Origin of the sequence: Maribacter aquivivus (genome assembly GCF_900142175.1) — a bacterium.
Lineage (GTDB): Bacteria > Bacteroidota > Bacteroidia > Flavobacteriales > Flavobacteriaceae > Maribacter > Maribacter aquivivus.
The window spans coordinates 748359-1173062 of the sequence record NZ_FQZX01000002.1 but is presented as its reverse complement, the minus strand read 5'-3'; the positions used below and the strand labels follow the sequence as shown (position 1 = coordinate 1173062).

General features: G+C 34.6%; 388 protein-coding genes, 3 tRNA genes and 1 other RNA gene (1 of these 392 cut by a window edge). 212 read left to right on the top strand and 180 right to left on the bottom strand.

Going from position 1 to position 424704, the window contains the following annotated elements; translation table 11 throughout:
- The 7 genes from BUC31_RS20350 to BUC31_RS15715 form a co-directional block, all read left to right on the top strand.
- Positions 1-1092, top strand: a 1092-nt coding sequence (locus BUC31_RS20350; RefSeq protein ID WP_073245881.1) for a hypothetical protein, incomplete at its 5' end; no start/stop codon positions are given.
- 32 nt (positions 1093-1124) lie between these two features.
- Positions 1125-3146 (top strand): T9SS type B sorting domain-containing protein, encoded by a 2022-nt coding sequence (locus BUC31_RS15740; RefSeq protein WP_244534060.1) that lies wholly within the window; start codon positions 1125-1127, stop codon positions 3144-3146.
- A gap of 5 nt (positions 3147-3151) precedes the next feature.
- Positions 3152-4105: a PorP/SprF family type IX secretion system membrane protein gene (locus BUC31_RS15735; protein WP_073245876.1), complete on the top strand. Its 954-nt coding sequence runs from the start codon at positions 3152-3154 to the stop codon at positions 4103-4105.
- Between the two features lie 60 nt (positions 4106-4165).
- Entirely contained in the window at positions 4166-4696 is a 531-nt protein-coding gene (gene idi, locus BUC31_RS15730; protein WP_073245874.1) for an isopentenyl-diphosphate Delta-isomerase, read from the top strand.
- Positions 4696-5103 (top strand): 6-pyruvoyl trahydropterin synthase family protein, encoded by a 408-nt coding sequence (locus BUC31_RS15725; protein WP_073245872.1) that lies wholly within the window; start codon positions 4696-4698, stop codon positions 5101-5103. Before idi ends, BUC31_RS15725 begins: the two co-directional genes overlap by 1 nt.
- Before the next feature lie 81 nt (positions 5104-5184).
- Entirely contained in the window at positions 5185-6147 is a 963-nt protein-coding gene (locus BUC31_RS15720; RefSeq protein ID WP_073246019.1) for a type I phosphomannose isomerase catalytic subunit, read from the top strand.
- A gap of 59 nt (positions 6148-6206) precedes the next feature.
- A complete protein-coding gene (locus tag BUC31_RS15715; RefSeq protein ID WP_073245870.1) occupies positions 6207-6476 on the top strand; it encodes a hypothetical protein in 270 nt (89 codons plus the stop codon).
- Positions 6477-6560: 84 nt separating this feature from the next.
- On the opposite strand, the gene BUC31_RS15710 is transcribed toward BUC31_RS15715, so the two are convergent.
- The 7 genes from BUC31_RS15710 to BUC31_RS15680 form a co-directional block, all read right to left on the bottom strand.
- Positions 6561-7256: a DUF4369 domain-containing protein gene (locus tag BUC31_RS15710; RefSeq protein WP_073245867.1), complete on the bottom strand. Its 696-nt coding sequence runs from the start codon at positions 7254-7256 to the stop codon at positions 6561-6563.
- Between the two features lie 82 nt (positions 7257-7338).
- The gene (locus BUC31_RS15705; protein WP_073245865.1) at positions 7339-8613 is read right to left on the bottom strand and encodes a DUF819 family protein; all 1275 of its coding nucleotides are present in this window, start codon (positions 8611-8613) and stop codon (positions 7339-7341) included.
- 34 nt (positions 8614-8647) lie between these two features.
- Positions 8648-9451 carry a Cof-type HAD-IIB family hydrolase gene (locus tag BUC31_RS15700; RefSeq protein ID WP_073245863.1) on the bottom strand — a complete coding sequence of 268 codons (804 nt, stop codon included), beginning with the start codon at positions 9449-9451 and terminating at the stop codon, positions 8648-8650.
- A gap of 1 nt (position 9452) precedes the next feature.
- Positions 9453-11651 carry a DUF5916 domain-containing protein gene (locus BUC31_RS15695; protein ID WP_073246017.1) on the bottom strand — a complete coding sequence of 733 codons (2199 nt, stop codon included), beginning with the start codon at positions 11649-11651 and terminating at the stop codon, positions 9453-9455.
- A 62-nt stretch (positions 11652-11713) separates the two neighbouring features.
- Complete coding sequence (locus BUC31_RS15690; RefSeq protein WP_073245861.1) at positions 11714-11881, bottom strand: type II toxin-antitoxin system antitoxin; 168 nt, start codon at positions 11879-11881, stop codon at positions 11714-11716.
- Positions 11882-11913: 32 nt separating this feature from the next.
- Complete coding sequence (locus BUC31_RS15685; RefSeq protein ID WP_073245859.1) at positions 11914-12765, bottom strand: SPFH domain-containing protein; 852 nt, start codon at positions 12763-12765, stop codon at positions 11914-11916.
- Between the two features lie 86 nt (positions 12766-12851).
- Positions 12852-15113: a transglycosylase domain-containing protein gene (locus BUC31_RS15680; RefSeq protein ID WP_073246015.1), complete on the bottom strand. Its 2262-nt coding sequence runs from the start codon at positions 15111-15113 to the stop codon at positions 12852-12854.
- Between the two features lie 88 nt (positions 15114-15201).
- Here BUC31_RS15680 and BUC31_RS15675 point away from each other — a divergent pair, with 88 nt between their 5' ends.
- Positions 15202-15975, top strand: coding sequence for a S1/P1 nuclease (locus tag BUC31_RS15675; RefSeq protein WP_073245857.1), 774 nt, complete (start codon positions 15202-15204; stop codon positions 15973-15975).
- On the opposite strand, the gene BUC31_RS15670 is transcribed toward BUC31_RS15675, so the two are convergent.
- Together BUC31_RS15670 and BUC31_RS15665 are read right to left on the bottom strand one after the other, a co-directional pair.
- Positions 15976-16254 carry a TIGR03643 family protein gene (locus tag BUC31_RS15670; protein ID WP_027067827.1) on the bottom strand — a complete coding sequence of 93 codons (279 nt, stop codon included), beginning with the start codon at positions 16252-16254 and terminating at the stop codon, positions 15976-15978.
- A 159-nt stretch (positions 16255-16413) separates the two neighbouring features.
- Complete coding sequence (locus tag BUC31_RS15665) at positions 16414-17286, bottom strand: AraC family transcriptional regulator (RefSeq protein ID WP_073245854.1); 873 nt, start codon at positions 17284-17286, stop codon at positions 16414-16416.
- A gap of 215 nt (positions 17287-17501) precedes the next feature.
- Between BUC31_RS15665 and BUC31_RS15660 the strand changes: the two genes are divergently transcribed.
- Positions 17502-18086 carry a hypothetical protein gene (locus BUC31_RS15660; RefSeq protein WP_073245852.1) on the top strand — a complete coding sequence of 195 codons (585 nt, stop codon included), beginning with the start codon at positions 17502-17504 and terminating at the stop codon, positions 18084-18086.
- Between the two features lie 53 nt (positions 18087-18139).
- On the opposite strand, the gene BUC31_RS15655 is transcribed toward BUC31_RS15660, so the two are convergent.
- From BUC31_RS15655 to htpG, 5 genes are all read right to left on the bottom strand, one after another.
- Positions 18140-18499, bottom strand: coding sequence for a DoxX family protein (locus BUC31_RS15655; RefSeq protein ID WP_073245850.1), 360 nt, complete (start codon positions 18497-18499; stop codon positions 18140-18142).
- A 22-nt stretch (positions 18500-18521) separates the two neighbouring features.
- Positions 18522-20315: a DUF885 domain-containing protein gene (locus BUC31_RS15650; protein ID WP_073245848.1), complete on the bottom strand. Its 1794-nt coding sequence runs from the start codon at positions 20313-20315 to the stop codon at positions 18522-18524.
- A 17-nt stretch (positions 20316-20332) separates the two neighbouring features.
- The gene (locus BUC31_RS15645) at positions 20333-20968 is read right to left on the bottom strand and encodes an MOSC domain-containing protein (protein WP_073245846.1); all 636 of its coding nucleotides are present in this window, start codon (positions 20966-20968) and stop codon (positions 20333-20335) included.
- 162 nt (positions 20969-21130) lie between these two features.
- The gene (locus tag BUC31_RS15640; protein WP_073245844.1) at positions 21131-22540 is read right to left on the bottom strand and encodes a hypothetical protein; all 1410 of its coding nucleotides are present in this window, start codon (positions 22538-22540) and stop codon (positions 21131-21133) included.
- Positions 22541-22635: 95 nt separating this feature from the next.
- A complete protein-coding gene (htpG, locus tag BUC31_RS15635; protein WP_073245841.1) occupies positions 22636-24525 on the bottom strand; it encodes a molecular chaperone HtpG in 1890 nt (629 codons plus the stop codon).
- A 370-nt stretch (positions 24526-24895) separates the two neighbouring features.
- On the opposite strand from htpG, the gene BUC31_RS15630 reads away from it, so the two are divergent.
- The 4 genes from BUC31_RS15630 (at position 24896) to BUC31_RS15615 (ending at position 28758) form a co-directional block, all read left to right on the top strand.
- Entirely contained in the window at positions 24896-25549 is a 654-nt protein-coding gene (locus tag BUC31_RS15630) for a TetR family transcriptional regulator C-terminal domain-containing protein (RefSeq protein WP_073245839.1), read from the top strand.
- Between the two features lie 15 nt (positions 25550-25564).
- Positions 25565-26878 carry an ABC1 kinase family protein gene (locus BUC31_RS15625; RefSeq protein ID WP_073245837.1) on the top strand — a complete coding sequence of 438 codons (1314 nt, stop codon included), beginning with the start codon at positions 25565-25567 and terminating at the stop codon, positions 26876-26878.
- Positions 26879-26993: 115 nt separating this feature from the next.
- Positions 26994-28004, top strand: a complete 1011-nt coding sequence (locus BUC31_RS15620) for a 3-oxoacyl-ACP synthase III family protein (protein ID WP_073245835.1) — start codon at positions 26994-26996, stop codon at positions 28002-28004.
- A 394-nt stretch (positions 28005-28398) separates the two neighbouring features.
- Positions 28399-28758 (top strand): CoA-binding protein, encoded by a 360-nt coding sequence (locus BUC31_RS15615; protein ID WP_073245833.1) that lies wholly within the window; start codon positions 28399-28401, stop codon positions 28756-28758.
- On the opposite strand, the gene BUC31_RS15610 is transcribed toward BUC31_RS15615, so the two are convergent.
- Entirely contained in the window at positions 28755-30242 is a 1488-nt protein-coding gene (locus BUC31_RS15610; protein ID WP_073245831.1) for a sodium:solute symporter, read from the bottom strand. The genes BUC31_RS15615 and BUC31_RS15610 overlap by 4 nt on opposite strands.
- A gap of 209 nt (positions 30243-30451) precedes the next feature.
- Here BUC31_RS15610 and recR point away from each other — a divergent pair, with 209 nt between their 5' ends.
- The 14 genes from recR to BUC31_RS15540 all read left to right on the top strand — a co-directional run bounded on the left by recR (position 30452) and on the right by BUC31_RS15540 (position 41903).
- Positions 30452-31072 (top strand): recombination mediator RecR, encoded by a 621-nt coding sequence (gene recR, locus BUC31_RS15605; protein WP_073245829.1) that lies wholly within the window; start codon positions 30452-30454, stop codon positions 31070-31072.
- Positions 31073-31162: 90 nt separating this feature from the next.
- The gene (locus BUC31_RS15600) at positions 31163-32587 is read left to right on the top strand and encodes a dihydrolipoamide acetyltransferase family protein (protein WP_073245827.1); all 1425 of its coding nucleotides are present in this window, start codon (positions 31163-31165) and stop codon (positions 32585-32587) included.
- 239 nt (positions 32588-32826) lie between these two features.
- Positions 32827-33603 carry a 3'-5' exonuclease gene (locus BUC31_RS15595; protein ID WP_073245825.1) on the top strand — a complete coding sequence of 259 codons (777 nt, stop codon included), beginning with the start codon at positions 32827-32829 and terminating at the stop codon, positions 33601-33603.
- Between the two features lies 1 nt (position 33604).
- Positions 33605-34519 (top strand): carboxypeptidase-like regulatory domain-containing protein, encoded by a 915-nt coding sequence (locus tag BUC31_RS15590; protein WP_073245822.1) that lies wholly within the window; start codon positions 33605-33607, stop codon positions 34517-34519.
- A 6-nt stretch (positions 34520-34525) separates the two neighbouring features.
- A complete protein-coding gene (locus BUC31_RS15585; protein WP_073245820.1) occupies positions 34526-35137 on the top strand; it encodes a fumarylacetoacetate hydrolase family protein in 612 nt (203 codons plus the stop codon).
- Entirely contained in the window at positions 35137-35475 is a 339-nt protein-coding gene (locus BUC31_RS15580; RefSeq protein ID WP_073245816.1) for an Hpt domain-containing protein, read from the top strand. Before BUC31_RS15585 ends, BUC31_RS15580 begins: the two co-directional genes overlap by 1 nt.
- The gene (locus tag BUC31_RS15575; RefSeq protein ID WP_073245813.1) at positions 35475-36725 is read left to right on the top strand and encodes a competence/damage-inducible protein A; all 1251 of its coding nucleotides are present in this window, start codon (positions 35475-35477) and stop codon (positions 36723-36725) included. Before BUC31_RS15580 ends, BUC31_RS15575 begins: the two co-directional genes overlap by 1 nt.
- A gap of 69 nt (positions 36726-36794) precedes the next feature.
- A complete protein-coding gene (gene rpmB, locus BUC31_RS15570; RefSeq protein ID WP_027067806.1) occupies positions 36795-37034 on the top strand; it encodes a 50S ribosomal protein L28 in 240 nt (79 codons plus the stop codon).
- A gap of 21 nt (positions 37035-37055) precedes the next feature.
- Positions 37056-37238: a 50S ribosomal protein L33 gene (rpmG, locus tag BUC31_RS15565; RefSeq protein ID WP_027067805.1), complete on the top strand. Its 183-nt coding sequence runs from the start codon at positions 37056-37058 to the stop codon at positions 37236-37238.
- Positions 37239-37277: 39 nt separating this feature from the next.
- On the top strand, positions 37278-37430 hold the full coding sequence (locus BUC31_RS15560; RefSeq protein ID WP_073245811.1) for a DUF4295 domain-containing protein: 153 nt from the start codon (positions 37278-37280) through the stop codon (positions 37428-37430).
- Positions 37431-37517: 87 nt separating this feature from the next.
- Entirely contained in the window at positions 37518-38474 is a 957-nt protein-coding gene (ftsY, locus tag BUC31_RS15555) for a signal recognition particle-docking protein FtsY (RefSeq protein WP_073245808.1), read from the top strand.
- 59 nt (positions 38475-38533) lie between these two features.
- Positions 38534-39358, top strand: a complete 825-nt coding sequence (locus BUC31_RS15550; protein ID WP_084135056.1) for a DUF2911 domain-containing protein — start codon at positions 38534-38536, stop codon at positions 39356-39358.
- Between the two features lie 4 nt (positions 39359-39362).
- Positions 39363-41042 (top strand): amidase family protein, encoded by a 1680-nt coding sequence (locus BUC31_RS15545; RefSeq protein ID WP_073246013.1) that lies wholly within the window; start codon positions 39363-39365, stop codon positions 41040-41042.
- A gap of 15 nt (positions 41043-41057) precedes the next feature.
- A complete protein-coding gene (locus tag BUC31_RS15540) occupies positions 41058-41903 on the top strand; it encodes a metallophosphoesterase (protein WP_073245805.1) in 846 nt (281 codons plus the stop codon).
- A gap of 12 nt (positions 41904-41915) precedes the next feature.
- Here the strand turns inward: BUC31_RS15540 and BUC31_RS15535 are convergent, their stop codons facing one another.
- The gene (locus BUC31_RS15535) at positions 41916-42518 is read right to left on the bottom strand and encodes an NAD(P)H-dependent oxidoreductase (RefSeq protein ID WP_073245803.1); all 603 of its coding nucleotides are present in this window, start codon (positions 42516-42518) and stop codon (positions 41916-41918) included.
- Between the two features lie 82 nt (positions 42519-42600).
- The gene (locus BUC31_RS15530) at positions 42601-43788 is read right to left on the bottom strand and encodes a serine hydrolase domain-containing protein (protein ID WP_244534059.1); all 1188 of its coding nucleotides are present in this window, start codon (positions 43786-43788) and stop codon (positions 42601-42603) included.
- 51 nt (positions 43789-43839) lie between these two features.
- Between BUC31_RS15530 and rimO the strand changes: the two genes are divergently transcribed.
- On the top strand, positions 43840-45147 hold the full coding sequence (gene rimO / locus BUC31_RS15525; protein WP_073245788.1) for a 30S ribosomal protein S12 methylthiotransferase RimO: 1308 nt from the start codon (positions 43840-43842) through the stop codon (positions 45145-45147).
- Here the strand turns inward: rimO and BUC31_RS15520 are convergent.
- From BUC31_RS15520 to BUC31_RS15500, 5 genes are all read right to left on the bottom strand, one after another.
- A complete protein-coding gene (locus tag BUC31_RS15520; RefSeq protein WP_073245786.1) occupies positions 45144-46100 on the bottom strand; it encodes a lipid A deacylase LpxR family protein in 957 nt (318 codons plus the stop codon). The genes rimO and BUC31_RS15520 overlap by 4 nt on opposite strands.
- Positions 46101-46215: 115 nt before the next feature.
- The gene (locus BUC31_RS15515) at positions 46216-47442 is read right to left on the bottom strand and encodes a DUF3999 family protein (protein ID WP_073245784.1); all 1227 of its coding nucleotides are present in this window, start codon (positions 47440-47442) and stop codon (positions 46216-46218) included.
- A complete protein-coding gene (locus tag BUC31_RS15510) occupies positions 47426-49789 on the bottom strand; it encodes a DUF2339 domain-containing protein (protein WP_073245782.1) in 2364 nt (787 codons plus the stop codon). Before BUC31_RS15510 ends, BUC31_RS15515 begins: the two co-directional genes overlap by 17 nt.
- 242 nt (positions 49790-50031) lie before the next feature.
- Positions 50032-50226 carry a DUF4177 domain-containing protein gene (locus BUC31_RS15505; protein WP_073245780.1) on the bottom strand — a complete coding sequence of 65 codons (195 nt, stop codon included), beginning with the start codon at positions 50224-50226 and terminating at the stop codon, positions 50032-50034.
- A gap of 8 nt (positions 50227-50234) precedes the next feature.
- Positions 50235-52688, bottom strand: a complete 2454-nt coding sequence (locus tag BUC31_RS15500) for a M14 metallopeptidase family protein (RefSeq protein ID WP_073245776.1) — start codon at positions 52686-52688, stop codon at positions 50235-50237.
- 171 nt (positions 52689-52859) lie between these two features.
- Between BUC31_RS15500 and bshC the strand changes: the two genes are divergently transcribed.
- On the top strand, positions 52860-54464 hold the full coding sequence (gene bshC / locus BUC31_RS15495; protein WP_073245774.1) for a bacillithiol biosynthesis cysteine-adding enzyme BshC: 1605 nt from the start codon (positions 52860-52862) through the stop codon (positions 54462-54464).
- 3 nt (positions 54465-54467) lie between these two features.
- Positions 54468-55841, top strand: a complete 1374-nt coding sequence (locus BUC31_RS15490; RefSeq protein WP_073245772.1) for an ArnT family glycosyltransferase — start codon at positions 54468-54470, stop codon at positions 55839-55841.
- On the opposite strand, the gene BUC31_RS15485 is transcribed toward BUC31_RS15490, so the two are convergent.
- A complete protein-coding gene (locus BUC31_RS15485) occupies positions 55838-56383 on the bottom strand; it encodes a pyridoxamine 5'-phosphate oxidase family protein (protein ID WP_073245770.1) in 546 nt (181 codons plus the stop codon). The genes BUC31_RS15490 and BUC31_RS15485 overlap by 4 nt on opposite strands.
- Before the next feature lie 369 nt (positions 56384-56752).
- Positions 56753-57478, bottom strand: coding sequence for an SIMPL domain-containing protein (locus BUC31_RS15480; protein WP_073245768.1), 726 nt, complete (start codon positions 57476-57478; stop codon positions 56753-56755).
- A 74-nt stretch (positions 57479-57552) separates the two neighbouring features.
- Here BUC31_RS15480 and guaA point away from each other — a divergent pair, with 74 nt between their 5' ends.
- Genes guaA through BUC31_RS15460 form a run of 4 tightly spaced genes read left to right on the top strand, consistent with a single transcriptional unit; the run spans position 57553 to position 62229 of the window.
- On the top strand, positions 57553-59085 hold the full coding sequence (guaA, locus tag BUC31_RS15475; RefSeq protein ID WP_073245767.1) for a glutamine-hydrolyzing GMP synthase: 1533 nt from the start codon (positions 57553-57555) through the stop codon (positions 59083-59085).
- Between the two features lies 1 nt (position 59086).
- On the top strand, positions 59087-61303 hold the full coding sequence (locus BUC31_RS15470; RefSeq protein WP_073245765.1) for a LysM peptidoglycan-binding domain-containing protein: 2217 nt from the start codon (positions 59087-59089) through the stop codon (positions 61301-61303).
- Complete coding sequence (locus BUC31_RS15465; protein ID WP_073245763.1) at positions 61304-61708, top strand: OsmC family protein; 405 nt, start codon at positions 61304-61306, stop codon at positions 61706-61708.
- Complete coding sequence (locus BUC31_RS15460; RefSeq protein ID WP_073245761.1) at positions 61696-62229, top strand: DUF922 domain-containing protein; 534 nt, start codon at positions 61696-61698, stop codon at positions 62227-62229. Before BUC31_RS15465 ends, BUC31_RS15460 begins: the two co-directional genes overlap by 13 nt.
- Positions 62230-62301: 72 nt before the next feature.
- On the opposite strand, the gene BUC31_RS15455 is transcribed toward BUC31_RS15460, so the two are convergent.
- Positions 62302-63171: a hydroxypyruvate isomerase family protein gene (locus BUC31_RS15455; RefSeq protein WP_073245759.1), complete on the bottom strand. Its 870-nt coding sequence runs from the start codon at positions 63169-63171 to the stop codon at positions 62302-62304.
- 60 nt (positions 63172-63231) lie between these two features.
- Here BUC31_RS15455 and BUC31_RS15450 point away from each other — a divergent pair, with 60 nt between their 5' ends.
- From BUC31_RS15450 to yidC, 3 genes are all read left to right on the top strand, one after another.
- Positions 63232-63474, top strand: coding sequence for a DUF3820 family protein (locus BUC31_RS15450; RefSeq protein ID WP_073245757.1), 243 nt, complete (start codon positions 63232-63234; stop codon positions 63472-63474).
- A 50-nt stretch (positions 63475-63524) separates the two neighbouring features.
- A complete protein-coding gene (locus tag BUC31_RS15445; protein ID WP_073245755.1) occupies positions 63525-65162 on the top strand; it encodes a CTP synthase in 1638 nt (545 codons plus the stop codon).
- A 69-nt stretch (positions 65163-65231) separates the two neighbouring features.
- On the top strand, positions 65232-67085 hold the full coding sequence (gene yidC, locus BUC31_RS15440) for a membrane protein insertase YidC (RefSeq protein WP_073245753.1): 1854 nt from the start codon (positions 65232-65234) through the stop codon (positions 67083-67085).
- 485 nt (positions 67086-67570) lie between these two features.
- Here yidC and BUC31_RS15435 read toward each other — a convergent pair whose 3' ends face one another.
- A complete protein-coding gene (locus BUC31_RS15435; protein ID WP_073245751.1) occupies positions 67571-69442 on the bottom strand; it encodes a fasciclin domain-containing protein in 1872 nt (623 codons plus the stop codon).
- Between the two features lie 330 nt (positions 69443-69772).
- Here BUC31_RS15435 and mnmA point away from each other — a divergent pair, with 330 nt between their 5' ends.
- Both mnmA and BUC31_RS15425 read left to right on the top strand, forming a co-directional pair.
- The gene (gene mnmA / locus BUC31_RS15430; RefSeq protein WP_073245749.1) at positions 69773-70963 is read left to right on the top strand and encodes a tRNA 2-thiouridine(34) synthase MnmA; all 1191 of its coding nucleotides are present in this window, start codon (positions 69773-69775) and stop codon (positions 70961-70963) included.
- 157 nt (positions 70964-71120) lie between these two features.
- A complete protein-coding gene (locus tag BUC31_RS15425; protein WP_073245747.1) occupies positions 71121-72062 on the top strand; it encodes an NAD(P)H-dependent flavin oxidoreductase in 942 nt (313 codons plus the stop codon).
- On the opposite strand, the gene BUC31_RS15420 is transcribed toward BUC31_RS15425, so the two are convergent.
- Positions 72052-73878 carry a hypothetical protein gene (locus BUC31_RS15420; RefSeq protein WP_073245745.1) on the bottom strand — a complete coding sequence of 609 codons (1827 nt, stop codon included), beginning with the start codon at positions 73876-73878 and terminating at the stop codon, positions 72052-72054. The two genes, BUC31_RS15425 and BUC31_RS15420, sit on opposite strands and share 11 nt — an antisense overlap.
- Before the next feature lie 80 nt (positions 73879-73958).
- Here BUC31_RS15420 and BUC31_RS20145 point away from each other — a divergent pair, with 80 nt between their 5' ends.
- Complete coding sequence (locus tag BUC31_RS20145; RefSeq protein ID WP_396627752.1) at positions 73959-74102, top strand: hypothetical protein; 144 nt, start codon at positions 73959-73961, stop codon at positions 74100-74102.
- A 31-nt stretch (positions 74103-74133) separates the two neighbouring features.
- On the opposite strand, the gene BUC31_RS15415 is transcribed toward BUC31_RS20145, so the two are convergent.
- Positions 74134-77529, bottom strand: coding sequence for a HEAT repeat domain-containing protein (locus tag BUC31_RS15415; protein ID WP_073245743.1), 3396 nt, complete (start codon positions 77527-77529; stop codon positions 74134-74136).
- A 194-nt stretch (positions 77530-77723) separates the two neighbouring features.
- Between BUC31_RS15415 and BUC31_RS15410 the strand changes: the two genes are divergently transcribed.
- On the top strand, positions 77724-78662 hold the full coding sequence (locus BUC31_RS15410) for a 3-keto-disaccharide hydrolase (RefSeq protein ID WP_073245742.1): 939 nt from the start codon (positions 77724-77726) through the stop codon (positions 78660-78662).
- A 58-nt stretch (positions 78663-78720) separates the two neighbouring features.
- On the opposite strand, the gene BUC31_RS15405 is transcribed toward BUC31_RS15410, so the two are convergent.
- The 4 genes from BUC31_RS15405 to BUC31_RS15390 form a co-directional block, all read right to left on the bottom strand.
- Positions 78721-78939 (bottom strand): putative signal transducing protein, encoded by a 219-nt coding sequence (locus tag BUC31_RS15405; RefSeq protein ID WP_073245740.1) that lies wholly within the window; start codon positions 78937-78939, stop codon positions 78721-78723.
- Positions 78940-78944: 5 nt separating this feature from the next.
- The gene (locus BUC31_RS15400) at positions 78945-81137 is read right to left on the bottom strand and encodes a transferrin receptor-like dimerization domain-containing protein (protein ID WP_073245738.1); all 2193 of its coding nucleotides are present in this window, start codon (positions 81135-81137) and stop codon (positions 78945-78947) included.
- A gap of 140 nt (positions 81138-81277) precedes the next feature.
- On the bottom strand, positions 81278-82660 hold the full coding sequence (locus BUC31_RS15395) for a sensor histidine kinase (RefSeq protein WP_073245736.1): 1383 nt from the start codon (positions 82658-82660) through the stop codon (positions 81278-81280).
- 210 nt (positions 82661-82870) lie between these two features.
- Positions 82871-83584 carry a pirin family protein gene (locus BUC31_RS15390; RefSeq protein ID WP_073245734.1) on the bottom strand — a complete coding sequence of 238 codons (714 nt, stop codon included), beginning with the start codon at positions 83582-83584 and terminating at the stop codon, positions 82871-82873.
- Positions 83585-83779: 195 nt separating this feature from the next.
- Between BUC31_RS15390 and BUC31_RS15385 the strand changes: the two genes are divergently transcribed.
- The gene (locus BUC31_RS15385) at positions 83780-84241 is read left to right on the top strand and encodes a hypothetical protein (RefSeq protein WP_073245732.1); all 462 of its coding nucleotides are present in this window, start codon (positions 83780-83782) and stop codon (positions 84239-84241) included.
- A gap of 1 nt (position 84242) precedes the next feature.
- Here BUC31_RS15385 and BUC31_RS15380 read toward each other — a convergent pair whose 3' ends face one another.
- Genes BUC31_RS15380 through BUC31_RS15355 form a run of 6 tightly spaced genes read right to left on the bottom strand, consistent with a single transcriptional unit; the run spans position 84243 to position 90405 of the window.
- The gene (locus tag BUC31_RS15380; RefSeq protein WP_073245728.1) at positions 84243-85577 is read right to left on the bottom strand and encodes a DUF58 domain-containing protein; all 1335 of its coding nucleotides are present in this window, start codon (positions 85575-85577) and stop codon (positions 84243-84245) included.
- A 6-nt stretch (positions 85578-85583) separates the two neighbouring features.
- Positions 85584-86582 (bottom strand): AAA family ATPase, encoded by a 999-nt coding sequence (locus BUC31_RS15375; RefSeq protein WP_073245726.1) that lies wholly within the window; start codon positions 86580-86582, stop codon positions 85584-85586.
- Positions 86572-87825 (bottom strand): DUF4350 domain-containing protein, encoded by a 1254-nt coding sequence (locus BUC31_RS15370; protein WP_139251980.1) that lies wholly within the window; start codon positions 87823-87825, stop codon positions 86572-86574. Before BUC31_RS15370 ends, BUC31_RS15375 begins: the two co-directional genes overlap by 11 nt.
- The gene (locus BUC31_RS15365; protein WP_073245721.1) at positions 87794-88516 is read right to left on the bottom strand and encodes a hypothetical protein; all 723 of its coding nucleotides are present in this window, start codon (positions 88514-88516) and stop codon (positions 87794-87796) included. The genes BUC31_RS15370 and BUC31_RS15365 overlap by 32 nt, the downstream gene beginning before the upstream one ends.
- Before the next feature lies 1 nt (position 88517).
- Positions 88518-89456: a hypothetical protein gene (locus BUC31_RS15360; protein ID WP_073245719.1), complete on the bottom strand. Its 939-nt coding sequence runs from the start codon at positions 89454-89456 to the stop codon at positions 88518-88520.
- Positions 89419-90405 (bottom strand): stage II sporulation protein M, encoded by a 987-nt coding sequence (locus tag BUC31_RS15355; protein ID WP_073245716.1) that lies wholly within the window; start codon positions 90403-90405, stop codon positions 89419-89421. The genes BUC31_RS15360 and BUC31_RS15355 overlap by 38 nt, the downstream gene beginning before the upstream one ends.
- A gap of 33 nt (positions 90406-90438) precedes the next feature.
- On the opposite strand from BUC31_RS15355, the gene BUC31_RS15350 reads away from it, so the two are divergent.
- Complete coding sequence (locus BUC31_RS15350) at positions 90439-91164, top strand: RDD family protein (protein WP_073245714.1); 726 nt, start codon at positions 90439-90441, stop codon at positions 91162-91164.
- A gap of 3 nt (positions 91165-91167) precedes the next feature.
- A complete protein-coding gene (locus BUC31_RS15345) occupies positions 91168-91779 on the top strand; it encodes a trimeric intracellular cation channel family protein (protein ID WP_073245711.1) in 612 nt (203 codons plus the stop codon).
- Between the two features lie 13 nt (positions 91780-91792).
- Here BUC31_RS15345 and BUC31_RS20345 read toward each other — a convergent pair whose 3' ends face one another.
- A complete protein-coding gene (locus BUC31_RS20345) occupies positions 91793-91954 on the bottom strand; it encodes a hypothetical protein (protein ID WP_170861968.1) in 162 nt (53 codons plus the stop codon).
- Positions 91955-91957: 3 nt separating this feature from the next.
- Entirely contained in the window at positions 91958-92677 is a 720-nt protein-coding gene (locus BUC31_RS15340) for a peptidylprolyl isomerase (RefSeq protein WP_073245707.1), read from the bottom strand.
- Between BUC31_RS15340 and BUC31_RS15335 the strand changes: the two genes are divergently transcribed.
- Together BUC31_RS15335 and BUC31_RS15330 are read left to right on the top strand one after the other, a co-directional pair.
- Entirely contained in the window at positions 92676-93317 is a 642-nt protein-coding gene (locus BUC31_RS15335; RefSeq protein ID WP_073245705.1) for an NUDIX hydrolase, read from the top strand. The two genes, BUC31_RS15340 and BUC31_RS15335, sit on opposite strands and share 2 nt — an antisense overlap.
- Positions 93318-93343: 26 nt before the next feature.
- Entirely contained in the window at positions 93344-94150 is an 807-nt protein-coding gene (locus BUC31_RS15330) for a lysophospholipid acyltransferase family protein (RefSeq protein ID WP_073245703.1), read from the top strand.
- Here the strand turns inward: BUC31_RS15330 and BUC31_RS15325 are convergent.
- From BUC31_RS15325 to BUC31_RS15315, 3 genes are all read right to left on the bottom strand, one after another.
- On the bottom strand, positions 94147-94797 hold the full coding sequence (locus BUC31_RS15325) for a hypothetical protein (RefSeq protein WP_073245701.1): 651 nt from the start codon (positions 94795-94797) through the stop codon (positions 94147-94149). The two genes, BUC31_RS15330 and BUC31_RS15325, sit on opposite strands and share 4 nt — an antisense overlap.
- Positions 94798-94801: 4 nt before the next feature.
- Positions 94802-95296, bottom strand: coding sequence for an RNA polymerase sigma factor (locus tag BUC31_RS15320; protein WP_073245699.1), 495 nt, complete (start codon positions 95294-95296; stop codon positions 94802-94804).
- Between the two features lie 125 nt (positions 95297-95421).
- Positions 95422-96849, bottom strand: a complete 1428-nt coding sequence (locus tag BUC31_RS15315; RefSeq protein WP_073245697.1) for an amidohydrolase — start codon at positions 96847-96849, stop codon at positions 95422-95424.
- A 100-nt stretch (positions 96850-96949) separates the two neighbouring features.
- Here BUC31_RS15315 and BUC31_RS15310 point away from each other — a divergent pair, with 100 nt between their 5' ends.
- Both BUC31_RS15310 and BUC31_RS15305 read left to right on the top strand, forming a co-directional pair.
- Entirely contained in the window at positions 96950-98242 is a 1293-nt protein-coding gene (locus BUC31_RS15310) for an NAD(P)/FAD-dependent oxidoreductase (RefSeq protein ID WP_073245695.1), read from the top strand.
- A 135-nt stretch (positions 98243-98377) separates the two neighbouring features.
- The gene (locus BUC31_RS15305; protein WP_073245693.1) at positions 98378-98893 is read left to right on the top strand and encodes a hypothetical protein; all 516 of its coding nucleotides are present in this window, start codon (positions 98378-98380) and stop codon (positions 98891-98893) included.
- On the opposite strand, the gene xerD is transcribed toward BUC31_RS15305, so the two are convergent.
- The gene (gene xerD / locus BUC31_RS15300) at positions 98890-99792 is read right to left on the bottom strand and encodes a site-specific tyrosine recombinase XerD (RefSeq protein WP_073245691.1); all 903 of its coding nucleotides are present in this window, start codon (positions 99790-99792) and stop codon (positions 98890-98892) included. The genes BUC31_RS15305 and xerD overlap by 4 nt on opposite strands.
- Positions 99793-99980: 188 nt before the next feature.
- Between xerD and BUC31_RS15295 the strand changes: the two genes are divergently transcribed.
- Both BUC31_RS15295 and aroQ read left to right on the top strand, forming a co-directional pair.
- Positions 99981-100499 (top strand): outer membrane beta-barrel protein, encoded by a 519-nt coding sequence (locus BUC31_RS15295; RefSeq protein WP_073245689.1) that lies wholly within the window; start codon positions 99981-99983, stop codon positions 100497-100499.
- 79 nt (positions 100500-100578) lie between these two features.
- Complete coding sequence (gene aroQ / locus BUC31_RS15290) at positions 100579-100995, top strand: type II 3-dehydroquinate dehydratase (protein WP_073245687.1); 417 nt, start codon at positions 100579-100581, stop codon at positions 100993-100995.
- A gap of 120 nt (positions 100996-101115) precedes the next feature.
- Here the strand turns inward: aroQ and BUC31_RS15285 are convergent, their stop codons facing one another.
- The 4 genes from BUC31_RS15285 to BUC31_RS15270 form a co-directional block, all read right to left on the bottom strand.
- On the bottom strand, positions 101116-101403 hold the full coding sequence (locus BUC31_RS15285) for a DUF3817 domain-containing protein (RefSeq protein ID WP_073245685.1): 288 nt from the start codon (positions 101401-101403) through the stop codon (positions 101116-101118).
- Positions 101404-101424: 21 nt separating this feature from the next.
- Complete coding sequence (gene lpdA / locus BUC31_RS15280) at positions 101425-102816, bottom strand: dihydrolipoyl dehydrogenase (protein ID WP_073245683.1); 1392 nt, start codon at positions 102814-102816, stop codon at positions 101425-101427.
- A 196-nt stretch (positions 102817-103012) separates the two neighbouring features.
- Positions 103013-103510, bottom strand: a complete 498-nt coding sequence (msrB, locus tag BUC31_RS15275; protein WP_073245681.1) for a peptide-methionine (R)-S-oxide reductase MsrB — start codon at positions 103508-103510, stop codon at positions 103013-103015.
- Between the two features lie 158 nt (positions 103511-103668).
- Positions 103669-104232 (bottom strand): collagen-like triple helix repeat-containing protein, encoded by a 564-nt coding sequence (locus BUC31_RS15270; protein WP_073245679.1) that lies wholly within the window; start codon positions 104230-104232, stop codon positions 103669-103671.
- 173 nt (positions 104233-104405) lie between these two features.
- Between BUC31_RS15270 and glgB the strand changes: the two genes are divergently transcribed.
- The 4 genes from glgB to BUC31_RS15250 all read left to right on the top strand — a co-directional run bounded on the left by glgB (position 104406) and on the right by BUC31_RS15250 (position 111030).
- Positions 104406-106301: a 1,4-alpha-glucan branching protein GlgB gene (gene glgB, locus BUC31_RS15265; protein WP_073245677.1), complete on the top strand. Its 1896-nt coding sequence runs from the start codon at positions 104406-104408 to the stop codon at positions 106299-106301.
- 79 nt (positions 106302-106380) lie between these two features.
- Positions 106381-108783 (top strand): glycoside hydrolase family 31 protein, encoded by a 2403-nt coding sequence (locus BUC31_RS15260; RefSeq protein ID WP_073245671.1) that lies wholly within the window; start codon positions 106381-106383, stop codon positions 108781-108783.
- A gap of 36 nt (positions 108784-108819) precedes the next feature.
- On the top strand, positions 108820-109629 hold the full coding sequence (locus BUC31_RS15255; RefSeq protein WP_073245669.1) for a M48 family metallopeptidase: 810 nt from the start codon (positions 108820-108822) through the stop codon (positions 109627-109629).
- Positions 109630-109689: 60 nt separating this feature from the next.
- Positions 109690-111030, top strand: a complete 1341-nt coding sequence (locus BUC31_RS15250; RefSeq protein WP_073245667.1) for an MFS transporter — start codon at positions 109690-109692, stop codon at positions 111028-111030.
- A 44-nt stretch (positions 111031-111074) separates the two neighbouring features.
- On the opposite strand, the gene BUC31_RS15245 is transcribed toward BUC31_RS15250, so the two are convergent.
- Genes BUC31_RS15245 through BUC31_RS15230 form a run of 4 tightly spaced genes read right to left on the bottom strand, consistent with a single transcriptional unit; the run spans position 111075 to position 114017 of the window.
- On the bottom strand, positions 111075-111800 hold the full coding sequence (locus BUC31_RS15245) for a head GIN domain-containing protein (RefSeq protein ID WP_073246011.1): 726 nt from the start codon (positions 111798-111800) through the stop codon (positions 111075-111077).
- A gap of 27 nt (positions 111801-111827) precedes the next feature.
- Positions 111828-112919, bottom strand: coding sequence for a DUF4097 family beta strand repeat-containing protein (locus BUC31_RS15240; RefSeq protein WP_073245665.1), 1092 nt, complete (start codon positions 112917-112919; stop codon positions 111828-111830).
- Entirely contained in the window at positions 112900-113463 is a 564-nt protein-coding gene (locus BUC31_RS15235) for a hypothetical protein (protein WP_073245662.1), read from the bottom strand. The genes BUC31_RS15240 and BUC31_RS15235 overlap by 20 nt, the downstream gene beginning before the upstream one ends.
- Positions 113463-114017, bottom strand: coding sequence for an RNA polymerase sigma factor (locus BUC31_RS15230; RefSeq protein WP_073245660.1), 555 nt, complete (start codon positions 114015-114017; stop codon positions 113463-113465). The genes BUC31_RS15235 and BUC31_RS15230 overlap by 1 nt, the downstream gene beginning before the upstream one ends.
- Before the next feature lie 332 nt (positions 114018-114349).
- On the opposite strand from BUC31_RS15230, the gene lon reads away from it, so the two are divergent.
- Together lon and cmk are read left to right on the top strand one after the other, a co-directional pair.
- Positions 114350-116800 (top strand): endopeptidase La, encoded by a 2451-nt coding sequence (gene lon, locus BUC31_RS15225; protein ID WP_073245658.1) that lies wholly within the window; start codon positions 114350-114352, stop codon positions 116798-116800.
- A 28-nt stretch (positions 116801-116828) separates the two neighbouring features.
- A complete protein-coding gene (gene cmk / locus BUC31_RS15220; protein WP_073245656.1) occupies positions 116829-117527 on the top strand; it encodes a (d)CMP kinase in 699 nt (232 codons plus the stop codon).
- Positions 117528-117576: 49 nt separating this feature from the next.
- Here cmk and BUC31_RS15215 read toward each other — a convergent pair whose 3' ends face one another.
- Positions 117577-117957, bottom strand: a complete 381-nt coding sequence (locus tag BUC31_RS15215) for a LysM peptidoglycan-binding domain-containing protein (RefSeq protein ID WP_073245653.1) — start codon at positions 117955-117957, stop codon at positions 117577-117579.
- 266 nt (positions 117958-118223) lie between these two features.
- Here BUC31_RS15215 and rpsA point away from each other — a divergent pair, with 266 nt between their 5' ends.
- Entirely contained in the window at positions 118224-120059 is a 1836-nt protein-coding gene (rpsA, locus tag BUC31_RS15210; RefSeq protein WP_073245651.1) for a 30S ribosomal protein S1, read from the top strand.
- A 377-nt stretch (positions 120060-120436) separates the two neighbouring features.
- On the opposite strand, the gene BUC31_RS15205 is transcribed toward rpsA, so the two are convergent.
- Entirely contained in the window at positions 120437-121687 is a 1251-nt protein-coding gene (locus BUC31_RS15205; protein WP_073245649.1) for a BamG family beta-barrel-assembly machinery protein, read from the bottom strand.
- A complete protein-coding gene (locus tag BUC31_RS15200) occupies positions 121677-123017 on the bottom strand; it encodes a DUF4270 family protein (RefSeq protein WP_073245647.1) in 1341 nt (446 codons plus the stop codon). The genes BUC31_RS15205 and BUC31_RS15200 overlap by 11 nt, the downstream gene beginning before the upstream one ends.
- 240 nt (positions 123018-123257) lie before the next feature.
- Between BUC31_RS15200 and BUC31_RS15195 the strand changes: the two genes are divergently transcribed.
- From BUC31_RS15195 to BUC31_RS15140, 12 genes are all read left to right on the top strand, one after another.
- Positions 123258-124250, top strand: a complete 993-nt coding sequence (locus tag BUC31_RS15195; protein ID WP_084135054.1) for a Kelch repeat-containing protein — start codon at positions 123258-123260, stop codon at positions 124248-124250.
- 74 nt (positions 124251-124324) lie between these two features.
- A complete protein-coding gene (locus tag BUC31_RS15190; protein WP_073245645.1) occupies positions 124325-124666 on the top strand; it encodes a DUF4907 domain-containing protein in 342 nt (113 codons plus the stop codon).
- Positions 124667-124673: 7 nt separating this feature from the next.
- A complete protein-coding gene (locus BUC31_RS15185) occupies positions 124674-125708 on the top strand; it encodes a sensor histidine kinase (protein ID WP_073245643.1) in 1035 nt (344 codons plus the stop codon).
- The gene (locus tag BUC31_RS15180) at positions 125705-126433 is read left to right on the top strand and encodes a LytR/AlgR family response regulator transcription factor (RefSeq protein WP_073245641.1); all 729 of its coding nucleotides are present in this window, start codon (positions 125705-125707) and stop codon (positions 126431-126433) included. The genes BUC31_RS15185 and BUC31_RS15180 overlap by 4 nt, the downstream gene beginning before the upstream one ends.
- 113 nt (positions 126434-126546) lie before the next feature.
- Positions 126547-127086, top strand: coding sequence for a bifunctional pyr operon transcriptional regulator/uracil phosphoribosyltransferase PyrR (gene pyrR / locus BUC31_RS15175; RefSeq protein WP_073245639.1), 540 nt, complete (start codon positions 126547-126549; stop codon positions 127084-127086).
- Positions 127087-127090: 4 nt separating this feature from the next.
- Positions 127091-128017: an aspartate carbamoyltransferase catalytic subunit gene (locus tag BUC31_RS15170; protein ID WP_058105770.1), complete on the top strand. Its 927-nt coding sequence runs from the start codon at positions 127091-127093 to the stop codon at positions 128015-128017.
- A gap of 1 nt (position 128018) precedes the next feature.
- Positions 128019-128351 (top strand): ribonuclease Z, encoded by a 333-nt coding sequence (locus tag BUC31_RS15165; protein WP_073245635.1) that lies wholly within the window; start codon positions 128019-128021, stop codon positions 128349-128351.
- A 35-nt stretch (positions 128352-128386) separates the two neighbouring features.
- On the top strand, positions 128387-129292 hold the full coding sequence (locus tag BUC31_RS15160; protein WP_073245632.1) for a ribonuclease Z: 906 nt from the start codon (positions 128387-128389) through the stop codon (positions 129290-129292).
- A 78-nt stretch (positions 129293-129370) separates the two neighbouring features.
- Positions 129371-130018, top strand: coding sequence for a pyridoxamine 5'-phosphate oxidase (gene pdxH / locus BUC31_RS15155; protein ID WP_073246006.1), 648 nt, complete (start codon positions 129371-129373; stop codon positions 130016-130018).
- A 15-nt stretch (positions 130019-130033) separates the two neighbouring features.
- Positions 130034-130522 carry a SixA phosphatase family protein gene (locus BUC31_RS15150; protein WP_073245630.1) on the top strand — a complete coding sequence of 163 codons (489 nt, stop codon included), beginning with the start codon at positions 130034-130036 and terminating at the stop codon, positions 130520-130522.
- Positions 130519-132585 carry a polyphosphate kinase 1 gene (gene ppk1 / locus BUC31_RS15145; protein WP_073245628.1) on the top strand — a complete coding sequence of 689 codons (2067 nt, stop codon included), beginning with the start codon at positions 130519-130521 and terminating at the stop codon, positions 132583-132585. The genes BUC31_RS15150 and ppk1 overlap by 4 nt, the downstream gene beginning before the upstream one ends.
- Positions 132586-132597: 12 nt before the next feature.
- Positions 132598-133488: a Ppx/GppA phosphatase family protein gene (locus BUC31_RS15140; RefSeq protein ID WP_073245626.1), complete on the top strand. Its 891-nt coding sequence runs from the start codon at positions 132598-132600 to the stop codon at positions 133486-133488.
- An 8-nt stretch (positions 133489-133496) separates the two neighbouring features.
- On the opposite strand, the gene miaE is transcribed toward BUC31_RS15140, so the two are convergent.
- Positions 133497-134078 (bottom strand): MiaE family protein, encoded by a 582-nt coding sequence (miaE, locus tag BUC31_RS15135; RefSeq protein WP_073245624.1) that lies wholly within the window; start codon positions 134076-134078, stop codon positions 133497-133499.
- A 119-nt stretch (positions 134079-134197) separates the two neighbouring features.
- On the opposite strand from miaE, the gene BUC31_RS15130 reads away from it, so the two are divergent.
- The 7 genes from BUC31_RS15130 to BUC31_RS15100 are packed head-to-tail and all read left to right on the top strand — an operon-like array spanning position 134198 to position 140956.
- Entirely contained in the window at positions 134198-135049 is an 852-nt protein-coding gene (locus BUC31_RS15130) for an EboA domain-containing protein (protein ID WP_073245622.1), read from the top strand.
- Position 135050: 1 nt separating this feature from the next.
- A complete protein-coding gene (locus BUC31_RS15125; protein WP_084135053.1) occupies positions 135051-135959 on the top strand; it encodes a TatD family hydrolase in 909 nt (302 codons plus the stop codon).
- A 1-nt stretch (position 135960) separates the two neighbouring features.
- A complete protein-coding gene (eboC, locus tag BUC31_RS15120; protein WP_084135052.1) occupies positions 135961-136860 on the top strand; it encodes a UbiA-like protein EboC in 900 nt (299 codons plus the stop codon).
- Between the two features lie 7 nt (positions 136861-136867).
- The gene (locus tag BUC31_RS15115) at positions 136868-138028 is read left to right on the top strand and encodes a 3-dehydroquinate synthase (RefSeq protein ID WP_073245619.1); all 1161 of its coding nucleotides are present in this window, start codon (positions 136868-136870) and stop codon (positions 138026-138028) included.
- 5 nt (positions 138029-138033) lie between these two features.
- Entirely contained in the window at positions 138034-139227 is a 1194-nt protein-coding gene (gene eboE, locus BUC31_RS15110; protein WP_073245617.1) for a metabolite traffic protein EboE, read from the top strand.
- A gap of 1 nt (position 139228) precedes the next feature.
- On the top strand, positions 139229-140602 hold the full coding sequence (locus BUC31_RS15105) for an alkaline phosphatase family protein (protein WP_073245616.1): 1374 nt from the start codon (positions 139229-139231) through the stop codon (positions 140600-140602).
- A 6-nt stretch (positions 140603-140608) separates the two neighbouring features.
- On the top strand, positions 140609-140956 hold the full coding sequence (locus BUC31_RS15100; protein WP_073245615.1) for a transmembrane 220 family protein: 348 nt from the start codon (positions 140609-140611) through the stop codon (positions 140954-140956).
- Here BUC31_RS15100 and BUC31_RS15095 read toward each other — a convergent pair.
- Positions 140951-142816, bottom strand: coding sequence for a DNA polymerase III subunit gamma/tau (locus BUC31_RS15095; protein ID WP_073245614.1), 1866 nt, complete (start codon positions 142814-142816; stop codon positions 140951-140953). The genes BUC31_RS15100 and BUC31_RS15095 overlap by 6 nt on opposite strands.
- 109 nt (positions 142817-142925) lie before the next feature.
- Between BUC31_RS15095 and rnpB the strand changes: the two genes are divergently transcribed.
- Positions 142926-143233: RNase P RNA component class A (gene rnpB / locus BUC31_RS15090), an RNA gene on the top strand.
- 85 nt (positions 143234-143318) lie between these two features.
- Here rnpB and BUC31_RS15085 read toward each other — a convergent pair.
- From BUC31_RS15085 to BUC31_RS15075, 3 genes are read right to left on the bottom strand one after another with little or no spacing between them, the layout of a single operon-like run.
- On the bottom strand, positions 143319-143855 hold the full coding sequence (locus BUC31_RS15085; RefSeq protein WP_073245613.1) for an RsmD family RNA methyltransferase: 537 nt from the start codon (positions 143853-143855) through the stop codon (positions 143319-143321).
- Positions 143855-144691 (bottom strand): DUF3822 family protein, encoded by an 837-nt coding sequence (locus BUC31_RS15080; RefSeq protein WP_073245612.1) that lies wholly within the window; start codon positions 144689-144691, stop codon positions 143855-143857. The genes BUC31_RS15085 and BUC31_RS15080 overlap by 1 nt, the downstream gene beginning before the upstream one ends.
- On the bottom strand, positions 144669-145319 hold the full coding sequence (locus BUC31_RS15075) for a hypothetical protein (protein WP_073245610.1): 651 nt from the start codon (positions 145317-145319) through the stop codon (positions 144669-144671). The genes BUC31_RS15080 and BUC31_RS15075 overlap by 23 nt, the downstream gene beginning before the upstream one ends.
- 101 nt (positions 145320-145420) lie before the next feature.
- Between BUC31_RS15075 and BUC31_RS15070 the strand changes: the two genes are divergently transcribed.
- The 6 genes from BUC31_RS15070 to BUC31_RS15045 all read left to right on the top strand — a co-directional run bounded on the left by BUC31_RS15070 (position 145421) and on the right by BUC31_RS15045 (position 150633).
- Positions 145421-146854 (top strand): ATP-dependent DNA helicase, encoded by a 1434-nt coding sequence (locus tag BUC31_RS15070; protein ID WP_073245608.1) that lies wholly within the window; start codon positions 145421-145423, stop codon positions 146852-146854.
- A gap of 61 nt (positions 146855-146915) precedes the next feature.
- On the top strand, positions 146916-147485 hold the full coding sequence (locus tag BUC31_RS15065) for a DUF4126 domain-containing protein (RefSeq protein WP_073245606.1): 570 nt from the start codon (positions 146916-146918) through the stop codon (positions 147483-147485).
- 26 nt (positions 147486-147511) lie between these two features.
- Entirely contained in the window at positions 147512-148225 is a 714-nt protein-coding gene (kdsB, locus tag BUC31_RS15060) for a 3-deoxy-manno-octulosonate cytidylyltransferase (RefSeq protein WP_170861970.1), read from the top strand.
- A complete protein-coding gene (locus BUC31_RS15055; protein WP_073245602.1) occupies positions 148216-148914 on the top strand; it encodes an HAD family hydrolase in 699 nt (232 codons plus the stop codon). The genes kdsB and BUC31_RS15055 overlap by 10 nt, the downstream gene beginning before the upstream one ends.
- A gap of 23 nt (positions 148915-148937) precedes the next feature.
- Entirely contained in the window at positions 148938-150047 is a 1110-nt protein-coding gene (locus BUC31_RS15050; protein ID WP_244534058.1) for an iron-containing alcohol dehydrogenase family protein, read from the top strand.
- A 58-nt stretch (positions 150048-150105) separates the two neighbouring features.
- The gene (locus BUC31_RS15045) at positions 150106-150633 is read left to right on the top strand and encodes a 1-acyl-sn-glycerol-3-phosphate acyltransferase (protein WP_073245600.1); all 528 of its coding nucleotides are present in this window, start codon (positions 150106-150108) and stop codon (positions 150631-150633) included.
- A 147-nt stretch (positions 150634-150780) separates the two neighbouring features.
- On the opposite strand, the gene BUC31_RS15040 is transcribed toward BUC31_RS15045, so the two are convergent.
- The 8 genes from BUC31_RS15040 to thrA all read right to left on the bottom strand — a co-directional run bounded on the left by BUC31_RS15040 (position 150781) and on the right by thrA (position 159548).
- A complete protein-coding gene (locus BUC31_RS15040; RefSeq protein ID WP_073245598.1) occupies positions 150781-151491 on the bottom strand; it encodes a YebC/PmpR family DNA-binding transcriptional regulator in 711 nt (236 codons plus the stop codon).
- 96 nt (positions 151492-151587) lie between these two features.
- Positions 151588-151887, bottom strand: coding sequence for a 4a-hydroxytetrahydrobiopterin dehydratase (locus tag BUC31_RS15035; RefSeq protein WP_133689089.1), 300 nt, complete (start codon positions 151885-151887; stop codon positions 151588-151590).
- Positions 151888-151895: 8 nt separating this feature from the next.
- A complete protein-coding gene (locus tag BUC31_RS15030) occupies positions 151896-152723 on the bottom strand; it encodes a sugar nucleotide-binding protein (protein ID WP_073245596.1) in 828 nt (275 codons plus the stop codon).
- Positions 152720-153634: a glutaminase gene (locus BUC31_RS15025; protein WP_073245594.1), complete on the bottom strand. Its 915-nt coding sequence runs from the start codon at positions 153632-153634 to the stop codon at positions 152720-152722. The genes BUC31_RS15030 and BUC31_RS15025 overlap by 4 nt, the downstream gene beginning before the upstream one ends.
- Complete coding sequence (gene gcvT, locus BUC31_RS15020) at positions 153635-154720, bottom strand: glycine cleavage system aminomethyltransferase GcvT (RefSeq protein ID WP_073245592.1); 1086 nt, start codon at positions 154718-154720, stop codon at positions 153635-153637.
- Between the two features lie 99 nt (positions 154721-154819).
- The gene (gene thrC, locus BUC31_RS15015; RefSeq protein ID WP_073245590.1) at positions 154820-156115 is read right to left on the bottom strand and encodes a threonine synthase; all 1296 of its coding nucleotides are present in this window, start codon (positions 156113-156115) and stop codon (positions 154820-154822) included.
- A gap of 41 nt (positions 156116-156156) precedes the next feature.
- A complete protein-coding gene (locus BUC31_RS15010) occupies positions 156157-157083 on the bottom strand; it encodes a homoserine kinase (RefSeq protein ID WP_073245588.1) in 927 nt (308 codons plus the stop codon).
- Positions 157084-157106: 23 nt separating this feature from the next.
- Positions 157107-159548, bottom strand: coding sequence for a bifunctional aspartate kinase/homoserine dehydrogenase I (thrA, locus tag BUC31_RS15005; RefSeq protein ID WP_073245586.1), 2442 nt, complete (start codon positions 159546-159548; stop codon positions 157107-157109).
- Positions 159549-159816: 268 nt separating this feature from the next.
- On the opposite strand from thrA, the gene BUC31_RS15000 reads away from it, so the two are divergent.
- Positions 159817-161364 carry a bifunctional ADP-dependent NAD(P)H-hydrate dehydratase/NAD(P)H-hydrate epimerase gene (locus BUC31_RS15000; RefSeq protein ID WP_073245584.1) on the top strand — a complete coding sequence of 516 codons (1548 nt, stop codon included), beginning with the start codon at positions 159817-159819 and terminating at the stop codon, positions 161362-161364.
- A 7-nt stretch (positions 161365-161371) separates the two neighbouring features.
- On the opposite strand, the gene BUC31_RS14995 is transcribed toward BUC31_RS15000, so the two are convergent.
- Positions 161372-161770 carry an STAS/SEC14 domain-containing protein gene (locus BUC31_RS14995; protein WP_073245582.1) on the bottom strand — a complete coding sequence of 133 codons (399 nt, stop codon included), beginning with the start codon at positions 161768-161770 and terminating at the stop codon, positions 161372-161374.
- 207 nt (positions 161771-161977) lie between these two features.
- Positions 161978-164530, bottom strand: coding sequence for an ATP-dependent Clp protease ATP-binding subunit (locus tag BUC31_RS14990; RefSeq protein ID WP_073245580.1), 2553 nt, complete (start codon positions 164528-164530; stop codon positions 161978-161980).
- 259 nt (positions 164531-164789) lie between these two features.
- Here BUC31_RS14990 and gyrA point away from each other — a divergent pair, with 259 nt between their 5' ends.
- Both gyrA and BUC31_RS14980 read left to right on the top strand, forming a co-directional pair.
- The gene (gene gyrA / locus BUC31_RS14985; protein WP_073245578.1) at positions 164790-167348 is read left to right on the top strand and encodes a DNA gyrase subunit A; all 2559 of its coding nucleotides are present in this window, start codon (positions 164790-164792) and stop codon (positions 167346-167348) included.
- Positions 167349-167388: 40 nt separating this feature from the next.
- The gene (locus BUC31_RS14980) at positions 167389-168651 is read left to right on the top strand and encodes a tetratricopeptide repeat protein (protein WP_073245576.1); all 1263 of its coding nucleotides are present in this window, start codon (positions 167389-167391) and stop codon (positions 168649-168651) included.
- A 47-nt stretch (positions 168652-168698) separates the two neighbouring features.
- On the opposite strand, the gene BUC31_RS14975 is transcribed toward BUC31_RS14980, so the two are convergent.
- Positions 168699-169451 (bottom strand): C40 family peptidase, encoded by a 753-nt coding sequence (locus BUC31_RS14975; RefSeq protein ID WP_073245574.1) that lies wholly within the window; start codon positions 169449-169451, stop codon positions 168699-168701.
- 17 nt (positions 169452-169468) lie between these two features.
- Positions 169469-170644 (bottom strand): acetyl-CoA C-acyltransferase, encoded by a 1176-nt coding sequence (locus BUC31_RS14970; protein WP_073245572.1) that lies wholly within the window; start codon positions 170642-170644, stop codon positions 169469-169471.
- A 121-nt stretch (positions 170645-170765) separates the two neighbouring features.
- Here BUC31_RS14970 and BUC31_RS14965 point away from each other — a divergent pair, with 121 nt between their 5' ends.
- From BUC31_RS14965 to BUC31_RS14955, 3 genes are all read left to right on the top strand, one after another.
- On the top strand, positions 170766-172802 hold the full coding sequence (locus BUC31_RS14965) for an HD family phosphohydrolase (protein ID WP_073245570.1): 2037 nt from the start codon (positions 170766-170768) through the stop codon (positions 172800-172802).
- 111 nt (positions 172803-172913) lie between these two features.
- Positions 172914-173002: transfer RNA gene (locus BUC31_RS14960), tRNA-Ser, on the top strand.
- A gap of 39 nt (positions 173003-173041) precedes the next feature.
- Positions 173042-173116: transfer RNA gene (locus BUC31_RS14955), tRNA-Pro, on the top strand.
- Positions 173117-173539: 423 nt separating this feature from the next.
- Here BUC31_RS14955 and BUC31_RS14950 read toward each other — a convergent pair.
- The 15 genes from BUC31_RS14950 to BUC31_RS14880 all read right to left on the bottom strand — a co-directional run bounded on the left by BUC31_RS14950 (position 173540) and on the right by BUC31_RS14880 (position 191414).
- Positions 173540-175360: an AMP-dependent synthetase/ligase gene (locus BUC31_RS14950; protein WP_073245568.1), complete on the bottom strand. Its 1821-nt coding sequence runs from the start codon at positions 175358-175360 to the stop codon at positions 173540-173542.
- A gap of 76 nt (positions 175361-175436) precedes the next feature.
- Complete coding sequence (locus BUC31_RS14945) at positions 175437-175925, bottom strand: MaoC family dehydratase (protein WP_244534057.1); 489 nt, start codon at positions 175923-175925, stop codon at positions 175437-175439.
- Positions 175906-176643: an SDR family NAD(P)-dependent oxidoreductase gene (locus tag BUC31_RS14940; RefSeq protein ID WP_073245994.1), complete on the bottom strand. Its 738-nt coding sequence runs from the start codon at positions 176641-176643 to the stop codon at positions 175906-175908. Before BUC31_RS14940 ends, BUC31_RS14945 begins: the two co-directional genes overlap by 20 nt.
- Positions 176644-176708: 65 nt before the next feature.
- On the bottom strand, positions 176709-177683 hold the full coding sequence (locus BUC31_RS14935) for an NADPH:quinone oxidoreductase family protein (RefSeq protein WP_073245566.1): 975 nt from the start codon (positions 177681-177683) through the stop codon (positions 176709-176711).
- A 95-nt stretch (positions 177684-177778) separates the two neighbouring features.
- Complete coding sequence (locus BUC31_RS14930; RefSeq protein ID WP_073245564.1) at positions 177779-178783, bottom strand: NADP-dependent oxidoreductase; 1005 nt, start codon at positions 178781-178783, stop codon at positions 177779-177781.
- A 72-nt stretch (positions 178784-178855) separates the two neighbouring features.
- Positions 178856-179626 carry an enoyl-CoA hydratase/isomerase family protein gene (locus BUC31_RS14925; protein WP_073245562.1) on the bottom strand — a complete coding sequence of 257 codons (771 nt, stop codon included), beginning with the start codon at positions 179624-179626 and terminating at the stop codon, positions 178856-178858.
- 5 nt (positions 179627-179631) lie between these two features.
- Positions 179632-180387 carry an SDR family NAD(P)-dependent oxidoreductase gene (locus tag BUC31_RS14920; protein WP_073245557.1) on the bottom strand — a complete coding sequence of 252 codons (756 nt, stop codon included), beginning with the start codon at positions 180385-180387 and terminating at the stop codon, positions 179632-179634.
- A gap of 56 nt (positions 180388-180443) precedes the next feature.
- A complete protein-coding gene (locus tag BUC31_RS14915) occupies positions 180444-180875 on the bottom strand; it encodes a hypothetical protein (protein ID WP_084135051.1) in 432 nt (143 codons plus the stop codon).
- The gene (locus BUC31_RS14910; RefSeq protein ID WP_073245555.1) at positions 180833-181900 is read right to left on the bottom strand and encodes a phosphotransferase family protein; all 1068 of its coding nucleotides are present in this window, start codon (positions 181898-181900) and stop codon (positions 180833-180835) included. The genes BUC31_RS14915 and BUC31_RS14910 overlap by 43 nt, the downstream gene beginning before the upstream one ends.
- A gap of 123 nt (positions 181901-182023) precedes the next feature.
- Positions 182024-183238, bottom strand: coding sequence for an acyl-CoA dehydrogenase family protein (locus tag BUC31_RS14905; protein WP_073245553.1), 1215 nt, complete (start codon positions 183236-183238; stop codon positions 182024-182026).
- Positions 183239-183284: 46 nt separating this feature from the next.
- Positions 183285-184058 carry a glucose 1-dehydrogenase gene (locus BUC31_RS14900; RefSeq protein WP_073245551.1) on the bottom strand — a complete coding sequence of 258 codons (774 nt, stop codon included), beginning with the start codon at positions 184056-184058 and terminating at the stop codon, positions 183285-183287.
- A 102-nt stretch (positions 184059-184160) separates the two neighbouring features.
- A complete protein-coding gene (locus tag BUC31_RS14895) occupies positions 184161-185975 on the bottom strand; it encodes an acyl-CoA dehydrogenase family protein (protein ID WP_073245549.1) in 1815 nt (604 codons plus the stop codon).
- Positions 185976-186135: 160 nt separating this feature from the next.
- On the bottom strand, positions 186136-186744 hold the full coding sequence (locus BUC31_RS14890; RefSeq protein ID WP_073245547.1) for a Crp/Fnr family transcriptional regulator: 609 nt from the start codon (positions 186742-186744) through the stop codon (positions 186136-186138).
- A 174-nt stretch (positions 186745-186918) separates the two neighbouring features.
- The gene (locus BUC31_RS14885) at positions 186919-189798 is read right to left on the bottom strand and encodes a TonB-dependent receptor domain-containing protein (protein ID WP_073245545.1); all 2880 of its coding nucleotides are present in this window, start codon (positions 189796-189798) and stop codon (positions 186919-186921) included.
- A 434-nt stretch (positions 189799-190232) separates the two neighbouring features.
- Complete coding sequence (locus tag BUC31_RS14880) at positions 190233-191414, bottom strand: acetyl-CoA C-acyltransferase (RefSeq protein WP_073245544.1); 1182 nt, start codon at positions 191412-191414, stop codon at positions 190233-190235.
- Positions 191415-191897: 483 nt separating this feature from the next.
- On the opposite strand from BUC31_RS14880, the gene BUC31_RS14875 reads away from it, so the two are divergent.
- Positions 191898-192758, top strand: a complete 861-nt coding sequence (locus BUC31_RS14875) for an acyl-CoA thioesterase (protein WP_073245542.1) — start codon at positions 191898-191900, stop codon at positions 192756-192758.
- A gap of 72 nt (positions 192759-192830) precedes the next feature.
- Positions 192831-193106, top strand: a complete 276-nt coding sequence (locus tag BUC31_RS14870; RefSeq protein ID WP_073245540.1) for a DUF4861 family protein — start codon at positions 192831-192833, stop codon at positions 193104-193106.
- A 204-nt stretch (positions 193107-193310) separates the two neighbouring features.
- Here the strand turns inward: BUC31_RS14870 and BUC31_RS14865 are convergent, their stop codons facing one another.
- On the bottom strand, positions 193311-193787 hold the full coding sequence (locus tag BUC31_RS14865) for a nucleoside deaminase (protein WP_073245538.1): 477 nt from the start codon (positions 193785-193787) through the stop codon (positions 193311-193313).
- Between the two features lie 329 nt (positions 193788-194116).
- On the opposite strand from BUC31_RS14865, the gene BUC31_RS14860 reads away from it, so the two are divergent.
- The 6 genes from BUC31_RS14860 to BUC31_RS14835 are packed head-to-tail and all read left to right on the top strand — an operon-like array spanning position 194117 to position 201980.
- Positions 194117-194797: a Crp/Fnr family transcriptional regulator gene (locus tag BUC31_RS14860; protein ID WP_139251979.1), complete on the top strand. Its 681-nt coding sequence runs from the start codon at positions 194117-194119 to the stop codon at positions 194795-194797.
- A 10-nt stretch (positions 194798-194807) separates the two neighbouring features.
- Positions 194808-198314, top strand: coding sequence for a hypothetical protein (locus BUC31_RS14855; RefSeq protein WP_073245534.1), 3507 nt, complete (start codon positions 194808-194810; stop codon positions 198312-198314).
- Between the two features lie 17 nt (positions 198315-198331).
- Entirely contained in the window at positions 198332-199945 is a 1614-nt protein-coding gene (locus tag BUC31_RS14850; protein WP_073245532.1) for a glutamate synthase-related protein, read from the top strand.
- 13 nt (positions 199946-199958) lie between these two features.
- The gene (locus BUC31_RS14845) at positions 199959-200693 is read left to right on the top strand and encodes a hypothetical protein (RefSeq protein ID WP_073245530.1); all 735 of its coding nucleotides are present in this window, start codon (positions 199959-199961) and stop codon (positions 200691-200693) included.
- A gap of 2 nt (positions 200694-200695) precedes the next feature.
- Positions 200696-201349 (top strand): NAD(P)H-hydrate epimerase, encoded by a 654-nt coding sequence (locus tag BUC31_RS14840; RefSeq protein ID WP_073245528.1) that lies wholly within the window; start codon positions 200696-200698, stop codon positions 201347-201349.
- A 7-nt stretch (positions 201350-201356) separates the two neighbouring features.
- Positions 201357-201980 carry a Pycsar system effector family protein gene (locus tag BUC31_RS14835; protein ID WP_073245526.1) on the top strand — a complete coding sequence of 208 codons (624 nt, stop codon included), beginning with the start codon at positions 201357-201359 and terminating at the stop codon, positions 201978-201980.
- Between the two features lie 2 nt (positions 201981-201982).
- Here the strand turns inward: BUC31_RS14835 and BUC31_RS14830 are convergent, their stop codons facing one another.
- The gene (locus BUC31_RS14830) at positions 201983-202342 is read right to left on the bottom strand and encodes a hypothetical protein (RefSeq protein WP_073245524.1); all 360 of its coding nucleotides are present in this window, start codon (positions 202340-202342) and stop codon (positions 201983-201985) included.
- Between the two features lie 159 nt (positions 202343-202501).
- On the opposite strand from BUC31_RS14830, the gene BUC31_RS14825 reads away from it, so the two are divergent.
- The 5 genes from BUC31_RS14825 (at position 202502) to BUC31_RS14805 (ending at position 209433) form a co-directional block, all read left to right on the top strand.
- Complete coding sequence (locus BUC31_RS14825) at positions 202502-202894, top strand: hypothetical protein (RefSeq protein ID WP_073245522.1); 393 nt, start codon at positions 202502-202504, stop codon at positions 202892-202894.
- Between the two features lie 3 nt (positions 202895-202897).
- The gene (locus BUC31_RS14820) at positions 202898-205390 is read left to right on the top strand and encodes a DUF4132 domain-containing protein (RefSeq protein ID WP_073245520.1); all 2493 of its coding nucleotides are present in this window, start codon (positions 202898-202900) and stop codon (positions 205388-205390) included.
- Between the two features lie 296 nt (positions 205391-205686).
- Positions 205687-205935: a hypothetical protein gene (locus BUC31_RS14815; RefSeq protein ID WP_073245518.1), complete on the top strand. Its 249-nt coding sequence runs from the start codon at positions 205687-205689 to the stop codon at positions 205933-205935.
- A gap of 426 nt (positions 205936-206361) precedes the next feature.
- A complete protein-coding gene (locus BUC31_RS14810; protein WP_073245516.1) occupies positions 206362-207636 on the top strand; it encodes a ribonucleotide-diphosphate reductase subunit beta in 1275 nt (424 codons plus the stop codon).
- Positions 207637-209433 carry a ribonucleoside-diphosphate reductase subunit alpha gene (locus tag BUC31_RS14805; protein ID WP_073245514.1) on the top strand — a complete coding sequence of 599 codons (1797 nt, stop codon included), beginning with the start codon at positions 207637-207639 and terminating at the stop codon, positions 209431-209433.
- Positions 209434-209654: 221 nt separating this feature from the next.
- Here BUC31_RS14805 and BUC31_RS14800 read toward each other — a convergent pair whose 3' ends face one another.
- The 5 genes from BUC31_RS14800 to pta all read right to left on the bottom strand — a co-directional run bounded on the left by BUC31_RS14800 (position 209655) and on the right by pta (position 214035).
- Positions 209655-209918 carry a DUF6327 family protein gene (locus BUC31_RS14800; RefSeq protein WP_073245512.1) on the bottom strand — a complete coding sequence of 88 codons (264 nt, stop codon included), beginning with the start codon at positions 209916-209918 and terminating at the stop codon, positions 209655-209657.
- Positions 209919-209920: 2 nt separating this feature from the next.
- On the bottom strand, positions 209921-210265 hold the full coding sequence (locus BUC31_RS14795; RefSeq protein WP_073245510.1) for a phage holin family protein: 345 nt from the start codon (positions 210263-210265) through the stop codon (positions 209921-209923).
- A 5-nt stretch (positions 210266-210270) separates the two neighbouring features.
- Positions 210271-210600, bottom strand: coding sequence for a YtxH domain-containing protein (locus tag BUC31_RS14790; protein ID WP_073245508.1), 330 nt, complete (start codon positions 210598-210600; stop codon positions 210271-210273).
- Between the two features lie 146 nt (positions 210601-210746).
- Entirely contained in the window at positions 210747-211931 is a 1185-nt protein-coding gene (locus tag BUC31_RS14785; protein WP_073245506.1) for an acetate/propionate family kinase, read from the bottom strand.
- Positions 211932-211941: 10 nt separating this feature from the next.
- Positions 211942-214035, bottom strand: a complete 2094-nt coding sequence (gene pta / locus BUC31_RS14780) for a phosphate acetyltransferase (protein WP_073245503.1) — start codon at positions 214033-214035, stop codon at positions 211942-211944.
- Between the two features lie 294 nt (positions 214036-214329).
- Here pta and BUC31_RS14775 point away from each other — a divergent pair, with 294 nt between their 5' ends.
- The 11 genes from BUC31_RS14775 to BUC31_RS14725 all read left to right on the top strand — a co-directional run bounded on the left by BUC31_RS14775 (position 214330) and on the right by BUC31_RS14725 (position 227828).
- Entirely contained in the window at positions 214330-215097 is a 768-nt protein-coding gene (locus BUC31_RS14775; protein ID WP_073245990.1) for an LOG family protein, read from the top strand.
- A gap of 57 nt (positions 215098-215154) precedes the next feature.
- On the top strand, positions 215155-216108 hold the full coding sequence (locus tag BUC31_RS14770; RefSeq protein WP_073245501.1) for a L,D-transpeptidase: 954 nt from the start codon (positions 215155-215157) through the stop codon (positions 216106-216108).
- 120 nt (positions 216109-216228) lie between these two features.
- Entirely contained in the window at positions 216229-216591 is a 363-nt protein-coding gene (locus BUC31_RS14765; protein ID WP_244534056.1) for a hypothetical protein, read from the top strand.
- Positions 216592-216669: 78 nt separating this feature from the next.
- The gene (locus BUC31_RS14760) at positions 216670-221007 is read left to right on the top strand and encodes a CusA/CzcA family heavy metal efflux RND transporter (RefSeq protein ID WP_073245497.1); all 4338 of its coding nucleotides are present in this window, start codon (positions 216670-216672) and stop codon (positions 221005-221007) included.
- Positions 221008-221017: 10 nt separating this feature from the next.
- The gene (locus BUC31_RS14755; RefSeq protein ID WP_073245495.1) at positions 221018-222160 is read left to right on the top strand and encodes an efflux RND transporter periplasmic adaptor subunit; all 1143 of its coding nucleotides are present in this window, start codon (positions 221018-221020) and stop codon (positions 222158-222160) included.
- A 77-nt stretch (positions 222161-222237) separates the two neighbouring features.
- On the top strand, positions 222238-222678 hold the full coding sequence (locus BUC31_RS14750; protein ID WP_073245988.1) for a thioredoxin family protein: 441 nt from the start codon (positions 222238-222240) through the stop codon (positions 222676-222678).
- 1 nt (position 222679) lies between these two features.
- The gene (locus BUC31_RS14745) at positions 222680-223660 is read left to right on the top strand and encodes an FAD:protein FMN transferase (protein ID WP_073245493.1); all 981 of its coding nucleotides are present in this window, start codon (positions 222680-222682) and stop codon (positions 223658-223660) included.
- Positions 223657-223869: a DUF4266 domain-containing protein gene (locus BUC31_RS14740; protein WP_073245492.1), complete on the top strand. Its 213-nt coding sequence runs from the start codon at positions 223657-223659 to the stop codon at positions 223867-223869. Before BUC31_RS14745 ends, BUC31_RS14740 begins: the two co-directional genes overlap by 4 nt.
- Positions 223870-223891: 22 nt before the next feature.
- Positions 223892-225217, top strand: coding sequence for a DUF3570 domain-containing protein (locus BUC31_RS14735; protein WP_073245491.1), 1326 nt, complete (start codon positions 223892-223894; stop codon positions 225215-225217).
- Between the two features lie 148 nt (positions 225218-225365).
- Complete coding sequence (gene mqo, locus BUC31_RS14730; RefSeq protein WP_073245489.1) at positions 225366-226841, top strand: malate dehydrogenase (quinone); 1476 nt, start codon at positions 225366-225368, stop codon at positions 226839-226841.
- Between the two features lie 108 nt (positions 226842-226949).
- Positions 226950-227828, top strand: coding sequence for a DUF6268 family outer membrane beta-barrel protein (locus BUC31_RS14725; RefSeq protein ID WP_073245488.1), 879 nt, complete (start codon positions 226950-226952; stop codon positions 227826-227828).
- 71 nt (positions 227829-227899) lie between these two features.
- Here the strand turns inward: BUC31_RS14725 and BUC31_RS14720 are convergent, their stop codons facing one another.
- Positions 227900-230104, bottom strand: coding sequence for a xanthine dehydrogenase family protein molybdopterin-binding subunit (locus tag BUC31_RS14720; protein WP_073245484.1), 2205 nt, complete (start codon positions 230102-230104; stop codon positions 227900-227902).
- Between the two features lie 51 nt (positions 230105-230155).
- Complete coding sequence (locus BUC31_RS14715; RefSeq protein ID WP_073245482.1) at positions 230156-230620, bottom strand: (2Fe-2S)-binding protein; 465 nt, start codon at positions 230618-230620, stop codon at positions 230156-230158.
- Between the two features lie 333 nt (positions 230621-230953).
- Here BUC31_RS14715 and sbnA point away from each other — a divergent pair, with 333 nt between their 5' ends.
- The 5 genes from sbnA to hpf all read left to right on the top strand — a co-directional run bounded on the left by sbnA (position 230954) and on the right by hpf (position 236122).
- Positions 230954-231967 carry a 2,3-diaminopropionate biosynthesis protein SbnA gene (gene sbnA / locus BUC31_RS14710; RefSeq protein ID WP_073245481.1) on the top strand — a complete coding sequence of 338 codons (1014 nt, stop codon included), beginning with the start codon at positions 230954-230956 and terminating at the stop codon, positions 231965-231967.
- Between the two features lie 3 nt (positions 231968-231970).
- Positions 231971-233779: an FAD/NAD(P)-binding protein gene (locus BUC31_RS14705; RefSeq protein ID WP_073245479.1), complete on the top strand. Its 1809-nt coding sequence runs from the start codon at positions 231971-231973 to the stop codon at positions 233777-233779.
- The gene (locus BUC31_RS14700) at positions 233754-235223 is read left to right on the top strand and encodes a type III PLP-dependent enzyme domain-containing protein (protein WP_244534055.1); all 1470 of its coding nucleotides are present in this window, start codon (positions 233754-233756) and stop codon (positions 235221-235223) included. The genes BUC31_RS14705 and BUC31_RS14700 overlap by 26 nt, the downstream gene beginning before the upstream one ends.
- Positions 235224-235316: 93 nt before the next feature.
- Positions 235317-235715: a VOC family protein gene (locus BUC31_RS14695; RefSeq protein WP_073245477.1), complete on the top strand. Its 399-nt coding sequence runs from the start codon at positions 235317-235319 to the stop codon at positions 235713-235715.
- 104 nt (positions 235716-235819) lie between these two features.
- A complete protein-coding gene (hpf, locus tag BUC31_RS14690) occupies positions 235820-236122 on the top strand; it encodes a ribosome hibernation-promoting factor, HPF/YfiA family (protein WP_073245475.1) in 303 nt (100 codons plus the stop codon).
- A 57-nt stretch (positions 236123-236179) separates the two neighbouring features.
- Here the strand turns inward: hpf and BUC31_RS14685 are convergent, their stop codons facing one another.
- The gene (locus tag BUC31_RS14685; RefSeq protein ID WP_073245473.1) at positions 236180-236632 is read right to left on the bottom strand and encodes a ferritin-like domain-containing protein; all 453 of its coding nucleotides are present in this window, start codon (positions 236630-236632) and stop codon (positions 236180-236182) included.
- A gap of 238 nt (positions 236633-236870) precedes the next feature.
- On the opposite strand from BUC31_RS14685, the gene BUC31_RS20340 reads away from it, so the two are divergent.
- The 7 genes from BUC31_RS20340 to BUC31_RS14655 all read left to right on the top strand — a co-directional run bounded on the left by BUC31_RS20340 (position 236871) and on the right by BUC31_RS14655 (position 245788).
- Positions 236871-237014, top strand: a complete 144-nt coding sequence (locus BUC31_RS20340) for a hypothetical protein (RefSeq protein WP_170861967.1) — start codon at positions 236871-236873, stop codon at positions 237012-237014.
- Between the two features lie 155 nt (positions 237015-237169).
- Complete coding sequence (locus tag BUC31_RS14680) at positions 237170-238396, top strand: TolB family protein (protein WP_073245471.1); 1227 nt, start codon at positions 237170-237172, stop codon at positions 238394-238396.
- A 66-nt stretch (positions 238397-238462) separates the two neighbouring features.
- The gene (locus BUC31_RS14675) at positions 238463-240238 is read left to right on the top strand and encodes a PorP/SprF family type IX secretion system membrane protein (protein WP_073245469.1); all 1776 of its coding nucleotides are present in this window, start codon (positions 238463-238465) and stop codon (positions 240236-240238) included.
- Positions 240239-240921: 683 nt separating this feature from the next.
- Positions 240922-241563 (top strand): response regulator transcription factor, encoded by a 642-nt coding sequence (locus tag BUC31_RS14670; RefSeq protein ID WP_073245983.1) that lies wholly within the window; start codon positions 240922-240924, stop codon positions 241561-241563.
- Positions 241564-241797: 234 nt separating this feature from the next.
- The gene (locus BUC31_RS14665; protein ID WP_073245467.1) at positions 241798-243285 is read left to right on the top strand and encodes a xylulokinase; all 1488 of its coding nucleotides are present in this window, start codon (positions 241798-241800) and stop codon (positions 243283-243285) included.
- A gap of 10 nt (positions 243286-243295) precedes the next feature.
- Positions 243296-244612 carry a xylose isomerase gene (gene xylA, locus BUC31_RS14660; RefSeq protein ID WP_396627751.1) on the top strand — a complete coding sequence of 439 codons (1317 nt, stop codon included), beginning with the start codon at positions 243296-243298 and terminating at the stop codon, positions 244610-244612.
- Between the two features lie 159 nt (positions 244613-244771).
- Complete coding sequence (locus BUC31_RS14655; RefSeq protein ID WP_073245462.1) at positions 244772-245788, top strand: LacI family DNA-binding transcriptional regulator; 1017 nt, start codon at positions 244772-244774, stop codon at positions 245786-245788.
- Between the two features lies 1 nt (position 245789).
- Here BUC31_RS14655 and BUC31_RS14650 read toward each other — a convergent pair whose 3' ends face one another.
- Positions 245790-247163 carry a Gfo/Idh/MocA family protein gene (locus BUC31_RS14650; RefSeq protein ID WP_073245460.1) on the bottom strand — a complete coding sequence of 458 codons (1374 nt, stop codon included), beginning with the start codon at positions 247161-247163 and terminating at the stop codon, positions 245790-245792.
- 144 nt (positions 247164-247307) lie between these two features.
- Here BUC31_RS14650 and BUC31_RS14645 point away from each other — a divergent pair, with 144 nt between their 5' ends.
- From BUC31_RS14645 to BUC31_RS14630, 4 genes are all read left to right on the top strand, one after another.
- Positions 247308-248687, top strand: a complete 1380-nt coding sequence (locus tag BUC31_RS14645; RefSeq protein ID WP_073245458.1) for a sialate O-acetylesterase — start codon at positions 247308-247310, stop codon at positions 248685-248687.
- Positions 248688-248817: 130 nt separating this feature from the next.
- Positions 248818-250539, top strand: coding sequence for a GMC family oxidoreductase (locus BUC31_RS14640; protein ID WP_073245456.1), 1722 nt, complete (start codon positions 248818-248820; stop codon positions 250537-250539).
- A gap of 3 nt (positions 250540-250542) precedes the next feature.
- Complete coding sequence (locus BUC31_RS14635) at positions 250543-251265, top strand: gluconate 2-dehydrogenase subunit 3 family protein (RefSeq protein ID WP_073245981.1); 723 nt, start codon at positions 250543-250545, stop codon at positions 251263-251265.
- An 11-nt stretch (positions 251266-251276) separates the two neighbouring features.
- Positions 251277-252098, top strand: a complete 822-nt coding sequence (locus BUC31_RS14630) for a sugar phosphate isomerase/epimerase family protein (protein WP_073245454.1) — start codon at positions 251277-251279, stop codon at positions 252096-252098.
- Between the two features lie 184 nt (positions 252099-252282).
- On the opposite strand, the gene BUC31_RS14625 is transcribed toward BUC31_RS14630, so the two are convergent.
- Positions 252283-253407 (bottom strand): glycoside hydrolase family 130 protein, encoded by a 1125-nt coding sequence (locus BUC31_RS14625; RefSeq protein ID WP_073245452.1) that lies wholly within the window; start codon positions 253405-253407, stop codon positions 252283-252285.
- 103 nt (positions 253408-253510) lie between these two features.
- Between BUC31_RS14625 and BUC31_RS14620 the strand changes: the two genes are divergently transcribed.
- From BUC31_RS14620 to BUC31_RS14605, 4 genes are all read left to right on the top strand, one after another.
- Positions 253511-254242: a M15 family metallopeptidase gene (locus tag BUC31_RS14620; protein ID WP_073245450.1), complete on the top strand. Its 732-nt coding sequence runs from the start codon at positions 253511-253513 to the stop codon at positions 254240-254242.
- A gap of 14 nt (positions 254243-254256) precedes the next feature.
- Positions 254257-255168 carry an alpha/beta hydrolase gene (locus BUC31_RS14615; RefSeq protein WP_073245448.1) on the top strand — a complete coding sequence of 304 codons (912 nt, stop codon included), beginning with the start codon at positions 254257-254259 and terminating at the stop codon, positions 255166-255168.
- Between the two features lie 173 nt (positions 255169-255341).
- Positions 255342-255415, top strand: a tRNA-Pro gene (locus BUC31_RS14610).
- A gap of 300 nt (positions 255416-255715) precedes the next feature.
- Positions 255716-256870, top strand: a complete 1155-nt coding sequence (locus tag BUC31_RS14605) for a glycoside hydrolase family 5 protein (RefSeq protein ID WP_073245446.1) — start codon at positions 255716-255718, stop codon at positions 256868-256870.
- Between the two features lie 91 nt (positions 256871-256961).
- Here the strand turns inward: BUC31_RS14605 and BUC31_RS14600 are convergent, their stop codons facing one another.
- The 14 genes from BUC31_RS14600 to BUC31_RS14535 form a co-directional block, all read right to left on the bottom strand.
- Positions 256962-258302, bottom strand: coding sequence for a hypothetical protein (locus tag BUC31_RS14600; protein WP_073245443.1), 1341 nt, complete (start codon positions 258300-258302; stop codon positions 256962-256964).
- Complete coding sequence (locus BUC31_RS14595; RefSeq protein ID WP_073245441.1) at positions 258302-264493, bottom strand: protein kinase domain-containing protein; 6192 nt, start codon at positions 264491-264493, stop codon at positions 258302-258304. Before BUC31_RS14595 ends, BUC31_RS14600 begins: the two co-directional genes overlap by 1 nt.
- Positions 264494-264496: 3 nt before the next feature.
- The gene (locus BUC31_RS14590; RefSeq protein WP_073245439.1) at positions 264497-265126 is read right to left on the bottom strand and encodes a 4Fe-4S single cluster domain-containing protein; all 630 of its coding nucleotides are present in this window, start codon (positions 265124-265126) and stop codon (positions 264497-264499) included.
- 5 nt (positions 265127-265131) lie between these two features.
- A complete protein-coding gene (locus BUC31_RS14585) occupies positions 265132-266952 on the bottom strand; it encodes an AAA family ATPase (RefSeq protein WP_073245437.1) in 1821 nt (606 codons plus the stop codon).
- A gap of 363 nt (positions 266953-267315) precedes the next feature.
- Positions 267316-267699: a hypothetical protein gene (locus tag BUC31_RS14580; RefSeq protein ID WP_073245435.1), complete on the bottom strand. Its 384-nt coding sequence runs from the start codon at positions 267697-267699 to the stop codon at positions 267316-267318.
- A complete protein-coding gene (locus BUC31_RS14575) occupies positions 267689-267964 on the bottom strand; it encodes a hypothetical protein (RefSeq protein ID WP_073245433.1) in 276 nt (91 codons plus the stop codon). Before BUC31_RS14575 ends, BUC31_RS14580 begins: the two co-directional genes overlap by 11 nt.
- Positions 267961-269622 carry a CRTAC1 family protein gene (locus BUC31_RS14570; protein WP_073245431.1) on the bottom strand — a complete coding sequence of 554 codons (1662 nt, stop codon included), beginning with the start codon at positions 269620-269622 and terminating at the stop codon, positions 267961-267963. Before BUC31_RS14570 ends, BUC31_RS14575 begins: the two co-directional genes overlap by 4 nt.
- The gene (locus BUC31_RS14565; protein WP_073245429.1) at positions 269615-270289 is read right to left on the bottom strand and encodes a DUF6796 family protein; all 675 of its coding nucleotides are present in this window, start codon (positions 270287-270289) and stop codon (positions 269615-269617) included. Before BUC31_RS14565 ends, BUC31_RS14570 begins: the two co-directional genes overlap by 8 nt.
- Positions 270286-270753 (bottom strand): DUF2062 domain-containing protein, encoded by a 468-nt coding sequence (locus tag BUC31_RS14560; protein ID WP_073245427.1) that lies wholly within the window; start codon positions 270751-270753, stop codon positions 270286-270288. Before BUC31_RS14560 ends, BUC31_RS14565 begins: the two co-directional genes overlap by 4 nt.
- Before the next feature lie 150 nt (positions 270754-270903).
- Positions 270904-272175: an MgtC/SapB family protein gene (locus tag BUC31_RS14555; protein WP_073245425.1), complete on the bottom strand. Its 1272-nt coding sequence runs from the start codon at positions 272173-272175 to the stop codon at positions 270904-270906.
- 11 nt (positions 272176-272186) lie between these two features.
- Entirely contained in the window at positions 272187-273869 is a 1683-nt protein-coding gene (locus BUC31_RS14550; RefSeq protein WP_073245423.1) for an ABC1 kinase family protein, read from the bottom strand.
- Between the two features lie 96 nt (positions 273870-273965).
- Positions 273966-274181 (bottom strand): hypothetical protein, encoded by a 216-nt coding sequence (locus BUC31_RS14545; RefSeq protein ID WP_073245420.1) that lies wholly within the window; start codon positions 274179-274181, stop codon positions 273966-273968.
- A gap of 14 nt (positions 274182-274195) precedes the next feature.
- Entirely contained in the window at positions 274196-275005 is an 810-nt protein-coding gene (locus tag BUC31_RS14540) for a universal stress protein (RefSeq protein ID WP_073245418.1), read from the bottom strand.
- Positions 275006-275046: 41 nt separating this feature from the next.
- The gene (locus tag BUC31_RS14535) at positions 275047-275505 is read right to left on the bottom strand and encodes a hypothetical protein (protein ID WP_073245416.1); all 459 of its coding nucleotides are present in this window, start codon (positions 275503-275505) and stop codon (positions 275047-275049) included.
- Between the two features lie 264 nt (positions 275506-275769).
- Here BUC31_RS14535 and BUC31_RS14530 point away from each other — a divergent pair, with 264 nt between their 5' ends.
- From BUC31_RS14530 to cls, 5 genes are all read left to right on the top strand, one after another.
- A complete protein-coding gene (locus tag BUC31_RS14530) occupies positions 275770-276198 on the top strand; it encodes a hypothetical protein (RefSeq protein WP_073245414.1) in 429 nt (142 codons plus the stop codon).
- Between the two features lie 209 nt (positions 276199-276407).
- Complete coding sequence (locus tag BUC31_RS14525) at positions 276408-277490, top strand: efflux RND transporter periplasmic adaptor subunit (protein WP_073245412.1); 1083 nt, start codon at positions 276408-276410, stop codon at positions 277488-277490.
- Positions 277487-278749, top strand: coding sequence for an ABC transporter permease (locus BUC31_RS14520; RefSeq protein ID WP_073245410.1), 1263 nt, complete (start codon positions 277487-277489; stop codon positions 278747-278749). The genes BUC31_RS14525 and BUC31_RS14520 overlap by 4 nt, the downstream gene beginning before the upstream one ends.
- 10 nt (positions 278750-278759) lie before the next feature.
- Positions 278760-279449, top strand: coding sequence for an ABC transporter ATP-binding protein (locus BUC31_RS14515; protein WP_073245408.1), 690 nt, complete (start codon positions 278760-278762; stop codon positions 279447-279449).
- A 69-nt stretch (positions 279450-279518) separates the two neighbouring features.
- Positions 279519-280928 (top strand): cardiolipin synthase, encoded by a 1410-nt coding sequence (cls, locus tag BUC31_RS14510; RefSeq protein ID WP_073245406.1) that lies wholly within the window; start codon positions 279519-279521, stop codon positions 280926-280928.
- A gap of 10 nt (positions 280929-280938) precedes the next feature.
- Here cls and BUC31_RS14505 read toward each other — a convergent pair whose 3' ends face one another.
- The 7 genes from BUC31_RS14505 to BUC31_RS14475 form a co-directional block, all read right to left on the bottom strand.
- Positions 280939-281577, bottom strand: coding sequence for a hypothetical protein (locus tag BUC31_RS14505; RefSeq protein ID WP_073245405.1), 639 nt, complete (start codon positions 281575-281577; stop codon positions 280939-280941).
- A gap of 110 nt (positions 281578-281687) precedes the next feature.
- Complete coding sequence (locus BUC31_RS14500) at positions 281688-283058, bottom strand: MBL fold metallo-hydrolase RNA specificity domain-containing protein (protein ID WP_073245403.1); 1371 nt, start codon at positions 283056-283058, stop codon at positions 281688-281690.
- A gap of 1 nt (position 283059) precedes the next feature.
- On the bottom strand, positions 283060-283905 hold the full coding sequence (locus tag BUC31_RS14495) for an ATP cone domain-containing protein (RefSeq protein ID WP_073245401.1): 846 nt from the start codon (positions 283903-283905) through the stop codon (positions 283060-283062).
- Position 283906: 1 nt separating this feature from the next.
- A complete protein-coding gene (locus BUC31_RS14490) occupies positions 283907-284806 on the bottom strand; it encodes a mechanosensitive ion channel family protein (protein ID WP_073245400.1) in 900 nt (299 codons plus the stop codon).
- Positions 284807-284918: 112 nt separating this feature from the next.
- A complete protein-coding gene (locus BUC31_RS14485; protein WP_073245395.1) occupies positions 284919-285758 on the bottom strand; it encodes a universal stress protein in 840 nt (279 codons plus the stop codon).
- Positions 285759-285822: 64 nt separating this feature from the next.
- Complete coding sequence (locus BUC31_RS14480; protein WP_073245393.1) at positions 285823-286671, bottom strand: universal stress protein; 849 nt, start codon at positions 286669-286671, stop codon at positions 285823-285825.
- 5 nt (positions 286672-286676) lie between these two features.
- Positions 286677-287510, bottom strand: a complete 834-nt coding sequence (locus tag BUC31_RS14475; protein WP_073245391.1) for a universal stress protein — start codon at positions 287508-287510, stop codon at positions 286677-286679.
- 112 nt (positions 287511-287622) lie between these two features.
- On the opposite strand from BUC31_RS14475, the gene BUC31_RS14470 reads away from it, so the two are divergent.
- The gene (locus BUC31_RS14470; RefSeq protein ID WP_073245389.1) at positions 287623-287940 is read left to right on the top strand and encodes a thioredoxin family protein; all 318 of its coding nucleotides are present in this window, start codon (positions 287623-287625) and stop codon (positions 287938-287940) included.
- 14 nt (positions 287941-287954) lie between these two features.
- On the opposite strand, the gene BUC31_RS14465 is transcribed toward BUC31_RS14470, so the two are convergent.
- From BUC31_RS14465 to BUC31_RS14455, 3 genes are read right to left on the bottom strand one after another with little or no spacing between them, the layout of a single operon-like run.
- Positions 287955-288794, bottom strand: coding sequence for a universal stress protein (locus tag BUC31_RS14465; protein ID WP_073245387.1), 840 nt, complete (start codon positions 288792-288794; stop codon positions 287955-287957).
- A gap of 33 nt (positions 288795-288827) precedes the next feature.
- Positions 288828-289670: a universal stress protein gene (locus BUC31_RS14460; protein ID WP_073245385.1), complete on the bottom strand. Its 843-nt coding sequence runs from the start codon at positions 289668-289670 to the stop codon at positions 288828-288830.
- Between the two features lie 16 nt (positions 289671-289686).
- Positions 289687-290532: a universal stress protein gene (locus BUC31_RS14455; RefSeq protein ID WP_073245383.1), complete on the bottom strand. Its 846-nt coding sequence runs from the start codon at positions 290530-290532 to the stop codon at positions 289687-289689.
- A 316-nt stretch (positions 290533-290848) separates the two neighbouring features.
- On the opposite strand from BUC31_RS14455, the gene BUC31_RS14450 reads away from it, so the two are divergent.
- Positions 290849-291610 (top strand): SDR family NAD(P)-dependent oxidoreductase, encoded by a 762-nt coding sequence (locus BUC31_RS14450; RefSeq protein ID WP_073245381.1) that lies wholly within the window; start codon positions 290849-290851, stop codon positions 291608-291610.
- A 110-nt stretch (positions 291611-291720) separates the two neighbouring features.
- On the top strand, positions 291721-292374 hold the full coding sequence (gene upp, locus BUC31_RS14445; protein WP_073245379.1) for a uracil phosphoribosyltransferase: 654 nt from the start codon (positions 291721-291723) through the stop codon (positions 292372-292374).
- On the opposite strand, the gene BUC31_RS14440 is transcribed toward upp, so the two are convergent.
- Positions 292369-294882, bottom strand: coding sequence for a cation-translocating P-type ATPase (locus tag BUC31_RS14440; RefSeq protein WP_073245377.1), 2514 nt, complete (start codon positions 294880-294882; stop codon positions 292369-292371). The two genes, upp and BUC31_RS14440, sit on opposite strands and share 6 nt — an antisense overlap.
- A gap of 170 nt (positions 294883-295052) precedes the next feature.
- Here BUC31_RS14440 and BUC31_RS14435 point away from each other — a divergent pair, with 170 nt between their 5' ends.
- Positions 295053-295778 (top strand): RNA polymerase sigma factor, encoded by a 726-nt coding sequence (locus BUC31_RS14435; protein WP_139251977.1) that lies wholly within the window; start codon positions 295053-295055, stop codon positions 295776-295778.
- A gap of 65 nt (positions 295779-295843) precedes the next feature.
- On the opposite strand, the gene BUC31_RS14430 is transcribed toward BUC31_RS14435, so the two are convergent.
- Entirely contained in the window at positions 295844-296305 is a 462-nt protein-coding gene (locus tag BUC31_RS14430; RefSeq protein ID WP_073245373.1) for a pyridoxamine 5'-phosphate oxidase family protein, read from the bottom strand.
- A gap of 195 nt (positions 296306-296500) precedes the next feature.
- Between BUC31_RS14430 and BUC31_RS14425 the strand changes: the two genes are divergently transcribed.
- The 20 genes from BUC31_RS14425 to BUC31_RS14330 all read left to right on the top strand — a co-directional run bounded on the left by BUC31_RS14425 (position 296501) and on the right by BUC31_RS14330 (position 320089).
- Positions 296501-298648: a VIT and vWA domain-containing protein gene (locus tag BUC31_RS14425; protein ID WP_073245371.1), complete on the top strand. Its 2148-nt coding sequence runs from the start codon at positions 296501-296503 to the stop codon at positions 298646-298648.
- Positions 298649-298941: 293 nt separating this feature from the next.
- Complete coding sequence (locus BUC31_RS14420) at positions 298942-299505, top strand: hypothetical protein (protein WP_073245369.1); 564 nt, start codon at positions 298942-298944, stop codon at positions 299503-299505.
- A gap of 21 nt (positions 299506-299526) precedes the next feature.
- Positions 299527-300420 carry an SH3 domain-containing protein gene (locus tag BUC31_RS14415; protein WP_139251976.1) on the top strand — a complete coding sequence of 298 codons (894 nt, stop codon included), beginning with the start codon at positions 299527-299529 and terminating at the stop codon, positions 300418-300420.
- Between the two features lie 9 nt (positions 300421-300429).
- Positions 300430-301461, top strand: a complete 1032-nt coding sequence (locus BUC31_RS14410) for a hypothetical protein (protein WP_139251975.1) — start codon at positions 300430-300432, stop codon at positions 301459-301461.
- A gap of 92 nt (positions 301462-301553) precedes the next feature.
- The gene (locus BUC31_RS14405) at positions 301554-304535 is read left to right on the top strand and encodes a sensor histidine kinase (protein ID WP_073245364.1); all 2982 of its coding nucleotides are present in this window, start codon (positions 301554-301556) and stop codon (positions 304533-304535) included.
- 6 nt (positions 304536-304541) lie between these two features.
- Entirely contained in the window at positions 304542-305291 is a 750-nt protein-coding gene (locus tag BUC31_RS14400; protein ID WP_073245361.1) for a LytR/AlgR family response regulator transcription factor, read from the top strand.
- A 40-nt stretch (positions 305292-305331) separates the two neighbouring features.
- Positions 305332-305850 carry a hypothetical protein gene (locus tag BUC31_RS14395; protein ID WP_073245359.1) on the top strand — a complete coding sequence of 173 codons (519 nt, stop codon included), beginning with the start codon at positions 305332-305334 and terminating at the stop codon, positions 305848-305850.
- A 98-nt stretch (positions 305851-305948) separates the two neighbouring features.
- On the top strand, positions 305949-306338 hold the full coding sequence (locus BUC31_RS14390) for a hypothetical protein (RefSeq protein WP_073245357.1): 390 nt from the start codon (positions 305949-305951) through the stop codon (positions 306336-306338).
- A gap of 88 nt (positions 306339-306426) precedes the next feature.
- Positions 306427-306999 carry a hypothetical protein gene (locus tag BUC31_RS14385; RefSeq protein ID WP_073245355.1) on the top strand — a complete coding sequence of 191 codons (573 nt, stop codon included), beginning with the start codon at positions 306427-306429 and terminating at the stop codon, positions 306997-306999.
- Positions 306996-307577 carry a nucleoside monophosphate kinase gene (locus BUC31_RS14380; RefSeq protein WP_073245352.1) on the top strand — a complete coding sequence of 194 codons (582 nt, stop codon included), beginning with the start codon at positions 306996-306998 and terminating at the stop codon, positions 307575-307577. Before BUC31_RS14385 ends, BUC31_RS14380 begins: the two co-directional genes overlap by 4 nt.
- A 31-nt stretch (positions 307578-307608) precedes the next feature.
- Entirely contained in the window at positions 307609-308265 is a 657-nt protein-coding gene (locus BUC31_RS14375) for a hypothetical protein (RefSeq protein WP_139251974.1), read from the top strand.
- 95 nt (positions 308266-308360) lie between these two features.
- Positions 308361-308780, top strand: coding sequence for a hypothetical protein (locus BUC31_RS14370; protein WP_073245347.1), 420 nt, complete (start codon positions 308361-308363; stop codon positions 308778-308780).
- A 336-nt stretch (positions 308781-309116) separates the two neighbouring features.
- A complete protein-coding gene (locus tag BUC31_RS14365) occupies positions 309117-310757 on the top strand; it encodes a TldD/PmbA family protein (RefSeq protein ID WP_073245344.1) in 1641 nt (546 codons plus the stop codon).
- A gap of 28 nt (positions 310758-310785) precedes the next feature.
- Positions 310786-312102 (top strand): TldD/PmbA family protein, encoded by a 1317-nt coding sequence (locus tag BUC31_RS14360; RefSeq protein WP_027067577.1) that lies wholly within the window; start codon positions 310786-310788, stop codon positions 312100-312102.
- A 93-nt stretch (positions 312103-312195) separates the two neighbouring features.
- Positions 312196-312816, top strand: coding sequence for a DUF4159 domain-containing protein (locus BUC31_RS14355; RefSeq protein WP_073245342.1), 621 nt, complete (start codon positions 312196-312198; stop codon positions 312814-312816).
- Between the two features lie 10 nt (positions 312817-312826).
- The gene (locus BUC31_RS14350) at positions 312827-313831 is read left to right on the top strand and encodes an AAA family ATPase (RefSeq protein ID WP_073245979.1); all 1005 of its coding nucleotides are present in this window, start codon (positions 312827-312829) and stop codon (positions 313829-313831) included.
- A gap of 95 nt (positions 313832-313926) precedes the next feature.
- The gene (locus tag BUC31_RS14345) at positions 313927-314826 is read left to right on the top strand and encodes a DUF58 domain-containing protein (RefSeq protein ID WP_073245340.1); all 900 of its coding nucleotides are present in this window, start codon (positions 313927-313929) and stop codon (positions 314824-314826) included.
- A 1-nt stretch (position 314827) separates the two neighbouring features.
- Positions 314828-316126, top strand: a complete 1299-nt coding sequence (locus BUC31_RS14340; RefSeq protein ID WP_073245338.1) for a BatA domain-containing protein — start codon at positions 314828-314830, stop codon at positions 316124-316126.
- Positions 316127-316149: 23 nt separating this feature from the next.
- The gene (locus BUC31_RS14335) at positions 316150-318345 is read left to right on the top strand and encodes a tryptophan-rich sensory protein (protein ID WP_244534054.1); all 2196 of its coding nucleotides are present in this window, start codon (positions 316150-316152) and stop codon (positions 318343-318345) included.
- Positions 318338-320089, top strand: coding sequence for a hypothetical protein (locus BUC31_RS14330; RefSeq protein ID WP_073245336.1), 1752 nt, complete (start codon positions 318338-318340; stop codon positions 320087-320089). Before BUC31_RS14335 ends, BUC31_RS14330 begins: the two co-directional genes overlap by 8 nt.
- A gap of 14 nt (positions 320090-320103) precedes the next feature.
- Here BUC31_RS14330 and BUC31_RS14325 read toward each other — a convergent pair whose 3' ends face one another.
- The 13 genes from BUC31_RS14325 to BUC31_RS14270 all read right to left on the bottom strand — a co-directional run bounded on the left by BUC31_RS14325 (position 320104) and on the right by BUC31_RS14270 (position 333359).
- A complete protein-coding gene (locus BUC31_RS14325) occupies positions 320104-320517 on the bottom strand; it encodes a DUF6691 family protein (RefSeq protein ID WP_027067570.1) in 414 nt (137 codons plus the stop codon).
- Position 320518: 1 nt separating this feature from the next.
- Positions 320519-321079: a YeeE/YedE family protein gene (locus tag BUC31_RS14320; protein ID WP_027067569.1), complete on the bottom strand. Its 561-nt coding sequence runs from the start codon at positions 321077-321079 to the stop codon at positions 320519-320521.
- Positions 321080-321358: 279 nt separating this feature from the next.
- A complete protein-coding gene (locus tag BUC31_RS14315; RefSeq protein ID WP_027067568.1) occupies positions 321359-321544 on the bottom strand; it encodes a YgaP family membrane protein in 186 nt (61 codons plus the stop codon).
- A gap of 60 nt (positions 321545-321604) precedes the next feature.
- Positions 321605-324826: an efflux RND transporter permease subunit gene (locus tag BUC31_RS14310; RefSeq protein ID WP_073245334.1), complete on the bottom strand. Its 3222-nt coding sequence runs from the start codon at positions 324824-324826 to the stop codon at positions 321605-321607.
- 124 nt (positions 324827-324950) lie between these two features.
- A complete protein-coding gene (locus tag BUC31_RS14305) occupies positions 324951-326033 on the bottom strand; it encodes an efflux RND transporter periplasmic adaptor subunit (protein WP_073245332.1) in 1083 nt (360 codons plus the stop codon).
- Positions 326034-326065: 32 nt separating this feature from the next.
- Positions 326066-327370, bottom strand: coding sequence for a TolC family protein (locus tag BUC31_RS14300; protein WP_073245328.1), 1305 nt, complete (start codon positions 327368-327370; stop codon positions 326066-326068).
- 359 nt (positions 327371-327729) lie between these two features.
- A complete protein-coding gene (locus BUC31_RS14295; protein ID WP_073245326.1) occupies positions 327730-327924 on the bottom strand; it encodes a DUF6132 family protein in 195 nt (64 codons plus the stop codon).
- Positions 327924-328064, bottom strand: a complete 141-nt coding sequence (locus tag BUC31_RS20335) for a hypothetical protein (protein WP_170861966.1) — start codon at positions 328062-328064, stop codon at positions 327924-327926. The genes BUC31_RS14295 and BUC31_RS20335 overlap by 1 nt, the downstream gene beginning before the upstream one ends.
- A 52-nt stretch (positions 328065-328116) precedes the next feature.
- On the bottom strand, positions 328117-329571 hold the full coding sequence (locus tag BUC31_RS14290) for an NAD(P)/FAD-dependent oxidoreductase (protein WP_073245324.1): 1455 nt from the start codon (positions 329569-329571) through the stop codon (positions 328117-328119).
- Between the two features lie 341 nt (positions 329572-329912).
- Positions 329913-330212 carry a hypothetical protein gene (locus tag BUC31_RS14285; protein ID WP_073245322.1) on the bottom strand — a complete coding sequence of 100 codons (300 nt, stop codon included), beginning with the start codon at positions 330210-330212 and terminating at the stop codon, positions 329913-329915.
- Between the two features lie 15 nt (positions 330213-330227).
- Positions 330228-331301 (bottom strand): cytochrome d ubiquinol oxidase subunit II, encoded by a 1074-nt coding sequence (cydB, locus tag BUC31_RS14280; protein ID WP_073245320.1) that lies wholly within the window; start codon positions 331299-331301, stop codon positions 330228-330230.
- A gap of 3 nt (positions 331302-331304) precedes the next feature.
- Positions 331305-332636, bottom strand: a complete 1332-nt coding sequence (locus BUC31_RS14275) for a cytochrome ubiquinol oxidase subunit I (protein WP_073245319.1) — start codon at positions 332634-332636, stop codon at positions 331305-331307.
- 243 nt (positions 332637-332879) lie between these two features.
- Positions 332880-333359: a Dps family protein gene (locus BUC31_RS14270; protein ID WP_027067560.1), complete on the bottom strand. Its 480-nt coding sequence runs from the start codon at positions 333357-333359 to the stop codon at positions 332880-332882.
- Positions 333360-333596: 237 nt separating this feature from the next.
- On the opposite strand from BUC31_RS14270, the gene BUC31_RS14265 reads away from it, so the two are divergent.
- Both BUC31_RS14265 and BUC31_RS14260 read left to right on the top strand, forming a co-directional pair.
- On the top strand, positions 333597-333974 hold the full coding sequence (locus BUC31_RS14265; RefSeq protein WP_073245317.1) for a hypothetical protein: 378 nt from the start codon (positions 333597-333599) through the stop codon (positions 333972-333974).
- A gap of 81 nt (positions 333975-334055) precedes the next feature.
- Positions 334056-336353 (top strand): TonB-dependent receptor, encoded by a 2298-nt coding sequence (locus BUC31_RS14260; protein WP_073245316.1) that lies wholly within the window; start codon positions 334056-334058, stop codon positions 336351-336353.
- A 37-nt stretch (positions 336354-336390) separates the two neighbouring features.
- Here BUC31_RS14260 and BUC31_RS14255 read toward each other — a convergent pair whose 3' ends face one another.
- Together BUC31_RS14255 and BUC31_RS14250 are read right to left on the bottom strand one after the other, a co-directional pair.
- Positions 336391-336984, bottom strand: a complete 594-nt coding sequence (locus BUC31_RS14255; protein ID WP_073245313.1) for a class I SAM-dependent methyltransferase — start codon at positions 336982-336984, stop codon at positions 336391-336393.
- Positions 336985-336995: 11 nt separating this feature from the next.
- Positions 336996-337523: a DsrE family protein gene (locus BUC31_RS14250; protein ID WP_073245310.1), complete on the bottom strand. Its 528-nt coding sequence runs from the start codon at positions 337521-337523 to the stop codon at positions 336996-336998.
- Positions 337524-337712: 189 nt separating this feature from the next.
- Here BUC31_RS14250 and BUC31_RS14245 point away from each other — a divergent pair, with 189 nt between their 5' ends.
- On the top strand, positions 337713-338750 hold the full coding sequence (locus BUC31_RS14245; protein ID WP_073245308.1) for a c-type cytochrome: 1038 nt from the start codon (positions 337713-337715) through the stop codon (positions 338748-338750).
- A gap of 5 nt (positions 338751-338755) precedes the next feature.
- Positions 338756-340090 (top strand): OprD family outer membrane porin, encoded by a 1335-nt coding sequence (locus BUC31_RS14240; protein ID WP_073245306.1) that lies wholly within the window; start codon positions 338756-338758, stop codon positions 340088-340090.
- A 46-nt stretch (positions 340091-340136) separates the two neighbouring features.
- Here the strand turns inward: BUC31_RS14240 and BUC31_RS14235 are convergent, their stop codons facing one another.
- Positions 340137-340340 (bottom strand): YgaP family membrane protein, encoded by a 204-nt coding sequence (locus BUC31_RS14235; protein WP_073245301.1) that lies wholly within the window; start codon positions 340338-340340, stop codon positions 340137-340139.
- Between the two features lie 238 nt (positions 340341-340578).
- On the opposite strand from BUC31_RS14235, the gene BUC31_RS14230 reads away from it, so the two are divergent.
- Positions 340579-341454 carry a sterol desaturase family protein gene (locus BUC31_RS14230; RefSeq protein ID WP_073245299.1) on the top strand — a complete coding sequence of 292 codons (876 nt, stop codon included), beginning with the start codon at positions 340579-340581 and terminating at the stop codon, positions 341452-341454.
- Between the two features lie 34 nt (positions 341455-341488).
- Here BUC31_RS14230 and BUC31_RS14225 read toward each other — a convergent pair whose 3' ends face one another.
- The 9 genes from BUC31_RS14225 to BUC31_RS14185 all read right to left on the bottom strand — a co-directional run bounded on the left by BUC31_RS14225 (position 341489) and on the right by BUC31_RS14185 (position 348733).
- On the bottom strand, positions 341489-341758 hold the full coding sequence (locus tag BUC31_RS14225; protein ID WP_073245298.1) for a cation transporter: 270 nt from the start codon (positions 341756-341758) through the stop codon (positions 341489-341491).
- A gap of 3 nt (positions 341759-341761) precedes the next feature.
- Complete coding sequence (locus BUC31_RS14220; protein WP_170861965.1) at positions 341762-342403, bottom strand: Tll0287-like domain-containing protein; 642 nt, start codon at positions 342401-342403, stop codon at positions 341762-341764.
- 102 nt (positions 342404-342505) lie between these two features.
- Complete coding sequence (locus BUC31_RS14215) at positions 342506-342850, bottom strand: rhodanese-like domain-containing protein (RefSeq protein ID WP_073245294.1); 345 nt, start codon at positions 342848-342850, stop codon at positions 342506-342508.
- Positions 342851-342937: 87 nt separating this feature from the next.
- Positions 342938-343600, bottom strand: a complete 663-nt coding sequence (locus BUC31_RS14210) for a peroxiredoxin (protein ID WP_073245292.1) — start codon at positions 343598-343600, stop codon at positions 342938-342940.
- A gap of 206 nt (positions 343601-343806) precedes the next feature.
- Positions 343807-345216, bottom strand: a complete 1410-nt coding sequence (locus tag BUC31_RS14205; RefSeq protein ID WP_073245289.1) for an MBL fold metallo-hydrolase — start codon at positions 345214-345216, stop codon at positions 343807-343809.
- 122 nt (positions 345217-345338) lie between these two features.
- Positions 345339-346754: an MBL fold metallo-hydrolase gene (locus tag BUC31_RS14200; RefSeq protein WP_073245287.1), complete on the bottom strand. Its 1416-nt coding sequence runs from the start codon at positions 346752-346754 to the stop codon at positions 345339-345341.
- Between the two features lie 83 nt (positions 346755-346837).
- Positions 346838-347635, bottom strand: a complete 798-nt coding sequence (locus BUC31_RS14195; protein ID WP_073245285.1) for a sulfite exporter TauE/SafE family protein — start codon at positions 347633-347635, stop codon at positions 346838-346840.
- Between the two features lie 69 nt (positions 347636-347704).
- Complete coding sequence (locus BUC31_RS14190; protein ID WP_073245282.1) at positions 347705-348337, bottom strand: Crp/Fnr family transcriptional regulator; 633 nt, start codon at positions 348335-348337, stop codon at positions 347705-347707.
- Positions 348338-348343: 6 nt separating this feature from the next.
- Positions 348344-348733: a DUF983 domain-containing protein gene (locus BUC31_RS14185; RefSeq protein WP_073245279.1), complete on the bottom strand. Its 390-nt coding sequence runs from the start codon at positions 348731-348733 to the stop codon at positions 348344-348346.
- 183 nt (positions 348734-348916) lie between these two features.
- Between BUC31_RS14185 and hemN the strand changes: the two genes are divergently transcribed.
- From hemN to BUC31_RS14135, 10 genes are all read left to right on the top strand, one after another.
- Positions 348917-350278, top strand: a complete 1362-nt coding sequence (hemN, locus tag BUC31_RS14180; RefSeq protein ID WP_073245277.1) for an oxygen-independent coproporphyrinogen III oxidase — start codon at positions 348917-348919, stop codon at positions 350276-350278.
- A 49-nt stretch (positions 350279-350327) separates the two neighbouring features.
- Positions 350328-351149: a universal stress protein gene (locus tag BUC31_RS14175; RefSeq protein WP_073245275.1), complete on the top strand. Its 822-nt coding sequence runs from the start codon at positions 350328-350330 to the stop codon at positions 351147-351149.
- 288 nt (positions 351150-351437) lie between these two features.
- Complete coding sequence (locus tag BUC31_RS14170; protein WP_073245272.1) at positions 351438-351947, top strand: c-type cytochrome; 510 nt, start codon at positions 351438-351440, stop codon at positions 351945-351947.
- Between the two features lie 33 nt (positions 351948-351980).
- A complete protein-coding gene (gene nosZ / locus BUC31_RS14165; RefSeq protein ID WP_073245270.1) occupies positions 351981-353942 on the top strand; it encodes a Sec-dependent nitrous-oxide reductase in 1962 nt (653 codons plus the stop codon).
- Positions 353943-354059: 117 nt separating this feature from the next.
- Positions 354060-354668, top strand: a complete 609-nt coding sequence (locus BUC31_RS14160; RefSeq protein WP_073245267.1) for a hypothetical protein — start codon at positions 354060-354062, stop codon at positions 354666-354668.
- A 30-nt stretch (positions 354669-354698) separates the two neighbouring features.
- A complete protein-coding gene (locus BUC31_RS14155) occupies positions 354699-355145 on the top strand; it encodes a nitrous oxide reductase accessory protein NosL (protein ID WP_073245265.1) in 447 nt (148 codons plus the stop codon).
- Positions 355146-355275: 130 nt separating this feature from the next.
- Positions 355276-356517, top strand: a complete 1242-nt coding sequence (locus BUC31_RS14150) for a nitrous oxide reductase family maturation protein NosD (RefSeq protein WP_073245263.1) — start codon at positions 355276-355278, stop codon at positions 356515-356517.
- The gene (locus tag BUC31_RS14145) at positions 356514-357224 is read left to right on the top strand and encodes an ABC transporter ATP-binding protein (protein ID WP_073245261.1); all 711 of its coding nucleotides are present in this window, start codon (positions 356514-356516) and stop codon (positions 357222-357224) included. The genes BUC31_RS14150 and BUC31_RS14145 overlap by 4 nt, the downstream gene beginning before the upstream one ends.
- Positions 357217-357999, top strand: a complete 783-nt coding sequence (locus BUC31_RS14140; protein WP_073245259.1) for an ABC transporter permease — start codon at positions 357217-357219, stop codon at positions 357997-357999. Before BUC31_RS14145 ends, BUC31_RS14140 begins: the two co-directional genes overlap by 8 nt.
- Before the next feature lie 15 nt (positions 358000-358014).
- Positions 358015-359235: a hypothetical protein gene (locus BUC31_RS14135; RefSeq protein ID WP_073245257.1), complete on the top strand. Its 1221-nt coding sequence runs from the start codon at positions 358015-358017 to the stop codon at positions 359233-359235.
- Between the two features lie 90 nt (positions 359236-359325).
- Here the strand turns inward: BUC31_RS14135 and BUC31_RS14130 are convergent, their stop codons facing one another.
- From BUC31_RS14130 to BUC31_RS14080, 11 genes are all read right to left on the bottom strand, one after another.
- Positions 359326-359760 (bottom strand): RrF2 family transcriptional regulator, encoded by a 435-nt coding sequence (locus BUC31_RS14130; RefSeq protein WP_073245255.1) that lies wholly within the window; start codon positions 359758-359760, stop codon positions 359326-359328.
- A 228-nt stretch (positions 359761-359988) separates the two neighbouring features.
- Positions 359989-361443, bottom strand: coding sequence for a vanadium-dependent haloperoxidase (locus tag BUC31_RS14125; RefSeq protein ID WP_073245253.1), 1455 nt, complete (start codon positions 361441-361443; stop codon positions 359989-359991).
- 63 nt (positions 361444-361506) lie between these two features.
- Positions 361507-361998: a GTP-binding protein gene (locus tag BUC31_RS14120; protein ID WP_073245251.1), complete on the bottom strand. Its 492-nt coding sequence runs from the start codon at positions 361996-361998 to the stop codon at positions 361507-361509.
- Positions 361999-362025: 27 nt separating this feature from the next.
- Entirely contained in the window at positions 362026-362730 is a 705-nt protein-coding gene (locus BUC31_RS14115; RefSeq protein WP_073245249.1) for a sulfite exporter TauE/SafE family protein, read from the bottom strand.
- A 2-nt stretch (positions 362731-362732) separates the two neighbouring features.
- Positions 362733-363179, bottom strand: coding sequence for a FixH family protein (locus BUC31_RS14110; RefSeq protein WP_073245247.1), 447 nt, complete (start codon positions 363177-363179; stop codon positions 362733-362735).
- 18 nt (positions 363180-363197) lie between these two features.
- The gene (ccoG, locus tag BUC31_RS14105) at positions 363198-364616 is read right to left on the bottom strand and encodes a cytochrome c oxidase accessory protein CcoG (protein WP_073245245.1); all 1419 of its coding nucleotides are present in this window, start codon (positions 364614-364616) and stop codon (positions 363198-363200) included.
- 47 nt (positions 364617-364663) lie between these two features.
- Entirely contained in the window at positions 364664-365620 is a 957-nt protein-coding gene (locus tag BUC31_RS14100; protein WP_073245243.1) for a cbb3-type cytochrome c oxidase N-terminal domain-containing protein, read from the bottom strand.
- Complete coding sequence (locus BUC31_RS14095; protein WP_073245241.1) at positions 365617-365808, bottom strand: cytochrome C oxidase subunit IV; 192 nt, start codon at positions 365806-365808, stop codon at positions 365617-365619. The genes BUC31_RS14100 and BUC31_RS14095 overlap by 4 nt, the downstream gene beginning before the upstream one ends.
- A gap of 11 nt (positions 365809-365819) precedes the next feature.
- Positions 365820-368018 (bottom strand): cytochrome-c oxidase, cbb3-type subunit I, encoded by a 2199-nt coding sequence (gene ccoN / locus BUC31_RS14090; protein ID WP_073245239.1) that lies wholly within the window; start codon positions 368016-368018, stop codon positions 365820-365822.
- 2 nt (positions 368019-368020) lie between these two features.
- Complete coding sequence (gene ccoS, locus BUC31_RS14085) at positions 368021-368230, bottom strand: cbb3-type cytochrome oxidase assembly protein CcoS (protein ID WP_073245237.1); 210 nt, start codon at positions 368228-368230, stop codon at positions 368021-368023.
- 295 nt (positions 368231-368525) lie between these two features.
- Positions 368526-370922: a heavy metal translocating P-type ATPase gene (locus tag BUC31_RS14080; protein ID WP_073245235.1), complete on the bottom strand. Its 2397-nt coding sequence runs from the start codon at positions 370920-370922 to the stop codon at positions 368526-368528.
- Positions 370923-371040: 118 nt separating this feature from the next.
- Between BUC31_RS14080 and BUC31_RS14075 the strand changes: the two genes are divergently transcribed.
- The 4 genes from BUC31_RS14075 (at position 371041) to BUC31_RS14060 (ending at position 374409) form a co-directional block, all read left to right on the top strand.
- The gene (locus BUC31_RS14075) at positions 371041-371730 is read left to right on the top strand and encodes a Crp/Fnr family transcriptional regulator (RefSeq protein WP_073245233.1); all 690 of its coding nucleotides are present in this window, start codon (positions 371041-371043) and stop codon (positions 371728-371730) included.
- An 80-nt stretch (positions 371731-371810) separates the two neighbouring features.
- Positions 371811-372683: a universal stress protein gene (locus tag BUC31_RS14070; protein ID WP_073245226.1), complete on the top strand. Its 873-nt coding sequence runs from the start codon at positions 371811-371813 to the stop codon at positions 372681-372683.
- 129 nt (positions 372684-372812) lie between these two features.
- Positions 372813-373490, top strand: coding sequence for a ribose-5-phosphate isomerase RpiA (rpiA, locus tag BUC31_RS14065; RefSeq protein ID WP_073245224.1), 678 nt, complete (start codon positions 372813-372815; stop codon positions 373488-373490).
- 229 nt (positions 373491-373719) lie between these two features.
- On the top strand, positions 373720-374409 hold the full coding sequence (locus tag BUC31_RS14060; RefSeq protein ID WP_073245221.1) for a VIT1/CCC1 transporter family protein: 690 nt from the start codon (positions 373720-373722) through the stop codon (positions 374407-374409).
- Positions 374410-374411: 2 nt separating this feature from the next.
- Here BUC31_RS14060 and BUC31_RS14055 read toward each other — a convergent pair whose 3' ends face one another.
- Entirely contained in the window at positions 374412-375347 is a 936-nt protein-coding gene (locus BUC31_RS14055; protein WP_073245219.1) for an alpha/beta hydrolase, read from the bottom strand.
- A gap of 395 nt (positions 375348-375742) precedes the next feature.
- Between BUC31_RS14055 and BUC31_RS14050 the strand changes: the two genes are divergently transcribed.
- The 3 genes from BUC31_RS14050 (at position 375743) to BUC31_RS14040 (ending at position 378977) form a co-directional block, all read left to right on the top strand.
- On the top strand, positions 375743-377773 hold the full coding sequence (locus BUC31_RS14050; protein ID WP_073245217.1) for a transketolase family protein: 2031 nt from the start codon (positions 375743-375745) through the stop codon (positions 377771-377773).
- Between the two features lie 56 nt (positions 377774-377829).
- A complete protein-coding gene (gene fsa / locus BUC31_RS14045; protein ID WP_073245215.1) occupies positions 377830-378483 on the top strand; it encodes a fructose-6-phosphate aldolase in 654 nt (217 codons plus the stop codon).
- Between the two features lie 140 nt (positions 378484-378623).
- Positions 378624-378977, top strand: coding sequence for a DUF7668 domain-containing protein (locus tag BUC31_RS14040; RefSeq protein WP_073245214.1), 354 nt, complete (start codon positions 378624-378626; stop codon positions 378975-378977).
- Between the two features lie 223 nt (positions 378978-379200).
- Here the strand turns inward: BUC31_RS14040 and BUC31_RS14035 are convergent, their stop codons facing one another.
- Both BUC31_RS14035 and BUC31_RS14030 read right to left on the bottom strand, forming a co-directional pair.
- Positions 379201-379782: a TetR/AcrR family transcriptional regulator gene (locus BUC31_RS14035; RefSeq protein WP_073245212.1), complete on the bottom strand. Its 582-nt coding sequence runs from the start codon at positions 379780-379782 to the stop codon at positions 379201-379203.
- Between the two features lie 80 nt (positions 379783-379862).
- Positions 379863-380618: an SDR family oxidoreductase gene (locus BUC31_RS14030; protein WP_073245210.1), complete on the bottom strand. Its 756-nt coding sequence runs from the start codon at positions 380616-380618 to the stop codon at positions 379863-379865.
- 337 nt (positions 380619-380955) lie between these two features.
- On the opposite strand from BUC31_RS14030, the gene BUC31_RS14025 reads away from it, so the two are divergent.
- From BUC31_RS14025 to BUC31_RS13970, 13 genes are all read left to right on the top strand, one after another.
- The gene (locus BUC31_RS14025) at positions 380956-381642 is read left to right on the top strand and encodes a tetratricopeptide repeat protein (RefSeq protein ID WP_170861964.1); all 687 of its coding nucleotides are present in this window, start codon (positions 380956-380958) and stop codon (positions 381640-381642) included.
- Positions 381643-381858: 216 nt separating this feature from the next.
- Positions 381859-382113, top strand: a complete 255-nt coding sequence (locus BUC31_RS14020) for a hypothetical protein (RefSeq protein WP_073245206.1) — start codon at positions 381859-381861, stop codon at positions 382111-382113.
- Entirely contained in the window at positions 382106-382648 is a 543-nt protein-coding gene (locus BUC31_RS14015) for a hypothetical protein (protein ID WP_139251973.1), read from the top strand. The genes BUC31_RS14020 and BUC31_RS14015 overlap by 8 nt, the downstream gene beginning before the upstream one ends.
- Positions 382649-382818: 170 nt before the next feature.
- Complete coding sequence (locus BUC31_RS14010; protein ID WP_073245201.1) at positions 382819-383310, top strand: GNAT family N-acetyltransferase; 492 nt, start codon at positions 382819-382821, stop codon at positions 383308-383310.
- Positions 383311-383520: 210 nt separating this feature from the next.
- Positions 383521-384180 carry a hypothetical protein gene (locus BUC31_RS14005; protein ID WP_073245199.1) on the top strand — a complete coding sequence of 220 codons (660 nt, stop codon included), beginning with the start codon at positions 383521-383523 and terminating at the stop codon, positions 384178-384180.
- Positions 384181-384183: 3 nt separating this feature from the next.
- Positions 384184-384753 carry a hypothetical protein gene (locus BUC31_RS14000; protein WP_073245198.1) on the top strand — a complete coding sequence of 190 codons (570 nt, stop codon included), beginning with the start codon at positions 384184-384186 and terminating at the stop codon, positions 384751-384753.
- A 114-nt stretch (positions 384754-384867) separates the two neighbouring features.
- On the top strand, positions 384868-385065 hold the full coding sequence (locus tag BUC31_RS13995; RefSeq protein WP_073245196.1) for a hypothetical protein: 198 nt from the start codon (positions 384868-384870) through the stop codon (positions 385063-385065).
- 197 nt (positions 385066-385262) lie between these two features.
- On the top strand, positions 385263-386303 hold the full coding sequence (locus BUC31_RS13990) for an alkane 1-monooxygenase (protein ID WP_073245194.1): 1041 nt from the start codon (positions 385263-385265) through the stop codon (positions 386301-386303).
- A gap of 100 nt (positions 386304-386403) precedes the next feature.
- On the top strand, positions 386404-386592 hold the full coding sequence (locus tag BUC31_RS20140; RefSeq protein WP_139251972.1) for a hypothetical protein: 189 nt from the start codon (positions 386404-386406) through the stop codon (positions 386590-386592).
- A 56-nt stretch (positions 386593-386648) separates the two neighbouring features.
- Entirely contained in the window at positions 386649-387782 is a 1134-nt protein-coding gene (locus BUC31_RS13985; protein WP_073245192.1) for an amidohydrolase, read from the top strand.
- Positions 387783-387815: 33 nt separating this feature from the next.
- Complete coding sequence (locus tag BUC31_RS13980; protein ID WP_073245190.1) at positions 387816-389378, top strand: arylsulfatase; 1563 nt, start codon at positions 387816-387818, stop codon at positions 389376-389378.
- 226 nt (positions 389379-389604) lie between these two features.
- Positions 389605-392796 carry a beta-galactosidase, LacZ type gene (locus BUC31_RS13975; protein ID WP_073245188.1) on the top strand — a complete coding sequence of 1064 codons (3192 nt, stop codon included), beginning with the start codon at positions 389605-389607 and terminating at the stop codon, positions 392794-392796.
- A gap of 49 nt (positions 392797-392845) precedes the next feature.
- Positions 392846-393982: a formylglycine-generating enzyme family protein gene (locus BUC31_RS13970; RefSeq protein ID WP_084135048.1), complete on the top strand. Its 1137-nt coding sequence runs from the start codon at positions 392846-392848 to the stop codon at positions 393980-393982.
- 7 nt (positions 393983-393989) lie between these two features.
- Here the strand turns inward: BUC31_RS13970 and BUC31_RS13965 are convergent, their stop codons facing one another.
- Positions 393990-394685: a LytR/AlgR family response regulator transcription factor gene (locus BUC31_RS13965; RefSeq protein WP_073245187.1), complete on the bottom strand. Its 696-nt coding sequence runs from the start codon at positions 394683-394685 to the stop codon at positions 393990-393992.
- 221 nt (positions 394686-394906) lie between these two features.
- Here BUC31_RS13965 and trxB point away from each other — a divergent pair, with 221 nt between their 5' ends.
- Positions 394907-395884, top strand: a complete 978-nt coding sequence (gene trxB, locus BUC31_RS13960) for a thioredoxin-disulfide reductase (protein ID WP_073245185.1) — start codon at positions 394907-394909, stop codon at positions 395882-395884.
- Positions 395885-395956: 72 nt separating this feature from the next.
- Here the strand turns inward: trxB and BUC31_RS13955 are convergent, their stop codons facing one another.
- The 7 genes from BUC31_RS13955 to BUC31_RS13925 all read right to left on the bottom strand — a co-directional run bounded on the left by BUC31_RS13955 (position 395957) and on the right by BUC31_RS13925 (position 402318).
- Entirely contained in the window at positions 395957-396403 is a 447-nt protein-coding gene (locus BUC31_RS13955; RefSeq protein WP_073245184.1) for a hypothetical protein, read from the bottom strand.
- Positions 396404-396523: 120 nt separating this feature from the next.
- The gene (locus BUC31_RS13950; protein ID WP_073245182.1) at positions 396524-397576 is read right to left on the bottom strand and encodes an aminotransferase class I/II-fold pyridoxal phosphate-dependent enzyme; all 1053 of its coding nucleotides are present in this window, start codon (positions 397574-397576) and stop codon (positions 396524-396526) included.
- The gene (locus tag BUC31_RS13945) at positions 397576-398589 is read right to left on the bottom strand and encodes a dipeptide epimerase (RefSeq protein WP_073245180.1); all 1014 of its coding nucleotides are present in this window, start codon (positions 398587-398589) and stop codon (positions 397576-397578) included. Before BUC31_RS13945 ends, BUC31_RS13950 begins: the two co-directional genes overlap by 1 nt.
- 90 nt (positions 398590-398679) lie before the next feature.
- Positions 398680-399411, bottom strand: a complete 732-nt coding sequence (locus tag BUC31_RS13940) for a head GIN domain-containing protein (RefSeq protein ID WP_073245178.1) — start codon at positions 399409-399411, stop codon at positions 398680-398682.
- A gap of 113 nt (positions 399412-399524) precedes the next feature.
- Positions 399525-401315 (bottom strand): PspC domain-containing protein, encoded by a 1791-nt coding sequence (locus BUC31_RS13935; RefSeq protein ID WP_073245176.1) that lies wholly within the window; start codon positions 401313-401315, stop codon positions 399525-399527.
- A 2-nt stretch (positions 401316-401317) separates the two neighbouring features.
- Positions 401318-401653, bottom strand: coding sequence for a PadR family transcriptional regulator (locus BUC31_RS13930; protein WP_073245975.1), 336 nt, complete (start codon positions 401651-401653; stop codon positions 401318-401320).
- Between the two features lie 182 nt (positions 401654-401835).
- The gene (locus BUC31_RS13925) at positions 401836-402318 is read right to left on the bottom strand and encodes a DUF4870 domain-containing protein (RefSeq protein ID WP_073245173.1); all 483 of its coding nucleotides are present in this window, start codon (positions 402316-402318) and stop codon (positions 401836-401838) included.
- A 194-nt stretch (positions 402319-402512) separates the two neighbouring features.
- On the opposite strand from BUC31_RS13925, the gene BUC31_RS13920 reads away from it, so the two are divergent.
- The 9 genes from BUC31_RS13920 (at position 402513) to BUC31_RS13880 (ending at position 414535) form a co-directional block, all read left to right on the top strand.
- Positions 402513-402971, top strand: a complete 459-nt coding sequence (locus BUC31_RS13920) for a DUF4442 domain-containing protein (RefSeq protein ID WP_073245170.1) — start codon at positions 402513-402515, stop codon at positions 402969-402971.
- Positions 402944-403495, top strand: coding sequence for a hypothetical protein (locus BUC31_RS13915; protein WP_073245166.1), 552 nt, complete (start codon positions 402944-402946; stop codon positions 403493-403495). Before BUC31_RS13920 ends, BUC31_RS13915 begins: the two co-directional genes overlap by 28 nt.
- A 62-nt stretch (positions 403496-403557) precedes the next feature.
- The gene (locus BUC31_RS13910) at positions 403558-404355 is read left to right on the top strand and encodes a TIGR00266 family protein (protein WP_073245163.1); all 798 of its coding nucleotides are present in this window, start codon (positions 403558-403560) and stop codon (positions 404353-404355) included.
- Positions 404356-404764: 409 nt separating this feature from the next.
- Positions 404765-408796, top strand: coding sequence for a hybrid sensor histidine kinase/response regulator (locus BUC31_RS13905; protein ID WP_084135046.1), 4032 nt, complete (start codon positions 404765-404767; stop codon positions 408794-408796).
- Positions 408797-408957: 161 nt separating this feature from the next.
- Entirely contained in the window at positions 408958-409641 is a 684-nt protein-coding gene (locus BUC31_RS20330) for a collagen-like protein (protein ID WP_073245158.1), read from the top strand.
- 130 nt (positions 409642-409771) lie between these two features.
- Complete coding sequence (locus tag BUC31_RS13895; RefSeq protein WP_170861963.1) at positions 409772-411091, top strand: Kelch repeat-containing protein; 1320 nt, start codon at positions 409772-409774, stop codon at positions 411089-411091.
- Between the two features lie 23 nt (positions 411092-411114).
- Positions 411115-412278: an acetyltransferase domain-containing protein gene (locus BUC31_RS13890; protein ID WP_073245152.1), complete on the top strand. Its 1164-nt coding sequence runs from the start codon at positions 411115-411117 to the stop codon at positions 412276-412278.
- Positions 412279-412554: 276 nt separating this feature from the next.
- Positions 412555-413610, top strand: coding sequence for a class I SAM-dependent methyltransferase (locus BUC31_RS13885; protein WP_073245150.1), 1056 nt, complete (start codon positions 412555-412557; stop codon positions 413608-413610).
- A 271-nt stretch (positions 413611-413881) separates the two neighbouring features.
- Positions 413882-414535: a DUF2461 domain-containing protein gene (locus BUC31_RS13880; RefSeq protein WP_073245147.1), complete on the top strand. Its 654-nt coding sequence runs from the start codon at positions 413882-413884 to the stop codon at positions 414533-414535.
- Here the strand turns inward: BUC31_RS13880 and BUC31_RS13875 are convergent, their stop codons facing one another.
- A complete protein-coding gene (locus BUC31_RS13875) occupies positions 414536-416104 on the bottom strand; it encodes a M81 family metallopeptidase (RefSeq protein WP_073245144.1) in 1569 nt (522 codons plus the stop codon).
- Between the two features lie 182 nt (positions 416105-416286).
- Here BUC31_RS13875 and nudK point away from each other — a divergent pair, with 182 nt between their 5' ends.
- Positions 416287-416868, top strand: coding sequence for a GDP-mannose pyrophosphatase NudK (nudK, locus tag BUC31_RS13870; protein WP_073245143.1), 582 nt, complete (start codon positions 416287-416289; stop codon positions 416866-416868).
- Between the two features lie 24 nt (positions 416869-416892).
- Complete coding sequence (locus BUC31_RS13865; protein ID WP_073245140.1) at positions 416893-417393, top strand: peptide-methionine (S)-S-oxide reductase; 501 nt, start codon at positions 416893-416895, stop codon at positions 417391-417393.
- Here the strand turns inward: BUC31_RS13865 and BUC31_RS13860 are convergent, their stop codons facing one another.
- On the bottom strand, positions 417394-418662 hold the full coding sequence (locus BUC31_RS13860; protein WP_073245137.1) for a D-alanyl-D-alanine carboxypeptidase/D-alanyl-D-alanine-endopeptidase: 1269 nt from the start codon (positions 418660-418662) through the stop codon (positions 417394-417396).
- Between the two features lie 143 nt (positions 418663-418805).
- Between BUC31_RS13860 and BUC31_RS13855 the strand changes: the two genes are divergently transcribed.
- Both BUC31_RS13855 and BUC31_RS13850 read left to right on the top strand, forming a co-directional pair.
- Complete coding sequence (locus tag BUC31_RS13855; RefSeq protein ID WP_073245134.1) at positions 418806-419003, top strand: hypothetical protein; 198 nt, start codon at positions 418806-418808, stop codon at positions 419001-419003.
- Positions 419004-419078: 75 nt separating this feature from the next.
- Positions 419079-419498, top strand: coding sequence for a hypothetical protein (locus BUC31_RS13850; protein WP_073245132.1), 420 nt, complete (start codon positions 419079-419081; stop codon positions 419496-419498).
- A 3-nt stretch (positions 419499-419501) separates the two neighbouring features.
- Here BUC31_RS13850 and BUC31_RS13845 read toward each other — a convergent pair whose 3' ends face one another.
- The 5 genes from BUC31_RS13845 to BUC31_RS13825 all read right to left on the bottom strand — a co-directional run bounded on the left by BUC31_RS13845 (position 419502) and on the right by BUC31_RS13825 (position 422897).
- Positions 419502-420437 carry a LysR substrate-binding domain-containing protein gene (locus BUC31_RS13845; RefSeq protein ID WP_073245128.1) on the bottom strand — a complete coding sequence of 312 codons (936 nt, stop codon included), beginning with the start codon at positions 420435-420437 and terminating at the stop codon, positions 419502-419504.
- Between the two features lie 81 nt (positions 420438-420518).
- Positions 420519-420938 (bottom strand): DUF2141 domain-containing protein, encoded by a 420-nt coding sequence (locus BUC31_RS13840; protein ID WP_073245125.1) that lies wholly within the window; start codon positions 420936-420938, stop codon positions 420519-420521.
- Between the two features lie 156 nt (positions 420939-421094).
- Positions 421095-421583 (bottom strand): DoxX family protein, encoded by a 489-nt coding sequence (locus tag BUC31_RS13835; protein ID WP_073245122.1) that lies wholly within the window; start codon positions 421581-421583, stop codon positions 421095-421097.
- A gap of 107 nt (positions 421584-421690) precedes the next feature.
- Positions 421691-422185 carry a CIA30 family protein gene (locus BUC31_RS13830; RefSeq protein WP_073245120.1) on the bottom strand — a complete coding sequence of 165 codons (495 nt, stop codon included), beginning with the start codon at positions 422183-422185 and terminating at the stop codon, positions 421691-421693.
- 103 nt (positions 422186-422288) lie between these two features.
- Positions 422289-422897, bottom strand: coding sequence for an FMN-binding negative transcriptional regulator (locus BUC31_RS13825; RefSeq protein WP_073245117.1), 609 nt, complete (start codon positions 422895-422897; stop codon positions 422289-422291).
- A 127-nt stretch (positions 422898-423024) separates the two neighbouring features.
- Between BUC31_RS13825 and BUC31_RS13820 the strand changes: the two genes are divergently transcribed.
- Positions 423025-423858: an alpha/beta fold hydrolase gene (locus BUC31_RS13820; protein WP_073245114.1), complete on the top strand. Its 834-nt coding sequence runs from the start codon at positions 423025-423027 to the stop codon at positions 423856-423858.
- A 90-nt stretch (positions 423859-423948) separates the two neighbouring features.
- Here the strand turns inward: BUC31_RS13820 and BUC31_RS13815 are convergent, their stop codons facing one another.
- Positions 423949-424704, bottom strand: partial view of a S9 family peptidase gene (locus BUC31_RS13815; RefSeq protein WP_073245112.1) — the end only. It continues 1272 nt past the right edge of the window; the window shows 756 of its 2028 coding nt (coding positions 1273-2028); its start codon lies off the right edge, out of view — the gene reads right to left on this strand; its stop codon occupies positions 423949-423951.

Sequence of the window (424704 nt, the reverse complement as noted above, 5' to 3'; positions counted from 1 at the left end):
AGCGGAATTGATACTGATGATCAGACATTGAGTCTTACAGGAAATACGTTGGCAATCGCCGATGGTAATTCGGTTGATTTGAGTGCATATGTTGATACGGATACCGATGACCAGACTTTAAGTTTAACCGGGAATACATTAGGAATTGCCGATGGAAACTCAGTTGATTTAAGTGGAATTGATACGGATACTGATGACCAGACACTAAGTTTAACAGGAAGTGAATTGGCAATATCAGGTGGTAATAGTGTTAATCTATCAAGCTTATCAGACCATGATTGGTATGAAGTAGGTGGAACATCTGCACCAGATGCTATAACAGATAATATTTTTACAGAAGGAAATGTTGCAATTGGTAAAACAACTATAACCAATTCTAGAGCCTTAGATGTTGAAGGTAATGTTGAGATTAATGATTACCTATATATGAACGGTAAGAATACATTGAGGGCAACTGACGACAACTGGTTACGAATTAACTGGAGTAATGATTATGCATTAGGAACATTTATAAATGGAAATGTTAGAATGTATGATGGACTGGTTGTAAATGAAAGAGGAGATAACAGTGATATGAGAGTAGAAGGCGATACTGATACGTATTTACTATTTACCGACGCTTCTGCCGATGAAGTAGGTATTGGTACCAATACGCCAGATGCTAAATTAGATGTTGAAGGTGGTACGGTAAGATTCTCAGATTATGGATCTGATGCAGTATCAGGTACACCAACAACGTTATTAGGTGTTGAGGCAGATGGAGATGTAGTTGAAGTAAATTCGTTGAAATCTTCAAAAATTTTCTACCCACCTTCAATTGAAGTTGATGTAGCGACAACAGGTACTGGTAGAACAATAGATTTATATGCAGAGTATATTGATCAGTATGGTACACCAGATGTAGTTAGTGCAGGAGCTCCAGCAGCAATACCAACGTATGCTAATACAGAACTATACTATTACGTAACGCATTATGATGATACAGTATTTGACAATGTAAATGTAAGTGCGACAGGTGTTATGACCTATGATGTAATTGCAGCACCAACAGATTATAATACATTGATTAATGTAGTTTTTGTTGTTAAATAATTAGCGAATTAAAGCTTAGATCCCAAATCGATTTGAAAAAAACGCATATATATAAAACCATATTCCTCAGTATCGTTACTACGATATTGGGGGTATTGGTATCTAATGCCCAGTTCTTACTTCAGGCACCTACGGATAGTGATCAAAATAACTTTCGTTGGTATGAAGCTTCAGACACGGCAACGGTACTCGGTACAGATTCTTTTTACGAAGTAACCCAACCAGGTATTTACTTTGCAACATATGATGGTACCTTGTGTGGATCTAATGCTACAGGTTATTTCATTGTAACAGACTGTAATAATCCGGATAATGAAGTAACGATGGACATTACGTCTAATGTTCCCAGCACAGCTTCGGTAAGTTGGAGTCCGCCATTAACAGGGGATCAATTAAGTCCCATGGTAATTGCTACCGATGCTGTCGTAAGATATACTGCACTGGTAACAAAAGCAGGTAATACGTTTAGTCTACCGAATTTTACAGTGGTGTGTTTGCCTGAAGCTGCAGATTTAGAGGATGATTTTGTAACTACAGACGAAGAAGTACCAGTAATTATAGATATTTATGGTAATGATGCCGATTTACCGGATGTAGGTGCTTTGACAACCACAGATCCAGCAAATGGTTCAGTAACTATTGATGATGGTGGTACACCAAACAATCCTATGGATGATATAGTAACCTATACTCCAGATGTAGATTTCAATGGTACAGATACTTTTGACTATACAATTTGTAATGCTTATGGAGATTGTAGTACGGCAACCGTAACCATAGAAGTATTACCAATATTAGATACTAACGATGATTCTATTGCTATAGATATCAATGCAATTACAGCTATTGATACATGGCAAGTAAATGATAATGATTTACCTACAGATGGTACGTTTAGCGTAACGCAACCAACCAATGGCTCGGTAACTGTTGATGATAATGGTACACCAAATGATCCATCCGATGATATTCCAACATACTTCCCTAACAATAATTACTTAGGCACAGATGCTTTTGATTATACAGTTTGTGATGCAGTTGGTAATTGTAGCACATCTACCATAACAATTCTTATTAATCCTTTAGGTGTTGATATGGATAGTGATGATGATGGTATCGTTGATAGTTTTGAAGACTTAAATTTAGATGGCGATAATGACCCATCTACTGACCCAACAGATTCTGATGGTGACGGCTTCCCAGATTATTTAGATATCGATGCAGATGGCGATGGTATACCAGATAATGTTGAAGCTCAGGCAACGGCAGATTACATTCTGCCTTCTGGGATCGACTTGAATACCAACGGGTTAGATGATGCGTATGAAGCTAATGGTTTAACTGGATTGTTCCCTGTGGATACAGACGGAGATAACCTACCTGATTATTTAGATGAGGATAGTGATAATGATAATGTGCTAGATGCTATTGAAGCTCATGACCACAATCACGATGGTATTGCAGATGTAGTAAGAATAGGGTCTGATAAAGATGATGATGGACTTGATGATGGTTATGAAGGTGCAATTGCTGTTGATACAGATGTAAATGATGAAATTGATGATCCTTACGCTCAACTTCCAAACACTGATAGTGACGAAGAATCTGATTATAGAGATACAGATGATGACGATGATGGTATAGAAACTCGTGATGAAGATATCAACCTTAACGGAGATTACGTTGATGATGATTCTGATGATGATGGTATACCAAATTACTTAGATTCAGATTTAGGTCAGCTAGAAGAAGAAATTGAAGTTTTCAACGTTATTACACCTAACGGTGATGGCATTCATGATGTTCTTAGAATAGACGGTTTACAGAATTACCCGAATAATACATTGAAAATCTATAACAGATGGGGTGTAGCGGTATATATGACTAAAGCGTACGATACCGAAGGTAACGTCTTTGATGGAACATCTGAAGGTAGGGTAACCGTTGACATGGACAGTAAATTACCAGTAGGTACATATTTCTATATTCTAGATTATGAATTACCGAACGGAGAAACAAAAACCCTGTCTGGTTACATATATATAAATAGATAATAAGAATGTTGAAAACATATATAACCATACTTAAAAAGGATTTTCTAAAACGAGCTGTCGCAGTAGTGGCAGTTTGTTTTGGAGTATTTTCTTATGGGCAGCAAGATGCCCAGTATACGCAGTACATGTATAACACCATAAGTGTAAACCCTGCATACGCTGGTTCTAGAGGGCATATTAGTATGGGTGCTTTGCATCGTTCTCAATGGGTAGGCTTAGATGGTGCGCCAACTACGCAAACTATTAATGTACATTCACCTATTGGGTATAGAGGTGTAGGTTTAGGCTTGTCGATAGTAAATGACGAAATAGGTCCTACTTCAGAAACTAATTTTGATATTGATTTTTCTTATACTGTTTATACTTCAACTGAAGGTAGATTAAGTTTTGGACTAAAAGCTAGTGCTAACTTGATAGATGTTAGGTTTTCAGAATTAAACCAGTACACAACAGATCCTACTTTACAACAAGATATTGACAATAGACTTTCACCTAACATTGGGGCTGGAGTATATTATCATACCGAAAGATTCTATGCAGGTTTATCTGTACCTCGATTTTTAGAAACATCGCATTTTCAAGAAACCAACCTTTCTACGGCTAAAGAACAAATGAACCTTTATTTAATAACTGGTTATGTTTGGGATTTGAATGAGTCTTTAAAGTTTAAACCGGCATTGCTAACCAAGGTAGTGCAGGGAGCACCCTTACAAGTAGATTTATCCGCAAACTTTATGTTTAACGAAAAGTTTATTTTAGGAGCAGCCTACAGATGGGATGCTGCATTTAGTGGTATGGCAGGTTTCAATGTATCAAATAAATTCTTAATCGGTTTAGCGTATGATAAGGAAACTACAGACCTTGGTAATACTGCTTTTAATGATGGATCGTTCGAAATAATTTTTAGATACGATTTCATTATGACCAAGAACAACTTAAAATCTCCACGTTTCTTTTAGATTTTTCTTTTTATATATTCATCATTACGTATAATACGTAAAACGCCTTATTTTTACGTAATGAAGGAAGAACAGGTAATTCTCGTAAACGAAAATAACGAGCAAATAGGCACTATGGCTAAAATGGAAGCCCATGAAAAGGCAATTTTGCATAGAGCATTTTCAGTATTTATTACAAATGACAAGGGTGAAATTATGCTGCAACAACGAGCGGCATCTAAATATCATTCTCCGTTATTATGGACAAATACATGTTGTAGTCATCAACGTGTAGGTGAAACTAATATTGAAGCAGGTAAACGTAGACTTCAAGAAGAAATGGGGTTTGTGGCAGAGTTAAAAGAATTATTTTCCTTCATATATAAAGCTCCTTTTGATAATGGTTTAACCGAGCATGAACTAGATCATGTAATGATCGGTAGTTTTAGTGCAGAACCAAACATTAATCCTGATGAAGTAGAGGCATGGAAATGGATGTCGCCTGAAGCTATAAAAGAAGACATCTCTAGTAATCCTCAGGAATACACGGCATGGTTTAAAATTATCTTTGATAAATTTTACGAACACTTATTTAAAATGCCAGCGAAATAATGAAAGTAAAAGTAAGTAGAAAGGCACATTTTAACGCAGCCCATCGTTTATATAGAAAAGATTGGGATGACAGCAAAAACACTGAAATTTTCGGAAAATGTAACAACCCAAATTTCCATGGACACAACTATGAATTGGTAGTAAGTGTTACCGGAGAAATTGATTCTGAAACTGGTTTTGTTATGGATATGAAGGTGTTAAAAAATCTGATCAAAGTAGAGATTGAAGACTATTTAGATCACAAAAATTTAAATATTGAAGTACCCGAGTTTAAAACTTTAAACCCGACAGCAGAAAATATTTCAGTAATTATTTGGCAGAAGTTAAGACCTCATATTCAAAAATCTCACGATTTAGAAGTGGTGCTTTATGAAACGCCTAGAAATTTTGTAACCTTCTCTGGATAATTCAAACATTAAAAGATAAGAAAAATCCCTATTTAGCGTTATTAAACTGATTTAATTGACCAATAAATAAGATATACAATGATACATCCTTTAAAATTTAGACCAATTTTAAAAGAAAGACTATGGGGCGGTACCAAGCTTAAAGAAGTTTTTGGTAAACCTATAGAAAGCGATATTACTGGCGAAAGTTGGGAATTGTCTACGGTTAAAGGTGATATCTCTGTTGTTGCCAATGGCAGCTTAGAAGGTAAGTCACTTCAAGATCTTATAGACTCGAATGCAGAAGAGCTTTTGGGTAAAAGTGTTGTCGATCGCTTTGGAAAAGAATTTCCTATTCTTATAAAGTTTATTGACGCCAAACAAGATTTGTCTATTCAACTGCACCCAAATGATGCCTTGGCAAAAGAACGTCATGATTCTTTTGGTAAGACCGAGATGTGGTATATTATGGATGCTGATCCAAAAGCAGAACTAATTGTTGGTTTTAACAAAGATGTTACTAAAGATGAATACGCTGAAAGTATTGATAATGATACCTTGCTTGATCTTCTTAATTATGAGGAAGTTAAAGAAGGAGATACTTTCTTCATTAATACAGGTAAAATTCATGCAATTGGGGCAGGGGTGATGTTGGCAGAAATTCAACAAACATCTGATGTTACGTATCGCGTTTTCGATTTTAATAGAAAAGATAAAGATGGTAACCTTCGTGAATTACATACAGAATTAGCACTAGATGCTGTTGATTATGAAAAGAAAGACGATTTTAAAGTCTCTTACGGTCAAGAAAAGAATGAGGTGAATACCATGGTAGATTGTCCTTATTTTAAAACAAACTTCATAGAGCTTACAGAGAATTTAGATTTAGATACTGCACAAAGAGATTCATTTACCATATTTATGTGTGTTGGTGGAGAAGTTAAGATTAGTACTGCTGAAGGCGATGTCTCCATTAAAAGTGGAGAAACAGCATTATTACCAGCTTCAACACAGAAGATTTCTTTACAGTCTACTGGTGCTAAACTATTAGAAGTTACTATTTAAGGTCTAATTAACTGTACGGCAGTTCAAATATTGTATTTTTGCAAAAAAAATAATTACAGATGGCAAGTATTAAAAATTTAAAGAAAGATATTAATAATGTTCTTGGTGACATTATAGAAGGTGTTTATATAGTTGAAGCTACTAATGGTACTACGCATTCAAAAGAAGGTTCTGCAATTATAGATGATGCAATTTCATCTTTTGATGAATTAGTTGCTAAAGTCAACCAAAATGATGTTGAGAACAAAAAAGCACATTTCAAAGAAGTAAGAAAAGATTTGGAAACAAAAGCAACTAAATTGGTCGATGACCTTAACAAGTTGGTATAGTTTATCTCTATCTTCCAAATAACTAAAAAAGCATCCTAATAATTTAGGATGCTTTTTTATTTGTAATAAGTTGGTTTGTTCTATTTAATTCTTTTTCAATAGTTCAGCTAACTCTTTACCATATTTAGATTCAACCACCTCAGGTGAAAGCACGCTGTAGATTGAATCTAAGTATTTGACATTGGCATCGGGTATTTCTTTTAGCGCAATATAAGGCGCTATGAAAGACGATTTGTTGTTTAAGGCAAAGTTAATAGCAAACGCATAACCTCTTTGCGTATTTCTATTGCTGATATTCTCCAAAGAATCAATACTTAATTGGCTAGTTTGATTTTCTGGTTGGGCAGCCTTCATCATTATTTCAACATTCCTTTTATTGATACCTGTCATGGTCTGTTTGTATTCTTCAAATTTTTCTTGAGATTCAGAACCTATTATTTTTGCAGTTGTATCAAAGGTATTCCAATCTGTATTGATAGTAGTTGTACCTGGTTCAGCAAAGAAAGTAATACGATCGTTAATATCGTTATTGTCTTTTTTATCTAAGTACAGGTAAAAAATCTCTGGACTCATTAATTTTGTGGTAAAAGAGAAATTTCCATCTCCGTTTATAGCAACAGAATCAACAGTAACAAGAACCGAGTCAGGTACATGTTGTAAATAAAGAGTACCTTTTTTAAGTCCTTTTATTTTACCGTTCACAATCATAGTTTCCTCTGGGTTGTCCCCACATGAACTTAAAGCTAGTACCGCTGCAACAACAAATAATATTTTCTTCATTCTATTTATTTAGGGCGCAAATATCTATAAAATTTGAGAATAAAGAACGCCAACCCTTTATTTTGTTATTAATTATGAATACCTATAAGCTAGATGCAACTTCCATTAGATAGGCGCAAAGTAAAGCGCCACCAGTACCTACAACATATCCTAAAACAGCCAATAGTACGCCAACAGAAGTTAATGACGGGTGAAATTCAGCAGCAACTACAGGTGCAGATGCGGCACCACCAACATTCGCTTGACTACCTACCGCTAAAAAGAAATAGGGAGCTCTTATGAGTTTTGCAACTAATATCATTAATCCGGCATGAATGGCAATCCAAATAAAACCTACAGCAATCAATCCTGGGTTTTCAAGTACTTTGTTTAAATCCATTTTCATACCAATAGTTGCTACTAGAATATAAATGAACATTCCCCCAATTTTACTGGCACCTGCACCTTCGTAATTTTTTGCTTTGGTAAATGAAAGTGCTATACCTAACCCAGTAGCGATAACCACCATCCAAAAGAAAGCAGAGCCTAAGAACGAAAGAAAACTTTTTTGGTCACTTACAGATTCAAAAGTATTGGTAAGAAACGAACTGATATTGTCTCCGAAAAAATGAGCTAAACCAACCGCGGTAAAGGCTAGCGATAGCATGATTATATAATCGTTTAAGGTAGGTACACGAGTAATTTTCTCTGTAAACTCCGTGACTTTTATTTTTAAAGTTTCAATAGCAGAAGTATCTGCTTTTAGCCATTTATCAATCTGTTTTGTTTTGCCAACACCTAAAAGAACAATAGCCATCCATACATTGGCAACTACGATATCAATTAATACCATTCCGCCATATTTTTCTGGATTGTATTGAAAGATTTCTAACATGGCAGCTTGGTTGGCACCACCACCGATCCAACTACCTGCGATAGTAGATAATCCCCTCCAGATAGCATCAAAATCATTACCGCCAACAGTATCGGGAGAAAATATAGAAACGATAAGAATAGCAATTGGTCCGCCGATAATGATACCTGCGCTACCGGTCAAAAACATAATAATGGCTTTAGATCCTAAATTGGAAATTGCTTTTATATCTATACTTAGCGTCATAAGAACAAGGGCAGCAGGCAGTAAATACCTACTTGCCATAAAGTATAAATTTGAAATTTCATCAGACACAATACCAGTACTTGTCAATATTGCTGGTAACAGATAACACATAAGTACTGCTGGTACAATAGCGTAGAATTTGCTCCAGAATCCGGTTTTTAAGCTTGAGGTGTAAAAGATGAAGCCTAGGCAAAGTGCCAATAGCCCGAATACTACGGTATCGTTAGTAATTAAAGGTTGTGCAAAAAGATATGGCATAAATAGTATGGTAAGTTGCTAGTTTCAAATATAGTTAATATACCAAGTTATTGGCTATGTAATGTGCTACTCCGTCTGCTGTATTTTCTAATGTAATATAATTTGAAATCGCTTTAACCTCATCTCGTGCATTAGCAACTGCAACACCGCAACCTACATTTTCAAGCATTTCAATATCGTTGTAATTATCACCAAAGGCAATGATGTCTGTTAGCAATTCATGCTCTTCCATGAGCAGTTTAATTGCAGAAAGCTTCGATACCGATTTTGGTGCAATTTCAATAAGCGTATCATTAGATCGGTATAGGTTAAGAGAATCACTTAGTTTTTCTTGAAGAATTGGCATCAATATATCTGCACTTGTTTTAGTGCACATCAACATAATTTTGTGAGCACCTATTTTACGCTCTTGCCAATTTTGTAATGTTTGTTCAGTATCTTGAAAAACAGGAGTAGATTTGGTGTATTTAATTTCTTTTTCTACGCGTAGAGAAGTTTTTGGTACAAACCACTCATTACTATAGTACAATCCTAAATCGGCTTCTAGTTCTGCGCATAAATCATGAATAGTCTTTAAAATAGCAATAGGGATGAACACGGAATTAAGTTCTTTATTACCTGATAAAACCAACGCGCCATTATAGCAAATGATAGGTTGGTCAGTAATACCTAAGTCTTCTTGTATATACCACATTGCACTAGGCATTCTAGCGGAAACAAGTATGATTTTGGTTTCATTTTTTATTTTACCTATTTGCTCTATAGCATTTAGTGAAACATCACTTTTAGAAGAAAGCAATGTACCATCTAAATCTGAACATAAAATTTTATACTTCATATTAGATATTTAACCAGTAGGTAAGTTTAAGGTTGATAGATCTATATTTTGGCTCAAAGGAGTTGACAAAGTAATTATCGTTATAAACGATAAACAGGTCAGACAAAGGAGCAAAACGCCATTGTAGTCTAGAATTGAAACCTAAATTATCTCTTTGATTACTATACTGTACTAGTGTTGACCAAAAAATAGATTTACTAAAGGTAACGTCTATTTTAGGACTAATAAGCCAAATATCGGTGCTGGAATATGGTTCGGGTAGCGATATTTTATCATAGTTCATTGCTAACGATAAAAACACCTTTGGTTGAAACCTCAAGTACATTTCTGCTCCTACAGAGAATCTATCCCCATTAAAAAAGCTCCCCATGGTAGGTGATATAGAATAGGCAAATCTTTTTCTACTATCAGATTGATATTCTAATGAAACATAATTATAATGATAACCTACCTCATTAGGCAAGGGTATGGCGTCGTCTATATCGGTTGGGTCAAATTCATCAAAAAGATAGGTGTAAGAATGTGTATAGGATACATTGATTTCTGACTGGTCATTAAATTTCGACTCCCAAGCGCCCATTAAATCATAATCTGTATGAAGAAAATCATTTTCGGGGCTCCAAGTCATAACGGGGAAGAACTGAAAACTATGGCTTTGCAAGGCGCTATCTTCTGGCCAGAAAACACGTTCGATCATCGTTGCTGATTTAAAAATATCTGTTCTACGAATAAAGCCAAGGTCAGACCTAAAATCTTCACCAATGTAAACCGCATCTTCAAAAAAGTTCCAGTTTCTTGAGTTATACTGCATAAATGCACCCGACGAAAGATTTGCTTTTCCTGCATTGTGGGCAAAAGATTTGTGTAAATAGAATTTACCGTTCCATACATTGTTGTCAGAAATAAGGTTGTAATCTATACCTGCAACTCTATTATAGCGGTCATCTGGATCTTGAAATTCGTAATCTTCAAAAGTTTGTCTATTAATAAAGAACATGCCAATATTAGATCGCCCAAAAACATTTTGTTGTAGCGCTAACATGGTATTATTATTAGATGCAATTTGTTCGTCTAAATCTTCAGCGGTCTGTAAATTTAGAAACCCTAATCTTAGCCCTTTGTTTAACTTGCCGCTTAAACGAACACCACCAATAATTTTATTTTCGATGGAATTGTCGGCTGTGTCTTTTGCAATACCTATTCGTCTAGAGAAAAACGGATTTGCATCTCTACCACCACCAAAACTGCCGAATAAATCGCTGTTATCAATAAAGAATTGTCTCTTTTCTGGTAATGAAACTTCAAAACGTGTTAAGTTGGTTACCTGATTGTCAACTTCAACTTGAGAGAAATCTGGGTTTACCGTAACATCTAAATTCATACTATTGCCAATAGCGATTTTGGCATCGCCGCCTACGTTAACTTTGGTATTTGATTCATTCAGCTCAAAGTCTTTTTGAGAACCCATATTTACATAAGGAATAATAGTTAGGGGAGTACTGTATTGACCTAAGGGTTTTTCAAAAATCATATCACCCATAAAGGTGAGTCCGTATATATTCTGATTTTGCGGAATATTTGTCCACGTACTATTCTCGTTAGATTGGGTATCAAATCTATAGCTATTGAAACGCCATTTGGTTACGCCTTCTTTAAACTTAAATGCGGTTAAGGGAATAACCATTTCTGCAGTGTAATAACCATCATAAATTTTAGAATCTCCGCGCCACTTTACATCCCATGAAATGGTAAAACCGTTTAAATTTAGTCCGCCACCAGAAACTAAGCCTTCACGACGAACTCCATACGGATTGATGCCAAAAAGAAAGGCATTGTTACCGTCATTGAAAGTATCGAAAAGTAGCGTGATATTATCGCTGTTACCAGCTCTAAAATCTCTTTTTAAAGATTGGATAGAATAGTCGTTACCAGCAGTATATACAGTAATACCAACATAAAGATTGTTATTGTCATACATTATCTTTATATCGGTCTGTTTTTTAGATTGAACCGTGTCTAGGGGGAAATATTGCCAAAACTCGTTTGCTTGGTCAGCAGTTTCCCAACTTGGTTCATCTAGAATTCCGTCTGGGGTAATTTTAGCATTTGTTTCTTTTACTACAAATGATTTATCTGAAATTTGCGCATGTAAAGAATAGCAAAAAAGTATAAGTACTAGGGTACCTAAGTGTTTGGTCATTTTGGTCATAGTTTGGCAGTTGACCAAATTTAAGATTTTGTTTTGTTAAATAAATGCCAAACTCATTTTGGTTTATTTGATTTGGGTTCTCTTTTAGCTTCTTTTAAAGCCTTCATTAAGATCCACTCAATTTGCCCATTGGTACTACGAAACTCATCTGCAGCCCATTTTTCAATAGCCTGCAGCATTTCTTCGTTGACACGTAGTGCAAAAGGTTTTTTCTTACTCATCTAATAACAAAAATATGAATTGTAGCCCTTGTTTAATGGTTTAAGGTACCAGTATTAACTATAGGTGAAACATCTTTATCTGAACATAGAACAACCATTAGATTACTTACCATTGCAGATTTTCTTTCATCATCTAAATCTACCAAATTCTTTTTACTCAACTCTTCTAAAGCCATCTCTACCATACTTACGGCACCTTCTACAATTTTATGTCTTGCAGCAACAATGGCTGTAGCCTGTTGTCTTCGTAGCATTGCATTTGCTATTTCTTGTGCATATGCTAAATACCCAATTCGTGCTTCCAATACCTCTATGCCTGCCATAGAAAGGCGTTCTTGCAGTTCTTTCTCTAGCGCTTCACTTACCTCGTTAACGCTGGATCTTAGTGTAATATCTTCGTCAAGTCCTTCATCTGCAAAATTATCGTATGGGTACATACTCGCTAGTTTTCTAACTGCGGCGTCAGTCTGTACTCGTACAAAATTTTGATAATCATCAACATCGAAAGCAGCTTTGTAGGTGTTGGTTACGCGCCAAACAAGAATGGTGCTGATCATAACCGGGTTACCTAGCTTGTCATTAACTTTTAATCGTTCACTATCAAAGTTACTAGCTCTTAGTGAAATTCTTTTTTTCGTGTATAAGGGGTTCGCCCAAAACAGGCCATTCTCTTTAATTGTACCTATATACTTACCAAATAGAAGTAAAACTCTTGAACTATTCGGATTCACCAGTACAAAACCTGCACACATGAATAATGCTGCAAAAATCATAAATGCACCAACATAGATTCTAAGAAGTGCAATACCCCCAACTAATAGCGCTAATGCGACAAAAAGCATTACGTAGCCATTTTGCGCTTTGTGAATTTTCTCTACTTTCATAATTTGTGATATTAAAATGATATCATAAATATATCAAATTAAATGATGCAAATCACGATTGAGATGAAAATTGACTAAAAATTCAATTATCCGTTAAACTTTTTGTTCTTCTTTTTATTCGGATTTTTAAAAAGACGTTTGAAAAATCCGTCACGTTTAATTGGATCGCAATTCAATGCTTCTAATACAGAATTAGAAGGTTTTGGAAAATTAGATTTGGTGTACCTATTAAAATCTTTGTCTTTGTTCAATTCTTGCATCCATAGTGCAAATAGGGGTAGAGCGGCATTTGCACCTTGCCCAATACTAGTATTACTGAATCCGATTTCATGTTGATCAAGACCTACCCAGGTAATATGAACCAGTTTCGGAGTCAGGGCAACGAACCAGGCATCTTTATTATTTTGAGTAGTACCAGTTTTACCGGCAATATCATTTTTGAGTCCGTATGTATTTCTAAGTCTAGCAGCTGTTCCAGAATTGATTGTTGATTTCATCATTTCAATCATTATTTGGCTAGTTTCTTTCGAAAAAGCGGATTTTTGGTTCAATTTGGACTTAAATTCAACTAAAACGGAGTCTTTATGGTTAGATATGCTTTTGATTAAATTCGGTTGAATATGCTTTCCATTATTCGCATAACTGGTGTAAGCTTGTGCCAAATCGATGATTTTGATTTCACCTGTACCTAGAGCTATTGAAGCTTCATTGGGTAATTTATCTTCAATACCCATGCTTTTTGCCATGTCTAAAACATTACCAATACCGGCTTGCTCCAATACTTTTACAGCAATGGTATTGATTGAATTGCTTAAACCTTCTTCCATTGAGTAGTTGAGGTATGCTTCATCTTTATTGCCAGAATTAGAAGGTGACCATCCTTTTAGATTATCATATTCAATTTCTTCGGCGGAGAAATAAGTACATGGAGAAATACCTTGTTCTACAGCAGTGGTATATACAATGGGTTTGAATGTAGAACCAACTTGGCGTTTACTTTGCGAGATATGATCATACTTATATTGTTCAAAATTGATGCCGCCGATCCATACCAAAATATCGCCATTAGTAGGGTCTACGGCTAAAGAACCGGTATTTAAGAACTTGGTGTAATGCTGAATACTATCCATAGTACTGGCGGTAGTTTCTTCATCTTTTTGCCATGATTTGAAAGTCATATTTTGTTTGTCTTTAGATAGGCTATCTATAATTTGCGCATGGGACAAGCCTATTTTCTGTAGTCTTTTATATGTAGGTGTTCGCTTGGCTATTTTTTCCATCAACTTTTTGTCTTTTAACCAAGGTGCATTAGACCCATAACTTTTTTCAAAACTATGCTGCAATTTGGTCATGTGTGCTGCCATGACATCTTCAGCCAATTTTTGCATTTTATAGTTTAGGGTAGTGTAAATTTTTAATCCTGATGTATAGATATTGTAATCGGTATCGGCTTCGTTTTGCTCGGCAATCCAACGCAGCATTTCTTTACGAACCTCTTCTCTGAAGTAAGGCGCAATTCCGGCATTATAATCGAACTCTCTATAGTCTAAATTAAGACCTTCTTGAGAGTATTGTGCTACCTGTTCTTCTGAGATAAAATCATTGTTATACATAGCACGTAATACCAAATTACGTCTGCCTAGACTTTTCTCAGGAAATATTCTTGGGTTATAACCATAAGTAGCTTTTAGCATACCTACTAAAGTAGCGGCTTGGGTAGCGGTTATATCTTTAGTGCTAGAGTTGAAAAACTTAAGAGCGGCGCTTTCAATACCAAAGGTGTTATCACCAAAAGAAACGGTATTTAGGTAATTGGTAAGAATCTCATCTTTCGTAAAAATCTTCTCCAACCTTTTAGCGATAATCATTTCTTTCACCTTGTCAACCACAATATTGGTTTTATTTCGCTCTCTTCTAGGATATAGATTTTTAGCCAACTGTTGCGTAAGTGTACTGCCACCGCCAGAAGAGTTGTCACCTAAAAGAACTGTTTTAAAACCGACCCTAATTAAACTTCTAATATCAACACCAGAGTGTTCGTAAAAACGCTCATCTTCGATCGCGATTAATGCATGTAATAAATCTTCTGGAAAATCGGTAAAAGCAACTGGTTGCCTGTCGTACAAATAATATTTACCGATCAATATACTATCTGCCGAATAAACTTCAGAAGCCATTTGGTATTGAAAATTAGAGAGTTCTTTTTTAGAGGGAATTTTACCCCATAAGCCTATGTTGACACTACCTATAAATATGATAAATAATGCAAAAAGACTTACTATGCCCAAGCCTATTATTTTACGAATGCTTAGTTTTCGTTTAGATGATTTTCTCGTCTTCTTCTTCATATACGCAAGTTCAGATATAAATTTAATCTTACCAAGTTTTAACAATACCTTAAAGTATGTTGTACTATTTTTGGATAAAATTATAGTGATGAAAAATTGTATTATTTTATTGTTTTTGGTAACGAATTTCACCTTTGCAAATGATATGTATTGGTCAAAAACTGGGCATAGAGTTGTTGGTGAAGTAGCTGAGCAACATTTGAGTAAAAAAGCAAAACGTGCCATTGAAAGTTTGTTAGATGGAGAAAGTTTAGCTGCCGTAGCCAATTTTGGCGATGAAATAAAATCTGATCGTGCATATCGCAAATTTAGTGCGTGGCATTACGTGAATATTCCTTTTGGTAAGACATATGCACAAATTGAGAAGAATGAATATGGCGATTTGGTACAAGGGGTAAATACTTGTTTAGAAATTATAAAAAACGAAAAAAGTAGTAAAGAGGATAAAGCCTTCTATTTAAAATTTCTAGTTCATTTAATTGGAGATTTGCACCAACCTATGCATGTGGGCAGAGGAGAGGATAAAGGAGGTAATGATATACAGCTACAATGGTTTGGTAGTGGTACCAACTTACATAGAGTTTGGGATTCTAATATGATTAACGAAAACGGAATGAGTTTTACAGAACTCGCTACTGAATACCCTGAGATGTCTAAAGAGCAAATTAAATTTTTACAAAGCGGTAGTTTGCTTGACTGGGTAGAAGAATCTCATTTATTGGCAGAGAAAGTTTATGCATCGGTAGAACCCGGCGAAAAACTTAGCTACCGATACAGTTATGACTGGTGGGATACTGCTGCCGATCAGTTACAAAAAGGAGGAGTTCGCCTTGCTGCAGTATTGAACGAGGCTTTTAAATAATTATCTTTTTGATATTTTATTACCGCTAATGTTGCGCTGTCTAGAACATCTAAATCTGTCCATTTCATCGGATCTTAATTTAGCATGTTTTGTTGCGCGACCTTGAACACGTTTGCGCCACATTCTAAAACTACTTGGTTTCATTTCGCGACGCATGACTTCGATAGTCTCTTGTTCGCTAATACCAAATTGAAAAGTAATGGCTTCAAATGGCGTACGGTCTTCCCATGCCATTTCTATAATACGGTCTAGTTCTCTTTCTGTAAATTCTTTAATCATAGCAATATAAAGGTACTGCATCATAATATAATGTAAAGAACACGTATCCATTTTTTCTAACTCTATAAGAATGGATTACAAAAAAAGCAATCTGGATGATGAGTTAATTCACCATCCAGATTGCTTTAAACTATTAGTACTATATATAAGGTATACTACTTACACCAAAACATTCTTTAGTTCATTACGGTACTCCGACGGATTTTGACCTGTAAATGCTTTGAAAGATTTATTGAAATGAGAGAAGTTATTGAATCCGCATTCAAAACAAACCTCTGTAATACTCATTGGTTTTTCTGCCAAAAGTTTAGAAGCATGTACCAAACGATATTCATTAACGAATTGTATGTATGTTTTATTCGTAATTTTTTTAAAGTATCTACAGAAAGATGGTATGGTCATACTCACCATAGTAGATATCTCTTCGAGTGTCAGTTCTTCTTTAAAATTATTTTTTACGTGATTGAATACGATATTAATACGATCATTATCTTTCACATCGGTAGTAAATGAAAATCCCTCTGCATTCAACAATCGCATATCTTCTGAATTTCCTAGTTCATTCAATATGTTGAGGATAGAAAGTAGCCTTTGAAAATCTGTCTGATATTCTAAAACCTCCATTTTGTCGCCTATTTTTCGTTTTGTCTTACCAGAAAAGGCAATTCCGCCACTAGCGCTATTAAACAAGCTCGCTATTTTCTTCATTTCAGGAAGGTCAAAGAAATCTGGTCCTAAGAAATCTAACTTCATCTGAACAACTGTTTCGCTAGTATTGCCGGTAAGGGCATCTGTAAAGCCGCAATGAGGTAGATTACTACCTATTAATATAAGGTCACCGTTTGTATAGTACGATACATGACTACCAATTTGTCTTTTTCCAGACCCACCGTTTACATATACTAACTCAAGCTCTGGGTGGTAGTGCCAAAGATTATTTTTGTTCAGTTTATGTTCATCAAACTTCTGATATGTAAAAGAATGACCGAAATCTGGCTTTATAGCTTCAAATGTAGGTTTTTGCTTTACCATTTTATTTTGGGTTTATACTATAAAATTAAACATCCTATTTTGTATGTTATTTGCAAAATTAACCAAAATATATGGAATCTTATCCAAGAGGTAAGAATGGCTATGTAAGGTGGTTAAAATAGCACATAAATTGGGAAAATATGATGTAGTGAGAGCTTTATAACGGCTGTATGTTTGCAGTGTAAATTATCATTAACCCTTAAATAATTTATATTATGAAAAACCTAGTAAAATTCACAACAGTTGTTGCCTTTATGTTAGCTACAGTAGCAGGCATGGCAAGAGAGCCAAAATTAAACCTATTATCTACAGGTAAAGCCAAGAGTGTGGTTTTGACAATGGATGCATCTATTAATGGTGTACAGGTTAAGTTAATGGATTCTGATTTAAATGTTATTTATTCAGAAAAAATGACCGAAGGTCAGTTTAGCAAGAAATTAAATCTTAAAGATTTGGTAGATGGAGTATACTTCTTATCTGCTGATGATTATATGACAGCATATTCATATACAATCGTTTTAGAAAACGATAATTTGAAAATCGTAGAATCTGATGAAGAGATCAAGCCTTTCTTTAGAAAGACTGATAACATGATCTTCATGAACTATTTAAATTTAGATAGAGCAGACATGTCTATCAAGATTTACGATACAGAAAGTAGAACAGTATTTACACAAGAAGTAGCAGATGAGTTGATTGTTGAGAAAGCATTCAATTTCACAGATGCTTTTCCAGGTACTTACACTGTAACAGTGAAGTCAGCTGGTAAAACATATACTGAAGAGTTTGTTGTTAATTAAGTTGATTTAAGTTGATTTAAGAAGGGGACGGGAGCGTCCCCTTTTTTTTTTTGCTATACTTTTAAGTAGATAAAAGCCCAATACATTAATGCAAACTGTATTGGCAATCTTAATAAAAGTAGCCATTTAGGAAAACCGGTACTTGCTTTGTTACTTGACAACATATAAAAGTGAACTAATAAGAATACAGCAAGCATTGCTATAATACCATAAATGGAAAGGTTTTTTGTTTCTTTAAAAAACAGACCAATACCTAATAAAATCTCAGCCACACCACTTAGTAAAACCAAAGGTTTGTGAAAAGGAAGGTAGCGAGGCATAATTCTAAGATATACCTTAGGTTTTATAAAATGCATAATACCCGCAATAATGTAGATTGCGCCCATTAAAAATAAGTGCCACGGATAAGTCATACAAAATTTTAAGGTTTTAGGTTTAAGCTTTTGTGTTCGCTGAAATCCAATTCATTATTTTTTCTTCAAGTAGCGCTAACGGTACACAACCTACTTCCAGTACTTTTTCGTGAAACACCTTAATATCAAAATCTTTACCAAGGTTAGCTTCGGCTTTAGCACGAAGTTCCATAATTTTAAGCTGACCTATCTTATAGGATAAAGCCTGCCCAGGGTTTGCCATATATCTTTCAATTTCTGCAGTAATGCTAGCTTCAGATTCTGCTTCATTATCTAAAGAATACTGTATTGCTTTCTCTCTAGACCAGCCTTTAGAATGTAAACCGGTATCAACAACCAAACGAACGGCACGGTGCATTTCTGCTCCAAGCATTCCAAAATACTGATATGGATTGGTATAAAGACCTAATTCTTTACCTAAAGATTCTGTGTACAATGCCCAACCTTCACCATAAGCACTATACCAAAGAGTTTTTCTAAATTGTGGTAGGTTTTCATTTTCTTGTGTAAGTGAAATTTGAAAGTGATGACCAGGAATTGCTTCATGCAAGAATAAATCTTCATCAGAATAGGTGTTGTATGATAATACATCTGGTATAGGAACATAAAAAATACCAGGTCTGGTACCATCTAAAGAACCGGGGTTATATTCTGCACTAGCAGAAGCTTCTCTGAAAACCTCTGTACGTCTTACCTCAAAAGGAGTTTTAGGCTGTTTGCTAAATAAGGCATTTACCTTAGGCATCATTCTTTTATGGATAGCATTAAAATTATCTATAACCTCTTGCGGGTCTTTAAAAGGCATTAATTCTTTTTTGTTACGTACTTCTGTGAAGAATGCTTTTAAGTCACCTTTAAACCCAACCTGTTTTTTAACAGCTTCCATTTCAGCACTAATTCTAGCCACTTCTTTTAATCCTATTTCGTGAATCTCTGCAGCCGTCATATTAGTTGTAGTATACAACTTAATTTGGTGAGCATAGTAAGCATCACCATCTGGTATATCTTGTGTTCCGCTAGATGCTCTACCCGCATTTAAATATTCGGTAGCCATAAAGTCATGTAGTTCTTTATAAGCCGGAATTATTTTATTGGTAATGACTTCAGTGTACACTTTGGTCAACCTTAATTTATCAGAATCAGAAAAATCGGCAGGGAAGTTTTTAATCGGACTGTAGAATAAGTTGTCTTCAAGTTCCGTGTTAGCTACACTTGCCAGTTGAGGTAATACTTTTTTTATAAGAGATTTTGGAAGTACATTTTTGACTTTTATACCTTCTTGCATTTTAGATTTGGCGGAGTGTAACCAAATTTCATAATCTTCTAAACGCTTGCTCCAGTTTACATAATCTTCGGGAGTCTTAAAGGGTTGTGCGCTTGTTCCACCAGCTAATTGCCCCATCATTAAATTCATAGACCACATTTGATCTATAGGAGTATACTGCTCAAAAGCAAGACCTTCTAAATTAACCTCACATTCCCATTTTAAAATAGCTTTAGACATGAGTTCACTTTCTGAAAGTTGCACATTGTCAAATTTTTCTACTTTTTCTAAATACTTGGTGTAGTAATTTATTAGTTCTTTCTTGTAACTATCAGAAAGAAAATTTGGCAAGGTGTCGTTGTATTTATTGTTACCTTGAAAAGTTGCTGCTAACGGATTCAATTTTAATCCGTCATCATAATAATGTGCCAATAGCGTGATGAAGCCAATATTGTGTATGGTGGGGTTGGTAATGACCTCTGCATTCGTCGTTAGTTGAGCTTGAGTATGTAGCCCAGTAGTAAGGGCAAGTAGTATAATTAGCTTTTTCATTAAATTGAGTATTATAATTATGATAGGTATTTCTTGAACCTGTCCTTTTTATATTGCGGTACAGCTTCGTTGGTCATGAACAGTTCAAGCAAATCTTTAGATTTTTCTTTTGCGAACATCAATTCATAAAATTGTTGAGAGGTAAATGGATTTTTAGATTGTTCTATTAATGTAAATTCATCACCAGCGGATACAAGACCTTCTTCAAGAACTTTCACGTAGGTACCTGGGTGATTATGGGTAATAAATTCTTTAAGTATTTTTTGTGTACCAAAACGGATGCCTAGTTTATAGCAAGGCTCACGTGGCTGAGAAACTTGCACAAGAGCATTACCGATTTTATAAATATCGCCAACACGTATTTTAGATTCATCAAGCCCTTCAACAGTTAGGTTTTCACCGAACATGCCCCAATCCCATTCTAAATCTGGGTAAAGGTTTTTCCAATAATTATAGTAGTCGGCAGAGAAAAGATAACACGCTTTGTTGGTTCCACCATGGTGTACACGGTCTATTACAGTGTCATCTTTGACATCATTTTTGGTAAGAAATAAGCCTTTAGAAGTAGGGTATTTGAAGATACCGGTTTGCTCTGTAGCGCCATTCCATTCAAAAGTAACTGCGCCTCCTATGTTTGTTGAAATCACCTTCATATGGTGAAGATAAAAAAAGCACTAGTAATTATAGTAATGGGTCTTACTAAAGTTGACCAAACTATTGTTAAATCGGTTGAAAACGTAGTGTATTTATTAGTAAACTATGATTTATTCGTCTGTTTTTGCTTATTTCTAAATTCAGTAGTTTGCGTATTTGTCTTAGTTGGTTGTCACGGTGTCTTGTAATTCACCGTTATGTTGGTTAATTGATGGGATTCTGTTTTCTGGGAAGTACCAAAAAGGGATGGTTGCTAAAATTTTCTCAACGGTCTTAGATTTTGGGATCATTGGATTCTCTTTAATAGGACCTGTTATGGTTAAAATGTGTTTTCCCTCATCTAACTTTTTAATATTTAAATAGGTTTCAAAGCCTAATCTTTTTTTAGTATTTGAGCTTATTATAAAATCACTTTGGTATTGGTTTGAATCTATTTTAATAGTGTAAATTTCATTTACTGTTTTAAGATATTCTTTTAAATTTAATGAATCTTTTATTCCAGCAGCATCATTCAATCCTCTTTTAAATTCTATAGTTAATGAAGATTGAAAACCTCTTTTGTCTTCTTCAGGTTTTAGGATGTTGTTTTTATCAAATATAAAATCTTCTATTTCTTCATTATATATTAAGAAAACAGGTAGGTATTTAGTTTCAATAATTTTTGAAGGTATTGAGGCTGTGTTAATAAATTTCCCTTCTTCGATTGATAAATTATCATAGTGCTCACTTAATATCTGAAATTCAGAAGAATCATTTGTAGAATTCACATAATTCGAATTTCGATATTGTAACGAAGAAACAGTAACAATTATAAGATATACAGGTAGTATTATAATACTTAAGCGTTTTCCTAATTTGTTATCTAAAAAATTATATGCTAAAGGCCGATATAGAAAGGATAGCGTTAGTTTGCTGAATACCCAATATATTGGAAAATATATTGTTGATGTCCATTTTTTCTTTTTCAAAAATCCTTGACCTAAAAAGTCAATAAAAACTACTATCGATGAAAGGACAAAAGGTATTACTACTGCTATAATTATGGTTCGTATCGCCCATTTTGGAAGAAAAGTAAGAAGTTCGAAACTTTGAGTAATTAAAACGAAACTAAATGTTACGGTAAAGAATCCGATAACATAGAAAATCATTAAAAATGAAGCTGCGAAAATGATACTACAATAGGTTTCGAGGTTGGCAATATATTGATCAAAAGACCCAACCTTTCTTTTTAAATAGGATGTAAATTTTTCTGAATAATTAAGAGTTTTATAATTAATATCACCAGATACATATCTTAAGCCTATGGCACCTATCCATAGTCCTCTTAATAGGACATGTACGACCAAGTTAAAAGTAAATATTTGACAGCATATAAGAATAACAGCCCATAGTATTCCAAATTGATCCGATTCTGTAACAGAACTTGCTGCAGCTTTTAATTCTAAAGGTTCATTTGCAGCAAATAAACCATAAATAGCAAAACCAGAGATAATTAATTCTAATTGCCAACTTTCTTGTTGTAACTTATCAAGTAGCTTTTTGAAATTGACGCTGCGGTAGTTAGTGCTCATTTAATCTAAGTTTCTTTGCTGAAAGATAACAACATTTAACAAAAAAGCCACTACATTTTTTGTAGTGGCTTTTTCAAAATTATAAGAAATGGAATTTACTTCACCATCTCATAACTACGTTTAATAAACTCAGTTAAAGCTTTACCTTTAAGTAAGCCTTTAGATAACTTTGCCAAGTCTAATGATTGATTGATCAATCGCTCTTTTTTCTTCGCTGTCTTTGTATTTAAAAACTCGCTAACCAATGGGTGATTTGTGTTTACTATCAGGTTATACATGTCTGGCATAGAACCCATACCGAACATACCACCGCCACCGCCGGTTTGCTGCATTTCTTTCATACGACGCATAAACTCAGGCTCTGTAATAGTGAACGGAGAAGAATCACTATCCATAGCTTCTAATTGAACGGTAAAGCTCTTATCTGTAATTGCTTCTTCCAATTCTTTCTTCAAAGTCTCTTTTTCTTCATCAGATAATTTAGAGATTTGAGTTTCTTCTTTCTGAATTAATTTGTCAATATGATCAGCATCTACACGAGCAAAAGAAATATTCTCTTTAGAACTTTCTAGCTTTTGCATTAAGTGACCAATAATAGGAGAATCTAATAACAGTACTTCATAACCTTTAGCCTTGGCAGTTTCAATGTAACTGTGTTGCGCTTCTTTATCAGATGCGTAAAGAATAACTGTTTTTCCGTCTTTATCTGTTTGTGTATCTTTTATTTTCTCTTGTAACTCTTCAAATGTAAAGTAAGAACCATCTACTGTTGGGTAAAGGGCAAACTTATCTGCTTTGTCAAAGAATTTATCTTCAGAAAGCATTCCGTATTCAATAACGATTTTAATATCGTTCCACTTCGCTTCAAACTCTGCACGATCATTTTTGAACAACGAGTTCATTTTATCGGCAACCTTTCTAGTGATATAAGAAGATATTTTTTTCACAGCACCATCAGCCTGTAGATATGAACGAGATACATTCAAAGGAATATCTGGAGAATCAATAACACCACGTAACATGGTTAAAAATTCTGGTACAATACCTTCAACATTGTCAGTTACGAATACCTGATTTTGGTATAATTGAATTTTATCTTTCTGCTGATTTAAATCGTTAGAAAGTTTTGGAAAATATAGAATACCTGTAAGGTTAAAAGGATAATCCACATTTAAATGAATATGGAATAAAGGCTCTTCAAACTGCATTGGGTAAAGCTCTCTGTAAAAACTCTTATAGTCTTCTGGCTTTAAATCCGTTGGTTGTTTTGTCCACGCAGGGTTTGGGTTATTAATGATATTATCAACCTCTTTCGTAGGTGTAGGATCTTCTTCTTTTGCCCCTTCAGGTTTTGGTAAGGTTTCAGTCTTCATTCCAAACTTAATTGGAATAGGCATGAACTTGTTATACTTGCTTAAAAGCTCGTTTATTTTACCATCTTCTAAGAACTCTGTAGAATCATCTGCAATATGAAGTATGATTTCTGTACCACGAGTTTCTTTTTCAGCTGGTTCCATAATAAACTCAGGTGAACCGTCACAAGACCATTGTACAGCAGGCTCGTCTTTATAGCTCTTAGTGATAATCTCTACTTTATGGGCAACCATAAACGCAGAATAAAATCCAAGTCCGAAATGCCCAATGATTCCAGAATCTTTAGCAGAGTCTTCATATTTATTCAAAAACTCTTCAGCGCCAGAAAATGCCACTTCGTTAATATACTTCTTAACTTCTTCTTCTGTCATACCAAGACCTTGGTCAATGATATGCAGTTTCTTTCCTTCTTTATCAACTTTAACCTCTATAATAGGGTTGCCATATTCAACCTTAGCCTCGCCAATAGTGGTCAAGTGCTTCATTTTTAAGGTTGCATCGGTTGCATTTGAAATTAACTCTCTTAGAAAAATTTCATGATCACTGTACAAGAACTTCTTGATCAGTGGAAAAATGTTGTCTACGGACACATTAATTTTACCTGTTGCCATTTTTATATTTTTTATGCCACAGTTAGTGCGGCCATTATTAATAATGATTGTTCGTTGCTATTGGTCAAAAAAAATACCACAATAGCTTATTGTGACAAACTGACAGTTTACTGCCTTTAAAAGTTTAACAAATATTTTTGTTTATGAAATATTGAAAAAAGTTAAACATAATGTATATTTGTAGTGTGATTATGAAAAAGTGCTATGAGAAAGAATTTTAAGCATAATCACATGTTGATTATTTATTGGTTAGGTTGTTTTGAAAACGTGCTATTTTTAAATAGCACGTTTTTGCTAAATAAAAGCTAATGTTCTATGAAAACGGCTAACTATGAAATCTGCATCGTACCTTATATAAAAATAATTCGATATGGCCACAAAAGCTAAAAAAGTAACGAAAGAGACGATTATTACAATGTTTATGGACTACGTTTTAGAAAACGAACAAGTACCTAAAACGGTTTATAAGTTTTGTAAAGTAAATGCTATTGAAGAATCAGATTTTTATCTCCATTTTGGATCTATAGATGCTATCAAGAAAGGCATTTGGGATACTTTTTATACAAATACAGTTAGTGTAATAGAGAAAAATAAGGAGTATCAAGAGTTTACGAATAGAGATAAGATGCTTACGTTTTTCTATACTTTCTTTGAAGTATTGACATTGAATAGAAGCTATGTTTTATTTATAATGGATAGCTCTTCTGGTCCGTTTAAAAATTTGGAACAATTAAAAGGACTTAGAAAAAATATAAAAGAGTTTTCTAAAGGCTTGATTGCAGATGGTAATGCGAATAAGAGTTCAAAAATTACGAAACACAATCCGCAATTGTTTTCAGAAGGAGCATGGTTACAGACTATGTTTTTAATGAATTTTTGGAAATCTGATGATTCTGCGGCATTTGAAAAAACAGATGTTGCAATTGAAAAATCTGTTAATACCATTTTCGATGTATTTGATAACACTCCTCTAGAGAATATTCTAGACTTTGGGAAATTTCTGTACAAAGAAACCTTTGCTTAATCTAACCCCTACGATTTGAAAACACTTGATAAGATACCTACCGGAAAAATAGAGCGTGCAAGCAAGCTTGTGAAAACCGGAGCTAAAATTGGTGGTAATTATGCCAAGTATTTGGGTAAAAAAATTATCAATCCAGACACTACAAAAGATGAGTTGAACGAAGATAATGCTGCAGATATATATGACGGATTAAAATCTTTGAAGGGTAGTGCTCTTAAAGTTGCCCAGATGTTAAGTATGGAAAAGAATCTACTGCCTAATGCCTATGTAGAGAAGTTTTCATTATCTCAATTTTCGGTTCCCCCATTATCTGCGCCGCTGGTTAGAAAAACATTTAAAAAATATTTAGATAAGTATCCAGAAGAGGTTTTTGACACTTTTGATAAAGATTCTATAAACGCAGCTAGTATTGGGCAAGTGCATAAAGCTACTAAAGATGGTAAAAACTTAGCGGTAAAAATTCAGTACCCAGGTGTAGCGCAAAGTATAAGTAGCGATTTGGCAATTGTGAAGCCTATTGCAATTCGTATGTTCAATCTTAAAGGAAAAGATTCAGATAAATATTTCAAGGAAGTTGAAAATAAATTAATTGAAGAGACAGATTATATATTAGAAGTAGCGCAAAGTAAAGAGATTACAGAAGCATGTGCGGTAATACCGAATATCAATTTTCCAACGTATTACACAGAGCTATCAAGTGCGCGTATTATTACGATGGACTGGATGACGGGTAAGCATTTAAGCGAATTTACAAAAACTGGTTTTTCTCAAGCTACCGGAGATAAATTGGGTCAAGCATTATGGGATTTCTATATGTTTCAAATTCATGGGTTGAGAAAAGTTCATGCCGATCCACACCCTGGTAATTTCTTGGTGAATGGTAATGAAGAGCTTATTGCTATTGACTTTGGATGTATTAAAGAGGTGCCAGATTCCTTTTATGTCCCGTATTTTGAATTGGCAAGACCAGAGGTGATTTCAGATGATGAGAAGTTTACAGAAAAGCTATATGAGCTTGAAATACTGATGACTACAGATACACCAGAAGAAATATTATTTTTCAAATCGATATTTCATCAATTGTTAAGTTTATTTACATCACCATTTCACAATGAAGATTTTGATTTTGGCGATGAGGTGTTTTGGAGTAAAATTGCGGCGTTAGGAGAACAATTTTCTTCAGATAAGCAAATAAGAAAAATGAACGGTAATAGAGGTTCAAAGCACTTTTTGTATATGAACCGTACCTTTTTTGGTCTTTACAATCTTCTTCATGATTTAAAGGCAAATATTAAAGTAAACGATTACAAGAAATATTTGAAAAACTAATTATACACTCATTCTTAAAAAAAGATGATTGTTATATTTTCAAATAGAATTCTTAATAGTTGTTTATATTGCAACACTAATTCTACCTGAGCTTTATCAGGATTAAAATATTACTATGTATAATTCAAAAATAATTGGCTTAGGTCATTATGTACCTGATAACGTAGTGACAAATGATGATTTGTCTAAGGTGATGGAAACAAATGATGCTTGGATCCAAGAACGTACCGGCATAAAAGAAAGAAGACATGTAGTTAACGGTGATGGAGACACCACCACAACTATGGGTGTAAAAGCTGCAAAAATTGCAATTGAAAGAGCGGGTATTGATAAAGACGATATCGATTTTATCGTTTTTGCTACTTTGAGTCCTGATTATTATTTCCCTGGTCCTGGTGTATTGGTTCAGAGAGATTTAGGTATTAAAACTGTTGGTGCGTTAGATGTACGTAATCAATGTTCTGGTTTTGTATATGCCATTTCTATTGCAGATCAGTATATAAAAACGGGTATGTATAAAAATGTACTTGTTATAGGATCAGAGCTTCATTCTCATGGGTTAGATATGACCACAAGGGGAAGGGGAGTTTCTGTAATATTTGGTGATGGTGCCGGTGCGGCAGTATTAACTAGAGAAGAAGATACTACAATAGGAATCTTATCTACACATTTACATTCAGAAGGTCAGCATGCAGAAGAACTTTCTTTGATTGCACCTGGTATGGGTAATAGATGGGTTACAGATATCATTGAAGATAACGATCCTAATGACGAATCTTACTATCCGCACATGAATGGTCAATTTGTATTTAAAAATGCAGTTGTTCGTTTCAGTGAGGTTATTGTAGAAGGTTTGGAGAAAAATAAATTGAATGCCACTGATATTGATTTATTGGTTCCGCATCAAGCGAACTTGAGAATATCTCAATTTATTCAAAAGAAATTTCAACTTAGTGATGACCAGGTTTTCAATAATATTATGAAATATGGTAACACTACAGCCGCATCTATTCCAATAGCACTTACAGAGGCATGGGAAGAAGGTAAGGTGAAAAGTGGAGACTTAGTAGTTTTAGCTGCATTTGGTAGTGGTTTTACCTGGGGCAGTGTCATCATTAGATGGTAATAAAAAAGCACCCATAGTTTTAGCTATGGGTGCTATATAGTTTTACTCAATAAGAAAAAACCAACCAATCTTCTTTATTAAATATCCCTATATAAAGTAATAGACGCAATTAAGGTTCTATTGTTACTAGAAATAGGTAATAATCTCTTATTCAATATTTTTTAGAGTATATAGTATGTTTAGGATAGTTTTAAAAAGAAGAAACCCGAACATTCCAAAATGAATTGGAAGTCGGGTTTCAAATGCTGATAGGCTATACTAAACACTAACCATTAACTATAAACATATAGCGTTACCAACAATATTTTTAACTCGTAAGAGTATCTAACTTTACTAATAGACGAAATATTGTCCGATTAGTTACATATTAGTGCTCTTTTAACATTTTTTTATCATGAAAAAGACCCTAGTGTTCGGAGCCTCGTTAAAACCAAATCGATATAGCAATTTAGTGATACATAGACTGGTTGATTCGGGGGTTGAAACCTTAGCTTATGGATTAAGAGAAGGTGAGGTTTCAGGAGTCAATATCAGCAATAATTTAGACAAAATTAGTGATATTCATACAATTACGCTATATATAAATCCAAAAAGACAAGAAGAATATTATAACAGTATAATTTCTTTAGCTCCAAAAAGAGTAATTTTTAATCCTGGAACAGAAAACCCTGAATTATATAAACTACTGGAAAATAATGGTATAGAGGTTGATGTTGCATGTACTTTAGTACTTTTAAGTACGGGTCAATATTAAGTGATATCGGTAATTTTGGCGGTTGTCTTTTTTTTACGAATGAGCCATAATCCTACAAAGGTTAGCAGACCATTCAACGGTAAAAGCTCATATCCGAAGATGTAACCACCAAAATAATCACTTGGTAACTTCGCTAAAATGAGAATTATTGACACACAAACTAGCGCAACCATCCATACATATTTGTCTTTTATTTGATGTGTTGTAAAAATTCCGAAAGAGAATAATCCTAGCAACGGTCCGTAGGTATATGAGGCTACCGTTAATAATCCATCAATTACATTTTTATCCAATATATATTTAAAAGAGATGACCACTAGAATTAACAGGATGCTCATACCAATGTGTGTAATTCTACGGGTCTTTTTTGCTACATGTTCTGATTTCTTCTCGGTATTAAGAAAATCTATACAAAATGATGTGGTTAATGATGTAAGGGCGCTGTCTGCGCTGCTGTATGCAGCTGCAATTAAACCTAGCATAAAGGTAACGGCAACTGTTATGCCTAAGCCACTGTTTAATGCTATCTCTGGAAATAGTAAATCAGATTTCGGCGATCCGTCCATAAGTGGCAGAGGTATATTGTGTGCGTCTGCATAAATAAACAACAATGCACCAAGAAGCATAAAAACGAAAGTAACAACAACTAATACAATACTGAAGCTGACCATATTTTTTTGAGCTTCACCTAGATTTCTGCACGTCAGGTTTTTTTGCATCATATCTTGATCAAGTCCCGTCATGCAAATAGTAATGAACATTCCACCTAAAAACGATTTTACCAAATGGTTTTTAGAAGAAAGATCGTCAGTGAAAAAGGTCTTGCTGTACTCACCTAATTCCGGAGAGTTTAGAAACTCCATGAAAGTCCAGTCCATTTTATCCAATATAAAATAAATGGATAGCCCCACAGAAACTAACATAAATAGGGTTTGCAAGGTGTCGGTCCAAACAATTGTTTTAATTCCACCTTTAAAAGTATAAATCCAAATTAGTAAGATGGATAGAATAACTGTAATTTCAAAAGGAACGTTCCAGGCATCGAACACAAATTGTTGAAGAACAATAGCTACCAGAAATAAACGAAAAGCAGCGCCAAGAACTCTTGAGATGAAAAATGAAATGGCGCCCACTTTATAACTTACAAAACCAAATCTATCATCTAAGTACTGATAAATAGAGGTGACATTTTGTTTATAATAAATAGGGAGTAATACAAATGCGGTAACCATATACCCTAGAAAGTACCCAAAAACAACCTGCATGTAACTGAATTCAGAAGCCTTTACCCAACCCGGTACAGAAATGAAGGTTACTCCAGATAAAGAGGCACCCACCATACCAAATGCTACTAAATACCATGGCGACTGTTTACCTGCCTTAAAAAAATCTTCGTTAGAATCATTTTTGCCGGTGAAATATGAAATAATCAACAGCAAAACAAAGTAGCCAGAGATTAAAAGTAAAATATGAGAGGCGTTCATGGTTTAAAATTTTGCGGCAAAGTACAAAAAGTTAAATGACGTTTGGCAAAGAGATGAGATAGGTAGGTTTAAAAAAATGGGTACAAAGGTATTATTCACTGAAATAAAATTTAATTCAATTCGTCAGTATATAATGTTTAGTTAAATTTTATGAAAACTATACGATTAGCATTTCAAGTTTAATCGTAAATTTATACCCATAATAGCCTATGGATTTTTCATCAAAATTATTAGAAAACGCAGTGTATGAAGTTTCGCAATTACCAGGTATTGGTAAGCGTACCGCATTACGTTTGGTATTACATTTATTAAAGCAGCCAGAACAACGTACAGAAAATCTTTCTACGTCTTTGGTAGATTTAAGAGGTAAAATACAGTTTTGTGAAAATTGCCATAATATTTCAGATACTACAATGTGTGAAATATGTGCCAATCCTAAAAGAGATAGTGCATTGGTATGTGTTGTTGAAGATATTAGAGATGTTATGGCAATTGAGAATACAGGTCAATTTAGAGGAAAGTACCATGTTCTTGGTGGTAAAATATCTCCTATGGAAGGCATTGGTCCGCAGAATTTGAAAATAGGAACCTTGGTAGATAAAGTGAGAAAAGGCGTAATAAAGGAGCTTATTTTTGCGTTGAGTTCTACCATGGAAGGTGATACTACCAATTTTTATATCTTCAGGCAGATAGAAGGTTTGGAGGTAAAAACCTCTACAATAGCAAGAGGTATTGCCGTTGGTGATGAATTGGAATATGCAGATGAGGTTACTTTAGGGAGAAGTATTTTGAATAGAGTACCGTTTGAAGGCTCTTTGAGGCAAGATTAGTTCTTGAATTTCATGTAAATGTCAATAAAAAGGTATTTATTTTATTATTTTTGCAAAAAATATAAACAAAACAAGCTTTAAATTATCGATATGTCAAAATTTGAATTGAAACTACCACGTATGGGAGAGAGTGTTGCAGAAGCAACATTAACGTCATGGTTAAAAGAGGTAGGTGATACGATTGAAATGGACGAAGCCATTTTTGAAATTGCTACAGATAAGGTTGATAGTGAAGTGCCTAGTGAGGTAGATGGCGTTTTAATTGAAAAATGCTTTTATGTAGATGATATTGTCAAAGTTGGGCAAACAGTAGCGATTATTCAGATTGATGGTAATGTAGATGTAGCTGATGTTTCGAATACATCTAATGTAGTTGAAGAACCAGAACCGGTACTTGAAGAAATGGTAGCTGCAGCAGAATCAGCTGTGGTACATGCTAGAGCAGAAACTTCAACCGTTCAGTTAAATGGAAGCTCTGATCGTTTCTATTCTCCGTTAGTTAAAAACATAGCAAAAGAAGAAGGTATTTCTTTTGATGTGCTTGAAACGATATCGGGTACAGGAAAAGATGGTAGAGTTACTAAAGATGATATTTTAAGCTACGTTAAAACCGGGGCTAGTAAGCCTGCTCAGCAAGTTGCCGCTCCAGAAAAAGTAGTAGTTCAAGATAGGGTAGAAGCGCCACAACCAGTTGCAGCTCCTGTAAAAGTGGCTGAACCAGAACCTACAGTAGCTGTAAATTCAGCGCCGCCAGTTTCTAAAGCAAATACGCCGGCACCTGAAAAACCTAAAATGCAGGTTTCTCGTGGCGATGAGGTGATACCCATGACTAGAATGGGCAAGTTGATTGCCAAGCATATGAACGATAGTATTTCGACATCTGCACACGTTCAAAGTTTTATAGAAGTGGATGTAACCAATATTGTTACGTGGCGTAATAAGATAAAAGATGCATTCTTCAAAAGTGAAGGGGAGAAATTTACGTTCACACCAATATTTATGGAAGCTGTTGCCAAGGCGCTAAAGAAATATCCGATGATGAATATTTCTGTAGATGGCGATACAGTTATTAAAAAGAAAAATATTAATATAGGTATGGCTGCTGCATTACCAGATGGTAACCTAATAGTTCCTGTTATAAAAAATGCCGACCAGTTGAATCTTACCGGTATCGCTAAGGTAGTAAACGACTTGGCAAATCGTTCTAGGAACAATGCCTTAAAACCAGATGAGGTACAAGGCGGTACGTATACGGTTACCAATGTTGGTACTTTTGGTAGTGTATTTGGAACCCCAATAATTAATCAGCCACAAGTAGGTATTTTAGCACTTGGTGCAATTAGAAAGATTCCTTCGGTAATTGAAACATCAGAAGGTGATGTGATTGCTATTCGTAGTAAAATGTACTTATCTCACAGTTATGACCATAGGGTTGTTAATGGTGCTTTAGGCAGTATGTTTGCGAAAGCTGTTGCAGACTATCTAGAAGGATGGGACGTTAACAGAGAAGTTTAGATTTATAAAATTCAAATATTAAAAAGTCCAATAATACATTTTGTGTTATTGGACTTTTTTTTTGTGTATTATATTGTTTTATAGAAGTTTAGAAGATGTGTTAATGATGAATTGGTAAGCTAGTTGCGTTAAGGTTTTTAAAGTTATTTAAGTTTTTATATTTCACAGTGAAAAATTATCAAGGGTAATTTTATGTGTCTAAAAAACGAAAGGGTATCTTTGTTAAAAGTTGAACACTTATGGAATTAAAGCTTACCAGACCTATTTGCTTCTTTGATTTAGAGACAACTGGGATCAATGTGGCAAAAGATCGTATTGTAGAAATCGCGATATTAAAAGTTTACCCTAACGGTAATAAAGAGAGTAAAACATGGTTGGTTAATCCTGAAATGGAAATACCAGAAGAGGTAATTGCCGTTCATGGTATTACTAATGAAAAGGTTGCTAACGAACCAACTTTCAAAGAACTCTCAAAAGAAATTTATAAGATTATAAAGGATAGCGATTTAGGCGGATTCAATTCTGACCGATTTGATATTCCTTTATTAGCAGAAGAATTATTGCGCGCAGATATAGATTTTGATATGAAAAATACGGTGTCTGTAGATGTGCAGACTATTTTTCATAAGATGGAAAAACGTACGTTAGATGCAGCTTATAAATTCTATTGCGATAAAGACCTTTTAGATGCCCATAGTGCTGCGGCAGATACCAATGCTACGTATGAGGTGCTGCTTTCTCAATTAGATAGGTATCCTGATCTTGAAAATAATATCAAAAAACTATCTGAATTCTCAAGAAGAAAGCAATCTGTAGATTTCGCTGGCTTTATAGCTATGGATGAAGAAGGAGAAGAAGTTTTTTCTTTTGGTAAGCATAAAGGCAAAAAAGTACATGCCGTTTTAGAAAAAGAACCGGGGTATTTTGGTTGGATGTTAAATGCTGATTTTCCATTGTACACAAAAAAGATTCTTACTCAAATTAAACTGAGCAAACTCAATAATAAATTAGGTTAAAATGAGAATTTGTTTAGTACTATTTCTATTGATAATGGGTGTTGGTCATGCTCAAGAAGTTTTGGTTGAAGGTCATGTATATGATGACAAAACAAAAACTGCTGTGCCATATGCCAATATTAGTTTTCTAAAAACTCTTAAAGGAACCTCTAGTGACGAAGAAGGATATTTTTATATAGATGTACCTGAGTCGTATTTGGAACGAGAAGTACATATTTCAGCCTTAGGTTTCAAAGACACCATAATGTCTGCAAGGGTAATTTCAGAAAAGAAGAAAATTTACATGAAAGAAGAAACCTTTGAGCTTGAAGAGGTTGTGGTTTCTCAAAGCTTGGGAGATTCACAGGTATTAAATCCTGTGAGTTCATATAGTATTAAAAGCGGATTTTCTTCTGCGGAGACCCCTTGGGTATTGGCATTATATTTTCCAAATATAGGCGCTGCTAAAAAGTATTTACAGAAAATTACTATTCATGTTCAGCAGAATAGCAAGTTCAAAAGAGCTTCGTCAAAATTTAGACTTCGAATATATGATGTTGATAAGAAAACCAAAAAACCTAATCATGATTTAATGCGTAAGAGTATCGTTTTAGAGAGTTCTAAAAACGAAGATTACGTATCTATAGATCTTTCAAGTATGGGTATAAGAATGCCAGATGAAGGTGTGTATATTGGATTAGAATGGATTTTTCTTCCTTATAACTGGTATACGAATACGTATAAGCATCCTATTACAAATAAGAAAGTAGTAGAAGATCGTTTTGCGCCTACATTTGCTGCTGTTTATCAAAAGAATCAAAATTTTAAGACTATGGTTTATGGTATGGGCGAATGGACAGATTTTGCAATAAAAGCGCCAGGTAATAATGAAAATCTGATACCAGCGATCAGTCTTAAATTGTCTAAGAAAAAATAAGGTAATATGAAGATTATATGTATCGGCAGAAATTATACTGCACATATTGATGAGCTTAAGAACGAAAGACCAGAAGAGCCGGTAGTTTTTATAAAACCAGATTCATCAGTATTACCAAAACAACAAGATTTTTATATTCCAGAATTTTCAAATGACGTGCATTATGAAGTGGAGGTTTTGGTGAAAATCAAGAAAGTAGGTAAACATATTAGTGAAGAATTCGCGCCTACTTATTATGATGAGATAGGATTGGGTATAGATTTTACAGCAAGAGATTTGCAATCTAAATTAAAAGAAAAGGGGCTTCCGTGGGAAAAGGCCAAAGGATTTGATGGTGCTGCCGTGATAGGAGAGTGGCTTCCAAAAACTGATTTTAAAGACATTAATGATCTTAATTTTAGGTTGTTAAAGAATGACAAGATTGTGCAAGAAGGCAATACCGGTTTTATGCTTTGGAAGATAGATGAAATAATTGCTTATGTTTCAACGTTCTTTATGTTGAAAAAAGGAGACATTATTTTTACTGGAACACCTGCCGGTGTTGGGAAAATAAGTCCAAATGACTATCTTACGGGTAGTTTGGAAGACAAAGAGCTTTTTACCTTAAAAATTAAGTGATGATTTATAACCTGGATAAGATTAACGAGATGGCAGAGGGGGATCAGGATTTTATAAATTCTGTTATTGCTGTTTTTTTGGAAGAAGTACCTGAAGATTTAGAAGCTTTAGAAATAGCGCTTCAAGAGAAAAACCATGATCAAGTGTACAAACTTGCGCATAAAATAAAGCCAAACGTAGATTTGCTTGGAATGGAGCAAACACGTGCTATAGCTTTAGAGTTAGAAACCTTAGGTAAGCAAGAAGCTAATATGGCAGAGATAGAGAAGAGATTTCCAATGCTGAAGACCGATATTAATCAGGTTGTGGCAGAATTAAAAAATGATTTCCAGTTATAATGCTTGCTGAAATTATTACAATTGGCGATGAAATTCTCATCGGTCAAATCATTGATACGAATTCCGCATTTATTGGTAAAGAACTGAACAAAATAGGTATTTCAGTTTATCAGATTACCTCTATACAAGATGAACGTACACATTTACTGAAGGCTTTTAAAGATGCTTCAGAACGAGTAGATGTGGTTATTATTACAGGCGGTCTAGGTCCTACAAAAGATGATATTACCAAACATACCCTATGTGAGTTCTTTAATGATGAGCTTGTTGAGAATGCCGAAGTATTGGCGCATGTAGAAGAGTTATTTGCAAAATATATTAGCAATACTCCAATATCAGATATTAATAGAATGCAAGCTTTGGTACCGAGTAGGGCAGAAGTTTTGCATAATGCCAATGGTACTGCCCCTGGTATGTTAATCAGGGAGAATGAAGTAACATTCATCTCAATGCCTGGTGTACCTTTTGAAATGAAGCATCTAATGACAGAATCTGTGATTCCTGCATTGGCAGCTTATTATAAAAGACCTCATATAATCCATAGAACAATAGTTACCTACGGTGTAGGAGAAAGTGCACTTGCCAAGCGTATTGAAGCGTGGGAAGATAATCTGCCTTCTAACATTAAATTGGCCTATTTACCTAATTTGGGTAAGGTGAGGTTGCGATTGTCTGGTAAAGCGGCTGATTATGATGAATTGGCAGCTGCAATGGATGCGGAATGCGATAAATTATATCCGTTAATCAACGATGTTGTATTTGGGCTCGAAGATGATGAAAGCTTAGAAGAGACTGTAGCTAAATTGTTGACAGGTAAAAAATTAACTTTGTCTACGGCAGAAAGTTTTACGGGAGGTAAAATTGCAGAGAAAATTACTTCAATCCCAGGAGCGTCTAATTATTTTAAAGGTGCTGTGGTCAGTTATGCTACAGAGGCTAAAATAAATGTACTAAAGGTGCCTAAAGAATTAGTAGATAAACATTCTGTGGTTAGCGCAGAAGTTGCAACTTCAATGGCAAAAGGAGCAAAAGAATTGATGAAAACCGATTTTGCAATAGCCACTACAGGTAATGCAGGACCAACAAAAGGAGATTCAAATGCGGAGGTTGGAACGGTGTTTATAGCGATCGATGGACCGAAGTCGAAATTTGTACAAGAATTTAAAATGGGAAGCACTCGCGAGAGGGTTGTGGAAAAGTCTGTAAATAAGGCTTTTGAGCTTCTTCAAAAAGAAATTTTAAAAATGTGATCTTTATTGTTGTTGGAACGATAAAAAAGATATAAATTTGCACCCTGTTTAAAAGAAAAAGTCAGCACGATGTCAAAAGTATGTGAAATTACGGGGAAGAAGGCGATGTTTGGAAACAATGTTTCGTTTTCAATTAATAAAACGAGAAGAAGATTTGATGTAAATCTATCTAAAAAGCGTTTCTACATTCCTGAAGAAGACCGTTGGATTACTATTAAAGTTTCTACAAGAGCTTTAAAGAGTATCAATAAAAAAGGAATATCTGCTGTTTTGAAAGAAGCAAAAGCAAAAGGATTCGTTATTAAGTAATCTGGAAAATAGAGCATTAAGATGGCAAAGAAAGGTAATAGAATACAAGTTATATTAGAATGCACAGAGCATAAAGAATCTGGTCAACCAGGTACTTCAAGATATATCACAACAAAAAATAAGAAGAACACTCCTGAGAGATTGGAAATTAAAAAATTCAATCCTATTCTTAAGAGAATGACCCTTCATAAAGAAATTAAATAGATTCTTTTTTTTAAAAGAGAATCACTAAAAACATAAGACATGGCTAAGAAGACCGTAGCAAGTTTACAGACAAGTTCTAAAAGATTGACAAAAGCTATAAAAATGGTTAAGTCACCAAAATCAGGTGCTTACGTTTTTGTAGAGCAAGTAATGGCACCAGAAATGGTTGATGCTTGGATTGCCAAGAAATAAGAAATATAACTTTTAGTAGTTATTGAGCCCCTTTCATACGAAAGGGGCTTTTTAATTTTTTATATTTGACTAACCATAGGATAAACAATGAGCTTATTTAAAAAAATATTTTCTTCTCAGAAAAAAGAAACCTTAGATAAAGGTTTGGAAAAAACTAAAACCAGCTTCTTTTCGAAGTTAGCTAAAGCGGTTGCTGGTAAGTCTAAAGTAGATGATGACGTTTTAGATAATCTTGAAGAAGTATTGGTTTCTTCAGATGTTGGTGTAGATACTACCTTAAAGATTATACAAAGAATAGAAGCAAGAGTTGCTCGCGATAAGTATGTAGGTACAGATGAGCTTAATTCTATTTTAAGAGCTGAAATTGCTGGTCTACTTTCAGAGACCAACGATAGCGACACTGGCGATATTCAAATACCAAAAGATAAAAAGCCATATGTAATTATGGTTGTTGGCGTAAATGGTGTTGGTAAGACTACAACTATTGGTAAGTTGGCTTATCGTTTTAAAAATCAAGGTTTAAAAGTAGTTCTTGGTGCAGCCGATACTTTTAGGGCTGCGGCGATAGATCAATTACAGGTATGGGCTGATCGTGTAGATGTACCTATAGTAAAGCAGCAAATGGGTAGTGATCCTGCTTCTGTTGCCTTTGATACTTTGAGTTCTGCCGTTACCCAAGATGCCGATGTGGTAATTATTGACACAGCTGGTAGATTACATAACAAGGTGAACTTAATGAATGAGCTGACCAAGGTAAAACGCGTAATGCAAAAAGTGGTTGCCGATACTCCGCATGAAGTATTGTTGGTGTTAGATGGTTCTACTGGGCAAAATGCATTTGAGCAAGCAAAACAATTTACGAAAGCTACAGAAGTTACAGCTTTGGCAATCACCAAATTAGATGGTACTGCAAAAGGTGGCGTAGTTATAGGTATATCTGATCAATTTAAAATACCGGTAAAGTATATTGGTATAGGTGAAGGTATTGAAGATTTACAAGCATTTAATAAGCATGAGTTCGTAGATTCATTCTTTAAAATTTAAAATTGAGATACACCTGGTTCATACTTCCTCTTTTATTATGTAATCTGAGTTGGGGGCAAATGAATCACCCAAAAGCTAGTCCGTTTTCTAAGATTGAGCAAGAAGTCGGATTCTCAAAAATTACCATAGCATACTCAAGACCATCTGCTAAGGGTCGAGTTTTGTTTGGTAATAAATCAAATGGGGAATCTAGTTTGGTACCTTTTGGTCGTATTTGGCGTGTAGGTGCTAATGAATCTACCAAAATCACTTTCAGCACAGATGTTTTTATTGAAGGTCAAAAGCTTGTTAAAGGTACTTATGCCTTGTACGCTTTTCCTGAAGAAAACGAGTGGCAAATAGTTTTTCATAAGAATATTTCGCATTGGGGTGATGGTCGACTTAAGTATAATGCAGAAGAAGATGCATTACGTATTCCTGTTATACCGATTCAAAAACAAGATTTTCAAGAGACTTTTCTGATTTCATTTGATGATATTAATCACAACGGAGCTTTGATGAAGTGGAATTGGGGAAGTACAGAAGTTTCAATCCCCATTCAATTTGATACAAAATCTATTTTTCAAGAGCAGATTTATGCTGAATTATTAAATACCCCCACGGCACAAACCTATTATGAAATTGCAAGGTATTATCAAGAACAGGGATTAGAAACTATAAAATCCCTCGGTTATGTCGATAAGGCTATTAGTATGGGCGGAGATACCTATTACTTTCATAGAGTACGTTCTTTGATTTTGGCAGATTTAAAAAAATATGAAGCAGCAATAAAAGCATCTAGCATTTCTATTGTTCTAGCTGAAAAGGAAGGTAAAGATGAATTTGTTCGTTTAAACCAAAATGATATCCGCAGATGGAAAACTCTTCAATCAACAAATAAATAAAAGTATGAAAAAGCATTTTTTATTATTAGTCATAATTTTGTTGAGTGCCTGTAAAAACGAACAAGAGGCTAAGAAAGAGGAAGTAATTCTTTGGAAGCCCTATAATGATTCTATAGAAGTAGCTGGGAATGTAGATCACGAAAATGGTCGCATGCAGTACAAGCTAATTCAATCTAAGGTGCTAGATAAAAATGATGTATTTACCCCTTTGTATGAAGAAGTTTCTAAGCTAACAGAGGCAGCATATAAAGAGATGCTTCCTATGATTTTGGAGCAAGATATTTTTGTTATTCGAAATCATATCAAAGAAGGTAGGCTAGCGTATGAAAATTTGGTATTGTTTTATTTATATCGCATTTATAAGTATGAGTTGAATAATGAGACAACTTTAAATACCATAATAGCTCTAAATAAAGACGTGGTTGAGCAAGCTCGAGAATTAGATAGGCAAAATGAAAAGGGAATAGCAGCTCAAATGCAACATCCAATTTATGGTATGCCTATTTTGTTAAAAGACAACATTAATACCTTGGGCATGAAAACTACTGCAGGTTCAATTGCGCTTATGGATAATGAAGTTGAGGATTCGTTTATAGTTCAGCAATTGAAAAAGAATGGAGCTTTAATTTTAGGTAAGGTCAACTTAAGTGAATGGGCATATTTTTTATGTTCAGGTTGCCCGGTAGGGTATAGTGCTTATGGTGGTCAAACTCTTAACCCGTATGGGAGAAGAGTCTTTGAAACAGGCGGTTCAAGTTCTGGTAGTGGTACGGCAGTTGCTGCGAATTATGCTGTTGCTGCGGTAGGTACAGAAACTTCTGGTTCTATTTTATCACCTAGTAGTCAGAACTCTGTGGTAGGTTTAAAACCGACGATAGGTTTATTAAGTAGGTCTGGCATTGTACCTATTTCAAGTACCTTGGATACCCCAGGACCCATGACTAAAAATGTAAAGGACAATGCTATTTTGCTATCTGCAATGTTTGGTTATGATGAGTCAGATCCTGCATCTGTAGAAGATAATTTTCTGGGAGTTTTATCTGCAGGCTTACATCCAATACCTTTTTCAGAAATGAGATTGGGTGCTATTAAAGAGCTGATGGAGACCGATAGTATTTACCAACAGACCATTGAAGATTTAAAAGAAGCTGGCGCAACAATAATTGAGTTTACACCACCAGAGTTTGCTATGAATGGTTTTTTGAGTATCCTCAATATTGATATGCGGAATGATTTAAAGGCGTATATAAAAGAAAAAACCAATCCTGAATTAGTTAAAATTACTTCGATTGCTGATGCGGTGATATTTAATAATGCGGATTCGTTGGTTAGAATTCCTTACGGGCAAGCATTGTTTGAAGGCATATTATCAGATACTACCACAACTACTGAGTTAGAAGAAATAAAAGCTAATCTTGAAAAAAATGGACGCATTTTCTTCGATACAGCGATGGATAAGTACAAACTAGATGCTGTTTTATCTATTAATAATTACCACGCTGGTTATGCTGCAGTAGCTAAATATCCTGCTTTGACAATACCTATGGGGTATAAAGCATCTGGTGAGCCTATAAGTTTAACCTTTATAGGGAAACAGTTTTCAGAGGCATATTTATTGAGAATAGGGAAATCATATGAAGATAATTTTCATAGACGAGTGATGCCTAAAGACTACCAAAACTAAATTTGATTACTTAAGATGAAAAGACGAAGCTTTGTCAAAAAGACTTTTAAGTGGGTAGCTGGGTTAGGTTTGGTGACAGGATTGTACAGTTGGCAAATAGAACCTTTTTGGATGCAGTTTGTATATGTGAAAATGCCTTTGAAGAACTTACCAAATTCACTTGTTGGTAAAACGGTAATGCAAATAAGTGATGTACATATTGGCAATTCTTTTGATTATCAATACATCATAGATTCATTTAAAGAAGCTCAAGAATTGAATCCTGATTTTGTGGTGTATACCGGCGACTATGTTACCTATGAAAACAATGAGCAAATAAGCCAATTACAAGAGGTGTTAAAATTTGTGGTTAAAGGCGCTTTGGGTACCATTGGTATATTGGGTAATCATGACTATGGAATTGATTTTGTGGAAGATGATGTCGCACAAAAAATCACGAAGAGTTTAGAAGATGTAGGGGTGACCATGTTACGAAATGATGCCGTGGAAATTAACGGACTCAATTTTTTGGGGATGGATGATTTTTGGGGTAGTAATTTTTATCCTGAAAAAGCTACGGCAAAATATAATCCTGATAAAGCAAATATTACCCTATGTCACAATCCGGATGTATGCGATCTGCCTGTCTGGAATAATTTTAAAGGTTGGATACTCTCTGGTCATACCCATGGCGGACAAGTAAAACCACCTTTTCTGCCTGCATTAATATTACCAGTAAAAAATAAAAATTACGATGCCGGTATAAAAGATTTAAAAGATGGTAGAACGCTCTATATCAATAGTGCCTTAGGTTGTTTGCGTCAAGTGCGTTTTAACGTAAGACCAGAAATTACAATATTTGAATTGGCTAAAGAAGTTTAATAAATTACTTAGTTAATCAATAGATTGAATTACTTCATCGGTAGACAGTCTAGATTTGCCTATTATTTCTGGCTGATTACCATCCTCTGCGTCACGATACCCAATTGCTACGGAAAATAGGACTTTGTGATCTTTGATTTTTAGAATATCCTTATACTTATCAGGTTCTATACCTTCCATAGGTGTAGAATCTATTTTCATAGTTGCACAAGCTGCTAAAAAGAATCCTAGGGTAATATATACTTGTTGAGAAAGCCAGTTAATTGTCTTTTCTTTAGGTTGCTCCTTTACAAATTGCTTATAAAAATTAACGGAACCTTCGGCTAAATTATTCTCAACATGACGTTCAAATTCTTCAAGATTATTTTGAACACTAAAAACTATAAGGTGACTTGCATCTTTAATTTTTGGAGCATTGAAGAATGAGGCATCTGCCAAGGCGTCTTTTGTTTCTTTATTAGAAACAAACGAGAATAACCATGGCTGACTATTAATAGAAGACGGACTTAGTTTTAAAATTTGCTTTAGATCTTCGATTTGCGATTCAGAAATTTTCTTAGACGCATCAAACTTTTTGGTCGTATATCTTTTTTCGGCAATGCTTTTAAAATCCATCTTGCAATTTTATGCAAAAGTAAGGATACTTATTTGCTAAGTGTAGGCTATGGTTATAAGATATGTTTAAATAGATAGAAAACTACTCGATGATGGCATTGATCAGCTCCCATAATTCATTATCAAAATTAGAAGGACCTAAAAGTTCTTCGTTACTAGCACCACCTAATCGTACAACTACCAAATCTAAGCTTGGTACCATATATAGTTTCTGGTCATTTAAACCTAAGCCTGCATACATATCTGCAGGTGCATTGGGTATTAAGCTGCCCGTAAACTCTTCTACAGTGCTTGGTAGTCTAAAACTACTTTTACCATTTAACCAATATAGATATCCGTATGAAAGGTTTAAATCTTGAGAACTATTTGTCATCGCATTAAAATAACTCTGATCAGAAAGAATAGAGGTCCCGTCCCAATTACCTTGGTTCAAGTTTAAAATTCCAAAACGTGCCATACTTCTCGCAGAACTAAAGAATATATTATTGTAACCTACTTTAATAAATAAGCCTTGCATGCCAATAGGCTCTTTAATTTTTTCAGAAAAATAAGAGTTAAAATCAGTGTCGGTAGCGTTAGCAATGACATCATCTAATAACGTGTAAGGTGCATTATGATAATACCAAAAAGTACTAGGGTCATTTAAATATGAAAGGCATTCTAAATCGGTGCAAAAAATATCATCAACTGTGTAATCTAGACCAGTAGTCATGGTCAATTGATTTTTTATGGTAATATTCAATTCTTGTTCTAAAGGCATGTTTGACCAGCCTTCACCTAAATAAGTAGATGTAGAATCTGTAATTTTGAGAAATTCTTCTTCTTGCGCAATACCAGTAAGCATTGCAGTTAAATTTTTTCCAGCAGAATTCCAGGCATGATTATCATCAGATTTAAAATCGCCAAAATATTTTTCGATTACTATTCTACCATCCTTCAGGATGATGAAAGCATCGGTATTATTATTTTCTAAAAAGAAATATAAGTTGCTTACTTGGTCTTCGTTCCAACCTAATGTTTCCATAGATATGGTTTCCCACTCATTGGCTCTAGAAATTGGAGGAAAATAAGTTTCGGTCGGTATTGGTGTTACCTCTGGTGGTATGCCACTTTTGCCAGTTTCTGAAGTAGGTTCAGAATCACTTGAGCACGAAGCCAAAATAATTGATAGGGCAAGTAGCCTGAAATATTGGGAGAATTTCATGGTTAATTTAAGATTTGGGTATTGACAAACTGTAATCAAATAAAGATTACAAGTAAATTTGTCCATATCTAACGTTTTTAAATACCCAAATCGTATTTTTGCACCCCAATTTAAATTATGAGGACAAAAACCCTTAAGAAGAACAAAATCAACGTAGTAACACTAGGTTGTTCAAAGAATGTTTATGATTCTGAAGTACTCATGGGCCAGTTAAAGGCTAACAACAAAGAAGTTGTGCATGAAGAAGAAGGAAACATAGTAGTAATTAACACTTGTGGCTTTATTGCTAATGCAAAAGAAGAAAGTGTTAATACCATTTTAGAATATGTTCAAAAGAAAGAAGCTGGTGCTGTAGATAAAGTTTTTGTTACTGGTTGCTTAAGTGAGCGATACAAGCCAGATTTGCAGAAAGAGATTCCGAATGTGGACGAATACTTTGGTACCAGTGAGTTGCCAGGTTTATTGAAAGCACTAGGAGCAGATTATAAACACGAGTTAATAGGTGAGCGTTTAACGACTACACCTAAAAACTATGCGTATTTAAAAATTGCTGAAGGTTGTGATAGACCTTGTTCATTTTGCGCAATTCCTTTAATGCGAGGTAAGCATAAAAGTACACCGATTGAAGATTTGGTGACCGAAGCTGAAAAATTAGCTGCAAAAGGAGTTAAAGAATTAATATTGATTGCTCAAGATTTAACGTATTACGGATTAGATCTTTATAAGAAAAGAAATCTTGCCGAACTTTTAGAAGCTTTGGTAAAGGTTGAAGGAATAGAGTGGATACGTTTACATTATGCATTTCCGGCTGGTTTTCCGATGGATGTGCTAGATGTAATGAATAGAGAACCAAAGGTTTGTAACTATTTAGATATTCCGTTACAGCATATATCTGACCGTATTCTTAAAAGTATGCGTCGTGGTACTACAGAAGCTAAAACCACGAAACTACTTAAGGAGTTTAGAGCTGCAGTACCAGAAATGACGATTAGAACCACTTTGATTGTTGGTTACCCTGGTGAAACTGAAGAAGATTTCGAGATTCTTAAAAACTGGGTAGTTGCTATGCGTTTTGAGCGCTTAGGTTGCTTTACATACAGTCATGAAGAAAATACACATGCGTTTTCATTAGAAGACGATGTGCCAGAAGAGGTGAAACAAGAGCGTGCTAACATCATCATGGAAATTCAATCTCAAATTTCTTGGGAATTGAACCAGAAGAAAGTAGGGGAGACTTTTCGTTGTATTATAGATCGTAAGGAAGGTAACTACTTTATTGGAAGAACAGAATTTGATTCTCCAGATGTTGATAACGAGGTTTTAATAGATGCAGCTAAGCATTATGTGAAGCAAGGTGAGTTTGTGAATATTAAGATCACTGAAGCGGCTGACTTTGACCTTTATGGTGAACCTGTTGTATCCTAATTAAATAGAAAGCCTGCTTTAAAACCGCCCCAATTGGCTGTATTACCAGAGGTGAATTCTTTGGTTATTGTTGTTCTGGCATATTCTAAATACAGTTTCCTGTATTTGAGTATGAGTCCGTAGTCGATTTGTGCGGTTAACCTTTCTATATTTTTCGAAGAAATGATATAAGGATTGTCATTGGTGAAAATGCCGCCTTGCAAGGTGGCATCAAAACCAACTACATTAACTGTGGGCTGTGCAAAAGCATAAAATTTAAACTTCGAATGTGTACCATTTCTAGAAAACGGATGATCTATTAGTCCGACAGTAGCATTAAATCCGACAGATGCATTTGTAAAGAGTGTTCCCAGTTGCAATGACGCTATGATCTGTAAATTAGCTATGTCTTTAAAATTGAAGACTTGCTTCTCGTAGCCCATTTTATAGTTCAGTACAAGATCGTTCTGAATTTGATTGTCCCAGCCACCGGGAGTTTTGTTTTCGATAAGTTTATGAATAGCTGTTTGCATTTCTTTGCCAAATGCACCGGGACCAATAATCCCCAGACTTAATGATTGAGATAATCTTGATTTAGAAATGGTATCTATTGCAATTACAAAACTCTTAATATATATAGCAGCAGCAAAGGGTCTATCATCAATTTGAATATCGGGACTAACAAAATCGCTAGGCGTATATCCTATATGCTCTAATGCCAATCCGTAAGTGAAGTAACTGGTCTTTGGTTTAATGAATAGAGAGTGTGCCGGATTCTTGGCTAAGCTCTGATTCGCATATTCAAAACTATAGCCTTGCGTGTAATTTTTATCTGATGCAGCGAAGAAATCATTGTCATAATTAAATCGGAAATAGCTTTCACTGCGCATATCTCTGAAGGATGCAAGATTGTCTATTTTTTGACTTAAAAGAACCGTTGGTAATAGGAAAAGAATTAGAATATAATTTTTCATCAGACTACTTACGATGAAATTTCATGAAGGTTTTATTTCTTTGGGTGTAATGTTTTTTGAAAAAAAGGGCTTCATTTCCTAAAATGAAGCCTTTTAGTTAGGAAGTATTTTTGAACTAAAGTTCCTTCTTCATCATCCCAATAGTGAAATACCCTAATAATAAGATTACCACACCAATAATTACCCACAACCACCATTTGTTTTCGAAAATAGGATTGATTGTCTCAATTTCTGGTTTAGGTATTTCTACTACGCTACCAAAATCTAGTTTTGTAATATTCTTTGGTAAAGAAACCGTAGTTTTTGATATGTCGTAATTGGGGAAATTGTCATACGGCTTGCCGTAAACTAGAAAATAGGTAGCCGGTTCTGTAAAACGTGTGGTCAATGTATGCAGATATCCTTTAAGTTTTACATTAGATACTTTTAAAGGCTGATTGTCATTATTTAAAATAATAACGCGGAGTTTTTGTGCTAACGTACTAGGTAATTGAAAACTATTATCTTCCATTGAAGAAAGAGTTTTTGTAGCTAAAGGACTGTAATTGTGATAATAACCTTTTTCAGTTTTTACACTATCAACTAAATATTGAATAGAAATTGACCTATAGTAATCTATTTTATCATCAACGGTCAGCTCTAGTAAATTTAGAGGTACACGGTTTTTTAAATCGATATCTATAATTGTCTTTTTATCCTCTTGAGAAACGTTAAAAGATTGCACATCGTAATCGCGATATTCGGCAGGTTTTTTTGCTTTTTTTGAAATATTTACAGATGTTAAGCTTGGTTTTTCTTTACTCTTTATTAATACTCTGTAATATCTAAAGCTAGCATCTGAAAACTTTAATGTGGTAAACGAATAATTGGTCTGGTCATTATTAATAGATAAAATACGATAGTCTTCTAGAATAGTAAACCATTGTTTCTGATGTTGACTACCCTCAAGTGTAATTTCCCAATTAAAATTAGGATCTTCTATGTTTAGTAGAATCTCGTTAATAGTTTCTTTCTGGGGTAGCTCATAGGTGTAGAAATAACCTTTAGAATTATTGACGCTATTTATAAGGTTGAAAGATATCTCTGAATTCGAATTTTCAGCTTTAGAAACTTTATGAAGGTATGGCGCTTCAATAGTATCGGTAGCGGTAACCCCATATACACGAATATCGCTTATGTTGGTATTAATATCTTCAAAAACTATATTTGGTAATTCAATAGTGTGCCAAAGACTATCAATTCCTTTTAACTCAATTTTTTTAGAGTAGGAATCCATTTGTCCGAAACAAAATGAAATGCTCAGAAAGGCAATTATGGTTAGAAAACTATGGTTTAGTTTCATCTGTAATAATGTGTTTGTATTTGTTGTAAAGAAATGAAATAATCAATAATAAGACTCCCAATGATACAAAAACGATTGTCTTAGAAATGGTATTCAACGATGAAATGTCATAGAAGAATAACTTAATTAACGTGATGGAGAATAGTATAATAGCACCGATACGCAGGTATTTTTTCTTTTTCCAAATACCCAAAGCGATAAGTAGTAAAGCATAGAATCCCCAAAGAATACTAAGTCCTAATTTATAAGATTGTTCAGACCCAGACATATCCATCCAATTTAGCAATTCACTACTTGTTACCCATATAATTGCGGTATGCATTAGAATTTCAAACGGAATTTTGTAATTGAACTTTAGATATTTTTGCTGTGCTAATTTGTAAATGGAGAATAGTAGAAATGCAAGAAATGCAAATGAAATATAGCGTATGTAAATATTATATGCTCCTATATTATAAAATTCAGTAAGCTCTTGGGTAATGTAATTTTCACGTAACTCACTTAAGGTGTAAAGTCCGTTTGTAAGGAACAATAAAGTTATTAAAAGGGCAGAGCCTAGGGCTACAATTCCTAATATCTTGTTTTTAATTTTGATGATATTTATGAAACTTAGAACGCTTATAAAAAACATGGTGTATAGAATTAACCAAATAGCTTCAAAATCTTTAAGGTTATAATTATATTCTGGGTAATCACTAGAAGTACTTGATATCTCTATTTTAGATAACTGAAAGGCATTGTTCCAATACTGTTCAATTTCAAGATAGAAGGCAAAGTAGAGTGTACCCACAAGTAAAGCAGGAATACCAAATGTCATTATCTGTTGAACTATTGACGGTTTGTCAGTGTTGAATTTTGTTTGAATCCAAGTCATGAATCCGAAGACAGCAACACAAAGAATCGAAGTCAAAAATGTGGTGTTTAATAATAAGCTCCATTCATCTGCGGTATTCATATAAGAGTACCTTGCTGCCCAATCCATTGTTAAACTTAAGAACGCTAGCGCAACCAATATATAAGAAAGGTATTCATAGAATTTAACTTTTTTAGTACGACCGATCCAAAATAGTAGAGCGGCTTCGAAAGCCCAAAATAGCGTTACCCAATTACCGTCTAATTGAACAGGTACAGCTATGGTAATAAATGTAAGTACAAACCCAGAGGTTAAGAAGAATAACTTACGATCAGCTAGTTTTCTTTTGAATATAATTACCGTTATCACAAAGTGTATAAGTGCATTCAATAAGGTGAATAAACCTAAATAAAACTGTCCTCCTTCATAATCATAGAGCCAGGCAATACCAAAGCCGTAAAATATGAACGAATTCAGCATGATCAAAATAATATCTGCAACTTGAAATTTTTCAGATTTTATTAATTTAAACGCTAAAAACGTAGAATAAAACAATGTGAAGAATAGCGCTAAAAAGCCAAAACCTATAGAGAAATCTTCATCGTAGCTAGAGAATGCATACCAAGATCCATAAATAAGCCAGGTGAATGCAAAGGCTACGTAGTAGAGGGCCTTCCAATATTTTTTAAATGAAATAACTAAGAGGCCAATATTAATTAAGGCGATATAACTAAATAGTGCAGTAACATTACCAGAATCATTACTTAAAAGAAAAGGTACGGCGTAAGCCCCTACTAGACCAATATGAGCAATAATCTGCTTGTTGTAGCTGAGTGCGGCTACCACCCCAAAAACGGTAAATAAAAGCATAATACCAAATGCTACCATCTGCGGAAATAACCCGTAAAGGTCATAAGCGATGTAGGTTAAGAAATAAAGAATAGCTAAAGCACCACTTACTAGAACAGCGCTATAACTTACGTATTTTGCTTTTAGCTTAAATCCGAATCCTAATAGGCCAATACCTACCAAATACCCAAGTATAATTCTGGTTAACGGACTAATTAAATTATTTTCGATAGAGTATTTTGCGCCAATTCCAACCCCGATTACGGTAATAAGTATCCCTATTTTATTGATAAGATTCTCACCAATAAATTTCTCAAGATTAGATTTGCCTTTTGGTAATTTTATTTTCTTTTCAGAAATCGTTTTAGGTTCTTCTTGAATAGCAGTAAATTCTATAGGAGTAGGAGCAGGAGTTTCAATTTCTACGGCTCTATCTATTACTATAGCCTCTTTTTCAATACTTACTTCTTGAGGTTTAGTTGTTTGATTGGCAGTCTCTTCGTTGAATTTTATCGCCTGAGTATTTCTGAGAATTTGAATATCTCTGCGAATTTCATTTACCTCAATATTAAAGTCTTGCTGCTTTTTTAAAAGCAGTTCTAACTTATGCATAAGGTTATTTATTTGATCTTGATTGTTTGGCATTGGTGGTGGTTTTTAACCAAAAAGGTTAGGGTCTTCTAATTTAAACGCAAAAGATGCAAATATGTTGGGGAAAGGTTGGTGTAGCTATGAAATAAAATATCCCTGAAACGAATTTAACTGTTTCAGGGATATCTAAATAATATGATTTTACTAGATAAACGAGATTTAAATGCTCTGAAGCTTGCGTCTAAATCTCAATTAAATTTATAATTCAATGCCTAACGGTCTTGTCCCGAGGATATTTATTTTTCAAAATACAGATAAATATACATAGCCATGCCGAATTCGGTAGTATCTGTAGATACCAAACGCCAGCCATTTTTAGCATATTCGTTTAATTTATCTTGAATTGCTTTATTTGATGACTTCGCTAAATGGTTTCTGTCAAAAGTTAGTTTTGAATAGAAAATCAGGGTTTCAACTTTATATTCTTTCATACTGTTTTCTAGTTAACCATGAATAAAGCGTTAGCGAAAAATAGTTTTCCATTTTCCCAAAAACCTCTAAATAGCGGATTGTCTACCATGTATATTACTTGTCCTCGCCCCATTTCTTCGGTACCGAAAATTAAGGTTTCGGCAATTTTTTTCTTTGCCTCGCTACCTGCGAATCCAGATACGGGTACATTGTTGCCTTTGCTTAAATACACTGCACTACCATTTTCTAAATACTTGTAAGAACTTGAGCCAAGTTTAAGGGTGAAATAAGTATCGCTGTAGCCATATGCCAAAGGATTTGTGTTATCAACCGTTGCTTTAAAAATAGCTCCTGTAATGGCAGATTTTATTTGTTCTCTTTCTGAAATTTCAAAAGATTCAATGGTATTTGAAGAGTCTTTTTTGATTTCTTTTTCTTTGAGGGCAAAGTCTTTGTCAGAAGCTGTAATACCATCAATAGCGCCACCCATGGCAATTAATTTTCCACCACGTTTTACCCAGTCTTTAATTTTCTCTTTGTTGTAGGTGGTTAAAAAGCTATTGTAACCTCTACCATCAGGTAAAATTAAAATATCGTATTTGGCAAGATCTACGCGTGCAAAATAATCCTCATCCAATACAGAAATAGGGTAGTCTAATTGTTGTTCAAAAAAGTTCCATATTTCTCCAAAGCGAAGGGTAGAAGTAGGCTCTCCAGAAAGTACGGCAATATTCAAATTCTGAATAACGTCAACATAACCCGAGCCAAAATCTTTACCGCTTTCTACAAAGCCAGTATTGGTAGATATTAATTCTTTAGAATGGTTAACAGAAGCCGTATTTAAAATATCATTAAAATTCTTCAACTGCTTATTATCACTTTTCGTAATAATCAATGTACCGCGCTCATGAGAAATACCATCTAATGTAAAAGGCTTGTGCGCATAACGCACACGTACTTTATTGCGTAATAATTCAGCCAAAAATTGAGCGTCTTTCATACTATTCCAGTCCGCCAAATAAGCATACTTGTTTGCATCTATATTTTTAAGCTCAGGCTTTTTAGGTGCAGCAGAAGAACCGTTAAAATTACTTTCACTGGCAATAGCATCTAATCCGTAGGCATAAGGTAAAGACCATGCAGTAATGTCATAAGTAACAGAATCGCTTAGTTTTGCCATAGGTTCGAACAATACCTTTACCAAAGTGCTTTTCGGTTGATTTGATGAAATTACTAAACTTTGGTTGGTGCTTTTTAACGATCCTGTTTTGCCAGTTGTATAGCTGTACCCTTTAACCGTACTATTGGTGCCAGCTTGGTATTTTATTTCATGTTTGTCTAATAAACTTGCTAAAACCTCTAATTTATCTGGGTTACCATTCAATACATAACTTTTGTATTTGAAATTTTTATTCAGGTAAAACTTTTTAAACTCGTCATTTAATTTCGATACATTTTTTGATGCTACTTCTACGGTAGACAAACCAGTAGTTAGATGATGAGAAATTCTATCCTTTAACGTTAGCGTATCACCAATACTGGTAGTAATACCAAGACCGGCACGACCGCCACCTCCTTGTTCATAAGTCATACCAATACCGCCATTATAGGTAGGGTAGGTATCGCCATAACTTGGGTAAAGTAAGTCGAATACTTCTTTTGTAAAGTAAAACCATCCGTTTTCATCGAAATATTTAGCATGGTTTTTACCAATGGTTTCTTGAAATTCTCTTTGAAAATCCGTAATTACTTCATGAAAAGGTTCAGCAGCTGGTGCAAAATAATAAGGGTTGTCAACACCTTGCTCGTGAAAATCTACATGTACGTGAGGCAGCCATTTATTAAACTGCTTTAAACGTTGCTGACTTTCTACTTGTGTAAGCCACGCCCAATCTCTATTTAAATCGAACATATAGTGATTGCTACGACCGCTCCACCAATTTTCATGGTGCTCCTTGCTATTTGGGTCAACTTGATTTGGTGAGTTTTTAAATTGGTTGTACCAGTTTACATAACGATCTCTACCATCTGGGTTAATACAAGGGTCCATTAATACGACTGTGTTTTCTAGATAACTGCTTTTGCTAGTAAATAGATCATAAATGGTTTGCATTGAAGCTTCAGTACTAACACTTTCATTACCATGCACATTGTAGCTAAGCCATACTATAGCTTTATCTGGTGAGCCTTCACCGTTTAAGGCTTTCATATGCTCTTCTCTAATATTGTCGAGGTTTTGCATATTTTCTTTTGTAGAAATGGTAGCCAATAACAGCGGTCTGCGTTCATTGGTTTTACCATATTCAATAAGCGTCATGCGTTGCGGTTCAGCCTCTGCCAAATATTGATAGTAATCAACAACCTCATGGTGTCTTGTAAATTGTGTGCCTAATTCATAACCTAAAAATTCTGAAGGAGATTTTAGTTGAGCTAAACTCAAAAGTGGGATAAAAAATAATGCGTAGCGTAAAATTAGTTTCATATAGTTATTTGTGTTGAGAGTCAGTCAAATCTATTAAAATAAATGCAAAATGTACTTGATTTGGCTTGTATTTTGACGAGTAATCGGGTATTTAATACTAGTGGTAATTAACTTATATTTAGGAAATGTAAAACGAAAGGGTTTTATATTTACCAAGTATTTACTTTTTATATGGATATTGATTGTTTACCCTTAGAAAAAACGGGCTATTTTTCGAAATTAATTTGCGATTACGTCGCTAAAAATACCAAGTTAAAACCATTGTACAATCGGTTTCCCGATGTTAACGGATTTAAAGGACAAATTGAAGAGAAAGGGAAGCATTTTACCCAAGCTCAACGAGATGTGCTGCATTCTTCAATGCAAAATCAATATAAAAACACCGATACTTCTAAAGGTACAGCGGCTAATATTGATCTCTTAAAAGAAAAAAACACGTTCACTATAGTTACGGGACATCAGTTAAATCTTTTTACGGGTCCGTTGTATTTTTTATACAAGATTATTTCTACAATCAATTTAACGAAGCAGTTAAAAAAGGAATATCCTGATAGTAATTTTGTACCTATTTACTGGATGGCTACAGAAGATCACGATTTTGACGAAATCAATTATTTTAATTTCAAGGGATTAAAATTTCAATGGAATAAGGAAGCATCTGGTGCTGTTGGGCATTTGCCTACCAAAGGGTTAGAAGAGGTTTTTACATTATACTCAAAAACTATTGGCGACAGTAACAATGCTAAAAGGCTAAAAAATCTGTTTGAAAACGCATATCTGAAACATGATAACCTAACGAATGCAACTAGGTTTTTAACAAACGAAATTTTTAAGGACTACGGATTAGTAATTGTTGATGGTGATGATGTAGACTTAAAAAAGACGCTTATACCGTACATGAAGAAAGATATTTTTGAGCAAACTGCGTTCAAAAAAGTATCAGAAACCATTAAAGATATAGAGGAAATTTCATCTGATTATCCGGTACAGGTAAATCCGCGTGAAATCAACTATTTCTATTTAAAAGATGGTATTCGCGAAAGAATTATTGAAAGTAAAGAGAAGTATTTAGTAAATGAAACAACTATTTCTTTCACTAAAGAAGGGTTGGTAGAAGAGATGAATGCTCACCCAGAGCGTTTTTCACCCAATGTAATCGCAAGACCATTATACCAAGAAGTGATTTTACCTAATCTGTGTTATATAGGCGGAGGCGGAGAGATTGCCTATTGGTTAGAATTGAAAGCAGCTTTTGAGGCGATGAATGTTCCTTTTCCAATTTTATTGGTTAGAAATTCAGCTTTGATCATTACCGAGAAACAAGCCGAAAAGCTAGAGCGAATGAATATTTCTAAGTCAGATATATTCTTAAAGCAGAACAGCCTTATCAATAAAAAAATTCGAGAAATTTCTAATATCGACATTGATTTTTCTCCACAAAAGAAATTGCTTGAAGAGCAGTTTAAAGATTTATACGTACTAACAGAAAAGACCGATAAGTCATTTTTAGGAGCTGTAAAAGCACAAGAAGTAAAGCAGAAAAAAGGCTTAGATGCTTTAGAAAAAAGATTGTTGCAAGCGCAGAAAAGAAAATTGAAAGATCACGTAGTTCGAATGACAGAACTACAGAATGAAATTTTTCCGAACCAGTCGCTTCAAGAACGTCAGTTGAATTTTTCTGAGTTTTATTTGGCTTATGGCGAAGACTTAGTGCCTATGTTATTTGAAGCCTTAAATCCGTTAGATTTAAGCTTTACCGTTATTACCCAAAAATAAAAGATGGGCAAGAACGTATCTCTAAATAAGATAGCCGTACTTGCTTTATTATCGTTTTTAGCCATAACCTTAATTACATTTTTTAAAAGTGCCTTGGAGTTAGAAGACGCTGAACAGGCATATTATTCGCAATGGCTTCGTTGGGGTTATGACGATCAGCCACCATTTTATACATGGTTGCAATATGGTTTCAATACTATATTTGGTGTAGGTAAAATATCATTTTCCATTCTTAGAGGAATTTTGTTTGCCGGCACATTACTTATGTTGTATCGATATTCTAAGCTAAGAATTAAAGATGCTGATACATCTAAATTGGCTGTTTTGGCATTGGCTTTAATACCGGTGTATATAGATTTTACGTTCAGAAGGCTTTCACATACCAGTCTATTGTGTTTAAGTGTAGTAGCGTCATACTATTGTATACAGTTATTGATGCAACGAAAATCGATTTCAAATTATCTATTACTCGGTTTTGTCGTGGGTGTAGGTTTATTATCTAAATACAATTATGCATTTTTTCTTGTAACCTTCGCCTTAGGTTTTTTATGGGATAAAGATTTGAGAGCTATAGTATTTAACCCGAAAATGTTGTTCACTATTTTGCTTTCTTGTTTGTTAGTTGCGCCACATGTCTATTGGTTATTGGGGCCTGACGGATTTCAATCTTTTTTAGCATCTAGTATTGAAGAGAAAATAGGAATCGAAGAAGTTGAATCGGAATTTTCATTTATGCCGATTTTAATTTATTGGAAGGCGTTGTTTGCTTTGTTGTTTCCTATTCTTCTAGTTGTTGGTATTGGCTACTTCTCAAAATTCATAGGTTTCAATAAGCAAAAATTACACTGGTTTTCTAAAATGTTCTTGGTACAATTTATAGTGTTGGGCTTGTTCTTTCTTGTTTTTCAAAGTCAGAAAGTAGAGACGAGGTGGTTACTGCCACTTTTTATTCCTTTTGTAGTACTACTGATAGAGACTCTTAGTTTTAAAAATAAAGCGACATTGTTATCTGTTGGGTACTGGGTTTTTATTGCCGTAATTGGTGTTCAAACTATAAGAACACCAATAGAAAAAATATTGAATATTCCATCATCTGTTCATTTTGGTTTTGAGCCTATTGCCAATAAGTTGAACAAGAATTATGATGAATATCAATGGGTGCTTCCTAATGTAACCTATGCAGGTAATGTGCGATTGTTACATCCTGAGCGAACAATAATTTCTGCAGATGATTATTCCTTGAGAACCTTAGAATTCAAACATAAAAAGGAAGTTAAAATAACGATTAATCTATCCGAAGTAAAACAAACCACACCTGTAGATAGTTTGATTGGTTTTGGAAAAGAAAAAGAAAATCTATATTTCTGCACAGATTAAGGAACTAAAAATTCCCCATTCCATTTATCATCGATCTTTGTAAATAGTGCTCTAATATGATTAGGGCGCTGAAGTTTTAAATATTCAATTTTTGACGGAATAATATCAATTATCGTAAAGTAGTTTTCGTTTTCAATATATTCTACATGATCAGGGTTTTTAATAGAACTACCTGGGCTAATTTGAGTAATGTAATCTTTTCTGCTGTTGGGTTGAATGTTTTGCCAAGTGGTATTCAATCTATCTTTATTCGTAATTACTTGGGCAGTACCTTCAACCTTTAATTGTAACATTTTTTCAGGATGATATAGTAGAAAACTAACTTGATTATTATCCGCAATATGTTTCATCTTTTCAGTGCGACCATCTGTATAAATAGTTAAACGTAAATCATCGCTAACCTCTCTAAGTACTACAGTACGCAAACGAGCTACTGTTTCATTGCCTACCGTTGCCATGGTAATGAACCTGAACGGGTGTCCTCTTTCAGTTACTCCGTTGTGTATTTCAGTATTTAGTTCTTCAAAAAATGAATTTATCATGCAGGTGATTTATCTAAAGGTAAAAATAATACGATTTAAAGGTAGGGTAAAAGAGAGGTTGGTTGTTATATAAGTAATAGCTGTGAAAAGGAAATTGATTAGGTTCAATTTTTAAGCTTTGGTTTGAATTTGGTTTTTGATTATGTGAAAGCTCGGGGTGGTTCCTGAGCTTTCTTTTTTTTTGAAATAAGATTGTAAGTTGAAAAGATAAGTAACGACTTAGTATTTGAATACAGATTGTTATGAAAAAGATTTATTAAGTATTCGGTTTGATAATTGGTTGATTGAAAAGCCCGGGTGATTACCGGGCTTTTATATTTAATATATTCTTTACCAGATCAATAAATGACATTAATCAAAGTAACACTATTACTTTACCTTGTATTCTAGGCGCATGGTAATAGATGCTGTTTTATTTTTAGATGAGGTGTTGTATGCACCGCCCCAACTATAATCTTCACCAGAGTTTTGACCCGTAATTTGAAATACGCCCATATTGGCAGAAACCAAATCACCTAAATTACTACCTGCATTTTCAGCTATTTTTTCAGCACGTATTCTAGCATCTTCGGTAGCTTTCGAAATCATTTCAATTTTAAGGTCCGCTAATTTGGTATAGTAATATCTTGGCGGTGAAGAGTTGAATTGCACCCCTTTATTCAATAATTCGGTTATTTCTCTAGAAACACCTTCAATTAACGCAACATCTTCAGATTCTATTTTTAGAGTCTGAATTAATTGATAACCTCTAAAAATACTACCCACGTAATTTCCATTTTCATATTGGTTATCTCGCATTTCTGTAGTTTGTACACTATTGAAAATTATGCTGCTCACATCAATACCTTTAGATGTCAAATATTGGCGAACAATCTCTTTATCTCTATTTAATTGATCAAAAGCTGTCTTTAATACGGTGCTATTTGTAGAAAATTGACCTTCCCAAACAATAAGATCAGAAGTAAAATTTTCATTACCCAAACCAGTAACAGATATCATTTGTGGGGGATTCGCCCTTTGTATATATGCGTTACCCAAAAAATAGGCAGCAATAACAATTGCTACTCCAAAAATTAATGCACTAACGTGTTTCATGAAAAATATTTAAAATAGAGTTTAAATATAACAAAAGATCCTTTTCAAGAACTGTCAATTTGCTATTTTTGCCCATGCAAAATAAAGTCCTGATACTAGATTTTGGTTCACAATACACCCAATTGATTGGAAGACGTGTACGTGAGCTGAATATTTTCTCCGAAATTAAACCTTATAATAAACTACCAAAAGACCTTTCTGAGTATAAAGCGGTGATTCTTTCTGGATCTCCTTTATCGGTTAGGGGCGAAGATGCCGTTCATCCGGATCTGTCTGAAATACGCGGTAAAAAACCATTATTGGGCGTTTGTTATGGCGCACAGTATTTGGCGCATTTTCATGGTGGTAGTGTAGAAAAATCTAATACAAGAGAATATGGTCGTGCCAACCTTAGCTTTATTAAGGAAAACGAACCATTTTTTGATAAAGTTGATACAGGCAGCCAAGTATGGATGAGCCATGCAGATACGATTAAGCACCTACCAGAGAATACAACCTTATTGGCAAGTACCCACGATGTGGAAAATGCAGCATTTAAGTTTGAAGGCGAAGAGACATATGCAATTCAGTTTCACCCAGAAGTATATCACTCAAAGGACGGAAAACAAGTTTTGGAGAACTTTTTGGTGAATATTGCCGGCATGGAACAAACTTGGACTCCCGATGCTTTTGTTGATAAAACAGTAGCAGAGTTAAAAGAAAAAATTGGAGATGAAAAGGTGATTTTAGGATTATCTGGTGGAGTAGATTCTACCGTAGCAGCAGTTTTGTTGCATAAAGCAATAGGCAAAAACCTTCATTGTATATTCGTGAACAACGGTCTTTTAAGAAAGAACGAGTTTAGTGATGTATTGAAGCAATACGAAGGTATGGGCTTAAATGTAAAAGGTGTAGATGCTTCGGCACGTTTTTTGGATGATTTAGCTGGTGAGAGTGATCCAGAAACTAAAAGAAAAACAATTGGTCGTGTATTTATAGAAGTTTTTGACGATGAATCACATTTGGTTGAAAATGCAAAATGGTTGGCACAGGGTACAATTTATCCTGATGTTATCGAATCTGTATCAGCAACCGGTGGTCCGTCACAAACTATAAAGAGTCACCATAATGTAGGTGGTTTGCCAGATTATATGAAATTGAAAGTGGTAGAACCATTGAAGATGTTATTTAAAGATGAAGTAAGAAGAGTAGGAGCTAGCTTGGGTATCGACAAGGCATTGTTGGGTAGACATCCTTTTCCTGGTCCTGGTTTGGCAATTCGTATTCTTGGGGATATCACTCCAGAGAAAGTGGCTATTCTACAAGAAGTAGATGCTATTTTTATAGACGGATTAAAAAAATGGGATCTGTATGATAAAGTATGGCAAGCAGGTGCTATGTTACTGCCAGTAAATAGTGTTGGTGTAATGGGAGATGAGCGTACGTATGAAAAATGTGTAGCGCTTAGAGCTGTAGAAAGTACAGATGGTATGACAGCCGATTGGGTGAATTTGCCATATGAGTTTCTACAAAAAACATCAAATGATATAATTAATAAAGTCCCTGGGGTCAATCGTGTCGTATATGATATAAGTTCAAAGCCACCAGCAACAATAGAATGGGAATAGTATGAAATACATGTTTAATCAAATTTACTTAATAGGGTCATTTTGTTTATTAGTGTCTTGCACAGCAATGGCGCAAAAATTCAATACCCATCAAGTAAAATCAGGAGAAACTTTAGAAAGCATTTCTAAAATGTACGGAGTTTCACCTGCAAGTATATTACAGTATAATAAGGAAATTAGTGAAGGTCAGAAACTGAGGTCGAATACGATATTGGTAGTGCCGGGTAAAAAGATAGTTGAGCAAACAAGTGCGCCTGTTTCTAATACACCCACTTCTAGTACGGTAACATCAACAGTAAACACTAGAGTAGTTCAAGATTCGGTAAAGGCAAGAGAGCCTATTGGTTATACAGAGCACCGTGTCAAGAAAAAGGAAACAATTTTTGGCATTACTCAGATGTATAATATTACTGAAGATGAGCTAAAAAAATACAATCCGAAGTTGTATGCTTCTCCACTTCAAAAGAAGATGGATTTGCGTATTCCCAAATACCGTGCTCCTAAAGTTGAAGAAGTAGTTGGTAATCAAGATGATTTAGAAAAGTACATTGTTGCAGCAAAAGAAACAAGGTGGAGTATAGCTCATAAATATGGTATTACCATAGAAAGAATGCTAGAACTAAACCCAGGGTTGTCTACAGCTAATAATTATTTATCTGAAGGATATGAATTGTTAATGCCTAAAATTGCAGGTAGCACAGTTAAAAATCAGGTAACACAATTATATACTTCATATACTGTACCCGCCAAAATGAATTTTTATCGTTTGGAAAAAGAATTTGGTGTTAAGTCAGACGAGATAGTTCGCTTAAATCCTGAAATTACAGAACGTGGCGGATTAAAAGAAGGTATGATTATTCGTATTCCTGAGCAGAAAGTAGAAACAGGGGAAATAAATACTGATAACTACATTTTTTATGAAGTTAAGCCAAAACAAAATGAGTTTCGGTTAACTAGAAAATTCGGAATGACTTGGGCAGAATTGGTTGCTTTGAATCCTGATTTAAAAGATGGTCTAAAAGCTGGTATGGTTTTAAAATTACCAAAAGATAATGTTGGGGATTTTGAGGTTAGAAATGCTTTGGTATTAGATAAGGTAAACTTATTAGACAGTATAAATGTATCTGTAAGACCTAAAGTATTGTTTTTGTTGCCTTTTAGATTAGACAAGCTTGATTTAAGTAATAAAGAAGAGACTGAAAAGATTATAGATAATCGAAATAGTTTAAAATATAGTCTAGGTCTGTATTCTGGTGCTTTGGTAGCTATTGACTCAATGAAATCATTGGGAGTATCAATTGATGTAAAAACGTTTGATAACCAATTAGATTTAGCGAAAACAAAGGAGATTCTGCAAGGAGAACAATTGGGTAGTTATAGTGCGGTTTTTGGACCTTTAGATATACCATCGCTTAAAGAAACTGCAGTACAGGCATCTAAATTTAATGTTCCTGTGGTAGCACCGGTACCAGCAAAAAGCGATTTAAGTTTAGATAATGTATTCTTTTCATATACTGATGAAGAAGTGCTTTGGAAACATATGTTAGATTATGTAGAAGCTAACCATAAAGATGAAACTCTTTTGATTATCGCAGACGAGGATAATAAAAAGGAGAAAGAGGCTATTATAAAACGATTTCCAACGGCGAAAGTAGTTGTAGTAAAGGAAGAAGAGAAGAATATAGGTATTAATAGAGATAAATTACAAACCCTACTTTCAGATGATGTTTCTAACTGGGTGTTTGTAGAATCTGATAATTATAAGTTGATTGCCAGTGTAGTATCTATTTTAAATTCATTCAATAATACAGCTTTTGATCCTGTGTTAGGTAAAGACAAAGTTAATGTTCGCATGTTTACAACAGATATGAATTCTGCTTTTGAAAATGACGTTATTTCAAATACGCATTTATCTAATTTGAAGTTTACGTATCCTTCGGTAAATCGTCAGGTGAAAAACAATTCATTTGTTGAACGTTACAGAAAACGTTTTGGTGATGATCCAGATAAATATGCTGTTAGAGGTTTCGATCTTACTTATGACCTCTTGTTGAAATTAGCTTACAATAACAGTTTAATTGATGTGTCTAGATTTATTGGTGAAACTCAATACAACGGTAATAAATTCAATTACCAGAGAAAAGGTGTTGCAGGGTATTATAATCAATCTTCATACATTATGATGATGGATGATTTAAGAATTAAAACAATAGAGTAGATGACATCAAAAGTAACCTACAACGGAGATTTAAGAACTGAATGTGTTCATTTAAAATCGAATGATTCTTTCGTGACAGATGCACCAGTAGATAATAATGGTTTAGGTCAGGCATTTTCACCTACAGATACCGTTGCTACAGGTTTGGCTAGTTGTATGTTAACAATGATGGGTATTAAGGCAAACGGGTTAGAAGTAGACTTAAAAGGTACTACGGCATCTGTTACCAAGCACATGGCTGCTTCACCTAGAAGAATATCTAAAATAGAAGTAGAAGTTCATTTGCCAAAAGATATTTCAGATAAGAATAGAAAGATTTTAGTGCACACGGCAAATACTTGCCCTGTGCACTATAGTTTACATCCAGATATTGAGAAAGTAATCACTTATAATTGGGACTTATAAAAAAGGCACATTTTGTTTTATTTCTATTAGCGCTACTGACCATTTATAATGTTCGGAGTCAAGAAGTAGTGTCTTGGGAGCCAGATTTTAGATTTACTTGGAATGACTTTAAAGGTAGTGTGCCCGTAACTTCCGGCGCTGCGGCAACAACAGCCAGCGGTATTACCTATCGCTTTTCCACTTTTTACGAGAATGACGAATTACAGGTAGACTATAAGGTATTCGCCTATTTCTATCCAACAAAGTCATGGTATAAGCCTAAGTTGTGTAATGATGTTACCTTGTTGCATGAGCAATTACATTTTGATATTACCGAGCTCTATGCGCGTAAATTGCGAAAGCAATTGGCAGAGACAAAATTTACTAAGAATGTAAAAGAAGAGATTCGTAGTATCTATAAAGCTACCATTAGACAATTGAATGATTTTCAAAATAAATACGATTCAGAAACCAACTACTCAAGAAATTTACCTGTTCAGGAATGGTGGGTGAAAGAGATTGAGAGTGCTTTGAAATTATAAGCCATAAAATTTTTCGGTAACAAAAAAGCACTTCTGTAAGAAGTGCTTTTTAATTTTTAGAATTTACATCAATTACACATCACAAATAGTAACGCCTTGTTTTAGTGCTGCAATTTTATCATCCCAGCTAGGTACGAATTCTTGCGCTACATGTCCCGTATATCCTGTTTTTAGAATAGCCTTCATAACTGCAGGGTAGAAAATTTCTTGGGTTTCATCTATTTCATGTCTACCTGGGTTTCCGCCAGTATGGTAGTGTCCGTAGTACTGGTGGTAATCTTCAATATTTCTAATGATATCACCTTCCATAATTTGCATGTGGTAAATATCATAAAGCAATTTAAAATGTTCAGAACCTATTGCTTGGCAAAGAGATACGCCCCATTCAGAGGTGTCACACATATAATCTTTATGATTAACCTTACTGTTTAGAAGTTCCATCTGTAAAACTACGCCGTGCTTTTCAGCCAAAGGCATTAGTTTTTTTAAACCTAAGGCGCAATTTCGTAATCCAACTAAATCGTTCATTCCGTTTCTATTTCCGCTAAAACATATTAAGTTGGTATAACCTGCTTCTGCCACTAATGGTATTACACGCTCATAATCTGCAATTAACTCTTCGTGTAAAGAAAGATCGTTAAAACCTTTCTCTATCCCCATACCTGCACCCCAGCACATAGAAGCGTGAATGTTATATTTCTTAAGAAGTGGAAATTCATCTGGTCCAACTAAATCAATCGATCTAATATCTAATTCCACTAAATTTTTAAGAAAATCTTCAAAAGGGATACTTCCATAGCACCAATAACAAACACTATGGTTAATATTGTACTTTAATTTAGCATCAGTTTTAGGGTTTTTATCGCATGCCGTTGCTGCTGAAGTAGTTAAGAATCCGACAGAGGCAGCCGCTGAGGTTCCAATAAAATTTCTTCTTTTCATGTTAATTGAATTGTAGTTTGAGTAGTTGATTGTTTAAAGATAATTTTTTTAGATTTAAAAATGGAAATTAATCCTGATAAGCAGAAGTTAATAGAATTGGCACACTACCGAATGCCATTTGGTAAGTATAAGGGTAAGTATTTAATTGATTTACCAGAGCCATATTTGGTATGGTTTAATCAAAAAGGATTTCCTGATGGTAAATTGGGAGATTTATTGCGTTCTATGTTAGAAATCAAAACAAACGGCTTAGAATCGATAATTCGTAAAATACAAAAACATTTTCCTAAAGAAATCCGTTAAGTTCTAACCTCAATTTGTAACTTTGTGTCCCGTAACATAGAATTCGATACATGGCACAAACCAAATACATCTTCGTTACGGGAGGCGTTACTTCATCACTAGGAAAAGGCATCATTGCTGCATCTTTGGCGAAATTACTGCAATCTCGCGGCTACAAAACTACTATTCAAAAGCTAGATCCTTACATTAATGTAGATCCAGGAACCTTAAACCCTTATGAACATGGCGAATGTTATGTAACTGATGACGGTGCAGAAACAGATTTAGATTTAGGTCATTACGAGCGTTTTCTAAATGTTCGTACTTCTCAAGCCAACAATGTTACTACCGGTAGAATTTACCAAAGCGTAATTGAAAAAGAACGTAGAGGAGAATTTTTAGGTAAAACGGTACAAGTAGTTCCTCATATTACAAACGAAATAAAAGAACGTGTACAGCTACTAGGCAATAGTGGTGAGTATGATATTATTATCACTGAAATAGGCGGTACGGTAGGGGATATAGAATCGTTACCTTATATAGAAGCGGTTCGTCAACTACTTTGGGAGTTAGGTGATAACAATGCTATTGTTATTCATTTGACCCTGGTACCTTACTTATCTGCTGCAGGTGAGTTGAAAACCAAACCTACACAACACTCTGTAAAAACATTGATGGAAAGCGGTATAAAAGCCGATATTCTTGTGTGTAGAACAGAACATGAAATTTCTAACGAGATAAAGGATAAACTGGCGCTTTTCTGTAATGTAAAGCGTGAAGCGGTTATACAAAGTATTGATGCATCGACTATTTACGATGTGCCATTATTAATGCAAGAAGAAGGTTTAGACACCGTAACCTTGGAGAAATTGGCATTGCCAAATAATGTAGCTCCAGACTTAGGTCGTTGGAACGAGTTTTTGGCTAGACATAAGAACCCAAAAGATGAGGTTACTATAGGTTTAGTAGGTAAATATGTAGAATTACAAGATTCTTATAAATCTATTTTGGAGTCCTTTATACATGCCGGAGCTGCAAACGAGGTTAAAGTAAATGTAAAATCTGTTCATTCAGAATACATTACAGCTGCCAACTGTGAAAGTAAATTAAAAGGATTGGATGCTATTTTGGTAGCACCAGGTTTTGGTGAGCGTGGTATTGAAGGTAAAGTGAAAGCTGTTGAATATGCCCGTGTTAATAAAATTCCGTTTTTGGGTATCTGTCTAGGTATGCAAATGGCGGTTATTGAATTTGCGCGTGATGTATTAGGACTTAAAAATGCAAATTCTACGGAGATGGATGAAAATACGCCTGATCCTGTAATTAGCATTATGGAAGAACAAAAGACCATAACCGATAAAGGTGGTACTATGCGTTTAGGTGCGTGGGACTGTGATTTAAAAGATGGTAGTTTAGTAAAAGAAATGTACAACGGTGCTTCTCAAATATCTGAGCGTCATCGTCATAGATATGAATTTAATAATGCTTATTTAGAGCAATTAGAGAATGCGGGTCTTATGGCAACAGGTTTCAATAAAGAGACTAATTTGGTTGAAATTGTAGAGGCAAAAGACCATCCATGGTTTATTGGCGTGCAGTATCACCCAGAGTATAAGAGTACTGTAGCTAATCCGCATCCATTATTTGTGGGCTTCGTTAAGGCTGCTTTAGGGCACAAAAAGGCACAAACTAATGCCACATTGGCATAAACACCATATTTGGACATATATTTGCTTTCTTAAAAATTCAAAATATTCCCAATTAATTAGAAATACCACATGGAAGAAAAGAAATTTGATGTACAATCCATAATTGGCTTCGTGCTTATTTTTGGAATACTCATCTTCATGTTTTACCAAAACCAACCAACTCCAGAAGAGTTAGAGGCAGAAAAGGCAAAGCAAGAACAAGTAGAGGCTGTAAAAGCATCAGAAAATTCAGAAACAGAAACTGTTATTAATGATGTACCACAGTTAGATTTACAAGATTCAACTGCAGTTGCCAATTACCAAGGTAAACTTGGTGCTTTTGGTTTTACAAAACCTTCTAATGACATAACTACCTTAGAGAATGATGTTCTTTTATTAAAGATCAGTAATAAAGGTGGGCAGATTGTAGAAGCGAAAATGAAACAATTTGTTACTTATGATTCTGTACCAGTTTATTTGGTGAAAGATGGTAATGCCTCTTTCGGGTTAGATTTCGCCACTTCTGATAATAGAACATTGAATACTCAAGATTTATATTTTGAGCCTACAATGACAGATGACAATGGTAATAAGGTATTATCATTGAAAGCAAAGACATCTAGCAATCAATATCTGGAATATAGATATGTTATTAAGCCGAACGATTATTTGGTAGATTTTACTATTAAATCTAAAGGTTTGGATAATGTAATAAGCTCTAGCAAGCCAGTTAAATTAGATTGGAAATTAAAGGGTATACGTCATTCTAAAAGTATTGAGTACGAAAATCGTTATACACGTTTAACTTATAATCATGAAGATGGTAAAATAAGTAAGCTTTCTGAGGGTAGCGATGATGAAGAGACTGAAGAGGATGTAAAGTGGATTTCTTACAGACAGCATTTCTTTAGTAGTATTCTAGCAGCAGATCAGCCTTTTAAAAGCGGAGATTTAACTTCTGTTAATTTAGTAGAAGAAGAAAGTAGAACTTTTGGCTTTACAAAAGAATATGCATCTGCACTACCGGTAGAATTGGAAGGCGGAGAAATCTCCAAAGATTTACATTGGTATTTTGGTCCTACAGATGTAGATACATTATCTCAGTATGAAGATTTAGGTCTGGTTGATTCCATTCCTTTTGGATGGGGTATTTTCGGTTGGATCAACCGTTATGTATTTACACCTTTCTACTCTTTAATTAGTACATATTTTCCTTATGGTATTGCTATAATTATAATGACGATTTTAGTTCGTTTGGCAATGTCACCTGTAACCTATAAGTCGTATTTATCTCAAGCGAAGATGAAGGTATTAAAACCTGAAATCACAGAGTTGGGGGAGAAGTATAAAGACAATGCTATGAAGAAGCAGCAAGAAACCATGAAGCTATATGGTAAGGCTGGTGTGAGTCCCATGAGTGGTTGTATACCTGCGGTAATACAAATGCCTATTTTTTATGCACTTTTCATGTTTTTCCCAACATCATTTGCATTACGTCAGAAATCATTCTTATGGGCAGATGACCTTTCTTCTTTTGATACGGTTTATCAGTTCCCAGAAGGATTCTCTATTCCTTTCTATGGTGATCACGTTAGTTTGTTTCCAATATTAGCATCTATCGCTATATTCTTTTATATGATGATGACAACAGGTCAGAACATGCCAACACAACCAGGTATGCCTAACATGAAGTTCATCATGTACCTAATGCCTTTCATGATGTTGATTTTCTTCAATAATTATGCGAGTGGATTGAGTTTGTACTACTTTGTTTCTAATACCATTACTATCGGTATCATGCTGGTTATTAAGAATGTTATTCTCGATAATGATAAAATTCATGCCCAGATACAGGAGAACAAGAAGAAACCTAAGAAGGAAAACAAGTTCCAAAAGAAAATGCGTGAAATGATGGAACAAGCAGAAGCTCAGAAGAAAAATTAAAAAACTTTATTGTTATTAAAATAAAAAGCCCTTTCAATTTTGAAAGGGCTTTTGCCATTGGTTAAGGCTTGGTTTGGTAAGATTTGGGATGTCAAAGATGTAATTAATTTAAGGTTATATAAAAAGTTAGTTGTAAAGGGTGGCATATTGTATGTTAAAAGAGTGTATGATGTTGTTTAAGTTTTTTTTATATAGAATACTCTCTTGGAATTATATCTTTTGTAAAAATATTAGGTTAGAATGTATAGATGCATCACATCATAAAATCAAATAGTGTCCAATATGGTTTACAGCTTTATTAACTTGATAAAAGATTATATACCTATCTACTTTTAATATGAATAATACTGAATAGTATGGGCTTATCGTATACTAAAGGTTATAATTGAACGGGTGGCTCTGAAAATTAACTAAGTATTCTTAAAACTTTATATAAAAAAAGAGCCACATATTGTGGCTCTTTAAATTTTGAAAAAAGGTATAAATTAGTTTGTTGTGTCTGGTATCATAACGGTGTCTATAGCATGTATAACACCATTGTTAGCTTGAACATCAACCGCAATAATGCCGATTTCTGCATTACCAGAACCATCAGTAATTGTAACATTACCGTCACCATCGATAGTGAAAGTTAAGGTGTCACCTTCTAAAGTCGCAGGAGAAACCAATCCGCTACTTAAATCACCAGAAACAATATTTGCGCCGGCAATAACATGATGATTTAATACAGCAGTTAGTACGTCTCCGCTTGGTACTGCTGCTAAGTTTGCAAAAGCTCCGTTAGTAGGTGCGAATACTGTAAAAGGTGCAGGATCTGTACCAGTAGCGGTACTTAAAATACTAACATAATCTGGTTGGCCTTCAGCAGTTAATGCGCCTACAAGTGAACTAAAGTTAGGGTCAGCTGTTGCGAATGTTACTACACTTGGTAAATCAATTACCATATCTACCGCATGTATAATTCCGTTGGTGGCAACGATATCAGCTGCAGCAACTGAGCTTGTTCCGTTTAATTTTACACCATCATCAACATTCACATAAATACTTAAATTATCACCATCTACATTAGTGGCGGCAGTGTTAAAATATGTATTAGAAAGACTTGCTGCATTTGCTGCTGCGCCTGAAATTACGTGGTTTGCTAAAATAGTATTGATATCATTATCTGAAGGATTTGTAAAATCGTCAAAAGCAGAATTTAAAGGAGCAAATACTGTAAAGTCAGTTTCTGAATTAGAAAGTAACGTTGTAAAAGTTGTATTGCCATCTGCCGTAAGTGCACCTACCAAAGATGTTAAATTAGGATTTGCTACTGCATGGTCAACAATGTTAGGTAAGCCTATAACTGCGTCAACTATATGAACCACACCATTAATTGCTTTGTTGTCAGCAGCGGTAACCGTAGAAACACCATTAATAACAACACCATCTTCTATATTTATAAACATACTAAGATTTGCATCGTTAGGACCTGCTGTTGAAAGAGAGGAAACATAACCGGTAGCCAAATCAGATGATAAATTGGTACCTGCTACAACGTGGTTTAATAAAACCTGAGTAAGTACCTCTGTTGGAATATCACTAAGAGCAGCAAAATCGTTTGCTTCTAAAAAAGCTGCAAACGCATCGTTTGTAGGAGCAAATACGGTGAAAGGACCATCACTTGCCAAAACAGTTGGCAAATCACCATCCGCAGCAATTAATGCATCAACTAATATACTTAGACTTGGTACAGAAATAGCCAAATCGGTAATAGAAGTCAATAAGACACCACTTAATGCATCTAAAGCTTCTTGGGGAATCAATACTTTATCAATTAAATGTACTATACCGTTTTCTGTTTCTACATCGGCTGTGGTAACCGTAGCCATTTCGCCTGCGGCATCTGTAAACGTAACCCCGCTAGCTTTATTAACTACAAGTGTTTCTCCTTGTAATGTAGTTATAATTTGACCTTCTGTTAAATCTCCAGAACCTACTGCTGCTCCAGATACTACATGATATTTTAAAATGGTTGCCAATAAGTCTTGTAATTGCTCATTGTTAAAATCATCTAATGTGTCAAATCCATCCAATCGAGCTAATAGGCTTGAAAAAGCATCATTAGTAGGTGCTAGAACCGTAAATGGACCTTCGCTGCTTAAGGCTGTAATTAAATCATTATTTGCACTTTCATCGGCTTTTGCTAATGCTGATACTAGAGAGCTTAAAGAACTGGTTTTTTGTGTAGCCTCTACTATATTATCTTCTTCAACGATAATTACTGGATCATCATTGTCATCATCGCTGCAAGAAGCAGCAAAAACTAACAGCATAACCATTGCTGTCGATTTTAAAATTTTACTTAGATTTTTCATTTGCTAATTTTTATTGTTGAACTATTTTAAAGTAAAGCTAAACAAAATATTAGATGAAAAAATTATCAATATGTTAAAAAATTGATAGGTTAATTGTTTTATGTTCTAAAAAATAGCTTATAAATACATATATCATGGTAGTTTCACTTCAAATTCTAGAAAAAAATGTTTAATGAATATTTAGAAAAGTTTAACATATGGTTTGTTAATGTTACATTGAGAAATACCTAAAATCTTATAAATTTCTAGTTATACGAGTTTTCAAGCTTGTTCAAAAAAATGTATTCCTGAATTGAAATTTTGTAATTTTGTTGCGACCAAGAAGATGATATGGAAAAAGTAGTAATAGGACTTTCTGGAGGAGTAGATTCAAGCGTAGCAGCATACTTGCTAAAAGAGCAAGGGTATGATGTAATTGGCTTGTTCATGAAAAATTGGCATGATGATTCTGTAACGATCTCAGAAGAATGTCCGTGGTTAGAGGATAGTAATGATGCACTTATTGTCGCTGAGAAATTGGGTATTCCATTTCAAACAGTAGATTTAAGTACTGAATATAAAGAGCGTATAGTAGATTATATGTTCAAGGAATATGAAATGGGGCGTACCCCAAACCCAGATGTGCTTTGTAATAGAGAGATAAAGTTTGATGTCTTCATGAAAATTGCAATGCAGTTAGGTGCAGATTATGTTGCCACGGGGCATTATTGTAGAAAAGGAACAATTCATAATTCTGATGGTTCTGAGACGTACCAATTATTGGCAGGAAAAGATGGTAATAAAGACCAATCTTATTTCTTATGTCAATTATCGCAAGAGCAATTATCAAAGACATTATTTCCGATAGGGGAGTTGACCAAGCCTGAAGTGAGGGAAATTGCAAAAAAAATGGATTTGATTACGGCAGATAAAAAAGACTCACAAGGTCTTTGTTTTATAGGTAAGGTTAGATTGCCAGAGTTTTTACAACAACAGCTTAAACCTAAAACGGGAAAAATTGTTGAGGTTCCAGCAGCATTTGATAGTTATGAAAGAGCCATACCGTCTTTTGCGGATAAGAACGCTGAGTTAGAATTTTATGCAGAGAAACCGGTATATCATTTAACTGATGGTAAAATTGTTGGTGAGCACCAAGGTGCGCATTACTTTACAAAAGGTCAACGTAAAGGATTGCATGTAGGTGGTACAAAAGAGCCTTTATTTGTCATAGATACAGATGTTAACGAAAATGTTATTTACACCGGTCAAGGTAAGGCACACCCTGGTTTGTATAGGAGAACGTTGTTTGTAAAAGATGAAGAAATACATTGGGTGCGTACAGATTTAGCTTTGCAAATTGATGAAAAATTAGAAGTAAAAGCACGTATTAGGTACCGTCAAGAACTACAAGAGGCTACTATATATAGAGTAGAAGGTGGTATGTATGTTGATTTTAAAGAAATGCAATCTGCAATTACCGAAGGTCAATTTGTAGCATGGTATATTGAAGATGATCTTATAGGGTCGGGTGTAATTTCTTAACTGGAGTGTTACATTTTAAAGCGCATAATGGTATCTTTAAAATGTAATTTTTTACTCAATCATCGAGATATAGGTGTTTCCATGCTTACGTCGAATTCTAAATAAAATTTATAACACAAAGCCTTGGGTAATTACTTGGAGGTAAATTACTTCGTTCATGCAAAATAGAATTACCGAACTTTTTAAGATAGAATTCCCTATTATTCAAGGAGGAATGATTTGGACTAGCGGATGGCGATTAGCAAGTGCTGTTTCTAACAGTGGAGGTTTGGGTGTTATTGGTTCCGGAAGTATGTATCCTGATGTTTTAAGAGAGCATATTCAGAAATGTAAGAAGGCGACTTCGAAACCTTTTGCAGTTAATGTGCCTATGTTGTATCCTGATATTGATAAGTTGATGGATATTATAATTGAGGAGGATGTAAAAATTGTATTTACATCTGCAGGAAATCCAAAAACATGGACATCCTTCCTTAAAGAAAAAGGAATTACTGTTGTACATGTAGTAAGTAGCTTGAAGTTTGCATTGAAAGCTCAGGATGCCGGAGTAGATGCTATTGTAGCAGAAGGTTTTGAAGCAGGCGGACATAACGGTCGTGATGAAACAACAACTTTGGTGTTGATCCCTGCAGTAAAAGAAAAAATAACTATTCCCTTAATTGCGGCTGGTGGAATAGCAACTGGCAAAGCAATGTTGGCTGCCATGGTTTTAGGTGCTGACGGAGTGCAAGTTGGTAGCCGATTTGTAGCCAGTGAAGAAGCATCAAATCACATTAAATTTAAAGAAGTTGTCGTTAATGCCAATGAAGGAGATACACATTTGACATTAAAAGAATTGGCACCCGTTCGTTTAGTAAAAAACAAGTTTTATAACGAGGTAAAAAAAGCATACGCTGAAGGAGCAACTACTGAAGAATTGAAAACACTTTTAGGCAGAGGTCGTGCCAAAAAAGGCATGTTTTTAGGCGATTTAGAAGATGGCGAGCTAGAAATAGGTCAGGTATCTGCTTTAATACACGACATAAAACCGGCTGGTGATATTATTAAGGAGATGATGAGTGAGTTTGATAAGGCTAAAAATCAAGTTTCTAATTTTTGACATTATTTAAGCACCTTTCAATCAACATATCAATTCCATATTTTTGATCAAATTCCATGTATGATGTATCAATTGCACTTGAAACTGACCGTAATTGACCCATTACATAATTTTCACGTAATAATTTATCTTGTCTTATTTCTTCAAGATAAATCTCATCTAAATATTTTAAGTCTTCTAGTATAGAGTTTTCTTGTTTTGAAGTTTCAAAATGAGCTAATGTCTTTTTAATTTCTCTTTCAGGATATTCTTGAAGATCAAATTTTAATAGACTGTCAGTATTTGTTTGAAAATTAATTACATCTAAAAAGGTTTGATTATTTTTATATGCGAGAAGTATACCAATTGCTTTCTCATCTTTAGGCATTATCATTTCTCTATGTGTTTCATTACCAACATAAAACGTTTTGGAGTCATTTGTTTTTAAACGATAAAGACTTTTTATTGAGGTATACAAAACATAACCATATGCCCTGTCAAAGGTATTTTCATTTGTAACTAAAAAATCTAAAGGCGAATATTCCCAATTTTTGAGTATTGTACCTTTGTCAATATTAATCCAGCCAGTATCAGTCAGTTCAAAACCATAACCAGTCATTCGATAGGCTTCTCTTTTATTCAATAATTTTTTATAATTATTAACCAGTTCTTTAGCCTTTTTCGTTTGCTCATTATTAGCTTTAACGGCTTTGTTACGTTGCTTTGTCAATTCATTTTTAACTAATTGCAATCTATTTTCATAATAACTTTTTAAGAGTAGTAAGTTTTTATTAGGAACTTTTATTTTAGTCCATTTTTGAGATGCAAATTTTTCAAAATCTTCTTGATAAACATTATCGTCTAATAAACTAGCTGCAATACTGTCTATTTCCCATAAATTCTTGTCAAGATTTTGTGCATAAATATCGATGATATCACTTCGGCAAATTTTAAACATGACTTTAAGCCTTTCTTCAAATTGTTTTGTGGCAATTAATGTATTTTGAAACTGATTATTTTTTATTGCTTTAATTGCAGCTGGATCAACTCCATAGTTAACTGAATTGTCAAATTCTGAGTAGTGTGTTGAATCTAATTCTGTTTCATTTACTTTATCATAATAGGATTCGCTAACATTTGTATCTGGTACAGTTTCTTCTATAATTTCATTTCCAGTTTTAAAGTATAGGCTATAATATAAACTATCAACGAATTTTTCATTTACTTTCTCATGATTGTGAAAAGGCATTTCTTTTTCTAACGTTTCAACAAATCCATCAGGTAAAAAGTCTAACGTAAATAAATCTAAGGCGATAAGATAATTCTCTATCGGAATCGGATTTACCCAATTCATATTTCCATTTTTATCTCGCAAACCTTTGTAAACAGACATTCCTGATTTTCGATTGGTAGTAGGGATTTCTAAATATACAGGCTTTTCAGGATTCACAAATAGTTGTCTGCCTTTAGCGGTTGCATTAAAGTAAATCATTCCGTCGGTCTCTAAAAGCTTTCCATCTGATATAGTAGTGAGGTTGCTTAAAATCATCTCATCTATGGTAAGCGCTTCGGTTAATTCTATTTCAATATCATCAGTGACTATATTATTATCTGAATCTAAAAAACTACCTTTTTGAAATACGATTGTGGTTCCATTCTCGCCTGAAATTATAGTATCGTTTTTAGCATCAATCTTAAAATATTGACTTGAAGTCATGGTATCTTTAAATGGATCTTCTTGATGGGTTTTTACTATTAAATCTGGTTTGGGCTTACATTGAAGAAAAGAGAATAATAAAACCGAAAAGCCTAAAACTAATAAAATACCTTTTTTCATAAGAGTGGTTTTAAAGCAGGTAAAAAATACATTTGGAGTAATGTAGTATTCTCAACTAACATGCCATAAATAAAAAAGGCATGTTCTTTGGTGACTTAGAAAATGGTGAGCTAGAAATAGGTCAGGTATCTGCTTTAATACATGAAATAAAACCCGCTGGTGAAATTGTTAAGGAGATGATGCGAGAGTTTCAAAAGAGGAAAGCAGAACTCTCCTCTTTATGATATAAACCCTTATAGTTCATTTACTACTTTATTAAACTTTTAAAGTTGAAAGGTATTCCACAAGATCTCGAAGTTCTCTTCTTGAAATCATACGACCCATTGCTGGCATAGCAGACATTGAATTTTCTCTTCTCTCAATTCTTTTTAATGGAATTTCTAAGGGCTCGGCTTCAGAGGTTCTTAATAATAAGTGGTCATTGTTTTCTTCAATTAAAACACCTTGAACTTTTTGTCCGTCTTTTAATGTAATAGTTACAGAACCATAACCAGGTGCCAGTCTTAAACTAGGTTCTATCAGTGCCTCTAGCAATTGTTCTCTGCTTAGTATGTTACCGATGTTGTCTAAAGCAGGTCCTACTTCACCACCTGAGCCATTTACTGCATGGCAACGAACGCACTGTGCTGTTGGGTTGTTGTTGAAAACAGATCTGCCAGTCCACCATTTACCACCATAAAGGGTTTCTTGAAAAGAATCAGCGGAGTAGCCAGATTTTTTAAGTTTATCTAGTTTAGCAATTAGTGCGGTATTTTCAGTTGCTTTTACTGACTCTATTAAATCTAAAAAGATACCTTGTTTTAATTGGTCTTTACTAGCTTTATCAATTAAGCTAGCTAAAATAGCATTACTTTTTTCATCAGGTAAATCACCTAAAACACTAAGCACTCTTTGTTGCTCAGAAACAGAACCTTTCTTAAAAATTGGATCAATAATGACTGGTAATTTCTCTTTTGGTAAATTCAATTGACCTAGTAGACCTACAGCAGCGGTACGCACTTCTTCATTTTTATCTTGCATACCAATAGACATGGCAGCTTCCATTTCATCAAAGTTCAATTGACCTAAGGCATTAAGTACAGCTGATCTCACTTCGGGAGATTTATTAGATTTAAATATATAATACAGTTCATTATTGTAAGAGTGCATACCAATAGCGCTCAAAGTTTTTGAAATACCGATTAAGATTTCTGGCTGACGTTCTTTAAGAAAAGACGGTATGTCTTTTTTGATTTTTTCTTCTAGCTGACTGTTTTCTCTAATGATTTCACCTCTATATCTACCATCTACACGGTCTAAAAGAGAAGGATTGTTCCAAGTACCTAAAGCAGCAAGCGCTTCGCCACGTAAATCGCTAGATACATTTCTACGTTTAGCAAAATTAATAAGCATATCTAATTGTTCATCGCCACCAACGCGTAATGCGGCGTTAATTGCTCTACGCAACAAAGGTTCAGATGTAAATTTTTCATTAGTAAGAGTTGATGCTAAAGCGGGTAAAGCCACTTCGATAGAAAGGTCATCGTTTATAGCACGTGCAGTTTCTGTTACAATATATTCGTCTTTATCAGAAAGAAAAATAGAGATTTTAGGTTCTTGTAATTTTCTTAGTACCATGACGGCGGCAATTCGTAAACTTTTATTTTCACTATTTGCAAGTGCTAACAAAGGTTCAGCATTACCGATTCTTGATAGTGCTAATACCGCAGCATGTCTCAAGTAGATGTCTTGATCGTTGTTCGCTTCAATCATTGCTAAAAGGGGAGCTATGGCATCTTCGTATTTTAATCTGCCCAATGCTTGAGCGGCAAAGAATTTAACTCGGTCATTTTCATGGGTAGTTAATGATACAAGACTGTCCGCAGCTTTTTCATATCTTAAATCGCCTAATACTTTTACACTTTGCGCTATAATTTCTGGATCACTATCACTTAATAAATTAAGTAGTGGCTTAGCTTCATCTTTATCATTTGCAGCTATTTGACCAATACCCCAAATGGCGTGTATTCGCGCAAATTGGTTTTCTTCTTCTGTTAAGGCTTTTTCTAAAGCCCTGTAGCCCCAAAATGTTCTTTTGGCAAGTTCAAACTGTGCTTTTTGGCGAATTCTCATATCGCCGTATGATAATAAACTTACTAAACTATCAGTTTTTTCATCCTTATAATTATGGGTCATTAGTTGTTGCGTCTGTAAGCGCTCTTGCTCTAGATCATTGGTTTCTTCGCTAACATCTAATTTCCATACTCTTCCATAATTTTTAGTTCCCCAACCATTTACCCAATCGGCGAGATAGAGGGCACCATCAGGTCCAAAATCTATTCCTGTAGGTAATATACCCGATAATATAGATTCATCTGAGTTCAGTTCAAAAGAAGCACCTTTTGGTTTTAAATCGAACGACCAAATGTGTGATCTACTAGGGTCGCCTACGAATTCTACCAAAAAGAATTTATCCATCCATTTTTTACCAAGGGCGGTACCGGGGTTATATTGCATTCCGGTTGGTCCGTTATGAAAATTTTGAATTGGAGGCATAATGTATGCAGCCTGACCTTCCCAACGGGGAGTGAATAGTTTTTCATCCATCCATACATTATAACCATTGTTCTTAGGGTCGGTATATTTTCCATATTGCCAATTAGCTCTCCACCCGGCATCAGATCCTTCTACAATATGCACCAAACGTTCACTTTCACCTTTATGGTCACCGTCATTATCTGAAGAAATAATATTTCCGTAGGCATCAAAAACAAATTCGTGGGTATTACGGAGTCCGTGTGCAAAAACTTCAAAATCAGAACCATCAGGATTACTTCTAACAATAATACCTTCATTTGGGTATTTATGATTTTCACCATCTATAGTGGTAATATTGGCACCTATATCACCAATTCCCCAATAGATTTTACCATCAGGACCTTCGATTGCGCCAGACATACCATGACCGCTAAAACCAATATGTACAGCAAAACCATTGGCGATACTCGTTTTTTCATCTAAAATTTTGTCACCGTTTGTATCTGTTAGTCGATACATACCCGGACCAATACCAACAAAAACATCCTCATCTCTAACTAAAAGTGCACCCGCTACATCATTTATTTCATCACTAAAGTCGTTCATGATTTGAGTAGAAACATCGGCTATGCCATCTTTATCGGTATCTTCTAACATCCAAATTTCATCTTGTTCAACCGCAAGGTCATGCCAGTCGTGAATGCTATCGTTATTTAAATCTGGAAACCATTCATTTTCTTTACTAAGCTCAGGTGCAAAGGTTTTGTGTAGAAAAGCCCTTCTATCTTCAACAGATTCTAAAGCAATAGATTCGGTCATCCAATCTCTATGACCACGAATATCAAATTCAGAGTTTTTGTTTCTGTTAGATCGGGTAATGTATACATTGCCATCATCATCAATATCCATAGCAATAGGATCGGGCGCCAAAGAATCTGATGCCCATAAACTTAATACAAGTCCGTCAGCAACTTTTGCAGTTACCGTCTCTCTGGCGATTTTTGCCATTTCAATTAAGTCTGTACTGTCTTGTTGAATAGTTAAAGGAATTTCAACAGGTTTTTTATTTATGCATGAGACAGATAGAAATAGTAGCGATACTATTCCTAAAAGGAATTTTTTGAAGAATGTCATTGTTGTTAGGTTGAATTGAAACTTAAATGTAGCGAATAATGTAGATAATCAATTAAGAAATTGAAGTATGGTTAAATTATTAACCATATATGGTATAGTTTTATCAATTTGGAATTGAACAGTATTTAATTCAATGTTAAGAAAGTGTATTTAAAAGTTCCGTTATATTTGATTACTTATTAAACTTAAATTATATGAATACTATTAAAACAACATTAGTTTTCCTTTTACTTGCAGTTTTTAGCTTAAATGTTACTCAAGCGCAGGAAGGACATCCTTTAGAAGGAAAATGGAATTTAACGATTGATCAAGAAGGAGAAAAATTACCATCTTGGTTAGAAATTAGGCATTCAGGTACCAATACATTGATTGGTAGATTTACCTATGCTTTTGGTAGCGCAAGACCAGTAGCGGAAATTGAAAAGCACGGTGAATTATTTTCTTTTGAAATTCCGCCACAATGGGAGCCAGGAGCTTCTAGTATGGAATTTGAAGGAAAAATTGTAGGTGATGGGTTGGCAGGAACCATGATTTATGTAGATGGAAAAACTTATAATTGGACAGCGACGAAATCGCCTAAACTACAGTATTATGAAAATGCGAAAGAAGGAAAGACGGTTAAACTATTTAATGGCAAGAATTTAAACGGATGGGTGATGAAACCTGGTAATCAATGGGCAGTTTTAGATGGTATACTTACAAGTGCTAAACCTGGAGTAAATTTAATATCTGAAGAAAAATTCAATGATTTTAAATTACATGCAGAATTTAGATACCCAGAAGGTAGTAATAGTGGTATGTATTTAAGAGGACGTTACGAAGTTCAGATTGCTGATAATATTGGCTTAGAACCTTCTTCTATTTATTTTGGAGGAATCTATGGTTTACTTACTCCCAATGAAAACGTGGCAATGAAAGCAGGGGAGTGGCAGACGTACGATATTACCTTAATTGGTAGAAGGGTTACTATTGTAGCTAATGGAAAAACTGTAATTTCAAATCAGAATATTGAGGCGATGACAGGTGGTGCTTTAGACAATAATGAAGCAGAAGCGGGACCAATAATGATACAAGGTGACCATGGACCGGTAGAATTTAGAAAATTAGAAATTACACCTTTAAGCAAAGGATAGTATAAGAAAGTATGATAGTAAAAAAAGCCTCCAGAGATGGAGGCTTTTTTTATTCATTTTAGTTTACTTCTGTAATTATAGCCAAGGCTCTTACTTCTTCATCTTTATTAACGAAAATTTCGACCAATTCTGGTAAAGGAGTACCAAAACCTGCTAGGCGAGCAGATTCGGTTTCGTCTTTAAGAATAGGTTCAATGTTATTTTCTTTTAAAGCAAGCTCTACGCGTTTCGCTGCGATGCTATTACCACCGAATACTTTTATATAATTTGAATCCATAATAATTAATTTAAATTTTTAGTTGCGTCTTTAATATAAGTATTAAAGTTTTTAAAAGTGTTTGTTAAAATTTCAATTTGTTCTTGTGCTTCTACCCAATTTTTTTGTTCGATAGCTTCTCTTACTCCTGGTAACGTTTTTACACCGTAACCCGTGTAAAAACCTGGTGCGTAAATTTGATGTTTGAACCATGGTCTGCGAGGTAAGCCTTTCTCTGATGTAAGCATCTGTTCCGCTTTCATTAAACGCTTATTGAGCTCTTCTAACGATTTTTTAGATAGGCTAGTAGTGTTAATTTTTTCAAACTCAGTAATAGTTTCATTCAGTATCACCATTTCATTTTGCAAAGGTGAAAAATCTATATAAGGTATAAGTTCTTTTTTGGTAGGCGTTTTAACTTTTTTGGTTGGGTCTGCCGCTAATGCATATGAGTTTAGAGAAACCATCTTATTATGTTTCAAAACCTCTTTTCTCATACTTTCTGTTTCATCAATAATTTCAGTCAAGTAATTTGAAACAGTCGAATGCCATTGCGAGAAGTTTAACGGAATAACATCTGCATTTGCTAAACGTAAGGTAATTAGACCTGCAGTATTCGCCAAAGCAACGCCATAGGCAAATTCTGGATCTTTAAATCTTTTATAATGTGGGTATGTATCGTAAATGGTATGATATTCTCCGCCACCATTCTCACCTCCAAAACCTAGGTTCAGCGCAGCAATACCGGCATGTTGAATAAACGGAGTATAATCAGAACCAGAGCCTAATGCATAAAGATTAAAAGAGTCATCACCACCGTTAACTATATTTGCGGCAATTCTGCGATCTTTAACAGATACGTTTGTTTGTGGATCAACAATGGTACCTGCCACTTCGCTTACCATCGCCTGCAGTGAATGTGATCCACCGGCACCTAAGAATCCGCGACCGTTACCATCAGTATTAATATAGGCAACTACCTTTTCTTGTAGTTCTTTTTTATGATCTTCAACCCATTCTGTAGAACCTATTAATCCTGGTTCTTCAGCATCCCATGCGCAGAATACTAAGGTACGTTTTGGTTTTTGTCCTTTTTTTGCAAGTTCACCAATGGCACGAGCTTCTTCCATAAGGGCAACTAAACCACTAATTGGATCATTGGCACCATGTACCCATGCATCATGGTGATTACCACGCATAACCCACTGATCAGGAAATTCAGTTCCTTTTAAAGTTGCAATAACATTATGGGCGGGTACCAGTTTCCAATCGAATGTAAGTTTTAAATGAACGGTAGCTGGTCCTGGTCCTATATGGTAAGTTATTGGTAATCCGCCTCGCCAAGATTCTGGAGCAACGGTACCATCTAAGGCAGATAATAGCGGAAGTGCATCTTCGTATGAAATTGGCAAAACAGGAATTTTTGTAATAGTCGGCGCATCTTTTCTATCAAGTCTTTTAGCATCTTTTGTAGCTGCATAACCGGGAGTCAATACATCGCCTGGGTATGTAGGCATATCCATCACCGAACCACGTTGTACTCCGGTTTTATTCTTGTAGGCACCTTTTGGGTAGACATCTCCTTGTCCGTAACCATCATCTTCTGGGTCAGAATAAATAATGCAACCAATAGCTCCTTTTTCGGCAGCTAATTTTGGTTTAATACCACGCCATGAGCCTTGGTATTTTGCAATCACAATTTTGCCTTTTACACTGATACCAAGTTTTTCCAATTCTTCGTAATCTTTAGGAATTCCGTAATTAACGAAAACTAATTCTGCTTCAACATCACCATCGGTAGAGAAAGCATTGTAGCTTGGTAATAAGGCATCGCCTTGTGCGGTAAAAGGGTCACCTTCTACTGGTACAGCGGTTAGTTTTGCTTTGTATTGAGTAGGACCGGTTAATTCTAAAACTCTTTCTGTAGGATAAGGAAATAGAATTTGATAGGTCTCTATTTTAGTATCATAACCCCAAGATTCGAATTGACTTTTAATCCATTTCGCATTTTCTTCTCCGAATTTTGTACCTACCCAATGAGGTTCGGCAGCCATTTTCTGCATCCATTCGTCAAGATTTGCTGCATTTAATTTTTCTTCAAAACTTTTTTCGAGTTGCAGTTGTTTGTTTGTGTTCTCAGAAGAGAATCCGATAATTGAATTTTGTGAATATCCGTTGAGGACCAATAAAAGTAGGAGGGTGGTGAATAATTGTTTCATATTAAAATATAGTTGTTGAGGTTTAATTAGTTTAAATTTTAGTGATAGTAAACACCAATTAATAGATTGTTATAAACTCTAAAAATGTTCTCAATTAAAAATAATATGGCAACATAAATTTATTTTTTACAGTGTTATATTTAATTGAGACTTATGCTATGTTCTTCGGTTTTATGATGTTCTAATGAATTTGTGTTGATGGTAAAATAAAAAGTGCTACCTATATTTTCTTCAGACTCAACCCATATTTTACCTAAGTGGTGATCTACTATTTTTTTGCTTCCGTAGAGTCCGATACCAGATCCTTCGAATTTAGATTGATTATGAAGTTTGTGAAAAGCATTGAAAACATTCTCTAGTTGCTCTTTGGGTATTCCAATACCATTATCAGCCACACTAAACAGGTATTCATTATCTTTCTTTTCAGAGGAGATATTTATGATTGGTAATCCCTTATTTGTTTTAAATTTTAACGCATTGTGAATTAAATTTTGAAAAAGCATTCTAATATCACTAGGTCTAGCAATTAATGTAGGCATCTCGTCAATGTTCAATGTTGCCTTAGAATCTTTAATGCTTTCTGATAAATCATCAATAACCAACTGTATAACTTCTGCAATATTTACAGATTCCATTCCGCTAGAATTTCCTATTTCTGCATATTTTAAAAGACCTTCTACCAAATTTGTTAGTCTAGTAGAGCTACCTTGTAAATGCTTTAGATAATTGCTGAAATTCGCATAGTTTGCAACTAAGTGTTGTTTTTCTAATTCTGTAGCAATAACCTTTATATTGTTTAGGGGACCTCTTAAATCATGCGTAACTATAAAGGTAAATTCTTCAATATGCGTATTTTTTAATTTCAGTTCGTTGTTTAAAACAGCTAATTTATTATTCTGGCTTCTTAAATCGTTTTGGGCAATTTTAAGATTCAACTCACTTTCTTTTAAGGCGGTAATATGATTTTCTAAATCGTTGGTATATGTTCTGGTCTTATTTTGATCATACATTCGAAATGTAAGGGAAAGCCAACCTAAACAGGCTAAGAATGCAAAAACTTCATCAAAGGGTACATCAATTGTACCTAAAATAGGTCCGTATATAGAGATGTAAATTGTGGGTACTATAAAAGCTAAAATATCAAAAGTTATAATTAGATTTCTTGTACGTGGACTTCTTCTATAACCTATAAACGCCAAGAATCCCATAGTGGCAAATGCTACTGCCTGACCAAAAAAGCCACCGATTAAAAATATAAGGCTCATAAACATGACCGGGGGAAATAAGGTCATGTAGATTCTGGTAGCCTTATAAAATTTTAAACGATTTAAAATAAAACCTATTCCAAAGCCTAGGGCAACTACAAAGGCAAGTACCTGTTCAATATAAGATTGAAAAATGAGCGTGTAAATGAATACGGCAAATGTGAAAATTGAAGATATGATGGTAATTAAACCAAATTCATCTAAGAACCTGCTATTCTTCAAAGGCTTTTTAAGTGATGTCGAATTTTGTTTAGGCAAACTGTGATAGTTTAAAATGCTTTAATTTTTTGAAGGTCAAATAGGCGAGTCTAATTAAATTAAACCTCGTCTTAAAAAATATGAAGATTTTGGGGGAGTTGTTAATATCCATATTTTACCTAAATATAAGAAAGAGAAGCTTATAAAATTAGAAAAGACACCTTTTATTGGTGCCTTTTTCTACTAAAATTTATTAATGGATATTGTTAATTATATACTCATAGGAACTTCCATAACGAGAATTTTCGAATCTTCATTAATTTTGAAATCGAAGGTTTCGGTTTCCCAAATTCCGAATCCGTCACGTTTGTTTAATCTCTGATTAGCAATTTCAATTTCTCCTTCAAGAACAAAAATGTAGACTCCGTTTCCTTTTTGTTTTAAAGTATATGAATCTGTTATTTCAGAATCATATTCTCCAAGATGAAACCATGCGTTTTGGTGAATCCATACTCCGGCATCATCGGCGTTTGGAGAAAGAATTTGATACAAACTGTTTTTCGTCGCAATATCTTTTATGGAGATTTGATCGTAACGAGGAGAAACACTTTGTTCGTTCGGAATAATCCAAATTTGTAAAAACTTAACCTCTGCATCTTTGTTTTTGTTGTACTCGCTATGTGAAACACCAGTGCCAGCACTCATAACTTGAACATCGCCAGCTTTAATTATTGTAGAGTTCCCCATATCATCCATATGTTGAAGATCACCTTCTAACGGAATAGATATGATTTCCATATTTCTATGAGGATGAGTTCCAAAACCGCGACCCGCAGCAACGGTATCGTCATTTAATACTCTTAATACTCCAAAATTCATTCGTTCCGCATTATGATAACCCCCAAAACTAAAGCTATGGTAAGAATTTAACCAACCATGATCAGCATGACCTCTGGTGTTAGATGTATGTAAAATAGTTTTCATTTTATTGTTTTTTTTGATGTCTTATTGGTCGGAATTTTAGGAGAAATATTACAGTTATATACTTTGTAAACAACAGTGATAGTAGCATCAATATAAGATAGAATTTATTAGGGTAGTTCTTAATAAATAAAATTAAACTTATAATTTTATTTATTAAAGTGCGTTATAAAAAAGAAAATTCCCTATTCCCCATAGATGAAATTTATTATTCTTTTTTTTACATTTATTATAGGTATTAATTTAAGTGCTCAAGATCCGGGTAATGCAGCTAAACATATTGGTGCCGGAGTTGTCATTGGTGTAGCGGGTGGTTATGCCGCTGATAAAATATCTAATGGTCAAAAAGGCTGGAAATGGGCTGGTGCTGTTGGCAGTAGTTTGGTAGTAGGTCTTGCAAAAGAAGGTGTATATGATAAATCTAAAGGATATGAATGGGAAACAAGAGATGTTCTTTATACAACTTTAGGTGGTGTTTTAGCTGGTATGGCATTAGATGTATTGACAAGTAATACAAGAAGAAGAAATGGCGGTGGCAAAAGCTGTGGTTGTTTAGTTGCTCAATTAGATAATCAATATGAAATTCAATTGCCTTTATTTGTTGAAAATGGAACTGGCGATATTACATCAGAATTGCAGGCAGCATATTTTCTCCGATAAATTACAGAAGTCCTTTCGCTTTAATTTCTAAATACTTATTAATTGTATTAATAGTCAAATCTTCTGGTTTTGTTAAAATAGTCTGTATACCATACTTTCTAAGTTCATTAACTACCAATTGTTTCTCATAGATAAATTTCTCTGCAATTGCCTGCTCATAAATCTCAAGAGTATTGTTAGGTTTTTCTTTAGCGTATGCAACAAGTTCTGTATTTTCAAAGAAAATGACAACCAATAAATGTTGTTTTGCAATGGCTTGTAAATAGGGTAATTGGCGGTGTAGTGCGTCTAATGTTTCAAAATTTGTATACAATAATAAAAGACTTCGTTGTGGAATATTTCTTTTTACATCAATGTATAATCTACTAAAATCACTCTCAACAAAATTAGTGTTCAGGTTATAAAGAGTTTCAAGAATAAGATTCATTTGAGAACTTCTACGTTCTGCAACCACCCTGTTTTCTATCTTATTACTAAACGCAAACATACCCGCTTTATCATTTTTTTTAAGGGCGATACTGCTAATGACCAAAGTTGCATTAATGGCGTAATCGAGCAAGCTAAGCGAGTTAAATGGCATTTTCATTACCCTGCCTTTGTCAATAATAGAATATATAGGCTGTGATTTTTCATCTTGAAATTGGTTAACCATCAACTGACCTCTTTTGGCAGTTGCTTTCCAATTTATATTACGAATATCGTCGCCCTGTATGTAATCTTTAATTTGCTCGAACTCCATCGTATGACCTATGCGACGAATCTTTTTAATACCAAATTCCATTAAGCGATTACTAAATGCTAAAAGCTCATATTTACGAAGTTGCAAAAATGAAGGATACACAGGTACTTCTTTATCTTGGTTAAATGTGTACTTTTTAGCAAGAAATCCGATTGGGGAAGTTGCGAATACATTTAAATTTCCGAAACTATAGACTCCGCGTTCAACAGGTCTAACATTATACATGTAAAATTTTTGCTCCCCAGAGTTTAATTCATTTCTGAAATTGAAATCACGTTTCTGAAATTGAAACGGAAGCTCGTCAATAATGTTAACCTTGCTAGTAAATAAGTATTGATTGGTAACTTGTATTTTGATATTATTTTCATCGCCATTAGAAAGTTTATCAGGTACAATTCTGTCTGCAATTATGTTTCCTTTTGATAAAAAAAGCAGAATGATATCTACAATTAGTAGCGCTAAAAACAGATAGAACAGAAGTTTGGCAATAAATGAGATAATCTCAAAAATATAGGATACTAAAAAGCACAAGATGATGCCTGTTAAAACCAGGAAGAATCTTTTTTGAAGAAATATATTTTTGAATACCTTTTTCACAATTATTTATCTTGGAATTTCGATAGTTTGAATAAGGTCGCTGATCATTTTTTCTGAGGTGTAGCCTTCCATTTCTCGTTCTGGTGTTAATATAATTCTATGGCCTAAAATAGGACCCACTACCTTCTTAATATCATCAGGAGTTATAAAATCTCTACCATTTATCGCTGCAACTGCTTTAGAGGCGTCTAGTATGGCTATAGAAGCTCTTGGAGAAGCTCCTAAATATAAATTAGCATTACTTCTTGTATTGTTGACAATGGCAGCTATGTACTTCAGTAAATTATCTTCAACGATAATATCTTTTATTATTAATTGATAAGCTGCAATTTGTTCTGCAGATAGAACAGAGTCAATCAAGGCTTCTACATTAGTATTTTTCTGTTGATGCTTGTTTTCTAAAATTTGTATTTCCTCTTCTAGAGTAGGGTAGTGTACATTTATTTTAAAAAGAAAACGGTCTAATTGAGCTTCGGGCAATCTGTAGGTGCCTTCTTGTTCAATTGGGTTTTGAGTGGCAAACACTAAAAATGGGGGCTGCATTTGAAATTCATTTCCATCAATAGTTATTTGACGTTCTGCCATAGCTTCAAAAAGAGCAGCTTGGGTTTTTGCAGGCGCACGGTTTATCTCATCAATCAAAATAATATTTGAAAATATAGGTCCTTTTTTAAATTCAAATTCAGAGGTCTTTACATTAAATATAGACGTACCCAAAATATCGCTAGGCATTAAATCTGGCGTAAATTGAATTCTGCTGAAATCTACATTCATTGTTTTTGCTAAGAGTTTTGCTGTAACTGTTTTGGCTACACCTGGTACACCTTCAATAAGGGAATGACCGTTCGCTAAAATAGAAACGATCAATAATTCGATCATTTCTTGCTGACCAATAATTACTTTTCCCAATTCAGATTTCACCTTAGCAACAGACTCTTGTAGTTTGGTTAGATCTATGCGCGAATTAAATTCTACGTTGTTTTCATCTTGTGTATTATCTTCCATAAGATTGTTTAAATGTATTTATTTTCTGAACCAAGGTTAATGAGTCTTGTTCACTATGTATAGGTTTATTTTTTAGACTAAGTATGAGGTCTATTAGAGTTTTTGTTTCTTCTCTAGATTTTCCGGCTTTAGCACTTAATTGAGTAATGAAGTTTTCATCTAACACTGTGGTGTTTACATAGTACCTATTTCTAATGTAGGTTAAAAAATAGGTAATTTTTTTATCGTTCAAATTAGCATAATCTCTATGTTGATAATATAGAGAACCAACAGTTTTTGCAAAGGCTACAGAAGAGTTTTCTAAAGGTTTTATGATAGGGATAATACGCTGCTCTCTTTTGGCTTTAAATATTACAAAGAGTATTAAGCCTATCACAAGTAAATAATAGCTCCATTTTAATGCGGGTTGATTTAAAATGAATCGCATAGGTGAGGTTATAACTTTTCTGCCAGATTTTTTATAGTCATCCCAATATAAAAGATGATCATTTAAATACGAAAAACTTTGTGTGCTGTAGTTTCTATTATCACCCAATACGTAATAGTTAGTATATGCGACGGGCAAAGTATTAATGATGAAACTTCCCTCTCCAAAAGATGTCTTTATAAAATTTGGTCTCACTTTAATTTCATCTTTATTATCATCTAAAAACGAAGAAGTTTTGAATTGTATGTGTCCAAGTATTTCTGTGTTTACAGTATCAATACTAACAAAATATGAAGGATCTACTCCTCTTTCAAAATAGAAATGTTCTTGTTTAAAATTTTGATTGGAGAAAGAAGCTCTGACCGAGTCTTCTTGTATATCATATTGTTGTGTAATTTCAACATTTAAAGTATCGGCTAATTGCCCAGTAAAATTGCTGCTGGCTATAAAAACTTGATTACCATTGGCTACATATTTTAAAACTTGATTTGTTTCTTGTTCATCTAAATAGATAAAATCATTGATCATTAAATAGTTCGAAGCTATTGATGAATCTCGCTTTATAAGCAAATCATAAATACTCTTTTCAACAGATTCAATTTCGCTGTTCGGAAATATTGAAGGCAGTTCATTATAAAGAACAAAACAACCAAAAGGAATTTTAGATACAGACGTGTATGAAAATCTCCAATTTATAGGTCTTGGGCGTACTATTTCGGTTACGATGATACCAATTAGCACCGCAATCAAAAGCCCAAGTATTATTTTAGAACGCTTACCCAAATTATGATTGAATTTGTTTGTTGATAGATTCAAAATCTAAAACCGATTTTGTGTATTTCATGTCATCTATAGTCTGTTCTCCATACCAGATATAATCGTACAGGTAGGCTACTTTCTTAAATCCTTTTTTTATTTCTAGTTGCTGAATTTCATTGAAATAGTCTGAATTTGTTTTATCAAAATGCCATTCTATAATATCGCTTTTAGATAACTTTTGTAGCGTAAGTAGAAACTGATAACGTATGGCAAGTCTGTAATTTTTTTGTTCTAAAGCAATACTGAGAAGATTGTTGATGTCAATACCTTCTATATGCTCTTCTGTTAAGTTAATATCGTTAATTGTTTTCGCCTTTTTCTGAAAAAGGGAATTGAAATTTTCATTAATCAGAACTTTTACGATGAGGTATATTGCTAAAATTACCAGCAAAAAGTAAATAAAATATTCAATGATTTCTAAAAGCTGTGGCGATATGTTAATGCCAAAAATGTTGCCTAGTCCTCGACCAACCCAATTGATAAATCTAGCCAGTAGGTTTTGAGATTCACCTGTTTTAAAGGTGTAGTTAAACTCGTCGCCTGTATACTTTTTAGTAAGATTATCGTCAATAGTTCTTAAAGTAAGAACAGATGAAGAATCAATTTTTATGATACTATCGTTAGTGCCCTGTGCAAATGAGCATAGCGCTAATAATTGAAGGAATATGAGGAGAAAGGTATGCTTCAACTTAATCGTTTTGACCTATTTGTTCGATAGTAGCTCTAGTGTTTTCATTATATGTTTTTTCGTGTAGCGCATAATATAATAACCCATTTACAAATTGAGAAAGACATTGACCGTACACTGCAATAATTAATACAATACAAGTACCTAAAGTATAAACTATTGTAGAAACGATAGAGTGGGAGTAATCTACATTGTTTTCAACTACATGAAAGGTGTAAATGCCTACAATAATGCCAGGTACAATTAATGCAATCATTAGTAAGATACCTAGTAAGATACCTAAGATAAAGTTGACACCAATAGATTTCCAGAAATTTGTAGTCACTAATTTCCAACCTTCGCCTAATGCTTCTGTAACACCTTTTTTCTTTTGAAGCATATCAAAAAATGAAACACCTATCCATGCGGTTAAACCAAATTGTACAATGTACTGTGCTATAAAACCTAATAATGGTATGATATTTAAAATAATGGCTGCAATAAAATAAACGAAGTAAATCGGTATCAATAATAATACAAATACAAAGATATTTCCGAATTGGCTTTTGGCTAGTTCCCAAACTTCTTTTTTATCTACATTTTCATCTCTAGTCTCTACATATTTTATCATATAGCTCGTAGAAAGCGAGTAGTTTAAGAAGGCAACACCTAAGAAAATAATAACGAATAAAAATCCGCCGACACCTAAATAAATATAATAGTCCTGTTCAAATTCATTACCATTACCAAAAGAATTATTGCTAGATTCTTGCGCAATCATTCCTAAAAAACCAGATACTAATAAATAGCTGGTTATTAAAAGACCTATTAAAAAAACACCATTATAACTGATAAAAACATTGGTAAAGTTTTTAATATTCTGTTTAAAAAAGTCGAAATAAACGGATACTATTCCGCCAAAATCACGGTTTACCCGTAACGGTATGTAATTGTCTTTCATATTGGTTATTAAGTATGATCGGGTAAGCGATGTAATAAAATATAATTAGAAATAAAGAAGCACCAATTATTAAAAAAGCCAGCCAATTGGGCATACCGGTATAACGTGTAATAAAACCTTCAATAAAACCGGCAATAATGAAAAACGGAATAGTACTGACCACAACTTTTAATCCGTCTTTAGCGCCTTTCATAAAAGATACCCGCCTAGAGTACGTTTTTGGAAATAGAATGCTATTGCCCATAATTAAACCAGCACAGCCGGCAATTATGATTACTGAAATTTCTATGGTACCATGTAGCCATATTTGCTTATTTGCTTCAAAGAAAACCCCTTTAGTATAAAAGAAAGTAATGAATGCGCCCAGCATAACGCCATTACTAAAAAGAATATAACCAGTGCCAATACTAGTAATTACACCAAATGCAAAGGCAAGAAATGCAACTCGAATATTATTGATTGTTATACCTAAAAATGAGCCAATTTCACTACCACCTTTGTAAATAGCGGCAGGGTCACCGTTAGCAATATTATTAAGGGTTTCATTTACATATGCATCGCCTAAAATTAAACGAACAAAGGTAGCATCGTTCAAGGCAGATAATGAGCCAATGGCAGATGCTATAATAAATATTAAAAAAGCAATACCAAGTGTGGTGTGATATTGTTTGAAAAAAAGAGGGAATTCGGTAACCCAAAAACTAAGAATTCGGTTTTTACTTTCTTTTTTATTCTTATAAATTTTTTGGTGTGCTTGTGAAGCTAATCCGTTTAAATACAATAAAGTCTTACTTTCTGCGTAATACGTTTGTGCGTAGGCTAAATCATTAGTAAGTTGAATGTAACCATTGGCAAGTTCATCTGGGTTTGAGGTAGCATCAAGGTGTATGGCATTTTCAAATGCTATCCATTTTTCCTTATTTTGCTTCACAAAAGCAGCTTCGCGCATAAACTATTATTACCTCGTTAAATTTAAGACTAAATGAATAACCTCCAAATCAATACAACGCAAAATGTGAACCTTAATTATACTATTGTAAGTATTGGTGAACGAATTGTGGCATTTTTTATAGATGCATTTATATTGTATCTCTATTATATTCTAGTTGATTTAATTGGTGACGCCATTGGTTATATTTATGATGATGGATGGACGCAGAGAGGTATTGTTGGTTTAATCACCTTACCCGCAATGTTTTATAGTTTATTAATGCATATAATTTTCAATGGTAGAACTGTTGGTAAAATGATTATGAAAATGAGAGTGGTATCGGTTGATGGTTCCCCGGTAAATTGGAGTAATTATTTAATTCGTTGGATGCTTCGTTTGGTTGATATCTGGATCTTTGTTGGGTCTATTGGTATACTAACCATTCTATTCTCTGAAAAAAGACAGCGTTTAGGTGATGCAGCTGCAGGTACAGTGGTAATTAGTACCAAAAACAAGACTAAAGTTTCTCATACAATTTTAGAAGAAGTGGAGGATACATATGTGCCTAAATTTGTGAATGTTACCATACTGACCGATAAAGATGTAAGACTGATCAAAGAAACCTTTAGTATAGCTAAAAAAAGCAATGATTTTAAAACGATGAAGGCGCTTAGAGATAAAGTAGATAGTATATTGCAAACCAATTCAGATTTGTATGATAAGCAGTATTTAGATACGGTCTTAAAAGATTATAATTATTTTACTCAAAAGCTATAACCAATGTTTTATTTCATCATTGATATTTTAGGAACTATTGCATTTGCCATTTCAGGTGTTTTAGTTGCGATGGATAAAAGACTAGATGCTTTTGGTGTGTTTATAATAGCCTTTGTAACAGCGGTAGGTGGCGGAACTTTACGTGATTTATTAATTGGTATTAAACCCGTAGGGTGGTTGAATGCACCCATGCATTTACTTATTATTGTAATTACAGTGTTGTTGGCAATCATCTTCGTAAAGCAGTTGAAATACGTTAGAAAATCACTCTTTCTATTTGATACTATTGGTATTGGTTTGTATACCATGGTTGGAATTGAAAAAGGGCTAGCTGCAGAGTTGCCGCCTGTTATGTGCATAGCCTTAGGTACAATAACAGCTTGCTTTGGCGGAGTGATTCGAGATATTTTATGTAATGAAATTCCTGTAATATTCAGAAAAGAGATTTACGCAACAGTATGCATTTTAGGTGGCTTAGTTTATTTTCTTTTAATACAATTTCCAATACAAAATACAATAGCCTATTCTATGGCAATTGTGACCATTATAATCATGAGAGTTCTAGCAGTGCGTTTTAAAATATCATTACCAAATATTTATCGTGCAGGAGTGTAAATATTTTTTTGGATTATTTGGCGAAGCTAAATATTTGTAATTCAGCCAAAAGCCAAAAGCCAAAAGCCAAAAGCCAAAAGCCAAAAGCCAAAAGCCAAAAGCCAAAAGCCAAAAGCCAAAAGCCAAAATCCAAAATCCAAAAGCCAAAATCCAAAAGCCAAAAGCCAAAAGCCAAAAGCTACTCTAGTACTTCAGCCTTTTCGATGTAGATATTCTGCAAAGGCCAATCTCCTTTTTCAACGGGTACATTATTAATTTTGTCAACGACATCCATCCCTTCTATAACCCTGCCGAAAGGGGTGTATTCATCATCTAAATGATACGACCCAGGGTTGGTAACGACAATGAAAAATTCAAAAGGTGATGCTAGCATATGAGGGTTATCCATTTCGCTACTAGGCATAGAAACGGTACCTCTGTGGTGCTTATGTCCTTTTCGAGTATCTGGAGGTAATAAATACCTGCCAATTTCATTTCTCTTCTTTCCTGTTTTCTCGTCATCAGAATTGCCACCTTGGATAATGAAATTTTTCACCACTCTATGAAATTGTGTATAATCAAAATAACCCTTTTCAGTAAGGTAAATGAAATTGGCTCGGTGATAAGGTACATTATCAAATAGCTCTATAGTAAAACTGCCAAGATTGGTAGTAATTTTTACTTTATTCGATTTTAAAGTTTTTTCATAATTAAAAAAGAAATCAATGGCATTGTCTTCAGTAAGTTCAAAAGCTTTTTCTTGCTCGTCATTTATAATTTCTTTTTCTTTAATTTTAGTAGAGTCTATGGTGGTCTTTGCTGTAGAAATTGTAGTATCAACTTTCTTAGAAGTATCTTTACAGCCAGTTAAAGCTGCAATAGCAATAAAAAGAAATATATAGAATTTAAGTGAACGCATGGATTTTAATTTTTTTGAACAACAAATATCAAAAATAAAGGATCTACCGCTACCGGGAGAAGCTTCACAGCATAAAATGGCTCCAGAAATTCGTATAGAAGAATTGCAGCGAATTAATCAGGCGAAGAAGAATCCGAGAAAAGCGGCAGTTATGGCTTTGTTTTATCCAACGGTAAATCAAAATACCAATCTATTGTTGATTCTTAGAAAAACATATAAAGGTGTGCACTCTAACCAAGTAGGTTTTCCGGGCGGTAAAGTAGAAAAATCTGATGGCGGATTGCTTACTACTGCATTACGCGAAACCTATGAAGAAGTAGGGGTGGAGCCCAAAGATGTTACCTTGGTGAAAGAAATCTCAGAAATTTTTATTCCTCCAAGTAATTTTATTGTTCAGCCATTTATTGGGCTGTATAAAGAACCAAAACCTTTTGTAAAGCAAGAATCAGAAGTAGAATTGATTCTAGAAGTTCCAATTGTAGATTTTTTAGACGAATCAAAAATTGTTTCCAAAAAAATAACAACCTCTTATGCTGTAGATATTGAAGTACCTGCCTTTAAATTAAACGGTTATATTGTTTGGGGTGCTACGGCAATGATGTTGAATGAGATTAAAGAGTTATTAAAGCAGGTGTTGTAAGGCATATTTATTTATTTTAGCATTCTATGGGATTATTCGATAAAAACCCTTTCGGGCATAATTTATATATTAAAAAATGGCTAATTCGTATTTTGGCCTTGCTTTCGCATCAGCGATATAAAGGATTTAATACGTTAGAAATTGAAGGCTCTGATATTATTAGAAGCTTGCCAGATAGAAATGTACTATTTGTAAGTAACCATCAAACTTACTTTGCTGATGTAGTGGCTATGTTTCATGTATTCAATGCTAGCTTAAGTGGCCGAGAAGATTCTATAAAAAATTTAGGTTATATATGGCAGCCAAAATTGAATATGTACTATGTTGCGGCTGCAGAAACCATGAGAAAAAGTCTATTGACCAAAATTATGGCCTATGCAGGTTCTGTAAGTGTAGAAAGAACATGGCGTTCTGAAGGTAAAGATGTAAAGCGTCAAGTAAAAATGAGCGATATCTCTAGTATTGGTTTAGCTTTAAATGATGGTTGGGTTATCACTTTTCCTCAAGGGACTACAACACCGTGGAAACCTTTAAGAAAGGGGACTGCACATATAATTAAAAAATATAAACCAGTAGTTGTACCGGTAGTAATTGATGGATTTAGACGTTCTTTTGATAAAAAAGGACTTCGTGTCAAGAAAAAAGGAATTCTTCAATCTATGGTTATTAAAGAGCCGTTACAAATAGATTATGAGAATGAATCTTCTGAATCAATAATTGAAAAGTTAGAGTACGCCATAGAGCAACATCCTTCATTTTTAAAGGTGATTTCTAAAAAAGATTTAATGGCTGTAGAAGAGGAAAACAAGCAGCGTAAGTGGAGAAATTCTTAAACTGCTAAGTGCCTTAATTCACTATAATTTTTCTTTAATTTTCTTAGTAGAAGACCGTAAAGTAAAAAGTAAATTACTCCCATTAACAAAGTTAAGATTACGCCAAAGATTCCTATAGAAAGCATAACGGTTATCTTTAGTTTTTCTGCAGATATGTTTTCTAGACTTTCTTTAAGTTCTGGGAACGCTGAAACTATATTGTCGTTTAAATAAACCCCTATAATCATAATTATAATGGTAACCATTATCATTGATAATGAAAAAATGACGTAGTGCTTTACTGTTTTTCTTGTCTTTATAATTTTCTTCATCAAGTTTTTAGAATTATCTAAAACAGATATTTCTTTAAATCGCTTATAGAATTGAAATATGAAGTAAAATGCAACTGCATAAGTAAATACAGAAATAATCAGTAGATATTTAGATACGCCAATTTTATCATAGATTTCCATTCCTTCACGCATAGAAGGTAATAGGTATAAAAGATGGGGTAAGGTAAATTCTAAAATACTAATAATCAATATCCATTTAACAATAGAGGAAGATTTCTTCCATATCATTTTGTGAATATCTTCATAGCTCAGTTTAGGAACGTTAAATTCCTTTTTCTGCCAGTCTTTCTTTAATAATTCCAGTTCGTCCGTCATATGCTTATGGATTCAAAATGGTTCTTAATTTTGTTTTGATACGGTTCATCTTCACTCGTGCATTTACTTCGGTAATACCCAAAGTTTCTGAGATTTCAGTATAATTTTTATCCTCCAGATATAAAAAAACCAATGCTTTGTCAACGTCATTCAATTGCTTTACAGCTTTGTACATTAATTTTAATTGCAATTCTTCGGTTTCATCATACTCATCTGCCTTAATTTTGAAAATTATAGACTCATAATCAGCAGTATCAATTCTTCTTTTATTTTTTCTATATAAGGTTATGGCAGTGTTCAATGCCACACGATACATCCACGTGCTAAACTTTGCTTCGCCCCTAAATTTGGGATAAGCTTTCCATAATTGAATAGTTATTTCTTGAAACAAATCATTGTGAGAGTCGCGGTCATTTGTATACAGGGTACACACTTTATGGACAATATTTTGATTGTCCTGCAGCTCGGTCACAAATTTGTGTTCAAGTTCTTTATTCACTATTGGTTGGTTGTTCTTATCACGTTAGTCTATCAATAGTTTCTTTTGTTACAATAAATCTACAAATACATAAAAAAAGTGCCAAAGTATTCTTTGGCACTTTTTAATCTAATAGTAATCTATGACTATTTTCTATAATCTAAAGCAGGTGCTCTATCCCCTAAAAGAGGAATGTATTTAAAATCAGCACCTCGTTTCTCCAAGAATTCAGCTTTGGCAGATGCTACTAATTTTTTATCCTTGAATAAATCAATTGCTGTCATCGTCAATGTTTTTGCAGCGATCATCATACCTTTATTACCAATAGAAGTACCGCCCGCAGCAACTGCTTGCCAGCTATGCGCCGGTGTACCTGGCACCCAAGTAGCCGTGCTAAAACCAACTGTTGGTACGGTAAAACTAACATCGCCAACATCTGTGGATCCAAATGCTTTAGCTTCGGTCTTATATGGTTGTATATTTTTTGCAGTTGCAAGATCTGCTTTATCTTGACCTAATGTTTTTGCAATTTTATCGGCAAAAGCCTTTTCTTCGGCTGTATATTCCATTCCACCAACTTCAGATAGGTTTTCATGCATCACTTTTTGTAAAGTAAGATTTGGTAGTAACTCATGCGTACCACCTATCATTTCATAATCCATCGTTGTACCGGTACCTAAAGCAGCACCTTCAGCAGCTTTCACCATACGATCAAAAATTTCTATAACAACGTCGCGTCTATTATGGCGAGCATAGTAATACACTTCTGCAAAATCAGGAATAACGTTTGGTGCTTTACCGCCATCTGTAATTACGTAATGAATTCTAGCTTCTTGCGGTATGTGCTCACGCATCATATTGATCATCATATCCATAGCTTCAACGCCATCTAATGCAGAGCGCCCTTTATCTGGTGATGCCGCGGCATGTGCAGAAATACCATGAAATCTAAATTTAGCCGATTTATTTGCTAAGGCTGCGCCAGCACTCGCGGCATTCTGAGCTCCTGGATGCCAGTGTAATGCAATATCTACATCGTTAAAAAGTCCTTCACGAACCATATACACTTTACCAGAACCACCTTCTTCTGCAGGTGTACCGTAAAAACGAATAGTTCCTTTAGATTTGTTGGCTTCTAACCATTCTTTTGTTGAAATGGCAGCAGCTGTGGAAGCCGTACCGAATAAATGGTGTCCGCATGCATGACCTGCAACTGCACCTGCTGATGTCTTCTCACCTACCGCTTTTTGAGAAAGACCGGGTAGGGCATCAAATTCACCCATAATAGCAATTACAGGACTACCACTACCATATTCCGCTATAAATGCTGTAGGTATACCTGCAACGCCTTTTTTAATAGTAAACCCGGCATCTTGCAGTGTTTGTTGTAGAAGACTAGAGCTTTTTTCTTCTTGGTATCCCATTTCTGCAAATTCCCAAATATTTTGAGCTATAATTCCGTAATCAGTACTTTTCTGCTCTAAATTTTTAATAATATCTTTTTCGCTCTTTTGAGCATTCATTGAATAGTAGGAAGCACTTAGTGCCGCCAATAAAATAAGGGTTTTACGCATTGTGGTGTTTGTTTGAGTTAGACCTTAAAGATACTAAAAACACATTATTATTTTAAAGTAGAAATCCATTTGTTTAATTTCGCATTTAAGTACTTATACTATGAACATACCACTTTCGAGCTATCCTAGAATTGTAATAATAGGTGGTGGTTTTGGCGGAGTCTCTCTAGCTAAAAAATTAAGTAAGCAAGAAGTTCAGGTTGTTCTTATTGATAAGAACAATTACCATACTTTTCAGCCCTTATTATATCAAGTATCTACCGGTGGTCTTGAACCAGATTCTATAGCATACCCGCTTCGTAAAGTTTTAATAGGGTATGATAATTTTTATTTCCGTTTAGCAGAAGTAGAGCGTATAGATATTGCTGGCAAAAAGTTGAACACAAATATTGGTGATTTAAGTTATGACTATTTAGTAGTCGCAACAGGTTCTGAAACTAATTTCTTTGGAAATGAGGAGATAGAAAAGAACGCGATGTCTATGAAGTCGATTCCGCAATCATTAAATCTTCGTAGTTTAATTTTAGAGAATTTTGAACAAGCACTTCTCACAGATGATTACCATGAAAGAGATGCTTTGATGAATTTTGTGATTGTAGGTGGCGGACCAACAGGGGTTGAGCTGTCTGGTGCTTTAGCAGAAATAAAGAAAGGTATTTTACCAAAAGATTACCCAGATTTAGATACAAGAAGAGCACAGATAAATATTGTACAAGGTGGCGATTGTTTACTACCAGGTTTTAGTGCGCAAGCATCAAAAAAGGCTGAAGATTTCTTAGAAAAGTTAGGGGTTCAGGTTTGGAAGGGAGTTCGGGTAACCGGGTATAATGGTAAGACAGTTACAACAAAAACAGATTTAAAATTCGATGCAGCTACTGTAGTTTGGGCAGCAGGGGTAAAAGGTGCTGGTATTAAAGGTTTAGATGCTGAAGGCGTAATTGCTGGCGGCAATAGAATAAATGTTAATGAATTCAATCAGGTAATAGGTCATCCTGATATATTTGCTATTGGTGATATCGCTTGTATGGCGACCGAAGATAACCCTCGTGGGCACCCAATGGTAGCACAACCTGCAATACAGCAAGGTAAACTATTAGGTAAAAACTTGGTGAATTTATTGGAGAACAAACCTATGAAACCATTTGTCTACTTTGATAAAGGTAGCATGGCGACTATTGGTAGAAACAAAGCAGTTTGCGATATTAAGAAATTCAGATTTCAGGGAATTTTTGCTTGGTTTGTTTGGATGTTTGTACACTTATTTTTCTTAATCGGATTTAGAAATAGAATGGTGGTGTTTATCAACTGGGTATATAACTATATTCGATTTGATCGTGAAGCACGATTGATCATCCGTCCATTTAAAAGAGATTACAGCCAATTTAAAGATTAAGACTTTTTCAATTTTCATATTTATAATGGAAGTTTTCTAAATGCTTGGCAGTTAAATTTTTGCCAAGTATTTCGTTGATTCTTATTTTTAAAATATCTTTTGTAGGAATTTATTTCAATAACCGATATTCAACCTATGAAAGTACTGGTAAGTGGTTTTCTATTATTTTTCGTAATTGCTTCTAGGGGGCAGACAATAGAGGAGCCTCCGGTATCGGGGTTGCAGTCGTCTCAGAAAGGATTTTTAATTACAGATCATGCCTACCCAACTGGTGCTACAGGCGATATTCATAAATCTTTTATGATGCAGTACGGTATTACAAAATCGTTAAAACTAGAATTACAGGGTTTTTATGATACATATATATTAAGTGAAAGGTTTAGGTCCAGTGTATTGGCTAAAGTGTACTTAAATGAAAAATTATATCTGCTTAGTGGTTTAGAAGCAGAGGTTGCTACAGAAAAGGCAGGAGTTGGACAAACACCATATCGTCTTGGTTTTGTGGCTGGTGCTGGTTATGATATAAGTGACAATTTCATGATAGAGTTGAAGAGTAATGTTCTACTAAATAAGTCAAATATTGGCGCTTTTGGTGAAACTCAGGTAACAATGCCTTCGGTATATGCTATTGGTAGTAAATGGAAATTTTAATAACCTTTTCTAGGGTGATATGTATTCATGACTTCAGCTAAGTGTGACCTATCTACATGCATGTATATCTCTGTTGTGGTGATACTCTCGTGCCCAAGCATCTGTTGTATAGATCGTAAATCGGCACCATTTTCAAGTAAATGAGTAGCAAAAGAATGTCTAAAGGTGTGCGGACTAATACTTTTATTCAAATTTATAGTTACAGCTAAGTTTTTTACAATAGTAAATATCATGGCTCGTGTTAGTTGCTTACCACGTCTGTTAAGAAATAGAATGTCTTGAAAACCTTCTTGAATATTTAGGTGAACTCTAATTTCATTTCTGTAAATATCAATGTATTTTTTGTTTACAGAGCTTATGGGTACAAATCGTTGTTTGTCACCTTTACCCGTAACTTTAATAAAGTCTTCCTCAAAAAATAGATCAGATATTTTTAAACCGATTAGTTCAGAAACTCTTAGTCCGCAACCATATAGAGTTTCTAGCATAGCTCGGTTGCGCTCGCCTTGGGCAGAGCTTAAATCAATAGCGCCGATTAATTTGTCTATTTCATTTTCAGAAAGTGTGTCAGGTAGTTTTCGTCCGATCTTCGGAGATTCTATTAAATCTAAGGGATTATCTTTTCGGTAATCTTCAAAAATTAAATAGTTAAAAAAACTTTTGAGTCCCGATATAATTCGTGCTTGTGATCTAGGGTTGACCACTTTGGCAATTTCATATATGAACTGCTGAACAGTGTTTTTGTCAATAAGAATTGGGGTGGTAGTAATGGCATGTGCATCAAGAAAAGACATCAATTTCTCGATATCCATAGTATAACTCTGTATAGAGTTTTTTGATAACCCTCGTTCAAGCTTAAGATATACTGTGTAATCTTTTAATGCATGTTTCCAATTCATGGTTTAAAGATAAAGAATACATTAATTGTGAATATGATAATGTAGTAATATGGGTTGTATTTAGATGCGGTAAATTAACATGACCTATCTAAAAGTTAGTTGTACCACTACTTTTATGGTATTCACAACAAAGATGCTTGTAAGCTTAGTCTTACCTCTATTTTTGTAAGAAATAAACCGACCAAACCATGAATAAGTATTTCATTTTATTATTTGCATTATGTCTTTCAACCGGAATTTTCGCTCAAGAAGGGTTCAAGTTCGGTATACAAGGAGGTATTCCACTAGATGATTATAATGAAGCAGTAAGTGTTGTGCTTGGAGCAGATTTCTCATACATGTATCCGTTAGGTGAAGTAGTAGATGTAGGACCCGCAGTAGGTTTTATACATGGTTTTGCAGAAACCTTTCAAACAACGATTATTAGAGAAGAACAAGAAGCTGTTCAGTTTTTGCCATTGTCTGCCGGCGTTCGTTTTTGGACATCAAATTATTTCTCATTTGGTGGTAATGTAGGTTATGCCATGGGTATTAACGAAGGTAATGAAGGTGGTCTTTATTATAGACCTACAATTGCTTATCTAATGAGTTCAAGCGTTGAGGTTAATTTTTCTTACACAGGTATAGATACCGAAGAAACTACATGGTCTACAGTTACCTTGGGTATCGTTTATAATTTCGAACCTAAATATAGAACCCGTCGCTAGTTGAAGACTTCATTTAAGTATTATTTTTACAACCAATATTTCTAATTCATTGTAAGGTAACATTCATTATTTTTGATGTATGAAGATTATCATTATAAATGGTCCCAACCTAAATCTATTAGGAAAAAGGGAGCCAGACGTTTACGGTTCTGAAACTTTTGAAGATTACTTTTCAAAATTACAGTTCAAGTTTAAAGATATAGAGTTAGAATATTTTCAATCTAATATTGAGGGTGAACTAATTTCTAAAATTCAAGAAACCGGTTTTTCTTATGATGGTATAGTTTTGAATGCAGCTGCATACACACATACTTCTGTGGGTATTGGAGATGCTGTGAAAGCAGTAGAAACTCCTGTAATTGAAGTTCATATATCAAATACACATCAGCGCGAAGAATTTAGGCATGTATCTTACATATCGCCTGCTGCAACTGGTGTCATACTTGGTTTTGGTTTAAAAAGCTATGATCTTGCTATCGAGAGCTTTTTGTTTTAAAAAGTAAAACTTTTTTGATTTACTCAAAACACTTTTTTACGTATGAATACCGCTATTTAATAATAGAGTAAGTTCTTAGGTATAAATTTATGAACTAGAGGCGGTTAAAATAAATTTGCCTTAAGCATTATCTTCAGGTCTTAAATATTTCTCTTCGACGTAGAATGTAGCAAAGGGTAGAAGTGATGCTATACCAAAAATAAATACCTTTTTAAAGCTCCATTTGTGTGTAAACCCTACTATTAATGTTAGCGCTATAAAGGCAATGAACAAGAAACCGTGAGCGTAGCCTACCAATTTATTTGGTTCTGGTATTTCTGCCCAATATTTTAATGGCATGGTTACCCCGAACAACGCCAAATAGGAGATTCCTTCTAAAATTGCCGTTGCTCGAAATAACTTTAACATGCTATACTATTTTGTATTTAATTATAAGTGTATTACCTCGTCATAAGCTGCTGCAGTAGCTTCCATAACAGCTTCGCTCATGGTTGGGTGTGGGTGAATAGCTTTTAATACTTCATGACCGGTAGTTTCTAGTTTACGACCAAGAACTGCTTCAGCAATCATATCTGTTACACCTGCACCAATCATATGGCAACCTAACCATTCGCCGTACTTGGCATCGTATATAACTTTAACGAATCCTTCAGATGCACCAGAAGCTTGTGCTTTACCACTTGCAGAGAAAGGAAATTTACCAACTTTAATATCAATACCTTTTTCTCTAGCTTGTTTTTCGGTTAAACCAACAGAAGCAATTTCAGGAGAACAGTATGTACAACCTGGTATATTACCATAATCTAAAGGCTCAACATGCATTTCTGCTAATTTCTCTACACATAAAATACCTTCAGCAGATGCAACGTGGGCAAGTGCTGGACCCGGTGTAACATCACCAATTGCGAAATATCCTGGTATGTTAGTTTGGTAATAATCATTTACCAAAATCTTATCTCTGTCAGTAGCGATACCAACATCTTCTAATCCTATGTTTTCAATATTGGTTTTAATACCAACCGCAGATAATACGATGTCAGCTTCAAGAACTTTTTCTCCTTTTGCTGTTTTAACAGTAGCCTTTACACCATCGCCAGAAGTGTCAACAGAAGTAACTTCTGCAGAGGTCATAATTTTAACCCCCGCTTTTTTGAAACTTCTTTCTAATTGCTTAGAAATATCTTCGTCTTCAACAGGTACAATGTTCGGTAAATATTCAACTACGGTAACCTCGGTGCCCATAGAGTTGTAGAAGTAAGCGAATTCTATACCAATTGCACCACTACCAACGACAATCATTTTCTTAGGTTGTTTTTTTAAAGTCATCGCTTGTCTGTACCCAATAATTTTTTTACCATCTTGTGGTAAGCTAGGTAGTTCGCGACTTCTTGCACCTGTTGCAATGATAATGTTGTTTGCGCTGTATTCAGTAATAGAACCATCTTCAGCCTTAACTGAAACTTTCTTTCCTGCTTTTAAGGTTCCGTAACCTTTAATAACCTCAATTTTATTCTTCTTCATTAAGAATTGAACACCTTTGCTCATTCCTTCCGCAACGCCACGGCTTCTTTTTACAACCGCATCAAAATCTTTATCGGCACCTTTAATTTTTAAACCGTAGTCTTCTGCATGTTTCAAGTATTCAAATACTTGTGCAGATTTCAACAAAGCTTTGGTAGGTATACAGCCCCAATTTAAGCAAACGCCTCCTAAACTTTCTTTTTCAATAACGGCGGTCTTAAAGCCTAATTGTGCAGCCCTAATAGCAGTTACATATCCGCCAGGACCACTACCTAAAACAATAATATCGAAAGTGCTCATATTCTGATTTTTTGTAGTTTTAATTGAAGATCAAAAATACAAAACCTAATTGAGATTGCTCATAGGTTTTTAAAATATGACCTTTAATATGAAATTGTGATATTTAGAAAAGAATCTAGTTTGTTTACTATGAATGTTATAGAAACAAACTAGAGGTCTAAATAGACCTCTTTTTTATATCATTTTTAAACCAAAATTATTCCGCAGGTACAAAATTTAAAGCTACACCATTAACACAATGACGCAAACCTGTTGGATCTGGTCCGTCCTCAAAAACGTGACCTAAATGTCCGCCACACGTAGCACAATGCTCTTCGGTTCTTTTGTAACCAATTTTATAATCTACATCATAAGCAACGTTGCCTTCAATTTCTTCATAGAAACTTGGCCAGCCGGTACCAGAATCAAATTTTGTATAACTTTTAAATAGGGGAGTGGCACATGCAGCACATACGTAAGTACCTTTTTCTTTATTCTTTAAAAGCTCACTAGTAAAAGGATTTTCAGTAGCGGCTTCACGAAGTACGTAATATTGAGAATCGGTCAACTCTTTTTTCCATTCGCTATTCGATTTCTGAACGGCAAATTCTTTCTTAACACTCGTTTTTGTTGTGGTAGCCATCTCTTTTTCTTGAGAAGTACCTTTACAGCTTACAAAAAGTACGAGTAGTGCAATTACAATATTTATTTTCATCTTTTTAATTTTTTTTAGCTCTGTCGAATAAAATATGTATTCCTTTCAATGTATTGTATTTACGGAACTTTTAGTGTTAAGGTTTTGAAAATAATATAAAAAAAAAGCCCCTGATTAATCAAGGGCTCTCACTTAAATAGGTTAACTATATATGGGTATTATTCTATTGTTATTTTCTGTATACTATCTTCTGTTATGCCTAAATGTACCATTACAGAATTAATGTTAGAGGTGTCTAATTTACCTGTAGAAGATTCTGCTGGTAAAACTGCAATTCTAAAAACCTGGTTGTCAGTATCACCTGCCGGTAGGGTTGATAGGTCAAAATCTGACTCTAAGAATATATTAACATCTAAAAAGGTATAGTCAAAGTTGTATTGTAGCAACCCTTGATCTAAAATTCTTGTTTGTGGCATCAACCTCCAAATATCAACAGATTCACCGTTACTATCTTCAGTTACATCCCAAAGCATGTAAACTAAAACTACATCAGTTTCAAAAACTTCTATAGTTTGTGGAAACTCGTAAAATATGGAATAGTCATTATCTAAAGTAAACGTACCCTCAATATCCATCACCTGACCTAAGATGTTTACTCCGTCCGCACCATCTAATCCATCCACACCATCAAATCCATCAAATCCAGCAGGTCCTTGTGGTCCTTCACATGAAATAAAAAATAGTGTTGCAAGTGCTCCAATAAATAAATTCAGTTTTCTCATAATGTTATATTTTTTCGGTTTGAGTTTTTATTTTGAATAGTTGTTTCAAAAAGCGTTCCATTTTTGGTTTTTAGATATTTAAATCGGATATTAACTGCTATATTTTCAACAAAAATGAATTGAAGTCGACCGTCTTTAAAAGATGATTAGCTTTACAAAAATAAACACTCTATATGCCTAACGTACAAGTTCACTCACTTTTTACTGATTTTGACATAGACCTTTTTAAAGGAGGTAAGCATTATCGACTATATGAAAAGTTGGGTTCTCATTTGGTAGAAGTAGATGGTGTAGCCGGAACTTACTTTGCTGTATGGGCTCCGTCTGCAAAATCTGTATCTGTAGTTGGTAATTTTAATTCTTGGGATTCAGATGACCATAAGTTGAATGTTCGTTGGGATTCTAGCGGAATTTGGGAAGGCTTTATACCTAATATAGGTAAAGGCGAAGTTTATAAATATAAGATACAGTCCAATAATAATGACATCTGGACAGAAAAAGCGGATCCTTTTGCAAGGTACTGTGAGCACCCACCAAATACAGCGTCTATTGTATGGACGGCCGAGCATGATTGGAAAGATGAAGCTTGGATGGGGTATAGAAAAGATAAAAACGGATTAGATAAACCATACTCCGTTTATGAAGTGCATTTAGGTTCATGGAAGAAAAATGCTGAAAATAAGTTTTTAACGTATAAAGAGTTTGCGATAGATCTTGTAAACTATGTTAAAGAAATGGGGTATACCCATGTGGAGTTTATGCCGATAATGGAGTACCCTTATGATCCTTCTTGGGGGTATCAATTAACCGGTTATTTTGCACCAACATCAAGATTTGGTTCACCAGAAGAATTTAAATTTTTAGTAGACGCTTTTCATCAAAACGACATAGGAGTAATTTTAGATTGGGTACCTTCTCATTTTCCAGAAGATGCACATGGTCTTGGTTTCTTTGATGGTTCTAATTTATATGAACATCCAGATAGAAGAAAAGGCTACCATACAGATTGGAAGAGTTTGATATTTAATTATGGTAGAAATGAGGTTAGAGCATTTCTTATAAGTAATGCCATATTCTGGTTAGATCAATTTCATGTAGATGGTCTTCGTGTAGATGCCGTTGCATCTATGTTATATTTAGATTATTCTAGAGAAGATGGTGAGTGGGAGCCAAATATATATGGTAATAATGAGAATTTAGAAGCCATATCTTTTATTCGAGAATTAAATGAAGCGGTATATTCTAGTTTTGATGGTGTACAGACTATTGCTGAAGAATCTACGGCATTTTCAGGGGTTTCAAAACCAGTTGAACATGGTGGTTTAGGTTTTGGTATGAAATGGATGATGGGCTGGATGCATGATACATTACAGTTTTTTCAAAAAGAACCTATCTACAGAAAACACCACCAGAACGATTTAACTTTTAGTATGACCTATGCTTTTACTGAAAATTTTATGCTGCCTTTTTCGCATGATGAGGTAGTTTACGGTAAGCAGTCATTAGTATATAGAATGCCAGGTGATGAATGGCAGCGATTTGCAAATTTAAGGTTGTTGTTCGGGTACATGTTTACCCACCCAGGTACCAAATTAATGTTTATGGGTGGCGAATTTGGACAAACGGCAGAGTGGAATTTTGAGCAAAGTTTAGACTGGCATTTATTGCAGTACGGTGGTCATAAAGGAATTCAAGATTTTGTAAAAGATTTAAATCATCTATACAAAAGCGCACCAGCATTATATGAGAAGCAATTTAGTCCAGAAGGTTTTCAATGGATAGATTATGGTGATCACGAAAATTCTGTATTGACCTACGTACGTAAAGGTCATGATGAAAAAAACGATTTAATAATAGCGTGTAATTTTACGCCTGTACCTAGAGAAAATTATAGAATAGGTAATCCTAAAAAAGGAAAATTAACAGAGGTTTTAAACAGTGATGATGCCAGATATGGTGGCGGTGGAAATTTAAATACTAAAATAAAATCGTCTACTAAACCGGCTCACGGACATAAAAAGTCCATAGAAATTACTATTCCGCCTTTAGGTATAGTAATACTGAAATAATTTGAGGTAGTTTTTGTTTTAGTCTGCTTTAAAGAATTTCTTTGATAGTAATAATTGATATTTTTTAATTTATAAGTTCATGATCACAAATACAGAGCTTGAGTATAAAGGTAATTTATACCCAAACCATATCGTTGAATTTTCACAAGACTCAGATAAATTATACTTCACAACAGACAACGGTGTTGTTTTACAAATAACAATATTAAGAGGTAGCATAATTCGTTTCAGGTATGCTACCAATTATAATTTCGAACCAGATTTTTCATATGCCATTGACCCAGATGCAACAATGGGTTATAGTAAGTTAGAAATTGTAGAGAATGATACAGAGTACGTGGTAGCTACTGCACGTTTAAGTATTCTAGTAGATAAAATGACGTTACGTACTCAAATTTCAGATTTAGAGGGAAATATCATTAGTGAAGATGAATTAGGTTTTCATTGGGAAGAAAACTATGAATATGGTGGTAATACCGTAAAATTGAGTAAAATTACCCAGTCGGGAGAGAGTTTTTATGGCATGGGCGATAAAGCCATGCATAGTAACCTAAAGGGTAAAAGAGTAGAGAATTGGGTAACCGATCAATTTGCTTTTGCAAAAGAGCAAGATCCGCTTTACAAGGCGATACCATTTTACGTTGGCTTAAATAAAGGCAAAGCTTACGGTATTTATTTTGACAACAGTTTTAGAACAGGTTTCGATTTTTCGCAAGAGCGAAGAAATATAACAAGCTTTTGGGCAGATGGTGGCGAAATGAATTATTACTTCATTTTTGGACCAGATATGCCAAAAGTAGTGAGTTCATATTCAAGTCTTACCGGTACGCCAGAATTGCCACCAATGTGGGCATTAGGCTTTCACCAATCTAAATGGAGCTATTACCCAGAAAGTAATGTAAAAGAAATAGCTAGTGATTTTAGAAAACATCGAATTCCGTGTGATGCCATTTATTTGGATATAGATTACATGGATGGGTTTAGATGTTTTACTTGGAATAAAGAGCACTTTCCTGATCCAAAGAGAATGATTTCAGAATTGGAAGAAGATGGTTTCAAGACTGTGGTGATGATTGATCCAGGTATAAAAGTGGATCGTGATTACTGGATTTATAACGAAGCATTAGAAAACGATTATTTCTGTAAAAGGGGAGATGGCCCGTTAATGCATGGTAAGGTGTGGCCTGGGGAATGTAATTTTCCAGATTTCACTAATCCTGCAGTTCGAGAATGGTGGGCAGAATTGTATAAAGAATTTATGTCAGAATTGGGAGTTCATGCCGTTTGGAATGACATGAACGAACCGGCAGTTATGGAAGTGCCAACAAAAACGGCACCTTTAGATACCCGTCATAATTACGACGGGCACCCATGTACACACAGAAAAGCGCACAACGTTTATGGTATGCAGATGGTAAGGGCAACCTATGAAGGTGTTAAAAAGTATGTATATCCAAAAAGACCATTTGTAATAACAAGAGCCGCATTTGCAGGTACACAACGATATTCTTCTACTTGGACAGGCGATAATGTAGCTACTTGGGAGCATTTATGGATAGCCAACGTACAGGTACAGCGTATGTGTTTAAGCGGCTATTCTTTTGTAGGCTCTGATATAGGCGGATTTGCCGAACAACCAGATGGCGAATTATTTGCCAGATGGGTACAATTAGGAATTTTTCATCCGTTTTGTAGAGTACATTCAAGTGGAGATCATGGTGATCAAGAACCATGGTCATTTGGTTCAGAGATAACAGATATCGTTAGAAAGTTTATAAATCTACGCTATCAACTGTTGCCGTATTTGTACACCATGTTCTATAAATACACGAAAGAAAACATACCTATGGTTCAGTCTTTAGTGTTCTTTGATCAAGAAGATAATCAAACGCATTTTAGAACTGACGAGTTTATTTTTGGAGAGAAAATATTGGTTTGCCCTATTCAAGAACCCAATGCACAAGGACGCAGAATGTACATACCTCGTGGAGAGTGGTACGATTTTTGGACCAACGAACATGTAACAGGAGGTAAAGAGAAATGGGTAGCGGCTGAAATTGATATGCTTCCAATTTTTGTAAAGGCCGGAGCTATAATTCCAAAGTATCCTGTTCAACAATATGTTGGAGAAAAGAAAATAGAAGAATTAGTCTTAGAAGTATATTATAAAGAAGGTATAGAAGCATCTGAGGTATATGAGGATTCAGATGATGGGTATGACTATAAGAAAGGGCGGTATTCTTTGAGTAATTATAAGTTGACAGGTAAAGAAAATTCATTGACAATTCAGTTATTTAAAGATGGAACTTTTGAGACCGAGTATGAGATGATAAAGCTTAATTTTCATGGACTTCCTTTTGAAGTTGATAGTGTTATGATAGACAATGAAAAAATAGCATTAGATAGTATATCGGTTAACGAAAACAATGATTTGCGAATAGACAAAAACTTTACGCTATTGCATTTATCAGGAAAACAATAACTTTGTAGCTTATTACCATTAACTAAAATTAACAATATGAGAAAATTAGTATTAATTGTATTTGTATTTATAGGCGTTTCAGCTTGTAAAGTAAATCCGTTTACGGGTCAGAAAACTTTGAATTTTTATCCGAATAGTCAGGTGTTTCCTTCTGCCTTTGCGCAATACGACACTTTTTTAACTGAGAATAATGTTGTTACTGGTACAGCAGATGCTCAAATGATTACTAGAGTGGGTCAGCGTATTTCTTCTGCTGCAGAACGTTGGTTAACTGCAAACGGACACCCGGGTTATTTAGCAGACTATAAGTGGGAATATAACTTGGTAAAAGATGAAACTGTAAACGCTTGGTGTATGCCGGGTGGTAAAATTGTATTTTATACAGGTATTTTACCAATTACTCAGACAGAAACTGGTGTTGCAGTGGTAATGGGTCATGAGGTAGCTCATGCTCTTGCTGATCACGGTGCACAACGTATGAGTGCAGGTACATTACAACAAATAGGTGCTGTTGCGGGTAATGTTGCAATTAAAAATCAACAAACTTTAGGCTTGTTCAATCAGGCTTACGGTGTAGGTACGCAGTACTTGGGTATGTTACCATTTAGCAGAAGTCACGAAACTGAAGCAGATAGAATAGGTTTGCAGATTATGGCTATTGCCGGTTACGATCCTTATGAGGCTGCAGAGCTTTGGAAAAGAATGAAGGCAAACAGTGGAGGAGAGGCTCCGCCAGAATTCATGAGTACACACCCTTCTAATGATACAAGAATTAATAACCTAACGGCTTGGGCACCAGATGCCGAGGCAGAAGCTGCAAAATTTGGAGTAACTAAATTCCAATAAAACGTTAAGGATTATTGTATATTGAAGCCGTTCAGAAATGAACGGCTTTTATTTTTATATATGGGGAAGACACTAGCAGCAAAAGGAAGTAAAAAATTATTGAACGCATGGGCTTTTTATGACTGGGCAAATTCAGTGTATACACTGACTATAGCCTCTTCTATATTTCCTATCTATTATTCTTCACTTTTTGTTTCTAAAGATGAGTTGGTTTCGGCTTTCGGTTTTGATATGAAACAGACCGTACTCATTTCAATAGTTACTGCTTTTACCTTTCTTGTAGTAGCATTTTTATCACCCGTATTATCGGGCATTGCAGATTATGTGGGCAATAAGAAAATGTTCATGAAATTTTTCTGCTATACTGGTAGTATAGGCTGTATGGGTTTGTATTGGTTCGATCTAGAACAAATTCATTTAAGTCTACTATTCTATTTTATGGGATTAATAGGCTATTGGGGAAGTCTTGTTTTTTATAATTCATATTTGCCTGATATTGCTTTTGAAGAGCAACAAGATAGTATTAGCGCAAAAGGATTTTCTTTAGGGTATTTTGGTAGTGTTCTTTTGTTATTGTTGAATTTAGCTATGGTTATGAAACCAGAATGGTTCGGTTTTGATATTGGTGAAACAGAAGACACGCTAAATGCAGCTAAAGTAGAAGCGATGAGAATATCGTTTATAACCGTTGGTGTGTGGTGGTTGCTTTTTAGTCAATATACATTTTGGGTGTTACCAAAAGGGGTGGGTAAAGGTCATAAAATTACACGCGACGTTCTTTTTAATGGTCTTAAAGAGCTCAAAGTAGTTTGGGGTCAATTGAAAGAAAATGAAAGACTAAAGCGTTATTTAAATGCCTTTTTTGTATTTAGTATGGCTGTCCAAACAATAATGTTAGTTGCGGTGTATTTTGGAGAAAAAGAAATTGCTTGGGTTTCTGCAAGTGAAAAAACTACAGGTTTGATTATTAGTGTTTTGGTAATTCAATTGGTAGCAATAGCTGGTGCTATAACCACCTCTAAGGCATCTGATAAATTTGGAAATATTAAAACCTTAATTGCGGTTAATGCAATTTGGATGTTACTATGTGTTTACGCTTATTTTATGGTAACACCAATTCAATTTTACATCGCTGCCGGTTTTGTAGGATTGGTAATGGGAGGTGTTCAGTCTTTAGGTAGATCTACATACTCGAAATTTTTACCAGAAACAGAAGACACCACGTCGTATTTTAGTTTTTATGACGTCGCTGAAAAAATTGGTATTGTTATCGGTATGGCACTCTTTGCTATAATTGATCAGGTGAGTAATATGCGATATGCCATTTTGTTTTTGTTTGTATTCTTTTTAGGCGGTATTATATTGTTATTTAGGGTAGATGAATCAAAAAAGCCCCTATAAAGAGGCTTTGTTGAATTGATTGTTCGCTATTTTGATTTTATTTGTTATCCTTTAGATATGTCTCCAGAACCTGAAGTTTTAGTATTCACCTTTTCGGGATTTCCTCTGTAAGAGATATCACCTGATCCAGATACACGTGCTTTTATAGATTTATTTGCAGTTACTTGTATGTCTGCAGATCCAGAAACGGTTGCCTCAACATTATCAGCCTCAAGACCATATGCTTCAATATCCCCACTACCAGAAATAGTTGCTTCAAAATCGGTAGTCCTACCGCTTAATGAAATATCTCCGGATCCTGACATTGAAGCAGAAATAGAGCTCGTATCAATATCTAAGGTAATATCACCAGATCCTGACATGGCTGTACTGAATTTATCTGCTTTAATTTTTGTCTTTCCAACGATATCTCCAGAACCAGACATAGCCACAGAACTTATAGATTCTACAGGTACGGTAATATGAATCCCAGATTTCCAATTGCTTGATTTTAGGTTGACACCCTTTTCAGTTTTAATAACTAGTTTTCCATCTTTTACTTCTGTAATAATATATTCTAAAAGGTTTTCTTCCCCTTCTAAAATAATTTCCCCTTCACTGCCAGAAACTAAATCGATATCGAACCAGCCAGAAACAGCTACTCCGTCATAATCTCCAGTACTTCTTTCAACGGTTACATTGTTTCCGTTTCCTTTTATGGTTTTTCCCCATTGTGCTGAACAAGAAAGAGATAAAAAACCTGCACATACTAATAAACTTAATTTTCTCATGATTTTCATATTTATTTGATTGATTGATTATTTTTTGGTGAAACTGATTCCGCCATAGTCACTTGATAGTGTCATTTTATTTCCACTTCCTTTAGAGCCATAAAAGCCTTCATAGTGTTTATCAGAAGATTTTTCTGTGCTGATATTAATAGTAAAGTCGTCTTTTCCACTAACTCCAGAATAACTAGTAGAAATATCGAAATCAAAATGATAGTCGCTATGATATCCAATTTTGATTCCCGTGTAATCTGTTCTAATATTTACATTGCCGGCATCTGCAGCAAGCTCTTCAATTCTAATAGAACCATAGTCAGCCACAATAGAAACATCACCATGTACAATACCTAATTTTACAGTAATATAATCGCCATTACCATCAATACTTTTTAGTTCGTCGATATCCATATTGCCATAGTCGCTAGTATATTCAAGATTATCCATAGTACCAATATTTGCGTTGGTGTAGTCTGCATTTATGGCAAGATTACCTGCTTTTGCTATGGTGAAACCAGAGTAGTCAGCTCTTATTTCTCCACTATTGATATACCCAATCGTAGACTTAGAGGTGTAATCGAAATTTAAACGATTATTACGACCTCTTAGTTCCCCTAAATCTAACCTTCCGTAGTCACAATTAATTCTAGCGTGGCCATCAATTCTATCTAGGCTAATATTGCCGTAATCGTTACTTAGGTCAACATTGTTCTTTACAGGAACTTTAATGGTGTAGTTGATTTGCATGTTAACATTATTGTTATTTCCCCAGCTCCATCCCCAGCCATTATTATTTTTATTGAAAATAGTTTCTGCGGAAACACGCTCGTTACTGGCTTCAAAATCAATAGATATTTCATCTAGTTTTTTCTGAACCTTTTCTTCGTTATTACCATTGGTTTTAATGTGAACTTCAATAACGACCCTATTCTCGTTCCAAGAAGTAATATTTAAATTACCGTAAGAGTTGTTGATTTTCAGCAGTGCATTAGCATTAACATTAAACTCTTTTTTAATGGTTTTTTCTTTAGTATGCTTGCCATCAAAAGAAGTGTCATTTGCATTTGCTACAGTGGTAAAGGCAAGTAAAAGTAACCACGTGTATTTATATAGTATAGTTTTCATCATTCGATTTTTTAATTGATTTAATATTTTCAATTTGTATCATTACCTCGTTTAAAAGGTCTATTCTGGTTTGGAAATTAGTAATCATAGCACTTAATATAAGTTTGCTATTACCACCGTTTAAAAGATCCTGTTCCATTTTGGTGTAATTCAATTGAAGTTTTTTCAATTGAGTCATGGTATCATTAATTATTTTTTCTGTTTCTGGTGATTTTTCAGAATTCAGTTCGTTGATTTGTTCTTCGATTAAATTGGCAAAATAAAATTGGGTATTAGAAGCTTCCGGAGAAATTTCTGCAACCTGATCTTCAATGCTACTAGCAGTATTAAGTTGAAATATTCCAACTGATAATAAAATAGCAATTGATGCGGCAACAGATAAAAAAAGCATCCAAGGATTCTTTTTCTTAGGTGCAAGCGTAGCCACGCCTTTAGATTCATTTAGTTTTTCTAAAAAACGCTGTTGGTGCCCGGTAGTGGGTTCCGCATAATCCATTTTGTCCTGTAGCTCAATAAAAAGCTCGTCAATAGTATCTTTCTTCATTAGACTGCGAGTATTAATTTTTTTCTAAGACTTTCTTTAGCTCGTGAAACGGTAGTTCTGCAATTAGCATAGCTAATGTTCATGATTTCGCTGATTTCATCATAATCGAACCCTTCAATTAGATGTAAGGTCAAAGAAATTCTGTAATTGTCTTTTAAATCTTTCATGGTTTCCATCACTTTTTGAGCCTTTAGTTCTGTAAACACATGGTCAGATGCAATTCCGTCATTATCTTCGACCTTGTACAATACTTCATCTAAAGCAACTTCATTCTTTTTTTGTTGCTTTCTATATTGATGTATGCTGTTGTTAATAACAATGCGCTTTAACCAGGATCCAAAAGTTACTTCCCCTTTAAAAGTATGCAGTTTCGTAAATGCGCTTAGAAACGATTCTTGCATAATGTCTTCTGCTTGGGCAGTGTCTTTTACGATTCTTAGAGATGTATTGAACATAGCCTTGTAATACCTATTGTACACTTCTAGCTGTGCACTCTGTTTACCGGCCATGCACAATTGCACTAGCTCATCAATATGTTCTCTTTGTTGGCTCAAAAAGTGATTGGTTTTATTGAAAGATGATTGAATTTACGGTTTGTTACAGTTTGGAAAAATTTATATTCAATATTCTTTACTTATTAAGGAGCATTTGATTTCTAAAGAGGCTTTTTATATATGCTTTATGGACCTGTGCTGAGGTAGTCTAATTTAATGCTATCTTATTTTTAAACGAATTAATTCACTTGGCACAAGAATTGAAATACCTTTATGCAAATGAAGGTGCAAAAGCTGTATTCGCTTAGTTTTCATTGCTATTACAGCATTTATGTATAATTTATAAAAATAAAATTCTGTTAGTTTAATGACAGAATGACCGATATATGAGTATGGGAGATTCTAAATTTTCAAATTTTGACAATATGTCTTTACAGGGAATAGATCAAGATTCTGAGCTTATACCACTATTGACCCCTGAAGATGAGGAGCAAATGAATAGTGAGACATTGCCAGAAACTTTACCGATATTGCCTTTAAGAAATACAGTGCTTTTTCCTGGTGTGGTAATTCCTATTACTGCGGGTAGAGATAAAAGTATTCGCTTAATAAAAGATGCTAATAATGGTTCTAAGGTCATTGGTGTAGTTTCTCAGAAAGACGAGGAAACTGAAAATCCTGATGTGCAAGATATTAACACCTTGGGTACGGTTGCCAAAATATTACGTGTGCTTCAAATGCCCGATGGTAATACAACGGTCATCATTCAAGGTAAAAAACGTTTTGAGGTTGCCGAAATTTTGACTAAAAAGCCATATTTAACAGCTACAGTTAGAGAGACCGAAGAAGTTAGACCAAAAAAGAACGATAAGGAGTTTTTAGCTATTATTGAATCGATTAAAGAATTGGCTTTAAAAATAATTAGAGACAATCCAAACATTCCTAGTGAGGCTTCTTTTGCTATTAAGAATATTCAAAGCGATTCTTTCTTGATCAACTTTGTATCGTCTAATCTTAATTTAGATGTTAAGGCAAAGCAAGAATTATTAGAGATTGGTAGCTTACAAGAAAGGGCATTGGCAACATTGAAATATATGAATGTTGAAATGCAAAAGTTAGAGCTTAAAAACGATATACAGTCTAAAGTTAGAAATGACTTAGATCAACAGCAGAGAGAGTATTTCTTACACCAGCAAATGAAAACCATTCAAGAAGAATTGGGTGGTGTTTCTTATGATGAGGAATTAGAGGAGATGAAAATCAAGTCTAAAAAGAAAAAATGGGGTAAGAAAGTAAAAGAGCATTTTGATAAAGAATTAGCAAAAATGAAGCGGATGAATCCGCAGGTTGCAGAATATTCTATTCAAAGAAATTATTTAGATCTTATGCTAGATCTACCTTGGAAAGAGTTTTCAAAAGATAAATTCGATTTAAAAAGAGCACAAAGAATATTAGATCGAGACCATTATGGTTTAGAGGATGTCAAGAAAAGAATCATAGAGTATCTAGCGGTATTAAAACTGCGTAATGATATGAAATCTCCAATTTTGTGTTTGTACGGACCTCCGGGAGTTGGTAAAACTTCTTTAGGCAAATCTGTTGCAGAAGCATTAGGTAGAGAATACGTAAGAATGTCTTTGGGTGGTTTACGTGATGAAGCTGAAATTAGAGGACATCGTAAGACGTACATTGGTGCTATGCCAGGTAGAATTATTCAAAGTCTTAAAAAGGCAGGTACCTCAAATCCTGTATTTATACTTGATGAGATAGATAAGTTGTCTAATAGTAATCAAGGTGATCCATCTTCTGCGATGTTAGAGGTGTTGGATCCTGAGCAGAATAGTGATTTTCATGATAATTTTTTAGAGTTAGGTTATGACCTTTCTAAAGTGATGTTTGTAGCTACCGCTAATAATTTAGGTAGCATTCAGCCTGCACTTAGAGATCGAATGGAGATTATTCACGTAAGTGGTTATACCATAGAAGAAAAAGTAGAGATTGCTAAAAAGCATTTACTGCCAAAGCAATTAACAGAACATGGTTTAGATTCTAGTCATTTAAAAATTGGTAAGCCACAACTAGAGAAAATTGTTGAAGGTTATACCCGTGAATCTGGCGTACGTTCTTTAGAGAAGCAAATTGCCAAAATGGTACGTTACGCGGCTAAGTCTATCGCTACAGAAGAGGAATATGAGGTAAAGGTTAGTAATGAAGTTATTATTGAAGTATTGGGCGCACCAAAAATGGAGCGTGACAAGTATGAAAATAATGAGGTTGCAGGTGTAGTAACAGGTCTTGCTTGGACCAGTGTTGGGGGTGATATTTTGTTTATTGAATCTATACTTTCAAAAGGTAAAGGTACTATGAGTATTACTGGTAACCTTGGTAAAGTAATGAAGGAGTCTGCCACCATTGCAATGGAGTATATAAAATCTAATGCTGAAAGATTTGGAATAGACCCATCGGTTTTTGAAAAGTACAATGTGCATATTCACGTGCCAGAGGGTGCAACCCCTAAAGATGGCCCGAGTGCGGGTATAACCATGTTGACTTCTTTAGTTTCGTTATTCACACAAAAGCGAATTAAAAAGAGTTTGGCAATGACAGGGGAAATTACGCTACGTGGTAAAGTGTTACCAGTTGGTGGAATTAAAGAGAAGATTCTTGCTGCAAAAAGAGCAAAAATTAAAGAGATAATTCTTTGTGCAGATAATGAGCGTGATATCAAAGAAATCAAGGAATCTTACTTAAAAGGATTGACTTTTCACTATGTAAAAGAAATGTCTGAAGTAATTGATATTGCAATTACAGATGTCAAAGTAAAAAACGCGAAGGAGCTATAGTATAGCTTTTCTATATATTTTTGGAACAATGAAAAAAATCACTATTGCAATTGATGGATTCTCTTCTACGGGAAAAAGCACTTTAGCTAAGCAATTGGCTAAAAAGCTAGAATATGTTTATGTAGATACAGGTGCAATGTATCGTGCAGTTACTCTATTTGCTATGAAGTCCGGTTTTGTAGAAGCGGGTGAGGTGGATGAAGATGCATTAGTGAAATCATTAGGAGATATTAAATTGAATTTTATTTTTAATTCAGATTTAGGGTATGCCGAAATGTATTTGAATGGTGAAAATGTAGAGAAGGAAATAAGAACTATGCCTGTGTCAAAAAATGTGAGTCAGGTTTCTGTTATCTCAGCTGTGCGAGAGAAGTTGGTAGCCATGCAACAAGCGATGGGTGCTGATAAAGGTCTTGTTATGGACGGTAGAGATATCGGTACAGTGGTTTTTCCTGGTGCTGAGCTTAAGATTTTCATGACGGCTTCACCAGAAAAACGTGCGGTAAGAAGATATAAAGAATTGTTGGATAGGGGAGAAGATGTGGTTTATGCAGATATTCTTGAAAATGTTGAAAAACGAGATTATATAGATAGTAACCGTGCAATTTCACCTTTAAAGAGAGCAGACGATGCTATTGAGTTTGATAATAGTGATTTAGGGCTAGAGGATCAGTTTCAAAGAATGTATGAACATTCGCTCCGGGTTATAGAAAAACATCAAGCATAAAAAAAGAGGTTAGCAATGCTAACCTCTTTTTATTTATATAGTATCAATACTATTTGTTTGGTATAACCAATACTTGATCTGGATGAATAACATCTGGGCTTTTTAAGATACCAGTGTTTGCTTCAAATATAGCTTTGTATTGCATAGCATCACCGTAATAGTGCTTCGCTATTTTACTTAAAGACTCACCACCTTTAACTACATGTCTGTGATAAACAGAATCGTCCTCAACAGTGATATTAGCTTTTATATCAGAAGGGCTTTCACCACCTAGTTCCTTAATTTTATCCCACATTAGGTCTTTTTCATAAGGCGTTTTTGCTTGTCCTTTTATTTTAAGAACATCGCCTTCAACAGTTACATTACCGTCTTTTATACCTAATTGCTCACCAAGATTCAAAAGACCTTGATATTTTGCCTTAACACTCATAATTTTACTTTTTTTAATGGTTATTATAATACTTCTAAGATAAGCATATTTAGGATATTTAATTCTAAAATCATGCCAAATTCATTAAATGAACGTGTAATATCTTGTTGTGTTGCCTAATTTAAATAAAATGATTATTTTTGCACACCTTTTTTGCAAGGAAGTCAAGAGAAAAAAGGGATTAGATAAACAAATAAATATAACTACTTTCATAGTCGTTGCCTAAGTCTTGATAAGGTTATGGAATACAAATTATTAATCAGCAAATGGCTGAAGAAAAAACAAACGCAGAGGTAGAAGCTACTACTGAAGCAACACAACAAGCTGTTGAAACTCCACAGCAAGATCCACAAGAATTTTTAGAAAGTTTCAATTGGGAAAAATACGAGCAAGGAATTGAGCGTGTTGACGATTCTAAATTGAAGGAATTTGAAAAATTAGTTGCCGAGAACTTTGTAGATACTGCCGATGAGGAAGTAGTAGAAGGTACGGTAGTTTATATCACAGATAGAGAAGCTATTATTGATATCAACGCAAAATCTGAAGGTGTAATTTCGTTAAACGAATTTCGTTACAACCCAGGTTTAAAAGTTGGTGACAAAGTAGAGGTATTGATTGATATTCGTGAGGATAAAAGTGGTCAACTAGTATTATCTCACAGAAAGGCGAGAACTATTATGGCTTGGGATCGTGTTAACGCGGCTCATGACAAAGAAGAAATCGTTAGTGGTTTTGTTAAGTGCAGAACTAAAGGTGGTATGATCGTTGACGTATTTGGTATTGAAGCTTTCTTACCAGGTTCTCAAATAGATGTTAAGCCTATTCGTGATTACGATCAGTATGTTAACAAAACAATGGAATTTAAGGTTGTAAAAATCAACCACGAATTTAAAAACGTTGTTGTTTCTCATAAAGCTCTTATTGAAGCTGATATTGAAGAACAGAAGAAAGAAATCATTAGCCAATTAGAAAAAGGACAAGTATTAGAAGGTGTTGTTAAAAACATTACTTCTTACGGTGTGTTTATTGATCTAGGTGGTGTTGATGGTTTAGTTCACATTACTGACCTTTCTTGGAGCAGAATCAACCACCCGAACGAGGTTGTTGAACTTGACCAGAAATTAAATGTTGTAATTCTTGATTTTGATGAAAACAAATCTAGAATTCAATTAGGTCTTAAGCAATTAGAGAAGCATCCTTGGGAAGCTTTATCTGATGAAATTAAGATTGGTGATAAAGTAAAAGGTAAAGTAGTTGTTATAGCTGATTACGGCGCATTCATCGAAGTTGTTGAAGGTGTTGAAGGTCTTATCCACGTTTCTGAAATGTCTTGGTCTACGCACTTGCGTTCTGCACAAGATTTCGTAAAAGTTGGTGATGAGGTTGAAGCAGTTGTATTGACATTGGATCGTGAAGATCGTAAAATGTCTCTTGGTATCAAGCAATTGACTCCAGATCCTTGGACTGATATTACTACTAAATATCCTGTAGGTTCTAAGCATAAAGGTATTGTAAGAAACTTTACAAACTTTGGTGTTTTTGTTGAGCTAGAAGAAGGTATTGATGGTTTAATTTATATCTCTGATCTTTCTTGGACTAAGAAAATCAAGCATCCATCTGAGTTTACCAATGTTGGTGATACTTTAGAGGTTGAGGTGTTAGAATTAGATGTTGATGGTCGTAAGTTAAGCTTAGGTCATAAACAAACTACTGAAAACCCTTGGGATAAATATGAAACTGAATTCGCATTGGGTACAGTTCATACAGCAACCATTTCTGATGTAGTTGATAAAGGTGCAACAATTGAATTTAACGAAGATATTACTGCATTCATTCCTCAACGTCATTTAGAGAAAGAAGATGGTAAGAAACTAGGTAAAGGCGATGAAGCTGAATTCAAGATTATTGAGTTCAATAAAGACTTCAAACGTGTAGTAGCTAGTCATACTGCTATTTTCCGTGAAGAAGAGCAACGTAATGTAAAAGCAGCTGTCAAAAGACAAGCAGCTAGCGCAGATGAAGCTAAGCCTACATTAGGTGATGCTAACGATGCACTACAAGCGTTGAAAGACAAAATGGAAGCTGATTCTAAGAAGAAGTAATTTCATAGTATAGATCCTTTATAAGGGTCAAAAGTAAAAGCCCGGATATGTATCCGGGCTTTTTTTTGTGTCTATTATTTTCACTTTTAAGTGCTGATAAATTGAATTTCTAATGGAGATGTTGATATAGAAATTTAAATTACTTTAAAGATAAGTAGATAATTAGTTTCAGTGATTTCTTGCCTTGGTTTGATAGGATATATCTTTGGCAAGTATCAAAAGTAAAAGCCCAGAAATTAATCTGGGCTTTTTTAATATCCACAATTCTCAGTTCCTATTAGGGTTCCAAAAAAAATGAATTACTAATGGAGATTTTAATAATAAAAGTTTAATTCACTTCATAATTTATTGTTTTAATAAGTATTTCGTTTTTTAAATTAGTACACCTTCTTCTTTACAAACCAGATGTCTTCTAAACTCAAGTTTAAAGTAACTAGGTGAAAATTCTCTTTTACTAAAACGTTTTGCAAAAGTCCCTTTGAACCATAACTATAAGAAAGGTTGATCATAGAGTGGGTACCTCTGCTTGTTGGTATGCCAATACCTGCAGTAAAATTATAACCCTCCACCTTTTTGTCACCTATGGCTAAGTACCCATTATCATAATTATAACCTAATCTGTAGGCAAGTCTTTGACCATATTTGTAACTGGTAGGGTCTTGAATAAATTCTAGACCAAAGGCGTAAATATCTTGATCTTCATAGCTGCCAATGTTTTCTGATTGATTAGTGTCTGACCAGAAGTTTTTCTTATAATCGGCACTAAAGGTCAGTTCTTCAATAGGTTTTATACTCATACCAAAACCAAACTCTAAAGGAAGTTTAAAATCAGAAACATTACCAGAGCTTTCATCTTCCACAGAAATTGCAATTCCTGATATTGTTTTATCGACAGATCTTTTTAGGTTTCCGTTTAAACTTGTTGGTAGTTTTACTGTACTACCAATAGTTATTTTGTCATTGACATCATATTGAAGTCCAAAACCTAATCTTGCACCACTATAATTAGTTTGCTCTACAGATTCAAATGTAGAAGTGCTATAAATGAAAGATTCCGTTTCTTCAATGTTTCCGAATAAAAACGACGCACTTAAACCTAATCTCAATTTTGGCATTAGAGCATAACCAACATTTAGCTTAATATCATTTAATCCGCCCAATCCGGTAATGTTACTTTCAAAAGATTCTGTAGATCCCTCAATATTACTACTAACGCCAAGTAGCGAATAACCAACATCGCTATAGGGTGTCATGGTGATACCGGCACCTAAATTTTCCATAATTCTAAATCCGAAGGCTAAATTAGAAAAGTTTACATTCGATTTTTCTTCAGAAGAAGAAGTGTTGCTGTAACTATTAAATTCACCGGTAACACCTATGTCATATAAGAAGGAGTTTTGAGGTATTAAGGCGTAGTTTGCCGGGTTTAAATTGTTTAGCTCGTACGGAGATTTTATGCCGATACCGCTGTAGCCTAAGCTATTAAATTTTCCGATACTTGTCTGGTTAATGACTCCTAATCCGTATAGCGAATATGGCGAGCTAGTTAAAGCTTCAGACTGGGCTGAAGACTGGTTAAAAGCTAACAGTGCTGCTATGGTAAAAAATAGTATTTGGTTAATCTTCATCGTATATACCGTATGTTAATTCTAAAATTGTTTCGTTTTCGCCATTACCGTTTCCGTTCAAAATAAATCTATCGACCGTAGAGTTATAATCTGCAGGAAGCAGAATCAAAGCATCATCAATATCTCTATCTTTTAATTGTAATTCTTCTAAATAATAGGCAATGGGTATTTCATAGTAGATGTCATTAAATTCTTGATTATCTCTATTAAGAATAGCAAATGAAGTAGATGTTAGCGTCTCAATTAAATCATTGTTTTGATCAACCACGTAAACGGCAAGTGTGTCTCTAAGTTTTAAATGGTCATCATAAGATTGCGCTGTTGGTTTAATTTTCAAAACTCCGTCTAAAATAGTTCCGCTACCAGGTATGTCATAAAGACTTGTTATACTGGGAAATTGTACACGCATAGCAATACCAACACCAGACTGAATATAGCTTTGGTTGTTAGAATCTGAACTTTCTAAATTTATCTTACTATCAGTTAAGGTTTGCAAAGGAGTAATAGGATCATCTGCTGTAATTCTATTAAAAAATGGAACAGGAGTAGTAGTACCATCTATTTGTATATCAAGATATTCTTGCTCAGATTCGTATTCAGTATCTGTACTATAATATAAACGCATATAAGTGTTTTCAGAAGATTTTGAAAAACCTATGATGGCTCCGTTATCTATGTCATCTGGTACTAGACCAATACCTTTAAAGTAATCTCGATACTCATCAGCGTTTACAATGTTTTTTTCTTGAAGTTGAGAAAATACATCTGTACCAAAATCATCTACAAGTTTAATAGTAATTGAATCACCAGATAATGGTCTTGGGTAATATTCAGAAAAACCAAGGTCGGTTTCGTCATAACCTATACTACTTGTGTTATAGAAGAAATCATCACCTACTGGGTTAAAATTTTCATTGATTTTTTTAATGTGTATACTATTTTTCTGCAGCGTATCATTATAATAGTAGTTGTCATATCCCATAACCATGACAATACTGTCGAAAATAGCTTCAGAGTCAATAGTGTATGTTTCGGGTAAAAGTTGCATATAGCTAGATGTTGTAACAGTACCGAAAACGGTGTCGGTGTATTTTCCTAAAAGTATTCTAGTTGATTCTGAAGTGACAATACTATCAAACTTCATGGTGGAAGTACTGACGGTTAATGTGTCAATTAGTATAAGGCGAACATTGCTATCGGTAAAAGTTTCACCAGCAACAAATTCTGAGTCATTATAAATATCATCGCTACACGATATGATAGCAATTGATAGGAAACCGCCTAGCATAATCATGTAGAGCGCACGTACTTTGTTTAAGAACACCTTCATTTAGTATTTAATTTTTATCAAAACTAAATACCAGGCTTGGTTGTAAAAACCTGAATAGACGAATCGTGAATGTTAAGGGATGAACTCTGTTATTTAAGCTATTAATGAAAAATTTGTGTTGGTAGATGAAAACAAAGGTTTGGTATGTTAAAAACCAATTTTAATCTATTGTGTTTTTTTGAACAGTAGGGTCTCTAGTAGATTTGATCTTGAAAAGAAAGAACCTTAAAACAAAAAATAATGAATAAAAGAAAATCGTATGTGTACAAAATTACTGGTATGGCACTATTGGCCATGGTAATTACAAGTTGTTCAAGTGATGATGACGATGACGATTTAGGAAACTGGGTAGACAAATCTGTATTTGATGGTAGCCCAAGAAGTAGTATATCGGGCTTTACAATTGACAATGTAGGTTATATGGGTGTTGGTTATGATGGAGATGATTATTTGTCTTCATTTTGGGCATATGATATAGAAGGTGATTATTGGTCGCAAAAGGCAGATTTTCCTGGGGTGGCAAGAAACGCCGCAGTAGGTTTTGAAATAGACGGTACTGGTTACATTGGCTCAGGTTATGATGGGGTAGATGAATTAACAGATTTTTATAGCTATAACACAGCATCTAATACATGGACAGAAATAGCGTCGTTAACAACGGCAAGAAGAAGTGCAGTTGGCTTTGGTACTAATGGCTTTGGTTACGTAGGTACTGGCTATGATGGCGAGAACGATAGAAAAGATTTCTGGAAATATAATCCTGGCAATGATACTTGGACAGAGTTAGTTGGTTTTGGAGGAAACAAAAGAAGGTCGGCAACAACGTTTACCATTGATGGATTGACCTATTTAGGAACAGGAGTTTCTAACGGAGTATATCTAGATGATTTTTGGGTATTTGATCCAACTACAGAAAGCTGGACAAAGAAATTAGATTTGGATGAAGAAGATGATTACGCTGTTCAAAGAAGTAATGCAGTTGGTTTTACATTAAATGGTTACGGCTATATAGCATGTGGTGAATTAAGTGGTGCAACCAATACAGTTTGGGAGTATGATCCTACATCAGATGAGTGGGAGCAAAAAACGTCTTTTGAAGGTGCCACAAGGCAAGATGCTATTGCATTTTCAAATGGAAGTCGTGTATTTATAGGAATGGGTAGAACAGGTACTTTATACCTAGATGATTTAGATGAATTCTTTCCTCAAGATGAGTACGAAGAGGAAGATTAATTTTTCATAGTGAGTGCAATTGTTAATTTTTTGGGTCAATCTGTGTGGATTGGCCCATTTTTAAACATTTATTTATGATTTCGACTGCAAAATATTGGGTCTTACTTGTCTTATTTTTGGCACTTGTGTTGAGCTATTCAATTTATAATCAAACTTTCACTAGTGAAAACCAAACTTTTCATAGTCAGGTGGTAGATTTAAATGATGGTTATGGCTATCAGATTATGAGAGGAGAAAAAATAGTGATTCTACAAGAATATATACCAGGTTTTCCGGGCAAGCAAAAATTTGCTACCAAGGCTCAGGCCTTAAAAACTGCAAATCTTGTAATATCAAAATTAGAAGAAGGTAAATCGCCAATTTTATTACCAACAGATTTAGCAGAATTAAATATTGCTATTGCGACAAGGCGCTAATTTCTTTATGAAATCGATTATAAAAAATAGGGTTCAAATAGTTGTTCATATTAGTATATGGATATTGTTATATGGACTCACTTTTTATCCGATTTTGAACGATGCAAGACCAATTCCTTTAGATGTTTTTCCAAAGCTGATTGTTATAATCGTTCTTTTTTATTTCAACTACTTCTATTTAGTGCCAGAGTATCTGCTGAAAAAAAGTGTACTGTTTTACCTTTTGGTCTCATTGGGTTTGTTGGTAGCTTCTGTGATGCTGCTAAATCACTTTTACGAACCAAAGTTTCCGGAAAACTTTATAATGGATTTTCAACGTCCAAGAGGTTTTGGTTATATGCCTATTTATAGATCGTTCGTAAATCTTGGGATACCCTATGTAATTAGTGCTATATTAAGAATATATGTAGAATGGAAGCGTAATGAAAATTTACGCTTATCGGTAGAAAAGGAAAACATTAAGTCTGAGCTTCAATTTTTAAAAGCGCAGTTGAATCCGCATTTTTTATTCAATACACTTAATACGATTTATGCGCTTTCGGTAAAAAAATCACCAGATACTTCTGAGGCTATAGTTGATTTGTCTGAGTTAATGAGGTATATGATTTACGAGGCTGATAAAGACTTGGTACCATTGAACAAAGAAATAGATTATATAAAAAGTTACATTCAATTACAGCGATTGCGATTATCTGATAGTGAAAATGTTTCTTTAAAAATAACAGGAGAAGACAGGGGAAGAGCAGTACCTCCCTTACTATTTATTTCTTTTATTGAAAATGCCTTTAAATATGGTACCGACTATAAAGGTAAAACCTATGTGAAAATTGCTTTGATTATTACAGATACCTCTGTTTTTTTAAATGTTAAGAATAAAATAGGGGTTATTAGAGAGCCTACAAAGAATTCTGGTATTGGTTTAGAAAATATTAGAAACCAATTAACGCTAATCTACCCAGGGTTACATGATCTTGAAGTTGAGAATGACGGAAAAGATTACGAAGTGTCATTAACTATTTACCAAAAACAATCAAGCCTATGAAATGTATAATTATAGATGATGAGCCATTAGCAATAGAAATACTTTCAGGTTATTGTGAAAAACTAGATTTTATCGATTTGGTAAAAACATACACCAATCCGTTAGATGCTATTAGCGATATAAAAGAGAAAAAAATCGACTTAATTTTTTGTGATATCGAAATGCCTCAAATTAACGGAATCGATTTTATGGGCACTTTAGATAATCGACCATTTTTCATATTTACAACAGCCTATTCGCAATATGCCGTTGAAGGGTTTGAGTTGAATGCAGTTGATTATTTAGTAAAGCCGATACCATATCATCGTTTTATAAAATCAGTATCACGAGTACAAGATTTAATATCTAAAAAACAAAAAACTATTATGGAAGCAAACGTATTCTCATCGGCCGGCGATAATTCAGTAGATAAAAAATTCATTTTTGTAAAGGCAGAATATGAAAGTATAAAAATCAATTTAGATCAAATTGAATATGTACAGGGTCTAAAAGATTATTTAAAGATTCACGTTGTCAATACGAACAAGACCATTCTTACACTCATGAGTTTTAAAGAGATTATGAGTAAATTACCTTCTAATCAGTTTCTTAGAGTGCATAAATCTTATCTAGTAAATGTAAATTATATTAAAACTGTTCAGCGCAATAGAATAGTTATAAACGATATGCGAATTCCTATTGGTGAAAGTCATAAAGAAGCTTTTTTCTCTATACTAGGGTTGTAGATTTCCCAGATAGGTACCTAAATTTATTCATTCTATTTTACTTCCTAATTTAAGCTGTCAAAGTTTAGATAGAATTATCTATTTTTGTTTAGCTAAAAGCACGGGTGTTAATTATGAGTCAAAAAGTTTTACTCTCTTCAAAAGAAATAAATATCATCCTGCATAGATTGGCTTGTCAGCTTCTTGAGAACCATTTAAGTTTTGAAAATACGGTATTAATAGGTATTCAACCTAGGGGTAAATTTCTTGCCCAACGCTTAACTAAGATTCTTAAAGAAGAATATAAAGTAAAGCAAATTGATCTTGGCTTTTTAGATATCACATTTTATCGTGATGATTTTAGAAGAGGCGATAAGACTTTAGAAGCTACGAAAACAAAAATTGATTTTTTAATAGAAGATAAGAACGTTGTCTTAATAGATGATGTTCTCTATACCGGTAGAAGTATAAATGCGGCTTTGACTGCTCTACAGTCTTTTGGTAGACCAAAAGATGTAGAACTGTTGTGTTTAATTGACCGAAGATTTAGTAGGCATTTACCTATACAACCTAATTATAGAGGTAGACAAGTAGATGCTATTAATGATGAAAAAGTAAAGGTGATGTGGGAAGAAAATGACGGGGAGGATATTATATATTTAGTAAATAGATAAGAAAATGAGCGAACTGAGTGTTAAACACTTACTGGGAATTAAATACCTAAAGGAAACCGATATTCAGCTTATTTTTGAAACTGCAGATCATTTTAAGGAAGTGATCAATCGCTCCATTAAAAAAGTTCCTTCTCTTCGTGATATCACTATTGCCAATATATTTTTTGAAAATAGTACCAGAACTAAATTATCGTTTGAGCTTGCAGAAAAACGACTATCTGCAGATGTACTTAATTTTTCTGCTAGTCAATCATCAGTAAAAAAAGGAGAAACTTTAATAGATACCGTTAATAACATTTTATCTATGAAAGTAGATATGGTGGTCATGCGGCATCCAAATCCTGGTGCGGGTATATTCTTGTCAAAGCATGTAAATGCTTCTATTGTAAATGCGGGCGATGGGGCACACGAACACCCTACACAGGCATTATTAGATTCTTACTCTATTCGTGAAAAACTTGGCGATGTTGCTGGTAAAAATGTGGTAATTGTTGGTGATATATTACATTCAAGAGTAGCGCTTTCAAATATTTTTGCTCTGAAATTACAAGGAGCAAATGTTAAGGTATGTGGACCTAAAACTTTGTTGCCTAAATATATAGAATCTTTAGGTGTAGGTGTTGAAACTAATCTTAGAAAGGCATTAGAATGGTGCGATGTGGCAAATATGCTACGTATACAGAACGAAAGATTAGATATATCTTATTTTCCAACAACAAGAGAATACACTCAGCAATTTGGAGTCAATAAAAAGTTGCTTGATAGTTTAGACAAAGAAATTGTAATTATGCACCCCGGACCAATAAATAGGGGAGTTGAAATTACAAGTGATGTTGCTGATTCAAAACAATCTATAATTTTAAATCAAGTTGAAAACGGAGTAGCCATACGTATGGCAGTGATATATTTGTTAGCATCTAAAATTAAATGATATGATTTTTACTAAAGAAGGATCGTTGATTATCGTCTCTCAAGAAAAAAATTCTATTGAACGCTTTCTTGAAAATTTAGAGAACGAATATGCCAAGTTTAAGAATGATAATCTCGTATTAGATTTATTGAGTTTCTCAGAATTGACGCCTTATAATGTTATTTCATTTTTAGAAATAGCAAGAAAGCATAAGAAAAATGGTAAGTCATTTGTATTGGTATCTGATCAGGTCTCATATGATGATGTGCCAGAAGAAATTAATTTAGTTCCTTCACTTCAAGAAGCACGCGATGTTGTTGAAATGGAAGAAATTGAACGCGATTTAGGGCTGTAACAAGCTATATCAAGAAAATATAGAATAAAATTAATATGCATCTTACTGTATTGGGCTGTTATGCGGCAACACCAAGAACGTTTACGAACCCAACATCTCAAGTTCTAGAAATCAATAACCATATTGTGTTAATTGATTGTGGTGAGGGTACACAAGTGGAACTAAGAAGGCATAAAATAAAGTTCTCAAGAATTAATCATATTTTCATCTCGCACCTTCATGGAGACCATTTTTTTGGTCTGCCGGGTTTCATTTCTACGATGAGATTACTTGGTAGAGAAAAGGAGCTTCATGTATATGGACCAAAGGGCATAAAGGAGGTTATAACATTGCTTTTGAAATTAGGCGATTCGTGGACGAACTATCCTTTATTATTTCATGAACTTACAAGTAAAGAGTCTGAGCTTATTTTTGAGGATACTAAAATCAGCGTTACTACAATACCATTAGATCATAGAATTTATACGAACGGTTATTTATTTAGAGAGAAAGTAGGAAATAGAAAGCTGAATATAGAAGCTGTTGAGGAATACGGTATAGATAAAGCCTATTACCAGAATATAAAAAATGGTAAAGATATTACTCTAGACAATGGAGAGGTAATTGGGAATAGTGAATTGACTTATGATCCGCCTAAGCCCAAATCTTACGCCTTTTGTAGTGATACTATTTATGATGAAAGCTTAGCTGCAAAAATTAAAGATGTTGATGTTTTGTATCATGAATCTACCTTTTTAGAGTCAGAAGCTGAATTGGCAAAGAAAACGAAGCATGCAACAGCAATGCAAGCTGCAAAAGTAGCAAAAGCTGCAAACGTAAAAACCTTAGTATTAGGTCATTATTCTACGCGTTATAAATCTATAGAGCTATTTAAAGAAGAGGCTTCAACGATTTTTCCTAATGTGCTGCTTGCCGATGATGGCAAGACTTTCGATTTTTAAATGTTTTAATACATTTTTATATCGTTTATTTTCCTTTCTTTTTAGAACTTTGTTTATCTTGTTTTTAACACGAAAATGATGCAAAAAGATTTAGGAGATTATAGAAAATCATACGAGAAAAGCGCGTTGATGGAAGATAGTATATCTGACAACCCAATTCAGCTATTTCAAACCTGGTTTTACGAAGTTGAGAAATCGGATGGAGTTGATGAGCCTAATGCCATGACAGTTTCTACGGTTGGTCTGGATGGTTTTCCAAAAAGCAGGGTTGTTCTTCTTAAAAAATATACACACGAAGGTTTTATTTTTTACACCAACTATAATAGTGAGAAAGGAAGAGCGATAAGTGAAAATCCTAAAATTTGTATTTCTTTTTTCTGGGCAAATTTAGAACGCCAAATTATTATAAAAGGTACTGCCGAGAAATTGGCAAAAAATCTCTCTGATGGTTATTTTGAGTCAAGACCTGATGGAAGTAAATTAGGAGCTTTAGTTTCTGATCAAAGCACTGTTATAGATTCTAGGTCTGTGTTAGAAAATAAGCTTACCGAGTTAGAGAAAGAATATGACGGTAAGGAAATTGAAAGACCGGAACATTGGGGTGGGTATTTAGTGAGACCAGTGTCAATGGAGTTTTGGCAGGGCAGACCAAATAGATTGCATGATCGTATTCGGTATACGCTCACAGATGATTTTGATTGGAAAATGGAACGATTGGCTCCTTAAATTTTATTAAGCTATATGAAGAATTTATATTTAATGCGACATGGTAAGTCTTCTTGGGAACTAAATGTTAGTGATCAAGATAGGTCATTATTGCAAAGAGGTATTTTTGATGCGCATTTGGTAGGGGACGAAATAGCAAGAAAAAATTTAAAAATAGATCACGTTTATACGAGTCCGGCAAACAGGGCGTTTCATACCTGTATGATTTGCTTACGAGCACTTAAATATCCTCTTGAGAATTGTAATATAAACTCAGAGTTGTATGATTTTTCAGGAGATCAAGTGCTTGAATTTATAAAGAATTTGGATGATAATTTAGACAATGTCCTTCTTTTTGGGCACAACCATACTTTTACCCATTTAGCAAATTCATTAGGTGATAAGCATATTATTAATGTACCCACTAGCGGATTTGTTCATTTACAATTTAATGAAAATACTTGGGCTACTATTTCAAAAGGCTCAACAATACAAACCATTTTTCCGAAGCAACTAAAAGCATGATAAAAAATAACAACCAGTACGTAAATAGAGAAATAAGTTGGTTATGGTTCAACGAGCGTGTATTACAAGAAAGCGCAGATAAGAATGTTCCATTAATTGAAAGGCTTCGTTTTTTAGGTATTTTCTCTAACAACCTAGATGAGTTTTTTAAAGTTAGATATGCAACGGTAAAGCGTATAGTTGAAGCAGGTAAAACTGGTAAAAGTGTATTGGGTGGTGAAAAGGCTAAAGATCTCTTAGAAGAGATTACAAATATTGTAATTGAGCAGCAAACCAAAAGTTTAACGATTCTAAGAAGAATTGAACACGAGTTAGAGGGTAAGAATATCTTTATCATTAAGGAAACAGAATTAAACGAAAACCAAAAGGAGTTTGTAAAAGCCTATTTCTTGAAAGAGGTAAGTCCGCAGTTAATGACCATCATTTTAAATGACCTTACTCGTTTTCCAACGTTAAAAGATACTGCAGCATATTTAGCAGTAAAAATGGTTATTAAAAGTGAAGAAAGTAAGAAAGAGAAGCGATATGCATTAATTGAAATTCCAAAGGGAATAGATCGTTTTGTTGTATTACCAGACGAAGGAGAAAAGAGCTATATCATCATTCTAGATGATTTGATTAGATATTGCTTAGACAATATTTTTACCATGTTTGAGTATGATTCTATTTCGGCTCACATGATAAAGATTACCAGAGATGCCGAGCTAGATATTGATAATGATCTTAGTAAAAGTTTTATTGAGAAAATATCATCTAGTGTAGAACATAGAAAAATTGGGGATCCTGTACGTTTTGTATATGATAAAAGTATAGGTAGAGATACTTTGACTTTTCTAAAAGAGAAAATGAATATTGAAGATACGGATAGTGTAATACCTGGGGGTAGATATCATAACCGTAGAGATTATATGGGCTTTCCTAGCTTGGGTAGAAAAGATTTATTGTACGATAAAATTATCCCGTTACCGGTAAAAGGCTTAAGTGTAGAGGGTAGTATTTTAGAAAGTATCGCTAAAAAAGATTATCTGCAATACACTCCATATCATACCTTTACATATATTTTAAAGTTTTTGCGTGAGGCTGCTTTAGACCCTAAGGTTCGTACTATTAAAATTACGGTATATAGATTGGCAAGTAACTCTCAAATTGCTGCTTCTTTAATTAATGCTGTTAAAAATGGTAAACAAGTAACCGTACAGATAGAGCTTCAGGCTCGTTTTGATGAGCAAGCTAATATTGAATATGCAGAGCAGTTACAAGCAGAAGGCGTAAAACTAATTTTTGGTGTACCGGGTTTAAAAGTGCACAGTAAAATATGTTTAATTGAGCGAGAAGAAGCTGGTTCAATAAAGCGATATGGCTTTGTAAGCACAGGTAATTTCAATGAATCTACCGCAAGAATTTATACTGATTTTACACTCTTTACAGCAGATGATTCTATACTAAAAGAGTTGAACAAAGTTTTTGATTTCTTTGAGACTACCTATAAAATCAACAAATACAAACACCTTATAGTTTCACCGCATTATACTAAAAATGCGTTCATGAAATTAATTGATAATGAGATTGCAAATGCCAAGCAAGGCAAAGTAGCTTTTATCAAAATAAAAATGAACAGTTTTACATCATATAAGATGGTAGATAAACTGTATGAAGCAAGTAGAGCAGGGGTAAAGATCCAGTTGATCATAAGAGGTATATGTTGCTTAATACCAGGTGTTGAGGGTATGAGTGAAAACATAGAAGCTATAAGTGTAATAGATAAATTTTTAGAACATACACGTATTTTTATATTCGCTAATGGTGGTGATACTAAAATATATATATCCTCTGCAGATTGGATGACCAGAAACCTTGATTATAGAGTAGAAGTTGGTTGCCCAATTTATGATGAGGATATTAAAAAAGAATTGATGGATACATTTGATATCTGTTGGAAAGATAATATGAAAGCACGTGTATTCAATGCAGCTCAAGATAATGCGTACAGAAAGACAACATTACCCAGAATCAGGTCACAATTTGCTACGTATGAGTATTATGCGAATAAACAAGAATCTTAAAAAAGAGATCTTTTGAAAGTAAGAAAATTTGCAGCAATTGATATAGGCTCTAATGCGATTAGGTTACTTACGCATAACGTAATAGAGGATAAGGGTAAAAGAACTCAATTTAGAAAAAGCGCTTTGGTTAGGGTTCCTGTAAGATTAGGAGAAGATTCATTTACGGTAGGTGAAATATCTGAGGTAAATGAAGCAAGGTTAATAAAGACAATGAAAGCCTTTAAGCTTTTAATGGAAGTAGCGGGAGTTGAAAAGTATAGAGCATGTGCTACCTCTGCAATGAGGGAAGCGAATAACGGAAATGAGATAATACAAAAAATATCTCAAGAGTCTGGAATTCAAATAGACCTGATTGATGGTAAGCAAGAAGCTGCCATAATAGCCTCAACAGATTTAAAGAATCTAATTACTAACGATCAATCTTATTTATATATTGATGTTGGTGGCGGTAGTACAGAATTCACCTTGTTTTCTCAGGGTAAAATCCAAGTATCAAAGTCTTTTAAGTTAGGTACGGTCAGGCTTTTGAATAACATGGTAAAGCCAGAGACTTGGAATAAATTGGAAGAATGGATAAAATTGATTCTAAAAGATAAGCCTAAATTATCTATAATAGGCTCAGGTGGTAATATCAATAAGTTGCATAAGCTTTCAGGAAGAAAAGAAGGCGAGCCTTTATCTTATATTTGGTTGAATGCTCAATATCATTTTTTAGATAGTCTAAGTTATGATGATCGTATATCAGAGCTAGGGTTAAATCCAGATAGGGCAGACGTTATCATACCGGCAACCAAAATTTTTCTCTCAGCTGCTAAATGGAGTGGTGCTAAGAAAATTCATGTTCCTAAAATCGGACTTTCAGATGGTATTATAAAGGATTTGTATAATTCGGAAACTAAATGAGGTGAGTTTTATCCGTGAATAGATTCTTTTTTGCTTAAATCTTTCATGATTTGAGCTTCATATTCCAAAAGGCTGTTCCATTTTTTATTCACCTCTTCTAATTCACCATATTTACGAGCAAATTTCAAGAACATAGTGTAATGACCGGCTTCGCTTATCATTAATTTATGATAGAATTCGGCTAATTTTTTATCTTCTAACTCTTCTGATAATAACCTAAAACGCTCACAGCTACGCGCTTCAATTAGTCCAGCATATAATAATCTATGAACCAACTGTGTAGTTCTGCTTCCTCCTTTTGGAAAGAATTTTATCAGCTGAATTACATAATCATCTTTACGATCTCTGCCTAAAGTGTTGCCACGTTTTAATATGAGGTCATGCACCATTTTAAAATGGCCCATTTCTTCTCTAGATAAAGCAACCATTTCTTCAACAAGCTCTGTATATTCAGGGAAAGAAACAATTAGAGATATAGCAGTACTAGCAGCTTTTTGTTCGCAATAGGCGTGATCGGTAAGTATTTCATCAATATTTTTCTCTACAATATTTACCCATCTTGGATCAGTTGGTAATTTTAAGCCTAGCATAGTTTACTTTTTTTCAAAATTAGAAAAGATTTCGAGACGGAGCCAATTATAATCAAGAACCTAGACAACTTACTGCTGAATAATAATTATTTTTGGTGTAAAGTCAATCTTATTATAAAATGTACAATCAAAAAGATATTCAAAATATTTTAACACAATTTGGAACACCAGAAAATGTTGGTTGGTTAGATGGTAAAATTGAGAAGCTGGCTGGTGATAAGTCTGCAAAAGATTTGTTCATGACCTATAGCCTTTTAAATGCGAAATTTGATGCTGTAAAACCAATTTCATTTAAGCAAATAGATTCTGAAAGTACGAGATATTTCAGTGCACATAAAGCAAATATTCTACAAGTAGCACGTATCTATTTGTTGTCAGAAGTTCTAGGGCATGATGAGGATTTTTATACACCTAAGGTAGCAAACATTATACAAGTGGCTGATACAAGTGAGTTGGAAACTTTTCTAAAATACTTGATTTTATTACCAAATCCCGAAGCATATAAGCAAACGGCGGTAGAAGCTTTAAGAACCAACATTGCTACAATTTTTGATGCGATTTCATTGAATAATCCGTATCCTGCAAAGTATTTTAATGATCAACAATGGAATCAGATGTTTTTGAAAGCGGCATTTATGGAACGTGACCTTTCGCAAATAGAATCTGTTGATGAAAGTGCGAATGCAGATTTAACGAGAATAATTTCTGACTATGCACATGAAAGGTGGGCTGCAGGTAGAAAAATAGACCCATTGTTTTGGAGACCAGTTTCTAAATTTTTGAATGAGGAACTATTGAATGATATGAAGACACTTCTCAATAGTGATGATGTATTAGAAAATAATTCAGGAGCCCTTTGTTGTTATCATTCAGGAAATGATAAAGCATTGGCACTTTTGAATAGTAAACCAGAGCTAAAACATAAAATAGCAGACGGACAGATAACGTGGAATACGATTAAACAACAATAGAATGGAAGATAAAATGATGATTATTGACCCCCATGTTCACATGACGTCAAGAACAACAGATGATTATGAAGCAATGGCAGCTGCGGGAGTTGTAGCGATAATAGAACCTTCATTTTGGCTGGGTCAACCCAGAACCCAAGTAGGTTCTTTTCAAGATTACTTTAGCAGTCTTGTTGGTTGGGAGCCTTTTAGAGCTAGCCAATTTGGTATTAAGCATTATTGCACAATTGGCTTAAACTCTAAAGAGGCTAATAATGAGGCTTTGGCAGAACAGGTTATTGAATTATTGCCATTATACTTACATAAAGAAAATGTTGTTGCCATTGGTGAAATTGGTTATGATGACCAAACACCTGCAGAAGACAAGTTTTTTAGAATGCAATTAGATATGGCGAAAGAATTGGATATGACTGTACAGGTACATACGCCACATCGCGATAAAAAAGCTGGTACCATCAAAAGTATGGAGGTTTGTTTGGAGCACGGTTTAGATCCTGCCAATGTTATTATTGACCATAATAATGAAGAAACGGTAAAAGAGGTTCTTGACCGCGGATTTATAGCTGCATTTACTATTTACCCAAAAACAAAAATGGGTAATGAACGTATGGTAGAGGTAGTTAAAAAATTTGGTAGTTCTAATATTATAGTAGATAGCTCCGCAGACTGGGGTGTTAGTGATCCATTGGCTGTGCCGAAAACTGCTTCTTTAATGTTGAAAAGAGGTATTTCTATGGAAGATGTTAGAAAGACCTGTTATCAAAATGCTTTAGATGCTTTTGGTAAAAATGGAAAAATGAAAGAAGCGCATTGGTTACAACCAGATAGCATTAATCAATCGCAATTATTTAATGATAATAGTGTTTTAAGAGGTCAGAAGCCAAGAATAGACGAAGACCAAATTACCTAAGATGAAAGAGAAGTTAATGGGTTTTGCTCGTTTGGCAAGACCTGCAAATTTGCCAACTGCAGCAGCAGATATTTTGGCGGGTATTGCTATTGCATTGTACCTGAGAAATATAGAGGTACTCAAATTTCTAGTTGAACAAAGCGGTGATGTACTTCTTTTAGTTTTTTCGTCTGTTGCTTTGTATGCAGGCGGAGTGGTTTTTAATGATGTATTCGATGCGGAATTAGATGCGATTGAAAGACCGGAAAGGGCTATACCAAGCGGACTAGTACCTAAGCGTGAGGCTATTTATTTTGGAACAATTTTAATGTTGATAGGCGTTACCTTGGCATTCAAGTGTAATATGCTTGCAGGGATGATATCCGTAGTCTTGACTATTGCTATTTTAACATATGATGGGTATTTCAAGCAATTCGGTTTCGCCGGACCTTTGAATATGGGTGTTTGCCGTGGTTTAAATCTTTTAATGGGAATGTCTATTTTGGGCATACTTTCTCATTGGTACATAGCGTTAGTGCCTGTAGTTTACATTTTTGCCATTACATTAATAAGTAGGGGCGAAGTACATGGTAATAATAAAAAACACATTGTTTGGGCAGGTATATTGTATGCAATAGTTATACTATCTATTACGTTAATTGTAATGCAGCAGAAAGACAATGTAATAGTCTTATTGCCTTTCTTAATTTTATTCGGGTATTTAATTTTTAAACCTTTATTAAAAGCGTACAAAGAAAATTCACCTGAAAATATAAAGAAGGCGGTAATGGGCGGTGTATTATCGCTTGTTGTTATGAACGCTTGCTGGGTAGCCGGTTTTTCAGATTGGTATTTGGCATTAGTGATTTTGTTGTTATTACCAGCATCAATGCTGTTATCGAAATTATTTGCTGTAACATAAATTAGATATGCAATTACAACCTATAAAACAGTCTTTTCAAGTGCAATATGATTATCAATTGTACTTTACTTCTGGACTATTTGCTTTAGAAAATACTTTGTTTGCAAAATTAATTGCGGATTACAAAGGTTTTGAACCTGTTAAACTACTTTTTGTATTAGATGACGGCGTTAAAAACCATCATCCTGAGTTAATAAATCAGATTGAGGCCTATTGTAAAAAAAATCAGCAAACTATAAAGTATACCATTACTTTGGTATTGTCAGGTGGCGAGCAAGTTAAAAATAGCGATGCAGCTATTGATTCTATTTTGAAAGGAGTCAATGAAAACAAAATTTGTCGTCATTCATTTGTAGTTGCTATTGGTGGCGGTGCCGTAATCGATATGGTCGGTTATGCTGCTGCAATTGCGCATAGAGGCGTTAAGTTGATAAGAATACCTACTACGGTTTTATCTCAGAACGATTCTGCAGTAGGGGTGAAAAATAGTGTAAACGCTTTCAAAAAGAAAAATTTTTTAGGAACGTTCGCTCCGCCTTTCGCGATTATTAACGATAGCGATTTTCTAGAAACTCTAGAGCAGCGCGATTGGATTTCCGGAATATCTGAAGCTATCAAAGTTGCTTTAATTAAGGATAAAAGCTTTTTTAAATATATAGCAGATAATGCAACAGCTTTAAAAAACAGAGAAATGGAACCCATGCAATATGTCATTTATAAGTGTGCGGAAATGCATATGCATCATATAGCGCAAGGTGGCGATCCATTTGAATCTGGTTCGTCAAGACCATTAGATTTCGGACATTGGGCAGCCCACAAAATGGAATTCATGACCAATTATGAATTACGACATGGTGAGGCAGTAGCAAAAGGCATTGCACTAGATGTAACCTATGCGCAATTAGTCGGTTTAATTTCAGAGGCAGATTTACAACATATTTTAGATGTTATGATTGCCATTGGTTTTGATTTGTCGCTTCCCGTTCAGAGCGCAGAACAAATAACGTCTCTATTGAACGGTATAGAAGAGTTTAGGGAGCATTTAGGAGGGCAATTGACAATTACCCTAATTTCTGACTTAGGAGTCAAACATGACGTTCATACTATCGATATGGATTTAATGACGCAAGCAGTTTCAAAGTTGAATCATCAATTCGCATTAAATTAAATTCAATGCAATTAAAAGAAAATCTTCATTTAACCTATTGTACAAATATCCATCCAGGTCAAGATTGGAAAAGTACTTTTGAGAGTATTAAAAAACATGTTCCAGGCATAAAACAAGAAGTTTCAAAAGAACAACCATTTGGTCTAGGGCTAAGATTATCTAATAAAGCAAGTGAAGAACTTGATTTGGGTACTAATATGTCTGATTTCAAGAAGTGGCTAGATTCCAACAATCTATATGTTTTCACCATGAACGGATTTCCTTATGGTAATTTTCATGATGAACGGGTAAAAGATATGGTGCATGCTCCAGATTGGACTACCGAGGATCGATTGAAATATACAAAAAGGTTGTTTCGTCAATTATCCGAATTAATACCGGTGGGAATGAATGGTGGGATTTCTACATCACCAATCACCTATAAATATTGGCATAAAACAGAAAGCGAAACAAAAAACGCTTTTCATGTAGGAGCTAAAAATATGTTAGAGGTTGCCAAACAGTTGTTCAAAATTGAGCAAGCTACAGGAACCTACTTGCATTTAGATATAGAACCAGAACCAGACGGATTGTTAGAGAATAGTGATGAAGTACTATCCTTTTATTCTGACTACTTATTACCTATAGGAGCAGAATTTTTTAAACAGGAATTAGGGTTAGGGCAAAAGGAATCTGAAGAGTTGATTAAAAAATATATTACTATTTGTTATGATGTTTGCCATTTCTCATTGGCATATGAAGAACCTACAGATACCTTTGCTAAGTTTAAAAAAGAAAATATACGCGTAGGTAAGATTCAGGTTAGCGCTGCTTTAAAAATTCTTTTTGGTGGTGGCAATGATGAGGTTGTTTGGGAGCAATTGTCTCAATTCAACGAACCTACCTATTTGCATCAGGTAACTGAGATAATCGATGGCAAAGTAAAAACATATAGCGATTTACCTCTGGTTTTAGAGGGTGATAGAAATCATAAGGAATTAAGGGCTCATTATCATGTTCCTATTTTCTTGGAAAAATATGGTGAGTTGTTTTCCACGCAAGATCATATTTTGAAAACGATGAATTATATTAAATCAAACCCCATATCTGAACATTTAGAAATAGAAACCTATACTTGGGATGTGCTTCCGGCAGATTTAAAACAAGATTTATCAGTATCTATAATTCGTGAAATAGAGTGGTTTAAATCACACATGTAATATGAAAAAAACGGTAGTCATAAATGTAGTTGGATTAACGAAGCGATTGATAGGTGAGCACACTCCGTTTATAAAATCATTTTTAGAGAAAGGTCAAACATCATACATAGAACCTGTATTGCCAGCAGTTACATGTGCAGTGCAGTCTACATATGTTACAGGCAAATGGCCATCAGAGCATGGTGTTGTCGGTAATGGTTGGTATTTTAAAGATGAGTGCGAAGTTAAATTTTGGCGACAATCCAACAAATTGGTTGAGCAACCAAAAATATGGGACGATTTAAAAGAGCAACACCCCAATTTCACCTGTGCCAATCACTTTTGGTGGTATAATATGTACAGCAATGTAGATTATAGCCTTACACCAAGACCTAATTATTTAGCAGACGGGAGAAAAATTCCTGATGTATATTCTTATCCGGCTGAGTTACGAGATGATATGCAAAAAGCCTTAGGTACTTTTCCGTTGTTTGAATTTTGGGGGCCTAAGACAACGATCAATTCCTCTAAATGGATAGCTGATGCCGCGTTGTTGACAGATAAAAAGCACAATCCAGATTTAACCTTCATTTACCTTCCGCATTTAGATTATAATTTACAACGGTACGGTATTGATTTCAAGATTATTTCAAAAGACTTGAACGAAATAGATGCTGTAGTAAGGCAATTGGTGCAACATTATGAAGCGTTAGATGCCAGAGTGATTCTACTTTCTGAATATGGAATTACAAATGTAAACAGACCAATTCATCTTAATCGTGTATTAAGAAAAGAGGGAATGCTAGCTATAAGAGAAGAAAGGGGTTTAGAACTTTTAGATGCAGGGGCTAGTGATGCTTTTGCGGTGGCTGATCATCAAATTGCGCATGTTTATTGTAAGAATTCTAAAAATATAGAACGTGTTGCCGATTTGTTAAAATCAATTGATGGAGTAGAGAAAGTTCTTTACGGAGAAGATTTAAAGACCTATCACATAAATCATGAACGTTGTGGTGATATTGTTGTTGTCGCTGATAAAGATTCTTGGTTTACGTATTACTTCTGGCTAGATGATACAAAGGCACCAGACTATGCGAGAATGGTAGATATTCATAAAAAACCAGGTTATGATCCAGTTGAAATGTTGACGGATCCAAAGGATAAATTGGTGATGGCAAAAGTAGTAGGTAAACTACTTAAAAAGAAAATGGGCTTTAGAACGGTCATGAATATTATACCAATTGATGCTACTTTGATAAAAGGGTCACACGGTCGGTTGACTGAAGATGTTGAAGATTTCCCCGTCTTCATAAGCAATCATGTAACGGGTGATAACGATCAGAAGATTAGTGCAATACAAGTGCGTGATCTTATTGAAGATCACCTATTAAACTAAATTTAAATGAATCTATTATTTAAGATATTAGGATACGTTTTTGCAGTATTATTTACTGTAGGAGCAGTCTTGCAATACAATGATCCAGACTCATTGAATTGGATTATTATTTACGGTGTTGCGGCTTTAGTGTCTTTATTATTCGCATTAAATAAAATAGGGTTTAGAATACTCATGATATTAGGCGTACTTGCTTTTATAGGCTTCTTATACCTATACCCGTCAGATTTTCAAGGGTTCGATTTAAATGATGGAGATATAGTTACCGTGGAATTAGGAAGGGAAGCCTTCGGACTTCTAATAATTTCAATTGTACTATTGGTTTTTGCTTTTCGAAGTAAAAGAAGGCTATAAGTACAAATCAAATTCCGTTCTAAGTAAATCTATTACAGGATTTTTCTCTCGGAGTTTTTCGTATTTCTCTTCTGGTGTAAAGGCAAATTTCGTTGCTGTAGTTTCGTTTACTGTAATATCTAAATGAACGAAGTGGTTGTTCAGTTTAGCACGAAGATATTCCATTAATTCGAACTGCTCACGCTCAATTTCTTTCTTCATGGTTCCGTTAGGAAGCTCTAAATGAATAGCAAAGCCTTCTTTTAATTTTGGAATATCTGAATGAAGGTTAGAAGCTAAAATCTTTTGACCTTTTTTATCAATAATTTCTATAAAATCTGCCCAATGCTTACGAAGCTCTTCTTCGGTAAAATTATCTTTTGGTAAGTTGTTTTCATCAACAACAACTTCAATTTTATTAAGCTCGTGTTGCTTTTTGGCATTTAAGCTAGAAATTGAAAGTCCTGAAACTCTTTTGGTAGGGCGATTAATAATTGGTTTTTTACCATCAGCAGCAGTTTCTGGTGTTGGTGCTTTACTAATTTCTTGTTGAGGCTCCTTAGTTTTTTCAGGAGCTACCTGTGCTTCAGCAGTTATTGGAGTCGGTTTTGATACTGCTGGAGTTTCGGTATTGGTATTCGGGGCAATTATTTTTTTGCCAATTTCGACCTCAGATTTTGTGGCAGCTGGTTGATTTCCAGTTACTGGTTTTACCTCAGATTCTTTAGTTGGAGCTTTAGGTACTTGATTGTAAAATGCAGAAGGAGCAATAAAATCAATAGTCTTGTTATTAAGAGCTACGGATTCAGGATTTTTTTTTTCTCCATCAAAATTGATAGAGGCAAGTTTCATAAGTGTAAGCTCAACAAGTAAGCGTTGATTTTTACTTGTTTTGTACTTTAAATCACAGTCATTTGCGATGTCTAAGCCTTGCAATAAAAACGAAGGAGATGTTCTTTTGCTTTGGTCTCTATATAATTGCTGTGCTGCTTCACCAACTTCAAGTAGTGTAATAGTGTCTGGATGCTGGCATACCATTAAATCTCTAAAATGAGACGCTAGCCCAGATATAAAATGGTGTCCGTCAAAACCAAGAGATAAGGTTTTATTGAACAATAATAACAATCCTGGTATATTATGTTCTAAGATTAAATCTGTAGCCTCAAAATAAGTATCGTAGTCTAATACGTTTAAGTTTTCGGTAACTGCCTTACGTGTAAGTTCAGAACCAGAAAAACTAACTACTCTATCAAAAATCGATAAAGCGTCACGCATGGCGCCGTCAGCTTTTTGAGCAATGATGTGCAATGCATCTTCTTCGGCATTTATACCTTGGTTCTCAGCAATATATTTTAAATATTCAGCAGCATCTTTAACGGTAATTCTTTTAAAATCAAATATTTGACATCTAGAAAGAATGGTAGGTATAATTTTATGTTTTTCTGTGGTTGCTAATATGAAAATAGCATGCTTTGGAGGCTCTTCTAATGTTTTTAGAAATGCGTTAAAAGCAGATTGAGACAACATGTGTACCTCATCAATGATATATACTTTGTATTTACCAACTTGTGGTGGTATACGTACTTGGTCAATAAGATTACGAATATCATCGACAGAGTTGTTAGAAGCGGCATCAAGTTCAAAGATATTGAAAGCAAAATCTTCATTTTCTTGTTCGGTACCATCAGAATTTATCTGTTTGGCCAAAATACGAGCGCAGGTAGTTTTACCAACACCTCTTGGTCCGCAGAATAATAAAGCTTGTGCAAGATGATTTTGATCTATCGCATTTTGTAATGTATTGGTAATAGATTGTTGACCAACAACATCTTTAAATGTCTGGGGTCTATACTTTCTAGCCGATACAATAAATGGTTCCAAATTGCTACTTCTGTTTATTCTTATACAAATATAATTATAGTCTTTAATTCTAACGAGAATTAAGAAAAGAGATCATCCTTAGTTATCAACAATTACAGTACATTTGCGCTCAGCAGGCCACCTTATCGCTGCCAAGTAATTGGGAGAGGAAAGTCCGGACACCATAGTGCAGTATAGCGGGTAACGCCCGTCCGCTGAGAAGTGAGGACAAGTGCAACAGAAAGCAAGTACAGTTCGGCTGTAGTGAAACCAGGTAAACTCTATACGGTGAAACGTCATGTAAATCGGTGATTGAGGGCTGCACGCCTAAGCCGAAGGGTAGGCGGTTAGAGCTCTGGGGTAACCCTTTGCCTAGATAAATGATAAGGAATTCTGATTTTTCAGAATACAGAATCCGGCTTATGGCCTGCTTTTTTTAAATGATATGTAAATTTAAGGTTAGAATCAAAGAATTGATTCTAAGCATTGTCGAAGGTGTTTTTTACATTTTAATGTGTAAAGTTTACTTTTCAAAGAAACTAAAAACACTTCCTCCGTATTTTCTTGAGTTTTTATAATGTGGAAATTCAGCTAGGCTAGTACGATTAGAATGTTCAATGATTAATACGCCGTCTTCGAGCAGAAGGTCATTTTCAAAAACTAACTCTGGTAATTTCTCAAAATCAGTAAGCTCCATGTCATAAAAAGGATCAGCAAATATGATGTCGAATTTCTCGGTATTTCTTTGTAGAAAGCTAAATACATCACTTTTTAAAGTGCGAACATTCATATCTAACATTTCAACTGTCTTGTCAATAAATTCTATACAGCCAGAGTGTGCATCAATAGCTAGAACATCATCAACACCTCTTGAAGAAAATTCATAACTAATATTGCCGGTACCGGCAAAAAGATCTAAAACTTTTAAATCCGGAAAATAGTAACTATTGTTTAGAATATTGAACAAACTCTCTTTGGCCATATCTTTTGTAGGCCTTACAGGTAGTTTTTTAGGGGCCATTAAGTGGCGTCCTTTATGTTTTCCTGATATGATGCGCATTATATAGTATTAATAAGGGTGAAGTCTATGGAGCCTGTTGAGGTCTCTCCGAGTTTTACTAATTGAGCGGTCGATGGTTCAAAAATGCTGATATTCTGAATATAATTATAGCAAAGTTGAAAAATTTCATCATCTTCTTCAATGCTTCCAAATAGTTTTACAGTTACAGTTTTAGGATCTAATTCTAATTGCTCAATTACAAATAGAAGGTAATAGACAAAGTCTTCTTTTGTATGGTATTTAAAACTATTATAGAGAAGTAGTTTGCGTTGGTTAAGAACAGTAATATCTAATTGTTCTTTGTTGACATGTACAAAACAAGTTATCTCTTGATTTTGTGTTTGGTTATTTAGCAAAGACTGCAGTAATACTGTGCCATTATGCATAAAATCGAACTCACCAAAAAGATCGTATATGTAATTATTGATATTTATATAAGGCACGTAGACATTAACTAAATCATGATTTTCTACCTCGTCATAAGCTAAAACATCATTGGCCAAAACCTTAGTGTTGAATTTTAGGTATTCATTTAAGTTATTGGGGTTGAATAAAGATTTAGGTACAAGTCCAAAAAGCGTGTTTCTATGAACTGCAACAACCTCGTCAAACTGCATATTTTCTATATCATGCTTTTGAAAAAGTTTTACCAATTCATCTTTAGCGGTCATCGGATTTTTTTCATCAGAAAAATCCACCTTGTCAGAAATCAGTAATTTTTGTGAAACAGTATCTGCTACACAAAAAGAAAGTCCATTCAAGCTAACCTGAATGGACAATTTCTTAAAATTTTTATCCGCTATGTTTAAGCTACTATTTTTTAACTTTTTTGTCATATATAGGAGGCCAGTTACCGCTTGTGCTTACATCATCTAAAGAACCTACATAAATAAATGGTCCATTTACTTCTTCTACACTTAAGGCTGCTTTTTCACGAGCTAATAAATCTTTAGGTTGGTCGTAAAGAACAACTTCTTTGCCAACTTTTGCTTCAAATACTGGAGCTTTATAGCCACTCTTTTCAACAAAGCCAGCTTTCATTGTGAATTTTTCACCGTTTGGCGCTGTAGGCACATCCATTAAGCTTTTGTATCTAGTATCAGTTTTGAAAAGTGAATCTTTCACAGAAACCAGTCCTAATGTATCAATGATTTTAACTTCTTTCAACATATCAATACCGTATGCTTTGTCAAACTCCATGAAAGAAGAATCTCTCTGTTGTGTTATAACGTAGTTACCAGTGTCGATAAAACGAATAAGACTATTAAAGTCATTTGCGTACTTACCATTTACGGTTTTGTAAGCCTCTTGAGAATTTTTGATATCTTTTAATTTGGCAATAACTTGAGAAAAACGCTCCTCTTTTACCTCTTTAAATTTAATTGGTCCAGTTATGGAGTTGTAGATAAAGTATCCTAAGGCGATACATCCAATCCAAAGTACAATTTGTATAACGGTCTTCATTTCGTATGTGTTATTTTTATTTAGTGGTCTTCACAAATCTACAATTTTTTTTTAATCGTAAAAGTTTTTAGGCTAAAAATCATCTTTATCTTTGATGGCACATGAAACCAACTACACCCGCATCATTCTATAGTATACTAGAATCTAAATTTCCACATACACCAACTGCCACACAATCAGTGGCTTTACAGAAATTAGCTGAGTTTACCCTTTCACCGGTCAAGGATGAAGTTTTTTTATTAAAAGGTTACGCCGGTACGGGTAAAACTACTTTAATAGGCACTTTAGTGAACAGTTTATGGAAAGTTCAGAAGAAAGCTGTGCTAATGGCACCTACGGGTAGAGCGGCAAAAGTGATGTCGAATTATTCAAAAACACAGGCATTTACCATTCATAGAAAAATATATTTTCCGAAGAAGCAAAGTGGTGGGGGAGTGCAGTTTGTTTTAGCACCCAATAAACATAGAGATACCTTATTTATAGTCGATGAAGCATCTATGATACCAGATACTGCTGCAGATTCTAAATTATTCGAAAACGGTTCTTTATTAGATGATTTAATGATGTTCGTGTACTCTGGGCACAAATGTAAGTTGTTATTAATAGGAGATACAGCGCAATTGCCACCAGTACATTTAGTTTTGAGTCCCGCTTTAGATGGTGATAAACTTTCTTTGAATTATAATAAGGAAGTAGTTCGTTTAGAGTTGAATGAAGTAGTAAGACAGGCAGGTGATTCAGGAATATTAGCTAATGCAACTTTATTAAGAGAGCAATTGCAAAGTGATTTCTTCGAAGATTTTAAATTTGATGTTGATCCCTTTACTGATATAGTACGATTAATAGATGGTAATGAAATTCAAGAAGCCATTGATAGTTCATATTCAGAAAACGGAAAAGAAGAAACTGCATTTATAGTCCGCTCTAATAAACGTGCAAATCTTTACAACCAAAATATAAGAGAACGAATTTTATTTTTAGAGAATGATATTGCCGTAGGTGATTTTATGATGGTGGTTAAGAATAACTACTATTGGTTAAAGCCAAGCACAGAAGCTGGTTTTATTGCAAACGGAGATATTATAGAGGTTTTAGAAATATTTGATATTAAAGAAATTTTCACCTTCAAGTTTGCCGAGGTTAAGGTGAAAATGGTCGATTATCCCAATATGCCACCTTTTGAAACTGTTTTACTATTAGATACCATTACGGCAGAATCTCCATCCTTATCATATGAGGATGGTAACAGGTTATATCAAGAAGTCATGAAAGACTTTGCGCATGAAAGTTCTAAGTACAAGAAGTTTTTAGGTGTAAAAAATAATAAGTACTTCAACGGTTTACAGGTGAAATTCTCATATGCAATAACATGTCATAAATCTCAAGGTGGGCAATGGAATACCGTTTTCGTAGAGCAGCCCTATTTGCCCAATGGTATAGATAAAGAATACCTAAGATGGCTATATACTGCAGTTACCAGGGCAAAGAGCAAGTTGTATCTTATAGGTTTTAAAGACGATTTTTTTCTTGATTAAGAAAAGGTTATTTTAGTAATTATTGATGTAGAAAAGAATATTTTCTAATAGTAAATAACATATGACAACGGATACAGTATTAAGTATATTTTTAGGAATAGGATTAGCAGCATCTGTGGGTTTTAGGGTGTTTCTACCATTATTTGCGTTGAGTTTGGCATCATATTTTGGTGTATGGGAACTAAATGACAATTGGCAATGGATAGGAAGTCTAGTAGCTGTATTAACCTTAGGTGTGGCTACATTATTAGAAATATTCGCCTATTTCATCCCTTGGTTCGATAATTTATTAGATAGTATAGCAGTGCCTTTAGCGGCAATAGCAGGTACAGCGGTAATGGTTTCAACAGTAGCGGATTTAGATCCTGTAATTACTTGGTCATTGGCAATAATAGCTGGTGGCGGTACTGCCACCGCAATAAAAGGAGCGGGAGCAACTGGTAGGTTGGCGTCTACCGCCACAACAGGTGGATTGGCCAACCCGGTAATAACAACAGTAGAAACAGGTGCCGCTGCAGTAGTATCGGTCGCCTCAATATTTGCACCTATCTTAGCAGCGGTTTTGGTGATTATCATCTTAGTGATCATTTTTAGGATATACAGAAGCTTAAGACCAAAGGCAAAAACATAAAATAAAAGTAGTTGAAGAAAATAGCAATGATTCCTGCCCGTTATGCGGCATCAAGATTTCCTGCAAAATTAATGCAAGATTTAGCTGGTAAACCGGTCATTTTAAGAACCTATCAAGCAGCAGTGCAGACTAAGTTATTTGATGAAGTATATGTAGTTACAGATAGCGAAGTTATCTATGATACCATTATTAAAGAAGGTGGTTTGGCTATTATGAGTAAAAAAAAACATGATTGTGGTAGTGATCGTATTGCAGAGGCCGTAATGCAGATGGATGTTGATATCATCGTAAACGTACAAGGTGATGAGCCGTTTACAGATAGAGAAAGCTTAGAAGGGGTAATGAAGGTTTTTGAAGATGATATTCACAAAGAAATTGATCTTGCCTCATTAATGGTTAAAATTACTGATGAAGAAGAAATTAATAATCCTAATACTGTAAAAGTAATAGTAGATAACAGAGATTTTGCTTTGTATTTTTCTAGATCACCAATTCCTTATCCAAGAGCAAAAAGTGAGCAAACCATATATTATAAGCACAAAGGTATTTATGCCTTTAGAAAAAGTGCTTTGATGGATTTTCAACGTTTACCAATGCTACAATTAGAAGCAACAGAGAAAATTGAAGCCATACGTTATTTAGAATTTGGTAAGAAAATAAAAATGGTAGAAACTAATGTTCAGGGTATAGAAATAGATACTCCAGAAGATTTAAAGAAAGCCCAAGCAGCATGGAAATAAATTTTGACGGAATTAATGTAATTGGCTTTGATGCAGACGATACCCTGTGGGTGAACGAGACTTACTTTAGAGATACAGAAGATAAGTTCGCCAATTTATTGGAGAAGTACGAAACCAAGAATAAAATAGATCAAGAGCTCTTTAGAACAGAAATAAAGAATTTAGATTTATATGGTTATGGAATAAAAGGCTTTATGCTTTCCATGATTGAATGTGCTTTAGAACTTTCTAATAATGAAGTGTCAACCAAAACATTAGGAGCACTTTTAGATTTAGGTAAAGAAATGATTACCCAACCTGTTGAATTATTGGATGGAGTAGAAGATGTTTTAAAAAGCTTGAAAGATAAATACCGATTAATTGTGTTGACCAAAGGAGATCTTTTAGATCAAGAAAGGAAATTGGAACGATCAGGACTGTCAGAGTATTTTCATCATGTGGAAGTGTTGAGTGATAAAAAGGAAAAGAATTATACCGATCTACTAGAACATTTACAGATAGAGCCAAGTGAGTTTTTAATGATAGGTAATTCTTTAAAATCAGACGTTTTGCCGCTAGTTGAAATAGGAGCGCGGGCAATACACGTACCATTTCATACCACGTGGGAGCATGAAGAAGTGAAAGGGCCGGTAGAGAATAAGGGATACATGACGATATCTACACTGACGGATATTTTGGAATATGTTTAATGCAAATGGACGTGAATAAACAAATGACATTGAAGAAAATACCAACAAAAGCTTCAGAAGAGTTTAGAAATTTTCCAATGGTACCAAGAGTAGTCTATGGTAAAGGAAGTTTTAATACTCTAGGCGATATTTTAATGCCAAAAAGAAAACATTCAGAAGCACCAATGATTTATTTGGTAGATGATGTTTTTGAAAATACGGAGCTCATCAATAGAATTCCGAGTATTTTTTGTGATCAAATTATTTTAATTTCAGCCGAAGAAGAGCCAAAAACCGAACAAGTAGATGCTCTTGTGAAAATGATTCAAGAAAAGTTCACCGAATTGCCATCAGGTATTATCGGTATTGGTGGTGGCACTTTATTAGATTTAGCAAAAGCAGTTGCAATAATGCTGACTAATAAAGGAAGCGCATCAGAATACCAAGGTTGGGACTTGGTCAATAAACAATCAGTATATCATGTAGGTATACCAACAATTAGTGGCACTGGGGCAGAGGTTTCTAGAACTACGGTGTTAATGGGCCCAGAAAAGAAATTAGGTATAAATTCAGATTATACCACTTTTGATCAGGTATTATTAGATCCAGAATTAACTGTGGGGGTGCCAAAAGAACAATGGTTCTATACGGGTATGGATTGTTTTATACATTGTATTGAATCTTTGAATGGAACTTTCTTAAATGCCTTTAGTCAAAGTTACGGAGAGAAATCACTAGAACTTTGCAAAGAAGTTTTTTTAGAAGACATATCGGCGTCAGAAAGTAGAGAGAAACTGATGATGGCATCTTGGCATGGCGGTATGAGTATTGCATACTCACAAGTTGGTGTAGCGCATGCTATGAGTTATGGTTTAGGTTACGTTTTAGGTGTAAAACATGGAATAGGCAATTGTCTTGTTTTTCAATATTTAGAAGAGTTTTATCCTGAAGGAGTATCCGTATTCAATAAAATGCTAAAAAAGCATAACATAGTATTGCCAAAACAGGTATGCTCTAAATTGACAACAGCAGAAATGGATACTATGATTACTGTTGCTATGGGTATGGAACCTTTGTGGGAAAATGCATTAGGTGAACAATGGAAATCAATAATTACTCCGGAAAAGCTTAAGGCTATTTATCAAAAAATATAGTTTATTTCATTTATTTAATCAGTAGGTTAGTTAATATCACAACCTACATCTTTGTCTTATGCAGCAAATAGCAAAATTTATATATTTTAAATTTCTAGGATGGAAACTCAACGGAGCCTTTCCTTCTCACTTAGATAAATTTGTGGCTATTGTAGTGCCGCATACCAGTTGGTGGGATTTTCTCTTGGGGTTGTTAATTCGTGCTGTTTGGCAAGAAGAAATAAACTTTGTAGGCAAAAAGAGTTTGTTTAAACCTCCTTTTGGTTGGTTTTTTCGTTGGACAGGTGGTGCACCTATAGATCGTACCAAAACCAATGATACCGTAAAAGCTACAGCAGAGATATTCAGTGAGCGAAAAAGGTTTAGACTGGCACTTTCTCCTGAAGGCACTAGAAAAAAAGTAGAAAAATGGAAAACAGGATTCTACTATATAGCCAAAACCGCCAATGTGCCAATTGTACTAGTTGCCTTTGACTACGGCAAAAAAGAAATAAAATTATCAGAGCCGCTTATTCCAACAGAAGATAAAGAAGCCGACTTTAAAAAGTATCATGCTTTTTTTGAAGGGGTTGAGGGTAAGCATTGATAGTGTAAGATGTTAAGTGACATTTGAATAAAAACAATTTTTAATTTCATCAACAAATGTTAATTCAGAGATAATAATATTCGGCAATAGATATATAAAAAAAGGAGACCAAATTGGTCTCCTTTTTTTATATAAAATATGTAAAGTTTATTCTTGCATAGAATGATATACGTTCTGTACATCATCATCTTCTTCTAATTTCTCAAGAAGCTTTTCTACATCTGCAGCTTCTTCTTCTGTAAGTGCTTTTGTCACTTGTGGTATACGTTCAAAACCTGAGGATAAGATTTCAATTTCGCGGTTCTCCAATTCTTTCTGTAGGGCACCAAAACTTTCAAATGGTCCGTAGATTAAAATTCCGTCATCATCAATAAAAACTTCTTCAGCTCCAAAATCAATTAACTCTAATTCTATTTCTTCAGGGTCTAAGCCTTCAGCCGGAATTCTAAAATTACAAGTATGGTCAAACATAAATTCAACGGATCCTGATGTACCCATATTGCCATTACATTTATTAAAATAACTTCTAACATTCGCTACCGTTCTAGTATTGTTGTCAGTTGCAGTTTCAACTAATATAGCAATACCGTGTGGCGCATAACCTTCAAAAAGAACTTCTTTATAATCACCAAGACTTTTGTCACTTGCTCTTTTTATAGCGCGCTCAACGTTGTCTTTCGGCATGTTTACCGACTTGGCATTTTGTATGACTGCTCTTAAACGCGAATTAGAATCTGGATCAGGTCCGCCTTCTTTTACGGCCATAACAATATCTTTGCCTATACGAGTAAAGGCTTTGGACATTGCTGACCATCTTTTCATTTTACGTGCTTTTCTAAATTCAAAAGCTCTTCCCATGGTAAATTATTTTAAACAAATGTACAAAAACGGTCAATGTTCAGAAATCATTAAATGAATTTCGTGAATACCATTTTTAATTATTGTTATTGGTTATTAAAATTCACTTTCTATTATATCTTCTATAGTTCTAGCTAAAACAAAATCTTTTTCGGTAACACCATTAGCATCATGCGTATTTAGACGAATATTTACAGTATTGTAAACATTACTCCAATCTGGGTGATGACCTTGTGCTTCACATTCAAAGGCTATACGTGTCATTACTGAAAAGGCTTCTTTAAAATTTTTAAATTCAAAAGTGGTTTCTATGGCGCCATCCACATATTCCCATCCGTCAAGTTGACCTAAATAGTCCGCTATTTGCTGGTCAGTAAATTTTTCTATTTCTTTCATAATGGTTACTAATTTAAAACATGATGATCAATAATATCTTGAAAAGTAAACTGTAAATTTTTAGGTAATGTATTGGTCTTTGGTAAGACTGCCAAATACCTGGCTTCATTAGTAGTATAAACTCTTTTAATAATAGGATTAAAATTACCTACACGTTCTAAAACTTCTTTTATAAAATCTTCATGATGCGTTAGGTCATTGCTTCCTAAATGGTAGATACCTGTTTTGTTTCTATTGATAAGATAATGAATTTGCTGAGTAAGCTTGTCATCATTAGTAACATTTAATATCAAATTAGGAAATACTTCTACAGGTTCATTTGCTAGAATAGCCTTTTTCATATCCTTAACTCTAGGAGAGCTATTGCCGAATACCATAGGCACTCTTAGGATAGCCATTTTATCTTTCGGCAACCTAAGTAACATATTTTCAATTTTGATTTTTAGTCTACCATATACACTTTCAGACAAAGTCTTATCCATTTCATAAGATGGATATTTACTGTAGGTATCAAAAACATTGGCAGATGATATAAAGTATATTTTACAGTCTTCTTTAGTAATGTATTCGGCAATATGATTATGTGCAATAACCAGAGCAGCAAAATTTCCTCTTAATGCTGAAACTATTACTTGTGGCTTAACGACTTCTAAAACTTCAACAATATCATCTTCTTCTAAATTATAATGTAGAAATTGTTTATTAGATGAGTATGAATTTGCGGCATGACAATAGGTGCCATAAGTATCGAAATAATTACAAAGTTCTTTGTAAATCGCGTTACCAATGAAACCGCTTCCGCCAAGAATCAATATTTTTTTAGTGTCTAATTTCAAAAAATAGAAAGTTCAGTTTCTGTCGTTAATTTTTCTAGTGCAAGCATTCCTAATTTAGAATTTCCTTTAGGGTTTAGTCCCGGAGACCATGTTGCTACACAGAATTTATTTGGTAAGAAAGCAACAATACCACCGCCAACACCACTTTTGCCAGGTAGCCCAACTTCAAAAGCAAATTCGCCGGCTTCGTCATAAAACCCGCAAGTCAACATTATTGCGTTAATACGTTTTACCTGAGTTACAGTTAAGAACGTGTTATTTCTTCTACATTTACCATGATTCATAAACATGTAGAACGTGTTTGTTAATTGCGCACAACTCATACTAAGCGAACATTGATGAAAATAAAAATCTAGAACGACGTCTACATCATTATTCAGATTACCATATGATTTTAAAAGGTTAGCAGCTGCAAAATTTCGGAATCCTGTTCGTTTTTCAGACTTTGCAACATCTACGTCGTAATCTATAGTATCGTCATTCGCAATATTTCTTACAAATGCTAAAAATTCTTCTTTCGGATTTTCTAATCGAGAAACCAGAATATCGGCTATGACAATTGCACCAGGATTTATCAACGGATTTCTAGGAATTCCGTTTTCTAATTCTAAAAGCGATAAATGATTGAACGGATCTCCAGAAGGTTCAACATCTACACGTTTCCAAACTTTTTCTCCAATGAGTCCTAAAGCCATAGAAAGGCTTAAAACCTTCGAGATACTTTGAATTGAAAATTTTTCGTCAGATTTTCCCGCTGAAAAAATATTCTGCTGAATATCTATAAGATGTATTCCAAAATTGTCAACATCAACCTTTGCTAATTCTGGAATATAATCTGCAATCTTACCTTTATCCTTTTCATTAGATGCAGTTTCATTTATTGAGGTAAGAACACCTTGAAAGTCTATCATTTACTTTTTGTAAAATGGTAATTTAACTATAGTAGCAGGTACAGCATTTTTTCGAATTTGAATATTGATTTTGCTTCCTAAATCTGAAAATATTGGTGGAACATAACCTAAGCCAATACCAGTTCCCATAGAAGGTGACATTGTACCTGAAGTTACCACACCTATTGTTTTACCATTACCATCTACAATATCATAACCATGTCTAGGTATACCACGTTCATCAAGTTCAAATGCAACTAATTTACGCTTTGGTCCGTGTTGTTTTTCTTTTTCTAAAGCTACAGAGTTTACAAAATCTTTATTGAATTTTGTAACCCATCCTAAACCAGCTTCAAGCGGAGAGGTGTTATCATCAATATCATTACCGTAAAGGCAGTATCCCATTTCTAAACGAAGGGTATCTCTAGCTGCCAATCCGATTGGTTTAATTCCGAAATCTGCTCCGGCTTCAAAAACCTTGTCCCATATTTGTTTTACCTCGTCATTCTTACAGTAAATTTCAAATCCGCCAGAACCAGTATATCCTGTTGCAGAAATAATTACATTATCTATACCTGCAAAATCGGCTACTTCAAAATGATAAAATTTTATATCAGCTAAATTAACAGAAGTTAAAGATTGCATAGCTTCAACAGCCTTGGGGCCTTGAATAGCTAAAAGCGAATACCCTTCAGATATGTTTTTCATATCTGCTTTAAATTCATCGTTATAAGATGAAATATGATTCCAGTCTTTCTCAATATTTGAAGCGTTGACCACTAGTAAATATTGTTCTTCTTTAATTTTATAAATGATAAGGTCGTCAACAATACCACCGGTTTCATTTGGTAGACAACTGTATTGTGCTCTACCAATAGTCAATTTTGTGGCATCGTTAGATGATACTTTTTGAATCAAATCTAAGGCAGTAGGCCCAGAGATTAAAAATTCGCCCATATGCGATACATCAAAAACGCCCACACTTTTACGTACAGTTTCATGTTCGGCATTAACACCTTTGTATGAAACGGGCATATTATAACCAGCAAATGGAACCATTTTGGCACCAAGAGATTCGTGAGTTGTGGTAAGCGCAGTATTTTTCATCTTTTTCTATTTATTGGCGATACAAATTTATCGAAAATAAATAGAAGCAAATGTGGCTAAACCTCGAATTAGGAAAATATTGTAACCTTTAATAGAAGACTAAGATTTCAATAGAAAACCTTTGAGTCCGTCATAGGTTGAAATCTTAATGGATTTTTTGGTTTTTCCCATTACTTTTTGAATCTGTGCTGGGATTTCTAATTTAACATTAAGTGTTTCTTCAACAATGTCCAAAAATTTTACTGGGTGTGCAGTTTCTAAGAAAATACCATAAGTATCAGGGTTTTGTTCTTGATATTTTTTCAAGCCCAAATATCCGACAGCACCATGAGGATCAGCAATATATCCGTTGATATTGTAGATTTCTTTTAAGGCATTTTTTGTTTGATTATCATCAAAAGGATAAGAAGAAAGATTCTCTTTTAGCGCTTCAAAATCGTCTTTAAACAAATGTCTTATTCTAATAAAATTACTAGGATCGCCAACATCCATCGCATTAGAAATAGTTGCTGTAGATGGTTTAGGATTGTACTCTTTTGTAAGCATAAACTGCGGTACAGTATCGTTTACATTAGTAGAAGCTATAAAGTGTTTTACAGGCATGCCTAAACGCTGAGCAACTAAGCCAGCACATATATTACCGAAATTACCTGAAGGAACAGAGAATACGATCTCTTTACCTTTAGATTTTGCTTGTTTGTAAGCAAATAAGAAATAAAATAACTGTGGTAGCCAACGAGCAACATTAATAGAATTTGCTGAAGTCAGTTTCATATGGTCAAGAAGCTCTTTATCTAAAAAGGCATTCTTTACCATAGCCTGGCAATCATCAAAAGTACCATCAACTTCTAAAGCGGTAATATTTTTACCTAGAGTGGTTAACTGTCTTTCTTGAATATCGCTCACTTTTCCGCTAGGGTAGAGTATAACTACATTTACACCTGCAACACCTAGAAATCCATTAGCAACGGCGCCACCAGTATCACCAGACGTAGCTACAAGTACGGTGACTTCATTTTTTGTAGACCTTGAAAAATAACCTAAACATTGTGCCATAAAACGAGCACCAACATCTTTAAATGCCATGGTAGGACCATGGAAAAGCTCTAAAGTGCCAATGTTAGGTGTAATTTCAACTACAGGAAAATCAAAGTCCAAAACTTCTTTTAAAATATCCTTTAATACATCGTCTGGAACAATACCCGATACAAATTGTTGTATTGCTTTAAAAGCAATTTCTTCGTTAGAAAAAGTTTCAATATTCTCAAAGAAAGAAGTAGGTAGGGGACTAATTTCCTCTGGAAAATACAAACCTTTATCAGGTGCAATACCATTGATTACGGCAGTATCAAAAGAAACTTCGGGTGCTATATTGTTTAAACTATAGAATTTCAAGCTAAATATTTTTAATTGTTATGAATGTATTGTTGTTGAACTTATAAAAGTTTAACGCCTTCCATATTAATTTTTGAAACATGTATTTCGTAATCAATACCGATTTTATCGTAAACTGTTTTCATTGCTTCGCCTACTTTTAATGCAGTTTCGTTTCCTTTACTAAATGCAAAAATTGAAGGTCCGGATCCAGAAATACCAGAGCCTAAAGCACCAGCTTCAAGAGATTTTTTTTTGACTTCATCAAAACCAGGAATCAAGATAGAACGTATTGGTTCTACTATATGATCTTCAAGAGATCTACCAATCAAATCATAGTCCTCTTTGAATAAGCCGGCAACTAGGCCACCTACGTTTCCCCATTGTTTAATTCCGGTTTCCATAGAAATAGTAGTTTTCAAAATCTTTCTAGAATCTGATGTTTTTATTTCTATCTGCGGATGTATTATAGTAACATATAATTCTGAAGGAGCAGGGATGGTAATTACATCTAACGGGCTGTAGCTACGCACCAACGTAAACCCACCAAATAGGGCAGGGGCTACATTGTCCGCATGGGCAACATCACTTGCTAAACGCTCGCCTTCCATGGCAAATTTTACTAATTCGGTTTTACTGAACGGGTTGCCCAATAAATGGTTCATTGCCCAAACAGCACCTGCAGAACTTGCAGCGCTACTACCAATACCACTACCAGGTTTTATTTTTTTATTGATTTCAATTTCAAATCCGCCATCGTAATCAGATGCCAATAAAAAGGCATTACCAGCCACGCCAGCAACATTGTTCAGAGTTTCCTTTGGTAAGTCTTGTCCTGTTAGTTTGGTGATTCTAATACCTTTTTGAGGCACTTTTCTCACTATCATTTCATCACCGACCGAGTCTAGGGCAACGCCTAGAACATCAAATCCGCATGAAACGTTAGCAACAGTAGCAGGGCAAAAGACTTTAATTTCGTTTTGGTTCATAATTAATACTCCTTTTATGAAATTTAGAAATTACCAATTCGTATAATATCTGCAAATATACCAGAAGCTGTTACAGCAGCACCTGCACCTGCACCTTTGATGATCATAGGTTGGTTAGGGTAGCGCTCCGTATAAAATAATACAATGTTATCACTGCCTTCTAGATTATAAAAATCATGACCTTTAGGTATTTCTTGTAAGCCTACACTTGCTTTGCCATTATCAAACTGAGCAACATATTTCAATTTGCTATCAGCATTTTTTGCACTAGTAAATAGTGATTGAAAATGAGCTTCATGTTGTATTAATGAAGTAAAGAACTCATCATTGTTAGCTGTGTTTAAACTTTCTTCAGGCAAAAATGGATTGTTGGTAATATCACTTATTTCCAATTGATTTCCACTCTCACGAGCTAAGATTAATATTTTGCGCATTACATCAACACCACTTAAATCAATTTTTGGATCAGGTTCTGTATATCCCTCTTCCTGAGCTTGTTTTACCACATCATGAAAGGTGGTTTTATCATTAAAATTATTGAAAACAAAGTTTAAGCTTCCTGAAAGAACAGCCTGAATTTTCAAGATTTTATCTCCAGATGCAATAAGGTGTTTTAATGTATCAATTATCGGTAGCCCAGCGCCAACGTTAGTTTCGAATAAGAAAGGAGCGTTATATGTTCTTGCTAAAGATTTTAAATGAGAATAGTTTTCAAAGGCAGAAGAACAAGCAATTTTATTACAAGTAACAACGGAAATACTGTTACCTAAATATTCGCTGTACGTTTTAGAAACCTCTTCACTTGCTGTGTTATCAACAAAGATGCTATTTCTATAGTTTAGGCTATTTACTAATTCTAAAAATTTAACCTTGTCGGCTTTTTCACCTGCCGCAAGTTTTGCTGACCAATCATTTAAGTCTATCCCTTTTTCATCAAAAAGCATTGTTCTAGAGTTGGACATTCCTATTACACGAATGTTCAACTTTAAATTCTCTTTCAAAAATTTACGTTGCTCTTTAATTTGCTCCAGAAATTTAGCGCCAACATTACCAACACCCATTACAAATAGATTCAATTGCTTGATGTTTTCTTCAAAAAACTCTTCGTGCAATGCATTTAGCGCTTTTTTCACATCCTTTTCATCAATGATGCATGAAATATTTCTTTCAGAGGCACCTTGTGCAATTACTCTAATATTGACATTGTTTTTCCCAAGTGTACTAAACATTTTACCGCTCAATCCTTGATGACTTTTCATATTATCACCAACTAGGGCAACAATAGCCAAATCTTTTTCAGGTATTACTTGTTTAATGCGACCTCTTTCAATTTCGTATTCAAAAGCTTCATTAACAATGCTAACCGCTTTTTCTACGTCATCTGCAGAAATACCTACACATATAGAATGCTCTGAGGATGCTTGGGTAATTAATACTACACTTATATCTGCCTGGGAGAGAACTTCAAAAAAGTGTTTTGAGATACCAGGTATACCTACCATTCCAGGTCCTTCTAAAGATAATAGTGCAATATTGCCAATGTGGCTTATGCCACGAACTGTTTTTCCTTTTTCATTCTTAGATTTGGTAATCAAAGTACCAGCTTCATCAGGACAAAAAGTGTTCTTTATTACAATTGATATACCTTTAGATAATACGGGTTGTATAGTAGGTGGGTAGAGTACTTTAGCTCCAAAATGAGACAGCTCCATAGCTTCTTCATACGAAATATGCGGAATAGCCTTCGCTTGTTTTACCATTTTTGGGTTAGAGGTATACATACCACTAACATCTGTCCAGATTTCTAAAATATCTGCATCAATAGCAGCAGCATAAATTGCGGCAGTGTAATCAGAACCACCTCTTCCTAAAGTGGTAGACACACCTTCTTCGCTGGTAGCTATAAACCCTGGGCATACGGTTACCTTTTTATTTGAAGTCTTAAAAAAATCTACACAGTTAGCATTGGTTTTTACAAAATTGACAACATTCTTGCCATTCAGCTTATGCGTAATTATAAGCTCTCTACTATCTTTAAATTCAGCGTCTAGTTTTTCGCTAATAAGGTATTCGCTAATAATATAAGAAGAAAGTAGTTCGCCATAGCTAACTATCTTGTCAGATAATTTCGGAGTAATTTCTCCGATAAAAAAAGCACCTTCCAAAAGAGTTTCCAATACGTTGAACTCACTCTTAACTTTGCTGAGTACTTTGCTTTGTGCTGTTACAGGTATTAATTCTTTAATGGTAGAAAGATGTCTTTCTTCTAATGTACTAAGAATTTTTTTGTAAGATTGATCTTGAGTAGCAGCTAATGATCCAGCTTCTAATAATAGATCCGTTACACCTCCTAAAGCTGAAACAACCAGAATGATAGGGTCGTTGTACTTGGAGATTATATTTTTGATTTTAATTATATTTTCAGGTTTGGCTACAGATGAGCCACCGAATTTTAGAACTTTCATGTTATGAAATATTGACTTTGTAATTTAAGATATGGTGTAATTAAACACGGGTACGGAGAAATATAGTTTTTAACCCCAAAGGGTGAAACATGCCGTAGCTGTACCATAAGTAATAGTAGCTGAAGTGAAATCGAATGTTATGTCTGTTTTATAGCAGTCCATAAATACTAATGGTTGAAAATCAAATGTAGTACATTTGGTATCTTAATCAAATGATTCCACAATTTTTTACGGAATCGTTACTTTTTAGCTGTAAAAAAAATAAAGAATGAAATTATATAGTGCAAAACAGATTTATAAGGCAGATCAGATTTCTATTAAAAAAGAGGAAATAGGTAGTAATGAATTAATGGAGCGCGCAGCCTTGCAGCTCTTTAATTGGATGCATTTGCGTATGCAAGGTGCTCCCGTTAAAATTCATTTATTCTGTGGTATTGGTAATAACGGGGGAGATGGTATAGCCCTTGCCAGACACCTAGTGGATCATGGTTATAATGTTGAAGTGTATGTTATAAATTATAGTGAGAAGCGTTCAAAAGATTTTCTGATAAATTTAGATAGATTGAAAGATCGTAAGGTTTGGCCACATTTCATGAATTCTGATGATGAACTGCCAGAAATTGGTAGAGAGGATATTATTGTAGATGGAATTTTCGGAATAGGACTAAATAGAACACCAGATGCATGGGTGATTAAGGTTATTCAACATTTAAATAATTCTCAGGCATTTATTCTTTCAATTGATATTCCTTCGGGATTATTCACCGATCAAGGTCCGGAAGATTTTGATGCAATTATAAAATCTAATTTTGTATTGAGTTTTCAAACTCCGAAACTGATATTTTTCTTGCCAGAAACAGGAAAGTACATAGAACAGTGGGAAGTGTTAGATATCGGACTTGATCCAGAATATTTAAGAGTTACAGAAACCGATTATGAATTAATTGGAAAGAATGAAGTTCTTACAATGTATAAGCCACGTGAGAAGTATGGGCATAAAGGAACTTACGGTCATTCATTAATAATTGGTGGTAGTTATGGTAAAATGGGTTCTGTGTGTCTATCGTCTAAAGCTGCACTTTATTCAGGTAGCGGTTTAGTAACGTCTTATGTTCCAAGAATAGGATATAATATTTTGCAGACCTCATTACCTGAAATTATGGTTTTAACCGATACCAATGAAAATGAACTAACGAATATAAAGTTTGATATAGAACCAACGGTTATAGGAGTAGGTGTTGGGGTAGGAACAAGTGCGGCAACAATTAAAGCTTTATCTGGTTTTTTGAAAAGTAATAAGCTGCCATTGGTGCTTGATGCAGATGCACTTAATATTCTTTCTAAGAATAAAGATTTATTGAAAGAATTGCCAGAAGATTCTATTTTGACTCCGCATCCAAAAGAACTGGAACGATTAATAGGAAAATGGAAAGACGATTTCGATAAACTTGCTAAGGTGAAGAAATTTTCGAAAAAGTATAAATGTATTGTTGTAATTAAAGGTGCGCACACTGTTATAGTGTACAATGCAAAAGGTTATGTTAATACAACTGGTAACCCAGGTATGGCTACTGCAGGAAGTGGTGATGTCTTAACAGGTATAATAACAGGTTTAAGAGCTCAAGGTTATCCTGCTTTAGATGCTGCAATATTTGGAGTCTACTTGCATGGTAGAGCTGGTGATATTGCGGTAGAATCTACAGGTTTTCAATCTTTAACAGCATCGCATCTTATAGATAATTTAGCTGGTGCGTATTTAGATTTATTTAAAATGCCAGAACAACCTGTAGTAGAAGAAGAAAATCAACCAAGTTGATTTTCTCTTAAGAGTTAACTCTTCTTTTCACCCATTTTAAAGCATTATCAAATTCAATGAAAAACTTCATTGGTTTTTTGTAAAACAATTTCTCAATCTTAAAGTTATGCATGTCAATTTCTTTGACAGAAACAATAGCAAAAGCTTTAAGGTTGTCTAGTTGTTTTAGATAGTTATAAATGGTAGGGTCGATTGCAAATGAATTTTTGCGCAGACTTATAAAACCAAAGTTTTTATCTCTAAAGTGAATTTCAGATATGCCAATAATTTGATATGCTCTTTCTAGAGTAAGTGTAGCGCCCTCATCAAAGATGGATACCATGTAGTTATCATATACTTGAATTTTTCCTGTTTCTAATTCGTATTCCCTTACAATTACCTTCTTCTTGGTAGATCCAATCTTCATTCTATTCGTATTAATATAGTGTGTCTGAAGCGAAAATATAAGGAACTAGATTCTCTGAGTAAATTTTTAGTTTAAACGCGAAAATATCGTTCATACTGCGTATGGCTACTATTCAATGTGTTTTAATTCTTACAATAAAAAATGAATTGTACGAAAAAGGAGCCCTACATAGGGCTCCTTTTTTATATTCCAGTAAAGTATAAATGCCTATGTCTTAGGTGATTCTTCCTCTGCTTTTTCTATTTTAATGGTCAATTCTTCACTTTTCTTATCAAGATCGATAAAAATACTATCCCCTTCTTTAAGTTTAGAATTCACTATTTCTTCCGCAAGGGCATCTTCAATGTATTTCTGAATTGCTCTTTTAAGCGGTCTGGCTCCGTACTGTTTGTCAAAGCCTTTCTCTGCGATATAATCTTTAGCTTCATCAGTAAGGTTCAAGTGGTAGCCAATATCTTTGATTCTCTTGAACAACTTCGCTAATTCAATATCTATAATTTTATGTATGTCTTCTCTCTCTAGAGCGTTGAATACAATTACGTCATCAATTCTATTTAAGAATTCAGGAGCAAAGGCTTTCTTTAAAGCATTTTCGATAACACCTTTTTGATGAGAGTCTTCTTGTGACTTTTTGGCAGAAGTGCCGAAACCGACACCTTGACCAAAGTCTTTTAATTGTCGTGCACCAATATTAGAAGTCATTATTATAATGGTATTTCTAAAATCAATTTTACGACCAAGACTATCTGTTAAGAAACCATCGTCCAATACTTGTAAAAGCATATTGAATACATCTGGATGCGCTTTCTCAACTTCATCAAGTAGAATTACAGAGTAAGGTTTTCTTCTAACTTTCTCAGTTAATTGACCACCTTCTTCGTAACCAACGTATCCTGGAGGTGCACCAACTAATCTAGAGATGGCAAACTTCTCCATATACTCACTCATATCTATACGGATAAGTGCGTCTTCAGAATCAAAAAGTTCTTTTGCTAATACTTTCGCTAATTGTGTTTTACCAACACCTGTCTGTCCTAAAAATATAAACGAACCAATTGGCTTGTTAGGATCTTTAAGTCCGGCTCTATTACGTTGAATTGCTTTAGAAACTTTAGCAACAGCTTCATCTTGTCCAATTACATTCGATTTTATAAGCTCTGGTAATCCGGCTAACTTGTTACTTTCTGTTTGTGCAATTCTGTTAACAGGAATTCCACTCATCATAGAAACTACATCGGCAACATTATCTTCGCTTACAGTTTCTTTGTTAAGTTTACTGTCATCTTCCCAACGCTCTTGAGCGATAGCAAGTTCCTTTTCTAGACTTTTTTCGTCATCACGTAACTTGGCAGCTTCTTCATATTTCTGCTTTTTGACAACGCTGTTCTTAAGTTCACGCACATCTTCCAATTTCTTTTCCAATTCAAGAATTTGTTTTGGAACGTCCATATTAACGATGTGTACTCGAGAGCCAGCTTCATCAAGCGCGTCAATAGCTTTGTCTGGTAAAAAACGATCAGTCATGTACCTACTTGTTAATTTAACACAAGCTTCAATAGCCTCGTCAGTATAGGTTACATTATGGTGATCTTCGTATTTACCTTTTATGTTATGTAAAATTTCAATTGTTTCGTCAATAGTAGTTGGTTCAACAATTACTTTTTGAAAACGTCTTTCTAAAGCACCATCCTTTTCAATATACTGTCTGTACTCATCAAGGGTAGTGGCTCCAATACATTGAATTTCGCCTCTTGCCAATGCTGGTTTAAACATGTTAGAAGCATCTAAGCTTCCGGTAGCTCCCCCTGCACCTACAATAGTATGAATTTCATCAATGAATAAAATGACGTCATCATTCTTTTCCAGCTCGTTCATTACTGCCTTCATTCGCTCTTCGAATTGTCCACGGTATTTTGTACCGGCAACTAAAGAAGCAAGGTCAAGAGTAACAACTCTTTTGTTGTAAAGAATTCTAGAGACTTTTTTGTCAATTATACGTAAGGCAAGACCTTCTGCAATGGCACTTTTACCAACACCTGGCTCACCTATAAGTAGCGGGTTATTCTTTTTTCTTCTACTAAGAATTTGAGAAACCCTTTCTATTTCTTTTTCTCTTCCAACAACAGGGTCCAGTTTATTTTCTTCTGCCATTTGCGTAAGGTCTCTACCAAAATTATCTAATACCGGAGTTTTAGATTTTTTTGCACCTTTCTGGCTAGAAGCAGCACCAAAAGTGTTTTCCTTTCCTTCGTTAGTGTCTTCAGAATCACTAGGGAAAGATTCGGCCGTTGGGCCGTCTATCATATCGTCGTCGCTTGTAATCATAAATTTAAACTGTTCCTTGACGCCATCATAATCAACTTTTAATTTATGTAAAAGCTTCGTAGTAGGGTCATTTTCATTTCTAAGAATACAAAGTAAAAGGTGAGCGGTATTGATAGAAGAACTTTGAAAAAGTTTAGCTTCTAGGAATGTTGTTTTCAATGCACGTTCAGCTTGCCTTGTTAAGTGCAAGTTCTTTTTATCTTTTTGTACGCCACTGGCGTTAGGGTTAGAAGGGCTAAGTATTTCTACTTTTCTGCGTAGGTGTTCCAAATCAACTTCTAAAGCATCTAAAATGCTTATAGCCTTCCCGTTTCCATCTCTAAGAAGCCCTAGCATCAGGTGCTCGGTACCGATAAAATCGTGACCAAGTCGCAATGCTTCCTCCTTGCTATAAGCAATTACATCCTTTACTCTTGGGGAAAAATTATCATCCATATACTATATTATCTACTATAAAATTACTAAATATGATTCAATCAATGGCAAATACCGTACCTATAATCGTTAAAGTTATTGTAAAACCCATTAAATGCGGCTTTATTCGTGCCGAAATACTGATTTAAACTAAAAATTAACATAACTATGCCAAGTGTTAATAAAAAATAATATTATTAAATCCACTTATTCTTGAAACGCTTAGGATTTAAGTATATTGGCATGCTTTTTTACTAATTAAAAAACATAAGATTTTAAGATGGCTGACGGTGAAAAATTGATTCCCATTAACATTGAAGACGAAATGAAATCTGCTTACATTGATTATTCAATGTCGGTCATTGTGTCACGAGCCCTGCCAGATGTCAGGGACGGATTAAAACCCGTGCACAGAAGAGTTCTTTTTGGAATGCATGAATTAGGGGTTAGAAGTAATAGCTCGCATAAAAAATCTGCCCGTATTGTGGGTGAGGTTCTTGGTAAGTATCACCCGCATGGTGATACTTCTGTATATGATGCCATGGTTCGTATGGCACAAGAATGGAGTCTACGATATATGCTTGTAGATGGTCAAGGTAACTTTGGTTCTGTTGATGGTGATAGTCCTGCGGCAATGCGTTATACGGAAGCCCGTATGCGTAAGATTGCGGATGATATGCTTATAGATATTGAAAAGGAAACTGTAGATTATCAATTGAATTTTGATGATTCTTTAAAAGAGCCTACTGTTCTACCTACTAGAGTTCCTGCTTTATTGGTTAATGGAGCATCTGGTATTGCTGTAGGTATGGCTACCAATATGCCTCCACATAATTTAGCGGAAGTCATTGATGGTACTGTTGCGTATATCGACAATAATGATATTGAAATAGATGAGTTGATTACACATATTAAAGCGCCAGATTTTCCAACGGGAGGTATTATTTATGGCTATGATGGTGTAAAAGAAGCTTTTCATACAGGAAGAGGGCGTGTAAAAATGCGTGCTAAAGCAACTTTTGAAGAAGTTCAGGGTCGTGAATGTATCGTTGTTACGGAAATACCTTATCAGGTCAACAAGGCCGACATGATCAAGAAAACTGCGGATCTTGTTAATGACAAAAAATTAGAGGGTATATCCAATATTAGAGATGAATCTGACCGTAACGGTATGCGTATCGTTTACATTTTAAAAAGAGATGCTATCCCTAATATCGTTTTAAATATGCTGTTCAAGTATACGGCATTACAAACTTCTTTCAGTGTTAATAACATTGCCTTGGTTAATGGTAGGCCTCAGTTATTGAACGTGAAAGAAATGATTCATTACTTTGTTGAGCATCGTCATGAAGTTGTGGTTAGGCGTACACAGTTTGAATTAAAGAAAGCTGAAGATCGTGCACATATATTAGAAGGATTAATTATTGCTTCTGATAATATTGACGAGGTAATTGCTATAATAAGAGCATCAAATAATGCTGATGAGGCAAGAGCGAACTTAATAGAACGCTTTAAATTAAGTGAAATTCAAGCTAAGGCAATTGTAGAAATGCGATTGCGTCAACTTACTGGTTTAGAGCAAGACAAACTTAGAACCGAGTATGATGAGATAATGCTTCTTATTGCTGATTTGAAAGATATTCTTGAGAAAAAGGAGCGAAGAATGCAAATCATAAAAGATGAGCTTCTTGAGATTAAAGATAAATATGGTGACGAGAGAAGATCTGTAATTAATATTGCAGGTGGGGATCTTAGTATGGAAGATATGATACCAGATGAGCAAGTTGTAATCACAATATCTCATGCCGGTTACATCAAGAGAACTCCATTAACAGAATACAAAACTCAAAATAGAGGTGGGGTAGGTCAAAAAGCATCTTCCACAAGAAATGAAGATTTCTTAGAGCATTTGTTTGTTGGTACCAATCACCAATATATGTTGTTCTTTACGCAAAAAGGAAAATGTTTCTGGATGCGTGTATTCGAAATTCCTGAAGGAAGTAGAACATCTAAGGGTAGGGCAATACAGAATCTTATAAATATTGAACAAGATGATAGTGTAAAAGCATTCATTTGTACACAAGATTTAAAAGATGAAGAGTATATCAATGCTCATTACGTTATTATGGCAACTAAGAAAGGTGTTGTTAAGAAAACATCTTTAGAGCAATATTCTAGACCGCGTCAAAATGGTATTAATGCCATTACCGTTCGTGATGGTGATGAATTGCTAGAAGCTAAATTAACTACTGGTTCAAGTGAGATTTTCTTAGGTCTTAAATCTGGTAAAGCCATTCGTTTTGAAGAGAGTAAGACGAGACCAATGGGTAGAAATGCCTCTGGTGTGCGTGGTATTACTTTGGCTAATGATGACGATGAAGTGATTGGAATGGTGTCAGTGCATAATTTTGAAGATGAAATATTGGTTGTTTCAGAAAAAGGTTATGGTAAACGTTCAAGCATTGAAGATTACAGAGTTACCAATAGAGGTGGTAAAGGAGTTAAGACTATTAGTGTAACAGATAAAACTGGTGGACTGGTAGCTATTAAAAACGTTACCGATTCTGATGATTTAATGATTATCAATAAGTCTGGAATTGCAATACGTATGAGCGTAGAAGATTTACGTGTAATGGGTAGAGCAACACAAGGTGTTAGATTGATAAATATTAAAGGTAATGACTCTATTGCAGCAGTTGCAAAAGTGATGAAGGATGAAGATGATTTAGAAGAAGCGGAAATACTTGATATAGAGGTAGATGCCGATAATGGCACGGAGATTGATAATTCTGAACCCGAAGAAGGTACAGAGACTGATAATTCTGAAACTGAAGATTAAGTATCAAAAATTTTAAACACTAATAATTAATATATTAAAGATGAAAAATAGATTATTACTTGTAGCGGCCCTATCATTTACAATGGTTGGTTTTGCTCAAAAAAATGAAATAAAAGCTGCAGAAAAGGCTTTGAAGTCAGGTGATGCCGCTACGGCGCAAACTGCTCTTGAGGCTGCATCTGGAACTATTGCAGCTGCAGATGAGAAGACGCAAGCACAATATTATTTCACTAGAGGTAAAATTTATAGTGATTTGGCTAAAAAAGGAAATAATGAAGCATTTGAAAAATCTGCAACTTCTTTCAAGAAAGTTATAGAGTTAGAAGAAGCTTCAGGTAAGCAAAAATATTCTGCTGAAACAAACCAATATATGGCATCTTTAACGGCAGACCTTGTAAACTCTGCTGTTAGTGATAATGGTAATAGTAAGTTTAAAGAAGCTGCTGAAAAGTTGTACATGAGCTACACGCTTAGTCCAAAAGATACTTCTTATTTATACTACGCAGCTGGTAGTGCTGTAAACGGTGGTCATTATGAAATGGCATTAGATTACTATAATAAACTACAAGAAGTAGGTTATGATGGTAGTGCTGTAGTATATAAAGCTACAAACGCCGCTTCTGGTGAAGTTGAAGAAATGGATAAGGTTCAGCGTGATCTTATGGTAAAATCAGGTACGTATTCAAACCCGGTAGATGAGAAAACTCCATCTAAAAAAGCTGAGATTGTTAAGAATACAGCTTTGATTTATACGCAACTAGGTCAAGATGAAAAAGCTTTAGAGGCTTATCAAGCAGCTAGAAAAAATGATCCAGAAGATGTAAATCTTATCTTAAATGAAGCTAACTTATATTTCAATCAAGGAAATAAGGATAAGTTTAAAGAGTTGATGGCTCAGGCAATCGCTTTGGCTCCAGATAATCCAGATTTACATTATAACGTTGGTGTAATAAGCATGGAGCAAGATAATTATGCAGATGCACGTGTATCTTATAAAAAAGCTATTGAAATTGACCCTAAATATACTAATGCATATTTAAACCTATCTACAACTTATGTAAATGAAGGTAATGCATTGATTGATGAGATGAATTCATTAGGTAATTCTAGAGCTGATATTGCAAAATACGATGAGCTTAAAGAGAAAAAAGATGGTTTGTTTAAGCAAGGTGCTGATGTTTTAGAAGATGCATTGAAAAACAATCCTGAAAGTGAAAATATCATGACTCAGCTTAAGAATATTTACGGAGCTATGGGTGATACAGAAAACTTCACAAAAATGAAGAAGATGTTAGGTGAGTAATCACAAAACCTACAATAAAGTAAAAGGCCCTTATTAAGGGCCTTTTTTTATACTACTTTTTTAATGACCCGTAGTTGATGGGTATAAGTTCTAAGGTCATTATTGAAAATACCTGTATGGTCTAAGCGGTCTACCCTAACTTTTCCGTTTACATGAATAACATAGTTGTTTTCCATAATAATGCCAACATGATCAATTTCACCATTTGCGTTGTCAAAAAAAGCTAAATCACCAGCTTCGCTTTCTTCTACAAAACTAAGGGCTGTGCCCTGCGTAGATTGGTCTTGTGCGGTTCGTAAAAGGCTATATCCATTAATCTTATAAACTATTTGAGAGAATCCGGCACTATCGATACCAAAAGGTGATTTTCCTCCTCTCAATTCCGGGGCGTTTAAATAGAGCAATGAAGTCTTAATTAAATTCTCTTTAGGTTGTTGGTCACTTAAAAGTTTACCTTCAAAATTAACCGACAATGACGGAGTGTTAGTAATACAAGAGCCTATAAGAATAGGTGTAAGTATTTGATTAGCATCTTCAACATATGATATTAACTCAGTAACATAGCTCTTATTTTTATGTGCCTGAATGTCATTAAACTCATCTTCAGGTATAAAAAACAGTTGGCTATTCATTATCCAGCCTTCACACTTATCAAAAATGGTTTTTATTCTAGACCAATTTTTTCGGCATTCCAAAATTTTAAAGTGCTCTCCAAATAGAAGTTGCGTAACTAATTCAGCTACTTCATCTGGCGTACTTCTAACAGGAATAATGCTTAACTGACAAATACCGTATTGCATGCAATTTTTTTATCCACTTAAACCTTTTCAATAATTATTGCTGAAGCACCACCGCCACCATTACATATTGCAGCTGCGCCAAGTTTAGCATTATTTTGTTCTAATACATTTAGTAATGTTATTAAAATACGTGCACCAGAACATCCTAACGGGTGTCCTAAAGAAACGGCACCGCCATTAACATTCACATTTGTGTCGTCTAAGCCTAATATCTTCATATTGGCAAGACCAACTACAGAAAAAGCTTCGTTAAATTCAAAGAAATCAATTTCTTCTAATTTTAAATTAGCTTTCGCCAGAGCTTTCGGTAATGCTTTTGCCGGGGCTGTGGTAAACCACTCAGGTTCGTGAGCTGCATCAGCATAACTTTTTATAACTGCTAATGGTTTTAGGTTTAGCTCTTCTGCCTTTTCTCTACTCATTAAAACTAATGCCGCAGCACCGTCGTTAATAGTTGAGGCATTTGCAGCGGTAACTGTTCCGTCTTTTGAAAATGCAGGTCTTAAATTTGGAATCTTATCAATAAATACATTACTGAATTCTTCATCTTTGGTAACCATTTTAGGTTCCCCGCGTCTTTGTGGTACAGCTACAGGAATAACTTCGTTATCAAATTTTCCATTTTCCCAAGCGTCGGCAGATCTCTTGTAAGATTGAATAGCATAGGCATCTTGATCTTCTCTGCTAAATTCATATTCAGTAGCACATGCATCAGCACAAACACCCATGGCGTTTTCATCATATGCATCAACTAAACCATCTTTTTGCATTCCATCCACGAAAGTGGTAGGTCCAAATTTGGTACCTGTTCTCAAATGAACATAATGAGGAATTAGGCTCATATTTTCCATTCCACCTGCAACAACAACATCTGCATCACCTAAAGCAATAGCTTGTGCACCTTGCATTACCGCTTTCATACCAGAGGCACAAACTTTATTTATGGTTGTACAAGGTACGGTGTTTGGAATACCGGCAAATATAGCAGCTTGTCTTGCAGGTGCTTGACCTGTGCCAGCTTGTACTACATTGCCCATTATAACTTCATCTACTAGCGTAGGTGAAAGGTTGATTTTTTTTAATGCGCCTTCAATAGCAATTGCTCCTAGTTTCGGAGCTGGAACTGTTGATAATCCGCCCATAAAACTTCCTATTGGAGTTCTTACGGCTGATACGATAACGACTTCTTTCATGTTTTTTGTAATTTGATTATACGAAATTACTAAATTCTGTAGCAACCCACGGGATATCGTTTCAATTACTAGTTATCAGTTTATAATTTTCTATTTTTGATGAACCTAATACAATTTTCTTTTGGATAATCTTTACAAACAGCAATCGCTCATTTTCAAATATATACTCTATGTTGTGGCTGTTGCATTTATTGTGTTTTTCTTGCCTAAGGGAGGAAAATTTAAATATGAATTTCAAAAAGGGAAGCCTTGGCAATTTGAAAATTTATATGCCCCTTTTGATTTTTCTATTCAGAAAACCGATGCTGAAATAGCAAAAGAAAAACAAGTAATTGAAAGTAATCAATTACCATATTACAGGTATGATCAGGCTGAGGTGACTAAGGTCTTAGCTGAATTTGAGCAAAAGTTCGAAGATAAATGGGGTGGAACCGCACTAGGAGAAAATCAGAAAGCAAGATTAAAATATTTTTCAAAAGTAGTATTAGACTCCGTTTATGCTAAGGGAATTTTACAGAACAATGGTAAGCAGGTTCAACGCAGTTTTATTTATTTAGTAAAGGATAATGAAGCCAGAAAAGTAAGGGTTTCAGATTTTTTCAGGGTAAATGAGATTAATAAATTGGTGCGTCAAGTTCTCGCTGAAAATAACTTATCGGCTTTTGAGAAAGATACACAAGCATTGTTTTTCGATATTATAGCTCCCAATGTCAGTTTTGATAACAATCTCACTCAAAAAGCTAGAAATGAGGCGTTATCAAAATTATCATATACAAGAGGTACGGTTGATCAAGGGCGATTAATAATCGCGAAAGGTGAAGTTGTAGAAGCTGAAAACCTAAAGATATTAGAGTCGCTAAAGTCTGAATATGAATCAGAATTATGGACAGCTAGTAACTATTACTACATATTAATAGGTTACACCGTTCTTGTGGCTTTGGTGCTTATTATGCTTTTCTTGTTTTTGAAAAAATATAGACGAACGGTGTATGAAAACAACGTTAAAGTAACCTTTATCTTTTTCAATATTCTGTTGATGGTTTTTATAACCACCATGGTTATAAAATATAATGACCAATTAGTATTTGTGGTTCCGTTATGTATTCTCCCATTAATTCTGAAAACGTTTTTTGATGCTAGGCTAGGCTTGTTTGTGCATGTACTTACTATCTTAATTTTGGGCTTTGTAGTGCCTAATAGTTTTGAGTATATATTCTTACAGATAATTACAGGTATAGTAACCATACTTACTGTATCTGAGCTGTATAAAAGAGCAAATCTTTTTGTGAGTGTAGGTCAGATAACACTTATTTATATTATTGGTTATTTAGCTTTTCATACGATACATGAGGGCGATTTAAGTGATATTGAATGGTACACGTTGGGACTTTTTCTTTTAAATGGAATGATTACGCTATTTGTGCAGCCATTAATCTATATATATGAAAAACTCTTTGGTCTAGTGTCAGATGTCTCGCTATTGGAGTTATCAGACACCAATTCTAAGCTTTTAAAAGAATTATCTAATAAGGCTCCGGGTACATTTCATCATTCATTACAAGTAGCCAATTTGGCTGAGGCGGCGGCCAATGAAATTGGGGCGAATGCCATGTTGGTTAGGGTAGGGGCTTTGTATCATGATATTGGTAAAATGAACGAACCGACTTATTTTACCGAAAATCAGGTCACCAATGTAAATCCGCATGATGAGCTTAGCCCTAAAGACAGTGCACGTATTATTATTGATCATGTAATTAAGGGAATTGAGATAGCTAGAAAGAATAATATACCTGATAGAATTATAGATTTTATACGTTCGCATCATGGTACAACTTTGGTATTTTACTTCTATAAAAAGCAAAAAGAATTAGAAGAAGATGTAAATGAAGAAGATTTTAGATATCCAGGTCCGTTGCCATTTTCTAAAGAAACAGCTATTTTAATGATGGCAGATTCTGTAGAAGCGGCATCAAAAAGTTTAAAAAATCCAACTTTTTTAATCATTGATGAGTTTGTTGATAAGATAATTTCGGGTCAAATGAAGGCAAATCAATTTTTGAATGCAGATATTACTTTTAAAGAAATTGAAAAAATCAAGAAAATATTCAAACAAAAGCTAATAAATATTTATCATTTGCGTGTGGAATATCCTGAGTAACAGGGAGGTAATTTTTTATTAAAAAAAAACATCAAAAATAGTTGCGTAAAACGAGTTATACTTATACATTTGCATCCGCTATTTAGAGCAACAGTTCATTGAAGAATTACTGGAGAGGTGCCTGAGTGGCCGAAAGGAACGGTTTGCTAAATCGTCGTAGGTGGAAACACTTACCCAGGGTTCGAATCCCTGTCTCTCCGCAACAATGTGTTGAGAGACATATTTTTTGATAACTAATTCGGGGTGTAGCGTAGCCCGGTTATCGCGCCGCGTTTGGGACGCGGAGGTCGCAGGTTCGAATCCTGCCACCCCGACAAAAACCAGTTCAGAAATGAACTGGTTTTTTTTTTGCTTTAATTTTAGTTTTTTTTCAGATTTTTTACTTGGTCCTAAATCTTTTTAAAATCTAATATTCTCTATAGTACAGTGATGATTACCATTGAATTCACTTCAACGTAATCTATTTTTACATTCACCTTTTATTTATCGGGCATTATTGAATTGTAGGTCTTTTAAAGCCGTTACAGAAACATTATCTTCCAATCTGACTAAGATTAGCTTGCTTACGAATTTCGCCTTGTAATGGTAGCGAAAATAGATTAAGGTATATTAATCAAAGTGTAGTTTTCAATTTGTGAAGTTGTTATTTATTATGATAATATTCTCAAAGAAAATCAAGTTATTAGTTCACAATAGTTAACGCCTTACTATAGAATTCATTTTTTTAATTAGACTATTTATTCAGAATAGATATCCATAATTTCAGCACTAAACTTCTCTCTTATGACCCTACGCTTTAATTTAAGGGTAGGGGTTAGTTCTGCATCTGCGCCATCAGCATGTACAGGTAACCATTCACGAGCAATAAGTTTGAACTTTTTAATTTGTTCTACATGGCTAAACTCAGGATTGTACGTATCTATAATCTTCTGGTATCGTTTTAAAACTTTTGGGTGTTTTATTATTTCGTCTAAACTGGTCCAGGGAATTTCTTTCTTATTACAATAACTTTTTAAAGCTTCTTCTGCAGGTACTATCAAAGCAGAAACAAATTTTTGTTTATCACCGATCACCATCATTTGTTCTACTAAAAACTCCTCTTTTATTCTATTTTCAATTGGTGCTGGGGCAACATATTTACCACCAGATGTTTTAAGCAATTCTTTTTTTCTATCTGTAATTTTAAGAAATTCTCTACCTGTAGGTCCTTTTACCAATGTACCTATATCACCAGTACGAAACCATCGTTTGCCATCTATCTCGCAAAAAACCTGGGCATTTACTTCTGGTTTCTTGTAGTAGCCCATCATTACATTTGGACCGTATGCTAAAATCTCACCTTCACCTTCTCTATAATCTCCGCCTTCTTGATCAATTAATATTTCTACTCCATCAATAAGAGGGCCGGCAGAACCTAATAGTGCGCCATCGGGCTCCATGGTATTTACACTTAATGTTGGCGAAGTTTCTGTAAGTCCATATCCTTCACGAATAGGAATGCCTGCCGCACAAAAAACACGCATTACTTTTACAGGGCATGGGGCAGCACCTGTAACAACTGCATTTATATTACCACCAAGAGCATCGCGCCATTTAGAAAAAATTAATTTATCTGCAATTTTCCATTTTATTTTTTTGCCAAAAGATAAATTTTGATTTATTTCATAATCATCGGTTAATGATAAGGCCCAAAAGAAAAGTTTCTTTTTTATTCCATCTAAAGCCAAGCCTTTATTATAAATAGCCTCGTATATCTTCTCAAGCAATCTTGGAACGGTTGTGAAGGTGGCTGGTTTTACAGCAGCTAAATCACCATCTGGACCACTTAAATTATCTGTACCGGCAAAGAAAATTTTAGCGCTTTTGTAATAGTAAACAAAAGACACAGAACGTTCATAAATATGGCATAAGGGTAAAAAACTTAACACATTATTACCCGGCTTTGCCTGTAAATGTGGAGAAGTTTTCAATGCGATGTGCATTATGTTTTTATGAGATAGCATTACACCCTTTGGATTTCCAGTAGTACCTGAGGTATAAATTATCGTAGCCAGATTTTCAGTTGTTATTCCGCTTTTAATTTTTTCAACTTCCGCCTTATGTGAATCATTGAATAGATCTTCCCAAAAAGGAATGTCAGTTTGCTTATCAAAAGTGTAGATATGTTCTAGAGTAGGTACGTTATTGCGTGTAGCATTTAATTTCTTGTACAAATCTCCGCCTCCACAAAAAGCTACTTTTACCTCTGCTTCATTTAAAATATATTCATACTCTCCAACACTGATTGTTGGGTAAAGAGGAATACTTATCAATCCGGCCATTTGCATTGCAAAGTCTAAAATCATCCACTCTGGTCTATTTTTATAAGTAACAAAAGCAACCTTATCGCCAGGTTTTAGACCAAGATTCAACAATCCTGATGCCATACTTTCCGCAGTTTCTTTTACTTCCTGTGAACTATATGATTTCCATTTACCAGAGGTATCTCGACCGTTTATAGAGTTTTCTAATGGATGATTTTCTAATTGGTAGTATAAGAGGTCAAAGAGTCTAGTCATTGCTTTAGATTGTTTTTTGTTAATTTTAATTGCGATAAATTACACGTGATTTTATTTAATTACATAAGTTGAGGTTTTAAGAAAACATAAGACTGATAAATTCTGCAACACAGGCAGGCTTTTCAGAGCCCTTTATTTCAACTGTACAGTTCCATATAACTTTTAAGCCAGAATCACCATAATCTTCAATGTTGTCGATGTTACCTATAAGTCGAAGACGACTATCGACCAAAACAGGACTAGGAAAACGAACTTTGTTTAATCCGTAATTCACTCCCATTTTTGCTGACTTGACCATAATGAGGTCTTCCAGCATTTTAGATAGTAAAGACACGGACAAAAAACCATGAGCTACTGGTTTTTTAAATGGAGAGTATTTATTCGCCTTTTCAACATCAACATGAATCCATTGATGGTCTCCCGTAGCTTTGGCAAAATCGTTGATCATTTCTTGAGTTACGATTATCCAATTACCTTCTGGAAGTGGTTTGCCTTCCAGTTCTCTGAACGCCTTAAAATCTTCTATTTCTAATTTTGCCATATTATTATCTTGAAGTTCCTCCATCTATTGTTAAACAAATACCAGATACAAAACGCGCCTCATCAGATGCTAGATATAAATAACCGTAAGCGATATCAATGGGCTGTGCAACGGTTTTCAGTGGTATACTTGCTTCAATAGCAGCAAAATGCTCTTTAGGTATTTTAGCTACCATATCGGTCATGGTAAAACCTGGTGCAATTGCATTGGCTGTAATACCATGCTTACCTAATTCAACTGTCCATGTTTTTGACATTGCAATAACACCTGCTTTTGTTGCGGCATAGTTTGTTTGACCAAAGTTGCCTCTTAATCCAACATTAGAAGCAGCACTTACTATTCTGCCATATTTGTTTGCTTTCATATATGGTGCTGCAGCTTGGGTGCACAAAAACACTCCTTTTAAATTTACATTTACAACAGAATCAAACTCTTCTTCACTCATTTTTTCAAGAGTTTTATCTCTTGTAATTCCGGCATTGTTAATAAGAATGTCCAGTTTTCCGTACTTATCGTTTATCGATGCAAATAAGGTTTCTATAGCCGATTTTTCTGTTACAGATACTGAATGAAACTCTGCTTTACCACCACTAGCATTTATACCGTCTGCAACTGCTTGCCCTTCAGGTAAAAGGTCAACTATTATTACTGTAGCACCTTCTTTTGCAAATAATTCTGATATAGCTTGTCCTATTCCTCTAGAACCACCTGTTACCACTGCTATTTTGTTTTCTAATCTCATGATATTATATTTTGTAATTTCTATATTCTTGACAGTACTAGAAGTAACAGTCATTTTTATTTTTTTTAAATCTTTACAATCAATTTGCCTTTCACTTTTCTTTGGGTCATTTCTTCAAGAGCAGTTGCTGTATCTTTTAAATCATAAACAGCGTGAATATGTGGTTTTAGTTTGCCTTCGGCATGCCATTTCATTAAAGCCATTGTATTCTGCATATTCGCTTTAGCGTCTTTCATGGCAAATGCACCCCAAAAAACACCAACTATAGCTGCTTCTTTTAATAGAGGAAGATTCAGCGGAATTTTAGGGATATCGCCAGCAGCAAAACCTACAACTAAATACCTTCCATTTCGGGCAATACCTCTAAAGGCTGCTTCTGAATATGTTCCGCCTACAGGGTCATATATAACATCTACACCTTTACCATCAGTTAGTTCTTTTATGGTTGCTTTTAAATCTTGGGTGGTGTAATTAATTGTTTTGTCGGCACCATATTCCTTACATAAAGCCAATTTGTCATCGGTTGATGCAGCAGCAATAACCGTTGCACCCATAAGCTTACTAAGTTCAACAGCGGCTAATCCTACACCACCTGAAGCACCTAAAACCAAAAGTGTTTCACCTTCTACCAAATTACCTCTGTCTTTTAAGGCGTGATATGAAGTTCCATACGCCATAAGAAAGGAAGCGGCAATGGGAAAATCCATTTGGGGAGGCTTTGGGAAACAAGCATTTGCAGGAACTAGAACTTCTTCTGCCAAACCACCATGAGCTACAAAACCAAATACTTCTTGACCAACTTTTAAATGAGAAACACCTTCGCCAACTTCTTTAACAATACCGGCGACGTCACTACCTGGTGTAAAGGGCAATTCTGGTTTGAACTGATATAAGCCTTGAATAATCAATGTATCTGGAAAATTCAATCCACATGCCTTGACTTCGACTAAAACCTCTTTTGCCTTCGGTTTTAAATTAGTAACATCTTCCAATACTAATGAAGAAGGAGGACCGAATTTTTTACATCGTATAGCTTTCATATATAAGTTCTTTGCTTTTCATTTCTGTGTAAACAGAAATAGTATAAATCTCGCATTGTTAAGTTCTCTACTATGCTAAAAGTGGAGTATGTTTTTTACTCCTCTATTATTTTTAATATCAATTTTCCCATTTTATCGCCAGAGAAAAGACGGTTGTATGTTTCTGGGAAATTCTCAATGCCTTCATAGATGTCTTCTTTGCTTTTTAGTTTTCCTTGCGCCATCCATCCGCCTAAAATTTTAGCTCCTTCTGCATATCTATCTGCATAATCAAAAACAACCATACCTGTCATACTAGCTCTATTTACTAATAAAGACAAGTAGTTACTAGGTCCTTTCATAGCGGTTTTATTATTGTATTGAGATATTGCTCCACAAATAACTATTCTAGCATGCATGCGAAGTCTTCCTAATGCTAAATCCAGAATTTCTCCACCTACGTTATCAAAATAAACATCTAAACCTTTAGGGCATTCTTCTTTTATGCGGTCTTTTACATTCTCGTTTTTATAATCGATACATGCATCGAAACCTAATTCATCAACAACATATTTACACTTATCGGCACCACCTGCAATACCTACAACTCTACAGCCTTTTATTTTAGCAACTTGACCAACAATGCTACCAACAGCACCTGCGGCCCCAGATACTAAAACAATATCATCTTCTTTTATTTTGCCTACTTCTGTAATTCCGTAATAAGCGGTCATACCTGTCATACCTAAAGTGCCTATGTAGGTGGGTAGAGGAGCAAGGTTAGGGTCAACCTTGTAATAGCCTTCACCTTCGGTAGCAATATATTGTTGTACACCGGCATAACCGGCAACATAATCACCAACCTTAAACTTTGGGTGATTATTTGACTCTATTACTTGCCCTACAGAACCGGCTCGCATTACCGAGTTAATTTCCATGGGTGCTATATAAGATTTTGCATCATTCATCCATCCACGCATTGCAGGATCTAGAGATACATAATGTTGTTGTATCAATACTTCACCTTCTTTAATTGTAGGAATAGGGTTAGAGACTAATGACCATGTAGAAGCATCAGCATCACCAGTGGGTCTTTTTACAAATAATAATTGTTTATTCATGAGTTAGTTATTTTATGATCAATCCGTTAAAAATTAGAACCTGATTGACTTTAATTTATGATTGTTGAATGTTTACTTTTTCTTGCCTGAAAAACTTTCTACATAAGCTTTCATTTTTGCTCGTATTTCTGGTTTCCACCAAAGTTCAGCAGCTTCTTTTAGAGAGTTTTTACCATCTGCATCTAATTTTTCAAGAAGATGCTTTCTGATTTTGGCTTTTGTATTTATCCAAATTTGTTGGTCTGCTTTCATGTAAAGGCGCATTTGTTTTTCTGCACGCTCCAAAACATTTTCTAATGGAACAAGTTCATCTACCAAACCGGCGGATACTGCTTCTTTACCAGTCAATAATTTTCCTTCTAGAATATATCTGCTCGCCAAACCATCACCCATCCAAAAAGCATAAACTTCGGTTAGGTTTTGACTTATTTGAATGTTTACGGCAACCTCGTTAAGACCTATTACATATTTATCTCCATCGGCCATATACCGGTTATCACTGGCTACCGCTAAAACACATCCGCCGGCAGGTGAATATCCTGTAATAGCAGAAATGAAGGGTTTTTTAAATTGTACCAGTTCTAAATACAGAGTACCGAATGAAGAAAAGAAATTTTCTATTTGGTTTTTGTCATATTGAAAAAGTTCAATTAAGTCTAAACCTGCAGAAAAATAATGTGGTTGACCAGAAAGTATTACCCCCTTAACCTTATCATTTGCTGCTATAGATTTAAAAGTCTCTCGCAATTCTGCTACCATTTCTGCATTGATAGCATTGACTTTACCGCGATTCATTTGAATGATTGCGTACTCGTCTTTATAAGTTATTTCTAATGTCTTCATATATTTTATAAGGATGTACCTCCGTCTAATGTTAATGTTTGTCCTGTCATGAATTTTGAATTATCAGAAGCAAGAAAGCAAATACCTTCTGCAATTTCATTGGCCTCACCAAATCTTTTCATCGGTATTAATCTCTTTAGTAAATCGCCCATATCGGGTCTTACCGTAAGTAATTGGTCTAATAATGCAGAATGTGTGTAACCAGGGCAAACTGCGTTAATACGAATATTTTTACTGCCATATTCCAAAGCTGCTGACTTTGTCATACCAACCACGGCAAATTTGCTAGCACTGTAGGATAAATTGTTTCCTGATGCTTTTAGACCTGCCAAAGAGGCTACATTTACAATGGTGCCATGACCTTGCTTCATCATTTGTTTTAATGCAGCCTGCATACAGTAAAAAACACCGGTTTGATTAACGGCAATGACATTATGCCAATCGTCATGGGTATGCTCAGCTGTTTTCAATTGATGCTTGCCACCAATACCGGCATTATTAACAATGACATCTACACGGTCATATTTTGAGACTGTTTGTGCTATTAGGGCTTCAACCTCTTCAAATTTTGTGACATCAGTTTTTATGGCAGATGCAATACCACCATTTTTTATAATTTCAGCCGCTACTTTCTCTGCATTGCTCAGGTTAATATCTGATACTACGACGGTGGCGTTTCGTTCGCCTAAAAGTTTGGCTGCCGCTGCACCTATACCGCTTCCGGCACCTGTTATTATGACTACTTTATCTTTTAAATTCATCTATTCTGTTTTAATCTTAGTTTCTCTAAGCTCTTTTGGTTTTTATAATGGTATTTTTAATCACATTGAATTAACCTTGAATCTAATAATGCTTGATCTCTTAAATGTGAAGGATATCCCTCTGCTTTTACCATCCCTAAAAAGTCAGCGACGGTGTTATATTTTATCAACAATATTTTATCCCACAAAGTTTCATTCTCTGGTCCAATTAATGTTCGTTGAGGTTTTCCCATATAAAGAATTTCAGCATTTGCTTTTTGAAAGTATGGCATAGCCGCTTTCATGTAGTTTTTATATGATTCAGCACCTGTTAATCCAGTTTCTATAACGGTTTCTTTAAATTTTAAAAGGTTAAGCATCACCACGGGTTTGTCCATAGGTAATAGCGAGAATGCCCTTAATTGCTCTGTGTTAATTTCTGTATGTGATTTTGCTTCCAAATGCTTTAAAATAAATTGTCTATCTGTTTCTTTTGTATTGCTTCCCAAGCTGTTTTACAACATAACTCAGCTGCCTTATTCAATTGAGCAAATTTTGGGTCGCTTGTATGCCCGTGCTTATATCGATAATAAATTTGTTGTGCTATAACTGCTATTTTGAACAATCCGTAGGCATAATAAAATACCAGATTATCTATGTTTCTACCACTTTTGGTAGCATATTGTTGCACAATCTCAGACCGTAGCGGGTTGCCCTTCATTACTGTTGGTGACTGTAAACCTTTTTTCATAAAATCTGGATCTGCTGCTGTAGTCCAGTATCCTAAAGAAGTGCCTAAGTCCATTAAGGGATCACCTAGCGTGCACATTTCCCAATCTAGAATAGCTATTATTTCTTTCCAGCTATTATCCTTAAAAACCACATTATCATATTTAAAATCATTGTGTATTAAAGTGTGGTCGTAGCTTTTAGGTTGATTCTCTGCCATCCATTTCATTACCTTCTCTGCGGTAGGTACATCATCTGTTGCAGCAGCCAAATATTGCTTGCTCCAATTCGTTACTTGTCGTTCGACATAACCATCTGGGCGGCCTAAATTTTCAAGTCCTGCTGCTTTGTAATCTATTGCATGAAAGGCAACAAAAGTGTCTAGCCAAGTATTAGAGATTGTTTTAAAATCATTTTCAGGAATCTGTCTTTTATGTGCTTCTTTAGCGGTCAAAATAATCCCTTCTACTTTACTCATTATATAAAAAGGTGCACCTATAATATCAGTATTTTCTGTATACGTGTACGCTTTTGGAGTTTTGTCAAAAACGGAATTTAAGTTTGAAATTACTTTGTATTCACGGCTCATATCGTGCCCGCGTTTTGGAGCGGCGAAAGGTGGTCGTCGTAAAACGTATTCTTTATCTTCAATATTCAGTAAGTAGGTAAGGTTTGAAAAGCCGTTGGCAAATTGCTCAACTTGAAGTTGACTTTCGGCATCATCAATTAAATTGTTCTCAAGAAGAAATTTCTTAAGATTTATCTGATTTAATTCTTCACCTTCTCTGACTGGTTTTATATTCATAAGTTATTTTCTTTCCTAAATAGGAGGGATGCTTTTGAAATTGATTGATGTTTCTATGGCTTACCTATTTTACGATGTCGATAGAGGTAAACCTTGATTTTTTTGGATGTTGAACTTCTAACTTTATTTGGCGTATTTCTTAATAACATTCTTGCCTAACTGACTCATGTGAACCTCATCTGGACCGTCAGCTAATCTCAATGTTCTCGCAGCTGCATAAAAGTGAGCTAATGGTGTATCATCACTTACACCCATACCGCCTAAAATCTGAATGGCTCTATCTATTACGTTCAAAGCCATTTTTGGCGTAACAATTTTTATCATCGCAATCAAATCTTTTGCTTCTTTGTTACCTAGCCTGTCCATCTTATCGGCAGCTGATAATACTAGCAAACGTGTTTGCTCAATTTCACATGCTGAACTTGCAATATCTTGTCGTACACTACTAAATGTATCTAAAGTTCTACCAAAAGGCTTACGTTTAGTTGTGCGTTCTGCCATGATTTCTAGCGATCGTTGTGCCATGCCTATTAGACGCATGCAATGATGAATTCTACCCGGTCCCAATCGCCCTTGGGCTATTGCAAAACCTTGACCTTCACCCACTAATAAATTTTCTTTAGGAACGCGAACGTTCTCTAGTAAAATTTCTGCATGCCCTTCGGGAGAATCAGTATAGCCAAAAACGGGTAAGTGTCTTATGATTTTTAGCCCGGGAGTATTCATAGGTACTAAAATCATACTTTGTTGAGCATGTCTTGGAGCATCAAAATCTGTTTTGCCCATTACAATGCTAATCTTGCAATTTGGATCCATAGCACCAGATGACCACCATTTTTTACCATTAATGACATACTCATCACCATCAGCAACTATAGATGTTTCAATATTGGTAGCATCTGAAGAAGCAACATCTGGTTCAGTCATTAAAAAAGCAGAACGTATTTCGCCATTCAATAATGGTTTCAACCACTTGTCTTGCTGTTCTGGAGTACCGTATTTTGCTAGTACTTCCATATTACCTGTATCAGGAGCATTACAATTAAAAATTTCGGGAGCCCATATAATACGACCCATTATTTCAGCTAAGGGCGCATATTCTAAATTGGTTAATCCCGGACTTAAATCGCCATAAGATTTTGGAAGAAAAAGATTCCATAGACCAGCGTCTTTAGCCTTTTTTTTCAAACCTTCTAGTCCTGGCCATTTTTTCCAGGCATTATTAGGATTGTGATGAAAAGAATCTACCTCGGCCTCTATTGGGTTAATATGTTCTTCCACAAAAGCTTGTACTTTTTGTTGTAATGCGATTGCTTTGTCACTATGTTCAAAATTCATTAGCTTTTTCTTTTATCAACTTAATACTTTGTACTGATTTATTTTCTTAACCTGAGATTAAATATCCACCATCAACCGTATATACACCTCCCGTCATATAAGACCCTGCATCTGAAGCTAGAAGCATTACAATACCTGCTAATTCATCGGGTTCGGCTATTCTTTTCAATGGCACTACACCTGTATAACCTGCTACCATTTTTTCGTTGGACCACAATGCTTGACTAAGCTTTGTTTTAACAAGACCAGGGCAAACTGCATTAGAGCGAATACCATGTCTTCCCCATTCTTTTGCCTGATTCTTAGATAGCATTATTAAAGCTGATTTTGTAACGCTATATAAGCCAAGTTTAAAACCAGGGTGAATACCTTCTACAGAAGAAATATTAATTATGCTGCCTCCGCCTTGTGCTTTCATATGCGGTTGGGCTAAGTTTGAAAGTAGCCAAGGCGCTTTAACATTTACATTCATTACTTTATCGAAAACTTCTTCATCAGAATCTTCTAACGGACCGTAATATGGGTTGATAGCAGCGTTGTTTACTAAAATATCTATTCTTCCATATTTCTCAATGGTTTTGGCTATTAATGCTTCGCGCTGGTCTGCTTCACCAATGTGACATGCAATACCGATTGCTTCAAAACCAGCTTCTTGCATTTCTTTAGCAACAGCATCAACAGCATCTTGTTTTCGACTGCTGATGACTACTTTAGCTCCATTTTCTGCTAGACCCTTAGCTATAGAGAGTCCTATTCCTTTACTAGAACCTGTTATTACGGCTACTTTTCCAGTAAGATCAAATCTTTGTTTTATGCTCATTTTTCGTTGTTAGTTGATAGAATTCATGCCATACTGAAGAATATTAATCAGTCTTATCTTTGAACTGTGCTCAGTATTACATTTTAGAATCTAGTATTTTAATTATACAAAAACTTCCTTATCAGTACCTATAGTTAAGGCGGTCTTATTGTCCATTAAAATTTCTGCTAATCCTGTAGTTTTTGGCAATTCATACTTGAAGTAGAATTGCATTGTATGTATTTTACTTTCGTAGAATTCAGCACTGTTTTCTTTGTTGCCGGTTACAAGGGCATTTTGCGCTTCTCTAGCCAAGTCTAACCATAACCATCCCATTAAAATATTACTGAAAAATTCCATAAAAGGAGTAGCATCTGCTAAGAAACGTTGGTAATCACCCTTCATGGCAAAGCCCATTAATGATTTCAATACATCTTGTGTTAACTCTAATTTGGCAGCTAATTTTTTAGCATAAGGAGCTAATGAATCATGAGCCATACTAGCCTGAATAGAGTTACTTATTTCTACTGATAATAGTTTTAAAGCTTCACCATTATTCATGGTTACCTTTCTGCCTAATAAATCTTGAGATTGTATACCCGTGGTGCCTTCGTAAAGCGCAAAAATTCGAATATCTCTTAGGTATTGTTGCAAAACGTAATCAGAACAAAAACCGTATCCTCCTAATACTTGTACCCCATTGTCAACAGATGTTTTGCCCATTTCTGATGGGTATGTTTTTACAACTGGTGTCATTATTTCTAATAACAATCTATATTTTTCTCGTTCTTCTGCAGTTGCACTTGCTAGAGAAAGATCATGGTATTTCGCTGTTAAAAAGATCAGGCTTAATGAACCTTCAGAAATTGCTTTTTGAAGCAATAACATTCTTCTAACATCTGGGTGGTTAATAATTAATGTTTGCTCTTGATTAGCATCTTTTTTACCTGTGCTTGTAAGCTTACGTCCTTGAGGTCTTTCATTCGCATAATTCAAAGAAGCATGATAAGCAGCTGTTGCAATTGCTGCAGCACCTCTACCAACGCCAATTCTTGCTCCGTTCATCATTAAGAACATATATTTTAAACCTTGGTTTGGCTCACCAACTAACCAACCAGTACAATCTTCTTTATCTCCGAAAAAGAGGTGTGTTGTACAGTACCCTCGCTGACCCATTTTTTGAAAATCTGCAACCGTGGTAACATCATTTGGAGTTAATCCCCCATCTGCGGTTGGTCTCTTTTTTGGTACTACAAAAAGGGAAATTCCTTTTGTACCTGCAGGAGCTCCTTTTATTCGAGCTAATACCAAATGCACAATGTTCTCTGCACCTTGATAATCTCCTCCTGAAATAAATATTTTTTGTCCGTTTATTTTATATGAATCGCCATCTGGCGTGGCAGAGGTAACAATATCCGATAAAGAACTACCTGCTTGTGGTTCTGTTAAGCACATTGTACCGCCCCAGGTACCTTCTAGCATTTTTGGCACATAGGTTTTGTTAAGTTCTTTATTGCCAAAATGTGTTATTAATTCTGCAGAACCAACAGTTAAACCAACATAACCAGGTAAGTAATTATTAGCAGCTTCTTGTATAAAAGCAGAAGCATTCAATACCATTTGTGGCAATTGCATACCACCATCTTCGTATGAGAAAGATCCAGAAATAAAACCCATTTCACCAGCGGCTTTCATGTATTTGTTTACCTGCGGATGTACTACAATTTCACCATCTTTAAAATGCGCCGGTTGTTCATCCATCTCTCTGAAATAAGGGAATAATTCTTTGTCAGAGAAATCCTTGACAGAATTTAAAAGCATTTCTATGGAGTCTTTGTCATACTCGGCATAACGTTCTTGCTCAAGTACATCTTGTACACTATGTACTTTGTATAATAAAAATTTAAGGGTTTCTAAATCTACATATTGGTTTGCCATATCGAATTTTGTCTTTGAAATTATCGTACGACAATTTAGAATTAATTCATACGAAACTGATTAAACCAGTTTAATAAAATAATAATATAAGGTTAAAATTTTACGATTATGATAATTTGAGCGGTGAAAAATAGAATAAAAATATGTAGTTGTTAATTATTTAACTCTGTTGAGATATGCTTATGCGCTTTCTAATTTTTGAAAGTCCTACTGGAGTTAGCCCTAAATATGAGGCAATTAAATACTGTGGTACTCTTTGAAGTAAATCTGGGCGTTTTTCTAATAGACGTAGATAACGTTCTTCGTTTGTTCTATTACTTAATCTTTCGACCCGAGTAAAAATTTTCATAAAGGCCTCTTGCATTGAAAGGCGGCCAAAACGCTCTAACTGATGTGATTTTTTAAATGAATTTTCGCCGTCAGATTTTGATATGGCATATACAATAGTATTTTCAGAAGCTTTTAGATAATAGTCAGAAGGTGTTTCTTTTACATAGGCAGGTAAATCCGTAAAGAAGATATCTTCTGTATAGAATTCAAGCACTTTTTGCTCACCTTCTTCCAATTTATAATAGTAAATACAGCCTTTTGCAACATAGTAAAAATGCTCTACCATTTGCCCAGGAGAAATTAAGGTATCACCCTTCTTAACATCAATTCTTTTATAATAGCCTAACCAGTGGTTTAAAAGATCTTCGTCAACTTCTGTATATGAAAGAATTTTATTTTTAAGGTTCTTTAAATAATCTTTGGAAGCAGTTGCAGTCATTTATTTATAAAATCTTTTGGGACTCTATAAATATAGACATTTTGTTCAATTAAGAAACTGCTTTATAGAGGCTCTCAAAATAAAATTTTTATTCATCAAGCCTCATAACTGAATCTATTTCAAGTTTTACTTTGGTTCATAACATCAACATTTGCCTTTTTTTTAAAACTATTGTTATTTTTTATTTCCACCGAAGTTATAAGTTAATTTAGCAATAACTCTTCTACCAATTGCAGGCATGTTAACCAAAGCTCTGTATTCATTATCAAATAAATTTTGAGCTGATAAATCTACCGCCAAACCGTTATTAAATACGTAGCCAATACCGGCATCTACTAAGTTTTTTTCTTGTACTTCACCAGAAAACTGTCCGGCACTTGCGGTAAAGGCATCATCATGTTGAAAAGATACGTTAGCTCTAATTCCTTTTTCTTCTCCATAATTTGCTCCTAATCGATATTTATTTGCAGGTGCATTTAAAAAAGTAGTAAATGGTGCACTACCATCACCTTGTTCTCTTTCAAACTCAGAAGCGTTAACCCAAGAATAGTTACCAAAAAATGTTAACTTTTCTGATGCAAAATATTGAAGACCTAAATCTGCACCATATCTTGTATAAGGAGCATCAAAAACTCTGTAACCTGCGGCAACATGTAAAATACCATCATCTTGTGGCACTCTATTAGTTTCAACACTACCGGTTCCATAAAAATTCGGAATCAGGGCAGCAGTACCTGCATAAGCTTGCGAGACTAAACTTGTGGCAGATTCTTGAGGTAAACCAGCCTCTACTAATGCGCCTATTAATTCTCCTGTTTTAGCTAAAAATGGATCTTGACTAAAACCATTTAAACCTATTAACGGAGCAATTGCTGTAAAGTCAAAACCGCCTCTTTCTGTAATAGCATATAAATCAAGAGAAGCAGAAAATTTATCACCAATAATCCCTTTGTAACCAACTTCATAAGTTTTAGATGTTGCTATTACCCCACGTACTGTGTTGGTTAAATTATTATTAGGTGCGCCACCTTCCAATGCGTTAATTCCAAGAAATGTTCCGTTGTTTCCGGTAGGGCTATTTGCCAATACGCCTTGAATATCATCAATAAAATCTTCTAAACCATTGGCTTGCATAGCTGCAATTAAGGAGCCTGATGCGAATTGATGAACAAACTCATTACTAAGACCGCCTGTGCCTAATAATTCTTTAGGTAATTCTTGCGGAAGTGCACCTGCAAGAGGCGTTAGTGCCTCAATAGGAATACCGGTGGCCGCACTTATACCAGCAGCTGTTATGTTATGATTTAAAAATTCGATACTTGTTGCATTATCAAATGAATGTATGTCATTTGACCCCGCTAACCAAAAGTCAAAAAAGCCCGGAACAGGAGAATTAACAGGGAAATCGTAATTCCATTCGGACGCAGAAGGGGAGAAACTAGCATTATTAAAAGAAGCTCTAAACGTATGTTTTGGACTTGCTTTATAAACTAATGCAATTCTAGGAGCAACGGCAGTTTCGTCAGGAATATTAAATTTATCAAAACGTCCTGCCAAAACTAAATCTAACTTTTTTGCCAATTCAAATTTACCCTGTGCATAGATACCGAATACATTATAATCATCATCGTTTTCATTTCTACCATGCACTAATCCTTCGGTATCTGTTTTAGTAAGACGGTAATCTGACCCAACCGTAAAATTTGAATTTAAAAAATCAGGAATATCAAAGTTATATTGCAATTGCCCTTCGTATTGTTTTATAGCTGTTGGAGTTCTATTACCTGTTTGATATAAAAATATAGGTCTGTCTTCAGGACCAAAATTCGTGTGAGTTGTATAAAATTGAGCAAACAACCCTCCTTTTTGCATTCTTGCTTGTCCCCAAACTTCTTGTGGTTGTGATAAACCCTCCCCTAAATCATTATAAAACACAGAAGAAGCTTGATTTAATCCACCTGCTACAATGATACTTAAATCATCTTGCGGACGGAATTCTAATGTTATATCTGAACCCATATTCCAATAATAATCTTGCATCACATTTCCATCTGCTCTAGGAGTCAATTCTAGTAAAGTTCTGCCTGGCACTCTATTATCTACTACACCTTCAGCAGTTAGGGCAGGTTGTATAATAGTAGATTGAAACTTATCAATTTGTCTTGTGAAAGTGCCATCAGCTGCAGTTGTGCCTTCAGAACCATCAAGTGTAAATTCATCACCTCTATTGTATTGAAGATTTATTTTGAAACCGAATTTATCAGAAACTTTAGTCGCATGTCTTAAAGCAGCGCCATATGTATTTAATTCACCACCATAAACTTGAAGTGTGGTTCCGGGGTGGTCTATTGCGCCTTTGGTAATAAAATGTATAACACCAGAAGTTACACCAGGACCGTAAAGTGCAGAACCCGCACCTCTTACTACCTCAATTCTTTCTAAATCAATATTACTAAGACCAGATTTATCTGATTGAAATGTATTATTTCCTGGAGCCACTAAACTTCTGTAATCTTTAATAGGAAAAACTCTTGTACTAAAGGTGCTTGCAGCTGCTCTCATTTCAAAATTCATTCTAGAGCCAGATTGCTGTTGAACAGTGACACCTGGTACATTTACCAAATTTCTAGCGGCATCAATTTGTGGTGAGCCGACCAATTTTTTAGCCGAAAGAACCGTTACAGAGGCTGGAGCTTCTTGTACTTTCTCTCTTCTTCGTGATGCAGAAATTACAACTTCGTCAACAATGAACGCGGTTTGTTTTAAATCGTATTTTAAATTGGTGCTTGCAGTTGTTACCGCTATAATTTTAGAAGCATAGCCGGCATAACTTATTGATAAATTCCAGGGTAAAGGTTCATTACTGGTTATTGAAAACTTACCATCATAATCTGTACTTGCACCGGTATTTGTTCCTTGAATTATAACGTTGGCACCAATTAAGGGCTCGCCTATTTCAGTATCCGTAATTACTCCAGAAATAGTGGTTTGTGCTTTAAGAGCGACTGTTGAAAAAGCAAAAATTGCCAATGTTGTTAAGAGGAATTTTTTCATTTTGGTTGATTGGTTTAATGTTCGCTCTAATATATGTTAATCATTGAATAATTAAATTAAACTAGTTTAATAAATTAATTTAATAATTTTTATATTAAAATTTTATGTAAATGATAATTTAAATGTTCTTTTAGTGATTTAAATTAAAACGGGTAATCTTGTGTTTTATATACAATTTCATAGTAAAGCATTAGGTGTAGGTATCTATTTAATTGAAGAAAATTGTGCTGAAGATTTAAAGAAGTAGTGTTGCTTAAGGTGTAGAATAATTCAAATATGAGTAATATAAATGCCACATTAAATTATAGCTATATAAAAGTTTGCTTAGATTTTAGTGGTTGATGTACCGGAAAATAAAACCTCGTGGGTTCGCCACGAGGTTGTTTATATAAAATGTGTAATGGTTGTATTAATTATAATGTTTAAAGTGATAATTAAACCACCTCAAAAAGTCCTGCAGCACCCATTCCGCCACCTACACACATGGTAGATACTACATATTTGGCACCACGTCTTTTTCCTTCAATCAATGCATGGGCAACCATTCTTGAACCAGACATGCCATAGGGGTGACCTATTGAAATAGCGCCACCGTTGACATTCATTAATTCATTCGGTATACCTAAACGTTCTTGACAATATAGCACTTGAACGGCAAAAGCCTCATTAAGTTCCCAAAGACCAATATCACTCATTTTTAAGCCATGTGCCTTTAATAATTTTGGAATTGCATAAACAGGCCCAATTCCCATTTCGTCAGGCTCACAACCGGCAACGGCAATACCGCGATAAATACCTAGTGGTGAAACACCACGTTGTTCTGCTAATTTAGAATCCATTAAAACACAGGCAGATGCACCGTCAGACATTTGGCTAGCATTACCAGCGGTTATTGTTCCGCCTTCATTTACTAAGCGTAAACCTGCCAAACCTTCAGCCGTGGTTTCAGGTCTATTACCTTCATCTTTGTTTAAATAAGCAGGGTGAAACCTCATTTCTTTAGTTTCCTTGTCTACGATTGCTTTAATCGTTTCAATTGGAATAATTTCATCATCAAATTTTCCTGCTTCTTGAGCGGCTGCAGTTCGCATTTGAGATTGAAGAGCATATGCATCTTGCGCTTCACGACTTATATTATAGCGCTTAGCAACAACTTCTGCAGTTTGCAGCATTGGCATATAAACATCTTTATGAACAGCTTTTAATTTTTTGTCTACCATATGAAATGTATTCATATGTTCGTTTTGAACCATAGAAATAGATTCCACTCCACCGCCTATTGCAACACTCATGCCGTCATATAAAATTTGTTTAGCAGCGGTCGCAATCGCCATCATACCAGAAGAACATTGGCGGTCCACGGTCATACCAGAGACTGTTACTGGTAAACCACCTGCAAGAGCGGCCATTCGTCCAATATTCATACCTGAAGACCCTTGAGGTAAAGCACAACCCATAATTACATCATCTATTTCTGCCGGATCTACCCCAGAGCGTTTAACAGCTTCATGTATTGCCCAACCTGCCATTGTAGGCGTTTGGGTGGCATTCATTGCCCCTTTATATGCTCTCCCCATAGGAGTTCTAGCTGTTGATACAATTACTGCGTCTTTCATTTTTTATTTATTATTAGTTAATTTTTTAGGTGTTTAATTTCTTGTCATTGAGTCTACATCTATAATTTGTTATTGGGGTAAGCAGATTTGGTAAGCTGTCTAGAATTATATGAGTTATTAAAACGAAATAAGGGTGTTAGTTTTTTAAAATGAGATATCGTTTATTAATAACAATGGTAGAAAAAGCTTTGGAAATAATCAATATTTTAACAAAAATTCAGTGATTTAATATAATGGTTTAATGAAAGTCTCATTTTTCGTAATTAGCTTGTGTGCTTAGAACTTCATTTTTTTGGATTTTTACACACCTTATAATTTAATTGGAGAGTACAGTTTTACATTATCGTATAAGTGAAAGGAAGTATTTTTTATGTGTAATTTTAGGTGTTTTTCTTTACTGTTTTTCTAGAAGTGAATCGCTGTTACCATACGCTTTTAGTTTTTTTATACTTAAATTGTTCCACTTACAACCAGTTATTATACATGCAGACAATTAAAGAATTAATAGAGTTGATAACCCTGAAAAAAATAGATGATACTACCTTTGAAGGGCAAAATTATCAAGCGCCCTGGGGAAGGGTTTTTGGAGGGCAAGTGCTAGCACAAGCTTTGCATGCAGCTTATCAAACAGTACCAGAAGATCGTATTGCGCATTCATTACACGGTTATTTTATTTTAGGAGGAGACTTAAGGTATCCTATTGTTTATGAGGTAGATACTATTAGAAATGGAGGTAGTTTTACAACGAGAAGAGTAGTGGCGAAACAAAATGGAGTAGCTATTTTTAATATGGCGGCATCTTTTCAAGTAAAAGCTGACGGAGTAAATCATCAATTTCCAATGCCTAATTTAATTCCACCAGAGAAATTAACTACAAGTTTAGAACAAGTTGAAGAGATAAAAGAACTGCATCCAACGGCATATAAAAGACTTAAGGCAATACAACCTAAAGTGTTTGAATTTAAACCCGTAGAAAAATTTACAACCCAGTTGGTAGAGAATGGTTCTCCTTTTTTTAATACTTGGCTTCGAACTTCTGATACGGCTGAAATTAATTTACCGATGCAGCAACAATTATTAGCTTACGCTTCTGATTATAACTTACTAACAACAGCCACTTTACCACATAGAGAGCAATTGAATAAGGGGGAGACATTTTATGCTAGTTTAGACCATGCAATTTGGTTTCATAGAGAATTTGATATTACAAAATGGTTATTGTATAGTATGGACAGCCCAAGTGCATCTAATTCTCGCGGATTTGCAAGAGGTAGTGTTTACGATAGAAAAGGGGTTTTAGTAGCTTCGGTCGCCCAAGAAGGGTTAATGCGTCAAAGTTTATAATTCCAGTAGTAAGTTTTTTATAAATTAGTTGAATTAGTATTGTAAGGATACTCGAGATTTCAATCGGTTTATTTGTCTGAACCTTTTTTGGGAACTGAATTAGGGGCAGGTATTGTAGCTAAGTCAAACACGTTATTGGGTTATGACAAGTGTGTGACTAACGCTAAAGATTTAAGCAATCTGTATGCCCATTTAAAAGTGATTTATGGTGAAGTAGCTTATTATACCGGATTTAGCTGGAAAAAAAGTAAACAATTCAATACTAAAAAAGAGTGGAATAATTATTTTGCTCAATTTGCTAAAAAAGTAAATCAGCCTTTAGTAGTTAAGTTCCCGAAGCAAAGTTGATAGAAAATATAATTTCTCCTATTTTTATGGATAATTACACATTGGTTTTCGTCGCATAGAAAGAGATATGTAGTATCAATTACATACAAGGTTAGAAAACAAGACTACTTGAGAACAAATACAATCACGAGCAAAAAAAGAGAGAAAAACAAGCATTGTTTTTCTCTCTTTTTTGAAATAGGTAATAAACAGTAGATAGTTTTTCTAATATCTTGTTTTGTCGTTTTTAGAAGCCCAGTTGTTAAAAACTTCAACAGCTTCTTCCTGTAACATTTGTTTAAAGTGAATTTGTCTGTCTTTCATATCAACTTCCAATTCATCGTAAATAAATTGGTCGTCAAAATCAATCGCTTTTGCATCTGCTTTATCACAACCATAATAAACTGCTTTTGGTCTAGCCCAATAAATGGCACCAAAACACATGGGGCAAGGCTCGCAAGAGGTGTAAATAATGCAATCTGTAAGTTGAAAAGTACTTAATTTTTTACAGGCATCTCGTATAACAACCATTTCTGCGTGTGCAGTAGGGTCATTTGTTGAGGTTACTTTATTATGACCTTCAGCAATAATTTCTCCGTCTTTTACAACTACAGCACCAAAAGGGCCACCTGCATTAGAGTTCATTCCTTTTGCTGCCATTTCAATGGCTCTTCTCATAAAAAACTCGTGATCTTTCGTCATATTTCTATAATTCTAATAATATATTATTGAGTAAATGGGGGTGCAAATTACGTCATTTATATACAATTTTAGGGCTAGTGTTTTTTGAACATGAAAGATATTTTTTAGGGGAATGTTAAAATAATTATGAAAGATTAGGATAATAATACGACTGAATGTTAAAACCGACCAATTTTAAAAAGATTTAGGAGCATTATTGATTAGGTAATATTTTTTGCATTCGCAGCTCCATAAAATCTATTCAACTGTCGTATGAAGTAACTCTGTTAAATTTAAAGCTTCTGCATACTATTGATAATCAGTAATATTGGTTTTGTTAAAATTATATTTTGAAAGCAATAACTAAATATTGGTTCTTAGAAGGATTTAGCCTTTTTAAAAAGTTAGGGATGCCTTCTATGATGAAACTATGTGATCTTCTAGAAATGGATCATGTAGATAAAGGCAGTGTCATTGAAATAGGAGCACGAGATAGAAAATGCATTTTCTTTTTGAAAAATGGATCTGTTAAGATTATGGACTCTGATTGTGACATTGTAAAGTATGTCGTTAAGAAGGGAAATATTTTTGGAGAATTATCCATTTATGATAAAGATAGCTCATCTAAAGAAGTAGCCATAGCTCTAGAGGACGTAGTTATTTGTTATATCGAATCTGATATGATGGAAGATTTGATGGAAGAGCATAAATCTTTAAAAAATGGCTTGTTAAAAATATATGGTCTTCGCATTAGAAAATTAGAGACAAGACTTCAAGACCTGTTATACAAAGACAGTAAGACAAGAATCTCTGAATTTATTAAAGCCTACATAGAAGAGTTCGGTGAAAGTAATAAGGAAAGGGTAATAGCAAAGAATCTTCTTTCTCACAAAGATATTGCCAACTTAACAAACACTTCTAGACAGACGGTCAATAACATATTAAGTACAATGCGTAAAGACAACGTCATTGATTATGATTCAAAATTTATATCATATTCACAAACCACTTTAAGTACAAACACTAAGTAAACCAACGATAATGAAAAAGTTCACCCATTTTCTCCTAATCTTCCTTTTAGCATTAGTTACGAGTACTGTTTCTTCTCAAGAAATAGAGCGGTCCATTTATGTTACAGCCAACACATGGGATGTTTCTGATACTGAAGTGCTCTCTGAGATTTTAAAAAAATCGCAATTAGTAAATAAGCCTACCGTATTAATATTAGGTAACGCTGCACCTAAAACTGAAATAGAAAAATCATTGGATAAGCAGTTGTCTATATTATCAAATTTAGGAAATGATGTCATTTTTATTCCTGGTAATAAAGAGTGGGTAAATGGGTATAAAAGTGTTTCTGATATTGAAAAATATATTCAGAAAAATAGCAAAGCTAAGTTTTCTCCTGATGATGCGGAACCTATTAAGCATCAAGATTTGGGAGAAAACGTAGAATTGATAACGGTAGATTCTCAATGGTTCTTAGAAAATTGGGACGATCACATTTATATTAATGAAGAATCTGAAATTCAGAATAGAACTTTATTCTTTTTGGAATTTGAAAATCGCATAAAAAAAGCACAAGGCAAAATCGTTTTTGTTGCAATACATCACCCAACAAAAACATATAGTAAACAAGGTTTTCTTAGTAATATTGGCGGATTCTCTACACAAGAATTTCAAAATAAGCAATACCGATCACTTAGAAACAGATTAAAGACAATTGCCGTCGGTGCAGATAACGTTATCTTTTTATCAGGTCAAAGTGAAAATTTACAGTATATAAAAGGTAATGTACCTCAAATTATAAGTGGAGCAGCTGGTAAACTTGAAGCAGTAAAAAATGGCGAACAAGGTGATTTTTCTATTACTAAAAAGGGTTATGTACGTTTAGATATTACTATTAATGGTAGTGTATTAGCAAAATACTATGCTTTAGAAAACGGAACTTTTAATGAGGTTTTTAAGACGACCGTTCTAAAGAGCGAAACTGAAGATTTAGAAGTGTACAACTTCGATGAAAATCTCGGAACAACTAAATCAGCAGCTATTTATACTAAAGAAGCTGCTACTAAAAGTGGATTCTATAAGGCGCTTTGGGGTGAACATTATCGTAAATTCTATGGTAAAGAAGTTGATGTGCCAGTTGTTTTCTTAGATACTTTGATGGGCGGTTTAACTCCTTTGAAACGAGGAGGAGGGCAACAATCAAAATCACTTAGATTAGAAGATAAAGGGGGTAAGCAGTATGTTATGCGCGCTTTAAAAAAGAGTACCATAAAGTTTTTACAAGCGAATGCTTTTCAAGAAACTTATATTGGCGATGTTTTAGACGGTACAACCGTAGATAAATTTTTAGCCGATTTTTATACAACTTCAAACCCATATACTCCTTTTGTTATAGGTGGATTGTCTGATGCGGTTAGTGTCAATCATACCAATCCTATTTTATATTACATTCCTAAACAAGAAACATTAGGTGTTTATAATGACGAGTTTGGTGATGAATTATATATGATTGAAGAGCATGTGGGCGACACACAAATAGAAGCAGAGAGTTTTGGGAAACCGTTGAAAATATTAAGTACTGCTGATGTTTTACAAGAAATAAACAGGTCGGGTAAATCTGTAGTAGATGAGCCTTCTTATATCCGTGCAAGAATATTCGATATGCTTTTAGGAGATTGGGACCGTCACGAAGACCAATGGCGCTGGGCGCTTTATAAAAATGAAGATGGAACGGAGTATTGCAGCCCAATACCTAGAGACAGGGATCAAGCATTTTCAAAATACGACGGTACTTTAATTAGTTTTCTAACTAGAGTAATACCGGGGTTGCGTAAAATGCAAACTTATGATGAAAATCTTAGAAGTGTAAAATGGTTTGCAACGTCTCCGTATCATTTAGACCTAACTTTTATTCATGCCTCTGGATGGGAAGAATGGGAAAAGCAAACTGATCATATTCAAAAAGAACTATCAGATGCTGATATTGAAAATGCTTTTGAAGCAATTCCCGAAGAAATAAAAGGACCTGTTATCGATGATATAAAGCAGAAATTAAAAGGCAGACGAGATAATCTTAAAAAGATTTCAAAAGCGTATTACCTCTATTTGAATAAATTTCAAGTAGTTACTGGAACACAAAAAGCAGATGATTTTACAATAACGAGGTTGGCTGATGGAAAGACTTCGGTAAAAATAGACCGTAAAGATTTAGGTCTATTGAATCATACATTTTCAAATGATATTACCAAAGAAATTTGGCTCTTTGGGTTAGATGGTAAAGATACTTTTACGGTAGAAGGAGAAGGAGATCATCCTATAAAAATTAAAATAGTAGGAGGAAAGAAAAACGATACCTACGATTTTAAGAATACTCGAAAAGTAAAATTATACGATTACAAGGATAAGGAGAATACCATTGTAAATAAAAGATCTAAAAAATGGTTAGTAAATGATTATGAATTAAATAATTACGATCATAAAAAAGTAAAATATAATTTTAATCAGTTGTTGCCTATCATAGCATTTAATCCGGATGACGGAGTGAAATTAGGAGTGATAAGCAATCATACATCATATAGTTTACAACGCAATCCATTTACTTATAAACACAGTATCAATGCAGCATATTATACCAGTACGTCAGGTTTCGATTTGTCGTATAAAGGTGAATTCTCAAATATATTTCATAACTGGAATTTTGGTTTAGAAGGTTTATATACAAGTCCTAGTTTTTCAGAGAATTTCTTCGGTTTTGGAAATGAAACGCTCTATGATGCTGATGAGGAAGATTTAGATTTTAATAGAATTAGAATTAGTAAATTTAAAGCAGGGGTTTCATTGCAATGGGAAGGTATTAACGGAGGTTCTTTCTTTTTTAAACCTTTAATAGAATCTTTTGAGGTTGATAATACAGAAGGTCGTTTTCTTGCCCAACTACCAGAGACCAATACAATTTTTGACAGGCAAACTTATGCAGGTGTAGAAACTGCTTATAATTTTAAAAATAAAAATAGTGCCGCTTTCCCTACTTTAGGACTAGATGCAGGTTTGACTATAGGTTATAAAACGAATATAGGTAATACCGACGCAGATAATAGCTTTGCATACATACAACCACAATTAATTATAGACCATAAACTAACCAAAAGCGGAAGTATAGTTTTTGCGACCAAGATTGCAGGGGAAGCATTGATTGGTGATGATTTTGAGTTCTATCATGCAGCAACTATTGGTGGTATCAAAAGTTTAAGAGGATTTAGAAACGAAAGATTTACAGGAAAACAATCTTTTTATCAGAATACAGATTTAAGGTTTCCTTTAGGAGGGTTAAGAACCAGCCTTGTTCCGTTTAGATTTGGACTTACCGGTAGTTTCGATTATGGTAGGGTTTGGGTTGAAGATGATACTTCTAATAAATGGCATAATTCGGTAGGTGCGTCAGCTTGGCTTATAGGAGCCGAGGCATTTACGGTAAATCTAGGATATTTTAATAGTGTAGATGGGGGGCGTATAGTCTTCGCACTAGGCTTTTCATTTTAACTAAAAAAACACAACCAATGAAAAAACCAATTGCAATTGCTCAAGTAAGCACTTTAGAAAACAAGAAACCAGAACACGCATTAGTCAATGGTTTGGATTTAGTTATTGTAAAATTTGATGATGATATTTCTGTATTGTACGGTAGATGTCTGCATAGAGGCGCACTAATGTCCGATGGTCATGTAGATGGTCATAACCTTATTTGTGGTGTTCACGGTTGGGATTATAGAGTAGATACCGGAGTTTCAGAATACAATAATGCAGAGGTTTTACAAAAGTTTATTACTAAAATAGAAGGGGACAATTTATTTGTAGATGAAGAAGAGATAGATGCTTATCTAGAAGATAGTCCGCAGCCGTTTAATAGAGACGCTTATTTAGGAGCTTACGCAGATACCCATCCTGAAGAAACAGAACCGTATACAGGGTATATAAAAGAATTAGCCACAAATGGATTAAAAAACTTGGGTCACCACGGATTCTCGGCTTCCATGGGAGTGGATAGAAATACGTTGCCAAAATGGAGCGATATTCAATTTTTGCCTGCCCAATTGGCAAGCAGACCTTTGTTAGATGAAGATGAAGTGGCAACAAAGGTGGTTATTGGTCCTAAAGCCAAGAAGCCTTTACATTTAGATATTCCCCTTTTTGTGAGTGATATGAGTTTTGGCGCATTATCTAGAGAAGCTAAAATAGCTTTATCTAAAGGAGCGCAGTTAGCAGGTACAGGTATTTGCTCAGGAGAAGGCGGAATGTTACCTCATGAGCAAGAAAATAACAGCAAGTATTTTTATGAACTGGCTTCGGCAAAATTTGGATTTTCGTGGGATAAGCTAGATAAAGTACAGGCGTTCCATTTTAAAGGCGGACAAGGAGCAAAAACAGGAACTGGCGGTCATTTGCCAGGAGCTAAAGTAAGTAAGGAAATTGCTGAGGTAAGAGGTTTAAAAGAAGGCGAAACGGCAATTTCTCCGGCAACTTTCCCAGATTTTCATGGTGTAGATGACTTCAAATCTTTTGCAGAAAAAGTAAGAGAGCGTACTGGTGGTATTCCAATCGGATTCAAAATAGCAGCCAGTCATATAGAAAAAGATATTCAGTTTGCATTAGATGTAGGTGTAGATTATATCATCTTAGATGGTAGAGGTGGGGGAACAGGTTCAGCACCAACCATATTAAGAGATAATATTAATGTACCTACAATACCTGCTTTGGCAAGAGCAAGAAAATATCTAGATAAAGTAGGTGCTACAGATGTAACCTTGGTAATTACAGGAGGTTTACGTATTGCAGAAGATTTTGGTAAAGCACTTATGTTAGGTGCAGATGCTATTGCCGTATCAAACTCGGCTTTACAGGCAATTGGTTGTTTGGGTATGCGTGCTTGTGGTAGTAACAATTGTCCGGTGGGTATTGCAACTCAAAAAGAATCATTGCGAAGTAGATTGATAATTGATTCTTCAGCAAAACAATTACATAACTATTTTGATGCCACAAACAACCTTATCAAGGTTATTGCGAGAGCCTGTGGTCATGATGATATCTCAAAATTCAATTTTGATGACTTATCTACTTTCAATCATGATATGCATCGTTTAACAGGAATTAATTATGGCGGTGTTAACCCCTAAAAACAAAATATAGATGGAAAAAATGATGCACTTAGCAGCACAATATTTAGCTGCAGCAGGAATAAGTTTTGTAGAGAAAAAGGCAGATGATAGCCACACTAATCTTGGATGGTCTATTGGTAAGCAACGTCTAGAAACACACCCGTTATCAGTAGATGGAGATGTATTAACCTTAAACTACAATACCTTTTCTTTGGATTGGAATTCCCCTAAGAACAACGCTTCTTTTGCGTTGGACGGGAAAACCCATCACCAAGTATTAGAATGGTTAACGAATTCTGCGAATACATATTTGGGTAAGAAGTATACCTATAATTTTCATTACGACCTGCCGTATTCAATTGATGATACTTTCACCTTTAAGCTCGATGCTTCAAAATTAAAAGAGCTTGCCGATTTAAGAACTTTAACGCAATCTAGTTTAGAAAAGACACTTGCCGTAAATGGTTTAGAATCAGACATTCGAATCTGGCCCCATCATTTTGATTCAGGTGCTTATGTTATTATTTCTGATGATTTGGCAATAGGCTTTGGTTTAGCAGTACCCGATACGATGGTCACTGAACACTATTTTTATATCAGCGGATACAAAGGTCACGATGGACTAGATACTTCTAAGTTTGATTCACTTTCCTTAGGCGAGTGGAAAAATGAAGGGTTCAAAGGAGCAGTTTTACCAGCTACAAGAATTAATAAAGAACAAGCGGTACAGTTTTTTACGGAAGCTATTAACACCTATAAAAAGTAAATATGCAGGTAACCAGTCTTTCCTTAGAAGCTTTTAAAGAGATGGATTATTGGGCGGTTGAAAAATATAACTTGTCCATTGAATTGATGATGGAAAATGCAGGGCTTCAATTGGCTAGATTAATCGCCAAAAAAGCAAATGAAAGTTCGGTAATAACCATTGGAGTTGGAAATGGAAACAATGGCGGCGGCGGTTTAGTAGCTGCTCGCAGACTTGCTGCTTGGGGGTTTAATGTGAATTTAGATTTGGTAGTTCCTATAACTAAAGACCTGCCAAAAGCACAATTAGAAAGAGCATTGTTATTTGGGGCAAAAGAAGGCATCCCGGAAACCACTGATATTTGGGTAGATGCCTACTTAGGTTTCTCTCAAAGATTACCGTTATCAGATGCATTTGTCAAGAGTATTGCATTAGCCAACGCATCATCGGCATTTAGAATATCCTTGGACATTCCCGTTGGTATTTCTAAAGATGGAGAATTGTTAGGGTTTAAAGCAAACCAAGTAATGACCTTGGCGGCTCCTAAAACTATTTTGGAAAAATTACCAAACGAGGTAGAAGTGTTTATGGCTGATTTAGGAATTCCGAAATCTGTTTATGAGCATTTTAATATAAAAATGCCAAATTTTAAAGAACACCAATTGATAGCTTTATAAACATTATATGATAAACGATAAAGAAGAAGCCAAAGAAATCGATAAGCAATTAAGAAAAGAATTGGGTATTGATAAAGAGAAGCTAAAAGAATTAAAGAAGAAACTCTCAAAAGTTGAACCTCGTTCAGAACGTGGTGCGGAAACTTTGTTTCGTTTGGTATCTAAAAATCAGTATACCTTGAATACGATGATTGATAGAAAATCGAACATTCTTATTTCCATAAACGCGCTTATTCTTTCTATAATTTTAGGTACCGTATTAAGTCAATTAGATAAAGACCCACATCTTATATATCCGGCAATTATAATGTTAGGAACCAATCTCATTTCTATAGCATATGCCGTATTTGCGACTAGACCAGAACTTACTCATGGTGATAAGGGGACTAATAACCTTTTGTTCTACGGTAATTTTAATACCATGAATGAAGAAGAGTATACCGAAGGGCTAACGAGTTTAATGTATAAGGGAGACGAACTTTACAAAACCATTGCAAGAGATACGTTTCATTTAGGTAAGACTATAGATAGAAAGTTTAAACTACTTAGAACTTCTTTTCATGTATTCTTAGTAGGTATTATTTTGGCGGTGATAGGGTTTATAGGGTGCCATATCATGTTTGCTATGTAGTCTTAATCTAATAGTTCAGCGTTCGTTTTAATTCTAAAACAACGTTCTTCTCCTAAATAAAGCGGATTTCCATGCTTCTCAGACCAAAATCCGTCTAGAACATCTTTGCTAAGGCACTGGTATACGACAACACCTTTATAAACATTTTGATCTTCGCCAGAATATCTAAAGTTTATAACCAGAATGTTATTCTTAAAGAATCCTGTGCCTGTTTGTGTTTGGTCTGTGCCAATAGTCCACATGGCAATTATTCTACTATTCTCATCCAAAGACAAAATCAGTTTTCCTTTGTAGCTATTAGATTCTTCATCTTGGTTGCTACCAATTATATTGTACTCCCCAAGTAAATCTTCAATATTCATGTAATGCGCTATTATGGCTAAAATATCAAAAAAATAACGGATATTTTTTCTGATTATGTTTAAAAAGGGATGACCTGTTTATTATGGATTTAAAAATTAATTAAACAGATAAGTTTCTTTAGAAATTTTTAAAATCCATAAATTTAGAAAAACTTCAAAATGGTCTTAACTATAAAAGATGCGACATTTACGGGCGATATTCTAAATCAGATAGAGATTGCCGTTCAAAATGAACGAACTACGGTCAAAGAATTAATATCTGCTAGAGTAGAATCTGAGGTTGAAACGTATAATAAAAATCTCCCCGAATATTTTAAAGGTTTAATTCAGCCTAGTGAAGCTGAGAAAACATTAAACGGATTCAGGTTAAAAAAACGTGACAAACAGATAGATATGGAGAAACAGATTTTGGTTGCTTTAGATGCCTTTCAAAAGAACGGTTATTTTATACTTATAGACAATAAACAAGCCGAAGATTTAGAGCAAGAAGTTTTGGTATCTAAAACCACGGAAATTGCTTTTGTAAAGCTTACACAATTAGTAGGAGGATAGTCTATGAAAGATATTATTAAGAAGTTATTTGGGGTGAATAACGACATTGAAAGTAAGTTAGAAATAAGTCCAGAGGTAATCAGTTTTCGTAAAGAATTTTTTGAAGAAGCCTTAGAATATAGAGATGGATATTCGGTTAAATTAACTGATATACCCAAGTATAAAGAACTCAAAAAGATGCCGTCGTCTTTTAGAAAAGAATTTATTTTTGATTTAATCTATCTCAAAAACGGTCAAACCAAAACAGATTGGGGAGATGATGGATACTTCTTAAAAGACACCGCTAAAAATGTATTGAGTTTATTAATTAGGGCTTCAGATATACATTTTAATGATGAGGACATATTAGAAATTATAAACGGGTTTATGCATGGTAGCGAAGGACATTTATATAGCTTCAACTGGCCTATAGTACCTTTGTTGGGTAAAATAGAGAAAGAAGTACAGAAAACGGGAGTATCCCCAGAATTAAGGTCTACCTTAAATAAGGTGGAAAAGGCGATTACCAAAGGAAATTATTTATCTGCAGATGACATAAGACTGGGTACCAGAGTTTCAAATATTGGTAAAAATTCCTCGGAATTTGAGGTGGATCGTAACGATCCTTTGGGTAATAGTATTTATGAAACTATTACCTCTTTAAAAGAAAGTGATCAAGAAGTTTTTAAAGAATTATTAGAACACTTTTCTAAAGGAGGGGGTAAAAGTATGCCTGCCAACTCCTGGTTGAAAACATCTGGTGAGTTAATTGCTAAAATAGGTGTAGACAAGATAAAACCAAGTTTTATTAAATGGATAGAAGACACCTTAGATCTTTTTAGGCAGATACATAAAAACCAAGAATATGAGTTCGATTTTATTGCAGATAAAAATATACAAATATTAAGGTCTGCTGTTTGGTCTAGTGCTGTGATAAATGAAGATGAGCTAAACCAAATAATAGAGGTTTTAGGGTTGTTGAGTTATAAGAAATTAAGGAATGTAGGCGCGCTAAGCGCTAAATTAGGTAATGGTTGCATTTATTCTTTTTCTAAGCTTCCATATCAAGATGGTATTTCTAGACTTACTAAGTTTAGAATGAAAATTAAATATCCTTCAGTACAATCAATAATTACCAAGGCAATTGAGCGTGTAGCAAAAGCGGAAGGTAAGACTATGTATGAAATTGAAGAATTGGCTGTTCAGGATTTTGGTTTGAATTCTGACTTTCAGCTAATTCAAAAATTTGGAGAATACACAGCTATTGGTACAATTGAAAACAGTTCTAGTTTTAGTTTACTTTGGGAAAATGAAAGTAGTAAAAAGATAAAGTCTATCCCAAAATTTGTAAAGGATAATTTTTCTGAAGAATTAAAAGGGTATAAGAAAAAGGTAAAAGATATACAGTCAAATCTTACTGCTCAAAAGAGTAGAATTGAAAAGATATTTTTAGCTAAACGCGAATGGGACTTCGAGCAATGGAAAAAGTTGTATTTAGATAATAATCTATTACGTTTTTTTGGAACTAAACTGATTTGGAACTTCAAGATAGATGATAAAACTACGAGTGTTATTTATGAAAATAATGAGTTTATAGATGTTGATGAAGTAATCTTAAAAAATTATAAAAATGCCAAAATTACCTTATGGCATCCTGTTAATTCTTCTGTTAACGAAGTTCAATCTTGGCGAAGATGGTTAGAGAAAAATGAAATAAAACAACCGTTTAAACAGGCACATAGAGAGTTATATATTGTTACAGATGCGGAAAAAAACACGAATACATATTCCAATAGATTTGCGGCACATGTTTTAAGGCAACATATATTTATTGCGCTGTGTAGGGAGCGTGGTTGGGCATATACACTTCAAGGACAATGGGATTCTCATAATACCCCTGTATTAAAAATAGCTGCTTGGAAATATCGTGTAGAGTTTTGGGTAGAAGGTATACAAGATTCTGCCAATGATTCTGGTATTTTCAATTACTTACAGACAGATCAGGTTCGTTTTTATGATGAAGAGAGTCAGGTAGAAATGGATAAAGTTCCTGCTATTGTTTTTTCTGAGGCTATGAGAGATATAGACCTTTTTGTAGGGGTAACCAGTATTGGGGCAGATCCTAATTGGAGAGATGGAGGAGAAGAAAGGTATCATGGCTACTGGTCAGATTTTTCATTCGGTAATCTTGCAGTAAGTGGTCAAGAAAGAAAAGAACTTCTAGAAAATATTATTCCAAAATTAAAGATTGCTGACCAGTGCTCTTTTGAAGGTAATTTTCTTGTGGTTAAGGGAACCATTAGAATTTACAAAATACATTTAGGGAGTGGTAATATTTTAATGAAACCTAATGATCAATACTTGTGTATTGTGGCAGATAGGTCTAAACGTACAAACGAAGTTTTTCTTCCTTTTGAAGGCGATTCCACATTATCCGTAATTTTAAGTAAGGCATTAATGCTTGCAGATGACACTAAGATTAAAGACAAAACTATTATTAGCCAAATTAAAAGCTAGTGATGCATAAGTGCTCTAGTTTACTATTTAATGATTAAAAGTGAGAATGAATATGAAGAAAGCAAATCTGAAATGATTTGTTAGGCGATTTACTTTAAGCTATGAAACGGAGAGACTCTGACTTACCCTTTAAAGAAATTTAGTTCATGGTTTACGAATACCATTTCTATTTCTACACGAAAAAACAGCTTAGTATCTAAATTAGGATTAATAACGATAGGAAAAAGAATGCATTTCTTGGTGAGTTATTATTATATAATAAAAAGGAAACAAAACCTGCCACTTCATCTTTTTCAGTGGAGACGTTTATTAATGAAAACACTTCAGAATTATACATTCATTTCAAAGAAAAACCAGAGGGCGTGTATCATACTATTTACTATTTAAATGCAAAAAATGAAAAGAAATGGTTAGGTAATACTCCTGCGCAAGATTTTTATATTTCTAATATTCTTATACAAAAATGCATAATTAACTTAAAAGTGCAGTCAGAAAGTTTTGGAGGTGCAAAGGGTAAAATAATTTGGAAAATGGTGAATTTGTGACCCTAGCTAAAGTTGTCCTTTAAGTCAAAAATATAATGCTTAGGTTGATGTCATTTTAGCTATATAATTGATAAAAAACTACTTAGCAATACGCAAATTTAATTCGAAAAAATACCTCAAGGTTAATAGTATATTATTTTTAAAATTTACCTATGAGAAATTTTGTAATTTTTTTTTATAAAAGTTTTAGCTGAAGTTTTTATTTAACCTTATCTCACTTTTGTATTCATATAGTTTGTTTTAAGTATTTGTATTTCAAGTAATTAAGATGCTATTTTGATAATGTTCTTAACAAGATATTTTGCTCTAAAAATGTAATTGTTGATAACCCTGTTAAAAGCTTAAAGTTGTTTGTGTGAAAATAAGGTGATTAATTTTCGACCTTTACACCTCGCTGATTAACTACATCATTAACTTTATATTAACATGAAAATCACAGAAGTCATAAAAAGGGATTTTTCAACAAAACCTTTTCATTTACATAAAATAACAAATGCCATTTTGAAGGCTATGACAGCTGTTGAACATGGTGGACCCAGTGAAGCCGAAATAATCTCTAATAATGTTCATTTAGCACTTTTAGAAAGAAAGAAAGCTGATGATAATTATATTCCTACAGTAGAGGAGGTACAAGATTTCGTTGAAAATAAATTAATGGAAGGTGGTTACTTTGATGTAGCTAAGGGGTACATTCTTTATAGAAATGAACAAGCACAAAGAAGAAAGTCTAATGTCTTCGAAAAACGTGTAAATCTTAAGCCATATGAATACCCTGCATTGTATGATTATGTATCAGCAATAAGACATTCATATTGGATTCATACAGAATTCAACTTTACAAGTGATATTCAAGATTTTAAAACAGGGTTAAATGATATTGAGAGAAATGCGATAAAGAACACCATGTTGGCAATTTCTCAGATAGAGGTTGCAGTTAAAAGTTTTTGGGGAGATATCTACCATAAGATGCCTAAACCAGAAATTGGTTCTGTAGGGGCAACTTTTGCAGAGAGTGAAGTAAGACATCATGATGCATATTCGCATTTGTTAGAGATATTAGGTTTAAACGAAGAGTTTAAGAACTTGAAGAAGAAACCTGTGATAATGAAAAGAGTTCATTATTTAGAGACGGCTCTTAAAAATTCTAAGAGTGAGGATAACCAAGAATATGCAGAGTCGGTTTTATTGTTCTCTCTATTTATAGAGCATGTGTCTTTGTTTTCTCAGTTCTTGATTATCATGGCTTTTAACAAGCATAAGAACATGTTTAAAGGTATTTCTAATGTTGTGGAGGCTACTTCAAAAGAAGAGCAGATTCATGGTGATTTTGGTATCGATATCATAAACATTATTAAAGATGAAAACCCTACATGGTTCAATAAAGAATTTCATGGTACTGTACAAGAAATGTGTAAAGAGGCATTCTTATCGGAAAGTGATATTATAGATTGGATTTTTGAAGCTGGTGAAATTGATTTCTTACCTAAGAAACTAGTAAAAGAATTCATTAAAAAGAGATTTAACGATTCTATAGAAAGTATTGGAATCGAAAAGATATTTGACGTAGACGAAGAATTACTATCAGAAACAGAATGGTTCGATGATGAAATAATCGGTACCAAACACGGCGATTTCTTCGTAAAACGCTCTATCAACTATAGCAAAAGAACACAAAGTATAACCAGTGACGACTTATTTTAAATGAACGATTCAAAAATTAATTTAGAGACTAGCATTCAAGAAGAAGTAAAATTGAATAGTTCAGATGAACTTGTGCAAGCTAGAAAAGAAGCCCTTGATAGCTTAAAGAAAGACAAAGAAGAAGGTTTTAAGTGGTTAAATGAAGATAGCCGTAACTTTTTAGGTTCTGGCTATTTAACTCCAGGAGTATCAGCAGAAACACGTATTCGTGAAATTGCAGATAGAGCGGAGAAAATATTGGGAATGCCTGGTTTTTCAGACAAGTTCTACGGTTACATGAGTGAAGGTTTTTACTCATTAGCATCGCCAGTTTGGTCTAATTTCGGAAAAGAAAGAGGATTGCCAATTAGTTGTTTTGGGTCTAACATATCTGATGACATGGGTAACATTTTGTATACGCAGTCAGAAGTAGGTATGATGTCTAAATTAGGTGGTGGTACATCTGGTTACTTTGGTAATATTAGACATAGAGGTGCAGACGTAAAGAATAATGGTAAAGCTTCAGGAGCGGTACATATTATGCAACTTTTCGAATCTATGGTAGATGTAGTAAGCCAAGGTTCTGTTCGTCGTGGTCGTTTTTCACCATACTTACCTGTAGAGCATGCAGATATTAAAGAATTCTTAGAAATAGGTACCGAAGGTAACCCAATTCAAGAGCTTACTCATGGTGTTACTGTTACCAATGAGTGGATGCAAGAAATGGTAGATGGTGATAATGAAAAGCGTTCTATCTGGGCTAAAGTATTACAGAGAAGAGGTGAAATGGGGTACCCATATATCTTCTTTAAAGATAATGCGAACAACGGTGCTTCGGATGTATACAAGGAAAAAGGACATAAAATTCATGCAAGTAACCTTTGTACTGAGATTATGTTACCATCAAGCGACGAGTGGTCGTTTGTATGTGTATTGTCTTCTGTAAACGTTCTTCATTATGATAAATGGAAAGATACCGATGCTGTTGAAACAATGGTATTCTTTTTAGATGCTGTTATTACCGAGTTTTGTGAAAAATTAGAAGCATACCGTGATTCTGAAAGTCGTGAAGATCGTCAAACGTTCATGTTTATGGAGCGTGCATACAACTTTGCAAAAGATAACCGTGCTTTAGGTTTAGGTGTTTTAGGATGGCATTCATTATTACAATCTAGAATGTTGCCTTTTAACAGTCAAGAAGCATATAACTTGAATAGTGAAATATTCAAAACGATAAAAGAAAAGTCATACAGTGCTTCAGAAGAACTAGCCGATAAATTTGGTGAGCCTGCAGTATTGAAAGGTTATGGTAGAAGAAATGCAACGTTGAATGCAATTGCACCAACAACATCTTCTGCGTTTATCTTAGGTCAAGTATCTCAAGGTATTGAGCCAATATGGTCTAATACTTATGTAAAGGATATTGCCAAGGTGAAGACTACAATTAGAAATCCTTTCTTGGTTGAACTATTAGAGGAAAAGGGAATGAACACAACGGCAGTATGGCATAGCATTCGTGATTTTGACGGTTCTGTACAGCATTTAGATTTCCTTTCAGACTTAGAGAAAGACGTATTTAAAACATATTCTGAAATTGACCAGATGGATATCATCTATCAGGCAGCGAACAGACAAAATCATATTGATCAAGGTCAGTCGGTAAATATTATTGTTCACCCAGATATGCCAGTTAAAGAAATCAATAAGATTCACGTAACTGCATGGAAATTAGGTTTGAAGTCATTATACTACCAACATAGTATGAACGCAGCACAAAAATTCAAGCAAAAGAAAGATTGCGCTAGTTGTGAGGCTTAAGCCTTTAATAAACTAGAAATAATAGTAAGATTTTAATCTGGTGTTTTAGCAAGCAAATAATGTTTGTTTAAAGCACCAGATTTTTTTATGGCAAAGTGGTTTACTTTACGAACAAGTAAATACGTGTGTATTTAAAAACATTATATCCGCAGGCAGTTAAATTGAATAATAAGATGAGATAAACTGCTACTATGAAATTGTTAAGTGAGCTTTAAACAGCTTTATGAGCGGTCTCTATTTCTAGATTTACGTTTACTTTTTATAAAATCAAGTAGTTTACCAGAAAGGAAAGTTATTACTAAGCTTTTAATAGTCCCTTTTTGACTAAAGGTAGCTCCTAATCCTTGTCTTAGTTGTTGCGGTACTAAATCTGTTTTAGCGCTATTAAACTGCAGTTTAATGCTTTCTTGGGCGATGAGACGTTGAAGATTAAGAACTTTCAAGCGCTCATCTATTTCTTCAAAAGAATGGTATTGCTTGCTCATAATCAGTCAAAATAATATTTAGATAATTTTTTAAGTACAGGTTTGTTTAGTTGCTCTCTAAATATATAGAGCATAACTGCTATAAGAATATAAAACCCAGCTACGATAATAAAACCAATGAAGTAACTATTCATTAGTTCAGACAACCATAAACAGCCTGCGAATGACAGAAACAATAATGCAAATAGACTACTGATACCTATTAAAAAAAGCTTTAATATGCCGGTAGCATTTTTTGATAAAACTTTAAATATTTTAAGTCTATAGTATTCGTCACTATGTTCTAAATATGACCCCATTTCGGTTTTAAGCCCCATGAGGTCATTTTTTAATTCTTCAAAAGCCATAGCTGCTATTTATGTAGTTGAGCGTTTTGTGCTTTTAATTCTTCTAATTTTTGTTCTAACTTATCAATGATATCATCTGCCTTGTAACTCATCGTTGAAATTGCCTCGTCTAATTTTCTATCAAAAGCATCTTTCTGTTCATTAGCAGTTTTTGTTAGCTCATCTTTTGCGTGAGAAACTCTTTCAGCGATTTCATGACTGGTATCTTCAACTTTTCTTTTGATTCTATGACGTGTTTCAATTCCTTTATCAGGTGCGTATAAAATTCCTATTCCAGCACCAATAGCAGCTCCAGTTAATATTGCTAGTAAAGTATTTCCATTATCGTTTTGCATAATATTGAATTTTAAGTATTTAAGAAATTTATATTTCAAGATAAAGTTAAACACTTAAAAATGCTTGGAATATGATTTACGTCATATATGATTATAAAGCTAGAGTAAATAGAAATGGAATATTTAGACTATATTTTTATTGTAGACTAGTTAAGTAGCTCATATACCTGCTTTGCAATTTCTAATTCTTCATTTGTAGGGATGACTAAAATTTTAACCTTAGAATCTGTAGTATTTACTTCTCTAATATTTTTTGATCTTAGTTCATTTTTTGAATCGTCTAATTGAAAATTAAAATAATCCATATCCTTACACACCAGTTGTCTCATTAGGCTAGAGTTTTCGCCAATACCAGCAGTAAATATAATAGCATCAAGTCCATTCATTGTAGCGGTATATGCTCCAATATATTTCTTGATACGGTAGGCATTCATCTCTAAAGCTAAAATACAGTCTGCATTACCATTGCTAGCTTCCTCTTCAATATCACGTAAATCATTAGAACCGGTAAGACCAAGCATTCCACTTTTTTTGTTTAGTAATTCGTTGACATCATCTAAGCTATATCCTAAGGTATTCACCAAATAATAAATGATAGAGTGATCAATATCTCCACTTCTGGTACCCATTATAAGACCGTTCGAAGGAGCGAACCCCATACTGTGGTCAATACTTTTTCCGTCTTTAATTGCGGTAATACTGCACCCGTTTCCTAAGTGAATAGAAATTAGTTTTGTGTTTTCTTTAAGTAGATACTCATTTGCTTTTTCAGAAACATATTTATGACTAGTACCATGAAATCCGTATGCTTGAATTCCGTCTTTCTCATATAATTCATTAGGAATAGCATATTTTTTTGCTTTAACAGGAACAGTGCCGTGAAAGGCGGTATCAAAAACCACCACTTGTTTTGCTGTGGCAAATATTTCTTCTGCCATAACAATACCTTGCAAATTAGCAGGGTTGTGTAATGGAGCTAAAGTAGATAGCATTTTAATCTTACTTTTAACCTCTTCATCTATTAAAGTGGTTTCTGTATAATCGCTACCACCATGAACAACGCGATGCCCTATAGCATCAATTTCTTCGGTGCTATTAAGTACACCAATTTCAGCATCTAATAAAAGAGAAGTAATACGTTCTAGACCGGCTTTATGATTTGCTATTTCATAAATTTTTTCAACCTTATTGTTATCGGTTTTATAGTTGGATATTGCATCTGTACTACCAATACGCTCTATGGAGCCAACGCAAATAACCTTGGTAGAAGGCATTTCTAAAAGTTGATATTTTATAGAAGAACTTCCGGAATTGATAATTAAAATATTCATGAAAATTGGTTTAAAATCCTTCTGCTTGAATAGCAGTTATTATTACGGTATTAAAAATATCATCTACGGTACAGCCACGGCTTAAATCGTTAACAGGTTTGTTTAAACCCTGTAACATTGGTCCGATAGCCAAAGCGCCAGTTTCACGTTGTACGGCTTTATAAGTGTTGTTACCTGTATTTAAATCAGGAAATATAAACACACTAGCTTGCCCTGCAACTTCAGAATCCGGCAATTTACTGAGTCCCACTTTAGCATCTACTGCAGCATCATATTGAATAGGACCTTCAACTTTAAGATCGGGTCTTTTTTCTCTTATAATTTCAGTAGCCTTACGTACACGATCTACATCTTCACCAACACCAGAAGCACCTGATGAATAAGATAGCATGGCTATTTTTGGCTCAATACCAAAGGCAGCGCTTGTAGCAGCAGATGAAATAGCAATTTCGGATAACTGCTCAGAATTAGGGTTTGGGTTAATGGCACAATCTCCAAAAACAGTAACCCTGTTTGGTAAACACATGAAAAATATAGAAGATACTATAGATACACCTGGCTTAGTTTTGATAAACTGTAATGCAGGTCTTATAGTATGCTGGGTAGTATGTATGGCACCCGATACCATACCATCGGCATGACCTTTATGTACCATCATAGTACCAAAATATGATACATCTTCCATTAAATCTTGAGCCATTGCCAAGTTTACATTTTTATGTTTACGCAATTCAAATAGGGTAGTGGCGTAATCTAAAAAACGGTCAGATGCAGTTGGATCTATAATATTGATATCATTGGTATCTAAATCGATATCTAATTCTTTAATTTTAGAAATAATCTGTTCCTTATTTCCTAAAAGAGTAATAGAAACAGCATCGGCATCAATCAGTTTTTTGGTCGCCAATAAAATACGTTCATCTAAACCTTCAGGTAAAACAATATGCTTCTTTGAAGATTTAGCCTTTTGAAGAAGGTTATATTGAAACATTCTAGGGGTTATACCTTTCGCTTTAAACGTAATTAGCTTTTCAGCCAATTCTTCGGTAGGCACATACTTCTCAAACTCTTGAATAGATGTTTGTATTTTTTCTGTGTTTTCAGCGTAAATACGTGGTCTAATAGTACCAATTTTATTGGTGACATAGAAAGTTCCTCTGGCAACCGATAGAATAGGAATAATATCAGAAAGACCTTCTATTAATTTAATAATAGAATCTTCGGGAATAAGACCACCAGTTAAAACAATACCAGAAAGACTAGGGTAATTTGTTGATATATTCGCCTGTAGTGCTCCTAATATAATATCTGCACGATCACCAGGTGTTATAACAAGACTATCGCTTTTTAAATGCGTCAGGTAATTACGTAATTGCATAGCGCCAACGCTAAAACTACCGACTTGGTTGTTTATATAATCTTCGCCAAAAAGAACTTTAGCATCTAGCTCTTGAGCGATCTCTTTCAATGTTGGGCTACCTAAAACATTATTTACGGGTATAGTACCTACCAAAATATCATCAGGCAGTTTTTCTTTTAATCCGTTAGAAACAATAGTAACATTTTCTGGTTGAACCTTGTTGGCAACAATAAGCAGTACTTCAACACCTTTCTCTTTAAATGAGTCGTATGCCATGTAAAGGTTGCCAACTAACTCATCTAAGGTTTTATTCTTTCCGCTTGCGAGAATTACAGCCGGTATACCTAAATTTTTAGCAATAAGCACGTTTATATCCCACTCAATAATTGCACCTTCTCCAGAAAAATCGGTTCCTTCCACTAAAACAAAATCGAATTTATTCTCAATGGATTTATACTTGTGTATAATATGCCCTACAATTTCGTCGTCTTTGTCCTGGTTTTTTAATTGAACCACTTGACTACGCGTATATGCATAAGCCTCTTCTGGTTTCATATCTACATTAAAGTAGCTGAGAACAGTATCAATGTGGTTATCAGTTTTACCATTGGGCACATCGTCGATAATAGGTCTGAAATAGCCTACTTTGGCGGTTCTACCTAAAAGTAGTTGCATAAGACCTAATGAGACAATAGATTTTCCACTATTGGGTTCTGTAGTAACAATATATATGGCTTTACTCACGTGTAAAAAGGATTAGTGTTTAACAAATTTATAGGATTCTTTGCGGATTGGGGCTTACAATGTAAAAATCTGACACTTTAGGTTAAAGATGATAATTCTAAAATTGTATTTGAAGTCATGGTTTTTATGATTTTAATAATACAAGAAGCTTAAGCATCGCATTTGAAGTGTCAAAAATAGCTAGGATACTCATGCTTTAAAATGACATATCTCATATTATAAACATGAGATAAGTCATTTTCACCTTTGTCGGTAACAACTACATTTGGTTCTATTAAAAATTCAGATTACCAAATGCCGAACGAAACAAAAACAAGTACTAATTCTTTATTTTTAAGTGAAGAACGTTCTTTTCTTGACGGACCGCGAAGCAGGTTTAAAGAATTGTGGTTTACATTTAAGGTACAGTATCAGTTTATTAGGGCGTTTAGAAAATTACATTTTATTGGTCCGTGTGTTACCGTATTTGGATCTGCCCGTTTTAAAGAAGATAATCTATATTATAAACAAGCAGAGGAAGTAGGTAAAGCTTTATCGGAAATGGGTTTTGCTGTCATGACAGGTGGCGGACCCGGTATTATGGAAGCTGCAAATAAAGGAGCTTACCTTAATAATGGATATTCAATTGGATGCAACATAATACTACCGCATGAGCAAAAACCGAATCCGTATTTACATAAATGGATAAATATTCCCTATTTCTTTATTAGAAAATTTTTACTACTTAAGTACTCTTTTGCTTTTGTGGTATTACCTGGTGGTATTGGAACCTTAGATGAACTTTTTGAAGCAGTCACCTTAATACAAACGAAAATGATACAAGATTTTCCGGTGGTTATTTTCGGAAAAGAGTATCATAAAGAATTGTATCATCATATACAGACGATGGCAGAAAATGAAAGTATATCTAAAAAGGATATGGACTTAATGTTCTTAACCGATTCTGTTGATGAGATGAAAGAACACCTTAAAGAACATGCGGTCAAAAGATTTAAACTTATTAAAAAACCAATGCGAACCAAGTGGTGGTTTGGCGAGAAAAAATCAGTTAGAACTACTTAAAAACACTCTTCAATTCTCAATTCTAAATTTTTAGGAATTATAAAATAGAAATACAATATGTTTAAAGTCAATAATATAAAAATAGTTTTAATAATATTTACTTCAGTAGTGTTTATTTCTTGTCAGTCTAAGAAACAGGCAGATGTTGGGGCTTTACAGATAGATAGTACAGTAGTATTATTACCAACTAAAGAAGCAATAAAAAAGATTGAGAGCGTAAAAATTTCGAAGGACGTTAAGGTCGTTAACTATTTTCAATTCATGGATTCTGTAGTTAATAGGTATGATACACTAGTGCCATATGCACTATCTGAACATCTATTGGTGCGTAATAACCCTTGGATAATTGATACTTTGGCGAATACAGATTATTACAGAATGATGGAACGTGATTCTTTTGTTTATGATCAAAAGCAAATGATTGTACTGCCAAAAGGCAGTGAGCTAATAGTACCAGATTCAATAAAAGCATGTAGATTACTGAAAGATTTTTTAGCTACAGAAATTGATGTTAATATACCTGAATACAAATTACGTATCTATCAAGATTCTGTTTTATTAGAAACGTTTCCGGTGAGGGTGGGGCAGTATCGAGAACGCTATTTAAAGTTTGGGGATCGCGTAACAGATTTAAGAACAAAAACAGGAAAAGGAACCATAGTTAGGCATGCAAAGCATCCAGATTTTTATAATCCAGTAAATGGAAAACGTTTTTATGTAACCAGAAGAGATGATGGTAAAACCACCATGATGCCTCAAATACCCTGGATCGAAACTGAGATAAACAATATTAGAAATGGACAAATGATTCATCCAACTACAAACCCTAGAACTTTAGGTAAAGCATATTCTAATGGGTGTATTGGTCTTGGTGAGGGCGATGCTTGGCGGGTATATTATTATGCGCCATTAGGTACAAAACTTAAAATTAGGTATGATTTAGAAACATATGATGAAGGCATGGTCATTTCTGTGCTACGAGATGTTTATCATTTATCTAATGATAATTGAAAATAGTTATGAATTAAATAACCATTTAGTTTAAACTGAATTTAAATAATAGGTGCTTATAATTTTATTAATTTTACTAACGTGAACAAACTGTTTTCCATATTGTTATCTTCGCTCATCATGCTGCAAAGCTTTGGTGTACATTATGATGATATTGTTCAATTAGATGAATTAATTGAGCATGCTCAATTTCATAGTGAGCAATATGGCGATAATGTCATTGTTTTTCTTTCTAAGCATTACGGTGAGTTAAAGGCAGACCATCAACGCGATCATCAAGAAGAAAAGAAAGATCACGAAAAATTACCTTTTAATCATAGCGGTGCATCGCATATTTCTGTTGCCGACGTTTTTATTAACACCTATAAATCAGAATTAAACGAAGTAGAATTTTCAGATTATACACCCTCAAATTTCTATTACCAAGCACCTTCTTCTTCATTGCACTCACAAGGCATTTTACAGCCACCACGCATTTCATAATACAATCGATTTTTTTAATTTTTTAGTTCAGATTCATATTTATGAATTTGAGCGATTCACATTGATTTATATGAAAAGATGCTATCACATATCATTAATTTCAGCTTAAAGAATAAGCTTATTATTCTTTTGTTTACCGTATTTATTATTGGATACGGGCTATTTGCACTTTCACAAATACCTATTGGGGCAGTGCCAGATGTCACTAATAATCAGGTTCAGGTAATTACGACATCACGTAATTTATCTACGCAAGATATGGAGCAATTCATAACTTATCCGGTAGAGCTAGAAATGGCAAACTTGCCGGGAGTGAAAGAAATTCGTTCTGTGTCTAAGTTTGGTTTGTCTGTTGTTACTATCGTTTTTGACGATGATTTAGGTACGTATTTGCCGAGGCAACTTATAGCAGAGAAAATTGCTTCGGCTTTAGAGAAAATACCAGCAGGTTTTGGTACACCACAAATGGGACCTATAACGACAGGGCTGGGTGAAATCTATCAATATGTTTTAGAAGTAGAGCCAGAGTATAAGGACGAGTATACAACAACCGAACTAAGAACCATACAAGATTGGATTGTAAAACGCCAATTGTCTGGTATACCCGGTGTGGTTGAGGTCAACACCTGGGGCGGATTTCTAAAACAATATGAAGTTGCTATAAATACCCAAAAACTTAATGCTATGAATATCACTGCCAGTGATGTTTTTAAAGCGCTGGAAACTAACAATAGTGTTTCGGGTGGCGGGTATATTGAAAAGGTAAATCAGGCATTCTTTATTCGCGGTGAAGGATTGGTCTCTTCTCTTGAGGATATTCGAAATATTGTTATTACAACTAAAGGCGGACTACCAATTTATATTAAGGATGTGGCTACGGTTGATTTTGGTAGTGCGGTTCGTTTTGGTGCTATTACTGGTAATGGCGAAGGCGAGAAGGTATTGGGTCAAGTAATGATGTTGAAAGATGCGAACTCTAAAAAAGTGATTGAAGCAGTAAAAGAACGAGTTGTCGAAATTTCAACGTCGTTACCAAAAGGCGTTTATATTAATCCGTTTTTAGAACGAAGCGAGCTTATTGCCAAAACAACCTTCACCGTTAGCGAGAACTTAATTCTAGGATGTTTAATTGTCATTTTTGTAGTGGTATTACTGCTCGGTAATTTTAGGTCAGGTTTAGTAGTCGCATCTGTAATTCCCCTGTGTTTATTATTTGCCTTATCGCTCATGTATATATTTGGCGTAGATGCCAATTTAATGAGCTTGGGGGCTATTGATTTTGGTATTATTATAGATGGTGCGGTAATTATTGTAGAATTTATTGCCTTTGAAATTACAAGAAAGCAACATGAGATTAATAGTTTAGACAAAACAGAACAGCAGCAGCTAAAAGATGAAATTACTTTTGACGGAGCATCTAAAATGATGAATTCTGCCATTTTTGGGCAGTTGATTATATTAATTGTTTTTATACCCATTCTATCTTTAAGCGGAGTAGAAGGTAAAATGTTCAAGCCTATGGCGTTGACGTTTAGTTTCGCACTAATTGGTGCGATGATCTTGTGTTTTACTTATGTACCAGTAGCTGCATCGATATTTTTAAAACCGTCAAAAGAGTCAGATAAGAATATTTCTGTTCGTTTAATGAAATGGTTGAATAAGAAATATGACCCTATTATAAATTGGACTTTGCAAAGCAAGAAATTGGTTTTAGGTATTGCAGCGATTCTACTCATAGGGGCAACTATTTTATATACCACTATGGGCGGCGAGTTTGTACCAACTTTAGATGAAGGTGATTTTGTAATTCAGCCCGTACTAAAAACAGGAACTTCATTAAGTAAAACGGTAGAGATTACCACCGAGATTGAGAAGATTTTACTCGATAATTTTCCAGAGGTTCAGCAAGTAGTCACTAGAATTGGAGCTGCCGAAGTACCCACCGATCCTATGTCTATGGAAGAAAGTGATGTCATCATAAAACTGGCACCAAAAGGGGAGTGGACAAGTGCAAAATCTAAAGACGAGCTAGCCGATAAATTCAAAGAGGCATTAGCCATTATTCCGGGTATGGAAGTAGAATTTACGCAGCCTATAGAAATGCGTTTTAATGAATTGATTACAGGTGTTCGTGCAGATATTGCCATAAAGATATTCGGTCCTGATTTAGACGTTCTAGCCAAAAAAGGAAATGAAATCGGAGTACTGATTAAAGACGTTGAAGGAGCTGCAGATATAAGTGTAGAGAAAATTGCAGGTTTGCCCGAAATGAGTGTTGATTATGACCGAGCCAAAATTGCTCGCTTCGGATTAAATATTCAGGAACTGAACGATTTGGTCTCTATGGGATTTGCCGGTAAAACTGCCGGAAATGTTTTTGAAGGTGAAAAAAGGTTCGATTTAGTCGTGCGCTTAGATAAAGCAAAACGACAAGATATTGATGACCTTAAAAACCTATATGTTGATTTGCCCGATGGAGGAAAGATTCCTTTAAGCGAGTTGGCAGATATTACGTATAAAAAAGGCGCAGCAAAAATTTCTAGAGATGACACGAAAAGAAGAACAGTGGTGGGGGTAAATGTCCGTAATCGCGATTTGCAATCTGTAGTAGATGATGTTCAAAAACTAATAAATGAAAATGTAAAATTACCGGCAGGGTACACCATTACCTATGGTGGTCAGTTTGAAAACTTACAAAGTGCCCGAGACCGGCTTTTAGTAGCAGTACCCATAGCGCTAGTACTCATTTTTGTATTGCTATATTTTGCATTTAAATCTGTAAAAGAAGCTCTTATGATATATTCCGCAATTCCGTTGGCAGCAGTTGGTGGTGTATTGTTGTTATGGATGAGAGGTTTACCGTTCAGTATTTCTGCAGGGGTAGGTTTCATTGCATTGTTCGGTATTGCAGTATTAAATGGTATCGTTTTGATAGAGCATTTTAAAGAGTTGAAAAAGTATTCTTTTGATAGTTTAGATGATTTAATAAAACAAGGTACAAAAGACCGTTTACGAGCAGTATTGTTAACAGCATCTGCTGCAGCACTAGGCTTCTTGCCCATGGCAATATCTACCAATGCAGGGGCAGAAGTTCAGAGACCTTTGGCCACAGTGGTTATAGGTGGTCTGTTTACGGCAACTATATTGACCTTAGTAGTATTACCGGTGTTATATTCCATTTTTGATAAACATGAAAACTCAAGAAAACCAATTCCTAAAACTACTTTGCAAAATGGAATTGCTTTTGTTGCATTGCTTATTTCAATTGGCGCATCGGCACAAGAATCAAAAAGTCAGAATCTTGATGAATTAATTCCCCTAGCTATAGAAAATAACATGGGTTTAAAAGCAGGTCGACTAAAGGTTGATGAATCTGAAGCATTGATCAATAGTGCATTTATGTTCAATAAAACACATGTGTATTATGAATATGATGAAAATAATCTAGCCATCAACAATGTACCATTAAAGGTATTTGGCGTACAGCAAGATTTTCGTTTTCCGACTGCTAATTTTTCTGAAAAGAAGGTTAATAAGGTGAAGACTAGTTTGGTGAAAAGTGAATATGATATTAAGCGTAAGGCGATAACTAGGGATGTTACGAGAAGTTATTACGAGTATCAAATTGCACGAGAAAAAGTTAGGGTCTATAAAAGACTAGATAGTTTGTATGCCAATTTTTCACAAGTGGCAGCGAGAAGGTTTGAACTAGGGGAAACCAATTATTTAGAGAAAATAACCGCGGCCTCTAAACAGCAAAAAATCAATCTAGACTATCAGCAAGCTATTCAACAAAAGTCCGCTGCGTATGCCAATTTGTTACAACTAATTCAGGCAGAAGATAGTTTAGTTATTTCTGAAGAAATGAACTTGAAAATTGAAGTTCAAGATATAAATGTAGACGCTTCTCCTGAGTCAGTATATTATGAAAATAATATGCAATTAATGGCTGCAGAGCGTAAATTAGAAAAGCAGCAGCTATTGCCAGATATCAGTCTAGCTTATTTTCAAGGATCCAACTCAGAATTAAACGATAATCTTTTAGGCTATCAATTAGGGCTAAAAATCCCGCTATTATTTAGTGGTAACGCTTCTAGAATCAAGGCATCAAAAATTGCGAAAGAAAGAGCGGTGACCGAGTCTGTTGCATATAAAATCCAAATTAAATCGAAGCAAGAAATTTTGAGGCAAAAAATCGTGCAGATTCAAAACTCATTGAATTATTATGAGAATGAAGGCGCAGAGCTATCCGATGAAATATTGAAAACCGCAAACATCAGTTTTAGAAATGGTGAAATTGATTTCTATCAATATATACAGAGTTTAGAAAGTGCCTATGATATAAAATTGGGCTATCTAGATAAGCTGAAAGAGTATAACGAAACTGCTACAGACATTAATTTCTTAACATTATAAATAGGGCATCATGCAAAAATATATATACAAAATAGTAACCGTTTTCATTCTCGGCATAATTTCAAGTTGTGGAGATACAGAAAGCAAATCAAATGAGAATGGCGCATCTGAAGCACAAACAGATGATCGAATTCAAATTACGCAGGCACAATTCGACCAAAATAAAATGGAAATCGCTAGTATGACTGAAAGTGATTTTCCGGTAATGGTAACCACATCGGGTATGATAGATGTGCCACCCGAAAATAGAGCGGTGGTAAGTGCAACAATGGGCGGTTATATTAAAGCAACACCATTGTTAATTGGAGATAAAGTACGTAAAGGGCAGTTGTTGGTTACTATTGAAAATCCGGAGTTTGTATCCTTACAACAACAGTATATGGAGGTCAACGGGCAGTTGGGTTATTTAAAGGCAGAATATGAACGTCAGCAAACAATGGTAGCCGAAAACATAACATCTCAGAAAAGCTTTTTGAAAGCAGAGAGCGATTATAAAACTGGGGTAGCAAAATATAACGGACTACAAAAGCAACTAAGCATGTTGAATATATCACCAGAACAAGTAGAAAAAGGAAATATAAGTTCGGTAGCTTCTATTTATGCACCAATTGATGGTAGTATTACAAGCGTAAATGTTTCGAAAGGAACGTATGTTTCTCCGGCAACCTCCATTATGGAAATCATTAATAATGACCATATTCATTTAGAACTTTCGGTTTTCGAAAAAGATATTATGAAAGTAAAAAAAGATCAGGTGGTAGAATTTAAAATACCAGAAGCTTCTAAAGAGTTGTATTTTGCAGAGGTCCATTTGGTCGGTACCTCAATAGGAGAAAATAGAACGATAAAGGTTCATGCGCATATAGAGAATGAAGACGAAGCTAATTTTCTTACGGGAATGTTTGTAGAGGCAAATATTATTATAGAAACAACAAAGCAAATGTCCCTGCCTTCAGAGGCTATTGCCGTGGTTGAAAACGAATCGTTTGTACTATTTTTAGAAGAGAAGAAAGGCGATACGTATTATTTTAAGCAAGTACCTGTCAAGATCTTAGGTAGTTATAAAAATAGGACTTCGGTCAGTAATTCATCAACTTTAAAGCAAGATGCACAATTTTTATCAAAAGGTGCGTTTAGCCTGATAGGGGAGTAGGTTAAAAAATATATGCCTTAAAAGAAAGTTATTGGTATAATAGTTGACTTAGTATGAGTTCGTTAAATGCAATAAATATGAAAAAATATATAGTATTACTGTTATTTGCAGTAGCAAGTGTGAGTTCAATAACAGCTCAAGAGTGGAATACAGATTTTACAACAGCAAAAAAGTTTGCTAAAATGAATAATTTACCAATTATACTTGTATTTCAAGGTTCAGATTGGTGTGCACCTTGTATAAAGCTTGATAGAGAAGTTTGGTCAACAGATGAGTTTAAAGTTTATGCAAAAAAGCATTATGTAATGTTACAAGCAGATTTTCCTCGAAGAAAGAATAATGCACTGCCAGAAGAGCTATTGAATAAAAACAAGGCATTAGCAGAAAAGTATAATAAACAGGGAGTATTTCCTTTTGTTGTGGTTATGAATGCCAATGGTGAAGTTTATGGAGAAACGAGTTATAAGAAATTGACTCCCAAAGAGTACATAAAAGAATTGAATTCATTTATAAAATAGTTTGAAGAAACTACTTCTCATATTAATTATATTTTCTGTTGGTCTACTCTATGCCCAAGAGCCCTATAAGCGTACTATTAAATTAATGGGTAGTCGTTTTGATATTACTGTTGTGGCTAAAGATCCTGTTGAAGGTGATGTATATATTGATATGGCTATCAATGAAATAACAAGAAATGAAAAGTTAATATCTTCTTGGGATACGAACTCGCAGACTTCAGAAATTAACAGAAATGCAGGATTGCGACCAGTAAAAGTAGATGCTGAATTATTTGATTTAATTCAAAGGGCAATCGGTATTTCTAAACTAACGGATGGAGCTTTTGATGTCAGTTATGCCTCTATGGATAAAATTTGGAAGTTTGATGGTAGCATGACGGTTATGCCTTCCGCAGATTCAATCAAAGCATCTGTGTCAAAAGTTGGTTTTCAAAATATAGTGTTGGATAAAGAAAGCAGCACGGTTTTTTTGAAACTAAAAGGCATGAAGATTGGTTTCGGTGCCATTGGTAAAGGCTACGCTGCAGATAGGGCAAAAGAATTGTTGAAATCTAAAGGCGTTGTTGCAGGGATTATAAATGCATCTGGCGACATGAATACATGGGGAAAACAACCTGATGGTAAAGAGTGGAAGGTTGCTATTACCAATCCTATGGATAAGAACAAGGTTTTTGCATTATTACCTATAACCAATGGGGCCGTAGTAACATCTGGTAATTACGAAAAATATGTAACCTTCAACGATATTCGATATACGCACATAATTGACCCTCGAAGTGGATATCCGGCAACGGGTATTATTAGTGTTACCGTATTTGCTCCTAAAGCAGAATTAGCTGATGCGTTGGCAACATCGGTATTTGTTATGGGTATAGAAGTGGGCTTAAATCGTATCAATCAATTACCAAAAATAGAATGTATAATAATAGACGATAGAGGAAATATTATAACATCAAAGAATATAGAAATAGAGAAATCATGATGAAGAAGGTTTTAATTTTTGCCCTCATAGCAGCTTCTTTTAGCAGCTGTACGGTGTTGAAAGAGTACGAGAAAATTAATATTAATGATCCAGATATGGTTTTGCAAGATAAAAAAGCAGATCGCAACCTGACAACAATGCATTCGTATAGGGAAGCAGCTGTAGGTGCAAATGGAGGAAAAACTGGTGGTGGCTGTGGCTGTAATTAATTTAAGAGACAATCTTATACCGATGAAAAATAGTAAAACAATATTTTCAATCATAGCCTTTCTTATCTTTTCTATAAGTTACGCGCAACAAACTCAAGATTCTGTAAAGACCTACAAAAAGCGTGTATTAGAAACTACCGAAGTAGATTTCTTGACAAGTTATTATTCGCAAGATGGTGACAATGCTGCGGTAAGTGGCGGTTTAGGAACAGAAGACCTAACAGATTTTACAGGCACATTTGTGGTGTCAATACCATTGAATGATGATGATGTTCTAACCATAGATGCAGGCGTTTCGGCATATACATCGGCTTCTTCAAGTAATGTAGACCCTTTCGATGGTGGTCAACCAGCTGATCCGTTTGTAGCAAGTTCTGGTGCTTCAAGTTCTGATGTATGGTCAAATCTTACAGGTTCGTATAGCCATAGTTCAGATGATAGAAACACAATCGTGTCAGGTAAACTATCGGTCTCTTCAGAATATGATTATTTCTCTTTAGGTTTTGGTGGTGGATTAACGAAGCTATTCAATGAGAAAAATACTGAGGTCAGTATAAATGCCAATGTTTATTTAGATAAATGGAATGCCATATATCCATCAGAACTCAGACCTTTCGCAAGTGGAGCAAATGGTTTAGCTAATGGTCTTTTTACTAATAATACAATAACAGGCAATACGAACTATGCCCCAATATTCAATGAGTTTTCTGATGAATCAAGAAATTCTTATTCCGTCGCATTCGGATTTTCTCAAATCCTAAGTAAAAATTTACAAGGATCTTTGGCGTTAGATTTTGTACAACAGCAAGGATTGCTATCTACTCCGTTTCAACGTGTTTATTTTAGCGATGTTCCAGACTCTTTTATAGATAATTTTCAACTGGCAGATGCCATAGAACAGTTACCAGATAGTCGATTTAAGGTGGCTGCCGGCGGTCGTTTAAACTGGTATATTAATGAAACGTTTGTAGTAAGAACCTTCTATCGTTATTATTACGATGATTGGGGTATCAACTCACATACGGCAAGTGTAGAGGTGCCTATTAAGCTTACCGATAAGTTTACGGTTTATCCATCGTATAGATATTATCAGCAATCGGCAGCAGACTATTTCTATGGTTATGAAGAAGCACTTTCTACTGATACCTTTTATACGTCAGATTATGATTTGTCGAAATACTCGGCAAACCAATTTGGGTTGGGAGTTTCTTATACAGATATTTTTACAAAGATGCATATCTGGAAACTCGGACTTAAAAGTATTGATTTAAAGTTCTATAAATATGATAGAGATACTACCTTTAGTTCTAGTATCGTAACCGCAGGGTTTAAGTTTGTGATGGATTAAAACTAACGATTAAAAAGAAATGAAAAGCAGGTCTATAGACCTGCTTTTTGCATTTAGATAATAGGTTTAATTTTTGAGTTGTTCAGAAATAACCAAAAGAAATAGTTAACTTTTCAAGCATATTAAGCAGTAATAAAATTTGATTTTGATGGAGTTGAGAAAAGAATATGACCTTATTTGTGTGGGTGCGGGTATCATGAGTGCTACATTAGGTTTATTGGTAAAGCAATTAAAGCCAGATCTTAATGTGCTGATCGTTGAACGATTAGATAAAGTAGCACAAGAAAGTTCTGCAGCTTGGAACAATGCCGGTACAGGTCATTCTGCCTTATGTGAACTTAATTATTCACCAGAAGATGAAGATGGTCATGTCAACATAAAAAAGGCGATTGACATTTGTACGCAATTTGAAACCTCTAAACAATATTGGTCTTTTTTAGTAGCTGAAGGTTTGATTAAAGATCCAAAATCATTTATTACTCCCGTACCACATCACAGTTGGGTAAAAGGTAAAGACAATGCCGACTATCTTGAAAATCGATTTAAAGCCTTTAAAGAGCATTTCATGTTCGATACCATAGAGTTTACCAGAGCGGTAAATAAAATGAAGGAGTGGTTTCCGTTAATGATGCATGGCAGAACTGAAGATGAGGTTATGGCAGCTTCTAGAATTGATAGGGGAACAGAAATGAATTATGGTTCGCTAACCGAGCAATTGTTCGATATTCTAGAAAAGGAGTATGATACTAAGGTGTTGTTCAATACCGAAGTAGAAGATATTGATCCTGATCATGATGAGGAGTGGTTGGTAAAAATGGAAAATCTAAACACAGGTGTTAAGAATACTGTAGATGCCGAACATGTATTTATTGGCGCCGGTGGTGGTAGCTTGTTATTATTACAAAAAGTAGAGATTGATGAAAAGGATGGTTATGGTGGTTTCCCGGTGAGTGGGGAGTGGCTAGTATGTAAGAATCCAGATATAATTAATCAGCATAATGCTAAGGTTTATAGCAAAGCAGGTATTGGTGATCCACCAATGTCGGTACCACATTTAGATACAAGATTTATCAACGGAAAAAGAGAATTATTATTCGGTCCGTTTGCAGGGTTTAGTCCAAAGTTTTTAAAAGAAGGCTCGTATTTAGATTTATTAAAATCCATCAATTTTGATAATATACCTTCTATGTGGGGTGTGTTTTGGCACAATTTACCGCTAACGAAATATTTGGTAGAACAAGTAACCATGAGTTTTGAAGATAGAATGGATTCGTTAAGGGCGTTTGTGAAAGATGCCAAAAGCGAAGATTGGGAGATATTGGTTGCTGGTCAACGGGTGCAAACAATTAAAAAGGATGAATTTGAAGGTGGTTCGTTAGAATTTGGTACACAGCTAGTAAGTAGTAAAGATGGTAGAATTACCTGTTTATTAGGTGCGTCGCCTGGTGCATCTACATCGGTAAAGATTATGTTAGACGTACTAGAAAAAGCATTTCCAGAATTAACATCATCTGAAAAAGGAAAAGAACAGTTGAATAGAATGGTGCCTTTTTATAAAAAAGAAGTGACCAAAGATTTGTTTGATAAAGAACTCACGCGAGTAACCAATGTTTTAGAGTTATAAACAGCCATTCTCATTTAAGATAGTTTTATGCTTAATAGCACTAAATCACCACAATAAAAAGACGGTACTTACATTATGTTTAATTATTAGGCTAGTAATACCCACTTCATGCGATTTAAATATTTCTTTGCAATTTTATTTTTTACTACTAGTGCTACTCAAGCACAATTGAGCGATTTGGCTAGGTTAGATTTTACATTTATACCTAACAAAGGCTCAGATGTTGAATATACACGGTCAAGATTTCTTATAAATTACCCGGTTAAGCTTAAGAAAGAAGGTGAATACCTACTCTTAGGAATAGATTATAGTAATATACATCTACGTTTTAAAAGAGATGAGCTGCCGTTCGATAGAAATTTATTGAACGATTTCAAATTATTGGATTTTACCATTGGGTATACGAAACCGCTAAAAAATGGTTGGCGCTTAGGTGTTCGTTTTCAACCAGGAATCAGTACTAACCTTACTGCTAAAAGTTTAAATGCCAATGATTTAGTTTTTTCAGGAGATGTTGTATTTATAAAAAATTTTGAAACTGATATAGATAAGCCATCTCGTTTAATTGTTGGATTATCTTATTCTCAAAATAGAGGATATGTTTTTCCGTTACCTTTTATAAGTTATTATAAAAAATTCAGCCCAGATTGGTCTTATAATATTGGTATTCCAAGAACCAATTTACAATATCACTTATCAGAAAATCACCGGTTTAAATTATTTGGTCAGTTAGACGGTTTTACATCTAACATACAAAATGGGGCATTGGTTAATGGAACCGATACTGCTGAAATTATAAATATGTCTTTAATCAATGGTGGTCTACAATACGAGTATCACTTTACAGACCATTTACAATTAGATGTACGTGCCGCCTATAATTTCAGTTTAAATAACAAGCTTAAAGACGGTATTAACAACACATTGTTTACTATAGATAATGATTCTAGAAGTTATTTTAGAGCAGTGCTCAGGTTCAAGATATAATTAACTAGTACAAATTAAAAACGCCGAAATCTAAGATTTCGGCGTTTTCGATTTACAATAGCATAAGGGCATTATCCAATTACCGATTTTTCAGTAATAAAAGGTTGATTGTAATGTCTTTGACCGGTTGCTTTGTAAAGTGCATTTGCCAAAGCTCCGATTATAGGCGGCAATGAAGGCTCTCCTAACCCAGTTGGGTCTATACCATTGTCTACAAAAAAGCTTTCAATTTCTTTCGGTGCTTCTTTATGTCGTATTAAACGATAGGTATCAAAATTCTTATGTTGAGGTTTACCATCTTCAAAAGTCATTTCGCTATAGGTAGCGTGACCGATGCCATCAATGATTCCACCTTCAATTTGGTTTTTAGCTGCCATTGGGTTAATCACGATTCCGCAATCTACGGCACACCATACTTTAGTGACCTTTGGTGATTTTGTATCGGTAGATACATCCAAAACTTGCGCCACATAAGAGTTGTGGCAGTAGTACGCCGAAACACCTCTTGCGGTTCCGTTTTTCTGACTCCCGTCCCAACCAGCTTTTTCTCTGACTAATTTAAGAACACCTGCATAACGAATAGGGTCGTAATCATTATTTTCTGGTTCACCAACTGGGTTTTTAATAACTCTGTCAAATAACTCCAATCTAAATTCAATAGGGTCTTTACCGGCAGCTTCGGCAACTTCATCTATAAATGATTGTTCGGCACCGGCAACAAAGTTAGAACGTGGTGCACGCCATGCCCCAGTAGTTACATTGGATTCTAAACTAAATTTTTCAGCCATATAATTATCAACGGCACCTGCAGGAAATCTATTTTCAAAAAGTAAATCGTCATTTGATCCGGCACCTTTAACGTGCCATGCAATTAGAGTACCATCTTTATCAAGCCCTGCTTTATACTTTACTTTATATGTTGGGCGGTAAGTGCCTTGGGTCATATCATCTTCACGAGTGTACACCAATTTTATAGGTGCCTGCATGTGTTGAGAAATCACTGCGGCTTCCACACCGAAGGTTCCATACAGACGACGGCCAAACCCGCCACCCATACGGCTCATTTTAATATCAATTTTTTCAACAGGCATGCCTAATCGAGATGCCAAGGTTTTTTCTAAAAACTCAGGGGTTTGTATCGGTCCGTTGAACAAAGCTCTTTCAGCAGTAACATCTGCGTAAAAGTTCATTGGCTCCATCGTATTATGCGCTAAAAAAGGAGCGCTATAAGTACGTTCTATAATTTTATCTGCTTTTTTAAAGGCACTAGCTACATTACCATCGTTACGAGCTGGTTGTTTAGAAGAAGTGTTCAATAATTTAGTCAATGCTTCATCATGCCCTTTGGTACTTTCTAAAGCCGAAGATTCTTCCCATTCAACATTCAATGCTTTTTTAGCCTGCATACATTGCCAAGTAGATTCACCTACAATAGCAACAAGTTTATCTATACCTCCGGCATCAGACCATTGTTTCTCTGTATCATCTTTATAAACATCAATAGGAAAAACATCTTTAATACCCGGCATAGATTTAACGGCATCTGCATTCATCGATTTATATGTCATACCAAAAGCAGGTGGGTGCACGATCATAGCTATCATCATACCTTCTTCTTGAATATCAATACCGAATAAAGGCTTTCCGGTAACAATATTCGGTCCGTCTACATTTCTTCTATCCGTACCAATAATATCAAACTCGCTTGTTTCTTTCAATTTCACCTCTTCAGGTATCGGCATGGTAGCTGCTTTAGAAGCCATATCACCAAATCCGGCTGATTTGTCTGAGGCTGCATGACTAATTACACCGGCATCGACCGTAATTTCAGAAGCATCTACCTGCCAAGCGTCGGCAGCCGCGGCAATTAGCATATGTCTTGCTGTAGCACCTGCCATTCGTAATCCTGACCAACTCGCACGAATAGATTGACTGCCACCGGCAATTTGTCTTTGAAAAATATCTGTATTTAAAGGCGCTTGTTCAACGATTACATTTTTCCAATCTACACCAAGTTCGTCTGCGACGATCATAGGCATAGAAGTTTTTACATTCTGTCCTATTTCTGGGTTAGGCGACATAATGGTTACCATACCGTTATCCCCAATTTTCAAGAAGGCATTGATATCGAACCATTCTTTAGGGATGTTGCTTACTTGCTCAGGGGTAGGTTTGCAAGAAGCTAGCCAACTGAATCCTAAAATCATACCGCCACCTGCCAGCGAGCTACTTTTTAAAAAAGAACGTCTATTATATGTTGTTTTTATAAGTGTCATCTGTTTGTTTTTTAATGAAAGTTACTATCCCAAATTGTGGGACACTTTTTATTACGCGTTCGTAGTACTGGCGGCATTTTTAATTGCCTTTTTAATTCGCGTATATGTGCCACAACGACAGATATTACCGTTCATAGCATCCTCAATTTCTGTATCTGTAGGGTTAGGGTTTCGTTTTAAAAATGCACTGGCGTTCATAATTTGACCTGCTTGGCAGTAACCACATTGGTACACATCTTCTTCTAACCAAGCCTTTTGAACAGGATGATCTCCGTTTTCAGAAAGTCCCTCAATAGTTGTAATAGACTGTTCACCAACGGCAGAAACTGGTAGTTGGCAAGAACGTACTGCATTATCGCCTAAATGAACGGTACATGCACCACATTGTGCAATACCACAACCAAATTTTGTACCTACCAATTTTAAATTATCTCGTAATACCCAAAGTATTGGTGTAGTGGGATCTACATCTACTTCTTGAGTTTTTCCATTTACTTTTAAATTGAAATTTGCCATTCGTTTATCCTATTTGTTTGAGTCCCTTGAAATTAGGAATTTTTTTAGAGTAAACGGGAGCAATAAATCATAAATTATCAAATTTTTATTTTTCCTACTTTTTAATCCGACATCATAAGATCATAAAAGCGCAGTTTTAATTTTTGAGAATCGATTTTAGTAACTCGTAGTTTGTTCTTTCAGTCGCCTATTAAAGCATATTCTAGAGCTTAAAACGAAAAGAGTTATTTAAAAATTCTATTGTGATATTCCTTTAATGGTGACCTAAGTACTTTTAACATGCATAATTACATGATGCTTATTTCTGGGCATTTTAGTTAAAAATATTAGACGATGATCACGCAACATATTTCAGACACTGTTTCTGAATCTATTATACATACTATAGGCAATACGCCTTTGGTGCAACTAAATAGAATTTTCAAACAAAAGAAATTTAACCTATTTGGAAAGTTAGAAGCCGCTAATCCTGGCGGAAGCATAAAAGATAGAACGTCACTTTTTATATTACAACAAGCACTCGCAGATGGTAGAATTAAAAAGGGAGATACCGTAATAGAATCTAGCTCAGGAAATATGGCAGTAGGATTGGCGCAAGCATGTCTATACTATGGTCTTAAATTGATTGTTGTTGTGGATCCTAAATTAAATTCGCACACCGAAAAAATACTTAAAACCTATGGGGTACAAATCGAAAAAGTTATCAAACCGAAAGATGATGGGGGATTTCTAGCAGCAAGGTTAGAGCGTGTTCAATATTTATTAATGAGTATACCAAATAGTTTTTGGTCTAACCAATATGGCAATCAAAATAATCCATTAACTCACCATAAAACGATGACGGAGATGATGGATTCTTTAGATGGAAAATTGGATTACCTATTTGTGGCAACCAGTACCTGTGGAACATTAATGGGGTGTGCCGATTATATTTATGAAAACAATCTTGACACTAAAATTATCGCTGTAGATGCTGTAGGTAGTGTTCTTTTCGGTGGTCCGCCATTGAAAAGATTAATTCCAGGTCATGGTGCAGGTGTACCTTCTCAGTTTTTAGATACCAATAAAATTCACGATTATATCTATGTTGATGATGTAGACTGTGCTAGAGGTTGTTGGTCATTATTAGAAAATGAATCCATTTTATGTGGGGGTTCTTCTGGTGGTATGATCAGTGCAGTAAAAAAGTATAGTAAGCATATTGAGGAAGGTAGTAATTGTGCTTTATTCTTATGTGATCGTGGAGAACGTTATTTAGATACTATTTATAATAAAGAATGGTTGTTGCAAAAATTACCGGAAAGTAGAAACGCTTTTACTCCATTAGGAGGATGGCAGGTAGCATAATCTATGAATGACAATAAAAATTATAAGATAGGCATTATAGGATTTGGACCTAAAGGGTTTTACGGTTTTGAAAGATTAATAGCTTACTTGAATGAAGCTGAAATTTCAAAATCGATAGAAGTTCATATTTTCAACACTACATCATTCTTGGCATCTGGCGATGTATATAGAACAGACCAGCCAGAGTATTTAATAATGAACTATGCCAATCGTAATATCAATAGCTGGGTATTAAAAGAGCCTTTTTCAAATGCTAGTTCTACACCAGACTTTGTAACATGGTTGAAGGCAAAGGGTCACACCAATGCGGCTCCGGGAAAATATGCTCCTAGAGCTTTAGTAGGTAGCTATTTGGTAGATTGTTATCAATTGGTGTTAGAACAATTACCAAAGAATGTAAAGGTGTTTACCCATATCGGTAAGGTTACCGATATGATAAAACAAAACGAAAATTATCAAGTATTTTATACGGATATAAAAAGCGGGGAGCAAGATGTTGTTGCTTGTAACAATGCTCTATTTACAACCGGTCACCATTCCTTTAAAGTTCATAAACCTGAAAGCGAAATTTTAGATAATAAGATTGATTTTATTTATCCGACGAATGAAAAATTAAGTCCGGTTACACCGCAATCACTAGTTGCTATAAAAGGATTCGGACTAACCGCAATAGATTCAATTTTAGCTTTAACAGAGGGTAAGGGAGGTGTACTTAAAAAGAATGATAAAGGAATTTTAAAATATATTCCCTCAAAAAAAGAACCTTATAAAATATATCCTTTTTCAAGAACGGGTTTGCCTATGGTGCCCAGAAATGGTTCACCAACTTCAGAAATAACCCTTCAATATTTTACAGAGGAAGTTGTTCAAAATTTGGAAGCTAATAAACCTATTAGTTTTAATAATACTCTTTTACCATTAATACAAAAGGAGTTTCACTATGCGTTTTATTATGTTCTGTTTAAAAACCAGGGACATCAATTTTATTATGATGATGACTTCACGGTAATGGAAAATCAGGTGCAATATTTTCACGAAGATTACCCTGAGAGTCCTGTTTTTAATTGGGATACAATTGTTAATCCGTTTAAAGATGAACCTATTTTATCATCTGTTGTACTACAAGTTTATGTCGAGTTTCTAATCGATGAAGCAAAATTGGGTGAAGATAAAAGTCCGTTCATGGCTGCAGTCGCCACATGGCGAAAAATAAGTCCGATTTTTAATGAGTTATACAGTTTTGGTGGCTTAGATGCGGAATCGCATAAGGAGTTTAATGACCAGTATTTTGGACTCTTCAATAGAATATCTTACGGACCACCGGTTAAGAATATGCAAAAAATGTTGGCGTTGTGCAAAGCGGGAATTTTAGATTTCTCGTATGCAAAATCTGCAAGTATTACGCAAAATAATGAAAATGGTAATTTTACTTTACAGGTTGAAAACGGGCAGACAACTGAAATAAATTATCTGGTAAATGCAACAATAGCAAGAGCGAAAGAAAGTGGTTTTAAAAACGAACTATATCAAAATTTAAATAAAAACGGCATCATACGTGAGTACAAGAATTCTACCTATGTACCAGGTTGTTTAGAGATAAATGCTAAGGGAAATCCGGTTTTAGAAACGGGAATCGTGAATAACGATATTACTTTTTATGGTACTCCAACAGAAGGTATTACCTGCGATAATGACACTTTGTCAAGAACTAGAAATGATTTTGCAACAAATTGGGCAAAAGAAACATGTACTGCAATTTTAAAAAGAGATGGAAGAACAGAAAATTATGATAGAACAGAAAATGTACTATAAAGGAAAACCTAAGAATGAATTAACACCAATTACATCGAATTGGATGCATGAGCTATTTAGCGATCAAGCAGTGGTAAGAGGTTTAGTTGAACGATATGGGTCACCAATAAATATACATCATTTACCATCTTTTAATCAAAATTGTGAAAGTTACAAGCAGGTTTTTGAATCGTACGGATTAAAAAATAGAATTTTCTATGCTAGAAAGGCGAACAAATCTAAAGGTTTGGTAAAGCAGGCATTTGCATCTGGTATAGGTGTAGATACGGCAAGTTTTAAAGAATTGGAACAATCATTATCGTTGGGCGGAAATGCTGAAAATTTGGTATTGACAGCAGCGATAAAAACAGAACCACAAATAGAATTAGCCATTAACAATGGCGTGCCCATTATTTTAGATAATGAAGATGAATGTAGATTAACACAAGCCGTCGCCACAAAATTGAATAAAAAGGCGAAAGTTGGTTTTCGCATTAGCGGATTTGAAGTTGATGGCAAGAAACTGTATAGTCGTTTTGGTTTTGATGTAGATGAGGTGGTAGATTTTATTGGTTCTTATGTTGGCGAGGGTAAAACTTTCGATTTATTAGAAGTAACAGGGCTACATTTTCACTTAGATAGTTATTCTACCTATCAGCGAAGTATAAGTTTAATTGCTAGTATCAATATAGTATCGTCCTTAAAAGAGAAAGGATATCCGGTTTCATTCATTGATATAGGTGGTGGAATCTTAATGAACTATTTAGAGGATGAAAAAGAATGGACGAGTTTCAATAAGAATTTAAAAGAAGCTGTATTAACTCAGAATAATGACATTACTTTCAATGATTATGGACTAGGTTTTAGATTAGAAGATGGTAAGTTGAGAGGCAAACTGAATACCTATCCGTATTTCAATAAAATAAACAAAGGTAGTTTTATTAGTGAAGTGCTAGAATTTATGGATGATGCATCCGGACTATCGGTTGCTTCTTTATTACTCGAAAATGAGATTGAAATTCGTATTGAGCCAGGTCGCTCTTTATTAGACCAAGTGGGTATGACGGTTGCGAAAGTCATCCACCGAAAAAAAGATGCCAAAGGTCAATGGTTGGTTGGCTTAGAAATGAATATGAGTCAGATGATGAGTTCTAGCGCCGATTTTCTATTAGACCCATATATGCTCTATACTAAAGAAGTAAAGGAAGATGAATCTGTTGATGTGTTTTTTACTGGAGCCTATTGTTTAGAAAGAGATGTGTTGTTAAAACGAAAAATGACCCTTCCAAGATTACCAGAGATAGGGGAGTATGTAGCTTTTGTAAATACAGCAGGTTATATGATGCATTTTTTTGAAACCGAAGCGCACCTTTTTGAACTATCTACCAATTTGATATTTACGGGTTATAATGAGAAGCTATCATTTTTTCAGTTTATAAATGATAATAAGATAGTGCTAGAATAAATTGAAATAGCATTTTGAAATGCATCAATAACTAAGTTTTTTAAGACAAGGTAAAGTTGAAGTATTGGGTAAATTGTATAAAAACAAAATATCATGAAAATACAAGCATATTTAGCCTTCAACGGCGATTGTCAGGAAGCTTTAAACTTCTACGCAAATCTGTTCAACGCAGAAATAAAGAATAGACAAACGTACGAGGATAAGAAAATTGATGTTCCGTCATCATTCCGTCAAAAGCTACAACACGCAGAGTTAAAAGGTAAAGGCGTACACTTTATGGCATACGATGCCTCGCCCGATACACCATTGAACAATGGTAACCAGATTAGTATGAGTGTTGATACTAATGATTTGGATGAAGGAAAACAATTATTCCAAGATTTATCTAGTGGCGGTCAGGTACATCACGATTTTAGAGAACGAGAATGGGGATATTTTGGTAGATGCACAGATCGCTTCGGAATCGGGTGGATGGTAAATGTGGATAAATAAACCATTTAAAAATAAGCCTATAGGGCGATTATAAAAATTAAGTAAGAACTATCGAGATGAACCTCATTTAGAGGTTTGTCTCGATTATTATATAAAAGAAAAGTATGGATATTATTTATGAATATGACGGCGTAACCGCTAGTCAAAGATTAGAAAGTTTTGCAGAAGAGAAGTTGAATAAACTTCACAAAAAGTTTGATGATATTATTAGAGCAGACGTATTCTTGAAACAAGAAAATACATCATCAGATGAAACAGGTATGATTTGTAACATACGATTAAGTCTGCCAGGACCACGAATTTTTGCAGAAGCCAGTAATCAAAATTTCGAAGAATCTGTTATTGAGTCTGTTAGCGAATTAGAGCGCCAACTGAAAAAGCGAAAAGACAAATTAAAAGCTTATTAACAAGCATAAAAAAAGCCCTTGCAATTGCAAGGGCTTTTTACTTTATAGGGGATTCTATTATCTGTGATGTTCCAAGATTTCAGTAGTTTCTAAATCATTCTGCAAAAATTCTTTTTGCGCTCTAATAATTTCTTTTAAGCGGTGTGGCATCATAACTTCTGCAAGTGCATTATCATAATCATTAATTGCTGCTTTATCACCTCTAATAGCTTCTTCTAACATTGCTTCGTCATTATCTTCTGCGAAAAACGCTTTTACATCCATCCAAGTTCTATGTAATGTACCTGCAGCACTACCTTCAATTTCTACGCTACCTAAATCTAGTTCTGGCACGGATGCTCTAAGTTCTCTTAAGAATTGCATGCGATCAATTATTTTTTTCTCAAAGTAACTTTTGATTCCTACTTGTTTGGAATTTTCAGATGCTTTTTCAAATCCTTTAATGGCATCTTCATTTTTACTAACCAAGTCTTTTAAACGGTCTTCAATTTTTGCTATATCAGTATTCATATTTTAAATTTTATAAGGCTATTAAGCCTTTGATTAAATAAATTTTCTTCTACTAAGTTACAGGCTTTACATCAGTAAGATTAGCTATAAAAAACAGTAGGTTTGCTCTATTCAATAATTAGTAAACTACTGTAATCATTAGTATTTGTAATAGTTATTAGCATATATTTTATTCGGATAGAGTTAAACGTAGAAGTGGCTAATTATTATTTTAGACTCGAACAAAAAAAATAATATTATGGGATTATCACCACTATTTGGAGTAGCGAAATTATTAGTAAGAAGTAGAAAACTGAAAATGGCAGCGGTAGGCTTACAGTTGGCATATTTAGGGTATACCTACATTTCAGTTAAAAGAAAAAATAAACAGGTTCAAAAATAATTCAATTTTTTGTTTAAATAATTGATTTTAAGGTATTTATGGTGATTTATCGATTGTATGGTTCATTAAATTTTTAAAAACCTATGAATTTTTATTAATAATCAATTGAATGAGTTACAAGACCTTTGGAGTATTAATCCCCAAAATCTAGTAACATGAACAATTCAATTAAAATCAGCCTTTTGTTTGCTTGTATGGCAACCATGGGCTATGGCCAAGATTTGGCCTACAATGACAACGGTACAAGTTTTCAAAAAAGAAAGGTTGAAGAAGTTACCAACCGTACAGAGAATTATAATAAACTAAAGACACTTGGTTTTTCTGATGCAGAAATCTTTGAAGATTTAGGTAATGCCAATTTTCTGACCAAAAAATATGCAAATGCATTATACTGGTATGGTAGATTAATGGAAATCTCTGAAGATGGTACTTTAAAAAGAAGCTACCAGAAAAGATTTGACCACGCCGTTTCTCAATTAGGTAAAGAAGTTCAGAATGAGTTAGCAGATGAAAACTGGACGGAGTTAGTTAAAGACGATTACAAAATGACACGTACAGTTGTGCCATCTCGTCTTACCTCTAATAACAGAAGAAACTTTTTACCTTGGGATGATCAAGGTACTACTAAAGAGTTTGCGGTAAACAATGCAGCTCCAGTAAAAACTACTGGTGAGTATGCCCCACCGGTAGCATTGACAAATGGAGGTAACACTGCTTACTACAGTAAAACAACATACCAAAAACCTACAACAGGTATGTTCTCTAAAAAGAAAGAAATACACAAAATTTACAAAGCAGATAAAGTTGGTGGTGAGTGGAAAAAAATTACCGAGGTAGCTGTATGCCCTAGTGATTATTCTGCAAAGCATCCGGCAATCTCACCAGACGGTAGTAGATTATTCTTTGCATCTAACATGCCAGGTACTTTTGGCGAATATGATATATATGTAGCAACAATTCAAAAAAATGGAATGTTGGGTCAAGCTAAAAACTTGGGTTCAAAAGTAAATACAGCTAAAAATGATGTTCTTCCAAATCCTGTTTCAAACGGTAGTTTGGTATTCGCATCAGACGGTAGAGATGGTTATGGAGGCTTAGATGTCTACATGGTAGAAGTTGGTCAACGTAGTGTTGGTTTAGCTGTAAACATGGGTAACACTATCAATAGTTCTTATGACGAGTACTCGGTAAATCTTTTACAAAGCGATGGTTCTGGTTATGTAGTTTCTAACAGAATGGCACAAGGCAAGCATACACAAAATGTAGCTTTTAATTTAAGTGATAAGCCTATAAATGATAAAGATAGAGACGATCGCTTCTTAGAAGCCTTTAACTCAGATAGACGAACGCAGTATTCAAGCTCTGTTTTCGAAGATGAATAACCACCCATTATTCATTTCCCCCAATTCATTTGACAAATTCAATTCTAATCGTAAAAATCAATCGTTATGGAAAGTCCTTATAAAATCAATAGTTTTCTTATTGCTTTATTCTTATTGGCTCTTGTCCAAACAGTAAAAGGTCAAGAAACCAATGCAAACTTAGGATCAAGTAGTACGTACCACAACCAATTATTCTTCAATAGGTTTTTTATAAACCCAACGTTCTCTTTGGTACGTGAGAACAAATCATATTTAAACATTCTACATAGAAATCAATATGCAACCTTTGATGATAATAGTCAAAACTATTTTTTAGGGTTCAGCAACAAATTAAATGACCATACTGCAGTAGGTATTGGTGTTTACAGCCAATGGTCTGGTGTTGTGCAAGAATTCGGTTTCAATGCCAACTATGCATCGGCAGTAAGATTAGGAGAGAAATCTGTGTTAACCTTTGGCACGAACGTTACCTATTTTAATCAAGGTTTAGATAAAAACAGGATTGTCGTTGGTGAAGACGATCCAAAATTAGCAGATGCAAGAAAAGAAAGTAAAATTGCCATACAACCAGGTATGAACTTGTCTTTAGGTAAGTTCGATTTTGGGTTCTATGCAGAAGACCTTTTTAAATACAATCAAACAACGAACGAATTTTTAACCGAATTGTCTACAAAGAGTGTAAAGGCTTCGGTACAATATACACACTCATTTGAACATTCAAGAGGGCTTTTTACAGATGCTCGTTTAATGCCAATGGCACAAGTGGGTCAGAATTATGATGGTAGCCTTTATTACTTTGGGTCCTTATTATTAGACATGCCAAATTATGGTTGGTTACAAACAACGGTAGATGAAGAGTATGGTGTAGCTGCAGGTGTTGGTTTTAACTTAAGTGATAAAATGTCTTTAGGGTATTTAATGGAGAAAGACTTATCAAGTGAAGATGCCAATTTAGGATGGAATCATGAAATTACTTTAGCATATAAATTTAAAGATGAGGATTTGGCGATATCAGTTGCAGATAACTCTTCAGACAATCAAATAGATAACATAGTGCGTAATTATGAAGAGCAGATAGCTCATTTAATAGAAGAAAGAGATAGTGCTAGAAAATCGGGTCGTAAGAGACAAGATGCATCTTCTAAAGCTACTTCTACGGTTTCAGAAAGTAGTTTAGCATATGAGAACAAGATTATTTTAGATGAGTTGATTCTACGTCAAGACTCCATAGAAATTGAACGAATAGCAGCTTTTGAAGAACGATTTGAATTAATTGTTAGAATGTTACGTAATGATATTGATACAACGATCAAGAGCTCTTTGCAGGACTTTAGTGTAGAAGAAAACTCATCTTATGCATCTAATGATTTAAATAATGATGCTATTGACTTTGTAACAGAGCCTGCAAATGCTTTTGCTGCAGCAACTACAACAAAAACAGTAGCAACAACCACTTCTTCAAGAAGAGCGAATTTTAAAGAATTTCCATCTACAAGAGATAATTTTAAAGAATTACCGGTAAAAATGATGGTAGATGCTGATGTTATTGATATGAATTCTGGTTACTATGTAATTGCAAATGTATATAGTCAAACAAAGTATATGAATGCTTTTATGAAAGACTTGCGAGAAAAAGGATTAGATCCAAAGCAATTCTACAATAAAGAAAACGGTCTGTATTATGTGTACTTAGCAGATTACGATTATAAGAACGATGCACAAATGGCAGCAAGTACAGATTTAAATGGAAAATACAATCAAGAGAAATGGATTATGCAAGTAAGCGAAACAACGGCGACTGCATCTAATACTTTTGAAGATGATGATATAAGTATAGAGTAATATTTTTAAAATCTATAAACCGTTACGGTTATATGGTTGATTTGAATTGTCAATAAAAGGAGGGGTTGTTGTCCGGGGGGATAACTGGGTTCCCTCCTTTATTTTTTTGGTTTATATTGATGGTGATTCTCGGTTTTAACTTTATGTTAACTATCGACGAGTAACCATTTTTTGTTGTTAAATAGTGTATTTGAACGAAAATTCTTATGTTTTTAACGGGTATATTGTATTAATATATATATTTCGATCATCAAGTAGATTCAAACCCAATTGTATAACCCCAAATCCCCCCACAACCATGAATGAATTTTACCTACTAAATTCCGGTTTCAAAACACATTTTTTTCTTCACAAGATTTCTATCATTTTAGAGCTCCGAAATCTCATTAATCCAAAGTTTGGCAAACGCCTCAGTTTTCAGAATTGACTCACAGGCGGTAATCCGTTTTTTGATTTAATTTTTACTAAACAATTACGAAGTACAATCTAAATATTTTGATTGTTCTTCAAGGCAACCATTGTCATTAAATATGTAAAAGTGAACGTATAGCATACACTATTAGTTCATAATACATATCTATTGTTTAGTTATTCAATCCTTGTAAAAGTTGATTGAAATTACTCAAAACTAACTGTAGTTATTGTTCTTTTTTAGAATGATAGCTTCAAAAACTATGGAGATTATGAAAAATTCAAGCATTAAAATAATAGTATTAGAAAAAGATACCTCATTACATTCTGTTTATAAAAATCACTTCGAAGAAATTGATGGCTATGAAGTGGTAGGCAGCTATACATCTGCCAAAGATGCCATTAAAGATTATAAGTTTACGAAACCACAAATTGTACTTTCAGAAATTGATTTAGATGATATGAATGGTGTAGATGCCATTAAGCTTTTTAAGAAAAAAGATTGGGAGGTAAAAATCATTATGTTCAGTGAAATCAATGATTTCGATGTTATAAAAAATGCATTCAAGAAAGGAGCCAATGGGTATTTAACTAAACCACTGACCTTAGATAAATTGGAGCATGCTTTACGCAGTATGGAAAAGGAAGGTGCAGCTATGAGCAATGATATCGTTAAGAAAATCATTAGCAATTTTCATAGAAAAACGTTCGCTTTTTTCTCAGAAAGAGAGAACCAAATTGTCGACTTTTTATGTCAAGGAGCAACCTATAAAATGATTGCTAAAAAGTTGTTTGTAACGCCTAGTGCAGTAAATTTTCATATTCAGAATATCTATTTAAAACTAGATGTAAATTCTAAATCAGAGGCACTTTCTAAGTTAGAACAATTACAAAATCAGCTAGAACAGTATTAAAAAGTTAATTCTTATGTATTGATATTAAGGGTAGTACGAAAACCCTTTCGAAAATAAATCATTTTCAATTAAGGATGTAAATAACTGGTAAATAGAATATTATAAATAAACTTTTACGCTGTTATATTTTTTAAAAATCTATTTACGATAATATTTCGTTGTGTAAATATTGAATGGTCAGCATAGTAACTATTTTTGGTTTAACTTATTACAGCAAACCAATTTATACTATTTATGTACCATTTAGGATTAGATATCGGAAGTTCATCTATTAAGATTGCTTTGGTAAATGCTTTAACCGGAAAAAGCGTTGGAGTGGTTACAGAGCCTGAGACAGAAATGTCAATGGAGGCTGTAAAAAACGGATGGGCAGAACAGCGTCCAGAAGATTGGTGGCGCTACGTTTGTAGCGGTATCGAGAAAATATGTGTACAAGAAAATATTAGTAAAAAAGATATATCAGGCATTGGTATATCATATCAAATGCACGGTCTAGTGCTTATTGATAAAGAAGGAAATTCACTTAGGAAATCTATAATTTGGTGCGATAGTAGGGCAGTGGGCATTGGTCAACAAGCCTATGAAGAAATAGGTGCAGAAACCTGTGATATCCATCTATTAAATTCACCATCAAACTTCACGGCATCTAAGCTAAAATGGGTGAAGGAAAATGAGCCTGAAATTTACGCGAAGATTTACAAAATGATGCTTCCGGGAGATTATATCGCTTATAAATTGTCCGGTGTTGCAAATACAACAGTTTCTGGTCTATCAGAAGGTATTTTTTGGGATTTCAAGAAAGATGCAATTGCTGATTTGGTATTAGATCAATACGGATTAGATAAAGAGATGATTCCTGATATCGTAGATACTTTTTCAGTACAATCTAAAGTAAATGAAAAAGGAGCAACTGAAAGCGGATTATCAACGGGTACGCCAATATTGTATAGAGCAGGCGATCAGCCAAATAATGCTTTGACTTTGAATGTTTTTAATCCCGGTGAAGTTGCTGCTACCGGTGGTACATCTGGTGTAGTATATGCCGTGACAGATAATCTTTCGGTAAAAGAAAGCTCTCGAGTAAACAACTTTGCCCACGTAAATTATACACCAGGTAAACCGGCTAGAATTGGTAAATTACTTTGTATTAATGGCGCAGGAATTCAATACCGTTGGTTGTTAAATAACCTAGATGTTGCATCGTATGAAGAAATGAATACGTTAGCAGATGAGGTGCCAATTGGATCAGATGGTGTCGCAATGATTCCGTTTGGTAACGGTGCCGAAAGAATGTTGAAAAGCAAAGATGTAGGTACAAGGATTCTCAACTTAAATTTAAACAATCATGGTAAAGGTCATTTGTGTCGTTCTGCATTAGAAGGTATTGCTTTTTCGTTTGTCTACGGAATGGAAATCATGGAATCTGACGGTATAAAAGTGAATGTGATGCGTGCCGGCAACGACAATCTTTTTCGTTCAGAAATATTTTCGAATACCGTGGCAACCTTAATAGGGTATGACATTGAAATTTATGATACTACTGGGGCAATTGGCGCGGCAAGAGCAGCAAATCTTCACAAAGGCGATTTTGAAGCATTTGGTAAAGCAATTTTAGATAATGATTATGTAATGACTTTTAGTCCCAAGGAAGATAAGAAGGCATACCAAGACGCATATGCAGTTTGGAAAAAAGAATTAGAATTAATATTGAACAACTTATAAAATCAACATAATGGCAAATAAGGAATATTTTAAAGGAATAGACAAAATTAAATTTGAAGGAAAGGAATCTGACAATCCGCTAGCCTTTAAATATTATAATCCGGATCAAGTAGTAGCGGGTAAAACCATGCGTGATCACTTTAAGTTTTCAACGGCATACTGGCATACCTTCTGTGGACAAGGTTCAGATCCATTTGGTCCTGGCACACAGAGTTTTGAGTGGGATAAATCTTCGGATGCTGTACAAGCGGCAAAAGATAAGGCAGATGCTGCTTTTGAATTTTTTGATAAAATAGGATTTGATTACTACTGTTTTCATGATTTCGATTTAATTCAAGAAGGATCAACCTTTGCAGAATCTGAAAAAAGATTGGCAACGATTACTGACTACTTAAAAGAGAAGCAAAAAGAATCTGGTAAGAAATTACTTTGGGGTACGGCTAACTGTTTCTCAAACCCTAGATACATGAACGGTGCATCTACCAATCCTGATTTTAATGTATTGGCAAGAGCAGGTGGTCAAATTAAATTGGCTTTAGATGCAACAATTGCTTTAGGTGGTGAGAATTATGTTTTCTGGGGAGGTAGAGAAGGTTACATGTCTTTATTGAATACAGATTTAGGTCGCGAAGTGGATCATATGGGTCAGTTTTTGACTATGGCAAGAGACTATGCACGTAGCCAAGGGTTTAAAGGAAACTTCTTTATAGAGCCAAAACCAATGGAGCCAATGAAGCATCAGTATGATTTTGACAGTGCTACAGCTATAGGTTTCTTAAAAGAATATGGTTTAGAGAACGATTTTAAAATGAACATTGAGGTGAACCATGCAACATTGGCACAGCACACTTTTCAGCATGAAATTGCTGTAGCTGCAAAAGCTGGTATGTTAGGTAGTTTAGATGCCAATAGAGGTGATTACCAAAATGGTTGGGATACAGATCAATTTCCTAATAACATTCAAGAAACTACTGAGGCAATGTTGGTATTTTTAGCTGCTGGCGGATTACAAGGTGGTGGAGTGAATTTTGATGCCAAAATAAGAAGAAATAGTACGGACTTAGAAGATGTTTTCCACGCACATATTGGTGGTGCGGATACCTTTGCAAGGGCTTTGATCACTGCAGATAAAATTATCGAATCATCGTCTTATAATAAGTTACGTGAAAATAGATACAGTTCTTTTGATTCTGGAAAAGGTAAAGATTTTGAAAACGGCAAGTTAGATATGAAAGATCTTTACAATATCGCTAAAGAAAATGGTGAGTTAGAATTGCAGAGTGGTAAGCAAGAATTGTTTGAGAATATCATCAATCAATACATATAAATCGCATAGCCCTTTAACTATTATAGAATAGTTGTTATTTTAGGCAATGTGTTTTATAAAAAAAGAAAATAACTGTCCCTTGGTTTTACCATTAGGGACAGTTTGCTTTTACGAATAATTTAAATGTCAATTTAAATCTGTTCTTTTGCAGTATTAATTATGAAAAAAGTAACTCTAAAAGATATTGCCGGGCATTTTGGTGTTTCTATCTCTACCGTTTCTAAAGCGATAAATGATAGTCACGAAATTAGTAATGACCTAAAGATAAAGATTCAGGCATATGCTAAAGAGAAGCACTATAAGCCTAACAGGCTAGCACTTAATCTATTGAATAAAAACACCAAGACTATTGGTGTAATTGTACCCAATATTTTAAATTACTTTTTTGTTCAGGTGCTCTATGGTATCGAAAAAGTAGCCAATGAAAGTGGTTACAATATCATTAGTTGTATTAGTAATGAATCTAGTGCCAAAGAAACAAAAACACTTGAATTTTTTGATGCAGGTACGGTAGACGGCGTAATTATGTCGTTAGCGGAAGAAAGTCAGAATGAAGACACGCATGAAGCATTAATAGATGTAATTAATAACGATATTCCTGTAGTACTTTTTGATAGAGTTTCAGAAAACGTGCAATGCGACAAGGTGGTTGTTGACGATTTAGAGGCAGGGTATAAAATAACCAAGCACCTAATAAATATAGGTTGTAAAAATATAGCGGTCGTTAACCCTATTTCTAGTTCAAGCGTTGGTAAATTAAGACTTTTAGGGTATAAAAAAGCATTAGAAGAATTAGATATTCCATTTGATCCCAAGCTGGTAATTAACCTTACCATAAAAGATGATTTAGATTTATTGATGTCCTTTTTACTGAATTATAAAACCATAGATGGTATCATAGGTATTGATGAACTAATTGCCGTTCAAGTCTTAGAAGTTGTTAAGGCAAGAGGTTATAACGTACCAAATGATATTTCAATAATTGGCTTTACCAACGGGCAGTTGTCAAAATACGTAACTCCGTCACTAACAATGGTGAGTCAGCATGGTAAATATATAGGTGAGCAAACAGCTAAATTATTGATTAACAGAATTAAAAATCCTGGTTTGCCTTATGAAACTAAGGTTGTGAAAACTAGTTTATTGGTAAGAGATTCCACCAAAAAATTACAATAATTTACACTGTATCTGGGTGTGGGTGCACCCATTTTCCACGATAACTGCGCTGCAATAGTGCAGTAGCTTCTGGGTCGTTCATGACCGTTCTACTTTGTGGATCATAGGTTAAAGGTCTTTTTAAATCCATTGATAAATTTGCCAAAATACAGCTAGCGGTAGAAATGTGTCCATTTTCAATATCAGCAACAGGCTTGATATTGTTCTGTATCGCTTTCAAGAAATCTATCATATGCCTTCGCGTAGCAGGTGCCGCATGCAGTTCAATGTCTTTTTCAGTTAGGTCTTCAGGGTATTTCTCTTTCTCATAAACAACATCAAAACGAATAGTTTCACTACCATCTATAGGAATGAATTCAGCCTTCATAACATCACCCATAAGAACACCTTTTTCTCCATAGATTTTAAAAGCCCACGGATAATCTGTGTCATCTGGGTTTCCCCATGTTCTATGCTGCCAATTGCAATTATGACCGTCATACTCAAATACGGCAGATTGTGTGTCAGAGATATTTGATTTTCCATCCTTCTGAACAAAAATTCCACCTTCAGAACTAATACGCTTTGGCCACCCTAAATCTAGCATCCAACGAACGGTATCTAGCATGTGTACACACATATCACCTGTAATTCCGTTTCCGTATTCTCGAAATGTTCGCCACCATCTTTTATGAGGTAAACCATCGTATGGTCTCATAGGTGCCGGACCTGTCCACATTTCATAATCAAAGAAATCGGGCACTTCTTGCTCTGGCGGATTACCATTGGCACGCATATGATAATAGCAACTCATATCTACATGGCCAATAGTTCCTAGCATTCCGGTATCAATAATTTGTTTTTTAGCATCTATCAAGTGTGGAGTACTTTTTCGTTGTGTACCCACTTGAACTACGCGGTTATATTTTCTAGCAGCAACGACCATTGCTTCACCTTCCATAACATCTACGCTAATCGGTTTTTGAACATAAACGTGAGCTCCAGATTTTAGTGCTTCAATGCACGTTAATGCGTGCCAATGATCGGGTGTGCCTATGAGTACAATATCTAGACTATTGGTTTCTAGCATAGTTCTATAATCAGTGTAGAGCTTTGGTATCTTTTTATTTTTTTGACGTTCAGAAACTAGTTCCGCCGCAGTGTTAACTTGATTATCATCAACATCACAAAGTGCTACAACTTCAATATTAGCAACTTGAATAAGTCGCATTAAATCTCCGGTGCCATACCAACCGGTACCTATAAGTGCTACCTTTTTTGGCTTTTCATTTGCAAAAAACTCAAACCCGAAGGCGGGTAAAGAAGTAAGTAGCAGCGATGCCGATGCTGCTTTAATAAAATTTCGTCTTTTAATGGATTGGGGTTGGTTAGACATGATAAGTTGATTTTTAGTAGCTTATGAACATCACAATTATAAGAGTTAAGATAACAAATCCTTCAAAAATAATATAGAATGATTGTGAATTTGTTAATATGATGCATAATTAGGTATATTTAAATCAAAATTTTGTCAAATACAATGAATTTACGTTTAATCCTGTTTATGCTGTGCCTGGTGGTTACCACTTTTGCCAAGGCTGAAATTACACTTCCTAAGATATTTTCAAATGAAATGGTCTTGCAACGAGAGAGCGATGTGTTGCTATACGGATGGGCGGATCCAAACGAAGAATTTACGATTTATACAAGTTGGAACGATGAGACCGTTGCAGTCAAAACGGGTAATGATGCAAAATGGGAGATTACGGTAAAAACATCCGAAGCAGGCGGACCGTTTCAAATAATCTTTAAGGGGAAAAGTAATGAAATTACTCTGAAAGATATATTAATAGGTGAGGTATGGCTTTGCTCTGGACAAAGTAATATGGAGTGGAGCGCAAACAGCAAAATTGCGAACAGAGATTTCGAAGTCGAGAATGCAAACTATCCTAACATTCGTTTGTTTACCGTAGCGAAAAGAACTGCAGAATATCCACAAGAAGATGTGGCAGGAACTTGGGTTTCATGTTCTCCTGAAACGATGCAAGATTTTAGTGCAGTTGCCTATTTTTTTGCGAGAAAGGTACAGAAAGAATTAAATATTCCTATCGGATTAATAGATAACGCATGGGGAGCATCAAGTGCTGAGGTTTGGACACCTGAATCTGTTTTTAAAGCACACCCAGAATTGGTAGAAGCGCACAAAAAGGTAGAACCAAATCAATGGGTAACAGTAGAGAAATCTACTTTGTTTAATGGTATGACAGCACCTTTGACTAAGTTTAAAATTGCTGGTGTTCTTTGGTATCAAGGAGAGGCGAATACGGCAAACGCAGAAAATTATCAAGAGCTTTTTACGAGTATGATTACATCGTGGCGAACAGAATGGAACAATGATTTTCCATTTTATTTCGCTCAAATAGCACCATTTAAATATGATCAAGAATTTGCAGGTGGTGTGGTACGTAATCAACAAAGAAGAACTTTAGTATTGAAAAATACGGGTATGGCAATGACGAGCGATATCTGTTTGATAGAAGATATTCATCCTTTAAATAAGCAAGATGTAGGGTTGAGATTAGCAAACATTGCATTAAAAGACCACTATGGTTTATTAAAGAATAAAGAAGTTTATGGACCGTTATACGAGTCATTTGAAGTAGATGGAAATCAACTAAAAGTAAATTTTAGTCATTCAGAAGGATTACATAATAAAGGAAAGAAAATAACACTCTTTGAAGTTTCAAATGCAGCAGGAGAGTGGTTTTCTGCGAAGGCAAAATTGAAAAACCAGCAAGTAATTGTAAGCTCAAAAGAAGTGAAAAATCCGACAGGGGTACGGTATGCTTTTAAAAGTACAGACATAGGTACTTTGTTTAATGCCGTTGGTTTGCCTGCTTCTACCTTTGTAAGTGAATAACAAAATTGCCCAAAACGGACTAATGTTCTTAAAAAATATCCGTCCGTCCAGTAACGAATGTTATTCAGCTAAAAACAAGGTGCTTATTTTAATAAAGAATTAAATTGTAATCAATAACTAATTTCAAATTATGCAGATAAAGGAATCCTCAGAAATCTTTGATGTTATCATCGTAGGTTCAGGAGCTGGTGGTGGTATGGCTACCAAACAATTGGCAGATGCTGGTTTAAATGTAGCTGTTGTAGAAGCGGGTCCATTTTTTGATCCAGCTGATCCAAAAACCATGACGCAATTAAAACAACCATATGATTCTCCAAGAAGAGGAGCAGGTACAGATAGAGCTTTTGGTGAATGGGATATGTCATGGGGAGATTGGGAAGTAGAAGGAGAGCCATATACGCATGCAGAAGGAACTGAATTTAAGTGGTGGCGTGCAAGAATGCTAGGAGGACGAACCAATCACTGGGGACGTATTTCTTTACGTTTTGGACCAAAAGATTTTAAAGGGAAAACCCGTGATGGCCATGGCGATGACTGGCCAATAGGATACGAAGATGTTAAACCATATTACGATAAATTAGACAAGTTAATTGGTGTATTTGGCACCAATGAAGGCAGAGAAAATGATCCTGACGGATTCTTTCTTCCTCCCCCGAAACCAAGATTGCACGAGTTATTTTATATCAACGGTGCAAAGAAGTCAAACATACCGGTTATACCAGGTAGACTTTCTATGTTGACCAAAAGAATTAATGAAGATCGTGGCGTTTGTTTCTATTGCGGACAATGCGGTAGATCATGTCAAATATATGCCGATTTCTCAGCAGGTAGTTGCTTGATTTTTCCGGCTCAAAAGAGTGGTGGACAAGTAAAACTGTTTGTAAATTCAATGGTACGCGAAGTTCTGACCAATGAAGAAGGTAAGGCAACAGGTGTATCTTACATCAATAAAGAAGATAGAAAAGAATATACACTTAGAGGTAAAGTGGTCGTATTAGCTGCATCTGCATGTAGTTCTGCACGTATACTTTTAAACTCTAAGAGTAAGCAACACCCTAACGGATTAGGAAACAGTAGTAATCTTGTTGGTAGGTATTTACATGATTCTACAGGGTCAGGTGCTTCTGGTGTTATACCAGGTTTAATGAATAGAAAGACATCTTATAATGAAGATGGTGTAGGTGGTATGCACGTTTACTCACCATGGTGGGGAGATAACTCTAAACTGAATTTTCCAAGAGGCTATCATATTGAAGTTTGGGGAGGCATGAGTCAGCCTAACTACGGTTTTGGTTGGGATCCGAATGCTATGAACCAATACTTTGGATTAAAATCTGGAGGATACGGTGAGAGCTTACGTGATGATGTAAAGAAATACTATGGTTCTGTAATAGGATTTGGTGGTCGTGGAGAAGCAATCGCTTACAAGGATAATTATTGTGAAATTGATCCTACAACAGTAGATCAATTTGGTATACCTGTTTTGAAGTTTAACTATAAGCATTCAGAATACGAGGTAAATCAGGCGAAACACATGCAAGATACCTTTGAGGAGATTATTCATAACATGGGTGGTCACTATTTAGGAGACAAGCCAGGGAAGGATAAAGATTACGGATTGAACAAACCAGGTGAGATTATTCACGAGGTAGGTACAACCAGAATGGGAGATGATCCTAAAACATCGGTGACCAATAAGTTTCAGCAGTTACATGATGCGGATAATGTATTTATAGTAGATGCAGGGGTTTTTGTATCGCAAGCAGATAAGAACTGTACTTGGACGATTATGGCGCTTTCTTGGAGAGCATCAGATTATATCATTGAACAATTAAAGGCACAAAATATTTAGATGATGGATAGAAGAAAGAGTTTACAAACTTTAATACTTGGTGGTGCTGCGGCAACTTCTGGGCTAGTCTTCAATTCATGTAAGACTGAAAATGGCGAATCTGTAGATGAAGTAATTTCAACCAGTAGTGAGAAGTTTTTTGGTAGAACGCCAGAAGAATTAGATCGTATTGAGAAATTGAACGCTGAGCAATTGTTCAATGAGCATGAAATGGAAACTATTGCAGCTTTAAGTGTAGTAATACTCCCTCCAAAAGAGCCACATGGTGGTCCTATAGAGGCAGAAGTACCGGCACTCGTTGAATTTATGGGTAAAGATATTCCAGAAATGGCACCAACACTTTTAGGTGGTTTAATGTGGTTAGATCATAAAAGTAATACTGAATTTGGTACTGAATTTAAGTCGGCTACCTTAGAGCAGAAAAAGCAAATTTGCGATGAAATCTGCTGGCATGATACAGAGAAGCCTTTAAGCGAACAACCTTTAGAAATACAGTTTTTCTATACTATGCGTGGCTTGACCGTTACAGGGTACTATACTTCTAAAGTAGGTATTGCAGATTTAGGTTATAAAGGAAATTCACCTAATGTTTGGGATGGCGTACCGCAAGATGTACTAGACCAGCACGGTATTGCTTATGACCCAGAATGGATTGCAAAATGTGTTGATCAAAGTCAGCGTAACGTAATGGCTGAATGGGATGACGAAGGAAATTTACTTACGTAATTAACATCACGATGATAAAAAAAGTAATGATTGCCACTATCCTTTTAGGTAGTGGTTTTTTAGCGCAAGCTCAAGAGGTAGGTTTACAGTTATATAGCCTTAGAAATCAATTTAAAATGGATGTTTCTAACACCTTAGGATTGATTAATGAATGGGGAATAACCAAAATTGAAGGTGGTGAAACCTATGATATGCCATTGGAAGATTTTAAAGCCTTATTAGCAGAAAATGATCTAGAGATGGTTAGTGTAGGTGCTGGCTTTGACGACTTAGAGAATGATGTGGATAAGGTTATCAAAAATGCTAAAGATTTTGGAGCCAAATATATAATGTGCGCATGGGTACCTCACGATGATAACAAATGGGATCTAGAGGAAACAAAACACGCGACAGATGTGTTTAATAAGGCAGGTAAGATTTTAAAGAAGAACGGACTTGTATTGGCGTATCACCCGCATGGATATGAATTTAGACCTTATAGAAATGGTACTTTATTCGATTACATGGCTAAGAATGCAACAGACTTTACATTTGAATTAGATGTGTTCTGGGCGCAACATGGTGGTGCTGATCCGTTGGCATTGATGAAGAAATATCCAAAGAAATTTACCCTTTTACATTTAAAGGATATGGAAAAAGGTATTGAAGGTAATAATACCGGTCACGAAGAAGATGATACCAATGTAGTTTTGGGTACAGGACAAATAGATATTGCAGGTATAGTTGCTGAGGCTAAAGAATTAGGCATTGAATATATGTTCATAGAAGATGAATCTAAGAATGTTGTTACGCAAGTACCAAAGAGCTTAGTGTATTTAAAAAGTTTGAAGTAAACCAACAACCAAAAGTGCAATGCAGCCTTCTATTTTTAATTAAATAGGAGGTTTTTTTATAGTTAATAGTAAGAAATAGCTATTCAGAAGTACTGCCAAAGAATACACATTTTGAAGCCAAATAGGAGCGTATAGGTTATCGAGATAGTAATATTTTGGTTAGGGAATAAAAAATATTAAGTAGTTATTCTTTAATTGCCAAACCAACCATAGAATCGGCGGTTCCGTAATATAAAAACCACTTATTATTGAAATATACCAAACCTTGAATAAAGGTTGTTCCCGCCTTATATTGTCCGCTGATTTCGTGAGGTAAACTTGGGCAAATAAAAGGAACCTCCATTCTTTGTAGCATATTAGTCGGATCATTTTTATCGAACAAGACTTGTCCGCCACAATAAGTACCTTCAGGGTATTTAGTCGTAGCACCATCTCCACTTAAGTTTTTACCGTTGTACAGTAAGAGAATACCCGCATCTGTATATAAGGCTGGCGGTCCCGGTTCGGTTAAATGACTGTCAAACTCATTTAAAGTCGGTTTAAAACTATGCAGTAAATCACCTTTTTCAGTTAAGCTAGGTTCCCAATCGACTCCATTTTCAGAAGTGGCAACATTAACGAAAAGCTCTCCCCAATACATATGATATTTACCGTTTATTCTTTTTGCAATTAATCGCCCGTCCACTAATTCGGTAACAATTGATCCAGATTTGCTCCATTCGTTCAAATATTTTCCTCCAAAGGCATTTTCAAAAACCGGACCTTCTTTTATCCATGTTTTTAAATCTTTAGACGTAGCACTAGAAAGTCTGGCAACATCATTATTCCAACTTGTATAAAGCATAATGTAAGTACCTTCGGGTGTTTCAACAATTCTAGGGTCTTCTACACCACCAGGTTGATCCCACTTGGCAAATTCATCGTTATCGGGAAAAAGTACAGGTTTTGCATATTTTGTAAAGTGTATTCCGTCAGTACTGTAAGCTAATCCAACGCGTGAGGTTCTTTCTCCCAAAATAGCATCAGGATTATCTTCTGCCCTAAATAATAAAAATACCGTATCATTTTTTACAATAGCTCCCGGATTAAAAACATCGGCCTTTTGCCAACGGACTTCATTCTTTGAAATCGGATCTAAAAATGTATAAGTAGAATCTGGTTTCATTATTGGATTAAGCTCAGTTTTCTGAAAACCCAAAAGCCATGGAGATGCCGGTTTTTCTAAATTCGTATTTAATTGCTTCTTATCATTCTTACATGAGAAACATAATAGCGCTAAGCTCAAAAAAAGAAATATATGGTTGTTCATGATTTTTGGTTAAATAGAATTGATAATTACTAATTGAAAGTACTTTAAAGATAAAGCACCTCTAGTAAAAATCTGTATCTTGAAACATAAATAAAATTAGAACATGTTTAAGAATAGAATTTGGGGATTGTTACTAACGGCAATTTTTATGTTTACGCTAGGGTGTAAAGAAGAAGTTAAAAATACAAATACAGCTACAAATGCAAAGAAAGTCGTAGAAACTGTAATAGATTCTATAATAGAACCTAAAGTAGAGAAACCTGTGTTTAAAAGCCTAGAAGGTATTGCAGATACTACATTCGTTCGATTAGCAGACTATAGTGATGGCTTTGCGTATGACTTAAGATACGCTACAGATAATAATTTCTTGAAAGAGCAGGTATACGATTGTGGTGAATGCTATACGAGGGCAAAAACGGTTAAGGCTTTGCTGAAAGCAAATGAAGAATTTAAAAAGCATGGCGTAAAAATTAAATTTTACGACTGTTACAGACCTAATTCAGTACAGTATAAAATGTGGAAAATTGTTCCTAATCCGCAGTACGTGGCAAACCCTGTAAAAGGTTCAATTCATAATAAGGGCGGGGCAGTAGATATTACATTGGTTACTTTAGATGATGAGGAGGTTAAAATGCCTTCAGATTTTGATTTTTTTGGAAAGCGCGCCTATCACGATAATTTTGACTTGCCCCAAGACATTCTTGATAATAGAAAGCTACTTAAAGAAACCATGGAAAAATATGGGTTTTGGTCCACAAGAACCGAGTGGTGGCATTATAATTTACAAGGAGCATCGCATGACCCCATAGCCAATTTTAAATGGGATTGTGAATAACCTAAAGACTAAATATGAAAAACATACTATTGTTATTAATGCTTGTTGTTATGGGTAACACCGCAGCGCAAGATACCATTATGCCATTATGGACAAAAGATGAAATCCCTAATCAGATAAAGAGCTTAGAAAAGGAAGTACATGAACAAAATGAAATTTTACGAATAAGTAAAGTTCAAGTTCCAACTATAGAGGTTTATTTACCATCAAAACGAGATGCAACAGGAGAAGCAGTTTTAATTTTTCCAGGAGGAGGATATGGTATACTTGCCTATGATTGGGAAGGTACGGATATTGCAAAATTCTTTAACAGTAAGGGCATTGCAGGGGTGGTGGTAAAGTATCGTTTGCCTTCTGATGTTTCTCAAAAAGATAAAAGATATGTACCACTAATAGATGCTCAGAGAGCTATACGGTTGGTAAGGAATAATGCAGAAAAATTTAATGTTGAGTCGGATAAAATAGGAATAATAGGCTTCTCAGCAGGCGGGCATTTAGCATCGACCTTGGGAACACATTTTAACGAAAAAGTGTATAAAGCTGTTGATGATATTGATAATGAAAGTGCTCGACCAGATTTTATGTCATTGGGGTATCCTGTAATATCATTTGGCGAAATGACACACCAAGGTTCGAAGAAGAATTTAATAGGGGAGAACCCAACGATTGACATAGTTGATTATTTTTCGAATGAAAAACAAGTTACAGAGCAAACGCCACCAACTTTTTTACTACACGCTACAGATGACACCGTAGTACCTGTAGAAAATAGCTTGTTATTCTATAAAGCGGTAAAGGATAAAGGGGGTTCTGCAACGATGCATATTTATCCAAAAGGCGGTCACGGCTTCGGATTAGGCTTGCATGATGAACATTTGAAAGATTGGGGTGAGCGTATGATAGACTGGATTGTTTCTTTGAGATAGAATTTCAAGTTTTGATAAAAGATAGAATCTAATCTAAAGAACTTCTCTATTTTTGCAATCGGAATTTTCGGGATGTAGCCCTTCGAATTCGCTCAGGATAAACTGCACTACAGTTCATTTTAAGGTGTTGAAAAACTACGTAATATTTTGGAGATTAATTTCCATTTAAATTTCGGGATGTAGCGCAGTCCGGTAGCGCACTCGGCTGGGGGTCGAGTGGTCGCAGGTTCAAATCCTGTCATCCCGACTGAATAAGAAAATGAACTGTGAGAACAGTTCATTTTTTGTTTCCAAAAGCGTCATAAACATAGTTTATGACGCTTTTGGAAGCAAAAAATGAAAAGGCGATAGCCTTCATTTTGTTATTTGCAACGAGGGTTCATTAGGATTATGTAAATCCTACTTTAGTTTAGGAAGCCTTAAAAAGGGATGTATTTGTCTTGAATAGTATTTTATTTCCTAATTGCTTATATTCCATTAATATATAAACAAGTCACTACTGTAGTAGTAAGCATACACGATTTGTTCATTAGAAAAGTAGGCACAAATGAAAAATTTTTCCCCGTTTTTATTTCTTTTAAGTATCACTATTTTAATAGGATGCTCTAGTTCAGAAAATCAAGTAAATAATAATACTTCAGAAGGTACAGACAGCTTAGAAACACCTGAAAATAATGTTATACCAAATGAAGTTATTAATGGTGATATGCGAGATATATCACCTAAAGAATTTGTGTTGGACATGGGTTCTGGTTGGAACTTGGGTAATACTTTAGATACTGAAGATGTAGATAAGACAGCATGGGGAAATCCCTTTACAACCAAGGCCATGATTGATGCGATTTCTGAAAAAGGATTTAAAACTTTAAGATTACCTGTTACTTGGAGGTTTCATACAGGCGCAGCACCTGATTATATTTTAGAATCTGACTGGTTAGATAGGGTAGAAGATATTGCAAATTATGCTTTAAATAATGACATGTATGTTATCATCAATGTTCATCATGATGATGAGTGGATCATACCTACGTATGAAAATGCACCGGCAGTAAAAGACCGATTAACAAAAACATGGACACAAATAGCTAATAGATTTAAACCTTATGGAGATTATGTAATCTTTGAAACTTTAAATGAGCCACGCCACGAAGGGTCTCCTGAAGAATGGGAAGGTGGCACTGCCGAAGGTCGAGATGTTGTAAATCAATATCACCAAGTAAGTGTTGATGCAATCCGTGCTACGGAAGGCAACAATGCAATCCGAAAAATAATGGTTTCTACTTATGCCGCAGGCACTGGCGAAAACGTACTAGAAGATTATCAAGTACCTAATAATGATGAAAATGTAATAGCATCAATTCATAGTTATTCCCCATATTTATTCTCTTTAGCAGGAACTGACCCAACTTGGGGTACAGATGCTGATAAAGCAGAGCTAACTGAAGAGTTTAATACAATTCAAGATAAGTTTGAGAATGATAGTAGGGCAGTAGTAATGGGTGAATGGGGTTCTACATTTGCAAACAATGAAGCGGATCGTTTATCTCATGCTGAATTTTACGCTAATATATGTGCTGAACGCGGTATTTGTCCCATTTGGTGGGACAATGGTAATGCCAATGAATTTGGTCTTTTTAATAGGAACACATTAGAATGGGTTTACCCAGAAATTGCAGATGCTATTGTCAATGCTACGAGGTAATGGTATAATCAGAAAAGGATTTTGACAATTAAATGCAATATGTAAAGCTTAAGCCATTTTTTAAAATAGAGCAAGAATATAAACAAACATTTTAACTCCTACTTTTCTTTTCAACGTTCTGACTGCGTGCAGCATAACCACTGTTTAATGGTACTTCTTTAAGTGGTATTGCTCCAGGCTCCTCCATCTTATCAATAATAATTTCAAAATCTTCATCAGCCAATAAGGTTCTTATATGGTCAATGTTATCGCACCATGTTTCTTCTTCATTTTTATCAAGACTCGGTGACCTTTCGTTACTGCGGTTTTCGTCAGCTACAACACGTGCTTGTATTCGGCTGAGGTTTGTTGGACTCATAATTTCAACTCCGTAAAGTGAATTTGACTCCTTTTTTACGACCAGGCGACCATCTTCTACCCATGCAGTTTGCATAGTTTCGTTTATGGTATAACCTGCTTTTTCAAGTGCAGATTTTATTGCTTTTCTTCTTGCTTCGGCGATACGGTTTTCTGAAGTATTCTTATAAAATTCACGAGCTTTTGCAGCCGTTTCTAACAAATCTTTAAGTGACGAATTTTCGAGTTTCTCTCTCCACTGTGCCATAAATTTAAAGTCTTCGCCTAGTGTTTCTATGAGTAATAAGCTATTACTTAAATCTTCTCGAGCTTCTCTGAGTGCAAGTTCATTTTTAGTGAAATCTGCAGCGTCAATGATTAGAGAATCCAACTGAACCTCATATTTTGCTTCGCTTGAATCAAGCAAACCACAGCGGTCTATTAATGCCTTTATTTTATCTTGAGACATCTCGTGTACGTACATTTCTTTGAGTGTATCTTCTAGTTTTTTCAAGCGTGACTTGGTTTCCGGTAACTTTGCTTTCCATGCAGTAACTGATAACATACTATCGCCTTGCGAAAAACGTTGCTGCATATCTAATTGTTCTTCAGATAACTCATCAACCTTAGAGATAGATTTTTGTAGTAATTCGTATAAATTATCTATTTGCGATTTATATGTGGCAAGGTGACTTTTTGTAATAATACTCGGAGCGTTAAAAGGTTCAATAGCAATATTATTTTCTATTGATAGTGCTTTCAACTCGTTATGGGTACTCTTTAGATGTTTATAGCTATCCCAATCTGTGGTGCGCTCGCTGGCTACTTTTTTTTGTAATTTCTGTAGTTCAGCGTTTAAGTATTCAATTTGTTGTGGTACTTCTTGCTCAATTTGCAGGTAATCATCAATGGTTAATTTGGCAAAATGTCCATAGGTTTCTGCTAAGCCTTTCTCCAAATCTATATCTAATAGATTATTATTTCTAGCATAATCTTCAGTTCGTTTTAAGGCATATGCAAGTTGTGAGAGCCATCGATCTTTTATGATTTGACGTTCTTGTGGTGTAACAATACGTACTACTTTAGGTCCGCTCATTAATGTTGTATTAGTGCCATTTTTATGGCGTTTTTGAGTTTTAACTGTTCCTCTTGAGTATTCTCAAGCCACTGGTATGATGTTGTTCGGTGTATATGTGGAATAGATCTCTTTAATACTTTTGGGCGCCATAATTCTCTATAACGAGCCTGTTTTAAAAGCATATTATAAGGTGCATCACATTCTATACCTAATACAAAATGACCTTGTTGTTTATCTTTAATGGCAAGATCCATATAGAATACAGAATTATCACTGTCTTCTACAGTCTCATAACCCAAACTCTCCACATAGGCTTTAACGATATTTTTGAATCCGTCATTTCTGATCTTAGCTATTTGCTGTTGATCGCTAGTAGATAAAAGGCGTAAGGTTTTGGTAGCCATCTCAATTTGATTATTAGAGTGTATTTCTGCATAATTGAGATACGTTTGTATATAATCTCTAGGTTTAGATGCCAATCTTCCTGTAGATAAAATATCAGATATTGCTTGTGTAGGCATAGAGGTTGCAATAACTACTTTATTCCGAGCTCTAGTGATGGCTACATTAAGTCGACGTTCGCCACCGCGATGACCTAACGCCCCAAAATTTCTACGAAACGAACCTAAGGTGTTAATACCAAAAGTAGTGCTGAATAAAATCATATCTCGCTCATCACCTTGAACGTTTTCTACATTTTTAACAAAGAACCCCATATCTTCTCCATCTTGCTGCTTGTTACGAGCAATGGTAAGGGCTCTACCAAACGTACCATCTTCTACGGCATGTTTTTCAATGATATCTTCAATAAGTTCTGCTTGCTTTTTATTGAAGGTAACAATACCCGTACTCAGTCTCTCATCTTCAGGAAGTGTCCAATGTTTAGCTAAATAAGCAATTAATGTATCCGCTTCGTCTCTATTGGTCTGTTCGTCATAAATTCCATTAACACGAAGTACTTCTAAAGGTTTTACAGCGGTAATTTCTTCCTTTGGATGATATGCAGGAATATGTAACATACCATCATAGAATGCGTAATTAGAATAATTGATAAGTGCCTTGTATTGCGAACGATAATGTATTTGTAGGGTAGTGGTAGGCAAGACTGTTTTTGCCAAGGACAGCAGATCCGGACTGTCTTTTACCTCTTTTTTATTCCACGCATCTTCATAATTTACAAGCTCTTCTTCAGAGTGATCTTCGTCAAGTTCTGACTGATCCGTATCATCATCGTCGTCTTCTATCTTCTTGGTAAAAAATCCTGTGGGAGGCATTTGTTTTTCGTCTCCGCTTATAATTACCCGTTTACCTCTATACAATGCGGGTATTGCATGATCCACTAACATTTGCGATGCCTCATCAAAAATTACAACATCGAACATACCGGACTGTAAGGGTAATGCTTGAGAAACCACCTCAGGATTCATAAGCCAAACGGGTCTTAGTTCAAGTAATCCTAATGGTTCGCCTTCCGTTATAAATTCACGAAGTTTTTTGTAATTCTTACCTCTCAATCTTGTTATACTATTCCATGCTGATTGAGAATCTATTTTGTCAAAATTGAAGTTGAGTGCTAGAATATTTCGATTGAGCGTTTTCATCGATTTTAGATTTTTTTCTAAATCACCAATCTTATTGATCACTTCACTCTCTGCCATAAGCATTGAGGGATACGTTTTTTCAATACGCTGCTTCCAAGCCAACAATCCTTCACGATGAAGCGAAGTACCTATAACGGACGACCACTTTTCTTTAGAAAAATGAGATAATTCTTGTTCATAATTTCTAAGAATAGCAAAGATTTCTATCAGTTCATTTTGAGCGGGACTATCGTTAAAACGTATTCTAAATTTTTGATAGGCAACAAAATTTTCCATATCAGCAATGATCGATGTAATAGGGTCTAAGTCTCTGTAATTATGTTCTATAGCATGATTAAAATTAGAGACCGCATTAGGTGTCAACCATTTTTCAAGCACCTGTAACTTCTCTAAAGATTGTTGCCTGTTTTGATGGCGCGTGCTTGCATTTTCTAAGGCAATAGAGAACTCTTCATAGGCATTCTCATCACCCGTTTCAAGTATTGCTCTTGCTTCATCTTTTGCAGGACAGCTACGTAAGGTACTTACCAGTGAAATTGCTTGTGATAAATCTCGAGTCGTTGATTTTATGTCTACAGCCAATCGCCTCGGTTCATTTATTTCGAGAGAATTAGTCTTTAATTTTACAAGATTTTGAGCGTATTCTTTGCGATACGCTCTAAATTTATTTTCAAGGTGTACTGCAGCTTGTAATTCTTTAACGGTATTTTCATTTAATTGAAGGTGATGCTCATTCGTTATTTTTTTAAGTTGAGCTTTATGAATCCAGTAAAAAGGATTCATAATTTTTAGACTAGATGTACTTAAATAACTAGTACAGACCTTATTTAATTTCAATACTTTATCATCATCTAACGTATCGAAATAATGAGCAAATCTATCGTCTTTAAAGTTAGAGATAAGCTGCTCTACTTGTTCTAATAATTGACTAAGCTTGTCATGAATATCTTCACCAATAGAGCGGTTATCAAATTCATCATAAAGAAGATTTAGCCAAAGTTGACTTTGCGAAGCTTGTGATTTTGATACGTTTATCAACACATTCTTATGTGAAGCTAACCATAGACTATAATGTTCCGCATTAACGGTGTCTAGTTTTCCAGTAGATTCTTTAATAAAGTCTACACGTATTTTTTCTGTTTCATAGAACGTTTTAAGATCTTTGGTCAATACTGTTTCAGTAGTACTATCAAACGAAGTTACTTGAAGGTTTTGAAGATTATTACCTTCATAATTAGAGGGTGCCCAATCTGCTATTAAGCTACTTATTTCTTCAATATGTATGTTAAGCTTGTCTCTGGTGCTATCTTCAAAAAGCATTCTCAGTTCAGGTACTTCTAGGTATTCTTTCGAAGTAATAGCGATCAATTCTGATAGTACATTTCTATAGCTTAACCCAGAAGTATCGTCTACAAGATGAATCTGATGAGATAATACATCAAGATTAGCTTCTATTCTATCTATTTTTTTTCCGAGATCTTCGCGTTTTTGTATAAGATTATCTAAGGTGTGTTGATTGTAAGGTTGAGAATAATAGTGTGCTATTTGTTCTCGTATACCTTGTATGATTGGTTGGCGGTCGCGTATTAAATCTGTAATAAGCAAGGCTCTTTTATCTAAGCCTACTGCTTGTAATCTTTTTAAAATAACTTGTATTGCAGCTCTCTTTTGAGAAATGACCAACACTTTTTCGTTTCTACCAATACAATCTGAAATAATATTGACAATGGTTTGACTTTTTCCTGTACCTGGTGGACCTTCTATAACGATGCCTGGCGCTGATCTACTTTTTAGAACAGCGTTATCTTGAGAAGGATCAATTGCCATTGTAGTATACCGACCATTTTCTGTACTTTCTTCTACTTGGGTAGTTATTTCAGGTTCAGAAATTTTTAAGATAGGTTCCATTGATGAACCTGTGTGCGGTAATTTTTGTAAAAGACGTAAGTCTTCACTAATGGCCTGACCCGTAAAATTTGCATTGAAAAATACCGCAGATGGGTGCAGCTCTGTTCCAATTTCATCTCTATTGAAATTAACACTAGGGTGTGCGGTGAGCTCATTTGTTTTCGCAGGAAAACATGCGCTAAACGCATCGATAATTTCATCTATTTGTAGCGATTGCCTCCCTAGAATCTCGCGACTAATTTTTTCTATTTTTTTATAACTATCTGAATCTAATGAATTTGCCAGCGCAGGATTTATTCGTATTTCACCTTGGGCATAATCAAAACTTATTTTGAGAGATGTTGTCGCCCGCGAACTAAGGTCAAGAGAAACTGGCCACAATAGTATAGGCATTAAGCGAGGCCTATGTGTCATTTTCTGTTGAGAGACTAAAAAGGGAAATCCCATAAATAGGGAGTCTAAACCTGTATCTCGTTTAAAATTGGCAGCTTTTAGCAACATTCGTCGTGTTCGTCTTGCTAAGAGCGCATTTTTATTGAAAGCTAATGGATCCACATTTTCTGATCCTGTAGACCTTTTAAGAATACTTTGTACAAGTTTTTTAGATGATTTTAAGCTTGTGCCTAGTTCGTCAACGTCAATACGAGATGAATGTTTAGATATGATCAGTCTTACAAGTGGTCCTCTAGAAGAAGCGTAAACAACTTTTTTCTCAAAATGACGCAACAAGCTAGAGCCGTATTCATGTTTTGGTGGGGCAATCCATTGATTTTTGGGTATAGAAAGACATAATACCGAAGGTATTATCGGTAATCGTTTTTCAATTCTAAAGCGATCAGCCCAGCGATCAAGCGCTTCATTATTACATCTAGAAAAACCTTCTAAATGATTATTAAGCATCTCAAATATTTCTAAACGATACTTTACCAAACATGCCTCATAGAAGGGAATATTTAGCTCTAAATCATGCTTGTTAGCAAGTTTTATGGTTTTCTTTAAAAGGGCCTCTAGTGTAATGAACTGATCTCGTGTGGCACTTAGTACGAGAATCATATCTTCTTCTCTTACCCTAAGGTTACTCATAACATCAGAGAGTCCGGCGTTATGTGCATCGGGGTAGAGACGTCGTAAAAAATCTAATTCAGACTTAAGTTTTACCCTTGATGAACTTAGGCTGTAGATTAGAAATTTGTCATTATCTAATTGTATACCTTGGTTTTTAGCTTTTCGAGCAATGTTTGCTTTTCTTTCTTTGAGTTGTACAAGCCATTTTTCGCGTTGTATACTTGCCAAATAATCTGGCACGTTTCCTTCCACAAGGTTGATGGCTTCTTTTGTGTTTCCCATAAGCCAAGCGGGGATTACAATTTGTCCACGCCAAGTTAGTGGCAAAGCCTCATTTAAGACCATTAAGGCAAGGGGATATCGCCATTCTAGTGGTATATCTTCTTTGTTACGAAGATTACGTACAGCAGCAGCTTTTTCATGATTTCCAAGTACTTCATTTACCCAGCTGGCAAGTGATCCAGAGTTAAATAGTGAGAGTCCTTCTTCCCAATGTGCTTCTTCGGCAGCGGCAAGTGCAAAGAATGCTACATTTGTATAGCTTTCTGAGCCAAGCTCTATTTTCTTTTCTTTTTGTGTGACTGTTGTATGTTGTTCAACAGGGGCTTCGACTTCTTCTTTTTTAAGCCATTTATCAACCTGCTCCCAATTCCAACGTTTAACAGGATCTCGACTTAAAAGACCTCTAAGTAAAAGTAATATGCGAGCATCAATAGAAGTTGGAATATCAACACCTCTAGTGATTAAATGAATCATAAAGGCTTTGTCGTTGATGTTTTCAAAGAAAGTCCCTTTTGTAATGTGTTCCAGAACGATCATTCCAAGGCTCCACCAATCTGAAGCGGGACTAATACCACCAATAATCGCTTCTGGGGCGGTATACCTAGTAAGTTCTATAGGCGTATCCGTATCAAGGTCATAATCAGACAAACGAGCCGAACTAAAATCTATAATTACAAGATCAAAACTTTCTGAATTTCTTAAGAGTATATTAGTAGGGCAAATATCGCGGTGTCGTATGCCTGCTTCAGAAAGGTCGTGTATAGCTCGGCCAACCTCATCTACTAATTTTTCAATCCTGTCTAATTCTAAGTACCCCAATTTATCTAAAGAGCCTCCTGCGATACGCTCTGAGACCTCAAAAAATCTACCGTTCCAAGTACCCGTTTTTATGAGTGTGGCAACATGGTCGGTATCCATTTTGCCCAATACCTTATAAATACCTTTGTCTGGCTCGCTGTTTTCGAAATATAGGGTAAGAAAATATTCTTTATCTGCAGTGTCTTTAACGATATAACACTCTTTGGTGGTGCGTTGTGTCTTTACAGTTTTTACAATCTGATATTCGTCTAATTGCTTGGCATCTGCATTTTTTTGAGGTGTGGATACTGTTTCTACATCTGCACCACATTCCATGCACATAAAGTCGTTTGGCTGTACTTCATGTCCGTTAGTACAGTGGCGTGAAATGTTGACTATAGGGGTATTTTTGATTTCTATTTTACCGCCTTTAGGTGTTTGCGTAACATTCATTAACAACCAACTACACGTAGCATCGTTGACCGTATTTTGGCAATACATCTCTTGAACAGGACGTTCACTTTGGCAAGCAGGACAAACTCTTACAAATTCCATACATTATTTATTTTTAGTCACTGCTTGACTGTGCGATAAGGTTACATTATTTTCTTTACTTGCTTGAGCAATTTCTTTCATACCGTTGATAGGTATACCTGCCATCCAAACGGTTTCTGGAGTAATATGAATGTCCAATTCTTTTTCTAAGGGTTGTTCTAAATAAGTAGCAAATTCACTTTTACCCAACGATGTTAAAAAATGTACTTGTTGATTATCGCTACCTAGAAGTCGTTTTGTCTGACTTTTAGTATGATCATAAGGTTCAGAAATTAGAACATCTATTAATCCGCTTTGAACAAGTTTTTTATCCTTCAAACCATCAAAAGAATATCCGCTGTAAACCAAGATGTTCTTGTTATAAGAATTTAAGAATTCAAGCAGTTCTATTAGCGCATTTTCTTGATCAAAAGGTTCTCCACCAGAAATGGTAATTCCGTCACATTGTGGTAGCCAAGTTTTTAAAACCTGCTTAAGGTCGTTGATCGATACTTTGTTGATATTAAACTGCCAAGTATCCATAGAAATACAACCTTCACAATGTATAGAACAACCTTGTAACCAAATACCTATGCGTTTTCCGGGTCCTAAGGTCGTTACAGGATAATGCATACGAGATATATGTATATCCATAGCAATTATTGTTTTTGTAACGTGATGTTCGTACCTGTATTATCGACGGTAATAGTAGTAGCTCTCAAGACATCATTAGGCGCAGGGTCAAGACTGAAAAGGGATCTAGAAATAGGCGTGATAAAGTGATATTCTATTTTATTTCGAATACCTCGACCACCATTACTTAGGTCTTTTAAGGCTAAATCTTTTAGACTGGCTTTTACAGCATCGTCTAAATCTAAGGTAATATTGAGTTGTTTTTGAATCGCTTTTAAATGACTTGCTAACATCATATCAAAAATCATCTCACCTACATGAGGTCTTATGTAATCAAATACGATAATATTATCGCCAATACGATTTAGAAGTTCTGGTCGGTTCAATTCAAACTTGAAATAGTTCTCTATTTCATATTTAATTTTTTCTTGAATGGTTTCAAAAGGGTCTTCATAAGAAGTATGCGCTATACGACCACCAGTTGCTGTTTTCTTATAAATACCAAGGTTAGAAGTAAAAATGATAAGTGTTTCTGAAAAATATACTTTATCGCCACGTCCGCTGGTTAAAACTCCATCATCCAGGATTTGGAGAAACTTATCTAATATACGCGGATGCGCTTTTTCAATTTCATCAAATAGAAGTATGCTAAAAGGTTTTTCGCGTACTGCGTTGGTAAGCTCGCCACCAACATCATAACCTACGTACCCAGGAGGTGCGCCTAAAAGTCGCTGATCAGAGTGTTCAGCACTAAACTCAGACATATCAAAACGTATGTATGCATTCTCATCACCAAAAAGCAAGCTAGTAAGTGTTTTTGCTAGTTCTGTTTTACCAACACCCGTTGGTCCTGCTAAAAATACAACACCTCTAGGTCGACTATTACGTTTAGAAGAGCCTACACCTGTAATAGCTCTTTTAACAATATCCATAATATGTTGTACAGAATGATCTTGCCCTTTTACACGGGTTTTAATAAAGGTTTCTCCCTGTACAATTTTCTCTCTGTCAATATTTATCCAAGGATCTTCTGTAACCCCAACTTTATATCTACGAACGGCATCTGCAATATGGGTAATAGGTATAGACTCTGCTCTTGTAAGTTCTATAATAGCAACAAGATCTAAAAGCAGTAATCCTTCTGTTTCATTTACAAAATCGGTAACAATTTTATCTACGTCTTCTTCTTGTTTACCAAAGCCTTGTATAAGTGTATCTACAAGTCTTCTACGAACAATGTGATCTGGTTTTTCTATAGGGATGTGACGTATTTTTGGATTGTTTACCACCATCCAATCTGGTAAGTCACCTTCTTTGTCTACAATCCAAATTACCGTATTATAAAATGCGGAAGGTGGAGTACCGTGAGGTCTTGTATTCGTCGTTTGCGATAATACATTTGCGAGGCTAAAAGTATCGTGTTCTGCTTTAACCAGATTTTCTGGATTCATAAGCAGTTGCGATGCAAAGTCTACGATCAATGCAATTGGGACCTCTTTAAAATTTACTATTGATTGGAGAACGCTATTAAAGGTCTCTAGATTGTTAAAGCTAGAGGGACTACTTAGAGGTATATTTAACTTATTGAATAATGCTTTCTTTTCTTCAGGATTTCCTGTAAAAAAGGGAATGTCAAACCCATCTAAAGGGTTATAATATATGACCTCGGTATACCCAAGACTTTTAAGCTCAATATCAATTGCATTTTCTAACCTATGCCAGCTAAAACCACCATGACCATTTTTGATGAGTTGTAAATCTTTAGTGTTGCCAGAAAGTATAAATTGACTTTTAAGGGTAACAAAACGTCTTAAGTCTTGTAGCCATCTCACTTTGGTGTCTTTCATTTATTTTGGACTTGAATATTTATAAAGCTTTGTAGTAGCTTTTAATTGAACGATACCAGTTGTTTAATATTTTAAATAGAAAGCATTTTAAAACTACATCAAGTGTACTCAAATATAATTGATTCTATTTGAAAATAGTTTGTGCAGCGTAGTATTTAGGTTACGTTTTCGCGAAAGTGAAAAACAGTAGAGTAATAACCAATAAGAAGTATTCTATCTAATTAGGTACTGAATATGAGCTTAAAAAAGTATAAATAGGGATGAAGGAAAATACATTTTAATACGTGGAATGATTTACGAGTCTCGCTTTATTTATATAAGCAATAAATACAAAAAAGGGAGAAGGTAAATTATGTTACTTAGTTACTTGTTATTAAGGTGGTTAAGTTGAATTTTTTTAAGGATGATAAGTGATATGAAAATAAGTAAAGTTATATAACACATAGGTATTCCTGAATCAGTTTTAGGGCATTCTGCATTACCTATAAACTGCATTACCGATGCCACTAAAGCAATTAGTGTTGCAATACCGGTAAATGTGAAGTATATGAGATTCCATTTTTTAAGCAAATGCGAAATAAAGGGAAGTATAAAACATATTAGAATGATTAAACAGGCGGGCACAGCCCCAAATTTGGGGCAGCCATCACCTGTTGTAAATTCTGTAATAACTAGACTACCCGCACCAAAAAGACCGATGAGGAACAGCATATTTATAACCCAGTATAAAGTAGTACTAGCTTTCATTTTTAAGGGTTATATGACAAGTGGGGCATTCTTGACCGCTAACCTTACTTTTTAGCTGTATACCTGTTAAATGGGTAACCACGAAATTTTGAATAAAGGCATGTTTACTACTGTGATTATTAACTTCAATCTGTAGATCCTTGTATTTCTCACGAACTACGTTTCCATATTCTTGATCACCCCAACAATTAGGGCAAACACCTTCAGGAGTTTTATCGAATTCGTCTGGTCTTTTATTGAACATTCTTTTTAGAGATTCTATCATTTCTTTGTATTCAAGGTGGTTACTACTGTATCATGCGCCATCCGCAGATTACGTTCTTTAATCACATCTACAACCGAATTAATTTTAGGCGCAATAATCTCGTCTTTGTTACCATTTGAATAGGCTACGGATATTTTATCGATATGCTGAGTTTTGCCTAATCCAAAATGAAGTAATGCAGTTTGATCACTCGCTAATCCTTCACCGGTTACCAACCAATCAGTATACGTTTCGTCTGGTGTAACAACGGTAATTTTGGCTCCCATAGCTTCTGCAGCATCTGCTAAATCTACTTGCACAAAATTGTTAGAATTCCCTTTATTGATAAAAGCATTTGAAGGGCCGTCTATATTGGTCCAAATAAGGTCTAAATGTCCATCAGCATTAAAATCACTTACAAGTGCTGTTATACCATACAAAGGATTTTCAACACCACTTTCTGTTTCTGTTGGTACAAAAGTGTGGTCTTCTTTTTGAATTAATAATCGCCCAGGTAGCTTAAATATTTTACTGAAAGGAAAATCGACATAATTTTCTGCAACTATCAAATCTTGTAGTCCGTCATTATTCATGTCGGCAAAAGTGCATCCCCATGAAAACTCGTAATCTGCAATTTTAGCCTCTTCTGCGGCATCGGTAAATTGAAAGTTGCCTTCATTCTTGAATAGAATCCATTTATCATTAAAAAGAGACTTGTCTTTAATATCACCACTTGCCATAAAATTTGGGGCAGTCGTACCAACATTAGAGAACATAAAATCTACCAATCCGTCATTATTATAATCACCCACTGCAAGCCCCATTGGGTAAGCAAATTTACCTGTTAGCGGATTCGATTTCATCGTAAAGGTTAAGTCTCCATTATTCTTGTAAGTTCTAGCTTCGCCAGTATCATGAACTACAACAAGATCTAACCAAGAGTCATTGTCAATATCTACTAAAACCCCTTGGAAGGTGTTGTGTATATAGTCTAAACCTGCTGCTTTGGTAATACTTTTAAAAGAATTATCACCGTTGTTTAATAATAACTCACTTGTAGAACCATAATCATAGCGCTCGAAAATGTTTTGACCCTCCATCAGTTCTTTGTGCAGGTAGGTAGCTAAGAAAATATCTAAATCTCCGTCCTTATCAATATCACCAAGGGTAATTCCTGCAGGAGATGATTTTTTATTTACAGGTGTATTAACGATTGTTTCTGTAAACGTTTTTCCATCATTATAATAAATTCGAAGACCATCTTCGCGAGCAATAATAAGGTCAGTAAAGCCATTATTGTCCATATCTCCAGAAACCACTCCTAATGAAGTTGTGTTGTTTCCTTTTTTTGGCAATCCAACTTCTTCTGAAATTAGTACGAATTCATTATTACGATATGCGTAAATGGCATCTTCTTGGCTCATTCCGCCACCAAAAAATACTTCATCGATGTTGTCATTATCAATATCTATAAGCGCAGAAGGAGCTAATGGAAGTGATTTGTCACCAGTGTATTTATGAATAAAATCTAAGGGTACACTTGAAAATTCAGGTATTTTATCCGATTCAATACTAACATCGTATTTATCAGAAACAGAATCACGCCAGAATCTGAAAAAGACTATGATTATCATCATCAATAGCACTATCCCTATTATTTTAAGTAGCTTTTTAATCATTATGTAAAGGTTTTATAAGAATATTTAATTGGTATAGCGATAAGCTAAAAAGTATAAAATGAGTAATGTTCATAAGAATAGGTAAGGTATGCTGACCAATAGACGGGATTGCTAAACCAACAAGTGCCACAGCAATTAAGATAACAATTGGACTGAAAATTGCCATCCATTTTTTATAGTACGTACCGCCCTTAAGTATTGCAACGATGAAAACAATAGATAATAGTGCAACTATAACCCTTAGTGCTTGCACTAATACTTCCATATGATTTGTATAATGCGTTAGCAGATTTTTATAAACTTCTGGGTTTATGGAATCTTTAAGATGAACAATGTTACCTATAGAAGAGCGAGATCCAATCCATATTCCTCCAACGGCAAAGGCAATAAAGCCAATGGCGAGTACTAATCTGGCTATAGTTTCATTACCTGATCTTAACATTAGATATATATGGATGTACCCCGCAAAATAAAAGGGTAGACCAATGACCGCTAAAAAGTGACCCAAAGTCATATGCTCTAGGTCTACAAAGGCAAAGAATTCATAATTCTCTGAATGACCTAAAATATTAGTAGAGTAGTGGAGTAAATATTCTCCTAACCCTACTAGAATGGACCCAATTAATCCTAGATATCCTAGAAATTGAATTGTTTTTCTTGTACTCATTTGGTTGATTTAGAATCTTTGACGAAATATTTTAACATTTCTTTCAATAAAAAATAAAAAAATATTGAAGCGGGTAAAATAGTTAAGCCCCAACCTACAAAACCACAGAGTAATTCATATGAAAGAGAACTTAACGTATTCCAAAAATTAAGGTCATAACTTGCTTTTATAGCCTCAAAAGTTAATAGGGTATGTGCCGTTCCAAAAAGTGTTTCGCCGATATTGATAAAAGGAATAAAAAGAAGTGCCTTTATAGGCTCCACAACATAGCTCAATGCAATCATTATGGGTAGATTTAATTTGTACCTGACAGCAAGTGCAGTAAGAACTATTGTTGAAATACCAAAAATAGGAAACAGAGAAACAACTATTGCGACAGTAATACTTAATGACAATTGCTTAGGAGTAAGCCCTTGTTTAAAAAGTTCTTTGAACTTATTCCAAGTTTTTTTAATAAAATTCATTCCATAATTATATTCAGATGAGCTTTAAGTCGTAAAACGAACTCAAAACTTTTAATACAATTTTGAAAGTAGTATTAATTATATAGGAATCTTACTAAATATTTTTGGGAAGTTACTACAGGCGACATTTGCAAATTATATAGTTTAATTTCATTTGGCAATCACAGCATATAAAACACCAATTACAATAATACCGGCAAAAGTATAGCCCACTAATTTACCCGTAACTTTAGAACCTTTAAATACGGCAATACCTAACTTAACGAGCATATTACTCATGACGGCGGTGACTATAACAGAAGAAGCAAGCTTAATTTTTTCTCCGTCAGATGCAAATTTTGCAAGGCTAATAGTGATAGCATCGGTATCTGCTAAACCAGCTATTAAAGCAGAATAATACAACCCGCTTTCTCCAAAGAATTGATTACTGTAAAAAACTGCAAAAAGAATAGCTACATAAATTACACCGAACCCAATGGCGTTAAGAAGGTTCATTGGGTTGCCAAGGTTAATATTTGTATCCGGTTTTTTAGTATCCTCTTTGATTAGAACAAGAGATATAACAAGGCATATTATAGAAAATATAGCAAAAGGTATGGCTACATACATGAACAGCTCATTATTAAATATAAAGGTCAATAATGCGAGTCGTGGAAACATTATCGCTGAGGCAATGATAATACCGGCGGCATATTTTCTGGACAATTCTGGCGATTCAATGCTACGAGATGCATAGCTCCAAGTTACAGCGGTACTTGAAATTAGTCCGCCAAGTATAGCGGTTAAGAGAATTCCCTTTTTAGAACCTACAAATTTGACCAAAAAATAACCAATGAAATTTAAAAAAGATACAATGACGATGATAGAGCCAATCTCAAACGGATTAATCAATTCATTTGGGCCATAATTTTTATTGGGTAAAAAAGGTAAAATCAATAAAGCGATAATAGAAAATTTTATCAATGCAAAAAGCTCATCAGAAGTAATGTTTCTAATAACAGTATGAAAACGAGTCTTAAGAGAAAGTAAAGTGACAATTATAACTGCTGTAGCAACCGCATTTCTATAATATTCGGCAGATACCATTAAGCCCAATATTAATGTAGCAATTAAAGCTATGTTGGTGGTAAAGCTACGTTCATACTCAACAGTCTCTTTATATAAATGATTGAAGCCTAAAAAGAAAATAAAAGCCCCTAAACCAATAATAGGCAGCCAGGTAGTGTAGGTTTCGGTAAGGCTACCCAAGGTAAAACCTAAAATAGCAACAATAGGGAAAGCACGTATACCTGCAAAACCTTTATCTTCTTTTAAGTTGTTATATTCTCGCTCAAGTCCAAGAATAAGACCAATACCCAAACTAATAAGCACACCTAAAATATAAGGGTCCAATACTTTTATTATTTTATCAACTTCATCCATTTACTTACCGTTTAAAATTGATCATTTCTGAAAATAGAAATGATAATATAAAAACCCAAAATAGCAGATAGTACAAACCCAATAGCACCCAAGAGAGGTATTCCATTGATTAACGGTGGCATTTTTGCCATTACTAATAATGATGAACCAATTGAAAGTGCAGCTATGATCACTGCGAAAACCAAACGGTTTACAGCCTTGCTAGTTGCAGTTTGAAATTCTTTAAGACCTTTATGTTCATGTACAATTTCTAACTTGCCATCTTTTATTTTTTTAACGATAGTATTTATATCATCGGGCAGGGTATCTGCTAACGCATTGATATCTTTTAAACGATTTAGGTTCTTTTTAAACAGATATTTTAAACTAAATCTCTTTCTTAAAATCTTTGCTGTATACGGTTCTAGATTTTTGGTGATATTAAATTCGGGATCAAGTTTAAGACCAACACCTTCAATAAGAACTATGCCTCTTATGAGCATGTACAGATAGTGGGGAATTATAATTTTATTCTCGTATAATACAATTTTAAACTGCGACAGGGTATCGCCAAGTTTTATGTTTTGAATGGCAGTATTGCTAATACCTTCCAATAATTGATAAAGGTCTTGTTCTAGTTTTTTATAATCGGGTATGTTGGTTCTAATGGCTATTTTCTCTAGTAAAGTGATTATTTTTTTAACGTCTTTACTTAAAAAATAGAGTAGTAGATCATTAATTGATTCTTTTTCGTTGGGTAGAATAGTACCCATCATTCCAAAATCTAAAAAGCATATTTTTCCGCTTTCCGGAAGTATAAAAATGTTTCCAGGATGCGGGTCTGCATGAAAAAAACCAAAATCTAAAATCTGTTCAATATATAGGTCTACACCAATTTTGGCAACCGCTTTTGGGTCTATATTAGCTGCAATAAGTGCTGCTACATTAGAAACCTTAATACCATCTATAAACTCCATACAAATAATTTTATCTGTAGAAAGTTCTTTATAAACTTCTGGTACATGAATAAACTCATTACCCGCAAAATTTTGGGCAAAACGTTCGGTGTTGTCTATTTCTCTAGCAAACTGAAGCTCTTCTTTTATACTGCGTTCAAAAGATTCTATAATACGAATAGGTTGAAAAGCTTTTGCCTGCGAGCTGTATTTCTCAAGACTATCTGCAACCTGTTTCATGACCATAAGGTCGGCTTCAATAATCTCGGTAATATTTGGTCTTTGAATTTTTAAAATTACCTCTTCGCCGTTTACGAGTTGAGCTCGATGTACCTGTGCTAATGATGCTGCTGCTAATGGCTCTAATTCGATGGTAGCAAAATACTTGAATTTTTCAATACCTAATTCTTCTTCAATAGTAGTTACAACATCAAAGTCTTTAAGTTTGGGGACATGATCTTGTAACTTTTCTAGCTCATCTATTAGCTCAAGCGGTAGCATATCTTCACGAGTACTAAAAATCTGCCCAAGTTTTATATAGGTAGGTCCTAATTCCTCTAACACCATTCTTATGCGTTCATATTTAGAAAAGGAAAGATTTGTTTTCGTCTCCGGATGTTTTTCTAAATATTTTTTAGGAATTATTTTAAGAATGGGACTATGTGATAACACATCTTCAAAACCGTATTTAACCAGTACATTGAATAGGGTAGCGTACCGCTTTATTTCTTTTTGAGTTGGAATTCTTAATATGGCCATTTAGTATTGGTCTATTACGGTCTGTTGATTTATTTAAAAATATAAAGTAAGAATAAAAATGGATTTAAGTATTAGCATGGTATTTATATACTAATACTACATAGAACTTTTATGCTCTTCTAAATAATGGCTTAGCATTTGTTTTAAGCTTTCTAAATATTCTTGCATAACAACCTTATCCATATGTGGATGTTGACTAACAGGCAAGGTCATTGGATTTTCATCCAAAGAACGATAAAGCTCTGGGTAATTCGTTTCTATATTCAATGTCAACGCTGTAATTTCATTAAGTATTTTATGTAATTGCTTCATATTCTTTGTTTTAATTAATTGATTTGTGGTAAAACTAATAAAGGAATTTTTGTTTTAGCACTTAGATTTTTAATGATATTTTCTCTTAAGAGTTGATTGAAAAAGCCATGTTTGGTTTTTAAAATTACCATGGTGTCAATATTCTTATTTTCTTTTTCAATTTGATAAAGAGTATACGCCACATTGTCTTGAAGTTCAATTTCAAAAAAATGATTTTTAACTTCTTTCAATTCACTTTTCAATAATTCTTTGTTTGATTTTTGTTCATCGCTTAAAGTTTCTTCGGTTTTAACATGCGCAATATTTAATGTAGTTTTTTTTAAGTTAACCATTTTTAAAAGAGGAGATAACTCTGCATTTGTAAACGTATGTTTATAATCGGTAGCCAAAACAATTCCTTTTGAACTAGAGCTCTCATATTCTGGTGGAACAATAATTAAAGTTGAATTTTCTAGATGCTCAATTAGATCTAAAGCATTACTACCAATAAAAATCTGACTGAAGGTAGATGCGCCCCTTGTGCCAATAATAACAAAATCTGCGTTTATGATATTTTGAGATTGGTTCGTTAAATTCAAAACAGATTCCGTTTTTAAAATACCTTCAAAATAGAAATCTTTATCCGCAGTTTGTAATTCTAAACTTTTTACCAAAAGATCTAAAGATTTTTGAGTGGCAGATTTAGACATTTCTGATGACGGCGCATTATGGTAGCCATGAAGAATGTAAAAAGTGCATGCCTCATTTTTAAAAAGCTCAAGAGCGTAATCAATTGCCTTTAGTGCATTTACAGAAAAATCTGTAGGTATAATAACTTTTTTCATAGTTGAAATGCTTTGAATTTAATACGTAAATAGTTTGGTTTTTATGCTCTGGTAATACCTAATCGTTTTACCATCTCTTCACCATCAATAACATGTTCGGTGATAGCGAAAACTTCTTTACGGTTTGCTCTAAATTGTTTTACGAAGAGGGCTAGGTCATCTTCAAGTTGCTCATGTTCAGTTCTAAAAGTGTGAGAATCGTATGCAAAAGGGTTATCTATTAACTCAGCTAAGTGATGTAAGTGCGTGTCAATTCTTTTAACCAGTGTATCACATTTTTTATCCGTATCAATAAGGCTTACTTCAATTTCTCGAACCATATCGATATTATCTTTCTTAGAAATCCACATAAAGTATTTATCTATTAAATGATGTAAAAACTTTAAGTCTTCATTATAGAAAGCCATATCTGATTTCCAATGTTCGGTTAATACATAGAGCGATTTCCAGTCCGCTTCATGAATATAATTGTCTTTAGGTCTATTTCTTAAATTGCTCATTTCTTCACTTTTTAATTAAAGTATAAAGTTATCACCTCAAGGGTTGAAAATTCATGACCAAAATCATGATTGCATAAAGTGGATATGATTGTTACGCTATAACTTTAATTAGTGTCTGATGAAAGTACAAGACTATCTTAATGTTTAAATTTAATGTACGCTAGGCATTTTGTATAATAGCGGAGTTCTAACACAAATCATCTATTAGAATTTGATTACTATAGGTTTAATGTTAATTTTAGAATATAATTAATAAGGAATATAATGGTTTTAGAAAATAATAATAATGTGTTAGCGGATGAACAACCATTATCACAAGAAAGCACGGTAGTACAAGAGCAAGGTGTTACAATAGTTGATGCGATAGAGAATCTAGAAGCAGATATCGATGCAGAGGTACCACCTGAAGTTCCCAAAAAAAAGAAATCAAAGAAAAAAGACATTTCCAAAAAGAAGAAGGAAATTAATAAGCAGATCAAGTCAAGTAATTTCAAATTAAGTAAAAAGATGAAGGCAGCAATTAAAAAAATTAAAAAATCAGCTAAAAAAGTAGATGATTTAAAGAGTAAGTTGAAGAAAGCTAAAAAGAAAGATGCAAAGAAAAGTAAAATCAAAAAAATAAAAAGCAAGTTAAGCACCTCGGTTAAAAGACTGAAAAGTAAAAAGGCAAAACTCAAAAAAGCTTTAAAATAAGCATAAAAAAACCGAGATTTTTATCTCGGTTTTTTTATGCTTTGAACTCTTAAACCTTATTTGAGTTTAAAGCGAATACTACTTGAGTCATCATTTTATTTACCTTCAATACTTGGTTGCATTTTTACGTAGATTCTTCCAAGCATGATTTTACTCATATAATACCTAAAAGATTTCCCGTTATTTTGAATTATAATAATCTATAATTCATGCGATATCTGAACATTAGTATATTTTTTCTGCTTTTTCTTTCTTGTGGGGAGAAACAAGAAAAGGTATTTCCGCAAAAATCTCAATTGATATCTTCAGTATATGCGTCTGCCACTATACAACCAGATAGTATATACCAAGTTTATGCCGTTGTAGCCGGTATTTTAGATGATAACCTAGTAGAAGAAGGAGATTTAGTTAAGAAAGGCGACGCTATTTTACAGGTGAATAACCGCACTCCTAAATTAAATTCAGAAAATGCGTATTTGACCTTGCAGCAGTCCAAAGAAAATTTTCAAGGAAATGCTGCTATTTTAAAAAGTATTGAAGACGATATTTATGCTGCACAACTTAAATTCAATAATGATTCGATCAATTTTGCTAGGCAGAAACGACTTTGGGATCAGAATATAGGATCAAAAGCAGAGTTTGATACCCAAAAGTTAGCTTATGAGCTTTCAAAAAATCAACTACGTCAACAAAAGTCTAGCTACGCAAGAACAAAGAATGATTTAGAGACTGCTTTACAACAGGCTAAAAATAGTTATTCATCCTCAAAAATTATAGCAGAAGATTATACTATTAATAGCAAGATCAACGGTAAGGTTTATGCTTTGTTTAAAGAACCTGGTGAGCTAATTAATACGCTAGAACCGCTAGGGGCAATTGGCAGCGCTACCGACTTTAAAATAGAAATGTTAATAGATGAGGTAGATATTATTAAAATCAAAATAGGTCAGACAACATTAGTAACTTTGGATGCATACCCAATGGAAGTTTTTACGGCTTCGGTGAGCAAAATATATCCTAAAAAAGACGAGACATCACAAACATTTAAGGTAGAGGCAATCTTTGAAAGTCCGCCAAAGGTATTATATCCTGGTCTTGCGGGTGAGGGTAATATTGTAATTTCAGAAAAGGAAAATGCACTTACTATACCAAGAGAATATTTAGTTGAGGGCAATAAAGTTATTACGGAAGACGATACGGTAACTGTTAAAGTAGGTGCTGAAAATTTAGAAAGGATAGAAATTATTTCGGGTATTACAGAAAATGATATGATTTTAAAGCCAATTAAATAATGAATTGGCCCGTTATACTAAATATCGCCAAAACACATCTTCTGACCAAGATGAAATCTACCGCAACGGCAGCCTTGGGGGTTACTTTCGGTATAGGTGCTTACATTACCATGGTAAGTTTTATGACCGGTCTAAATGAAATGTTAGATGATTTAGTATTGAACCAAACACCACATATTCATTTGTATAATGAAATAGAGCCCACCATAGATCAGCCAATTTCACTTTATGAGCAGTTTAATAATTCTGTTCAAATGATCAGCTCTATAAAACCAAAAAGTGGACAAAAAAAGATTCATAATGCGCTTCCTGTTTTAGACCATTTAAAACAAATGGAAGAGGTAAAAGGAGCTACGGCACAAGTACGGGCACAAATATTTTATTTATCCGGTTCTATAGAATTAACTGGTAATCTGATAGGGGTAGATATTATGGAAGAAACTAGACTGTCCAACATGCGCGATTACATCATTGAGGGCTCGCCAGAAGCTTTAGATAATATGGTTAACGGAATTTTATTGGGTTCAGGCCTAGCCAGTAAAATGTCACTGAAAGTTGGCGATAGAGTGCAGATAAGCACTGTACGTGGTACCGTTTTTCCATTGAAAATTGTTGGTATTTACCAAAGTGGAATAGCAGATATCGATAATACTCAAAGCTACTGTAACTTGAAAACGGTACAGCGTATTTTAGGAGAGGCGCAAAATTATATTACAGATATAAATATAAAGTTGAACAATATTAAAAATGCCCCAATATTGGCCAAAGGCTTTGAAAAGCAATTTGATGTTACTGCAACTGATATTAACGAGGCAAATGCCCAATTTGAGACCGGTACCAATATTCGTAATTTAATTACCTATGCAGTTTCCATTACGCTTTTAATTGTAGCAGGCTTCGGAATATATAATATTCTTAACATGCTTATTTATGAAAAGATGAAGGATATAGCCATCTTAAAAGCTACCGGTTTTTCCGGTAAAGATGTACAATACATTTTTATGAGTCAAGCAATGATAATAGGCATGGTAGGTGGTATCTTGGGCCTGGTTTTAGGTTTTATTTTATCAGTTATAATAGATGGAGTTCCTTTTGAAACGGATGCTTTACCTACAATAACTACCTATCCGGTTAATTTTAATTTTATATATTATGTTATAGGTATTGTCTTCGCGTTGATTTCAACTTTTATAGCAGGGTGGCTTCCTTCGAATAAGGCAAAGCATATTGATCCGGTAAAAATTATTAGAGGTACTTAAGCAGTAGTAAATGGATATTGTATTAGAAGCAAAAGATATTAATAAGCACTTTCATAAACCTAAAGATTTTCATGTCTTAAAAGATATTTCCTTTAAAATATTCAATGGGGAATTTGCTTCTATCATGGGTAAATCTGGTTCTGGAAAATCTACGTTGCTTTATATATTGTCAACGATGGATACAGAATATACCGGCGAGTTATATTTGAACAATAACTTAGTAACCGGTTTGTCTGCAACAGAATTGTCGCTTTTAAGAAATAAAAACATTGGCTTTGTATTTCAGTTTCATTATTTGTTATCTGAATTTAGTGTTATTGAAAATATAATGTTGCCAGCAAAAAAATTAGCTCGAAAAAGTCACCAAGAAATTGAGCATGACGCTATTCAAAAATTAAAAATGTTAGGCATAGAGTCGCTGGCAAAACAGAAGGCTTCACGTATTTCTGGTGGAGAAAAACAGCGTGTAGCTATTGCTAGGGCACTAATTAACAACCCATCAATACTTATGGGAGATGAACCTACCGGAAATCTGGATAGTTATAACTCTGATAATGTGTTTAATATTTTTAAGCAATTAAAGGAAGAAGAAGGGCTATCATTGCTAGTAGTTACGCATGATGAGGACTTTGCTAAAAGAACGGATTACATCATTCAAATGGAAGATGGGCGTATTGTTGGTAAATCGAGTAACTTGTAACAAATCACATTTAAATTCTTTTTTATTTTTACAATTAGAGCGTAATGTGAATTCTTGAACACGAACTTTATGTGGACTTCAATTTTTATTGGTATTTACGTTATAATTGCCTTGTCAATTGTGTTATCTATTTTATTATATGGAGCAAAACCTACCAAAAGTCTGGCATGGCTATTAGCGATTTTTGCACTACCTGTTGGCGGTATTTTCCTTTATTTATTATTGGGTAGAAATAGAAGAAGGTATAAGCTTATTGAGCATCAAAAAGACCTGTTTAGCAAACTACCTAAGCCAAATACCGAGCAAATCAATGTTTTTGACGGCAAGTATGGTAAATTAATGACGCTTAGTTATAAGAATTCTCATTTTCCGCCAACTTCAGGTAATGATCTTAAAATATTAAAAGACGGGAAATCAACTTTTGAAACCATATTTTGTGCTTTAGAGGGGGCGACTAAGCGTATTCATATTCAATATTACATTTTTGAAGATGGAGATTTGGCGACCAGATTACTAAATTTATTTGAGCAAAAGATAGCTCATGGAGTGGTCGTAAGATTGATATATGACGGTATAGGTAGTTTCTCGTTAAGTAAAAAATATCTAAAGAAACTTTTAGAAATAGGGGTTGAAGTATATTCATTTCTACCCTTTAAATTCGGCAGGTATTTTTATTCATTGAATTTTAGAAATCATCGTAAAATTATAGTGGTTGACGGTGCAATTGCTTTTACAGGCGGTATCAATGTATCAGATAAGTATTTGAAAGGTCAGGTTGGTTTAGGTAAATGGCATGATATGCATTTAAGACTTATAGGACCAGCGGCCACGCAGTTAGATCAAGTATTTATGACCGATTGGTATTTGGTAAGTACAAAATTACTAGCAGCTATAGAACAACCCAAGAGTTACGCAAAACAACCTGTCTCTAATGAATTGGTACAAATTGTTGCTGGCGGACCAGATGATGATTTTCCAGTATTGGAACAAACTTATTTTTCAATGATCAACATGGCAAAAGGCTATATCTATATTACCAACCCATATATAGTACCTGGTCAGGCATTGATAAGGGCTTTACAAACGGCAGCTTTGAGTGGAGTAGATGTAAGGTTACTTGTTTCTGAAAAGGCAGATAACCAGGTGGTAAGTTGGTCTGTACATTCTTATTTTGAGTTGTTTTTGAAAGCAGGAATTAAAATATATCTTTTCCCAGATGGCTTTCTACACAGTAAAATAATGGTGAGTGACGATGCCATTTCTTCTATTGGGACGGCAAATTTAGATGACCGAAGTTTTGAACAAAACTATGAGGTAAATGCCATTATGTACCACACACAGATAGCCAAACAGTTAAAAGAAGATTTTCTTAACGACTGTAAAATTAGTAATGAACTGGCTTATGATGATTTTATAAAAAGACCATGGAGCAAAAAGCTAAAAGAAGGTGTGGGCAAAGTATTGAGTCCGTTATTTTAGCATTAAATATTTATTCTATTTGAGAAGTAAATACCAAATCTTGATCTTCCATAGCAACAATAATCATTTTTACATAATCTTTAATGGCTTTGTTAATATTGTCAGGTTCGGTTATTTCAATGATTCCCCTCCAAATCATAGCTCTTTCTTTACCTTCGCAAATGCAGTATAATGTAGTCTCTGCATGATATATGGTATACTTATCGTAATAGTTGTCATCGTAATAAATACCTTGGTGTTCTAAATAATCATCGTTGAATCTAGATTGGTGATCATCCCATCTTGTAATAGATTTTACAAAGTTCTCTCGACTTTCAGATCCTATGATTTTCGTAAGCAAAATGGCGTCAAAATCTTTGTCTAAAAGGCTTTGTTCCACATCGTCGAGTTCTTGTTCGGTCTTGCGAGAATCGGTTAGCGAAATATCGAAAATATCTATACTACGCCATGCCTCAACATCTCTATTTGTAAATTCTTTTTGCAGTTTACTTTCAAAGTTTTCTCGTGTGTCATCATTTTGTGCCATACCAACGATAAGAACTTTATTTGCGTTGAAAATAACGATATCGGGGTTTTTCCAGTTTTCAACTAAACTAATAGAGGAACAACCCATGAATATCAATGAGAATAACAGGATCAACTTTTTCATAGGGCAGGTGTATTTATTTCTTATATATGTCAAAGATACTATATTGAAAATGTTGGAAATATGACGATTGTCAGTTTATAAGAAAAGTACAATTTGACAAAAAAAGCCGATTATAAATACAGATTTATAGTTTCTTCTAATTTTGGAATATGACAGTTCCACCCTTTGATATCTCTTATTTTTACTTTAAAGGCATCTAAAGCACCCGGCTCACCATGAATTAAAAATACATTTTCTGGGGTATTTTTAATACCATCAATAAAATGCAGAAGTTCTGCTTGGTCTGCGTGTGCAGAAAGGCTTTCTATAAAATGAATACTCGCTTTTACGGGGTAGTATTTTCCAAATAATTTTAACTCATGTGTACCATCCAATAATTGTCTGCCCCTAGTACCCTCAGCTTGATAACCAACCAGTAAGATTCTTGTTTTTGATTGGTCTATTAATTGTTTTAAATAGGTAAGTACACGCCCGCCTGTAACCATACCACTACCAGCAATAACAATTTTGGGTCTAGGGTCGTCTATAGTTTTCCAAGTATCTGCGTATGATGTGGTAATGGTAAAGTGATCGCACATGGCTTTGAAGTCGCCTTGGCTTAGTTTGTGCCAATCTGTATAATGTTCAAATACATCCAAAACATTACTGCCCATTGGGCTATCTATAAAAATGGGTATGTTTGGTATTTTGTTTTTTTTATATAAGTTCCAAAACAAAAACATCAGTAATTGTAGCCTTTCAACTGCAAAAGAAGGTATGATCAATGTACCTCTATCATTAATGGTTTTATGAACCAAATCGCTTAAAATTTCTACGATATTTTCTTTTGGGTGTAGTTTGTTGCCATAGGTACTTTCTAAAAACAAATAGTCTGCCCATTCAGGTCTTTCTGGTGGCATTAAAAGTTCATCGTTCAACCTACCTACATCACCTGAGAAAACGAACATTTTTCCGAATATCTCCAATTCAATAAAAGTAGAACCAATGATATGACCGTTATATCTGTATTTAAATCGGATGTTCTCTGAAAGTTGGATCAACTCATCTTTTTTGCTTCCAGAGAATAATCTAATGGTTTTTTCAGCTTCTAAAATAGTATAAAAAGGTAAAGCTACAGGGTGTTTTGAATAACCTTCCTCATTTACTTTTTTTGCCTGTTCTTCGTGAATTTTCGCACTATCCAGTAAAATAACACGGGCTACCGCCAAAGTGGGGTAGGTGCCAATAATATTACCCTTAAAACCCTCTTTTACCAACCTGGGCAAGTAACCGGTATGGTCAAGGTGACCATGTGTTAAAATAACAACATCTAATTTACTAGCATCTATAGACAGGGGTTCCCAATTTTTTTCACGTAATTCTTTAAGGCCTTGAAACATGCCACAATCTATCATGATGTTCAGTTCGGGAGTTTCTATATAAAACTTAGAACCGGTAACCGTACCTGAGGCACCTAAAAATTTTAAACTTACTTTTTTCATCTTAATGATTATTACAGAGTTGTGATATTTCGTCTAGAATTTTTGTTTTACGTGTGTTAGAAACACCAAGATGATCTAGGTAAAACTTGTCTTTTATGAGTTGTCTGCACAGTACTACATTTCTACTTAAAAGAAATTGTTTTTCTCTATTAGAGAGTAAGCTAGAGACCGTAATAGGGTAGAGTCCAAGCCTATCTATTCTATCTTTTAGTCCGTCATTTTTTGGATAATCCCAACTTAAAAGATAGAGGTCTGCACATTTACCATAGTCTATGGCATCTTGTGTAAATCTAGTATTGGTTACCACCCAACCTTTATTTAGTGGTCTATTATTTTTATTTGTTACCCAATGCGCTTTTACATCATTATATCTAGAATGTATATAAAGCGGGATCTTAACATTGCAATTACGCCCTTCTTCGTTGTGAAATTTACATTCTATAATCGTAACGGTATCATTTTTTTCTGCTACAACATCAATTTCGTGGGTAACACAGTCACCATTTAAAATAACACCAACTTTTACCCCATAACCTGAGTATTTTAGTATTTCGGCAATAAAACGTTCAAAAGGGAAACCGGTTGGACCCAATTCATAGATTGCCTTTTTAAGTTTGTATTTAGAGGCGAATACGGTTTTATGTTTTTTAAGTAAAGCATACGCTCTATTATAGATTTCATTAGTGGTAATGCCTTCAAAAAGCTCATCGTTAACCCTACTGACAATTTCTTCTACAAGTTCATGATTTGCACCACTATGCTTGAGAGAGTTGCGTAGTTTATCTAAGGAGAAACTCATTTTTTGCCCTGAAGATTTTATAATGTCAATAGATTTTGTAGTGTCCATATTACTTTTTTAGATTAACATTAAGCGGTGGTACTTCTAGCAATTGTAATGTTGTAGACGCTAAAGTAACCTTGCCATCAGACTTTGAAATAGTCTGTTCTATATATTGAAATAGTGTGTGTTTGGTATTTCTTCTTTTTTTATAATCTGTGATATAGCGTAGGTTCAATTGAATCCAATTATCGGTTAGGTTTATAGCTATAGTTGGCTCTATTGTTGCATCTTCAATATAATAGCGGGCAACCATTTGATGCCATTTGGCTTTAGACTTTTCAGTATAATCGGATAATAGTTCATTAGCCGTATCAAGCATAATATTCTTGGCAAGTTCGGTATCAGAACCATATGTAATTAGAATGTTGAGTTCATCCCAAACAAAGGGAAAATCCATCGAATAATTTTTAATAGGACCTTTAAATACAAATGCGTTACTAATTTTTACAATTCTACCAGAATAGTTATCGCTACTTACCCATTCTCCCATTTCCATAATTGTTGTATAAATACTATCAATGTCTATAACATCGCCCTTTATGTTATTGATCTCTATTCGATCACCAGGTTTATATACACGAACAAAAAAAATATAGAAAGAGCCCGCAATACTGAGAATCAATTCTTGTAGTGTAAAGGTGATACCTGCGGTAAACAAACCAATGATTATGGTGTAATCTTTTACACTATCAACAGTAAAGGCCATTAATACCAAGAAGATTATAAGCACATAACCCAAAATTTCAACACCTTTTTGTGCTTTGTACCTAATAGAAATATCTTCAATTCTTTTTTTAAGAGTTTTTCTAATAAAACTTATGATAAAGATTATAAATAGTATCCAAGCAACTAGTTTAACAATCTTAATGAGTGTCGTGTTTTCTAATAAGGTCGAAAATGTATCCATATACTATGTTTAAAAAAACCGCCAAAGAATACATTTCGTTGACGGTTCTAATTTTAGACATCAACCAACTAAAAATGCCTAAAAATTATCTTATCTTAATACTAACTAGTAATCAATGTAATGCTAGAATTGGTACATCACTATCATAACCAATTTCTTTAATTAACGGTCTTGAGAAAACATTATCAAAAAAGAAATGTTTGCGGTTAATGAATGACACCATATCACTTTCTCTACTTTCAATAAAAGTCTGAATACCTTTACCCAAATTCTTTTCGGTAAGTGTATGAAATTGGTATGCAGTCTCACTTAATATTGATGATAATAATTGTTTATTGCTTAATTGAGATTCAGTAAGTTCTTTATTCTTTTCTAGATGTAATATGGCAATTTCAGCATTGTGCATTTTAGCCAATTCTATAAGGTATCTAAACTCCGATCGTTTATAAACATCTTTAAAATTTGTTGGAAAAACAATCTCTTTAGGCGATATAAAAGAAACATGTTCTGGTATAGCCAATACAGGGCATTCCCTGATTTTTTCCATTGCCATTACGGTATTGCTGCCAAATAAAACACCTTTAGCTCCCGTAGCCCCCTTGGTACCCATTGCTACCAAATCAATATCTTTTTCAGTAATAATTTTATGTATAGCTTCAGAAAGAAAATTATAAGATGATTCAGTATAATAATTATGCTTCAGGTTTTCTGGGTGCAAGGCTAAGGTATCTAGAAGCTTAACAAAATTCTTTTCACAATCTTCTTTAGCCTGTTCAAATACAGCGCTACCTTCTTCTGGTATACTTAAACTATTAGTTGTGTATTTATCAAAACCAAATACGTTTAAAAAGTAGAAATCACAGTTTAATTTTGCATATAAATCAATAGTATACCTAATTGCATTTAAGGCATTTTTAGAAAAATCTGTAGGTATTAGAATACGCTTACTCATTGTTAAATGATTTAGATTGTTCAATAAATATATAGTCTAGGCAATTAATTTACTATGATAAATATCAGTCTTGTACTGGTAGAATTAGAAACGGAATTGTTGCATAAATACTCAAGTCCATAATTACGGGTTCATGTAAAAAACGTTCAAAGAATTTTCTTCTATGGTATGACATTGCCAACATGCTGATATCTCTTTCAGCTATAAAATCTTGAATGACATTCGCTTTATCGGCATAGTTCCAAATTTCATCATAACTATGCGGTGTTTGCATTAAACATTTATCTAATAGTTTTTGATTGGATACCTGTTTAGGTGTCATTATTTCTTCTTCATTAATATGTAGAACCGCTATAGATGCATCTGTTATATTGGCAATATTCAATAACATTGAAATTGTTGATTTTGTACACCCTTTTTTATAGTCGGTCACAAAAGCGATTTCTTCTATTGGTTTAAAGGCAATCTCTTTTGGTATGGCCAGTATGGGGCATGTGGTAATGGTATTGGCAATTTGAATTGTGTTACTGCCCATAAATAGCTCTTTGGCACCTGTTTTACCTTTATTTCCCAAAACTACGAGGTCTATTTCATGACTCTCAATAGTTTTTGAAATGACCGATGGCAAACTACCTTTAACAGAAATAGTATTGAATTTGTGTATTTTATTACCAGTATCAAGCACAATTTTATGCTCTGTTTTTGTTAAGTTTTCTTGAGATAGGTTCTGTAAATGCTCCATCTCTTTCTGACCTGTAAAAAGCGCATTTTTCGCACTCAAAACAATATCTTCATAGGCATGAACTATATAAAAAGTGCATGCTGTTGACGCAAAAATTTGGGTAGCATAATAGAGCGCATTATAAGCTTCATTCGAAAAATCTGTTGCTACAAGTATGTTTTTAATGTTCATAGTTTTTATTGAGGAATTACTAAAAATGGTATTGTTACATGAAAGCCAATTTTCTTAATTACCGGCTCAATAAACAAGCGTTCTAAAAAGGTATGCTTGTTTTGTACCATGACTAATAAGTTTATTTTTTGCTTAATTTGAAATTCATTTATTGCCGCTATAATCTCATTACTACTTACTTCATGAAAAAATCCGCTTTCAGATAATACTTTAGCTAGTTGTTTTTTATTTTTTTCTTGAACAAGAGTAAGGTCGTCACCAGTATATACATGCATCACGTTTACCTGAGATACATGAGAATTGGTGATCTTTAGCAATTGAGCCAAGCTTTTTTTATCTAGTGATACTTCAAAATCATTAGGGAAAAGTATTTGTTCAGGTACTTCAAATTCAAAACCAGATGGTATGACCAATACTGGGCATTTGGCATTCTTAATTACATGAACCGTATTAGTACCCAATAAAATTTCTTTTGCACCTGTTGCGCCTTGCGTGCCCATTACTACTATATCAATGCCTTCAGCCTCTACAGTTCTAGAAACTTCGCTAGAAAGTACATTTAGAGCAGAATGTGTAATGAAAGTATGTAAAGGATTATCAAAATCTTTTTGCAATTTCTCTTTGAGGTTTTCAAGGTTATCTTGAGAATTCTGTTGAACGATATCTCCAAGACCTATTTGTGCCGGACTCCCCATTAAATATTCTGTATGGTATACGGGTGGCATATAACTGTTTAATAGATAAAAAGTACATTTTAAATCTTTGTACAATTTAAGTGCGTAACTTATTGCTGTAAATGAATTTTCAGAAAAATCTGTGGGTAGTAGAATACGGGTCATAATACTATAATTTGATACATTAAAATTAAGTACGTTGAATAATAAATAGTATGACATTCGTCATCTCGGTTCTATTAATTATTTATTATTCTTAAGTAATAAAAGCATATCTATGAAGAAGAAATTTAAAAAGAGCATAGCGTCAGATACTCCTACATTGGTTTACTTTTATGCGCCATGGTGTGCACCCTGCAAATTATTGAGACCTGTAATAGAACAGGTAATAGAGGAGTTTGGAGAAGCAATAAAAAGCATTGAAATAGATGTAGAGGTGAAACTAAGAATAGTTAAAAGATATAAAATTAAAGGGGTGCCGACTTTAATACTTTTTAAAAACGGTACGCCTCTTTGGAGGCATACCGGTGTAATGCCGATCGAAGATATAAGAACAGTCATAAAAGAGCATATTAAAGACAATAATCAAATTTAATTGACTTTTAAATATTATTCATGAATGACCAAAAATGGCACTTTTGTATGATAGCTAATTTTTTCAACAGTAGGTCTAAATAGAATACGCTCTAAAAAATTAAGGTTTTTGGCGACCATTATCAGCATATCTAGATCTCTACTTTCTGTAAAACATTGAACGGATTCATCTAGCTTTTTTCCTGTAACTTCATGAAATGTGCATTCGTTTTCTTTATAATAATCAAGTAATAAATTTTTAATTTTTATTTGATTGGCATTTAGTTCTTCACCTTTACTAGAAACATATAATAATCGTAGAGCAGATTTTTTTAATAGTATAATATCCTTAATAGTATCTAGTATTTTTACATCATAGAATAAATTTAAATCAGACGGAAAACCTATTTCTGATATTTTTGAATATGTAGCATCTTCGGGTACGGCCAATAACGTGCAAGGTACTTTTGTTATAACATTACCGGTGTTACTACCTATAGACACAGATTTTAGGCCAGAAGCTCCTTTTGTTCCCATAATTATAAGTTCAATGTTCTTATTCTTGACGAACTCTTTAAGCTGATCTGTGAAAAAGCCATAAATAGCTTTAAAGTGAAATTCGTGCTTAACGTTTAATGGTAGCTGTTCTATTTTTTTACTGAGAGCCTTAAGTTTTTCATTACTTTCTGCCAGTATCGTTTTTTCTAAAATATCTGGAGATACATACATAGCAGCTTCTCCACTGGCATTGGTGTTAATAGAATTTATGTGTACAATATGAAAGGTACAATGTGTCTTTTTAAAGAAAGAAATACCATAAACTAATGCATTCCATGCATTATCTGAGAAATCTGTAGGTATTAATATATTTTTCATTAGAATAGTTTAATTATTAGAATGGTAGTAATGTTATTGAGGTAAAAATAAGACCGGTATCTTAGAGTGAAATGCTACCTTTTTTACGACTGCTTCACCAATTACTTTCTCCCAAAAAGTATGTTGATGTCTTAAAATGGTTAAGAAGCTAGACTCTTTGTCTTTGGCATACATGGCAATACTTTTAGAAATATTATTTTCAAAAGGTATATTCTTAAATTTAATATCGAACCCAGATAAACGTTCTTTTAATACGTCTTTATGGGCATCTTGGTTATCGTTCAAATTAAACTCTATGGCTACATGAACCACTTCAATGCCGGCATTCCAAATTTTGCTAAGTTCAATAATGGGATCAAATAGATTTTTCTTGTAAGAATCACTAAAATCAGTGGCGAAAAGTATGGACTTTAAACTTTGAAAATTATATCCTGTAGGTACTACAAGAATGGGAATATTTTTTATTTGGTTCAATACTTTTACCGTATTACTGCCTAAGAAAACTTCTTTGGCACCAGTTGCACCTTGTGTACCCATAATCAATAAGTCGATATCATTTTCGTTTATTGCTGATGCTGTAGAATCTTCAATATTTCCTGGTTTAGAAAGTGTAATAAAATGATGTTTTGTGTTTTTATGATTTATTTTAAGATATGAAACCACCTCTTCTAGCTCTTGTACCGAATATTTTGAAAGCGAATCATAGATTACACCAAGTCTTTGTTGGCTTTTAGAGCCCATTAAATTTAATGGGGAAGGTTCATAGGCATGCAGTAAATAAAATTGACAATCTACTTCTGCATATATTTTTAATGCCGTAAAAATAGCGTTCCAGGCATTTTCTGAGAAATCTGTAGTAATCAATATCTTCTTCATAGTAAATTGATTTTAGTTAGCGAGGTAGATTTTGCATTACCAAAAACGGAATGGTAGGTGAAAGACCAATTTCATCAATGGTAGATCGGTAAAGCATATCTTCTAAAAAAGAGTGTCTTGAATTTACCATGACCAGAAGATCCATTTTGTTCTCATTGATGTAAGATGTTATCGCTTTAGCTCTATTTTCAACACCTGTTCTAACAAATGATAATCTGGCATTAGGTAAAGATTCTTCCAAGAATTTTTTGTTATCCAATTGTCTAAGGCTCAAATCTTCAAAATCAGAAATATATAGACTATGAATTTCTGCTTTGAATTCTGCAGCCATATTATCTAGCAGTTTCAATTCTCGACGTTTATACGGTAGCATATAGTTACTTGGAAAAAGTATTTTTTTGGGCTGATTGTAGTCATATTGGTCCGGAACCGCCAAAACCGGACATTTTACATATTTAAAAACTTGTACCGTGTTGCTGCCAAAAGTAATTTTAGAATTAGCGGTTTTACCCTTGGTGCCCATTATTATCAAGTCAATATTTTTTGAGTCTGCAAAATCATTAATGGCATCTACTAAAGATTCAAAAGAAGATACAGCTTCGTATGTGTGTAGCGGATTATGAGTTTTTGTTTGTGTATCCGTTATAAGCTTGTTTAATTTATTCTCAGAATCTTTGGCAATACTATTCTTTTGTTTATCAAAAGTTTCTTTATCCACATTATGATAAGGACCATATACTTCATCTGCATATGCATGTACAAAGAAAAAATTGGTACGCTCACATTTAAATACATTTAGGGCGTATGATATAGCGTGGTCTGCATTTTTTGAAAAGTCAGTAGGAATAAGAATATTTTTCATGGCTTATCTTTTTAATCACTCTAAAAGTATTGGACTATGTGAAAAATTCCTATGATAATTATCATGCGGTAAATAGACAAAAGCTGTTTATCTAGTTAGATATTGAAGTAAAGACATAGTATATAGGCGAATTGTAGATTAAACACTTCAGTTTTGGTTATTTGCCCAATAAGAAGTGTTTTTTGGTATATCTCTTTGGTTGAACTCGCAGCAAAACTCTTCAATACTGATATTCGTCATAGCCATTGTTTTTTACTGAGCGTACATTAGTAAAGCATTTTTAATATAGTATCTAAAAACATTAAAATATTAAGCCATGAATAGATTAAAAAACAAAGTTGCAGTTATTACTGGAGGAACCGGAGGAATTGGTCTTGCAACGGCCCATCTTTTTTTAGAACAAGGGGCAAAGGTTGTTTTAGTTGATATTGATGCAGAAGCCATTGATAAAGCGCGCACTAAATTTAATGACAAGAATATATCTTTTTTTCAAGCCGATGTTTCAAAGAAAGACGATACCATAAAGTTTTTAAATCATGCCTTAAAAACTTTTGGTAAAATAGATATTTTCTTTGCCAATGCCGGTATAGAGGGTACATCAAGTCCTATTTCAGAGTATCCAGAGGATATTTTTGATAAAGTAATAGCGGTAAACTTGAAAGGGGTATGGTTGGGCTGTCAATATATTATCCCAAAGATGGAAGCTGGTGGTAGTGTCATCATAACTTCATCAGTTGCAGGCTTAAAAGGTTTTGCGGGGTTGGGAGCATATGTTGCTACAAAACATGCCGTTGTTGGGATAATGAAAGTTGCCGCTATAGAGAACGCAACACGAAAAATTCGTGTAAATACCATACATCCCGGACCTGTTGACAATGAAATGATGCGCAGAATAGAAAGCGATATGTCACCAGATAGTCCTCATGAGGTTAAGGATGGTTTTATAGCGACAGTTCCTTTTGATCGTTACGCAACCTCAAAAGAAATAGGTGAATTAGCCTTGTTTTTAGCTTCAGATGAAAGTAAATTCATTACAGGTTGTACACATGTTGTTGATGGAGGTATGGTAAATGCATAATTTGTATTAGAATATTATTTTTTTGTAAAACTTGATATTGTAAATGACAACCTTTATAATTTCAGGTTTTATTTTTGAAAGCAGTACCTTAGAAAATAAAACAAGTATAGATGACCATTCATAATTTAGGCGACGAAAATTCAATTCTCAATCAGTTTATTTCAGAAATACGAGACTCACAGATTCAAAAAGATTCTATGCGTTTTCGTAGAAATATAGAAAGGATAGGGGAGGTATTAGGTTATGAATTTAGTAAAGCGCTTTTATACAATTCTAAAAATGTAGAAACGCCGCTTGGTGTTAAGTCTATGGATTTAATTCAAGATCAAGTGGTTATATGTTCTATCTTAAGAGCAGGTTTACCTTTACATCAAGGACTTTTAAATTATTTTGACACTGCAGAAAACGGATTCATATCTGCATTTAGAAAGCATGAGGGCGATGAAGATGATTTTGAGGTAATCGTCAACTATTTTGCAGCACCATCTTTAGAAGGTAAAGTACTTGTACTTACAGATCCTATGTTAGCTACAGGCAGAACTTTAGAAAATGTATTAGAAGGTTTGAAAAAACATGGCACTCCCAAACAAATTCATATTGTCTCAGTTATAGGTTCGCAGCAAGGCATTGAGTTTGTAGAAAGTGTTTTTCCGGCTCAGACTCATTTGTGGATAGCTGCAATTGATCCAGAATTAAATGCGCGAGGCTATATTTTGCCGGGTATTGGTGATGCTGGCGATTTGGCATATGGGCAGAAATTATGATGATATGTTCTTTTTTGAACGCTTTATTCCTTTTACCAATTCATACCAAAGTACAGAAACTGCACCTATAAGAATCGTGGTGCCTAGTTGAGGTATCGATAAACTTTCAAATTCAAAAAAGCGGGCTAATGCAGGCACATAAATCATCGCTATTGAAAGTATGATAGTAAGACCTATAATCAGCGGCACCAAATTGTTTTTGTATTTCAAGGTTGTAACTACGGAATAATAAAAAGATCGGTTCACCAAAGTCAAAAAGATATTGGCTACAATTAAAACCATAAATACCATGGTTCTGGTAGTATTCTCAGAGAACCCGACAGCTACGGTATATTGATAAATAACTAATGCCCCTATAGTTATAGCTAAGCCCTGTAAAATACTTGTAGTTAGTTCTTTGTAGTTGAAAAAAGTAGTTGAAAAAGGTCTCGGTTTTTTAAACATGAGGTTCTTCTCTAAAGGTTCATTTTCAAATATAATAGAGCAAGTTGGGCCCATGATCAACTCTAAAATTATGACATGAGATGGTGAGAATATATTCGGATAAATCCAATGCAATGCCAGTGGTATAAATACCGTAAGGATGATTGGTATGTGTATAGAAATGATATACTGAATTGCCTTTTTCAGGTTGGTGTATATTTTTCTGCCCATGGCAACGGCATCGACCATTCTAGATAGGTCATCATCAACCAAAATCAATGAAGCTGCTTGTTTGGCAATTTCAGTACCTTTTTTACCCATTGCAATACCAATGTGAGATGCTTTTAAAGCCGGACCATCGTTTACTCCGTCACCTGTCATTGCTACCACTTCATTGTTTTTCTTTAATGCATTTACAATTTTCAATTTTGCATCGGGGAACATTCTAGAGAATACGTTGATATGCTTTACTTTCTCTTGTAATTCGGCATCTGTAAGTTGCATTAACTCATCTCCAGAAATACATTTTTCGTATCCTTTAAAATTAATCTGTTTGGCGATTGCCATAGCGGTATTCGCATTATCACCGGTAACCAGTTTTACTTGTATACCAGCACTATCAAAGTCTTGTAGTACTTGTGATATATTATCTTTTGGAGGGTCATAGAAAGCGATAATTCCTTTAAAATCAAATTTAAAATCTTGCTGCTCTTTCGGGTAATTTTCTCCTTCAAATATCGCTCTACCTACCGCAAGCATTCTATACCCATCTTTACCTAATTCGGTAAGTGTACTTTGTATAATTTCAATTTCAGAAGTAGTAAGATTAGCTACCGCTATAATAGCTTCAGGGGCACCTTTGGCGGCAATAATTTGGTTGCCTTCTTTATTCTGAAAAACATGGGTCATCATTGGCGGTTTACCACCTAAAGGGTATTCATGAACCATTTTATAATTAGGGCGTTCATCGTTATCTGTTAACCTACCGTATTCATTATGAATAGCAATTTCCATAGGATCAAACGGTATAGGCTCACTCGCCCACATAGAAGTTGTTATAAGCTCTTTTTCATTGACGCCTAATATATCTTTAGTGTTTACTATGGCACCGGTCTTTAAGGTAAACAGTTTGGCTAAAGCCATTTTATTTTGTGTAATAGTGCCCGTTTTATCAGTACAAATAACAGTTGCACTACCTAAGGTTTCAACTGTCTTCATCTGTTTTACCACAATACCCATTTTCATTAATCGCCACGCGCCTAATGCCATAAAAGTGGTAAATGCAACAGGAATTTCTTCTGGTAAAATACTCATGGCTAAGGTCAACGCCTTTAGTAAGCTATCGAGTACAATACCTGAACGCAGGTAATTAATTCCCCAAACTAGTAGAAATATAACGCCGCCCCAGATGGACATTAATTTTACGAAGTTGAAAATTTTCAGTTCCAAAGGTGTTTTTTCTTCGGTGATATCTTCAAGGCTCTTCCCTATTTTTCCGAGTTTGGTTAAGTTTCCAATAGCCGTAATTTGGGCAATTGCCAATCCGCTAGCAACAGTGCTTCCTGTGAAAATTAAATTATCTGTGCTAGTAGCATCCTTATAAACAGAAAGAGACTCACCGGTTAATATTGATTCATTCACAGAAAAATCATTTGAGTGTACTATAATACCATCCGCAGAAATTGTGGTGCCTTCTTCAACCATAAGAAAATCACCAACAACAATATCTTGGCTATCAATTTCTACAACGGCACCATTGCGTATTACCTTGCTTTTTGGGTGGGTAAGATTTTTGAGATTTTCTAAAGCCTTTCTGCTTCTAGAGTCTTGATATAACGATATTGAGCCAACAAGAACAATGGCAGACGCCAAGAAAACGCCGTCACCCCAATTACCGGTTATAAAATATATAGATGAAGCAATAAGTAACAATATAACCATGGGCTCTTTAGCGATGCTTTTTAGGGCATTTAAAAAGCTATTTTCTTTCTTATAATTAAAAGAATTTAAGCCATGTTCTTTTTTAGAAGCATCAACCTGTTGGTCTGTGAGTCCGGTAATTCCAAAATCTTTAGGATTGATCATGGGCTAGTTTTGGTTCAATTAAAATTAGTACCTACTAAAGTATCTGAAATCTTTAGCTAACTCACTGACATTTATCATATGATTTACACTTAGTAGTTTGCAATTTTATAGTGTAATAATCTTAAAAGTAAACTATAATGGAAGCTGCCATGAATGATATAAAAATAATAATGAAAGAAACATATTCTAGATTAGTTACTTACAAGCGTAAAGAAAATAGAGAATCGTTTAATAAAGAACTATTAAAAGTGTTGCCTCAAATTTACAGGAACGTTTCTAAAAGATTGAATAGCGCTGTGGTCAATGGGAAGTTGAATAAAGGTATGTTCAACCCAAGCGATTTTACAGATCAACTATTTATTGAGGTGTACGATAATATCGATGACATAAGAAGTGAAAATGAGTTACATGTTTTTCTATTTAAAAAAGTAGATGAATTATTAGAAGATAGTTTGGTAGAAGAGGAGTTTGATCATGTCTTTTTTGATAATATAGATACCTATTCTAAGCCAGAATGGGATGCTATGGAAGAAAATTACACCCAAGATGGCGATGGCGATTTTTTACTTTTAGAAGAGATGGATGATAAATCTTTAGATAAAAGCAACTATTCTCTTAACCACGTGTTTATAACCGAAGAAGAAAAGAAATTAGCAGATAAGCTAGATGCATCTTTAGATAAAGAACGTATATATAACCATATGCAACTGGTGTTAGATAAAATGAATTTACCCATGAGAACGGTATTTGAACTTTTTACGAACGAAGGTTTAACCACTGAAGAAATAGCAGACATTCGTAAAACAACATTGGTAAAAGTAGAAGAATTATTGTCTTCGGCACGCCAGCTTTTAAAGGGTAGTTTTGAAAAACGGTTTCTGTTTGAAAGTAACTAAACATGAAAAAGCTCTCATTTTAATGAGAGCTTTTTTTATACTATTTAAAGTGATTTCAATAATGACTAGTTATCGGTAATTCTAATTTTGCCCGTTAGTTCGTTCATGTGAATTCGAAAAACAATAGGTGCATCTTCGGCATCAATTTTTGCAGAAAACTCACTGATGTATTTCGGGTATTCTCCAAAATTATCGAAAATCACTTTTTTAACTCCTTCCGAAAATTTATGTAACATGTGCTTGGCATCGATACGAGAAAGTTCTTCAAAATTACCTTGAACCAATACAGATTTCCAATTTGAAATGGAAGCAATCTCATCTATAGACAGGCACACTGCCGTGTTTTTTCTCATTTCTTGAATTTTATGTCCTTCAGAAGAATAGCTTGTTATGGTATTGGTTTCTGAATCGTAGAAATACGTAATAGGTACAATATATGGGCATCCGCCAGATATATATGCCAGTCTGCCAATATAGTTTTGCTCTAACAAGACTTCACATTCTTTATTATCTAAATTTCTTCTCATGACCTATTTGTTGTTTGTTGATGCGATAAAAGTATTAATCATTGAATTAGTGGTACATGATATTCGTCAGTAGTTGAAAAACTATAGTGTACTACGAATTCTAGTTCATACCCAACGAATACTAAAAGGCACCCATTTTACGAGTAGTTCGCAGTTAGATTTGACTTCAAATAATAATAATCTAAAACTACGATCATGAAACTACTTTACACCTTTTTACTGTGTTGCACCATCTTCACAGGCTTTTCTCAAGATAATGATAGTCCGTATTTATTGGTATCTACAGAAGATGCCGTAATACCTTTAAAGTCTTCAAAAACAGAAGTTGAAATATCTGGTACTATTGCTCATGTTCGGGTAACACAGGTATATCAAAATAAAGGGGCAGGGGCAATAGAAGCTACATATGTATTTCCGCTTTCTACACAAGCAGCGGTTCATAAAATGCAGATGACTACTGGCAATAGAATTGTCAATGCCAAAATATTTGAAAAGCAAGAAGCCCAAAAAGTATATGAAACGGCTTTAAGCGAAGGCAAGCGGGCAGCGAAGCTAGATCAAGACAGACCCAATGTGTTTAAAATGAATGTGGGTAATATTATGCCTGGTGATGAAATTGCCATAGATATCTATTACACAGAAATATTGGTACCTGTAAATGGGGAATATCAATTTGTAGCACCAGGTATTGTTGGTCCCAGGTTTACGGGAGAAAGTACTCAAAAAGAAGAAAGTTTCAATATGCCTTATACGGCAAAGGGTATTGCAGATAGTTTTGATTTTGATATGACAGTAACCCTAAATGCGGGTATGATTATTCAGAATATAAATAGTACAAGTCATAATGTAACTGTAAAGCTTCCTGATGCGAAAACAGCAGAAGTCTTTTTATCCGAGGATAATATAAATCCGTCGAACAGAGATTTTATCTTGAATTATAACTTAAGAGGTAATCAAATACAAACAGGATTATTGATATATGAAGGGGAAGATGAGAATTTCTTTACCTATCAAATGGAGCCAAATAAAAATGTGGAATTAGACGATATTCCTTCACGTGAGTACTTGTTTATTGTAGACGTATCAGGTTCTATGAACGGATACCCTTTAGAAGTCTCAAGACAATTAATGCGAAACCTACTTTGTAATTTACGAATGAGCGACACCTTCAATGTTCAGTTATTCGCTTCTAGTTCAACTGTTTTCAGTGCTGCACCCGTAGAATCGACAGAACAGAATATTGAAGCAGCTATTCGTTTTTTATCTGAAGGTCAAGGCGGTGGTGGTACCCAATTATTAAGTGCATTACACGAAGCCTATAAATTACCAAGAAAAGATTTAGGTAGTGCGCGTTCAATGGTCATTATTACAGATGGTTATGTTAGTGTTGAAAAAGAAGCTTTTGAGCTGATCAGCTCAAATTTGGATAAAGCCAATGTATTCACCTTCGGTATAGGATCTAGCGTGAATAGATATTTAATTGAGGGTATGGCTAAAGTGTCGAACAGCGAATCATTTATTGCAACCACATCAGAAGAAGCGGCAGAAGTAGCTAAAGACTTTGCTAAATACATTTCTACGCCATTATTGACACGAGTAAAAATTGAATCGAAAGGCTTTGATATGTATGACCTTGCCCAAAAGAGCATACCAGATGTATTTACTGCCAGACCAGTTATTGTTCACGGTAAATATAGAGGCAAGGCTGAGGGTAAAATTATAGTAACCGGGTATCAAGGTAAAAAACGATTTAGAGAAGTGTATAATGTATCTGACGGGCATTTAAGTAAGCAAAACAAAGCATTACGTTACTTATGGGCAAGAAAGAAAATAGGGGAGTTAGATGATTACAGCAACTTGTTTAATGAAGACGTAAAAGCAGAAGTAATTGAATTGGGGTTGAAATACAACCTACTTACCAACTACACTTCTTTTGTAGCGGTAGATGAAGCCATAGTAAATGAAGACGGCACATTGACTAAAGTGAAGCAACCGTTGCCAATACCCGATAATGTAAATAATTCAGCCGTTGGTGCAGAAGCAGAGGTAAAAGAAAGTAGCAAGTTCAAGCACACTTTTACCATAGATTTTGAAAACGAAATAGCGAAGAATGTAAAAAGACAATTGACGATGGAGTTCAAAGTGATGTATAATAAACTAATAACCCAATACCTAGAAAAGTATGAAAGCTTACGCATAAAATTCAATGCAGAAGGCAAGGTTGTTAGTGTGGAGAAATTAGAAAATGGTAGCTGGTTGATAGATGAAACCATACAATCAGAAATGGAGAAAATCAGTTTAAGATCAGTTAATAAAGAAATGACAATAACACTAAAAAAGTAGGCAGTACCAGTTTTCAGTAAGCAGTTTTAATAAAAACGTCTTTGCTAGGCACGAAGCAATCTCTAACTAGTTGGTAGATTACTTCGTGCCTTCTTATAATATCTAATGTTTACTTTTTAAATGGGCTCTTTTTCTTTATTGAAATATCAAGTAAGAACAGATGTAAACTGAATAATTACAGCATATTCAACGAATTCTAGATGAGGTGCTACGAATACTAGAACACCCTTATAAAAGCCCTGTCTCTACTGTAATTTAGTAGTGTAGAAAGAAAACAACTAAAAATAAACGGCATGAAAAATTTAATCCTATTCGCTTTTTTATTCAGCATTTGTATCAGCAATGCACAAGAATTTAAATTAACAGATACGTATGATGTCACGAACCAAAGAAGTAGTGGTCTAGAAGACAAAGACACTTGGTTGGTAGACGTAATCGAATCAAACAATCCAGAAAGGCATATTGCGACATTGTCAATTGCCGATTTCGGTTTATTAGATGAAATACGCATATCAGTTTTAAGCAATCCTGACCTAGAAGATATCAATGAAATTTTAAAAGTAACATTAGAATATAATGCTTGCTGTTCAAGCACAGAAGAGTTCTATTATTTGGTAAGTAATGACAATGATTTTATAGCGCTGCCAAGTATAAAAAATGAGTATGCCTACGAACCTATTTCAGACATACACTACATTTTTCCTAACCAGTCATTTGGCAAAGAAGGAACCATACTAAGAGCAGCATTACAATACACAGAAACAGCTACTATTAAAGACATTAAAGTACTTAGAAGCATTGCCTGGAACGACGATGATTTTGATACTGAAGACGCTATAACAGCAATTAATTATTAATAACCCTTAAAATTTAGAATTATGAAAAATTTAAAGAAAAGTGCCTTATTCCTATGCTTATTTGCATTTGTAAACATGTTCGCCCAATGTGTAGAGCAAGTAGAATTTGAAGTGATGGATAAAGATATTCCTGCAGAAGAATTAACGTATGAGTATTTATTGGCTCACAAAGTATTTCTTCGTGAAAAGCCATCTGTTAGAAGTAAAAAAGTAACACTTCTAGATATTGGAACTAAAATGGTATTGTGGGAAAAAAGCATGTACTCTAAAGAAATAGATGGCATCAATAGTCACTGGTACCGAGTAACCACAGGCAATGAAACCGGATGGGTTTGGGGAGGTATGATCGCTCAAAAATCTTTTGGAAGTATTGCGGACAACCAAGTAAAGTTTGTTTATGGGTATGAAAGTAGTGCTAAAAACGAAGCGGGAGTTACAGAAACAAAATACCAGTTACGTGCCTTTAAAAACGGACAACAATTAGATAAAATGGTATTAGATAGTCTTGCTGCGATTCCGGTTCATATAGAAAACCACGGTAGTTTAGGTTTGTTCAATGTAGAAGATGTAATCACAGTAGATTTAGCCGATGCAGATACGGGCTACCAGGTAGGTAAGAGCTATGTATTCTGGAATAATGGTAGATTTTTAAAAGTGGCAAGTTTAATAGATTATGCAGATACCAATTATTTAAAGACTGAGTCTTTTGTTTTTCCTTCGGATATGCAAGGCGTTAAGAGTACTATTTTGTTGAAAACGACCATTACAAAAAACATCAAAACACTAGATGATGCATTGGCACAAAACAACGTAGAATTCATTACCACTTCGTATGTATGGAACGGATCTAAGTTGACTAAAAAAGAAGAAGTTAGTGAGATCAAAGATGATGCTGTAGTAAGTATAGACTTTTAAAAAATAGCTATGAATAAGTGTTTAATTATAGTATTGGTTTATGTGCTAATGCTAGGTAGTAAGAAGCCGTTTTCGCAACAGTCGGGAGCGGCACTTGCTTCACCTACCAAAAAAGAAATAGTACAAGAAGCTATTGTTTTTATTGCTGGTTTTGATGAAGGTGTTAACACCTATTACGGCAATGCTAAGCAGTATTTTGAAAAGCAAGGAATGCCAATTGTAGATAGCTTATATGCTATTGATGAGATTGTAAGTTATCTCAATAATGCAGGGGAAAACCAAGTGCGTTTTAAAGAAATACATATTGTAAGTCATAGCAATGCCTGGTTGGGTATGTCTTTAAAGACAACTAAAACAGGAGAGCGAATTACCGTAAGCGCATTGCAAAATGCAGTACAAGATTACAGTATAGAAACAATGTATGATAACACTGCCAGTGGTTCTAAGATTATTTTTCATTCTTGCGGGTTAGGAGAAAATCAACCTTTGCTTCAAGAATTGAAAAATACGTTTAAAGCTTCGCAAGTAATCGCATCGTCCTATTTTAATGTATTCGGTGGTAAATATGCAGATCACTATTTGGCAAAACCCTATTACGGGTATTATCCAACAGCAGAATCTAAAGGACCTGCGCATCTTGCTAAAGAATTTGAACAAGAATACCCTAATGTAAAAATCGATTGGTTTACGGCACTGAAAACAAGACAAGAGTCTTCGTTTGGCAAAGCCTATAGTTTTAAATTTAATATTCCGGTAGATTGGGAGTTTACTTTTGATGCTGTTACCGATATACCTACTTTAGAAGACAAAGAGGCAATAATGGATTGGATTTCAGAATCTCCAGAAATGGCTGAGGTACTGTTTAAATTGAACATTCCGATAGAAAAATTCCGTTGGAGAAGTACTGTCCAGGGAAATAAATTAATAATAAAAGGGAAAACAACTGTACTCTGCGTATTGGCACCTATTTTGCAGGCTGATGATAATAGTGAGTACCAAAACACAAACATTCAAGACCCTATATTATATCAAATATTATAGACATAACAACGTTAGATAATTACTTAAAATAGAATACATATTTGAATCTGCTTAGAACATACGTCTTATTGGTATTTTGTTTCTTTGGAACAATGTACGTAGCTGCTCAAAACAGTCAGCTACGAGCATATACCATTGCAGATGATTTACCACAATCTCAGGTTTATGATGTGCTACAAGATGAAATGGGCTACCTGTGGTTAGGAACCCAGGGTGGCGGATTGGCAAATTTTGATGGAGAAACTTTTGAGGTATGGAATGAAAGTGACGGTTTGCTTTCTAATTACATTGATGCCTTATATACCACAAACGATTCCCTTTTTGTGGGAACCAGAAAAGGACTATCTATAAAAGTCAAAAACAACTTCGTAAATTTTAATTCCCCACAAATTCTTCAATTCTATATTGCTGAAAATGTGTTGTATGTGGGTACTAAAAAAGGACTCTACAGCTACTCTAAAAATAAAGAATTAAGTAAGGTTGCTATCAATGCTGAAATAGATTCTAGCGAAATCAATTCCATACTTTTTGATGGAAATTACTATTGGTTAGCTACAAATAACGGTTTGTGGAAGCTGAATGCATTGAGCAAATCAGCTGCTGAAAAGACTAAGGTTGAGGTAAATAACTTTAAATCTGTCATTCATCATAATAACAAAATACTGGCAGCGACTTTTGACGATGGCGTTTTTATAATGGACAGCGAGAATACTGATAATCAGTTTCTAATGCCAGAGCCATCGCGTATAAATTCAATGTCCATTCAAAATACAGATGAGCTTTGGATAGCCACAGATAATGATGGAATTACAATAGTTGAGACCACTAAATTCTCTGAGCTAAAACGACTAAATAAATCTAGCGGATTAGCAACACCACACATTAGAAAAATCATAAATGATGACAACGGCAACCTTTGGATTGCAACTTCTGGTGGCGGATTCTACAAGTACTTTCAGAATAACTTTAAGCATTATAACCAAAGATCAGGTCTTAAGGGAAATCGCGTATATGCCGTACATAATGCAGCAGACGGGTTATGGTTTTCCACATCAGAAGCTGGCTTAGCAAAAATAGATTCCTCGGGAATTAATTCCTTACCAACTAAGGGTACATTTTTCGATGTTAAGATTAAAACGATTGATAGTGATTCAAAAGGTAATATTTGGGCAGGTTCAGATAATAGGGGATTGCTATTTCGAGAAACTAAAATGGTCGACAGTTTGGTGTTCTCGTCGAGCGAAACTTTTTTAATTCAGATAGATACGGTTTCCGTTGAAAGAACCACCAATCATATTATTGATGAAAGCAAAGGCTTTCCGTCAGATTGGGTGCGTACCGTAATTGCCGATGATGATTTTATATGGGCAGCTACTTATGCTCATGGTATTGTGAAATTTAATTACTATTCTGACAATGACAGCCTGGTGGTTAGAAAAACCTTTTCTAAGCGAAATGGCATTACTGATATGCTGATAAAAGGCATGGTTAAAAGTCCAGATGGTAAGCTGTGGTATTCCACACAAAATGGTCATTTGGGCTATATAGAAAATAATAAGGTGACGAGTATTAAAACTGGTTTGGAGCAGCAAACAGCTATTGGTACAATTTTTTTCCATGAAGAAACTATCTACTTAGGTACTTCTGGTAAAGGTATTTGGTATGCAAATAGTACCAATCCCGTAAATTTTCAACAATTAAAAGGAAGCAAGAATTTATCTTCAAATAACATCTATCAGCTCATTTTTGATGATCAAGGGTATCTGTGGGCAGGCTCAGAAAGGGGAGTCGATAAAATAGAATTGAACAAAGACAACGAAATTGCAGACGTATACCACTTTGGTAGAAATGACGGATTTCTAGGGATAGAAACCTGTTTAAATGCGGTAGATAAAGATGAACAAGGTAATCTATGGTTCGGTGCCATTTATGGGTTGACAAAACATATACCAAGTGAAAGTAAGAAAGCATCGTTACCACCAACGGTATATTTTACGGGAGTAGAGGAGCGATATAAAAATATAGATTCCATAGTTCTAAAAGACTGGACGAATAGTAACAAGGTACTGCAACTAACTCCCGATCAAACGCAACTAGGTTTTTCATTTAGAACGGTAGATGTAGACCACCCAAATGAAATAGAATACAGAACAAAATTAGATGATACCGACTGGAGTCCGTGGGTGAAAGAAAACAAACAGAATTTTGCAGGACTAGCTTATGGTGCGCATACCTTTTCTGCTCAATCTAGAAATTATAGATGGCAAGAAAGCGAGCCAATAAAATTCAGCTTTTTTATTGATAGTCCGTTGTATAAAAAAGACTGGTTTCAATGGTCTGTTTTGGCATTGGCTATTGTAGTGTTATTAGGTATTGGCTTGTTTTACATTCGTAAGATAAAAGCAAAGAACAAAGCAGAACAAGAGCGCTTGAAAACTCAGAATTACCTGCTAACCTTAGAACAGAAAGCATTGCAATTACAGATGAATCCGCATTTTATATTCAATGTCTTAAATGGGGTAAAAGCTATGGCAGGAACAAAACCAGAAAAGATGGATGCGACCATTAATAGCTTTGCCATTCTGCTTAGAGAAACCCTTCAGAATTCAAGAAAGGAGCATATCAGTTTAGATCAAGAGATTAAGGCGCTACGGCATTATATAGAAGTAGAAAAGCTGATGGCACAAAAACCTTTTGAGTATGCCATTGATGTTCAAACCAACCCTGATGCAGAAGAAATTTTAATTCCGCCAATGTTGATTCAGCCTTTTGTAGAGAATGCTATCAGACATGGAATTTTAAAAGGAGATAAGCCAGGTAAACTTACGATTGGGTTTACTACTTCTAAAACACATTTGCATTGCAGTATAATTGACAATGGTTTGGGTATTTTTAAATCGCAAAATGAAAAGCCAAAAACAGACCATCAATCAATGGCATTGACCGTGACCAAAGAACGATTAGAATCAATAGCAGGAAAGAATACCCTGCACATAAGTGAAATTAAGAATGAAGATGGTAGCATTGATGGCACCAAGATTACCTTTAAAATACCATTACTAACAGATTATTAGAAACCTATGCATACAGCGATAATAGTAGAAGACATGATTGACGCTTTAACCCTTTTAAAGAAGGATATAGAGACGCAACATACAGATATTGAAATTATCGCCACAGCACAAAGTGTAGTGGAAGCTGCCAAGGTTTTGCGTAAAAATCAACCAGATATTTTGTTTTTGGATATTATGCTGGGTGATGGTACAGGGTTTGATATTTTAGAGATTTTCCCCGATTTAAAATCCAAGATTATATTTGTAACCGCAAGTGATGAGTTTGCTATACGTGCCTTTAAATTTGCCGCAATCGACTATGTATTAAAACCCTATTCAAACGAAGATTTGAGTTTGGCAATATCTAGAGCAAAAGAGCAATTGCAGCCTAATAAAGAACGACTACAGATTTTAAAGGAGACAATTTCTGCTCCGGAGAAAAAACCCAATAAAATATCGTTACACACGCTAGACCAGATTATCATTGTTAGTTTAGATGATATCATTCGGTGTGAATCTGATAGCAATAACACTATTTTTCATCTTCAAGATAAACGTAAGATATTCGTAACAAAGACTTTAAAGTACTTTGCCGACCTTTTAAGTAGTCACGATTTTGTACGCGTACACCAAAGTCATTTAGTGAATCTTCAATGCATCAGCGCCTATATAAAAACCGATGGTGGTTATTTAATGTTGAAGAACGGAGAGAATGTTCCGGTATCCGTCCGTAAGAAAACCGAGATTATTGAGATTCTGGATAAGATGCATAGGTAGGGGATTTTTAGATAATCATATTTTAAAGTCAGCAACTGTTATGAATCACATTAAATGCTTTTACTTTTTAGTATTCATTTTAGTTTTTCAAAAAGTATGTTCTCAGGATACCTTGGATATAAATGAAGTCTATATTGAAAATGATTTGGTTTATAAATATTCAGACAATGCCCGTTTTACTGGAGTTACTCAGATGAAAAGGAGAAAAAGAGAAGTCTATTTTGAAGAAGTTTATAATGATGGAATAATTTTGTTTGATTATCAATATTTTAAAGGCTCTGACAGAAAACTAATATTCAGAACCGACTATAATCGATATAAGCCTTGGTCAAAAGAAAAGGAGTTTTATTATCCAAAATCAGGTAAGTGGATTCAAATATCAAGTTATGACGAAAACGGGAAAAAGATTTTAGTTGAGCAGTTTGAAAAGAAAAAACTAATCTATAGTTGTCAATATTCTGGTAAGAAGAAAAACGGACAAGAGATTTGCTATGACGAACATGGAAATCAATTGATTTTTCAATATGTGAATGGAAAAATATTGAGGGTAAAAAAATAGAAAGAAAAGTAGATAAAAAGATTACTAAGGTGAAAACAATGCATTTCGCGCAATTTCAATAATCACTGAACGTTAGGTAATTATTACAAACTTCAAAAATGAAGACTTCATCCCAACTTATTTACTTTGGCTTATTTATAACCCTTTTAGGTTTTGGAGATAATTCAGGTAAATTAATACCATCATGGATTACATTTTTAATTGGTGGTTTAGCTTTGTTTTATGGTATTTATTTATACTATAAAGCAGAGAACAAACTTTTCTCACTTAATAACGATTGGAAATTTGATTGGAGAGCATTATCATCTAAAGTATATATTGTTATTGGAATTTTGATTTTAAGGACGGACAGATTTATAGATTATATAAATGAAAATTTTATTTTAGATACACTTCACTCGGTGGTCGGGTTTGCACTAATGCTTTATGGATTAAATCTATTTTTTAAAGAAAAGAGAGAAAAGAAGGGTAGTGGTAATATTGAATAATATTCTGGATAAGATGCATCGGTAGAGGAGATTGAGGAAAAATGATATTTACTTCAAAGTTTGAGCACTTTTAAAATAACTTTTAGAATTGATAGAATCACTTCATTTTATTTCCGAAATACTTAGAGTTGATATAATCATTGCTTTTGGTTTCTATAGTATAGCATTCTTTTTGGTTCGATACTTTTCAAAACATAAAGAGTTTTTAAATGACTTTGATAGAACAGCAATTAAAGTGGTAATATTTTCAGGTATAGTTTTCGGGATATTATGGATTTTTAGACTTTTTATTTCTTACGTAGAAATAGAAAATGAGATGGATAAAATAGCTTTTATTCAAAGATTAACAGGGAAATACTCGTTTGGAATTTGGTTACAGCCACTATTCTGGGTCTTGTTAAGTCAGCTACTATGGTATAAAAGAATAGCTAAAAATTTATTTTCTAGAGTATTACTAAGCCTTATATTTTTGGTATCCTTTGAAATGATGGTTATTATAACAACTTCATTACATCGAGATTATTTACCAAGTGACTGGAGTTTTGGATTGAATATAGGACAGGTAATGATTGGAATAACTGGTAAAGTGTTAGTATTTGTGTTCATTGTATGTATAATACATCTACTGCTTAACTGGAAAAAAAACGAAATGAAAATATGAGAGAATTAGATATACTCTTTGTGGATTGGGGCTTTTCAAAAAATGATATTTCCAAAATTATTTCTGAAACTATGAACCTACAAATATTTAATATTCAAAACATAATTAGAAAAGAGTCTCAGAGTAAAAGTGAAATAGGTGATGAAATACAGAAAATTATAAATAATGAAGAACTTCTTGATGATAAGCTTATCCAAAAATTAATCACCAAAAATCTAAGAGAATCTTCTGAAAATTTATTGTTTATATTTTATCCCAATGTCTTGGAGCAGTTTTATGAATTACAAAAAATTCTTGTTAATGAAAATATAGTCTTAAACAAGATTTGGTTTTTTAGGCATAAAGACTACTTGGAATTTATGAAACATCATTTCGAGTTTCCAATCAATAAAAAGTACCTAGATAAATTCGGTAATAAGTTAGCGGACGAATGGATAAACATGTTTCAAAAAAGAAGAGAAAATATAAATATCATTAAAGGTGTTGCTACATCGGTGGAATGGATGGAGATTGAATTGGATTATTTATCTCTTTTAAATTCTGAATACATAAATAAGCGAATAAAAGAACGTATTTAACATGTACTCATCTAGAATCTTATCCTTGATTATGAAAAAACAGTTTCTGTTTTCGATTTTTGTATTTATTTCTATGCAACTATTTGCGCAAGATACTTTGGTTTTCTCTCAGGAAAATTCTTCGATGTTTAGTAACAGGTATTTTTTAAATCCAGAATCAAAAACTTTTGAGCATAAGTATAACACTGATGACGGACAACTTTGGTATGGCGAAGGAAATTATGAAATAAAAAGAAATAGATTATTCTTACGTTTCGGAGATTCTGAAAAGGCAATCAAAAGTGATAATCAAATTACCAAAATTTATGATCGCGTAAATAAAACTGACACTTTGATTGTTCAAATTATTGATACACAAGAAGATTTTGCATTTGTACATATTAAATACAACGAAGAGTATTTTTATGGAGATTTAGATAACGGATTAGTGAAAATTCCAAAAAGTAAATTTAAAGATATAGAAAATCCGATAGTACAGACTTCTCTTCAAGGTTCACTCATATCTATAGAATTGACTGAAATTTCAGAATTGAATTTTATAAAAATCACAGGTATTGATATTAATACGATATATCATTTTGAATCAAATTTCAAACGAAATTTATCTTTCAAAAAGAATAAATTAAAATCGAAAGATTTTTATAATACATCAAAAAAAAAGAAAGTAATATTTATAGTTGAAGAATAAAAAAGGCATTGTTATTCTGTAGATTCGAGATTATTGATATTTCATTTAATATGTACTGAAAGGTGGGGTGATATCAAACCATTATTTAAATCACTATGAGAAAATTTTTTAAAATCACTTTATTACTGATTTCTCAATTGGTTTTTTCTCAAGTCGATACAGAACACGCAAAGGAGACTGGCAAATACTTTGTTTACAAGGACTGTAAAGACTTATTAAATAATTGGGGTAATAATTCATGTTCGAAGAGGAAGATAACAACCTATATTTTTAAATACTTTGATTGGGAACAAATAGAAAATAAAGAGTTAGAATATAATATTTGGTTTAAATTTTACTTTGATGAAGATGGATTAGTCTCAAATTATGAAATTCAGACCGATGAAGAAATTATAAAATCTCAAATTATTAAAATTTTAGATTCAATGCTATCTGATTTTAAGCTAATAAACGCTAATAGTGAACCAATATCTGGACATTTTGGTTTTCCTTGTCGTGTAAGTTTGACAAAATAGTATTTCGCACCAATCCCAAATCCTTCTAAATATTCAATAACAATTATTCTTCTCAATCCTTCCGAAGAACAGAAAATCACCCCCCTATTTTTCCATTATTCCCAAAAACATCACTTTCCGTTATATTTTATGTTAAGGTTAACATAATTGTTACAAAACCCTGTCTATTTTTAGAGGACTAGAATTTATGGTGTAGTATACGCTTCTCAACTTCTGGTAAATTTTTGATTTTCATTTCACAAAACGAGAACCAAAACTATACATAATGAACTCACTATATATGTTATTCTTTGGGGTTGCATATTAGATTATAAAGAACCAATTTAAAACTAACACATGAAAAGAAGAGATTTTGTACAGTACGCCGGGCTGGGTGCCGGAGCTTTAATGATGCCTTCATTATTGCTAGGTAATGATATCCCGACGGAAGCTTTACTAGAACCAGGAATGGATGTCTTGATTAAAAAGAACATGGCAGATGTTGCCCTAAATACAGCCAAGTCTTTAGGTGCTACATATGCAGATGCAAGAATTGGTAGATACTTAAACCAGTATGTGTTTACTAGAGAAGATAAAGTACAAAATGTAGTGAATACAGAATCTTTTGGTATTGGTATTCGTGTAATAGCTAATGGCACTTGGGGATTCGCATCAACAAATAGTGTTACTGCAGACGGAATTAAAAAGGCAACAGAGCAGGCAGTTGCTATTGCAAAAGCAAATTCAAAAATTCAAAAAGATCCAGTTAAACTAGCCCCTGTAAATGCATACGGTGAGGTTTCTTGGAAAACACCTATAAAAAAGAATTTCAAAGAGGTACCGGTTTCAGAAAAAGTAGATTTATTGTTAACTGCAAACGCAGCTGCATTGGACAATGGTGCTGATTATGTTAACTCTGCTTTATTCATGGTTAATGAGCAGAAGTATTTTGCTTCTACAGACGGTTCTTATATTGATCAAGATATTCACCGATTATGGCCTACGTTTAGAGTGACTGCTATTGATAAAGCTAAAGGAAACTTTAAGACTAGAGAGAACATGAGTGCTCCTGTAGGTATGGGCTATGAATATATGGATGGCTTAGAATCTGAAAAATTAGAAGGACCAGCAGGTCTACGTTTATATAGAAATAGCTATGATATGGTAGAAGATGCTACCATTGCGGCAAAACAGGCTAAAGAGAAATTAACTGCTAAATCGGTTGATGCCGGTAAGTATGATTTGGTTTTAGAGCCTAATCACTTAGGACTAACAATTCACGAATCTGTAGGTCACCCATTAGAGTTAGATCGTGTATTAGGTTATGAAGCTAATTACGCAGGAACAAGTTTTGCATCTTTAGATAAATTAAAATCTGGAAACTTCCAGTACGGTAGTGATGTAGTAAATCTTGTTGCCGATAAAACTCAAGTAGGTTCTTTAGGTGCTGTTGGGTATGATGATGAAGGCGTGAAAACGAAGAAATGGGATTTAGTACGTAATGGTGTACTAACAAATTTCCAAGCCATACGTGATCAAGTTCATATGATCGATCAAAATGAATCTCATGGTTGTTGCTATGCTCAAAGTTGGGACGATGTTCAGTTTCAACGTATGCCAAATGTATCATTAGAACCAGGAAAGGATAAATATTCTATTTCTGAAATGATTAAAGATGTAGAAAAAGGAATTTACATAGCAGGTCGTGGATCTTATTCTATTGATCAACAACGATACAATTTCCAATTTGGTGGTACAGTGTTTTATGAAATTAAGGATGGTGAAATTGTTGGGATGCTAGAAGATGTAGCGTACCAATCTAATACTCAAGAGTTCTGGAATTCTTGTGTTAAGATTTGCGATGAAAGCGATTACCGTTTGTTTGGAACTTTCTTTGACGGTAAGGGTCAGCCTTCACAATCTAGTGCTGTGTCTCACGGTAGTTCTACCGCTAGGTTCAATGATGTAAACGTAATTAACACAGGTAGAACTATTTAATTAGGGATACTCTTAAAACAGAACAACAATGGCAATTTATACAAAAGAAGAAGCAAGAAAAATATTGGAGAAAGCATTGAGCTTTTCCAAAGCCGATACCTGTGAGATTAATTTAAGCGGTTATAATAGCGGTAATATTAGATATGCACGTAATACGGTATCAACATCAGGTTTTAGTTCCAATCAAAGTTTGGCTGTACAGTCTAGCTTTGGTAAAAAATCTGGTACGGCAACTATTGACGAATTCGATGATGCATCGTTAGAAAAAGTGGTAAGAAGAGCTGAGGAATTGGCAAACCTTTCACCAGAGAATCCAGAATTTATGGAGCCTTTGGGTCCACAGATGTACGATGAATCTATTAGTTTTAGTGAAGCAACAGCTAACATAACCCCAGAATACAGGGCAGAAGTAGCTAGTAGTAGTATTGTTCCAGCAGATGCAAAAGATGTAACTGCAGCAGGATTTTTAAATGATTCTGCCGGTTTTAGTGCTATGATCAATTCAAAAGGATTGTTCGCATATAATCAATCTACCGATGTAGATTTTACAGTAACCATGCGTACTAATGATGGTACAGGTTCTGGTTGGGTTTCTAGAGATTTTAATGATGTAACAAAATTTGATGCTGACGAAGCTGCTAAAACTGCGATTGACAAGGCGGTATTGTCTAGAGAGGCAAAAGCTATTGAACCAGGTAAATACACGGTTATTTTAGAACCTGCTGCTTCTTCAGATTTGTTACGTAATATGTTTAGGTCTTTAGATGCACGTTCTGCAGATGAGGGTAGAAGTTTTATGTCTGGTAAAGATGGAGCTAATAAATTAGGAGAAAAGATTGTAGATGAGCGTGTAAATATTTGGTCAGACCCACTGAATCCAGAAGTGCCGACAGCTACTTGGAATGGAGAAGGACAACCGCTAAAGAAAACAACTTGGTTAGAAAATGGAGCGGTTAAAAATTTAGCTTACGATCGTTTTTGGGCAAAAGAAAAAGGAGTTGATCCTGTTCCTTTCCCAACCAATGTTATCATGGCTGGTGGTGATGCTAGTTTAGAAGATCTAATCAAGAGTACTAAAAAAGGAATTCTAGTAACTAGACTTTGGTACATAAGGAGCGTAGATCCACAAACCTTACTGTATACAGGACTAACTAGAGATGGAACGTTCTATATCGAAAACGGAAAAATTAAATATCCTGTAAAAAACTTCAGGTTTAATGAGAGTCCTATAATCATGTTAAACAATTTAGAAACGCTTGGTAAACAGGTGCGTATCAATGGTAATTTAATACCATATATGAAAGTTCGCGACTTTACGTTCACCAGTCTTTCTGATGCGGTATAGGTGATAGAATTATAATTAAAACTGGTTGTTTGTGAAACTTCACGACAACCAGTTTTCTTTTTGCAGCTTCATTATAAAATAAGCCATACACTTTTGAACAACGAATTTTTCTTTACTAGGTTACAGTATGAATCCGGCGATTGGGATGTAGATCAGCGTATGCCTTCCAACTTGTTGAATTCTTTGGTTGAGTATACTACTTTGAAAGTAAATACTCAAGAAAAGATAATAACCTTGGCAAGCGATGATATTTTCAAGAGTCCGTTTTGTTATATCTCCGGACATAAATTGGTGGAGTTTACCAAGAAGGAAAAAGAGAATTTCGAAAAATATGTTCGCAATGGCGGTTTCGTATTTGCCGATGATTGCAATCATGATATTGATGGTCTTTTTGCAAAGTCTTTTGAAAGGCAGATGGAGGAAATATTTGGTCCGTCCGAATTAAAAAAGATACCCAACGATCACGAAATCTATTCTATTTTCTTCGATTTTGAAGACGGTCCGCCCACCACATCACAAGAGCTGAACGGCTGGGGCGATGATTTGGTCCATGATTATTTAAAGGCAATAGAAGTTAACGGTAGAATAGGAGTCTTATATAGTAATAAGGATTATGGTTGCGAGTGGGATTATGATTTTAGAAACAAGCGTTGGTATAAAATAGACAATACACGGTTTGGGGTCAACATAGTATTATATGCCCTTACCTCATAAACAGATTTTAATGGATAAAGAATTACAGCGCATAGCAGATGAGGTAGAAATGCTTTCAGGTAAGTTGAAAGCCTTAAAACAAGAAATAGGAAAAGTAATTATAGGTCAAGAAGAGACAGTCTCTCAATTACTAATTACATTTTTGGCTGGTGGTCATGCTTTGTTAGAAGGTGTACCTGGCTTGGCAAAAACCTTAATGATCAGAACTTTGGCGAATGCCATCGATTTAAAGTTTAAGCGTATTCAGTTTACGCCAGATTTAATGCCTTCGGATATTATTGGGACAGAGATTTTAGAAGAAGACCATACCACGGGCAAAAAGTTCTTTAAATTCAATAAGGGTCCTATTTTTTCCAATATTATTTTGGCTGATGAAATTAACCGTACACCACCAAAAACACAGGCAGCGTTATTAGAGGCAATGCAAGAATTTGAAGTAACCTATGGCGATAAAACGTATCCCTTAGATAAACCGTTCTTTATTCTAGCAACTCAAAACCCTATAGAACAATCAGGAACCTTTGTATTACCAGAAGCACAACAAGATCGTTTTTTACTGTATATCAAAATAGGATATCCAACCAAGCAAGATGAAGAAGCAATCTTAAAAGCTACTACAGGAACCTTTAAAAAGAAACTGAATAAAGTAATTTCTGGAGAAGATATAGTGCGTTTACAACAGCTTGTTCGTGAAATTTCTATAAGCGATGCACTCATCACTTTTGTAAGTGATATCATTCGCGCTACTCGACCGGAAACTACAACAGATTCTTATGTGAAAGACTGGGTAGATTGGGGAGCGGGTCCGCGTGCAGGTCAAGCTATGATCTTAACGGCAAAGGCTAACGCTCTATTAGAAGGTAGGTTAGCGGTAACCTTAAATGATATTAAAAGTGTGGCATTGCCAGTACTTCGCCATAGGGTGTTGGTCAATTTTAGAGCAGAAGCAGAAGGTATTACTTCAGATAAAGTTGCTAGTCATTTATTAAATACTATAGAAGTAAAAGGTAAATAAACAACATAGGGGCAAGCCCGAAGGGTACTGAATTATAAATCTAATTTTGATTTCGGCGAAAGCATAAAATCAATCAAATCTCGATTATCAGGTAAATGGCAAAACAAGACTATCACGATTTATTAAAACCAGAAATCATCAATACCGTTTCGGGACTATCATTGATATCCAGAATTGTGGTTGAGGGGTTTACTTCTGGATTAAATAGAAGTGCCAGTGTTGGTCCGGGAATGGAGTTTAGTCAATACCGTGGCTATGAACCAGGAGATGATCTACGGTTGCTAGATTGGAAAATGTTGGCGCGTTCCGGTAGATATTATATCAAGCAATCTGAAATTGAAAGTCAGGTAATCATAAAATTCATCGTAGATGCCAGCGCATCGATGTTACATAAAGAAGATACCTTGTCTAAAATGGATTTTACCCGTGTACTAATAGCTACATTAGCTTACATGGCACAAAAGCAGGGTGATTCTGTTGGTCTTTTCGCACTCAATGAAAATGATGTGGTCAGTATTTACCCTAAGGCAGATAAAAAGCATTACAATCGCTTATTGCTAGAACTCATCAACCTTTCAAATACTGGTAAATGGCCAGAAACCCATATTTCAAATAAACGCATACCAAATAGAGGGGGAAAAGAATTGATATTTTTCTTGACGGATATGTATGAAACGGGTGAGGAGATTTCAAAGTTTATTAAAGGATTAAAATCTGCGAGAAATGAAGTGGTCGTACTTCAAATTATGGGCTCTGCAGAAATGGATTTCGATTACGGTTCGAATATCACTTTTGAAGATTTGGAAACAGGAGCACGAGTAAAAGTAGATACCGAAAAATCTAAAACAGAATATTTGGCTGCTCTTGAAAGCAGATTGAAAAAGGTCAAAGACGAATTGCTTTCGAACGGAATTGATCATTATGTCTTTCGTATGGATGCACATTTGGGTGAAGCATTACAATTATTTTTAAAACAACGTAAAAGACTCGGTTAATATGTCATTCGCACAACCTTCGTATTTATGGGCTTTATTGGGACTTTTAGTTCCAATAGCTATCCATTTATGGAGTAAGAAAGAAGCGAAAACTATAAAGATTGGTAGCGTGCAATTGTTATCAGAATCAAAATCGAGACAATCCAGCAGCATTCAATTAAACGAATGGTGGTTGTTGCTATTGCGTATGGCGATTATTTCGCTGATTACTTTGGTCATGGCAAAACCGCAATGGCAATCCAAAGTGAACAACAGCAAACTGACTTATATTGTTGAACCTGAATTTGCAAAGAATGAAAAATTCATGGCTCGTTTTAATGATTTGCAGGCAGATCAAGAAATAAGACTTTTACAATCAGGGTTACCCATAAACAATATTGAATATACTAATTCAGAAGATTTTAGAAGTGCAGATTACTGGTCGCTAGCATCAGAAATGGATGCTTTACAAACAGATAGTATTATTGTTTTTAGCAACGGATATGCAAAAGGACTAAAAGGAGCTAGACCCGAAACGAATCATGATATCAACTGGATTGTTTTGGATTCGACACAAATTGTTGAGATGCCTTTATTAGCATATCAGAAAGAGAAAAATATAATATTATTTACAGCCAATAACAGTCCGGTAGCTTCAAAAATAGCAACGAAGAATATTGAATTAGGAGATGTATACCAATTGACATCTAATGGCGATAGTTTACAGGTTTTAAGTTCAAACTCAAATTCAACAAAAATCCCTTTAATTCAACAACCTGCTCTAGAAGTTTCTTTGATTTATGCAGATAGTCTAAGTGCCGATAAAAGGTATATAACAGCAGCATTGGCAGCTTTATCAACGTATTTGAATAGAGAAATAAAAGTCGAAAGTTCCTTAGATAACGAAGTATTGAAGAATAAAGAAAGTGATCTAACGATTTGGTTGAGTACTAAACCTGCTTTAGTTTCAGCTCGAAAAAAACTTGTATTTAAGAACGACACCATTTCTAATGCGCTGATAATAAAAGGGGAAGATGAAAATACATTTTATATAACAGAAAGAATAACCACAGAAAATGCGGTATCTGGGAGATTAACAGAGAACCTACTTAGTATTTTAGATGTCAATAAAGAAGTGAAAGAGCTACAGGCTAAAGCAGATATTCGCTCAGTCACAGAAGCAGACTTAAAAACTAATTTCATAGAAAATAAAGCATCTAAAACTCACAAAGCCAGCTGGAGTTTGAATCCGTATTTATGGGTTGTTCTTTTGGTGTTATTAATTGTAGAACGCTTTGTAGCTTATAAACGAACACAGTAATGGAATCAGGAAAACTACACTTGATGAAATTTCACAGGCGTTGGCAAATCTTGTCATACGCAGAAGCTGTTTTGTATGCTGTTGGCATTGTCGTTCTTTTCTATTTAGTATCTAAAAATCTATGGGTTGGTATTTTAAGCTTTGTAGTTTCAATGGTTATAATTCTAGTAATAAAGAAGCCTTGGAAACATAGTTTAGCTACCACGGGCAATTATATAGATACACATATAGATGAGGCGTCTTTTAGTACAGGTTTGTTACTACAACCAGAAGATTCATTATCGAATCTTGCCAAGTTACAACGCTATAAAGTATCTGAAGAGCTTACTAAAAGACTTGGTGCTATACAACCGCCAAACAAATTGAAACAGGCGGTACTAGTTATGCTAGGGTTGGTATTACTTGGAGTTGTGGTTCAGAAATTAGACTTGTTTAAAAGCGTAGAAAGTGTTTTAAGAAATTCTGCTAATGAAACACAAATTCAGTTTGTCGCAACTGATAGTATTAGTGATAAGTCCGTCATTCCAAAAATTTTCAGTCAAGATATTAGTGTTACATATCCGTCTTATACACGAAAAGGAACCATTGTGGTAAGCAACCCAAATATTAAGGCAATTGCTGGCGCTACGGTTCAGTGGTTGTTGGAATTTGATAATCCTGTTCAAGAGGTCTACCTAGACCGAATGGGGGAACTAATTCCGTTGCAAAAAGGCGAAAAGGGGTATCGTATACAGCAAGTAGTATCAGAATCAGGCTTCTACAATTTTAAATTTAAGAATGAAGAAGGCATTGAATTTACGTCAGATTTATTCTCGTTGGAAGCAATACCCGATAATCCGCCAGAAATTGAGATTTTAGGATTAGAACAATACACCTATTTTGATTTTTCAGATACAAAGATTGTCGAACTACAAAGTGCAATTACGGATGATTACGGAATTGACGAAGCCTATATCATAGCCACCGTGAGTAAGGGATCGGGAGAATCGGTGAAGTTTAGGGAAGAGAAATTGAATTTCAAGGAAACTATTTCGAAAGGTGTAAAATCGGTGAAGGCTACGAAAACACTAGATTTAAATGCCTTAAAGATGGAATTGGGTGACGAGCTCTATTTTTACATTGAAGCCTTTGATGAAAAACAACCCAAGCGAAATGTGGCGCGTAGCGAAACGTATTTCGCAGTTATAAAAGATACCGTGAGTGAGCAATTTGGCGTAGAAGGGACTTTGGGCGTTGACCAAATGCCCGATTATTTTAGAAGTCAACGCCAGCTGATTATTGATACCGAGAAGTTAATAAAAGATAAGCCAAGCATTACAAGCAAAGAATTTAAGTCCAGAAGTAATGAACTGGGGTTTGACCAAAAAGCACTGCGTTTGAAGTATGGTCAGTTTATGGGAGATGAATCTGAAATGGAAGAAGCTCCGGCTGAGATCAAAAGTGATGAACAAGGTGAGGATCATGATCATGCTGAAGATCAAGAAAATATCTTAAAAGAATATTCGCACGACCATGATGGTGATAATGAGCATAATTTGGTTGCGGCTGAAAAAGCAGAAGAGGCAGAAGACCCTTTGCACGACTACCTTCATAATCATGATGACCCAGAAGAATCTACCTTATTTGAAGAATCGTTGAAGACAAAATTGCGAAAAGCTTTGAATATCATGTGGGATGCCGAATTGCATTTACGATTAAATGAACCAGAAAAATCATTGCCATTTCAATATGATGCACTGACCCTTATTCAAGAAATAAAAAACAGTGCCCGTATTTATGTACATAGAATTGGTTTTGACCCACCGCCAATTAAAGAAGAAAATAGGCTTACTGGCACTATAAAGGATATTGAGAATTATCGAAAGAACGAAACCAAAGAGGTGGAAAATCCTTTTGAAGCATTAGAGAATGCTGTTGCTCGTTTAGAACAGTTAATACAGCAAGAAAGCACTTTTAATGAGGCTGATAATGCACTTTTCACTGCTGCAGGCAATGAATTGGGGCAATTAGCAATAGTTAACCCAAGTAAGTATTTACAAGTCTTACAAGGCTTAAAACGTATTGAGAATAATACGGGGCGAACAATGAATAATTATAAATTCGTTCAAAAGGGATTGTTATCAGCATTACCGAAAACACCGCAAATACCAGGAGCTAAAAAAGAGTATATAGACGAAATCAATTCATTGTTTCTTAAACAACTAGAGGTGTATGATTGATGGTTTCTCATTTTTACAAAAAGAGCTTATAATCCCCATCTTACTTTGCGGATTAGTAGTTTTTAATATTTATGTTTGGAAAGAATGGCAAACAAAACAAAGGGGTCGTTTTGTTGTAAATTCTATTGTGGCTTTGATAACAATCTTGGCATTGGGTATATTAATTCTAGAGCCCACAAAAGAAGTTGAGATTAATGATAGTCAGGCATTAGTGCTGACCGATAATTATAATGCCGTAGTAAAAGACAGTCTTTTAAATTATTATAAGGGTATAAAGGTTTTAGATTATAATCCTGTAAAATTGATTCGTAAAGAGCTTGATTCCCTTACCAATGTTATTGTACTTGGTGATGGTATTGAGCCGTATGATTTTTATTTGTTCGATAGTATTCCCACAACCTATATTCCAAATGCTGCGCCAATGGGAGTTACAAGATTGAACTATACAGAACAACTTGTATTGGGATGTGAATTAAAGGTTTCAGGTAGTTATTCAACTCCTATAGAAAAGTCATTTTTAGTACTACAAGATTCAAGAAGTAACGGGTTAGATTCTATTCAGCTTATTGAAAATAAGAATGTAGATTTTAACCTAACTACTCGTCCAAAAGTAGCTGGAGCTTATGTTTATCAATTAGCGGTTAAAGATAGTGTTGGCGTTATTTTAGAAACGAATCCGATTCCAATAAAAGTGCTAAAAAAAGAACCATTACGTGTTCTGATCTTAAATACCTTCCCCACGTTTGAGACAAAATATCTGAAGAATTTCTTGGCGGAATCTGGACATGAAGTCATTGTTAGAAGTCAATTGACAAAAGGAAAATATAAGTTTGAATACTTTAATACGCCAACACAACCGGTTTATCAATTTACTGATGTGGTATTGCAAAATTTTGACATCGTGATTACAGATTCCGAAACGTATATGAGTTTAGGGAAATCAGTCAAATCTAGATTTGAAAAGAGTATAGCAGAGCATGGTTTAGGACTATTTATTCAGCCAAGTGATTTCCTTTTTAATACCCGAAGCAGCGATGCCTATTTCAAATTTAAACGTGATAGGATTAACACTGTGAAATTACCTACTTCTGCTGCAGAAACAGAAAAGTACCCGTATCAGTTTGATGAACAATTATCAGTAGAGCCCATTGATTTAGACGGAGTATCAAACCTTGCTGCGTATCGACAAATGGGTAATGGAAAAATTGCAACCACATCACTATTAAATAGTTATCAGCTTTTGTTGAATGGAGAAAGTGAAGTATACCATGATGTATGGACCACCATTTTAGATAAGATTGCAAAGAAGAAAGGGCAGGCAGTTTCATGGGAATCCAATACTAAAATTCCAAGAAAAGATGAGCCATTTCATTTTGAAGTTCAAACAAACTTAGAGGAGTTCAATATTATAAATGAAGATAGTATTTCGGTATCACTTATTCAAATGGCATTACTGCCAAGTCACTATTCAGGCACTGTTTATCCGAAGAAAACAGGGTGGAATACATTAAAAGTTGAAAATGATAGTACAGACTTTTCATATTATGTATTTGAAAAGAATGATTGGAAAGCTTTAACTAGTACCACGAACATAGCAGCTAATAAAAAACAGTTCTCAAAAAAAACTCAAAAAAACAGGACGGTTGTTGTGGACCGTCCTGTTTCTCAATTTTTGTTTTATATCCTCTTTCTGTTAGGGGTAGGGTGGTTGTGGCTTTCACCAAAGCTATCCGCCGAAGGCTAAACCACTTTATTAAGTTAGTGGGGTAATTTATTTTTTACTAATCCGTACACGAAAGTGCCTAAAAGCGCTCCACCAATAACAACAAGAATAGAGGAGTAGCCTGCACCAACAAGCACATACATTGGTCCGGGGCAAGCACCTGCCAACGCCCAGCCTAATCCGAAAATAATACCGCCAATTAAATAACGGGCAACACTTTTGGTCTTTGGATGTAAATTCATCTCATTACCACCAATCGCCTTAATCTTATATTTTTTGATGATTTGAACACCAATGACACCGATAACAAGTGCAGAGCCTATGATACCATACATGTGGAAAGATCCAAATTGAAACATCTCATAAATGCGAAACCACGATGCTGCTTCAGATTTATACATGATGATACCGAAAAAGATACCTATGGTTAAATAACTTATATATTTCATATTAACTGAATATTAGGGGGAATAAAAGGTGAATCATAACCAAGCCACCAATAAAGAAACCAATTACGGCAATAAGTGAGGGTAGTTGTAAATTACTGAGTCCAGATATGGCATGACCACTGGTGCAACCACCGGCATAACGAGCACCAAAGCCCACCATGAATCCGCCAATAATTAAAATTGCCAATACAAATGGGTCTGTAAGATGTTCAGAAGCAAAAAGTTCAGTTGGTAAATAAGCTTCTCCGGCACTTTCAATTCCGTAATCGGTAGAAAGTTGTTGAGCAACTTCAGGATTAATTTTCACTGTATTATCAGACATAAATTGGGAAGCGATAAAGCCGCCAATTACAGCACCAACTACAACAACCAAATTCCACCGTTGAGCTCGCCAATCAAACTTGAAGAAATCTGAGTATTTGCCAGCACCACCAATAGAACACATGGTTCTAAGGTTAGAAGACATTCCAAATTGTTTTCCTACATAAAGTAGAATAAACATCGTTAGGGCAATTAAAGGTCCGGCCACATACCATGGCCATGGGTCATATAGTAAATTCATTATCTATTTAATTCAAGTTCAAAACCGCTAAAGAAAGCGCAAAGAAAATCATTCTTATGTAACCTTGGTTACATAAGAATGACATTAACTTAAATGAATTACTATTTTCTGAATTAGAGACCTAATTGCGATAGGAACTTTAGGTAGTGTAAAATTCTGAAATTCGGTATGTTATGAGTAAATGATGAGCTGCTTTTTTATTTTTTTAATGATAAGACCAGCTTTACAAGTTTAACACAGTATCAATCATGTTTCAAATCACATGAATTAAATATTCCACTAATTTTTAATTCCGAATTTTTTAAGAATAGTCTCTAATAAGCACCATTTCGTAAAAGCCGACTGTATAATATTTACACCTATAAAAACGGTGAACCATAGCCAGTTGATATTTACATAGACAGCTAATACAACACTCAATAAAACCATTGTACCTACTATAACTCTAAAATATGTGTTTAACATGTTATTCTATTTTTAGAAGAATCAACAACACCACTAAAGTGTTGTTGATTCCTGAATTTTTTATTTGTTATTTTCTGTACTATCCATTTCAGGATAATTCTTCTTTTCTATCATATAATACACCAATGGTACCACCAATAAGGTTAGAACTGTAGATACAATAGTACCTCCCATCAATGAAATCGCAAGACCTTGAAAAATAGGATCAAATAAGATTACGAAAGCTCCAATAACTACGGTGCCTGCAGTAAGCAAAATTGGAGTAGTACGTACCGCACCAGCTTCAATAGCAGCTTGTTTTAAGGGTACACCTTCGGCTAAACGTAGATTAATGAAATCTATAAGTAGTACCGAATTTCGTACCATAATACCAGCAAGGGCAATCATACCAATAAAGGAAGTAGCGGTAAAAAATGCGCCCATAATCCAGTGACCTAAAATAATTCCAATTAATGATAATGGTATGGCTACCATCATTACAATAGGTGCTTTAAAGTTTTGGAACCATCCTACAATTAAAATATAAATTAAGATGATGGCTCCCATAAAGGCAATTCCTAAATCACGGAATACCTCAAGAGTAATTTGCCATTCACCATCCCATTTAACGGTATAGTCATCTTCAAACTCAGGTTGACCTAAGTACATTTCGGTAATTTGATATCCTTTAGGCAATGCTATTTCTTTAAGCTTTTCTTCCATACCCAAAATAGCATATGCGGGGCTCTCTAATTCTCCTGCCATATCTGCCATTACATATACCACGCGTTTTTGATTTTTGCGGTAAATACTCTTAGCACTTATGGTTTCTTTAATATCAACTAAATCTGCAATAGGTACCATATTACCCTGTTTAGAAGTAATCTTTAACTGTGAAATATCTGAAATTGTTGATTTCTCCTTTTCATCTAAAGCCAATAGTAAACCTACTTGGTTGCTAGCATTTTCATCGTATAAATTAGTTATGGCTCTATTGGATAATGCCATGTTCATGGTATAGGCAATTTGCTGTGGTGCCACACCATAAAGCATTGCTTTCTCTTTGTTGATTTCGAATTTATATTCAGTTTGGTCAGCTTCTACTAGCCAATCGATATCAACAACATCATCAGTATTTTTCAAGATATTTTTAACACTACTCGCAATTTTAATCTGTTCCTCATAATCAGGTCCATAAACTTCAGCTACAATTGTAGAAAGCACAGGAGGTCCTGGCGGAACTTCAACCAACTTAACATTGGCATTGTATTTAGCAGCTATTTTCTGTATATCTGGACGTAGTAAACTTGCAATATCATGACTTTGAGCAGAACGTTCGTCTTTATCAATAAGGTTTACTTGAATATCTGCCATATTACTACCACCACGTAAATCATAATGACGTACCAATCCGTTAAAGGTAATAGGGGCAGAGGTACCTACATAGTTTTGGTAATTAACAACCTCTGGTCTAGTAGATAAATATTGAGCAATTTCTTGAGCAACCACACCTGTGCGTTCAAGGGTGGTGCCTTCTGGCATATCAATAACCACTTGAAACTCATTTTTGTTATCAAAAGGCAACATTTTTACAGCTACAGATTTTGTGAAAAACAATACCATTGATCCCATTAGCATTAAAAAAGTCAGTCCTAAAAACAACCAACGTTTGCTTTTGTTTTCAATAAGAGGGCGTTCATATTTATTATAAATTCTGTAAATAAAAGTTTCCTCTAATGGCTTTTCTTTCTTTTCAACTTCACCTTTTTTATCTTTTTCTCTCAAGAATATATACCCTAAATAAGGCGTTATGGTCAAAGCCACGAAAAGAGATAAAATCATGGCTATTGATGCACCTATGGGCATTGGAGCCATATAAGGACCCATTAAGCCAGATACGAATGCCATTGGTAAAACTGAGGCGATTACGGTAAATGTGGCTAATATAGTAGGGTTACCAACTTCGTTTATAGCATAAAGTGCTGCCTGCTTAAACGGTAGCCGTTTCATTTTAAAATGCCGGTGCATATTCTCGGCAATAATAATAGAGTCATCTACCACAATACCTGTTACGAAAACTAAGGCAAATAATGTAATTCTGTTTAAGGTGTAGTCAAGCATATAATAACTCAACAATGTCAAAGCAAATGTAATGGGTACGGATAAAAATACGACCAAACCACCACGCCAGCCCATTGCTAACATAACCACTAATGTTACCGCAATTATAGACCCTATTAAGTGTAATAAAAGTTCGGACACTTTATGAGATGCCGTTTCTCCATAGTTTCTAGTGATTTCTACGTGAACATCATTAGGAATTAATGTGGCTCGTAAATGTTCAACTTTATCAATAACAATGTCTGCAATTTTCATTGCATCGGCACCTTTTCTTTTTGCTACCGAAATGGTAACCGCTGGGTATTCAGATTTGTAATCTGATACCTTATCGCTTGCTTGACCAAAACCTAACGACACATAACTTTGAGGAACTTCTGGTCCGTCTATAATGCTCGCAATTTGTTTTAAATAAATTGGCTGGTTCTGTTGTACACCAACCACAAGGTTTTCAACATCGGTAACAGAAGCCAAAAAATTACCGGTATTTACCAAAAACTCGGTATCATTCTTATCAAAACTACCAGAGCTCAATTGAGCATTGTTAGCCTTAATCATTTCAGAAACAGATAAGAAATCTAAGCCACTGGCGGCTAGTTTATCCTTATCTAAAACCACACGTAATTGACGATCTTGATTACCAATTTTATGGGTAGTAGCTACATCATTTACTTTTTTAATTTCGCTTTCTAGCTCCTGTGCCATTTGGCTCAACTGGTACCCGTCATAGTTTTCGCTCCATAAGGTAAGTCCAAGCATAGGCACGTCATCAATAGCACGGGTTTTTACCAATGGGAATGTTACGCCCTGCGGCATAATATCCATATGCTTATTAATTTCATTGTATAATTTTACGAAAGAACGCTCTATGTCTTCGCCCACGTAAAACTGAACAATGACCATACCCTGTTCTTTCATTGAAGTTGAATACACATATTCTACACCTTTGATATTAGAGATTAATTTCTCTAAAGGCTTAATAACACGAGATTCTACTTCAGCAGGACTCGCACCAGGGTAGCCTACAAATATGTCTGCCATTGGCACATCAATTTGTGGTTCTTCTTCCCTCGGAATCAAAAACGAACTGTACACCCCAATGACCATAAATACAATCATTAGTAGTACCGTTAACTTGCTGCCTATAAATAATTTGGCAATTTTACCAGCTAAACCTTCCTTCATTATTTCTATATTTTATTTGTGTGTTACCACCTGCCGGTTGGCAGGTGGTCAGGCTTTCCGCTCATACTCCTCGGCACAAAAAGTGCCTGTGGGGTAACCGCTTCAATCCCTAACCCAGACTCGTTTATTGATTGGAGATTTTTGCTCCGTTAAATAATTTTCCTTCTGCAGAAACTATATATTGTTCATCTGCAGATAGTCCTGATAATACTTCTACTTGATCACCAAAAGTTCTTCCCAATCTCAACCAACGTAATAAGGCAGTGTTGCTTTGACTCACGGTATAAATTCCAGATAATTGACCTTTCTTAACAATGGCTTGTACAGGTATCATTACGGCAGAACTTGTTGTTTTTCGTGCTCCAGGAAATTGTACGGTTGCGTACATACCAGATAAAATCTGAGCATCGGTTTTGTCTAATATAACCTTGACCAAATATTGACCTCCTGTATTTTTAGAAGAAGTACTCACTTCTGTTACCTTACCTTTTACATTCTCATTTAAAGCTTTTACCTGTACGGTAACCTCAGTGTCATTTTTAACAGCAAGAATTTCAGATTCCGGAACCATTGCCAAAACTTGATATTTACCTGGAGATTCTACTTCTAGCAAAGGCATACCTGGGTTTGCCATATCACCTGCACTAATGAATTTATTGGTGACCACACCATTAAAAGGAGCACGAATATTCGCATAACCCATTTGTGCATTTACACCGTTTCTCATTTGTTTAGCAGACTCTAAACGTGCCTTAGCCATGTTATAATTGGCTGTGATATCATCTAGTTCTTTCTGTGAAGCACTGTTTTCTTTAAATAAAGTTGAGAATCTATTAAAGTCCTTTTCGGCATTAGTAAAAGCAGCTTCAGCCTCAGTGATTCCTGCATTTACCTGTGCTAATTGAGCCGATACATCAGCATTATTAACACTCATTAGTAATTGACCTTTATTCACTTTATCACCAACATTTACATATATCTTATCTACATACCCCATCATACGGGTACTGATATTTGCACTTTTAGCGGCTTCAATTTTTCCACTTACGGTTAAAAACGGACTACTACTATCTTCAGAAACAGTTTTTACTTGAACGGCTATTGCTGGCGATTTATCAACTACAGCTTTTTTATCTTCGCTTCCACAACTAGAGATTAGGATTGTTGCTCCTAAAATTGCCGTGATTATATATTTTTTATTTTTCATCTTTATGCTTAGTATTAAGTAATGGATTTATGCTATTCTTTCGTTAGAAATTGTACATACGCCAAGGCGTAATTATGTTGAAAAATTGTTGCGTAATATTCTAATTGCTTTTGAGAGTATTGCGTTTCGGACATTAGCAAATCTGTAGTTTTTTCTAAACCTTGCTTGAATCTATTGGTGCGTATACGTAATGATTCTTCAGATTGTTCTAGTGCCAATTTTGTAAGTTTTAATTTGTTTTTAGCGTCTTCAAGACCTCTTTTTGCTTTGTTAAGTTCTAATTGGCTTTCAGATTTATACTGTTCTAATTGTAGTTTAGATTTGTCATATTCAGCCTTACTCTTTTGAGATTTTCCAAAACGCTTACTTCCTTCAAAAAGGTTCCATTTTAGTTCTGCGCCAAATAAATATCCTTGGGCTTGCCCTTGAAAAATTTCATCGTCATGTAACTCATAAGTACCAAAGGCATTTAATCTAGGTAAGAAAGCCATTTGGTCTGCCTTGTGCATTTGTCTATATGCTTCGGTAGCAGAATTCATGGCTAAAATATCTTTTCTGTTTTCAGATAAGTATACAACCGTTGCAGTCGCATCATTAGTGATAGCTAGTGAATCTGAAGGTTTTAAAATTTCATTTTCATCAGCATTCATTAAAACAGATAGGTAGTTGCTGGCATTTAGTATATTACTTTTTGCGTATTGAAGTTGATTCTCTATTTCTGTAACCCGCACTTCTACAGAAAGAACATCAGATTTTTGTAGGTAGCCTTGTTTGTAGCTATTGTCAGCTATACGCTTATTTTCTAAAGCTGTTTCTTGGGCTTTTTCTAAAAACTTCACCGTTTTATAGGCGAGTTGTAACTGCATATAGGCTTTTTCAACTTCAAGCGCTAAATAATCAACCGTACGACCAGACTGTAGTTCGGTAGCGGTCAATTTTGCCTTTGCCGCTTTGCGTTGGTAGATGCCATCGAAGTTTATTAATGGTTGTTGTACTTCTACACGAGTTGCAAAATCTTCGATTTGACGTGGGTCATTTAACAAATCTGGGTTAAAATCTGCGGCAGTCAAAATTTCCTGATTCAGTTTAGAGCCAAATGCCATCAGCGGGTTTGTGGTAGCAATTCCAGTATGCGATACACTAATATTGGGTAACAAAATGGCCTTGGTCTGATTATAATCACCCTTTGCAGACAACACATCTTGCTGTGCCATTTTTAACGTGTTATTGCGCTCCTTAACTTTAGCTAGAATTTCATCTTTTGTAATTGACTTAGTTTGCTGTGCAAGTCCAGAATAAAAGACGAATAACAATATCAATCCTAATTTATACTTCATCGTATTCATTTATTTAAGGCAAAATTAAGGTGGTAAAACGGGCTGCACAGTAACAAATGTTACCGATGAATTTAAAAAGGACTTGAGAACCAACTTAATGTTCATGTATGCCAATAATTACTAGTGAAACAAATATATAGGGGTATTCTAAAGGTGTAAATGACTACCATCAGGAAACCGTAGTTTTAATTGATATTTTTTTTATTCTTCTATGATAATTATCATTTAAAAATAAAAGGCATTCCCATTATAGAAATGCCATTTATGACCAACCATTAAATTGAAATAAAACAGCTTATATTTCTTACTTAGAATTAAACCAGTAGCTAATACCGGCTGAAAAACAAATGTATATTCTTTTATGTTTTAGGAGATTTAATAAAAATATTGAATAGTAGTCCGCCCATTAAACCGCCATATAGTGTACTGTTTATTGGTTTGGAAGTAATGGCACAAGTACCATTAAGGCAACCAATTTCTGCGTAATACAAATACCCTGCAATAGCACCGATCACCACACCAATTGTGGTTAGAAAAATCCCTTTTTTAGTCATTAATTATTTGCTTTTCTAGTACCGCCATGACCACCAGCCACTACTAACATTATTTTTATGCTTAACCAAATGAACTTAAAAAATTGAATTATTGGGTTCATCATATAAAAGCGTTTCGATTTTGATATTCTCTGTGTCATTTTTTTGGTCTTAAGTTTAATTAATTTAAAATTTAGAGTACCCTTCCTTAAGCTATTCAGGAATTAGCCACCAAAAAGGTTTCATTTTTGCTTTATAGATAAAGGCATAGTGTAAGGCTAGTTTTAACCAATGTCCGGCCAAGCCAATTTCACCAAAAGTTTTGCCTAATTGTCTACCTTGTGTTTCGGGATATTTGTGATAATCAGGTACAATAGGGTAGGTGGTAATACTAACGCCACTACCTTTTGTCATTCCATATCCTGCCGATGCAATACACGCAGCACCCATATTACCTAACGAACCTTTGTGGTGTAATTCTTTTTTTCCGTTCATAATATCAATAATATTATCTGCCACTAATTTTGCGGTAATACCAGAAGGCATTCCTGTTCTGGGTGGGGCTGGGGATATAGTTGTACCATTTTTGCTTACCCTAGGTTTTGAAATTGCATGAGGTGGAGCAAAAGCAATACCAGGTGCAAAAATATTTTTATAAGATGGATTCTGATACGTTTCAGGCCAATCTTGTACACTCCATTCTTCATATGGTTTAGGCGTATAATCAGCATCTACCAACATAAATCCTTTAAAGAGTTTTTCTGTAATATCTTCGTTATTTTTATCGAAAGCCTTAAATCCATGCCCTGAGAAAGCAGGTATTAGCATAGCAAAATCATATGTTTCAGTATGGTATTCACCATCTAGTGTTTCATAATGAGCTATACCGTCTTCTATTTTATTGACCCCTGCACCAATAATCCATTTTATACCACGGTCTTCAAAAACCATCTCTACCATTTCGCTAGATTTCATGATATTGTTGCCGTAACTAAGTAGCATGCCATCCATACCAAAATCACCTAATTGATGCTCATTGGCAATCCAAACAACTTCAGCTTTATCACGTACATTGTGTCGTCTCAGTTCTTGTTCAACATTTAAAATATATTCGAAAGCTGCGCCTTGGCATGTAGATTTTGCGTGACCAGTGCCAATAAGTATTTTTACTTTTTTACCTTGTTTCATTTCCTGAATCAAGTCGTTCAAAGCATGCCAGGCATGTTCGGCGTGGGTATATGTACAAACAGAATATGTTTTATTAGTTCCCGGATTTAAACCTTCAGTCATGTCAAAAGCTAATTTGGGACCAGTAGCGTTTATCAAATAATCATAGGTTACTTTTTCGGTTTGTCCTTTTTTCTCATCGTTTACATATTCAATTTTTACAAAAGGCTGTGTTACTTCGGCATCACCTTCTGGGTGAAACGTAGTTACTTTCGCTTGTTTATAACCAATACTTTTTTTCTTGTATAACGGAGCTAATGGAAATAGTATTTCTTTAGACTTCATTCTACCGATACCAACCCAAATGTTTGAGGGTATCCATTGGTAATTGCTGTTTGGCGAAACGACTAATACTTCATGTTCTTTCGATAATTTTCGACGTAGATGAGCTGCTGCAACATGACCAGAGATTCCTGCACCTAAGATGACTATTTTTGACATTATTATAATCTTTTAAGTTTATACTAAGGTCTCTTTAATCTTAAAGCTATACAGTAACCTTTGTTACATAAACAGATTTAATTCATCTCGTAATAATCGAATATTAAAAACAGTTACAGATGGTTAGTATAACTTTGGTATAGGCTATTGACTATTATCATATTTCTATTTTAATAGGATCCTTAATTTTGAAAAATCTGATTAAAATAGGTTAGAAATGAGAGGAAGTTCAAATACGTTAATTTATATCATAGCTGGTGTTATTGTTCTTCATTTTGTAGTAGGCTTCATTTGGCTGATATATAAAATGAATAAGAAGAAAGATAACTAGGGTTTTTCGTTTATGATTTATTGAACTTATTATATATCATTTTTGCTAAAACAAGACCTAGTGCTCCCCCTACAGCCGATACTACTAAATTGATTATTAGACGAAAGCTATCAAAATCACCATCGTTCATTATTGACCATGGATTAAAACCCAATCTACCAAAAGTCTTTATGAATAAGATACTTCCAAAAACCCCAACAATTGTATTACCAATAACACCAAACGAGTATTTCTGAATTAGAAAGCCTGTAGCATTTGCGGCAATAATTCCTATAAGAATACTGATTAATGAAATTAGAGTGCCAGTCATAGTCTTTTCTTTAATCTAATGACCATAATCCATATGATCTATTTTTCCTCCCATTAATCTTTTTTGAACTATGAAATAGATAATTAATAGTATGAACCCAATAAAACCCCAAGTTAAAGCTACAGATAAGCCATAATTAGATGCTGCTGTATTATATATGGTTAAAGGCTCGTTCACTGAATTTACTGAAGGTAAAATTATTGGGAACATAGATGCCAAGGATGAAGTAATTCCGCCTAGTATCAGTAAAGTTGAGAGTGCAAAACCATGGATTTCTTTCTTTAACTTTTTAATGAAAAATAAGCCAATAAGCCCGGTTAGATATATAAGTGGAAAAATCATGAGATATGGTTTTTCCATAAAATTATCTAACGAATTAGGATTAACTACTTGCCATACTACTAAAGAAAAAATGGTTAGTGCTGCAAGCGCAATATTAAGTTTAAAGATTATATTTTTAAGATTACCGTTTATGGATGAATTGGTTTTTAAAATTATCCAATTTGCACCATGAATAGCCAAGGTGACTACAGAAATTAAACCGATAATGATTGTGAACCAATCTATGATTCCTGGATGATCTGATAAAGGGCTAAAACTATTGTTCCATAAAGGCAAGAAAAAATAATGCCCTTCGTATACGGATACTCCATCTTCAACTCCGCCTAAATTTACTCCTCTAACAACGTTACCTAAGGCAATTCCAAAAAATAAGGCTAACAATAAACTAGAAACTCCAAAAGATTTATCCCAAATATCTTTCCACATTTGAAATCGGAATTGACCTCTAAACTCCAAACCTATAGCTCTAAAAATAATTAACCATAAAACAATTATTAATGGTAAGTAAAAGCCACTAAATACGGAAGCATAAAAAGTAGGGAAAGCCATAAATAATAGACCACCAGCGGCAACTAACCAAACCTCATTAGAATCCCAAAACAAACCCGCAGATTTTGCAATGACTTCTTTATCTTTTTCCGTTTTTGCAAAAAATAAATGAATGATTCCTGTGCCAAAATCATACCCATCTAAAATGAAAAATACCGCTAAAACTATAGCAATTGCTATGAACCAAAATGTTTCCATAATTTAATGTGTTTGATGTTTAGGACCTTGATTAATTGTTTTACCCACTAAGACTAAGAACAAAAGTCCTAATAGCATATACAAGGCTACAAAACCAAGTAAAGTAAATAAGGTGTTACCTGATGAAACTGTAGGAGACACCCCTTCAGTTGTTCTTAATAAGCCATAAACCAAATAGGGTTGTCTACCTAGTTCTGCCGTATACCAACCTGTAAGATTAGCTATGTAAGGAAATGGAACCAAAAACATGATAGACCAAAGTAATGCTTTTGATGTGTATAGTTTTTTACGCCATAGTAAAAAAGCAGCCAGCGCCATTATAGCCATAAATACGGTGCCTAAACCAACCATTATATGATAAGAATAGTACAAAGCAGGAATGTTATCTGGTAATTCTTCTTCTTTAAATTTATCCATACCCACTATTTGCTTTTCCCATTCCTGGTAGGTTAAGAAGCTTAGTACATTGGGTACAGCAATTTTATTATCTAATTTTTTCTCTACCATATTGGGCTGTCCTATGAGAACAATTTCTGCCCCGGCATGTTCAGTTTCAAAAATACCTTCCATAGCTGCGAAAGCTGCTGGCTGGTATTTTGCGACATTTTTCGCATTCCAATCGCCGGTAGGGAAAGCCACCAAGATGCTAGATACCAAACCAAATATGACTCCAGTTTTTAAGAATAGTTTTCCGTGTTCAATTTGTTTGTTTCTTAGTATGTAAAAAGCTCCAATGCTAGCTACCACAAAGGAAGAGGTGACCACAGAAGCCAATTGATTATGTAAAAAGGCGGGTAGAAGCCAAGGGTTACCAAATAGAGCGGAGAAATTTTCGAGAACAAACTTACCATTGTCCAATATTTCATATCCTACGGGATGTTGCATCCATGCATTGGTAGCCAAAATAAACCAGCCACTTGCCCAAGAACCTAAGAATACCAGAAAACCTGTTAAGAGGTGTAGTTTCTGTCCCATTAACTTTTCACCAAAAATAAACAGCGCTAAGAAAGAAGATTCTAAGAAGAAAGAAAAGAGACCTTCCATTGCTAGGGTCTGTCCAATTATACCTCCTGTTAGTTCAGAGAATTTTGCCCAGTTGGTGCCAAATTGAAATTCCATAGGAATACCTGTGACAACGCCCATGGTAAAATTGATGGCAAAAATTTTCATAAAAAATTTAGCGGCATCATTATATTTTTCAATTTTATTTCTGAGGTATTTCCATTTTAAATAGACGATTATTAATGACAGGCCCATGGTCAATTGAGGAAATATATAGTGGAAAGTAATAGTAAATGCAAATTGCAGTCTATCGTAAAAAATCATGTCTTCCATATGCTATATTATTTACAATATTTAGTATGATAACAAAAGTAAAGAACGTGTGATTTTTAAAGGTAACCTATGTTACATATTTGAAAAACTTTAAATAAAAATACCATTTAGACAAGATAACTTTGTGAGTTTATATTTATATGAGAAAATTGAACAAATTTTTAGTTCGATTTTTCTAAACATAAAAATCCCTAAAATTTGAAGAGTCAAATTTTAGGGATTTTAATACTGCTACTTTAGGTACTAGTCTTTATATGCAGAAAGCATCCAAACTAATTTTTCTTGCTGTGTAATATAGTCGCTCATTAATGAAACTGTTCCTTCATCTTCAGCCTCAGCAGCGATTTTAAGTGTAGCCCTTTCTTTTTTTAATAAGATACTTAAGCTTTCTAATATATTATCAACAGCCTTATCGCCGTCAACAACATTTTCTATAGCCTTAATCTCAGAGCTTTCTATATACTTGGCAAAAGTATGAATTGGTGTATTGCTTAAAGTAAGTACACGTTCTGCAATTTCATCTACTTTAATTAAAGCGTCATTATACAATTCTTCAAATTTCATATGAAGTTCAAAAAATTTTCTTCCTTTAATATTCCAATGAAAACCTCTTAGATTCATATAAAACATTTGGTAGTTAGATAGCACATCATTTAAATGAGTTGCGATATCGTTAGTGCTGTTTTTGTCTAATCCGATGTTTGATAAATTTGTATTTGTCATGACTTCTGTATTTTAAACTGTATGATTAATAATAGGTTAAAGTTATAGATTAATTAATATTTGATAAATTTATTCTATAGTCGTAACGTATTTAGTAACCTTAGTTACATAGAAGTTTTTTTAACATAGTTTAACAATTGTCTTGGCTCAAAAAATCTCAGGGAATGCGAAGTACATTATTTCATTTATGTGACTAATGTCACATTTTAAATCAATAAGGGCGTTTAATTTTGCAGCATGAAGTTGTCAAGCTTTTCTATATCAATACTGTTTACATTCATTTCATTGGCAAGTTGTTTTAAGACTGCTAGTGTAATGAGTTATTATGCTGTGTTTACAGATGATTTTGTTGAGCGCTTTTGTGAGAATAAAGAACGACCAGAATTAAAATGTGATGGTAAATGTGCTTTATCGCAAATGTTATCTCAGAAAGCTGATAATGAAAAAACTCCAATTAATTTAGACTTGCTTAAAAACGAAATAGTATTGTTTATTGGATCATTGACTACATATGAGTTTGTGCAACAATCTAGAAAAGTGGTGCATAATGTACTGTATCGTGTTATTTACGATTTTCATTTCTTTGAACGTATCAAACATCCTCCCAAAATTTAAATTTTTTATCTACATCTAATGTGTCTAACGCCTAATTAATAGGAAGTTGGATAGTATTTCAATTAATTAAAAATTTAAATAATGAACCTAAAATATCTTTGGGTACTAGCGGTATTATTATCGACACCCTTACTATACGCACAAAATTTATCGGGAAAAATCATCTCTGAAATTGACCAACAACCACTTGATGGTGCTCACATTTTGACTAATAATGGATTAGCAACATATACCAATTTTGATGGTGATTTTGTTTTAAAAAATGTTGAAGAAAATGTGATATTGACCATATCTTATGTTGGGTATAAAACCATACAACAACAAGTACTTGACATTAATACCCCAATAGTAATCACCTTACAAGAAGCGCCTATTGCCATAAATGGAGTTTTAGTGACAGGAAATATGAAAATTGACCCAGTACTTACCTTAGAGACCAATGATTATGTCAAGAAAATAGTTCAGCCCAGAAACGTGGCTGATTTATTCAATGATGTTAATGGTTTTTCATTGATTAAAAGAGGGAATTATGCAATTGATCCTAGTTTTAGAGCAACGCAATATGAGCAGTTAAATGTGCAGTTTGATGGTGGTACAAAAGCCATGAGTGCTTGCCCCAATCGTATGGATCCCATTACTACCCATGTGATACCAGAAGAAATAGAAAAAATTGAAATTATAAAAGGACCATACTCTGTTAGATATGGTGCTACTTTTGGTGGTATCGTTAATATGGTAACCCAAAAACCAACTGTAGAAGATTATGGTCTTCATGGTAGTGTAAGTGGTGGTTATGAAAGTAACGGTAATTCCATGGTTTCTATGGCAAGGTTGCAACAGGCAACTGAAAAATATGATGTAGCAGGTAATATTGGTTTTCGTGATTTTGGTAATTATGAAGATGGTGACGGTACAGAAATTCCGTCTTCTTTTAGAAGCTTGGATTATGGCATAAAAGCGGGTGTTAATTTTACTGAAAATCAAAGACTACAAGCACATTGGCGACAGTCATTCGGGCGCGATGTTTTACATGCTGGTCTTCCTATGGATACTGAGGAGGATAATAGTAGTATTCTCTCTTTAGATTATAAATTAGGCAGTATGCCAGGTTTTGTAGAAAGCATAGATTCTAAAATCTATTATAGTTATGTTGATCATGTAATGACCAATTATAATAGGCCAACTTTTATGATGACATCTGCAATTTCTGCAATTGATGCTACAACGGCAGGTGGTAAAGTAGAGTTAAAATTAAAACCAACAGACAATCTTGCCCTATTTACAGGTGTTGATGTTTTGCATATTGCTAGAGATGGCAATAGAACACGTCTAGTAAAAAGCAATACTATGGGAGTTTTAGAAACACCCTTGACATTTGAAGATAAGATATGGCAAGATTCCTATATAAATGATATTGGTTTATTTGCAGAAGGTAAATACCCCATAACAGAAAAAACCATGTTAACTGCAGGTGTACGTTATGATAATGTTACTTCTGAATCTAAAGATCCAGAAGCTGATTTTGCTGCTTTATATACTAATCTAGATAGAAGAACCGAATATAATTTTAGTGGCACAGCCTCAATTAAATATGTGTATTCTCCACAATTTATTATGGAAGTGGCGTATGGTCGTGGTGTTAGATCAGCAAATATGATTGAACGTTTTATTAATCATTTTAGCGTGGGTCAAGACTCGTATGAATATGTTGGTAATCCTAATTTAGAGGCAGAAGTAAATAATCAGTTTGAGGTAGGTTTTAAAGTAAAAATGCCTATTTCAGAAAACACTTCAGATATGTTTAGTTATAGTACATCTTTCTATTACTCACTTTACGAAAATTATATAGTCGCTATCATAGATGAAACACAGACCAGAAAATTCATGCCAATGAATGAACCCTCTAATGCAAAAGTTTTTAGAAATTTAGATGATGCGTACAAGACAGGTTTTGAAATTATGGCAGGTGTAGACTTTTGTAATCATTTCAATTTCACCACTGAACTTGCTTATGTATATGCGAAGAATAATGACTTAAATGAGTCATTACCTCTGGTACCACCTTTAGTTACAAGGTTTAAATTAGGCTTTGAAAAAGAAAAGTTTTGGGTGAATGCAGAATATAGGCTGACTGCCGAGCAAGATAATATTGCGTATTCTTTTGGAGAGCAGGTTACACCAGGGTATGAAATAATGGATTTACGTTTAGGTGTAATACCAATGAAGAATCTAACCTTAGGTGTTGCGGCATTAAATGTTTTTGATAAAACGTATAGTAATCACCTCAATTTTGCATTTAATAATCAGGCTGAATTTGGAACGGAACCCATCAATGATCCAGGAAGAAATCTATCGGTTTTTGTTCAATATGAATTTTAATAGATGAATATAAAAAGGGACCAAATGTGGTCCCTTTTTATATTTTAGTACCGGTAAAATCAATAACCGAAGCATCGCCAATATGGTAAAGTCCTTCGTTCAATTCTATTTCCTTTTCTTCTAAAATTTCAAAATTTATTCCAATAAACTCATCTTCAATTTCATTAATATTATAGAGCATGTCTATATTTTTTGGTCCGCCAGAAGGTTTTCCAAGTTGATTTTTAGAGAATGCCTCAAAAATGATATGTCCGTTTGGTTTTAATGATTTTAAAAGATGTTGGTTTGCTTTCTTTCTAATAGCTGCAGGAAAATGCGCATAACAGAAGGCGATTACATCAAACTTTTTAGTAGCATTAAATTTAAGGGCATCAATTATTTGATAATCCAAGTTCAAATTATAAGTAGCAGCTAGTTTTTTAGCTTTAACCATTGCAGATTCACTAAAGTCGAAAGCCAATACTTCCCAACCTTTAGATAGTGCATAGACGGCATTTCTACCTTCACCTTCGGCAGGCAGTAAAATAGAACCTACGTTTAATTTATCTAATTGTTGTTTAAAGAATTCATTTGGTGAGCTCCCATAAGCATAACTTTCTTCGTCATAACGCTCATTCCAAAAATCTTTCATGTGGTAATTATTTATGGCATAAAAATATACCCGTCCATTTGGTAATTGGCAAGAACCATCATTGCAGAAAGCCCTAATTCTGTATTCGGGTTTAAATCTGCAGCGGTAATATCTCTAGCAGCGGTAGCTTGTGCGCAAACATAGAATTCTACCCCGTAATCTTTTAATAATTTTATTACGGCTTCATTTGGATTTTCCTTTTCGTATTTAGCCTTGTATTTAGCCTCGTTTAAGGCAGTGAATGTAGCACCACCATGTACAGCAGCGATGATATTTACTTTATCGGCAGAAACACCACCGGCACCTAACATATTTATCATTCTGGCAATTTTAAAATAACCTACATTAATACCATCTAGCTCACGTTCATCTTTAAGGTCAAATACAAGATTATATTCTTTACTAGGGTCTGCCTGAACGGCAACATCCTTAAATTCTTTTATTTTTCCATAACCATCAATAACGGGCGTGGTCCATTCTTGGGCGGTGATCATTTGTGTTCCCATAAGTACTATTGCAATTAGAAGTGCTCTTTTCATGTGTTCGTTAAATTAGAATTGATTGTAAAGTAAGGTTTGAATTAATGTGTTGTTTACTACTAATGTCTGTAATTTTTAAGAGGAATGAAAGTAAGTTAAAGTATTTAACGCTAGTGTAACTATGGTTACTGCCATTTTGATATGATAATTATAGATTCGTTATTTAAATTAGCGTAAGATTACAGTTCTATGAAAGAATTACGAGTATTTGCGAAACTATTTATAAAGCTATTTGCGATTATCTTCGTTTTGGTCGGTCTTGTTTTTATATGGTTATTAACGTATGAACCAAGTACTAAAAATGATGTAATTATTGAATCTGAAGAAATTGTAGCTAACGATGATTGGCAACCTAAAGATGCCATGGCAGAGTTACCTACTATGTCTGCGACAGTTAAAGAGGGGTACTTCCTTATTGCAGAATCTTCAAAATATATGGGTCCGAATGCAGTGCGTGCCGAAGATAGATATAGCGGTAATAATTTAGCATGTGCCAATTGCCACTTACAAAAAGGAGCACAGGCAGGCTCTGGATCTTGGGTGGGTATTATAGAACGATTTCCACAGTTTGGTGGCAGAGGTAATAGAGAAGGTACTATTGAAGATCGAATAAATGGGTGTATGGAGCGTAGTATGAACGGCAAAATGCTTCCGGAAGGTGCTGATCAAATGAAAGCGATTGTGGCCTATATGAATTGGTTGAGCGAAGATGTACCAGAAAATAGAAAGGCAGAGTTTAAAGGATATCCAAAAATAAAGATACCTGCTGTAGCGGTAGATTTAGAAAAGGGAAGTCAGGTGTATCAAAAAGAGTGTATCATCTGTCATGGTGAAAATGGAGCGGGAGTTCTTAATGCGGTCGATGGTAAAAGTTATACGTATCCGCCATTATGGGGACCAGATAGTTTTAATGATGGAGCAGGTATGAATAGGGTGATTACTTCTGCTGAGTTTATTAAAAGCAATATGCCTTATTTGCAGGCAACATGGGATAATCCCAAATTAACAGATGAAGAAGCTTATCATGTGGCGGGTTATATTAATAGTTTTTCAAGACCTCATAAGGCAAATAAGGAAGATGACTACCCTAATAAAAAATTGAAACCGGTATCTACACCTTATGGTCCTTGGGCAGATGATTTTTCTCCAGAACAACACAAATATGGACCGTTTCCACCAATAATGGAGTATTATAAGAACGAATACGGTATTACCAAAACGAAATAGGCTTTATGCGAATACTATTAGTACTACTTATTTGTCTACCTATTTTTTCTATGGCCCAAGATACTGTTGCGGTAAAGAAAAAAGGAATTTTATCTGGGCAATGGCGAACGTATTATATGATGACCTCAAATAAAGGGGCATTAAAAGACTTTAATGCTTTAGCGACAGGAGGTAAATTAAAGTACCAGTATACTCTACTAGAAAACTTAGATATAGGTGCAGCATTATATAATGCTACCAATTTAGGATTACAAGATTTAACAATACCAGATGCAACAACTGGAAGAATTAGTAGATACGAGGAAGGACTTTTCGATAGGTTAGATTTAGAAAATGATTCTGTTTTTTTATTAGGAGAACTATATGCGAAATATCACCTAGCTCAGCATTCATTTACGCTTGGGCGGATGAAAATTAATAGTCCGTTAATTAACCCGGAAGATGGTAGAATGATACCCACTTTGGTACAAGGATTTTGGTATAAATACAATAAACAAAAGACATCGTTTCAGTTTGGAATATTAAATGAAATAGCACCACGCTCCACGGGAGAGTTTTATGGTATTGGTGAAAGTATAGGCACATACCCTGTAGGTAGAAATAAACTTGGTACTGCATCTCAGTATGCAGACAACACCGCATCTGATTATATTTTAATGGCAAATGTCGATTTTGAAGTAACTGACGATTTTAATGTGAAAATATGGAACCAATATGTAGATAATATATTCAATTCGTTCTATATAAAACCTGCTTATAAAATATCTAAATCGTTGACGTTAGAAGGGGAGTGGCTACATCAAAATAAGGTGGGTGATGGTGGTAGCAGTGTAGACTCACTTCGCTACTATAATCAGAATACTGCAGATGTTTTAGGGTTGAAAATTGGGTATAAAAGTAAAGTAGGACTAGTTTCTTTAGCATATAATAGAATTTTACCACACGGTCAATTTATATCGCCAAGAGAATGGGGTAGAGAAGATTTATTCAGTTTTCAAAAGCGGGAGCGCAGCGAAGGTTCTGCGGATAATCATGCACTGGTTTTAAATTATAAAAAAGACATTACCATTTCAAAAGATCTAAATCTTATGTCGATCTTAAGTATCGGTAAGCATTGGAAACCAGATCCAACCGATGCAACTTTAAATAAGTATGCTATGCCAAATAATACGCATATTAATCTTGATATTTTCTTCGATATTAAAAAGTTGAAACGCTTAAGACCAGAACTGTTGTTGACCTCTAAAATTGGTAATGGTGATATACCAGACAATGCTAATCTCTATTTTAATAAGGTAGATATGTTTCACTTAGACCTGATTATTAACTACAATTTTTAGCGTCCAACAAGTTGGTCGCTAAAAGTATTGTTAGGTAATAAGCTTACTATTTAACCTTACAAGTGCTACCACCAAACAACGTATACAGCGGGCAAAAGCTTACGAAAGAAGTCAAGATAAAAATAGCTGCAACAGCTAGTGCCACATAACCTAAAACACCGGTAACGGTATTTGTCAAAAATGCAATTATAAGCGCTGCGGCAATTATAAATCTTATGAATTTGTCTGTGGTTCCCATATTTTTCTTCATGATACTTGTTTTTAAATTAATGAATTAAGTCAAAATGTAATGATGTTACTTTATTTAAGACTTAAACAAAAGCGCACAAAATTTAGTTAGCTTTTCTACTGCAAAGTAGTGTTAAATAATAGTGCGATAAATGATATTGGTCATATGCAAAATTGCACTACATCATTCTAAAGCAAAGTAACTTTGGTTACAGCAAGGTCATTTTTAATATAGTATTTTTACAAAAAGCAAATGTAGAATGGAAGCTTATATAGATGCGTTTTTAAATGCGATAACAGGAACTTTAAGTTGGACCTGGAAATCAATCATTTTTCAAGTCCCTTGGTATCTTAATTACTTTTGGGGCTTAATTTCTATATCGCTTATAGTTTGGTTTTTAGAAATTGTTTTCCCTTGGAGAAAACAACAAGGGGTTTTTAGAAAAGACTTTTGGCTAGACGGTTTTTATATGTTCTTCAACTTCTTTCTGTTTGCTATTGCCATTAGCGGTATTTATAAATTATTGCAAGTGTTTTTTACTGATATCGGTATAAAAGCAAATAGTTTGGCACTAATAGATATCTCTGGTTGGCCAATGTGGGGTCAACTTTTATTATTCTTTATCGTATTAGATTTTGTGCAATGGTTTACACATACATTATTACACAAATACGCCTTTCTATGGAAGTTTCATCAAGTACACCATAGCGTAAAAGAAATGGGCTTTGCAGCTCATTTGCGTTATCATTGGATGGAGAATATTCTGTACAAACCATTAAAGACTTTCGGCGTAATGATTCTTGGTGGTTTTGAGCCAGAGCAAGCTTACATTGTTCATTTTATAGCCATAGCAATTGGGCATTTCAATCATTCTAACATAAAAATTACATGGGGACCTTTAAAGTATATTTTAAATAACCCGGTAATGCATTTGTATCATCACGCATATGACTTACCAGAAGGAACATATGGTGTAAATTTTGGAATTAGCTTAAGCCTGTGGGATTATTTATTTAAAACCAATTATATACCAGAAGATAGTGGAGATGTGAAATTAGGTTACCCAGGAGATGAGAATTTACCAAAAGACTTTTTAGGACAGATGACCCATGGGTTTAAATCAAAGAAGAAGTAACTCGTAATCACTTCTTCTTTGGATATTTATAAAATTAGTCTGCTAGTTTACCTGTAGCACAACTTACGAAAGACTTCGCTTTAGATAGTACTGAGTTCTCTTGATCTAGACTTGGGTAGCCAATTGCCTTTAATTTGGTTTTTGCAGTAGCTATATCTTCTTGCTTTAAAGCATCAAAAGAAACCGATGATGATTCTACTGATACAGATACATTCGTTATGGTAGGTATCTCTTCTAATTTGGTGATAATTGTTTTGGCACAACCACCACATTTTAAATTTTGAATAGGAATTACTGAAGTCATATCTTATTTATTTTGTTCGTCTTTAAAACTTATACTCCAAATGCCTCGTACCTCATTTTCTTTATAGCCTATGGCTTTATCATATGGGTATTTATCGTTTAAAAGTTGGGTAACTTTTGGGTCAATATTTGTTTCTGGTACACCATGGCAGTTTAGGCACATGGTATTGGTAACAATAGGGGAATAGAAATTAGTAATTCCATTCTCGTTAGTTAGTATAGGTTCGTAAGACTCGTTATTATTAATTTTTGATTTAAAAAACGCAATATATTCAAGCTCTTTTTTATTTGCTTTATTATTTTGATTTCTTGGTTTATCACTTACCCTTTTAATTTTAGCATGATGAGCAATTGCCATACTATCTGTTAGAGGATATGCCTTTTCATTACAAAACTTTACAGCACCTAATGGACCATTTTTTTGAATGTTGAGCATAAGGTTCTTACCTAGTACTTTTTGGGTACTTTGCGCATACATTTTACCCTTTTCTAAGAGTAGACTATCGTTTATTTTAGTATCTATTTCTTGCGTGCCAACGCTAAAAGATGTACTGTCAGAATTATCTAAAACTTCTTGTTTTACCTTTGGAGCATCTTTACAACTGATTGCAAAAACAATCATTGACACTAATAAAATATTTTTCATAAGTAAGACATTAAAAAGGTGTTGATTGATTTTGAAATAAGTTGTCATTATTAAATAAACTTACTATGAGCTACCTATTTAAAGGTTGTAGTTACCTTTGTTTTAGTTCCAAGAATTATAACCTCCTTTAAGATCATATACTTGTGTAAAGCCCATTTTTAATAGTTTACGTGCAGCTTTTTGGCTTCTTGCACCTGATCTACAGTATACGTATACCGGTTTTTCTTTATTTACTTTTTCAAAGTAAGCGTTAAAGTTCCCAGAGCTGAAAAAATCAACGTTTATAGCGTTTTTAATGTGACCACTGTTATATTCAGACGGTGTTCTAACATCAAAAGGTTTTATGTTGTTAGCTACAATTTGCGTGGCAAATTCATTCTTGTTAAGTATAGTGATATTACCTGCGGTTTCTTCCTTTTTACCAAAGAGTGTACTTAAAAATGACATAGTATTTTATTTAAAATTAATATTCAACAATAGAAAGAAACGGTCTTGGTATATGACCGTTCCTTTCAATAACCAACCAATAAAAAATTAATTAAGACTCTTTTTTGCTAAATACCAATCAACTTTTTCTAAAGTATCATCAGCAATACGAGCATTAAGTTCATCTAAAGTTTTAGGAGGAGATACAATTACCTTATCTCCTTTTTTCCAATCTAAGGGCATAGCCACTTTATATTTATCTGACGTTTGTAAAGCCTCTAAGGCTCTAAGAATTTCGTTCATATTACGCCCAACGTTTAATGGGTAATACATAACTAGTCGAATTTTTTTCTTTGGGTCAATAAAAAAAACGGCACGTACTGCAGCAGTTTCACTTTCGTTAGGCTGAAGCATTCCGTATTTTTTAGAAACCTTCATATCTAAATCTGCTATGATGGGAAAATCAAAATAGACACCTGTGTTTTCACGTACGTTCTGTACCCAACCTAAATGCGCATGTACACTATCTATACTTAAACCTAATAATTCTGTATTAAGAGCGTCAAACTCTGGTTTACGTACGGCAAATCCACTCATTTCAGTAGTACAAACCGGAGTGAAATCTGCAGGATGTGAGAACATTACGATCCACTTATCTTTTGCAAATTCAGATAATTTTATTTTTCCTTTAGTTGTTACCGCTTCAAAATCTGGAGCAATATCTCCAATTCTTGGCATGCTGATTATTTCATTATTTTGTATTGTTTCCATGTTCTTTTAATTTTAATTAAAGTTACGCTTACAGTATAATAGCTACAGTAACTCTAGTTACATAACGATGAAATAAACTAAAAAAAAGAGGAGTTTTTTCTTGAAAAATACTCCTCTTAACATCAACTGAATTGCCGTTGGGCAAATTCAAAAACTAAACCAATTTTCATGCTGATAAAGACTATAAAGTCTATTGAATATGTTATCTATAATGTAGTTGGACAAACAAATTCAGAGACTGGAATACCAGCTTCTTTTATAGCTTTAAATCCTACTTTTACATCTATAAGGTTATGAACACCTCTACTTTTTAAAATTGATGCCGCAATCATACTTCTGTAACCACCGGCACAGTGTACATAAAACTGTTTTTTTTCTGGAAATTCTGCTAAATGATCATTTAGAAAATCTAACGGCGTATTTTTTGCATCTAAAACATGTTCAGATAAAAATTCAGATTCTTTACGCACATCAAATACAGGTGCTTTTTCAGTTTCAAGAACTTCTTTAAGCTTTTTGGCATCAACTTGGCTAACGGTATCATACTCCATCGCAGCTTTTTTCCAAGCATCGAATCCGCCTTCTAAATATCCTAGCGTACCATCAAAACCAACTCTAGATAATCGAGTTACTGCTTCCTCTTCCATACCAACAGGGGTAACCAATAAAATAGGCTGTTTAACATCGGCGATTAAGGCACCTACCCAAGGAGCAAAACTACCATCTAATCCAATAAAAATAGAACGCGGTATATGACCTTTGGCAAAATCATCTTGATGGCGTACATCTAAAACTATGGCACCGGTTTCATTTGCTGCAGCTTCAAAAGCCTTTGGGGAAAGTGCTCTTGTACCACGTTCCAAGACTTCTTTTATGTCTTCATAGCCCTCTTTATTTAACTTTACATTTAAGGGGAAGTATTGAGGTGGTGGTAGTAAACCATCGATCACTTCATCAATGAACTCTTCTTTCGTCATATCTGTACGTAAGGCATAATTCATTTTCTTTTGGTTGCCCAAGGTATCTACTGTTTCTTTCATCATATTCTTACCACATGCAGAACCGGCACCATGAGCGGGATAGACGATGACGTCATCTGCTAAAGGCATAATTTTTTCACGTAAACTGTCAAATAAGAATCCAGCTAGGTCACGCTCTGTTAATTCGCCCATTTTCTGAGCAAGATCAGGTCTGCCCACATCACCTAAAAATAAAGTGTCTCCGCTAAATATAGCATAGTCTTTACCATTGGCATCTCTTAGTAAATATGTGGTACTTTCCATTGTATGACCAGGAGTATGTAATGCCGTAATAGTAATATCACCTAATTTAAACTCTTGATTATCTTTTGCGATTATAGCCTCGAAAGACGGATTCGCTTTTGGTCCGTATATAATATCAGCACCAGTTTCTTTAGCCAAGGTTACATGACCACTAACAAAATCGGCATGAAAATGAGTTTCAAAAATATATTTGATTTTAGCATTATCTGCCGCAGCTTTCTTTATATAAGGCTGTACTTCTCGTAGAGGATCAATAATGGCGACTTCTCCATTGCTTTCAATGTAATAAGCACCTTGCGCAAGACAACCAGTATATATTTGTTCTACTTTCATAAGTTCATATTTATTATTGAGACAAAATTACATTTGTAAAAAGGATTACACAGTAACTTAGGTTACATAGCTATTAAAGTAAAACAGCCCTGAATAATCAGCGCTGTCTTAAGTATTAAAAATTACAATAGTGTTGATGGGCAAACGTATGCTGTTTTAGGTAGTGTTGTTTTTGAAATAGCTTCAAAACCGCCTCTAACATCTGTGAAATCTTGCCATCCTCTTTGCTTTAAAATAGAAGCTGCGATCATACTTCTATAACCACCGGCACAATGTAAAACAAAAGGCTTGTCTTTAGGGAATTGAGATAGATGCTGATTGATTTCATTTAAAGGAACATTGATGGCGCCTACCACATGTTCAGAATCAAATTCACTCTTTTTTCTAACATCAATGATAAATGGTTTTTTAGTAGCGTATAATGCTTCCAATTCCTTACTATCGATTCTATCACTTGTTTCGTTATCCTTTTTAGCTTCTTTCCAAGAATCAAACCCACCTTTTAAAAAGCCTACCGTATTATCATAACCAACACGTGCCAATCTTGTAATAGCTTCCTCTTCTTTATCTTTATAAGTAACTAGTAGTATCTCTTGTTTTATATCTGGTATCATTTCACCTACCCATTGGGCAAAACTACCTTCTAGTCCAATATTGATGCTATTAGGAATAAACCCTTTTGCAAAATCATCTGCATTTCTAGTGTCTAATACTAGTGCCCCGGTTTCATTGGCAACAGCCTCAAAAGCCTCTGGAGTGTATGGGGTAGTGGCACGGTCCATTATCTTATCTAAACTTTCATACCCTTGAATGTTCATCAAAACATTTTTAGGAAAATAACCTGGAGGAGCTGTGAGTCCGGTTAAGAGTTCTTTTATAAATTCCTCTTTACTCATGTCTGGTCTTAGAGCATAGTTGACCTTCTTTTGATGACCTAGGGTATCTGTAGTTTCCTTACTCATCATTTTACCACAAGCAGATCCTGCACCATGATTTGGATATACTATTAAATCATCACTTAAAGGCATAATTCTATTTCTAAGAGAATCATATAAATGTCCTGCTAATTTTTCTTCAGTCAAATCTGCCACTACATGTTGCGCTAGATCAGGTCTACCAACATCACCAATAAATAAGGTATCTCCGGTAATAATGCCATGCTCTTTTCCATTCTCATCAATTAAGAGATAAGTAGTACTTTCCATGGTATGACCGGGAGTGTGAATGACCTTTACCTTATAATCGCCAACTTCAAAAATTTGATTGTCTTTTGCTATAGTTGCCTCATAAGCTGGTTTTGCACCAGGACCAAATACAATTTCGGCATTAGCTTTTTTCTGTAAATCTAAATGACCACTAACAAAGTCGGCATGAAAATGAGTTTCAAAAACATATTTGATTTTAGCATTATCTTTCTTTGCGCGATCAATGTATGGTTGTACTTCACGTAACGGATCAAATACTGCAGCTTCACCATTACTTTCTATATAATAGGCAGCGTGTGCCAAACATCCGGTATAAATTTGTTCTACTTTCATGTTCTTATTTGTTTGATTAATACTATAAAATTACCCCTTATATAAGACGTGTACAGTGACATTAGTCACATAAGCGAAATTTTTTAAAAGAATTCCATATAGAAAATAAAGGCGGCCATAACAAGTATAAAATAGCCGAAACCTTGCTTCAGTTTTTTACCATCTATGAAGTTGCTGAGATAACTACCTATAAAAATGCCAACAAAAGATAGCGATGTAAAAATGGCAAGAAACTTCCAATCGATGGTCATGGTCATGGCATCGCCCAAAAAGAAACCCATTAAAGATTTAATGGCAATTATAATTAAAGAGGTGCCTACGGCAACTTTCATTTCAACATTCGCCAAAATGACCAATGCAGGAATGATTAAAAATCCGCCACCGGCGCCAATCAATCCTGTTATACTACCAACAAGTAACCCTTCTAATACTATTAATGGATAGTTATAAGAAACTTCACCACCTGTTAGAACATTTTTTTCTTTTTTAAGCATAGAATATGCTGCAGGAATCATCAAAATAGCGAACAGCCCGAACATGGCCATTCTACGTGTAAATTGAAAGTGTTCAATTTGAAATAAAACATCTGGCATAGCTGGCACTACATAATGTCTAACAAGCGTAACACCTATAATTGCTGGTATACCAAATACAACGGCGGTACGCCAATCTACATATCCTTTAAGATGTTGTTGCCAACCCCCGACAAGAGCACTTGCACCCACAATAAAAAGAGAATAGGCGGTTGCAGCTTTTTCGTTAATTGAAAAAAGATATGCCAATACGGGTACTGCTAAAATAGAGCCACCTCCGCCAATGAGACCTAATGATATACCAATTATTAAGGCGCTGATATAACCAATAATTTGCAAAATTTCCATGTGATGTATTTGATATCACAAAAGTAGAACGGTGCAAAAACCTGCGCAGTAACATTGGTTACAGAGGTATTATAAATCTAATATTTCTAAATAATTACGGTGAAGTTTAATCTTGCCCATTTCTTCAAGCTTCTTTAAAAGTCTAGAAATTACAACTCTAGAACTATGTAGGTCGTAAGCAATATCTTGATGGGTACTATGAATTATATTGTCTTTTGTTACCCTAGCTTTTTCTTTTAAATAGCCTATTAGGCGTTCATCCATCTTTTGAAAAGCGATATTATCTAAAGTACTTAAAAGTTCATTTAATCTAACATGATAACTATTGAATACGAAGTTTCTCCAAGATTTATATTTGCCGGTCCATTCTTCCATTTTCTGAATAGGTACCATAATAAGTTTGGCATCTGTTTCTGCAATGGCTCTAATCTCACTTTTTTTGTCGCCCATGCAGCACGCCATGGTCATAGAGCAGGTGTCACCTTTTTCTAGATAGTAAAGTAATAGTTCATCGCCATCTTCATCTTCCCGTAAAATTTTAATGACTCCAGATATTAATAAAGGCATACCTCTAATGTAGTCACCGATTTCCATGAATTTATAACCTTCGGGTACTTCTTTAAAAGTACCTACCTGTACAATTTCATTGATGAGCTCTTCTTCAAAAATATCTCCATATTCTTCCTTTAAGTCTTGAATCATTCTTGGCTAATTAATTTTCTGTGCTATTTCTTTATCAAATTTAAAAAATATATTCGCCCAAATAGATTTAGATACTGCTGCTATCCATGGCATTGTTAAAACAAGCGATGCAACGATAACAATAAATAAAGCACCTATAGAAAGCTGAAGTCCAAATAACAATGTTAACACATACGCAGCAACTGCAACTGCAATACCTACAGCGTAAGAAACATACATGGATCCCGTATAAAAACTAGGTTCTATACTATATTTTAAATCACACTTAGGGCAACGTTCTTTTACCTTATTGAAGTTACTTAATTTATAAGGATTTGCCTCAAAGAATTCACCTTTATGACATCTAGGGCATTTCAAAAAGATAATACTGTATAATTTGGAACCTTTTGGTAACATGGGTATAAATTTTAATCAAAATTATTAGATCCCTATAATTTCATTGGTAACATAGGTTACATAAAACAACTATTTGTAATGTAATTTTTGGGGAAGTTATTTTTTTTCATTGTTCTATGAACTGATATAAATCATATTATATGCTGACTTAGACATGTAAGTTTGTGACTAAATAAGAAGTTTATGTGTTCGCTTGTTCAAAAGTATAATGTACCAGGACCTAGATATACTAGCTACCCAACCGTTCCTTTTTGGGATATTAATACCTTTTCTGGGAAAAAGTGGGAAGCGTCGGTAAAAAAGAGCTTTCACGCAAGTAATTCGGTATCAGGTATTAGTCTATATATACATTTACCATTTTGCGAGAATATGTGTACGTTCTGTGGATGTCATAAGCGTATTACAAAACGACACGATTTAGAGATGCCCTATATAAAAGCGGTTTTAAAAGAATGGCAATTATATAGCGAATTGTTCGATGAAAAACCGATTATAAAAGAGTTGCACTTAGGTGGTGGTACGCCAACATTTTTTACTCCAGAAAACTTGAAGTATTTAATAGATGGTATTCTACGAATAGCCGAAAGGTCTAATGATGCCGAGTTTAGTTTTGAAGGACACCCCAATAATACTACTAAAGAACATTTGCAAGCTTTGTATGATGTTGGCTTTAGAAGAGTAAGTTATGGTGTGCAAGATTATAATGAAACGGTACAGAAGGCAATTAATAGAATTCAGCCTTTTGAAAATGTAAAAAATGTAACTGAGTGGGCTCGTGAAATAGGGTATACATCTATAAGTCATGATATCATATTTGGTCTTCCACATCAAAAGCTAGAGCATGTAATTAATACGATAGAAAAAACTAAAGAATTAAAACCAGATCGTATTGCTTTTTACAGTTATGCACATGTGCCATGGTTGGCAGGTAATGGTCAACGTGGTTATAATGATGCAGATTTGCCTGCGGGTGATGAAAAGAGAACGCAGTATGAAGTTGGTAAAGAATTGCTGTTGGATTATGGATATCATGAAATAGGAATGGATCACTTTGCTTTGGAAAGCGACGGATTGTTTAAGGCTATGGAGAATGGAAATCTTCATAGAAATTTCATGGGTTATACTAGCTCTAATACCAATTTAATGATTGGTTTAGGTGCATCGAGTATAAGCGATAGTTGGTACGGTTTTGCACAGAATGTAAAGAATGTAGAAGAGTATCAAAATCTTGTAGAAAATGATATAATTCCGCTATACAGAGGTCATATTTTAACAGAAGAAGATCAAATTATAAGAAGACATATTTTAAATTTAATGTGCCAGTTTAAAACAAGTTGGAGCAAATTTAAGTTACACCTACCACAAATAGATAGTATTCTAAATAGGTTACAAGAAATGGAAGAAGATGGTTTAGTGACCATTACTGAAAGTAGTCTTCAAATTACTGAAAAGGGTAGACCGTATGTTAGAAATGTATGTATGGCTTTTGATTTGCCATTGCAGAAAAAGGCACCAGACACCAAGATTTTTTCAATGACCGTTTAATTTTAAAAATAGAAGTTCCTAATCTTAATAATTGCTAAATAAAATTACCATGAAAAAAATAATCGTACTTACAGATTTTTCAAATCAGTCAGAACAAGCCCTAAAGGCAGCTGCAGATTTGGCTAAAAAACATAAAGTTGAACTATTGGTAGTTCATATGCTAGAACTGAATCAGGCAATAATTACTTCGCCAGATGGTATGTACATCGAGCAGACAGTTTTCTTAGTGAAATTAGCAGAAAAGAATTTAAAAGAGTTTTTAGAGAAACCTTATTTAGAAGGCGTTACCGTTACTCCTGTAATAAAGCATTATAAAGTATTCAGTGAGCTAAATGCTATAGCAAAAGAGCATGATGCAGATTTAATAGTAATGGGTTCTAATGGAGCTAGCGGATTTGAAGAAATGTTTATTGGTTCTAATGCAGAAAAAGTAGTTCGTAATGCAACCGTACCTGTTTTAGTGATTAAAGGCGAGGTTACAAATTTAAGTATAGATCGTTTTGTATTCGCATGCGATTTTAATGATGATAATTTACCAGCTTTTCAAAAAGCTAAGGAATTTGCTGCTATGTTAAATGCTAGCATGGAGGTTGTTTTTATCAACACGCCAAACGATGAATTTTTAAGTAATAGGGATGCCTATCAAAAAATAAATAAATTTTTAACCAAGGCTAATTCTGCACAACAGGTTGAAATTTACAATGATTACAGTGTTGAGCAGGGTATTATCAATTATGGTAAAACCATCTTAGCAGATGCTATAGCAATCCCTACTCACGGTCGTAAAGGCATTTCCCATATGTTTAATGGTAGCATTGGCGAAGATGTTGTAAATCACTCAAGAATACCTGTGATTACATTCAAAATATAGATACTAACCTAGTCTATAAGCAAGAATAAACCCAAGGTGAAAGCCTTGGGTTTATTTGTTTTAATCCTATTTATTTGAGTAAAAAAAACTTTACTTTCTTTAACCCGAATTTACTATTGTTAAGTGTTTATTTGTAATTTAATATGTTGATTATTAGTGAGATGTAATTTTATTTTATCTTTTTTTTTAAATAAGGACAATTTTATCCTTAATCATGATATTAATCATGTTTTTCCTTTTTAATACCCAATACATTTGTCAAGTTAATTAATCAATAATCATATAAAAATGAAAATAGTTTTAAGAAGTACCGTGATAATGTTTTCGCTGCTACTAATGGCATGTGGAGGCAAAGAAGAAAAGAAAAAAGAAGGATTTAGTGTAGATCGTACCAAAACTACAGAAAAAGCAACAGAGGCTGTTACTGAAACTAGTACAGAAAAACCTTCTGAGCGTGTAGATCTAGAAAATAAAGGAGTAGGTCCTATTACGTCTGTGACTTTATCTCCAGATATTGATACGGCATTGGCAAAGAAAGGTGAAGAAACTTACAGTCAAATGTGTATGGCTTGCCATAGAATAGATAAAAAATTCATTGGTCCGGCTCCAACAGGTGTTTTGAAAAGACGTAGTCCAGAATGGGTTATGAACATGATCCTTAACCCAGAAGTTATGGTTAAAGAAGATCCTTTGGCAAAAGAGCTTATGGCTGAATTTAATGGAGCACCAATGGCTAACCAAGGGTTGACCGAAGATCAAGCACGTAGCATACTTGAATATTTTAGAACATTAGAGTAGTAAATAAATAAGATAACCACAAACATAAATAAAATGAAAAAGTACTTCTATTATCTAGCAGCGGCTCTAGGGCCAATTCTGCTTCTTTCAGGTTGCGGTGACCAAAACGGTAAGGCATCCTCAAATGGAGCACTTGCATCAAATAATGCAGAGAAAGTATATGTAGCCCCTGGTGAACATGATGAGTTTTACGCATTCATGTCTGGCGGGTATAGCGGTAACGTAACCGTTTATGGTCTTCCTTCTGGGCGTATGTTTAAAGAAATTCCAGTTTTCTCTCAATTTCCAACTAACGGTTATGGATATTCTGAAGAAACAAAACCTATGTTAGAAACTTCTTTTGGTTTTATACCAACTGATGATTCTCACCACCCGGATATTTCTCAGACTAATGGTGAATTAGACGGTAGATGGCTTTTTATAAATGGAAATAACACACCACGTATAGCTAGAATTGACCTAAAAACATTTGAAACTGCTGAGATTATAGAAGTTCCAAATAGTGCAGGTAACCACAGTTCTTCTTACATCACAGAAAATTCAGAATATGTAGTGGCAGGAACACGTTTTTCAGTTCCTATTCCACAAAGAGATATGCCCATAAAAGATTACAAAGGTAACTTTAAAGGAGCCTTGTCTTTTATTAGTGTAGAACCTGAAACTGGTAGAATGGATATAAAATTCCAGTTGATTATGCCTGGTTTTAATTATGATTTATCTCACCCAGGTAGAGGTAAATCTCATGGTTGGTTTTTCTTTACTACGTATAACACAGAAGAAGCAAATTCATTGTTAGAGGTTAACGCTTCTCAGAACGATAAAGATTTTATAGCCGCGGTAAACTGGAAAAAAATTGAAGAGTATATTGAAAATGGTGGTGGTACAATGGTACCTGCAAATTATACACATAACGTGTATAGCGATGAGACTCATAGTGCTACTTCAACAATGAAGAAAGAGGTTCTAACAATAGATCCTACAAAAGTACCGGGTGCTATATTCTTTATGCCAACACCAAAATCTCCACATGGGGTAGACGTAAATCCAACAGGAGATTACATTATTGGTAACGGTAAGCTTTCTGCAGACCTTACAGTGTTCTCCTTTGATAAAATGATTGCTGCAATTGACGGTAAAAAGTATGATGGTGAAGCTTATGGTATTCCTATTTTAAAATTCGAAGATGTATTGGCTGGTCAAGTCAAAAGTGGAGGATTAGGCCCATTACATACAGAGTTTGATGGTAAGGGTAATGCGTATACTACGTTCTTTATTTCTTCTGAAGTTGTAAAATGGAAAGTAGGTACATGGGAAGTTATTGATAGAAAACCAACTTTTTACTCTGTTGGTCACTGTATGATTCCTGGAGGAAATTCTGCAAAACCTTTTGGTAAATACCTAGTATCCATGAACAAGATTACAAAAGATAGGTACCTGCCAACTGGTCCGGAGTTAGAACACTCTGCACAGTTGTATGATATTTCTGGAGATAAAATGGAGTTAATCTATGATTTTCCAACACATGGAGAGCCACACTATGCAGCTGCTATCCCAGCATCTATACTAGCGCCTAAATCGCAGAAAATCTATAAACTGGCAGAAAACGAACATCCATTTGCTACAAAAAATGTTTCAGATGCAAGAGTAGTGAGAGAGGGTAATGAAGTACATGTGTATATGGCAATGATACGTAGCCACTTTACTCCAGATAATATAGAAGGTATTAAAGTGGGTGATAAAGTATATTTCCATATCACTAACCATGAGCAAGATTTTGATGTGCCACACGGCTTTATGATGATTGGTCAACAGAATTCTGGTTTATTAATAATGCCAGGGCAAACAAAAACATCTGTTTGGGAACCTAAGCAAGAAGGGGTATGGCCATTTTACTGTACAGATTTTTGTTCTGCTTTACACCAAGAAATGCAAGGTTACGTAAGAGTTTCTCCTGCCTCATCTAATATTGACCTTTCTTGGTCTTTAGGTGAGTAAGTTAAGAACAAGTACATAAATTATTCAAACAAAAAGCAGGTCGCGTACCAAGACCGACCTGCTTTTTTATTTGAGTATCAAGTTGTTTCATAGTTATGATTTTTAAGATACAATAAGATGAAAAAGGCAAGTGTAATAATGATAATTGGATCTCTATGTTTATTGGGATTGTTTGCGTTTCCACTTTGGAATATTATGTTAGGTGCGCCTCAATATCCAGATCCATTGGGTATGAATATTCATATTTCTGGCATACAAGGCGTTTCTGAATTTGATTTACAGAATATTGATGGTCTTAATCATTACATAGGTATGAAGACTATCCCTAAGGCAGATGAAATGTGGGAGTTCAATATATTTCCTTCAGTAATTATTGGTATGGTACTTTTAGGAGTGATACTGGGAATATTAGGCTTCTTTCAAAAAATTGATTACCGGTATTTCTTAGGATGGTTTGTACTAATGTCTATCTTAGGTATTATGGGTATGTATGATTTTAATCTGTGGTTAACAGACTATGGTTCAAATTTAGATCCCCATGCAATTATTAAGGTGGTAAACGAAGACGGAACACCAATGTCATATAAACCACCACTTTTTGGATATAAAAAACTATTGAATTTTGATGTAAGTTCAATGCCGGCAACAGGTGCATGGTTCATGTTCGCAGGTATGATGCTTACCGTAGTTGCTTTTTTTGTAGGATGGAAAAGTAAAAAATCATAGTAATCTTAATAAACCATAAATAACTAAATAATGAAGAATCTAGCAATAATAGGGGTCATATGTGTTCTAGTATTAACGGCATGTAATAGTGAACCTAAACCAATTACTTATGGTTCTGAAGGTTGCCATTTTTGTACTATGACTATTGTAGATAAGCAGCATGCTGCCCAATTTATGACTAAAAAAGGAAGAAGCTACTCTTTCGATGCTACAGAATGTATGCTAAACCATTTACGCGAGATAGATACTGAAACAGTCGCATTATTTCGAGTAAATAATTATACAGATCCTGGGGTTTTTATTGACGCTACACAGGCAACATATTTAATTAGTGAAAACATTCCCAGTCCTATGGGTGCATTTTTATCTGCTTTTTCAAATGAAGAGGCTGCTATAAAAGCGCAATCAGATAATACGGGAGTTTTATATACCTGGACTGAACTAAATGAAAAGTTTAAAAAGGAAAATCCTTTTTAAACGTAATAGAGCAATTTTAAAAATTCTGACCTATTATATAGTATTTTCTTAAAGAAAAACAAAGTCAGTTCTACATTACCAACAAACCCAATCAAAGCATAAACCAGTAGGTAAATTTATTCGTGATAACATGATACGATACCAAAGCTTATTAATTTTTACGTTAGTACTTATGGTAACTGCAAATCTATGGGCGAAACCTATTATAATTTGCGACAGTTGTGAGGTAAAATCTATTTCAGAAGGAGTTAAAATAGCTATGGAGTTTGATACGCTTCTAGTGAAAAAAGGAACCTATAAAGAGTACAATATTCTAATAGATAAACCATTGACTTTAATAGGAGAGGATTATCCTATAATTGATGGAGAAGAGAAAGGCGAAATTATACGTATTGTATCAGATGGTGTAACGATAGATGGCTTTTTTATCATAAATGTGGGTACTAGCTATACCACAGATTATGCTGCAATCCGAGTGGTTAAAAGTGAAAATTTTCTAATTCAGAATGTAGTACTGGAAAAATTATTTTTTGGTATTTATTTAGAAAAATCTAATTACGGTAAAGTCTATCACAATAAAATAATAGGAGATGCCAAAGACGAGTATAATTCCGGCAATGGAATTCAACTTTGGTACTCGCACCATGTTGAGGTCAGCAATAATATTGTTCAAGGCGCAAGAGATGGTATTTACTTAGAGTTTTCTGATAATATTACAATAGACAATAACAAAAGCACAGGCAATTTAAGATACGGTCTACATTTTATGTTTTCAGATGATGATGTTTATACCAATAACCTTTTTGAAAATAATGGAGCAGGGGTAGCGGTTATGTTCTCTAAGGGAATATTAATGAAAGGCAATACTTTTCGTAAAAACTGGGGTACAGCTTCTTTTGGTGTTTTGTTAAAAGAAATCAATGATGCCAAAATAATTGAAAATACCTTTGAGGAGAACACTATTGGCATTCATATAGAAGGTTCTAACAGAATTGAATACAAAGGGAATAATTTTATAAATAACGGATGGGGTATTAAAGTACTTGGTGCTTGTTATGCCAATTCTTTTAAGGGAAATAATTTCTTGTATAACAGTTTTGATATATCATATGACGGTAAGTTAAATGATAATGTATTTGACAGTAATTATTGGAGTGATTATACAGGTTATGATTTGGATAAGGACGGAATTGGAGACGTGCCGTATCGCCCTGTAAAATTGTTTTCTTATATCGTGAATAAAACACCAGAGTCTATTGTTCTCCTACGAAGTCTTTTTATGGATATTATTGATTTTTCTGAAAAAGTATCACCAGTGTTTACACCAGACAATTTATTGGATGCCAACCCCTTAATGACAAAAGTAAAATGATTCATATTGAAGGCTTACAGAAGAAATTTGGAAAGAACATTGTTCTTTCAGACTTAGATCTCAACATTGAAAAACCAGGTGTTTTTGCCATCTTGGGTCCTAATGGCTCGGGTAAAACTACCTTGATTAAGAGTGTTTTGGGTATGGTGGTACCAGATAAGGGAAGTATTTCTGTTTTGGGAAAATCAATTAAAAAAAGCTGGAAATACCGTAAAGAGATTGATTATCTACCACAGATAGCAAATTTTCCGGGTAACTTAAAAGTGCACGAGCTTATACGAATGATCAAAGATCTTAGACAGAGCCCAAGTGATGAAAATAGATTGATAACGCTTTTTAAACTAGAACCATTTTTAGATAAAAAACTCTCAACCTTATCAGGAGGAACAAAACAGAAAGTGAATATCGTTTTAGCTTTTATGTTTGATAGTCCGTTGTTGATTTTAGATGAGCCTACAACGGGTCTTGATCCAGCATCTTTAATTCATTTGAAAACCCTCATTAGAGAACAAAAAGAAATGAATAAAACAGTATTGATTACTTCTCATATTATGCAGTTCGTAGCAGAAGTTTCAGATATAATTGTCTATTTGTTAGAAGGTAATATCTATTTCAAAGGAAGTATTGAAGAACTGAAAACCAAAACGGGACAAACAGATTTAGAACATGCCATAGCGGCGATAGCAACCACACCAGCTCATGCTTAAAATATTAAAATACAGTTTTTACGACCTAATTCGTAGCCGATGGAGTTACGTTTACTTTTTGTTTTACCTATTGTTAGGTTTTGTATTGCTATTCTTGAACAATGATGTTTCAAAGGCAATCATAACCCTAATGAACGTTATCATAATTCTAGTGCCTTTAATTAGTACCATCTTTGGTATCATGTATTTTTATAATTCAAAAGAGTTTACAGAGCTTTTATTGGCGCAGCCGGTTAAACGTTCTTCTATTTTCTTAGGGCAATATTTTGGTGTTGCGGGCTCTTTAACTTTAAGCTTGGTGTTGGGGCTTGGTATTCCGTTTGTACTTTACGGCTTATTAAAGAGTGATGCTATTTTTGACTTTACCCTGCTCTTGGTAACAGGGGCTTTTTTAACTTTAATTTTCACTGTACTAGCTTTTAATATAGCCTTGTCTAATGAAAATAAAATTAAAGGTTTTGGGTATGCTGTTTTGTTGTGGTTGTTTATGGCAGTAATTTATGACGGACTTTTTCTGATGTCATTAATTATTTTTAAAGAGTATCCTTTAGATAGTTTTTCTCTTGCTGCTACTATCTTCAATCCTATAGATTTATCTAGAACGTTAATCCTTTTAAAATTAGATATCTCTGCTCTATTAGGGTACACGGGTGCTGTATTTAAAAAGTTTTTTGGTACCGATCAAGGTCTGTTTGTTTCAATGTTCATGCTTATATTATGGTCGGTTCTTCCTATTTGGAGATTGGTACACGTATCTAAGAAAAAAGATTTTTAATTTAGTGCCAACTATATGGCAAGACTAAATAAAAGCCTTCAGAACCACACCAGCATAGCATTAGTGTATTTTGTATTAGCTGCTGGTTTAGGGTGCGTTCTACGATTTTTCAGAGTACTTGAAATTCCGGTAACGTACAAGTTTATTGTTCATGCGCATTCTCATGTAGCCTTGTTGGGTTGGGTGTATTTAGCGCTAACTACACTATTGTATAAACTTTATCTAAGTAGGGCAGAGGTAGAAAAAAAATACAGAAACATTTTCTGGTTTACCCAACTTACCATAGTTGGTATGTTATTGACTTTTCCATTTCAAGGGTATGCAATATTTTCAATTATTTTTTCAACACTTTTCTTGTTTGCATCCTATTGGTTTACATGGTTCTTTTTTAAAAACGTTCCCGTGGAATACAACCACAAACAATCATTAAAATGTGCTAAGTTAGCCTTAATGTATTTACTGCTTTCAAGTCTTGGGCCATGGGCATTAGGTGCTATTATGAATACGCTTGGCGCAGCTTCTATTTGGTATCGTTTAGCCATTTACTTCTACCTCCATTTTATTTATAATGGATGGATGATTATGGCGCTTGTAGCGGTATTTCTATATATTCTTGATAAACAAAATATTTCGCTATCAGAAAAAGCTTTTAAGATATTCTTTTGGAAAATAAACTTAGGTATAATCTTATCTTTTTTGCTATCTACTTTATTTACCCAACCAGCAGTATTCTATTATATTTTAGGCGGAGTGGGAGCTTTTTTACAACTTTGGGCTTTTTATGATCTATTTAAATTTATGAGTGTTGAATGGACTTCAATAAAAAGAAAATTTTCGAACTTTTTTAGAAACGTAATCAAGGTGATAGGGGTCTTGTGGTTGATAAAAATGATTTTACAATTATTAAGTTCAATACCTTATTTTGCGAATTTGGCTACAACATATTTAGACTTTACCGTTGGCTATTTACATTTAACCTTTTTGGGCGTTGTTACCATAAGTTTATTTCTTTTTCTAGATTATTTTAAACTGATTTTTATAAACAGAAAAAGGTTTTTAATATATGTTTTGGGGTTTATACTTTCAGAATTACTCATTTTCTTTAAAGCAATTGTATCATGGCAATCAGCTACCTTATTCTCTGAGTATTATTTTATTTTGGCGGTAACAAGTTTACTTGTTTTGGTGGCGGTTTTGGGTGTTTTACTAAGTAGTTTTAAGCTTAGTAGAACGTAGATATATTTAAAATATCATTTGTTTGGTTCCCAAAAGAGGTTATTTTTATAGGTGAATAGTAGTTGTGGTTATATGATATAAAACCCTTTCTTAACGTCTTAGGTAAGTGAGGCCTTCTTCAAGACCTTCGGTCATATCATAAAGACTAGTATTTTCTAACATATTTCTTAAATCACTTCTTATTTGTAGAAATTTGTCGTGCACAGGGCAGGGTTTATCAGCATTACATTGTTTAAGACCCAAGCCACAGCCTGCATAGACGTTGTTGCCATCTATCGCATATACTATTTGGTCAAGCTTAATTTTTGAAATATTTTCAATTTCAATTTCAAACCCACCATAGACACCTTTCACTGAGTCTATAAGCTTATTTTTAGTTAATTGTTGCAAAACTTTTGCAGTGAAAGCAACAGGTGAATCAATTTTCTCTGCAATCTCTTTTAAGCTCACACGTTTGCCATCAAGCGAGTTTAATGCTATGTAGGTAGATGCTCTTATTCCGTATTCACATGCTTTAGAAAACATTGTATTCGTATAGTTTTATGTAACAAGTATATAAACAATGTTTAATTAAGATGAAATTATCTAAATTAAATTATTGTTACTTTTTTATGACGGTGGAAGGAATGTTATTCTTGTTATGATTTAACGTAAATATCGGTCATTTATATAATTTAAAATATGAAGTTTATCATAAAATTAAAAAGCCAACCTTTTAAGGTTGGCTTTTTAATTTTGATGAAGCACATGAGGCTAATTTCCTAAATGCTCATTATAGAATGTCCATGCTTGTGTAGCCACATCACGTCCTAATTCTAAGCCTGCAATATTATCGGCTTGAATGTGGTAACCGCCCATAACTCTAGACATACCAGCCATATTTGCCGATTCTGTAAACGTAGGGAAGGTAATGGTCACTGGTTTTCCGTAAAAAGCAGCATCAGTTTCGGTTAGTGTACCAGGCATTAATTCTACCGATTCACCAAAGTAATCATCGCCAGTAAATAAACGCAGTACCTCTGCACAGCCACCACTAATAGTACTATGATCAGAAGTATAACTAGGGAATGGTGGACATAAGAAAATATCTGGAGAATAAGGTCTCCAATCTTGTCCTTTCATTTCTATAATTCCTACTCCGGGTCCGCCCCAAGCTTTAATCGTTTTGTCTCTGTAATATTCATGAACCAGTGCATATGGTCTGGCATAATCATAGAACATTTTAGAATCCCAAGAAGCTATAAAGGCATCCATAGCAGTTATTTCGGTTAAGAAATACATTTTTACATCTTGGTCAAGGGTATGGTTATCTCGGCGAGAAACATCTTGCGCAAATTTCAACCAGTGTCCCGCTTGTTGAACAGACTGTGGTCCGTCTCGCATAAATTCAACCAAAGCTTTATCTTCATCAGAAAGATTGGCTTGTAGATCAACCACCTCTTGTACCTCCTTTTTCAATTGCTCAGAACCATACATTGGTGGTGGTCCTGGTCTAAACTGATCAGCAGATGTCATAGTAATCGGTGTTACTTTCTGCCAGTAGGGCGTAAGGCACTCTGGGGCATATTGCCCGCCATTACCATCAGAAAAATATTTAGGTTGCCAACGGTTGATATCAGTACTTTCATCAGCAGTATTTACAGGATTATAATTAGTATAGTCAAAATAGGGTTCTCCATCAGAGCCTTCGACAGTGCCATACTGATTACTTCCGTCATTTTTTCTAGCTTCAATGGTTGCCATTGCAGCTAAATTACCAACACCTTCTGGGGTAGTGGGGTCTGTGGATGTGTTATCTGGATCAAGACCTAATTCAACCATAAATTTCCTGAACATTTCTGTATCAGAATAGTAATATTCTTTCATGGCACCAAAAGCGGCATAACTAATAGCAATTTCTTTATTTGAAAGTGTTTGCTCTACTAATGGTCTTCTATCTACATTTTTTAGGTAAACAGGAATTGCATTTTCATCATATACAGACCAAGCATCAAAAATGGAGATAAAAATTAATCCTAAGTAGCGAGAGGTTATCGTAGGTCTGGGTTTAAATTTTTCTGTATCTGATGCAGTTGCATCTAGTGCCATTTTCCCCCATTTATAGGCAATATTTTCAGTTCCTTTTGGCTCTTCTAGTTTTTCTTGTGCAAAAGTGAAACTCACACTCAAAAAAGCAAGCGTTATTGTTAAAAATAAAATACGTTTCATTCCTTTAGTTTTTAGGCTATTTCTGAATTTTAAATATAGCAATGAGATGGTAAAAAATAAAATTTATGCTGTAAGAACATTCGTCATAAAATCATGTAACTGGTGCATTTGCGGCTTTCCTTTCCTCTTGCCACTTCTACCGGCAAAATATAACACAAACCAAATAAGAACCAATAGCACCATAAGACCAACTTGTATATGATAGTTTTTGCCTAAAGATGCACTTGAATATGCCCAAATACCTATAATTATAAATAAAGTAGCGACTATAAAGTGTACAAACATAAAGAAGGTCCATAGTGTTGGGTTAGGACCAAAAACACCATATAACTTACAGCTAATATCATCTACTTCATCTATTTCTAAATGGAGCTGTGGTGACCAAAAGTGATGTTCTTTTTGATTGAATTTGATGAATACATGCTCATCTAATCGTTTTACCAAAAACGGATTCTCTTTTGATTTTTCAAACCTGCTAAGAACAATTTCTTTATTTTTTGGAATGTTCAATTGAAACCTAGGGCGAAGCACAATTTCTTTCGGTAGTGGTTTCATATAAGTATTGTTAGTTTGGTAAAGCCATTAATTATGGCATTCTATTTCACTTGAAACTAATTCAGTAACCGGTGCAGGCGATACGTAAGGTATGCCTAAACCAAGACCTCTAAGTATAAAAAGAGCGCCAATAATAACAACGAACACAGGAATTGCCTTTTGTACTTTTTGGCGTATGCCACCTTTCAATAAATTACTGAAATAGATGGCGGCAGTCATTAAGGGTAAAGTACCTAAACCAAAGAGCATCATGTATAAACTTCCTTTAAAAGCATCGCCCATAGCTATAGATCCAAAAAGTGCCATATATACTAGACCGCATGGTAAAAATCCATTTAAGAATCCGATAGTTAAAAACGTATCGGGCGATTTTTTCTTTAATTCTTTACCTAATTGATTCTTTACTTTAGAAATGACTTTATAGATAGGCTTAGATAGGTTGTATTTATTGAATGTTTTATAGGGAATTAAAACAATCACGATCATAATAATGCCAATACCAATAGATAGTTTTTGCTGTATTCCAAAAATGGAAAGTCCTTTGCCTAGTAGTCCAAATATGAGACCTATAAGCCCATACGCCATTAAGCGCCCAAAGTGATAGATGAATATCTGCCCGAATTTCTTGTAATTGTTCGTTCTATCTACCGGAAGCATAAAAGCAATGGGTCCGCACATACCAACGCAGTGCAAACTACCCATTAGACCTAATATGAGGGCAGATATTAGCATATTTAAAAGGTAATACTCTCTTTATGTAGAAAATCTTTTCCTTCGTGTTCCCAAGTAATTTTAATGTCCCAACGACCATCCAACAATTGATTGTCAGGTATGAGCAAATGTGAATTGGATAAACTAATGGGCAAATTAAAATCCAAATTCTTGTTGGATGGTCTATATAGGGACACAATGCCTTTTACATTGGTATCATCATATCCTTCAGGGAAAAGTATCATTAACCCTTCAGCAGTTTGTTGAATTTCTATTTGTGTAGCTGCGATTTGAGCATTTTTCTCTGCATCTATTTCTTTTTGATAACCAAGCTCAGCTTTATAATAATCTTCGGTAACCAAATCATGGTTGGCATCATGACTGGTAGTCATTGTAATTACAAAATACATAATGAAGCTAATGAATGCAACTATGGCAATAACAATACCGGTACCCCAATTAATTTTCATGATTTTTCTATTTATGTACTATTTGTAACTACGTGGTGCTAAAAAGCGAGCCGTAGTGGTCTCTATTAACTTATTGTTACTATAAACTCCAATTTTAAGGTTGTTCTTATCACCGCTTAATGCAGATGCGTTTATTTCAATAAACAAGGTGCCTTCTGCTAACGCTTCTGGTTGAACATCAAAATTATCTGTACGTACCAATTTAATCTCTCCTTTAGGGGAAATTAATTCAAAATGAACATTTTCAACCGGCTTAGTGGTTTTGTTCAGTAATTTATAGGTAAACACATTACTAATGATATTCCCTTCTTTATGTTCGTAAAGCTGACCTGGTAATCTAAGAATATTTGCTTCCAAATCATTTCTTAAGAACATCATACCTATTAGAACTCCGGTTAAAATTACCAGAACTGCAGTATACCCTTTTAAACGGGGGGTAAACTTGAACTTTTCTTTTTTGGTGATTTCATCTTCACTGGCATAGCGAATCAATCCTTTTGGTAGATCAACTTTCTCCATGATGGTGTCACACTCATCTATACATGCGGTACAGTTAATACATTCTAACTGCGTTCCGTTTCTAATATCAATACCGGTAGGGCAAACATTTACACACTGGTTACAGTCAATACAATCACCGTTACCTAGTTCTTGACGATCTTCATTTTTACGCCATTTTTTTCTACCATTTTCAGCTTCACCTCTTTCATAATCATAGGCAACTACAATTGATTTATTATCAAGAAGTACCCCTTGCATACGACCGTAAGGGCAGGCAATGATACATACTTGCTCTCTAAACCAAGCAAATATAAAATAGAATACACCTGTAAAAATCAATAGGGACACCATAGTGCTTACATGCTGTGCAGGACCGTCTGTTACATATTGAATTAAACGGTCACTACCAATAAGATAGGCAAGAAAAACATTGGCTATAATAAACGAAATAATGAAAAAGATGATCCACTTTAAAACACGTTTCCGAATCTTTTCTGCATTCCACTCTTGTCTATCTAGTTTTATTTGAGCACCACGGTCACCATCGATCCAATATTCTATCCTACGGAAAACCATTTCTAAGAATATAGTTTGTGGACACATCCATCCGCAGAAAATACGTCCAAAGGCAACAGTAAAAAGAGCAATAAAGACCACCCCAATAATCATAGAGATTACAAAGAGGTGAAAATCTTGTGGATAAAATGGAAAACCGAAGATATTAAAACGTCTTTCTAAGACATTGAACATCAAAAACTGGTTACCATTTATTTTTATAAAAGGAGAAGCAATCAAGAAAGTTAACAGAACGTAACTGACATATTTACGATACTCATAAAGCTTACCACTGGGCTTTTTAGGGAAAACCCAAGCTCGTTTACCATCTTCTTTAATGGTACCGATGGAATCTCTAAAATTATCTTGATCTTGTGACATTTTATCTCTCTTTATAGGCTTTGAGAGGTTTTACACTCTCGTAGTAATCAGTTCATTGTAACTGCTGCAGAATCGATAACTACTGGAGTAGCTTCTGCTTCAACAGGAGTTTCTTGCGCCGGAGTATTGGGGTCTACCCAAATATCACCTTCAGCTGCTTTTGGGTTTGCTGGTGTAGTACCTTGAAAATTTAATACATAACTAGCTACTTGTGCAATTTCTGCAGGTTTCAAGTTTTGTTTCCAAGCGATCATACCTTTACCATCACGTCCACCTTCAGAAATAGTGTGGAAAACATTTTTAATACCACCACCAAGAATCCAGTTTTGATCTGTAAGGTTAGGTCCAATTCCACCGCCGCCATCAGCCATGTGGCAAGCAACACAATTACCTTCAAAAATGCCTTTACCGGCACTAATATCTGATGCATCTGTTAATAGTTCAACCGTATTGGCATCAACAAGACCTTTAGCTGTTTTTTTATATTCCTCAATTTCTAATTGAGCGGCAGCAACTTCTTGTTCGTATTCTAATGTTTGGTTATAATCGTTAAAGACATGAAAACGAACTAAATATATAATTGCGAATACAATAGAAGCATAGAACAGGTATACCCACCATGGCGGTAATTTATTGTCTAACTCACGAATACCATCATAGTTATGGTCAAGGATGATTTCACCCTCAGCTTCCATAGGTTTACTGCCCAACATTTTGTTGTACATTTTTTTACCCCATGTCCATTCCCATTTTTCTTCTTTGGTAGCTAAATAACGCTCCTTAGCTTCTTCGTCTAGCGTGTTGTAAAGTACATTTTCAATAGCTTGTACAATAAAGGCAATCGCTATTAATAGTAATAGGATAAGTGCCATAAAGCCAAACATTAATGTAGGGTAGGCTAGAAAAGCAGGTTGATCACCGCTATCAATATAAACTTCCATAAGTACAATGACCGCGAAAAAGGCCACAGTTATTCTTAACCACCAGGCTGTATTGTTTTTCATAATTGGTTGTTTAGTTGGTTATCTTCTTCTAAAGGCAATTCGCTAACTTCTTTGATGTATGATTTTGAGGCTGTAATTACCCACCAAAATAATAATGTGAAAAACACAAAAAAGATTAGTAATGATATCATGGGGTAGGTTGCAACACCCTCTATAGTTTCCATGTAACCTTTTACAAATTTGAACATGATTTTTTGTTTTATTTATTAGATAATAATTCACCGGTTTCTTTGATCTTAATGTCTGTACCTAATCTTTGTAGGTAGGCAATTAAGGACACAATTTCGCGGTCTCTCATTTCTATGAATTCCTCACCGTTTTCTGCAGCATATTTTTTATCTGCTTCATAAGATCTCGCAAAATCGGGATCACTATATAGGTTATTTTCGATTTTCTCTGCCTGTGCATCCATAAGAGCATATGCATTTGCAATTTCTTCATCAGAATAAGGAACACCCAAGGTTACCATAGCTTCCATTTTGGTTTGTATATTACTACGGTCATGCTTGTCACGAACCATCCAAGAGTATGAAGGCATAATAGAACCAGAAGAGGTACTTTGAGGATCGTACATGTGGTTTAAGTGCCAGTTATCAGAGTACTTACCACCAACTCTTAATAAATCTGGACCAGTACGTTTACTACCCCAAAGGAATGGGTGGTCATAAACGAATTCACCAGCTTTGGCGTATTCACCATAGCGTTCTACCTCACTTCTAAACGGACGCACCATTTGAGAGTGACAGTTTACACAACCTTCTCTAATATATAGATCACGACCTTCTAGTTCTAAAGGCGTATATGGTTTTACACTGGTAATTGTTGGTATGTTAGATTTCACCAAAATGGTAGGTACAATTTGTATAATACCACCAATTAAAATAGCTACAGTAGCTAAAATGGTTAACTGAATAGGCTTACGTTCTAACCAGGTATGGAAAGTTTCGCCAGCTGTTCTACGTTTAGAAACAACGGTAAGTGCAGCTGCTTCAGCCAATTCATCTTCTATAGTGCTACCAGCTTTAATGGTACGAACTACGTTGTAGATCATAACACAAGCACCTACAATATAAAGGCTACCACCAATGGCGCGCATCCAATACATAGGCATAATTTCGTGTACTGTTTCTAGGAAGTTACCGTAAACTAAAGTCCCGTCAGGATTAAATTCTTTCCACATTAGGGCTTGGGTAAACCCAGCTACATACATAGGTAATGTATAAAGAATAATACCCAAAGTACCTATCCAGAAGTGGAAGTTTGCCAAACCTATAGAGAACAATTTGGTTTTTGTCATTCTTGGAACCAACCAGTAAATCATACCAAAGGTTAAGAACCCGTTCCATGCCAATGCACCAACGTGTACGTGGGCAATAATCCAATCACTAAAGTGGGCAATTGCATTTACGTTTTTAAGAGAAAGTAATGGACCTTCAAAGGTTGCCATACCGTAACCGGTAATTGCAACAACCATAAATTTTAAAACAGGATCGGTACGTACCTTGTCCCAAGCACCACGAAGTGTTAGAAGTCCGTTAATCATACCACCCCAAGATGGAGCTAACAGCATAATAGAGAAGGCAACCCCTAAATTCTGTGCCCAATCTGGCAAAGCAGAATATAATAAGTGGTGAGGGCCTGCCCAGATATATATAAAAATTAATGACCAGAAGTGAACAATAGATAATCTATATGAGTAAACTGGTCTGTTTGCTGCTTTTGGAACAAAGTAGTACATAAGACCAAGAAACGGCGTAGTCAAGAAAAATGCTACTGCATTATGACCGTACCACCATTGTACTAAGGCATCTTGAACACCAGCGTAAACTGAGTAACTCTTTAATGCACTTACGGGTAATTCTAAGTTGTTAAAAATATGAAGTACCGCAACAGTTACAAAAGTGGCCAGATAAAACCAGATAGCCACATACAGGTGGCGTTGTCTTCTTTTGATCATGGTACCAATAAGGTTAACACCAAAAGCAACCCAAATTATTGCGATAGCAATATCAATAGGCCATTCAAGTTCAGCGTATTCCTTAGAACTGGTATAACCTAGAGGTAGCGTAATTGCCGCAGAAACAATAATTGCTTGCCAGCCCCAAAAATTAAGTTTACTAAGAAAATCGCTAAACATACGCGCCTTTAGTAAACGTTGAGTGGAGTAGTAGACTCCCGCAAAAATAGCATTCCCTACAAATGCAAAAATTACCGCATTGGTATGTAATGGGCGTAAACGACCAAAACTTAACCACGGTATACCATCGGTTACATTGGGAAAAATGAACATAAAGGCTAATAATAAGCCCACAGACATACCCACAACACCCCAGAACATGGTTGCATAAAGGAAATTTTTCACGATTTTGTTATCGTAATAAAACTGCTGTACTTCCATAATTATACTTGTTTATTTAGTTGGATTTTTTCTTGTTTGAACTCTTTGGTACTGGTCTTCTTAGGTTTAACCAGTTCATCATCAAAAAGCATACGTACAGAAGGTGTGTAAGAATCATCATATTGACCTTGCTTTACCGATACAATAAAAGCGACGAAAAAAATTATCGCCACCACTAGACTTATACCTAGTAAAACATAAATAACACTCATACCTACCTGAATTATGATGTAAAAATAAGTGGGTTGTAAACCTTAGAAAATGACAATTGTCATACTTTAAAAATTTTCTTAAAAAACTTAATTGGTTTTGAAGATAGGGTAATTGATTAGTGACCACATTGTGTTGTAAGTGAATGACTTATGTGGTTTTTGCTAATATGAAATAGTATTCTTACAATGTTAAAATAAATGATTAAATATTTATGATAAGATGAATGTAAGTTGGAGTATAATATATTTGTTGATAACAGTTATTACCTGAAGATAAATTTCCTATAAATAACAATTATGGAAGCTTTCTGCCAATAAGATTAGTCATTACAGTGGTAAAAATAACAATGGTAATAGAGCTTAACGGCATTAGAATTGCAGCTATAACGGGCTCTAACTGCCCTGTAATGGCAAAATAAAGTCCTACACAATTATAGAGCAACGATAGCATAAAGCTCATTTTAATAATACGAATCGCCTTTTTAGATGCAAGAATATAGCTGTACAATTGTTGAAATTTAGAAGCATCTAAGATGGCATCGCAAGCAGGCGAGAATACATTGATATTTTCAGATATGGCAATACCTACATTACTTTGTGCAAGTGCCCCGGCATCATTTAATCCGTCGCCTACCATCAATACTTTTTTGCCTTGATCTTGTAAAGATTTTATGAACTCTAGTTTCGTTTCGGGTTTCTGATTGAAGTAGAGTGGAGTCAATTTTGGTAACAATGCTTCTAGTCGCTCTTTTTCTCCTTCATTATCACCAGAAAGTATCGCCAAATTTAGCGTTTCAGACATCTCTTTGAAAACAGATGAGAGTCCGTCACGATATTGATTTTGAAAAACATATCTGCCCTTATAAGCATTATTAGAACTGATGTAAATAGAGGTGTCTAGCACATTCTCTGAGATGGCATTACCCACAAAATTGGCAGAACCAATCTTCATATTTATGTCATCTTTAGAACTTTCCAGACCTTTGCCAACATGCTCTTCGTATTCATCTAAAGTAATGATATTCTGTTCTTTAAGTAGATCATATAAAGATCTACTTAAAGGGTGGTTAGAAGCTCTAATGGTATTCTTAAGTATAGATTCTTCATCGGGTGTTAAAGGCATACCTTCGTAGTGCGCCGTGCTTTTTTGGGTGGTTGTAATAGTTCCTGTTTTATCAAAAATTGCAGTATCTATTTTTGCTAAGCGCTCAATGGTTTGGGTGTCTTTAATATAGAATTTTTTCTTACCAAAAATACGTAGCATATTCCCCAAGGTAAATGGTGAGGCTAATGCTATTGCGCATGGGCAAGCTATAATCAATACCGCCGTAAAAACGTTCATGGCTTTAGAAGGGTCATAGAATAACCAAAAAGCAGTAGCAATAAATGCAATAGAAAGTACGGCAATGGTAAAACGTTTGCCAATACTATCCGTAAGGTTTTGAAAAGCGGTAACCTTGTCTGTCTTAAAAATGGCATTTCCCCATAACTGTGTCAAATAGCTTTGCGATACTGATTTTAAAGCAATCATTTCAATGACACCATTAAGTTGCTTTCCACCGGCAAAAACTTGTTCTCCAATATTTTTAGAAACGGGTTCAGATTCACCAGAAACAAAACTGTAGTCAATTTGTGCATTACCGTACACTAGAGTACCATCTACAGGAATCATTTCTTCGTTACGGATCAATATTCTGTCTCCTTTTTCAATTTCTTGAACAGGCACAGTTTCTTCTTTACCCTTTAAGTTCAGTCTAGTAATGGCAATGGGGAAGTATGATTTGTAATCGCGCTCAAATGATAAAAAGCTATACGTTCTTTGTTGAAAGAATTTACCTAGTAGTAGAAAAAATACGAGTCCGGTAAGGGAGTCGAAAAATCCGCTACCTAAATTAAAAGCTATATCGTAGGTACTTCTTAGGAATAGTACTAAAATACCAAGAGCGATTGGCACATCAATATTTAAAAGCTTAGCCCGTAGCCCTTTGAATGCCGATACGAAATAATCCGATCCAGCATAAAATATTACGGGTAACGAGAAAATGAACATCATCCATCTAAATAAGTCTTGGTATTTATTTAGCCAATACTCACCACCAGAAGCGGCGCTTGAATTTAAGTCGAAATATTCAGGAAAAGAGAGAAACATTACATTACCAAAAGCAAAACCGGCAACACCTAGTTTGTAAATTAAGGTTTTATCAGAGACCTTCTTTTTACCGTCAAAATCCTCTAAAGAGATATAAGGTTCGTACCCTATTTTAGCTAAAAGTAAGACTAGCTCTTTTAAGCTGAAACCCTCTTTTTTGTAGGTGATACGAATTGTTTTCTTCGGAAAATCTACTTGAGAATTCGTAACATTCTTATTGAGCTTATTCAAATTCTCTAAAATCCAAATACACGAGCTACAATGAATGGTAGGTATATATAGATTTATGATTTGAATATTGCCATCATTAAATTCTGTTAGTTTGGCTATGATTTCTTCGTTGTCTAGAAAATCATATTTACCTTCAATGACATCAGGTGTAGAGCCTGCAGCTGCTTGGAGTTCATAATAGTGAGACAAGTCGTTAGTTGAAAAAATTTCATAAACTGTTTTACAACCAGCACAACAAAATGATTTTTCATCAAATGTTATAAGTTGTCTATCACAAGGATCACCACAATGAAAACAATTAGTTGCCTGCATAAATATTAAAGAATAATAATTACAAAGGTGAAAATGATACAGTTTCTAAAACATGATAAATGTCAGTTACTACCATTATAGGCTTGTTTAATTTTGCCTAAGTTTAATTTATGAAGCTATGGAAAGTAGATGTGAAAATTGCATTATCCGACAGTTTAATTCACTCCGTGCATTGAGCAAAGACGAATTAAAGAAGGTAGCGGACTCTAAAACCTCTAAGAAGATAAAAAAAGGAGAGGCTTTATTTATAGAAGGGCAGAAGCTTGATGGTGTATTTTGTGTGCGAGAAGGCGTTTCTAAATTATCTAAATTAAGTAGCAACGGTAAAGAGCAAATAGTAAAATTGACCAATAGAGGTGAAATTATGGGGCAACGCTCTGTCATTGCAGAAGATTTTACCAATTTAAGTGCTACCGCTATTAGTGATATGGAAGTGTGTTTTATACCTAAAGAAGTAATATCGAACACATTAAATACTAACCCTTATTTTTCTTTAGAAGTATTGCGACATATGGCGCATGATCTAAAAGAGGCAGATGACGTTATTGTAAATATGTCTCAAAAAACAGTGAAACAGCGTTTGGCTGAGGCATTTGCTTATTTGAAGAAAAACTATGGAGAAGATGAAAACGGATTTCTATTATTGACACTTAGTAGAGATGATTATGCGAATATTGTTGGGGCGGCAACAGAATCTTTAATTCGTATGATATCTGAGTTTAAGAAAAAAGGACTTATAAAGACAGATGGGAAAAAGATTGGGATTGTAGAAGAGGAATTGTTGCAAGAACTGGCTGAGGGATTTTAAATATTTTAGTATTCTGATAAATGTCATAGTTTCAGTTCTGTAGGGAGGCTACATTTATCATCAAATGATGTGTCTCATTTATGAAAAATATATTAATACCGACCGATTTTTCGATACCTGCATGGAATGCTACCAAGTACGCCATGCAATTATTCGCAGAATCTGAATGTGTATTCTATTTCTTAAACGCCTATACTCCAGAATTACATAGTAACCGTTTAATGGCGGGGAGAGTAACGGAAGCCCCCAAAGATTATTCTGCGCAAACAGCATCAGAAAAAGGATTGAAAAAGGTTCTTCAGCGTATTAAAAAACAATGTAATAATCCGCTCCATAGCTATAAAACAATTTCTAGCTTCTCAATGCTTATTGACGAAGTAAAAGACGTAATAGAAAAGCGGCACATAGATTTTGTAATTATGAGTGCCAGCGGTGGTGCAGATGATGAATCTATTTTCTTAGGAAGAAATACGGTAAGAATATTAAACCATATCAATAAATGTCCGGTAATGGTTATACCGCCAAGGGCAGTTTTTGAAAACTTACATTCCATTTCTGTCGTATCAGAATTCAACCATTTATTTAAGAGTGAAGAATTAAGCCCAGTAGTAGATTTGGCACGTTATTTTAATAGTACGGTACAAATTGCGAGTATCCAAAATGCTAGGCCTCAGATTACAGAGTTGCAACAGATAAATCATGAGATTATAGCTAAAAAACTAGGGTCTGTTTATCATAATTTCTACAAATTAGATACCGAAGGTTCCTTAACAACCACTTTAAAAAGGTATGTTGATCATACTAATTGCCAGTTACTTGTTTTGTCTAACAATGCAAATAGCTATTTAAGAAACTTGTGCAATGATTATATTGTTGGTAAATCTATTTTCTGCTGCCATGTGCCCATGTTATCATTACAATTAATTGAAAATAACATCAGTATTAGTCATTAAGATTTTCCTTTTAAAAATTGATTGCCAAAGTTTAATCACAAAATTTTGGAGATTACTTTATGCTATGTTGAATGCTATCAATTATTTCTAAATATCTTTAGCGCCAAATAACCATAATATAACCATAAAGTGAGCGCGGTAAACGAGAAGAAAGTAGCAGCATTAGAAGCAGTAAAATATATAAAATCAGGTATGACCGTTGGTCTAGGCACTGGGTCTACTGCATTTTATATGATTGAAGCTATTGGCGAAATGGTACAGAACGGACTAGAACTTAAGGCCGTAGCAACATCTGACGAAACTGAAAAATTAGCAAAAAAAATGGGTATACATGTGATTACCCTTGCAGAAGCAAAAAGATTAGATGTTACCATTGATGGTGCAGATGAGGTCGATGAAGATTTTCAGTTGATCAAAGGTGGAGGCGGAGCATTACTTCGAGAAAAAATCGTGGCCCATAATTCTGATATGAATATCATTATTGCTGATTCGTCTAAGAGTGTTTCTAAATTAGGTAAGTTCAAGTTGCCTATAGAAACGATACCCTTTGCCACCCAACTAATTATTAAAGAATTGGAGGGTATGAAATTGGCGCCTGTACAGCGAATGAGAGGTACAGAAGATTACAAAACCGATGAGAATAATGATATCGTTGATATTGATATTTGGGATACCGATATAAAGCTAACCGATTTAGAACAGCAATTAAAAACAATACCGGGCATCGTAGAAACAGGATTATTCTTGACTACCACCAATTTGGTTATTATTGGCAAAGGGGAGAAAGCTATTATAAAAAAGCGATAAGGTCTAAAAGGCAGTTAAGAAAACACTTGTGGACAATTTTTTTGATAAAAACGAATGTCACTTCGAGTGATTTTTTGGAATAAAATGGAAAAAAATTGTATCGAGAACTTACCAAGTAATTAAAGTTCTTGATGTGTAAAATAAACTTTTTTCGAAGGTGTAAAATGACGAATTAAAGACTAAAGAGGATACACAAGTGGTCATCTGAGGTTACAAAAAAGAATAAACTATGCAAGACGAAAAGCATTATGGTACACGAAGTAATTGGTTGCGAGCAGCAGTGCTTGGTGCCAATGATGGTATTTTGTCTACAGCAAGTTTGGTAATTGGTGTCGCAGCGGCAAGTACTACCAGAGAGCCTATTATTTTAGCGGGCGTCGCAGGTTTGGTGGCAGGCGCTTTGTCAATGGCTGCAGGTGAATATGTATCTGTAAGTTCACAAGAAGATTTAGAAAAAGCCGATCTAGCTCGTGAAATGAAAGAGCTAGAAGAAATGCCCGAGGAAGAACTTAAAGAACTGGCCTTAATTTATGAAGAGCGCGGTTTAGATTCAGATTTAGCCATGCAAGTAGCTACACAGTTAACCGCATATGATGCCTTAGGTGCACATGCCAGAGATGAACTGGGTATCAATGATATTACACAGGCAAATCCGTTATTGGCGGCATTATCATCTGGCGCATCTTTTGTTTTCGGCGGATTGCTTCCTGTTCTGGTTGCTTATTTTGGTCCGTTAGAGCAAATGGAATACGTTCAATATGGTTTTGCGGTAGCGTTCTTGGCAGTTTTAGGCGCCATCGCAGCAAAAGCAGGAGGTTCGAATATATTGACAGCCGTATTAAGAATCAGTTTTTGGGGAACCGTAGCTATGGTCATCACCGCATTGATCGGGCATTTGTTCGGGGTAAATGTGGCGTAGTACTATTCTTTACTATCTATGGGCGAGGTAATCGATTCAAATTCTTTCATCGTATCATCACCACGTAAAATATCTTCTAAAAATTCATAGATCAATTCAGGAAATTCGTATCCGAGAGACGCCCATTCGTGTCCGCCTTCGGCATTGAAGTACACTTTGTAATACCCATCAATCTCAGAAAGGCGTTCGGCAATAGCTTTAGGCCCGTTAATACGTATATAACCAACATCGGTAGGGGTGCAAAATCGATGCGGATTCGTATCATAAGGAACAACGGAATCTTTAACTCCGTGAAAAAATAGGGCAGGAGTCTTATTGCTGGCATCAATATAATTTTCATCTAATACAGCACCAGAAAAACTTACTAATCCTGCAATTTTAGCATTTGGGTAGGGCAGTCTTTTAAAACGATAATCATATCGCATAAATTGAAAATTCAAAACGGTTTCGGCACCGGCACTACTACCGATCAAGAATATTTTAGTGGGATCAGCTTTAAAGGGCAATGAATCTTTCGTTAAGTAATTAATAGCTTTAGAAAGATCGGCAACCGCCTCTACGTAGGTATCAATTTTTATAGAAGCAGGGCAATCGCAACCAAAAGATTTTCCTCTTCTAGAAAGCCTGTAATTTATTGAAGCCACATTAAAACCTTTAGCCGCTAGGTATTTACTTAGTCGCTTTTCATCACCACCATTCCGTTGTCCAGCAGTAAATCCACCACCATGTACTAAAATAACTGTGGGTTTTAATGTAATGTCTTTAGACGGAATACTATAAAAATCAAGCTGTAGGGTATCGGCATAGTTATAGGTTTTCATTTGTACAGCATCCGGTTTGGAGTTTGTAACTTGAGCAAATGCAGGAGTACTGGTAGAAATGAAACCAAATAATATGATGAAATAATTGAAGATATGTAAAGCTATTTTTGAGGTCATAAGCAAAATTGTAGTGTATAGGAGAACATCCAATGTAAACAGAATTGTACTAAAACGTTACATAACAAAGGTTGTCAGTTTTATAAGAGTTTGAATAGGTAAAAATTAACATCTTTCTCTAAAAATGCATGAAGGGTACAAATGTACACCGTAAGTGTCTTACTTATAGTAATTAAAGGTGAATTGGGTTAAAAAATGATTCATATAATGTTTTCGAAAACCCTTTCGCAACAAAATATATTAGAAACTACTGGCGTATGAGCGCTTATGACTTGAATTCTATAGAATTATGTTGGGTGAAATATTTTAATTAGCGCCTTATATAAAGTATCTTTGGGGGAGATTTTAGTAGATCATAAAATAAACACGAACCTGAAAAATAATCTAATAATATAATGAACAAGGAACTAGATCAATTAGCAGCCGATAATATAAGGGCATTAGCTGTAGCGATGGTAGAAAAGGCAAACTCTGGACACCCAGGTGGACCAATGGGAGGCGCAGACTACATGCACATTTTATATTCTGAATTTTTCAACTACGATCCTTCTGATATGAAGTGGCCGTTTCGTGACCGTTTTTTCATGGATGCTGGGCACTTATCTACTTTAATGTACGCTCAGTATTATTTATTAGGTAATTATGAAAAAGATGATGTAGCTAATTTTAGACAATGGGGATCGGTAACACCGGGCCACCCAGAAGTTGATGTTGCAAGAGGTATAGAAAATACATCAGGCCCATTAGGTCAAGGTCATACCATGGGTGTTGGTGCTGCAGTAGCGGCAAACTTTTTGAAAGCACGTTTTGGAGATTGGATGAACCATAAAATTTATGGATTTATTTCTGATGGTGGTGTACAAGAAGAAATTTCTCAAGGTGCAGGTAGAATTGCAGGTCACTTAGGTCTAAGCAACTTTATTATGTTCTATGATTCTAATGATGTTCAACTTTCATCTAAAACAGATGAGGTTACTTCAGAGAATACAGCAATGAAATATGAGTCATGGGGATGGAAAGTTGTTACTATCGACGGCCACGACCATGATCAAATAAGAAAAGCACTTACAGATGCTAATGCGGAAACAGATAAGCCAACATTGATTATCGGTCAAACGATAATGGGTAAAGGTTGTGTAACTGCAGACGGCACGCCTTATGAAGGGTATACAGAACTACACGGTAAGCCAATTGGCGATACAGGTGCAGATTATGAAAAGACTTTATTGAACTTAGGTGCAGATGTAGCAAACCCTTTTGATATCTACGCTAAAGTAGAAGAGTATTACGAAGGTATTATCAATAAAAAGAAAGACGAAGCACAAGCTAAGAAAAGAGAGATTGATGCATGGCGTTCAGAGAATGCTGAGCTATCTGCAAAATTAGATGGTTTCTTGGAAGGTAAATTACCAGACTTAGATTTCAGTTCTGTAGCACAGAAAGAAGGTCAGGCAACAAGAGCGGCATCATCTAACGTTTTAGCGTATTTAGCGCAGAATGTAGAGAATATGATCGTATCATCTGCAGATTTATCAAACAGTGATAAGACAGACGGTTTCTTGAAGAAAACGCACATTTTAAAGAAAGGTGATTTTTCTGGAGCATTCTTACAAGCAGGAGTAGCAGAATTGACAATGGCAACTATGGCAAACGGTATCGCGCTTCACGGCGGGGTAATGGCAGTAGTGGCAACATTCTTCGTATTTTCTGATTATATGAAGCCGGCAATACGTTTAAGTTGTATTCAAGAATTACCGGTGAAGTTTGTTTGGACACATGATGCCTTTAGAGTAGGTGAGGACGGACCAACACACCAGCCAATAGAGCAAGAAGCACAAATACGTTTGTTAGAGAAATTAAAGAACCACAGCCACGAGCAAAGTTTCGTAGCATTGCGTCCTGCAGATTCTCAAGAAACCAATGTAGCTTGGAAAATGGCAATGGAAAACCAAAAAACGCCAACCGGACTTATTTTATCTCGTCAAGGGATAAAAGATCTTCCTGCGAAAAGTGGTAACCGTTATCAGGAAGCCTTAGGAGCAGAAAAAGGAGGATACCTAATACAAGAAGTAGCAGATCCAGATGTTATTTTGATTGCTAATGGTTCTGAAGTTGCAACTTTGGTAGCGGCAACTAAATTATTAGAAGAGAAAGAAGGTCTAAAAGTGAATATCGCTTCTATACCATCAGAAGGTATTTTTAGACAACAGTCTGAAGCTTACCAAGAAAAAGTAATTCCTCCAAACAAACCAGTTTTCGGACTTACGGCAGGTCTTCCTGTAAACTTGGAAGGTTTAGCAGGAGCAAACGGAAAAGTGTTCGGTTTAGAGCATTTTGGTTATTCTGCACCAGCAACTGTATTGGATGAGAAATTCGGGTTCACCGGTGATCAAGTATACCAACAAGTAGTAGATTTTTTAAAGTAAATAGTATTTAGGGTTTGCCCTAAAGACATTCATAATAATTTTAAAATTAGAAAAAGATGAAATTTTTTATAGATACAGCAAATTTAGATGAGATTAAAGAAGCTCAAGATATGGGTATTTTAGATGGTGTTACAACTAACCCATCTTTAATGGCAAAAGAAGGCATTACTGGTGCTGATAACATTTTGGCACATTACAAGAAAATATGTGATGTTGTTGATGGTGACGTTAGTGCTGAGGTTATTTCTACCGATTATGAAGGTATGATAGCAGAAGGCGAGAAGTTGGTTAAAATTAGCCCACAGATCGTTATTAAGGTACCTATGATCAAAGAAGGTGTAAAGGCAATTAAGTATTTCTCTGATAAAGGATATAGAACTAACTGTACATTGGTATTCTCTTCTGGTCAAGCATTATTGGCTGCAAAAGCAGGTGCAACATATGTTTCTCCTTTCATTGGTCGTTTAGATGATATCTCTACAGACGGTTTAGGATTGATTGCTGATATTCGTTTAATCTATGATAACTACGGTTACGAAACTCAAATTCTTGCAGCATCTGTACGTCACGTAATGCATATTATTGATTGTGCTAAAATTGGTGCTGATGTTATGACAGGTGGTTTAAGTTCAATTGTTGGACTTTTAAAGCACCCATTAACTGATAGCGGTTTAGCTAAGTTCTTGGCAGATTACCAAAAAGGAAACTAAGTTGTAAAATTTAGTTAATTGATATAGAAAACCATCACTGAAAAGTGATGGTTTTTTTGTTTTATATTAGTAGGGATATAAAAGATGTAAAGTAACTTGTGACTTTATACAATTGTTGTGCTTAATGCTAAAAAAAAGTTATGATAGATAATGATATGCATCAATTAGCCTATAATTTGAATAACGAATTACTGGATTATATAAATCATCGAAATTTGAATAAACTTAATTCCAATTATGGAATAACTTCTGCAATGTTTGAAGAAATTGAAGAAGTTATAAATGATGTGGGTGTTGACTTGAAAAAAGTAGGCTTAAAAATTAAAGGCGGAAAACTTCTTGATATTTGGGAATTTGATGAACTTAATGGGTATGGTGTTGAAGTGGATTTAATAACTATTAATGGAGAAAGAACAGATTTAACTTTGATAACTGAATTAGATAAAGTTGGAGAAGGGTATAAATTAGAATATCGACAGTTAGGGGTAATGTGACGTTAAAAAAAACACTAAACACAACAAAACCTAAACGTAATGCGGACTTCAGGGTTTAAAGCCAAGGTTAGTGTATATTGATAATGTCGCTAAATCTTATGGATTTAGCTTTGGAACAAAAAAGAAAAAGCAAAACAATAATCTTTAGCTGCGTCGGCAGACGGAAACGAAAAGTTTCCTTATCTCCGCACTACGCTTAGCCCAACCATTAGCACACATTTAGTCAAACCAACAACGACAAGGCTAAATTGACAGAATTTGTTAGTTCCTTTTTATTCGTTTCAATTTTAGAAACGACTTTAATTCCACTATATAAAGTGTAAAAAAGTGAAGAAATAGATTTTAAATCTTTGCTGTCTATTATTTGACCTTTTTCTTTACCTTTTTTGAGATACTCATAAAAGAGATTTTCAATATCTTGTTTATTGCTCTCTAAAACTTTTAATAAACTTTCATCATTGGGAATAAGTTCTGTAGTAATATTTACAACAAAACAACCTTTTCTATCTTTATCAACAATTGCTTCTTCAATAGCATTATTAAAAAGTTTTGAAAATCCATCTCTAACATTAGGTTGACTCTGAAAAAAAAGAGTTAATCCTTCCATACTTGACTTTCTGTAAAGTTCAAAGGACTTTTTAAAAAGCTGTTCTTTATCACCAAAAGTATCATATAAACTTGCCCTGTTAATTCCTAAATGACTAACTAAATCTCTGATAGAAGTTGCGGAATATCCTTGTTTCCAAAACAAATTCATTGCTTTGGTCAGGACTTCGTTTTCATCAAATAGTTTAACTCTTGGCATATCAAAAAAAATGTGGAAGCGTTATTCGCTTCCACAAAAATAAATTATTGGAACTTTCATTCCAAATATAATCAAAAAAATTAACCTAATAGCGGATTGATATTTATACCACCATCAATATTATACTCACTTCCAGTAATGAAAGAAGCATCGTCAGAAGCTAAAAACGAAACCAGTTTTGCTATATCTTCTGGTTGTCCAAATCGTTTTAACGGAATACGATTTTGCATAGCTTCGGCAAATCCATTTAATTGCTCTTCTTCCATCCCAGTTTTTCCAAAAATCGGAGTAGAAACAGGTCCAGGATTTACAGAATTTATTCTTATTTTTCTTGGTGCTAATTCAGTTGCAGCAGTCCTTGTATAAGCATTCAATGCAGCTTTTGATGCAGCATAAACAGCAGTATTTGGCATTCCAGTATAAGCATTTACAGAAGACAAATTAATGACTGAAGCACCATCATTTAAAATTGGCAGAAATTTTTCAGTTGTAAACAACGCACCTTTAAAGTTTATACTCATTTGGTGGTCGAACATTTCCTCACTAATTTGACCAACAGGAGCAGGCTGAAAAATACCAGCATTTACGAATAGAACATCAACGTTTCCATAATCTGATTTTACTTGTGCCACCAAATCATCTATTGCTGAAAGACTTTTAACATCAGCAACAATTCCTTTTACACCAAGCTCTTGTGATGCTTTCGCAACCTTTTCAGAATCTCTTCCTGTAATTACAACAGTTGCACCTTGACTTTTAAACTCTTTTGCAGATGCATAACCAATACCACTATTACCGCCTGTAACTATGGCAATTTTCCCATTTAATTTACTCATTTTTTTATTTTTTAATTATTTATAATAACGGAACGTTCATTCCGATTACAAACATACGAATATTAGAATGATAGTTCCAAATAAGAATAGAAATATTGTGAGGAAATAAAAACGTGTGCTAACAACGTATGTAAAACATAGCTAATTAAGGCTTTACGAGAGGTTTTTGCATATTTATTAAGTCCGCCAAATTTTTATTTTTGTATATTTATAAAATAAAAATTAATAGAAAAAATAAAAATTCGGCTTGTGATTAATCCGAAAAATTAGCCTCTATTTATACGCTACGTTTCATATACAAGACCGTTGTAAATAATCTAAAAAAACTAAAATTACATTGAAATATTTTTGTCTTTTAATTATCCTTTTCTTATTGATTTCATGTGATTATAATTCTTCAGAAGATTATTTTAAAGAAGCAGTAAAATTAGAGAAATCAGGAAATTTTAAAAGAGCAATCCTATTCCATAATAAAGCTTTAAAAATAAACCCCAAATCTATTGCTTCACTTATAAATCGAGGGTCTGATAAATCTGAATTAGGTGATTATCACGGAGCTATTATTGATTTAAAATCAATTTTAGAATTTGATAGAGATAATACTTTAGCACACTACGCAATTGGTGACACATATTCTGAACTAAAAGAATATACAAAAGCTATTAAATTTTACACAAAAGCACTGCAAACAAAAGGAATTATAAAAAAGCCTACAATTGATACTAAAAAGCATAGTATTCTTTTTATTATTGGAAATGACCAATACAGTGTTCAAGATTATTATATATACTTCGAACGAGGAATCGCATATTTAGAAACTAATCAATATGATAAGGCTATAATTGATATAAAAAATTCATTATTAAATGAAAATGGAATATCTGATTGTTACTTTTTATTAGGCAAATGTTACCTTGGAAAAAAAGACTCAATAAAAGCATGTAACAACTTTATTGAATCCGCTAAATTAGGAGATAAAGAAGCTAGAGAAATGATTAAAAAGCATTGCTTAAAAAATAAGTAATGGAGAAAGACTACTTACAACAATGGCTAAACGTAATACGCTAAACCTGTGCTGTCCGATGTGATTTCTTGTTTGTGGCGCCACAAAAGCTTTTTTATTTGCTTTATTTCATTAAATTTAAATCCAAACAAAAGCTTTTGCTCGTGCGGGTACGAAATGCGCTGCATTTCTATAGCGTACTACGCTTAGCCCAACCGTTGGCAGTAATTTGAAAAAATGGACATTGAACACAAAATATACATCGATAACAAATTAGTCAAGAGTTTTTCTAGTTCTGTATGGTATGACACAGCTACTCCTTTTCAATGGTGCGTTTCTGAATTGAAGGAATTAAAAAAAGAATTGCAAGAAGGCAAATCACTAGAAATCATAAGTCAAGACAAAAACTACAAAATCGAAAATATTATGGAATTTAAAACTTGGACGGAAAAAGTTTTCAATGGTGGATTTGAAAAATACGTGTTTGATTAAAATGGGACAAAGTCATAATTTAATATCGATATGTGAAGTCCAAAATGATGTGGATTTCTATTCCTATCTAAAAGATTTGGATTCTTATTTCTCTCCTGGGTTAGCCTATTCTGATAAGAATGCTAGGTACCCTAATTTAACTGAAATATACCAAGCTTTAAAGGATTCGGGAATTAAAATTATTGAAGAAAGAAAAACTCAAGATTCAACCGAACTAAAAAACGGAAAAGACATAACAATTCACGTCTTTGGAATATCTGATGATGAAACGGAATTTACGGAGGATTTAACCATACGTTATGAAAGTCAAAATATTAATAATCCCGTTAACAGCATCTCAGGAATTAAAACAGACATTAGAATTTTAATAAAGTTAAGTGCTGAGCTAACAAAATTTTGCGGAAGTATTTTCATAATGAATCCTTACGAATCTTTCTTTATAGAAAAAAACAAAACCTATTCCGAGGTTTGGAATGAATTGCTGGAAAAAACTACCGCCAACACAACCTATAAACAATACGGGCTTCGGGCTTAAACGTAAGGTTTGTGTCTATTTATAATGTCGCAAAATCTTTTGGATTTTGCTTTGGACAGGAAAAGAAAAAACAAAACAAAAAAATTTTGCTATGTGTGTGGCGGAAAGCAAACGCTAGTTTGCTCTGTTCATTGCTAAAATGTTGTAACTAATTTAAGAAACTATAAATATTGAATATTAGAAAAGCACTAGAATCCGATTTTGACCAAGTTTGGCTGATATTTTCAGAAGTCATTAAAACTGGAGACACGTATGTCTTCAATCCAAATACTCCGAAAAAGGATTTGAAAAAGCATTGGTTTGCTGATTATATGGAAACTTATGTAATAGAAGAGAATGGACAAATACTCGGAACATATATTATCAAACCTAACCAAATTGATTTAGGAAATCATATTGCAAACTGTAGTTATATGGTAAATCCCGACACCCAAGGAAGAGGGGTCGGAAAAAAACTTTGTGAACACTCACTTGAAATAGCAAAGCAACATAATTTCGAAGGAATCCAGTTTAATATTGTGGTAAGTACAAATAAAGGAGCAGTAGAATTATGGAAAAAATACGGATTTGAAATAATTGGAACCACACCAAAAGGTTTTAGACATTCTAAATTAGGTCTGGTTGATACATACATTATGTATAAAGACTTGAAAGAGGAGTAATAAAACTAGCTACAATACAACCTATACACAATACAGGGTTCTGGCTAAACAGAAAGGTCTGTGTATATTTATGAAGTCGCTAAATCTTTGGGATTTCGCTTTGGAAAAGAAAAAATAAAACTAAACAATACCCTTTAGCTAAATGCTCAGACGGAAACGAAAAATTTCCTTGCCTCCGTACGGCGCTTACATAAACCGTTTGCAAAAATTATGAAAAACCTTTTAGCGAGTATTTTAATATTATTAGTGGTTGGGTGTAAGAAGGAGAAACGAGTAATTGAGGAAATTGATTTCGAAACTGAATACATGTTTAATTCCGAGATTGAGGATAAAATTCTATCGGATACATTAACCGACCCAAGGTTCACAGGATTTAAGTATCAAATGGGGGCATCTGAATATGCCTCAAAAGGCGATTATCAAAACGCTTTATCGACATGGGATTTAGCAATGGGAACAAGAGATACAGCCTATACAATTTTAGAAATTGATTCTATAAATGAAAAATACAAGAAAGTTAATGCCGTAAACCTTATAGTTAAACAATCGAAAGAACATAAAGTTTTAATAATCAATGAAGCTCATCATAACTCTAGTCACAGGGTTTTTACAAAATCACTTTTAAAAAAACTTTACAAAAATGGATACTCAAACATTAGTTTTGAAGATTTAGACAATAGTTCCAATAAAGATACATTATTAAACAAGCGTAAATATCCACTTCAGAAATCAGGATTTTACATGACAGACCCGCAATTTGGAGATTTGGTAAGGTCTGCGCTCGAAATTGGATTCAATGTCTTTTCTTATGAACAGACTTCAGATGTAAATGGGACAGAAAGGGAAATTGAACAGGCTAGAAATATTTAAAAAGTGATTGAAGAACGCCCAAATGAAAAATTTATAATTCATTGTGGTTACGCACATGCTTTGGAAGGAAATTACGAATCTTGGGGTAAAGCTATGGCAGGTAGACTAACCGAATTTACAGGAATCGACCCTTTGACAATATATCAAGTTCTTTACACCGAAAAAAGCAAGCCTGAATTTAATCATCCATTATTAAAAGCTTTAAAACTGACGGAAGCGACTGCTCTATTAGACAAAGAAGGAAATCCCATGGAATATGTACGAGGAGAAAGCTGGTCTGACATTGCTATTTTACATCCAAATACAGTGTTTGAAAATGGAAGACCAAATTGGCTTATTAAGAACGGTAATAAAATGATTAAGTTGAATTTGAAAAATATAGAAATGGATTATCCAATAATGGTTTTGGCTTATAAAAAAGGAGAGGATATAAAAACTGCTATTCCCATGGATATTTTAGAAATTGAGAATAAAACTGAATTCATAAACCTTGCTTTAAGACAAGGAGAGTATGAAATTGTTGTGCGAAACTCTAATGGAAGAGCTCAAAAATTTCAACTGAATGCAGAATAATTTTTGCTGACAATGGCTATAACAAACAACTCATAAAGTGCCATATTTAAAGGCTAGGTCATGTTTACACAGTCCGCCAAATATTTTGAATCTTGCAATTAAAAAAATAAAAAAATGGAAAAGAAAAATACATTAGAAATCATCGGTTTCACGCTTATAATAATTGGGGCGTTATTTTTCATTTCAAAGAAATATTATGTTATTGAAGCACTAAGTTCAGTTTACGAATCCATCGATATCATATTACCATTGGGTCTATTTCTTTGGGCTATTGGTTACATGAAAAAAGGAAAGGAAAATAAAGTTGAATAGTAGTTATATAAGGGCGATGAATTTACCTACACATTTTTTGATATAACCTAACGTCTTATAAAAAATGTAAATTATAAAGATTTAATTTATCAAAGTAAATTGATTAGCTTTAGTCAGCTGTCAATAAGCTTATTACAGATTAAAATAAACACGATATAACTATTGTTTTTTTGATAAATTAAATCACTGTACCCTTTATGAAAGACTTGAAATACCTAGCTGCATTTTCTTTGCCCTTAGTTGCTTTTATGGGTTTATACTTCAAGGGGATTTTTACCTTTCTAACGCCTTTTTACGCATTTGTAATTATTCCGATATTAGAAATCTTACTTCCTGTTGAAACTTCCAATTTAGACGAAAACGAGGTAGAAGATAAACTAAAACGAAAAGTTTTTGATTGGCTTCTCTATCTCAATTTACCGGTTATTATTGGGTTGTTATTATGGGGTTTTTACATTGTGAATACGCAAAACCTGGCTACGTATGAATTTTTAGGTTTAATTTTCTCGATAGGTATTGTTTTAGGTACTAACGGAATAAATGTTGCCCACGAACTTGGTCATCGACAGAGTACCAACGAGCGTTTTATAGGCAAGGCTTTGTTACTACCAAGTTTTTACATGCATTTTTATATTGAACATAATTTTGGGCATCATTTGCATGCCGCAACACCAGAAGATCCGGCTACTGCCAAGTACAATCAAAGTGTGTATTCTTTTTGGTTTACTTCAAGTTTTCGGCAATACTTTAATGCATGGAAAATTCAGAAAAGACTGTTGAAGAGTAATAACCAAGGTTTTATGTCTGTCAATAATGACATGCTTTGGTATACTTTTTTCCAGATGATGTACTTGGGTGCTATTTTATTTTTCTTCAGTCCTAAAGTGCTATTGTTTGGACTTTTAGCGGGTATCGTTGGTTTCATTATGCTTGAAACTGTAAACTATATTGAACATTATGGTTTATTACGACATAAAACCAAATCTGGTAGATATGAACGTGTTCGCGAAATGCACTCATGGAACTCTAACCACGTAGTTGGGCGAATTGTTTTATATGAGTTAACCAGACACAGCGATCACCATTATAAATCTTCAAAAAAATATCAAATATTAGATTGCCACGATGAGAGTCCGCAAATGGCTTATGGATATCCTACATCTATGGTGTTGTCTTTATATCCGCCATTATGGTTTGCCATAATGAATAAGAGAATACCAAAAGATATGATAGTCTGATAGTATCGGTCCGCCGAACTTCTGAAATATGGGGATAATTATTTTCGATAATAATACGAACAACTAATCTTATGGAGGTTAGTTCTAAAAAATACAAAAAATGAACATCAAAGACATTTCTTTAACGGTAAGTCTTCTTGGGCTTTTAATACTAATAGCAGCAGTAATTATAGAGCTGACCAATGCTAGTTTGAACAATGGTTTTTTATCACCGTTAGGTATGGGATTATGCTCTGTTGGTCTCATTTTATATGCAGTCTACGAAATGAAAAATAACGGTAAGATTTAGTTTTAATAAGTATATCGTTATTTCTAGTCTCGCGATAATCATCCTATATTTATGGTATGAATAAAACCTTGGTTCAGCTTAGAAAACAACTACACCAAAACCCTGAGCTTTCAGGGAAAGAACATTTTACAGCAAAACGTATCATAGAATTTGTTAAGAAATACCATCCCGCAGAAATTATAAGTAATATAGGCGGGGCGGGGGTTGCGGTTGTATATGAATTTGAAGAAAACGGACCAACCATTGTTATTCGTTGTGAGCTGGATGCCTTGCCAATAATTGAAGAGAATACATTTGCGTATACATCTGATAATTACGGAGTATCGCATAAATGTGGTCATGATGGTCACATGACTATTGTTGCTGGTTTGGCTGAGTGGTTATCAGTGGCTAAGTTCAACAAAGGCAAAGTAGTATTACTTTTTCAACCGGCAGAAGAAACAGGAAAAGGTGCTGCAAGGGTTTTAGAAGATGAGCAATTTCTAAATCTCAATCCAGATTATGTCTTTGCACTTCATAACCTTCCAGGTGAGAAAATGCATTCTATCATTGTAAAATTAGGTTTCTTTACGGCTACAGTCCAAAGCTTTAAAATTCAATTAAAAGGAAAGAAAGCTCATGCTTCTGAGCCAGAAAACGGAGTGAATCCTGCAATGGCAGTGGCAGAATTAATTCAAATAATTGCTACGTTTGAAAACCCTAATGCTCATAGTACTGATTTTGCTATTTTGACCCCAATTTGTATTGATTTAGGGGAGAAGAATTACGGAATTTCTCCCGAAAATGCAGCATTACATTATACCATTCGCACATGGAGCGGTGAAGTAATGAATGTTTTAGAAGGTAAAATAAAACAAGCAGTAAGTGAAGTTTCAAACACTCATAAATTGAAAGCAGAAATAGATTGGTTCGAGTTTTTTCCGGCTTCAGATAATAATACAGAGTGCGTTGCTTTAGTTGAAAAGGTAGCAAAGCAACAAAATTTAGAATTGGTTGAGCATCCGAAGTCATTAAAATTCGGAGAAGATTTTGGGTGGTTTTCATCAAAATATAAAAGTGCCATTTTCGGATTAGGGGCAGGGCAAAATCAGCCAGCCTTACATCATTCTGATTACGATTTTCCCGATGAGCTCATAGATACGGGGCTTTTGATGTTTAAAGGTTTGATTACAGATATTTTAGGAAAATAGGTATCTTTAAGACAACCAACCTATCTGACCAATATGAAAAATATCTTCCTATTACTTTTTGTAGCTATTCAGCTTTTTTCTTGTCAAGATGAAAAGAAAATTGAATCGCCAATAGCGCAAAAACCAAATATCATTTACATACTAGCTGACGATTTAGGTTATGCCGAAATAGGCGCTTTTGGTCAAGAGAAAATAGAAACGCCCAATATCGACGCCTTATCAAAACAAGGCATGATTTTTACACAGCATTACTCTAGTGCTCCCGTTTGCGCACCTGCCAGATATATGTTTTTGACCGGTAAGCACGCAGGTAATTCTTTTATAAGGGGTAATGATGAGTGGAATGACCGTGGCGATGTATGGAATTATAAAGCCATGGCAAAAGATTCCACCTTAGAGGGGCAAAGACCAGTTCCTAAAGGGACCAAGACCATTGCTAATTACTTAAAAGATGAGGGTTACAAGACAGGTTTGGTTGGTAAATGGGGATTAGGCGCACCACATACACACTCCATACCAAATGAAATGGGATTCGATTTTTTCTACGGATTCAATTGCCAGCGACAGGCACACACGTATTATCCATTGCATTTGTATAAGAACAGAAACCGCGTTCATTTGGCGAATGATACCGTTGCACCAAGTTCACCGTTCCCAAAAGGGTTAGATCCAAAGAATCCTGATAGCTATAAGGACTATACGCTAACAGATTATGCACCAGACTTAATGTTTAAAGAGCTTACGGGTTTTGTGGCAGCAAATAAAGACAATCCGTTTTTCTTGTATTGGGCAACACCCATTCCGCATGTGGCATTACAAGCTCCGCAGCGTTGGGTAGATTATTATGTGGAGAAATTTGGACCAGAAGAGCCGTATTTGTCCGGTGAGGGTAACGGTTATTTTTCGCATCAGACTCCCCATGCAGCGTATGCCGCCATGGTTTCTTATTTTGATGAGAACGTGGGTAAGTTGGTGAAGCAGTTAAAGGATGAAGGAATTTATGAGAACACACTGATTGTATTTACCTCTGATAACGGACCAAGTTATGCAGGCGGAGCCGATCCTACATTTTTTGAAAGCGCAAAACCTTTTGATGGTGTTTATGGTAAGGGGAAAGGATTTGTGTATGAAGGCGGAATTAGAGTGCCTACATTTTTTACCTGGCCAGGCAAAATAAAGCCGGATACTAAAAGCGACCATGCCTCTGCACATTATGATATGCTGGCAACTGTTGTTGATATCCTTAAAATGGAAAAACCAATAGACACAGACGGAATTAGCTTCTTACCCACATTATTAGGCGAAGATAAGCAAATACAACATGAGTTTATGTATTGGGAATTCCCCGAATATGGCGGACAAATAGCGATTAGAATGGGCGATTTTAAAGTAGTTCGTCAGCATTTAAAAGATAACGAGCAGCCAACATTAGAGCTTTATAATTTAAAGAACGACCCTACAGAAAAGAATAATATAGCTTTAGATTATCTTGAGATTTTAGAAAAGGCGGCAGAAATATTCAAAAAAGAACACACCAAACCAGATACTGAACGTTTTCAAATTCCACTGCTAGAAAACGGATTCTTAAGCCATTAAGATTATGGCATGCGCAACCTCATTATTTTATGAGGTCTACAACATGGTATCTTTTTCAAATTCGCAAGTTTAGTTGTATTTTGCAAGGATGGAATATTTGATAGTATCTGAAATATTCGGGTATCAAAATGTGAATTTCCATAAATTAAAACATCTACAATGCGAAATCATTATAATAATAGTGAATTCGTATAGATTGTAACTAACACACTTGAACAACTAGAACATGAAAAACTGTATTAAAATTTGCGTACTCGGCATCTTTTTATTCACTGCATTTGCATCTGCACAAGCTCCAAAATGGGAAAATCCGGAGTGGGAGAATCCTGAAATTTTTCAAATAAATCGCGAAGATCCTACGGCATCTTTATATCGTTATGAGAATGCAACGTCAGCTCTAGCAAATGAAAGTTGGGAGAATTCATCTTTCTATCAATCTTTAAATGGTGAGTGGGATTTTAATTATGCCGCAAGTGTACCAGAACGCCCAACTACATTTTTCAATGCAGGTTTTGATACATCCGGTTGGGATAAAATTACGGTACCATCTAACTGGGAATTAAAAGGTCATGGCACACCAATTTATACAAACGTGGTGTATCCTTTCCCTAAGAATCCACCATTTATTCCCCACGATATCAACTCCGTAGGTAGCTATAAGCGCAGTTTTGAAACTCCTGAAAGCTGGAATGGGAAAGAAGTGTATTTGCATTTTGGCGGTGTAAGCGGTGCTATGTATGTGTATATGAACGGACAAATGGTTGGCTATAGCGAAGGCAGTAAAACACCCGCAGAATTCAATATTTCTAAATACCTGAAAGCAGGCAAAAATGATTTGTCCGTACAGGTATTACGTTGGTCAGATGCCAGCTATTTAGAAGATCAAGATTTTTGGCGTTTAAGCGGTATAGACAGAGATGTGTATTTATATACGACCAATAAAGCTACCATAAAAGATTACTCGGTGGTGGCAGATTTAGATGATACGTATACCAACGGTAAATTCAGTTTAAATTTAAAACTGGCGAATACGGGCAAGAAGCAAAAAGATGCTCAAGTAGAAGTTACTTTATTAGATGGTGCTAAGGAAATATTTAAAGTAGACCAAAAATTAGATGTAGTTGAAGGCACAACTACGGTAAAATTTGCTCAGGAGATTCCTAATGTAAAGACATGGAATGCTGAAAAGCCGAATTTATATACGCTACTTTTTACGCTCAAGGATAAAAAAGGAAATACTACCGAAGCAATCAGTTCTAAAATAGGATTCAGAAAAATCGAAATTAAGAACAATCAGTTTTTGGTAAACGGTATGCCTGTTTTAATAAAAGGCGTAAACCTTCATGATCATGATGAAGTAACAGGTCATGTTATTTGCGAAGAAATTACCTTGAAAGACATGGAGGTAATGAAGCAGAATAATATCAATTCCATTCGTTGTAGTCACTACCCTAAAAATGAGTTTTTCTATAGAATGGCAGATAAGTATGGGTTTTATGTAGTTGATGAAGCCAACATTGAAATTCATGGTATGGGAGCTACTAACCAAGGTTTAGACGGTGATGAAGCCGCAATTGCCATTCACCCAGCATACCGCCCAGAGTGGAAAGAAATGCATTTAGATAGAACTATTCGTATGTTCGAGCGCGATAAAAATTATACTTCGATTGTAACTTGGTCATTAGGCAATGAAGCCGGTAACGGTCAAAACCTTTTTGATACATATGACTGGTTAAAGGCACATGATACTACTAGACCAGTGCAGTATGAAGGAGCGACTAATTTCTCGAATACAGATATACAGGCGCCTATGTATTCTAGGGTTGACCAAACTATCGCATATGCAGAGAATGATCCGAAAAGACCATTGATTCAGTGCGAGTATGCTCATGCTATGGGTAATAGTGTTGGTAATTTACAAGAATATTGGGATGCCATTGAAAAGTATGATGTATTACAAGGCGGTTTCATTTGGGATTGGGTAGATCAAGGTTTAAAAGCCACCAATGAAGACGGCGTTGAGTTTTATGCTTTTGGTGGCGATTTAGGCGGGGCAGAATTACAGAATGATAATAATTTCTGCTTGAACGGATTAGTAGATCCCGATCGTTCTGCGCATCCGGCTTTATATGAAGTAAAGAAGGTGTATCAATATGTGAAGTTTAGGGCTGAGAATCCGAAATCTGGAAAAATCAGTTTAAAAAATATGTATGATTTCACCAACTTATCTGAATATGCTTTTTCCTGGAAGTTGTTAGAAAATGGAGTAGAAGTAGGGAAAGGGAATTTGGCAGATGTAGATATTGCTCCGTATGAAACTAAAGAAGTTCAATTAGAATTGCCAGCATTGGCAAATGCAGCTTCTGAATATCATTTGAATGTATATATGACTACAAAAAATGAAAGTGCCTTAATACCAGCAAATTATTTATTGGCTTACGAGCAGTTTCAATTAACAGATTTCAACCCTTCTATATTTGAGGAGAATATTGACGGATTAGTGGTTACTAAAATTGATGATACCATTATTGTAAAAGGTGACGGATTTAAAATCGGTTTCAACAGTAAAGACGGTACCTTATCATCTATAGATTACGGACAAGGGAATCTGTTACAAAAAGGACCTAGCGTAAATTTCTGGAGAGCACCAAATGATAATGATTATGGTTATAATATGCCTAAACTTTTAAAGAAATGGAAAGAAGCTACCGATACCCAAAATATAATGAGTTTAGAAGTAAACTCAAATGAAGGGAAGAAAATTATAGATGCTGTAAAGCTAACTGCTAATCCTTTTAAAATCAGAAAAGATTTAAAGCTGAGTGCAGATTACGAATTACCTTCTGTAAATGGTCAGGTAAAGGTAACCTATACCATTAATACCAAAGGCGAAATATTAGTAAGTACCAAGTTAAAAGGTATGAGCAGCGATTTACCAATTATGCCAAGATTTGGTAATAATTTAATCATTGATACCAGCTACGATCAGGTAGAATGGTATGGTAGAGGAGAACATGAAAATTACCAAGATCGTAAAACGGCCGCTTTGGTAGGTGTATACGATGCCAATGTTTCCGATTTATATTTTAAATATATACGTCCGCAAGAGAACGGGAACAGAACAGATATAAGAACCTTGTCATTTGAAAATAAGGAAGGAAAAGGTATAAAAATTACAGCTCCAGAATTATTCTCTTTCAGTGCGCATCATCAGTTGAATTCAGATTTTGATGAGGGTACACAGAAAAGACAGCAGCACACTTATGATATTCCAACTAGGGATTTAATCAATATTAATATTGACCATGGTCAAATGGGTGTAGGTGGTGATAACAGCTGGGGATTACTACCAATGGAGAAATATCAGATTCAACCAGAAAACCTTTCATTTCAGTACGTAATTAGTCCTATTCGTTAAAATCGGATTATTTAGAGATGAATTAAAACGTAGAAAGTATATTTAAGCCATGAATAAAAGTGTACAAGTTTTAGGGTTAGGTTTATTGTTTTTAGGAATGGTAAATTGTAAGCCGGAATCCAAAGAAAACAAAGCCCAAGAAAAAGTTGCAGCGAAGGTTGAAGAAACCGCACAGGTAGTGGAGCATACGATTTTGAGCAAAAAACCTGAAGAATTAGCTGCGCCTGATGGCATGGTTTGGGTTTCTGGTGCAACTTTTGAGCAAGGAGCAATTAGCAGTGATAAAACGGCAATGGATCATGAAAAACCAGCTATTGATGTAACAGTTGATGGTTTTTTTATGGATGCCACAGAAGTTACCAACGCTCAGTTTGCGGCATTTGTAAAAGCTACGGGCTATATAACAGTTGCCGAAAAGGGAATAGATTGGGAAGAACTTAAAAAGCAAGTGCCACCAGGTACCGAAAAACCACACGATTCTATATTGCAACCAGGATCATTGACATTTAAAAAAGCAAAATCTACAGTACCTAATTTATATGACTTTTCGCAGTGGTGGAACTGGACTATCGGTGCAGACTGGAAACACCCAAACGGACCTAAAAGTAGCATTAAAGGCAAAGACAATTACCCGGTAGTGCAGGTATCTTACGAAGATGCATTGGCTTATTGCGACTGGGCAAATAGACGTTTGCCAACAGAGGCGGAGTGGGAGCTGGCATCTAGAGCAGGTTCATACGGCACTATATATAACTGGGGTGATAATGAATCTGTTTTAAAGGAAAAAGCAAATACTTGGGAAGGTGAATTTCCTGTAGAGAATACAATAGCAGACGGTTTCGAACTTCGCGCGCCGGTAAAATCATATCCTCCAAATGCTTACGGATTGTATGATATGGCAGGCAATGTTTGGGAATGGACTAGCGATTGGTATAATACCAACTACTATAAAGAGATAAAGGATAGAAATAAGGTTTTAATAAATCCTGCGGGAGCAGAAGCTCCGTTTACACCAAATAATCCACTTGCTAAAGAACGCGTAATTAAAGGCGGCTCTTTTTTATGTAGTGCATCGTATTGTGCTAGTTACAGAGTATCTGCAAGAATGGGATCTAGTATGGATTCTTCTTTAGAACATACCGGGTTTAGAACGGTAGCAACGGTAGAGATGCTTGAAAAGAACTAAGAAATATTTATTCGATACAATTTAAAAGCTGGTCGAGTTCAACTATTTTGGCTCGGCTAATCGGAATTTTCTTATTCTTAATTTCAATGAATTCGTGATTATAGCGCTCCACCATTTTTAAATTAACGATATACGATTTATGAATTCGTATAAAATTTTCTGAACCAAGTCTTTTGTTAAAAGCATTCATGGTAGAGAGAATAATATAGTTGCGTTCTTCAGTAACCACTTTTACATAGTCACCCAAAGCTTCAACATATAATATGCCATGCATATTAAGTTCCACCTGCTTAAGATTGTGTTTTACTACTAATTTGCTTTCGGGTTGTTTCTTTTTTACAGATTTCGCCTTATCAATTGCTTTGGTAATGGCAGCTTCAAACCTAGTATTGCTAAAGGGCTTTAAAAGAAAATCCGTTACATTAAACTCAAAAGCATCAAGGGCATATTTCTGATTCTGACTCGTAATAATTACTTGCGGATGAATTGTTAGTCCGGCTAAAAATTCGAATCCGTTCATAACGGGCATTTCAATATCAAGAAATAAGAAATCTATCTTCAAGGCATTTACCTCTGCTAAGCTTTCAGCACTCGCACTAGAAGAATGTAAGAGCTTTAGGTTTTTATTTTTCTCGATAATTTGCTCAAGAAGTTTTCGCTGCGTGCTAGAATCTTCTATGATAGCGCATTTAAAGGTTTTCATTCGATAATAATATAAGTTCTACTATACATACGTAAAGAATGGGGGAAAGTTCATTTTTCTTCAATTTTATTTGAACAAAAAGTTAGAAAAACTGGCGAAAAATAGTAAATAGTTATCTTCATAGCTAATATTCGTATAAAAACTTTTGATAACTATATTGTAAGTTTTTAGCTCAAAAACCTACTTTTGTAGTAGAGAATTTAATAGAACCACTTGATATTATGTCTGATAAAATAGAACGTGTAAAAACATTAATTATAGGATCTGGTCCTGCAGGGTATACAGCAGCTATTTATGCTGCCCGTGCAGATTTAAAACCTGTTATGTATACAGGTATGGAGCCAGGGGGTCAATTGACCACCACAACTGAAGTAGATAACTTTCCAGGATACCCAGAAGGTATCGATGGTCCTACGATGATGGTGCAGTTGCAACAGCAAGCTGAACGTTTTGGTACCGAAGTTAGAATTGGTATGATTACTTCAGTTGAGTTTTCAAAAGAAAAAGGAGGTATTCATAAAGTAGTTGCCGATGGTGAAAAGCAAATTGAAGCTGAAACTATTATTATTTCTACCGGTGCATCTGCTAAGTATTTAAATATACCTAGTGAGCAACGTTTACGTGGTGGAGGAGTATCTGCTTGTGCAGTTTGTGATGGCTTTTTCTATAAAGGGCAAGATGTAGCTATTGTTGGTGCAGGTGATACTGCAGCAGAAGAAGCATCTTATTTGGCTAACATTTGTAATAAAGTAACGATGTTGGTGCGTAAAGATGAAATGAGAGCATCTAAAGCGATGCAACATAGAGTTCACAGCCTTAAAAATATTGAAGTACGTTATAATACTGAAGTAGATGAAGTTTTAGGTGACCAAGTTGTTGAAGGTTTACGAATGGTAAATAACCAAACAGGCGAGAAAGAAGAAATCGCTATTACCGGTATATTCATCGCAATTGGTCATAAACCAAATACTGATATATTTAAAGGTCAATTAGATATGGACGAAACGGGTTACCTAATTACAAAAGGTAAGTCTACCAAAACTAATTTACCAGGTGTCTTTGCTAGTGGAGATGCTCAAGATAAAGAATACAGACAAGCAGTTACAGCTGCAGGGTCAGGCTGTATGGCTGCATTAGATGCAGAACGTTACTTAGCATCAATTGGTTCTGTTGAAGAAGCAATTGCAGATAAGTACTAGTAATTAGTATAGCATAAAATACAAAAGAGCCCATTCGTTAGAATGGGCTCTTTTTTTGTTTAACGTGTTTTGTTAATCTATTCTTACGTAGTTTTCAGAGAATGTTCTATTACCTTCTTCATCTAAACTTATTTGGCTAAATCTGTTATCATTAAGTTGAAGTTCAAAAGTGAAAACGCGCAGGGTATCCATAGCTTGAATCATTTCATTATCACCATATTCTAGCGTTTCCATTAATCTGTCATCAGTAATATTATAAGTACCGTAACCAAATCTACCAACTTTATCTACCGGTACATATCTAGACCACATAATTTTACCATTGTAGTACATTTTAACCTGTCTATAACCGTCTGCAGTGGGTACGGTATCAATTACTTGTTGTCCGTCGTAATTATAAAAACTTTCCAGTTCCCATGTACCTTCTATGGTATGCATGTAATTTTCGTTAATGGAATTTGTTGAGGCGGCTGATACCAATAGTAGCATCAGCAATACCAATCCTATAATTTTTTTCATAGTGGTAAGGTGTTAGTTAATAAAAGAGTTGAATGTGTACTAAAAAGATACGAATTAAATATTGGAATTTAATAATAAATAACACTAATAATTACGAATAACATAATGATAGTTAGGTAATTAAAGTAATTGTTGTGGATTTGAAGAGTGTGAATTAAGAATAGTGCAAAGCTTTAAAATGTCTTCATTGGTGTGAGAAGCGCTTATAACTATACGACTCATGAGGGAATCATTTTCTGTTGGATATCTAAAATTGGTAACTAGAATACAATTTTCTTCCAGATAATTAGCAAGTATTTCATTTTGAAAATTAAAGGTCGGATGTCCTTCCGCATATACAAAAAGGGACCTGCCTGAAACATTTTTCAAGAATAGATCCATATTTTCTGCTAATTGTATTCTTTTAGTGGCGATAAGTGAACTAGCATCTCTAATGCTTGCTAAAGAAGCAGGTGTTGCAGGACTAGCTCCGCCAAAAAACTGTGTATTTTTTAGCGCATTAATCATATTGGTACTGCTAAATATTGCTCCAGCTTGTATGCCAAACCCTTTACCTAAAGAGCAAGAAACTAATAGTTCTTTTGGTTGCAGTGATTGTAATAGTCTAAAGCTGCCACCGCCATTTTTTCCGGTAATTCCTATTCCGTGAGAATCATCTACAACTAGAATAACATTTTGTAGTGGTAAGTTTTTAAGGAAGTTATAATCCGGATAATTATCTCCGTGAAAATCGATACTATCTAAAAAGAGTACAGCTGTCTTGTTAGAATCCTGTTTGATAGCATTTTCAAGCTCAGTCCAGCTTTGAAATAGTTCTTGTTGATTTCTTAATAAGGCAGAATGCGTATGTGGTGCATAATATAATTGATAACCGGGTTGGCTAAAATAGTTACATACCAGCTGACCGGCGAGATAACCAGAAGACATGGTCACGCAAGCTTCACTACCTACTATTTCAGCTAAATAAGCATCTACTTCATCAAAAATTGATATTCTAATATTAGATTTTCGAGAAGCACTATAGGCAATACCATATTTTTTAATATTATTGATGAATACCGATTGAAACTCCGCATCAGTTTGTAATCCTAAATATGAGGTACCGCCAAAGTATAGGTATTCTTTACCATCAATGGCAATAGTTCTATCAGGAAATTCATCAATAGTAAACATTATTCTAACAATTGAACACCGCTACCGGCTAGTTTTGGGAAGATAACCTTCCCGTCAGGTTCAATATGAACTCCCGTAGCAATATCACTTTTTAATAACAAAGCGCCATCCATATCTACATAATCTAATTGTGGAATTAATTGAGCAATAGCAGAAATACCTACTGTAGATTCTGTCATGCAGCCAACCATTACGCTTATCCCTAATTCTTTAGCCTTTTTTATCATGCGTAGGGCAGGGGTGAGTCCGCCACACTTGGTCAGTTTAATATTTATCCCACTAAAATGAAGTGCACATTTTTCTACATCACTTTCTACAATACAACTTTCATCAGCAATTACGGGTAATACGCTGTGGTGCATGACTTCTTCCATACCAGACCAATCATCTGCTTTTAGGGGTTGCTCTAAAAATTCAACTCCCAATTCCTTTAAAAGCGGTGCATTATGTATCGTTTCTGTTGCAGTCCAAGCGCAATTAGCATCAATTCTAAAAATGGCATCTGTATGCTTTCTTAATTCACGGACAATAGCAACATCATCACTAGTGCCTAATTTAATTTTATAGATAGGCCATGGCATTTCTTGCATTTTGGCTAACATAACATCAATAGCTGCAATACCTATAGTATAATTGGTTGTTGGGTAGTTTTCGATGCTTGTACCCCAAATTTCGTATAAAGGTTTGCCTAATAATTTTCCGTAAAGATCATGCGCAGCCAAATCTAGAGCACAAATAGCAAAATTGGATAAGCCTTTACTTACTAAAAAGGCATGGAAAATTTCAGGTGTTGTGAATTCAAAACGTTCAATTTCAGAGGATATGGCGCTGATTTCATCCATCATGCTCTGTGTAGTTATTTTATAATAAGGATTAGAGGTAGCCTCGCCATAACCCGTTTTACCATTTAAAGTCAAAGAAGCAATCATAGTATCTTGAAAATCATGAGATTCTCTTGATATACTGAAAGTGTGTTTTAATGGTAATGTATATTTTTTTAAATGTACTTGCATACCACTAATATACAGATTAGGTGTCGACTACAAAATGAAAACCCACTGATATTTCAGTGGGTTTCAAAGTTGAATTGATTGAGGAATATTTTAGTACTTATGTACACTGCCCGATACTGATTTGTTCTTCTGTACCGATGGATCACCTTTGTATGATATATTACCACCACTAGAAGCCTCTGCGGTTAAATCATTGGTAACATCGATACTTATATTTGCACCACTACTGGCATCTGCAGTGGCTACTAAAGTAGTTAAGTCGTTCGCTTTAATATTTGCACCGCTACTGGCATCAACATATACTTCTTTGGCAACGCCTTCTAAAGTAATATTTGCACCGCTACTAGCATCGATATCTATATTGGTAGCGTGTACGTTAGCATTGATAATGGCACCGCTACTTGCATCTACTTCTAATTTATCTGACTGAATTAGATTTTCAGTAGTAAGATGAGAACCGCTTGAAGCATACATACCGGTAACGTTTGGCATTGTTACATATATCTTTTTAGTAGAGCGACCAATGTTTTCGATACAGTGAATTTTTAATTTCCCGTTTTTAATATCAGTTCCAATTAAGTCAATGATATTCTCATCTGCTTCAACTGCAATATCAAAGTCTGCGCCTTGGGTAACAAATACCTCTAAACCTTCAGAAGCAGATACTTCTGTAAATTCACCGGTAATCTCTCTGGTTTCTTCAACAACTACGCCGTTGCCTTTTTCACCGGATCCAAAATCTCCAAAGTTAATATCAAAGCCACAAGATGAAAGTAATAGGGCTAAAACAAGTGCTACTGTTATTCTTACTAATGTTGTCATGATTGTTCGTTTTTTGATTGATTATTGTTTTATGATGATGTAAAAATGATTGTTTTTTAACTCCTTTTCTATTTATAAATACTGAACTGTTGTTTAAGATGTCTGAATTGTAATTAGTTGATACTATCGTTGGTATTCACTTTTACGCCATTTTCATCTAACTTCATTTTAAACGATTCTCCGTTATCATTTACGTCAATGTCAATTCCGTTCTCGTTGATAATGATTTTACCTTTATCGCCATTATCATTAATGTTGATATCTATGCCATTTTCATTGATGTTGATGCGATTAGAACCAGTATCATCTTCATCTTCCATCTCAATAAAATCAGGACAATCTTGGCATTCAAGCTCTCCGTTTTCAGTCATTTTCCAGATATAGCCCTCTAGACCTTCCACATCTCTGTCTGTATTAACAGTCGTAATCCAATCTCTAGAATTAGTCTGGTCATAAGTTAAAATGGTACCTACTGGCAAGAAAATATTTACACGTACCTCTTGATCTTTAAACTTAGGTCCCTGTGTGGTCAAATAATCATCAAAAGAGATAGTATTGCCGTTTACTTCGTATTCATAGATGATTTGACTAGCAATATCTTTTGCTTCTCTATTCGACGGTCCGTCAGCCTCTTTTCTAATTTGAACACGAACCAAGGTGTCTTTAGACTTACGAATACGGAATCTAACATCATCAGAAACCAAAACCTTATTACCGGCTTCGTCATAAGAAATAAAGGTATCTCCCATATGCATGTCCTTTTCATAATCATACTCATCTGTAGACACTAACCTAATATTTAAAGTATCTGAAGGCATAATAGAAGTTATTTCATTTTCTACAGAAGTACTACCTGTGTATGCATGTGCTGCCGCTTCTCTAATACCAAAGACGACCAAACATATAATTGAGATCAGCCATAATCCTAATAATGAGAATTTAGCAACGGTACCAATTGACTTTAAGTTGTTTACCAATATTTTTAATCCTAAGTACATTAAGAAGAAAAACGGAATGCCAATGGCAAAAAATGCTAATAACGATACCACCCAGATTGGTAAGTTGGTAGAGTTGACTACATTATAGAAATCAATACCAGGTACATGAATGATATCTAAAATACCAACGGTAAACATGCCTACAAAAAGACCTATCAATGTAGTGGCACCAATGATAACTAAAAGAATACCAATGAATTTGCCGAAAATTTTGAAAAGGAACATTACGATATCACCAAAGGTGTCAAAAATCGTTTTACCTCCTTTTTTGACGGTGTCACCTACTTTTTCATAGTCAACACTTTTTACACGATCCGCTACGTCATCAAAACCCTCTTTAACTTTACGCTCAATATTGCTGATGTTCACTGTCTCGCCGCTCATATCTAATTTTTGGGCAGTAGTTTTCGCTTCAGGAATAAGGATCCAAAGTAAACCATAGATAAAGATGAATCCACCCCAAGTGAAAATGGTTAAGAAAATCCAAAGTAAACGAATCCATAACGGATCAATACCAAAGTAATGCGCTAAACCAGAAGATACACCGGCAACATATTTCTTTTCGGTATCTCTATATAATTTCTTTACTCTTTCTTTGGTTGAAGCAGTCTTTGCTCTAGGTTCATCTTCAAAGATGTCTTCATCTACCATATAATCTTCAGGTTGCCCCATAATGGCGATAACTTCATCTACTTCTTTTTGAGTAATAACCTGTCTTTCATTCTCTAATTTGTCATGAAAAAGTTCAGCTATACGAGCTTCTATATCTGCAATGATTTCATCACTGCCCGGTGTGTTGGCAAAAGAACGTTTTACAGATTCTAAATACCTACGCATTATATTGTATGCCTCTTCGTCTATATGGAAGAGCATGTTTGCTAAATTTATATTTACTGTTTTGTTCATGATTAGCTGTTTTTTGAGTTGGTTACCAGGTTGGTGGCTTTTCTTAATTCGTCCCAAGTGGTATCTAATTCTTTAAGAAAAAGTTTACCGGTTTCGGTTAGGGTGTAATATTTTCGTGGCGGTCCAGAAGTAGATTCTTCCCAACGGTAGTTTAGAAGACCTGCATTCTTTAATCTGGTAAGTAGCGGGTAGATAGTACCTTCTACTACAAGCATTTTTGCATCTTTTAGCGTTCCTAAGATTTCAGAAGCATATTTATCATGCCCATTTAAAATGGACAGGATGCAATACTCCAAAACCCCTTTGCGCATTTGTGCTTTTGTATTTTCTACATTCATAATCTCTTTTTGCTTTTTATGCAGTCCCTCTTTCGGAGGGGATTGCTCCATTGTGTCTGTTGTCTGCATAGATTAACTGTTCGTTTTTTGTTTGATGAATAAACATCCTGATTGATTTTTGATTGATTAATAAACTCTTTAGGGTGTGATGAATACCCGATATATAATGTAAACTGATGATTCTATTTTATAAATTTTATAGTGAAGGGATATTCAAAAACTTCACCTTCATTTGTTTTTATAGTAGCTAATATGGTATATACTATATTGATAATAAATAAAGCAGATTGTGCTAGACCTAGTAATGCAACGGGTATCATCCACGGACCAAAAAAATCATCAGAATCAAAGTTAAAATTGATGTTATTGAAACTGTGAATATTTGAAAAGCTGAAATGATCAAAGTCAAAAATATTAGGAAGAAAGCCCCCTAAGAAAAAAGGGATACTAACCATACCTACAAGAATAGAGTAGAGGAGTATGCTAATTTGAAAATTCAGCGCTTGTTTACCGTTGTGATCTACAAATTCATATTCTTTTTTACTTGCCGTCCATAATACTAGAGGAATGATGAAGTTCCCGAACGGAAAAAAGAATTTAGAAAACGTACTTGCATGTATTAATGCAGAGAGGTTTCTTTCGTGTTTTGTTACTGATTCTGTCATGATTGATTCGTTGGTGATGATGATTGATTATAATACTATGTAAAAGCCAATTACTTTGATTACCTATTAACTTCCTATGCAAATATATGTCTAAAAAAAGGTACTATGTAACGCATAGTACTAATATTTAACAATATATTAACATTTTAGTATGCTATTAATAATGGCTATTTTTATAAAAATTATAAGATAATATGGCGGTAACAGCTAGTAAAATCAACATGTTCTCATTTTTTAAACTACCGTCAGCATGGTGGTGCGGGGTACGTTTAAGAGAGTTAGATAAAAACCGTTCAATAGTAACGGTAAAGCACAGATGGTTCAATCAGAATCCGTTTAATTCTATGTTTTGGGCAGTACAAGGTATGGCCGCAGAATTGACGACAGGGGCTTTAATGATAGATCAAATTGAAGCATCGGGTAAGAAAATTTCCATGCTGGTAGCGAATAACACAGCTAATTTTTCAAAGAAAGCCACAGGTAGAATTACATTTACTTGTGAAGACGGACACTTAATTAAAGAAGCTTTAGATAAAACGATTGCTACCGGAGAAGGACAAACCGTTTGGATGAAATCTGTGGGAGTAAATACAGATGGGGTAGTGGTAAGCACCTTTAAGTTTGAATGGACGGTGAGGTTGAAGCAGAAATAATAATTAGAATGAAAGCAGGGGTACAGTTTAAGGAAACTCAAAAATTTACGCAATGGTGGTTGTGGTTGATTATATTGGCGCCAATAATTTTAGCAGTTTTTAATATTATTGGTGTTATACTATATATGTTTGGCGGTTTTTCTCCCGTTGATTTAGAAAATGTAAGTGTATCTTGGATATCGGGTAAAGTATCCATTATTCAATTTATCTGCTTTTTAATTTATGTAGGGACCATATTATTTTTGGCATTATCTAAACTTAAGGTTGTCGTATCAAATAATGAAATAAAAATTGGTCATCTTTTATTTTTTAATAAAGTCATTGATTTAAGTGAAATAGTAGAACAAGAGATCGTTAATTATGATTTTGTAGGTTATGGTATCAGAAAAACTAAGAAGTACGGTACTGTCTATAATGTAAAGGGTAAAGAAGGAGTAGCTATGACACTGACTAATGGTGAAAAATACCTTATTGGCTCGCAAAAATCAGAACAGTTTTTGAAATCTCTTTCAAAAAATAATTGATTTGATGTAACAAATCGTCTACTTCTAGCAACTTATAGACATCAATCAAAAATAATATACAAATGAACGCACACGAAATAGATTACGAGATTTTTGGAGAAGAAATGCAATACGTTGAAATAGAGCTTGATCCTCAAGAGGCAGTTGTTGCCGAAGCTGGTAGCTTTATGATGATGGATACCGATATTAAAATGAATACTATTTTCGGTGATGGAAGTAATCAAGATAATAGCGTTTTAGGTAAAATTTTTTCTGCAGGTAAACGTATGCTTACTGGCGAGAGTTTGTTCATGACTGCATTTTTAAACATAGGTCAGGGTAAAAAGAAAGTGAGTTTTGCTTCTCCTTATCCAGGTAAAATTCTACCAATTGACCTTTCTGAAATGGGCGGTCGTTTTATCTGCCAGAAAGATGCCTTTTTATGTGCAGCACAAGGAGTATCCGTTGGTATTGAGTTTTCTAAAAAACTTGGTCGCGGACTATTTGGTGGCGAAGGTTTTATCATGCAAAAATTAGAAGGTGATGGCATGACTTTTATTCATGCAGGTGGTACACTGGCAAAAAAGACATTGGCACCCGGAGAAGTCTTAAAAGTAGATACGGGCTGTATAGTAGGTTTTACAAAAGAAGTAGATTACGATATTGAATTCGTTGGCGGAATTAGAAATACTGTCTTCGGCGGAGAAGGATTGTTCTTTGCAACCCTACGCGGACCAGGTACCGTATATATTCAATCACTACCATTCAGTCGTCTTGCAGGTAGAGTACTAGCTTCAATACCAAGAGGTGGAAAAGATAAAGGAGAAGGTAGTATTCTAGGTACACTTGGTGATATTGTTGGTGGGGATAATAGATTTTAATTATTACTATTGTTTGTTCTTATTAATACGTTTGGGAAATGGAAAAGAACAATAACAAATCTTGCCTATAACGTTGGTTTTAATAATTTGTATTGGTTTAAAAGGGTCTTTTTATAGGATGTATTATTCGGTTCATTGTAAGGAATAAACAACCAATACAAATTATTAAAACTATTGTTTAAAGAATGCTATTAATTATATTATCATACGCTATTGATTTACAGTCTACACATAATAATTAGCTAACAAAACTTGGATTATCACTTATGGTACAGTTACATTAAGTTTTGGGAAGGTACTTTACTAAATTCGTTATGAAAGCGAAAATTCAAATTTAGAACTGTTTTTTGCTAATTCTAATTTCATTTGGAGTGCAAATGGACCAATTTTTCTAAAAACCAAGTGAAAAATGGAGGAAACTCAAATCTTATATTCCATTTACTCAAAAAATCGCTTTAAGCTATTATTTCTACTGTCGCTTGTTTTAAACGTTACTTTTCACTGTGTTTATTCCCAACAGGTTTCTGAAATTGGATTGCCATATATTCAAAACTATTCTTCAGATCAATACAAAGGTGCATCGCAGAACTGGGACATTCTTCAAAGTAAAGAGGGAATAATCTATATCGGCAATAACGAAGGTATTCTAGAATATGACGGTACCTCTTGGAGAACTATTCAATTACCCAATTTTGGAGTCGCAAGAGCGATGGCTATAGATGAGAACAATAGAATATATGTGGGAGGGTACAATGAATTAGGATATTTAGAACCTGACAATTCAGGCTTGTTAAAATTCACTTCTTTAAAGGAAGATTTAGAGGATAAGAATTTTCAGCAAATAGAAGATATTAGCGCGCATAATAACATTGTCTACTTCAGATCCGAAAAAAAAATATTTGAATGGAAAAACAATGCCTTTTTAATTCACGACGCTCCTTCAGGATTTAATTTATGTAAAAAAATAGGCGAGAATGTTTTTGTTGTAAAAAACAAAGTAGAGCTTATAAAAATAAGTGCAAATGATTCTCAAGAGATATTCAATGCTTCAACCGCAGGGATTAAGGCAATTACGGATGTTGCCTTGTACAAAAATAATGAGCTGTTGCTCTTAACTTATGGGCAAGGACTTTTTGTGACAAATAAAGGAAAAATAGAACCCTTAAATCTTAATACCTCAATATTTTTAGAAAAATGGTTAGCCCGTAGAATACTTAAACTCAGGAATGGAAATTATGTTATTGGGACTATAAAAAATGGAATCATAACCATTGATCAAGACGGAAATATAGTACAGGCGGTGAATAAGGATCTTGGGTTACAAGACAATGCAATTTTTCGTTTATTTGAAGACCAACAAAAAGGTGTTTGGGCTGCGACTAATAAAGGTGTTTCCCGTATTGAACTTCAATCTCCGTATTCAATTTTTGATGACAGAAAAGGTATCGAAGGATATGTAAATGGCATTATTTTATACAACGGTAAAATATATGCCGCTAACTACAATGGAGTTTTAAGACTAGAGGAGGACAGTATTGAAGGTCATAAATTGTTTAAAAACGTAGGACCATCGGTTTCCTCCACCAAAATTTCCTCAAAGCAGGCTATTGAATTCCTCATATCAAAGGACACCTTGTTCGCTGGTACCAGAGCTGGATTATTCGTTTTTGTAAACCATAAACTTGTTCAACAAATTGATTTACAAAGCGGTGCGCTATTTCGGTCAAAGAAAAATCCAAAACGTATTTATGTAGGCTTAATTGACGGTTTAGCGTCAATTATTTACAAGAATGGGAAATGGCAAAACGATGGAAAAATCAATGGAATTGTAGATGATATAAGAGAAATTGTTGAAGATAGCGATGGAAATCTATGGTTAGAATCTCAAAATGACGGTGTCTGGAAGGTGACTACTAATTTAGGCAAGCAGCAACCTGTTGTAAAACATTTTAAAGCAAACGAGGAACTACCCGAAGGTATCTTGTTTCTTAGATTCATAAAGGATAAGGTACTCTTCAATATAGACCATGATGTGTATAGTTATAATAAACAAAACGATAGCATTATCCGAGATTCCAGTATTAACGAACTTTTAAAACTACCAGGAGAAATCTCATTAAAAAGAGAAGACAAAAAGGGAAATTTATGGATGTTCGCCCAAATAAAGAAAGATGATAAAAGAAGATCAAGAATAAAGGCGATAAAAACAAAGGATGGTAATTATATGATACAAAAAAATTTTGATGAAAGAATTACTCAAGATGTTGGAGTCGCTCATTTTCCCGAAGATAATAATGTCGTCTGGTATGGAGGAAGCGGAGGTATTATCAGACATGATTTAGATGTTGGTACAGAAAGTTCTAAAAACTTCAAAACCCTTATTAGAAAAGTAACATTTTTAAAAGATTCTTTATTATATGGAGGAGCTAGAACAGAAGTAAAACCTCCTTCCCTTAAATTCAAAGAAAACGCACTTAGATTTGAGTATTCCAGTACTAGTTTTGATGACGAGTCTAAAAACCAATTCCAATATATACTAGAAGGTTTTGATGAAGATTGGTCAGAATGGACGTCGGAAACCAAAAAAGATTATACTAATATTTCTGAAGGAGACTATAGCTTTAAGGTTCGTTCGAAGAATGTCTTTAATCATATAAGTACTGAAGATAATTATTCTTTTGCTGTTTTACCCCCCTGGTATAGAACATGGTGGGCTTATGTAGTTTATGTTTTAGGAACAATTGGCATTGTTGGGCTATACTCTAAATGGAGATCTAATGAATTACAGAAAAAAAATATAAGATTAGAAAACACCATTAATAAACGCACTCAAGAAATACGACAAAAAAATGAACTTTTAAGCCATCAAACAGAACAACTCGAATTATTGAACGAGGCAAAAACAAAGCTATATTCAAATATCACCCATGAATTTCGAACACCGCTGACAGTTATTCTCGGTATGGCTGACACTTTAAAATCCAAAGTTAAAGAAGAGAGTTTTGAAGGGGCTGAAAATTCTTTGGAAATGATTCGCAGAAATGGTAAAAACTTGTTACAATTGGTCAATGAAATGCTTGATTTGGCAAAAGTAGAAAGTGGTTCTATGGAGTTGAATCTGGTACAGACCGATGCCATTCCGTTTGTGAAATATTTGAGTGAAAGTTTTCATTCCTTGGCGCAGTCTAAAAATATCAACCTCACCATTTACTCAGAAATTGATTCTTTGGAGATGGATATTGATGTAAACAAAGTAGCCTCCATTATTTCTAATTTACTTTCAAATGCAATAAAATTTACCCCAGCACATGGTAAAATTATTGTTCACCTTAACAAAATCAAAAGTAAAGAGATTGAGTTTTTTCAATTAAAAGTACAGGACAACGGTTTAGGGTTGGCAGAAGATGACATCGCGCATTTATTTGACCGTTTCTATCAGGTTGAAAATGAATCTTCACGCAAGCAACAGGGTACAGGTATAGGTCTTTCTTTAGCTAATGAATTTGTGGAATTAATGAAAGGAACCATAGCGGTAGAGAGCACCATTGGTAAGGGGAGTACCTTTATCGTACAATTACCTGTAACGAATAAAGCGATTAAAACAGCTGACGCTAAAATAACTGTTGAACCGTCACTTAACAAAACTACTTTAATTGCCAAAACGATTCCGTCTTTTTTAGATGAGACCTCTACATTACCCTTGGCATTAATCATTGAAGATAATGACGATGTGGCCCACTATTTAAAAACATGTTTAAAAGGAAAATACCAAACCTTGCATGCCAATAATGGTAATATTGGTATAGAAATGGCCTACGAAAAAATACCTGATATCATTATAAGTGATGTAATGATGCCTGGCAAGGATGGTTATGAAGTTTGTGCAACCTTAAAGACAGATGAACGTACAGATCATATTCCTATAATACTTTTAACCGCAAAGGTTACTACAGCAGATCGACTTACTGGGCTAACCCATGGTGCCGATGCCTATTTGGGAAAGCCTTTTATAAAAGAGGAACTATTTACACGTTTGGATCAATTAATTTTGGTACGCAAAAAATTGATTGGTAAATTAGAAAAACATGGATTTGCAGCTCTAGTCAAGAATAAAATAGAAAATCCTCAAACCAAATTTTTACAACACGTAATAAAAGTCATTCATGATAATTTGGATGATGCTGATTTTGGAACATCTCAATTAGCTAAAGAAATTCATTTAAGTGAGTCTCAAATCTACAGAAAATTAAAAGCAATTACCGATAAATCTACAGCAGTTTTTATTCGATCTATTCGACTACAAAAAGCTAAAGAATTAATTGAAACCACTAATAAAACAATCTCCGAAATTGCCTATGAGGTTGGTTTTAACGACCCTTCTTGGTTCAGTAGAGCTTTTAAAGACGAATTTGGAATTTCTCCAAGTAGTATTCATAAATAATTGATATTCAGTTATTTGATATTTTATTATTGCATAAAATGCAATAATAGTGCTTGCTTTTTTTTGTCAATGAACCAATACTACTACTATTTGAATTAATTGTACAAGTCCTTTTTATTAATGCACAATATCATTGTATCATAATAATTAAAACAAACATTATGAAAACTACAATGAAACTTTTTACCTACGTATTAATCATTTTATCATTAACAATTACCTCTTGTGCTAAAGACGGTGAAGATGGAGCTGTTGGTCCCGCTGGTACTCAAGGTGAAACTGGTTCAGATGGTCTCGACGGAGTTGATGGTGCTGATGGTGCTGACGGAGTTGATGGATCAGATGGAGTCGATGGTATAGATGGCGAAGATGGTAATGCAGATGTTCAACTATTAGAATATGGGTCAGAAACCATTACTACGGGTAGTGTTACCTACCCAATGGACGGTGTATCACTAAATGAATTAAACGAGAGTTTAGTTTTAGGGTTTTATGCTGAGATTTTTCAAACACCCAACGCTGGAAATTCTTTTGTAACTAAAAAAAGGTGGGTACCCGTTCCTGGAATAGGTGAACCTACTTTATTTGAAACAAGGGTAATTATAGAGGGAAGCACTGCTGTTCTGTCTGGTGGTCCAAGTTCTGATTATATTGTAAATCTATATGATTTAGGAACTCTAGATCCATATTTGACAGAAGTAACTTTTGAAGAATTCAAAATATTTGTAATTCCGGCTTCCTCTATTTCTTCTCCATCTTCTCCTGTAAATTCTGCTAAAAACAGCAATGACTTTAGTGAAATGTCACATGATGAATTGATTACTCATTTTGATTTAGAAAAATAAAAAAGGAATTGTTAGCATAAAATACTACTCAGGTAGTGCTGTAAAATCTTTCAGGGTAGTATTATAAATGTCTAATGAAAATAATTTCCCAAACTCTTACCGATTTATTATAAAATCAAAAACAAATACGATGAAAACAAATAAAATGTATTTGGTGCTTTTTTCATTTATCACATTATCCTCAACATTCATTAATTGTAGAAATGATGATGATAAAGTAATCTTAGAAGAAGGCGAAACACCTAATCAACAAGATAAAACAGTCAATCAAGCTCCAGATGACTTTGAGCTTATAGCTGTTATAGATGGCGCAACAGACGTAGATGTAATGCCGAATTTTTTATGGAATGCAGCTGTGGATCCTGATGGAGATTCTATATCCTATGAATTGTTTGTGGATGAAAATAGCAACCCCACTACTAGCTTGGCAAATACTATAAACGAAACCAATTTTACCCTAGAAGAAAGATTACCATTAAACCAAGACTTGTTCTGGAAAGTTGTAGCGATTGATTCAGAAGGAAATACAACATCTAGTGAGACTTTCAGTTTTACGACAAGAAATCTGCACATCCCTGAAACTCCAGTAACAGCAAGTGCAGCTTTCTCAGAGAGAAGAGATCATACCTCGGTCGTTTTTGATAATAAAATGTGGGTTATTGGTGGCTATGATGGTTTCTCACATTTAAATGATATCTGGCAAAGTACAGATGGTGAAACGTGGACTCAAGTTACTGCAGAGGCACCTTTTCATAAAAGAAGATTTCATTCTACCGTTGTCTTTGATAATAAAATATGGGTAATGGGCGGTCATAATGGCTCAGATATATTAACTGATATTTGGCAGAGTAGTGATGGCGAAAATTGGACATTGGTTACCGGAGCACTTCCATTTAATATAAGTTATGACCAATCAGTAATAGCTTTTCAAAATAAATTATGGGTCATAGGAAGTGGATCTGGTCCAGCCAAATCAATGAATACTATTTGGCAAAGTTCTGATGGTGAAACATGGACTAGTGTCGATTCTCAAATAACTTTTACTGATAGGTTTGGCTTTGCGACCCTAGTCTTCGATAATAAAATATGGATTTTAGGAGGAAATGGAGCGGGAGCAGAGAATTTCAATACACCCTTAAACGATACCTGGCAAAGTAGTGATGGTAAAATATGGAACCAGGTTAATGCAAACACACTTTTCTCAGGAAGAAAAGGTCATACTTCTGTAGTTTTTGACGATAAAATGTGGATCATAGGTGGGTTTGATGGCTCATCTCGAGTTAATGATATATGGCAAAGTGCTGATGGTGAAACTTGGACACAAGTAATTAAAGAAGGTCCGTATACCGGGAGATTAGAGTATACCCCTATCTCATTTAATAATAAAATATGGATAATTGGTGGGTCAACTGGATCTGCTCTTTTAAATGATGTCTGGTCTATGGATTAGAATAGCCCATTAATTAGAATCTTATGAAAAATAATAGAATAGAATCAATTGACTTATTAAGAGGCATTGTTATGGTGTTAATGGCATTGGATCATACAAGAGCATTTCTACATTACGATTCTTATTTTTTCAGTCCTACAGATATATCGCAGACTACCGTTCCATTATTCATTACCCGTTTTATCACTCATTTTTGTGCACCAGTATTTGTTTTTTTAGCGGGTACTTCTGCATATTTGAGTGGAAGAAGAAAAAATAAGAAAGAACTGAGTACTTGGCTGATTAAACGTGGCGTTTGGCTTGTTATTTTAGAATTAACAATTGTACAATTCGTCTGGCAGTTTCAATTAGATTATGCTATGAATGTACTTCAAGTAATTTGGGTGCTTGGGGTATCTATGATATTTTTAGCAGCATTTATTTATGTCCCAAAAAGGCTGATGATTATAGTTAGTTTAATAGTGATATTCGGACATAATGCATTGGATGGATTTGAACCTGAAACTTGGAATGGACTATGGACTATTCTTCACTTACAAGCCCCGATAGTTACCAAATACTTCGCGATAATGGTTTTCTACCCTCTTGTACCTTGGGTTTTTGTAATGCCCCTTGGTTATCATTTTGGAGTATTATATACCCAAGATTTTGACCCGAGAGTTAGAAAGAAATATTTGATTTACTTGGGTTTAACAGCAATAGGTTTATTCTTTATTATTAGAGCATTAAACTTTTATGGTGACCCGAATAGTTGGTCAAATTTTGAATTGTTGACTTCTACGATTTTGTCATTCATGAATGTTTCTAAATATCCGCCATCGTTGTTATATTTACTGATAACATTAGGTCCTTCTATACTTTTACTAGCCTTTGTCGAGAATTGGAAAGGTCGTATTCACCATGCTATTGTTATCATTGGTCGTGTGCCATTGTTTTTTTACGTCGTTCACCTGTTTGTCATTCACTTAGTTGCTTTAATCATAGCAACAATAATGGGGTTTTCACCAAGATTGATGGTTATTGAATTATTTATAAGCTTAACAAAAAGCCTTCAAGGTTTTGGGTTTAATCTGGTAGTGGTATACATTTTAGCGATAGCTATAACACTAACACTTTACCCTTTATGTATATGGTTTTGGAAATATAAGAATAACAACCGCGATAAATGGTGGCTAAGCTATTTGTAATGATAGGTTATTTCCCTGAAACCTTTATTTACATGAATTTTTACGGAAATATACTCTGTAACACTAGAATGTTGTTGAATTATAGTAATTCATTAATACTGCTAGAAAATGAATAAATAGTGAAAGAAATCTGGTTGACAATATTTTAAAATTGTACAGAGCTATGCTAACATTATACAACTTCCGTCAACTTGTTTAGCAAACAGTTTTCTCTATTCGAATTGCAATAGGCAACCAATGTTGTCAATATAAATAAACCATTTAAAATACTATCTTATGGAAATAAATGAAGAAAAATTACATGCTTTACTAGGTAAAGTAGTAACTGAAATGGGTGCTGCAGCTAACGGTCCATTAATTACAATTGGAGACAAGCTAGGTCTTTTTACTACGCTATCAGAATCAGACCCTTTATCATCTAATGAATTAGCTGCCAAAACCAATACCGCTGAAAGGTATGTGAGAGAATGGTTATCGGCACAAGCGGCATCTGGCTATGTACAATATCATGCCAATACACAAACATTTTCTATGACGCCAGAGCAAACTATGGTTTTTGGAAACAGAAAAAGTCCTGTTTTTATGACAGGAGCTTTTTATGCCATTGCTTCAGTATACCACGATGAGCCAAAAATAGAAGAAGCTTTTAAAACAGGGGAGGGAGTTTCTTGGGGAGACCATAACAATTGCCTATTCTGCGGAACAGAAAAATTTTTCAGTCCTTCCTACGAAGGAAACCTAATTTCTAGTTGGCTCCCAGCTATGGAAGGACTTGTCAAAAAATTAGACAAAGGGGCCAAAGTAGCTGATATTGGATGCGGACATGCAGCTTCTACCATAATAATGGCAAAAGCATTTCCTAATTCTTCTTTTATTGGATTTGATTTTCATGCAGCATCCATCGAACAAGCAAAAGAAAGAGCTAAGGAGGCTGGTTTATCTAATATATCTTTTGAAGTGGCAACAGCTAAAGATTTTCCAGGTAACGATTATGATTTTATCGCGTATTTTGATTGCTTACATGATATGGGAGATCCTGTTGGTGCATGTGCACACACCAAGGCAGCCTTAAAACCTGATGGTACTTGTATGATTGTAGAGCCTTTTGCAAAAGATTCCTTAGAAGAAAACTTGAATCCTGTAGGTAGAGCCTTTTACGCTTTCTCAACAATGCTTTGCACACCGTGTTCACTAAATCAAGAAGTAGGATTGGCATTAGGCGCACAAGCCGGAGAAAAGAGACTGAAAGAAGTCATCACCAAAGGTGGTTTTTCTAGATTCAAGAGCGCTGTGGAAACGCCTTTTAATTTGATTTTAGAAGCTAGACCTTAAATAATGACGGTAAAAAAGTTCGGGTTTTAGTGTCTTTTTCTATTTGTAGACTTCAACGATAAAAAGTAAAGTATTGAACAAGAAACAAATACAGAATCATAGAACATTTTTTTGAATTTAAAGGAGAACATGGGTTTTTACTGAACCTTTGAAGGAACAAAGAAGTTTTAAAGCTATTTTGATTTCTATTTGCTAATTTGGCGTAAAACAGGGATGATTTTAAATCTCTCTTGTGTTAATCCTGTCAATATAGTTAATAATCAAATTGATAATGAACTTCAAAAACCAAATAGAATTCCTCAAAGAATTGCAGAAAAACAATTCAAAGGAATGGATGGATGCCAATAGAAAATGGTATAAACAAGTACGCGATGAATATATCTTTTGGCTTAATAGTATGAATATTAGATTGTCTGCTATTGATGACGAATACTATGATACTCCCGGTAAAAAAGGAATTAACCGTATTAATAATAATCTGATGTTTCACCCGAATAAACCGGTGTACAAAGACCATTTCGGTGCAGGATTTGACAAGAAGCCAAAGACTGCAGATTTTTATTTTGAACTAGGAATAGAACGTTGCATTTTCGCAGGCGGATTATGGCGACCTGAGTCAAAAGTATTACGAAGTGTTCGTGATGCTATTGATTACGACGGTGAGGACTTTGTCAAAATATTGAACAAAAAATCTTTTAAAACACGATTTGGCGGACTTTTCGAAGATGCGAAACTTACAAACGCACCTAAAGGCTTTGCAAAAGACCATAAGTATATAGAATTACTCAAAAACAAAACCTTTGCAGTTTTTCATGAGTTTGATACTAAGGAAACTATCAAGAGCAATTTTGACGACGAGTTAGTTAGTGCCTACAAAGAAATGCTTCCTTTTAGGCGTTATTTGAATAAGGCGATTACGGTTTAATTATTTCGCATCTGCAGCAGGTATCCACCTAGTTTTTAAATCTGGCTGAGTCATCAAACTATCCAAAGGAAACATTGGTCTTTTAATTCTTTTGTACCCTAATCTATTTAAATCTTGGTCAACTCCTCCAGGGGTAAGCGCCATAGTCCAATCGCCACGCATTTCGTATAATTCAGGGACTAAATATCCTATTTTAACGACGACAACATCAGAATTTTTAGGGTTTAATCCTAAGTTTGTAAAATCACTTAAATGATGGTATGGCTTACGTTTTTTGGTGACAATCACATCAATATTTCCAACCTTAACGACTACTTCAACTTCGGCATTGGTATCACCTTCTTTAATGGCAGTAATAGTTCCGTCTAACAAAAGAGGACCGGCAAATCTATAATCTACTGCAGCACCAGCTTCCGCCTTAATTTTTCCACCAACACCTATTTCCATTGCTTTTTCAACAAATTCCGGTCCAGGTATAGATGCATAGATTAGAGATTTGCCTTTTGTTGATTTAAATTCAGGTCTTGCCAATAGCTCTTTCAATGTCCAAGTAACATCACCAGCACCACCAGCCGTTGGGTTGTCGCCCATATCACTAATCATATATGGTTTTTTGTCACTTGCCAATGCGAGTTTTAAGCTTTCATCTAAGGTAGTTGTAGGTGCTACAAATTCAAATTCATTACGAACATCCCAAAAGCTTTGAGCTAACTTTTCGGCACCTTTTTCAACTTTTTCTTTATCATCACCGGTTACCATTACAACTGCATGATTACGTGGTTCGTCTGCCCAAGCATACCCAATCCAAATGGCGGCATCAATAACTCCGTCTTGCTTCGTAATCTCTGGTATTTTGGCATATAAACTTTTGCCTGGCTCAATACGTGTGCTTGTCTTTTCTCCTGGTAATAGAATTGGAACAGGAACCCACGCTTTGTAGGCTGGTTTTCCTTTACCACTTTCTAATCGGTCAATTAAATTGGTTACCGCTCTCTTTTTAGATTCAATAGCATCTTCATGAGGAGCCATACGATAGCAAGTAATTAAATCTGTATGCTTCGCTAATCTTTCAGATACATTTCCATGTAAGTCCATAGAGGTGGATATGAGTACATCATCACCTATAACAGCACGTATACGTTGTATTAAATCGCCTTCTGGGTCATCTAACCCCACAACACTCATTGCGCCGTGAATATCAAAGAAGAGTCCATCATATGGCATGTTTTCCTTTAGCATATCCAAACTTTTAGTAACTAAAGATTCGTAAGCTTCGCGGGTTACAGTTCCGCCAGGTAAAGACTTGCCAACTAGCGTAGGCACCCATTCGGCTCTATTTCTGTTTAGGGAATCTATTTGTAAAAATGGATATCTAGAGAAAACCGAATCTCCCACTTTTGCGTGAAAAGCTTCTTCAGTAGTAAGGGCAGGTGAGAAGGTGCTACTTTCAATACCTAAACCTGCAATAGCAATTCTTGGTAGTTTTTTATTTTCTTCTGATGTCTTATCATCTTTACAAGAGGTTGTACATATTAAAAGTAAGAAGGCGAAGAGGTAGAGTGGTTTCAAGGTTGTCGAAGTTTAGAGTTTGTATTGAAAAGATAACTAAAAAGAGTTTTATAGAACAAGAGTTTTTGCTGGATAACAGATTTAAAGCTATTACCGTAGAAGAATAGCGGACATAAGCAATTAGGTTATGAATTAGGCGGTACTAGTTATATCTTTATAATCGAATTATAAATTCAAATCAATTGAAAAACGGAAGCATAAAAGACGTAGAAAAAAAACTACTTTCTGATAATTGGTATACGCTAAATAAATATACGTTCAGCTATCAAAAACCTGATGGTACTTGGGAAAAACAAGAGCGTGAAGCTTATGATAGAGGTAATGGTGCAGCTATTTTATTGTATAACTCTAAAAAGAAGACTGTTGTACTTACCAGACAATTTAGAATGCCGACGTATGTGAATGGTAATGAAGACGGAATGATGATTGAGGTATGTGCCGGACTTTTAGATGGTGATAACCCGGCTGATTGTGTACGTAAAGAAACTGAAGAAGAAACAGGCTATAAAATAAGTAACGTACAAAAGGTATTTCAAACCTACATGTCGCCCGGTTCGGTGACCGAGATAGTGTATCTTTTTGTGGGGGAGTATGATGAAAGTATGAAAGTCAGTGATGGTGGTGGTGCAGACGATGAAACCGAGAATATTGAGGTTTTGGAGCTAGATTTTAATGAAGCTATGAAGATGGTGGCTAGTGGAGAAATTAAAGATGCAAAAACCATTATGCTGCTACAGCATGCAAAGTTGAATTCGTTAGTTTAAAGCTTGATAACCGACTCTTCTAATATGGATAAAGTCTTTAAAGTCGGATTTGGCGGTGGATGTCATTGGTGTACTGAAGCTGTGTTTATGGCGCTTAACGGTGTTGAGAAAGTAGAACAAGGCTTTATTGCTCCAAATGAAAATATAGCAGATTTTTCTGAGGCTGTAATTGTTCATTATAATGCTGCAGTTATAGCGTTGAAAGATTTAGTAGCTATCCACTTAGACACTCATAGAAGTACCAAAAATCATTCTATGCGGAATAAATACCGTTCAGGTATTTATTTTTTTAAACAGGCTGATGAGCTTGTATTAAAGGCTATTATGACAGAATTACAACAAGATTTTGAGACTCCGCTAATAACAGCCATTTTTCCATTTGGGGCATTTAAATCATCTGAAGAACGTTTCCATAATTACTATTTTAACGATACGGAGAAACCTTTTTGTAGAACACATATTTCCCCTAAAATTAAAATGTTAAAAGAGAAATATGCCAAACATGTGTCAGCGATAGTTCAATAACTAATAGGTATCTCTAAGCGTTTGAAGCATTTGTTCAAGTCTATTTCGTTCTTCTGATGTAGATTGTTTAAAGTGATTGTTCATAAAGCTGAAAATCAATACTTTTCCTGAGTTTGCGACCAAGTATCCGCTAAGGCAATAGTTATTACTTAGGCTTCCAGATTTAGCAAATACATAAGGTTCCTCATCTCCTGCATACCTATTTTTTAAGGTACCCGATAATCCCCCGGCAGGGAAAATAGAAAATAAACGTTCTTGAGGTACTAGTGTAAATAATTGGTCTAAAACCGAGACCATGTTTTGCGGAGTAAATAAATTGTATCGTGAGAGCCCTGATCCATCTACCCATCTAGGTTCTTGTTTTAAATTTTTCAATTCGTTTTCTAAAATATAATCCCTAGTTAGTTTCCCATTTAAGGTATCTGTTAGAACTCCGGCTGAGACCAGTAAAAGCTGTTCGGCAATAAAATTATCACTCTCGTGCATCATGCGAATGTAAAGTGAATCGGCATACGGGCCATATAGCGTTTGTTTTTCTCCCGTTGGCATAGTGGAAACATTACCAATTTTTTTAGAAAGCAAATTCTCTAAAATTGATTGTGTAATCTGATTGCTCGTGATAAACGGAGTTTCTAACGTATCCTTTTTTGTTGGTGGATAATAAAACGTATTAGAAGTTTCATTTCTATGGTTCAAATGCGTCAATTCTAAAACGCTATCCTTGAAATAAGAAGGAGAAACCATAAGTTCCGGACTCTTATACGTCATCACTACATTACCGTTTATAGGTAGGGCACTTTTCTCGGCAGAATAATACCACTGGTAATCGTCCCAAGCCCAACCTGGTCCGTATTTTTTATCTTGAAAGTTGTTCGATACAAAAACTAGATTGCTATGATTTTGAAGAAATTTTAAAGCCGTTGAGTCTTTTATATATCCATGCAAAAACGAAGGATCACCGGTACCTTCAAAATATAGAGTATCATTTACTTCTACATATTTTAAAGCAGGTATCTGAGCAGGTAAGGTTTTAAGCGCTGCAAAAAGTGTGAAAATTTTGGTGTTACTAGCAGGTGTAAAATACTTATGGCTGTTATTGGTATATATGGTGTCTTTCGTTTCAGCATCAATAACCAAAACACCCGTAAACTGATTTTGATAAAATGCAGATGATAACTGTCTTTCAAAAGATTTTGAAATCAATGACTTCTTTGAACTACAGGCAGATAGCAACAAAATGGTGACTGTTAAAAAAAGAAAATTCTTCATGAATTCGAAATTACAAAATTGGATACTTATCAATGCGATAAAACTTTAACATGTAAGTAATTACTTTAACTTTTTGTATACAATATTACCACTGCATTTCTGTTTACCTTTATACAACAACAAACCTATTAATCTAACACTAAATGTCTAAGTCAATGCTAGAGTATAGTAAAACAGTACTTAAAAAGGTTAGTTTTGATACCTTGCTATTCTGCAAAGAATTAAAGAAAGCCTTAACGACGTTACTGCCTGAAGAGGTAGAAGAATTAAAAATCTGGATAGAAAGTTTTATAACAGATAAGCCAGAATTACAACAAAGTTTAATTTATTTAAAAGCATAATAGAGAGCCACGTAAAGTGGCTCTTTTTTTTTACGCAACCTATAGCTTTATTTACATCTTACATTAAAAGACACTATGGCTATTAAATTTACAGTTGCGATATTTTTGTTATTCTTAATGCAATGTCAAAATGATGACATGCCATTTGATGACACACCTGTTGACGATACTAGCCTGGTAGGTGAGTGGTTGTTGGTAGAATCATATGTTAGTCCCGGTGGTGCCACAGATTGGAAAGACGTTGAAGAAGGCTATCGCTATTTTTTCGATGAATTGGGTAATTATGAAAGAACCGATTTCAATAGAAGTCTACTGGATAACGGATTGTACGAAATTAAAGAAGATGAGCTTTATTTATACTTTATAACAGAAAGCAAGAAAGATACTTTAGGGTATAGCGCTGATTTTAATGAAAATAAAACAAGATTAACGTTATCACCATCGTACCCTGCTATATGTATAGAGGGGTGTATGTATCGTTTTAAAAAACAATAGGCATTACTTATGTAGCGGACTTATAATCTTTACATCTTGAAAAGCGATTGCACCACGAACAATACCTGTAATAACATCTCTTAAAGCTTCTGTAATCTGTACTTTTAGTTCTTTTTTGTGGTAGATAAGACTTACTTCACGTGCAGGCGAAGGTTCTTTAAAGTACTTCAAGTTTTTCTTTTTTACATCGTCAAGTTCCAACGTATTTAAATAGGGTAGAAGCGTCATGCCTAAGCCTTCGTTAGAAAGATTGATAAGGGTTTCAAAACTTCCACTTTGTAAGCTAAAATGGTCACCCCCAATTTTAGGTGTTTTACAAAGATTTAGAACACCTTCTCTAAAACAGTGTCCGTCTTGAAGTAGTAATATATCCTCAATATCTAAATCATCGGGCGTAATCTGGGTACTATTTCCTAAACGATGATCTTGAGGTACATACCCAACAAATGGTTCGTAATACAAAGGTCTTTCGGTTATAAAATCAACCTCTAACGGTGTTGCGGCAATAGCAGCGTCGATGTGACCGTCTTCAATATTCTTAATTAAACTCTCAGTATTTTGTTCTTTAATAATCAGATTTACCTTCGGATATTTCTGTATAAAATTCTTCAAAAACATCGGTAACAAAGTAGGCATTATGGTAGGGATAATACCCAATACATAATCCCCACCTATATATCCTTTTTCTTGCTCTACGATATCTTTAATACGTGCCGCCTCATTTACAATATTTTTTGCTTGAGCCACAATTTTTTTACCGACTTCGGTAATAGTAATTGGTTTTTTGCTACGATCAAAAAGAAGTATATCTAATTCATCTTCAAGCTTTTGAACTTGCATGCTTAACGTTGGCTGCGTTACGAAACTCTTCTCGGCAGCGAGTGTAAAATTTTTGTATTCAGCAACAGCAAGTACGTATTGTAATTGGGTAATGGTCATGTATATAGTATAAGGCTATAAAATTACTAAAAACCATTATTATAACCTATTGACAATACTGATAGAGAAGTTAATTAACCTCTAAAATCGAAGGGTCAATTGCATATCTTCTTTTTCGATAGTGAATTTTGCATCACTAAAGGTTGGCGGACCCATTGGTAAAGATTCACCGCTCATGGCATAATCTTCGGTAGGCATGCCATTGGTGGCAAAATCCATACGGTTATTATCGTTTGCATCATGTAGAACAGAAAACGCATAATCACCAGGTTCTATGTTCTCAAAGGTTAAAATTAATTCGCCAGCTTCTGCTTTATCATGGCTAGTTTCAAGTCCTTCAGCTTTCATAAAAGTGTCTTCGTTATGTAATGCACTTAATACGTGCCCTTCATTGTTCAGAACGTTTTCTATTACAACAGTTAGTGTAATGCCTTCTTTTTCTTGAGCGTTCATAGTAAATGACATTGCAAATACAGTAATAGTAAATAGTAACTTTTTCATTTTATAAGGTTTTAAAGATTAATTGATACTTCAAAGATGTCTTATGAATATGCTTTTGGAAAAAGGAACTAACTCAATTGTAGAAATGTATTACTGAATTGTAAAAGATCAATGATAGTGTAGTAAAGTTTATAGTTTTAGAGGTATACAGGGATGTTATCTTCTTTTGGTAATGAAATAATCGAGACCGAATTTACCTGATCCGAATCCCATGAAGAAGAGACCTAAACAGAAAAAGGTAAATGTGGGCATAATACTCCAAGAATTATCCCAAGGTCTAAATAGTATGGTAGTAAACATAGTTACGGTAACAAAGAAGGCCGTTATTCTAGTATTTAATCCTAAGATCAGTAAAATACCACCTAGTGCTTCAGTAAACCCTACTGACCAAGCGAAGAGTTCGGGCATGTAAGAAAATGGTAGGCCGAATTGTTTCACTAAATCAACAAACCAATCCGATACCTCTAAAAATCCGAGTCCTGCTGATTTAGGAGTCCAAGGTGTTCCAAATTTATTAACGGCAAAAACAAAAGCAAGTAAGTATCCGGTAATTAATCTAGGTATTAGTACTAGGATATTCGGCATTAATGCATCTATCCTAAAAGGGATAATCAACTTTTTAAAAGGAAGAAGTTGGTGGTACATTGTTTTGATTTTTGGTTATTTAAACTTAAATAAAATGGTGGTTTCCAAAAATGACAAATATCAATGTTTAGAATTTTAAAATTTATTAATTTAAATAGAATTTGAAGTTATTTTAAATAGATACGTTCAATTTCAAGTGTAAAGTCTTCTTCAATACCATTCTTAATAATGATGGCAATTTGCGCAAGATAATCGCCATGGTAATTCGGCAGTTTTAATTCTTCACCTCTAAATACAGGTTCCATTTGTTTAAAGGGTATTTCAATGGTTTGACATTCTTTACTAGATTTAAAGTCATAGCTATAAGTATGACGTTGATGCTCGCCAGATTTACATCTAAAAGCATATTTTTTGCCATCTCCTTTTAATCGTATTACAAAAGCTGAAAAAGTATCTACTGCAATTCGTTCTAAATCATGTCTTACAAGACAAAAACCTCCGTTATTTTCTAATGAAACGTGACCGCTAAATACACCGTTTCCTTGTGGGTTAATTTGTATAAGCCCCATTGATAAACCGCCCATAACATCATCATTGACAATTTGCCATTCTTTAATGTTGGACTTTTTATTGAATTCAAAAACAGATTTTAATTCGCTCATAATATAAAGTATCTATAGGGTATGCTAATGCGATTAAAATTAGGGGTAAAGAAGGTAAAGCAAACACTCTAACCAAATTTATTTTAACTGATATGAGAAACAATTAAGTCATCCGTTTTTTCATCTCATCTGCTACCGCTTTTTCAGGAGCGCCTTGTTTTTCAAGTTCAGAAATAATTTTAGGGTGATCATGACTTCTGCCTTGCGAAAGTTTGTTTACAGCTTGTATATCATTCACTAAAATTTCAAACCCTATAATACCATTAACTTGACCCATGGTTTTTTTAGACATATTATCTAATGAGATAGGCTGTTCAGATTTTTGCTCGTATTTATTAACTAGTGCATGTAAAGAGGTAAGTAACTCCTCTGCTGTTTGAATTTTTACGGTACCATATACATGAACGGCAATGTAGTTCCAAGTAGGCACCTCTTCTTGCTGATACCATGATGATGAAATATAGCTATGCGGACCATTAAAAATACAGAGTACTTCATCGCCATCTACCAGGTTTTTACTTTGCAAGTTTGCTTTGGCAATATGACCTACTAAAATATCTTTATCGTCAGAATTCTTTGATAGTTCTAGTGGAATGTGGGTACCCCAAGGTTTTCCTTCAATAGTATTTATCAGTATACCAAAACTATTGTTTTTTAAAAAGTCGTGAATTTCTTTAATGTCATTATTTTTATAGTGCTCAGGTATAAACATGTGGTCTGGTTTTCTATGTAAATATAGCCGTTTTCAACAAATGGTTTTAGAACCAATAATTTAATGTTTCGTGTTACATAATTAAAGAGATACTATTTATCTTGTAGGTGAATTTTAAAACGAGAATATGCCCTTTATAACAAATACAAAAGCAAAAGAACAAGTAGATATATTTTACGAAGATTACGGAAGCGGACAACCGGTGATTTTAATTCATGGGTGGCCATTAAGTCGTAAATCTTGGGAGCAACAAGTATGGAAAATTGTGGAAGAAGGTTATCGCTGTATATCTTACGACCGTAGAGGATTTGGGACATCATCTTCACCATGGAATTCTTATGATTATTCTGCATTAGCGAGTGATTTAAATGCGATTATAGAAGAATTAGATTTGAAGGAGGCTATCATAGTTGGTTTTTCAATGGGAGGAGGAGAAGTAGTACGTTATTTAACTGACTATGGTTCTAGTAGAATTGCTAAAGCAGCATTGATTAGTTCAATAATTCCACTAGTAAAGCAAAAATCAGATAACCCTGCGGGAGTACCTGAAGATGCTTTAGATGGTATTATAGATATGCTACAAAAAGATAGGGTTGGTTTCTTGAAAGAGTTCAGTAAAGGATTCTATAATTTTGATGAAAATAAGGGAAAACGAATAAGTCAGGCACAACTAGACTATGATTTTAATATTGCCTCATTTGCATCGCCTAGAGCAACCATACAAGCAGCGTTAGCTTGGATGCATACCGATTTTAGACCTGAGCTAAAAAACGTAACCGTATCAACGTTAATAGTGCATGGCGATGCCGATGCCACGGTGCCTTTTGAAACATCAGCAAAACAAGCTCATGAGGGTATTAAATACAGTACGTTAGAGGTAATCAAAGGAGCTCCTCATGGACTCAATGTTACGCACGCAGAGGAATTGAATGAAATATTGATTTCCTTTTTGAAGAAATAAGTAGAAGCTTTATCAAATGAAAAATCCCGATTGTATTATACAATCGGGATTTTTTTAATATGCTAGTCGAGTAGCACTATTGACTATTATTTACTCGGCATCCTTATATTTCTCAAACCAAGCTAGTACACTGGCAATTTTTGCAATTAAATTACTTGGTCTATTGGCAATACCGTGGCCTGCGCCAGGTATACGTACCATAGCGGTTTCTACACCCTCTAATTTTAGTGCGGTATAGAATTGTTCAGATTCTGCGATAGGTGTTCTGTAATCTTCCTCACCAGTAAGCAACATTGTTGGGGTAGTTACATTGGCAACATACATTAAAGGTGAACGTCTAAAATAATTTTCTGGATCTTCCCATGGTTTTTTACCGAACCAGTATTTAGAGAAAAAAGCAGCACCATCGGCATACAATACAAAGCTTGTCCAGTTAATTACTGGCTTGGCAACTACAGCAGCTTTAAAGCGGTCTGTTTTTCCTACTATCCAAGCAGTCAGTACTCCGCCGCCACTTCCACCGGTAACAAAAAGATTGTCGGTATCAACATATCCTTTTTTAATAACGGCATCTACACCACTCATTAAATCTTCATAATCATGATTAGGGTAGTCGTGGTGAATTAAATTTCCAAATTCGGCTCCGTAACTTGTACTACCTCTAGGGTTGCTATATAGAACCACATAACCTGCAGCAGCGTAAGCTTGTATTTCGGCACTATAAACAGAACCGTAGCTAGTAAACGGTCCGCCATGAATTTCAAGGATAAATGGGTACTTTTTATTAGGGTCAAAGTTTGGCGGAGTAACCACCCAACCTTGAATTTTTTGTTGGTCATAAGAAGA

Excerpts from the sequence above, each read along its gene's own strand:
- BUC31_RS15735 (WP_073245876.1), top strand. The coding sequence starts at position 3,152 with ATGTTGAAAACATATATAACCATACTTAAAAAGGATTTTCTAAAACGA.
- idi (WP_073245874.1), top strand. The coding sequence starts at position 4,166 with ATGAAGGAAGAACAGGTAATTCTCGTAAACGAAAATAACGAGCAAATA.
- BUC31_RS15725 (WP_073245872.1), top strand. The coding sequence starts at position 4,696 with ATGAAAGTAAAAGTAAGTAGAAAGGCACATTTTAACGCAGCCCATCGT.
- BUC31_RS15715 (WP_073245870.1), top strand. The coding sequence starts at position 6,207 with ATGGCAAGTATTAAAAATTTAAAGAAAGATATTAATAATGTTCTTGGT.
- BUC31_RS15710 (WP_073245867.1), bottom strand. The coding sequence starts at position 7,256 with ATGAAGAAAATATTATTTGTTGTTGCAGCGGTACTAGCTTTAAGTTCA.
- BUC31_RS15705 (WP_073245865.1), bottom strand. The coding sequence starts at position 8,613 with ATGCCATATCTTTTTGCACAACCTTTAATTACTAACGATACCGTAGTA.
- BUC31_RS15700 (WP_073245863.1), bottom strand. The coding sequence starts at position 9,451 with ATGAAGTATAAAATTTTATGTTCAGATTTAGATGGTACATTGCTTTCT.
- BUC31_RS15695 (WP_073246017.1), bottom strand. The coding sequence starts at position 11,651 with ATGACCAAACACTTAGGTACCCTAGTACTTATACTTTTTTGCTATTCT.
- BUC31_RS15690 (WP_073245861.1), bottom strand. The coding sequence starts at position 11,881 with ATGAGTAAGAAAAAACCTTTTGCACTACGTGTCAACGAAGAAATGCTG.
- BUC31_RS15685 (WP_073245859.1), bottom strand. The coding sequence starts at position 12,765 with ATGAAAGTAGAGAAAATTCACAAAGCGCAAAATGGCTACGTAATGCTT.
- BUC31_RS15680 (WP_073246015.1), bottom strand. The coding sequence starts at position 15,113 with ATGAAGAAGAAGACGAGAAAATCATCTAAACGAAAACTAAGCATTCGT.
- BUC31_RS15675 (WP_073245857.1), top strand. The coding sequence starts at position 15,202 with ATGAAAAATTGTATTATTTTATTGTTTTTGGTAACGAATTTCACCTTT.
- BUC31_RS15670 (WP_027067827.1), bottom strand. The coding sequence starts at position 16,254 with ATGATTAAAGAATTTACAGAAAGAGAACTAGACCGTATTATAGAAATG.
- BUC31_RS15665 (WP_073245854.1), bottom strand. The coding sequence starts at position 17,286 with ATGGTAAAGCAAAAACCTACATTTGAAGCTATAAAGCCAGATTTCGGT.
- BUC31_RS15660 (WP_073245852.1), top strand. The coding sequence starts at position 17,502 with ATGAAAAACCTAGTAAAATTCACAACAGTTGTTGCCTTTATGTTAGCT.
- BUC31_RS15655 (WP_073245850.1), bottom strand. The coding sequence starts at position 18,499 with ATGACTTATCCGTGGCACTTATTTTTAATGGGCGCAATCTACATTATT.
- BUC31_RS15650 (WP_073245848.1), bottom strand. The coding sequence starts at position 20,315 with ATGAAAAAGCTAATTATACTACTTGCCCTTACTACTGGGCTACATACT.
- BUC31_RS15645 (WP_073245846.1), bottom strand. The coding sequence starts at position 20,968 with ATGAAGGTGATTTCAACAAACATAGGAGGCGCAGTTACTTTTGAATGG.
- BUC31_RS15640 (WP_073245844.1), bottom strand. The coding sequence starts at position 22,540 with ATGAGCACTAACTACCGCAGCGTCAATTTCAAAAAGCTACTTGATAAG.
- htpG (WP_073245841.1), bottom strand. The coding sequence starts at position 24,525 with ATGGCAACAGGTAAAATTAATGTGTCCGTAGACAACATTTTTCCACTG.
- BUC31_RS15630 (WP_073245839.1), top strand. The coding sequence starts at position 24,896 with ATGGCCACAAAAGCTAAAAAAGTAACGAAAGAGACGATTATTACAATG.
- BUC31_RS15620 (WP_073245835.1), top strand. The coding sequence starts at position 26,994 with ATGTATAATTCAAAAATAATTGGCTTAGGTCATTATGTACCTGATAAC.
- BUC31_RS15615 (WP_073245833.1), top strand. The coding sequence starts at position 28,399 with ATGAAAAAGACCCTAGTGTTCGGAGCCTCGTTAAAACCAAATCGATAT.
- BUC31_RS15610 (WP_073245831.1), bottom strand. The coding sequence starts at position 30,242 with ATGAACGCCTCTCATATTTTACTTTTAATCTCTGGCTACTTTGTTTTG.
- recR (WP_073245829.1), top strand. The coding sequence starts at position 30,452 with ATGGATTTTTCATCAAAATTATTAGAAAACGCAGTGTATGAAGTTTCG.
- BUC31_RS15600 (WP_073245827.1), top strand. The coding sequence starts at position 31,163 with ATGTCAAAATTTGAATTGAAACTACCACGTATGGGAGAGAGTGTTGCA.
- BUC31_RS15595 (WP_073245825.1), top strand. The coding sequence starts at position 32,827 with ATGGAATTAAAGCTTACCAGACCTATTTGCTTCTTTGATTTAGAGACA.
- BUC31_RS15590 (WP_073245822.1), top strand. The coding sequence starts at position 33,605 with ATGAGAATTTGTTTAGTACTATTTCTATTGATAATGGGTGTTGGTCAT.
- BUC31_RS15585 (WP_073245820.1), top strand. The coding sequence starts at position 34,526 with ATGAAGATTATATGTATCGGCAGAAATTATACTGCACATATTGATGAG.
- BUC31_RS15580 (WP_073245816.1), top strand. The coding sequence starts at position 35,137 with ATGATTTATAACCTGGATAAGATTAACGAGATGGCAGAGGGGGATCAG.
- BUC31_RS15575 (WP_073245813.1), top strand. The coding sequence starts at position 35,475 with ATGCTTGCTGAAATTATTACAATTGGCGATGAAATTCTCATCGGTCAA.
- rpmB (WP_027067806.1), top strand. The coding sequence starts at position 36,795 with ATGTCAAAAGTATGTGAAATTACGGGGAAGAAGGCGATGTTTGGAAAC.
- rpmG (WP_027067805.1), top strand. The coding sequence starts at position 37,056 with ATGGCAAAGAAAGGTAATAGAATACAAGTTATATTAGAATGCACAGAG.
- BUC31_RS15560 (WP_073245811.1), top strand. The coding sequence starts at position 37,278 with ATGGCTAAGAAGACCGTAGCAAGTTTACAGACAAGTTCTAAAAGATTG.
- ftsY (WP_073245808.1), top strand. The coding sequence starts at position 37,518 with ATGAGCTTATTTAAAAAAATATTTTCTTCTCAGAAAAAAGAAACCTTA.
- BUC31_RS15550 (WP_084135056.1), top strand. The coding sequence starts at position 38,534 with ATGAATCACCCAAAAGCTAGTCCGTTTTCTAAGATTGAGCAAGAAGTC.
- BUC31_RS15545 (WP_073246013.1), top strand. The coding sequence starts at position 39,363 with ATGAAAAAGCATTTTTTATTATTAGTCATAATTTTGTTGAGTGCCTGT.
- BUC31_RS15540 (WP_073245805.1), top strand. The coding sequence starts at position 41,058 with ATGAAAAGACGAAGCTTTGTCAAAAAGACTTTTAAGTGGGTAGCTGGG.
- BUC31_RS15535 (WP_073245803.1), bottom strand. The coding sequence starts at position 42,518 with ATGGATTTTAAAAGCATTGCCGAAAAAAGATATACGACCAAAAAGTTT.
- BUC31_RS15530 (WP_244534059.1), bottom strand. The coding sequence starts at position 43,788 with ATGGACAAATTTACTTGTAATCTTTATTTGATTACAGTTTGTCAATAC.
- rimO (WP_073245788.1), top strand. The coding sequence starts at position 43,840 with ATGAGGACAAAAACCCTTAAGAAGAACAAAATCAACGTAGTAACACTA.
- BUC31_RS15520 (WP_073245786.1), bottom strand. The coding sequence starts at position 46,100 with ATGAAAAATTATATTCTAATTCTTTTCCTATTACCAACGGTTCTTTTA.
- BUC31_RS15515 (WP_073245784.1), bottom strand. The coding sequence starts at position 47,442 with ATGAAACTAAACCATAGTTTTCTAACCATAATTGCCTTTCTGAGCATT.
- BUC31_RS15510 (WP_073245782.1), bottom strand. The coding sequence starts at position 49,789 with ATGCCAAACAATCAAGATCAAATAAATAACCTTATGCATAAGTTAGAA.
- BUC31_RS15505 (WP_073245780.1), bottom strand. The coding sequence starts at position 50,226 with ATGAAAGAATATAAAGTTGAAACCCTGATTTTCTATTCAAAACTAACT.
- BUC31_RS15500 (WP_073245776.1), bottom strand. The coding sequence starts at position 52,688 with ATGAAACTAATTTTACGCTACGCATTATTTTTTATCCCACTTTTGAGT.
- bshC (WP_073245774.1), top strand. The coding sequence starts at position 52,860 with ATGGATATTGATTGTTTACCCTTAGAAAAAACGGGCTATTTTTCGAAA.
- BUC31_RS15490 (WP_073245772.1), top strand. The coding sequence starts at position 54,468 with ATGGGCAAGAACGTATCTCTAAATAAGATAGCCGTACTTGCTTTATTA.
- BUC31_RS15485 (WP_073245770.1), bottom strand. The coding sequence starts at position 56,383 with ATGATAAATTCATTTTTTGAAGAACTAAATACTGAAATACACAACGGA.
- BUC31_RS15480 (WP_073245768.1), bottom strand. The coding sequence starts at position 57,478 with ATGAAACACGTTAGTGCATTAATTTTTGGAGTAGCAATTGTTATTGCT.
- guaA (WP_073245767.1), top strand. The coding sequence starts at position 57,553 with ATGCAAAATAAAGTCCTGATACTAGATTTTGGTTCACAATACACCCAA.
- BUC31_RS15470 (WP_073245765.1), top strand. The coding sequence starts at position 59,087 with ATGAAATACATGTTTAATCAAATTTACTTAATAGGGTCATTTTGTTTA.
- BUC31_RS15465 (WP_073245763.1), top strand. The coding sequence starts at position 61,304 with ATGACATCAAAAGTAACCTACAACGGAGATTTAAGAACTGAATGTGTT.
- BUC31_RS15455 (WP_073245759.1), bottom strand. The coding sequence starts at position 63,171 with ATGAAAAGAAGAAATTTTATTGGAACCTCAGCGGCTGCCTCTGTCGGA.
- BUC31_RS15450 (WP_073245757.1), top strand. The coding sequence starts at position 63,232 with ATGGAAATTAATCCTGATAAGCAGAAGTTAATAGAATTGGCACACTAC.
- BUC31_RS15445 (WP_073245755.1), top strand. The coding sequence starts at position 63,525 with ATGGCACAAACCAAATACATCTTCGTTACGGGAGGCGTTACTTCATCA.
- yidC (WP_073245753.1), top strand. The coding sequence starts at position 65,232 with ATGGAAGAAAAGAAATTTGATGTACAATCCATAATTGGCTTCGTGCTT.
- BUC31_RS15435 (WP_073245751.1), bottom strand. The coding sequence starts at position 69,442 with ATGAAAAATCTAAGTAAAATTTTAAAATCGACAGCAATGGTTATGCTG.
- mnmA (WP_073245749.1), top strand. The coding sequence starts at position 69,773 with ATGGAAAAAGTAGTAATAGGACTTTCTGGAGGAGTAGATTCAAGCGTA.
- BUC31_RS15425 (WP_073245747.1), top strand. The coding sequence starts at position 71,121 with ATGCAAAATAGAATTACCGAACTTTTTAAGATAGAATTCCCTATTATT.
- BUC31_RS15420 (WP_073245745.1), bottom strand. The coding sequence starts at position 73,878 with ATGAAAAAAGGTATTTTATTAGTTTTAGGCTTTTCGGTTTTATTATTC.
- BUC31_RS20145 (WP_396627752.1), top strand. The coding sequence starts at position 73,959 with ATGTTCTTTGGTGACTTAGAAAATGGTGAGCTAGAAATAGGTCAGGTA.
- BUC31_RS15415 (WP_073245743.1), bottom strand. The coding sequence starts at position 77,529 with ATGACATTCTTCAAAAAATTCCTTTTAGGAATAGTATCGCTACTATTT.
- BUC31_RS15410 (WP_073245742.1), top strand. The coding sequence starts at position 77,724 with ATGAATACTATTAAAACAACATTAGTTTTCCTTTTACTTGCAGTTTTT.
- BUC31_RS15405 (WP_073245740.1), bottom strand. The coding sequence starts at position 78,939 with ATGGATTCAAATTATATAAAAGTATTCGGTGGTAATAGCATCGCAGCG.
- BUC31_RS15400 (WP_073245738.1), bottom strand. The coding sequence starts at position 81,137 with ATGAAACAATTATTCACCACCCTCCTACTTTTATTGGTCCTCAACGGA.
- BUC31_RS15390 (WP_073245734.1), bottom strand. The coding sequence starts at position 83,584 with ATGAAAACTATTTTACATACATCTAACACCAGAGGTCATGCTGATCAT.
- BUC31_RS15385 (WP_073245732.1), top strand. The coding sequence starts at position 83,780 with ATGAAATTTATTATTCTTTTTTTTACATTTATTATAGGTATTAATTTA.
- BUC31_RS15375 (WP_073245726.1), bottom strand. The coding sequence starts at position 86,582 with ATGGAAGATAATACACAAGATGAAAACAACGTAGAATTTAATTCGCGC.
- BUC31_RS15360 (WP_073245719.1), bottom strand. The coding sequence starts at position 89,456 with ATGAAAGACAATTACATACCGTTACGGGTAAACCGTGATTTTGGCGGA.
- BUC31_RS15355 (WP_073245716.1), bottom strand. The coding sequence starts at position 90,405 with ATGCGCGAAGCTGCTTTTGTGAAGCAAAATAAGGAAAAATGGATAGCA.
- BUC31_RS15350 (WP_073245714.1), top strand. The coding sequence starts at position 90,439 with ATGAATAACCTCCAAATCAATACAACGCAAAATGTGAACCTTAATTAT.
- BUC31_RS15345 (WP_073245711.1), top strand. The coding sequence starts at position 91,168 with ATGTTTTATTTCATCATTGATATTTTAGGAACTATTGCATTTGCCATT.
- BUC31_RS15335 (WP_073245705.1), top strand. The coding sequence starts at position 92,676 with ATGGATTTTAATTTTTTTGAACAACAAATATCAAAAATAAAGGATCTA.
- BUC31_RS15340 (WP_073245707.1), bottom strand. The coding sequence starts at position 92,677 with ATGCGTTCACTTAAATTCTATATATTTCTTTTTATTGCTATTGCAGCT.
- BUC31_RS15330 (WP_073245703.1), top strand. The coding sequence starts at position 93,344 with ATGGGATTATTCGATAAAAACCCTTTCGGGCATAATTTATATATTAAA.
- BUC31_RS15325 (WP_073245701.1), bottom strand. The coding sequence starts at position 94,797 with ATGACGGACGAACTGGAATTATTAAAGAAAGACTGGCAGAAAAAGGAA.
- BUC31_RS15315 (WP_073245697.1), bottom strand. The coding sequence starts at position 96,849 with ATGCGTAAAACCCTTATTTTATTGGCGGCACTAAGTGCTTCCTACTAT.
- BUC31_RS15310 (WP_073245695.1), top strand. The coding sequence starts at position 96,950 with ATGAACATACCACTTTCGAGCTATCCTAGAATTGTAATAATAGGTGGT.
- BUC31_RS15305 (WP_073245693.1), top strand. The coding sequence starts at position 98,378 with ATGAAAGTACTGGTAAGTGGTTTTCTATTATTTTTCGTAATTGCTTCT.
- xerD (WP_073245691.1), bottom strand. The coding sequence starts at position 99,792 with ATGAATTGGAAACATGCATTAAAAGATTACACAGTATATCTTAAGCTT.
- BUC31_RS15295 (WP_073245689.1), top strand. The coding sequence starts at position 99,981 with ATGAATAAGTATTTCATTTTATTATTTGCATTATGTCTTTCAACCGGA.
- aroQ (WP_073245687.1), top strand. The coding sequence starts at position 100,579 with ATGAAGATTATCATTATAAATGGTCCCAACCTAAATCTATTAGGAAAA.
- BUC31_RS15285 (WP_073245685.1), bottom strand. The coding sequence starts at position 101,403 with ATGTTAAAGTTATTTCGAGCAACGGCAATTTTAGAAGGAATCTCCTAT.
- lpdA (WP_073245683.1), bottom strand. The coding sequence starts at position 102,816 with ATGAGCACTTTCGATATTATTGTTTTAGGTAGTGGTCCTGGCGGATAT.
- msrB (WP_073245681.1), bottom strand. The coding sequence starts at position 103,510 with ATGAAAATAAATATTGTAATTGCACTACTCGTACTTTTTGTAAGCTGT.
- BUC31_RS15270 (WP_073245679.1), bottom strand. The coding sequence starts at position 104,232 with ATGAGAAAACTGAATTTATTTATTGGAGCACTTGCAACACTATTTTTT.
- glgB (WP_073245677.1), top strand. The coding sequence starts at position 104,406 with ATGCCTAACGTACAAGTTCACTCACTTTTTACTGATTTTGACATAGAC.
- BUC31_RS15260 (WP_073245671.1), top strand. The coding sequence starts at position 106,381 with ATGATCACAAATACAGAGCTTGAGTATAAAGGTAATTTATACCCAAAC.
- BUC31_RS15255 (WP_073245669.1), top strand. The coding sequence starts at position 108,820 with ATGAGAAAATTAGTATTAATTGTATTTGTATTTATAGGCGTTTCAGCT.
- BUC31_RS15250 (WP_073245667.1), top strand. The coding sequence starts at position 109,690 with ATGGGGAAGACACTAGCAGCAAAAGGAAGTAAAAAATTATTGAACGCA.
- BUC31_RS15245 (WP_073246011.1), bottom strand. The coding sequence starts at position 111,800 with ATGAGAAAATTAAGTTTATTAGTATGTGCAGGTTTTTTATCTCTTTCT.
- BUC31_RS15240 (WP_073245665.1), bottom strand. The coding sequence starts at position 112,919 with ATGAAAACTATACTATATAAATACACGTGGTTACTTTTACTTGCCTTT.
- BUC31_RS15235 (WP_073245662.1), bottom strand. The coding sequence starts at position 113,463 with ATGAAGAAAGATACTATTGACGAGCTTTTTATTGAGCTACAGGACAAA.
- lon (WP_073245658.1), top strand. The coding sequence starts at position 114,350 with ATGGGAGATTCTAAATTTTCAAATTTTGACAATATGTCTTTACAGGGA.
- cmk (WP_073245656.1), top strand. The coding sequence starts at position 116,829 with ATGAAAAAAATCACTATTGCAATTGATGGATTCTCTTCTACGGGAAAA.
- BUC31_RS15215 (WP_073245653.1), bottom strand. The coding sequence starts at position 117,957 with ATGAGTGTTAAGGCAAAATATCAAGGTCTTTTGAATCTTGGTGAGCAA.
- rpsA (WP_073245651.1), top strand. The coding sequence starts at position 118,224 with ATGGCTGAAGAAAAAACAAACGCAGAGGTAGAAGCTACTACTGAAGCA.
- BUC31_RS15205 (WP_073245649.1), bottom strand. The coding sequence starts at position 121,687 with ATGAAGATTAACCAAATACTATTTTTTACCATAGCAGCACTGTTAGCT.
- BUC31_RS15200 (WP_073245647.1), bottom strand. The coding sequence starts at position 123,017 with ATGAAGGTGTTCTTAAACAAAGTACGTGCGCTCTACATGATTATGCTA.
- BUC31_RS15195 (WP_084135054.1), top strand. The coding sequence starts at position 123,258 with ATGAATAAAAGAAAATCGTATGTGTACAAAATTACTGGTATGGCACTA.
- BUC31_RS15190 (WP_073245645.1), top strand. The coding sequence starts at position 124,325 with ATGATTTCGACTGCAAAATATTGGGTCTTACTTGTCTTATTTTTGGCA.
- BUC31_RS15185 (WP_073245643.1), top strand. The coding sequence starts at position 124,674 with ATGAAATCGATTATAAAAAATAGGGTTCAAATAGTTGTTCATATTAGT.
- BUC31_RS15180 (WP_073245641.1), top strand. The coding sequence starts at position 125,705 with ATGAAATGTATAATTATAGATGATGAGCCATTAGCAATAGAAATACTT.
- pyrR (WP_073245639.1), top strand. The coding sequence starts at position 126,547 with ATGAGTCAAAAAGTTTTACTCTCTTCAAAAGAAATAAATATCATCCTG.
- BUC31_RS15170 (WP_058105770.1), top strand. The coding sequence starts at position 127,091 with ATGAGCGAACTGAGTGTTAAACACTTACTGGGAATTAAATACCTAAAG.
- BUC31_RS15165 (WP_073245635.1), top strand. The coding sequence starts at position 128,019 with ATGATTTTTACTAAAGAAGGATCGTTGATTATCGTCTCTCAAGAAAAA.
- BUC31_RS15160 (WP_073245632.1), top strand. The coding sequence starts at position 128,387 with ATGCATCTTACTGTATTGGGCTGTTATGCGGCAACACCAAGAACGTTT.
- pdxH (WP_073246006.1), top strand. The coding sequence starts at position 129,371 with ATGCAAAAAGATTTAGGAGATTATAGAAAATCATACGAGAAAAGCGCG.
- BUC31_RS15150 (WP_073245630.1), top strand. The coding sequence starts at position 130,034 with ATGAAGAATTTATATTTAATGCGACATGGTAAGTCTTCTTGGGAACTA.
- ppk1 (WP_073245628.1), top strand. The coding sequence starts at position 130,519 with ATGATAAAAAATAACAACCAGTACGTAAATAGAGAAATAAGTTGGTTA.
- miaE (WP_073245624.1), bottom strand. The coding sequence starts at position 134,078 with ATGCTAGGCTTAAAATTACCAACTGATCCAAGATGGGTAAATATTGTA.
- BUC31_RS15130 (WP_073245622.1), top strand. The coding sequence starts at position 134,198 with ATGTACAATCAAAAAGATATTCAAAATATTTTAACACAATTTGGAACA.
- BUC31_RS15125 (WP_084135053.1), top strand. The coding sequence starts at position 135,051 with ATGGAAGATAAAATGATGATTATTGACCCCCATGTTCACATGACGTCA.
- eboC (WP_084135052.1), top strand. The coding sequence starts at position 135,961 with ATGAAAGAGAAGTTAATGGGTTTTGCTCGTTTGGCAAGACCTGCAAAT.
- BUC31_RS15115 (WP_073245619.1), top strand. The coding sequence starts at position 136,868 with ATGCAATTACAACCTATAAAACAGTCTTTTCAAGTGCAATATGATTAT.
- eboE (WP_073245617.1), top strand. The coding sequence starts at position 138,034 with ATGCAATTAAAAGAAAATCTTCATTTAACCTATTGTACAAATATCCAT.
- BUC31_RS15105 (WP_073245616.1), top strand. The coding sequence starts at position 139,229 with ATGAAAAAAACGGTAGTCATAAATGTAGTTGGATTAACGAAGCGATTG.
- BUC31_RS15100 (WP_073245615.1), top strand. The coding sequence starts at position 140,609 with ATGAATCTATTATTTAAGATATTAGGATACGTTTTTGCAGTATTATTT.
- BUC31_RS15085 (WP_073245613.1), bottom strand. The coding sequence starts at position 143,855 with ATGCGCATCATATCAGGAAAACATAAAGGACGCCACTTAATGGCCCCT.
- BUC31_RS15080 (WP_073245612.1), bottom strand. The coding sequence starts at position 144,691 with ATGACAAAAAAGTTAAAAAATAGTAGCTTAAACATAGCGGATAAAAAT.
- BUC31_RS15075 (WP_073245610.1), bottom strand. The coding sequence starts at position 145,319 with ATGAAGACCGTTATACAAATTGTACTTTGGATTGGATGTATCGCCTTA.
- BUC31_RS15070 (WP_073245608.1), top strand. The coding sequence starts at position 145,421 with ATGAAACCAACTACACCCGCATCATTCTATAGTATACTAGAATCTAAA.
- BUC31_RS15065 (WP_073245606.1), top strand. The coding sequence starts at position 146,916 with ATGACAACGGATACAGTATTAAGTATATTTTTAGGAATAGGATTAGCA.
- kdsB (WP_170861970.1), top strand. The coding sequence starts at position 147,512 with ATGATTCCTGCCCGTTATGCGGCATCAAGATTTCCTGCAAAATTAATG.
- BUC31_RS15055 (WP_073245602.1), top strand. The coding sequence starts at position 148,216 with ATGGAAATAAATTTTGACGGAATTAATGTAATTGGCTTTGATGCAGAC.
- BUC31_RS15050 (WP_244534058.1), top strand. The coding sequence starts at position 148,938 with ATGACATTGAAGAAAATACCAACAAAAGCTTCAGAAGAGTTTAGAAAT.
- BUC31_RS15045 (WP_073245600.1), top strand. The coding sequence starts at position 150,106 with ATGCAGCAAATAGCAAAATTTATATATTTTAAATTTCTAGGATGGAAA.
- BUC31_RS15040 (WP_073245598.1), bottom strand. The coding sequence starts at position 151,491 with ATGGGAAGAGCTTTTGAATTTAGAAAAGCACGTAAAATGAAAAGATGG.
- BUC31_RS15035 (WP_133689089.1), bottom strand. The coding sequence starts at position 151,887 with ATGAAAGAAATAGAAAAATTTACTGACCAGCAAATAGCGGACTATTTA.
- BUC31_RS15025 (WP_073245594.1), bottom strand. The coding sequence starts at position 153,634 with ATGATAGACTTTCAAGGTGTTCTTACCTCAATAAATGAAACTGCATCT.
- gcvT (WP_073245592.1), bottom strand. The coding sequence starts at position 154,720 with ATGAAAAATACTGCGCTTACCACAACTCACGAATCTCTTGGTGCCAAA.
- BUC31_RS15010 (WP_073245588.1), bottom strand. The coding sequence starts at position 157,083 with ATGAACCAAAACGAAATTAAAGTCTTTTGCCCTGCTACTGTTGCTAAC.
- thrA (WP_073245586.1), bottom strand. The coding sequence starts at position 159,548 with ATGAAAGTTCTAAAATTCGGTGGCTCATCTGTAGCCAAACCTGAAAAT.
- BUC31_RS15000 (WP_073245584.1), top strand. The coding sequence starts at position 159,817 with ATGAAATTATATAGTGCAAAACAGATTTATAAGGCAGATCAGATTTCT.
- BUC31_RS14995 (WP_073245582.1), bottom strand. The coding sequence starts at position 161,770 with ATGAAGATTGGATCTACCAAGAAGAAGGTAATTGTAAGGGAATACGAA.
- BUC31_RS14990 (WP_073245580.1), bottom strand. The coding sequence starts at position 164,530 with ATGGATGATAATTTTTCCCCAAGAGTAAAGGATGTAATTGCTTATAGC.
- gyrA (WP_073245578.1), top strand. The coding sequence starts at position 164,790 with ATGGCTGACGGTGAAAAATTGATTCCCATTAACATTGAAGACGAAATG.
- BUC31_RS14980 (WP_073245576.1), top strand. The coding sequence starts at position 167,389 with ATGAAAAATAGATTATTACTTGTAGCGGCCCTATCATTTACAATGGTT.
- BUC31_RS14975 (WP_073245574.1), bottom strand. The coding sequence starts at position 169,451 with ATGCAATACGGTATTTGTCAGTTAAGCATTATTCCTGTTAGAAGTACG.
- BUC31_RS14970 (WP_073245572.1), bottom strand. The coding sequence starts at position 170,644 with ATGAAAGAAGTCGTTATCGTATCAGCCGTAAGAACTCCAATAGGAAGT.
- BUC31_RS14950 (WP_073245568.1), bottom strand. The coding sequence starts at position 175,360 with ATGACTAGACTCTTTGACCTCTTATACTACCAATTAGAAAATCATCCA.
- BUC31_RS14945 (WP_244534057.1), bottom strand. The coding sequence starts at position 175,925 with ATGGAGGAACTTCAAGATAATAATATGGCAAAATTAGAAATAGAAGAT.
- BUC31_RS14940 (WP_073245994.1), bottom strand. The coding sequence starts at position 176,643 with ATGAGATTAGAAAACAAAATAGCAGTGGTAACAGGTGGTTCTAGAGGA.
- BUC31_RS14935 (WP_073245566.1), bottom strand. The coding sequence starts at position 177,683 with ATGAAAGCTATACGATGTAAAAAATTCGGTCCTCCTTCTTCATTAGTA.
- BUC31_RS14930 (WP_073245564.1), bottom strand. The coding sequence starts at position 178,783 with ATGAATAAACAATTATTATTTGTAAAAAGACCCACTGGTGATGCTGAT.
- BUC31_RS14925 (WP_073245562.1), bottom strand. The coding sequence starts at position 179,626 with ATGAAGACATTAGAAATAACTTATAAAGACGAGTACGCAATCATTCAA.
- BUC31_RS14920 (WP_073245557.1), bottom strand. The coding sequence starts at position 180,387 with ATGAATTTAAAAGATAAAGTAGTCATAATAACAGGTGCCGGAAGCGGT.
- BUC31_RS14910 (WP_073245555.1), bottom strand. The coding sequence starts at position 181,900 with ATGAATATAAAACCAGTCAGAGAAGGTGAAGAATTAAATCAGATAAAT.
- BUC31_RS14905 (WP_073245553.1), bottom strand. The coding sequence starts at position 183,238 with ATGAATTTTGAACATAGTGACAAAGCAATCGCATTACAACAAAAAGTA.
- BUC31_RS14900 (WP_073245551.1), bottom strand. The coding sequence starts at position 184,058 with ATGAGCATAAAACAAAGATTTGATCTTACTGGAAAAGTAGCCGTAATA.
- BUC31_RS14895 (WP_073245549.1), bottom strand. The coding sequence starts at position 185,975 with ATGGCAAACCAATATGTAGATTTAGAAACCCTTAAATTTTTATTATAC.
- BUC31_RS14890 (WP_073245547.1), bottom strand. The coding sequence starts at position 186,744 with ATGACTGCAACTGCTTCCAAAGATTATTTAAAGAACCTTAAAAATAAA.
- BUC31_RS14885 (WP_073245545.1), bottom strand. The coding sequence starts at position 189,798 with ATGAAAAAATTCCTCTTAACAACATTGGCAATTTTTGCTTTTTCAACA.
- BUC31_RS14880 (WP_073245544.1), bottom strand. The coding sequence starts at position 191,414 with ATGAAAGACGCAGTAATTGTATCAACAGCTAGAACTCCTATGGGGAGA.
- BUC31_RS14875 (WP_073245542.1), top strand. The coding sequence starts at position 191,898 with ATGCAGACAATTAAAGAATTAATAGAGTTGATAACCCTGAAAAAAATA.
- BUC31_RS14865 (WP_073245538.1), bottom strand. The coding sequence starts at position 193,787 with ATGACGAAAGATCACGAGTTTTTTATGAGAAGAGCCATTGAAATGGCA.
- BUC31_RS14855 (WP_073245534.1), top strand. The coding sequence starts at position 194,808 with ATGAAAAAGTTCACCCATTTTCTCCTAATCTTCCTTTTAGCATTAGTT.
- BUC31_RS14850 (WP_073245532.1), top strand. The coding sequence starts at position 198,332 with ATGAAAAAACCAATTGCAATTGCTCAAGTAAGCACTTTAGAAAACAAG.
- BUC31_RS14845 (WP_073245530.1), top strand. The coding sequence starts at position 199,959 with ATGGAAAAAATGATGCACTTAGCAGCACAATATTTAGCTGCAGCAGGA.
- BUC31_RS14840 (WP_073245528.1), top strand. The coding sequence starts at position 200,696 with ATGCAGGTAACCAGTCTTTCCTTAGAAGCTTTTAAAGAGATGGATTAT.
- BUC31_RS14835 (WP_073245526.1), top strand. The coding sequence starts at position 201,357 with ATGATAAACGATAAAGAAGAAGCCAAAGAAATCGATAAGCAATTAAGA.
- BUC31_RS14830 (WP_073245524.1), bottom strand. The coding sequence starts at position 202,342 with ATGAATATTGAAGATTTACTTGGGGAGTACAATATAATTGGTAGCAAC.
- BUC31_RS14825 (WP_073245522.1), top strand. The coding sequence starts at position 202,502 with ATGGTCTTAACTATAAAAGATGCGACATTTACGGGCGATATTCTAAAT.
- BUC31_RS14820 (WP_073245520.1), top strand. The coding sequence starts at position 202,898 with ATGAAAGATATTATTAAGAAGTTATTTGGGGTGAATAACGACATTGAA.
- BUC31_RS14810 (WP_073245516.1), top strand. The coding sequence starts at position 206,362 with ATGAAAATCACAGAAGTCATAAAAAGGGATTTTTCAACAAAACCTTTT.
- BUC31_RS14805 (WP_073245514.1), top strand. The coding sequence starts at position 207,637 with ATGAACGATTCAAAAATTAATTTAGAGACTAGCATTCAAGAAGAAGTA.
- BUC31_RS14800 (WP_073245512.1), bottom strand. The coding sequence starts at position 209,918 with ATGAGCAAGCAATACCATTCTTTTGAAGAAATAGATGAGCGCTTGAAA.
- BUC31_RS14795 (WP_073245510.1), bottom strand. The coding sequence starts at position 210,265 with ATGGCTTTTGAAGAATTAAAAAATGACCTCATGGGGCTTAAAACCGAA.
- BUC31_RS14790 (WP_073245508.1), bottom strand. The coding sequence starts at position 210,600 with ATGCAAAACGATAATGGAAATACTTTACTAGCAATATTAACTGGAGCT.
- BUC31_RS14785 (WP_073245506.1), bottom strand. The coding sequence starts at position 211,931 with ATGAATATTTTAATTATCAATTCCGGAAGTTCTTCTATAAAATATCAA.
- BUC31_RS14775 (WP_073245990.1), top strand. The coding sequence starts at position 214,330 with ATGCCGAACGAAACAAAAACAAGTACTAATTCTTTATTTTTAAGTGAA.
- BUC31_RS14770 (WP_073245501.1), top strand. The coding sequence starts at position 215,155 with ATGTTTAAAGTCAATAATATAAAAATAGTTTTAATAATATTTACTTCA.
- BUC31_RS14765 (WP_244534056.1), top strand. The coding sequence starts at position 216,229 with ATGCTGCAAAGCTTTGGTGTACATTATGATGATATTGTTCAATTAGAT.
- BUC31_RS14760 (WP_073245497.1), top strand. The coding sequence starts at position 216,670 with ATGCTATCACATATCATTAATTTCAGCTTAAAGAATAAGCTTATTATT.
- BUC31_RS14755 (WP_073245495.1), top strand. The coding sequence starts at position 221,018 with ATGCAAAAATATATATACAAAATAGTAACCGTTTTCATTCTCGGCATA.
- BUC31_RS14750 (WP_073245988.1), top strand. The coding sequence starts at position 222,238 with ATGAAAAAATATATAGTATTACTGTTATTTGCAGTAGCAAGTGTGAGT.
- BUC31_RS14740 (WP_073245492.1), top strand. The coding sequence starts at position 223,657 with ATGATGAAGAAGGTTTTAATTTTTGCCCTCATAGCAGCTTCTTTTAGC.
- BUC31_RS14735 (WP_073245491.1), top strand. The coding sequence starts at position 223,892 with ATGAAAAATAGTAAAACAATATTTTCAATCATAGCCTTTCTTATCTTT.
- mqo (WP_073245489.1), top strand. The coding sequence starts at position 225,366 with ATGGAGTTGAGAAAAGAATATGACCTTATTTGTGTGGGTGCGGGTATC.
- BUC31_RS14725 (WP_073245488.1), top strand. The coding sequence starts at position 226,950 with ATGCGATTTAAATATTTCTTTGCAATTTTATTTTTTACTACTAGTGCT.
- BUC31_RS14720 (WP_073245484.1), bottom strand. The coding sequence starts at position 230,104 with ATGACACTTATAAAAACAACATATAATAGACGTTCTTTTTTAAAAAGT.
- BUC31_RS14715 (WP_073245482.1), bottom strand. The coding sequence starts at position 230,620 with ATGGCAAATTTCAATTTAAAAGTAAATGGAAAAACTCAAGAAGTAGAT.
- sbnA (WP_073245481.1), top strand. The coding sequence starts at position 230,954 with ATGATCACGCAACATATTTCAGACACTGTTTCTGAATCTATTATACAT.
- BUC31_RS14705 (WP_073245479.1), top strand. The coding sequence starts at position 231,971 with ATGAATGACAATAAAAATTATAAGATAGGCATTATAGGATTTGGACCT.
- BUC31_RS14700 (WP_244534055.1), top strand. The coding sequence starts at position 233,754 with ATGATAGAACAGAAAATGTACTATAAAGGAAAACCTAAGAATGAATTA.
- BUC31_RS14695 (WP_073245477.1), top strand. The coding sequence starts at position 235,317 with ATGAAAATACAAGCATATTTAGCCTTCAACGGCGATTGTCAGGAAGCT.
- hpf (WP_073245475.1), top strand. The coding sequence starts at position 235,820 with ATGGATATTATTTATGAATATGACGGCGTAACCGCTAGTCAAAGATTA.
- BUC31_RS14685 (WP_073245473.1), bottom strand. The coding sequence starts at position 236,632 with ATGAATACTGATATAGCAAAAATTGAAGACCGTTTAAAAGACTTGGTT.
- BUC31_RS20340 (WP_170861967.1), top strand. The coding sequence starts at position 236,871 with ATGGGATTATCACCACTATTTGGAGTAGCGAAATTATTAGTAAGAAGT.
- BUC31_RS14680 (WP_073245471.1), top strand. The coding sequence starts at position 237,170 with ATGAACAATTCAATTAAAATCAGCCTTTTGTTTGCTTGTATGGCAACC.
- BUC31_RS14675 (WP_073245469.1), top strand. The coding sequence starts at position 238,463 with ATGGAAAGTCCTTATAAAATCAATAGTTTTCTTATTGCTTTATTCTTA.
- BUC31_RS14670 (WP_073245983.1), top strand. The coding sequence starts at position 240,922 with ATGAAAAATTCAAGCATTAAAATAATAGTATTAGAAAAAGATACCTCA.
- BUC31_RS14665 (WP_073245467.1), top strand. The coding sequence starts at position 241,798 with ATGTACCATTTAGGATTAGATATCGGAAGTTCATCTATTAAGATTGCT.
- xylA (WP_396627751.1), top strand. The coding sequence starts at position 243,296 with ATGGCAAATAAGGAATATTTTAAAGGAATAGACAAAATTAAATTTGAA.
- BUC31_RS14655 (WP_073245462.1), top strand. The coding sequence starts at position 244,772 with ATGAAAAAAGTAACTCTAAAAGATATTGCCGGGCATTTTGGTGTTTCT.
- BUC31_RS14650 (WP_073245460.1), bottom strand. The coding sequence starts at position 247,163 with ATGTCTAACCAACCCCAATCCATTAAAAGACGAAATTTTATTAAAGCA.
- BUC31_RS14645 (WP_073245458.1), top strand. The coding sequence starts at position 247,308 with ATGAATTTACGTTTAATCCTGTTTATGCTGTGCCTGGTGGTTACCACT.
- BUC31_RS14640 (WP_073245456.1), top strand. The coding sequence starts at position 248,818 with ATGCAGATAAAGGAATCCTCAGAAATCTTTGATGTTATCATCGTAGGT.
- BUC31_RS14635 (WP_073245981.1), top strand. The coding sequence starts at position 250,543 with ATGGATAGAAGAAAGAGTTTACAAACTTTAATACTTGGTGGTGCTGCG.
- BUC31_RS14630 (WP_073245454.1), top strand. The coding sequence starts at position 251,277 with ATGATAAAAAAAGTAATGATTGCCACTATCCTTTTAGGTAGTGGTTTT.
- BUC31_RS14625 (WP_073245452.1), bottom strand. The coding sequence starts at position 253,407 with ATGAACAACCATATATTTCTTTTTTTGAGCTTAGCGCTATTATGTTTC.
- BUC31_RS14620 (WP_073245450.1), top strand. The coding sequence starts at position 253,511 with ATGTTTAAGAATAGAATTTGGGGATTGTTACTAACGGCAATTTTTATG.
- BUC31_RS14615 (WP_073245448.1), top strand. The coding sequence starts at position 254,257 with ATGAAAAACATACTATTGTTATTAATGCTTGTTGTTATGGGTAACACC.
- BUC31_RS14605 (WP_073245446.1), top strand. The coding sequence starts at position 255,716 with ATGAAAAATTTTTCCCCGTTTTTATTTCTTTTAAGTATCACTATTTTA.
- BUC31_RS14600 (WP_073245443.1), bottom strand. The coding sequence starts at position 258,302 with ATGAGCGGACCTAAAGTAGTACGTATTGTTACACCACAAGAACGTCAA.
- BUC31_RS14595 (WP_073245441.1), bottom strand. The coding sequence starts at position 264,493 with ATGGAATTTGTAAGAGTTTGTCCTGCTTGCCAAAGTGAACGTCCTGTT.
- BUC31_RS14590 (WP_073245439.1), bottom strand. The coding sequence starts at position 265,126 with ATGGATATACATATATCTCGTATGCATTATCCTGTAACGACCTTAGGA.
- BUC31_RS14585 (WP_073245437.1), bottom strand. The coding sequence starts at position 266,952 with ATGAAAGACACCAAAGTGAGATGGCTACAAGACTTAAGACGTTTTGTT.
- BUC31_RS14580 (WP_073245435.1), bottom strand. The coding sequence starts at position 267,699 with ATGAAAGCTAGTACTACTTTATACTGGGTTATAAATATGCTGTTCCTC.
- BUC31_RS14575 (WP_073245433.1), bottom strand. The coding sequence starts at position 267,964 with ATGATAGAATCTCTAAAAAGAATGTTCAATAAAAGACCAGACGAATTC.
- BUC31_RS14570 (WP_073245431.1), bottom strand. The coding sequence starts at position 269,622 with ATGATTAAAAAGCTACTTAAAATAATAGGGATAGTGCTATTGATGATG.
- BUC31_RS14565 (WP_073245429.1), bottom strand. The coding sequence starts at position 270,289 with ATGAGTACAAGAAAAACAATTCAATTTCTAGGATATCTAGGATTAATT.
- BUC31_RS14560 (WP_073245427.1), bottom strand. The coding sequence starts at position 270,753 with ATGAATTTTATTAAAAAAACTTGGAATAAGTTCAAAGAACTTTTTAAA.
- BUC31_RS14555 (WP_073245425.1), bottom strand. The coding sequence starts at position 272,175 with ATGGATGAAGTTGATAAAATAATAAAAGTATTGGACCCTTATATTTTA.
- BUC31_RS14550 (WP_073245423.1), bottom strand. The coding sequence starts at position 273,869 with ATGGCCATATTAAGAATTCCAACTCAAAAAGAAATAAAGCGGTACGCT.
- BUC31_RS14545 (WP_073245420.1), bottom strand. The coding sequence starts at position 274,181 with ATGAAGCAATTACATAAAATACTTAATGAAATTACAGCGTTGACATTG.
- BUC31_RS14540 (WP_073245418.1), bottom strand. The coding sequence starts at position 275,005 with ATGAAAAAAGTTATTATACCTACAGATTTTTCTGTAAATGCACTAAAG.
- BUC31_RS14535 (WP_073245416.1), bottom strand. The coding sequence starts at position 275,505 with ATGAGCAATTTAAGAAATAGACCTAAAGACAATTATATTCATGAAGCG.
- BUC31_RS14530 (WP_073245414.1), top strand. The coding sequence starts at position 275,770 with ATGGTTTTAGAAAATAATAATAATGTGTTAGCGGATGAACAACCATTA.
- BUC31_RS14525 (WP_073245412.1), top strand. The coding sequence starts at position 276,408 with ATGCGATATCTGAACATTAGTATATTTTTTCTGCTTTTTCTTTCTTGT.
- BUC31_RS14515 (WP_073245408.1), top strand. The coding sequence starts at position 278,760 with ATGGATATTGTATTAGAAGCAAAAGATATTAATAAGCACTTTCATAAA.
- cls (WP_073245406.1), top strand. The coding sequence starts at position 279,519 with ATGTGGACTTCAATTTTTATTGGTATTTACGTTATAATTGCCTTGTCA.
- BUC31_RS14505 (WP_073245405.1), bottom strand. The coding sequence starts at position 281,577 with ATGAAAAAGTTGATCCTGTTATTCTCATTGATATTCATGGGTTGTTCC.
- BUC31_RS14500 (WP_073245403.1), bottom strand. The coding sequence starts at position 283,058 with ATGAAAAAAGTAAGTTTAAAATTTTTAGGTGCCTCAGGTACGGTTACC.
- BUC31_RS14495 (WP_073245401.1), bottom strand. The coding sequence starts at position 283,905 with ATGGACACTACAAAATCTATTGACATTATAAAATCTTCAGGGCAAAAA.
- BUC31_RS14490 (WP_073245400.1), bottom strand. The coding sequence starts at position 284,806 with ATGGATACATTTTCGACCTTATTAGAAAACACGACACTCATTAAGATT.
- BUC31_RS14485 (WP_073245395.1), bottom strand. The coding sequence starts at position 285,758 with ATGAGTAAGCGTATTCTAATACCTACAGATTTTTCTAAAAATGCCTTA.
- BUC31_RS14480 (WP_073245393.1), bottom strand. The coding sequence starts at position 286,671 with ATGAACATTAAAAACATACTTGTAGCAACAGATTTTTCGAATGAAGCT.
- BUC31_RS14475 (WP_073245391.1), bottom strand. The coding sequence starts at position 287,510 with ATGACCCGTATTCTACTACCCACAGATTTTTCTGAAAATTCATTTACA.
- BUC31_RS14470 (WP_073245389.1), top strand. The coding sequence starts at position 287,623 with ATGAAGAAGAAATTTAAAAAGAGCATAGCGTCAGATACTCCTACATTG.
- BUC31_RS14465 (WP_073245387.1), bottom strand. The coding sequence starts at position 288,794 with ATGAAAAATATATTAATACCTACAGATTTCTCAGATAATGCATGGAAT.
- BUC31_RS14460 (WP_073245385.1), bottom strand. The coding sequence starts at position 289,670 with ATGAAGAAGATATTGATTACTACAGATTTCTCAGAAAATGCCTGGAAC.
- BUC31_RS14455 (WP_073245383.1), bottom strand. The coding sequence starts at position 290,532 with ATGAAAAATATTCTTATTCCTACTGACTTTTCAAAAAATGCAGACCAC.
- BUC31_RS14450 (WP_073245381.1), top strand. The coding sequence starts at position 290,849 with ATGAATAGATTAAAAAACAAAGTTGCAGTTATTACTGGAGGAACCGGA.
- upp (WP_073245379.1), top strand. The coding sequence starts at position 291,721 with ATGACCATTCATAATTTAGGCGACGAAAATTCAATTCTCAATCAGTTT.
- BUC31_RS14440 (WP_073245377.1), bottom strand. The coding sequence starts at position 294,882 with ATGATCAATCCTAAAGATTTTGGAATTACCGGACTCACAGACCAACAG.
- BUC31_RS14435 (WP_139251977.1), top strand. The coding sequence starts at position 295,053 with ATGAAAGAAACATATTCTAGATTAGTTACTTACAAGCGTAAAGAAAAT.
- BUC31_RS14430 (WP_073245373.1), bottom strand. The coding sequence starts at position 296,305 with ATGAGAAGAAATTTAGATAATAAAGAATGTGAAGTCTTGTTAGAGCAA.
- BUC31_RS14425 (WP_073245371.1), top strand. The coding sequence starts at position 296,501 with ATGAAACTACTTTACACCTTTTTACTGTGTTGCACCATCTTCACAGGC.
- BUC31_RS14420 (WP_073245369.1), top strand. The coding sequence starts at position 298,942 with ATGAAAAATTTAATCCTATTCGCTTTTTTATTCAGCATTTGTATCAGC.
- BUC31_RS14415 (WP_139251976.1), top strand. The coding sequence starts at position 299,527 with ATGAAAAATTTAAAGAAAAGTGCCTTATTCCTATGCTTATTTGCATTT.
- BUC31_RS14410 (WP_139251975.1), top strand. The coding sequence starts at position 300,430 with ATGAATAAGTGTTTAATTATAGTATTGGTTTATGTGCTAATGCTAGGT.
- BUC31_RS14405 (WP_073245364.1), top strand. The coding sequence starts at position 301,554 with ATGTACGTAGCTGCTCAAAACAGTCAGCTACGAGCATATACCATTGCA.
- BUC31_RS14400 (WP_073245361.1), top strand. The coding sequence starts at position 304,542 with ATGCATACAGCGATAATAGTAGAAGACATGATTGACGCTTTAACCCTT.
- BUC31_RS14395 (WP_073245359.1), top strand. The coding sequence starts at position 305,332 with ATGAATCACATTAAATGCTTTTACTTTTTAGTATTCATTTTAGTTTTT.
- BUC31_RS14390 (WP_073245357.1), top strand. The coding sequence starts at position 305,949 with ATGAAGACTTCATCCCAACTTATTTACTTTGGCTTATTTATAACCCTT.
- BUC31_RS14380 (WP_073245352.1), top strand. The coding sequence starts at position 306,996 with ATGAGAGAATTAGATATACTCTTTGTGGATTGGGGCTTTTCAAAAAAT.
- BUC31_RS14375 (WP_139251974.1), top strand. The coding sequence starts at position 307,609 with ATGAAAAAACAGTTTCTGTTTTCGATTTTTGTATTTATTTCTATGCAA.
- BUC31_RS14370 (WP_073245347.1), top strand. The coding sequence starts at position 308,361 with ATGAGAAAATTTTTTAAAATCACTTTATTACTGATTTCTCAATTGGTT.
- BUC31_RS14365 (WP_073245344.1), top strand. The coding sequence starts at position 309,117 with ATGAAAAGAAGAGATTTTGTACAGTACGCCGGGCTGGGTGCCGGAGCT.
- BUC31_RS14360 (WP_027067577.1), top strand. The coding sequence starts at position 310,786 with ATGGCAATTTATACAAAAGAAGAAGCAAGAAAAATATTGGAGAAAGCA.
- BUC31_RS14350 (WP_073245979.1), top strand. The coding sequence starts at position 312,827 with ATGGATAAAGAATTACAGCGCATAGCAGATGAGGTAGAAATGCTTTCA.
- BUC31_RS14345 (WP_073245340.1), top strand. The coding sequence starts at position 313,927 with ATGGCAAAACAAGACTATCACGATTTATTAAAACCAGAAATCATCAAT.
- BUC31_RS14340 (WP_073245338.1), top strand. The coding sequence starts at position 314,828 with ATGTCATTCGCACAACCTTCGTATTTATGGGCTTTATTGGGACTTTTA.
- BUC31_RS14335 (WP_244534054.1), top strand. The coding sequence starts at position 316,150 with ATGAAATTTCACAGGCGTTGGCAAATCTTGTCATACGCAGAAGCTGTT.
- BUC31_RS14330 (WP_073245336.1), top strand. The coding sequence starts at position 318,338 with ATGATTGATGGTTTCTCATTTTTACAAAAAGAGCTTATAATCCCCATC.
- BUC31_RS14325 (WP_027067570.1), bottom strand. The coding sequence starts at position 320,517 with ATGAAATATATAAGTTATTTAACCATAGGTATCTTTTTCGGTATCATC.
- BUC31_RS14320 (WP_027067569.1), bottom strand. The coding sequence starts at position 321,079 with ATGAATTTACTATATGACCCATGGCCATGGTATGTGGCCGGACCTTTA.
- BUC31_RS14315 (WP_027067568.1), bottom strand. The coding sequence starts at position 321,544 with ATGTTAAACACATATTTTAGAGTTATAGTAGGTACAATGGTTTTATTG.
- BUC31_RS14310 (WP_073245334.1), bottom strand. The coding sequence starts at position 324,826 with ATGAAGGAAGGTTTAGCTGGTAAAATTGCCAAATTATTTATAGGCAGC.
- BUC31_RS14305 (WP_073245332.1), bottom strand. The coding sequence starts at position 326,033 with ATGAAAAATAAAAAATATATAATCACGGCAATTTTAGGAGCAACAATC.
- BUC31_RS14300 (WP_073245328.1), bottom strand. The coding sequence starts at position 327,370 with ATGAAGTATAAATTAGGATTGATATTGTTATTCGTCTTTTATTCTGGA.
- BUC31_RS14295 (WP_073245326.1), bottom strand. The coding sequence starts at position 327,924 with ATGACTAAAAAAGGGATTTTTCTAACCACAATTGGTGTGGTGATCGGT.
- BUC31_RS20335 (WP_170861966.1), bottom strand. The coding sequence starts at position 328,064 with ATGACACAGAGAATATCAAAATCGAAACGCTTTTATATGATGAACCCA.
- BUC31_RS14290 (WP_073245324.1), bottom strand. The coding sequence starts at position 329,571 with ATGTCAAAAATAGTCATCTTAGGTGCAGGAATCTCTGGTCATGTTGCA.
- BUC31_RS14285 (WP_073245322.1), bottom strand. The coding sequence starts at position 330,212 with ATGACTGGCACTCTAATTTCATTAATCAGTATTCTTATAGGAATTATT.
- cydB (WP_073245320.1), bottom strand. The coding sequence starts at position 331,301 with ATGGAAACATTTTGGTTCATAGCAATTGCTATAGTTTTAGCGGTATTT.
- BUC31_RS14275 (WP_073245319.1), bottom strand. The coding sequence starts at position 332,636 with ATGGAAGACATGATTTTTTACGATAGACTGCAATTTGCATTTACTATT.
- BUC31_RS14270 (WP_027067560.1), bottom strand. The coding sequence starts at position 333,359 with ATGACAAATACAAATTTATCAAACATCGGATTAGACAAAAACAGCACT.
- BUC31_RS14265 (WP_073245317.1), top strand. The coding sequence starts at position 333,597 with ATGAAGTTGTCAAGCTTTTCTATATCAATACTGTTTACATTCATTTCA.
- BUC31_RS14260 (WP_073245316.1), top strand. The coding sequence starts at position 334,056 with ATGAACCTAAAATATCTTTGGGTACTAGCGGTATTATTATCGACACCC.
- BUC31_RS14255 (WP_073245313.1), bottom strand. The coding sequence starts at position 336,984 with ATGAAAGATTTTTGGAATGAGCGTTATGACGAAGAAAGTTATGCTTAT.
- BUC31_RS14250 (WP_073245310.1), bottom strand. The coding sequence starts at position 337,523 with ATGAAAAGAGCACTTCTAATTGCAATAGTACTTATGGGAACACAAATG.
- BUC31_RS14245 (WP_073245308.1), top strand. The coding sequence starts at position 337,713 with ATGAAAGAATTACGAGTATTTGCGAAACTATTTATAAAGCTATTTGCG.
- BUC31_RS14240 (WP_073245306.1), top strand. The coding sequence starts at position 338,756 with ATGCGAATACTATTAGTACTACTTATTTGTCTACCTATTTTTTCTATG.
- BUC31_RS14235 (WP_073245301.1), bottom strand. The coding sequence starts at position 340,340 with ATGAAGAAAAATATGGGAACCACAGACAAATTCATAAGATTTATAATT.
- BUC31_RS14230 (WP_073245299.1), top strand. The coding sequence starts at position 340,579 with ATGGAAGCTTATATAGATGCGTTTTTAAATGCGATAACAGGAACTTTA.
- BUC31_RS14225 (WP_073245298.1), bottom strand. The coding sequence starts at position 341,758 with ATGACTTCAGTAATTCCTATTCAAAATTTAAAATGTGGTGGTTGTGCC.
- BUC31_RS14220 (WP_170861965.1), bottom strand. The coding sequence starts at position 342,403 with ATGAAAAATATTTTATTAGTGTCAATGATTGTTTTTGCAATCAGTTGT.
- BUC31_RS14215 (WP_073245294.1), bottom strand. The coding sequence starts at position 342,850 with ATGTCATTTTTAAGTACACTCTTTGGTAAAAAGGAAGAAACCGCAGGT.
- BUC31_RS14210 (WP_073245292.1), bottom strand. The coding sequence starts at position 343,600 with ATGGAAACAATACAAAATAATGAAATAATCAGCATGCCAAGAATTGGA.
- BUC31_RS14205 (WP_073245289.1), bottom strand. The coding sequence starts at position 345,216 with ATGAAAGTAGAACAAATATATACTGGTTGTCTTGCGCAAGGTGCTTAT.
- BUC31_RS14200 (WP_073245287.1), bottom strand. The coding sequence starts at position 346,754 with ATGAAAGTAGAACAAATTTATACCGGATGTTTGGCACACGCTGCCTAT.
- BUC31_RS14195 (WP_073245285.1), bottom strand. The coding sequence starts at position 347,635 with ATGGAAATTTTGCAAATTATTGGTTATATCAGCGCCTTAATAATTGGT.
- BUC31_RS14190 (WP_073245282.1), bottom strand. The coding sequence starts at position 348,337 with ATGATTCAAGACTTAAAGGAAGAATATGGAGATATTTTTGAAGAAGAG.
- BUC31_RS14185 (WP_073245279.1), bottom strand. The coding sequence starts at position 348,733 with ATGTTACCAAAAGGTTCCAAATTATACAGTATTATCTTTTTGAAATGC.
- hemN (WP_073245277.1), top strand. The coding sequence starts at position 348,917 with ATGTGTTCGCTTGTTCAAAAGTATAATGTACCAGGACCTAGATATACT.
- BUC31_RS14175 (WP_073245275.1), top strand. The coding sequence starts at position 350,328 with ATGAAAAAAATAATCGTACTTACAGATTTTTCAAATCAGTCAGAACAA.
- BUC31_RS14170 (WP_073245272.1), top strand. The coding sequence starts at position 351,438 with ATGAAAATAGTTTTAAGAAGTACCGTGATAATGTTTTCGCTGCTACTA.
- nosZ (WP_073245270.1), top strand. The coding sequence starts at position 351,981 with ATGAAAAAGTACTTCTATTATCTAGCAGCGGCTCTAGGGCCAATTCTG.
- BUC31_RS14160 (WP_073245267.1), top strand. The coding sequence starts at position 354,060 with ATGAAAAAGGCAAGTGTAATAATGATAATTGGATCTCTATGTTTATTG.
- BUC31_RS14155 (WP_073245265.1), top strand. The coding sequence starts at position 354,699 with ATGAAGAATCTAGCAATAATAGGGGTCATATGTGTTCTAGTATTAACG.
- BUC31_RS14150 (WP_073245263.1), top strand. The coding sequence starts at position 355,276 with ATGATACGATACCAAAGCTTATTAATTTTTACGTTAGTACTTATGGTA.
- BUC31_RS14145 (WP_073245261.1), top strand. The coding sequence starts at position 356,514 with ATGATTCATATTGAAGGCTTACAGAAGAAATTTGGAAAGAACATTGTT.
- BUC31_RS14140 (WP_073245259.1), top strand. The coding sequence starts at position 357,217 with ATGCTTAAAATATTAAAATACAGTTTTTACGACCTAATTCGTAGCCGA.
- BUC31_RS14135 (WP_073245257.1), top strand. The coding sequence starts at position 358,015 with ATGGCAAGACTAAATAAAAGCCTTCAGAACCACACCAGCATAGCATTA.
- BUC31_RS14130 (WP_073245255.1), bottom strand. The coding sequence starts at position 359,760 with ATGTTTTCTAAAGCATGTGAATACGGAATAAGAGCATCTACCTACATA.
- BUC31_RS14125 (WP_073245253.1), bottom strand. The coding sequence starts at position 361,443 with ATGAAACGTATTTTATTTTTAACAATAACGCTTGCTTTTTTGAGTGTG.
- BUC31_RS14120 (WP_073245251.1), bottom strand. The coding sequence starts at position 361,998 with ATGAAACCACTACCGAAAGAAATTGTGCTTCGCCCTAGGTTTCAATTG.
- BUC31_RS14115 (WP_073245249.1), bottom strand. The coding sequence starts at position 362,730 with ATGCTAATATCTGCCCTCATATTAGGTCTAATGGGTAGTTTGCACTGC.
- BUC31_RS14110 (WP_073245247.1), bottom strand. The coding sequence starts at position 363,179 with ATGAAAATTAATTGGGGTACCGGTATTGTTATTGCCATAGTTGCATTC.
- ccoG (WP_073245245.1), bottom strand. The coding sequence starts at position 364,616 with ATGTCACAAGATCAAGATAATTTTAGAGATTCCATCGGTACCATTAAA.
- BUC31_RS14100 (WP_073245243.1), bottom strand. The coding sequence starts at position 365,620 with ATGAAAAACAATACAGCCTGGTGGTTAAGAATAACTGTGGCCTTTTTC.
- BUC31_RS14095 (WP_073245241.1), bottom strand. The coding sequence starts at position 365,808 with ATGTTCAAATTTGTAAAAGGTTACATGGAAACTATAGAGGGTGTTGCA.
- ccoN (WP_073245239.1), bottom strand. The coding sequence starts at position 368,018 with ATGGAAGTACAGCAGTTTTATTACGATAACAAAATCGTGAAAAATTTC.
- ccoS (WP_073245237.1), bottom strand. The coding sequence starts at position 368,230 with ATGAGTGTTATTTATGTTTTACTAGGTATAAGTCTAGTGGTGGCGATA.
- BUC31_RS14080 (WP_073245235.1), bottom strand. The coding sequence starts at position 370,922 with ATGCAGGCAACTAATTGTTTTCATTGTGGTGATCCTTGTGATAGACAA.
- BUC31_RS14075 (WP_073245233.1), top strand. The coding sequence starts at position 371,041 with ATGGAAAGTAGATGTGAAAATTGCATTATCCGACAGTTTAATTCACTC.
- BUC31_RS14070 (WP_073245226.1), top strand. The coding sequence starts at position 371,811 with ATGAAAAATATATTAATACCGACCGATTTTTCGATACCTGCATGGAAT.
- BUC31_RS14060 (WP_073245221.1), top strand. The coding sequence starts at position 373,720 with ATGCAAGACGAAAAGCATTATGGTACACGAAGTAATTGGTTGCGAGCA.
- BUC31_RS14055 (WP_073245219.1), bottom strand. The coding sequence starts at position 375,347 with ATGACCTCAAAAATAGCTTTACATATCTTCAATTATTTCATCATATTA.
- BUC31_RS14050 (WP_073245217.1), top strand. The coding sequence starts at position 375,743 with ATGAACAAGGAACTAGATCAATTAGCAGCCGATAATATAAGGGCATTA.
- fsa (WP_073245215.1), top strand. The coding sequence starts at position 377,830 with ATGAAATTTTTTATAGATACAGCAAATTTAGATGAGATTAAAGAAGCT.
- BUC31_RS14040 (WP_073245214.1), top strand. The coding sequence starts at position 378,624 with ATGATAGATAATGATATGCATCAATTAGCCTATAATTTGAATAACGAA.
- BUC31_RS14035 (WP_073245212.1), bottom strand. The coding sequence starts at position 379,782 with ATGCCAAGAGTTAAACTATTTGATGAAAACGAAGTCCTGACCAAAGCA.
- BUC31_RS14030 (WP_073245210.1), bottom strand. The coding sequence starts at position 380,618 with ATGAGTAAATTAAATGGGAAAATTGCCATAGTTACAGGCGGTAATAGT.
- BUC31_RS14020 (WP_073245206.1), top strand. The coding sequence starts at position 381,859 with ATGGACATTGAACACAAAATATACATCGATAACAAATTAGTCAAGAGT.
- BUC31_RS14005 (WP_073245199.1), top strand. The coding sequence starts at position 383,521 with ATGAAAAACCTTTTAGCGAGTATTTTAATATTATTAGTGGTTGGGTGT.
- BUC31_RS13995 (WP_073245196.1), top strand. The coding sequence starts at position 384,868 with ATGGAAAAGAAAAATACATTAGAAATCATCGGTTTCACGCTTATAATA.
- BUC31_RS13990 (WP_073245194.1), top strand. The coding sequence starts at position 385,263 with ATGAAAGACTTGAAATACCTAGCTGCATTTTCTTTGCCCTTAGTTGCT.
- BUC31_RS20140 (WP_139251972.1), top strand. The coding sequence starts at position 386,404 with ATGAACATCAAAGACATTTCTTTAACGGTAAGTCTTCTTGGGCTTTTA.
- BUC31_RS13985 (WP_073245192.1), top strand. The coding sequence starts at position 386,649 with ATGAATAAAACCTTGGTTCAGCTTAGAAAACAACTACACCAAAACCCT.
- BUC31_RS13980 (WP_073245190.1), top strand. The coding sequence starts at position 387,816 with ATGAAAAATATCTTCCTATTACTTTTTGTAGCTATTCAGCTTTTTTCT.
- BUC31_RS13975 (WP_073245188.1), top strand. The coding sequence starts at position 389,605 with ATGAAAAACTGTATTAAAATTTGCGTACTCGGCATCTTTTTATTCACT.
- BUC31_RS13970 (WP_084135048.1), top strand. The coding sequence starts at position 392,846 with ATGAATAAAAGTGTACAAGTTTTAGGGTTAGGTTTATTGTTTTTAGGA.
- BUC31_RS13965 (WP_073245187.1), bottom strand. The coding sequence starts at position 394,685 with ATGAAAACCTTTAAATGCGCTATCATAGAAGATTCTAGCACGCAGCGA.
- trxB (WP_073245185.1), top strand. The coding sequence starts at position 394,907 with ATGTCTGATAAAATAGAACGTGTAAAAACATTAATTATAGGATCTGGT.
- BUC31_RS13955 (WP_073245184.1), bottom strand. The coding sequence starts at position 396,403 with ATGAAAAAAATTATAGGATTGGTATTGCTGATGCTACTATTGGTATCA.
- BUC31_RS13950 (WP_073245182.1), bottom strand. The coding sequence starts at position 397,576 with ATGTTTACTATTGATGAATTTCCTGATAGAACTATTGCCATTGATGGT.
- BUC31_RS13945 (WP_073245180.1), bottom strand. The coding sequence starts at position 398,589 with ATGCAAGTACATTTAAAAAAATATACATTACCATTAAAACACACTTTC.
- BUC31_RS13940 (WP_073245178.1), bottom strand. The coding sequence starts at position 399,411 with ATGACAACATTAGTAAGAATAACAGTAGCACTTGTTTTAGCCCTATTA.
- BUC31_RS13935 (WP_073245176.1), bottom strand. The coding sequence starts at position 401,315 with ATGAACAAAACAGTAAATATAAATTTAGCAAACATGCTCTTCCATATA.
- BUC31_RS13930 (WP_073245975.1), bottom strand. The coding sequence starts at position 401,653 with ATGAATGTAGAAAATACAAAAGCACAAATGCGCAAAGGGGTTTTGGAG.
- BUC31_RS13925 (WP_073245173.1), bottom strand. The coding sequence starts at position 402,318 with ATGACAGAATCAGTAACAAAACACGAAAGAAACCTCTCTGCATTAATA.
- BUC31_RS13920 (WP_073245170.1), top strand. The coding sequence starts at position 402,513 with ATGGCGGTAACAGCTAGTAAAATCAACATGTTCTCATTTTTTAAACTA.
- BUC31_RS13915 (WP_073245166.1), top strand. The coding sequence starts at position 402,944 with ATGGACGGTGAGGTTGAAGCAGAAATAATAATTAGAATGAAAGCAGGG.
- BUC31_RS13910 (WP_073245163.1), top strand. The coding sequence starts at position 403,558 with ATGAACGCACACGAAATAGATTACGAGATTTTTGGAGAAGAAATGCAA.
- BUC31_RS13905 (WP_084135046.1), top strand. The coding sequence starts at position 404,765 with ATGGAGGAAACTCAAATCTTATATTCCATTTACTCAAAAAATCGCTTT.
- BUC31_RS20330 (WP_073245158.1), top strand. The coding sequence starts at position 408,958 with ATGAAAACTACAATGAAACTTTTTACCTACGTATTAATCATTTTATCA.
- BUC31_RS13895 (WP_170861963.1), top strand. The coding sequence starts at position 409,772 with ATGAAAACAAATAAAATGTATTTGGTGCTTTTTTCATTTATCACATTA.
- BUC31_RS13890 (WP_073245152.1), top strand. The coding sequence starts at position 411,115 with ATGAAAAATAATAGAATAGAATCAATTGACTTATTAAGAGGCATTGTT.
- BUC31_RS13885 (WP_073245150.1), top strand. The coding sequence starts at position 412,555 with ATGGAAATAAATGAAGAAAAATTACATGCTTTACTAGGTAAAGTAGTA.
- BUC31_RS13880 (WP_073245147.1), top strand. The coding sequence starts at position 413,882 with ATGAACTTCAAAAACCAAATAGAATTCCTCAAAGAATTGCAGAAAAAC.
- BUC31_RS13865 (WP_073245140.1), top strand. The coding sequence starts at position 416,893 with ATGGATAAAGTCTTTAAAGTCGGATTTGGCGGTGGATGTCATTGGTGT.
- BUC31_RS13860 (WP_073245137.1), bottom strand. The coding sequence starts at position 418,662 with ATGAAGAATTTTCTTTTTTTAACAGTCACCATTTTGTTGCTATCTGCC.
- BUC31_RS13855 (WP_073245134.1), top strand. The coding sequence starts at position 418,806 with ATGTCTAAGTCAATGCTAGAGTATAGTAAAACAGTACTTAAAAAGGTT.
- BUC31_RS13850 (WP_073245132.1), top strand. The coding sequence starts at position 419,079 with ATGGCTATTAAATTTACAGTTGCGATATTTTTGTTATTCTTAATGCAA.
- BUC31_RS13845 (WP_073245128.1), bottom strand. The coding sequence starts at position 420,437 with ATGACCATTACCCAATTACAATACGTACTTGCTGTTGCTGAATACAAA.
- BUC31_RS13840 (WP_073245125.1), bottom strand. The coding sequence starts at position 420,938 with ATGAAAAAGTTACTATTTACTATTACTGTATTTGCAATGTCATTTACT.
- BUC31_RS13835 (WP_073245122.1), bottom strand. The coding sequence starts at position 421,583 with ATGTACCACCAACTTCTTCCTTTTAAAAAGTTGATTATCCCTTTTAGG.
- BUC31_RS13830 (WP_073245120.1), bottom strand. The coding sequence starts at position 422,185 with ATGAGCGAATTAAAATCTGTTTTTGAATTCAATAAAAAGTCCAACATT.
- BUC31_RS13825 (WP_073245117.1), bottom strand. The coding sequence starts at position 422,897 with ATGTTTATACCTGAGCACTATAAAAATAATGACATTAAAGAAATTCAC.
- BUC31_RS13820 (WP_073245114.1), top strand. The coding sequence starts at position 423,025 with ATGCCCTTTATAACAAATACAAAAGCAAAAGAACAAGTAGATATATTT.